Source organism: Pseudomonas sp. B28(2017) (assembly GCF_002113025.1).
GTDB lineage: Bacteria > Pseudomonadota > Gammaproteobacteria > Pseudomonadales > Pseudomonadaceae > Aquipseudomonas.
The window spans coordinates 1-456,395 of sequence record NZ_NEJH01000001.1 but is presented as its reverse complement, the minus strand read 5'-3'; the positions used below and the strand labels follow the sequence as shown (position 1 = coordinate 456,395).

Annotated in this window: 424 protein-coding genes, 2 tRNA genes and 7 pseudogenes (1 of these 433 running past the window's edge); 219 read left to right on the top strand and 214 right to left on the bottom strand. The window is 60.5% G+C overall.

Annotation, left to right across the window (positions count from 1 at the left end):
• Positions 1–306, bottom strand: partial view of a LysE family translocator gene (locus CAF65_RS02205; protein WP_085714802.1) — the beginning only. It extends 315 nt beyond the left edge of the window; only the first 306 of its 621 coding nucleotides appear in the window; the start codon lies at positions 304–306; its stop codon lies off the left edge, out of view.
• A 335-nt stretch (positions 307–641) separates the two neighbouring features.
• Between CAF65_RS02205 and CAF65_RS02200 the strand changes: the two are divergent.
• The 4 genes and pseudogenes from CAF65_RS02200 to CAF65_RS02185 all read left to right on the top strand — a co-directional run.
• Positions 642–896: pseudogene (locus tag CAF65_RS02200) on the top strand (LysE family translocator); the annotation flags it as partial.
• Positions 897–993: 97 nt separating this feature from the next.
• Entirely contained in the window at positions 994–2,076 is a 1,083-nt protein-coding gene (locus tag CAF65_RS02195) for a bifunctional transcriptional activator/DNA repair enzyme AdaA (RefSeq protein WP_085714801.1), read from the top strand.
• Between the two features lie 35 nt (positions 2,077–2,111).
• The gene (locus CAF65_RS02190) at positions 2,112–2,924 is read left to right on the top strand and encodes an isocitrate lyase/phosphoenolpyruvate mutase family protein (RefSeq protein WP_085714800.1); all 813 of its coding nucleotides are present in this window, start codon (positions 2,112–2,114) and stop codon (positions 2,922–2,924) included.
• 4 nt (positions 2,925–2,928) lie between these two features.
• On the top strand, positions 2,929–3,546 hold the full coding sequence (locus CAF65_RS02185) for a DNA-3-methyladenine glycosylase (protein WP_085714799.1): 618 nt from the start codon (positions 2,929–2,931) through the stop codon (positions 3,544–3,546).
• 126 nt (positions 3,547–3,672) lie between these two features.
• Here the strand turns inward: CAF65_RS02185 and CAF65_RS02180 are convergent, their stop codons facing one another.
• From CAF65_RS02180 to CAF65_RS02170, 3 genes are all read right to left on the bottom strand, one after another.
• On the bottom strand, positions 3,673–4,770 hold the full coding sequence (locus CAF65_RS02180; RefSeq protein ID WP_085714798.1) for an extracellular solute-binding protein: 1,098 nt from the start codon (positions 4,768–4,770) through the stop codon (positions 3,673–3,675).
• Between the two features lie 2 nt (positions 4,771–4,772).
• Complete coding sequence (aguA, locus tag CAF65_RS02175; protein ID WP_085714797.1) at positions 4,773–5,897, bottom strand: agmatine deiminase; 1,125 nt, start codon at positions 5,895–5,897, stop codon at positions 4,773–4,775.
• 100 nt (positions 5,898–5,997) lie between these two features.
• Positions 5,998–6,882 (bottom strand): LysR substrate-binding domain-containing protein, encoded by an 885-nt coding sequence (locus tag CAF65_RS02170; RefSeq protein ID WP_085714796.1) that lies wholly within the window; start codon positions 6,880–6,882, stop codon positions 5,998–6,000.
• A 147-nt stretch (positions 6,883–7,029) separates the two neighbouring features.
• Between CAF65_RS02170 and CAF65_RS02165 the strand changes: the two genes are divergently transcribed.
• Positions 7,030–7,518, top strand: a complete 489-nt coding sequence (locus CAF65_RS02165; protein WP_085714795.1) for a GFA family protein — start codon at positions 7,030–7,032, stop codon at positions 7,516–7,518.
• A gap of 57 nt (positions 7,519–7,575) precedes the next feature.
• Here CAF65_RS02165 and CAF65_RS02160 read toward each other — a convergent pair whose 3' ends face one another.
• Positions 7,576–8,478 (bottom strand): LysR family transcriptional regulator, encoded by a 903-nt coding sequence (locus tag CAF65_RS02160; RefSeq protein WP_085714794.1) that lies wholly within the window; start codon positions 8,476–8,478, stop codon positions 7,576–7,578.
• 174 nt (positions 8,479–8,652) lie between these two features.
• Between CAF65_RS02160 and CAF65_RS02155 the strand changes: the two genes are divergently transcribed.
• From CAF65_RS02155 to CAF65_RS02145, 3 genes are read left to right on the top strand one after another with little or no spacing between them, the layout of a single operon-like run.
• Positions 8,653–9,351: a CoA transferase subunit A gene (locus CAF65_RS02155; RefSeq protein ID WP_085714793.1), complete on the top strand. Its 699-nt coding sequence runs from the start codon at positions 8,653–8,655 to the stop codon at positions 9,349–9,351.
• A gap of 36 nt (positions 9,352–9,387) precedes the next feature.
• The gene (locus tag CAF65_RS02150; protein WP_057399619.1) at positions 9,388–10,053 is read left to right on the top strand and encodes a CoA transferase subunit B; all 666 of its coding nucleotides are present in this window, start codon (positions 9,388–9,390) and stop codon (positions 10,051–10,053) included.
• 11 nt (positions 10,054–10,064) lie between these two features.
• Positions 10,065–11,246 (top strand): acetyl-CoA C-acetyltransferase, encoded by a 1,182-nt coding sequence (locus CAF65_RS02145; RefSeq protein ID WP_085714792.1) that lies wholly within the window; start codon positions 10,065–10,067, stop codon positions 11,244–11,246.
• A 134-nt stretch (positions 11,247–11,380) separates the two neighbouring features.
• Here CAF65_RS02145 and CAF65_RS02140 read toward each other — a convergent pair whose 3' ends face one another.
• Both CAF65_RS02140 and CAF65_RS02135 read right to left on the bottom strand, forming a co-directional pair.
• Positions 11,381–12,703: an Nramp family divalent metal transporter gene (locus tag CAF65_RS02140; protein WP_085714791.1), complete on the bottom strand. Its 1,323-nt coding sequence runs from the start codon at positions 12,701–12,703 to the stop codon at positions 11,381–11,383.
• Between the two features lie 57 nt (positions 12,704–12,760).
• Positions 12,761–13,291 (bottom strand): chalcone isomerase family protein, encoded by a 531-nt coding sequence (locus tag CAF65_RS02135; protein WP_085714790.1) that lies wholly within the window; start codon positions 13,289–13,291, stop codon positions 12,761–12,763.
• A 168-nt stretch (positions 13,292–13,459) separates the two neighbouring features.
• Between CAF65_RS02135 and CAF65_RS02130 the strand changes: the two genes are divergently transcribed.
• From CAF65_RS02130 to CAF65_RS02115, 4 genes are all read left to right on the top strand, one after another.
• The gene (locus CAF65_RS02130; RefSeq protein WP_085714789.1) at positions 13,460–14,266 is read left to right on the top strand and encodes a hypothetical protein; all 807 of its coding nucleotides are present in this window, start codon (positions 13,460–13,462) and stop codon (positions 14,264–14,266) included.
• A gap of 97 nt (positions 14,267–14,363) precedes the next feature.
• Positions 14,364–15,035 carry a glutathione S-transferase family protein gene (locus tag CAF65_RS02125; protein ID WP_085714788.1) on the top strand — a complete coding sequence of 224 codons (672 nt, stop codon included), beginning with the start codon at positions 14,364–14,366 and terminating at the stop codon, positions 15,033–15,035.
• 31 nt (positions 15,036–15,066) lie between these two features.
• Positions 15,067–15,393: a putative quinol monooxygenase gene (locus tag CAF65_RS02120; protein WP_085714787.1), complete on the top strand. Its 327-nt coding sequence runs from the start codon at positions 15,067–15,069 to the stop codon at positions 15,391–15,393.
• Positions 15,394–15,491: 98 nt separating this feature from the next.
• Positions 15,492–16,058, top strand: a complete 567-nt coding sequence (locus CAF65_RS02115) for a hypothetical protein (protein WP_085714786.1) — start codon at positions 15,492–15,494, stop codon at positions 16,056–16,058.
• A 3-nt stretch (positions 16,059–16,061) separates the two neighbouring features.
• On the opposite strand, the gene CAF65_RS02110 is transcribed toward CAF65_RS02115, so the two are convergent.
• The 3 genes from CAF65_RS02110 to CAF65_RS02100 form a co-directional block, all read right to left on the bottom strand.
• A complete protein-coding gene (locus CAF65_RS02110; protein ID WP_085714785.1) occupies positions 16,062–16,778 on the bottom strand; it encodes an alpha/beta hydrolase in 717 nt (238 codons plus the stop codon).
• 180 nt (positions 16,779–16,958) lie between these two features.
• Positions 16,959–18,071, bottom strand: coding sequence for a succinylglutamate desuccinylase/aspartoacylase family protein (locus CAF65_RS02105; protein WP_085714784.1), 1,113 nt, complete (start codon positions 18,069–18,071; stop codon positions 16,959–16,961).
• A gap of 91 nt (positions 18,072–18,162) precedes the next feature.
• The gene (locus CAF65_RS02100; RefSeq protein ID WP_007996325.1) at positions 18,163–18,942 is read right to left on the bottom strand and encodes an ABC transporter substrate-binding protein; all 780 of its coding nucleotides are present in this window, start codon (positions 18,940–18,942) and stop codon (positions 18,163–18,165) included.
• Between the two features lie 331 nt (positions 18,943–19,273).
• On the opposite strand from CAF65_RS02100, the gene CAF65_RS02095 reads away from it, so the two are divergent.
• Positions 19,274–19,915 carry a type 1 glutamine amidotransferase gene (locus CAF65_RS02095; RefSeq protein ID WP_085714783.1) on the top strand — a complete coding sequence of 214 codons (642 nt, stop codon included), beginning with the start codon at positions 19,274–19,276 and terminating at the stop codon, positions 19,913–19,915.
• A 25-nt stretch (positions 19,916–19,940) separates the two neighbouring features.
• Here the strand turns inward: CAF65_RS02095 and CAF65_RS02090 are convergent, their stop codons facing one another.
• The gene (locus CAF65_RS02090) at positions 19,941–20,375 is read right to left on the bottom strand and encodes a rhodanese-like domain-containing protein (RefSeq protein ID WP_085714782.1); all 435 of its coding nucleotides are present in this window, start codon (positions 20,373–20,375) and stop codon (positions 19,941–19,943) included.
• A gap of 101 nt (positions 20,376–20,476) precedes the next feature.
• Here CAF65_RS02090 and ftrA point away from each other — a divergent pair, with 101 nt between their 5' ends.
• Complete coding sequence (gene ftrA, locus CAF65_RS02085) at positions 20,477–21,451, top strand: transcriptional regulator FtrA (protein WP_085714781.1); 975 nt, start codon at positions 20,477–20,479, stop codon at positions 21,449–21,451.
• A gap of 7 nt (positions 21,452–21,458) precedes the next feature.
• Here the strand turns inward: ftrA and cobF are convergent, their stop codons facing one another.
• The gene (gene cobF, locus CAF65_RS02080) at positions 21,459–22,214 is read right to left on the bottom strand and encodes a precorrin-6A synthase (deacetylating) (protein WP_085714780.1); all 756 of its coding nucleotides are present in this window, start codon (positions 22,212–22,214) and stop codon (positions 21,459–21,461) included.
• Positions 22,214–22,786 carry a histidine phosphatase family protein gene (locus CAF65_RS02075; protein WP_085714779.1) on the bottom strand — a complete coding sequence of 191 codons (573 nt, stop codon included), beginning with the start codon at positions 22,784–22,786 and terminating at the stop codon, positions 22,214–22,216. Before CAF65_RS02075 ends, cobF begins: the two co-directional genes overlap by 1 nt.
• A gap of 564 nt (positions 22,787–23,350) precedes the next feature.
• Between CAF65_RS02075 and CAF65_RS02070 the strand changes: the two genes are divergently transcribed.
• From CAF65_RS02070 to CAF65_RS02060, 3 genes are all read left to right on the top strand, one after another.
• The gene (locus CAF65_RS02070; RefSeq protein ID WP_085714778.1) at positions 23,351–24,367 is read left to right on the top strand and encodes an arginine N-succinyltransferase; all 1,017 of its coding nucleotides are present in this window, start codon (positions 23,351–23,353) and stop codon (positions 24,365–24,367) included.
• A 55-nt stretch (positions 24,368–24,422) separates the two neighbouring features.
• Positions 24,423–25,457 carry an arginine N-succinyltransferase gene (gene astA / locus CAF65_RS02065; protein WP_085714777.1) on the top strand — a complete coding sequence of 345 codons (1,035 nt, stop codon included), beginning with the start codon at positions 24,423–24,425 and terminating at the stop codon, positions 25,455–25,457.
• 142 nt (positions 25,458–25,599) lie between these two features.
• Positions 25,600–26,469 carry an oxaloacetate decarboxylase gene (locus CAF65_RS02060; RefSeq protein ID WP_085714776.1) on the top strand — a complete coding sequence of 290 codons (870 nt, stop codon included), beginning with the start codon at positions 25,600–25,602 and terminating at the stop codon, positions 26,467–26,469.
• A 62-nt stretch (positions 26,470–26,531) separates the two neighbouring features.
• On the opposite strand, the gene CAF65_RS02055 is transcribed toward CAF65_RS02060, so the two are convergent.
• Positions 26,532–27,605 (bottom strand): diguanylate cyclase, encoded by a 1,074-nt coding sequence (locus CAF65_RS02055; protein WP_085714775.1) that lies wholly within the window; start codon positions 27,603–27,605, stop codon positions 26,532–26,534.
• Between the two features lie 199 nt (positions 27,606–27,804).
• Here CAF65_RS02055 and CAF65_RS02050 point away from each other — a divergent pair, with 199 nt between their 5' ends.
• The 3 genes from CAF65_RS02050 to CAF65_RS02040 all read left to right on the top strand — a co-directional run bounded on the left by CAF65_RS02050 (position 27,805) and on the right by CAF65_RS02040 (position 31,916).
• Entirely contained in the window at positions 27,805–29,259 is a 1,455-nt protein-coding gene (locus CAF65_RS02050) for an NAD(P)/FAD-dependent oxidoreductase (RefSeq protein WP_085714774.1), read from the top strand.
• A 22-nt stretch (positions 29,260–29,281) separates the two neighbouring features.
• Complete coding sequence (locus CAF65_RS02045; RefSeq protein ID WP_085714773.1) at positions 29,282–30,238, top strand: alpha/beta fold hydrolase; 957 nt, start codon at positions 29,282–29,284, stop codon at positions 30,236–30,238.
• Positions 30,239–30,509: 271 nt separating this feature from the next.
• A complete protein-coding gene (locus CAF65_RS02040; RefSeq protein ID WP_085714772.1) occupies positions 30,510–31,916 on the top strand; it encodes a VOC family protein in 1,407 nt (468 codons plus the stop codon).
• Between the two features lie 366 nt (positions 31,917–32,282).
• On the opposite strand, the gene CAF65_RS02035 is transcribed toward CAF65_RS02040, so the two are convergent.
• The 5 genes from CAF65_RS02035 to CAF65_RS02010 form a co-directional block, all read right to left on the bottom strand.
• Complete coding sequence (locus tag CAF65_RS02035) at positions 32,283–32,861, bottom strand: hypothetical protein (protein ID WP_085714771.1); 579 nt, start codon at positions 32,859–32,861, stop codon at positions 32,283–32,285.
• 117 nt (positions 32,862–32,978) lie between these two features.
• Complete coding sequence (locus CAF65_RS02030) at positions 32,979–34,052, bottom strand: lipocalin-like domain-containing protein (RefSeq protein ID WP_085714770.1); 1,074 nt, start codon at positions 34,050–34,052, stop codon at positions 32,979–32,981.
• The gene (locus CAF65_RS02025) at positions 34,042–36,513 is read right to left on the bottom strand and encodes an FtsX-like permease family protein (RefSeq protein WP_085714769.1); all 2,472 of its coding nucleotides are present in this window, start codon (positions 36,511–36,513) and stop codon (positions 34,042–34,044) included. The genes CAF65_RS02030 and CAF65_RS02025 overlap by 11 nt, the downstream gene beginning before the upstream one ends.
• 1 nt (position 36,514) lies before the next feature.
• Entirely contained in the window at positions 36,515–37,183 is a 669-nt protein-coding gene (locus CAF65_RS02020; RefSeq protein ID WP_085714768.1) for an ABC transporter ATP-binding protein, read from the bottom strand.
• A 948-nt stretch (positions 37,184–38,131) separates the two neighbouring features.
• Complete coding sequence (locus CAF65_RS02010) at positions 38,132–38,428, bottom strand: DUF1330 domain-containing protein (RefSeq protein ID WP_085714766.1); 297 nt, start codon at positions 38,426–38,428, stop codon at positions 38,132–38,134.
• 70 nt (positions 38,429–38,498) lie between these two features.
• Here CAF65_RS02010 and ribBA point away from each other — a divergent pair, with 70 nt between their 5' ends.
• The 6 genes from ribBA to CAF65_RS01980 all read left to right on the top strand — a co-directional run bounded on the left by ribBA (position 38,499) and on the right by CAF65_RS01980 (position 45,776).
• Positions 38,499–39,608 (top strand): bifunctional 3,4-dihydroxy-2-butanone-4-phosphate synthase/GTP cyclohydrolase II, encoded by a 1,110-nt coding sequence (ribBA, locus tag CAF65_RS02005; RefSeq protein WP_085714765.1) that lies wholly within the window; start codon positions 38,499–38,501, stop codon positions 39,606–39,608.
• Positions 39,609–39,841: 233 nt separating this feature from the next.
• Positions 39,842–40,867, top strand: coding sequence for an ABC transporter substrate-binding protein (locus CAF65_RS02000; RefSeq protein ID WP_085714764.1), 1,026 nt, complete (start codon positions 39,842–39,844; stop codon positions 40,865–40,867).
• Positions 40,864–41,808 (top strand): ABC transporter permease, encoded by a 945-nt coding sequence (locus CAF65_RS01995; protein ID WP_085714763.1) that lies wholly within the window; start codon positions 40,864–40,866, stop codon positions 41,806–41,808. Before CAF65_RS02000 ends, CAF65_RS01995 begins: the two co-directional genes overlap by 4 nt.
• A gap of 6 nt (positions 41,809–41,814) precedes the next feature.
• Positions 41,815–42,624: an ABC transporter permease gene (locus CAF65_RS01990; RefSeq protein WP_007976227.1), complete on the top strand. Its 810-nt coding sequence runs from the start codon at positions 41,815–41,817 to the stop codon at positions 42,622–42,624.
• A 17-nt stretch (positions 42,625–42,641) separates the two neighbouring features.
• On the top strand, positions 42,642–43,796 hold the full coding sequence (locus CAF65_RS01985) for an ABC transporter ATP-binding protein (protein ID WP_085714762.1): 1,155 nt from the start codon (positions 42,642–42,644) through the stop codon (positions 43,794–43,796).
• Between the two features lie 264 nt (positions 43,797–44,060).
• Positions 44,061–45,776, top strand: a complete 1,716-nt coding sequence (locus CAF65_RS01980; RefSeq protein WP_085714761.1) for an amidase — start codon at positions 44,061–44,063, stop codon at positions 45,774–45,776.
• A gap of 45 nt (positions 45,777–45,821) precedes the next feature.
• Here CAF65_RS01980 and CAF65_RS01975 read toward each other — a convergent pair whose 3' ends face one another.
• The gene (locus CAF65_RS01975; RefSeq protein WP_085715227.1) at positions 45,822–46,820 is read right to left on the bottom strand and encodes a bile acid:sodium symporter family protein; all 999 of its coding nucleotides are present in this window, start codon (positions 46,818–46,820) and stop codon (positions 45,822–45,824) included.
• An 85-nt stretch (positions 46,821–46,905) separates the two neighbouring features.
• Here CAF65_RS01975 and CAF65_RS01970 point away from each other — a divergent pair, with 85 nt between their 5' ends.
• The 7 genes from CAF65_RS01970 to CAF65_RS01940 all read left to right on the top strand — a co-directional run bounded on the left by CAF65_RS01970 (position 46,906) and on the right by CAF65_RS01940 (position 53,946).
• Positions 46,906–47,694 (top strand): helix-turn-helix domain-containing protein, encoded by a 789-nt coding sequence (locus CAF65_RS01970; RefSeq protein ID WP_085714760.1) that lies wholly within the window; start codon positions 46,906–46,908, stop codon positions 47,692–47,694.
• 188 nt (positions 47,695–47,882) lie between these two features.
• Positions 47,883–50,801 (top strand): monovalent cation/H+ antiporter subunit A, encoded by a 2,919-nt coding sequence (locus tag CAF65_RS01965; RefSeq protein ID WP_085714759.1) that lies wholly within the window; start codon positions 47,883–47,885, stop codon positions 50,799–50,801.
• On the top strand, positions 50,801–51,145 hold the full coding sequence (locus CAF65_RS01960) for a Na+/H+ antiporter subunit C (RefSeq protein ID WP_008020558.1): 345 nt from the start codon (positions 50,801–50,803) through the stop codon (positions 51,143–51,145). Before CAF65_RS01965 ends, CAF65_RS01960 begins: the two co-directional genes overlap by 1 nt.
• Positions 51,142–52,827 (top strand): monovalent cation/H+ antiporter subunit D, encoded by a 1,686-nt coding sequence (locus tag CAF65_RS01955; protein ID WP_085714758.1) that lies wholly within the window; start codon positions 51,142–51,144, stop codon positions 52,825–52,827. Before CAF65_RS01960 ends, CAF65_RS01955 begins: the two co-directional genes overlap by 4 nt.
• Positions 52,824–53,312 (top strand): Na+/H+ antiporter subunit E, encoded by a 489-nt coding sequence (locus CAF65_RS01950; protein WP_085714757.1) that lies wholly within the window; start codon positions 52,824–52,826, stop codon positions 53,310–53,312. Before CAF65_RS01955 ends, CAF65_RS01950 begins: the two co-directional genes overlap by 4 nt.
• Positions 53,309–53,587 carry a K+/H+ antiporter subunit F gene (locus tag CAF65_RS01945; protein ID WP_085714756.1) on the top strand — a complete coding sequence of 93 codons (279 nt, stop codon included), beginning with the start codon at positions 53,309–53,311 and terminating at the stop codon, positions 53,585–53,587. Before CAF65_RS01950 ends, CAF65_RS01945 begins: the two co-directional genes overlap by 4 nt.
• Positions 53,584–53,946, top strand: coding sequence for a Na+/H+ antiporter subunit G (locus tag CAF65_RS01940; RefSeq protein ID WP_085714755.1), 363 nt, complete (start codon positions 53,584–53,586; stop codon positions 53,944–53,946). The genes CAF65_RS01945 and CAF65_RS01940 overlap by 4 nt, the downstream gene beginning before the upstream one ends.
• Positions 53,947–54,038: 92 nt before the next feature.
• On the opposite strand, the gene CAF65_RS01935 is transcribed toward CAF65_RS01940, so the two are convergent.
• The 4 genes from CAF65_RS01935 to CAF65_RS01920 all read right to left on the bottom strand — a co-directional run bounded on the left by CAF65_RS01935 (position 54,039) and on the right by CAF65_RS01920 (position 56,362).
• Positions 54,039–54,476, bottom strand: a complete 438-nt coding sequence (locus tag CAF65_RS01935) for a DUF3995 domain-containing protein (RefSeq protein WP_085714754.1) — start codon at positions 54,474–54,476, stop codon at positions 54,039–54,041.
• Positions 54,477–54,577: 101 nt separating this feature from the next.
• Positions 54,578–55,591, bottom strand: a complete 1,014-nt coding sequence (locus CAF65_RS01930; protein ID WP_085714753.1) for an ABC transporter substrate-binding protein — start codon at positions 55,589–55,591, stop codon at positions 54,578–54,580.
• A gap of 118 nt (positions 55,592–55,709) precedes the next feature.
• Complete coding sequence (locus CAF65_RS01925; protein WP_085714752.1) at positions 55,710–55,913, bottom strand: hypothetical protein; 204 nt, start codon at positions 55,911–55,913, stop codon at positions 55,710–55,712.
• Complete coding sequence (locus tag CAF65_RS01920) at positions 55,913–56,362, bottom strand: hypothetical protein (protein WP_172435400.1); 450 nt, start codon at positions 56,360–56,362, stop codon at positions 55,913–55,915. The genes CAF65_RS01925 and CAF65_RS01920 overlap by 1 nt, the downstream gene beginning before the upstream one ends.
• Before the next feature lie 436 nt (positions 56,363–56,798).
• Between CAF65_RS01920 and CAF65_RS01915 the strand changes: the two genes are divergently transcribed.
• The 3 genes from CAF65_RS01915 to CAF65_RS01905 all read left to right on the top strand — a co-directional run bounded on the left by CAF65_RS01915 (position 56,799) and on the right by CAF65_RS01905 (position 57,804).
• Entirely contained in the window at positions 56,799–57,047 is a 249-nt protein-coding gene (locus CAF65_RS01915; protein WP_085714751.1) for a hypothetical protein, read from the top strand.
• Between the two features lie 157 nt (positions 57,048–57,204).
• Positions 57,205–57,435, top strand: coding sequence for a hypothetical protein (locus CAF65_RS01910; protein WP_085715226.1), 231 nt, complete (start codon positions 57,205–57,207; stop codon positions 57,433–57,435).
• 132 nt (positions 57,436–57,567) lie between these two features.
• Complete coding sequence (locus CAF65_RS01905; RefSeq protein ID WP_007973758.1) at positions 57,568–57,804, top strand: DUF2789 domain-containing protein; 237 nt, start codon at positions 57,568–57,570, stop codon at positions 57,802–57,804.
• Positions 57,805–57,809: 5 nt separating this feature from the next.
• Here the strand turns inward: CAF65_RS01905 and CAF65_RS01900 are convergent, their stop codons facing one another.
• From CAF65_RS01900 to CAF65_RS01890, 3 genes are all read right to left on the bottom strand, one after another.
• Positions 57,810–58,013: a hypothetical protein gene (locus tag CAF65_RS01900; RefSeq protein WP_085714750.1), complete on the bottom strand. Its 204-nt coding sequence runs from the start codon at positions 58,011–58,013 to the stop codon at positions 57,810–57,812.
• A 128-nt stretch (positions 58,014–58,141) separates the two neighbouring features.
• On the bottom strand, positions 58,142–59,365 hold the full coding sequence (locus CAF65_RS01895) for a methyl-accepting chemotaxis protein (protein ID WP_371918993.1): 1,224 nt from the start codon (positions 59,363–59,365) through the stop codon (positions 58,142–58,144).
• A 617-nt stretch (positions 59,366–59,982) separates the two neighbouring features.
• A complete protein-coding gene (locus tag CAF65_RS01890) occupies positions 59,983–60,387 on the bottom strand; it encodes a TraR/DksA C4-type zinc finger protein (RefSeq protein WP_007935965.1) in 405 nt (134 codons plus the stop codon).
• Positions 60,388–60,757: 370 nt separating this feature from the next.
• Here CAF65_RS01890 and CAF65_RS01885 point away from each other — a divergent pair, with 370 nt between their 5' ends.
• The gene (locus CAF65_RS01885) at positions 60,758–61,363 is read left to right on the top strand and encodes a glutathione S-transferase (RefSeq protein WP_085714749.1); all 606 of its coding nucleotides are present in this window, start codon (positions 60,758–60,760) and stop codon (positions 61,361–61,363) included.
• Positions 61,364–61,511: 148 nt separating this feature from the next.
• On the opposite strand, the gene CAF65_RS28625 is transcribed toward CAF65_RS01885, so the two are convergent.
• Positions 61,512–61,820, bottom strand: a complete 309-nt coding sequence (locus CAF65_RS28625) for a hypothetical protein (RefSeq protein WP_085714748.1) — start codon at positions 61,818–61,820, stop codon at positions 61,512–61,514.
• A 172-nt stretch (positions 61,821–61,992) separates the two neighbouring features.
• Between CAF65_RS28625 and CAF65_RS01875 the strand changes: the two genes are divergently transcribed.
• From CAF65_RS01875 to CAF65_RS01865, 3 genes are all read left to right on the top strand, one after another.
• The gene (locus CAF65_RS01875) at positions 61,993–62,676 is read left to right on the top strand and encodes a response regulator transcription factor (protein WP_008020526.1); all 684 of its coding nucleotides are present in this window, start codon (positions 61,993–61,995) and stop codon (positions 62,674–62,676) included.
• Positions 62,654–64,057, top strand: a complete 1,404-nt coding sequence (locus CAF65_RS01870; RefSeq protein ID WP_085714747.1) for a HAMP domain-containing sensor histidine kinase — start codon at positions 62,654–62,656, stop codon at positions 64,055–64,057. Before CAF65_RS01875 ends, CAF65_RS01870 begins: the two co-directional genes overlap by 23 nt.
• 208 nt (positions 64,058–64,265) lie before the next feature.
• A complete protein-coding gene (locus tag CAF65_RS01865; RefSeq protein WP_085714746.1) occupies positions 64,266–65,186 on the top strand; it encodes a LysR substrate-binding domain-containing protein in 921 nt (306 codons plus the stop codon).
• On the opposite strand, the gene CAF65_RS01860 is transcribed toward CAF65_RS01865, so the two are convergent.
• Positions 65,107–65,703, bottom strand: coding sequence for a DinB family protein (locus CAF65_RS01860; RefSeq protein WP_085714745.1), 597 nt, complete (start codon positions 65,701–65,703; stop codon positions 65,107–65,109). The genes CAF65_RS01865 and CAF65_RS01860 overlap by 80 nt on opposite strands.
• Positions 65,704–65,775: 72 nt before the next feature.
• The gene (locus CAF65_RS01855; RefSeq protein ID WP_085714744.1) at positions 65,776–66,885 is read right to left on the bottom strand and encodes an NAD(P)/FAD-dependent oxidoreductase; all 1,110 of its coding nucleotides are present in this window, start codon (positions 66,883–66,885) and stop codon (positions 65,776–65,778) included.
• Positions 66,886–67,079: 194 nt separating this feature from the next.
• On the opposite strand from CAF65_RS01855, the gene CAF65_RS01850 reads away from it, so the two are divergent.
• Positions 67,080–67,400 carry a DUF2388 domain-containing protein gene (locus tag CAF65_RS01850; RefSeq protein WP_085714743.1) on the top strand — a complete coding sequence of 107 codons (321 nt, stop codon included), beginning with the start codon at positions 67,080–67,082 and terminating at the stop codon, positions 67,398–67,400.
• Positions 67,401–67,453: 53 nt separating this feature from the next.
• Here the strand turns inward: CAF65_RS01850 and CAF65_RS01845 are convergent, their stop codons facing one another.
• Together CAF65_RS01845 and CAF65_RS01840 are read right to left on the bottom strand one after the other, a co-directional pair.
• Positions 67,454–68,386, bottom strand: a complete 933-nt coding sequence (locus CAF65_RS01845) for a pyridoxal-phosphate dependent enzyme (protein WP_085714742.1) — start codon at positions 68,384–68,386, stop codon at positions 67,454–67,456.
• A gap of 102 nt (positions 68,387–68,488) precedes the next feature.
• The gene (locus tag CAF65_RS01840) at positions 68,489–69,280 is read right to left on the bottom strand and encodes an SDR family oxidoreductase (protein ID WP_085714741.1); all 792 of its coding nucleotides are present in this window, start codon (positions 69,278–69,280) and stop codon (positions 68,489–68,491) included.
• Between the two features lie 124 nt (positions 69,281–69,404).
• Between CAF65_RS01840 and CAF65_RS01835 the strand changes: the two genes are divergently transcribed.
• The gene (locus CAF65_RS01835; protein WP_085714740.1) at positions 69,405–70,352 is read left to right on the top strand and encodes a GlxA family transcriptional regulator; all 948 of its coding nucleotides are present in this window, start codon (positions 69,405–69,407) and stop codon (positions 70,350–70,352) included.
• A gap of 125 nt (positions 70,353–70,477) precedes the next feature.
• Entirely contained in the window at positions 70,478–71,137 is a 660-nt protein-coding gene (locus CAF65_RS01830) for an isoprenylcysteine carboxylmethyltransferase family protein (RefSeq protein WP_085714739.1), read from the top strand.
• A 7-nt stretch (positions 71,138–71,144) separates the two neighbouring features.
• Here the strand turns inward: CAF65_RS01830 and CAF65_RS01825 are convergent, their stop codons facing one another.
• From CAF65_RS01825 to CAF65_RS01805, 5 genes are all read right to left on the bottom strand, one after another.
• The gene (locus tag CAF65_RS01825; RefSeq protein ID WP_085714738.1) at positions 71,145–71,819 is read right to left on the bottom strand and encodes an HAD-IA family hydrolase; all 675 of its coding nucleotides are present in this window, start codon (positions 71,817–71,819) and stop codon (positions 71,145–71,147) included.
• A 58-nt stretch (positions 71,820–71,877) separates the two neighbouring features.
• Positions 71,878–72,285, bottom strand: coding sequence for a response regulator (locus CAF65_RS01820; protein ID WP_085714737.1), 408 nt, complete (start codon positions 72,283–72,285; stop codon positions 71,878–71,880).
• Between the two features lie 289 nt (positions 72,286–72,574).
• The gene (locus CAF65_RS01815; RefSeq protein ID WP_085714736.1) at positions 72,575–72,844 is read right to left on the bottom strand and encodes a pentapeptide MXKDX repeat protein; all 270 of its coding nucleotides are present in this window, start codon (positions 72,842–72,844) and stop codon (positions 72,575–72,577) included.
• A 53-nt stretch (positions 72,845–72,897) separates the two neighbouring features.
• Entirely contained in the window at positions 72,898–73,683 is a 786-nt protein-coding gene (locus tag CAF65_RS01810) for a molybdopterin-dependent oxidoreductase (RefSeq protein WP_085714735.1), read from the bottom strand.
• Complete coding sequence (locus CAF65_RS01805; RefSeq protein WP_085714734.1) at positions 73,680–74,297, bottom strand: cytochrome b/b6 domain-containing protein; 618 nt, start codon at positions 74,295–74,297, stop codon at positions 73,680–73,682. The genes CAF65_RS01810 and CAF65_RS01805 overlap by 4 nt, the downstream gene beginning before the upstream one ends.
• Positions 74,298–74,515: 218 nt before the next feature.
• Here CAF65_RS01805 and CAF65_RS01800 point away from each other — a divergent pair, with 218 nt between their 5' ends.
• Complete coding sequence (locus CAF65_RS01800; RefSeq protein WP_085714733.1) at positions 74,516–75,463, top strand: class I SAM-dependent methyltransferase; 948 nt, start codon at positions 74,516–74,518, stop codon at positions 75,461–75,463.
• Here the strand turns inward: CAF65_RS01800 and CAF65_RS01795 are convergent.
• From CAF65_RS01795 to CAF65_RS01785, 3 genes are all read right to left on the bottom strand, one after another.
• Positions 75,441–76,790 (bottom strand): MFS transporter, encoded by a 1,350-nt coding sequence (locus CAF65_RS01795; RefSeq protein WP_085714732.1) that lies wholly within the window; start codon positions 76,788–76,790, stop codon positions 75,441–75,443. The genes CAF65_RS01800 and CAF65_RS01795 overlap by 23 nt on opposite strands.
• 37 nt (positions 76,791–76,827) lie before the next feature.
• Complete coding sequence (locus CAF65_RS01790) at positions 76,828–77,904, bottom strand: C45 family peptidase (RefSeq protein ID WP_085714731.1); 1,077 nt, start codon at positions 77,902–77,904, stop codon at positions 76,828–76,830.
• A gap of 156 nt (positions 77,905–78,060) precedes the next feature.
• Positions 78,061–79,788: an amidohydrolase gene (locus CAF65_RS01785; protein WP_085714730.1), complete on the bottom strand. Its 1,728-nt coding sequence runs from the start codon at positions 79,786–79,788 to the stop codon at positions 78,061–78,063.
• A gap of 106 nt (positions 79,789–79,894) precedes the next feature.
• Between CAF65_RS01785 and CAF65_RS01780 the strand changes: the two genes are divergently transcribed.
• The gene (locus CAF65_RS01780) at positions 79,895–80,806 is read left to right on the top strand and encodes a LysR family transcriptional regulator (RefSeq protein WP_085714729.1); all 912 of its coding nucleotides are present in this window, start codon (positions 79,895–79,897) and stop codon (positions 80,804–80,806) included.
• A 9-nt stretch (positions 80,807–80,815) separates the two neighbouring features.
• Here the strand turns inward: CAF65_RS01780 and CAF65_RS01775 are convergent, their stop codons facing one another.
• A complete protein-coding gene (locus CAF65_RS01775) occupies positions 80,816–81,589 on the bottom strand; it encodes a helix-turn-helix transcriptional regulator (RefSeq protein ID WP_085714728.1) in 774 nt (257 codons plus the stop codon).
• 110 nt (positions 81,590–81,699) lie between these two features.
• On the opposite strand from CAF65_RS01775, the gene CAF65_RS01770 reads away from it, so the two are divergent.
• Together CAF65_RS01770 and CAF65_RS01765 are read left to right on the top strand one after the other, a co-directional pair.
• On the top strand, positions 81,700–82,803 hold the full coding sequence (locus CAF65_RS01770) for an extracellular solute-binding protein (protein ID WP_085714727.1): 1,104 nt from the start codon (positions 81,700–81,702) through the stop codon (positions 82,801–82,803).
• 68 nt (positions 82,804–82,871) lie between these two features.
• Complete coding sequence (locus tag CAF65_RS01765; protein WP_085714726.1) at positions 82,872–84,002, top strand: P1 family peptidase; 1,131 nt, start codon at positions 82,872–82,874, stop codon at positions 84,000–84,002.
• Positions 84,003–84,348: 346 nt separating this feature from the next.
• On the opposite strand, the gene CAF65_RS01760 is transcribed toward CAF65_RS01765, so the two are convergent.
• Positions 84,349–84,819 (bottom strand): DUF1289 domain-containing protein, encoded by a 471-nt coding sequence (locus CAF65_RS01760; RefSeq protein WP_034148841.1) that lies wholly within the window; start codon positions 84,817–84,819, stop codon positions 84,349–84,351.
• Between the two features lie 457 nt (positions 84,820–85,276).
• Between CAF65_RS01760 and acnB the strand changes: the two genes are divergently transcribed.
• On the top strand, positions 85,277–87,877 hold the full coding sequence (gene acnB, locus CAF65_RS01755; RefSeq protein ID WP_085714725.1) for a bifunctional aconitate hydratase 2/2-methylisocitrate dehydratase: 2,601 nt from the start codon (positions 85,277–85,279) through the stop codon (positions 87,875–87,877).
• 80 nt (positions 87,878–87,957) lie between these two features.
• Here acnB and CAF65_RS01750 read toward each other — a convergent pair whose 3' ends face one another.
• Complete coding sequence (locus CAF65_RS01750; RefSeq protein ID WP_085714724.1) at positions 87,958–89,610, bottom strand: SulP family inorganic anion transporter; 1,653 nt, start codon at positions 89,608–89,610, stop codon at positions 87,958–87,960.
• 600 nt (positions 89,611–90,210) lie between these two features.
• On the bottom strand, positions 90,211–91,491 hold the full coding sequence (locus tag CAF65_RS01745; protein WP_085714723.1) for a serine/threonine transporter: 1,281 nt from the start codon (positions 91,489–91,491) through the stop codon (positions 90,211–90,213).
• Between the two features lie 362 nt (positions 91,492–91,853).
• Here CAF65_RS01745 and CAF65_RS01740 point away from each other — a divergent pair, with 362 nt between their 5' ends.
• The 5 genes from CAF65_RS01740 to CAF65_RS01720 all read left to right on the top strand — a co-directional run bounded on the left by CAF65_RS01740 (position 91,854) and on the right by CAF65_RS01720 (position 96,103).
• Complete coding sequence (locus tag CAF65_RS01740) at positions 91,854–92,237, top strand: tautomerase family protein (RefSeq protein ID WP_085714722.1); 384 nt, start codon at positions 91,854–91,856, stop codon at positions 92,235–92,237.
• A 29-nt stretch (positions 92,238–92,266) separates the two neighbouring features.
• The gene (locus CAF65_RS01735) at positions 92,267–92,854 is read left to right on the top strand and encodes a TetR/AcrR family transcriptional regulator (protein ID WP_085714721.1); all 588 of its coding nucleotides are present in this window, start codon (positions 92,267–92,269) and stop codon (positions 92,852–92,854) included.
• A 196-nt stretch (positions 92,855–93,050) separates the two neighbouring features.
• Positions 93,051–94,016, top strand: coding sequence for a 2-hydroxyacid dehydrogenase (locus CAF65_RS01730; protein ID WP_085714720.1), 966 nt, complete (start codon positions 93,051–93,053; stop codon positions 94,014–94,016).
• Between the two features lie 144 nt (positions 94,017–94,160).
• Positions 94,161–95,228 (top strand): phosphotransferase family protein, encoded by a 1,068-nt coding sequence (locus tag CAF65_RS01725; RefSeq protein WP_085714719.1) that lies wholly within the window; start codon positions 94,161–94,163, stop codon positions 95,226–95,228.
• A 107-nt stretch (positions 95,229–95,335) separates the two neighbouring features.
• Complete coding sequence (locus tag CAF65_RS01720; protein ID WP_085714718.1) at positions 95,336–96,103, top strand: SDR family oxidoreductase; 768 nt, start codon at positions 95,336–95,338, stop codon at positions 96,101–96,103.
• A 511-nt stretch (positions 96,104–96,614) separates the two neighbouring features.
• On the opposite strand, the gene CAF65_RS01715 is transcribed toward CAF65_RS01720, so the two are convergent.
• The 5 genes from CAF65_RS01715 to CAF65_RS01695 form a co-directional block, all read right to left on the bottom strand.
• Positions 96,615–98,114, bottom strand: a complete 1,500-nt coding sequence (locus tag CAF65_RS01715; RefSeq protein ID WP_085714717.1) for a helix-turn-helix transcriptional regulator — start codon at positions 98,112–98,114, stop codon at positions 96,615–96,617.
• A 102-nt stretch (positions 98,115–98,216) separates the two neighbouring features.
• A complete protein-coding gene (sigJ, locus tag CAF65_RS01710; protein WP_085714716.1) occupies positions 98,217–99,110 on the bottom strand; it encodes an RNA polymerase sigma factor SigJ in 894 nt (297 codons plus the stop codon).
• Positions 99,111–99,113: 3 nt separating this feature from the next.
• Entirely contained in the window at positions 99,114–99,548 is a 435-nt protein-coding gene (locus CAF65_RS01705) for a carboxymuconolactone decarboxylase family protein (protein ID WP_085714715.1), read from the bottom strand.
• 94 nt (positions 99,549–99,642) lie between these two features.
• Entirely contained in the window at positions 99,643–100,926 is a 1,284-nt protein-coding gene (locus CAF65_RS01700; protein WP_085714714.1) for a Zn-dependent hydrolase, read from the bottom strand.
• A gap of 97 nt (positions 100,927–101,023) precedes the next feature.
• A complete protein-coding gene (locus CAF65_RS01695) occupies positions 101,024–102,508 on the bottom strand; it encodes an NCS1 family nucleobase:cation symporter-1 (RefSeq protein WP_085714713.1) in 1,485 nt (494 codons plus the stop codon).
• A 564-nt stretch (positions 102,509–103,072) separates the two neighbouring features.
• Here CAF65_RS01695 and hydA point away from each other — a divergent pair.
• From hydA to preA, 3 genes are all read left to right on the top strand, one after another.
• Positions 103,073–104,512, top strand: coding sequence for a dihydropyrimidinase (gene hydA / locus CAF65_RS01690; RefSeq protein ID WP_085714712.1), 1,440 nt, complete (start codon positions 103,073–103,075; stop codon positions 104,510–104,512).
• A 161-nt stretch (positions 104,513–104,673) separates the two neighbouring features.
• Positions 104,674–106,041 (top strand): NAD(P)-dependent oxidoreductase, encoded by a 1,368-nt coding sequence (locus tag CAF65_RS01685; protein ID WP_085715224.1) that lies wholly within the window; start codon positions 104,674–104,676, stop codon positions 106,039–106,041.
• Entirely contained in the window at positions 106,042–107,316 is a 1,275-nt protein-coding gene (gene preA, locus CAF65_RS01680; RefSeq protein ID WP_085714711.1) for an NAD-dependent dihydropyrimidine dehydrogenase subunit PreA, read from the top strand. It begins immediately after the preceding gene.
• A 65-nt stretch (positions 107,317–107,381) separates the two neighbouring features.
• On the opposite strand, the gene bkdR is transcribed toward preA, so the two are convergent.
• Entirely contained in the window at positions 107,382–107,870 is a 489-nt protein-coding gene (gene bkdR, locus CAF65_RS01675) for a Bkd operon transcriptional regulator BkdR (RefSeq protein WP_007976593.1), read from the bottom strand.
• 185 nt (positions 107,871–108,055) lie between these two features.
• Between bkdR and CAF65_RS01670 the strand changes: the two genes are divergently transcribed.
• The 5 genes from CAF65_RS01670 (at position 108,056) to CAF65_RS01650 (ending at position 114,250) form a co-directional block, all read left to right on the top strand.
• The gene (locus CAF65_RS01670) at positions 108,056–109,291 is read left to right on the top strand and encodes a 3-methyl-2-oxobutanoate dehydrogenase (2-methylpropanoyl-transferring) subunit alpha (RefSeq protein WP_085714710.1); all 1,236 of its coding nucleotides are present in this window, start codon (positions 108,056–108,058) and stop codon (positions 109,289–109,291) included.
• A gap of 1 nt (position 109,292) precedes the next feature.
• Positions 109,293–110,351, top strand: a complete 1,059-nt coding sequence (locus tag CAF65_RS01665) for an alpha-ketoacid dehydrogenase subunit beta (RefSeq protein ID WP_085714709.1) — start codon at positions 109,293–109,295, stop codon at positions 110,349–110,351.
• Positions 110,352–111,623, top strand: a complete 1,272-nt coding sequence (locus CAF65_RS01660; protein ID WP_085714708.1) for a dihydrolipoamide acetyltransferase family protein — start codon at positions 110,352–110,354, stop codon at positions 111,621–111,623.
• Positions 111,624–111,626: 3 nt separating this feature from the next.
• On the top strand, positions 111,627–113,009 hold the full coding sequence (lpdA, locus tag CAF65_RS01655) for a dihydrolipoyl dehydrogenase (protein ID WP_085714707.1): 1,383 nt from the start codon (positions 111,627–111,629) through the stop codon (positions 113,007–113,009).
• A gap of 221 nt (positions 113,010–113,230) precedes the next feature.
• A complete protein-coding gene (locus tag CAF65_RS01650; protein WP_085714706.1) occupies positions 113,231–114,250 on the top strand; it encodes a branched-chain amino acid aminotransferase in 1,020 nt (339 codons plus the stop codon).
• An 85-nt stretch (positions 114,251–114,335) separates the two neighbouring features.
• Here CAF65_RS01650 and CAF65_RS01645 read toward each other — a convergent pair whose 3' ends face one another.
• Positions 114,336–115,226, bottom strand: a complete 891-nt coding sequence (locus CAF65_RS01645) for a LysR substrate-binding domain-containing protein (protein ID WP_085714705.1) — start codon at positions 115,224–115,226, stop codon at positions 114,336–114,338.
• 105 nt (positions 115,227–115,331) lie between these two features.
• Here CAF65_RS01645 and CAF65_RS01640 point away from each other — a divergent pair, with 105 nt between their 5' ends.
• Positions 115,332–115,940 carry a LysE family translocator gene (locus CAF65_RS01640; RefSeq protein ID WP_085714704.1) on the top strand — a complete coding sequence of 203 codons (609 nt, stop codon included), beginning with the start codon at positions 115,332–115,334 and terminating at the stop codon, positions 115,938–115,940.
• 118 nt (positions 115,941–116,058) lie between these two features.
• Here CAF65_RS01640 and dmeF read toward each other — a convergent pair whose 3' ends face one another.
• Together dmeF and CAF65_RS01630 are read right to left on the bottom strand one after the other, a co-directional pair.
• Positions 116,059–116,991 (bottom strand): CDF family Co(II)/Ni(II) efflux transporter DmeF, encoded by a 933-nt coding sequence (gene dmeF, locus CAF65_RS01635; RefSeq protein WP_085714703.1) that lies wholly within the window; start codon positions 116,989–116,991, stop codon positions 116,059–116,061.
• 13 nt (positions 116,992–117,004) lie between these two features.
• Positions 117,005–117,280, bottom strand: a complete 276-nt coding sequence (locus tag CAF65_RS01630) for a metal/formaldehyde-sensitive transcriptional repressor (protein ID WP_046037323.1) — start codon at positions 117,278–117,280, stop codon at positions 117,005–117,007.
• Between the two features lie 225 nt (positions 117,281–117,505).
• Between CAF65_RS01630 and CAF65_RS01625 the strand changes: the two genes are divergently transcribed.
• A complete protein-coding gene (locus CAF65_RS01625) occupies positions 117,506–118,537 on the top strand; it encodes a D-cysteine desulfhydrase family protein (RefSeq protein ID WP_085715223.1) in 1,032 nt (343 codons plus the stop codon).
• Positions 118,538–118,540: 3 nt separating this feature from the next.
• Here CAF65_RS01625 and CAF65_RS01620 read toward each other — a convergent pair whose 3' ends face one another.
• A complete protein-coding gene (locus tag CAF65_RS01620; protein WP_085714702.1) occupies positions 118,541–118,879 on the bottom strand; it encodes an FKBP-type peptidyl-prolyl cis-trans isomerase in 339 nt (112 codons plus the stop codon).
• A 173-nt stretch (positions 118,880–119,052) separates the two neighbouring features.
• On the opposite strand from CAF65_RS01620, the gene CAF65_RS01615 reads away from it, so the two are divergent.
• The 4 genes from CAF65_RS01615 to CAF65_RS01600 all read left to right on the top strand — a co-directional run bounded on the left by CAF65_RS01615 (position 119,053) and on the right by CAF65_RS01600 (position 123,145).
• Positions 119,053–120,126: a sensor domain-containing diguanylate cyclase gene (locus CAF65_RS01615; protein WP_085714701.1), complete on the top strand. Its 1,074-nt coding sequence runs from the start codon at positions 119,053–119,055 to the stop codon at positions 120,124–120,126.
• Between the two features lie 120 nt (positions 120,127–120,246).
• Positions 120,247–120,852 carry a DJ-1/PfpI family protein gene (locus CAF65_RS01610; RefSeq protein ID WP_085714700.1) on the top strand — a complete coding sequence of 202 codons (606 nt, stop codon included), beginning with the start codon at positions 120,247–120,249 and terminating at the stop codon, positions 120,850–120,852.
• 185 nt (positions 120,853–121,037) lie between these two features.
• A complete protein-coding gene (locus CAF65_RS01605) occupies positions 121,038–122,342 on the top strand; it encodes an MFS transporter (RefSeq protein ID WP_085714699.1) in 1,305 nt (434 codons plus the stop codon).
• Positions 122,343–122,368: 26 nt separating this feature from the next.
• A complete protein-coding gene (locus CAF65_RS01600) occupies positions 122,369–123,145 on the top strand; it encodes a substrate-binding domain-containing protein (RefSeq protein ID WP_085715222.1) in 777 nt (258 codons plus the stop codon).
• Here the strand turns inward: CAF65_RS01600 and CAF65_RS01595 are convergent.
• Entirely contained in the window at positions 123,135–124,049 is a 915-nt protein-coding gene (locus CAF65_RS01595; RefSeq protein WP_085714698.1) for a LysR family transcriptional regulator, read from the bottom strand. The genes CAF65_RS01600 and CAF65_RS01595 overlap by 11 nt on opposite strands.
• Positions 124,050–124,208: 159 nt before the next feature.
• Between CAF65_RS01595 and CAF65_RS01590 the strand changes: the two genes are divergently transcribed.
• A complete protein-coding gene (locus CAF65_RS01590) occupies positions 124,209–126,017 on the top strand; it encodes a monovalent cation:proton antiporter-2 (CPA2) family protein (protein WP_085714697.1) in 1,809 nt (602 codons plus the stop codon).
• 101 nt (positions 126,018–126,118) lie between these two features.
• The gene (locus CAF65_RS01585) at positions 126,119–127,216 is read left to right on the top strand and encodes a DNA alkylation repair protein (RefSeq protein ID WP_085714696.1); all 1,098 of its coding nucleotides are present in this window, start codon (positions 126,119–126,121) and stop codon (positions 127,214–127,216) included.
• A gap of 12 nt (positions 127,217–127,228) precedes the next feature.
• Here the strand turns inward: CAF65_RS01585 and CAF65_RS01580 are convergent, their stop codons facing one another.
• Positions 127,229–128,116 (bottom strand): LysR family transcriptional regulator, encoded by an 888-nt coding sequence (locus CAF65_RS01580; protein WP_085714695.1) that lies wholly within the window; start codon positions 128,114–128,116, stop codon positions 127,229–127,231.
• A 132-nt stretch (positions 128,117–128,248) separates the two neighbouring features.
• On the opposite strand from CAF65_RS01580, the gene CAF65_RS01575 reads away from it, so the two are divergent.
• Together CAF65_RS01575 and CAF65_RS01570 are read left to right on the top strand one after the other, a co-directional pair.
• Positions 128,249–129,907: a GMC family oxidoreductase gene (locus tag CAF65_RS01575; protein ID WP_085714694.1), complete on the top strand. Its 1,659-nt coding sequence runs from the start codon at positions 128,249–128,251 to the stop codon at positions 129,905–129,907.
• A 140-nt stretch (positions 129,908–130,047) separates the two neighbouring features.
• Complete coding sequence (locus CAF65_RS01570) at positions 130,048–131,670, top strand: MFS transporter (RefSeq protein WP_085714693.1); 1,623 nt, start codon at positions 130,048–130,050, stop codon at positions 131,668–131,670.
• Between the two features lie 54 nt (positions 131,671–131,724).
• On the opposite strand, the gene CAF65_RS01565 is transcribed toward CAF65_RS01570, so the two are convergent.
• A complete protein-coding gene (locus CAF65_RS01565) occupies positions 131,725–132,093 on the bottom strand; it encodes a DUF427 domain-containing protein (RefSeq protein WP_085714692.1) in 369 nt (122 codons plus the stop codon).
• A gap of 220 nt (positions 132,094–132,313) precedes the next feature.
• Between CAF65_RS01565 and CAF65_RS01555 the strand changes: the two genes are divergently transcribed.
• The 3 genes from CAF65_RS01555 to CAF65_RS01540 all read left to right on the top strand — a co-directional run bounded on the left by CAF65_RS01555 (position 132,314) and on the right by CAF65_RS01540 (position 135,683).
• Entirely contained in the window at positions 132,314–134,263 is a 1,950-nt protein-coding gene (locus CAF65_RS01555; protein WP_256578583.1) for a DNA topoisomerase III, read from the top strand.
• Positions 134,264–134,327: 64 nt separating this feature from the next.
• Complete coding sequence (locus tag CAF65_RS01550) at positions 134,328–134,858, top strand: GNAT family N-acetyltransferase (protein ID WP_085714689.1); 531 nt, start codon at positions 134,328–134,330, stop codon at positions 134,856–134,858.
• A gap of 495 nt (positions 134,859–135,353) precedes the next feature.
• Positions 135,354–135,683, top strand: coding sequence for a hypothetical protein (locus CAF65_RS01540; protein WP_085714687.1), 330 nt, complete (start codon positions 135,354–135,356; stop codon positions 135,681–135,683).
• Positions 135,684–136,700: 1,017 nt separating this feature from the next.
• Here the strand turns inward: CAF65_RS01540 and cynR are convergent.
• On the bottom strand, positions 136,701–137,582 hold the full coding sequence (gene cynR / locus CAF65_RS01530) for a transcriptional regulator CynR (RefSeq protein ID WP_085714685.1): 882 nt from the start codon (positions 137,580–137,582) through the stop codon (positions 136,701–136,703).
• A 123-nt stretch (positions 137,583–137,705) separates the two neighbouring features.
• On the opposite strand from cynR, the gene cynS reads away from it, so the two are divergent.
• Together cynS and CAF65_RS01520 are read left to right on the top strand one after the other, a co-directional pair.
• Positions 137,706–138,173, top strand: a complete 468-nt coding sequence (gene cynS, locus CAF65_RS01525) for a cyanase (RefSeq protein WP_007971791.1) — start codon at positions 137,706–137,708, stop codon at positions 138,171–138,173.
• A 62-nt stretch (positions 138,174–138,235) separates the two neighbouring features.
• Positions 138,236–138,895 carry a carbonic anhydrase gene (locus CAF65_RS01520; protein WP_085714684.1) on the top strand — a complete coding sequence of 220 codons (660 nt, stop codon included), beginning with the start codon at positions 138,236–138,238 and terminating at the stop codon, positions 138,893–138,895.
• Between the two features lie 61 nt (positions 138,896–138,956).
• Here CAF65_RS01520 and CAF65_RS01515 read toward each other — a convergent pair whose 3' ends face one another.
• Complete coding sequence (locus CAF65_RS01515; protein WP_085714683.1) at positions 138,957–140,459, bottom strand: aldehyde dehydrogenase family protein; 1,503 nt, start codon at positions 140,457–140,459, stop codon at positions 138,957–138,959.
• Positions 140,460–140,807: 348 nt separating this feature from the next.
• Between CAF65_RS01515 and CAF65_RS01510 the strand changes: the two genes are divergently transcribed.
• Positions 140,808–141,314: a DoxX family protein gene (locus tag CAF65_RS01510; RefSeq protein WP_008021522.1), complete on the top strand. Its 507-nt coding sequence runs from the start codon at positions 140,808–140,810 to the stop codon at positions 141,312–141,314.
• 66 nt (positions 141,315–141,380) lie between these two features.
• On the opposite strand, the gene CAF65_RS01505 is transcribed toward CAF65_RS01510, so the two are convergent.
• The 3 genes from CAF65_RS01505 to CAF65_RS01495 all read right to left on the bottom strand — a co-directional run bounded on the left by CAF65_RS01505 (position 141,381) and on the right by CAF65_RS01495 (position 144,611).
• Positions 141,381–142,355, bottom strand: a complete 975-nt coding sequence (locus CAF65_RS01505; protein ID WP_085714682.1) for a nitrilase-related carbon-nitrogen hydrolase — start codon at positions 142,353–142,355, stop codon at positions 141,381–141,383.
• Positions 142,356–142,458: 103 nt separating this feature from the next.
• Positions 142,459–143,391 carry a GlxA family transcriptional regulator gene (locus CAF65_RS01500; protein WP_085714681.1) on the bottom strand — a complete coding sequence of 311 codons (933 nt, stop codon included), beginning with the start codon at positions 143,389–143,391 and terminating at the stop codon, positions 142,459–142,461.
• Positions 143,392–143,597: 206 nt separating this feature from the next.
• The gene (locus tag CAF65_RS01495; RefSeq protein ID WP_178076648.1) at positions 143,598–144,611 is read right to left on the bottom strand and encodes a GlxA family transcriptional regulator; all 1,014 of its coding nucleotides are present in this window, start codon (positions 144,609–144,611) and stop codon (positions 143,598–143,600) included.
• Positions 144,612–144,890: 279 nt separating this feature from the next.
• Between CAF65_RS01495 and CAF65_RS01490 the strand changes: the two genes are divergently transcribed.
• A complete protein-coding gene (locus tag CAF65_RS01490) occupies positions 144,891–145,553 on the top strand; it encodes a glutathione S-transferase family protein (RefSeq protein WP_085714679.1) in 663 nt (220 codons plus the stop codon).
• Between the two features lie 222 nt (positions 145,554–145,775).
• On the opposite strand, the gene CAF65_RS01485 is transcribed toward CAF65_RS01490, so the two are convergent.
• A tRNA-Gln gene (locus tag CAF65_RS01485) sits at positions 145,776–145,850 on the bottom strand.
• A gap of 305 nt (positions 145,851–146,155) precedes the next feature.
• On the opposite strand from CAF65_RS01485, the gene CAF65_RS01480 reads away from it, so the two are divergent.
• Entirely contained in the window at positions 146,156–146,584 is a 429-nt protein-coding gene (locus CAF65_RS01480) for a hypothetical protein (protein WP_085714678.1), read from the top strand.
• A gap of 114 nt (positions 146,585–146,698) precedes the next feature.
• Positions 146,699–147,280, top strand: a complete 582-nt coding sequence (locus CAF65_RS01475) for a hypothetical protein (RefSeq protein ID WP_256578582.1) — start codon at positions 146,699–146,701, stop codon at positions 147,278–147,280.
• 41 nt (positions 147,281–147,321) lie between these two features.
• Here CAF65_RS01475 and CAF65_RS01470 read toward each other — a convergent pair whose 3' ends face one another.
• The 3 genes from CAF65_RS01470 to CAF65_RS01460 form a co-directional block, all read right to left on the bottom strand.
• Positions 147,322–149,310 (bottom strand): U32 family peptidase, encoded by a 1,989-nt coding sequence (locus CAF65_RS01470; protein WP_085714676.1) that lies wholly within the window; start codon positions 149,308–149,310, stop codon positions 147,322–147,324.
• A gap of 160 nt (positions 149,311–149,470) precedes the next feature.
• Positions 149,471–149,851: a RidA family protein gene (locus tag CAF65_RS01465; RefSeq protein ID WP_008021538.1), complete on the bottom strand. Its 381-nt coding sequence runs from the start codon at positions 149,849–149,851 to the stop codon at positions 149,471–149,473.
• A gap of 76 nt (positions 149,852–149,927) precedes the next feature.
• Positions 149,928–150,722 carry an AraC family transcriptional regulator gene (locus CAF65_RS01460; protein WP_085714675.1) on the bottom strand — a complete coding sequence of 265 codons (795 nt, stop codon included), beginning with the start codon at positions 150,720–150,722 and terminating at the stop codon, positions 149,928–149,930.
• A 188-nt stretch (positions 150,723–150,910) separates the two neighbouring features.
• Here CAF65_RS01460 and CAF65_RS01455 point away from each other — a divergent pair, with 188 nt between their 5' ends.
• The 5 genes from CAF65_RS01455 (at position 150,911) to CAF65_RS01435 (ending at position 157,508) form a co-directional block, all read left to right on the top strand.
• A complete protein-coding gene (locus CAF65_RS01455; protein ID WP_085714674.1) occupies positions 150,911–152,557 on the top strand; it encodes an APC family permease in 1,647 nt (548 codons plus the stop codon).
• A gap of 45 nt (positions 152,558–152,602) precedes the next feature.
• The gene (locus CAF65_RS01450; protein ID WP_085714673.1) at positions 152,603–153,529 is read left to right on the top strand and encodes a 4-hydroxyproline epimerase; all 927 of its coding nucleotides are present in this window, start codon (positions 152,603–152,605) and stop codon (positions 153,527–153,529) included.
• Between the two features lie 57 nt (positions 153,530–153,586).
• The gene (locus tag CAF65_RS01445) at positions 153,587–154,534 is read left to right on the top strand and encodes a dihydrodipicolinate synthase family protein (protein ID WP_085714672.1); all 948 of its coding nucleotides are present in this window, start codon (positions 153,587–153,589) and stop codon (positions 154,532–154,534) included.
• Between the two features lie 106 nt (positions 154,535–154,640).
• Positions 154,641–156,218 carry an aldehyde dehydrogenase (NADP(+)) gene (locus CAF65_RS01440; RefSeq protein ID WP_085714671.1) on the top strand — a complete coding sequence of 526 codons (1,578 nt, stop codon included), beginning with the start codon at positions 154,641–154,643 and terminating at the stop codon, positions 156,216–156,218.
• A gap of 3 nt (positions 156,219–156,221) precedes the next feature.
• A complete protein-coding gene (locus tag CAF65_RS01435; RefSeq protein ID WP_085714670.1) occupies positions 156,222–157,508 on the top strand; it encodes an FAD-binding oxidoreductase in 1,287 nt (428 codons plus the stop codon).
• Positions 157,509–157,541: 33 nt separating this feature from the next.
• On the opposite strand, the pseudogene CAF65_RS28615 reads toward CAF65_RS01435, so the two are convergent.
• Positions 157,542–157,664 (bottom strand): annotated as a pseudogene (locus CAF65_RS28615) (NIPSNAP family protein); the annotation flags it as partial.
• Positions 157,665–157,767: 103 nt separating this feature from the next.
• A complete protein-coding gene (locus CAF65_RS01425) occupies positions 157,768–158,541 on the bottom strand; it encodes a helix-turn-helix domain-containing protein (protein ID WP_085715221.1) in 774 nt (257 codons plus the stop codon).
• A 134-nt stretch (positions 158,542–158,675) separates the two neighbouring features.
• Here CAF65_RS01425 and CAF65_RS01420 point away from each other — a divergent pair, with 134 nt between their 5' ends.
• The 7 genes from CAF65_RS01420 (at position 158,676) to CAF65_RS01390 (ending at position 166,675) form a co-directional block, all read left to right on the top strand.
• Positions 158,676–159,905 (top strand): MFS transporter, encoded by a 1,230-nt coding sequence (locus CAF65_RS01420; protein WP_085714669.1) that lies wholly within the window; start codon positions 158,676–158,678, stop codon positions 159,903–159,905.
• A 175-nt stretch (positions 159,906–160,080) separates the two neighbouring features.
• Positions 160,081–160,905, top strand: a complete 825-nt coding sequence (locus CAF65_RS01415) for a response regulator transcription factor (RefSeq protein WP_085714668.1) — start codon at positions 160,081–160,083, stop codon at positions 160,903–160,905.
• Positions 160,906–161,122: 217 nt separating this feature from the next.
• Positions 161,123–162,250 carry an ABC transporter ATP-binding protein gene (locus CAF65_RS01410; protein ID WP_256578580.1) on the top strand — a complete coding sequence of 376 codons (1,128 nt, stop codon included), beginning with the start codon at positions 161,123–161,125 and terminating at the stop codon, positions 162,248–162,250.
• A gap of 39 nt (positions 162,251–162,289) precedes the next feature.
• Positions 162,290–163,432 (top strand): PotD/PotF family extracellular solute-binding protein, encoded by a 1,143-nt coding sequence (locus tag CAF65_RS01405; RefSeq protein WP_085714667.1) that lies wholly within the window; start codon positions 162,290–162,292, stop codon positions 163,430–163,432.
• Between the two features lie 31 nt (positions 163,433–163,463).
• Complete coding sequence (locus tag CAF65_RS01400) at positions 163,464–164,381, top strand: ABC transporter permease (protein WP_085714666.1); 918 nt, start codon at positions 163,464–163,466, stop codon at positions 164,379–164,381.
• 1 nt (position 164,382) lies between these two features.
• Positions 164,383–165,210, top strand: coding sequence for an ABC transporter permease (locus CAF65_RS01395; RefSeq protein ID WP_085714665.1), 828 nt, complete (start codon positions 164,383–164,385; stop codon positions 165,208–165,210).
• The gene (locus CAF65_RS01390) at positions 165,203–166,675 is read left to right on the top strand and encodes an aldehyde dehydrogenase family protein (RefSeq protein ID WP_085714664.1); all 1,473 of its coding nucleotides are present in this window, start codon (positions 165,203–165,205) and stop codon (positions 166,673–166,675) included. The genes CAF65_RS01395 and CAF65_RS01390 overlap by 8 nt, the downstream gene beginning before the upstream one ends.
• Positions 166,676–166,873: 198 nt before the next feature.
• On the opposite strand, the gene CAF65_RS01385 is transcribed toward CAF65_RS01390, so the two are convergent.
• The gene (locus CAF65_RS01385) at positions 166,874–167,494 is read right to left on the bottom strand and encodes a TetR/AcrR family transcriptional regulator (RefSeq protein WP_085714663.1); all 621 of its coding nucleotides are present in this window, start codon (positions 167,492–167,494) and stop codon (positions 166,874–166,876) included.
• Positions 167,495–167,659: 165 nt separating this feature from the next.
• Between CAF65_RS01385 and CAF65_RS01380 the strand changes: the two genes are divergently transcribed.
• A complete protein-coding gene (locus CAF65_RS01380; protein WP_085714662.1) occupies positions 167,660–168,100 on the top strand; it encodes a hotdog fold domain-containing protein in 441 nt (146 codons plus the stop codon).
• A gap of 158 nt (positions 168,101–168,258) precedes the next feature.
• On the opposite strand, the gene CAF65_RS01375 is transcribed toward CAF65_RS01380, so the two are convergent.
• The gene (locus tag CAF65_RS01375) at positions 168,259–168,981 is read right to left on the bottom strand and encodes a GNAT family N-acetyltransferase (protein WP_085714661.1); all 723 of its coding nucleotides are present in this window, start codon (positions 168,979–168,981) and stop codon (positions 168,259–168,261) included.
• Positions 168,982–169,240: 259 nt separating this feature from the next.
• On the opposite strand from CAF65_RS01375, the gene CAF65_RS01370 reads away from it, so the two are divergent.
• Positions 169,241–172,639: an Ig-like domain-containing protein gene (locus CAF65_RS01370; protein WP_085714660.1), complete on the top strand. Its 3,399-nt coding sequence runs from the start codon at positions 169,241–169,243 to the stop codon at positions 172,637–172,639.
• Positions 172,640–172,734: 95 nt separating this feature from the next.
• Here the strand turns inward: CAF65_RS01370 and CAF65_RS01365 are convergent, their stop codons facing one another.
• The 3 genes from CAF65_RS01365 to CAF65_RS01355 form a co-directional block, all read right to left on the bottom strand.
• Positions 172,735–173,304 (bottom strand): YceI family protein, encoded by a 570-nt coding sequence (locus tag CAF65_RS01365; protein WP_085714659.1) that lies wholly within the window; start codon positions 173,302–173,304, stop codon positions 172,735–172,737.
• A gap of 137 nt (positions 173,305–173,441) precedes the next feature.
• The gene (locus tag CAF65_RS01360; RefSeq protein WP_085714658.1) at positions 173,442–174,113 is read right to left on the bottom strand and encodes a phosphoribosyltransferase; all 672 of its coding nucleotides are present in this window, start codon (positions 174,111–174,113) and stop codon (positions 173,442–173,444) included.
• 102 nt (positions 174,114–174,215) lie between these two features.
• Positions 174,216–175,574, bottom strand: coding sequence for an MATE family efflux transporter (locus tag CAF65_RS01355; RefSeq protein WP_085714657.1), 1,359 nt, complete (start codon positions 175,572–175,574; stop codon positions 174,216–174,218).
• 1,170 nt (positions 175,575–176,744) lie between these two features.
• Here CAF65_RS01355 and CAF65_RS01345 point away from each other — a divergent pair.
• The 3 genes from CAF65_RS01345 to CAF65_RS01335 all read left to right on the top strand — a co-directional run bounded on the left by CAF65_RS01345 (position 176,745) and on the right by CAF65_RS01335 (position 178,320).
• Positions 176,745–176,945, top strand: a complete 201-nt coding sequence (locus tag CAF65_RS01345) for a hypothetical protein (protein WP_085714655.1) — start codon at positions 176,745–176,747, stop codon at positions 176,943–176,945.
• A gap of 684 nt (positions 176,946–177,629) precedes the next feature.
• The gene (locus CAF65_RS28985) at positions 177,630–178,052 is read left to right on the top strand and encodes an alpha/beta fold hydrolase (protein ID WP_085714654.1); all 423 of its coding nucleotides are present in this window, start codon (positions 177,630–177,632) and stop codon (positions 178,050–178,052) included.
• Positions 178,000–178,320 (top strand): hypothetical protein, encoded by a 321-nt coding sequence (locus CAF65_RS01335; protein WP_143492056.1) that lies wholly within the window; start codon positions 178,000–178,002, stop codon positions 178,318–178,320. The genes CAF65_RS28985 and CAF65_RS01335 overlap by 53 nt, the downstream gene beginning before the upstream one ends.
• Positions 178,321–178,606: 286 nt before the next feature.
• Here CAF65_RS01335 and CAF65_RS01330 read toward each other — a convergent pair whose 3' ends face one another.
• From CAF65_RS01330 to CAF65_RS01320, 3 genes are all read right to left on the bottom strand, one after another.
• Entirely contained in the window at positions 178,607–179,539 is a 933-nt protein-coding gene (locus CAF65_RS01330; RefSeq protein ID WP_085714652.1) for a transporter, read from the bottom strand.
• A 438-nt stretch (positions 179,540–179,977) separates the two neighbouring features.
• Complete coding sequence (locus CAF65_RS01325; protein WP_085714651.1) at positions 179,978–180,697, bottom strand: hypothetical protein; 720 nt, start codon at positions 180,695–180,697, stop codon at positions 179,978–179,980.
• Between the two features lie 181 nt (positions 180,698–180,878).
• Positions 180,879–181,325 (bottom strand): OsmC family protein, encoded by a 447-nt coding sequence (locus CAF65_RS01320; RefSeq protein WP_085714650.1) that lies wholly within the window; start codon positions 181,323–181,325, stop codon positions 180,879–180,881.
• A gap of 646 nt (positions 181,326–181,971) precedes the next feature.
• Here CAF65_RS01320 and CAF65_RS28605 point away from each other — a divergent pair.
• The 7 genes from CAF65_RS28605 to CAF65_RS01290 all read left to right on the top strand — a co-directional run bounded on the left by CAF65_RS28605 (position 181,972) and on the right by CAF65_RS01290 (position 188,897).
• Positions 181,972–182,106: a hypothetical protein gene (locus CAF65_RS28605; protein WP_256355847.1), complete on the top strand. Its 135-nt coding sequence runs from the start codon at positions 181,972–181,974 to the stop codon at positions 182,104–182,106.
• 296 nt (positions 182,107–182,402) lie between these two features.
• Entirely contained in the window at positions 182,403–183,899 is a 1,497-nt protein-coding gene (locus CAF65_RS28950; protein ID WP_085714649.1) for a methyl-accepting chemotaxis protein, read from the top strand.
• Positions 183,900–184,094: 195 nt separating this feature from the next.
• The gene (locus CAF65_RS01310; protein WP_085714648.1) at positions 184,095–185,678 is read left to right on the top strand and encodes a glycosyltransferase family 39 protein; all 1,584 of its coding nucleotides are present in this window, start codon (positions 184,095–184,097) and stop codon (positions 185,676–185,678) included.
• A gap of 176 nt (positions 185,679–185,854) precedes the next feature.
• Positions 185,855–187,078, top strand: a complete 1,224-nt coding sequence (locus tag CAF65_RS01305) for a Fic family protein (RefSeq protein WP_256578578.1) — start codon at positions 185,855–185,857, stop codon at positions 187,076–187,078.
• Positions 187,079–187,213: 135 nt separating this feature from the next.
• Positions 187,214–187,618, top strand: a complete 405-nt coding sequence (locus CAF65_RS01300) for a hypothetical protein (protein ID WP_085714647.1) — start codon at positions 187,214–187,216, stop codon at positions 187,616–187,618.
• Positions 187,612–188,304 (top strand): RES family NAD+ phosphorylase, encoded by a 693-nt coding sequence (locus CAF65_RS01295; protein WP_085714646.1) that lies wholly within the window; start codon positions 187,612–187,614, stop codon positions 188,302–188,304. The genes CAF65_RS01300 and CAF65_RS01295 overlap by 7 nt, the downstream gene beginning before the upstream one ends.
• Positions 188,305–188,456: 152 nt before the next feature.
• Complete coding sequence (locus tag CAF65_RS01290) at positions 188,457–188,897, top strand: phage infection protein (RefSeq protein WP_085714645.1); 441 nt, start codon at positions 188,457–188,459, stop codon at positions 188,895–188,897.
• Between the two features lie 990 nt (positions 188,898–189,887).
• Here the strand turns inward: CAF65_RS01290 and CAF65_RS01280 are convergent.
• The 7 genes from CAF65_RS01280 to CAF65_RS01250 form a co-directional block, all read right to left on the bottom strand.
• Entirely contained in the window at positions 189,888–190,898 is a 1,011-nt protein-coding gene (locus CAF65_RS01280; RefSeq protein ID WP_008020215.1) for a YeiH family protein, read from the bottom strand.
• Positions 190,895–191,221: a Rieske 2Fe-2S domain-containing protein gene (locus CAF65_RS01275; protein WP_085714643.1), complete on the bottom strand. Its 327-nt coding sequence runs from the start codon at positions 191,219–191,221 to the stop codon at positions 190,895–190,897. The genes CAF65_RS01280 and CAF65_RS01275 overlap by 4 nt, the downstream gene beginning before the upstream one ends.
• Positions 191,218–191,880 carry a DsbA family oxidoreductase gene (locus CAF65_RS01270; protein WP_085714642.1) on the bottom strand — a complete coding sequence of 221 codons (663 nt, stop codon included), beginning with the start codon at positions 191,878–191,880 and terminating at the stop codon, positions 191,218–191,220. Before CAF65_RS01270 ends, CAF65_RS01275 begins: the two co-directional genes overlap by 4 nt.
• Complete coding sequence (locus CAF65_RS01265; protein WP_085714641.1) at positions 191,877–193,208, bottom strand: MFS transporter; 1,332 nt, start codon at positions 193,206–193,208, stop codon at positions 191,877–191,879. The genes CAF65_RS01270 and CAF65_RS01265 overlap by 4 nt, the downstream gene beginning before the upstream one ends.
• Before the next feature lie 91 nt (positions 193,209–193,299).
• On the bottom strand, positions 193,300–194,352 hold the full coding sequence (locus CAF65_RS01260; protein WP_085714640.1) for a 3-keto-5-aminohexanoate cleavage protein: 1,053 nt from the start codon (positions 194,350–194,352) through the stop codon (positions 193,300–193,302).
• 88 nt (positions 194,353–194,440) lie between these two features.
• Entirely contained in the window at positions 194,441–195,289 is an 849-nt protein-coding gene (locus CAF65_RS01255) for a TauD/TfdA family dioxygenase (protein WP_085714639.1), read from the bottom strand.
• A 13-nt stretch (positions 195,290–195,302) separates the two neighbouring features.
• A complete protein-coding gene (locus tag CAF65_RS01250; RefSeq protein ID WP_085714638.1) occupies positions 195,303–196,283 on the bottom strand; it encodes a quinone oxidoreductase in 981 nt (326 codons plus the stop codon).
• Between the two features lie 254 nt (positions 196,284–196,537).
• Between CAF65_RS01250 and CAF65_RS01245 the strand changes: the two genes are divergently transcribed.
• Both CAF65_RS01245 and CAF65_RS01235 read left to right on the top strand, forming a co-directional pair.
• A complete protein-coding gene (locus tag CAF65_RS01245) occupies positions 196,538–198,460 on the top strand; it encodes an alkaline phosphatase D family protein (RefSeq protein ID WP_085714637.1) in 1,923 nt (640 codons plus the stop codon).
• 608 nt (positions 198,461–199,068) lie between these two features.
• Complete coding sequence (locus CAF65_RS01235) at positions 199,069–199,569, top strand: adenylate kinase (protein WP_085714636.1); 501 nt, start codon at positions 199,069–199,071, stop codon at positions 199,567–199,569.
• A 60-nt stretch (positions 199,570–199,629) separates the two neighbouring features.
• Here CAF65_RS01235 and CAF65_RS01230 read toward each other — a convergent pair whose 3' ends face one another.
• Complete coding sequence (locus CAF65_RS01230) at positions 199,630–200,805, bottom strand: aspartate aminotransferase family protein (protein WP_085714635.1); 1,176 nt, start codon at positions 200,803–200,805, stop codon at positions 199,630–199,632.
• A gap of 102 nt (positions 200,806–200,907) precedes the next feature.
• On the opposite strand from CAF65_RS01230, the gene CAF65_RS01225 reads away from it, so the two are divergent.
• The gene (locus tag CAF65_RS01225; protein WP_085714634.1) at positions 200,908–201,825 is read left to right on the top strand and encodes a LysR family transcriptional regulator; all 918 of its coding nucleotides are present in this window, start codon (positions 200,908–200,910) and stop codon (positions 201,823–201,825) included.
• 23 nt (positions 201,826–201,848) lie between these two features.
• Here the strand turns inward: CAF65_RS01225 and msrA are convergent, their stop codons facing one another.
• The 3 genes from msrA to msrB are packed head-to-tail and all read right to left on the bottom strand — an operon-like array spanning position 201,849 to position 204,914.
• Complete coding sequence (msrA, locus tag CAF65_RS01220; protein ID WP_085714633.1) at positions 201,849–202,556, bottom strand: peptide-methionine (S)-S-oxide reductase MsrA; 708 nt, start codon at positions 202,554–202,556, stop codon at positions 201,849–201,851.
• Between the two features lie 30 nt (positions 202,557–202,586).
• Positions 202,587–204,362 carry a cytochrome c biogenesis protein DipZ gene (locus tag CAF65_RS01215; protein ID WP_085714632.1) on the bottom strand — a complete coding sequence of 592 codons (1,776 nt, stop codon included), beginning with the start codon at positions 204,360–204,362 and terminating at the stop codon, positions 202,587–202,589.
• Between the two features lie 33 nt (positions 204,363–204,395).
• The gene (msrB, locus tag CAF65_RS01210) at positions 204,396–204,914 is read right to left on the bottom strand and encodes a peptide-methionine (R)-S-oxide reductase MsrB (protein ID WP_085714631.1); all 519 of its coding nucleotides are present in this window, start codon (positions 204,912–204,914) and stop codon (positions 204,396–204,398) included.
• Positions 204,915–205,091: 177 nt separating this feature from the next.
• Between msrB and CAF65_RS01205 the strand changes: the two genes are divergently transcribed.
• The 4 genes from CAF65_RS01205 (at position 205,092) to CAF65_RS01190 (ending at position 210,031) form a co-directional block, all read left to right on the top strand.
• Positions 205,092–205,811 (top strand): response regulator transcription factor, encoded by a 720-nt coding sequence (locus CAF65_RS01205; RefSeq protein WP_085714630.1) that lies wholly within the window; start codon positions 205,092–205,094, stop codon positions 205,809–205,811.
• Positions 205,808–207,328 carry a HAMP domain-containing sensor histidine kinase gene (locus tag CAF65_RS01200; protein ID WP_085714629.1) on the top strand — a complete coding sequence of 507 codons (1,521 nt, stop codon included), beginning with the start codon at positions 205,808–205,810 and terminating at the stop codon, positions 207,326–207,328. The genes CAF65_RS01205 and CAF65_RS01200 overlap by 4 nt, the downstream gene beginning before the upstream one ends.
• A gap of 350 nt (positions 207,329–207,678) precedes the next feature.
• A complete protein-coding gene (locus tag CAF65_RS01195) occupies positions 207,679–208,383 on the top strand; it encodes a hypothetical protein (RefSeq protein WP_085714628.1) in 705 nt (234 codons plus the stop codon).
• Positions 208,384–208,600: 217 nt separating this feature from the next.
• Positions 208,601–210,031 (top strand): PLP-dependent aminotransferase family protein, encoded by a 1,431-nt coding sequence (locus tag CAF65_RS01190; protein WP_085714627.1) that lies wholly within the window; start codon positions 208,601–208,603, stop codon positions 210,029–210,031.
• A gap of 114 nt (positions 210,032–210,145) precedes the next feature.
• On the opposite strand, the gene CAF65_RS01185 is transcribed toward CAF65_RS01190, so the two are convergent.
• The 10 genes from CAF65_RS01185 to CAF65_RS01140 form a co-directional block, all read right to left on the bottom strand.
• Positions 210,146–210,946 (bottom strand): N-acyl homoserine lactonase family protein, encoded by an 801-nt coding sequence (locus CAF65_RS01185; protein ID WP_085714626.1) that lies wholly within the window; start codon positions 210,944–210,946, stop codon positions 210,146–210,148.
• Between the two features lie 14 nt (positions 210,947–210,960).
• Complete coding sequence (locus CAF65_RS01180) at positions 210,961–211,920, bottom strand: diiron oxygenase (protein WP_085714625.1); 960 nt, start codon at positions 211,918–211,920, stop codon at positions 210,961–210,963.
• Between the two features lie 66 nt (positions 211,921–211,986).
• The gene (locus CAF65_RS01175; protein WP_085714624.1) at positions 211,987–212,745 is read right to left on the bottom strand and encodes a TauD/TfdA family dioxygenase; all 759 of its coding nucleotides are present in this window, start codon (positions 212,743–212,745) and stop codon (positions 211,987–211,989) included.
• 22 nt (positions 212,746–212,767) lie between these two features.
• Entirely contained in the window at positions 212,768–213,640 is an 873-nt protein-coding gene (locus CAF65_RS01170; protein ID WP_085715218.1) for a branched-chain amino acid aminotransferase, read from the bottom strand.
• Positions 213,641–213,671: 31 nt separating this feature from the next.
• On the bottom strand, positions 213,672–215,012 hold the full coding sequence (locus CAF65_RS01165) for a KamA family radical SAM protein (RefSeq protein WP_085714623.1): 1,341 nt from the start codon (positions 215,010–215,012) through the stop codon (positions 213,672–213,674).
• Between the two features lie 32 nt (positions 215,013–215,044).
• Positions 215,045–215,689 carry a glutathione transferase gene (gene yfcF, locus CAF65_RS01160; RefSeq protein ID WP_085714622.1) on the bottom strand — a complete coding sequence of 215 codons (645 nt, stop codon included), beginning with the start codon at positions 215,687–215,689 and terminating at the stop codon, positions 215,045–215,047.
• Between the two features lie 244 nt (positions 215,690–215,933).
• Complete coding sequence (locus tag CAF65_RS01155; RefSeq protein ID WP_085714621.1) at positions 215,934–216,419, bottom strand: cupin domain-containing protein; 486 nt, start codon at positions 216,417–216,419, stop codon at positions 215,934–215,936.
• Positions 216,420–216,502: 83 nt separating this feature from the next.
• On the bottom strand, positions 216,503–216,997 hold the full coding sequence (locus CAF65_RS01150; RefSeq protein ID WP_008018868.1) for a RidA family protein: 495 nt from the start codon (positions 216,995–216,997) through the stop codon (positions 216,503–216,505).
• 48 nt (positions 216,998–217,045) lie between these two features.
• Positions 217,046–218,326 (bottom strand): acetyl-CoA carboxylase biotin carboxylase subunit family protein, encoded by a 1,281-nt coding sequence (locus tag CAF65_RS01145; RefSeq protein ID WP_085714620.1) that lies wholly within the window; start codon positions 218,324–218,326, stop codon positions 217,046–217,048.
• Positions 218,327–218,369: 43 nt separating this feature from the next.
• On the bottom strand, positions 218,370–219,470 hold the full coding sequence (locus CAF65_RS01140) for a hypothetical protein (protein WP_085714619.1): 1,101 nt from the start codon (positions 219,468–219,470) through the stop codon (positions 218,370–218,372).
• 148 nt (positions 219,471–219,618) lie between these two features.
• Here CAF65_RS01140 and CAF65_RS01135 point away from each other — a divergent pair, with 148 nt between their 5' ends.
• A complete protein-coding gene (locus CAF65_RS01135) occupies positions 219,619–221,037 on the top strand; it encodes a PLP-dependent aminotransferase family protein (protein WP_085714618.1) in 1,419 nt (472 codons plus the stop codon).
• 256 nt (positions 221,038–221,293) lie between these two features.
• Here the strand turns inward: CAF65_RS01135 and CAF65_RS01130 are convergent, their stop codons facing one another.
• The 8 genes from CAF65_RS01130 to cyoA all read right to left on the bottom strand — a co-directional run bounded on the left by CAF65_RS01130 (position 221,294) and on the right by cyoA (position 227,893).
• Positions 221,294–221,899 (bottom strand): LysE family translocator, encoded by a 606-nt coding sequence (locus tag CAF65_RS01130; RefSeq protein ID WP_085714617.1) that lies wholly within the window; start codon positions 221,897–221,899, stop codon positions 221,294–221,296.
• 348 nt (positions 221,900–222,247) lie between these two features.
• Positions 222,248–222,562, bottom strand: a complete 315-nt coding sequence (locus CAF65_RS01125) for a DNA-binding transcriptional regulator (protein ID WP_008060552.1) — start codon at positions 222,560–222,562, stop codon at positions 222,248–222,250.
• Positions 222,559–222,903, bottom strand: coding sequence for a toxin (locus CAF65_RS01120; protein WP_085715217.1), 345 nt, complete (start codon positions 222,901–222,903; stop codon positions 222,559–222,561). Before CAF65_RS01120 ends, CAF65_RS01125 begins: the two co-directional genes overlap by 4 nt.
• A 137-nt stretch (positions 222,904–223,040) precedes the next feature.
• A complete protein-coding gene (gene cyoE, locus CAF65_RS01115) occupies positions 223,041–223,928 on the bottom strand; it encodes a heme o synthase (protein ID WP_085714616.1) in 888 nt (295 codons plus the stop codon).
• An 11-nt stretch (positions 223,929–223,939) separates the two neighbouring features.
• Positions 223,940–224,287, bottom strand: a complete 348-nt coding sequence (gene cyoD / locus CAF65_RS01110; protein WP_008018862.1) for a cytochrome o ubiquinol oxidase subunit IV — start codon at positions 224,285–224,287, stop codon at positions 223,940–223,942.
• On the bottom strand, positions 224,288–224,914 hold the full coding sequence (locus CAF65_RS01105; RefSeq protein ID WP_008000700.1) for a cytochrome o ubiquinol oxidase subunit III: 627 nt from the start codon (positions 224,912–224,914) through the stop codon (positions 224,288–224,290).
• A 3-nt stretch (positions 224,915–224,917) separates the two neighbouring features.
• A complete protein-coding gene (gene cyoB, locus CAF65_RS01100; RefSeq protein WP_085714615.1) occupies positions 224,918–226,948 on the bottom strand; it encodes a cytochrome o ubiquinol oxidase subunit I in 2,031 nt (676 codons plus the stop codon).
• A 3-nt stretch (positions 226,949–226,951) separates the two neighbouring features.
• The gene (cyoA, locus tag CAF65_RS01095; RefSeq protein ID WP_085714614.1) at positions 226,952–227,893 is read right to left on the bottom strand and encodes a ubiquinol oxidase subunit II; all 942 of its coding nucleotides are present in this window, start codon (positions 227,891–227,893) and stop codon (positions 226,952–226,954) included.
• Between the two features lie 27 nt (positions 227,894–227,920).
• Between cyoA and CAF65_RS01090 the strand changes: the two genes are divergently transcribed.
• On the top strand, positions 227,921–228,181 hold the full coding sequence (locus tag CAF65_RS01090; RefSeq protein ID WP_085714613.1) for a hypothetical protein: 261 nt from the start codon (positions 227,921–227,923) through the stop codon (positions 228,179–228,181).
• Between the two features lie 551 nt (positions 228,182–228,732).
• Here the strand turns inward: CAF65_RS01090 and CAF65_RS01085 are convergent.
• Both CAF65_RS01085 and hmpA read right to left on the bottom strand, forming a co-directional pair.
• A complete protein-coding gene (locus CAF65_RS01085) occupies positions 228,733–229,242 on the bottom strand; it encodes a disulfide bond formation protein B (protein WP_085714612.1) in 510 nt (169 codons plus the stop codon).
• Positions 229,243–229,509: 267 nt separating this feature from the next.
• The gene (hmpA, locus tag CAF65_RS01080; RefSeq protein WP_085714611.1) at positions 229,510–230,691 is read right to left on the bottom strand and encodes an NO-inducible flavohemoprotein; all 1,182 of its coding nucleotides are present in this window, start codon (positions 230,689–230,691) and stop codon (positions 229,510–229,512) included.
• Between the two features lie 156 nt (positions 230,692–230,847).
• Between hmpA and norR the strand changes: the two genes are divergently transcribed.
• From norR to CAF65_RS01055, 5 genes are all read left to right on the top strand, one after another.
• Positions 230,848–232,398 (top strand): nitric oxide reductase transcriptional regulator NorR, encoded by a 1,551-nt coding sequence (gene norR, locus CAF65_RS01075; protein WP_085714610.1) that lies wholly within the window; start codon positions 230,848–230,850, stop codon positions 232,396–232,398.
• A 189-nt stretch (positions 232,399–232,587) separates the two neighbouring features.
• Complete coding sequence (locus CAF65_RS01070) at positions 232,588–233,490, top strand: chemotaxis protein CheV (protein ID WP_085714609.1); 903 nt, start codon at positions 232,588–232,590, stop codon at positions 233,488–233,490.
• A 27-nt stretch (positions 233,491–233,517) separates the two neighbouring features.
• A complete protein-coding gene (locus CAF65_RS01065) occupies positions 233,518–233,976 on the top strand; it encodes an N-acetyltransferase (RefSeq protein ID WP_178076655.1) in 459 nt (152 codons plus the stop codon).
• Positions 233,977–234,063: 87 nt separating this feature from the next.
• On the top strand, positions 234,064–234,390 hold the full coding sequence (locus CAF65_RS01060) for a hypothetical protein (protein WP_085714608.1): 327 nt from the start codon (positions 234,064–234,066) through the stop codon (positions 234,388–234,390).
• Between the two features lie 83 nt (positions 234,391–234,473).
• Positions 234,474–235,223, top strand: coding sequence for a YkgJ family cysteine cluster protein (locus CAF65_RS01055; protein WP_085714607.1), 750 nt, complete (start codon positions 234,474–234,476; stop codon positions 235,221–235,223).
• 81 nt (positions 235,224–235,304) lie between these two features.
• Here the strand turns inward: CAF65_RS01055 and CAF65_RS01050 are convergent, their stop codons facing one another.
• The gene (locus tag CAF65_RS01050; RefSeq protein WP_085714606.1) at positions 235,305–235,562 is read right to left on the bottom strand and encodes a hypothetical protein; all 258 of its coding nucleotides are present in this window, start codon (positions 235,560–235,562) and stop codon (positions 235,305–235,307) included.
• A gap of 179 nt (positions 235,563–235,741) precedes the next feature.
• Here CAF65_RS01050 and CAF65_RS01045 point away from each other — a divergent pair, with 179 nt between their 5' ends.
• Entirely contained in the window at positions 235,742–236,716 is a 975-nt protein-coding gene (locus tag CAF65_RS01045) for a D-glycerate dehydrogenase (RefSeq protein WP_085714605.1), read from the top strand.
• 177 nt (positions 236,717–236,893) lie between these two features.
• A pseudogene (locus CAF65_RS01040) lies at positions 236,894–237,392 on the top strand (DUF2165 domain-containing protein); the annotation flags it as partial.
• A 36-nt stretch (positions 237,393–237,428) separates the two neighbouring features.
• On the opposite strand, the gene CAF65_RS01035 reads toward CAF65_RS01040, so the two are convergent.
• Positions 237,429–238,331 carry a DMT family transporter gene (locus tag CAF65_RS01035; protein ID WP_085714604.1) on the bottom strand — a complete coding sequence of 301 codons (903 nt, stop codon included), beginning with the start codon at positions 238,329–238,331 and terminating at the stop codon, positions 237,429–237,431.
• 150 nt (positions 238,332–238,481) lie between these two features.
• Between CAF65_RS01035 and CAF65_RS01030 the strand changes: the two genes are divergently transcribed.
• On the top strand, positions 238,482–239,357 hold the full coding sequence (locus CAF65_RS01030) for a helix-turn-helix domain-containing protein (protein ID WP_085714603.1): 876 nt from the start codon (positions 238,482–238,484) through the stop codon (positions 239,355–239,357).
• A 131-nt stretch (positions 239,358–239,488) separates the two neighbouring features.
• Here CAF65_RS01030 and CAF65_RS01025 read toward each other — a convergent pair whose 3' ends face one another.
• From CAF65_RS01025 to CAF65_RS01005, 6 genes and pseudogenes are all read right to left on the bottom strand, one after another.
• Positions 239,489–241,918: a TonB-dependent receptor gene (locus CAF65_RS01025; RefSeq protein ID WP_085714602.1), complete on the bottom strand. Its 2,430-nt coding sequence runs from the start codon at positions 241,916–241,918 to the stop codon at positions 239,489–239,491.
• A 200-nt stretch (positions 241,919–242,118) separates the two neighbouring features.
• Entirely contained in the window at positions 242,119–243,108 is a 990-nt protein-coding gene (locus CAF65_RS01020) for a FecR family protein (protein WP_085714601.1), read from the bottom strand.
• Positions 243,105–243,677, bottom strand: a complete 573-nt coding sequence (locus CAF65_RS01015) for an RNA polymerase sigma factor (protein ID WP_085714600.1) — start codon at positions 243,675–243,677, stop codon at positions 243,105–243,107. The genes CAF65_RS01020 and CAF65_RS01015 overlap by 4 nt, the downstream gene beginning before the upstream one ends.
• A 31-nt stretch (positions 243,678–243,708) precedes the next feature.
• Positions 243,709–243,813 (bottom strand): annotated as a pseudogene (locus CAF65_RS27670) (DUF3649 domain-containing protein); the annotation flags it as partial.
• Positions 243,814–244,045: 232 nt separating this feature from the next.
• On the bottom strand, positions 244,046–244,453 hold the full coding sequence (locus CAF65_RS01010) for an HPF/RaiA family ribosome-associated protein (protein WP_085714599.1): 408 nt from the start codon (positions 244,451–244,453) through the stop codon (positions 244,046–244,048).
• A 214-nt stretch (positions 244,454–244,667) separates the two neighbouring features.
• Positions 244,668–245,615 carry a LysR substrate-binding domain-containing protein gene (locus CAF65_RS01005; RefSeq protein ID WP_085714598.1) on the bottom strand — a complete coding sequence of 316 codons (948 nt, stop codon included), beginning with the start codon at positions 245,613–245,615 and terminating at the stop codon, positions 244,668–244,670.
• 135 nt (positions 245,616–245,750) lie between these two features.
• On the opposite strand from CAF65_RS01005, the gene CAF65_RS01000 reads away from it, so the two are divergent.
• Both CAF65_RS01000 and CAF65_RS00995 read left to right on the top strand, forming a co-directional pair.
• Entirely contained in the window at positions 245,751–247,127 is a 1,377-nt protein-coding gene (locus CAF65_RS01000; RefSeq protein ID WP_085714597.1) for an L-serine ammonia-lyase, read from the top strand.
• A 321-nt stretch (positions 247,128–247,448) separates the two neighbouring features.
• Entirely contained in the window at positions 247,449–247,766 is a 318-nt protein-coding gene (locus CAF65_RS00995) for a DUF3509 domain-containing protein (protein WP_085714596.1), read from the top strand.
• On the opposite strand, the gene CAF65_RS00990 is transcribed toward CAF65_RS00995, so the two are convergent.
• Complete coding sequence (locus CAF65_RS00990) at positions 247,763–248,263, bottom strand: phosphate-starvation-inducible protein PsiE (RefSeq protein WP_085714595.1); 501 nt, start codon at positions 248,261–248,263, stop codon at positions 247,763–247,765. The genes CAF65_RS00995 and CAF65_RS00990 overlap by 4 nt on opposite strands.
• Before the next feature lie 277 nt (positions 248,264–248,540).
• On the opposite strand from CAF65_RS00990, the pseudogene CAF65_RS00985 reads away from it, so the two are divergent.
• Positions 248,541–248,780 (top strand): annotated as a pseudogene (locus CAF65_RS00985) (YebG family protein); the annotation flags it as partial.
• A gap of 187 nt (positions 248,781–248,967) precedes the next feature.
• Here CAF65_RS00985 and CAF65_RS00980 read toward each other — a convergent pair.
• Positions 248,968–249,987: a Glu/Leu/Phe/Val dehydrogenase dimerization domain-containing protein gene (locus tag CAF65_RS00980; RefSeq protein WP_008021449.1), complete on the bottom strand. Its 1,020-nt coding sequence runs from the start codon at positions 249,985–249,987 to the stop codon at positions 248,968–248,970.
• 183 nt (positions 249,988–250,170) lie between these two features.
• Between CAF65_RS00980 and CAF65_RS00975 the strand changes: the two genes are divergently transcribed.
• Positions 250,171–250,974 carry a SirB1 family protein gene (locus CAF65_RS00975; RefSeq protein WP_085714593.1) on the top strand — a complete coding sequence of 268 codons (804 nt, stop codon included), beginning with the start codon at positions 250,171–250,173 and terminating at the stop codon, positions 250,972–250,974.
• A gap of 23 nt (positions 250,975–250,997) precedes the next feature.
• Here CAF65_RS00975 and maiA read toward each other — a convergent pair whose 3' ends face one another.
• From maiA to hmgA, 3 genes are read right to left on the bottom strand one after another with little or no spacing between them, the layout of a single operon-like run.
• A complete protein-coding gene (gene maiA / locus CAF65_RS00970) occupies positions 250,998–251,633 on the bottom strand; it encodes a maleylacetoacetate isomerase (protein ID WP_085714592.1) in 636 nt (211 codons plus the stop codon).
• Positions 251,634–251,645: 12 nt separating this feature from the next.
• Complete coding sequence (fahA, locus tag CAF65_RS00965; protein WP_085714591.1) at positions 251,646–252,950, bottom strand: fumarylacetoacetase; 1,305 nt, start codon at positions 252,948–252,950, stop codon at positions 251,646–251,648.
• A gap of 3 nt (positions 252,951–252,953) precedes the next feature.
• Positions 252,954–254,258, bottom strand: a complete 1,305-nt coding sequence (gene hmgA / locus CAF65_RS00960; RefSeq protein ID WP_008021456.1) for a homogentisate 1,2-dioxygenase — start codon at positions 254,256–254,258, stop codon at positions 252,954–252,956.
• 162 nt (positions 254,259–254,420) lie between these two features.
• On the opposite strand from hmgA, the gene CAF65_RS00955 reads away from it, so the two are divergent.
• Complete coding sequence (locus tag CAF65_RS00955; protein ID WP_085714590.1) at positions 254,421–255,218, top strand: IclR family transcriptional regulator; 798 nt, start codon at positions 254,421–254,423, stop codon at positions 255,216–255,218.
• Positions 255,219–255,233: 15 nt separating this feature from the next.
• On the opposite strand, the gene CAF65_RS00950 is transcribed toward CAF65_RS00955, so the two are convergent.
• The 3 genes from CAF65_RS00950 to CAF65_RS00940 form a co-directional block, all read right to left on the bottom strand.
• Positions 255,234–257,777, bottom strand: coding sequence for a LuxR C-terminal-related transcriptional regulator (locus tag CAF65_RS00950; RefSeq protein WP_085714589.1), 2,544 nt, complete (start codon positions 257,775–257,777; stop codon positions 255,234–255,236).
• Positions 257,778–257,918: 141 nt separating this feature from the next.
• Positions 257,919–259,286: a DUF1329 domain-containing protein gene (locus CAF65_RS00945; protein WP_085714588.1), complete on the bottom strand. Its 1,368-nt coding sequence runs from the start codon at positions 259,284–259,286 to the stop codon at positions 257,919–257,921.
• A gap of 23 nt (positions 259,287–259,309) precedes the next feature.
• Positions 259,310–261,103 (bottom strand): DUF1302 domain-containing protein, encoded by a 1,794-nt coding sequence (locus CAF65_RS00940; protein ID WP_085714587.1) that lies wholly within the window; start codon positions 261,101–261,103, stop codon positions 259,310–259,312.
• 575 nt (positions 261,104–261,678) lie between these two features.
• Between CAF65_RS00940 and CAF65_RS00935 the strand changes: the two genes are divergently transcribed.
• The gene (locus tag CAF65_RS00935; protein WP_085714586.1) at positions 261,679–262,449 is read left to right on the top strand and encodes an N-acetylmuramoyl-L-alanine amidase; all 771 of its coding nucleotides are present in this window, start codon (positions 261,679–261,681) and stop codon (positions 262,447–262,449) included.
• Positions 262,450–262,523: 74 nt separating this feature from the next.
• Here CAF65_RS00935 and CAF65_RS00930 read toward each other — a convergent pair whose 3' ends face one another.
• From CAF65_RS00930 to CAF65_RS00915, 4 genes are all read right to left on the bottom strand, one after another.
• On the bottom strand, positions 262,524–263,435 hold the full coding sequence (locus tag CAF65_RS00930; RefSeq protein ID WP_085714585.1) for an SDR family oxidoreductase: 912 nt from the start codon (positions 263,433–263,435) through the stop codon (positions 262,524–262,526).
• A gap of 183 nt (positions 263,436–263,618) precedes the next feature.
• A complete protein-coding gene (locus tag CAF65_RS00925) occupies positions 263,619–264,521 on the bottom strand; it encodes an alpha/beta fold hydrolase (RefSeq protein WP_085714584.1) in 903 nt (300 codons plus the stop codon).
• Positions 264,521–265,303: a class II aldolase/adducin family protein gene (locus CAF65_RS00920; protein ID WP_085714583.1), complete on the bottom strand. Its 783-nt coding sequence runs from the start codon at positions 265,301–265,303 to the stop codon at positions 264,521–264,523. The genes CAF65_RS00925 and CAF65_RS00920 overlap by 1 nt, the downstream gene beginning before the upstream one ends.
• A gap of 175 nt (positions 265,304–265,478) precedes the next feature.
• A complete protein-coding gene (locus CAF65_RS00915; RefSeq protein WP_085714582.1) occupies positions 265,479–265,934 on the bottom strand; it encodes a flavodoxin in 456 nt (151 codons plus the stop codon).
• A 102-nt stretch (positions 265,935–266,036) separates the two neighbouring features.
• Between CAF65_RS00915 and CAF65_RS00910 the strand changes: the two genes are divergently transcribed.
• Positions 266,037–266,513: a PAS domain S-box protein gene (locus CAF65_RS00910; RefSeq protein WP_085714581.1), complete on the top strand. Its 477-nt coding sequence runs from the start codon at positions 266,037–266,039 to the stop codon at positions 266,511–266,513.
• Positions 266,514–266,567: 54 nt separating this feature from the next.
• Positions 266,568–267,173, top strand: coding sequence for a hypothetical protein (locus CAF65_RS00905; RefSeq protein ID WP_085714580.1), 606 nt, complete (start codon positions 266,568–266,570; stop codon positions 267,171–267,173).
• Between the two features lie 3 nt (positions 267,174–267,176).
• Here CAF65_RS00905 and CAF65_RS00900 read toward each other — a convergent pair whose 3' ends face one another.
• Positions 267,177–268,136 (bottom strand): MerR family transcriptional regulator, encoded by a 960-nt coding sequence (locus tag CAF65_RS00900; protein WP_085714579.1) that lies wholly within the window; start codon positions 268,134–268,136, stop codon positions 267,177–267,179.
• 211 nt (positions 268,137–268,347) lie between these two features.
• Here CAF65_RS00900 and CAF65_RS00895 point away from each other — a divergent pair, with 211 nt between their 5' ends.
• From CAF65_RS00895 to CAF65_RS00865, 7 genes are all read left to right on the top strand, one after another.
• Positions 268,348–268,917 (top strand): antibiotic biosynthesis monooxygenase, encoded by a 570-nt coding sequence (locus CAF65_RS00895; protein ID WP_085714578.1) that lies wholly within the window; start codon positions 268,348–268,350, stop codon positions 268,915–268,917.
• 89 nt (positions 268,918–269,006) lie between these two features.
• Positions 269,007–269,717 carry a dihydromonapterin reductase gene (gene folM / locus CAF65_RS00890; RefSeq protein ID WP_085714577.1) on the top strand — a complete coding sequence of 237 codons (711 nt, stop codon included), beginning with the start codon at positions 269,007–269,009 and terminating at the stop codon, positions 269,715–269,717.
• A gap of 20 nt (positions 269,718–269,737) precedes the next feature.
• The gene (gene folE, locus CAF65_RS00885) at positions 269,738–270,298 is read left to right on the top strand and encodes a GTP cyclohydrolase I FolE (RefSeq protein WP_085714576.1); all 561 of its coding nucleotides are present in this window, start codon (positions 269,738–269,740) and stop codon (positions 270,296–270,298) included.
• A 2-nt stretch (positions 270,299–270,300) separates the two neighbouring features.
• Entirely contained in the window at positions 270,301–270,672 is a 372-nt protein-coding gene (folX, locus tag CAF65_RS00880; protein ID WP_007970304.1) for a dihydroneopterin triphosphate 2'-epimerase, read from the top strand.
• Between the two features lie 96 nt (positions 270,673–270,768).
• On the top strand, positions 270,769–271,065 hold the full coding sequence (locus CAF65_RS00875; protein ID WP_085714575.1) for a DUF1244 domain-containing protein: 297 nt from the start codon (positions 270,769–270,771) through the stop codon (positions 271,063–271,065).
• The gene (locus CAF65_RS00870) at positions 271,058–271,396 is read left to right on the top strand and encodes a HopJ type III effector protein (protein WP_085714574.1); all 339 of its coding nucleotides are present in this window, start codon (positions 271,058–271,060) and stop codon (positions 271,394–271,396) included. Before CAF65_RS00875 ends, CAF65_RS00870 begins: the two co-directional genes overlap by 8 nt.
• Positions 271,397–271,620: 224 nt before the next feature.
• Positions 271,621–272,871, top strand: a complete 1,251-nt coding sequence (locus CAF65_RS00865; protein WP_085714573.1) for an aspartate aminotransferase family protein — start codon at positions 271,621–271,623, stop codon at positions 272,869–272,871.
• A gap of 180 nt (positions 272,872–273,051) precedes the next feature.
• Here CAF65_RS00865 and trxB read toward each other — a convergent pair whose 3' ends face one another.
• Positions 273,052–274,008 (bottom strand): thioredoxin-disulfide reductase, encoded by a 957-nt coding sequence (trxB, locus tag CAF65_RS00860; protein ID WP_007970300.1) that lies wholly within the window; start codon positions 274,006–274,008, stop codon positions 273,052–273,054.
• A gap of 314 nt (positions 274,009–274,322) precedes the next feature.
• Here trxB and cysZ point away from each other — a divergent pair, with 314 nt between their 5' ends.
• Positions 274,323–275,075: a sulfate transporter CysZ gene (gene cysZ, locus CAF65_RS00850; protein WP_085714572.1), complete on the top strand. Its 753-nt coding sequence runs from the start codon at positions 274,323–274,325 to the stop codon at positions 275,073–275,075.
• 36 nt (positions 275,076–275,111) lie between these two features.
• Complete coding sequence (locus CAF65_RS00845) at positions 275,112–276,311, top strand: glycosyltransferase family 1 protein (RefSeq protein ID WP_085714571.1); 1,200 nt, start codon at positions 275,112–275,114, stop codon at positions 276,309–276,311.
• A 125-nt stretch (positions 276,312–276,436) separates the two neighbouring features.
• Here the strand turns inward: CAF65_RS00845 and CAF65_RS00840 are convergent, their stop codons facing one another.
• The 3 genes from CAF65_RS00840 to CAF65_RS00830 all read right to left on the bottom strand — a co-directional run bounded on the left by CAF65_RS00840 (position 276,437) and on the right by CAF65_RS00830 (position 278,838).
• On the bottom strand, positions 276,437–277,540 hold the full coding sequence (locus tag CAF65_RS00840; protein WP_085714570.1) for an NADH:flavin oxidoreductase: 1,104 nt from the start codon (positions 277,538–277,540) through the stop codon (positions 276,437–276,439).
• A gap of 207 nt (positions 277,541–277,747) precedes the next feature.
• Positions 277,748–278,230 carry a glutathione peroxidase gene (locus CAF65_RS00835; RefSeq protein ID WP_085714569.1) on the bottom strand — a complete coding sequence of 161 codons (483 nt, stop codon included), beginning with the start codon at positions 278,228–278,230 and terminating at the stop codon, positions 277,748–277,750.
• A gap of 122 nt (positions 278,231–278,352) precedes the next feature.
• Positions 278,353–278,838, bottom strand: coding sequence for a peptidylprolyl isomerase (locus tag CAF65_RS00830; RefSeq protein ID WP_007942189.1), 486 nt, complete (start codon positions 278,836–278,838; stop codon positions 278,353–278,355).
• Here CAF65_RS00830 and CAF65_RS00825 point away from each other — a divergent pair.
• The 3 genes from CAF65_RS00825 to CAF65_RS00815 are packed head-to-tail and all read left to right on the top strand — an operon-like array spanning position 278,807 to position 282,196.
• Positions 278,807–279,133 carry a DUF3565 domain-containing protein gene (locus tag CAF65_RS00825; RefSeq protein ID WP_085714568.1) on the top strand — a complete coding sequence of 109 codons (327 nt, stop codon included), beginning with the start codon at positions 278,807–278,809 and terminating at the stop codon, positions 279,131–279,133. The genes CAF65_RS00830 and CAF65_RS00825 overlap by 32 nt on opposite strands.
• A 60-nt stretch (positions 279,134–279,193) precedes the next feature.
• Positions 279,194–281,293 carry a phosphate acetyltransferase gene (gene pta, locus CAF65_RS00820; RefSeq protein WP_085714567.1) on the top strand — a complete coding sequence of 700 codons (2,100 nt, stop codon included), beginning with the start codon at positions 279,194–279,196 and terminating at the stop codon, positions 281,291–281,293.
• Entirely contained in the window at positions 281,294–282,196 is a 903-nt protein-coding gene (locus CAF65_RS00815) for an acyltransferase (protein ID WP_085714566.1), read from the top strand.
• A 111-nt stretch (positions 282,197–282,307) separates the two neighbouring features.
• On the opposite strand, the gene cysN is transcribed toward CAF65_RS00815, so the two are convergent.
• The 3 genes from cysN to CAF65_RS00800 form a co-directional block, all read right to left on the bottom strand.
• Positions 282,308–284,206, bottom strand: a complete 1,899-nt coding sequence (gene cysN, locus CAF65_RS00810; RefSeq protein ID WP_085714565.1) for a sulfate adenylyltransferase subunit CysN — start codon at positions 284,204–284,206, stop codon at positions 282,308–282,310.
• Positions 284,207–284,215: 9 nt separating this feature from the next.
• On the bottom strand, positions 284,216–285,133 hold the full coding sequence (gene cysD, locus CAF65_RS00805) for a sulfate adenylyltransferase subunit CysD (protein WP_085714564.1): 918 nt from the start codon (positions 285,131–285,133) through the stop codon (positions 284,216–284,218).
• Between the two features lie 259 nt (positions 285,134–285,392).
• Positions 285,393–286,151 carry a Nif3-like dinuclear metal center hexameric protein gene (locus CAF65_RS00800; RefSeq protein WP_085714563.1) on the bottom strand — a complete coding sequence of 253 codons (759 nt, stop codon included), beginning with the start codon at positions 286,149–286,151 and terminating at the stop codon, positions 285,393–285,395.
• 103 nt (positions 286,152–286,254) lie between these two features.
• Between CAF65_RS00800 and algW the strand changes: the two genes are divergently transcribed.
• Positions 286,255–287,418, top strand: coding sequence for a Do family serine endopeptidase AlgW (algW, locus tag CAF65_RS00795; protein WP_085714562.1), 1,164 nt, complete (start codon positions 286,255–286,257; stop codon positions 287,416–287,418).
• A gap of 57 nt (positions 287,419–287,475) precedes the next feature.
• Here the strand turns inward: algW and hisC are convergent, their stop codons facing one another.
• The 10 genes from hisC to CAF65_RS00745 form a co-directional block, all read right to left on the bottom strand.
• The gene (gene hisC / locus CAF65_RS00790; protein WP_085714561.1) at positions 287,476–288,528 is read right to left on the bottom strand and encodes a histidinol-phosphate transaminase; all 1,053 of its coding nucleotides are present in this window, start codon (positions 288,526–288,528) and stop codon (positions 287,476–287,478) included.
• A gap of 2 nt (positions 288,529–288,530) precedes the next feature.
• Positions 288,531–289,868, bottom strand: a complete 1,338-nt coding sequence (gene hisD, locus CAF65_RS00785; protein ID WP_085714560.1) for a histidinol dehydrogenase — start codon at positions 289,866–289,868, stop codon at positions 288,531–288,533.
• 126 nt (positions 289,869–289,994) lie between these two features.
• Positions 289,995–290,630, bottom strand: coding sequence for an ATP phosphoribosyltransferase (gene hisG / locus CAF65_RS00780; RefSeq protein ID WP_007970278.1), 636 nt, complete (start codon positions 290,628–290,630; stop codon positions 289,995–289,997).
• A gap of 125 nt (positions 290,631–290,755) precedes the next feature.
• Entirely contained in the window at positions 290,756–292,021 is a 1,266-nt protein-coding gene (murA, locus tag CAF65_RS00775; RefSeq protein ID WP_085714559.1) for a UDP-N-acetylglucosamine 1-carboxyvinyltransferase, read from the bottom strand.
• Between the two features lie 22 nt (positions 292,022–292,043).
• The gene (locus CAF65_RS00770) at positions 292,044–292,295 is read right to left on the bottom strand and encodes a BolA family protein (RefSeq protein ID WP_057398892.1); all 252 of its coding nucleotides are present in this window, start codon (positions 292,293–292,295) and stop codon (positions 292,044–292,046) included.
• A gap of 114 nt (positions 292,296–292,409) precedes the next feature.
• Positions 292,410–292,715 (bottom strand): lipid asymmetry maintenance protein MlaB, encoded by a 306-nt coding sequence (locus CAF65_RS00765; protein WP_085714558.1) that lies wholly within the window; start codon positions 292,713–292,715, stop codon positions 292,410–292,412.
• The gene (locus CAF65_RS00760) at positions 292,712–293,365 is read right to left on the bottom strand and encodes a phospholipid-binding protein MlaC (RefSeq protein WP_085714557.1); all 654 of its coding nucleotides are present in this window, start codon (positions 293,363–293,365) and stop codon (positions 292,712–292,714) included. The genes CAF65_RS00765 and CAF65_RS00760 overlap by 4 nt, the downstream gene beginning before the upstream one ends.
• An 11-nt stretch (positions 293,366–293,376) precedes the next feature.
• Positions 293,377–293,844 (bottom strand): outer membrane lipid asymmetry maintenance protein MlaD, encoded by a 468-nt coding sequence (gene mlaD, locus CAF65_RS00755; RefSeq protein ID WP_085714556.1) that lies wholly within the window; start codon positions 293,842–293,844, stop codon positions 293,377–293,379.
• The gene (gene mlaE / locus CAF65_RS00750; RefSeq protein ID WP_085714555.1) at positions 293,844–294,641 is read right to left on the bottom strand and encodes a lipid asymmetry maintenance ABC transporter permease subunit MlaE; all 798 of its coding nucleotides are present in this window, start codon (positions 294,639–294,641) and stop codon (positions 293,844–293,846) included. The genes mlaD and mlaE overlap by 1 nt, the downstream gene beginning before the upstream one ends.
• The gene (locus CAF65_RS00745) at positions 294,641–295,450 is read right to left on the bottom strand and encodes an ATP-binding cassette domain-containing protein (RefSeq protein WP_008018709.1); all 810 of its coding nucleotides are present in this window, start codon (positions 295,448–295,450) and stop codon (positions 294,641–294,643) included. Before CAF65_RS00745 ends, mlaE begins: the two co-directional genes overlap by 1 nt.
• 276 nt (positions 295,451–295,726) lie before the next feature.
• Between CAF65_RS00745 and CAF65_RS00740 the strand changes: the two genes are divergently transcribed.
• The 10 genes from CAF65_RS00740 to CAF65_RS00695 all read left to right on the top strand — a co-directional run bounded on the left by CAF65_RS00740 (position 295,727) and on the right by CAF65_RS00695 (position 302,754).
• The gene (locus tag CAF65_RS00740; protein ID WP_085714554.1) at positions 295,727–296,701 is read left to right on the top strand and encodes a KpsF/GutQ family sugar-phosphate isomerase; all 975 of its coding nucleotides are present in this window, start codon (positions 295,727–295,729) and stop codon (positions 296,699–296,701) included.
• A complete protein-coding gene (locus tag CAF65_RS00735) occupies positions 296,701–297,225 on the top strand; it encodes an HAD family hydrolase (protein WP_008018712.1) in 525 nt (174 codons plus the stop codon). Before CAF65_RS00740 ends, CAF65_RS00735 begins: the two co-directional genes overlap by 1 nt.
• Before the next feature lie 7 nt (positions 297,226–297,232).
• Entirely contained in the window at positions 297,233–297,805 is a 573-nt protein-coding gene (lptC, locus tag CAF65_RS00730; protein WP_085714553.1) for an LPS export ABC transporter periplasmic protein LptC, read from the top strand.
• The gene (gene lptA, locus CAF65_RS00725; RefSeq protein WP_085714552.1) at positions 297,792–298,340 is read left to right on the top strand and encodes a lipopolysaccharide transport periplasmic protein LptA; all 549 of its coding nucleotides are present in this window, start codon (positions 297,792–297,794) and stop codon (positions 298,338–298,340) included. Before lptC ends, lptA begins: the two co-directional genes overlap by 14 nt.
• Positions 298,340–299,065 carry an LPS export ABC transporter ATP-binding protein gene (gene lptB / locus CAF65_RS00720; protein ID WP_085714551.1) on the top strand — a complete coding sequence of 242 codons (726 nt, stop codon included), beginning with the start codon at positions 298,340–298,342 and terminating at the stop codon, positions 299,063–299,065. Before lptA ends, lptB begins: the two co-directional genes overlap by 1 nt.
• Before the next feature lie 184 nt (positions 299,066–299,249).
• Positions 299,250–300,743 (top strand): RNA polymerase factor sigma-54, encoded by a 1,494-nt coding sequence (locus CAF65_RS00715; protein ID WP_085714550.1) that lies wholly within the window; start codon positions 299,250–299,252, stop codon positions 300,741–300,743.
• Positions 300,744–300,817: 74 nt separating this feature from the next.
• Positions 300,818–301,126: a ribosome hibernation-promoting factor, HPF/YfiA family gene (gene hpf / locus CAF65_RS00710; RefSeq protein WP_008018717.1), complete on the top strand. Its 309-nt coding sequence runs from the start codon at positions 300,818–300,820 to the stop codon at positions 301,124–301,126.
• Positions 301,127–301,138: 12 nt separating this feature from the next.
• Positions 301,139–301,603 carry a PTS IIA-like nitrogen regulatory protein PtsN gene (gene ptsN, locus CAF65_RS00705; RefSeq protein WP_085714549.1) on the top strand — a complete coding sequence of 155 codons (465 nt, stop codon included), beginning with the start codon at positions 301,139–301,141 and terminating at the stop codon, positions 301,601–301,603.
• 2 nt (positions 301,604–301,605) lie between these two features.
• Positions 301,606–302,463: an RNase adapter RapZ gene (gene rapZ, locus CAF65_RS00700; RefSeq protein ID WP_085714548.1), complete on the top strand. Its 858-nt coding sequence runs from the start codon at positions 301,606–301,608 to the stop codon at positions 302,461–302,463.
• Positions 302,464–302,478: 15 nt separating this feature from the next.
• Positions 302,479–302,754 (top strand): HPr family phosphocarrier protein, encoded by a 276-nt coding sequence (locus CAF65_RS00695; RefSeq protein ID WP_085714547.1) that lies wholly within the window; start codon positions 302,479–302,481, stop codon positions 302,752–302,754.
• A 149-nt stretch (positions 302,755–302,903) separates the two neighbouring features.
• Here CAF65_RS00695 and pmbA read toward each other — a convergent pair whose 3' ends face one another.
• On the bottom strand, positions 302,904–304,250 hold the full coding sequence (gene pmbA, locus CAF65_RS00690; RefSeq protein WP_085714546.1) for a metalloprotease PmbA: 1,347 nt from the start codon (positions 304,248–304,250) through the stop codon (positions 302,904–302,906).
• A gap of 108 nt (positions 304,251–304,358) precedes the next feature.
• Here pmbA and yjgA point away from each other — a divergent pair, with 108 nt between their 5' ends.
• Positions 304,359–304,883 (top strand): ribosome biogenesis factor YjgA, encoded by a 525-nt coding sequence (yjgA, locus tag CAF65_RS00685; protein ID WP_085714545.1) that lies wholly within the window; start codon positions 304,359–304,361, stop codon positions 304,881–304,883.
• Between the two features lie 60 nt (positions 304,884–304,943).
• Here the strand turns inward: yjgA and tldD are convergent, their stop codons facing one another.
• The 8 genes from tldD to mreB form a co-directional block, all read right to left on the bottom strand.
• Entirely contained in the window at positions 304,944–306,386 is a 1,443-nt protein-coding gene (tldD, locus tag CAF65_RS00680; protein ID WP_085714544.1) for a metalloprotease TldD, read from the bottom strand.
• A 12-nt stretch (positions 306,387–306,398) separates the two neighbouring features.
• Positions 306,399–307,253 carry a carbon-nitrogen hydrolase family protein gene (locus CAF65_RS00675; protein WP_085714543.1) on the bottom strand — a complete coding sequence of 285 codons (855 nt, stop codon included), beginning with the start codon at positions 307,251–307,253 and terminating at the stop codon, positions 306,399–306,401.
• A gap of 197 nt (positions 307,254–307,450) precedes the next feature.
• Entirely contained in the window at positions 307,451–311,254 is a 3,804-nt protein-coding gene (locus CAF65_RS00670) for a YhdP family protein (RefSeq protein WP_085714542.1), read from the bottom strand.
• Between the two features lie 75 nt (positions 311,255–311,329).
• Positions 311,330–312,787, bottom strand: a complete 1,458-nt coding sequence (gene rng / locus CAF65_RS00665) for a ribonuclease G (protein ID WP_007970246.1) — start codon at positions 312,785–312,787, stop codon at positions 311,330–311,332.
• Between the two features lie 45 nt (positions 312,788–312,832).
• The gene (locus tag CAF65_RS00660) at positions 312,833–313,441 is read right to left on the bottom strand and encodes a nucleoside triphosphate pyrophosphatase (protein ID WP_085714541.1); all 609 of its coding nucleotides are present in this window, start codon (positions 313,439–313,441) and stop codon (positions 312,833–312,835) included.
• A 32-nt stretch (positions 313,442–313,473) separates the two neighbouring features.
• Positions 313,474–313,965, bottom strand: a complete 492-nt coding sequence (gene mreD, locus CAF65_RS00655) for a rod shape-determining protein MreD (protein ID WP_007970244.1) — start codon at positions 313,963–313,965, stop codon at positions 313,474–313,476.
• Positions 313,965–315,101 carry a rod shape-determining protein MreC gene (gene mreC / locus CAF65_RS00650; protein ID WP_085714540.1) on the bottom strand — a complete coding sequence of 379 codons (1,137 nt, stop codon included), beginning with the start codon at positions 315,099–315,101 and terminating at the stop codon, positions 313,965–313,967. Before mreC ends, mreD begins: the two co-directional genes overlap by 1 nt.
• A gap of 143 nt (positions 315,102–315,244) precedes the next feature.
• Positions 315,245–316,282: a rod shape-determining protein MreB gene (mreB, locus tag CAF65_RS00645; RefSeq protein ID WP_002555108.1), complete on the bottom strand. Its 1,038-nt coding sequence runs from the start codon at positions 316,280–316,282 to the stop codon at positions 315,245–315,247.
• A 211-nt stretch (positions 316,283–316,493) separates the two neighbouring features.
• Here mreB and gatC point away from each other — a divergent pair, with 211 nt between their 5' ends.
• From gatC to CAF65_RS00615, 6 genes are all read left to right on the top strand, one after another.
• Positions 316,494–316,781, top strand: a complete 288-nt coding sequence (gatC, locus tag CAF65_RS00640; protein ID WP_024011606.1) for an Asp-tRNA(Asn)/Glu-tRNA(Gln) amidotransferase subunit GatC — start codon at positions 316,494–316,496, stop codon at positions 316,779–316,781.
• Between the two features lie 16 nt (positions 316,782–316,797).
• On the top strand, positions 316,798–318,249 hold the full coding sequence (gene gatA / locus CAF65_RS00635) for an Asp-tRNA(Asn)/Glu-tRNA(Gln) amidotransferase subunit GatA (protein WP_085714539.1): 1,452 nt from the start codon (positions 316,798–316,800) through the stop codon (positions 318,247–318,249).
• Positions 318,250–318,259: 10 nt separating this feature from the next.
• The gene (gene gatB / locus CAF65_RS00630) at positions 318,260–319,705 is read left to right on the top strand and encodes an Asp-tRNA(Asn)/Glu-tRNA(Gln) amidotransferase subunit GatB (RefSeq protein WP_085714538.1); all 1,446 of its coding nucleotides are present in this window, start codon (positions 318,260–318,262) and stop codon (positions 319,703–319,705) included.
• A gap of 142 nt (positions 319,706–319,847) precedes the next feature.
• On the top strand, positions 319,848–320,222 hold the full coding sequence (locus tag CAF65_RS00625; protein WP_085714537.1) for a septal ring lytic transglycosylase RlpA family protein: 375 nt from the start codon (positions 319,848–319,850) through the stop codon (positions 320,220–320,222).
• Positions 320,223–320,272: 50 nt separating this feature from the next.
• Complete coding sequence (locus CAF65_RS00620; RefSeq protein WP_085714536.1) at positions 320,273–321,334, top strand: calcium/sodium antiporter; 1,062 nt, start codon at positions 320,273–320,275, stop codon at positions 321,332–321,334.
• A gap of 41 nt (positions 321,335–321,375) precedes the next feature.
• Complete coding sequence (locus CAF65_RS00615) at positions 321,376–321,711, top strand: carboxymuconolactone decarboxylase family protein (RefSeq protein ID WP_322615803.1); 336 nt, start codon at positions 321,376–321,378, stop codon at positions 321,709–321,711.
• A gap of 53 nt (positions 321,712–321,764) precedes the next feature.
• Here the strand turns inward: CAF65_RS00615 and CAF65_RS00610 are convergent, their stop codons facing one another.
• The 9 genes from CAF65_RS00610 to CAF65_RS00565 form a co-directional block, all read right to left on the bottom strand.
• Positions 321,765–322,706 carry an AEC family transporter gene (locus tag CAF65_RS00610; protein ID WP_085714534.1) on the bottom strand — a complete coding sequence of 314 codons (942 nt, stop codon included), beginning with the start codon at positions 322,704–322,706 and terminating at the stop codon, positions 321,765–321,767.
• 187 nt (positions 322,707–322,893) lie between these two features.
• Positions 322,894–324,447, bottom strand: coding sequence for a galactarate dehydratase (garD, locus tag CAF65_RS00605; protein WP_085714533.1), 1,554 nt, complete (start codon positions 324,445–324,447; stop codon positions 322,894–322,896).
• Between the two features lie 11 nt (positions 324,448–324,458).
• Positions 324,459–325,826, bottom strand: a complete 1,368-nt coding sequence (locus CAF65_RS00600) for an MFS transporter (protein ID WP_085714532.1) — start codon at positions 325,824–325,826, stop codon at positions 324,459–324,461.
• Positions 325,827–326,025: 199 nt separating this feature from the next.
• Positions 326,026–327,465 (bottom strand): aldehyde dehydrogenase family protein, encoded by a 1,440-nt coding sequence (locus CAF65_RS00595; protein WP_085714531.1) that lies wholly within the window; start codon positions 327,463–327,465, stop codon positions 326,026–326,028.
• Between the two features lie 59 nt (positions 327,466–327,524).
• Positions 327,525–328,436, bottom strand: coding sequence for a 5-dehydro-4-deoxyglucarate dehydratase (gene kdgD / locus CAF65_RS00590; RefSeq protein ID WP_008018738.1), 912 nt, complete (start codon positions 328,434–328,436; stop codon positions 327,525–327,527).
• A gap of 436 nt (positions 328,437–328,872) precedes the next feature.
• Positions 328,873–329,622 carry a FadR/GntR family transcriptional regulator gene (locus tag CAF65_RS00580; protein ID WP_008018739.1) on the bottom strand — a complete coding sequence of 250 codons (750 nt, stop codon included), beginning with the start codon at positions 329,620–329,622 and terminating at the stop codon, positions 328,873–328,875.
• Between the two features lie 96 nt (positions 329,623–329,718).
• On the bottom strand, positions 329,719–331,446 hold the full coding sequence (locus CAF65_RS00575; protein ID WP_085714529.1) for an ABC transporter ATP-binding protein/permease: 1,728 nt from the start codon (positions 331,444–331,446) through the stop codon (positions 329,719–329,721).
• A gap of 97 nt (positions 331,447–331,543) precedes the next feature.
• The gene (locus CAF65_RS00570; RefSeq protein ID WP_008000948.1) at positions 331,544–332,104 is read right to left on the bottom strand and encodes a response regulator transcription factor; all 561 of its coding nucleotides are present in this window, start codon (positions 332,102–332,104) and stop codon (positions 331,544–331,546) included.
• Positions 332,097–333,359 (bottom strand): ATP-binding protein, encoded by a 1,263-nt coding sequence (locus tag CAF65_RS00565; RefSeq protein WP_085714528.1) that lies wholly within the window; start codon positions 333,357–333,359, stop codon positions 332,097–332,099. The genes CAF65_RS00570 and CAF65_RS00565 overlap by 8 nt, the downstream gene beginning before the upstream one ends.
• A gap of 319 nt (positions 333,360–333,678) precedes the next feature.
• Here CAF65_RS00565 and CAF65_RS00560 point away from each other — a divergent pair, with 319 nt between their 5' ends.
• From CAF65_RS00560 to CAF65_RS00520, 9 genes and pseudogenes are all read left to right on the top strand, one after another.
• Positions 333,679–334,395, top strand: coding sequence for an SIMPL domain-containing protein (locus CAF65_RS00560; protein WP_085714527.1), 717 nt, complete (start codon positions 333,679–333,681; stop codon positions 334,393–334,395).
• Between the two features lie 184 nt (positions 334,396–334,579).
• Positions 334,580–335,098 (top strand): RNA polymerase sigma factor, encoded by a 519-nt coding sequence (locus CAF65_RS00555; RefSeq protein ID WP_085714526.1) that lies wholly within the window; start codon positions 334,580–334,582, stop codon positions 335,096–335,098.
• Positions 335,099–335,220: 122 nt separating this feature from the next.
• Entirely contained in the window at positions 335,221–336,186 is a 966-nt protein-coding gene (locus tag CAF65_RS00550) for a FecR domain-containing protein (protein ID WP_085714525.1), read from the top strand.
• 122 nt (positions 336,187–336,308) lie between these two features.
• On the top strand, positions 336,309–338,876 hold the full coding sequence (locus CAF65_RS00545; protein ID WP_085714524.1) for a TonB-dependent receptor: 2,568 nt from the start codon (positions 336,309–336,311) through the stop codon (positions 338,874–338,876).
• A 112-nt stretch (positions 338,877–338,988) separates the two neighbouring features.
• On the top strand, positions 338,989–339,597 hold the full coding sequence (locus CAF65_RS00540; protein WP_085714523.1) for a biliverdin-producing heme oxygenase: 609 nt from the start codon (positions 338,989–338,991) through the stop codon (positions 339,595–339,597).
• 159 nt (positions 339,598–339,756) lie between these two features.
• Complete coding sequence (locus tag CAF65_RS00530; protein WP_085714521.1) at positions 339,757–340,146, top strand: YbaN family protein; 390 nt, start codon at positions 339,757–339,759, stop codon at positions 340,144–340,146.
• 200 nt (positions 340,147–340,346) lie between these two features.
• Positions 340,347–341,627: pseudogene (locus CAF65_RS28980) on the top strand (HAMP domain-containing protein); the annotation flags it as partial.
• Positions 341,628–341,729: 102 nt separating this feature from the next.
• The gene (locus tag CAF65_RS28975) at positions 341,730–342,485 is read left to right on the top strand and encodes a methyl-accepting chemotaxis protein (RefSeq protein WP_371918992.1); all 756 of its coding nucleotides are present in this window, start codon (positions 341,730–341,732) and stop codon (positions 342,483–342,485) included.
• A gap of 172 nt (positions 342,486–342,657) precedes the next feature.
• Positions 342,658–344,004, top strand: coding sequence for a CoA transferase (locus tag CAF65_RS00520; RefSeq protein WP_085714519.1), 1,347 nt, complete (start codon positions 342,658–342,660; stop codon positions 344,002–344,004).
• 129 nt (positions 344,005–344,133) lie between these two features.
• On the opposite strand, the gene CAF65_RS00515 is transcribed toward CAF65_RS00520, so the two are convergent.
• Together CAF65_RS00515 and arcD (CAF65_RS00510) are read right to left on the bottom strand one after the other, a co-directional pair.
• Entirely contained in the window at positions 344,134–345,009 is an 876-nt protein-coding gene (locus CAF65_RS00515; protein ID WP_085714518.1) for a DNA-3-methyladenine glycosylase, read from the bottom strand.
• Positions 345,006–346,433, bottom strand: a complete 1,428-nt coding sequence (arcD, locus tag CAF65_RS00510) for an arginine-ornithine antiporter (RefSeq protein ID WP_085715215.1) — start codon at positions 346,431–346,433, stop codon at positions 345,006–345,008. The genes CAF65_RS00515 and arcD (CAF65_RS00510) overlap by 4 nt, the downstream gene beginning before the upstream one ends.
• 441 nt (positions 346,434–346,874) lie before the next feature.
• Between arcD (CAF65_RS00510) and arcD (CAF65_RS00505) the strand changes: the two genes are divergently transcribed.
• The 12 genes from arcD (CAF65_RS00505) to CAF65_RS00450 all read left to right on the top strand — a co-directional run bounded on the left by arcD (CAF65_RS00505) (position 346,875) and on the right by CAF65_RS00450 (position 361,440).
• Complete coding sequence (gene arcD / locus CAF65_RS00505; protein ID WP_085714517.1) at positions 346,875–348,302, top strand: arginine-ornithine antiporter; 1,428 nt, start codon at positions 346,875–346,877, stop codon at positions 348,300–348,302.
• 51 nt (positions 348,303–348,353) lie between these two features.
• Positions 348,354–349,610: an arginine deiminase gene (arcA, locus tag CAF65_RS00500; RefSeq protein WP_085714516.1), complete on the top strand. Its 1,257-nt coding sequence runs from the start codon at positions 348,354–348,356 to the stop codon at positions 349,608–349,610.
• Positions 349,611–349,633: 23 nt separating this feature from the next.
• Complete coding sequence (locus CAF65_RS00495) at positions 349,634–350,644, top strand: ornithine carbamoyltransferase (RefSeq protein WP_085714515.1); 1,011 nt, start codon at positions 349,634–349,636, stop codon at positions 350,642–350,644.
• A 150-nt stretch (positions 350,645–350,794) separates the two neighbouring features.
• Positions 350,795–351,724: a carbamate kinase gene (gene arcC / locus CAF65_RS00490; protein ID WP_008019234.1), complete on the top strand. Its 930-nt coding sequence runs from the start codon at positions 350,795–350,797 to the stop codon at positions 351,722–351,724.
• 12 nt (positions 351,725–351,736) lie between these two features.
• Entirely contained in the window at positions 351,737–352,099 is a 363-nt protein-coding gene (locus CAF65_RS00485; protein ID WP_085714514.1) for a DUF5064 family protein, read from the top strand.
• Between the two features lie 198 nt (positions 352,100–352,297).
• Positions 352,298–353,806, top strand: coding sequence for a sigma-54-dependent transcriptional regulator (locus CAF65_RS00480; protein WP_085714513.1), 1,509 nt, complete (start codon positions 352,298–352,300; stop codon positions 353,804–353,806).
• 428 nt (positions 353,807–354,234) lie between these two features.
• Positions 354,235–354,618 carry a glycine cleavage system protein GcvH gene (gene gcvH, locus CAF65_RS00475; RefSeq protein WP_007982298.1) on the top strand — a complete coding sequence of 128 codons (384 nt, stop codon included), beginning with the start codon at positions 354,235–354,237 and terminating at the stop codon, positions 354,616–354,618.
• Between the two features lie 11 nt (positions 354,619–354,629).
• Complete coding sequence (gcvP, locus tag CAF65_RS00470) at positions 354,630–357,497, top strand: aminomethyl-transferring glycine dehydrogenase (RefSeq protein WP_085714512.1); 2,868 nt, start codon at positions 354,630–354,632, stop codon at positions 357,495–357,497.
• 205 nt (positions 357,498–357,702) lie between these two features.
• Positions 357,703–359,079 carry an L-serine ammonia-lyase gene (locus CAF65_RS00465; RefSeq protein WP_085714511.1) on the top strand — a complete coding sequence of 459 codons (1,377 nt, stop codon included), beginning with the start codon at positions 357,703–357,705 and terminating at the stop codon, positions 359,077–359,079.
• Positions 359,080–359,115: 36 nt separating this feature from the next.
• Positions 359,116–360,240: a glycine cleavage system aminomethyltransferase GcvT gene (gcvT, locus tag CAF65_RS00460; RefSeq protein WP_085714510.1), complete on the top strand. Its 1,125-nt coding sequence runs from the start codon at positions 359,116–359,118 to the stop codon at positions 360,238–360,240.
• A 403-nt stretch (positions 360,241–360,643) separates the two neighbouring features.
• Positions 360,644–360,856 carry a cold-shock protein gene (locus tag CAF65_RS00455; protein ID WP_007977299.1) on the top strand — a complete coding sequence of 71 codons (213 nt, stop codon included), beginning with the start codon at positions 360,644–360,646 and terminating at the stop codon, positions 360,854–360,856.
• A 95-nt stretch (positions 360,857–360,951) separates the two neighbouring features.
• Positions 360,952–361,440 (top strand): RDD family protein, encoded by a 489-nt coding sequence (locus tag CAF65_RS00450; RefSeq protein ID WP_085714509.1) that lies wholly within the window; start codon positions 360,952–360,954, stop codon positions 361,438–361,440.
• A gap of 132 nt (positions 361,441–361,572) precedes the next feature.
• Here the strand turns inward: CAF65_RS00450 and nadA are convergent, their stop codons facing one another.
• From nadA to CAF65_RS28585, 18 genes and pseudogenes are all read right to left on the bottom strand, one after another.
• Complete coding sequence (gene nadA, locus CAF65_RS00445; protein WP_008019227.1) at positions 361,573–362,631, bottom strand: quinolinate synthase NadA; 1,059 nt, start codon at positions 362,629–362,631, stop codon at positions 361,573–361,575.
• Positions 362,632–362,901: 270 nt separating this feature from the next.
• Positions 362,902–362,977, bottom strand: a tRNA-Lys gene (locus tag CAF65_RS00440).
• 63 nt (positions 362,978–363,040) lie between these two features.
• On the bottom strand, positions 363,041–363,733 hold the full coding sequence (gene queC / locus CAF65_RS00435) for a 7-cyano-7-deazaguanine synthase QueC (protein ID WP_085714508.1): 693 nt from the start codon (positions 363,731–363,733) through the stop codon (positions 363,041–363,043).
• Position 363,734: 1 nt separating this feature from the next.
• Positions 363,735–364,382 (bottom strand): 7-carboxy-7-deazaguanine synthase QueE, encoded by a 648-nt coding sequence (gene queE, locus CAF65_RS00430; protein WP_085714507.1) that lies wholly within the window; start codon positions 364,380–364,382, stop codon positions 363,735–363,737.
• 166 nt (positions 364,383–364,548) lie between these two features.
• The gene (gene ybgF, locus CAF65_RS00425) at positions 364,549–365,388 is read right to left on the bottom strand and encodes a tol-pal system protein YbgF (protein ID WP_085714506.1); all 840 of its coding nucleotides are present in this window, start codon (positions 365,386–365,388) and stop codon (positions 364,549–364,551) included.
• A 6-nt stretch (positions 365,389–365,394) separates the two neighbouring features.
• On the bottom strand, positions 365,395–365,892 hold the full coding sequence (gene pal / locus CAF65_RS00420; RefSeq protein WP_003178634.1) for a peptidoglycan-associated lipoprotein Pal: 498 nt from the start codon (positions 365,890–365,892) through the stop codon (positions 365,395–365,397).
• 52 nt (positions 365,893–365,944) lie between these two features.
• Positions 365,945–367,225, bottom strand: coding sequence for a Tol-Pal system beta propeller repeat protein TolB (gene tolB / locus CAF65_RS00415; RefSeq protein WP_178076654.1), 1,281 nt, complete (start codon positions 367,223–367,225; stop codon positions 365,945–365,947).
• A gap of 17 nt (positions 367,226–367,242) precedes the next feature.
• The gene (tolA, locus tag CAF65_RS00410; protein ID WP_085714504.1) at positions 367,243–368,322 is read right to left on the bottom strand and encodes a cell envelope integrity protein TolA; all 1,080 of its coding nucleotides are present in this window, start codon (positions 368,320–368,322) and stop codon (positions 367,243–367,245) included.
• The gene (gene tolR / locus CAF65_RS00405) at positions 368,322–368,774 is read right to left on the bottom strand and encodes a protein TolR (RefSeq protein WP_177408934.1); all 453 of its coding nucleotides are present in this window, start codon (positions 368,772–368,774) and stop codon (positions 368,322–368,324) included. Before tolR ends, tolA begins: the two co-directional genes overlap by 1 nt.
• Before the next feature lie 23 nt (positions 368,775–368,797).
• A complete protein-coding gene (gene tolQ, locus CAF65_RS00400; RefSeq protein ID WP_085714502.1) occupies positions 368,798–369,493 on the bottom strand; it encodes a protein TolQ in 696 nt (231 codons plus the stop codon).
• Positions 369,483–369,950 carry a tol-pal system-associated acyl-CoA thioesterase gene (gene ybgC, locus CAF65_RS00395; RefSeq protein WP_085714501.1) on the bottom strand — a complete coding sequence of 156 codons (468 nt, stop codon included), beginning with the start codon at positions 369,948–369,950 and terminating at the stop codon, positions 369,483–369,485. Before ybgC ends, tolQ begins: the two co-directional genes overlap by 11 nt.
• A gap of 127 nt (positions 369,951–370,077) precedes the next feature.
• Positions 370,078–371,139 carry a Holliday junction branch migration DNA helicase RuvB gene (gene ruvB / locus CAF65_RS00390; protein WP_085714500.1) on the bottom strand — a complete coding sequence of 354 codons (1,062 nt, stop codon included), beginning with the start codon at positions 371,137–371,139 and terminating at the stop codon, positions 370,078–370,080.
• Entirely contained in the window at positions 371,140–371,748 is a 609-nt protein-coding gene (ruvA, locus tag CAF65_RS00385) for a Holliday junction branch migration protein RuvA (protein WP_007995640.1), read from the bottom strand. It lies immediately after the preceding gene.
• 114 nt (positions 371,749–371,862) lie between these two features.
• Positions 371,863–372,387 (bottom strand): crossover junction endodeoxyribonuclease RuvC, encoded by a 525-nt coding sequence (ruvC, locus tag CAF65_RS00380; RefSeq protein ID WP_008015799.1) that lies wholly within the window; start codon positions 372,385–372,387, stop codon positions 371,863–371,865.
• Between the two features lie 159 nt (positions 372,388–372,546).
• Entirely contained in the window at positions 372,547–373,293 is a 747-nt protein-coding gene (locus CAF65_RS00375) for a YebC/PmpR family DNA-binding transcriptional regulator (protein WP_085714499.1), read from the bottom strand.
• Between the two features lie 128 nt (positions 373,294–373,421).
• Positions 373,422–375,197 (bottom strand): aspartate--tRNA ligase, encoded by a 1,776-nt coding sequence (gene aspS, locus CAF65_RS00370; protein WP_085714498.1) that lies wholly within the window; start codon positions 375,195–375,197, stop codon positions 373,422–373,424.
• Between the two features lie 120 nt (positions 375,198–375,317).
• Positions 375,318–375,539, bottom strand: a complete 222-nt coding sequence (locus tag CAF65_RS00365) for an FmdB family zinc ribbon protein (protein WP_032829812.1) — start codon at positions 375,537–375,539, stop codon at positions 375,318–375,320.
• Positions 375,540–375,678: 139 nt separating this feature from the next.
• A pseudogene (locus CAF65_RS28585) lies at positions 375,679–375,966 on the bottom strand (ribbon-helix-helix domain-containing protein); the annotation flags it as partial.
• A 207-nt stretch (positions 375,967–376,173) separates the two neighbouring features.
• Here CAF65_RS28585 and CAF65_RS28945 point away from each other — a divergent pair.
• The gene (locus CAF65_RS28945; protein ID WP_085714496.1) at positions 376,174–376,776 is read left to right on the top strand and encodes a cold-shock protein; all 603 of its coding nucleotides are present in this window, start codon (positions 376,174–376,176) and stop codon (positions 376,774–376,776) included.
• 64 nt (positions 376,777–376,840) lie between these two features.
• On the opposite strand, the gene CAF65_RS00350 is transcribed toward CAF65_RS28945, so the two are convergent.
• On the bottom strand, positions 376,841–377,047 hold the full coding sequence (locus tag CAF65_RS00350) for a SlyX family protein (RefSeq protein WP_023966910.1): 207 nt from the start codon (positions 377,045–377,047) through the stop codon (positions 376,841–376,843).
• A gap of 3 nt (positions 377,048–377,050) precedes the next feature.
• The gene (locus CAF65_RS00345) at positions 377,051–377,476 is read right to left on the bottom strand and encodes an HIT domain-containing protein (protein WP_085714495.1); all 426 of its coding nucleotides are present in this window, start codon (positions 377,474–377,476) and stop codon (positions 377,051–377,053) included.
• A gap of 912 nt (positions 377,477–378,388) precedes the next feature.
• Here CAF65_RS00345 and CAF65_RS00340 point away from each other — a divergent pair.
• Positions 378,389–379,717 carry an OprD family porin gene (locus CAF65_RS00340; protein ID WP_085714494.1) on the top strand — a complete coding sequence of 443 codons (1,329 nt, stop codon included), beginning with the start codon at positions 378,389–378,391 and terminating at the stop codon, positions 379,715–379,717.
• Positions 379,718–379,862: 145 nt separating this feature from the next.
• Here CAF65_RS00340 and CAF65_RS00335 read toward each other — a convergent pair whose 3' ends face one another.
• Entirely contained in the window at positions 379,863–380,705 is an 843-nt protein-coding gene (locus tag CAF65_RS00335) for a mechanosensitive ion channel family protein (protein ID WP_085714493.1), read from the bottom strand.
• A gap of 135 nt (positions 380,706–380,840) precedes the next feature.
• Entirely contained in the window at positions 380,841–381,326 is a 486-nt protein-coding gene (locus tag CAF65_RS00330; protein WP_007977344.1) for a YajQ family cyclic di-GMP-binding protein, read from the bottom strand.
• A 135-nt stretch (positions 381,327–381,461) separates the two neighbouring features.
• Between CAF65_RS00330 and CAF65_RS00325 the strand changes: the two genes are divergently transcribed.
• From CAF65_RS00325 to CAF65_RS00315, 3 genes are read left to right on the top strand one after another with little or no spacing between them, the layout of a single operon-like run.
• Positions 381,462–382,379 (top strand): putative 2-dehydropantoate 2-reductase, encoded by a 918-nt coding sequence (locus tag CAF65_RS00325; RefSeq protein WP_085714492.1) that lies wholly within the window; start codon positions 381,462–381,464, stop codon positions 382,377–382,379.
• Between the two features lie 45 nt (positions 382,380–382,424).
• Positions 382,425–384,461 carry a PAS domain-containing sensor histidine kinase gene (locus tag CAF65_RS00320; RefSeq protein WP_085714491.1) on the top strand — a complete coding sequence of 679 codons (2,037 nt, stop codon included), beginning with the start codon at positions 382,425–382,427 and terminating at the stop codon, positions 384,459–384,461.
• 2 nt (positions 384,462–384,463) lie between these two features.
• Positions 384,464–385,045, top strand: coding sequence for a cob(I)yrinic acid a,c-diamide adenosyltransferase (locus tag CAF65_RS00315; protein WP_085714490.1), 582 nt, complete (start codon positions 384,464–384,466; stop codon positions 385,043–385,045).
• Between the two features lie 79 nt (positions 385,046–385,124).
• Here the strand turns inward: CAF65_RS00315 and CAF65_RS00310 are convergent, their stop codons facing one another.
• The 4 genes from CAF65_RS00310 to secA form a co-directional block, all read right to left on the bottom strand.
• A complete protein-coding gene (locus CAF65_RS00310; protein WP_085714489.1) occupies positions 385,125–386,069 on the bottom strand; it encodes a Nudix family hydrolase in 945 nt (314 codons plus the stop codon).
• Entirely contained in the window at positions 386,066–386,692 is a 627-nt protein-coding gene (locus tag CAF65_RS00305) for a glutathione S-transferase (protein WP_085714488.1), read from the bottom strand. The genes CAF65_RS00310 and CAF65_RS00305 overlap by 4 nt, the downstream gene beginning before the upstream one ends.
• 147 nt (positions 386,693–386,839) lie before the next feature.
• Positions 386,840–388,057 carry a bifunctional glutamate N-acetyltransferase/amino-acid acetyltransferase ArgJ gene (argJ, locus tag CAF65_RS00300; RefSeq protein WP_008015779.1) on the bottom strand — a complete coding sequence of 406 codons (1,218 nt, stop codon included), beginning with the start codon at positions 388,055–388,057 and terminating at the stop codon, positions 386,840–386,842.
• 120 nt (positions 388,058–388,177) lie between these two features.
• Positions 388,178–390,913, bottom strand: coding sequence for a preprotein translocase subunit SecA (gene secA, locus CAF65_RS00295; RefSeq protein WP_085714487.1), 2,736 nt, complete (start codon positions 390,911–390,913; stop codon positions 388,178–388,180).
• A 307-nt stretch (positions 390,914–391,220) separates the two neighbouring features.
• Between secA and CAF65_RS00290 the strand changes: the two genes are divergently transcribed.
• Entirely contained in the window at positions 391,221–391,679 is a 459-nt protein-coding gene (locus tag CAF65_RS00290; protein ID WP_085714486.1) for a DUF721 domain-containing protein, read from the top strand.
• Positions 391,680–391,709: 30 nt separating this feature from the next.
• Here the strand turns inward: CAF65_RS00290 and CAF65_RS00285 are convergent, their stop codons facing one another.
• Positions 391,710–393,188 carry a helicase HerA-like domain-containing protein gene (locus CAF65_RS00285; RefSeq protein ID WP_085715214.1) on the bottom strand — a complete coding sequence of 493 codons (1,479 nt, stop codon included), beginning with the start codon at positions 393,186–393,188 and terminating at the stop codon, positions 391,710–391,712.
• A gap of 188 nt (positions 393,189–393,376) precedes the next feature.
• On the opposite strand from CAF65_RS00285, the gene CAF65_RS00280 reads away from it, so the two are divergent.
• The 3 genes from CAF65_RS00280 to CAF65_RS00270 all read left to right on the top strand — a co-directional run bounded on the left by CAF65_RS00280 (position 393,377) and on the right by CAF65_RS00270 (position 397,361).
• Positions 393,377–395,266 (top strand): methyl-accepting chemotaxis protein, encoded by a 1,890-nt coding sequence (locus tag CAF65_RS00280; protein WP_085714485.1) that lies wholly within the window; start codon positions 393,377–393,379, stop codon positions 395,264–395,266.
• 213 nt (positions 395,267–395,479) lie between these two features.
• On the top strand, positions 395,480–396,592 hold the full coding sequence (locus CAF65_RS00275; protein WP_085714484.1) for a glycosyltransferase family 1 protein: 1,113 nt from the start codon (positions 395,480–395,482) through the stop codon (positions 396,590–396,592).
• Complete coding sequence (locus CAF65_RS00270) at positions 396,585–397,361, top strand: DUF2334 domain-containing protein (protein ID WP_085714483.1); 777 nt, start codon at positions 396,585–396,587, stop codon at positions 397,359–397,361. Before CAF65_RS00275 ends, CAF65_RS00270 begins: the two co-directional genes overlap by 8 nt.
• A 60-nt stretch (positions 397,362–397,421) precedes the next feature.
• Here the strand turns inward: CAF65_RS00270 and CAF65_RS28425 are convergent, their stop codons facing one another.
• On the bottom strand, positions 397,422–397,598 hold the full coding sequence (locus tag CAF65_RS28425; RefSeq protein ID WP_178076647.1) for a hypothetical protein: 177 nt from the start codon (positions 397,596–397,598) through the stop codon (positions 397,422–397,424).
• An 86-nt stretch (positions 397,599–397,684) separates the two neighbouring features.
• Positions 397,685–398,533, bottom strand: a complete 849-nt coding sequence (purU, locus tag CAF65_RS00265; RefSeq protein ID WP_007993692.1) for a formyltetrahydrofolate deformylase — start codon at positions 398,531–398,533, stop codon at positions 397,685–397,687.
• 335 nt (positions 398,534–398,868) lie between these two features.
• Between purU and mvaT the strand changes: the two genes are divergently transcribed.
• Positions 398,869–399,246 carry a histone-like nucleoid-structuring protein MvaT gene (gene mvaT / locus CAF65_RS00260; RefSeq protein WP_007933316.1) on the top strand — a complete coding sequence of 126 codons (378 nt, stop codon included), beginning with the start codon at positions 398,869–398,871 and terminating at the stop codon, positions 399,244–399,246.
• Positions 399,247–399,344: 98 nt separating this feature from the next.
• Here mvaT and sbcB read toward each other — a convergent pair whose 3' ends face one another.
• On the bottom strand, positions 399,345–400,775 hold the full coding sequence (sbcB, locus tag CAF65_RS00255) for an exodeoxyribonuclease I (RefSeq protein WP_085714482.1): 1,431 nt from the start codon (positions 400,773–400,775) through the stop codon (positions 399,345–399,347).
• Positions 400,776–400,971: 196 nt separating this feature from the next.
• Between sbcB and CAF65_RS00250 the strand changes: the two genes are divergently transcribed.
• The 6 genes from CAF65_RS00250 to CAF65_RS00225 are packed head-to-tail and all read left to right on the top strand — an operon-like array spanning position 400,972 to position 407,685.
• Entirely contained in the window at positions 400,972–401,697 is a 726-nt protein-coding gene (locus CAF65_RS00250; protein ID WP_085714481.1) for an RDD family protein, read from the top strand.
• Entirely contained in the window at positions 401,694–402,671 is a 978-nt protein-coding gene (locus CAF65_RS00245; RefSeq protein ID WP_085714480.1) for a stage II sporulation protein M, read from the top strand. Before CAF65_RS00250 ends, CAF65_RS00245 begins: the two co-directional genes overlap by 4 nt.
• The gene (locus tag CAF65_RS00240) at positions 402,658–404,202 is read left to right on the top strand and encodes a DUF4129 domain-containing protein (protein ID WP_085714479.1); all 1,545 of its coding nucleotides are present in this window, start codon (positions 402,658–402,660) and stop codon (positions 404,200–404,202) included. The genes CAF65_RS00245 and CAF65_RS00240 overlap by 14 nt, the downstream gene beginning before the upstream one ends.
• Positions 404,199–405,362, top strand: coding sequence for a DUF4350 domain-containing protein (locus CAF65_RS00235; protein ID WP_085714478.1), 1,164 nt, complete (start codon positions 404,199–404,201; stop codon positions 405,360–405,362). Before CAF65_RS00240 ends, CAF65_RS00235 begins: the two co-directional genes overlap by 4 nt.
• The gene (locus CAF65_RS00230) at positions 405,359–406,360 is read left to right on the top strand and encodes a MoxR family ATPase (protein ID WP_085714477.1); all 1,002 of its coding nucleotides are present in this window, start codon (positions 405,359–405,361) and stop codon (positions 406,358–406,360) included. Before CAF65_RS00235 ends, CAF65_RS00230 begins: the two co-directional genes overlap by 4 nt.
• Entirely contained in the window at positions 406,357–407,685 is a 1,329-nt protein-coding gene (locus CAF65_RS00225; protein WP_085714476.1) for a DUF58 domain-containing protein, read from the top strand. Before CAF65_RS00230 ends, CAF65_RS00225 begins: the two co-directional genes overlap by 4 nt.
• A gap of 37 nt (positions 407,686–407,722) precedes the next feature.
• On the opposite strand, the gene CAF65_RS00220 is transcribed toward CAF65_RS00225, so the two are convergent.
• Both CAF65_RS00220 and CAF65_RS00215 read right to left on the bottom strand, forming a co-directional pair.
• Positions 407,723–408,082, bottom strand: coding sequence for a PilZ domain-containing protein (locus tag CAF65_RS00220; protein ID WP_085714475.1), 360 nt, complete (start codon positions 408,080–408,082; stop codon positions 407,723–407,725).
• A gap of 232 nt (positions 408,083–408,314) precedes the next feature.
• A complete protein-coding gene (locus CAF65_RS00215) occupies positions 408,315–408,698 on the bottom strand; it encodes a tol-pal system YbgF family protein (RefSeq protein WP_085714474.1) in 384 nt (127 codons plus the stop codon).
• Positions 408,699–408,924: 226 nt separating this feature from the next.
• Between CAF65_RS00215 and pyk the strand changes: the two genes are divergently transcribed.
• On the top strand, positions 408,925–410,376 hold the full coding sequence (gene pyk / locus CAF65_RS00210) for a pyruvate kinase (protein ID WP_056852693.1): 1,452 nt from the start codon (positions 408,925–408,927) through the stop codon (positions 410,374–410,376).
• A gap of 136 nt (positions 410,377–410,512) precedes the next feature.
• Here pyk and CAF65_RS00205 read toward each other — a convergent pair whose 3' ends face one another.
• The 3 genes from CAF65_RS00205 to CAF65_RS00195 are packed head-to-tail and all read right to left on the bottom strand — an operon-like array spanning position 410,513 to position 413,326.
• Entirely contained in the window at positions 410,513–411,262 is a 750-nt protein-coding gene (locus CAF65_RS00205; RefSeq protein WP_085714473.1) for an enoyl-CoA hydratase-related protein, read from the bottom strand.
• Between the two features lie 29 nt (positions 411,263–411,291).
• The gene (locus CAF65_RS00200) at positions 411,292–412,227 is read right to left on the bottom strand and encodes an iron-sulfur-binding ferredoxin reductase (RefSeq protein WP_085714472.1); all 936 of its coding nucleotides are present in this window, start codon (positions 412,225–412,227) and stop codon (positions 411,292–411,294) included.
• The gene (locus CAF65_RS00195; protein ID WP_085714471.1) at positions 412,220–413,326 is read right to left on the bottom strand and encodes a diguanylate cyclase; all 1,107 of its coding nucleotides are present in this window, start codon (positions 413,324–413,326) and stop codon (positions 412,220–412,222) included. The genes CAF65_RS00200 and CAF65_RS00195 overlap by 8 nt, the downstream gene beginning before the upstream one ends.
• 314 nt (positions 413,327–413,640) lie before the next feature.
• On the opposite strand from CAF65_RS00195, the gene CAF65_RS00190 reads away from it, so the two are divergent.
• The 6 genes from CAF65_RS00190 to CAF65_RS00160 all read left to right on the top strand — a co-directional run bounded on the left by CAF65_RS00190 (position 413,641) and on the right by CAF65_RS00160 (position 421,273).
• Positions 413,641–415,164 carry a fumarate hydratase gene (locus CAF65_RS00190; RefSeq protein WP_085714470.1) on the top strand — a complete coding sequence of 508 codons (1,524 nt, stop codon included), beginning with the start codon at positions 413,641–413,643 and terminating at the stop codon, positions 415,162–415,164.
• Positions 415,165–415,408: 244 nt separating this feature from the next.
• Entirely contained in the window at positions 415,409–417,175 is a 1,767-nt protein-coding gene (locus CAF65_RS00185) for an ATP-binding protein (RefSeq protein ID WP_085714469.1), read from the top strand.
• Positions 417,169–418,494, top strand: a complete 1,326-nt coding sequence (locus CAF65_RS00180) for a sigma-54 dependent transcriptional regulator (RefSeq protein WP_085714468.1) — start codon at positions 417,169–417,171, stop codon at positions 418,492–418,494. The genes CAF65_RS00185 and CAF65_RS00180 overlap by 7 nt, the downstream gene beginning before the upstream one ends.
• Before the next feature lie 270 nt (positions 418,495–418,764).
• Positions 418,765–420,084: an MFS transporter gene (locus tag CAF65_RS00175; RefSeq protein ID WP_085714467.1), complete on the top strand. Its 1,320-nt coding sequence runs from the start codon at positions 418,765–418,767 to the stop codon at positions 420,082–420,084.
• A 223-nt stretch (positions 420,085–420,307) separates the two neighbouring features.
• Entirely contained in the window at positions 420,308–420,499 is a 192-nt protein-coding gene (locus tag CAF65_RS00165) for a hypothetical protein (protein WP_085714465.1), read from the top strand.
• A 144-nt stretch (positions 420,500–420,643) separates the two neighbouring features.
• Positions 420,644–421,273 (top strand): flavin reductase family protein, encoded by a 630-nt coding sequence (locus tag CAF65_RS00160; protein ID WP_085714464.1) that lies wholly within the window; start codon positions 420,644–420,646, stop codon positions 421,271–421,273.
• Here the strand turns inward: CAF65_RS00160 and CAF65_RS00155 are convergent, their stop codons facing one another.
• Complete coding sequence (locus CAF65_RS00155; RefSeq protein ID WP_085714463.1) at positions 421,274–421,504, bottom strand: hypothetical protein; 231 nt, start codon at positions 421,502–421,504, stop codon at positions 421,274–421,276. It abuts the gene before it with no gap.
• Positions 421,505–421,545: 41 nt separating this feature from the next.
• Positions 421,546–421,899 (bottom strand): putative quinol monooxygenase, encoded by a 354-nt coding sequence (locus CAF65_RS00150; protein ID WP_085714462.1) that lies wholly within the window; start codon positions 421,897–421,899, stop codon positions 421,546–421,548.
• A 339-nt stretch (positions 421,900–422,238) separates the two neighbouring features.
• Between CAF65_RS00150 and CAF65_RS00145 the strand changes: the two genes are divergently transcribed.
• Positions 422,239–423,168, top strand: a complete 930-nt coding sequence (locus CAF65_RS00145; protein ID WP_085714461.1) for an AraC family transcriptional regulator — start codon at positions 422,239–422,241, stop codon at positions 423,166–423,168.
• A gap of 125 nt (positions 423,169–423,293) precedes the next feature.
• Here CAF65_RS00145 and CAF65_RS00140 read toward each other — a convergent pair whose 3' ends face one another.
• The 6 genes from CAF65_RS00140 to CAF65_RS00115 all read right to left on the bottom strand — a co-directional run bounded on the left by CAF65_RS00140 (position 423,294) and on the right by CAF65_RS00115 (position 430,720).
• Positions 423,294–424,349, bottom strand: a complete 1,056-nt coding sequence (locus CAF65_RS00140) for an ABC transporter ATP-binding protein (protein WP_085714460.1) — start codon at positions 424,347–424,349, stop codon at positions 423,294–423,296.
• An 18-nt stretch (positions 424,350–424,367) separates the two neighbouring features.
• Complete coding sequence (locus tag CAF65_RS00135) at positions 424,368–425,216, bottom strand: ABC transporter permease (RefSeq protein ID WP_085714459.1); 849 nt, start codon at positions 425,214–425,216, stop codon at positions 424,368–424,370.
• Complete coding sequence (locus CAF65_RS00130) at positions 425,213–426,121, bottom strand: ABC transporter permease (RefSeq protein ID WP_085714458.1); 909 nt, start codon at positions 426,119–426,121, stop codon at positions 425,213–425,215. Before CAF65_RS00130 ends, CAF65_RS00135 begins: the two co-directional genes overlap by 4 nt.
• A 195-nt stretch (positions 426,122–426,316) precedes the next feature.
• A complete protein-coding gene (locus CAF65_RS00125) occupies positions 426,317–427,420 on the bottom strand; it encodes an extracellular solute-binding protein (RefSeq protein ID WP_057396287.1) in 1,104 nt (367 codons plus the stop codon).
• Between the two features lie 217 nt (positions 427,421–427,637).
• Positions 427,638–429,086, bottom strand: a complete 1,449-nt coding sequence (locus tag CAF65_RS00120) for an aldehyde dehydrogenase family protein (protein ID WP_085714457.1) — start codon at positions 429,084–429,086, stop codon at positions 427,638–427,640.
• Complete coding sequence (locus CAF65_RS00115; protein ID WP_085714456.1) at positions 429,083–430,720, bottom strand: 5-guanidino-2-oxopentanoate decarboxylase; 1,638 nt, start codon at positions 430,718–430,720, stop codon at positions 429,083–429,085. Before CAF65_RS00115 ends, CAF65_RS00120 begins: the two co-directional genes overlap by 4 nt.
• A gap of 159 nt (positions 430,721–430,879) precedes the next feature.
• Between CAF65_RS00115 and CAF65_RS00110 the strand changes: the two genes are divergently transcribed.
• Positions 430,880–431,761, top strand: coding sequence for a LysR substrate-binding domain-containing protein (locus CAF65_RS00110; RefSeq protein WP_085714455.1), 882 nt, complete (start codon positions 430,880–430,882; stop codon positions 431,759–431,761).
• A gap of 119 nt (positions 431,762–431,880) precedes the next feature.
• Here CAF65_RS00110 and CAF65_RS00105 read toward each other — a convergent pair whose 3' ends face one another.
• Positions 431,881–432,495, bottom strand: a complete 615-nt coding sequence (locus tag CAF65_RS00105) for an NAD(P)-dependent oxidoreductase (RefSeq protein WP_085714454.1) — start codon at positions 432,493–432,495, stop codon at positions 431,881–431,883.
• A 33-nt stretch (positions 432,496–432,528) separates the two neighbouring features.
• A complete protein-coding gene (locus tag CAF65_RS00100; protein WP_085714453.1) occupies positions 432,529–433,407 on the bottom strand; it encodes an MBL fold metallo-hydrolase in 879 nt (292 codons plus the stop codon).
• Positions 433,408–433,521: 114 nt separating this feature from the next.
• Here CAF65_RS00100 and CAF65_RS00095 point away from each other — a divergent pair, with 114 nt between their 5' ends.
• The gene (locus tag CAF65_RS00095; RefSeq protein WP_218191711.1) at positions 433,522–434,427 is read left to right on the top strand and encodes a LysR family transcriptional regulator; all 906 of its coding nucleotides are present in this window, start codon (positions 433,522–433,524) and stop codon (positions 434,425–434,427) included.
• A 110-nt stretch (positions 434,428–434,537) separates the two neighbouring features.
• Complete coding sequence (locus CAF65_RS00090) at positions 434,538–434,759, top strand: hypothetical protein (protein WP_085714451.1); 222 nt, start codon at positions 434,538–434,540, stop codon at positions 434,757–434,759.
• A gap of 9 nt (positions 434,760–434,768) precedes the next feature.
• On the opposite strand, the gene CAF65_RS00085 is transcribed toward CAF65_RS00090, so the two are convergent.
• A complete protein-coding gene (locus tag CAF65_RS00085) occupies positions 434,769–435,665 on the bottom strand; it encodes a helix-turn-helix domain-containing protein (RefSeq protein WP_085714450.1) in 897 nt (298 codons plus the stop codon).
• 190 nt (positions 435,666–435,855) lie between these two features.
• Between CAF65_RS00085 and pobA the strand changes: the two genes are divergently transcribed.
• Positions 435,856–437,040: a 4-hydroxybenzoate 3-monooxygenase gene (gene pobA, locus CAF65_RS00080; protein ID WP_371918991.1), complete on the top strand. Its 1,185-nt coding sequence runs from the start codon at positions 435,856–435,858 to the stop codon at positions 437,038–437,040.
• Positions 437,041–437,118: 78 nt separating this feature from the next.
• Positions 437,119–438,636 (top strand): MDR family MFS transporter, encoded by a 1,518-nt coding sequence (locus CAF65_RS00075; RefSeq protein ID WP_085714448.1) that lies wholly within the window; start codon positions 437,119–437,121, stop codon positions 438,634–438,636.
• A gap of 222 nt (positions 438,637–438,858) precedes the next feature.
• Here the strand turns inward: CAF65_RS00075 and CAF65_RS00070 are convergent, their stop codons facing one another.
• From CAF65_RS00070 to CAF65_RS00060, 3 genes are all read right to left on the bottom strand, one after another.
• Positions 438,859–439,731 (bottom strand): ATPase, encoded by an 873-nt coding sequence (locus tag CAF65_RS00070; protein ID WP_085714447.1) that lies wholly within the window; start codon positions 439,729–439,731, stop codon positions 438,859–438,861.
• Positions 439,732–439,848: 117 nt separating this feature from the next.
• A complete protein-coding gene (locus CAF65_RS00065; protein WP_085714446.1) occupies positions 439,849–440,841 on the bottom strand; it encodes an NAD(P)-dependent oxidoreductase in 993 nt (330 codons plus the stop codon).
• Between the two features lie 96 nt (positions 440,842–440,937).
• Positions 440,938–441,837, bottom strand: coding sequence for a LysR family transcriptional regulator ArgP (locus CAF65_RS00060; protein WP_085714445.1), 900 nt, complete (start codon positions 441,835–441,837; stop codon positions 440,938–440,940).
• Positions 441,838–441,933: 96 nt separating this feature from the next.
• On the opposite strand from CAF65_RS00060, the gene CAF65_RS00055 reads away from it, so the two are divergent.
• From CAF65_RS00055 to CAF65_RS00005, 10 genes are all read left to right on the top strand, one after another.
• A complete protein-coding gene (locus CAF65_RS00055) occupies positions 441,934–442,335 on the top strand; it encodes an ACT domain-containing protein (RefSeq protein ID WP_085714444.1) in 402 nt (133 codons plus the stop codon).
• Positions 442,336–442,341: 6 nt separating this feature from the next.
• Entirely contained in the window at positions 442,342–442,944 is a 603-nt protein-coding gene (locus CAF65_RS00050) for a LysE/ArgO family amino acid transporter (RefSeq protein WP_085714443.1), read from the top strand.
• 164 nt (positions 442,945–443,108) lie between these two features.
• The gene (locus CAF65_RS00045) at positions 443,109–443,705 is read left to right on the top strand and encodes a superoxide dismutase (RefSeq protein ID WP_007986065.1); all 597 of its coding nucleotides are present in this window, start codon (positions 443,109–443,111) and stop codon (positions 443,703–443,705) included.
• A gap of 333 nt (positions 443,706–444,038) precedes the next feature.
• Complete coding sequence (locus tag CAF65_RS00040) at positions 444,039–446,090, top strand: bifunctional diguanylate cyclase/phosphodiesterase (protein WP_085714442.1); 2,052 nt, start codon at positions 444,039–444,041, stop codon at positions 446,088–446,090.
• Between the two features lie 258 nt (positions 446,091–446,348).
• Complete coding sequence (locus tag CAF65_RS00030; RefSeq protein WP_085715213.1) at positions 446,349–447,695, top strand: imelysin family protein; 1,347 nt, start codon at positions 446,349–446,351, stop codon at positions 447,693–447,695.
• 279 nt (positions 447,696–447,974) lie between these two features.
• Positions 447,975–449,402: a di-heme oxidoredictase family protein gene (locus tag CAF65_RS00025; protein ID WP_085714440.1), complete on the top strand. Its 1,428-nt coding sequence runs from the start codon at positions 447,975–447,977 to the stop codon at positions 449,400–449,402.
• 26 nt (positions 449,403–449,428) lie between these two features.
• The gene (locus tag CAF65_RS00020; RefSeq protein WP_085714439.1) at positions 449,429–450,493 is read left to right on the top strand and encodes an imelysin family protein; all 1,065 of its coding nucleotides are present in this window, start codon (positions 449,429–449,431) and stop codon (positions 450,491–450,493) included.
• A 14-nt stretch (positions 450,494–450,507) separates the two neighbouring features.
• Positions 450,508–451,608, top strand: coding sequence for a DUF1513 domain-containing protein (locus CAF65_RS00015; RefSeq protein ID WP_085714438.1), 1,101 nt, complete (start codon positions 450,508–450,510; stop codon positions 451,606–451,608).
• A gap of 198 nt (positions 451,609–451,806) precedes the next feature.
• Positions 451,807–452,955 (top strand): efflux RND transporter periplasmic adaptor subunit, encoded by a 1,149-nt coding sequence (locus tag CAF65_RS00010; protein ID WP_085714437.1) that lies wholly within the window; start codon positions 451,807–451,809, stop codon positions 452,953–452,955.
• A gap of 13 nt (positions 452,956–452,968) precedes the next feature.
• A complete protein-coding gene (locus CAF65_RS00005; protein ID WP_085714436.1) occupies positions 452,969–455,995 on the top strand; it encodes a multidrug efflux RND transporter permease subunit in 3,027 nt (1,008 codons plus the stop codon).
• Positions 455,996–456,395 lie beyond the last annotated feature (400 nt).

Here is a 456,395-nt window from a genome sequence, read left to right as displayed (position 1 = left end):
CTTTTGGCCGAGCTCGACCTGCGTATCTGCCGTCCATAACTGATACGCCAGATAAATCAGATAGGCCGAACCAAGAATCTTGACTCCATAGAACAGCAACTCCGAGGCTTGCAGCACCACAGCAAGCCCAGCCGACGCCAGCGCAATCATCAACGAAAACGCTGCCAGCCGACCGACGCCAGCCAAGCAAGAAGTGGCGAAACCGTAGGTCGTCGCATTTCTGATCGATAACAAGTTGTTAGGTCCTGGTGCCATATTTAGAGCGAAGCAAGCCGGGAGGAACAGCGCCAAAACGGCAAGATTCATAGTGACTCCTCTGCGAAAGTCGTTATTGATTTATTCAAAAATCGAAACATAAAGGGTCGATACCGAAAATGCCACCAGGCGGGTTGCTGAAACGACAGGCAGTTTTTGATCGATTCTGTTGAAAAAGTCGGAAGTGGTTTCCACTGCAGAAAAGTGCGCGTCTGAGATTGAAATCTGTGTTTGCGCAGAAGGTCCAGGACTCAGATTTGACGTAGCGGCGTGCAAAAAAGGCGCTTTCACCGCTCGATACACGGATAGCCAGGGCGGGTCGACTTTTTCAACAGAATCGATCGAAAGCTGCCGTCCTGCTGGGTGAAATCAAGCTAGGCTCAAGCAACACCAAGGCCATCCTGATTTTCACCGCGTTCCTGCCGCAATTCGTCGATTCGACCCATGCCCTTGCGCCGCAGTTCGTGGTGTTGGGCGTGCTGTTTCTGGTGCTGGAATGGATCGCCATCGGCGCCTATGCCTACATGGGCCTGCACATGCGCCGCTGGTTCGCCAGGCCGTCGGGCAAGCGGATATTCAACCGCTGCTGCGCCGGGTTGCTGTCGGCGGCGTCGGTGCTGCTGATGGCGCGTCGAGCCTGAAGGCTTTGTTTTTTTCTGTGAGAGCTCACTTTCCGGTGCGAAATTCGCTGTCGATTTTCCGGTGGAGGCCACCCATGACGCGATCTATGCTGCGCCCATGAACCTACAAAAAACGCTGCTGCCGCCCCGTGCCGAGATGGTTCGCGCCATGCTCGAGCGAGACACCTCCTACGAGGGGGTGTTTTTCACGGCGGTCAAGACCACTCGAATCTTCTGCCGCCCCGGTTGCACTGCCCGCAGCCCGAAGCCGGAGAACGTCGAGTTCTTTGCCAACACCGAACAATGCCTGTCGGCAGGCTACCGCGCCTGCCTGCGCTGCAAACCGCTGGACAGCGCCGCCAGCGCGCCGGACTGGGTGCAGAAACTGTTCAAATCGGTAGATGCCGCCCCGGAGCAACGCTGGACCGACATCCGGCTACTGGCCGAAGGCATCGAACCACTGAAACTGCGTCGCTGGTTCAAGCAGCATTTCGGCATGACCTTCCACGCGTGGCTGCGCGCCCGGCGCCTGGGTTTGGCATTGGGCGGAATCAAACAGGGCGACTCCATCGACGACGTCGCATTCGATTCCGGCTACGAGTCCCTGAGCGGTTTTCGCGATGCCTTTCAGAAGTCGTTTCACATCACCCCGGGCCGCGCGGCCAACAGCGAGCCGCTGCTGTTCACCCGCCTGACCACGCCACTGGGACCGATGATCGCCATGGCCGAACGGCGTGGGCTGGTGCTGCTGGAGTTTCTCGATCAGCTATCGCTGACCCCTTCGGTCGAAGCGCTGCAAAATCGTTTCGGTTACGCCGTGGCACCGGGACACAACCTGCATTTGCAACAGATCGAAGCGCAGTTGTCCGCGTATTTCGCCGGCACACTCACGGAGTTCAGCGTTGCCCTGCACATGCCTGGCAGCGAGTTTTCCCGGCGGGTCTGGGCTGAACTGGTGAAAATCCCTTACGGCAGGACCACCACCTACGGCGCCATCGCGGCGGCTCTAGGCAAGCCCGGTGCCAGCCGGGCGGTGGGCCTGGCCAACGGGCATAACCGCTTATCGATTGTCGTGCCATGCCATCGGGTGATCGGCGCCGACGGTTCGTTGACCGGCTACGCTGGAGGCCAGCCGCGCAAGGCGTTTCTGCTCAGGCTGGAGAACGCAGCGGTGCAGCTAACGGAGCCATTGGCGTTCTGATCCCCCCACAGATTTTTCATAAGGAAGGAAACTCGATGGACAGGCTCGACAATCAACTGCACCAACTCCATCACGAGGGTTTGCTGATCCTCACCAACGTCGCCGATGCCGCCGGGGCACGGCTGGTGGAGCAACTGGGCAACAAGGCCGTGGCCACCAGTAGCGCGGCGGTGGCCTGGGTGCATGGCTACCCGGATGGCAACACCCTGCCCCTTGAGCGTCTGGTCTCGACCGTCGAGTCGATTGCCCGGGTCATTTCGGTGCCGCTGACCGTGGACATCGAGGCCGGTTACTCCGATGACCTGGAACAGGTGGCAAAAGTGGTTGACGCCGTGATCGCCGCTGGCGCGGTCGGGATCAATATCGAGGACGGTTCTTCGCCGCCGGATTTGCTGGCAAGCAAGATTGAAACTGCGCGCCAGGTAGCCGATCGCCGTCAGGTGAACCTGTTCATCAATGCGCGCACCGATGTCTACTTGCGGGGCCTGGTGCCTGCCGAGGATCGCGTCGCCGAAACCCTCAAGCGTGCCGCGCTGTATCAGGCGGCCGGTGCCAATGGCCTGTTCGCGGCGGGCGTTACCGCGGAGTACGAGATCAAGGCGCTGTGCCGGGGCACCTCGCTGCCATTGAATGTGCTTGGCTTCCCGGGCCTGCCGTCGCCCGAAGTGCTCGAGGCACTTGGCGTACGCCGCCTGACCGCAGGTTCAGGCATCGCCGAATTCCTCTACGGTGCCATGGCCGGCATTGCCAAAAGCTTTCTGCAAACCGGCAAGCTCGATACCCACGACCTGAAGGCCTTCACCTATGGCGAAGTGAACGCCCTGTTGAAACCGTTCGGGAACGTCTGAGCCCATGTCCGACGGCTATCAGGCGGCCTGTGTGTTCCTGGCCGCCATCGATGACGACTGGCGCCGCCACATCGACGCCATCGGCCCGTGCCTGCACCAGCCGCATCCGGCGCGTGATCCGTATGAGTCGCTGGTGCGGGCGATTGCCTATCAGCAACTGCATGCCAAGGCCGGCGATGCGATTGTCGGCCGGCTGCTGGCGCTGTTCGGTTCGGGCTCGTTCCCCAGGCCTGAACAGATCGTCGCGACCGATTTCGACAGATTGCGCAGTTGCGGGTTTTCCGCGAGCAAGATCGCGACCATTCAAGGCATCGCCCAGGCGTCGCTGGACGGCGTGGTGCCGGATTACGCCACGGCGCTGGCCATGGACGATGAAGCGCTGATCGAACGCCTGATCACGCTACGCGGTGTGGGCCGCTGGACCGTCGAGATGTTGCTGATCTACAGCCTGGATCGGCCGGACATCCTGCCGGCCGATGACTTTGGCGTACGTGAGGGCTATAGGCGACTCAAGGGCCTGGAGGTGCAGCCGACGCGCAGGCAGATGACCGAGATCGGGTTGGGGTGGAGCCCTTACCGGACGGTGGCCTCCTGGTATTTGTGGCGGGTGCCCGGGCGGTAGACAGCGTTATCGTTCTTCGCGAGCAGGGCTCGCTCCCACATTGGATCTCAGTGTTTATGAGGTCCCTTGTGGGAGCGAGCCTGCTCGCGAAGAAGTCATTCCAGTCAACACAACATCAACGACCTGTCACAACCCCGATTTCAACCGGCTGAACGCCCGGACCAACGCCCGGTTGAACGCCTTGCCATTGTCATTCTTGCTGTACAGCGAAGCCCTGACCGCGGCCGGCGGATATGTCCCCGGATCATTGCGAATCGCCGGGTCGATCAAGCCGTCCGCCGCCGTGATCGCATTGGCGTAGTGGATGGTGTCGGTGATCGGTGCGATCACTTCCGGGGTCATCAGGTAGTCCATCAGCGCAAGACCGGCCTTTGGATGCGGCGCATCCTTGGGAATGACCATGGCATCGAACCAGATCAAGGTGCCCTCCTTCGGTATGCGATACGTCAGCGAATAGGGTTTGCCCGCTGCCTGGGCCTGGCCCGCCGCGATGCCCACGTTGCCGTTCCACGACATCGCCACGCAGGTGTTGCCGTTGGCCAGGTCGCTGATGTTCAGGTCGTTGTCGAAGTAACGAATGTAAGGCCGAATCTTCGCCAGTTGCTGCTCGGCCAGTTTCAGGTCGTCGAGGTTCTGACGGTTGATGTCCAGCCCCATGTATTTCATGACCGCCGCGAACACTTCGTTGGGATCGTTGAGCAGGCTGACCCCGCAATCGGCGAATTTCGAGACCACGGCTGGATCGAACAGCATCGCCCAACTGGCTGTCGGCGCGTCGGGCAGGCGCTGTTTCACGGCCTCTTCCTGATAACCCACGCCCGTGGTGCCCCAGGCGTAGATCCCGGCATAACGGTTGCCCGGATCGAACACCGCCATGTGCTGGCGGAACTCCTCGCCGACGCCGGCGAAATGTGGCAGTTGCTGCTTGTCGACCGTCTGCACCGCGCCGCTCTCGATAGCCCGGGACAGATGCTGCCCGGCCGTCAGCACCAGGTCGTAGCCACTGCGGCCGGTGAGCAGCCTGGTCTCGACGGTTTCCAGGGAATCGAAGTGGTCGGCCACCACATGGATGCCGGTTTTTTCCTCGAAATTCTTCAAGGTGTCCGGGGCCAGGTACTCGCCCCAGATGTACAGGTTGACCACCGGTCTGGCGGTGTCGGCGGCCTGCACACACAGGGGTGCAAGCACCAGCAGTATTGCTTGAGTCAGTTTGTGCAGGCCCACGATCACGCTCCCTTTTTGCTTGAGCTCGTGGCGGCGTACTGCGGCATGGTGATGCACGCGACGTTGCCGCCACCGAGGAGGATTTCCCGGGAGTTTTCAATACCGACGATGCTGTGTTGCGGGAACAGTTCGGCCAGGGTTGCCAGCGCCACTTTGTCGTTGCGATCACCAAACAGCGGCACCACGATGGAACGGTTGCCGGCGTAGTAGTTGATGTACGACGCGCAGATTTTCGTCCCGGCCTGACGGGTATGGGTACTGTCCTGCCGGTCCAGCCCTTCGGCTTCTTCGGCCGTCCACTCCAGCACATCCGGCTGCGGCAGCTTGTGCACGATCAACTCACGGCCACGACTGTCGCGGGTGCTGCGCAGAATGTCGTAGGCCTCCTGATAGATTTCCCACTGCGGGTCATCGCGGTTGTCGGTCCATTGCAACACCACTTCACCAGGGCGCACGAAGCACGCGAGGTCGTCGACATGGCCATCGGTTTCGTCGAACTTGCAGCCCCGCGGCAGCCAGATGACCTGCTCGGCGCCGAGGTAATCGGTCAGGCGACGGGTGACTTCGTCCTTGCCCAGATGCTGATTGCGGTTGCGGTTGAGCAGACATTGTTCGGTGGTCAGGATGCTGCCCTGGCCGTCGCTCTGGATGCCTCCCAGTTCGGCAATCAGCGGCGCGCGATAGCGGTCGAAGCGTTCGATTTCGAGGATTTTGCTGGCGATCTGGTCGTCCTTGTCCCACGGGTAGTACAGGCCGCCGTCGAGGCCGCCGTAGGCGTTGAATTCGAAATCGACGCCGCGCACTTCGCCGCTCTGATCATTGACCACAAAGCACGGGCCGCTGTCGCGGAACCAGGTGTCGTTGCAGGTCATTTCCACCACACGCACCTGCGGTGGCAACTGACGGCGCGCGGTGGCGAACTGCGCCGCCGAGGCGCACACAGTGACCGGTTCGCTCATGGAAATGGCGGTGACGATCTGCACCCAGACTTTCTGCGCCGGCTTGGCACCGTTGCGCCAGACATCGGTGCGCTCCGGCCAGCCGAGCCAGCAACCGGACTTGGCTTCGAATTCACCGGGCAGACGGAAACCGTCCTGTTTGGGAGTGGTGTCGAGCAAACGTGCCATGGTCAAACCTCTTCAGCAGGGATTGGAATGACCACAGGCTAAGGGCGTTGGCGACTGACTCGCCAACGATGATTATTTCGGAATACTTGAATTCAACTCATCAGTCGAGCAACTGATCATTGAACCACTCCAGCATCTGCGCCACCGCCGGACGCTCCAGCCGCACCCGCTCGCACACCAGCGCATATTGGCCCAGGGCGGTCATGCTCGACGTAAACGGCCGCACCAGCCGACCGCTGAGCAAGTCTTCCTGGGCCGTCAGGTTGTCGCCCATGGCCACACCCTGCCCTTGAGCAGCGGCTTCGAGCGCCAGCCCGGCATGGGCGAAATACAACTGGCGGTCCGGGCGCTGGTCGCCGGCATGGCTAGTGAGCCACGCGGTCCAGGTCTTGCCGTCCTGATCGTCGTGCAGCAGGCAATGGCGAGCCAGGTCCTTCGGGTTTTTTAGCGAGCCCTGGTTGAACAGGCCGGGGCTGCACACCGGGAAGAACTGCAACGCCGGCAGCGGCCTGACGAAATACGCGGTGCTGTCCACCGGCCCGGTGCCGTAGGTGATCGCCAGGTCGATGTCCTCCCCGGGCGCCGTGGCGTCGATCGGTTGTTCGTACAGATGCAGGGTGATGTGCGGATAGCGCGCGTAGAAATCCGTGAGACGACTCATCAGCCACTTTTGCGCCAGCTCGGCGGTGACCGCCAGGCGTAATACCGCCAGGGATGAAGGATCGCGCAGTTCATCGCAGGCATCGCCAATCAGTTCGAAGGCCTGCTGCAGGCTTTGCATCAGGCGACCGGCCGCCAGGGTCGGGCGAATCTGCCGACCTTCGCGGACGAACAGCGCCACACCGAGTTGCTCTTCGAGTTGGCGAATCTGGTGGCTGACCGCGCTGTCGGTGACACACAACTCGGCCGCCGCCCGGCCGAAATGGGCGTGACGGGCGGCGCATTCGAAAGTTCTGAGGGCTGCCAGGGAAGGTAATCGTCGCATGGATTTTAGATCCCGGTTTCGAGGCGCCCATGCTGACCCGGCCATTAGTGTGCGTCCAGTGTGGCACCGGGTCATCGTTCATCGCAGGCACTGTCGACTCTTGTCTTCTAGGCTAATACCGGATCCCCTAAGCCACCGGAGACCACCATGCACCTCGAAGGCTCCTGCCATTGCGGCGCGGTGTCGTTCAGTTTGACCAGCGCCCACCCCTACCCTTACCAGCGTTGCTACTGCTCGATCTGTCGCAAGACCCAGGGCGGTGGCGGCTATGCGATCAACCTCGGCGGCGATGCCGCCAGCCTCAAGGTTCGCGGGCGCAAGCACATCGCGATCTACCACGCACGACTCAAGGAACAAGGCGCCAAACGCGCCCACAGCAGCACCGCCGAGCGGCATTTCTGCTCGGTGTGCGGCTCGGGTTTATGGCTGTTCAGCCCCGAATGGCCTGAGTTGATTCACCCCTTCGCCTCGGCCATCGACACGCCACTGCCGGTACCGCCGGAGCACACGCACCTGATGCTCGGTTCAAAAGCGCCGTGGGTGGAGGTTCGGACGCAGCCCGGGGATCAACAGTTCGATCTTTACCCCGAAGAGTCCATCGCGCAATGGCATGAACGCCTGGGTTTGAGCCGTTAGATTTTGTTGCTGATGGCCTCTTCGCGAGCAAGCCCGCTCGCACAAGGACTCTGTGGTTCATATCGCAGCAAATCGCCGCCCCAGATGTTCTTCCTTCAGCACATCAAACAACGCCTGCGCCGCCGCCGACAACTCTCCCCCCGATAACGTCAGCACCCCAAGTGCCCGCTCCACTACCGGGTCACGCAACGTGATGCAACGCGCGCCCAGCTCACGCATCTGCCCGGCGCACAAGGCCGGCACCGCGCTCACGCCCAGGCCACTGGCGACCATTCGCCCGACCGTCGCCAGTTGATGGCTTTCAAACTCCACCGGCAGCTTCATGCCGCGGGCCTGCAAGTGCTCTTCAAGCATTACCCGCACGGTCGAAGGTCGCTGCAAGGTGATGAACGGCTCCTTGAGCAGGGTTTGCCAATCGATGTCATCCAGCCCGGCCAGCGCCGAATCCAGGGATACCACCGCAACGAACCGGTCGATGTACAACGGCGTGAATTGCAGCGACGAACTCTGGGTCGGCTCGAACGCCACCCCCAGTTCCACCTGCCGATCCCGGACCATTTCCAGCACTTGCTCGTTGATCACATCGTTGACCGTCACGTTGACGTTCGGATAGCGGGCGCGGAATGTCTTGAGGATCGGCGGCAGCAGGTTGCCGGCGAACGATGGCATGGCCGCCAGGGTCACGCGGCCGCGTTGCAGGGTGAAGCGCTGGCGCATCTCGTCCTCGGCATTGTCCCAGTCGGCGATCAGGCGGCGCGCCAATGGCACCAGGGATTCGCCTTCGGCGGTCAGCGCGACGTTACGTGTGTTGCGGGTGAACAGCCGCCCGCCCAGGCCCTCCTCCAGCGCCTTGATGGTCAGGCTCAGGGCCGACTGCGACAGGTGCAGGCGCTCGCAGGCCACAGCGAAACTCAGGCTCTGGGCCACGGCCAGGAAGGCGCGGATCTGCTTGATGGTCATCTCGCTTCGCTCAAGTTGTAAGCTCCTAGCTTCAAGCTGCTAGTTTAGAGCAGCGGTTTATTGAGTTTTATCTATCAATCAACTTTAAAAATCAACTTAACAAATGAATTAACCAGCGCGACACTCAACTCCATTCGGCTAGCCAGCCGCCCACAAAGAATAAAAGAGGTGCATATGGCAGGTTTCGACAAGCGCGTGAGTTCCTATGAGGAAGCTCTGGCAGGTCTTGAAGACGGCATGACCGTGATCGCTGGCGGCTTCGGCCTGTGCGGCATCCCGGAAAACCTCATCGCCGAGATCAAGCGCAAGGGTACCCGTGACCTCACCGTGGTTTCCAACAACTGCGGCGTCGACGGTTTCGGTCTCGGCGTACTGCTGGTAGACCGGCAGATCAGCAAGGTTGTGGCCTCCTACGTTGGTGAAAACAAACTGTTCGAAGAGCAACTGCTCAAGGGCGAAATCGAAGTCACCCTGACCCCCCAAGGCACACTCGCGGAAAAAATGCGTGCTGGCGGCGCCGGCATCCCGGCCTTCTTCACCGCCACCGGCGTCGGCACTCCGGTCGCCGAGGGCAAGGAAGTCCGCGAATTCCATGGCCGCAAGTACCTGATGGAAGAGTCCATCACCGGCGACTTCGCCATCGTCAAAGGCTGGAAAGCCGACCATTTCGGTAACGTGATCTATCGCCATACCGCACAGAACTTCAACCCGCTGGCCGCCACCGCCGGCAAGATCACCGTGGTCGAAGTCGAAGAAATCGTCGAACCCGGCGAGCTGGACCCGGCGCAGATCCACACCCCTGGCATCTACGTCGACCGGATCATCTGCGGCACGTTCGAGAAGCGCATCGAACAGCGCACAGTGCGTAAGTGATCCCCTGCCCCCGGACCGAATGAAGGAATAACGACAATGGCACTTTCCCGCGAACAAATGGCTCAACGCGTCGCCCGCGAAATGCAGGACGGCTTCTACGTGAACCTGGGCATCGGCATTCCGACCCTGGTCGCCAACTACATCCCCGAAGGCATGGAAGTCATGCTGCAGTCGGAAAACGGCCTGCTGGGCATGGGTCCCTTTCCTACTGAAGAAACCATCGATGCCGACATGATCAACGCCGGCAAGCAAACCGTGACCGCACGCATCGGCGCTTCGATCTTTTCCTCGGCCGAATCCTTCGCGATGATCCGCGGTGGTCATGTCGACCTGACCGTGCTGGGCGCCTTTGAAGTGGACGTGCAAGGCAACATCGCTTCGTGGATGATCCCCGGCAAACTGGTCAAGGGCATGGGCGGCGCGATGGACCTGGTCGCCGGCGCAGACAACATCATCGTCATCATGACCCACGCGTCGAAGGACGGTGAGTCCAAGCTGCTGTCCCAATGCAGCCTGCCGCTGACCGGCGCCGGGTGCATCAAGCGCGTACTGACTGACCTGGCCTACCTGGAAATCGAAAACGGCGCGTTCATCTTGAAAGAACGTGCGCCGGGTGTCAGCGTCGAAGAGATCGTCGCCAAGACTGCCGGTAAACTGATTGTGCCGGACCACGTACCGGAAATGCAGTTCGCTGCCCAGTGAGGAATCATTCCATGCAAGAAGTCGTCATTGTTGCCGCCACGCGCACCGCGATTGGCAGCTTCCAGGGTTCCCTGGCCAATGTTTCCGCCGTCGACCTGGGCGCCGCGGTGATCCGCCAGCTGCTGGCACAGACCGGCCTGGACCCAGCGCAAGTCGATGAAGTGATCATGGGTCAGGTGCTGACCGCCGGCGCCGGGCAGAACCCTGCGCGCCAGGCAGCCATCAAGGCCGGCCTGCCGTTCGCCGTACCGGCCATGACCCTGAACAAGGTCTGCGGCTCCGGCCTCAAGGCCCTGCACCTGGGCGCCCAGGCGATCCGCTGCGGCGATGCCGAGGTGATCATCGCCGGTGGCCAGGAAAACATGAGCCTGGCCAACTACGTCATGCCAGGTGCCCGTACCGGCCTGCGCATGGGCCACGCACAAATAGTCGACACCATGATCAGCGATGGCCTGTGGGATGCGTTCAACGATTACCACATGGGCATCACCGCCGAGAACCTGGCCGAGAAATACAGCCTGAGCCGCGAGCAGCAGGACGCGTTCGCCGCCGCCTCGCAGCAAAAAGCCGTGGCCGCCATCGAAGCCGGGCGCTTCGTTGACGAAATCACACCGATCCTGATCCCGCAGCGCAAGGGCGATCCGCTGTCCTTCGCCACCGACGAGCAGCCACGGGCCGGCACGACCGCCGACTCCTTGGGCAAACTCAAGCCTGCCTTCAAGAAGGACGGCTCGGTGACCGCCGGCAACGCTTCGTCGCTGAACGACGGTGCTGCCGCCGTGATCCTGATGAGTGCCGACAAAGCCAAGGCCCTGGGACTGCCAGTCCTGGCAAAAATCGCCGCCTACGCCAACGCAGGTGTCGACCCGGCGATCATGGGCATCGGCCCGGTATCGGCCACTCGCCGCTGCCTGACCAAGGCCGGCTGGAACATCGACCAACTGGACCTGATTGAAGCCAACGAAGCCTTCGCCGCGCAATCCCTGGCCGTGGCCAAGGACCTGGAGTGGGACTTGAACAAGGTCAACGTCAACGGCGGCGCCATCGCCCTGGGCCACCCGATCGGTGCCTCGGGTTGCCGCGTGCTGGTGACGCTGCTGCATGAAATGATCAAGCGCGACGCCAAAAAAGGCCTCGCCACCTTGTGTATCGGTGGTGGTCAGGGCGTGGCGCTGGCGCTCGAGCGGGCTTAAAGCGTTCAACAGACGGCGCGGGGACCCACGAAGATCCGTTGACCGTCTGGAAAAACACCCGGTGCGATGCAAATCGCACCGGGTTCTTTTTTGCATGCGTTCTTTTCAGGCAGGCCGCGAAGTGGCCCGACCCGTCACCCCAGAAACTGCAGAATCAACCAGCTATTCGCCCCACTGATCACCACAAACAACCCCCACGCCAACACCCGCGTCGGCAGTCGGTTCACCAGCGGCCCCATGAGTACGTGATCGTTGGTCATGCGGATCAACGGGTACAACGCGAACGGCAATTGCAGGCTCAGCACCACCTGACTCAACACCAGCAACTTGCCGATGGCATCATCGCCCATCAGCCATACGCCAATGAACGCCGGGATCAGCGCCAACCCGCGGGTGATCAGGCGTCGTTGCCAGCAGGGAATCCGCAGGTTCAGGAACCCTTCCATGATCACCTGGCCGGCGATAGTGCCGGTGAACGTCGAACTCTGCCCCGAGGCCAGCAACGCCACGCCAAACAACACGCTGGCCAACGCCCCGCCTACCAGTGGGTCGAGCAAGTGGTAGGCATCCTGAATGTCCACGACATGGGTATGCCCGGTTCCGTGAAAGGCGGCCGCCGCCAGAATCAGAATCGCCGCGTTGACCAGCAGCGCCAGCGCCAGGGAGCCAATGGTGTCGATACGCGCCAGCTTGACCGCATCCTGCTTGCTGGCCAGGTCCTTGCCGACCGACCGGGTTTGCACGATGGACGTGTGCAGATACAGGTTATGCGGCATGACCGTGGCCCCGAGGATGCCGATGGCCAGGTACAGCGGCGCAGCATCGGCAATGGCCGACAGCGACGGCGTGAAGCCGCGGGCGACTTCGGGCCAGTGGGGTTTGATCAGCAGCAATTCGATAAAGAAGCACACGCCAATGGTCCCCACCAGTACCAGCATGATTGCTTCGAGCCGGCGGAATCCACGGTTCTGCAAAGCCAGCACCAGCAAAGTATCGAACGCCGTCAGGGCGATGCCCAGGCTCAGCGAGCAACCGAGCAACAAGTGGAACGCCAGCGCGCAGCCAAGCACCTCAGCCAGATCGGTGGCGATGATGGAAATTTCCGCCAGAAACCATTGGGTGCGAGCGGTGCGCGTGCTGTAGCGCTCCCGGGACAACTGCGCCAGGTCCCGTCCGGTGGCAATGCCCAGGCGCGAACACAAACACTGCACCAGCATCCCCGCCAGGCTCGCCAGCAACACCAGGAACAACAGGCTGTAGCCGAACCGCGAGCCGGCCTCGATGGCGGTGGCCCAGTTGCCCGGATCCATGTAACCGATGGACACCAACAACCCTGGCCCGGCAAAACGCAAGGCTCGCTGGAAGAACGACGCGCGAGGGTCGACGGCAACGCTGCCGGCCACTTCCGGCGGGCAAAACGGCGCAGTCGCAATCTTGGGCAAAAAACTGAAATTCACGTGATGATCCGTCAACAGGTGGGAAGACTCACAAACAGAACGCGATCATCGCAAAGTTCAGGGGGCCGCGCCCAGCAACTGTTGGCGTAACTCGGGGTTGCTGGTACGCGGATCGAGCCAGATGGCAAAAAATGCCTGGGCGAATTGCAGGTCCTTCACTTCACGCAACAACTGCTGGCCGAGGAAGAACCGCGCGCCCTGCCCTGGCAGATAGACACCGGTCAGTCGCGTGCCTGCCTGCACATCGACGAACGACTGTTGCATCTGCGCCTGCCAGGACGCCAGTTGCTCATCACTGATCGCGGTACCGGAGAGCCGCTTGATTTCCCTGACACTGGCGTTCACCAGGTCATCACGGGAAATGCTGCGCTGGTAGATCAGTTCAAGGGCGAACGGCTGATCGTTCACCAAGGGCCGCGACGTACTCCAGAGCCGCGCTCTGTAGACATCGAAGCCATACTTGCGAAACTCGCCACTGCCGAGGATTTGCGCACCGGGCAGCGAATCCTGCCAATTGGCCAGGGCCTGACAGCTCAGCAAAACAAGTAGCCACAGGCCATGGCGAAGCGGCGATCGTTGACGGTTCATGACGGGTTGGCCTCATAGCGGGATGCCCAGACAAGACGTATGCGCAAAAGACCCATTCGGAAATTTTCCAGGGGCCTTATTTTTTGTATACAAAATCTACATACAAATACAGCAATCTACCCGACGCAATGTTACCGTTGCCACCTCAAACAGGTCGGAGACGTGCGCGTGTTGATCCTCAAACTGCTGGTGATTCCAGGCTTCCTGCTGCTGATTTCCCTGGCGGGCAAACGCTGGGGGCCGAGCGTGGCCGGCTGGTTGTCGGGGTTGCCGGTGGTAGTCGGGCCGATTCTGCTGTTCCTCGCCCTTGAACAAGGCCAGGCGTTCGCTGCGCAATCGGCCACCGCTGCACTGTCGGCCATGTTCGCGATGATTGCGTTTTGCGTGTCCTACGCCCAGGTCGCACAACGGGCCGGATGGCCGCTGGCGTTGGTGATCTCGCTGTCGGTCTGGGCGGTGACGGCAATTGTGCTGTCGCTGATCCCGGCCTCCTTGGTGTTTTCGGTGTGCGCCGCCGCCAGCGCGCTGCTCGCCGCACCGTACCTGTTCCCCGCCGTGCAACCGGTGCTCAGTAGCCCGGCACCGAAATCCGACAAGCTCCTGTTGCGCATGGTGGCCGGTGCATTGCTCACCCTGGTCGTGACACTGCTGGCCAGCACCGTCGGTGACCGCTGGAGCGGCCTGCTGGCGGTATTCCCGGTATTGGGCAGCGTGATGGCGGTGTTCTCCCAGCAAACCCGTGGCCCGGCCTTTACCGCCGCTTTGCTGCGCGCCACCGCCACCGGCATGTACTCGTTCGCCGCCTTCTGCCTGGTGTTGGCGCTGGCACTGCCGACGATGGGGATGAACGCTTTTGTATTGGGCGTCGCGGTATCGGTGGCCATGCTGGGCGTGACCAGACGCCTGCTGGCGCGACTGGCCAATCCGGTGTCCGACGCTGAAGGAACCGCCAAAGCAACGAAACCCATTCGATGATTTCGCACGAGTAGAGCAACAACCTCGTACGTCATTCGAACGGGTTTGCTTCAACATCAGCCTCAGTTCCACCCCCTACCCGACTGAGGCCTACACCATGAAATTCTTTTTCCACCCTTCGCCGAACCCGATGAAAGTTGCCCTGCTGCTCGAAGAGCTGCAAACGCCTTACGAATTGATCGGCGTCGACACCTTCAAGGGCGAGCAACACCAGCCAGCCTTTTTGGCGATCAACCCGAACGCCAAGGTACCCGCGCTGGTCGATGGCGATGCCACCGTGTTCGACTCCCAGGCGATCCTGCTGCACCTGGCGCAGAAACATCAACGCTACCTGCCGACGTCCGCTGCCGGCCAGGCCGAGATGCTGTCGTGGTTGATGTTCATCGGCACCGGCCTGTCGCCGTTCTCCGGCCAGGCAGTGCACTTCCTGCACCACGCACCGGAAGATCTGCCCTACGCGAAAAACCGCTATTTCAAGGAAGTCGAACGTCACTACCGCATCCTCGACGAGCGCCTGGCCCAGCATCAGTACCTGGCGGGCGACACCTACAGCATCGCCGACATCGCGCTGTGGGGCTGGGCCAACTACGCACCCTACATCCTCGGCGAGAATGGTCTGGCGGCGTACCCGAACGTCAAGCGCCTGTACGATGAAATCAGCGCCCGTCCGGCCGCCCAACGCGCCCACGGCCTGAAAGAGAAACTGGTGCTCAAGGCCGAATTCGACGAAGAAACCCGTCGCAACCTGTTCCCGCAAAACCAGGCGTAACCTGCCGGCTCCAGCCTTCGAGGGTGATGAAATGAGTGATCAAGTCGCGTTTATCGTTTACCTGCCCGCCAAACCGGAACGTTTTGCCGAAACCAAGGCACGCCTGCTGGACGTGGTGCACCAGATGTCGGCCGAGCCGGACTTCGTCAACACCTGGGTACACCAGTTGCAGGACGAACCCAATACCCTGGTGCTGTACGAAACCTGGAATTGCAGCAAGCAAGACTTCATCGCCCGTCACCTGAGCAAGCCGTACCGCCAGGAATACGAGAAGTTGCTGCCGGAACTGTTGGCCAGCGATCGACGGATCGAGTTTCTCGACGTGATCCAGCGTTACCCGTCGCGGCGGGAAGTCTGACTTCACATCAAGTGACCGCTCGGTAGAGCACACTGGAACGCAGCACAACCTCCATGGGATGATCGCGCCCCACTGCGCGCCCATCCCTGGAGTTTCCGATGTCATTGTTGAGTAAAAAAGCCCTTGTCCTGCTGCTGGCCGCCGCTACCGGTCTTGTGGCTTTGAATGCACAGGCCGCCAAGGCCACTGCCAGCGATGCGCCAGCCCACAAGGTCTCGATGCTCGGCAGCAAGTTCACCTTCAACCTGCCCAAGGGCTTCATCGCCAACCCGCTGCCGGCCAGCCCGGACGGTGCCAGCGGCACCCTGTACAGCAATGAAACCACCAAGACCGTGGTGATCGCCGCTGAAAACACCCTACCCAACGGTATCAGCGTCAAGGACAACGACGGCGGTTTCCTCGACGGCACCGTGGCCGATTTCGATGCGGCACAACACAAATCCCTGCCCGACTACAACAAGCTCAGCGAGAAAGCCCTGACCCGGACAACCGGACTGGGCCTGCGCCAGATCGACGGCACTGCCACGCAGGGCGGTGGCATGACCCTCACCACCACGCTGATGGCCGCATCCGGCACTCGCATGGCGGTGATCCAGGTGATTTCCCGCCCAGGCGATATGGCGGCACACGAAACCCTGGTCAAACAGATCGTCAGCGGAAAATGAATCTCAGGGATTGAGGCGCTGCAACCAGGCGCTCAAGTCTTGTATCTCCTCGGCGCTGATGCTGTGACCGACACCGGGGTAGCCGTGAAACTCGGGTTCGAGTGACACGCTCTGCAACAGGCTGTTGGCTTCGGTGCCGTCGCTGTAGGGAAGGCGTTTGTCCTGCTCGCCATGACCGATGAAAATTGCCAGCGACTGGCGTTTTTCATCCGGTGTGAGCTCGGCCTTGAGCACCGGCAGAACCCGCCCGCTCAACGCAGCGATGCCGCCTAGCGCCTCGGGATGCCGCAGGCCCACTTCGTAGGACATGATCGCGCCTTGGCTGAAGCCGACCAGGAATACCTTCTCGGGTTCGGTGTGATATTTCTTCGTGGCCTGCGCGACGAAATCCAGCAGCACCTGGCCGCTGGACTTCAGATCATCGGTCTCGCCGTTGTAGGCCCCTTCACCCTTCTTGCGAAACCACTGATAGCTGCCCGCCTCCATCACCAAAGGTGCCCGTACCGACAGGTAGGTGTAGGGCGCGGGCAAGTCGTCCTTGATGCCGAACAGGTCCTGCTCGTTACTGCCGTAACCGTGGAGGAAAATCACCAGGGGCTGATGGTTCGAATCGGCGCTGGCCTGCTCCAGGTACTTGAGCGGCAAGTCGGTTTGCAGCGGGGTTTGGGCATGAACGACAGTGGATGCCAACAGCGTGAGCAGCGCGAGAATCTTCAACATGGGTCTTCCTTCACGGAATGCAGGATTCGCGCAAGAGCCTAACACTGGTCAGTAGGCAGGAACATCTCAGGCGTGGCTGATGCCATCTTCGCGAGCAGGCTCGCTCCCACAAGGATTACCTAAACCCTGTGGGAGCGGGCTTGCCCGCGAAGAGGTCGGCGCAGTCAATGAAATCCCCGGTCAGTCGTTGATCAACTTCCCCGCCCGAATAGGCTCACGCCCGGCGACTTTCGCCTGCCAGGTGCCGGGCTGGGTGTAGCGTCCACGGTCGATGGCAAACAGCACGCCGCTGGTACCGGCCTGCACGGTGGTGACCTTGTCGCTCAACGGGTCGACCACCTCGAACAGCGCATCGCCCTTCTCCACCCACTCCCCGGCTTCACGCAGGAAACTGACCACGCCGTGGTGCGGTGCGAACAGGTATTGGGTGCCCTCGAACGGCATGCCTTCACAGCATTCGGCCGGCGCCGCCGGCCAGGTGCCGGAGATGAAACCCTGCTCGGCGAGGAACCCTAGAATCGCCTCGCAATTGGCCTGGGCCTGGTCGACGCGGGTGTCCCCCATGCTGCCCAGCTCCAGCGTGGCCGCCAGGTTGGCCGGTGGAATGGCCGCTGCCGGGAACGCCTTGGCCAGACGCAGCCATGGCGAAGAACAGGATTCATCGAACGAGCTGCCGCCGGAGTCTTCACACAACAACGCCACGCCGGCTTTCAAGCGCGCCGCCAGGGATTGCCATTGTGGCCAGTGCTGCGGCAAGGCGTAGATGTGAATCGCCGCATCGAAATCGCAATGCAGGTCGAGCGTGATGTCGGCGTCACAGGCATGGCGCAGCAACAGGCGGTGCATCGCTTCGAGCTGCGATGTCGCTGCCGGCAAGTCGTCGAGGACCTGGCCCATGGTCTGGCGAATCAGCGCGATGTTGGCCTGGGCATCGCTGCCGAGGCGATCACCGATCAACCCGGCCACCGGTGCACTGAGTTCGACGAACGAGCGATTGAAGTTCTTACCGCTACCCAGCTCGAAACGCCCCATGTGGCTGCCTTGCAGGTGCTGATCGAGGCCAATGGGATTGGCCACCGGCACCAGTTCGATCACGCCGTTCAACTGTCCCTGTTGTTCAAGTTCGGCCAGGTGTTTCTTCAACTCCCAGGCCGTGCGCATGCCCGGCAGTTCGTCGGCGTGCAGGCTGGCCTGGATGTACACCTTGCGCGGGCCGATGCCATAACGAAACACGCTGAGGGTGCGCTCTGTGCCCAGGTGGCTCCAGGGAAGCTGGTGGTCGATGCGTTGCATGTGGGGAACTCCTGATGTCTCCAGGCTGAAAATGATTGCACAAAAAAAATGGCAACCGTTGGCGCGGTTGCCATTTTCTCAGTCCGCTCGCTTACTCGCCGTAAACGTCAAACTTGAAGTACTTGTCCTGCACTTGCTTGTACTTGCCGTTGGCGCGGATTTCGGTGATAGCGGTGTTGAACTTGTCCGCCAGCTCTTTGTCACCCTTGCGCACGGCAATGCCGGCGCCGCCGCCGAAGTATTTCGGATCGTTGTACTCGGGGCCGACGAAGGCAAAACCTTTACCGGCGTCGGTTTTCAGGAAACCGTCGTCCAGGTTGACCGAGTCTGCAAGCAGCGCGTCAATGCGGCCGGAGACCATGTCCAGGTTAGCTTCCTGTTGCGAGCCGTAACGCACCAGGTCGATGCCGGCAGGCACCAGCACTTCCGTGGCGAAGCGGTCGTGGGTACTGGCGCGCAGCACACCGACTTTCTTGCCTTTGAGTTCGGTCAGCGGGTCCTTGATGCTGGAACCTTCCTTCATCACGAAGCGCGCCGGGGTGTGGTAGTACTTGATGGTGAAATCGACGTTCTTCTTGCGGTCGTCAGTGATGGTCATGGACGACAGGATGGCGTCGATTTTCTTGACCTTCAGTGCAGGGATCAGGCCGTCGAACTCTTGCTCGACCCAGGTGCACTTCACTTTCATCTGCTCGCACAGGGCATCGCCGATGTCCACGTCGAAACCGGTGAGTTTGCCGTCAGGGGTTTTCATCGAGAATGGCGGGTAGCCGGCTTCGATGCCGATGCGGATCGGCTTGGCGTCTTCAGCCACGGCGGTCAGGGACAACATCGACAGTGCCAGGGCACCGAACATCACTAGCTTCTTCATTTATAACTCCTGTGTGCGGAGGCTTTTATTGGCAGCTTCGATTGGCAGCGTTCGGTCATCGCTTTGTGGGCGGGAACCGAAGTGGCCGGCAGTCTAGAGCGGCTACAGGAGGGTAAATTACGCCGAGGCGACAAATATTTACAGAAAAGTGGCGCCGGGATGCAGGTATTGAGGTTAAGGCTCCATGACGGTGCAACGTCTGTCAGACATGTCGCGTTTTCAGGCCAGACCTGCAGGTTTTTCGGACCTCATAAAACGGAATGAACCGACTGGCGATGCCCGGTGTTTTACGGCACATTGGGGCCCCTTGCGTCCCATCGAGAGTAGCGCGATGCCCACGTTGAACCTGATCCAGCACCACCCCGCCGAAGGTCCGGGTGCCATCGCCTTTTGGGCCGAGTCCCGGGGGCTGACGCTGAAGGTGTTTCGCGCAGACCTCGGTCAGTTGCCGCCCGTCAGCGCCGATCCCGTGATCCTGTTGGGCGGGCCTTATGAATCCAATGCCGGTCCGGCGTGGCTGGAGGCCGAACGGCAATGGCTCAGAGGCAGTCTGGATCTGGGTGGGGCCGTGTTCGCCATATGCCTGGGGGCTCAGTTGCTGGCGTTGAGTCTGGGTGGGAATGTACGGCGGATGGAGCGCACCGAAACCGGATGGACCACGGTGAGTTTTATCGATGGGCAAACACTGAAGGTACTGGAGTGGCACGAAGATGCCATCGACCTGCCGCCTGCCGCGCAACTGCTGGCCAGCAGCGCGCAATGTGAACAGCAGATGTACCGCGCCGGGCCGACGCGGCTGGGGTTGCAGTTTCATCCGGAGTGGAACGCCGAGTCGGTGGCCATGCTCAATGCGCATTTTGGCGATGAGTCACCGTTGCCCAGAGGGCCGCAGGACGGCGTTGCCTACGCCGATGTGCTGACGTGGTTGCAGGCAACACTGGATGAGTGGTGGACAGTCTCTGCCTGTCGCTGATGCAGGACTGTCCGGTGTTGGAAGATCAGCATTCGCAACCGATCGCGGCATTCGCCGGCCGTGGCACCTCGACACTCAACTCAAACCCTTCATCCAGCCATCCGGTCACGCCGCCGATCATCTCCTTGACCGGATAACCCAGGGCCGCCAGTTTCACGGCAGCCTTGTTGGCACCGTTGCAATGAGGCCCGGCGCAATAGACCACGAACAGGCTGTTTTTCGGATAAGCCGCCAAGCCTTCGGCGCTCAGCAAGCGCCCGGGAATGTTGATCGCTCCCGGCACATGTCCGCGTTCGAACGCCAGCGGGCCACGAACATCCACCAGAACGAAATCGACTTCACCGTCCTGATGGCTGGCGTGGACATCGGAACAATCGGTTTCAAACGTCAGACGGTTGCTGAAGTGCATCAGGGCGATGGCCGATGGGGCGGCGGGAATTTCGCGAACCAGGCTGGTCATGGGCTGTACTCCAAAGTAGCGGTGGGTGTGAGAAGACTTTATCCGCCAGTCATTTGCGGCTACAGTGGCGCACAAGACACTCACCGGGAACTTTCCGCCAAATGCACCCCACCCCTGGAATGGTCGCGATTCTGGCCTACGACGGCCTCTGCACATTCGAGTTCGGCATTGCCGTGGAGATCTTCGGCCTGCCACGACCTGAATTCGATTTTCCATGGTACGAGCATCGTATCGTCGCTGTCGATCAAGGCCCGATGCGCGCCATGGGCGGCATCCAGGTACTGGCCGATGGCGGCATGGAATTGCTCGCCGATGCCCGCACCATCATCATTCCCGGCTGGCGCGACCGTAGCGCCGCGGTGCCCGCGCAACTGATCGCCGCCCTGCGCCAGGCCCATGCGCGGGGGGCGCGGTTGCTGTCGATCTGCTCCGGTGTTTTCGTCCTCGCCGCCACCGGGTTGCTCGACGGGCGCGGCGCGACCACGCACTGGCGCTATACCTCGGAACTGGCCGAACGGTTTCCCGGCATCCTGGTGGACCCGGACGTGCTGTATGTCGATTCCGGCCAATTGATCACTTCCGCCGGCAGCGCGGCCGGCATCGATGCCTGCCTGCATCTGGTGGCACGGGATTTCGGCACGCAGGTGGCCAATGCCGTGGCCCGGCGCCTGGTCATGTCGCCGCAACGCAGCGGCGGCCAGGCGCAATTCATTCCGACGCCTGTCAGTCCCACACCGCGCAACGATCTTTCCCGCGTCATGCAGTGGGCACGTGAGCGCTTGCACGAACCACTGGAGGTGCGCGACCTGGCCAGCGAAGCCGCAATGAGCGAACGCACGTTCCTGCGCCGCTTCAGCGAAGCCAGTGGGCAGTCACCGAAAACCTGGCTGCAGCACGAACGTTTGGGCCGCGCCCGCGAACTGCTGGAAAGCAGCGACCAGAACACCGAACAGATTGCCGAACGTTGTGGTTATCGCTCGGTGGAAAGCTTCCGGGTGGCGTTTCGCACCGTGGTCGGTGTGCCGCCGTCGGTGTATCGGGAGCGGTTTGGGCGTGGGGGTAATGCTGTTTTTTGAGGTGTTCTCAAGGCTTGCGCAATAAATAGGTATCCATGATCCAGCCATTGGCCAGCCGCGCAGCCTTGCGCACCCGTTCGATTTCATCCGCCACATCCTTGAGCTTGCCGCTGATCAGGATTTCATCCGCCGTCCCCAGATAAGCCCCCCAGTAAATCTCGGTGTCCTGATCCACCACCTGATGGTAAGCATCCTGAGCATCGAGCATCACCACCAGGCTGTCGGCATCACTCACCTGCCCTGCCGCCAGGCGCCGGCCTGTAGTGATTTCAACGGAGCGACCAATCTGGTTGAGCGGCACCTTGTGCTGTGCCGCCAACGCCTGGACGCTGGTAATGCCGGGGATCACCTCGAATTCAAACGCGCAGGCACCTGAAGCCTGGATGGCTTGCAGGATACGAATGGTGCTGTCGTACAACGCCGGCTCGCCCCATACCAGAAAACCACCACACTGGCCGTCGGACACTTCTTCATTGATCAACCGTTCGAAGGTCTGCTGCCTGGCCAGGTTCAAGTCGTCGACACTGGTCTTGTAGTCCACATCACCGCGCTCGCGCTCAGGACTGCGGGCTTCGACGAAACGGTATTCATGGCCGTTGATATAGCGCTCGCAGATTTCGCGCCGCAGATCGATGAGTTTGTCCTTGCGCGGGCCCTTGTCCATGAGAAAAAAAACATCGACCCTATTCAGCGCCTTCACCGCTTGCATCGTGATGTAGTCGGGATTGCCGGCACCGATGCCGATGACCAGAAGTTTTTTCATCAAGCCAGGTCCTCGGCATCAGTGCCCGATAAGCGCAGCCGCCAACGGCCATGGAACCTCAACTCGAGCACCGACAGGGGTTCAACGTCGATCAGGCTGGACGCTCCCCCCTGCAACACCTGCGTCAGCGCGGCGCGGATGACAAAGGGATGAGTAATGGCAACGATGTGCCCTGGCGTCGACTGCAACGCTGTCAACCACGCGCCCACTCGCTCGCCAAGTTGCACCAGCGACTCGCCACCGTGGGGTGCCGAAGCCGGATCCCCCAGCCAATGCTGGAGCGCCTGCGGGTCGTTTTTTTGCAGGTCGCCGATGCGCTCACCGCCCCAGCGCCCGAAATCGCAGTCCTTCAACGCATCGACAATCTGCGGCGCACTGCCGAACAGTTCAGCGGTTTGCCGGGTGCGCAATTCCGGGCCGCAGACAAGACGCGCGGCGCCCTTGAACTGATTGCAACGGGAAAGCCTGAACGCGTGCCAATCCATCTCCAGAGGCTCGTCCAATGGAAAACGCGCCAATTTCTGGGCGACGGTTCGAGCGTGACAAATCAGGGTTAAACGGGTTGCCTGCACCGGCTATCACTCCAGGGATGGAAAAGAACGACGGCGTCAGGTGAGCGCCATTGCGCAATTGTGCCGCAAGAGAGTACGCCCTGGGGGTGTTTAATTTTCCTGCATGAAACGGATTCCTTCCGTCATTTCCTGCCAGTCTTTCTGTGATGGCTGACCGCAACATAGGCAATCACCTACAAGACTTTACGAGATCGACGTAGTCCCATGGCATAGGCACTTCGCCCTTTTTCCGGGCACGGCCAGCCCCTGCGAAAATTCACTAGACAGGCAGTGCGCGATAATTAAATACTCCTTTCAACGGACTGTTGAAACATGAACCACACTCATCCAGCAGGAGCCCGGATGCCCATTCTCGAACCCTCGATCAACGCGCCTGGCCAGGCATCACATTCGGCCGAACCGCCCGCCCCTCGTTTAAAACAGTCCCTCTCAAGAAACGCCTGACAAGAAAAAGAGTGGCGCCTGACTACGTTCAGACGACCAACGATTTAATGTGTGGAAAAACCGACAGTGATAGTCAGGTTCGGCTCAAACCGCCGAATCGTTTGATACAGGAGTGTCTCCATGCTGGTCTTGCGTCCAGTCGGGTTAGCCGACCTGCCCCAGTTGCAGAAGCTGGCTCGTGAAAGCCTCGTAGGCGTCACATCCCTGCCCGACGATAGCGAACGATTACGCGGAAAAATCCTTGATTCCTGTGCCTCGTTCGAGAAGGACATCGAGGATCATGGCCCGGAAAACTATTTCTTCGTCCTCGAAGACCTGACGACGCAACACCTGGTCGGCTGCTCGGAAATCCTCGCCACGGCCGGGTACAGCGAGCCGTTCTACAGCCTGCGCAACCGACACTTCACCAGTGCCTCCAGGGAACTGAACATCGAGCACGGCGTACCGGCCTTGTCGTTGTGTCACGACCTCAGTGGCCACACCTTGCTGCGGGGCTTCCATATCGATGCCGCGCAGGTACGCACTGCGCACTCCGAACTGCTGTCACGGGCGCGCCTGTTGTTCATCGCCGCCCATGCCCGGCGTTTTTCCGAAACGGTGATCACCGAGATCGTCGGTTACAGCAGTGATGAAGGTCACTCGCCATTTTGGGATGCCGTGGGCAAGCATTTCTTCGACTTGCCCTACACCGAGGCCGAACGGCTTTGCGGCCTGCAGAGCCGTACGTTTCTCGCCGAGCTGATGCCGCACTATCCGATTTATGTGCCCATGCTGCCCCAGGCGGCACAGGACTGCATCGGCAGCATCCACCCCGATGGCCAGGAGGCCTTCGATATCCTCGAGCGTGAAGGCTTCGAAACCAACAGCTACATCGATCTGTTCGATGGCGGCCCCACGCTGTTTGCGCGCACGTCGGGCATTCGTTCCATCGCCCACAGCCAGTGCGGGGTCACGCAACCTGGCCCGGTGATCGATGCCCGTGGCCGCTTTCTGGTGAGCAACGAGTCCTTGAAGGAGTATCGGGCCATCGTCGCCGATCTAGATTACATCACCGGGCAACCCGTCACACTGGACGCTGCCATGTGCAGCGCACTGAAGGTGACCGAGGGCAGCCCGATCAGGCTGATCGCCCTGTGAACACCCGCCAGGGTCGACGCCAACGCCCGAGCACGCGCGAACAAGGAACAGCCACATGATTGTCCGTCCGGTCCAGATCACCGACCTGCCCGCCATGCTCACACTGGTCCGTCAAGCGGCTCCGGGGCTTACCAGCCTGCCGGCCAACGAAGAACGACTGGCCTATCGGATCCGCTGGGCTCAACGCACCTTCGCCAGGCAGGTCGATCGGGCCGATGCCGATTATCTGTTCGTACTCGAGGACGACGAGCAGCAAGTGGTAGGTGTCAGCGCCCTGAAGGGTGGGGTCGGCCTGCGCGAGCCCTGGTACAACTACCGGGTCGGAATGACGGTCAGTGCTTCACCGGACCTGGGCATCCAGCGCCAGATCCAGACCCTGTTCCTGAGCAATGAACTGACCGGACAATCGGAAGTCTGCTCGTTGTACCTGCGCCCCGATCAGCGCCAGGGAAGCAACGGTCGTTTGCTGTCGCTCGGGCGTTTGTTGTTTGTGGCCGAATTTACGCAGCTGTTTGGTGACCGGCTCATCGCCGAATTACGTGGCAGTGCCGACGAACGAGGTGGTTCACCGTTCTGGGACAGCCTCGGCCGACACTTCTTCAAGATGGATTTCAGCCATGCCGATTACTTGTCCGGGCTGGGCAACAGATCGTTCATCGCCGAACTGATGCCGCGCCAGCCGCTGTACACCTGCCTGCTCACCGAACAGGCCCAGGCGGTGATCGGCAAGGCCCACCCGAATACCGGGCCGGCCCTGAAAATCCTCAGCGCCGAAGGATTCGCCCACAAGGGCTACATCGATATCTTCGACGGCGGACCGGTCATTGAAGCCCCGGTTTCCGGGATCCGCACCGTGCGCGACAGCCAACCGCTGTCACTGGTCATCGGCTCGCCGGACGATAAAGCGCCGATCTGGCTGATCCACAATCGCCGCCTGGAAAACTGTCGCATTACCTGCGCCCCGGCCTGGCTGTCGGGTAGCAGCCTGGTGGTCGATCGCCTGACCGCCAAGCGCTTGCAGCTACAACCCGGTGACTTGGTGCGCGCCGTGCCGTTGCTTGACCAATGGCAACAGACAGTGGCTGCGTGACCTATCAGGTTCATCGTTGCAACGTCAATCTGCCGAACCCAGCAAATTCGTCATCATTCTCCCCCTGCGCGCGTGATAGCCTTTTATTTCTTCGGCGTTGACACTTTTGCTCAAGCCCTTCCATTCCATTGGTGGAACTCATATGTCCAGGCTTTCCCATCAAGATTTGCGCCGCAACTTTCGCCAACTGTTCGCCTCCGACACCTGCTACCACACAGCCTCGGTTTTCGACCCGATGTCGGCCCGTATTGCCGCCGACCTGGGCTTCGAGGTCGGGATCCTCGGTGGTTCGGTCGCCTCGTTGCAAGTGCTGGGCGCCCCTGACTTTGCCCTGATCACCCTCAGCGAGTTCGCAGAACAGGCCACCCGTATCGGCCGTGTCGCCCAGTTGCCGGTGATTGCCGACGCCGACCATGGCTACGGCAACGCGCTCAACGTCATGCGCACCATCGTCGAACTCGAGCGTGCCGGCGTCGCCGCGCTGACCATCGAAGATACCCTGCTGCCCGCGCAGTTCGGCCGCAAATCCACCGACCTGATCACGGTCGCCGAAGGCGTCGGCAAGATCCGTGCGGCACTGGAAGCCCGCTGCGATTCGGAAATGGCGATCATCGCCCGCACCCATGCAGGGATTCTGCCGGTTCAGGAAATCATCAGCCGCACCCGGCAATACCAGCGCGCCGGGGCCGATGGCATCTGCATGGTGGGCGTAAAGGACTTTGACCATCTGGAGCAGATCGCCGAGCACCTGAGCGTGCCGCTGATGCTGGTGACCTACGGCAACCCGCTGCTACGCGATGACAAGCGCCTGGCCGAACTGGGTGTCCGCGTGACCATCGACGGCCATGGTGCGTACTTCGCTGCGATCAAGGCGACCTACGACAGCCTGCGCGAGCAACGCCAGATCCTCACCCAGACATCGGACCTGAGCGCGACCGAGCTGACGCACACCTACACGCAACCGGAGGAATACATCCGCTACGCGGAGGAGTTCATGAGCGTGAAGGAGTGACGCTTTAAACCGATACGCCGCCATCGTCGGATCGCCGCCCGGAGCAGACTCGCTCCCACAGGTCACGCCGAGTCGAGCAGTTCGCGATAGGGTTTTCCGTCACTGCAACAGATCACTCGGTTACGCCCGGTGGTCTTGGCTTCGTATAACGCATGATCGGCCTCGTTGAGCCAAAGCGTCGCGTCGGAATGGGCCGGGTTGAATGATGCCAGGCCAATGCTCAGGCTGACTTTCAGCGCCGGGCTCTGCTCGTACCCCAGGATGGCGAAGCGATCACGCAGGGTATCCATGATGGCGGCGGCGCGGTTCAGGGGCAGGTCCGGAAGGATCACACAGAATTCGTCACCGCCGTAGCGCCCCGCCACATCGGTCGCCCGCAGGTTCTGCCTGAGCATTTTGCTCAACTTGCGCAAGACGATATCGCCGGCAACATGGCCATAGGTGTCGTTGATGGTCTTGAAATGGTCGATGTCGATCAGGGCAATCGCCCCGCCTTTTTGCTGGCGTTTGCAGCGCTGGAACTCGACTTCCAGCTGGTCCTTCCAGGCGCCATGGTTCAGCAGGCCGGTCAGGCTGTCGGTGCGGCTCAGTGCCAGCAGTTCACGCTTCTGACGGCCAAGGGTATGGGCCTGGCGGAAGCAGATCCAGCCCAGCGCCAGCGGATACAGGCACAGCAACGGCAAACAGGCATAGAGCTGCACCGGGCTGGTGGCAGGAATGAACGCCGGGGCGAAAATCTGCAGGCCGACACAGACGCCCAGCACTTGCGCGGCAGTCCCGGCCAGCAGGAAGCGCATGCCGCCGATGGCCACGTTGTTCATGGCCATCATGGAAATAGTGGACGCGCTGGGCAGTGGATTGAATTGCATCGCGGCAATCCAGAAGCCGCCGAGAAAGGCATCGATCAGCAGGTTGCGGTGTTCGACATGATAGGGCGCCCTGGCCCGACGCGTCCATTGGTATGCCAGGTGCGGCCAGACCAGGCCATTGAACCACATGAAACCCCAGACCCAAGGCGCAGGATCGAGTGGATACATCGCTACGCTCACGCAAACCAATCCCAGGGCCAACCCCAGGATTCGCGATGTATAGAGCCTCCTGGCCAATGAAAATCCCTTTCCTCCCGTTTTTGCCATAGGGCCTCTGTCCCACTCGACGGAATGCGATAACAGCCTGTGCCTCTGCGCTGGAGTCTATCAGGACGAGATTAAATAGCCATCACCGACTGGCAGGCTGAATATCGCGACATCACGCTCGTGTAAAAGCAAAAGCCTCGTCTCCAGAAACGGCTATACATGAAAGAAGGGGTTGATCAATGACCATAAGAGGAGGCCCATGCAGACCTTTCAAGTATTGATCATCGGCAGCGGTTTTGGTGGCCAATGTGCCGCAATCAATTTACTCAAGGCCGGCATCGACGATTTCCGCCTGCTGGAACGACGGGATTTCTTCGGTGGTACCTGGTGCCAGAATACCTACCCAGGCGCGGCAGTCGACGTGCCCTCGCCGCTGTACTCCTTGTCTTTCGCTCCGTATCGCTGGACGCAAATGTTCGCCGGACAGGCCGAACTGCACCGCTACACCCGCCATGTGGTGGAACACTTCGGACTGCGGGACAAGGTGGAACTGGACGCCAATGTCGAGCGCGTCGAATGGGACGACGCCAACAAGCGCTGGACGCTGTTCACCGCCAGCAAAGGCACGTTTTGCGCGCAGTTCCTGATCAACGCGACCGGGCCGCTGAGCCAACCGGTGGTACCGCACTTCGACGGACAGGAACGCTTTCGGGGCAAGACTTTCCACACCAACAACTGGGATCACACCTACGACTACCGGCAAAAACGCGTGGCCATCGTCGGCAGCGGCGCCAGTGCGGCCCAGGTCATTCCGGCGATTGCCCCAGACGTCGGGCACTTGCATGTGTTCCAGCGCACACCTCACTGGGTATTGCCCCGGGCTGACCGCAGCTTCGGCTGCTTGCAGCGCTGGCTGTTGGGGCTCAAGCCCGCCTACAAGTTGCTGCGCTGGGCAATCTACTGGCAATTCGAAACCCGGGTGATTGCCTTCAAGTATTCGAAGCCGGCGGTGCACATGGTCCAGCGCCAGGCCCTGGGTTTTCTCAAACGCCAGGTACCGGACGCCGAACTGCGGCGCAAACTGACACCGGACTACACCATCGGCTGCAAACGGGTGATCCTGTCCAGTACGCTGTACCCGGCACTGGCCCGCCGCAACGTGACGCTGCACAGCCGCGAGCAAGGCATCGCTTGCATCGACGAAACCGGCATCGTTACCCTCGATGGCCACCACATCGACCTGGACCTGATCGTCTGGTCCACCGGCTACGATGCTACCGACGGGGTGATTTCCTACCCGGTAACGGGCAAGAACGGCACCCGCCTGAAAGAGGTCTGGGCGCAATACCCGCGGGCCTACCTCGGCACAGCCCTGCCCGAGTTCCCCAACCTGTTCATCGTCACCGGGCCGAACACCGGCATCGGCCACACCTCGGCGCTATTCATCATCGAATCCCAGATGAACTACATCCTCGATTGCATTCGCACCTTGAGGGCTCAAGGTTTACGCAGCATCGAAGTTCGCCATGAGGCGGAACGTACCTACACTGAAATGATCCACCGGGAAATGGAACGTACCGTGTGGAAGTCCGGTGGTTGCCACAGTTGGTACCAAAGCAAGAGCGGTCATGTGATTGCCATGTTTCCGGGGTTCAGCTTCAGTTTTCATCGTTTGACCCGAGCGCTGAAACCCGCCGATCACATTTTGTCCTGAGCAGATAGAAGGGAGACGCATGATGCTTTTGTTATTCGTCGTTCTCGCAGTTTTCGTCGCCTGGAGCTGGTTGACCTACCCGGCCATTGGCTACTGGCTCTATGACTTGAACATGGCGACCGAGGCCAAGCTGTACCGGCTGCACAAAATCGTCGTGCCCATCCCCGAGATGACCGTCTCGACCTGGCAAGGCGGGCCGTACGAAGCCACCAGCAATGTGCTGATGCTCCATGGCTTCAGCGCCGACAAGAACCTCTGGCTGCGTTTCGCCCGGCACTTTGTCGGCAGCCATAGGGTGATCATCCCGGACATCGCCGGCCATGGCGAAACCGGCTTCAAGGCTGGCGGCGGCTACGACATCCCGCTGCAGGCCAAGCGCATGATCCAGCTGCTGGACGTGTGCGGGGTCGAGAAAGTGCATGTCATCGGCAACTCCATGGGTGGCTACATGGCCGCGTGGCTCGCGGCAAACTACCCGGAGCGCATTGTGTCCTTGGCCCTGATCGACCCGGCCGGCGTCACCTCGCCCGAGCCCAGCGACCTTGAGCGGCATTTGGCCAAGGGCCACAACCCGTTTCTGATTCATTCGCGGGAGGAATTCCGGCGTTTCTACGCCATGACCATGGCTTCGCCACCCTGGGTACCCAAACTCGTGCTCGATGCCGTCGCCCAGCGCTATGAACAATCCCGCGAGGAGCTGGAAGAAATCTTCCGGGAGTTCCGCGCCAGCCCGCCAATGGAGCCGCACCTGCCCAACATCAGCGCCCCGGCACTGTTGCTATGGGGGCGCAAGGACCGGCTGATCGATGTCAGCAGCGTAGCGGTCTGGAGCAAGGGCATCGTCGACTTGCGCGTGCATATCTGGGACGCCATCGGGCACATGCCCATGGTGGAAGCCCCCACCGGTTCGGCGCGCCTGTATCGCGAGTTTTTGGCATCGCTGCGCTCGGAGAGCCCGCAGGATCAACGACAGCACTAGGGGGCGTTCTCAAATAGTTTCCCTACCGCACCGGGTTGTGCCTTAAAGCTGGCCATGCTGCGTTGCAAGCCTTGGTAAGGGAACAACCATTCCCAGCGGCCTACGCCTTGCCTGGCCAGCTTTAAGGCACAACGCGGTGAGGAAACTAATCGAGAACGCCCCCTTGCAGTCCTTTGCAGAATGAAGTTCGTCAGAAACTTCGTTTGTCGGCGTCGCTGAAGGCTGCGATCTTTCGTCCATCCTTTACGTCACCGCGCCAGGAATCCTGTTCATGAATCACCCGAACTTCGTCAGCCCTGACCTGATCCGCCAACGCTTCTCCAAAGCGATGTCTGACATGTACCGCGAGGAGGTGCCGTTGTACGGCGCGCTGATGGAACTGGTGGAACAGACCAACCGTCACGTGCTGGAAAGCGATCAGCAACTCCTGCAGCAGCTCACGAGCACCGGCGAAATCGAGCGTCTGGACCTGGAGCGACATGGGGCTATCCGTGTCGGTACAGCCGATGAACTGGCGACCCTCGCCCGCCTGTTCGCGGTGATGGGCATGCAACCGGTGGGTTACTACGACCTGACGCCGGCCGGCGTGCCGGTGCATTCCACGGCATTTCGCGCGGTGCACGAAGCGTCGTTGCAGGTCAGCCCGTTCCGGGTGTTCACCTCGCTGTTGCGCCTGGAATTGATCGAAGACCTGGAGCTGCGAACATTTGCCCAGTCGATGCTCGACCAGCGCTCGATCTTCACCCCCACGGCCCTCACGCTCATCGAGCGTGCCGAATCCCGAGGTGGCCTGACCGAGCCGGAAGCCCTGGAGTTCGTCGAACAGGCCCTGGAAACCTTTCGCTGGCACCACAGCGCCACCGTCACTGCCGAGCAGTATCAAAAGCTCAGCGCCCAGCATCGGCTGATCGCCGACGTGGTGGCGTTCAAGGGGCCGCACATCAACCACCTGACTCCACGGACCCTGGACATCGACATCGTCCAGGCGCAAATGCCGGCCCATGGCATCACCCCCAAAGCAGTGATCGAAGGCCCGCCCCGCCGCCAGTGCCCGATCCTGCTGCGCCAGACCAGTTTCAAGGCCCTCGACGAACCGATTGCCTTCACCGATCAAAACGAGGCTCACGGCAGCCACAGCGCCCGCTTCGGCGAGATCGAACAGCGCGGTGCCGCCCTCACGCCCAAGGGCCGCGCACTGTACGACCGCTTGCTCAATGCCGCACGGGACGAACTCAAGGACTTCCCCAACGAAGCCAACGCCGCGCGCTACAACGCCCTGATGGCGCAGCATTTCAACGAGTTCCCCGACACCTGGGAAGGCATGCGCCAACAGGGCCTGGCTTACTTCCGCTACTTCGTGACGGAAAAAGGCCTGGCGGCAGGCGACCTGAAAAACGCCGCCCTCGAAGACCTGCTCGGTAGCGGTTACCTGCGGGTTGAGCCGCTGGTGTACGAAGACTTCCTGCCAGTCAGCGCGGCGGGAATTTTCCAGTCGAACCTGGGGGACGCGGCGCAGACCCGTTACGGTGTGCACTCCAATCAGCAAGCGTTCGAAAAAGCCCTGGGGCGGCCGACGATCGATGAACTGGGGCTGTATGCCCAGAGCCAGCAGCGCTCGATCGAACAGTGTTTCGCCGCGTTGGCCGATGTTGTCCAAATCAATAAAAAGTCTGACTGAACGACTTTTCACAACTGCATAAAAACAGGACTCGGCAAAAAAAAACGGGCGACCCGCAGGTCGCCCGTCTTTTATATCTGAAACTTTCAATACAGCATGCAAAGGGTTCGCCCAGTGCACTGGCCTCGGCAATCCATGCACTGGTAAAGAGCCCTGCACTGGGCGAACGGAAAGCATTTTAGTAGAAGTAGCTTAATATGTCCGTGTGTTGAACATGAAATTTATCGACACCATATTTAATCAGATGTCTACTTAAATCCAATCCAGCACCGAGCAACGAACTCACCAGTTCGACCAGTAAGGTTGATTATTCCTATACAAAAACTGCACAGAAACAATCAACCTGTATAAAGCCAAAAACCAATATCAGTGCTTACTGGTCACCGTCAATATATCGGTGTAAACCACATTCACACTTTGCCCGACTTTCAACTCCTTGAGTTTGGCCTGGACTTCAGGTCGCTTGACGTCAACCGTCTTGGACTTGCCTTGCGGGTTTTCAAAGGTCACCTGGTTTTTCTTCAGGTCAATATGGGTGATTTTCAGCTGCACCTTCACCTGACGGTAAGCCTCACCGCCGGGGTTGGCGCTACCGGGTGCCGCACGCACTTCGCCACTGGCTTCGGCGGTGCCTGGCAGGCCTTTGTCGACATCGGTGTCGAGGTAGGCTGCAACAGCGCTGGTGATCCTGATATCGACGGTATCGCCGGCCTTGAGGTTGTCGAGGTTTTTCGCCTTGTCGGTCAATTGCACCGGGAACTCATTACCCTGCGGGCCCTTAAGGACCACGGATCGGTTCGCGGTATCTACCGAAACGACTTGGGTGGAGACCTGATCAGCCACCACGACTTCGGACAACGGGATATCGGCGGCAACCGCGCCAAAACTGGCGGCAGACAGCAAAGTAGCGAAGGTGATGGCTTTGGTCAGTGCGTGGCGTTTCATAGGCAGAACTTTCCCTGTGATAGATGGCAACAGACGACGTTGAAGCCAGGCTCAACGCCATGTGTGCGATGAGCATAGACGCTGTTTGGCGAGTGGACGCCGCGAGGCACTGATTTTCTAATACCCGGTCATTTCCAGATATCCGTTCCCGGCATGGCTGCCACTGAGGCGTACCGGGCCTTCCCAATAAGGAATGCGCAAATCCATCCAGGCCTGGGGATTGAGCGCGGTGATGGCGATTTCAAGGTGTCTGGCGGGGATCCTGATTGACCAGCGAACAGGCATCTCGCGCCCGGCCACGCGGGCGCTGTCTTGAGGCGTCAGGCTGATGTCGCTGGCGTGGAGCAATTGTGTCTGGCCCCGGGCGTCGATCCAGGTGCCGGTGAGGTAAGGCTCGCCGCCCTTTTGCCGCATGCGATACAGCATCACCTGCTCGCCGCTGTCCAGGTGCAGGGAGAACCAGTCCCAACCGCTCTGGTTGGCCGTCAGGGGCTGGCTGCTCCATTCACGGTCAAGCCAGGCCGGGCCACTGACCTGGAAGGTCTGGCCGTCGATGTCCAGGGAGCCGCTGGCCTGGAAAAACGGCTGACTGTAGTAATAGGAGGCCTGGCCCTGTTCGGATTTCTGGCTGAAGCCCTGGTCCCCCTGAAGCACCAGCGGACCTGTCGAGGTCAACCGCAACCGGTAGCTGAAACGCTTGTCGCGAGCACTGAGCAACAGGTCGGTCAGAGGATTGTCGGCAGTCGCCTGGCTACGCAACTGCCAATCGTCGATCCATGCATTGAACGGCGCGACGCTGACACCGGCCTGACCGATGCCGCCACGGGCATAACGTTCGGCCGCGTGATGCGCCGTCGCCGACGTTACGGCCGCGTGGCCGAGCCAGATCGTCTGATTCTGCCAACCCGTCACCTCGGGGGCGGCTTTCAAGGCACTGCGGAACAACGTCCACTGCGCGCCGAACTCATGCCCCTGATCGTCCTTCAGGTTGGCCGTGACGTACCACCATTCGATGCGAAAGCCGTCGTGCGCGCCGTGATCCGCCGGGAAGCTGAACACCCGACCGGGCACCACCGGGATGAACGCCGCGGCCTGGTTGCCCAGCCCGGCAAAACCCTTCTCTACCGGTGCCGGTTGATCGCAACCGCTCACCAGCAGCATCAGGAGCAACACGCCGACTTTAATCTTCATGGGCAAATGTCCGCAGCAGATCCCCCGGTTGCGTGCGGTACAAACGGTACAACGGCCAGGCCGAGGCCAGTAACGTCGCCACCAGCGCCAGCCCCATCAACTGCAGCAGTTGCCATGGAAACACCCGCAATGGCAGGCGCCAGCCAAAGGCCTGCACGTTGATCACCGTGTCCAGGCACCATGCCAGGGCGATGCCCAACGGCAACGCCAGCACCAGGGTCAGCAGCGCCAGCAACCAGGTTTGCCCGAGGTTGAGCAACATCAGATGCCGACGGGTCACGCCCAGCGCCCACAGTGGCGCCAGTTGCCCGAGACGGCTCTGGCTCTGGGTCAACAGACTGATGAACAACGCCACCCCGGCCACGCACAGCGTCAGGCTATTGAGCGCGGCGGTGGCGGCAAAGGTGCGTTCGAAGACTTGCGTGGACCAGCCCTTGAGCCGCGCCTGATCGACGATGCGGCTGTCGTCCAGGGTAAAACGCGCCTGCAACGCCGTGACGAACGCCGGGATCGACGCCGGGTCGATGCGCAGGTTGAAGCGGTTCGGAGTCAGTTGCGGCCAGCCGCGCAACAGGTGGCGGATGTTCACCAGAATGTGGCCCTTGGGATTGCCATAGTCGGCGTAGATCCCGACGATTCGTGGCGACCACGGGCCCGTCGGCGTCGGCAGCGTCAGGTGATCGCCCAGTCGCACTTGCAGGCGCCGCGCCAGTTGTTCGCTGAGCATCACCGCATCGTCCTTGGCCAGTCGCTCCCAAGGGTCATCGCCCAAGGTTTCGAGCAGCGGCCAGTGCTGGCGATAGGTCGGGTGGTCGATGATTCCGGACAGGTCCGTCGGCCAGCCCTGCAACTGGATCGACACCTGCCAGTTGGGCAGCACCGCCGCCAGTTGCGGCTGCTGGTTGAGCCAGCTGTGCAGTTCCCGGGCCTGGGCCGGGGTCTGTGGATTGAGGTAAAGCTCGGCCGTCAGCCGTTGTTCGAGCCAGTCGCTGAAGGTCTGGCGAAAGCCGGCGGTCATGCTGCCGGCCCCGATATTCGCCGCCATGGCCAACAGCAGCGCCATCAATGCCAGACTCAGGGTCGGCAATTGCTGGCGACAATCGGCGACAAACCATTGGCCAAGCACCGAGCGACTGCGCTGCGAGCCGAGATTGAGCAGCGAACTGAGCACCACCGGCAGTGCCAGTGCGGCGCCGATCAACAGCGCCGCCATCAACACGAAGCCACTGACCAGGCTATCGCCGAAGATCAGCGCCAGCAGCGCGATCACCCCGGCCATTGCCGCCACCCCACCCTGGCGTCGCAACCAGCGGGCATGGGACTGATGCCAGGCCTGCGGGTCGGCCAGCGCCAGCAAGGGCAAACGCGCTGCCCGCAGCAGACTGTTGACCCCGGCCAGCATCGCGCCAATCAGGCCCAAGCCGATACCGCTGAACCACCATGACAGGCTGAGGCTCAACTGCCCTGCCACTTCGGCGCCGTACAAGCCGCGCAGGCTGGCGGCGACATCCGGCAACAGCATGCCGGCCAACAGGTAGCCGCTGACCACCCCGGCCACGCCACCGATCAGGGCCAACCCACCCAATTCGACGGCGAGACAAGCGATCAGCATCCGCGCACTCACACCGCAGGCACGCAAGGTCCGGAGCAAGCCTCGCCGCTGCTCCAACGCCAATCCGATGGCGGCATGCACGATGAACAGACCGACCACGAACGACAGCACCCCCAGGGCATCGAGATTCAGGTGAAAGCTTTCGGTCAGGCGCGTCAGGTTGTTTTCTTCACCGGCGCTCTTGAGTTGCAACTGTCCCTTGAACGCGTCTGGCAGCGGCACGGTGAAATCCTTCGGTAACAGCAAACGCGACAGTTGCTCCGGCAACCCCAGAATCTGCTGGGCGAAACCGATGTCCACCAGCAGCACCCCGGGCGCCATATCGGCCTGCACATGCAGAGGCGGCAGTGCCGCGCCAGCCAGGTTCAGGGGCCGGTCACCTTCGCGCAAGCCCAGTGCCTGCAAGGTCTGCAACGATATCCAGGTACTGCCCGGCGGGCTGAAAAAGCCGACGACCTGCTCAATCGCCAAGGCCTGCCCGGCCACCGCCGCGCCCGCCGGCAGCGACACCGGTTCGATGCCCATCAACTGCAAGCGCTGCTCTTCGTGCCCCTTGAGCGTGACCCGCCCTTGCAGCACCGGTGACACGGGCCACCCCGCCTGGCGCAGATCGATAAACCATTGTTGTGGGAACGTGCCGCCACCGGGTGCACTGAGGCTGGCCTGAGGTTCGCCGCCAATCAACTGACTGGCGCGGGCATAGCTGTCGCGGGCCTGGCTGTTGAGTGCCTGGACGCCGGTCAACAGACTGGTGGCCAGCCACAGCCCGGTCAGCACACTGAAAAATTGCACCGGATGCTGCCGCCAATGGCTGAGCAGTGCCCGCAGGGTTTCGCCAAAGATGAGCATGTCAGCGCTCGCCCGCACTGGCCAGACGACCACCGCACAGCAAGGCTTTTTCCGCCAGCCGCGCCGCCACGCCGGGACTGTGGGTGACCATCAGCAGGCTGGTGGGGCTGTCGTCGAGCAACTCCAGAAACAACTGCAGCACCTCGGCGCCGGTGGTTTCATCGAGGCTGCCGGTGGGCTCGTCGGCCAGCAACAATGGCGGGCGCGACGCCAGCGCCCGGCCCAGTGCGACCCGTTGCTGCTGACCGCCGGACAGTTGCTCCGGGTAGCGCCGCAACAAATCGCCCAAGCCCAGGCGCCGCACCAGATGCGCTTGCCAGCGTGAGTCGTGGCGCCCCGCCAGACGCGCCTGAATCGCCAGGTTGTCTTCGACCCGCAGGCTGCCGATCAGGTTGAACTGCTGGAACACCAGGCCGATTTCCGTACGGCGCCAGTTCGCCAGTTGCCCTTCATTCATCTGTTCCAGACGATGCTCGCCACTGCGGATGCTGCCGCGATCGACCTTGTCCAGCCCGGCGATCAGGTGCAGCAAGGTGCTTTTGCCACTGCCCGACTCACCCATCAGCGCCAGGCTGCTGCCGGGCCTGAGCTTCAGGTCGACACCTTGCAGCACCGGCAGCGGCCCTTGCGGTGTGGCGTAGCTTTTGAAAACGCCGTGGACTTCAAGCATGGGGCAACCTGTTGGATATCCGTGGCCCAAGGATAGCGGCCCTGAATGGTATTTGTCCGGTGACGCTCATCGCCCCGCTCCGCCCCAGAACTTAGCCCTGGATCCAGACACAAGCGGGGTTGCTCGCGAAGGCTGCACGATGTCTGTTTATCGGTGTACATATCCGTTTCTGTGGTCACGGCGACTGATGGTTCCGCTTTTACAGCGGGTTACTTGGAAGAGCCCCAAGTAACCAAGGGCTCTTGCCCCTGACGTTCGGTGCCTCGCCAAGGCTCGGCATGCCCTCGCTCCGGTCCTGCTCCGTGGGCCCGCCGCGATCGGCCATCCATGGCCGTACGCGGCTAACCCGGCATCCATGCCGGGTTGCCCACTGCGCAGAACCTGCGCTCGGCCTCTCGAGGGGGCAAGCAGATCAAAAGCCAAAGCGAGGCGGCCTACCGGCCGGCCTGATCGCAATTGAACGCGCTTCCCTGTAGGAGCGAGCTTGCTCGCGATGGTCGTCAATGATGACGCGGGCTGTCTGAATCCCCGCGGTGTCCCGGCGTTTTTCGCGAGCAGGCTCGCTCCTACAGAAGAGCAGAGCAAAGCAGGGCTGCGTACACCCATGCTCTTCACCACTCAACAGGCCGAGCGTTAGCTCGCCTGCCGCTCTTGATCTTGATCCACCCGCCCCCTCGGCAGGCTGAGTGGAGGCGTTCATCCGGGGACTGGCGCGCAGCGCCGTTCGACGCAGTCGAACTCATTGCATGTAGGTCGAGCGCAGCCGACCGGAGGGCAATGACCCCGGATGAATGCCGGAGCGAAGGAACCCCGAGCCTTGGCGAGGGGCCGTACGTAAGGGGCGAGACTTTTTGGTTCCTTTTGTGTCGTTTGACAAAAGGGACTCGCCGTAAGGGCGAAACCGCCAGCCGCCGTGACCAAAAAAACGGATATGTACTCAGTCGCTATTCAGAGCGGCGCCACGCCCTCGACAATAATCACCTCAGCCAAAGCCACCCCTTCACGATACCCACGCGCCTCCTGATACAACGCCGAGTGATAGCAAGCCACTGCCTGCTCATAGGAATCAAACTCGATCACCACACTGCGTTGCGGCACAGATCGGCCTTCCATCGCCTCGCTACGCCCACCCCGCGCCAGAATCCGACCGCCATACAAGGCAAACGCCTTCGGCGCGCGCTGGGTGTATTGGCTGTATTGATCGGGGTCGGTGACATCCACATGAGCAATCCAGTACGCCTTCATAGTGATCTCTCGATTTATTTTGTATTATGGTATACCACATTACCAATCCAATAAATACCGAGACTCCAGCATGGCCTTCAACAGCATCGAAGAAATCATCGAAGATTACCGCCTCGGCAAAATGGTCCTGCTGGTCGACGATGAAGACCGGGAAAACGAAGGCGACCTGCTGCTGGCCGCCGATTGCTGCACCCCCGAGGCAATCAGCTTCATGGCCCGTGAAGCCCGCGGCCTGATCTGCCTGACCTTGACCGACGAACACTGCAAGCGCCTGGGCCTGGAGCAGATGGTGCCGAGCAATGGCAGTGTGTTCAGCACCGCATTCACCGTGTCCATCGAGGCCGCCGTCGGTGTGACCACCGGCATTTCCGCTGCAGATCGTGCATGCACCATCGCCGCCGCCGTCGCCGCCAACGCCGGCCCCGCCGACATCGTGCAACCCGGCCATATCTTCCCGTTGCGCGCCCGTGAAGGCGGTGTGCTGACCCGCGCCGGTCATACCGAGGCCGGTTGCGACCTGGCCCGCCTGGCCGGTTTCACGCCGGCTTCGGTGATCGTCGAAGTGATGAACGACGACGGCACCATGGCCCGCCGCCCCGACCTGGAAGTGTTTGCGCGCAAGCACGGGATCCGGATCGGCACCATCGCCGACCTGATCCACTACCGCCTCAGCACCGAACACACCATCGTGCGCATCGGTGAACGCGATCTGCCAACCGTGCACGGCACCTTTCGTCTGATCACCTTCGAGGATCGCATCGAAGGCGGTGTCCACATGGCCATGGTCATGGGCGATCTGCGCCGCGATGAGCCGACGCTGGTACGCGTGCACGTGATCGACCCGTTGCGCGACCTGGTCGGTGCCGAGTACAGCGGGCCGAGCAACTGGACCTTGTGGGCGGCCTTGCAGCGTGTCGCCAGCGAAGGCCACGGCGTGGTGGTGGTGCTGGCCAATCACGAATCCTCGCAAGCGTTGCTGGAGCGTGTGCCGCAATTGACCCAGCCGCCACGGCAGTTCAGCCGTTCGCAGTCGCGGATCTACTCGGAAGTGGGTACCGGTGCGCAGATCCTGCAAAACCTTGGCGTCGGCAAGCTGCGCCACCTTGGGCCACCGCTGAAATATGCGGGCTTGACCGGGTATGACCTGGAGGTGGTGGAGAGTATTCCTTTCGCCGAATGACTCTTGGTTTAGCCCGCTCCCACAAGGCATTGCGTCGCAGGACAATCTTCGGAACCACTGAAAAACTGTTTTTTGGCTGATGGCCGGTACGGCAAAGTGCTTGCACAAAGTTTGGAATACCATAATATGATATTCCATAGACCGGACAGTCGAAGCTGACTGGACGGACTTGTTGCTCCCGATAGGCGGGCACTCAAAGCCCCGCTCATAAACACAACAATGAGGGCGTGAAAATGGTGTTGAACAAACGTGCGACCGCGGTTCTTTTTGCGGGACTGCTGAGTGTGACCAGCCAGGCATTGCTGGCGGCTGAAAGCGTCAACTTCGTGAGTTGGGGCGGCAGCACCCAGGATGCGCAAAAGCAGGCCTGGGCCGACCCGTTCAGCAAAGCCAGCGGCATCACCGTTGTGCAGGATGGCCCGACCGACTATGGCAAACTCAAGGCCATGGTCGAAAGCGGCAACGTACAGTGGGACGTGGTCGACGTCGAAGCCGACTTCGCCCTGCGCGCCGCCTCCGAAGGCTTGCTCGAACCCCTCGATTTCAAAGTCATCGAACGTGACAAGATCGACCCGCGCTTTGTCTCCGATCACGGTGTCGGCTCATTCTTCTTCTCCTTCGTCCTCGGCTACAACGAAGGCAAGCTCGGCGCCAGCAAACCTCAGAACTGGTCCGCCCTGTTCGACACCAAGACCTACCCCGGCAAACGTGCCCTCTACAAATGGCCAAGCCCTGGCGTGCTCGAACTGGCGCTGCTGGCCGATGGCGTACCGGCCGACAAGCTCTACCCGCTGGACCTGGACCGCGCGTTCAAAAAACTCGACTCCATCAAGAAAGACATCGTCTGGTGGGGCGGCGGTGCGCAGTCGCAGCAACTGCTGGCCTCCGGTGAAGCGAGCATGGGTCAGTTCTGGAACGGCCGAATTCATGCCCTGCAGGAAGACGGCGCCCCGGTCGGCGTAAGCTGGCAACAGAACCTGGTCATGGCCGACATCCTGGTCATTCCCAAGGGTTCGAAAAACAAGGACGCGGCGATGAAGTTCCTGGCCAACGCCAGCAGTGCCAAGGGCCAGGCGGACTTCTCCAACCTGACCGCCTACGCCCCGGTCAACGTCGACAGCGTGGCGCGCCTGGATTCGGTGCTGGCCCCTAACCTGCCGACCGCTTACGCAAAGGATCAGATCACTCTTGATTTCGCGTACTGGGCCAAGAACGGTCCGGCCATCGCGACACGGTGGAACGAATGGCTGGTCAAATGAAAATGACGGCAACCGCGTCTCATCCATCCACGGCCATCGGGAGCGCCACTGGCGCTGCCGGTTCGGCACCCGGCCAGACCGTTGCCAGGCAACCCTCGCCGTCGCTGAAACAGCGTTGGCGTGGCGCCAGTAACCTGCTCCCGGCGCTGCTGTTTCTCGGCCTGTTCTTTCTCGCGCCGCTGATTGGCCTGCTGTTGCGCGGCGTGCTGGAACCGGTGCCGGGCCTGGGCAACTACGAGCAACTGTTCGCCAACTCGGCCTATGCGCGGGTCTTGCTGAACACCTTCTCGGTGGCCGGCCTGGTGACCTTGTTCAGCCTGTTGCTGGGCTTCCCGCTGGCCTGGGCAATCACCCTGGTGCCGCGCGGCTGGGGTCGCTGGATCCTGAACATCGTGCTGCTGTCGATGTGGACCAGCCTGCTTGCCCGCACCTACTCCTGGCTGGTGTTGCTACAAGCCTCCGGGGTGATCAACAAGGCGCTGATGGCCCTGGGCATCATCGATCAACCGCTGGAGATGGTGCACAACCTCACCGGCGTGGTGATCGGCATGAGCTACATCATGATCCCGTTCATCGTACTGCCATTGCAGGCGACCATGCAGGCCATCGACCCGATGATCCTGCAGGCAGGTTCGATCTGCGGCGCCAGTCCCTGGACCAACTTCTTCCGGGTGTTCCTGCCGCTGTGCCGGCCGGGGCTGTTCTCCGGCGGCCTGATGGTGTTCGTGATGTCCCTCGGTTACTACGTGACCCCGGCCCTGCTGGGCGGCGCGCAGAACATGATGCTCCCCGAGTTCATCATTCAGCAGGTGCAGTCGTTCCTCAACTGGGGCCTGGCCAGCGCCGGCGCCGCGTTGCTGATCGTGATCACGCTGGTGCTGTTCTACTTCTACCTGAAGCTTCAGCCGGAATCCCCGGTTGGCGCCAGCAACGCGAGGTAAGCCGTCATGCTCCTGACTCCCAATGCCATGAGCCGGCGCATGCGCTTCGGCCTGTACGCCACCACCGGGCTGATCGGTCTGTTCCTGCTGCTGCCGATCGTGTTCATCGTGCTGCTGTCGTTCGGCTCGTCACAATGGCTGGTGTTCCCGCCTCCGGGCTGGACGCTGAAATGGTACGGCCAGTTCTTCTCCAATGCCGACTGGATGAACGCGGCGATGGCCAGCCTCAAGGTTGCGGTGCTGACGACGTTCTTCGCCGTCGCATTGGGCCTGCCGACTGCGTTCGCCCTGGTTCGCGGCCGTTTCCCCGGCCGGGAGATGCTCTACGGCCTGTTCACCCTGCCGATGATCGTGCCCCTGGTGATCATCGCCGTGGCGGTGTACGCGCTGTTCCTGAAACTCGGTTACACCGGGACCATGTTCGCCTTCGTGGTCAGCCATGTCATCGTCGCACTGCCGTTCACCATCATCTCGATCATCAACTCGCTGAAGCTGTTCGATCAGTCGATCGAGGATGCCGCGGTGATCTGCGGTGCTTCGCGTCTGCAAGCGGTGTTCAAGGTGACCTTCCCGGCGATCCGTCCGGGTATGGTGGCCGGCGCCCTCTTCGCGTTCCTCGTCTCGTGGGATGAAGTGGTGCTGAGCGTGATGATGGCCAGCCCGACCCTGCAAACCCTTCCCGTGAAAATGTGGACCACCCTGCGCCAGGACCTGACGCCCGTGATCGCCGTCGCCTCGACGCTGCTGATCGGCCTCTCGGTTTTGGTCATGGTGATCGCCGCCGCTCTGCGCCGGCGCAACGAAATCAGCGCCTGAGCGCCCAGGAGTACGACATGAGTGCAGTGATCAAAGATTCCGCGCAGCAAAATGACAAGCCCCTGGTCAGCCTGCGTAACCTGAACAAGCACTACGGCGACTTTGCCGCCGTGGACAACATCTCGCTGGACATCAAGGACGGTGAATTTCTCACCTTCCTCGGCTCCAGCGGCTCAGGCAAAAGCACCACGTTGTCGATGCTTGCCGGCTTCGAAACCCCGAGCAGCGGCGAAATCCTGGTCAATGGCCAGTCTCTGGTCAACGTGCCGCCACACAAACGCGACATCGGCATGGTGTTCCAGCGCTACTCGCTGTTTCCGCATCTGTCGGTGCGCGACAACATTGCCTTCCCGTTGGCAATCCGCAAACTCGCCGCCACCGAACGTGACAAGCGTGTCGACGCGATGCTGAAACTGGTGCAACTGGAGCAATTCGCCCATCGCCGCCCTTCGCAACTGTCCGGCGGCCAGCAGCAACGAGTGGCCATTTCCCGGGCACTGGTCTATGAGCCACGCATCCTGCTGATGGACGAACCCCTCGGCGCGCTGGATAAAAAACTGCGTGAAGACTTGCAGGATGAGTTGCGCCAACTGCACCGCCGCCTGGGCATCACCATCGTCTACGTGACCCACGATCAGGAAGAGGCCATGCGCCTGTCCCAGCGCATCGCGATCTTCAGCCACGGCAAGATCGTCGGCCTGGGCAGCGGCTATGACCTTTACCAGAACCCGCCGAACGCCTTTGTCGCATCGTTCCTCGGCAACTCGAACTTCCTCAAGCTCAAGGCCCAGGGTAATGCCGTGGCGACCTTCGAAGGCCACGCGCTGTCGATTCGGCTCACTGCCGGCCTGCAAACCAATCAGGACGTGCTACTGATGGTGCGTCCGGAAAAAGCCCTGGCCCTGAGCAATGAACAAGCCATTGCAGAACCGCTGGCCGCCGGCTGGAACGAAGTCTCGGCCAAGGTCGTGGAAGTGCTGTTTCTCGGCGAAAGCCAGACCTGCAGCGTGATCACCGCTGGCGGCACCTCGATGACGGTCAAGGCACTGTCCGCTGCCGGCATGCCGCTCAAGTCCGGTGACCCGGTCAGGGTGCGCTGGGCCACGGCGGACGCCTGCGTGTACACCGAATGGGCCGAAAGCGACCTGAACAAGGCTGCCGGCGCTCACTGATCCATTGGCCTGCGTGTGCGGGCCACTATAATGAGTCACCCTCGGGCCACCACAACGTCGGGTTGTGGTGGCCTTTTTTCTGTCGCCTGTAAGATAAATTGGACAACAGATTCCTAAAATCCCGGTTTAGTGCTAAATAGTGCTCAGTATTTTTAACGCCCGACCCTGTGGTGCCACACAGTGCAACGAGAATAACGATATGAATGTCCATTTCGAGAAAAGTGAAGTGTTTGGGACCCTCCACCTGCAAATGGCGGGGGCAGCATGATCGAAGTCACCGAAGTTTCCATTGCCCAACTGCGCGCCGCGCTCGAATCCGGCCAGACCACGTCTGTTGAGCTGGTCCAGGCTTATCTTGCGCGGATCGACGCCTATGACGGCCCCGAAACCCCCACTGCCCTGAACGCGGTCGTGGTGCGCAACCCCGAAGCGCTCGCCGAGGCCCGGGCAGCCGACGCCCGTCGCGCCAAGGGCCAGGCGCTGGGACCGCTGGACGGCATCCCTTACACCGCCAAGGACAGTTATCTGGTCAAGGGGCTGACTGCTGCGTCCGGAAGCCCGGCCTTCAAGGACCTGGTCGCCTATCGCGATGCGTTCACCATCGAACGCCTGCGAGCTGCCGGGGCGATCTGCCTGGGCAAGACCAACATGCCGCCGATGGCCAACGGCGGGATGCAGCGCGGCGTCTATGGCCGCGCCGAGAGCCCTTATAACGCCGACTACCTCACCGCTCCTTTCGCCTCCGGCTCGTCGAACGGTGCCGGCACGGCGACCGCGGCCAGTTTCTCGGCCTTCGGCCTGGCGGAAGAAACCTGGTCGAGCGGCCGTGGACCGGCCTCGAACAATGGTTTGTGCGCCTACACCCCTTCACGCGGGGTGATCTCGGTACGCGGCAACTGGCCGTTGACCCCGACCATGGACGTGGTCGTGCCGTTTGCCCGGACCATGGCCGACCTGCTCGAAGTGCTCGACGTGGTGGTCGCCGATGACCCGGATACCCGCGGTGACCTGTGGCGCCTGCAACCTTGGGTGCCGATCCCGAGTTCGTCCTCGGTGCGTCCAGAATCCTACGTGGCACTGGCCGCGAACAGCGAAGCACTGGCTGGCAAGAAGTTCGGCATTCCGCGCATGTACATCAACGCCGACCCTGAAGCGGGCACCTCCGAAGCGCCGGGCATCGGTGGGCCAACCGGACAGCGCATCAACACCCGTCCTTCGGTGATCGGGCTCTGGGAACAGGCGCGCAAGGCCCTCGAAGCCGCGGGTGCCGAAGTGCTCGAAGTGGACTTCCCGCTGGTTTCCAATTGCGAGGGCGATCGCCCTGGCGCGCCGACCGTGTTCAATCGCGGCATCGTCTCCAAAGAATTTTTACACCATGAACTGTGGGACCTGACCGCCTGGGCCTTCGATGATTTCCTGCAAGCGAACGGCGATCCCAAACTGAATCGCCTCGTCGATGTCGACGGCCCGCAGATTTTCCCTCACGACCCGGGCACCCTGCCCAACCGCGAGGGGGACCTCGCCGCCGGCATGGACGAATACGTGCGCATGGCCGAACGCGGCATCACGCCGTGGGACCAGATCAGCACGGTGCCGGACGGCCTGCGCGGACTGGAAAAGACCCGCAAGATCGATCTGGAAGACTGGATGGATCGCCTGGGCCTCGACGCGGTGCTGTTCCCGACGGTCGCCGATGTGGGACCGGCGAATGCCGATGTCGATCCGCAATCGGCGGATATCGCCTGGAGCAACGGCGTCTGGGTCGCCAACGGCAACCTCGCTATCCGTCACCTCGGCGTGCCAACAGTCACCGTGCCGATGGGCGTGATGCCGGACATCGGCATGCCGGTCGGCCTGACGTTTGCCGGTCGCGCCTATGACGACTCCAGACTGCTGCACCTGGCGTCGGCGTTCGAATCGACCGGCAGCAAGCGCATGATCCCGCCGCGTACTCCGCCATTGGTCGCTGACAAGCGCTGACCCGTAAAACCGTGGCGGCTCACTCGAGCCGCCACTGCTGGCGAATCAGGGATCGACCTGGGCCATCAGCTCCGGAATCGATTCCGGCCGATTGGCATAACGCTGCGCCAGCACCGCACAGACCATCAGTTGAATCTGGTGGAACAGCATCAACGGCAGGATCAGCACACCAATGGTGCTACCGGCAAACAATACCTGCGCCATCGGCACACCGGTTGCCAGGCTTTTCTTCGAGCCACAGAAAAGAATGGTGATGCGGTCTTCCTGATTGAATCCGAATGCCTTGCCCAGTACGGTCGAAGCCACCAGCACCAGCCCCAGGACCACGCAGCACGCCACCACCAGCCCGAGCAGATCCAGCAACGGAATCTGATGCCAGAGGCCCTCGATCACCGCCTCGCTGAATGCACCGTAGACCACTAGCAGAATCGAGCCCTGATCGACAAACTTCAGCCAGCTCTTGTTGCGTGCCACCCAGTTGCCGATCCAGCGCCGCGCGATTTGCCCGGCAATGAACGGCAGCAGCAACTGCACGCTGATCTTGAGGATGGCGTCGAGGGTCGAGGAGCCTTCGCCGTGCACATTCAGCAGCAGGGTCACCAGCAACGGCGTGAGAAAAATCCCGAACAGGCTGGACGCCGCCGCGCTGCAAATCGCCGCCGGGATGTTGCCCCGCGCCAGTGAAGTAAAGGCAATCGCCGACTGCACCGTGGCGGGCAGCGCACACAGGTAAAGCATGCCCATGTACAGGTCATTGCCAATCAGCGGCGACAGCAGCGGCTTGAGCGCCAGACCGAGCAACGGAAACAGCACGAAGGTCAGGCTGAACACCAGCAAATGCAGGCGCCAGTGCCCGGCACCGGCAATGATCGACTCGCGGGACAGCTTGGCGCCATGCAGAAAAAACAACAATGCGATGGCGATGTTGGTCAACCAGCCAAAACCGACCGCGACCTGGCCGCTGGCGGGCAGCAGGCTGGCGAGCGTCACCACGCCGATCAGGGTCAGGGTGAAGTTGTCGGGTAACAGACGGGGGCGAGTCATGGGCTTGATCATCCGGGGGTTGCCAGTACATGAAAGCGACTCTAACTTGCTTGGGAATTACCGACTAACGCCGATGAGCCACCAGATGCCGCCTAAAGGACATGACAAAAGTATCCGGCGCAGTATTCCCGGGCTGTCCAGCCTGCCACGGCCACTCTACGGCCGTACCGAATCGCTGCCCAATCGCGCACTGACCCGGCGCCACAGCCACCCGTGGGTGCAGCTGTCCTATGCAATCCAGGGCGTGCTCGAAATACAGACCGGCGTCGGGCGTTTCGTGGCCCCGCCGGAACGTGCGGTGTGGATTCCTGCGGGCATGCCGCACCGGGTGTTCAGTTCGCCGCGCACGGAAATGCGCAGCCTGTACATCGATTGCAGCGTCTCGACGTGGGCGCCACCGGGCTGTCATGTGTTGGGGGTCAGCGATTTGTTGCGCGAACTGATCCGTGCCTTCAGCCAGATTCCGGTGGAATACGATCAGAACGGCCCCCACGGTCGGTTGGCCCAGGTGATTCTGGATCAGTTGGCTGAGGCGCCACAGATCGACTTGATGCTGCCGCTGCCTCAGGACAGCCGATTGCGACAGATCGCTCAAAGCCTGGAGTCGCACCCCGAGCAACAGACCACGCTCAGTCACTGGAGCAACAAATTCGGCGTCACCGAGAAAACCCTCAGCCGCCTGTTCCTGCGCGACACCGGCCTGACCTTTCGCGCCTGGCGACAGCGCTTGCGCCTGCTTGGCGCCCTGACGCCACTGGAACAGGGCGAACGAGTGACCGACGTCGCGCTGGCCTGTGGCTACGACTCGACGTCGGCGTTTATCGCGGCCTTCCGCCAACAGTTCGGCGAAACACCGGGGGAGTTCTTCCGCTAAACCCTGCACAAGACAACCTGTAGGAGCCTGCTCGCGAAGGGGGAACACCCAGTTGAAGTCATTCCCTCTGAAACAATGTGAATCAGGGCTTTTCCGGCTACCGTGTAGGATTCTGCGACAGCTTGGCGTTTGGTGATCCTGGAGCTGGCACGTATGATGCTTCACAAACTTCCGCAGATTAGAAGCCTATGTCCCTGATAGTTCTACTGCTTCTGCCTTTCATAGGCAGCTGTTTGGCGGCCGTGTTGCCGCACAATGCACGTAACGCCGAGTCCCTGCTGGCAGGCCTGATCGCCCTTATCGGCACCCTTCAGGTCGCGCTCCTGTACCCGCAGATCGCCCATGGTGGCGTAATTCGCGAAGAGTTTTCCTGGCTGCCCAGCCTGGGCCTGAACTTCGTCCTGCGCATGGACGGTTTCGCCTGGCTGTTCTCCATGCTCGTGCTGGGCATTGGCACCCTGGTTTCGCTGTACGCCCGCTACTACATGTCACCGAACGATCCGGTGCCACGATTCTTCGCGTTTTTCCTGGCCTTCATGGGCGCCATGCTCGGGCTGGTGATCTCCGGCAACCTGATCCAGATCGTGTTTTTCTGGGAGCTGACCAGCCTCTTCTCGTTCCTGTTGATTGGCTACTGGCACCATCGCGCCGATGCCCGGCGCGGCGCCTACATGGCACTGATGGTGACCGGTGCGGGCGGTTTATGCCTGCTGGCGGGGGTCATGCTGCTTGGCCATGTGGTCGGCAGCTATGACCTGGACAAGGTCCTGGCTGCGGGCGATCTGATTCGTGCCCATGCCCTCTACCCGATTCTGTTGCCCCTGATCCTGATCGGCGCCCTGAGCAAAAGCGCGCAATTCCCCTTCCATTTCTGGCTGCCACACGCCATGGCCGCGCCGACCCCCGTGTCGGCGTACTTGCACTCGGCGACCATGGTCAAGGCCGGAGTGTTTCTGCTCGCGCGGCTATGGCCTTCGCTTTCGGGCAGTGAAGAATGGTTCTACATCGTCAGCGGCGCCGGTGCCTGCACCCTGTTGCTCGGGGCGTACTGCGCGATGTTCCAGAACGACCTCAAAGGACTGCTGGCCTACTCGACCATCAGCCACCTCGGTCTGATCACACTGTTGCTCGGCTTGAACAGCCCACTGGCAGCCGTCGCCGCGGTGTTCCATATCCTCAACCATGCGACGTTCAAGGCCTCGCTGTTCATGGCCGCCGGGATCATCGACCACGAAAGTGGCACCCGCGACATCCGCAAGCTCAGTGGCCTGTACAAGCTGATGCCGTTTACCGCCACCCTGGCCATGGTCGCCAGCGCCTCGATGGCCGGGGTACCGTTGCTCAACGGTTTCCTGTCCAAGGAAATGTTCTTCGCCGAAACCGTGTTCATCAATGCCACACGCTGGGTCGAACTGAGCTTGCCGATCGTGGCAACGATTGCCGGTACCTTCAGCGTGGCTTACTCCCTGCGTTTCACCGTGGATGTGTTCTTCGGTCCGCCCGCGACCGACCTGCCGCACACGCCCCACGAGCCACCGCGCTGGATGCGCGCGCCGGTCGAGTTGCTGGTGTTCACCTGCCTGCTGGTGGGGATCTTCCCGGCCCAGGTGGTCGGCCCGCTGCTCGCGGCGGCGGCGCAACCGGTGGTCGGCGGCACGCTGCCCGAATACAGCCTGGCCATCTGGCACGGCCTGAACGCACCGATGATCATGAGCCTGATCGCGTTGTCCTGCGGCACCGTGCTCTATCTGCTGCTGCGCAATCAATTCAAGCGCGGACGCTTCAACCGTCCGCCCGTCATCGGTCGCCTGGACGGCAAGCACCTGTTCGAATACGCACTGGTCGCCACCATGCGCCTGGCCCGTCGCCTGGAGTCGCGGATTGGTACCAGGCGCCTGCAAATGCAGTTGTTCCTGGTGGTGCTTGCCGCCGTGCTGGCCGGGTTGATTCCCATGCTGCACAGCAGCCTTCACTGGGGTGACCGGCCGAAAATCCCCGGATCGATCGTCTTCGTCACCCTGTGGTTGCTGGCCATTGCCTGCGCCCTTGGTGCGGCCTACCAGGCCAAGTATCACCGGCTCGCGGCCCTGACCATGGTCAGCGTCTGCGGCTTGATGACCTGCGTCACCTTCGTCTGGTTTTCGGCGCCGGACCTGGCCCTGACCCAACTGGCGGTCGAAGTGGTGACCACGGTGCTGATCCTGCTAGGCCTGCGCTGGCTGCCACGACGGATCGAGGAGGTTTCGCCGCTGCCAGGCAGCCTGCGCCGGGCGCGGGTGCGGCGTATCCGCGATTTGCTGCTGTCGACTTCGGTCGGTGTCGGCATGGCGTTGTTGGCCTACGCCATGCTGACGCGCCAGACCCCCAACGACATTTCCTCCTTCTACCTGAGTCGCGCCTTGCCCGAAGGCGGCGGCAGCAACGTGGTCAACGTGATGCTGGTGGACTTCCGTGGCTTCGATACCCTCGGTGAAATCACCGTGCTGGTGGCCGTGGCCCTGACCGTGTACGCCCTGCTGCGCCGCTTCCGTCCGCCGAAAGAAAGCCTGCAACTGCCGGCCCAGCAACGCCTGCTCGCACCGGATGTGGTCACCGACCTGGTCAACCCGCGTCACGCCAGCGACACCGCGCTCGGCTTCATGATGGTGCCGGCGGTGCTGGTGCGCCTGCTGTTGCCGGTGGCGCTGGTGGTGTCGTTTTATCTGTTCATGCGTGGGCACAATCAGCCGGGCGGCGGTTTTGTCGCCGGACTGGTGATGTCGGTGGCGTTCATCCTGCAATACATGGTCGCCGGCACGCAGTGGGTCGAGGCGCAAATGAGCCTGCGGCCACTGCGCTGGATGGGCACAGGGCTACTGTTCGCCACGGCCACCGGCCTGGGTGCCATGGTGGTCGGCTATCCGTTCCTGACCACCCACACCTGGCATTTCTCGTTGCCGCTGCTGGGTGACATTCACTTGGCCAGCGCGCTGTTCTTCGACATCGGGGTGTACGGCGTGGTGGTCGGCTCGACCCTGTTGATCCTCACCGCCCTCGCCCACCAATCGGTGCGGGGTCACAAAACCGCTGCCCAGCCCAAATCCGTTACCGCCAAGGAAACCGTCTGATGGAAGAAGTCATCGCAATCGCCATCGGTGTATTGGCCGCGTCCGGCGTCTGGCTGATCCTGCGCCCACGGACGTTCCAGGTGGTCATGGGCCTGTGCCTGTTGTCCTACGGGGTCAATCTGTTCATTTTCAGCATGGGCAGCCTGTTCATCGGCAAGGAACCGATCATCAAGGACGGCATACCTCAGGACCTGCTGCATTACACCGACCCGTTGCCGCAGGCACTGGTGCTGACGGCGATCGTCATCAGCTTCGCCATGACCGCGCTGTTTCTGGTGGTGCTGCTGGCCTCCCGGGGCCTGACCGGCACCGACCATGTGGATGGCCGGGAGCCCAGGGAATGATGACGATGACCCACCTGATCGTCGCGCCCATTCTGCTGCCGCTGCTGACCGCCGCGATCATGCTGATGCTTGGCGAGAAGCACCGGCCGCTCAAGGCAAGGATCAACCTGTTCTCCAGCCTGCTCGGGCTGGGCATGGCCGTGGCGTTGTTGCAATGGACGCAAACCACCGGTGTGCCCGGCTCCATCGGCGTGTACCTGCCAAGCAACTGGCAAGTGCCGTTCGGCCTGGTGCTGGTGGTCGATCGCCTGTCGGCGCTGATGCTGGTGCTGACCGGCATCATCGGCGTCAGTGCCCTGCTGTTCGCCATGGCCCGCTGGGACAGCGCCGGTTCGAGTTTTCACGCACTGTTCCAGATCCAGTTGATGGGCCTGTACGGCGCGTTCCTCACCGCGGACCTGTTCAACCTGTTCGTGTTCTTCGAGGTGCTGCTGGCCGCGTCCTACGGCTTGATGCTCCACGGATCGGGCCGGGCACGGGTGTCGTCGGGGCTGCATTACATCTCGATCAACCTGTTGGCCTCGTCGCTGTTCCTGATCGGCGCGGCGCTGATCTATGGCGTCACCGGCACGCTGAACATGGCCGACCTGGCGGTAAAAATCCCGCTGGTGCCCGCAGCCGATCGGGGTTTGCTACACGCTGGCGCCGGGATTCTGGCCATCGCGTTTCTGGCCAAGGCCGGCATGTGGCCACTGAACTTCTGGCTGGTACCGGCCTATTCATCGGCCAGCGCGCCGGTGGCGGCGATGTTCGCGATCATGACCAAGGTGGGCGTCTACACCTTGCTGCGCCTGTGGACGCTGCTGTTCTCCGCCGAAGCCGGGGCATCGGCGTTCTTTGGTGGCGAGTGGCTGATCTACGGCGGCATGGCGACCATCGTCTGCGCCGCCATCGCGATACTCGCCGCGCAACGCCTGGAGCGCATGGCCAGCCTGAGCATTCTGGTGTCGGCGGGCATTCTGTTGTCGACCATCGGTTTCGCCCAGCCGAACCTGGTTGGCGCCGCGCTGTTCTATCTGTTCAGCTCGACCCTGGCGTTGAGCGCACTGTTCCTGCTGGCCGAACTGATCGAGCGCTCGCGCTCGGCCAACGAAGTCCTGCTCGAAGACGAAACCGAACTGCTGCCCCGCCCACTGGAATCCCTGCATCCGCCCAAAGGCACCAACCTCGACGACGAACAGAAGGCCGTGGTCGGCCAGGTGATTCCCTGGACCATGGCGTTTCTCGGCCTGAGTTTCATCGCCTGTGCCTTGCTGATCATCGGCATGCCGCCGCTCTCCGGGTTTATTGGCAAACTCGGGTTGATCGGCGCCTTGCTCAATCCGCTGGGTCTGGGCAACAGCGGCGACGCACCGATTTCCAGCGCCGCGTGGGGTCTGTTGGTGTTGTTGATTTTGTCGGGGCTGGCATCGTTGATCGCGTTCTCGCGCTTGGGCGTCCAGCGCTTCTGGACGCCGGCGGAACGACCATCGCCCCTGCTGCGACGCTTCGAATGCGTGCCGATCTTCGCGCTGCTGGGCTTGAGTATTGCGCTGACCTTCAAGGCAGATCCGCTGCTGCGCTATACCCAGGCCGCCGCCGACGCCTTGTACAACCCGCAGCAATACCTGATGGCCGTGCTCGACACGCGCGTCGTACCGAACCCGACGTTCAAGGCTGCCCCGCAGGAGGTGCAACCATGAAACGTCTGTTTCCTGCACCATTGCTATCGCTGGCCCTGTGCCTGCTGTGGCTGTTGCTGAACCTGTCGACAAGCCCCGGCAATCTGCTGCTGGGTGCGGCGTTGGGGTTTTGTGCGCCGCTGATGATGCGCAGGCTGCGTCCGCTGCCGGTACGCATCCGTCGCCCCGGGGTGATCCTGCGTCTGGTGTTGCTGGTCGGGCGTGATGTGCTGGTGTCCAACCTCGCGGTGGCCTGGAGCGTGCTCAATGCCGGTCGCCGCCCGCCCCGCTCGCGATTCATCAAGGTGCCGCTGGACCTGCGCGATGCCAACGGCTTGGCCGCGCTGTCGATGATCACCACGGTGGTGCCCGGTACGGTCTGGTCGGAGCTGGCGCTGGACCGCAGCATTTTGCTGTTGCACGTCTTCGACCTGGACGATGAGGCGCTGTTCATTCAGCACTTCAAGGCGACCTACGAACGTCCGTTGATGGAGATCTTCGAATGAGCCCGTTGCTGTCGAACGCGATCCTGCTGAGCCTGTTCTTCTTTTCCCTGGCGATGATCCTGACCCTGATCCGCCTGTTCAGGGGGCCGTCGGCCCAGGACCGGGTTCTGGCGCTGGACTACCTGTACATCGTCGCGATGCTGATGATGCTGGCGCTGGGTGTCCGTTATGCCAGTGACACGTACTTCGAGGCGGCGCTGCTGATAGCCCTGTTCGGTTTCGTCGGCTCGTTCGCCCTGGCGAAATTCCTGTTGCGTGGTGAGGTGATCGAATGAATGCGCCGTTGTCGATGTGGGTGGAAATCCCGGTGGCGATCCTGCTGGTGCTCGGCAGTCTGTTTGCGCTGATCGGCGCCACGGGCCTGCTGCGCATGAAGGATTACTTCCAGCGCATGCATCCACCCGCCCTGGCCTCGACGCTCGGAGCCTGGTGCGTGGCACTGGCTTCGATCATCTACTTTTCGGCGCTCAAGTCCGCGCCGGTATTGCACGCCTGGCTGATTCCAATCCTGCTGGCGATTACCGTACCGGTGACCACCTTGCTGCTGGCCCGGGCGGCGCTGTTTCGCAAACGCATGGCCGGGGATGATGTGCCGGCCGAGGTGAGCAGCCGTCGGACCGAGAGCGGCAGCTAGACAGTTGCTCCCACAAGGACAGCGCTGAACCTGTGGGAGCGGGCTTGCCCGCGAAAGCTATAGGCCAGCCAACACAGCAGGACCGGCCTGCCTCAAATCCAGGCCACCGCCAACAATCCAGCCCCCAGCACCACACACAATGGCGAGTAAACCCAGGTGTCCAGCCGGGCAAATTCCGAGCCTTTGACCTCTTTGAAAAAACCCACCAGCTCCGAATCGCCAATGGCCCGGGCAAACAGCAAAATCGCAATTGCGCTGATCACCCACTGCAACGACCAGTGATGCAACGGTGGCAGCCACCACCCCACCCGCCAGCACACCAGCACGGCAATCGACAGCAGTACCGCGGCCACCACCAGCGTGATCCAGCCTCGTGGCTTGAACGCCGGCCTCAGTTGTGCGCTGCCCTCCTGCGGTACGTGCGGGACCGCCGCCACCGCCGCCCACTCACCACCTAACGCCCAATAAACATGCACCAGACTGATCACGGCGAAGATCGTCACCAGCCATTGAGCCAACAACAAGGTCATGGTTCAGAGATCCTTGAAAGGGATTTGAACAGAACAGGCTAGCCGGCTTTTCCCATCTTGCGTGGGCAAGTGCAAGATCAAAAGTTCATACCGGCGGCCGCTCACATTCCGGTGGCGACTTTATCCGCCACGTCCTTGGGCAGCCAGGCCCGCCAGACGTCCGGATGAGCCTTCATGAACGCCTGCGCGGCCTGGCGCGGCGGTGTATGTTTCTCGCTCATTTCGGCCAGCGCTTTGTTCAGGGGGTCGATCGGAAAGTCGACCCTGGCGAAGAACTCGGCAATCTGCGGGTATTGTTTCTGAAAGGGGGTGGACACACCGATCGACAGCTTGGAGGCCAGGGAACGGGTCGGCTGCGGGTTGGGGTTGTCGGCGTCGGTCAAGGTCTTCCAGGCTTCGGCGTCGAACGGTGGCTCTTCGAGTTGAATCAGCTTGAAGCGGCCGAGCAACGGCGTGGGCGACCAGTAGTAAAACAACACCGGTTTGCCACGATGAATTGACGAACTGATCTCTGCATCCAGTGCGGCGCCCGAACCGCTGCGGAAGTTCACATAGCTGCCGTCCAGCCCATACGCCTTGAGCTTCTGCTTGTTGACCACTTCCGAGGTCCAACCGATAGGGCTGTTGAGGAAACGCCCCTTGCTCGGGGCTTCCGGGTCCTTGAACACGTCTTTGTAACGCGGCAGGTCGCTGACGCTGCGCAGGTCCGGCGCCAGCGGCTTGATGCCCTTGGCCGGGTCGCCCTTGATCACATATTCCGGCACCCACCAGCCTTCGGTAGCGCCCTTGACCGTGTCGCCGAGGCTGGCGACTTTGCCTTCGGCTTCCGCCTTGACCCAGACCGGGCTGCGACCGGCCCACTCTTCGCCGATGACCTGGATGTCATTGTTGGCCAGCGCGGTTTCCAGGGTGATGGTGGTGCCCGGCAAGGTATCGGTCGGCAGCCCGTAGCCCTTCTCGACAATGATACGCAGGACATCGGTAATCAGGCTGCCGCTTTCCCAGTTCAGGTCGGCGAAGTGGATCGGTGCCTGGGCGGCCAACGCCGGGGCCGGTGTCGCCAGCAAACCGAAAGTGGCCAGGACAGCAGCCAGCAACCGTCGAAATCCGTTCATGCTTTTGCACCTCGTGCTGTTCACAGCAATAGCAGGATGGCCTGGCAGCAGACCGCAAAGCCTCTGAATACTCAGTTCATTGACTGTAGTAGAGGTTCCCGCTTTCGAGGTGCGTGGATCAGTTTTCGGAAGTTTCCTGCAAACGCATCAGCTCTCGCCTGACCATGCTGGCGTATTCCGCCGGTTGCAGTTGGTAAAGCTGTGACGCCACCCAATTCAGCCAGGCTCCTTGCAGAATGGTCTTCTGCCCAAACAGCCGTTGCGCGTCGTCTTGCGCGCTGGCCAGGTTCTGCTCGTGGAAATCGGCGCGGGTCTGGGTCATCACTCGCTGGCCTTGAAGGTCACCAGCTCGCCCTTGCGCCACTTGGCCGCTTTGGCGGTCACGGCTTTCAGGGTCTTGGTCAGGCCTTCCTGCAACTGTTGATGGGCGGCAAACACCATCACCACGCTGTGCCCCTCCTTGAACACAATCCCCTGACCGTCGGCCGTGGTCACGAAGGCGTAATCGCCAATTCCGTAAACCGTCAGCTTGATGTCGCGGAACCTGATGTCCAGCTTGCCGCCTTCGCGACTGGGCAGCACCGAAGCGCTGAAATGATCGCCGACCTTGAGTTTGAGTCCGGGTTTGTCGTCCACCACCAGGGCTGATTCGGTGTCGATTTCGGCAATGTAAATGCCTTCAGCGTTCTGTTCGGTGATGTAAACGAAACGTGACTGAAACTGCTTGACCAGCTTTGCGCGCAAATCACCCAGCACGAACAAAGCATGCATATCGAGATTACTTACTGCCAAGGAAACATCCCCACATCTGAAAAATGGTGTCGTGCGCGAAAAATAAACGCACAGCCAAAAAAGCGGCAATGCCGAAGGTGTAGCCAAAGAACCCGGATTGATGTCCTGAATGAGTAGTGCACTCACTCATCACGAAGCTTGAGAAGACTACTGAAACGTCACTCGTGTCGTCCTGACTGGCGTTCGTCACAGGTTGAAGGAAAACTCCCCCTCCTGCTGCCAGAAAATCATGGACTATCAACTTCTGGGAAAAATCTCATCAAGAAAAAAATCTTTTCCTACATATCGTGCGCAAAAAATTGCTTTAGATAAACATCATTCACCCACCAGTGAGGGTGATTCTAGAGCAGCGATGCTCTTGGAGACTAGCCAAAACGACGTACATACGTCGGTAAAACAATGAAAAGGACTTCATATGTGCATGCTGACCCACTTTGCCTATCCCTTGGTGCCCGACTCAGAAACCGCGCCGATCTCGCACCCGGCTCTGTTGCGCCGCCACGAACCGCTTCCCGATGTCCCGACCCGCCCGCGATTTCAGGTGGTGATGGCGGGCATTGCCTTCTTTCATATCAAGGAAATTTCTACAGGCTACGTAAGAGGTTTCCGAGCCAATCATAACGAAGCCTGCGCTCTCACCCGGTTTCTGGAGTCACACAGTTGACATGCCCACCGAGCTCCTTTCCATAGACGTTTGGTCTGCCCGTCGACTTATCCCAGCCGTCGACGGGCAACTACTGCCGTACTGCCCGCCCAATAAAACGGATCCGCAAAAATCGGGTCACGTTGACAACAATGTATTTCCGGGGGAAGTCTGTAACGTGACGGAATTTGATATCGGCGAGTTTTTTATCCGGGGTGAAGCCAGAAAAATCGACGGTGAGTTCCAGGCCGTGATTGTCATGCGCGCCAAACCACCGCTAAAGACCGCGACGTATCACCAGGTCGAAAAGGATTGCTGGTTCAAAACCCCGGATGTCGCCGCCATTGCGGCCCAGGAATCAGCCAGGGAACTGAAGGCGGCGGTCGATGCAGGGGCACTGAAAGCCTGACTCTCGGGTTGGCGGTCTATGCTCACTGTTGCGCTTGAAAGTGGTGATCGAACTCCACCCGTGCGGCGCCCTCGAAGCCAGGGTACCGCGCGTTGCCTCTCGACCCGACTGATGACCTGCAAGGAGATGAAGATGGAATCACCGACACACGACTTGAAAGGCCTGTTCGACCAGCTCGGCCTGGACTCCAGCCAGAAAGCGATCGACGACTTCATTGCCGGCCATTCCCTGCCTGACGACAAGAAACTCATTGACGCCGAGTTCTGGTCACCGCAACAGGCCGGCTTCCTCAAGGAACAATTACGCGAAGACGCCGACTGGGCGCGGGTGGTCGACGACTTGAACCTGCGCATGCACCAGACGCACTGACCATCTCAATGCAGGCTGCCAAGTCTTTCGGCGCTCAATTGCGCCACCCAGGCAGCCCTGCACTCTTCCGCTTCGTCGCGACTGGAGAACGCCGTGCCCCGGCGCTCGCCATTGAGCAATACCACCCAGCACACCTTGCGTCCCATGGAGCGCAGATTGGCAGGTACACCGCTACCGATCATGACCGCGACATCAACTTTGCCTTGCATGCTGACCTCTCGAACTTCATTAGCAACCTAATTAATAGGTATGTTAATTAGTCTTTTGCCGAGGAAACAGCAAAATACTGCACAGGTTAATTGCAAAATGTGTAACAGTCGCCTGGCAGCCGGGGTTCCTAGCGCGGTTGTTCCGGTTTGTAGCCCAGGCGCAAACCGCCCCAATGCCGGCCCTTGAGCATGATCGGCACAGAAAGATCGTGCATCAACTCTCCGGTGTCGCGGGTATAGGTTTGCAGCAGCACGGCCTTCTGATGACTGCCACAGCGAATCCCGGTGCGGTCGGCGAACTTGCGCTTGGTCCGGTTCTGCAAGGCATCGATCTGCGCGTCGCCCGTCAGCGGCTGGCTGAACGCATGGTTGTGGGTCGGCACATACCCCTGCTGGGTGCAGGCGATGGCGAACACCAATCCTTCGTGACGCGGTAACAACGGCTCCTGGATGGTTGGCAAAACCTGATCGGCGTAGCGGTCGAAACGCGTCTGGTACTTGGCCGGACTGGTATCGGGGATGACCTGGTAATTGCGGTCGAACAAATCGTCGAGACTGATTCGACCGGTGTCGATATCCGCTTCGAAACGCGCTGCGATCTGGTTCGCGCCTTCCCGGGCCAGGTCATAGATCCGCTGGTGATAGTCATCCAGTCCCACTTCGGCAAGGCGCTCGCTGATGGTTTCGGCCTGCCCTTCCATTTGCACCGCCGCATGGGCCAGACGTTGAGTCTGCTGGTCGCTGACCGCCAGGTCGCTGCGCATCTGTTCGATGGCGTGAAACAGGCTGTCGAGCTGTTCACGGTTGGTGTCTGCCCCTTGGGCGATTTCTCCGACCTGGGACTCGACACTGGCCGCCAGACGGGCAATGTTCTCCAGGTGCTGCCCCGTCCGTTCGACCTGCCCGACGCCGGTGTCGAGGTCGCTGGACAGTTGGCGGATCTGCTCCACCACCTGCGCCGTGCGTTGCTGGATATCGGCCACCATCTCGCCAACTTCACCCGTAGCGGCCGCCGTGCGCGCGGCGAGCCCGCGAACCTCGTCGGCCACCACGGCAAACCCGCGACCGTGCTCACCCGCCCGCGCCGCTTCAATGGCGGCGTTCAACGCCAACAGATTGGTCTGGCTGGCGATGGACTGAATCACCAGGGTCACGCGCTGGATATCATCGCTGCGCAAGCTCAAGGCTTCGATCAGTTCACGGCTGTTGCTGGCGCGCTGGCTGAGCTGATGCATGCGTGCAATGGACTCGATCAGTTCCGTACGTCCGACCAAACCACTTTGATGGGCCTCACTGGCGGCACTCAGCGCCTGACGACTGAGCGTCGAGGCGGCGTGTTCGGTGGTGATCATGACCTCGGCGCTGCTGACGATCCGGGCCGCCGCCGTGAGCTGCGATTGCAGCTTTTCCGCCAGTTGTCGAACCGAAAACGCCACTCCGGCAGCCGATAGCGCGTTATGACTGGTGGTGTAGGAAAGATCGCGAGTCAACTCGCCGATGGCATCGGAGTTGCCTGTGGAAGCAGCCTCCGGGGTCGCGCGCGAACGCAGGCGAGGCAGCCAGATAATCAATACGGCCAAAGGCAGGCCAAGGTAGAGCGACCAACCGCCGAGCGCCATGCCACATAACAACAGCATCAGGGCGATGCTTTGCAGCGTCGGTGTCAACCAGCGGTTATTCAGCAACAGTACTGGTGCAGGCACTGCCGCAACCAGAGACCCGTCTCTCGTCATCATCGTCACCCCGGAAAGTTTCTAATTGTTGTCTTCGCATTAAACGCCACCATAAAGCCATTATCCATGAGCCTTTAGTCGCGAACGTTGCAGCAGATCAATAGAAGAATCGGGAAATCGAAGACAGTAGAAAACAAAGATCGCAGCCTGCGGCAGCACCTACTTCCATGTGTAGGCGTTACCGCAGGCTGCGATCTTTTCAAGGCAGCCCGGAGCAAAAGGGCTGCCTCGCAGAATCAGGCCTGACGCTGGTGCTTGTCGATTTGCTCGTGACGTTCCTGAGCTTCGATGCAGTATTTGGTGGTCGGGCTGATCAGCAGGCGCTTGAGACCAATTGGCTCGCCGCTGTCGTCGCACCAGCCGAAGCTGTCTTCCTTGATGCGTTCCAGCGCTTGTTCCAACTGAGGCAGCATGCGCTGGTCGCGATCGATCGCGTTCACCAGCCAGGTGCGCTCTTCTTCGACCGAAGCCGCGTCAGCCGGATCGGCCGGGGTGTCCAGGCTTTCGATGGCGATGCGGTTCTGTTCGATGCGCTCATGGGTTTCGACTTTCATGTTCTGCAACAGCTCGGAGAAAAAAGCATGTTGCTCGGCATTCATGTAGTCATCCGCCGGCATGGCCAGCAACTTGTCCTTTGTCATTGATATCTCTATAAAAAAACGTGCATTAAGGCGAATTAGGGAGCGTTCCGGCAGACCTGGGCAGGCCATCGGAAAGGCGCCGTTTGTTCCAAGCGCCACCCGGCACTCAATTTACGAGGGGCGGCAGTCTAAGGCCGACTTGAGGCCTCAGCAACTGAAAAGACAGCGAATTTGTCCGACAAAGCCCTGAAAATGCTCTACGGCAGGCTTTGAGGCGGTAATCGGAGTGCGTTTATAGCAAGAAATTCAATCGAGCGGCTGTATATAGAAGACAAACGGCTCGCACCGGCCATTATTCACGGTCATTTGCAGGGTTGCGAACCTCAGCTAAGGTTGTCCCTCCCTAAATGGCCATATAAAGGAAAGGACCATGAAGCTGATCGGTATGCTGGATTCGCCCTATGTAAGACGCGCCGCCATTTCTGCCAAATGCCTGGGAATCACGCTGGAACATCAGTCGGTCTCGGTGTTCCGCCACTTCGAACAATTCCGACAGATCAACCCGGTGGTCAAGGCGCCCACACTGGTGCTGGATAACGGTGAGGTGTTGATGGATTCGACACTGATCATCGACTACCTGGAAACCCTGGCTGATAACAGCCTGATGCCCGCCGAACCGGGTCAGCGCCTGCGCGCGTTGCGCCTGATTGGCCTGGCGTTGGCCGCCAGCGAAAAGTCCGTGCAGCTTTACTATGAGCGCAACCTGCGGCCGGCGGAGATTCAATTCGAACCTTGGGTGCAGCGGGTCGAAGGACAGCTGACAGCAGCCTATTGCGCGCTGGAGCGGGAGCTGGAAAAGCAGCCGCTGAAGACTGACGGTTCGATTGAGCAGGACGGTATCACCCTCGCCGTGGCCTGGAGCTTTACCAACCTGGTGGTGCCGGATCAGGTGAGTGCGGCGCAGTTCCCGCGGATCGCCGCGTTCACGGCGTATGCCGAAAGGCTTGGGGTGTTTGTCAGTACGCCGATTGACTGACAGATTCATATCGCCTGAACTGCCGTCATTGTCGGAACTCCGCCCGGAGCAAGCTCTCTCCCACAGAAATTTCTGTCATACGCGGACTTTGTGTTCGACATCAATCCATTGTGGGAGCGAACTTGCTTCGACGGGTTTATTGCATTGGTTATTTGCGCTTGTAGCTTTTATTACCACTGGGGGTCAGGCAGTAAACGCCGCCTCTGGGCCCGGTACAAAACGAACCGGTGCCACAGGTGCAACCCTGCGGGTCCTGGACAAACGCTTGCGGTCGCGCCTGGCTTTGACCGCCAAACATTGCCGAGCAACTTTTTTTCGACCCGCTGATGGAGCCGTCATTACACAGGAACAGATCGCCGTCGCATCGATCGATTCCACCCTTCTTGCCGGAGCAGGGTGTATTGCCTGCCCAGGCAGATGAACTGAAAACAGTGAACAGCAACAGACAGACCGGCATCCAGCCGCAGCGGATCGAGTTACGCACAATGCAGCCCCTATTAAAGTCATGGCCCAATGATATCAATGTTGCGAACAGCGCCCCAGGCCAGATGAAAGTTAATTTATTAAGTCGCGACCATTTCTTGGCAAAATGCCGCACAACGTTGTGAACATTTAATCAGGCCAGCCCTATGACCCGCATCTTGACCATCGAAGACGACGCCGTGACCGCCCGGGAAATTGTCGCCGAACTGAGTAGCCACGGCCTCGACGTCGACTGGGTCGACAATGGCCGCGAAGGGCTGGAGCGTGCGGTCAGCGGCAATTATGACCTGATCACCCTCGACCGCATGTTGCCCGGGCTCGATGGCCTGGCGATTGTCACCACGCTGCGGACCATGGGCGTGGCCACGCCGATCCTGATGATCAGCGCGCTGTCCGACGTCGATGAACGCGTGCGCGGCTTGCGCGCCGGCGGCGACGACTACCTGACCAAACCCTTCGCCACCGATGAAATGGCTGCCCGGGTCGAAGTCCTGCTGCGCCGGCAGAATACCGTGACCGCCCAGGCCACCACCCTTCGGGTGGCAGACCTGGAGTTGAACCTGATCAGCCACGAAGCCAGCCGCGACGGTCAACTGCTGACGCTATTGCCCACCGAATACAAACTGCTGGAATTCCTGATGCGCAATACCGGGCAAATCCTCTCGCGGATGATGATTTTCGAGGAAGTCTGGGGTTACCACTTCGACCCCGGCACCAACCTGATCGACGTCCACATCGGCCGTCTGCGCAAGAAGATCGACCCGCCTGGCAATGTCCCACTGATTCGGACCGTGCGAGGCTCGGGTTATGTCATTGCCGAACCCGTCTAAAGGCTGGCGCTCCTCCAGCAGCCGTCTGCTGGCGCTCTACAGTTCGCTGTTCGTGATCTGGAGCGGGATTCTCATGGGGGTCATGTACTACGAGGTTTCCGCTTACCTGGACAACCTGGCCAAGCATTCGCTGATGCAACGCCAGCACCTGTTCTCGCGTTTCTCGGGCGAACAACTGGTGGACGCCCTCGCCGTGAGCATGACCTTCGACATCCGCGGCATCGACGCCTACGGCCTGTTCGACGCCCGGCACCGTTACCTCAGCGGCGCCCTGCGCTACATTCCGGACGGCTTGCCGCTCGACGGCAGGATCCACACGCTCCGCGACTGCGACGCCTCTGACGACAGCGGCGAGCAGACGCTGCCCGCCGACAGTTGCGATGCCGTGGCGACCCCCACCCTCGACGGCCGCTGGCTGGTGCTGGTGCGCGACAACGGTTCGCTGTTCGCCGTGACCCGAATCATCCTTCACGCCCTGTTCTGGGGCGTGACCCTGACCATCGTGCCAGGCATCGTCGGCTGGTATCTGCTGCGGCGCCGGCCGCTGCGACGCATTCGCGCGATCCAGGCCAGCGCCGAAGCCATTGTCGCTGGCGACCTGAGCCGGCGTTTGCCACTGTCCAATCGGCGTGACGAACTGGACATGCTCGCCGCCATCGTCAACGCCATGCTCGAACGCATCGAGCGCTTGATGAACGAGGTCAAGGGCGTATGCGACAACATCGCCCATGACCTGCGCACGCCCCTGACCCGCCTGCGCGCACAGCTTTACCGCATGCAGCAGCAAGCCGGCGAAGGTTCACCGCAAGCCATGCAACTGGACCTGGTGCTGGCCGAGGCCGATACGTTGATGGCGCGTTTCCGTGGCTTGCTGCGGATTTCCGAACTGGAAGACCGCCAGCGCCGCTCCGGTTTCGTGCAACTGGACCCGGTGGCGTTGTTGCAGGAGCTGCATGAGTTCTATCTGCCCCTGGCGGAAGACGACGGCCTGGTGTTCCAACTGCACCTGCCCACGTCGTTGCCCCCCCTCAATGGCGACCGGGCACTGCTGTTCGAAGCCGTGGCGAACCTGTTGAGCAACTCGATCAAATTCACCCCGCCCGGCGGCGCGGTGATCTTGCGCGGGGTCAATGATGGCGGGCACACGCGAATCGAAGTGCTCGACTCCGGCCCGGGCATTCCCGAAGCGGAACGTGAAGCGGTGTTCCAGCGTTTCTATCGCGCCGAGGCGGGCAATCAGAAAAGCGGCTTCGGGCTGGGGCTGTCCATCGTCGCGGCGATTGTCAGCCTGCACGGGTTTACGCTGGAGGTGGGGAGCAGCGAACTGGGTGGTGCGCGGCTGGTGCTCGATTGTCGGGAGAGTTTGATACCGCAGGCCTGATACAAATCTGCCTGAACTGACACAAAACCTGTGTGAGCGAGCTTGCTCGCGATGGCGGCAGCACATCCAACATCCATGTGACTGACACACCGCTATCGTCGGAACGCCGCCCGGAGCAAGCTCGCTCCCACAGGTCATCAGCGAATTCTAGATTCCGCAGGGTTTGGTGCTTTACTGAGAAGACTCAAAAAACACCGAGAACCCCGGCATGAACCGCAACGACCTGCGCCGCGTGGACATGAACCTGCTGGTGATTTTCGAAACCCTGATGTTCGAGAAGAACCTGACCCGGGCCGGGGAAAAGCTGTTCCTCGGCCAGCCCGCTGTCAGCGCGTCGCTGGCAAAGTTGCGCGATCTGTTCGACGACCCGTTGCTGGTGCGCAACGGACGAACCCTGGAGCCGACCCCGAGGGCACTGCAGATTCTCAAGGAATTGCAGCCGGCGATGGACACCATTTCCGGAGCGGTCAGCCGGGCCAAGGATTTCGAGCCCTCCACCAGTCGCGACGTGTTTCGCATCGGCCTGTCCGACGACGCCGAATTCGGGCTGTTTCCACCGCTGCTCAAGCAGATTCGCGAGGAGGCGCAGAACGTCGTGGTGGTGGTGCGCCGGGTGAATTTCCTGCTGATGTCGTCAATGCTGGCCAGCGGCGAAATTTCCGTCGGCATCAGCTACACCACGGAATTGCCGGCCAACGCCAAGCGCAGGAAATTGCGCGACTTGAGTGTGAAGATCCTGCGCGGCGATGACCGTCCCGGACCGTTGACCCTGGACGAGTTCTGCGAACGCCCACACGCGCTGGTGTCGTTTTCCGGGGATCTGAGCGGCGCCATCGACAACGACCTGGCACGGATCGGCCGTTCGCGCCGGGTGGTGCTGGCGGTGCCACAGTTCGCGGGGCTGCGGGTCTTGCTGGCGGGTACTGACATGCTCGCCACCGTTCCGGATTACGCGGCCAGTGCGTTGATCGAAGGCAGCAGCCAGTTACGGGCGGACGATGCACCGTTTGATATCAACCTGTCCGAATTGTCGATGGTCTGGAACGGGGTCAACGATAACGATCCGGCAGAACGCTGGTTGCGCTCGAAAATTGTACAGCACATGTCGACTCCACTACCGGCACGTTGACCGAGCGCAACAGCAGCGGCTCGGACTCGCGCAGGTACACCGGCATGTCGGTGACCGGCGGCATGGCCGGGATCTCGAAGTACATCTGCACCACCCAGCCACGGTGATAGCTGGCGTGGTTGACCACGTGCATCAGCATCGCGCCGGCGCTCATGATGCCGCTTTCGCCCGAGACAAAGGTGAACTCCACGGGCTTGTCCAGGGAGGCATCGGTTTGCCGGGCGCTCCAGTCGCAATACCAGCGATCGATCTCTTTTTGCGCCATTCGCAGTTCGGAAAGATCGGCATGCAGCAGATCGTGTGAAGTCTTGAAGTTATGCCCCCGGCCTTCAAGGTGCGCTCGCCAGATGCAATCCACCACATAGACATGATTGAGGGTGCCGATCATGTTTTTGAACACCGACACCCGTTCTTTTTTGACTTCGCCTGGAGGGAGCGCCGCAAGGCTGTCAAACAGTCGCTGATTGGCCCAGCGTTTGTAATCGGCCAGCAGACAGGCAGTGCGTACGGTGATCATCAGAATTCTCCGATGGCGGTAAGCGCACTCCCTAGCATAGACCCGATGCCCGCAAGGCAGCGCCAGCCCTGATCATCGGTCGTCCAGCAGCGCCGCCACGCGCTCGGCGAGCGCCAGGCAACCGGTCAGCCCCGGTGATTCGATGCCGAACAGATTCACCAGCCCCGGTACGCCGTGTTCGGTGCAGCCGCTGAGGAGAAAATCGGCGGCAGGCTCGGTCGGCCCGCTGATTTTCGGGCGAATGCCGCTGTAGGCCGGTTGCAGGCTGTTGTCCGGCAAACCCGGCCAATAACGGCGGATCGCCTGATAGAACCCTTCGGCCCGCAGGGGTTCGACGCGGTAATCAATGCGTTCGACCCATTCGACATCCGGCCCGAAGCGCGCCTGCCCGCCCAGGTCGAGCGTCATGTGCACACCCAGCCCCGCGCTCTCCGGGGCCGGATACACCAGATGGCGAAACGGTGCCCGGCCGCTGAAACTGAAATAACTGCCCTTGCACAAATGCGCCCGGGGAATGAACGGCGCCGGCAGACCGACGATGCTGCTCGCCACCTCGGGAGCGGACAACCCCGCGCAATTGATCAATTCGCGACAGCCCAGCGTCATGGGTTGATTGCCGCCCATGTGCAGCTCGAAGCCCTGTTCAGTGCAACGAGCCGACAGCAACGGCGTGCGCAAGGCCAGCGTCGCTCCGAACGTCTGTGCATCGCCCTGAAGCGCCAGCATCAGCCCGTGGGAATCGACGATGCCGGTAGAGGGCGACCACAGCGCCGCGACGCAGGACAACGCCGGTTCGAGCTCCCGTGCCTGTGCACCATCCAGCCATTGCAGGTCATCAACGCCATTAAGACGCCCCTGCTCCAACAGTCGAGTCAAAGCCGAGCGCTGTTGCTCATCAGTGGCGACGATCAGCTTGCCCACGCGCCGGTAATCAACAGCGTGCCCGTCGCAATAAGCGTAGAGACGTTGCTTGCCCTCCACGCACAGCTGCGCCTTGAGGCTGCCCCCCGGGTAATAGATGCCGGCATGAATCACTTCAGAGTTACGCGAACTGATGCCTGTGCCGATGCCCTCACCCGCCTCGACCACCAACACGTCCCGCCCGCTCATGGCCAGGGCCCTGGCCACCGCCAACCCGACGACGCCCGCCCCGATCACCACGCTTTGAATATCGACGTTCAACGGCCCGGCCTCCCTATTGTCCCGTTCCTCGCTGCGGATAGTCGATCAGGCTGGAGAAAATCGCCAGCGGCAAGGCCATGAAGTCACCGGTCCATGCGCAGGGTCGGCAATGCCGGGGGAACTCTCGGGGACCGCCGCGCATCCTAAATTATGTGGTACTTCCCTAATGCTTCATGCTGTCGGAGGACACCGTCATGCGCCGTTTGTTTATCATTTCTTCCCTGTTACTTTGTTTGCCCGCAGGTTCGGCTCTGGCCAAAGTGGATGCCGAAGATGTCGCCACCTCGGCCGGGGTTTCCGCCTCGCTGTACTCGACGTTCAAAGACGACAAACTGGTGATTCCCGCCCGGGATGATGCCTCCAGCTTCGTCGCCAGTGGCGGTGCGATCCGTGGTGCCTATCTGGAGGCGGTATTGAAAAAGATCCGTCAGGACAATCCTGCCCTCAACAACGCAAGCGACGAAGACCTGGCCCGCGCCATTCTCGTCCAGGATGGCGTTGCCGCCGATCACTGAAGATCGTCATCGCCAGTAGTGGGGCTTGTGACACCGGGATAGCGTTTCCGGCCCTACCTGGCGTGCGTGCCCGTGGACAAGCGTGCCCACCCGGCCACCAGTTGCGCGTTGATACTCACCCCACCGCACACCACGATCACCACGTCATTGGCGTCGGCAATCGCCGGATGATCCAGGTAAGCAATCGCCAATGAAACGCCGCATGCCGGCTCGACCAACTGACGCAAATCATTGGCGTAACGCACCACGCCCATGATCGCCTCATCATCACTGAGCACCACGCACTCATGAGGGAATTCGCCGATGTGCTTGACTGGCCAGGCGGCCACCTGCGCGGCGCCCAGGGACGTGGCGACAGTGTCGATTTTCGGCAGTCTGACCGGGTGTCCGGCCGCCACCGCCGCGGCGAACGACGCCGCGCCTTCGGTTTCGCAGGCAACGATGCGGCAATCGGTGCGCCGATGACGAATCAGGCCGGTGATCAGCCCCGCCAGCAAGCCACCGCCGCCCACCGATGTCACCAGCACATCCACAGGCGGGCAGTCTTCAAGGATTTCATCGACCATGGTGCTGTGCCCTTCCCATAACACCGGGTGGTCGAAGGCCGGCACGAATTCACTGCGCGGGTCCTGGGCGAGTTCCCGCGCCCGTTGATTGGCTTCGTCCCAGACCTTGCCGTGCACGATCACCTCCGCACCAGTATTGCTGATCCGCGCCCGGGTGCTTTGCGGGGTGGTGTGCGGCACCACGATGCATGCCTTGAGCCCCAGGCAAGCAGCGGCCATGGCCGTGGCCAGTCCCGCGTTACCGCCGGAGGGACAGACCACCTTGCGCTTGCCCTGCTGCGCCGCCCGGCTGCACAACAAGCCAATGCCGCGTATTTTGAACGAGCCGCCAGGTTGCAGGTTTTCCAGTTTCAGCCAGATACGGCGGGTCGGGGTCGACAGGCCAGGGTGCAGGATCAAAGGCGTTCGGATGTGAAGCATATGGGCTCCTGTTACACGCCACCGGCTCGTCGCGCTTGCGCGAGCCGGTGGTGAACGGTCCTCTCTCCCAAGCTTAGTTCACCCGGCCTCGGGGCGACCGTCTCAGCGATAGCGCGGCGCCGGCGCGGTGTTGTGGAACAACCCGGACAGGGTCTTGCGCTGGGCTTCGTGGCGGTCCCACTGGCTGCCGTCATGCAGGCCCGGAATGGTCACCACTTCGCCTGCCGCCAGGCCGACGAGCGCGGCATCGACCATGTCTTCGGCGGACATGACGATTTCCTTCGGCAGATTTTCCACCGGGTTGCCGGCCACGTTCCAGAAGTCAGTGGCAGTCGCTCCCGGCAACACAGCCTGAATGCGTACACCTTTGTCAGCCAGTTCGTGCTGCATCGATTGGCTCAGGCCCAACACGAACGCCTTGGTGGCGCCGTATACGCCATTGAGCGTTTCCGGGGCGATGGCGACGATCGAGGCAATGTTGATCACGGTGCCGGTGCCCCGGGCAACGAAGCCCGGTACAACGGCGTAGGCCAGACGCATCAACGCGGTCACGTTGAGGTTGATCATCGCTTCCATGTCGTCCACGGGACTTGCAAGCAGCGAATTGACGGCACCGACCCCGGCGTTGTTGACCAACAGGGTGATGCTGGCGTCGCTGCGCAGAATCTGTTCGACCCGCAGCGAATCCACCTTGTTCTTCAGGTCGGCGGCAACCACCTCCACGGTGCGCCCGGTCTGGTCGCTCAAATGATTGGCCAGGGCATTGAGCCTGGCCCGGCTACGGGCCACCAGAATCAGGTCATAACCCTGCCGGGCAAGGCGATCGGCATACACCGCGCCAATCCCCGAAGAAGCGCCAGTGATCAGTGCAGTACCTTTGGATGAAAGCGCCATGGTGCAATTCCTCTACGGTAAGGCGAGAGATTCGCCGGGTGCAGACCGTTATAAAGGGACTTACGCCTGTCTCAAATGACGTTTAAAGTACGTTTTCAGGACATTACGATTTGAGGGCAGCTCCATGATCAGCGTGGCGTTCGTGGTATTCGAGGGTTTCCAGTCCATGGCGCTGGCCGCCATGCCGGTGTTCGAGTACGCCAATTTCAGTGCCGCAGAGGCGCTTTATGACGTGCGCGTGTTGTCCGAAAACGGTCACACCCTGCGTGCCTCCGGCGGCTTGAGCGTCGGCACCGAGGCATTCGACGGACGCGTGTTCGACACGGTGATCGTGGTCGGTGGCGACTCGATCATCGAACAAGCGCCCGAGGCCGTGCTGGATTACCTGCGGGCCAGTATCAACACGGCACGCCGCACGGCGTCGATCTGCTCCGGGGCGTTCGTCATGGCCCAGGCCGGTTTGCTCGACGGACGGCGGGCCACCACCCACTGGGCCTACGCCCGGGAACTGCAGGCGCGGTTTCCGGCGATCAAGGTCGAGGCCGATCGCATCTATGTGATCGACGGTTCGATCTGGACCTCCGCCGGCATGACGGCGGGCATCGACCTCGCCCTGGCCATGGTGGAAAAGGACCACGGCGCCGAGCTGGCCCGGTCCGTGGCGCAGAAACTGGTGATGTACCACCGTCGCGCCGGCGGCCAGTCACAGCACTCGGTGCTGCTGGAACTCGCGCCGAAATCCGATCGCATTCAAACCGTGCTCGGCTACGCCCGGGAACACCTCGGCCAACCCCTTTCGGTAGAGCAACTGGCGCAAGTGGCCAACCTCAGCCCCCGGCAATTCAGCCGGGCATTTCGCGCCGAAACCGGGCAATCCCCGGCCAAGGCCATCGAAAACCTGCGTCTGGAAGCGGCGCGACAGATGCTTGAACGCGGACGCCTGACCCTTGACCAGATCGCCCTGGAAACCGGGCTCACTGACCGCCGTCGCATGCGCGAAACGTTCCTGCGGGTGTTCGGTCAACCGCCACAGGTGATTCGGCGCAACGCGAGAGCAGAGATGTTTGTGTAGGCGCCGGCTTGCCGGTAATAGCCTCTGAAGCCGGTGTCGAGTGTTCAAACGCCATCGCAGGCAAGTCGGAACGCCGCATCGCAGCTCCTACAATGAAAGGAGGCACTTTCGCGTGTGAGGCACTTATGAAAATCTCGGCCAGACTGGCGTTTTTCGCCGTCGTCAGCACCCTCGCCTACCTTGGCCTGGCGATCTGGGGAATGGGTGGTTTCGCGGCCTATTTCAGTCACGGCTCACTGGTCGTCGTTGCCCTGGCCACCCTGATCATGGCCGTCGTATCACTGTTCAGCGAGGTCAACCTGAGTTCGGGGGAACGCGAAGACCGGGCCAATCGCTGGGTCCTCCCGGCTTTCGGCGTGATCGGTGTGCTGAGCGGCTTTCTGCCGGCCTATACCGACCGCATCGACTTCTGGACTTTCGGCAGTGAAGGCGTGCGCTGGCTCGGGGCGCTGCTGTTCATCGTGGGCGGCGCGCTGCGGTTGTGGCCCGTCTTTGTGCTGGGCAAGCGCTTCAGCGGGCTGGTGGCCATCCAGCCGGGGCATCGCCTGGTCACCGAGGGGATTTACCGCAACCTGCGCAACCCCAGTTATCTGGGGATGATGGTCATCGCCGTGGGCTGGGCGCTGGCGTTTCGCTCGAGCGCCGGTCTGTTGCTGGCGGCGTTGACCTTGATCCCGCTGATTGCCCGGATTCACTCGGAAGAGGCCCTGCTGAAGGCGCAGTTCGGCAGCGAATACGAGGCCTATTGCGCCCGCTCCTGGCGGCTGGTTCCCGGGCTTTATTGAAGCAACCCTATCCCACATTAGTTTTGTGCAGGCCAAGGACCCCATCGGCGTCCACTCGAACACCAACAAGCTCATAGTCGGCCAACGTCGCATGGGCCGTCCTGATCGGCTGCTCATGGGTCGCCGTGACAATCATCAAATCCGCCCCCGCCGCTTCAGCCGCCAGAATCCCCACCGTGGCGTCCTCAAAAACCAGACACTGCTCAGGCTCGACACCCAGGCGTCGGGCCGCGAGCCTGTACCCCGCAGGGTCGGGTTTGCCGGCCGTGACGTCCTCGGCAGTCACCATCACCTCAGGCTCCGGAATCCCCGCCGCCGCCATCCGCCGCAACGCCAGCTCCCGCGGGGCGGAAGTGACGATTCCCCACTGCTTGACTGGCAATGACCGCAAGAACTTCGCCGCGCCAGCCACTTCCAATACCCCGTCGACATCCTCGATTTCCGCTTCGGTAATCCACGCGGCTTCCGCCTCGGCATCCACCCCGGGCAACCCCAGACGGCTGATGGTGTCGATGGCACGGGCACCATGAATGGTCGGCAGGAAGGTATCGACATCGACACCATGGCGTACGGCCCAGGTTGTCCAGACCCGCTCGGCAGCGGCAATGGAGGTCAGGACGGTGCCGTCCATGTCGAACAGAAAGGCGCGGTAAGTCGAGTTGAAAACAGAGTGATCAGCCAAGGAAAAGAACCTCGCAGGTGCCGGACGGATTTACCCGGCAATGTAGCATCTGCATGGGTCAGTTGAGTCGCCTGGACTTGAAGGTCTCGCCCACACAATCGAGCAACCCGCCGATCATCCAGGGCTTCTTGATGAAAGAAACCCTGTGCCGCACGCCTGAACTTTCAGGGGTTTCGAAACCGGACATGATCATGATCGGCTTGTCCGGCCAGCGATCGCCGAACTGGTTGGCCAGGTCCGCGCCATTGAGCGTGCCGGGCATGGTGATATCTGTCAGCAGCATGTGCACCTGCGGCGCATGCTGCTCCAGATAGATCATTGCCGCGTCCGCATTGATTTGCGGCTCGACGACAAAGCCTTCCTCCTGAAGAATCTCACACAGAAACTCGAGGATCAGCGGGTCGTCCTCGACCACCAGGATCAACCCTCCTGGAAGATCTCCACCCACCGTCGATGCTCGACTCATGACCGTGCCGCTCCCTGATTGCCTCTATGAATGCGCGGGCTCTGATCCGCTATCTAAAAGGTATGAGCAGCGGACTCGGCGGAAATTCATTTTTGATGCAGCCAGGTGACCGGTATCAAGCGTGATGATCAATTTTGCGCATCAGGCAGCACGCTACCCCTGAAGCCCTGCGGAAAAACCTGTGGGAACGAGCCTGCTCGCGAATGCGGTAGTTCAGCCAACATCGATATCGACTGACACTACGTCTTCGCGAGCAGGCTCGCTCCCACATGGACCGCGGTGGCTGGTCTTACTGCGACATTTCGCTTTTTTTCATCGCATCCTTCGACATCGCATCTTTTTTCATCGTGTCCTTGGACATCGTATCCTTGGACATGCTGTCTTTGGACATCGAATCGGTCTTCTTCATCGCGTCTTTCTTCATCGTATCCTTGGACATGCTGTCCTTGGACATCGAATCCTTGCTCATGCTGTCGTTACTCATCGTATCGGCGGCAAAAACACTGGCAGCACCAACGGCCAGGCACATGGACAGTACAACGGTGGTCAACTTTTTCATGATGAATCTCCTTGGAGCACGGGTTTGCGGACGGTGAATGTTTCGCACGTTCATCAACTGCCACCGAACCAGTTGTAGCCCTGGTCTTCCCAGAAGCCGCCGCTGTAGGTGTTGCTGACGAAAATCGCCTGAATGTGTTTGGGGTTCTTGTAGCCCAGCTTGGTGGGCATGCGCAGCTTCATCGGGAAGCCGTATTGGCGCGGCAGCACCGCGCCGTCATACGTCAGCGCCAGCAGGGTTTGCGCATGCAGCGCAGTGGCCATGTCGATGCTGGTGTAGTAGTCATCGGCGCATTTGAAACCGACGTATCTGGCATCGGTATCGGCGCCGATGCGCTTGAGAAAATCGCTGAAACGCACACCGCCCCAACGGCCGATCGCACTCCAGCCTTCGACGCAAATGTGCCGGGTGATCTGCTCGGTCTGCGCCATGGCGCGCAGTTCTTCGAGGCGCCAGCTGCGCTTATCGGCGACCAGTCCGGTGACTTCCAGGCGATAGCCCTGCTCCTCCACCGTCGGCGCCTCATCAATGCTGTAGTAGGCATTGAAGGGAAACGGCCGGGTGATCATCGACTCGGGATAGGTCGGCGCCATCGCATTGGGGTTGAACAGCCAGCCCTGGACCCGATCGTTGAAGCGCGACATGGACGACAGCGCAGTCTCGACGCTGTCGTTGTCGGTGATGTTGCAGCCGGACAACATGGCCACGCCACCGAGGGTCAGACCGCGCAGCAGGAAAGAACGGCGCGAGCGGTCTTCGATTTGCGGGGCGAGGATCTTGCGGGCATCGGCCAGGATCGACGCCTCGTCCAGCCCGGGCACTTGAATGCGCTTTTTCATACCTGCTCCTTGCGGCCGACGATCATGGCCAACAGCGTTTTCGGGACCAGCGCAACCATCACCAAATGCACCGCCACAAAGGCCACCAACAGCACCATGGCGAAGAAGTGCACACGGCGCGCGCCTTCGTAACCGAACAGCAATTCACGCAACAGCGGGAACTGCACCGACTTCCACAGCACCAGACCGGAGAGCACCAGCAGCGTGATGTCGACCATCACGAACAAGTAAGCGACGCGTTGCACCTGGTTGTAATGACTGAGGTCGGCGTGCCCGAGTTTCCCGCGTAACGCGGCCCACAGGTCCTGCAGTACGCCTTTGGGCGAAACCGGGAAAAACCGTCGCTTCAGGCGCCCGCTGAACAGGTTGAAGACCAGGTAGATCAGGCCGTTGATCGCCAGGAACCACATCGCCGCGAAATGCCATTGCAGCGCGCCGCCCAGCCATCCACCGAGGGTGATCGACTTGGGAAAGCTGAATTCGTAGATCGGCGAGGCGTTGTAGATGCGCCAGCCGCTGGTAACCATCACCAGCACCGCCAGGGCATTGAGCCAATGGGTCAGGCGTAGCCAGCGTGGATGACTGGACTTGGGTGAAGCAGTGGCCTGCGACATGTCCGGCTCCGGTTTGTTGTTCGTTGGAGCCGAGTATGGGAGCGGGAAGATCGCTAAATCCTCACGCAGAGTTAAATTAATTGTGATAACTGCCTTTTAACGGCCAATCAAAAACCTGTAGGAGCGAGCATGCTCGCTCCTACAGTGTTTTGTGATGGTCCGGCCAATGCGCAATTATGTTTAAATGCCGCCCCCCTACAACTGACCGACCCGACCGGATGAACTCTGAAGCCCTCGCCACGCTCAACCAACAGGTGCTCACCGCCCTGGCTACCGCCCCCGCAGAAACCCGCCGCCTGTTCCACGGCCGTGGCCGCTGCTGGCCGGGGCTGGAACAAGTGACCGTGGACTGGTTGCAGGGCGTGGTGCTGGTGGCGCTGTTCAAGGAGCCGCAAGCGGAGCAACTGGAAGACTTGAAGCAGGTGCTGATGGCGATCACCCGGTCAGCGCAATGGACACAATCCGGCGCCCACACGCTGCTGTTGCAACATCGCTACCTGCTGCAAAGCACCACCGAGTGGCTGCTCGGGGACGTCATCGAGGAAATGAACATCACCGAGGGTGGCCTGAAGTACCGGGTCGACCTGGGCCGCAAACAGAACACCGGGTTGTTCCTCGACATGCGCTACGGTCGCGACTGGGTCCGGGCCAATGCCAAAGGCAAGCGTGTGTTGAACCTGTTCGCCTACACCTGCGGCTTCTCGGTGGCAGCCGTCGAAGGCGGCGCGAACCATGTGGTCAACCTCGACATGTCCAGCCCGGCCCTGAACCGTGGCCGCGACAACCACCGCCTCAACGGTCACGACCTGAGCAAGGTGACGTTCCTCGGCCACGACCTGTTCAAGTCCTGGGGCAAGGTGATCGGCAAGGGGCCGTACGACCTGGTGATCATCGACCCGCCGTCGTTCCAGAAAGGCAGCTTCCTGCTGACCAAGGATTACCAGCGCGTCCTGCGCCGCTTGCCGGAATTGCTCAGCCCGCAAGGTACGGTTTTGGCCTGCATGAATGACCCGGCGTTTGGTGCCGACTTCCTGATCGATGGCGTGACCCGCGAAGCGCCAAGCCTGCGCTTTGAGCAGCGCCTGGAGAACCCGCCAGAGTTTCCCGATGCCGATGTCGAATGTGGGTTGAAGGCGTTGGTGTTCAAACAACGCCTGACCGACTGACTGTCGTTGCTGCGGGCACGCCCTCATCCTTCGACGCCTCATCAATTTGCGCCATGCTCAAGTGCGCCGTTTCCTGCAAGAAGAACGAGCACACCGCGACAATCGCCAGCGCCACCGAGCCGTACACGGCAACGCCGAACGCATTGTGATCGGTGGCAATCAGGATCGCCGTGGCCACGCTCGACGCCGTACCGCCGCCCAGCGCTGCCCCGATCTGGTAGGCGGCGGACATCCCTGAATAGCGCATCTCCCGCGGAAACTGCTCCGCGAGAAAGGCCGGAATCGGCCCCTGGGTCGCCCCCATGAATGCGCCGACCGCGATGTACGCCAGAGTCGAGACCATCAGGTTTTTCATGCCGAGCAGCGGGAAGAAGGCAAAGAACCCGATGGCCATGATGATTGCGCCAAGGATCATGACCATGCGTCGCCCGATCCGGTCAGACAGCAGGGCAAACAGCGGCGCGGTCACAACGATGGCCACTGACAACGAAAAGTCGAAGATCAGCGCGTCCGTGCTGCCGTAGCCCAATTGGGTGGCGTAGGACAAAAAGAAGGTGCTGCCGATGTAGGCGATGGTCACGTAGCCAAATGCGATCCCGGTGCACAGCAGCATTTCTTTCGGGCGTGCCCGCAGTGCCGCGATCAGGGGAATGCGCATTTGCGGCTTTGGTTGCACCGGCTGGGCAACGGGCTTTTGCAGCCGCGCATAGAGCCCGATCAACACCAGCACGCCGCCCAGCCAGAACGGTATGCGCCAGGCGAAATCGGCGAGGTTATCGTTCGAAGCGACACTGACGATGCCGAACACCGCCGCTCCCAGGATGCCGCCGATGCCGATGCCCATGCTGGTGAAACTGCCCCAGAGACCGCGACGACCAAGGGGTGCCGATTCGATGCCGAACAACGCCGCCCCGCCCCACTCGCCGCCGGCGGCGAAACCTTGTACCAGCCGCAGCAGCACCAGCAGTGCCGGCGCTGCCAGGCCTATCGACGAATAGCCCGGCAGGCAGCCGATCAACAAGGTGCTCAGGCCCATCAGCAACAGAGTGATCACCAGCATTTTCTGCCGGCCGATCCTGTCACCGTAGTGCCCGAAGACCATGCCGCCCAATGGACGGGCAAAAAAGCCCGCACCAAAGGCGCCAAAGGCAAACAGCGTGGCAGTGAGCGGGTCCATCTGTGGAAAGAACACCTTGGGAAACACCAGCGCCGCCGCCGTGCCGTAAATGACGAAGTCATAGAACTCCAGCGCGGTGCCCATGCCGGAGACGAAAAACGTTCTGAGGGCGGATTGCGAACCCGCCGTGGAATGAGCGTAACTAGCCATATCGAGTGCTCTTTTTGTTGTTATGGGGGACGTCGGTTCAGAAACGCTGGAAGCCGTTGCGGGCCAGCAGCATCGGATTGCCGGCAGCGTATTCGAGAACGCCGTGTTCGCTGTCGATGCCGATGGTCAGCAGGGTTTCCCAGCGCTCGGTGGCCGGCAGGCTCAGGTCCGGATGGAAACAGATCGGCGCCTCGTCGCCGGCGGCACCGCACATGGCCGCCGCCCGGCGATTCAGGTCGCCATGGATCATGTCCACCCGCGCCGCGTTGACATGGGCCAGGCGCGCGTAGGTGGTCGAAGCGTCCGGCGTCCGCTCGCCAAGGCTCAGTGCCGCGTCGAGGAAGTGGTTGGTGTGAGTGATCCAGCCGTCTTCGCCGGGCGGGACCACGGCGGTGCCGGCGGCGGACATTTCAATGCTCGCCGCACGCGGCGATGCCTCACGGTGCGAGAACACCGTCAGCACCGTCGAGGCACTGACCCGCGCCGACCGCGCCAGGGCAATGGCCTCTTCGACACTGGTGGCCTCCTCCAGAATCCGTCGGGCAATCGCATGCACCGGCACCCCGGCAACGGCGTTGTCGCTGGCATGGTGGAGGATGTTGAAATGCAGCCCGACGCCTGCGCTGTTCACGCCGATCTTGCCGAGCATGCCGAACTCGGTGAACAACTTGACGGTGATCCCGGAGCTGGCCGTGAGTTGCAACAGCATGCCGTGGGGCACCAGTGAGTCGTGCCAGTCCCAGGTCTGGATGGTCTTGGGCGCATCGGCCCCCGCTGGTGCGTATACCGCCGTCGAGCATTCGCCTTCGAGCGAGGCCGGCATCACCGCGAGGATTTCCGTACGGGCGTTCAGGCTCGCCAGTTGCCACAGGGGAATCCCCGCGCCTTCGGCCGTGGCTACCAATTCCTGGGCGAGGCTCGGGCTCCATTCGGTCAGCGCTTGCAGACTGGCCTCGCCAAGGGCGCGCACCTGCTCGGGCGCCACGCCGACCTGATTGAAAAAGTCGAGATAGAGCGCCACCGTCTTGCCGATTTGAGCGGCCCAGGTTTCGCCGATTTGCTGGCCTCGGATTTGCGGGCTGTGGGTGTCGGTGACGAAGCAATGCAGTTTCACGAAAGGGTTCCTTTTTTAACGTTGGTATCCAACCTGTGGGAGCGAGCCTGCTCGCGAAGGTGCCATCACATTCAACATTGACGTCGCCTGACACACCGCCTTCGCGAGCAGGCTCGCTCCCACAAGTTCTGGGTTCTGAGTTCTGCGTGATCGGAATCAGGGTTGGCGGGCGAAAATTTCGCGGCCCGCGAACCAGGTCTGCAACACCTGGGTGTCGCGCAGGGCTTCGGGGTTGACCGTGAAGACATCACGGTCGAGGACGATCATGTCGGCCTGTTTGCCCGGCTTGAGCGAACCGGTCTGTTCCTCAAGGCGCAGGGCACGGGCGGCATTGAGGGTGTAGGCCTGGAACATGGTCTGGCGGTCGATGTCTTCGCCTGCATTGAGCACACCTTTGGGGCCTTTGCGGCTAACCGCCTGGTAAATCGCCTTCCACGGATCCGGCGTGGTGATCGGCCAGTCGCTGGCCCCGGCGATGGTCGCGCCGTTCTTCAGCAACGAACGGGCCGGGTACGAGTACATGAAGGCCATGGCGCTGACATAGGGTTTGACCAGGTCCATGCTCGACTCATCGGCCATGGCCCAATACAGCTGCATCGAGGCAATCACGTTGAGGGTTTTGAAGCGGGCGAACTCCCTCGGGTTGACCATTTGCAGGTGCGTGATGGAGTGCGCGATTGCACTGTGCCGATCCTTGCGCGCCTGCTCGATACCATTGAGCGATTCACGCACCGCACGGTCGCCAATCGCGTGGATATGCACCAGCCAGCCACGGGCGTCGGCGGCGCTGACCAGTTCGCCGAAATGCTCCGGATCGATCAGCAACTCGCCGGATTTCTCCGAGTTCTTGTAGGGCTCGAGCATGGCGGCGCTTTGTGCCGGAACTTCCGCCACACCATCTGCAAACACCTTGATGCCCGGCAGGGTCAGGTTGGGCACGCCGAGAAACTGCTGGCGAACCTTGTCCAGCTCATCGAGATCGGCCGGCGTGGCTTTCGAGGCGGCCATCAGCAGTGCAGCCACATGGGCGGTCAGCTCGCCGCGTTCGGCCAATGCCTTGTAGATTGGCAGCACCCCCACCGATTGGTTGTTCACATCGCCGCCGGGGATTTCATTGGCGATCGGGTCCATCCAGCCGGTGATGCCCAGGCGCTTGTAGTAGTCGAGTGCTGCGCGCGCGCCCGCCATCAACTCTTCGGTGGTCGGGGGTGCCAGCAGGGCCTGGACCGGATACAGGCCGGCATCGACCAGGAAGCCATTGGGACGTCCATCGTCGTGATGCCCTATCGTGGCCTGCTCTTCGTCCTTCAAAGCCTTGACCCTCGCGGCATCGATTCCGGCACGCTGGAGCATGGCCCGGTTGGCCCAGCCTGTGTGCAGGTCCCAGCCCAGAAAGAGAATCGGTGTATCCGCCCATTCGCCCCGATTGAAGCGCTGCTCAAGCGCCTCGATCCGGCTCCAGTAAGTCGATGGCAAGCCGCCGACACTGAGGACGTCACCGCGTTTGGCCTTGCCGTCTTCGCGCCATTGACGCAGACGCTTTTCCAGTTCATCGAGCGGCAGCAACTCGCCGTCCAGATTGGCCTGACGCAATTGCAGGCCGCCCTTCACCGTGTGCGAATGCGAGTCGATAAACCCCGGCATCAGCACCTTTCCACCCAGGTCGATGATGCGTGTACCCGGCTGTTTGAGCCGCAGCACCTGAGCATCGGCCCCCACCGCCGAGACCTTGCCGTTCTCGACGGCAATGGCTTGCTGCAAGGGCTGGCCGGGTTCGGCGGTGTACACCCTGGCGTTGTGCAGGATGAGATCGACAGCGGCCATACTTTCCATCGAGGAACAGGCCAGAGCAAGCGACGCAGCCAGGGTCAGAATCTGCTTCATGGAATGACTCTTTATTTTTGTTGGGCTGTAGCCAAGACTATCCAAGCCGATTCGAGAACTGAATGCCTGCTCCCGCACAACTTCTGTGCCTATCAGGAATAGATAAATGGATAAAATGAGTGCCCTGACCATGTTCGTCGCCACCGCCGAACAGGGTAATTTCAGCCGCGCCGCCGACCTGCTCGGCAAAACCCCTTCGGCCCTGACCAAGGCCGTAGCACAACTGGAGGAAGAGCTCGGCACGCGCCTGTTCGACCGCACCACCCGGCGCATGGCGCTGACCGAAGCGGGCCGCATCTATCTGGAAGGCGCTCGCCAGGCGCTGATGCAACTGCAACTGGCCACCGAAGACGTGGAGCAGTTGCAGCATGAACTGCGCGGCGACTTGCGGATCACCGCCCCGCCCTCGTTCGCGCCGGCGTTTCTCAATCAGGTGTGCTGTCGTTTTTTGACCGTGCATCCACAGGTCAAACTGGAAGTGGACCTGAGCGATAACTTCGAAGACCCGGTGGACGGCGGCTACGACCTCGCCCTGCGCGACGGCCCCATCGACCTGCCCGGCGTGATCGCGCAGCCGGTGGTGGAAAATCAGATGTTGCTGTGCGCCAGCCCGGCTTACCTGGCGCGCAAAGGCGAGGATGTTTCACTGGAAAATTATCAGCAGCACGACTGGCTGATCTTCCGCCATCCGCTACTGAATCGGCACTTCTGGTGGGTCAAGCAAGGTGAGCAACGGATACGCCTGACACAACCGATGCCACGGGTGGCCAGCGACAACTACGACTTTCTCCTGGCCTGCCTGCTGGATGGCCAGGGCTTGCAATTCATCCCGCAATGGAGTGCCGCGCCCTATCTGGCGCGCGGCGAGCTGGTCGAGTTGATGCCCCGCTACTGGCGCGAACCCAGCGCGTTCGGGCCGTGGGTCTACGTGCTGTACCTGGCCCACCGACGTAACACGCGCAAGGTGAAAGTGTTCATCGAATACCTGAAAGCGCATTGGCAGGAACAGCAGGCCTGAAAGGTCGGATCACCGTGGCTGCAACACCAGCGCAAACAACTCGCCATGCCCGTTCACATTGAGCTTGTGATAGAGGTTGCGCCGATGCACCTTCACCGTCTCCGGGGAGATACCCATTTTCTGGGCGATGGCCTTGCTGGAAAAGCCCTGGAGAATCAGGCGCGCGGTTTCGATTTCCCGTAGCGTCAGGCGTGCGTCGAAGCGATCGAGCAACGTGGCCAGATCGCCGGCCGGTGGCTCGGCAACCGGCCCTTGTAGCGGCGTCAGATCCAGGTGTCGGCGCATCGCCGCCAATACCCAGTCGCGCACGCACAGCAGGCGGCCCTGTTCCTCGAGGCTGAAGCGCGCCGAACGCCCGAGGGACAGGCCGAGCACGGCGCCGTCGAGATTGACCATGAACTGCAATTCGTCTCCTCCGACCACGGTGCTGAAGTAACTCAGGTAGTACTCGCTGTGCTGGAACTGGTCGGGCGCCACCGACTCGAGGCTGTGCAAGCCATCGGCGATGCCGGCGCAGGCAGCTTGATAGAACGGATCGAGCAGGTACATGCCGGCGCGGTAGTCCGCCAGTTCCTCCTGCTCGTCACTGCTGCCCTTGGCATCGAAATCAATCAGCAGGCGTGGCACGTGGCCCGGCCGCATCAGCGCTACCAGCGCGTTGTCCAGCGGCACCAGCAACCGCAAGGTATCCACCAGCGCACGCCAGAAACCGTCCCGCCCCACCGCCGTGAAGACCCGCGCCAGCCCCTGGTGCACCGGTAACTCTTTCAACAACGCGTCCACGCACTACCCCTTTTGAGTAACCCATGATGGGAATGGGTGAAGGCCACCCCGGTCGATACGCTGCAAACTCCTGATTACCACCGGCCGCAACAGGCCAGGAGTGCCGCATCATGAGTCGTCACCACTTGTATTTCAATCTGGGGCTTGGCGCCTGTCTGGCGGTGTCGCTGTCGGCGTTCGCGGTCGAAGCTCCGACAGTGCACGTGTACAACTGGTACGACTACATCGGCCCCACCACCCTGCAGGACTTCAAGCGTGACACCGGGATCCAGCCGGTCTACGACACCTTCGACAGCGCCGAAGTGCTCGAAGGCAAGTTGCTCACCAGCCGCAGCGGCTATGACGTGGTGGTGGCGAGCAACTACAGCCTGCCGACCCTGATCAAGGCCGGTGCCCTGGCGCCATTGCCTCGGGCGCAGATGCCGGACTTCAAGAACATGGACTCCGATCTGCTGGTGAAGCTGGCCAACAACGATCCGGGCAACCAGTACGCCGTGCCCTACCTGTGGGGCACCAACGGCATCGGCTACAACGTCGACAAAGTGCGCGCGGTGCTGGGTGACAAGGCACCGGTCGACTCCTGGGACCTGGTGTTCAAGGAAGAGAACCTGACCAGGCTCGGCGAATGCGGCGTGGCCATGCTCGATTCGCCGTCAGAGATGCTGCCGGTTGCCCTGCACTACCTCGGCCTGCCGCCCAACAGCACCAACCCCGAGGACTACAAGAAGGCCGAAGCGTTGCTGCTCAAGCTGCGTCCGCACATCGCCTACTTCAACTCGTCGAAGTTCATCAGCGACCTGTCCAACGGCAACATCTGCGTGGCGGTCGGCTGGTCCGGTGCGATGCTCGAAGCCAAGACCACCGCCGAGCAGGCCGGCAACGGCGTGAAGATCGCCTACAGCCTGCCGAAGGAAGGTGCGCCGGTGTGGTTCGACACGCTGGTACTGCTCAAGGACGCCCCGCACCCGGAACAAGGGCTGGCCTTCATAGACTACTTGATGCGCCCTGAGGTCATCGCTCCGGTCAGCAACCACCTCAACTATCCCAACGGCAACCGCAGCGCCACGACACTGGTCGCCGAAGCGACCCGCAGCAACCCGGCCGTCTACCCGTCGGCCGAAGCCATGGCCACCCTGTTCACCCTCCAGCCCCTGCCGCCCGCTACCGAGCGCGTGCGGACGCGGATCTGGAGCAAGGTCAAGAACGGTCAGTGACCGGACACCACAGTGTCCGTGGTGTCCAAAGATTATTTTTTCTGCCACGAATCGAAGATGAGAAAACCATGAAAGCACGTGCCCGCGACCTGAACATCCCGATCGGCCAACTGCAACCCGGCCCGCTCAATGCCATCACCGACGTCCCCGGCGTACGGGTCGGCCACAGCAATGTACGAGGACGCACTGCCAACGGCCGCGACATCCTCACGGGCGTCACCGTCATCGAACCGCGTGCCGGTTCCACCAGCCGGCAACCGTGCTTTGCCGGTGTGCATGTGCTCAACGGCAACGGCGATGCCACAGGACTGGAATGGATTCGCGAAGCAGGCTTGCTGACCAGCCCTGTCGCCTTCACCAACACCCACAGCCTGGGCGTGGTGCGCGATGCGCTGATCGTGCTCGACCGCGAGCAGCAACCGGACGACGGGCGCCTCTACTGGAACATGCCGGTGGTGCTGGAAACCTTCGACGGCTTGCTCAACGACATCAACGGCTTTCACGTGAAGCCGGAACACGTGGCCCAGGCCGTGCGTTCGGCGGTGGGCGGCCCGGTGGCCGAAGGCAATGTCGGCGGTGGCAGCGGCATGATCTGCCACGAATTCAAGGGCGGTGTCGGCACCGCGTCTCGACGGTTGAGCAGCGCCCAGGGCGGCTGGACAGTGGGGGCGATTGTCCAGGCCAACCACGGCATCCGCAATGAACTACGTGTTGACGGTTATCCGGTCGGGCGCTACATGGAACAGGTCGATTCGCCGTTCCTCAAGGCATCGCTGCCCCATCCGGGCATGGGCTCGATCGTGGTCTGCCTGGCCACCGATGCGCCGTTGCTGCCGCACCAGTGCACACGCCTGGCCCAGCGCGCCAGCCTCGGCCTGGCCCGCACCGGTGGCGGCAATGAAGACCATAGCGGCGACATCTTCATCGCCTTCGCCACCGGTAACGATCACGTGCCACCGGCCGCCTACGAGAGCAAGAAAGCGCCGACCACCCACAACTTGAGCATGGTCAACAACGACCACATCAGCGAGCTGTTCCTGGCCGCCACCGAGGCTGTGGAAGAAGCCATCATCAATGCCTTGCTCGCCTCCGACACCGCCGAAGGCAACGGGCATGCGGTACCGGGGCTGGATGCCGAGACCTTGCTCAAGGCCTTGCGTCGCGCCGGCTGGCCGGGGGATGCGACTAGCGGTACTTGAGTGAAAGACCAGGTCTTTTTAGCATGAACTTGCGCAGTCGCTTGCTTGCTCAAGCCGCTGCGCAGGTGGTGAGTGAACTGAACCCCTACCAAGCTCACCGCCTGCTTCATGCGCATCTTGAGCCTCAACGGCTCTACTTCCTCCCCATCAAAGAGCTTTGAGGCTCTTTTTTTACCTCTGAAAACCAACACATTTCCTCCTGCCGGAGCGAGCTTGCTCGCGATGAGGCCATCACAGCCAACACCCCGCCGCCTGACATTCCGTCATCGTCGGATCGCTGCCCGGAGCAAGCCCGCAGGTTTTACACCAACCTTGTGGGAGCGGGCTTGCCCGCGATGCTTTAGGGCTAGGCGCCGAAGGCGTCCTTCAGGAACCCCGGCGCAATGTAGCGCTGGTAATGGGCTTCGGAGAGCAGGAAAAATTCCCGATCAATGGCATCGCGCAATTCCGGCAGGTTCCAGTCGCGAAACTCCGGCAGCAACACCATCCCGTAGGCTTCCAGGTTGTTGATCACTCGTGCGCCCCGCGCGATCAACTGGTAGGCCCAGCAGTATTCCGACTGATGGGGCACGAAACGGATCTTGCGTTGCTCCAGCTGCATTCTCAGCAGTGCCGGGTCGAAGATTTCCACCTTGGCAGCCATCACCTGCGACAGCAACTGCTCAAGACGCAGCCATACCGCGCGCTTCTCTTCCTCGTTGTAACCGTTCCAGTGGATCACTTCGTGGTGGAAACGCTTGCAGCCACGGCACACCAGGTCACCGTAAACAGTGGAGCAGAGGCCGACGCAAGGTGTCTTGATGGTCTGATTGGGCATAGGTAGGCAAAACGCGAAAAAGCAAAACAGGGCGGCATGTTAGCCCTTTGTCCGCCATTGATCACCCCTCAAAGTTCAGGGCCTTGGGTGAATCGGGGTTTGCTGGCCGCCTCCACCAAAGTCCAATAAAACCTGACTTACCTTTAATTTTTTTTTGCCGTAGAATCAGCCTGCCTTTTTAGGCGCCAATGTCCGTTAGAAGCTGTTTTCAAAGCGTCACGAGCACAGTCGTTCCTTCAGAGCGGTGTTGGCGAAGGGTTTTTCCAGCGGGGAAAAGCCCGGCGCCAACCCTCATCAGCTCCCGTTCTGCAGGCGTAAAACTTTGAAAGCAGCTTCTGTAAGGAGTTGTCGGTAATTCTGGCTAAGTGGCTCACAACGCCATGCAGCGCATGAGTACGGCAATTTCGGGATGAGCGTCCCGGACACCCATTTGGGACCACTGATGAGGGTAATAACTGTGCTTGAAGCCTACCGCAAACATATCGAAGAGCGCGCAGCACTGGGTATCGTTCCCCAGCCGCTAAACGCCGAACAAACTGCAGGCCTGGTCGAGCTGCTGAAAAATCCCCCGGCTGGCGAAGAAGCATTCCTCGTTGACCTGATCACCAATCGCGTTCCGCCGGGCGTGGACGAAGCGGCCTATGTCAAGGCCGGCTTCCTGTCCGCCATCGCCAAAGGCGAGGCCAAATCCCCTCTGATCGACAAGAAGCGCGCTGTTGAACTGCTCGGCACCATGCAGGGCGGCTACAACATCGTGACTCTGGTAAGCCTGCTGGACAACGCCGAACTGGCACCAGTAGCCGCCGAAGAACTCAAGCACACCCTGCTGATGTTCGATGCTTTCCACGACGTGGCTGAAAAAGCCAAGAACGGTAACGTTCACGCCAAGGCCGTGCTGCAATCCTGGGCTGACGGCGAGTGGTTCGTGAAGCGCCCTACCCTGGCCGACAAGATCAGCCTGCGCGTATTCAAGGTCACCGGCGAAACCAACACCGACGACCTGTCCCCAGCTCCAGATGCCTGGTCCCGTCCTGACATCCCGTTGCACGCCCTGGCCATGCTGAAAATGGCTCGCGACGGCATCGTGCCTGACGCACAAGGCGTCACCGGTCCGATGAAGCAGATCGAAGAAATGCGTAACGGCGGCTTCCCTGTTGCCTACGTGGGCGACGTGGTCGGTACCGGTTCTTCGCGTAAATCGGCGACCAACTCGGTTCTGTGGTTCTTCGGCGACGACGTTCCTTACGTACCGAACAAGCGTGCCGGCGGTTTCTGCTTCGGCAGCAAGATCGCTCCGATCTTCTACAACACCATGGAAGATGCTGGCGCACTGCCAATCGAATTCGATGTATCCAACATGCACATGGGCGACGTGATCGACCTGTACCCGCATGCTGGCAAAGTCTGCAAGCACGGCACCGACGAAGTCCTGACCACCTTCGAAATGAAGACCCCGGTCCTGCTGGACGAAGTTCGCGCCGGCGGCCGTATTCCGCTGATCATCGGCCGTGGCCTGACCGAGAAGGCTCGCGCCGAACTGGGCCTGCCACCTTCGACCCTGTTCAAGAAGCCTGAAGCACCGGCTGAAAGCACCAAAGGCTACACCCTGGCGCAGAAAATGGTCGGCAAGGCTTGCGGCGTGACCGGTATCCGTCCGGGCACCTACTGCGAACCGAAGATGACCACCGTAGGTTCTCAGGACACCACCGGTCCAATGACCCGTGACGAACTGAAAGATCTGGCGTGCCTGGGCTTCTCGACCGATCTGGTAATGCAGTCCTTCTGCCACACCGCGGCTTATCCGAAGCCGATCGACGTGACCACCCACCACACCCTGCCTGACTTCATCATGACCCGTGGCGGCGTGTCCCTGCGTCCGGGCGACGGCATCATCCACTCGTGGCTGAACCGCATGCTGCTGCCGGACACCGTCGGTACCGGTGGTGACTCCCACACCCGTTTCCCGATCGGCATCTCCTTCCCGGCCGGTTCCGGCCTGGTAGCGTTCGCCGCTGCCACCGGCGTCATGCCGCTGGACATGCCCGAGTCGATCCTGGTCCGCTTCAAGGGCAAACTGCAACCAGGCGTCACCCTGCGCGACCTGGTTCATGCCATCCCTTACTACGCGATCCAGAAAGGCCTGCTGACCGTCGAGAAGAAAGGCAAGAAGAACGCCTTCTCCGGCCGTATCCTGGAGATCGAAGGTCTGGAATCCCTGACCGTCGAGCAAGCCTTCGAACTGTCCGACGCCTCGGCCGAACGTTCGGCTGCCGGTTGCACCATCAAGCTGTCCAAAGAGTCGATCGCCGAGTACCTGCAATCGAACATCACCCTGCTGCGCTGGATGATCGGTGAAGGCTACGGCGATGCACGTACCCTGGAACGTCGCGCGCAAGCGATGGAAGCCTGGCTGGCCAACCCTGAGCTGCTGGAAGCGGACAAGGACGCCGAATACGCCGAAGTCATCGAGATCGACCTGGCCGACGTCAAGGAGCCTGTGCTCTGCGCGCCGAACGACCCGGACGACGCCCGTCTGCTCTCCAGCGTTGCTGGCGAGAAGATCGACGAAGTGTTCATCGGTTCGTGCATGACCAACATCGGTCACTTCCGCGCTGCCGGCAAGCTGCTGGATCAGGTCAAGGGTCAGCTGCCAACCCGTCTGTGGCTGTCGCCGCCGACCAAGATGGACGCTCACCAGCTGACAGAAGAAGGCTACTACGGCATCTACGGCAAGGCTGGCGCCCGTATGGAAATGCCAGGCTGCTCGCTGTGCATGGGTAACCAGGCACGTGTAGAGCCGAACTCGACTGTAGTGTCGACTTCGACCCGCAACTTCCCGAACCGTCTGGGTGACGGTGCGAACGTCTACCTGGCTTCGGCCGAACTGGCGTCCGTGGCTTCCATCCTGGGTCGCCTGCCGACCGTCGAGGAGTACATGGAGTACGCTGGCAAGATCGACAGCATGGCGGCCGATGTCTACCGCTACCTGTCCTTCGACCAGATCGCCGAGTTCCGTGAAGCTGCTGCGAACGCCAACATTCCGGTCGTTCAAGCCTAACGTTGCAACGCAATGAAAAACGCCGCCCATCGAGAGATGTGCGGCGTTTTTTATGCCTGTGAAAAGATCAAATGCGGGACTCATGCGTTCAGCTTGAGGGCCTGCTGCACCGCACCATCCACGCTCAACCCGCTCAGCACCACAGCGTTGGCCTCCACTTCCGGCAACGCCGCCAGCGCCGTTTGCGCACTGTCCTTGAGACGAGCCAGAGTCAGGCGCTTGCCTTCCTGATGCACCCGCACGAAAAACGCCTGCAACGCCTCGATGCTGGTGCCATCCAGGTCGGGAGACTCCTCAAGACTGAGAATCACTGAATGGACGGGCTCTTGTGAGTGCCGGACCAGACGCAAGGCGCCGCCAAGAATCCGCTCGACGTTGGCAAAGAACAACGCTTCACCTGGACGGACAATCAACACACCTGGCACTGATTGCGCCGTTGGATGGTGTTGCAGGTCGACAAAGTCGTGCCCGCCATCGATGCGCCCCAGAATCTGAATATCCGCCGCCGACATCTGCTTGAGCATCAGCAATACACTGATCGCCACCGCCACCAGCAAGCCGTCCAGCACCCCCAGCACCAACACGGCACCCACCGCACAGATCACCAGCAGACGGTCACGGCGCCAGATAAAATACCGTCCCAGCGGCTGCAGGCTCAGGCCGCGTCCCAGGGCATGGATGACGATGGCGGCCAGGATCGGCTCCGGGGTCAGAGCGATGTAAGGCAGCACCGTCAGGACAATGACCAGCACCACCAGTGCCGCCACGATACCGGCCAGGCGCGAAGTGGCACCCGCCGCCTCATTGGCCGAGGTGGCTGAATACCCCGCGCCAGCCGGCATGCCGTGGAACAGGCCGGACAACAGGTTGCAAGCCCCCAGCGCCAGCAGGTCGCGGCTTGAGGTGACGTGATCCCCGTGCTTGAGCGCATAGGCACTGATCGAACCATAAGACTCCGCATACAGAATCATCACCATGGCGAACGCCAACTCACCCAGACGCAGCCAGTCGGCAAACGGCAGTATCGGCAACTTCGGCACCTCCAGGCTCAGGTCGATCACACCGATCAGCTTCACGCCATAAGCCGGCAGGCCCAGCCACTGCCCCGCCGCAATGCCAATGACCACTACCAACAACCCCCCTGGCAGGTGTCGAAAGCGTGCGAACAGCCATAACAAGGCCAAGGCCACCGCGCCGACACCAGCCGCCGCCCAGTTCCATTGCGGCAATTGCTCCAGCAGTTGCGGCAGAAAGCGCACCAGATTGGCATCGGTCAAATGCACACCGACCACGCTGGCGACTTGCTTGAGAATGATGGTCAGCGCCAGGCCAAAGGCAAAACCGCGCAGCACAGGTTTGGCGATGAACGACGTCACGCTGCCGAGCTTGAATAGCCCGGCCAGCAAGAAAAACGCCCCGGTCACCAGCACCAGGCCGAAGGCCAGGGTCGAGCGCAGTTGCGGATCACCATTGGCCAGGGTAGCGGTCGCGGCGGCCAGCACGGCGGCGGAAGATGAGGTGGCCGAGACGATGGCGAAGCGGCTGGTGCCGAACAGGCCATAACACAGCAACCCGGCGAACAAAGCGATCACCCCGGCCTGCGGTGCCAGTGCGGCGATGCCTGAATAAGCGACCGCCTCGGGCAGCAGCAGGCCGGCAATCGACAAACCTGCCAGCAGGTCCTGCCAGCGATTGGGCGGCTCAATGGGGTTGGGCAGTAAGGCGCTCGACAATCCGGTGTCTCCAGGCGAAAAAAACCGCTGCACATGTGATATGCGCAGCCGCCACTGTAGCTCAAAAGCAAAAGATCGCCGCCTGTAGCGAAGGGGTCGTGGCAGTCGACATCATTAGTGAATGCCAGTCCGCCTTCGCGAGCAGGCTCGCTCCCACACTGGAATTTTTGGAGGACCAGAGATTACAGTACGCCGCCGATGCAAGCTTGAAAAACAGGTCGGCCCAGAGGCCGCCTCGCTTTTGCTTTTGCTTTTGATCTGCCCCGTCGGAAGGCCGAGTGGAGGTTCTGCGCAGTGGGCAACCCGGCATGGATGCCGGGTTAGCCGCGTACGGCCAGGGATGGCCGTACGCGGCGGGCCCACGGAGCAGGACTGGAGCGAGGGAACCCTGAGCCCAAGCGAAGGGCCGTACGTCAGGGGATAGGCCCTTTGGTCACTTTGGGGCCCCAAAGTGACCCGCCGTAAAGGCGGAACCTATAGTGGCCGTTACCGCAACAATGGATATGTCCACCATCCAAAAAAAACCCACTATCCCCCCAAAAAAAACGGCCAACCCGAAAACCGGATCAGCCGTCATTCACTCACCAAATCAAGCAGCAATCACGCACTCAGCGAATACACCAACGCCGAAATCGCCACCAGGCCCACCGCCATCACGAAGACGTTGGACGCCTGACCACGATAGCGTGCCATCGCCGGCACCTTGCGAATGGCGTACATCGGCATCAGGAACAGGATCGCCGCAATCACCGGACCACCGAGGGTTTCGATCATGCCGAGAATGCTCGGGTTAAGTGTCGCGACAATCCAGCACACCACCAGCATGAACGCAGCGGTCACGCGGTCCAGGGTCTTGGCGGATGGACGCTTGCCGCTCTTGACGATCAGGCCCTTGAGGCCTTCGCTGGCGCCGATGTAGTGCCCCAGGAACGACTTGGAAATGGCCACGAAGGCAATCAACGGCGCCGCAAAGGCGATGGTCGGATTGCTGAAGTGGTTGGCCAGGTACGACAGGATCGACAGGTTCTGTGCCTTGGCTTCAGCCAGTTGCGCTGGCGACAGGGTCAGCACGCAACTGAAGACGAAAAACAGCACCATCACTACCATCAGCAGGTGGGCGCGGGACAGGATCTGCGAGCTGCGCTCCTCGGCGTGCTCCCCGTAACGACGCTTCTGGTCCACGGCAAACGCCGAAATGATCGGCGAGTGGTTGAACGAGAACACCATCACCGGAATCGCCAGCCACAAGGTGTGCAGCAGCGCCGACGGCGCCGGTACGCTGCTGGCGGTGCTCAGGATGCCGCCGTTCCAGTGGGGAATCAGGTACACCGCCAGAAACAGCAGGGCGACGATGAACGGGTAGACCATCAGGCTCATGGCCTTGACGATCAGTTGCTCACCACAACGCACCACCGCCAGCAGGCCGAGGATCAGCACCAGCGACAGCACGGCGCGCGGTGGCGGCATGATATGCAGCTGATGCTCAAGGAAACTGCCCACGGTGTTGGTCAGCGCCACGCTGTAGATCAGCAGGATCGGGAAAATGGCGAAGAAGTACAGCAAGGTGATCAGCGCACCGGCCTTGATCCCGAAATGCTCCTCCACCACCTCGGTGATGTCGGCGCCTTCGCGCCCGGACAGCACGAAACGGGTCAGCCCGCGGTGTGCGTAGAAGGTCATCGGGAACGCCAGCAACGCGAGGATCAGCAGCGGCCAGAATCCGCCCAGGCCTGCGTTGATCGGTAAAAACAGGGTTCCCGCACCAATCGCCGTGCCAAACAGGCCCAGCATCCAGGTGGTGTCTTGGCGATTCCAGCTCGAAAGCGTCGCTGGTGTTGCTGCTACATAGCGTTTGTTGACGCTATTGGCCTGATCATTCATCCGGTGGGATCTCCACATTCCGGTCACTTGCCACCCGGCCGGGACGCGTCGGAATACCCGACAGGCAGCGCCCTGGCCGAAACAGGGGCGCGATTCTGGAGGATTACTTAGCAGAAGCAAAGACTTAGGTGAGGGACGGTGGTACCAGGTAGACAAAAAACAGACCTGTGGGAGCGAGCCAGCTCGCGATAGCGGTATGTCAACCGGAGAATATGCCGGATGTGCCGCAGCCTTCGCGAGCAGGCTCGCCCCCACAAGGATCTGCGGCGTGTCTGCGTTTCATCGCCCAACAGCATTCCGCACTTGATAAAGGTTAATCGTCATGTATTTTTAACTGACCTGTATCTTTCCGGAGTCTTCCCATGCCACTGGTTCGCGTCGACATCAAAAAACATCAGGACCCCAACCACGCCAAACGCATCGGACAACTGATCTATGCCGCCATGCGCCAGACCATTGGCGTACCGGAACACGACAACTTCCAGATCCTGGCCGAACACGACGAACAGCATTTCATCTTTGATCCCGAGTATCTGGGCATCAACCGCACCGATAACCTGGTCGTCATCCAGATCTCCCTCAACGAAGGGCGAACCCTGGAGCAGAAAAAACTCCTCTACAAAACCATCGCCGAAAGCCTTCATGCAGAACTGGCCGTGCGCCTGGAGGATGTTTTCATCAATCTGGTGGAAGTGAAAAAAGAGAACTGGTCGTTCGGCAATGGGATCGCCCAATACGCCCTCTGAAGCTCAACCTGTAGACCCGAGAGTGACCCATGCCCAGAGTTTCCCGAAAACAAGCCGACCTCAACCGCGAGATCATCGTCGATGCCGCCACACGGCTGTTTCGCGAACGCGGTTTGCACGGGATCAGTGTTGTCGATGTGATGGCCGCTGCGGGCCTGACCCACGGCGGCTTCTACGGGCACTTCGAATCCAGGGAAGCCCTGGCACAAGAGGCCAGTGGCCGGGCTTTCGAGCAAGCCGCACAACGCTGGCAAGCGCGGGTGGCCGAGCATGACAGCAAGGACGCTGCCCGCCGCGCCGTGATCGAACCGTACCTGTCCAGTGAAAGCCGGGACAATCCGGGCGACAGCTGCCCGGTGGTGGCCTTTGCCGGGGACATGTGCCACGAGGCCGCCGAGAGCGGTTTGCGTCAAACCTATATGCAGGGCCTGAACAACCTGCTCGATTCCCTGGGCTCGCTACTGGACGCAGAGGACGAAGCCGGCAAACGGCAGCAGGCACTGGTGCAGTTTTCGTTGATGTTCGGCGCCCTGATGCTATCCCGGGCCACCCGCGGCACCCCGCTGTCGGATGAAGTTCTCGAGGCTGCCCGGGCCACTCTCACGCCGTCCAGGTAAAGCGGCCTCGATCCACGCCAAAAAATCACAGGCCTCGCCGGCCCCTGCGCTCAGCGCGACGACCAACACGTCGCGCTACCCGCCATTGCGCAGATGCTACCGCAGGCTGCAATCACTGGTGGTTGCCAAGCTATCCTTGAATCAGCAATCTCAAGTGATGTTCGAGCCGATTTTCGATGCCCACAGGGAGCCAAGCATGCCTGTAACCGTTCTGGTACTGGTTGAAACCATCAATGATTACCTGCCCATCCTGGAACATCAGGGCTTCCACTTGATTCTGGCCCCGACGCCCGCCGAGCGCGCCGAAGCCATCGCCCGGCACGCCGGGCAGATCGACGCCGTCCTCACCCGTGGCCCATTGGGGCTGCATGCCGATGAAATCGCCGCGCTGCCCAACCTCAAGATCATCTGCGTGATCGGCGCCGGCTATGAACACGTCGACCTGCAGGCCGCCGCCGACCGGGGCATCACCGTCACCAATGGCGCCGGGGTCAACGCCTCGTCCGTCGCCGACCATGCCATGGCGCTGCTGCTGTCGCTGATACGCGACGTACCGCGCTGTGATGCCGCCGTACGGCGCGGCGAGTGGCCGAAGATCATGCGCCCTTCCCTCGCCGGCAAACGCCTGGGCATCCTTGGCCTCGGCGCGGTCGGCATGGCCATCGCCAAACGTGCCGGCGCCGGATTCGACATGAGCATTAGCTACCATAACCGCCAGCATCGCAGCGATGTGCCCTACACGTTCTGCTCGACCCCGACCGAACTGGCGCGCGCCTCGGACTTCCTGATCGTCGCCACGCCCGGCGGCCTGGGCACCAAGCACCTGGTCAATCGCCAGGTGCTCGACGCATTGGGTCCCAAGGGGTTTATCGTCAACATCGCCCGGGCCAGCGTGATTGCCACCGCCGATCTGATCACCGCCCTGGAGCAACGCCGGATCGCTGGCGCCGCACTGGATGTGTTCGACGCCGAACCGAAGGTGCCGGATGCGCTAAAGACCCTGAGCAACGTAATCCTCACGCCCCATGTCGCCGGGCTGTCCCCGGAAGCCACCCAAGGCACTGTCGAACTGGTGGGCAAGAACCTCGTGGCGTTTTTCTCCAGCCAGCCGGTGCTGACGCCGATTGTCTTGCCACCCGCCATGAGCCGGGTTGCCCATTGACGGCGATTCAAACAGCTGTATCAAAAGCAATGATTGGCCGGCAACACGCTCACCTATAAGAGCCGTTCGCGGTTGTGGGTGCGCCGTGTGCGCATTAGATTAGCCAATAGTTTCAGGCCTCCAGAATAAGCATAAGGGATAAGCATGGCGCTTACTGACCAGTCCACCCGTATCCGCACCGGCGAAGAGCTCGATGCCAGCCTGATCGATCCGTACCTCAAAGCCCATATTCCGGGACTCAGCGGTTTGCCACAGATCAGCCAGTTTCCGGGCGGCGCTTCAAACCTGACCTACTTGCTGGAATACCCCGAACAGGAATTCGTCCTGCGCCGCCCGCCCTTTGGCCACAAGGCCAAGTCGGCTCACGACATGGGTCGTGAATTCCGCATCCTCAATCAACTGCGCGATGGTTTTCCGTACTGCCCCAAAGCCTATGTGCACTGCACCGACGAATCGGTGATCGGTGCCGAGTTCTATGTCATGGAACGGGTCAACGGCATCATCCTGCGCTCGGACCTGCCGCCGGAACTGGGCCTGGATTCGGCGAAAACCGAAGCCCTGTGCAAGAGCTTCATCGACAAATTCGTGGAACTGCATCGCGTTGACTACAACGCCTACGGCCTGGCTGACCTCGGCAAACCCGAAGGCTACGTGGCGCGGCAAATCAAAGGCTGGAGCGATCGCTACGAAAAAGCCCTGACCCCCGATGCGCCGCAATGGGACGTGGTCAAGGCCTGGCTCAACGACAAGATGCCAGCCGACCATCCGACCTCCAGCATCGTGCACAACGACTACCGCTTCGACAACGTGATCCTCGACCCGGCCAACCCGATGCAGATCATCGGCGTGCTCGACTGGGAACTGACCACCCTCGGTGATCCGCTGATGGACCTGGGCAACACCCTCGCCTACTGGATCGAAGCCGATGACCCGGCGCCGGTGCAGATGATGCGCCGCCAGCCGAGCCACGCGCCGGGCATGCTGACCCGCCGCGAGTTCGTCGATTACTACGCCGAACGCTCGGGCATCCGCATCGACAATTTCGACTTCTACTACACCTACGGCCTGTTCCGCCTGGCCGGCATCGTGCAGCAGATCTATTACCGCTTCTACCATGGCCAGACCCAGGACAAACGCTTCGCGCAGTTCATTCACATGAACAAGCTGCTGGAGCAGATGAGCCTGCAAGTCATCCAGAAATCCACCCTGTAGGAGCGAGCTTGCTCGCGAAGGTCGTGAACGATAACGCGCACTGACTGCCCTCAACTGAACAGCATCAGCCACAACCCCGGCATTCGACTCAATAACAAGGAAAAGCCATGTCCAAGACTCAGTTGTTCGACCTCGACGGCAAGATCGCTTTCGTCTCCGGCGCCAGCCGCGGTATCGGTGAAGCCATCGCCAAACTGCTGGCCCAGCAAGGCGCCCACGTGATCGTGTCGAGCCGCAAGCTTGAAGGCTGCCAACATGTGGCCGATGCGATCATCGCCGCTGGCGGCAAGGCCACCGCCATCGCCTGCCACATCGGTGAAATGGAACAGATCAGCCAGGTCTTCGCCGGCATCAAGGAACAGTTCGGCCGCCTCGACATCCTGGTCAACAACGCCGCAACCAATCCGCAGTTCTGCAACGTGCTGGACACCGACCTCGGCGCCTTCCAGAAAACCGTCGACGTGAATATCCGTGGCTACTTCTTCATGTCGGTCGAAGCCGGCAAGCTGATGCGCGAGAACGGTGGTGGCAGCATCATCAACGTGGCGTCGATCAATGGTGTTTCGCCGGGAGTCTTCCAGGGCATCTACTCGGTGACCAAGGCTGCGGTGATCAACATGACCAAAGTGTTCGCCAAGGAATGCGCGCAGTTCGGGATTCGTTGCAATGCCCTGTTGCCGGGATTGACCGATACCAAATTTGCTTCGGCGCTGGTGAAGAACGAAGCCATTCTGAACACTGCTTTGCAACAGATCCCGTTGAAACGAGTGGCGGATCCGAGTGAGATGGCCGGCGCGGTGCTTTACCTCGCCAGCGATGCTTCCAGCTACACCACTGGGGTTTCGTTGAATGTGGATGGTGGTTTCCTGTCCTGATCCTGCGCTAAACCCGGCCAGCCAGATTCACCCCTTGTGGGAGCGAGCAAGCTCGGTCCCACAGAGGATCGGCGCTTGACCGAAATTACTGCGTGACGCAACGCGTCGTGGTGGTGACTCGAGTCACCTGCCCGTCTTCGCCCCGTACATCGCCCAGCACATCGGTTTTATCCATGGCCTGGCAGGTGCGTTCAGGAGGGGGTGGAGTGACTGCTGGAGGGGGTGGCGGACTGGCACAACCGCCGAGAATCGCCACGCAAAATGCCAGCGATACAGGTGAGATAACGCGTTTCCCAAGAATTTTCATAGGTTGACCCGCGATGAGTAATCGACACATTTTTGTGACAACAGAACCGGCGCGGAAAATCCACACACCTGTCAAAAAAATAAACATTTGCGAATCACTAATAGCCCAGCCGGTGACCGATGCCAGTAAAAGCTGGCAGTTCTTACATCACCGGGTCAGGGCGTTGCAGGGAGTTGCTCTGCAGCTCATAGCGCAACTCTTCGATCAGGGCGGCGACCGATTACACCGCAATTCACTGGAGAACAGCCCCCGCTCCCGCGCCCGGACAATCGCCTCGCTGCGACTATGCACATCGATTTTCGAATACACCGCCGCCACATGATTGCGCACCGTGTTCGGCGCCAGTTTCAGGCGCGCGGCGATTTCCTTGTCGGCCAGGCCTTCGCATATCAGGCTCAACACATCGTGCTCACGGGCGGTCAGGTCGGTGAAGGACACGCCGGGCAATTTCGGTGAGTTGACGCTCTTCACATTGGCCAGCTTTTCGATCAGCGTGCGGCTGAACCATGAGGCGTCCGTCATCACCTCTTCGATGGCCGCCACCAGCTCAAGCTCAGTGCGCTTGCGCTCGGTGATGTCTATCAGCACCAGCAAATAGCACCGGCGGTCCTGAATGTTCACGGTGTCTGCCGACACCGCGCAATCGATCAGCCCGGCGCCCTTTCGACGTACGCGCACATCGATGCGGTTCAGGCTTGGGGATTTCGCCAATGCCGCGAAAAGCCGTATGCGTGCGCCCTTGTCGTCGATGAAGTCGATCTGCGCGATGCTCTTGCCGAGGACTTCTTCGCGGGAGTAACCGAGGGTATCGAGGAAGGCCTCGTTCACATCCAGCACCACTTGATCGCGGGCAGCGCAGACCAGGATTGGCACCGGGGACAGGCGAAACGCCTTGGCAAAGCGTTCTTCGCTCTGGCGCAGGGCAGCTTCGACCTTGCGTCGCGGCTCCATGTCGACGAAGGAAAACAACATGCAGGCTTCGTCGTTGAGCTCCAGTGGCTGGCCGGCCACGATCACTTGCTTGCTGCCACCGTCGGGCAAGCGCAGTTCTGCCTGCATTTGCGGTATCGTCGCGCCTTCGCGCAAGCGCTGCCTGGCCAGCGCCTTGTTTTCGACCTGATCCAGCACGTCCAGCTCATAGGTCGACGTACCGATCACCTGATCACGGGTGTAACCGGTCATCTCGAGGAACCCGGGGTTGACCTTGATGTAGCGCAAGTCACTGAGGCGGCAGATCACAGCCGGTGCCGGGTTGGCGGCGAAGGTTTTCTCGAAACGCTGCTCGGCGCTGGCCCAGTCGGTGACATCGTCCATGATCAACACCAGCGATACCGGCTCGCCACGGCTGTCGGCCAATACCAGACTGCGCACGCGATGGACCCAGGTACGCTCTTCGTCCGCTGCCGACGTCACTACCACCAGCACATCGCTGAACGTCTCGCCGCGCCCCACCCGGTGGATCGGGTAACTGTCGACGGGTACCACATGGTTGTTGCGATAGCGCAAGGCGAAACGTTCGGCATACGCCCTGGCGTTGGCACCCAGGTCGCTGACTTGCACAACACCGTGCATGGCCAGCGCCGCCTCGTTGGCCCACAGAATGCTTTGGTCGGGATCGAGCAGTATCACCCCATCGGACAGACCGGCGATGATCTGCTGCAACTGGCACCGATTGGTTTCCGTGGTCAGGACGTCCAGGCTCATTGCGACTCCACAAGTAGGGTGCCCCTGTGAAGAGTAGGACCGCCCGGGATTGCAATAGTGCTACGAACCTTGTGGGATCTTCATCATTTTCGGGATCTCTGACTAGTGCACATTCAGCGCCGCCTCCAGCCCCGCCAGCTTGTCCGGATTGCGCATGATGAAGATTCGGCTCACCTGCCCCGCCTCATCAAAACCAAAGGTCATCGACGCCGTGATAACGCCATCGGCCCTGATGACGACACCTTGGGCACCATTGATTTCAATGGGTAGCCATTCACACGTCTGCCAATAGGTGTGCAACGACTGACCGATGAAATCCAGCACGCGAGCGATACCCGACAGGGTTTCGCGGATGGCCAGGGCCTTGCCGCCGCTGTCGGCGCAGAGTTCAACGTCTTCGCTCAGCATGGCGCTCAAGGAAACGGTCGAGCCGCTGGCGATAGCACCGTGAAACGCTCTCAGCAATTGGGTTTGACGCACGGGTTCCGGTTGGTAACGGGCGTGTCCGTTGCCCAGGTTCGCTTTGGCCCGGGACACCAGCTTGCGGCAAGCGGCTTCCTGCACCCCGACCGCATCGGCGACCTGCGGGTAATCCATGTCAAAGATTTCGTGGAGCAGGTACGCCGCGCGCTCCTTGGGTGTCAGGCGCTCCAGCAGCAACATGAACGCGGTGGACAATGACGAGGCCAGTTCGAGCCTGTGCTCGGGTGAGTCCTGATGGGTGGTGTGAATCGGCTCTGGCAGCCAGGTGCCGATGTAGTCGACCCGGGATGTGTGCGCCGAGCGCAGCACATCGATGCAGTGCCGGGTGCAGGCCGTGGTCAGCCAGGCTGCCGACGTAGCGATGGAGGCCCGGTCGGCCTCCAGCCACTTGATGAACAACTCTTGCACTGCATCCTCGGCTTCGGCGCGCGAGCCGAGGATGCGATAGGCCAGGCCGAGCAAAAAGGGCCGGCGCTGCTCGAACACAATGGCGGCGTTTTCAGCGCAGTTCATCAATCAGTGCCTCGACACCTGCAAGCGGTTCCACAGGTTGATCATGCCGATCTCGGCCGTCAAGGCACCGATCTGTTCATCGTTGAAATGCGCTCTCAGTTCACCGCGCAGGCTGGCGTAATCGGTTTTTTCATCCAGCAGCGTCAAGGCTTCGGTCCACGCCAGCGCGGCACGCTCCGAATGGCTGAAATCACTGACGTGACGCCAGACGATCAGACGATCCAGACGCTCATTGGTTTCATTGGCTTCCCGGGCCTCGCGGGTGTGCATCTTCACGCAGAAACCGCACTGGTTGATCTGCGAGGCACGCAGGTGGATCAAGTGTTTGAGGGCGGGGTCGAGATCATGCTGATCAAGCACGACATGGACCTGAGTCAGGCTTTCGAAAACCTGTGGGATCGATTGCAGCAGGTTGACCGGTTGGGTGTTGGACGACATCGCGTTGCTCCACTGATTGAGGGATTCAACAGGATGACGATTGAGGGTTGCGCATTGTGACGTGCGCCGAACAATTCAGCGCACGTCGCATGGTTCAGGCCGCCAACGCCCCCTTGGCCACCGCCGCCGAAGCCGCCAGCATCGCCCGTAACAGCACCGCACACCCGGCCGCCAGGTCATCCGGCGCGGCGTTTTCGATTTCGTTGTGGCTGATGCCGCCTTCACACGGCACGAAGATCATCCCGGCCGGGCCGAGTTCGGCAAGAAAGATCGCGTCGTGCCCTGCGCCACTGACGATGTCCATGTGCGAAAGGCCCAGGTCCTGGGCTGCGCCGCGCACGGCTTCGACGCAACCCTTGTCGAAGTACAGCGGCGGGAAGTCGGCGGTTGGGGTCAGTTCGAAGGTCAGGCCGTGTTCTTCGCAGGTGGTTTCGATGACTTCGCGTACTTCGGCGATCATCGAGTCCAGGCGTGCCGGTTCCAGATGGCGGAAGTCCAGGGTCATGCGTACTTCGCCAGGGATGACGTTGCGCGAGCCGGGATAGGCTTGCAGGCAACCGACGGTGCCGCAGGCGTGGGGTTGATGGCCGAGGGCGGCGCGGTTGACCGCACCGACAATCACCGCGGCACCGACCAGTGCATCCTTGCGCAGGTGCATCGGGGTCGGGCCGGCATGGGCTTCGACGCCGCGCAGTTTCAGGTCGAACCATTTCTGCCCGAGAGCGCCCATGACCACGCCTATGGTCTTGCGCTCGTCTTCAAGGATCGGGCCTTGCTCGATGTGGGCCTCGAAATAAGCGCCCACCGCATGGCCACTGACCTGACGCGGGCCCGCGTAACCGATGGCGTTCAATGCCTGCCCCACGGTGACGCCATCGGCATCGACCTTGGCCAGGGTTTCCTCGAGGGTGAATTTTTCGGCAAACACGCCGGAACCCATCATGCATGGGGCAAAGCGCGAACCTTCTTCGTTGGTCCAGACCACCACTTCCAGCGGCGCGTCAGTTTCGATGTTCAGGTCATTGAGGGTGCGCAGCACTTCGACGCCGGCCAATACACCGAAGCAACCATCGAACTTGCCGCCGGTGGGCTGGGTATCGATGTGGCTGCCGGTCATCACCGGCGGCAGGTCGGGATTGCGCCCGGGACGCCGGGCGAAGATATTGCCGACGGCGTCGATGCTGACGGTGCAGCCGGCATCGATACACCATTTGACGAAGATGTCCCGGGCCTGGCGGTCGAGGTCGGTCAGGGCCAGGCGACACACGCCCCCCTTGACAGTAGCGCCAAGCCTGGCCAGTTCCATGAGCGACTGCCACAGGCGGTCGCGGTTGATGTGCTGATGGCTGGACTGCAGAACGTCGACGGCAGCGTTCATGATGATCTCCTCAGGCTTGTTCCTGTATGTTTCTTCAGGCATTTCGTGGGTGGATTCAAAGGCCTCATCGCGTGCAAGCTCGCGATGGGGCCAGTGTTCACACCGTAGATTTAGCGATTGACGGGCTGGGCCGCATCACACTCAACCCGTAATAAATCACCCCACCAAGGGCTGAGCCGGTAAACCAGCCATAGCTGTAGAACCAGTTGAAGGCATCGCTGCCCAGGGACAGCAGTGTCAACACCACCGGCACGCCGAAGGCCATGAAGCCGCACCAGTTCCACGCCGGATACACGTCATCGCGGTACAGGCCGGCAAGGTCCAGTTGTTGTTTCTTGATCAGGAAATAGTCCACCACCATGATCCCGGCAATCGGCCCCAGCAGGCTGGAATAGCCGAGCAACCAGTTGGAATAAACGGTTTCCAGACTGACATCCGAGACGATCAGGCCAAGCTTTTTCAGCAGTTCATGGGCCATCAACGCCAATCCGACGAATCCGGTAAGCAGCACGGCGCTGGTGCGGTTGATCACCTTGGGGGCGATGTTCTGGAAGTCATTGGTCGGTGACACGATATTCGCTGCGGTATTGGTCGACAGCGTGGCGATGATGATCAGCGCCATTGCCAGTGCGACCCACACCGGGCTCTGGATATGGCCGATCAGGGTCACCGGATCGGAAACCGTCACGCCCACCAGCTTCACCGAGGCCGCGGTCATCACCACGCCCAGGGACGCGAACAGGAACATGGTCAGCGGCAAACCGATGATCTGCCCGACAATCTGGTCCTTCTGGCTTTTTGCGTAGCGACTGAAGTCCGGAATGTTCAGTGACAGCGTGGCCCAGAAACCGACCATCGCGGTCAGCCCGGCGGCGAAGTAACTGGCCACCCCGGCGCCTTCGGGACGTTTGGCCGGAATCGCCAGCAACTCGGTCATCGAAACGTTCGGCATGGCCCAGACCAGCAGCCCTACGCCCACCAGCACCAACAACGGAGCCGACAGGGTTTCCAGCCATTTGATCGACTCGGCGCCGCGAATCACCACCCACAGGTTCAGCGCCCAGAACACCATGAAGCCGATGACCTCGCCGGTGCCACCCAGGGATTTCCAGCCCTCGAACACCGAGCCGAGAAACAGGTGAATCGCCAGCCCGCCGAACATGGTCTGGATGCCGAACCAGCCACACGCCACCAGGGCGCGGATCAGGCACGGTATGTTGGAGCCGAGCACGCCGAAGGACGAGCGCAGCAACACCGGAAAGGGAATGCCGTACTTGGTGCCGGGAAAGGCGTTGAGAGTCAGGGGAATCAACACGATGATGTTGGCCAGCAGAATCGCCAGCAGCGCTTCACCGACGGTCAGGCCGAAGTACGCGGTCAGTACCCCGCCGAGGGTGTAGGTCGGCACGCAGATCGCCATGCCCACCCATAACGCGGTGATGTGCCATTTGTTCCAGGTCCGTTCGCGCACCCTGGTCGGTGCTATGTCGTGGTTGTAACGGGGACTGTCGAGGACATCGCTGCCGGCTTCCAGCTCAAACAAGCCGTCGCGCTCGGTCACTTGCGATCTGATCTGTTGCATGGCCGCTCCACTGTTCTTTGAATTATTTTTTGCTCATCGAAGGCTCACGGCATCAATAAACGTGCCGGGTGCCCCGTTTGCGCATCGGGCAGTTCCATAAACACTTTGTAAACAACTGATGTTTATCAGTTTTACTGGGTCAATGATGCAGTCCTCGGTGCAGTCCTCAGTTGCATGTCTTGCCACTCAGGCCGAATGCCAGCCAAGTTGTCCGAACAGTCAGGACTCAATCTGGTGCATTGATCTTTTTTTCAAAGTCGCGCATCAACCATAGACCCTCCACAAACGGCTGATTTCACATGAGAAATCTTGACCATATTTCTAACCTGTCAAGTGCGTCAAAATGGTGAGCAGCCTCACCATTTTGGTGTTTTTTGTATTTAATCTTTATTTATCAACTAGTTAATTAATGAATAAGCTTATAAAAAATATTCTTGCCGATTCAGGAAACTGCAGCTAGCGTTTAATCCTGACAGTACTGACAGGAATCATTCTGTGCGGGCTGTTTTTATATAAAACATCTAGAACCGGCATAAGCCGGTCAATGCCTGCGAGGAACTCGGAATGTCTCTGTTGATCCGTGGCGCCACCGTTATTACCCATGATGAAAGTTATCGCGCCGATGTGTATTGCGCAGACGGCGTGATCAAGGCCATCGGCGAAAACCTCGATGTTCCTCCGGGGGCCGAAGTGCTCGACGGCAGCGGTCAATACCTGATGCCCGGCGGCATCGACCCGCACACCCACATGCAACTGCCCTTCATGGGCACCGTGGCCAGCGAAGACTTTTACAGTGGCACGGCGGCGGGACTGGCCGGCGGAACCACGTCGATCATCGACTTCGTGATCCCCAATCCGCAGCAATCCCTGCTCGAAGCCTTCCATCAGTGGCGCGGCTGGGCCGAGAAGTCGGCGTCGGACTACGGCTTTCACGTCGCCATTACCTGGTGGAGCGAACAGGTCCGCGAGGAAATGGCCGAACTGGTCAGCCAGCACGGCGTTAACAGCTTCAAGCATTTCATGGCCTACAAGAACGCGATCATGGCCGCCGATGACACCCTGGTGGCGAGTTTCGAACGCTGCCTGGAACTGGGCGCGGTGCCGACCGTTCATGCGGAAAACGGTGAACTGGTGTATCACCTGCAACGCAAGCTGATGGCCCAGGGCATCACCGGGCCGGAAGCGCATCCCCTGTCGCGCCCTTCACAGGTTGAAGGCGAAGCCGCGAGCCGGGCGATCCGCATCGCCGAAACCCTGGGTACACCGCTGTATCTGGTCCACGTCTCGACCAAGGAAGCCCTGGATGAAATCACCTACGCCCGGGGCAAGGGCCAGCCGGTGTACGGCGAAGTGCTGGCCGGGCACCTGCTGCTGGACGACAGCGTCTACCGTGATCCGGACTGGCAAACCGCAGCCGGTTATGTGATGAGCCCGCCGTTCCGCCCTCGTGGCCATCAGGAAGCGCTCTGGCATGGCCTGCAATCGGGCAACCTGCACACCACCGCCACCGACCACTGCTGCTTCTGCGCCGAGCAAAAAGCCGCTGGCCGCGACGACTTCAGCAAGATCCCCAACGGCACCGCCGGCATCGAAGACCGCATGGCGGTGTTGTGGGATGAAGGGGTGAACACCGGACGCTTTTCGATGCAGCAATTCGTCGCGCTGACGTCCACCAACACGGCGAAGATCTTCAACCTCTACCCACGCAAAGGCGCGATCCGCGTCGGTGCCGACGCAGACCTGGTGCTGTGGGACCCGCAAGGCACGCGGACCATTTCCGCCAGGACCCACCATCAGCAGGTGGACTTCAACATCTTCGAAGGCAAGACCGTGCGCGGCGTGCCCAGCCACACCATCAGCCAGGGCCGCGTGGTCTGGGCCGACGGCGACCTGCGGGCCGAACGTGGCGCCGGGCGCTACATCGAGCGGCCGGCGTACCCGGCGGTGTTTGATTTGCTGAGCAAGCGGGCCGAGTTGAATCAGCCTGCTGCCGTGAAACGCTGAGAGCTGCCTTCGGCCTATCGCGAGCAGGCTCGCTCCCACAGGGATCTCGGGTGTTCACAAAACCTGTGGGAGCGAGCCTGCTCGCGAAGAGGCCCGCACAGACAACACAAAAAACAATGCCCATCAGAGGCAGCACCTCAAATCACCGTGAGGCCAAAACCGTGATCAAGACCCTGAGTCATCTCCCGCATCCCTACGAGAACGCGGCCGCCCTCGCCGACCGTTTCACCGATCTGGCGCCGCCGCTCAACGAACGCCAGGCGCATCTGGAAGCCTCACGCTGCCTGTATTGTTACGACGCGCCGTGCGTGAATGCCTGTCCGAGCGAAATCGACATTCCCTCGTTCATCCGCAGCATTGCGCAGGACAATGTGCAAGGCGCCGCGCAGAAGATCCTCTCGGCCAACATCCTCGGCGGCAGTTGCGCCCGGGTGTGCCCGACGGAAATTCTTTGCCAGCAAGCTTGCGTGCGCAACAACGCCCACGAGTGTGCGCCAGTCATGATCGGCCTGTTGCAGCGCTACGCCGTGGACAACGCCCATTTCAGCACCCACCCGTTCCAGCGTGCTGCCGCCACCGGCAAACGCATCGCCGTGGTTGGCGCCGGTCCCGCCGGTTTGTCCTGCGCCCACCGCAGTGCCATGCACGGGCACGACGTGGTGATTTTCGAAGCAAGGGAAAAGGCTGGCGGCCTCAACGAATACGGAATCGCCAAATACAAATTGGTGGATGACTACGCACAACAGGAGCTTGAGTTCCTGCTGGAAATCGGCGGGATCGAAATTCGCCACGGGCAGAAGCTCGGGGACAACCTGACCTTGAGCGAACTGCATCAACAGTTCGATGCGGTGTTCCTCGGCCTCGGGCTCAACGCCAGCAAACAATTGGGTCTGGCCCACGAAGATGCCCCCGGCCTGCTCGCCGCCACTGACTATATCCGCGAACTGCGCCAGGCCGATGACCTGACCCAACTGCCCCTGGCCGACCATTGCATCGTCCTCGGTGCCGGCAACACCGCCATCGACATGGCAGTGCAAATGGCCCGCCTCGGCGCCCGTGACGTGAACCTGGTGTACCGCCGCGGTACCGAAGACATGGGCGCAACCCGCCACGAACAGGAGATCGCCAAGGCCAATCAGGTACGGCTGATGACCTGGGCGCAACCCGATGAAGTGCTGCTCGATGACCACGGCCGCGTGCGCGGCATGCGTTTCGCCCGCACCCATCTGGTCGAAGGTCGCCTGCAAACCACCGGTGAAACCTTCGAACTGGCCGCCGACGCGATCTTCAAAGCCATCGGCCAGGCCTTCGACAGCAGCGCCCTCACCGACCCCCTGGCGCGTGAACTCAAGCGTCAGGGCGAGCGTATCGAAGTCGATGAACAGCTGCGCACCAGCATTCCCGGCGTGTATGCCGGCGGCGACTGCACCAGCCTCGATCAAGACCTTACCGTGCAAGCGGTGCAACACGGCAAACGCGCCGCCGAAGCGATCAACGCTCAACTGATGCTCAATGTGGAGGCTGCATAAATGGCCGATCTGTCGATTGTCTTCGCCGGCATCAAAGCGCCCAATCCGTTCTGGCTGGCCTCCGCGCCGCCGACCGACAAGGCCTACAACGTCGTCCGCGCCTTCGAGGCCGGCTGGGGTGGCGTGGTCTGGAAAACCCTGGGTGAAGACCCGGCGGCGGTCAACGTGTCGTCGCGCTACTCCGCGCACTTCGGGGCTAACCGGGAGGTACTCGGTTTTAACAACATCGAGCTGATCACTGACCGTTCGCTGGAGATCAACCTGCGGGAAATCACCCAGGTCAAAAAGGACTGGCCGGACCGCGCGCTGATCGTGTCATTGATGGTGCCCTGCGTCGAAGAATCCTGGAAACACATCCTGCCGCTGGTGGAAGCCACCGGCGCCGACGGCATCGAGCTGAATTTCGGCTGTCCCCACGGCATGCCGGAACGGGGCATGGGCGCGGCGGTCGGCCAGGTGCCGGAATACGTGGAACAGGTCACCCGCTGGTGCAAGACGTATTGCTCTTTGCCGGTGATCGTCAAGCTCACGCCGAACATCACCGACATCCGTGTCGCCGCCCGCGCCGCCCACCGAGGTGGTGCCGATGCGGTGTCGCTGATCAATACGATCAATTCGATCACCAGCGTCAATCTGGAACGCATGGTGGCCAATCCTATAGTCGGCAGCCAGAGCACCCATGGCGGCTATTGCGGTTCGGCAGTCAAGCCGATTGCCTTGAACATGGTCGCCGAAATCGCCCGTGATCCGCAGACCCAGGGCCTGCCCATCAGCGGCATCGGCGGCATCGGCAATTGGCGCGACGCCGCGGAATTCATCGCGCTCGGCAGCGGCGCGGTGCAAGTGTGCACGGCAGCGATGCTGCATGGCTTCCGGATTGTCGAAGACATGAAGGATGGTTTGTCGCGCTGGATGGACAGTCAGGGCTACGCCAGCATCTCGGAGTTTTCCGGCCGTGCGGTGGGCAACACCACGGACTGGAAGTACCTGGACATCAACTACCAGGTGATTGCGAAAATCGATCAGGAGGCGTGCATTGGCTGTGGTCGTTGCCATATTGCCTGTGAGGACACCTCACACCAGGCCGTGGCCAGCCTCAAGCAGGCGGATGGCACTCACAAGTATCAAGTGATCGACGAGGAGTGCGTGGGCTGCAATCTGTGCCAGATCACCTGCCCGGTGCAGGACTGTATCGAGATGGTGCCGGTGGAGACTGGCAAGCCGTTCCTGGACTGGAATCATGATCCGAGGAATCCGTATCACGTCAGCACTTGAAATCTGCAGTGCTTGAACCGACGCCTTCGAGTGGAGGAGCGAGCTTGCTCCAGGATTTGCGCTGCCTAGTTGCCGAGAGTCAATCCGTTTGCCGGTAATGGCAATGCAGTCTTGTAGCGCACCTGCTTGAGCGCAAAGCTCGAACGAATGTTCGCCACCCCAGGTACCTTGGTCAGAAAGTCCATCATGAAACGCTCCAGCGACTGAATGGTCGGCACCAGTACCCGGATCAGGTAGTCCGGGTCGCCGGCCATCAGGTAGCACTCCATCACCTCGGGGCGGTCGGAAATCGCTTCCTCGAAATGCTGCAACGCCTCCTCCACCTGCTTCTCCAGGCTGACATGAATGAACACGTTCACGTGCAGCCCCAACAGGTCGGCATCCAGCAGCGTCACTTGCTCGCGAATCACCCCCAGTTCTTCCATGGCCTTGACCCGGTTGAAACACGGTGTCGGCGACAGGTTCACCGAACGCGCGAGGTCGGCGTTGGTGATGCGTGCGTTCTCCTGAAGGCTGTTGAGAATCCCGATATCGGTACGGTCCAGTTTGCGCATGAGACAAAACCACCTGCTTTTTATGTTTATGCAGTTTTTTTATCTGCAAATGATCTTTAACGCAACGAAACAGAGAGAAATATTCTTCTTGGGCGGGCCTATGATTGTTGTAGGACAAGATTTCATTTACCGAATGAAATCTGTCAGCTCACTACAAGAAATTCACAAGATCGAGCGTAGAAGCCATGACCCAAGCGTACGAACCGCTGCGCCTGCACGTCCCCGAACCCTCGGGCCGCCCAGGGTGCAAAACCGACTTCTCCTACCTGCACCTGACCGATGCCGGCACGGTGCGCAAACCCCAAATCGACGTTGAACCGGCTGACACCGCCGACCTGGCCCGCGGCCTGATCCGCGTGCTCGACGACCAGGGCAACGCCCACGGCCCCTGGGCTGAAAACGTTCCGGTGGAGATTCTGCGCAAGGGCATGCGCGCCATGCTCAAGACGCGGATCTACGACAACCGCATGGTGGTCGCCCAGCGTCAGAAAAAGATGTCGTTCTACATGCAAAGCCTTGGCGAAGAAGCCATCGGCAGCGCCCAGGCCCTGGCCTTGAACATCGACGACATGTGCTTCCCGACCTACCGCCAGCAAAGCATCCTGATGGCCCGCGACGTACCGCTGGTCGGCCTGATCTGCCAGTTGCTGTCCAACGAGCGCGATCCGCTCAAGGGCCGGCAATTGCCGATCATGTACTCGGTCAAGGACGCCGGTTTCTTCACCATTTCCGGCAACCTCGCCACCCAGTTCATTCAAGGCGTGGGCTGGGGCATGGCCTCGGCGATCAAGGGCGACACCAAAATCGCCTCGGCGTGGATCGGCGACGGTGCCACCGCCGAGTCGGACTTCCACACGGCCCTGACATTCGCCCACGTATACCGCGCGCCGGTGATCCTCAACGTGGTCAACAATCAGTGGGCGATTTCCACGTTCCAGGCGATTGCCGGTGGTGAAGCCACCACCTTCGCTGGTCGTGGCGTCGGTTGCGGCATTGCCTCCCTGCGGGTCGACGGCAACGATTTCGTCGCGGTCTATGCCGCCTCTGCCTGGGCCGCCGAACGTGCGCGCCGCGGTCTCGGCCCGACCATGATCGAATGGGTCACCTACCGCGCCGGCCCGCACTCGACCTCCGATGATCCGTCGAAATACCGCCCCGCCGATGACTGGAGCCACTTCCCGCTGGGTGATCCGATTGCCCGCCTCAAGCAGCACCTGATCAAGATCGGCCAGTGGTCCGAAGAGGAACACACCGCGGTCAGCGCCGAACTGGAAGCCGAAGTGATCGCCGCACAGAAAGAAGCCGAACAGTACGGCACCCTTGCCGGCGGCCAGATTCCGAGCGCCGCGACCATGTTCGAAGACGTCTACAAAGAGATGCCGGAGCACTTGAAGCGCCAGCGTCAAGAGTTGGGGATCTGACATGAACGATCACAACAATAAAATCGAGCTGGAAACCGCCATGACCACGACCACCATGACCATGATCCAGGCCCTGCGCTCGGCCATGGATGTGATGCTTGAGCGTGACGACAACGTCGTGGTCTTCGGCCAGGACGTGGGTTACTTCGGCGGCGTGTTCCGCTGCACCGAAGGCCTGCAGGCCAAGTACGGCACCTCGCGGGTGTTCGATGCGCCGATCTCTGAAAGCGGTATCGTCGGTACCGCCGTGGGCATGGGCGCCTACGGTCTGCGCCCGGTGGTGGAGATCCAGTTCGCCGACTATGTGTACCCGGCCTACGACCAGATCATTTCCGAAGCCGCGCGCCTGCGTTATCGCTCGGCCGGCGAGTTCACCGCGCCGCTGACCCTGCGCATGCCCTGCGGCGGCGGCATCTATGGCGGCCAGACCCACAGCCAGAGCATCGAGGCACTCTTCACTCAGGTGTGCGGTCTGCGCACCGTCATGCCGTCCAACCCCTACGACGCCAAGGGCCTGCTGATCGCCGCCATCGAAAACGATGACCCGGTGATCTTCCTGGAGCCGAAACGCCTGTACAACGGCCCTTTCGACGGCCACCACGAGCGCCCGGTAACCCCTTGGTCGAAACACCCCGCCGCACAGGTTCCGGACGGCTACTACACCGTACCGCTGGACGTTGCCGCGATCGCCCGTCCGGGTAAGGACGTCACCGTGCTGACCTACGGCACCACCGTCTACGTGTCACAAGTCGCCGCTGAAGAAAGCGGCGTGGATGCCGAAGTCATCGACCTGCGCAGCCTGTGGCCGCTGGACCTGGAAACCATCACCAGATCGGTGAAGAAAACCGGGCGCTGCGTGATCGTTCACGAAGCCACACGCACTTGCGGCTTCGGTGCCGAACTGACGGCGCTGGTGCAAGAGCACTGCTTCCACTACCTGGAAGCGCCGATCGAGCGCGTCACCGGTTGGGACACCCCTTACCCGCACGCGCAGGAGTGGGCGTATTTCCCAGGGCCGTCCCGTGTGGGCGCGGCGTTGAAACGGGTCATGGAGGTCTGAATGGGCACGCACGTTATTAAAATGCCGGACATTGGCGAAGGCATTGCGGAAGTTGAATTGTCGGTGTGGCACGTCAAGGTCGGCGACATGGTCGTCGAAGATCAGGTGCTGGCCGATGTCATGACGGATAAAGCGATGGTGGATATTCCGTCGCCCGTGCACGGCAAGGTCATCGCCCTCGGCGGCCAGCCGGGCGAAGTCATGGCGGTTGGCAGCGTGTTGATCAGCATTGAAGTCGAAGGCGCGGGCAACGTTAAGGAGTCAGCGCAACCGGCCCCTGTGAAAGAAGCGCCAGTCGCAGCACCGAAAGTCGAAGCCGTGATGGAAAGCAAACCGGTCGCTGCCGCAGCGCCGAAATCTGCCATATGCCAGGGCCCGATGGTGGCTCGCGAAGCCGATGAACGTCCGCTGGCCTCGCCGGCCGTGCGCAAGCATGCGCTGGATCTCGGTATCCAGTTGCGTCTGGTGCGTGGCAGTGGCCCCGCCGGACGGATTCTGCACGACGACCTCGAAGCCTATCTGGCCCAGGGTCAGTCGAACGCTTCGGCACCGGCCGCCGCATATGCCCAACGCACCGATGAACAGCAGATCCCGGTGATCGGCATGCGCCGCAAGATCGCCCAGCGCATGCAGGACGCCACCCAGCGCGCCGCCCACTTCAGCTACGTCGAAGAAATCGACGTCACCGCCGTGGAAGAGTTGCGCGCGCACCTCAATGAAAAACATGGCGCGACTCGCGGCAAACTCACGTTGCTGCCGTTCCTGGTCCGCGCCATGGTCGTCGCTCTGCGCGACTTCCCGCAAATGAACGCCCGCTACGACGACGAAGCCCAGGTCATCACCCGCCTCGGCGCCGTACACGTCGGCGTCGCGACTCAGAGCGACGTCGGCCTGATGGTGCCGGTGGTGCGTCACGCCGAAGCCCGCAGCCTGTGGGACAGCGCGGCGGAAATCGCCCGCCTGGCCACCGCCGCACGCAACGGCAAGGCCAGCCGCGACGAGTTGTCCGGTTCGACCATTACCCTGACCAGCCTCGGCGCCTTGGGCGGCATTGTCAGTACGCCAGTGCTGAACCTGCCGGAAGTGGCGATTGTCGGCGTCAACAAGATCGTTGAACGACCAATGGTAATCAAAGGCCAGATCGTGATCCGCAAGATGATGAACCTCTCCAGCTCCTTCGATCACCGGGTGGTCGACGGCATGGATGCGGCGCTATTCATCCAGGCCATCCGTGGCTTGCTCGAACAACCCGCTACCCTGTTTGTGGAGTAACTCATGCAGACTTTGCACACCACACTGCTGATCATCGGCGGCGGCCCTGGCGGTTATGTGACGGCGATCCGTGCCGGCCAACTGGGCATTCCGACCATTCTGGTGGAAGGCCAATCCCTGGGCGGCACCTGCCTGAACATCGGCTGCATTCCGTCCAAGGCACTGATTCACGTCGCCGAGCAGTTCCACCAGACACGACACCACAGCCAGCATTCGGTCCTGGGTATCAGCGTTTCGGCGCCCACCCTGGACATCGGCAAGAGCGTGGAATGGAAGGACGGCATCGTCGATCGCCTGACCACCGGCGTCGCGGCGCTGCTGAAAAAGAACAAGGTTCAGGTCATTCAAGGCTGGGCCAAAGTCATCGACGGCAAAACCGTGGAAGTCGGCGACACGCGTATCCAGTGCGAACACCTGGTGCTGGCCACCGGTTCCAAAAGCGTCAACCTGCCGATGCTGCCGATTGGCGGGCCGATCATCTCGTCCACCGAGGCCCTGGCGCCAACATCCGTGCCGAAACGATTGATTGTGGTCGGCGGCGGTTACATCGGTCTGGAACTGGGCATTGCCTATCGCAAGCTCGGCGCCGACGTCAGCGTGGTGGAAGCCCAGGAACGCATCCTGCCGGCCTACGACGCCGAACTGACCCAGCCCGTGCACGACGAACTGAAAAAACTCGGCGTGAAGCTTTACTTGAAACACAGCGTGCAAGGCTTTGATTCACAACAAAATACCTTGAAAGTACTGGATCCGAACGGCGATACCCTGAACCTGGAAACCGATCAGGTGCTGGTGGCCGTCGGTCGCAAGCCGAACACCCAGGGCTGGAACCTCGAAGCGCTGAACCTGGAGATGAACGGTTCGTCGATCAAGATCGACAACCGCTGCCAGACCAGCATGCGCAACGTGTATGCCATCGGCGACCTGAGCGGTGAACCGATGCTCGCGCACCGGGCCATGGCCCAGGGTGAGATGGTCGCCGAACTGATCAGCGGTAAATCTCGCGAGTTCAACCCGACCGCCATCGCCGCCGTGTGCTTCACCGACCCGGAACTGGTGGTGGTCGGCAAGACCCCGGACGAGGCCAGGGCCGCGGGCCTGGACTGCATCGTGTCGAGCTTCCCGTTCGCCGCCAATGGCCGGGCCATGACACTGGAGTCGAAAAGCGGCTTCGTGCGCGTGGTCGCCCGTCGCGACAATCATGTGATTGTCGGCTGGCAAGCGGTGGGCGTTGGCGTGTCGGAGTTGTCAACGGCGTTTGCGCAGAGCCTGGAGATGGGCGCGCGGCTGGAAGACATCGGCGGCACCATCCACGCGCACCCGACGCTGGGCGAGGCGGTGCAGGAAGCGGCGTTGCGTGCGCTTGGTCACGCCTTGCACCTGTAATCCGAACCTGTAGGAGCGAGCTCGCTCGCGAAAAACGTCAGGACAACGCGGTCATGCAGACAGGACGCGTTATCGTTGACGTCCATCGCTAGCAAGCTAGCTCCTACAAGGAATGCAATCCGGGCTGCGAAATGGGCCCGGAATGAAGTATTGTTGTGCCCATCCGGAAAAACGTCAGAACCTTGAACCGTTTCGGCGGTTGTTAAGTGATAGAGGGTGTCATGGGTAACGAAAGCATCAATTGGGACAAGCTGGGTTTTGACTACATCAAGACCGACAAGCGCTATCTGTCGTACTGGCGTAATGGCGAGTGGGACAAAGGCACCCTGACCGAAGACAACGTGCTGCACATCAGCGAAGGCTCCACTGCCCTTCACTATGGCCAGCAATGCTTCGAAGGCATGAAGGCCTATCGTTGCAAGGACGGCTCGATCAACCTGTTCCGTCCGGACCAGAACGCCCTGCGCATGCAGCGCAGTTGCGCGCGCCTGCTGATGCCACAAGTCGACACCGAGCAATTTATCGAAGCCTGTAAAGAAGTGGTTCGCGCCAACGAGCGTTTCATTCCGCCGTACGGCACCGGCGGCGCGCTGTACCTGCGCCCGTTCGTGATCGGCGTGGGTGACAACATCGGCGTGCGTACCGCCCCCGAGTTCATCTTCTCGATCTTCTGCATCCCGGTTGGCGCCTACTTCAAGGGCGGCCTGACCCCGCACAACTTCCTGATCTCCAGCTACGACCGCGCTGCGCCACAAGGCACCGGTGCCGCCAAGGTCGGTGGCAACTACGCCGCCAGCCTGATGCCGGGCTCCCAGGCCAAGAAGGCGCATTTCGCCGACTGCATCTACCTGGACCCACTGACCCATACCAAGATCGAGGAAGTCGGTTCGGCCAACTTCTTCGGGATCACCCACGACAACAAGTTCGTGACCCCGAACTCGCCATCGGTACTGCCGGGCATTACCCGCCTGTCGCTGATCGAACTGGCCAGGTCCCGCCTGGGTCTGGACGTGGTCGAAGGCGACGTGTTCATCGACAAGCTGGCGGACTTCAAGGAAGCCGGTGCTTGCGGTACTGCAGCGGTGATCACGCCGATCGGCGGCATCAACTACAACGACCACCTGCATGTATTCCACAGCGAAACCGAAGTCGGCCCGATCACCCAGAAGCTCTACAAAGAGCTGACCGGCGTGCAAACCGGCGACATCGAAGCGCCAGCGGGCTGGATCGTCAAGGTTTGATCTGACGCCACGGTTCGTTTGAACACAAAAGCCCGGCCTTCACGTTGAAGGCCGGGCTTTTTTCGTCCGCGCTGCGTGGAAAACGTCACTCTCGATCCTGAGCGATCCGGGCAAACAACCACTCCACGAACACCCGTGTGTGCGCCGTCACGTCCGGCGCAACACCGTAGTAATAACGCGGTAACGGCATACGCAACTCCGGCAACGGGCAGACCAGGTGTCCGCTCAACAGATGGTTGCCCAGCAACGAGGTCGGGCACAAGGCAATGCCCTGTCCATCCACGGCGGCCTGAAGCACCAGGTGCATGTGATCGAACTGCCGGGTCATCTGAGTGGCGGACTGACTTTGACCAAAGTGCATGGCCCAATTGTGCCAGTCTTCGCGGCGTGCCCTGGCGGTCAGTAACGTGTGCCGGCCGAGCGAAGTGAGGTCTACAAGCGGCAGGCGCTCGATCAGCGATGGCGCCGCAACCAGCAAGAGTTCGTCTTCGAAGAGTGCTCGCGCCTCAATCGCCGGCGCCCAATCGTCACGACCACGGCGAATGACGATATCGAACCCGTCGCGTGCCTGATCGGGAGCCTGGGTTTGCGTGATCACCTGGGGCTTGATGTCTGGGTGCTGCGCAACGAAATCCGCCAACCTGGGCGTCAGCCAAAGCAAGGCGAAGGATGGACGGACGTTGATCTTCACGGTAGGCAGCGAGGCATGCTGCTTGAGCGCGGCCGCGGCATTGGCAATCTGCGACAACCCGGCGCTGACCTGCTCATAAAAGCGCCGGCCGGCGGGCGTCAGCACCGATTGACGGATACGCCGCTCGAACAGCAGCACCCCCAGGTACTCCTCGAGCAATTTGATGTGCCGACTGACGGCACTGTGGCTGACGTGCAGCTCTTCGGCCGCCAGACTGAAGCTCTGATGACGAGCGGCAACGGCGAAGGCGCGAACGGCATTAAGAGGTGGTAGTTGATTCATCATGCGTCTAATTTAGTCACCTGTGCGCTCTAATTAAAGCGTTTGTCACGCCTTCGTCGTCACGCCAATCTGCCTGCACGCAGCCAGCGCCATCTGACGGAGCAAGACATGAACAGCTACGGACTCTTTATACTTTTCGCCACCCTGACCATTTTGAGCCCGGGGCCTGGCGTGGTCCTGACACTCTCCAATGCGGTGCGTCACGGCTGGACGGGGGCGGTGCCGGGCATTCTGGGGATCGCATCGGGGGCGTTTGTTGTCGCCGCCATCAGCGCCACCAGTGTTGGTCTGATACTTGGCACCTCCGCGAACGCCTTTACCGTGTTGAAATACGCAGGGGCAGCCTATTTGTTGTACCTGGGCTACAAAAGCTGGCGTTCGGATCGTTTCAGCACGCTGCTTGAAACGCACCCTTCAAGCCCGGGCTATCGTTTCCTTGAAGCGGCTTCAATGCAGCTTTTGAACCCCAAGGCGGTGTTTTTCTTCCTGGCAGTGTTCCCGCAATTCATCGACACCTCGGCGCACTTCTACACCCAGTTCATCAAGCTGGTCGCCTCCTACGGTGTGCTTGTGATTCTGGTGCATGGCAGCTATGCCTTGCTCGCCAGTACTGCCAAAAGCTGGTTATCGAGCCCCAAGGGTTCCTGGCTGGCCGCTAAAGTCTCGGGCGTGACCTTCGCCGGCTTTGGCGTGCTCATGGCCTCAGCCAGTCGCTAAGTCGCAGGACTGGCGAAGAGACCGGCACTGGACAACCTGAAGCGGGAATACCGCCCTTCCGCGAATGGACGGATCCCACTGTTCAGTGCCTGATCGAAGGTTCCGCCCCGAAAGACGCTCAAGCCGTGCGATATTCGACAGTCAGGTGAGACAGCTCATGGACCGGCGCCAGGCGTTCGCGAATGGCGTCGGCACTGACATTGGCCGCCGCCACAACGCTGACAATTGCCGCCCGCGCCTGCGGGCCGACCTGCCACACATGCAGATCGCTGATACGCACATCGTCCGACGACTCGAGCAGTTCACGAATCTCATCGGCAACCTGTGCATCCGTGACATCGAGTAGTACCGCAGCGCTGTCACGCATCAAGCCAACGGCCCATTTCGCGATCACGATGGCGCCCACGATGCCCATCACCGGGTCCAGCCACACCCACCCCAGATACCGCCCGGCCAGCAACGCGGCAATCGCCAGCACCGAGGTCAAGGCGTCGGCCAACACATGGACATAGGCTGAGCGCAGGTTGTTGTCGTGATGGTGATGATGGCCGTGATCATGGCTGTGCCCGTGATCATGGCCATGATGACCGTGGTCGCCCGCCAGCAAAAGGGCGCTGACAATGTTCACCGCCAGCCCCACCAGCGCAATCACTGTCGCCTCGGTGAATGCCACTGTGGTGGGCTGAAACAGGCGAAAAACCGACTCACCGGCAATGCCGATCGCCACCAGTCCCAGCACCATGGCCGAGGCAAAACCCGCCAGATCCCCGACCTTGCCGGTTCCGAAGCTGTAACGCGCATTATTGGCATTGCGCCGTGCGAACCCATAGGCCGCCGCAGCGATGCCCAAGGCCCCGGCGTGGGTGGCCATGTGAAAGCCATCAGCCAGCAACGCCATGGAACCGGTGATGTAACCGGCAGCAATTTCGCCGATCATCATCACAAACGTCAGCGCCACCACCCATAAGGTGCGGCGGGCGTTTTCATCATGGGAGGCGCCGAGAAACACATGGTCATGGGAAAAACGCGAAGCCTGGGGTGGCAGTGTCATGGGATTCAGGCCTCTATTTGGCATAACGACGGATGGCCAGTAACAAGTCTTCCACGCCCTGGGCGCGCTCTTCGTCGCTCAGGTCTGGATGGGCCACGTGCTCACGGGCGTGGGCGTCGATGAACTGCTCCAGCAGACCATTGACCGCGCCCCGGATGGCGGCCACCAGATGCAGGGTCTTGGCGCAATCGGCATCGGACTCGAGCGCTCGCTCCACGGCCTCCACCTGACCGGCAATTCGCCTCACCCGTTTGATCAAGTCATCTTTGTGTTCATGAATGTGCGACATACCAATACCCCCTACCCCTATATAGCACCTATGATCGCCAATAGAGCGGAGCCTGGCAAGGCACAACCAGATGATTGGCCGCTAAACGTTCAGGTTCAATACCCCCCTGTTGACCGGCTGGATTAGTTACACCGGGTTAAAACAGTCATGACCGGCAGTGCGTTTATCCCGCAGGAGTTTCTCCATAGAGTCACCTGGATCATGGTGAACAACGAGGCTCGATTGATGCAAACCCAACTGGACAAGGCACTGAGTGTTTTTGCGCGGGCAGACCTGCTGCAAGGTCCCACGCCCATTCAGCGGGCTGCGCGACTTGAACAGCTGCTGGGCCTGGACAAGCAGGGTATCGGCCTGTTTCTCAAACGTGACGACCATATGTTGATCGGCGCGGGTGGCAACAAGCTGCGCAAACTTGAATTCCATATCGGCGCGGCGCTGCAAGCCGGGCTCGATACGGTCATTACCGTAGGCGGCATCCAGTCCAATCATGCCCGCCTGACCGCCGCCGTGTGCGCCCGGCTGGGCATCGCCTGCGAGCTGTTCCTGACCCGGGCCGTGGCCAAGGCCGAGGTGGACTACGAGCTCAACGGCAACGTGCTGCTCGACCATTTGTTCGGCGCGCAGATGCAGGTGTTTGCCGGCGGTACCGACTCACTGGCCAAAGCCGAGGCCAGGGCGGCGCAGCTTCGGGACTCCGGGCACAAGGTCATGGTGCTGCCAACCGGTGGCTCGACGCCCTTGGGCAGCCTTGGCTATGCCCGCTGCGCAGCGGAAATCGCCCGGCAAGAGGCCGAACTGCAACTCGCGTTCAATCAAGTGGTAATACCCAACGGCAGCGCCGGGACGCATGCCGGGCTGGCGGCGGGTTTCCAATTACTGGGCCGGGGCGCGTCCCTGGTCAAGTCGTTCTCGGTGTTGTCCGACCAGGAATCATCAACAGCGAGAACCCTGCAATTGACCCGCGAGACATTGGCGCTACTGGACAGTAACGCCCAGGTGCGGGCTGACGAGCTGGTGATTGACGGCAGCCAGCTGGGTGCCGGCTATGGCCTGCCAACCGTCGCCATGCGGGACGCGGTACGCCTGATGGCGCGTGCCGAAGGTCTGTTGGTCGACCCGGTGTACTCCGGCAAGGCCTTTGCCGGATTGCTGGCCGACCTGCGGCAAGGGCGCTTCGCCCCCGGGGACAATGTGCTGTTCATCATGACCGGCGGAACACCCGGCCTGTATGCGTACCGGGAAACCTTTCAGGCCTGACGCTCAATCATCCCGTGTCAGCACTTCGAGCAATTCAATTTCGAAGATCAGGTTCGAATTCGGCGTGATCTTGCCCATGGTGCGCTCGCCATAGGCAAGATGCGCCGGCACCAGCAACTTGCGCTTGCCACCGACCTGCATACCCATGATGCCCTGGTCCCAACCCTTGATGACCCGTCCGGTGCCGATCACGCACTGGAAGGGTTTGCCACGACTGTAGGAAGAATCGAATTCGGTCCCGTCCTCCAGCCAGCCACGGTACTGGGTGGTGATCAGCGCGCCTTTTACGGCGGCTTTTCCGTCACCCGGCTGAAGATCGATTACCTGAAGCTCGTCATTCATTGAATTCACTCGTATGCTCACTCGCCCTCAAGGGCCTGATGGGCGCCGTTTTCCCAGATTTGCCCGCGATTGGCAACCATTGCCGCCTCCGCGCGCGGCGTTCAAAGCTGTTTGCTGAACTAAAATAATCAACTACCACCCGTACGGTTCACCGCCCCGATGGCCATCCCCGAATGATCCTGCTCTGGACCAGCGTCATCCTTGGCTCAATGACGCTTACCCTGATCGTCGCGCTGGCCTGGCGCGAGCGTTTGCTGCAAAAGCAACTGGCAGAGTATCGAGCGATCATCAGCAGCTTGTCCGAAGGCCGGAACATCCACCAGGATGGCGACGCCGAGCGCTTCAAGCGCAGCCAGTATTTCGCTCGTATCGGCACCTGGGATTGGGATGTCGACACCGACCGGCTGTACTGGTCGGAAGCCATTTTCGGCATGTTCGGCTTTAAGGTCGGCGAAGTGACGCCCTCCTATACCCTGTTCTGCTCCTGCGTGCACCCGGACGACCGGCTCAGGGTTCGGACCGGCGAACTGCGCTGCCTGGAAACCGGCGAAAACCATGATGAGGAATACCGCGTGGTCTGGCCCGACGGAACGATCCGCTGGCTGCGGGAAACCGGCAACGTGGTCAAGAATGAACACAACGAAACGATCAAGATGATGGGCGTGGTACGCGACATCACCGAAGAAAAGGCCTCGGCCAACTACCTCAAGCACCTGGCCCATTACGACCCTCTGACCGGCCTGCCCAATCGCCTGGTGCTCGAAGAGCGCCTGTCCGAAGCGCTGGAACAAGCGCGCACCAGCGCCACGCGAGTGGCGCTGGTGTTTGTCGATCTCAATGGCTTCAAGGCCATCAACGACCGCTATGGTCATGCGGCCGGCGACCGGGTGCTGGTCACTACCGCCACACGGCTCAAGCGCATTCTGCGCGGCACCGACACCGTCGCCCGGATCGGTGGCGACGAATTCGTGATCATTATCCAGGGCTTGCCCCAAGGCAAAAACCTGCAAAACGAAGCGCGCACCATCTGCCAGAAAATCTTCGTCGAACTCTCCCCGCCCGTCACCATCGGCAACGACCAGCGCCATATCGGCACCAGCCTTGGCGTCGCCGTGTTCCCCGACCATGCACCAAGCATTGACCGCTTGCTGCACATTGCCGACCTGGCGATGTATGAGGCCAAGCGCAGCGGGAACAATCAGTATCGATTGGGCACCGAGAGCGTTGTGCGGGCATACAGCCAGTAACGCGATATCGGCGGGTGCCGGTTCTCGTTACATGACTGTTATCATAATAATGTTTCGAACTGTACCGGCAACCTTGAGGGGCACCCGAGTAGGCTGCTCAAAAAACCATCGGAATTCGCCATGCATATCGCCATCCTGACCTTTGACGGCTTCAATGAACTGGACTCGCTGATTGCCTACGGCATGCTCAGCCGGGTTTCCTTGCTCGGGGACAAGGATTGGCGCGTGAGCATCGCGTCGCCAACTGCGCGGGTCACGTCGATGAATGGTTTGACCATCGATGCGCACATCGATCTCGCCGAGGCCTGTCAGGCGGATGCAGTGCTGGTGGGCAGCGGCCGCAAAACCCGGGAAGTGGCCGCAACCCCGGGGATCATGGAGCAACTGCAATTCGACCCCGCACGCCAGCTGCTGGCGGCCCAGTGTTCCGGTACCTTCCTGCTGGCCAGACTCGGCCTGCTCGGGGATGCCCCGGCCTGCACCGATGCCATCAGCAAACCCTGGGTGTTGGAGGCCGGCGTCAATGTCGTCAACCAGGCCTTCTACGCCAACGGCAACATTGCCACCGCGGGTGGCTGCCTGGCGTCGCCGTACCTCGCGGCCTGGCTACTGGCGCGGTTGAAAGGCCGCGAGACCGCCCGGGAAGTGCTGAACAATTTTGCCCCTGTGGGTGAGAAGGATGAGTATGTGGCCCGGGGCATGGCTCATATCGAGGCGTTTATCTGATCGTTTGGCCATCCAGCCTGATGCAGGCTCAGCCCTGTCCCCGGATGTATTGATCCACTTCACACATCAATGCATGCCAACAATGCAATTAACATATCGATGCTCCTGCTCCACTATCCGCCCCAATAAGAACCGTGCGCCGCGTCCAACCGGGGCACGTCATAAAAGCGGTGGAGTACACGTCAATGACAGCATCAATCCAACAGCCCGCGACTACCGGTCGCTCCCGGGCCAACGCGATCTTCCGGGTCACCTCGGGCAACTTCCTCGAACAGTTCGACTTTTTCCTTTTTGGTTTCTATGCCACGCAGATCGCTGCCGTGTTCTTCCCGGCCAGCAGCGAATTCGCCTCGTTGATGATGACCTTCGCCGTGTTCGGTGCCGGCTTTTTGATGCGTCCGTTGGGCGCCGTGGTGCTGGGTGCCTATATCGATGATGTGGGTCGACGCAAAGGGTTGATCGTGACCTTGTCGATCATGGCCAGCGGCACCATCCTGATTGTGCTGGTGCCCGGTTACGAAACCATCGGTTTGTTCGCCCCGGCCCTGGTGCTGATCGGGCGACTGCTGCAGGGCTTTTCCGCCGGTGCGGAGTTGGGTGGCGTGTCGGTGTATCTCGCCGAAATCGCCACACCCGGCCACAAGGGCTTCTTCACCAGTTGGCAGTCGGGTAGCCAGCAAGTGGCAATCATTGTCGCCGCCGCGCTGGGTTATGCTTTGAACCAGTGGATGGCACCGGGTGTGCTTGCCGATTGGGGCTGGCGGATTCCGTTTTTCGTCGGCTGCATGATCGTGCCATTCATCTTCCTGCTGCGCCGCAACCTGGAAGAAACCGAAGAGTTCGCCACCCGTAAACACCGTCCGGGCATGGGTGAAGTGTTCCGCACCCTGGGGCAAAACTGGCTGACCGTGTTTGCGGGCATGATGATGGTCGCCCTGACCACCACCGCGTTCTACCTGATCACGGTGTACGCGCCGACCTTCGGTAAAACCGTGCTGCAGCTGAGCACGTCCGATGCACTGCTGGTGACGTTGCTGGTCGGTGTCTCCAATTTCATCTGGCTGCCGATTGGCGGTGCACTCTCGGACCGTATCGGTCGACGCCCGGTGTTGATCGTCATGGCCTTGCTGGCCATCGCCACCACCTACCCGGCGCTGACCTTTCTGGTCAACGCGCCCAGCTTCATCCACATGCTGCTGGTCTTGCTGTGGCTGTCGTTCATCTACGGCCTGTACAACGGCGCGATGATCCCGGCGCTGACGGAAATCATGCCCGTGGAGGTGCGAGTCGCCGGGTTCTCGCTGGCGTACAGCCTGGCCACCGCCGTGTTCGGCGGGTTCACCCCGGCAATGTCGACCTTGCTGATCCAGTACACAGGCGACAAGGCTGCGCCGGGTTACTGGATGAGCTTTGCAGCACTGTGTGCACTCTGCGCGACGCTCATGCTCTATCGCCGAGCCTCGAATCATCTGCAAGCGGTGGCGTCATGAACCTGCCCTTTATCGAGAACATGACCATGAAAAAACCGTTCAATCTGGCCGTCCTCGCGGTGGTGGCCAGCCTGAGCTTGAGCGGCATTGCCCAGGCTGAAGAGATCCGTGTGATGACCTCCGGCGGCTTCACAGCGGCCTACAAGATCCTCGGGCCGAAGTTCGCCGCCGCCACCGGCAACACCCTCGACACCGCACTCGGTCCATCCATGGGCAAGGCGCCAGAGGCGATTCCCAATCGCCTGGCCCGCGGAGAGCAAGCCGACGTGGTGATCATGGTCGGCTATGCACTGGACGATCTGATCAAACAAGGCAAAGTCGATCCTGCTTCAAGAGTCGAACTGGCGGATTCGCGCATTGGCCTGGTCGTACGCGAAGGGGCACCGAAACCGGATATCAGTAACGTCGAGGGCCTGAAAAAGACCCTGCTCGATGCTAAATCAGTGGCCTACTCCGACAGCGCCAGCGGCGTGTACATCGAACAGCAGCTGTTCAAACGCCTGGGTATCGAAGACCAGCTCAAGCCCAAGTCGACCATGGTTCCGAAAATCCCCGTGGGCTCGGTGGTTGCCACTGGCGATTATCAACTGGGCTTCCAGCAAGTCAGCGAGTTATTGCCAGTGCCGGGGGTCAGTTTCGTGGCGAAGATTCCGGAGTCAGTGCAGTCGGTTACCCGGTTTGCCGCCGGTATCCCGGTAGGTGCACAGCACCCGGTCGAAGCCAGAGCCCTGCTGGAATACATGGCTTCGGCCCAGGCTCAACCGGACGTAAAGGCGACCGGGCTGGACCCGGTCAGTCGCTGACTGCCGGCTGCAGGACTTTCATCTCCACCACCAGCCGTTCCAGTTCAAGTGCCGCCGGGGTCAGGGTTCGACCCCGGCGCTTGATCAGACCGACGCTGCGCATCACTTGTGGGTCGGTCAACGGCACCCGCGTCAGGATCGGGTGATCCGCTGCCGGCATCGCCATCAGCGGCACCGCCGCCACACCCAACCCGGCTTCCACCAGACCGATCATGGTGGTCACGTGGCGGGTTTCGCAGATACTCGGCCGCTGCGGCACCACGCCGGTCAACGCCTGATCCAGCAGAAAGCGGTTACCCGAGGTTTTATCCAGCGAGATGTAATCCTGCCGGTAGAACTCGTTCCAGGTGACACTGCTGCGCCCCGCCAGCGGATGATCGCGCCGGCACGCCACTACATATCCCTCTTGCACCAAGGGCTCGAAATCCACTTCGGCTTCCAGCGTGCCCATGAAACTCAGGCCGAAATCCGCTTCGCCATTGACTACCGCACTCAACACTTCGTGGGCGCTGGAGTCCAGCACCTTGACCCTGATCTTCGGAAACTGCCGGTGATAGTGCGCGATCACCCGCGGCATGAAGTAGTAGGCCGCCGAGGGTACACAGGCGACCGTGACGTGACCGAGCCGGGTCGAAGCGACTTCGCTGATACCCAGTAATGCCACGTCCAGATCGTCCAGAAGGCGTTCGACGCTGGGCATGAAACCCCGTCCGGCCTGGGTCAGGCTGACCTTGCGCGTGGTGCGCTCGAACAGCCGCACGCCCAGGGCGTCTTCGAGTTTTTCGATGCGCCGGCTCAAGGCGGGTTGGGAAATACGCACCGTATCGGCGGCCTTGCGAAAGCTGCCCTGCTCCACCACCGCACGGAAAGCCTGCAGATCGTTGAGGTCGAAGTTGATCGCCATGGGGATTACTCGGGAGGGACAGTTGGATTGATCAGCAAATTCTATAAATGTAACTAGTTAATGCAAATTGTAACATCTGAACCCGAGCGCTTTGCTGACGTCGAAAGGCTCAGCCTTTATTCTTGTCACCCCCGCTATACCGAGTTCTGGAGTTTTCTCATGCCCCATGAAGGCAACCTGCTACAAGCCGCTGTCGTGTTTCTGTTGGCGGCCGTGCTCATCGTTCCATTGGCCAAGCGCCTGCAACTGGGGGCGGTTCTGGGTTATCTGTTTGCCGGCGTGATCATCGGCCCATCGGTGCTGGGTCTGATCGACAACCCGCAAAGCGTCGCGCACATTTCCGAACTCGGTGTGGTGTTGCTGCTGTTCATCATCGGCCTGGAGCTGTCGCCACGACGTTTGTGGGTCATGCGCAAATCAGTGTTCGGCGTGGGTCTGGCACAAGTGTTGCTGACCGGTTCGGTGATTGGCGTGGTGGCGCTGTGGGCCTTTGGCCAGCCATTGAACACCGCGATCGTCCTGGGCCTGGGCCTGGCGCTGTCGTCCACGGCGTTCGGCCTGCAAAGCCTGGCTGAACGCAAGGAACTGACCAGCCCTCACGGGCGGCTGGCGTTCGCGATTCTATTGTTTCAGGACATCGCTGCGATCCCGTTGATCGCCATGGTGCCGTTGCTGGCCGGCGGCGATCAGCCCACCACTGCCGGCGAAGACCTGAACCACGGCCTGCAAGTGCTGGTCAGCATCGCCGTGGTGGTGATCGGCGGGCGTTATCTGCTGCGACCGGTATTTCGCGTGGTGACCAAAACCGCGCTGCCGGAGGTCTCCACCGCCACGGCGCTGCTGGTGGTGATCGGCACGGCATGGCTGATGGAACTGGCCGGTATTTCCATGGCCCTGGGCGCATTCCTCGCCGGCCTGCTGCTGGCGGACTCTGAGTACCGACATGAACTGGAAGCTCAGATCGAACCGTTCAAGGGCCTGTTGCTCGGGCTGTTTTTCATCAGCGTCGGCATGGGCGCGAACCTGAGCCTCTTGCTGAGCATGCCGGTCGCGGTGCTGGGCCTGACCCTGCTGCTGATCGCGATCAAACTGCCGCTGCTGTTTGTTGTCGGTCGATTGGCCGGCGGCTTGAAGAAGCTCAGTGCGATCCGCCTGGGTATCGTGTTGGCGGCGGGCGGTGAATTTGCCTTTGTGGTGTTCAAGATCGGTCGCGATCACGGGCTGTTCGCGGCAGAGCTGTATGACTTGCTGGTGTTGACCATCACCCTGTCCATGGCCGTGACGCCGCTGTTGTTGCTGCTTTGTGCGCGGCTGGTCAGCCCGAAAGTGCAACCGGTGGAAGTACCGGAGAAATTCCGCGAAATCGACACCGACGCACCACGGGTGGTGATCGCCGGCATGGGCCGCATGGGCCAGATCGTTGCGCGGATCCTGCGCGCACAGAACATCAAGTTCGTGGCCCTCGACACCTCGGTGGAAACCATCGAGCTGTCCCGTAGTTTTGGTGGCGTGCCGGTGTTCTACGGCGACCCGATGCGCCCGGAAATCCTCAGCGCGGCCAAGGTCGGGGAAGCCGAGTTTTTCGTGATCGCCACCGACGACCCGGACACCAACATCAAGACCGCCGAGCTGGTGCACAGGCTCTACCCGCATATGAAAATCATCGCCCGTGCCCGCAACCGTCAGCATGTGCACCGGCTGATGGACGTCGGCGCCCACGCCGTGCGCGAAACCTTCTACTCGAGCCTGGAAATGAGCCGAAAAACCCTGATCGGGTTGGGATTGACCCAGGCCCAGGCGGATGCGCGGATCAAGCGTTTCAAGCAGCACGACGAAGAGGTGCTCGAGGCCCAGCATGCGGTGTATGACGACGCCGTAAAAGTGATGCAGACGGCAAAGGAAGCGCGAGTCGAACTGGCGAAGTTGTTTGAGTCGGATCAACTGGAAGAAGAGTCAGCCAGGAATTGAGGTGACTGTTCGGACCTCATCGTCGGAGCGCCGCCCGGGGCAAGCCCGCGAAGAACGATAACGCGGTGTGATGGAATAACCACAATTTCAAAGGAACCAGCATGGCTGACCAACCTGCCCCCGCACTGAAGGAAATCTTCAACGCCGAGCGCCTCAGGCACATCGCCTCCGAGATGACGGCGGTCTATCCGGCATTCGAGGCCAAGCGCTTCCTGAAGCTGGCCCAGACCGGCCTCGCAGACCTCAGCGTCATGCAGCGCATGGCCCGGGTCAGCGAATGCCTGCACGCCGTGCTGTCCCTGGACTATGAAGCGTCACTCAAGGTGCTGCGCGCCCTCGCCCCGCGCCTCAACAGCGGCTTCGTCAGCATGTGCCTGCCGCACTATGTCGCCACCTATGGCGCCCATGCGTTCGAGGTGTCGATGGACGCCCTGAAGTACTTCACCGCCTTCGGCTCCTCGGAATTCGCGATCCGCCATTTTCTGCGCAGCGACCTCGAGCGCTCGCTCAAGCTGATGCATGCCTGGTCGCTGGATGACAACGAACATGTGCGGCGCCTGGCCAGTGAAGGATGCCGGCCACGCCTGCCCTGGTCATTCCGGCTGGAGCCGATTCAGGCCGACCCGGAACTCGCCGCGAAAATCCTCGACAACCTCAAGGCCGACACCAGCCTGTACGTGCGCAAATCCGTGGCCAATCACCTCAACGACATCACCAAGGATCACCCCGAATGGGTGCTGGACCTGATCGAAGGCTGGTCACTGGACAACAGGCACACCGCATGGATCGCCAAACACGCCCTGCGTAGCCTGATCAAACAGGGCAACCAGCGGGCACTGGCGATTATCGGCGCGGGCAGCAAGCCTGAAGTCGAGATCGTCGATGTGAAAGTCGAACCGCCGGTGATTGGCCTGGGAGAAAAGATCACCCTGTCGTTTGCCGTCAAATCCACCGTTGAAAGCAGTCAGCGCCTGGTGATCGACTATGCCATCGATTACGTCAAGGCCAATGGCAGCACTTCGGCGAAGGTATTCAAGCTCAAGGCGCTGACGTTGCCCGGCAACGCCAGCGAAGCCGTCAGCCGAGGCCAGCACATCAAGGAGCTCACCACCCGCCGGCATTACGCGGGGCGCCATGCGGTGCACATCATGGTCAACGGCGAAAGGCTGGCCAGTACGGCGTTCGAGATTCTTGCTTGAATTGGCGTCAGTTCAGCCACCCTGTAGTAATGCCTGCTCCCGCTCACACAACTCCACCACATAATCCCAAAGCACCCGCAGCCGCACCGATTTGTGCAGTTCACGGCGGGTGCTGATCCAGTAGCTGCGCTGGATGCTTTCGTCCGGCAGCAGCGGCACCAGGCCCGGGTCGGCGCTGGCCATATAGCACGGCAGCACCGCGATCCCCAGGCCCGCGCGCGCAGCCTGGTGCTGGGCGATCACGCTGGTACTGTGAAACACCACCTGCGGGTTGCGGCAGAAGCTGTTGAGGAACATCAGCTCCTGGCTGAACAGCAAGTCATCGACGTAGCCGATCCAGGCGTGACGCCCCAGGTCTTCGCGACTGCGTAACGGCGGCGCACGGTCGAGGTAGTCCTGGCTGGCGTAGAGCGCCAGGCGATAGTCGGTGAGCTTGCGCGTGACAAGCATGTCGGCGGCCGGGCGCTCAAGGTGGATGCTGATTTCCGCCTCGCGGTTGAGGATGCTGACAAAACGCGGCACCGCCACCAGTTCCACTTCCAGCCCCGGATAGCGCTCGAACAAACCGTTCATGCGACTGGCGAGGAACATGATGCCCAGGCCTTCGGTCACCCCGACGCGAATCTTGCCCAGCGGCGCGGTGGATTGGGTGATTTCCTCCTGGGCCAGCAGCGCCACGTTCTCCATCGCCTCGGCGTGTTTAAGCAACGCTTCGCCAGCCGGGGTCATTTCGTATCCCTGGGCATGCTGAACGAACAACGCCGTACCGAGGCTATTTTCGATGGCCTCGATGTGCCGCGCCACGGTGGCATGGGTGGTGTTCAGGCGGCGGGCGGCCGTGAGCAAACGCCCACTGCGCTGCAATTCGAGAAAAAACCGCAGGTCATTCCAGTCAAACATGAAGCGTCCTTGTTCGTTGTCGCTCGGGATGCTGTTTAAAAACGCACAGCGGCTGCGCAAAAACTAACATTCTTTTGACGAAAGCTAACAACTAGGATGACAGACAACAAGAACAACAAAACGAGGTCAGGGATGCAGACTTCCCTAGATGAATTCGATTACATCGTGGTCGGGGCCGGGCCGGCCGGGTGTCTGCTGGCCAATCGACTGTCTGCCCATGCGCAACATCGCGTGCTACTGCTCGAGGCCGGCGGTCGCGACAACTATGCGTGGATTCACATCCCCGTGGGTTACCTGTACTGCATCGGCAACCCGCGCACCGACTGGTGCTTCAAGACCGAAGCGCAACCCGGCCTGCAAGGTCGCGCCCTGAGCTATCCGCGCGGCAAGGTGCTAGGGGGCTGCTCCTCCATCAACGGCATGATCTACATGCGCGGCCAGGCCGCTGACTACGACCGCTGGGCCGCCGACGGCAACCCCGGCTGGAGCTGGCAAGAAGTGTTGCCGCTGTTCAAGCAGAGCGAAAACCACTTTGCCGGCGCTGCCGAATTTCACGGCGCCGCGGGCGAATGGCGAGTCGAACGCCAGCGCCTGTCGTGGCCGATTCTCGACGCGTTCCGCAGTGCCGCCGAACAAAGCGGCATCGCCAGCATCGATGACTTCAACCAGGGCGACAACGAAGGTTGCGGTTACTTCCAGGTCAATCAGAAGTCCGGGATCCGCTGGAACGCGGCCAAGGCTTTTCTCAAACCGGTGCGCCAGCGCCCTAACCTCACCGTACTGACCGGGGTCGAAGTCGACCGGGTGCTGCTGGACAATGGCCGTGCTTCAGCGGTCAGCGCCCGCTGGCAAGGCCAGGCGAAAACCTTCAAGGCACGCAAGGAGATCGTCCTCTGTGCCGGCTCGGTCGGTTCGCCAGGCATCCTGCAGCGTTCCGGCATCGGCCCGCGTCCACTGCTGGAGCGACTGGGCATTGGCATCGCCCATGAGCTACCCGGTGTCGGCGGTAATTTGCAGGATCACCTGCAACTGCGGCTGATCTACAAGCTGGAAAATGCCCGCACCCTGAACCAGATTGCAAGCAGCCTGTGGGGCAAGCTGGGCATGGGCCTGCGCTACCTGTATGACCGCAGCGGCCCGCTGTCCATGGCGCCGAGCCAGTTGGGCGCCTTTGCCCGCTCGGGGCCGGAACAGACTTCGGCCAACCTCGAATATCACGTACAACCGCTGTCGCTGGAGCGTTTTGGCGAACCCCTGCATGCGTTCCCGGCATTCACCGCATCGGTCTGTGATTTGCGCCCGCAAAGCCGTGGCCGGGTGGACATCCGCTCGACCAACCCGCAAGAAGCACCGCTGATCCAGCCCAACTACCTCAGCCATCCGCAAGACCTGCGGGTGGCCGCCGACGCCATTCGCCTGACCCGGCGCATCGTCAGCGCGCCGGCCCTGCGCCCATTCAACCCGGTGGAATATCTGCCCGGCGAGAGCCTGCAAAGCGAAGAACAACTGCACGAAGCCGCCGCGCGGATCGGCACCACGATTTTCCATCCGGTGGGCACCTGCCGCATGGGCAACGACGCCGACGCCGTGGTCGATGCGCAACTCAAGGTCCATGGCATCCCCGGCCTGCGCATTGCCGATGCCTCGATCATGCCGCGCATCACCTCGGGCAACACCTGTTCGCCGACGCTGATGATCGCCGAGAAGGCTGCACAATTGATCCTGGCCAGGCCAGAAACGCTTTCTGTGGGAGCGAGCCTACTCGCAAAACGGTCGATCATTCAACATTGACGCTGAATGACACGACGCCTTCGCGAGCAGGCTCGCTCCCACAGGAACTTCACTCGATTCACGGACACTGAGCATTACCCCGGAATGGAACACGCAACACCAGTGGAACAACAAAAACAATCACTGTGAGGGATACCGGTATGTCAGAACACGTTCAATCCCTGGAAGCCGTGCGTAGCGCGGGCACCAGTCAGGAAACCCAGAAAGTCATCTTCGCCTCGTCCCTCGGGACGGTCTTCGAGTGGTACGACTTTTTCCTCTATGGCGCCCTCGCGGCGGTGATCAGCAAACAGTTTTTCGCCGGGGTCAACGACACCACGGCGTTCATCTTTGCGCTGATGGCCTTCGCCGCCGGCTTTATCGTGCGGCCGTTCGGCGCGCTGGTGTTCGGTCGGTTGGGGGACATGATCGGGCGCAAGTACACCTTTCTCGCCACCATCGTCCTCATGGGCCTGGCGACGTTCTGTGTCGGGCTGCTGCCGACCTACGCCAGCATCGGCATCGCCGCGCCGATCATCCTGGTGGTGCTGCGTATGCTCCAGGGCCTGGCCCTGGGTGGTGAATACGGCGGTGCCGCGACCTATGTCGCCGAGCACGCGCCCATCGGCAAGCGAGGCTTGCACACCAGCTGGATTCAATCCACCGCGACCCTGGGCCTGCTGCTCTCGCTGCTGGTGGTGCTGGGCTGCCGCTACTTCACCGGCGATCAGTTCGAAGTCTGGGGCTGGCGCATTCCGTTTCTGTTTTCCATCGTGCTGCTGGGCATCTCGACCTGGATTCGCCTGAGCCTGCACGAGTCGCCGGCCTTCGTGAAAATGAAAGAGGAAGGCAAGCTGTGCAAACAGCCGATTCGCGACTCCTTCGGTAAATGGGAAAACCTCAAAGTGGTGTTGATCGCGCTGTTCAGCATCAATGCCGGGCAGGCGGTGACCTTCTACGCCGCGCAATTCTATGTGCTGTTCTTTCTCACCCAGTTCCTGAAAATGGACCCGGCGGTGGCCAACGGTTTGCTGATTGTCAGCGTGACCATCGGCGCCCCCTTCTTCATTTTCTTTGGCTGGCTGTCGGACAAGGTCGGGCGCAAGCCGGTGCTGATGATCGGCCTGCTGCTGGCCACCGCGCTGTACTTCCCGATATTCAAGACCCTGGCCCACTACGCCAACCCGGCCATCGACCAGGCCAGCCGTCAGGCACCGATCACCGTGATGGCCGACCCGGCCACCTGCACCTTCCAGTTCGACCCGGTGGGCAAGGCGAAATTCGACAGCCCGTGCGACAAGGTCAAGACCTTCCTGGTCAAGCAGGGCTTGCCGTACAACAGTGCTGTCGCACCGGCCGGCAGTGACGTGCAGGTGAGCATCGGTGACGTGAAAATCGATGGTTTCGACGAAGCCGCCTTGCGCGGTGCCGTGACCCTCGCCGGTTACCCGCAAAAGGCGGACATGCAGCAGATCAACAAGCCGATGATCGTCGCGCTGATCGTTGCGCTGATCATCATCTCCGCGATGTGCTACGGCCCGCTGGCGGCGTTGATGGTCGAACTGTTCCCGACCCGCATCCGCTACACCTCGATGTCCCTGCCCTACCACATCGGCAACGGCTGGTTCGGCGGTTTTCTGCCGACGGTGTCGTTCGCATTGGTGGTGTACACCGGGGACATCTTCTACGGGCTGTGGTATCCGGTGGTGATCACCGGGGTGAGCCTGGTGGTGGGCATGCTGTGCTTGCGTGAGACCCGCAACGTGGATCTCGACAAAAACTGAGGTCAAGCCTGGCAACGAGGGAGTTCGCTCCCTCGTTGCGGCGATCAAACCCGATCAAACCTCGGCATCAAGCAGCTCAAACTTCACTTGGTCCGGGTAGAACGCCAAATACCCTCGGATCTGCTCTACCGACACCTTCGGGTCTTCGTAACTCCACACCGCATTGGCCGCTTCATGCCCTGGCACCTGCAGGCTGAAATAGCTGGCATCGCCCTTGTACGGGCAATAACTGGTGTGGTCGGTACGGGCGAAATACTTCTCGTCGATATCCTCTCGCGGCACGTAGTACACCGGCGGGTAATTGGCCTCCAGCAACACCAGCGCGCGGGCCGAAGCGGCGACCTGAATGCCGTGGAACCTCACCAACAGGCAGCCGGGCTGCTCGGCGATGGTGATGACAGGACTAGGACCGGAGCTTTTCATGGAATGCGTTCCTCATGAGGGTGATGGACCTGCAAATCGGAATACCACGATTCATCATGTATAACCCAAGTTTCACCCACGCAACTTCTTCGCAGCCGAACGGGAACAAGGCATTCATCGCGACACACAAAAACTGTACATCCATACAGATAAAGATTGCTCCATCGTCCATCAACCGCCATTCTGTGCACCTCTGGCACATAGATCGACGATGGTGGTTATGCAGCTGTACCTCTGTGAAAAACCTTCCCAGGCCAAAGACATTGCGGCGGTCCTCGGCGCCAAACGCCGGGGCGATGGCTGCTGGCTGGGAACGGGCGTCACGGTGACCTGGTGCATCGGCCACCTGCTGGAAACCGCACCGCCGGATGCCTACGACGCACGCTACAAGCGCTGGGTGCTGGCCGACCTGCCGATCATTCCCGAAAAGTGGAAAATGACCGTCAAGCCGCGCACCGCCAGTCAGTACAAGGCGGTCAAGCGCCTGCTCGGTGAAGCGTCCGAGCTGATCATTGCCACGGACGCCGACCGCGAGGGCGAGATGATCGCCCGGGAACTGGTGGAGCATTGCCGTTATCGCGGGCCGATCCGCCGCCTCTGGTTGTCGGCGCTGGACGATGCATCTATCCGCAAGGCCCTCGCGGCGCTGAAACCGGGGAACGAAACCTTCAGCCTCTATCACTCGGCCCTCGGTCGTTCCCGGGCCGACTGGCTGATCGGCATGAACATGAGTCGGCTGTTCACCTTGCTGGGGCGCCAGTCCGGCTATCAAGGCGTGTTGCCGGTCGGCCGGGTGCAAACACCGACCTTGCGCCTGGTGGTGGATCGCGATCGCAGCATCGCCGACTTTGTGCCCGTCCCCTATTGGGCCATCGATGTGCAACTGCTGCACAACGGCACCGCGTTCACGGCGCAATGGCGCGCGGCATCCGCGGTTTGCGACGATCAGGACCGCTGCCTGAATCAGGCGCTGGCACAACAAGCGGCAGCCGCCATGAGTGGTGCCACCAGTGCGCGGGTGGTCAAGCTGCGCACCGAGCGAATGCGCGAAGTGGCCCCGCTGCCGTTCGATCTGGGCACCCTGCAGGAGGTCTGCTCGAAGAAGCTCGGCCTCGGCGCCCAGGAAACCCTGGACATCGCCCAGGCGCTGTACGAAACCTACAAAGTCATCACCTATCCGCGCAGTGATTGCGGCTATCTGCCCCTCAGTCAGCACAGCGAAGCGCCGGCCATCCTGGCGGCATTGCGCCAGGCCGATCCGGCGTTGAGCGTCTTGCACGATCACCTTGATCCGCAACGGCGCTCACGGGCCTGGAACGATGCCAGGGTCAGCGCTCACCACGGCATCATCCCCACTGCCGCGGCGAAGAACCTCGACAAGCTGGTGGGTAAACAGCGCGCGGTCTACACCCTGATCCGCGCCCGCTATCTGGCGCAATTCCTGCCCAATCACGAATACGACCGCACCCAGGCCGACTTCGATTGTGCCGGCGAAGCGCTGCGCGCAGTGGGCAAGCAGATCATCGAACCGGGCTGGAAACGCGCCCTGCCTGAAGCGCTGGCACCGGCCAGGGGACGCGAAGCTCCCGCGCCGCAGACACTACCCAACCTGGCCGAAGGCATCGATTGCGCAGTGGCCGGCGTGCAACTCAAGGACCTCTGGACGCAACCGCCGAAGCCGTTCACGGAAGGCGACCTGATCAAGGCCATGAAAAATGTCGCCAAACTGGTAGAAGATCCGCTGCTCAAGCAAAAGCTCAAGGACACCACCGGTATCGGCACCGAAGCGACTCGCGCGTCGATCATCCAGGGCCTGCTCGACCGTGGTTACCTGGTCAAGAACGGCAAGACCCTGGCCGCCACACCGGCCGCGTTCAGCCTGATCGACGCCGTGCCGCGGGCCATCGCCGATCCGGGCACCACGGCGATCTGGGAGCAGGCCCTGGACATGGTGCAAAGCGGGGAAATGAGCCTGGAAGAGTTCGTCACCAAACAGGCGGCGTGGATGAGCAAACAGGTCAATCGCTGTGCCGGGCTCAGCCTGACCATCAGCGGTCCGCCGCCCTCCGGGCGCGCCGCAACGCCATGGAAGAAAAAGCGCAAAAGCACCCAGCGCAAACCGGGCGGCACCCAACGCAGGGCAAAACCGGCCGGCAAAACTCAATCCTGACACACAACCTTGTGGCGCCGGCCATAATCAACCCTGTCCCTTGACCTGTCAGGAGCCGCTTCACATGTCTTCGATAGAACTGCACGCCGCTCAACGTGATGAGCTGGAAACCATCGAAAACCTGATGCAGTTCTACACCTACGATTTCAGCGAATGGTTACCGTTGAAACTGGGTGAATACGGTTTCTTCAACATCCAGCCCATGCCGGACTACTGGCGAAACCCGGCCACCCGCCCCTTCCTGATCAAGGTCGACGCAGAACTGGCCGGCTTCGTGACCGTGGATAATCAGACCCATCTATCCGGTGCCGAGTACAACATCGGCTATCTGTTCGTCAGTCGACGCTTTCGTGGCCGGGGTGTCGCCCGGTTTGTCGTGTCCACCCTCTTGAGTCAATTCCCCGGTCAATGGCAGATTTTTCATATCGAGGCCAATCAGCCGGCACGGCTGTTCTGGGCAGCCGTCATGCCAGGGCTCGGCATTGGCGGGTTCACCTTGCATCAGCAGGTGGTTGACCGCCATCCCTGCACTTTTTACCGCTTTCAGTGCCCCCCCTGTCGTCCTGACCGTCACGCCCTCGACTCCCCGCGCTAATTCCGAACAGCTTTGTCCGACAATATGTAGTGACTAAAAATAATCACTACAAAACCGTTGACGCCTCCGATTTGCCCTTGCATGATGCAGACGTCTCCCCGATCGGGAGTACAGGCAACACGTTTGAGCAAGCTCGTCTGACCGCCGAGCTGTTTTTCCCGGATACACGCTGCCCACAAGGCAGATTGAAGAAGCTGACCTGGCCTGAACGTCCAGTACAAGGGCGAGAAGTCTTGGCGAGCAATCCTCATGAAGCTTGTGGCCGACCCTGAAAACGTCGGCAGTGGCCTTAAGGTTTTCGCCGCTTCTCTTCGTTGTGACGCTATTGCGTAGCAGTTATTCAACACGACTACATGCAACAGACGCAGGACCCCGCCCGATAAGGCGGTCGAACGCTGACGTCCTGGTTTCGGTGCCAGGGATCAACTAACCGATGGGCTACCTGTATTAGCGAATCAACTTTGAAAGATCACCAATTGGTCAAGGGGCTTTATGATGAATCTGAACAATCAACCAACTATCGATGAACTGGCTCGTATGTTCGCTGCAAAAAAAGACAGCCACGACAGCCATATTCTCTGGATCAGCAAGTGTGGCCAGGTTCATATCGACTGCCTGTCGCCGCACGCCCATGAAGCAGAGTTCGACCAGAACAACCAGAACCTGCTCGCCCGACTGAAAATGTACCGTCGCGGCCAGGGCTATGTCGGCAAGAAGGCCGCAGCCGACAAGGACTTCATCGGTAATGTTCTGCAAACCCTGAAACAGGCCTGGGCCTCGATGCAGAATCAGAACGAAGTTCAGGTGATTGACCGGTTCTACTGATTGAAATGAGTCATTACTGACTTAATGAAAAACAAGGCCTGCTCCCAATAAGGAGCAGGCCTTTTTTTGGGTTCTTCTCGGATTGTCGGGAAAGTTTTTTTGCTCTGTAGCTGTGAGTGCTGCGAGCTTATCCATTTGCCAGTGTGGCGCTGAATCACCTTTGCGCCCTTACGGCGCCTTACTTTTTTCAGTCGAAAAAAAAGTAAGCAAAAATTCTTGCCCCACCAGGGGCCCTACGCTGCGCTTCGGGTTCCCTCGCTCCGGTGTCGCTACGGGGTATCGCGGCCTCCGAGTTGCAAGCAACTCTACATCTCGCGACTTCGGCTACGCCGAAGGTGCTGACGCACTCCCCCCCTACGCAACACCTCCACTCGGCCCTTCTGGTTAACGGGGCATTTAGATCAAAAGCCAAAGCAAAGCCCAAAGCCCAAAGCCCACAGACCCACCGCGTTCCAAAAGCAAGAGCGCAGCGAATTGTGCTTTTGATCTTGATCCACCCGCCCCTTCGGAAGGCTGAGTGGAGGCGTTCATCCGGGGATGGGCGCGCAGCGCCGTGCGGCGAAGTCGCACACATTGCAGGGAGGTGCAGCGAAGCAAACCGTAGAGCAATGCCCCCGGATGAATGCCGGAGCGAAGGAACCCCGAGCCTTGGCGAGGGGCCGGACGCCGGGGCGAGAATTTTTGCTTACTTTTTTTTCGACTGAAAAAAGTAAGGCGCCGTAAGGGCGCAAAGGTGATTCAGCGTCACCTCGGCAAATGGATAAGCTCACAACTCACAACTCACAACTCACAACTCACAACTCACAACTCACAACTCACAACTCACAAAACCAACGCCAACGCCAACGCCAATCTTTCCCGGTAATCCGTGATGAACCTTTTTTTGACCAGGACGCGGTCTCTTGCAGGAGCTGGCTTGCCAGCGATAGTCGTTAACGATAACGCGTGTAAACCGGATAAACGCGGCGCACTTGAGTCCATCGCCGGCAAGCCGGCTCCTACAGGGTTTTGTGGTGGTCATGAAAGATCAGTCCCCAACACCAGATCCACAAACGCCAGCGACGCCGCACTGTGGTAGTTGTTCTTGCGCCGAAGCAACGCAGCCCCGCGTTCAGGCGCTGCGCCCAGCAGGGACAGTTTGCGTAATGCCCGATCCTGAGTGGCGATGGGTTCCGGCAGGATGGTGGCGATGGCGCAATGCCGGATGACTTCCAGCAGCGTGTTGACCGAGTTCACTTCAATTGCCACTTTGGGCGTGATGTGCACCTGAGCGAAGTACTCGTCGATGCACGCGCGGGTGATGTATTCCGGGGTCAGCAACGCAAACTCAAGCTTAGCCACCTCCTCAGTGGACAACGCGTCCTGATATTCGTAAAGCGGATGACCCCGCCCAACCATCAACCCCAGGGTTTCGGTAAAGGCCGGGATCGATTCGATGTCGGTGCTTCTCACCTGATCGAACGCAATCGCGATATCCAGCGAATCATCCGCCAGCCCAGCCTCGATCTCGTCCATCGACAACTCGAAAATCTCCAGGTGGATGTTCGGGTAACGCGCCACGTAGTCGTGCACCAGCGGCCCTACCAGATAGGCCATGAAAGTCGGCGTCATGGCCAGACGCAGGGTCCCGCGGGACAAATCCTTCACGTCGTGCAACGCACGCTTGCCTGCCTCCAGCTCCACCAAGACCCGCCGCGCGCATTCAATATAAGCCTCGCCGGCATCGGTCGGCTTGACCGTGCGCGAGGTGCGGTCGAACAGGCTCACGCCCAGTGAGTCTTCCAGTTGGCGGATCTGCTGCGACAAGGTCGGCTGGGACACGTGCAGCACTTCCGCGGCGCGGGTGAACCCCCCGTGGTCGGCCACCGCCAACAGGTAACGCAAATGTCGAAGCAACATGGGACTCTCCATCTATAGGCAGTACTTATGGCTTGCATTGTATATCGGTCTTGGACGCTATTGATTGATCGGCAGAAGATGGCCCCACACCCAAGCAACACCCCTTCCGATAGGAGAATCACCATGCAACAGTCCCATGCCTACAACGACCCAAGCCTGGCCCTGACCACTTCTGTCCTTGACGCCAAGGCGCGCAAAAACCTGTCGTGGCAGGACCTGGCCGACGGCACTGGACTGAGCCTGGCCTACGTCACCGCTGCCCTGCTCGGTCAACATCCGCTGCCGGAAAGTGCGGCCAAAGTGGTCGGCGACAAACTCGAACTGGACGCCGACGCCGTGGCCCGGCTGCAGATCATCCCGCTGCGCGGCAGTCTCTCGGGAGTGCCGACCGACCCGACCATCTACCGCTTCTACGAAATGATCCAGATCTATGGCACCACCCTCAAAGCCCTGGTTCATGAGCAGTTCGGCGACGGCATCATCAGCGCGATCAACTTCAAGCTCGACATGAAGAAAGTCGAAGATCCGGAAGGCGGCTCCCGCGCCGTCATCACTCTCGACGGCAAGTTCCTGCCCCTGCGTCCGTTCTAAGTCGATACCGGCCCGCACGACCCGTGCGGGCCAAACCCTGCCTATCCCATGAGGAAGCGATCATGAAAGCGCTCATCGACGGTTTCTTGAAGTTCCAGAAAGAAGCCTTTGTGCAACGCACCGACCTGTTCAAACACCTGGCCACCACCCAACATCCAGGCACGCTGTTCATCACCTGTTCCGACAGCCGTGTCGTGCCGGAACTGCTGACCCAACAAGAACCCGGTGAACTGTTCGTGATCCGTAACGCCGGCAACATCGTGCCGTCCTACAGCCCCCATCCGGGTGGTGTGTCGGCCACGGTCGAATACGCCGTCGCTGTGCTCGGCGTGACCGACATCGTGATCTGTGGCCATTCGGACTGCGGCGCCATGACGGCGGTGGCCAAGTGCAAATGCATGGATCACCTGCCCGCCGTCAGCGGCTGGCTGCAACACGCCGAGTCGGCGAAAGTGATCAACGAAGCCCGGCCACATGCCAGTGAAGCGGCCAAGGTCAGTTCGATGGTTCGGGAAAACGTCATCGCCCAGCTGGCCAACATCCAGACGCACCCGAGCGTGCGACTGGCCCAGGAAAAAGGCCAATTGAACCTGCATGGCTGGGTGTACGACATCGAAACCGGTTCGATCGACACACTGGATGCCGACAGCCGAAGCTTCGTGTCGCTGGTCGAGCACCCGGACACTTGTGCCGTATCGGCCAAAGTGATCAAGGCCGCGTGATCAGCAGCGCCGATTGTTGAAGAAAGTGACCGCCCTTGCAGCGGTCACTGGTTGCGCCAGTTCAGCGTTTGACGCCCAGATCGATCTGGGTCATGCGGCTACGAATGGTGAACACACCATCGCCCGAGAGAATCGCACTGCGAGCAAACAGGCGCCCGCTCTCCCAGTTGGAAAGCCCCAGTTCCGGCTTGTTCAACGCGTACTGGCCATCGACCCAACGGGTGATGCCATTGCCGACAAAAGGCGCGTTGACCGCGTTGTAGAAGTGCTCCTGCGCCTCTGCACTTTCACTGATCAACGACACCGTGAATTGCGGGCTGTAGCGGTTGAACAAGGCAATGGCGCTCTCCAGGTCGTCAACGATTTTCAGGCTGACTTCCGGGGTTTCTTCCCACTCCCATTCACGACCCAATTGATCTTCCGGCAAAGGCTCGGCCTGCGCCTCGGTCTGATAGCCTTCGGCGCGGTGCACCTTGACCGTTGCTGCCAGCCAGTCTTGCGGCAGGTACGACTCGCTGCCTTCGACGATATGCAGCTTGCAACCCTGGCCCCGCGCGGTGCCGGCTTGCTTGAGTGCGTCGAGGAACAGCGGCACCAGTTCAGCGGCGCGGTCGCGGTGAATCAGGCAGACGTTCAGGGTGTTGCAGACCTTGCGGTCCAGGGAGTTGCGCACCACCGCGGCAAAACGCTGGGCGTCGGCAGCGGCATCGGCGATCAGCCAGGCGCCACCGGTGCCGTGCAGGCTGACTGCCGTACCGGCCTGTTGCGCGATGCTGCCCAACTGGCTGACGGCGCGGCCCGAACCGCGGGCCACCGCCAATGACAGGCGCCGGTCCGCGAACATCGCCCAACCGGCGGCGTGGTTGACACTTTCCACCAGCGACACGGCACCGGCCGGCAAGCCAGCGTCGCTCAGCGCAGGGTTCAGCGCATGGGTGACAATCGCCTGGGCCGTGCCCAACGCATCACTGCCGATGCGCAACACAGCGGTGTTGCCGGTGCGCAGCACACCGGCGGCATCGGCAAACACATTCGGCCGACCTTCGAAGACGAACGCGACGATGCCCAACGGCGAAACCACTTGCTCGACCTTCCAGCCATCGTGTTCGACACAGCTGATCACCTTGCCACGGCTGGCCGTTGCATCACGCCAGGCGCGCAGGCCGGCGATCATGTCGCGACGCATGCGCTCATCGGCCAGCAACCGGGTGGTCGAACGACCGCGCGCCTTGGCCCGTTCGATGTCGGCCAGGTTGGCGGCTTCGATCAACGCCCAGCATTCCGGGGTTTCCAGGCGCTGGGCAAACAGGTCGAAGAAGGCGCTGATCGCCTGATCAGACACGGCCGACAGCGCGGTAAACGCCGCTTCGGCACGCTCGATCGCAACGCTGGCCGCTTGCTGGTCCGCCACGGGGATCAGCAGCAACTCGCCGCTGACCTGCTCCACCAGCAGGTGGTCACCGGGCTGGAAGCGCTGCGCCAGTTCGGGGCTGACGACAGTGACACGGTTACCGGCGAAAGGGATAGGCGTGCCAGCGACTAGACGATCGAGCGCAAGAGACATGAAGCGGTTACACCATGCAATGGGCGGTCGGAAAATGTATAGCAAATTCCCTGTGGGAGCGAGCCTGTTCGCGAACGGCGATAGGTCAGCCAAATGGATACTGCCTGACACTCCGCTATTCGCGAGCAGGCTCGCTCCCACATGGGGGGAAGTGGTGGCTGTTTACGTATCTCAATGTATACAGCCCCTCCCCCGACACACCCCGCACTCAAAACCCCGCCACAACGACACACCGCAGATACACCCCATTGATGAAATGCGCCTGCCGATCGGCCACGCCGATCAAAGCGCTCAACTCACGGGGCATGCCGTTGCCCCGCATCCCTGACCTGAAAGAGATCAACGTCCATGAGCACCTCCATTTCTTCGGCCGTCAAAGGCCTGCACCTGAACCTCGACCGTGCCGGCGACTGGGTTGCCCCCCTGGCGTTGCGAGTGTTCCTCGCCTGGGAATTCTTCGAGTCCGGCCTTGAGAAATTCAACGGACAGAACTGGTTCGCCGATATCCAGGAGCGCTTCCCGTTTCCGTTCGACCACATTCCCGCGACGCTGAACTGGGAGCTGTCGATGTGGGCCGAACTGATCTTTTCCATGACTTTGCTGGTGGGCCTGGGCACGCGTTTTTCGGCGTTGAGCCTGATGGTCGTGACCCTCGTCGCAACCGCCGCCATCCATTGGCCTGCCGACTGGCACACCTTGAGTGAACTTGCCCAAGGCTATGCCATCAGCAACAAGGGTTACGGCAACTTCAAACTGCCATTGATCTACCTTGTGGCCTTCACGCCGCTGCTGCTGTCGGGTGCCGGCAAGCTCAGCATCGACGCGCTGTTGACCCGGTTCTTCTGGCGGCGCTGAAACCAGATCCGCAACGTGGGCAAACAAAAGGGGACTTCCTGAAGTCCCCTTTTGTTTGCCTTGAAACTAACGAACCACTTCCTCCAGCCCGGTCTCTTCGGCCAGCTTCGGATGCGCACTGCGTTCATGCACATGGGCTTGGGGTGTGCGGTCAATCAGCAGGCTCAGCAGTTCCGGGCGGCTGTAGTGGCCGCGGGAATCCATCATGCGTTTGCGCTTGTCGATCAGGCCCATGTCGAGGTCGGCGATCACCTCGCCCTCACCTTCCAGCAACGAGCCCAGCACCGAGCCATCCGGGCTGATGATCGCGGTATAGCAACCGCCGGAGATCGGGCCGATGGCGCAACCGGTGTCGGCCATGATCTGCGCCTGCTGCTCGGGATACAGCCACGCCGTGGAGTTGACCACAAAGCACGCTGCCTCCAGGGCATGCTGGCGAATGCTGACTTCCATTTGCGAGGCGAACAGGGGACCTGCAAACGACCCCGGGTACATCGCCGCATGGATCTGCTCGCCATCGGCCATCAAGGCATAACGGGCCAGCGGGTTGAAATGCTCCCAGCAGGCCAATTGACCGATGCGCCCTACCGCGCTGTCGACGGCCCGCAGGCCGGAGCCGTCGCCCATGCCCCAGATCATGCGTTCGTGGTAGGTCGGGGAAATCTTGCGGCGACGCTGGATCAGCGAGCCGTCGGCATCGAACAACAACTGTGTGTTGTACAGCGTGCCGCCATCGCGCTCGTTGACACCGATCGACACGACCATACCGGCTTGCCTGGCCGCAGCGCCGATGGCATCGGTGGCAGCCGAAGGCACGGTGACCGCCTGATCCAGCAGCTTGAGGTGTTCGGCAGCCATTTCGAACGGCGACTGCACGTAGGAAAAGTACGGGTAGTACGGCACGACGGTTTCCGGAAACACAGCGAATTGCACGCCCTGTTCGCCGAGTTCGAGAATCTTCTGCACCACTTTGTCGACGGTGCCTTCTCGGCTGTAAAGAACAGGGCTGATTTGTACGGCGGCGGCTTTGACGAGGGTCATGGCGGTGATCTCATTGAGGGAAAGGTTTCAACGAGATCAAGATTACGACAATAATATAAAGGCCTGAATGTCGTATTCACCACCTTTTAGGACATCCCGAACTTCACCCCCGACTGGCACGCTGAATCACCTGCGGCGGCTGTCCGAACGCACGAATAAAAGCGCGGCGCATACGTTCCCGATCACCAAAACCAGAGGCTGTCGCCACTGCATCGATGGAGTGCCGCCCGCTTTCCATCATCAACCGGGCCGACTCGACCCGCAGGTTTTCGATGGCCTTGGCCGGAGACTGGCCGGTTTCGGCATGAAACACCCGGCTGAATTGCCGGGGGCTGAGATTGGCCGCGCTGGCCAGTTCCTCGACCGTCAGCGCGGACTTGAGATTCTGCTTGGCATAGTTCAGCGCGGCCTGTATCCGATCGGTCCTGGGGGCCAGTTCCAGCATCACCGAGAACTGCGACTGCCCGCCGGAACGCCGGTGGTACACCACCAATTGCCGCGCCACCTTGCGGGCAACCTCGGCGCCCAGATCCATCTCCACCAGCGCCAATGCCAGGTCCACGCACGCGCTCATGCCCGCCGCCGTCCACAGGTGGCCATCATTGATGAAGATCCGGTCTTCCTCGACTTTCACGTTCGGGTACGCCTTGCGAAAGGCCGGCACATGCGCCCAGTGGGTGGTCGCCCGCCGACCGTCGAGCAAACCAGCCTCCGCCAACGCAATCGCACCGGTGCAAATCGAGCCCAGACGCCGGCTGCCGTGACTGGCGCGGCGCAAGAACTCCAGCATGCCCGGCGTGGTCGGGCGGATAAGGTTGTCGCCCATGACCAGCAGCGTATCGAACGAGCGCTGGTCGAACGCTTCGGTCTGCACACCGAAACCGGCGGACGTCTGCACCAGGCCACCCGGTTCGGACAGTAAGGCAATGCTGTACAACGGCTCATCTGCGGCGCTGTTGGCCAACTCGAAGGCGGCACACATGGCCAGCCCCAGAACCTGAAATCCGGGATAAACAATGAGTCCGATCTGGTGCATGGCGCGATGACCCTAAACGTGGCATGCCTGACAATCAGGCCAGAGCCTGCACTCTACCCCGGACAGCCCTCAGCGCAAATCAGGATGACGCCGACCGCCATCACATCCGACAGCGCATGTGGCCGCTGTCGGATGAACAGGCGTGACTCTTACAGTGCCGACATCGTGCGGCAGGTCGATGCCGAGGCCGGGCGTTGATCGACGGTTTACTTCACCAGCCTGGTTTCCCTGGACGGCCGATAGCCGAAATAAGAGCTGTAGCACTTGCTGAAGTGGCTGGGAGAAACGAAACCACAGGCGACCGAGACTTCGACGATGGTCAGCGTGGTGTGCTGCAGCAAGCGCCGCGCCTCGGTGATGCGCAAGTCCATGTAATAGCGCTGCGGCGTGGTGCCCAACTGCTCCTTGAACAGACGCTCGATCTGCCGGCGAGAGCGCCCTGCGTAGAGGCACAGCGTCTCCATTTCCAGCGGTTCCTCCAGATTGGCGTCCATCAGGTTGACCACCTCTCTGAGCGGACCACTGACCGAGACATTCAGCGACGGCTTGATGCGCCGGTAGCGTGAAGCCTCAAACGCCAGAATGTCTTCGATGCCATCGGTCAACGCCTTGTCGTACAGCCCCCTGATCCACTCCAGAGCCATATAGAACGTACCCGTCGGGCTCGACGCTGTCAGGCGGTCACGATCCACCACGTAGGCTTCGCTGGTCACCTGGGTCAGCTTGGCAATTTCCGCCAGTGCCGGGCGGTGTTCCGGGTGAATCGCACAGCGATATCCCTCGAGCAAACCGGCGCGTCCGAGAAACCACGCGCCGTTCCACACGCCAGCCAGGGTAACGCCCTGCTCCGCCGCATCTTGCAGCAGGTTGATCAATGCCTCATCGGCGTGCAGATGGGTGCGGTATCCGCCACAGACCACCAGCAGGTCCAGGTTCTGAATCTCGGCATGGCTCAGGCAGGCATCGGGACGGATGACCAGCCCCAGGTCGCTGATCACCTCTGCATCCTTCAAGCCGAAGGTTTTCGTTGAAAACAGCTCCGGCCGCAACAGATTGGCCGTCACGACCGTATCCAGCGCCTGGGTAAACGCCGGCAGCGAGAAATGCTCCAGCAACAGGAAACCCGCACGCGCCTGCAGAACGGGTTGGCCTTCATGCTCTTTGAGGAAGCGAAGGTTCTTGCCCTTCATCGCTCCACTGAACTGACGTCGCTCTACCAACGCTCGCCTCGCTTCGCCCTGTCGACGAACCTGTGAAATAACGCTTTGATACCTGCCACTCCCGACCTGGAAACCTGTATCCCCTGGCGCCGAACATTCGGCGTCTGCACTGTTTACGCAAGTTGAAAGCCTTGGGCAAGCCAGTCTTTTGCCCTCGAACCGGTTTGCGCGGGGAATGGCAATCGCCACCGAGATCACAGTCACCTGACGAACCGCCTCGCACCGACGCGAACCTGGGTCGATACTGCACGGGCCTCCCCCTTTGCCGAGGAAAGGAACATGCCGCTGACTCTGTATTTCCATCCGCTCTCGTCGTTCTGCCACAAAGCGCTGATCGCTCTCTATGAACTGGAAATCGAGTTTGAAAAAAGGATCATCGACCTCGGCAACGAGGCTGATCGGGCCGAGCTGCAAGCACTTTGGCCACTCTGCAAATTTCCGGTGATCCGCGATCACCACCGCCAACGGAACGTAGCCGAGTCGAGTGTGATCATCGAGTACCTGGATCACCACCAGGCCGGCCACCTGCGCCTGATTCCTGAAGATTGGGATGCCGCGCTGGAAGTACGCCTGTGGGATCGTTTTTTCGATCTGCACGTCCAGGTGCCGATGCAGAAGATCGTCGCTGACCGAATGAACGCCGCCAACGGCGACCTGACCCGCGAACGCGCCGCGCTGACAACGGCGTACGGCATGCTTGAACGTCAGTTGAGCGCAAACGCCTGGGCCGCCAGCCCGGCGTTCAGCATGGCCGACTGTGCCGCTGCCCCGGCGCTGTTCTATGCCAGCACCCTCGTGCCGTTTCCCGACGATCATCATCGCTTGAGTGCTTATTTCGACAGGTTGATCCAGAGGCCTTCGGTCAAACGGGTGATCGACGAGGCGAGACCGTACTTTTCCATGTACCCGTTCGCCGAGGCCATTGCACAACGGTTTCGGTAGAGATGATCGGGAGCCGAAAATGAAAAATCCCCGTGATCCATCAGGAAATGGATCACGGGGATCAGTAAGGAATGCTTGCGTCTAATCAGGCCGGAATGCACAGGATGAGGTTTCTGTGACGACAATCGATCATCCGGGATGATGGGTAACGGACACAACAAGCCAGCGAATCGACGAATAATAACCGCCGTTCGAGTGTTATCTGATTGTGCAGGAAGAAAATGGCAGGGGCGGCTGGATTCGAACCAACGCATGGCAGGATCAAAACCTGCTGCCTTACCGCTTGGCGACGCCCCTGTATCTGTTGCGATGAGTGCCTGGCACTCGCTTTCTTGAGTGACAACAAGACTGCTGCCGGCTTGCGCGCGAGGCTCCGTGAGGGCCTGTGCAAGAGTGGGCGCAAATTTACCAACTTTTGCCGCGCCTGGGAAGCCCCAACAAAACATTTTGTTTTTTAAAACAGATGCTTAGTGTTGAGACAAATGATCGACACACGTTCAGCCCGACCAGGTCTGCTACGCTTTTCTCGAATGGAATCAGGAATAATTTGCGCAACACCCTTACCCTTGCCATCTGAGGGCGCCAATGTGAAAGGCAAATTAATGGCTACCACTGCAACCCTCCTGGTGGTCGGGGCGGCGATTTATGGGTTGAACACCTGGGAGCACGTCCAGAGCCAGCGACAGGAAGCGGTCTGCAAGGCTGCCCGGGAGCATCTCGACAGGCTGAAAATCCAGGCGCGGGCGCTGGCCTCCGGTTTGACGGTCGAAGCCTATGCCGAAGCCGAAAAAGCCGAGGCCGGCCAGTTGGTCCTGGCACTCGATTCCGCAAAGAATGAAGCCGAGGTCGATGCCGTCATCGACAAGCACTCCGCGACCATCGAAGCGCAGATAACTGCCGAGGACGCAGAGGTTCAGTCTCGGGGCGAGCAACCCTTCCTCGGTCAGGAATTCAAGAAGCAACGCATCCCCACCGACGTCAAACAGGAATTCAAACGGGCTGAAAAAGCCGTCGCCGACTCCTGTGAATAATGTCGACCGCTAGCTCCAGGTTTGTCACCAGCGTCTAGACTTCAGCAAAAGCAGCGTGCAACCAGACTCCGCGTTTACAACAAAAAACCTGCAAAAAACGAGGGGGTCTCGACCTTGAAAACATCAACCCTCTGCTCCATGGCGTGCTTGCTGGTGTCGGCCGCGGTGTCTGCCAACTGCGTCATTCCGGTCCTCGAAATGGACTTCACACGGTCTGCGATGGAAACCCTGAAAAAAATCGGTATCAACGACGCGTGCATCATCAGCGCTTCCAGCCCCGCTGCCTTCACCTACTGCCGGGAAGGATCGACGACACTCTGGAAGTACCAGGCTCTGGACCTGGAGCAAATGGCGGCGACGCGCAGTGATGCACAGCAGCCCTCGACGGTCTACCAACCCATTTCTGTCCTGGAGTTCTGGAGCGCTGCCTGTGAACACGAGAACAGCCTGGCCGCCGCTAAAAAGCCGGCAACCACACGTTGGCTGATCCTCGGCCTGATGGCCATTTTGCTGCTGACGGGACTGGGTTACACCTGGCGGGCCATTCTGCAGCGGCGCCAAACCACCACCGCATACTCACAACCCCATGAACAAACGTCGAACGAATTGCAGGCCACTGCACATACAAAAGCCCTGGCAGCGTTTGGCCTGGCAGTTGCCGTGGCATTCATCTACTTCAACTACGCAGGGTTTTGAACAACAGGTGAGCGCACCGTTGCGGCGCGCTCACCGGTCACTCAATGCGGCGCGCGCGGGATGGTCTTGAGCAGGTCTTCGGGGCTGATGTGCCCCACCACGCTGCCCGGCTGCGGCATATCGAGGATGTGGCCCTTCATCTTGCCGATGATGTGCATCTCGCAAGGCTTGCAGTCGAACTTCAAGGTCAGCACTTCATCGCCGTGGATCAGTTGCATCGGCGCAACCTTGGTGCGCACGCCGGTCACGCCCTTGGCCTGTTTCGGGCACAGGTTGAAGGAGAAACGCAGGCAGTGCTTGGTGATCATCACCGGCACCTCGCCGGCTTCCTCGTGGGCCTCGTAGGCTGCGTCGATCAGCTTGACGCCATGGCGGTGATAGAAGTCGCGGGCCTTCTGGTTGTAGACGTTGGCCAGGAACGACAGGTGCGACTCCGGGTACACCGGCGGCGGAGTGGTTTCGGCCTTGCGGCTGCCACGGGGATGGGCGGCGATCCGCGCTTCGGTCAAGGCATCGATCACTTCGCGGCGCAAGGCCTTGAGCTGCGAGTTCGGGATGAAGTACGCCTGCGGCGCGTCCAGCTTGATGTCGATGGCGTGGTACTGAGTGGTGCCCAGTTGACCGAGCAGATCCTGCAATTGCTCCAGTGCCTGTTCCGGCTTGTTGGCGGCGCCGAACGGGCCATTCAGGGTAACGCTGGCGTTGATGCCTTCTTCGCTGGTAGCGGTCAGTTCCAGCTGCTCTTCACGCAGGCGCGCGAACCAGCGCAGGGCCACGCGACGCTCGGCAGAGGTCCTTTGCAGCGCCTGTTGCCAGTTGTGATCGAGGTTGCGATTCAGCGGATGGTTGGGGCGCAGCTTGTACATCCCCTCCGGCATCTCATTGGGCTCGACGCGATAGCGATAACGCTTCTCGCCGTCCTCCTCGAACTCGCCTTTCGGTTCGGCGATGTTGGCGCGAAAGCCCACCACTTCACGCTTGACCAGCACGTTGAGGCCGTCGCCGTTGGACAGCGGCTCGTGGGTCACGACCTGCATGTCACGCTTGGCGACTTTCTCGACCACACCCACCGGCAAACCGGTGAAGGTCGGCGAGTCAAAGGCGCCGATATCGATCTTGCGGTCAGTGACGAAGTAATCGGTGCTGCCGCGGTGGAAGGTTTTTTCCGGGTCGGGCAGGAAGAAATGCGCGGTACGGCCGCTGGAGGCACGGGCCAGATCCGGACGGTCTTCGAGCACGGCGTCGAGGCGCTGGCGGTAGTAGGCTGTGATGTTTTTCACATAGCCCATGTCCTTGTAGCGGCCCTCGATCTTGAACGAACGCACGCCGGCCTCGACCAGTGCGCGGATGTTGGCGCTCTGGTTGTTGTCCTTCATCGACAGCAGATGCTTTTCGTAAGCGATCACGCCACCCTTTTCGTCCTTGAGGGTGTACGGCAGACGGCAGGCCTGGGAGCAATCGCCACGGTTGGCGCTGCGCCCGGTTTGCGCGTGGGAAATGTTGCACTGGCCGGAAAACGCCACGCACAACGCGCCATGGATAAAAAACTCGATGGCCGCGTCGGTTTCGTCGGCGATGGCACGAATCTCTTTGAGGTTCAGCTCGCGGGCCAGCACCAGTTGCGAGAAACCGGCCTGATCGAGGAACTTCGCCCGCTCCAGCGTACGGATGTCGGTCTGGGTACTGGCGTGCAGTTCGATCGGCGGAATGTCCAGCTCCATCACACCCAGGTCCTGGACGATCAGCGCATCGACGCCGGCGTCGTACAACTGGTGGATCAGCTGGCGGGCCGGCTCCAGTTCGTTGTCGTGCAGGATCGTGTTGATGGTGGTGAACACACGCGCATGGTAGCGACGGGCGAATTCCACCAATTGGGCGATATCGCTCACTTCATTGCAGGCGTTGTGGCGGGCGCCGAAGCTCGGGCCACCGATGTACACGGCATCGGCACCATGCAGGATAGCCTCGCGGGCGATGGCGACATCGCGGGCAGGGCTGAGCAATTCCAGGTGATGTTTGGGCAAAGACATAGTTTTTTAGTCAGGCTTGTCACGGTCGAGGCGTGCATTGTAGCGGCGAAACGCCTGACCGGCACCCGTGTGCTGCCAGGTGGTGTTTCGAGCAGGCCTGGCCTGCCTCAATCCCTGTAGGAGCAAGCTCGCTCCTACAGTATCGTGTGTGGTGCTGTGATCAGGCCTTGGCAGCCATTGCGGTCACTTCCACGCGCATGCCTTCCACTGCCAACGAGGCAACCCCGACAGCAGCGCGCACCGGCCATGGTTTGGCGAAGTAGCGCTTGTAGACCTCGTTGAACGCGGCGCGGTCGGCCATGTCGGTGAGGTAGATGGTCAGGTGCATCACGCGGTCCATGGAACTGCCGGCACGCTCCAGCGCAACTTTCAACGCTTGCAGGGTGCATTCGCTTTGCAGGGTGATGTCGCCCAATTCCAGGCTGCCGTCGGCGCGGGTCGGGATTTGGGTGGAGACCAGCACACCGCCGAAACCGACGACGTCGGAGGAAATCGAATCCGCATCAGGATCGGGCGTAAAGGTCAGGTCGTGGTTTGCCATGAGAACTCTCTTGCTTGAAGTGGTGAGGCAGGCGCCTTTTGCGCGGCCAGTCTACAGGGCCGTTGGCGGCGCGTCGCTAATCCACGGCGGACGGTTGCACATGACCGGTGGCCTGGCGGTACTGACGCGGAGTGAAGCCGGTCAATGCCTTGAACTGCCGGGTGAACGCGCTGTGGTCGGTATAACCGCATTGCAGCGCGACCTCGGTGATCGGCAGGTCCGTGTGGAGCAGTCGATGCGCGTGCTCCAGGCGAACCTTCTGGATCATTTGCCGTGGCGTCAAATGGAACACACGCTTGCAGTAGCGCTCGAGCTGCGCCACGGAAATGCCAGCGATGCGCGTCAACTCGCCGAGGGTGACGCGACGGTTGAAATGCGTGCGGATGTGCTCGTCCACCGCCGCCAGGCGCTGGTACGCCGGGTGCGTGTCACTGGCCGACTGCAGGTCGACCGAGATGCCCACCAGACCGATGATCTGATCATGGCGGTTATACAGCGGTCGTTTATGGGTCAGGCACCAGCCCGGCTCCCGGCTGCCATACAGATGCAACTCCAGCTGGTCTTCCAGCACCAGGCCTTGCTCCAGCACTCGCCGGTCCTGTTCGGTATAGCCGGGCCCCAACTGCTCGGGAAATACCTCAGCGCTGGTTTTCCCCAGCAGCGGCTTGAGCTGTTTCAAGCCACAGCGTTGCACCAGCGTGCGGTTGGCCATGACATAGCGCGCCTGCACGTCCTTGATGAAGATCGCAGCGTTCGGAATGACATCGAGCATCGGTAATAAAAGCGCAATGCCTGCCAGCAGTTGCTCGATGGATTCGGGGCGGTTCGAGTCGTCGCCCTGGCACAACAGCGCAAACGCATCCTGAGTCATCTACCTGTCTCTCCCAATGATCGGCTGTTGCCCATTGTGCTGATTTCGTCATCGACCTCCAAGGAAAACATCAATCGCGAACAAGCCGCCGAGTTCACTCTATGTCCACCGCCCTCCTCGGCAAAACCGACGGGGGACGACTCGAAGTGCACACCTGCCTATCCAATAACTCACAAGAAGGCGATGCCATGCCAGGCCAAGGCAAGTTCAAAAAACAACTTTCATTGATAGACCTTACGTTTATCGGACTGGGGGCCATCTTCGGCTCCGGCTGGTTGTTCGCAGCCAGTCACGTGTCCGCCATCGCGGGGCCGGCGGGGATATTTTCCTGGCTGCTGGGCGGTTTTGCGGTGCTGCTGCTGGGCATCGTCTACTGCGAACTCGGCGCCGCATTGCCCCGTGCCGGCGGTGTGATTCGCTACCCGGTGTACTCCCACGGCCCGTTGCTCGGCTACCTGATGGGCTTCATCACCCTGATCGCGTTTTCCAGCCTGGTGGCTATCGAGGTGGTCGCCGCGCGCCAGTACGCCGCGGCGTGGTTTCCCGCATTGACCCAAGCCGGTTCCAGCAATCCAACGGCGATTGGCTGGCTGGTGCAGTTCGCCCTGCTATGCCTGTTCTTCATGCTCAACTACTACAGCGTGAAAACGTTCGCCAAGGCCAACAACTTGATCAGCATGTTCAAGTTCATCGTGCCGTTGCTGGTGATCGGCGTGCTGTTCACTTTCTTCAAACCAGAGAACTTCCAGTCCCAGGGCTTCATGCCGTTCGGGCTGTCCGGTGTCGAGATGGCGGTGTCCGCCGGCGGCATCATCTTCGCCTACCTGGGGTTGACGCCGATCATCTCGGTGGCCAGCGAAGTGAAGAATCCGCAACGCACCATTCCGATTGCACTGATCCTCTCCGTACTGCTGTCCACCGCCATCTATGTGTTGTTGCAAGTGGCGTTCCTCGGCGGCGTGCCCACCGAAATGCTCGCCAGCGGTTGGGCCGGTGTCGCCAAGGAACTGGCCCTGCCCTACCGCGACATCGCCCTGGCATTGGGTGTGGGCTGGCTGGCTTATATGGTGGTGGCCGACGCGGTGATCTCCCCCAGCGGCTGCGGCAACATCTACATGAACGCGACCCCTCGGGTGATCTACGGCTGGGCACAGACCGGCACCTTCTTCAAGGTCTTCACCCGCATTGACGAAAAGTCCGGCATCCCGCGCCCGGCGCTGTGGCTGACCTTTGCCCTGTCGGTGTTCTGGACCCTGCCCTTCCCTTCGTGGGAAGCGCTGATCAACGTGGTCTCCGCCGCGCTGGTGCTGAGCTACGCCGTCGCACCGGTGTCGGTGGCCGCCCTGCGCCGCAATGCGCCCGACATGCCACGCCCGTTCAAGGTCAAGCGCATGGGCGTGCTCGGTCCGGTGTCGTTCATCATCGCCGCGCTGATCGTCTACTGGTCCGGCTGGGGCACCGTGTCCTGGCTGCTCGGCCTGCAAATCCTGATGTTCGTGGTGTACCTGCTGTGCGGTCGCTTTGTGCCGACCCGGCACCTGAGCCTGGGCCAACAAGTGCGTTCTTCGGCGTGGCTGATCGGCTTCTATGCCGTGACCATCGTGCTGTCCTGGCTCGGCAGCTTCGGCGGCATGGGCGTGCTCACCCATCCCTTCGACACCGTGGTCGTGGCGGCCTGCGCGATGGGCATCTACTACTGGGGCGCAGCCACCGGCGTGCCGGCGCATCTGGTTCGCCTGGAAGAAGAGGACGGTGAAAGCGAAGCCGATCCTGTTCACAGCGGCACGACCACTGGCCAGCGTCCGATCGGTGCATACGTCCAGACCTCTCGCTGAAATTCAGGCCAGCAAAACCTGCGTGGTCCTCTAATGGAAAGGTTTATGAAGAAAGTACATGTCATTGATTCCCACACCGGCGGTGAACCGACTCGCCTGGTGATGTCAGGTCTGCCCCAGCTGTCCGGCCGGACCATGGCCGAGAAGCGCGATGCCCTGCGCGAGCAGCATGACCAATGGCGCCGCGCCTGCCTGCTGGAACCCCGCGGCAACGATGTGCTGGTGGGTGCGCTGTACTGCGAACCGGTGTCGCCGGATGCCACCTGTGGCGTGATCTTCTTCAACAACGCCGGCTACCTCGGCATGTGCGGTCACGGCACCATCGGCCTGGTCAACTCACTGCATTACCTGGGTCATATCCAGCCCGGCGAACACAAGATCGATACGCCGGTCGGCCCGGTCAGCGCCACGCTGCATGAGGACGGCAACGTCACCCTGCGCAACGTGCCCGCCTACCGCTACCGCCAGCAGGTGCAGGTCGAAGTGCCGGGACATGGCCGCGTGTACGGCGACATCGCCTGGGGCGGCAACTGGTTTTTCCTGGTGTCCGATCACGGTCAGGCGTTGCAGATGGACAACGTCGAGTTCCTCACCGAGTACACCTGGGCCATGCTCAAGGCCCTCGAGGCCCAGGGCATCCACGGTGAAGACGGCGCGCTGATCGACCACATCGAACTGTTTGCCGACGACGATCACGCCGACAGCCGCAACTTCGTCATGTGCCCCGGCAAGGCCTATGACCGCTCGCCCTGCGGCACCGGCACCAGCGCGAAACTGGCGTGCCTGGCGGCCGACGGAAAACTGGCCGCCGGTGAACGCTGGGTCCAGGCCAGCATCACCGCCAGCCAGTTCGTCGGCAGTTACGAATGGGAAGGCGAACGCATCCGCCCGTTCATTACCGGCCGCGCCTACATGACCGCCGACAGCACCTTGCTGATCGACGAACAGGATCCCTTTGCGTGGGGCATTTGAGCGCCACGCCTTTTCTTTAACCAGATCTGAATGAACGCTTCCAGGAGTGACAACAAAATGAGCGACAACATTTTCACCGGCTGCATCCCTGCGCTGATGACCCCATGCACCGCCGAGCGCAAGCCGGACTTCGACGCGCTGGTGGCCAAGGGTCGCGAGCTGATCGACATCGGCATGAGCGCAGTGGTGTATTGCGGTTCCATGGGCGACTGGCCGCTGCTGACCGAGGCCGAGCGTCAGGAAGGCGTGGCGCGCCTGGTGGCCGCTGGCGTTCCGACCATCGTCGGCACTGGTGCGGTCAACAGCCGCGAAGCGGTTTCCCATGCGGCACACGCAGCCAAAGTCGGCGCCCATGGCTTGATGGTCATTCCTCGCGTGCTGTCTCGCGGCGCTTCGGCCACTGCACAAAAAGCCCACTTCGCCGCGATCCTCGAAGCCGCCCCGAGCTTGCCGGCGGTGATCTACAACAGCCCTTACTACGGCTTCGCCACCCGCGCCGATCTGTTCTTCGAACTGCGCCGCGAGTACCCGAACCTGATCGGCTTCAAGGAGTTCGGCGGTGCGGCCGACCTGCGCTACGCCGCCGAACACATCACCTCCAGGGACGATGACGTGACCCTGATGGTCGGTGTCGACACCCAGGTGGTTCATGGCTTCGTCAACTGCAACGCCACCGGCGCCATCACCGGCATCGGCAACGCGCTGCCGCGCGAAGTGTTGCGCCTGGTGGCCTTGAGCAAACAAGCGGCCAAGGGCGATGCCAAGGCACGTCGTCAGGCGCGGGAACTGGAGTCCGCCCTGGCTGTGCTGTCGTCCTTCGATGAGGGCTGCGACCTGGTGCTCTACTACAAGCACCTGATGGTGCTCAACGGCGACAAGGAATACACCCTGCACTTCAACGAAACCGATGCCCTCAGCGATGCCCAGCGTCGTTATGCCGAGAACCAGTACGCGCTGTTCCGTCAGTGGTACGAGCAGTGGTCGGCCGAGCAGGGCTTCGCCTGACATTCAGCCTGTACAGCGGCGTGCCAAAGCGCGCCGCTTTTATTTTCGCCCACGGCGGTACCGCGTTTTTTCGCAAACGCCCACCCTCTTTTTTTCAGGAAATACCATGACTCTGACAGGCAACATGCTGATCGGCCAACAGGCCATCCCCGGCAACCGTGAAGCGATCCACGGCATTGATCCCGCCACTGATCTGCCCCTCGAACCGGCCTATCACGGCGGCGGCAGCGAGCACGTCGAACAGGCCTGCGCCCTGGCGTGGAGTGCCCTGGACAGCTATCGCTCGACATCCCTGGACGCCCGCGCCGAATTCCTCGAAACCATCGCCAGCGAAATCGAAGCTCTGGGCGATGAGTTGATCGACCGCGCCGTGGCCGAGACCGGCCTGCCGCGCCCGCGTATCCAGGGTGAACGCGGCCGCACCTGCCAGCAGTTACGCACCTTTGCCCGCACCGTACGCGCTGGCGAATGGCTGGATGTACGGGTCGACAGCGCACTGCCGGAACGCCAGCCCCTGCCCCGCCCGGATCTGCGTCAGCGTCAGGTGCCGCTGGGGCCGGTGGCCGTGTTCGGCGCCAGCAACTTTCCCCTGGCCTTCTCGGTTGCCGGCGGTGACACCGCGTCGGCGCTGGCCGCCGGTTGCCCGGTGATCGTCAAGGCCCATGGCGCGCACCCCGGCACCAGCGAGCTGGTGGGTCGGGCGCTGGCCCGTGCGGTCAAACTGTGCGGGTTGCATGAAGGCGTGTTTTCCCTGTTATTCGGCTCTGGCCGCGAAGTGGGCATCGCCCTGGTCACCGACCCGCGCATCAAGGCCGTGGGCTTTACCGGCTCGCGCAGCGGTGGCATCGCCTTGTGCAAGGCGGCCCAGGCGCGTCCCGAGCCGATCCCGGTGTACGCGGAAATGAGCTCGATCAATCCGGTCTTGCTGTTCCCGGCGGCACTGCAATCGCGAGCCGAAGCGCTGGCGCAAGGTTTCGTCACCTCCCTCACCCAAGGCGCCGGTCAGTTCTGCACCAACCCCGGCCTGGTGATTGCCCGCCAAGGCCCGGCCCTTGGGCGCTTCATCCACACGGCCGCGCAACTGATCCAGCGCAGCCCGGCACAGACCATGCTCACCCCAGGTATTTTCAACGCCTACGAGGCCGGCGTCGGTGCGCTGGTCGAGCATGCCCACGCGCAATCGGTGGCCAGCGGCCTTGAAGGTGAAACGCCTAACCAGTGCCAGGCCCACCTGTTCGTCACCCAGGCCAGCGAATTTCTCGCCGACCCGGCCTTGCAGGCAGAAATGTTCGGTGCCGCATCTCTGATCGTGCAATGCACCAGCGACGAGGAAATCCGCCAGGTCATCGAACACCTGGAAGGCCAACTGACCGCCACCCTGCACCTGGACGATGCCGACGTGGAGAGCGCCAGGGCATTGTTGTCGACTCTGGAGCGCAAGGCCGGGCGCCTGTTGGTCAATGGCTGGCCGACCGGGGTCGAGGTGTGTGATGCCATGGTTCATGGCGGCCCGTTCCCGGCGACTTCCGACACGCGCACCACCTCGGTCGGCACCGCCGCCATCCTGCGTTTCCTGCGCCCGGTCTGCTACCAGGATTTCCCGGACGCCTTGTTGCCGGCCGCGCTCAAGCACGGCAATCCGTTGCAGTTGCGTCGCCTGCTCGACGGCCAGAGAGAAGCCTAGGCCATGTCCAACTCATCCCTATTCAACAACCCGCACGTCACGGCGGACGTTGCCGTGATCGGCGCCGGGATCATCGGCGTCGCTTGCGCCCTGCGCCTGGCTCGCCAGGGTCGGCGGGTGGTGGTCATCGATCAGCAGGAGCCCGGCCGTGGCGCCTCGTTCGGCAATGCCGGGCACCTGGCCACCGAGCAGGTGTTCCCCATCGCCGACCTGTCCATCCTCAAACGCCTGCCCGCCATGCTCCTGGACCCCATGGGCCCGCTGCGCCTGGACTGGAAATACATGCCCCGGGCCCTGCCCTGGTTCATGCGCCTGTTGCTGAACCTGCGGCCCGCGCCGTTCCAGCGCACCGTGGCCGGCATCCGTGCACTCAATGAAAGCAGCCTGGGTGCCTGGAACCGTTTGCTGGAGGCCATCGAGCGTCCCCATCTGCTGAAGGAAGACGGCTCGTTATTGGTGTTCGAGCGCGCCGACTCGCAACTGGCCATCGAAGCGCTGCAGGCCCGCATGCGCCAGCAACAGGTGCCGGTCGACTTCTGGCAGGCCAGGACCGTCCGCGATGCTGCACCGCAACTCAGCGAGCAGATCCGCGGCGGTCTGTTCTTCCCGCGCACCGGGCATTTTCTCGATCCCTTCCGGGTGGTGGGCGAACTGGTTCATGCGGCGAAAAGCAGCGGCGTACAGTTCCTCCAGCGGCGGGTCGAGGGCGGGCAGTTGAATGAACACGGCGTGTCGTTGAACACAGATCAAGGCCGCGTCAGCAGTCGACAAGTGCTGATCGCCTGCGGCGCGCATTCGGCGAAGCTCACCGCCGCGCTGACCGGCAAGAAGGTGCCGCTGGACACCGAGCGCGGCTATCACCTGATGCTGCCCCACGAACACCAACGCTTGCCGTTTGCCGTCACCTCGCTTGAGCGCAAGTTCATCATGACGCCGATGGCCGATGGGCTGCGCCTGGCCGGCACCGTTGAATTCGCCGGTCTCGAATGTCCACCGACGATGGAACGTGCCTGGCAATTGCACCGATTGAGCAAAGGCCTGTTCAAACACGACCTGAGTGCCGAAGCGGCCACACCGTGGATGGGTTTTCGGCCTTCCTTGCCCGACTCCCTGCCGATCATCGATCGGGTGTGCGACGGCAAGGTCCTGCTCGCCTTCGGCCATCAGCACCTGGGGTTGACCCAGGCGGCGGTCACGGCGGAAATGATTGCGCAAATGGCCTCGCCCTTGACCGGCGCCCAGCCCCACGACCTGCCGGCGACGGCGGCGTACCGACTGGATCGTTTCTGAGGACAACGACAGCAGACACAGGTGTGCCCCTCGTCACTGCAAGGGCGAAAACCTCGCGGGCAGGTAGATCGTCGAGCACATGTCCCGCAGCTGCGGGCCAGAGTTTTCCGGCGGCCAGACGCCGTCGGCGACCGCTTGGGTGCGCACCTGCAGGCGGGATATTGAGACGAACCCCATGGTTTACGGCATTTACCGCAGTGAATCAGGTAGTTTCTTTACGTTGGACATCGCTCGATCATGCACACCACGTGTTCTTCCATCACTTGAAAAAATCACTCGGCGTCTTGCCGAACTGCTTCTTGAACATGGTCGTGAACGCGCTCGGGCTGTCGTATCCCAACTCGCCGGCAATGTCGATGATCTTCTCCCCAACGGCGATTCGTTCCAGCGCCAACAGCAGTCGTGCTTGCTGGCGCCATTGGCCGAAGGTCATGCCGGTTTCCTTGCGGAACCGTCGCTGGATGGTTTTTTCGTCAAGGCCCAGCCGGGTGCTCCAGTCCGACAATGTCGAGCCATCCCCGGGATCACGCTGCAACGCGCTACAGATCAGGTTGATACGTTGATCAGTGGGCTGCGGCAGGTTCAATGGCAAGGTCGGCAGGATCGTCAGCTCATCCAGAATCAGCCGCAACACCCGGGCTTCCCGCGGGTCCGGATCGACGGAAAAGTCGAAATCGACCGAGACCTTGATCAACTCACTCAGCAACGCGGAAACACTCACCGCCCGGGTTTCGGCGGGCAAATCCGGGCTCGCGTCAGGGTGCACGAAAACGCTGCGCATCTTGATCGCCCCCACGCAGCGAATCGAGTGCACCTCTCCACTCGGCATCCAGATCCCACGGCTCGACGGCACCGTCCATTGGCCCGTCGCGGCGTGCACCACCATCACGCCTTCGATGGCATAGATCAGCTGATGCTTTTCATGGGAGTGCGGCGGGATGAACCAGTTTTCCGGGTAGTCGGTCGCACTGCTGCGAACGCTCCAGTCGCCCTGGTCGATCTCCGCCAGGAATGTCTGCAATGGCTTGATCATGACGCCCTTTTTGCGATGGTCAGTGCCCGAGTTGCGCGAGACGGGCATCCTTGAGGCCCCTAGGATAACGCCGAACCCCGAAATTGGCTGCGCCTTGCGCTCGCAGTTCGCGTTTTTTATCCGGAAACCCGCCCATGTCGACCACTACCCTCAGCTCACCCTCACCCACCGTCTCGGTTGCCAGCCAGGCCAGCCCGCTGGTCATGCGTGTCATTGGTGCCTGTGCCCTGGCGCATCTGATCAACGACCTGATCCAGGCCGTGCTGCCTTCGATCTACCCGATGCTCAAGGCCAGTTATGGCCTGAGCTTCACCCAGGTCGGCCTGATCACCCTGACCTTCCAGCTCACCGCTTCACTGCTGCAACCGTGGATCGGTTTCTACACCGACCGTCATCCCAAACCGTGGCTGCTGCCGGCCGGCATGGTCTGCACCCTGATCGGCATTCTGATGCTGTCGCTGGTCGGCAGCTTCCCGGCCATTCTCGTGGCCTCGGCGCTGGTGGGGGTTGGTTCGTCGACTTTTCACCCCGAGACCTCGCGGGTGGCGCGCCTGGCTTCGGGCGGTCGCTACGGCCTGGCGCAATCGACCTTTCAGGTGGGTGGCAATGCCGGTAGCGCCTTCGGCCCGTTGCTGGCCGCCGCGATCATCATTCCCTATGGCCAGGGCAACGTTGCCTGGTTCGGCCTGTTCGCGGTGTTTGCCATCCTCGTGCAGTACGGCCTGAGCCGCTGGTATCGCAATCATCTGAACCTGTTCAAGCTCAAGCAAGGCAGCAAGGCCACCCACGGTCTGTCGAAACGGCGGGTGACGTTCGCCCTGCTGGTGCTGGCGCTGCTGGTGTTCTCCAAGTACTTCTACATGGCCAGCTTCACCAGTTACTTCACCTTCTACCTGATCGAAAAGTTCGACCTGTCGGTGGCCAGTTCGCAGCTGTACCTGTTCCTGTTCCTCGGCGCCGTCGCGGCGGGCACGTTCTTTGGTGGCCCGATCGGCGACCGGATCGGCCGCAAGCAAGTGATCTGGTTTTCCATCCTCGGCGCCGCGCCGTTCACCCTCGCCCTGCCCTACGTCGACCTGTTCTGGACGGGCGTGCTGAGCATGATCATCGGCTTCATCCTCGCCTCGGCATTCTCGGCCATCGTGGTCTTCGCCCAGGAACTGGTGCCCGGCAACGTCGGCATGATCGCCGGGGTGTTCTTCGGCCTGATGTTCGGATTCGGCGGCATTGGCGCCGCGCTGCTGGGGCATCTGGCGGATATCCAGGGCATCGAGTACGTGTACACGCTGTGTTCGTACCTGCCGCTGCTGGGGATTCTGACGATCCTGTTGCCGTCTACCGGAAAACGCCGATCGGGTGCGTGAATGACCGTTCCACCTGATCATTTTTGCTACCCGCCCTGTAGCACTCGGTAACACCCGGCCCTGTTGCGGTGCGTCTTCTCCACGGCGCACTGCCAACCGCCGCGCTCCACGAGGGCAGAACCGCCATGGCGTACTTTGTGCATCCACAGGCAATCCTCTACTGCGTGTAGCCGCCATGCGCCCCAAGGAACTGAAACTCTGGACCACCGGTGTCGCCCACCTGCTCGACCTGCCTGCCGGGCATGCGCGGCTGTCAGGGTTGAGCCACTGGATCCGGCAAATCTGCCCGGTCGATCATTTCGTGTTGTTTGTCTATGAAGGCAATCACCGGCCACTGGCGTTGTTCGATACCTTCTCGGCGGACAAGCGCGCGGTGTATGTCGACGACTATCAATGCGGGCCTTACCTGCTCGACCCGTTCTACCTGGCCTGCACCCGCGGTCAGGCACCGGGACTGTGGCGTCTGCGTCAGTTCGCCCCCGACCATTTCTACCTCGGCGAATACTTCCTGACCTATTACCAGCAAACCGGACTGGCCGAGGAAGTGGCGTTTTTCGTCGACCTCGGCGACGGCGCCACGGCGGTGCTGTCCCTGATGCGCTCGACCGCCAGCTGCGCCTTCAGCCGTGACGAAATGCAGTTGGTCGAATGCGCACAAGCGGTGGTCGAGCAGGTCATCAATGAAGCCTGGCGCTTGCGTCAGGCCCAGCAACCACGCCCGGCCCAAGACCTGGACTTCAAGATCCGCGAAGCCTTCGATCACTTCGGCGCGCACATCCTCACCGGGCGCGAACAGGAAATCGTTCAACTGTTGCTGCGCGGCCACTCCAGCGCCTCGGTGGCCGAACAACTGAGCATCAGCCCCGGCACGGTGAAGATTCACCGCAAGAACATCTACGCCAAGCTGGGTATTGGCAGCCAGTCGGAGTTGCTGGGGTTGTTCATTCGGGAGTTGACGGAGGATCCGTTGCAGGCGCCCGGTCTCAAGCTGCAAGCCTGATACCTGTCGGTTAAGCAAAAAACCTGTAGGAGCGAGCTCGCGATGAACTCAAGAGCACTGCGTTCAGCCAGTCATCACGCGTAATCGTTAACGACCATCGCGAGCGAGCTCCTACAATGAATCGCTCCTATCCCCCAAGGGATATATACACCGCAAAACCCCGATTGCTAGTTTGACCCCCGACGCACTGATTCATCACTGCAAGGGAGCCCGCCTCGTGAACAACAGCGTGAACGACACCCCGCCAAGCGATATCGAATTCTGCAATGTGGTCAAACGCTATGGCGAGGTGCAGGCCGTCGGCGGTCTGAATTTCGCGGTGCGGCGTGGCTCGTTTCATTCCTTCCTCGGTGGTTCGGGCTGCGGCAAGACCACCACCTTGCGCATGATCGCCGGCTTCGAACAGCCCACCAGCGGCGAGGTCCGTCTGGCCGGCAAGAGCGTTGCCGGCGTGCCGGCGTTCGAGCGGCCGGTGAACATGGTGTTCCAGCATTACGCGCTGTTTCCGCACCTGACCGTGGCGCAGAACATTGCCTATGGCCTGCGCTATCGCACACCGCGCCCGGATAAAAAAAAGCAACTGCACATGGCTGATGAAGCGCTGGAAATGGTGCGCCTGAGCGGCTTCGGCCAGCGCAAGCCGAGCGAGCTTTCAGGCGGTCAGCAACAGCGTGTCGCCCTCGCCCGCGCCCTGGTCAACAAGCCGACGGTGTTGCTGCTCGACGAGCCACTGGCGGCGCTGGACCGCAAGCTGCGCAAGGAGATGCAATCGGAATTGCTGCGCTTGCAGCGCGAGGTCGGCATCACGTTCGTGCTGGTCACCCACGATCAGGAAGAAGCCCTGTCGATGAGTGACAGCATCAGCGTGATGCACAACGGTTCAATCATCCAGACCGCCACCCCGGAACAACTCTATGAGGCCCCGGCCAGCCGTTATGTGGCCGACTTTATCGGTGAGTCCAACCTGTTCGACGGCACCGTCCGCCAGCTCAACGGCCATTCGGTGGTGCTGCGTACCGAGCAAGGACTGGAACTGACCAGCCCCCTCACCCCCACCGGCAAGGGCCTGAGCGCCAACGCCGCCGGTTGCATTGCGGTACGCCCGGAGCTGATCAGCATCGCCGGGGCCAACGCCGAGATGACCCGCGAAGTGAAGCTGCCGGGCTGCGTCGAAGATCGCATTTACCTGGGCAATTGCACCGAATACCGCGTCCGCACCCAGGCCTTCGGGGTGGTCTGCGTGCGTGTGCCGCGCCATCAGGATCACGGCGCCAATGCATTCGAACACGGCGCGGCAGTGCGCGTCGGCTGGGATCACGCCAATGGCCTGGCCATGGCGTTGTAAATCATCGATTCGTTTCATCAACCGGATGTGGAGCGTGCCATGGACCAGAAGACTTTTATAAAAACCCTGCGCAGTTGGCAGAACGGCTCGATCAGTCGCCGCGACTTCCTTGGCCGCACCGGCCTCGGGATTGCCGCCGCTGTGGTCGCGGCCAATATGCCCGGCCTGTTGACCTCCACCGCCGAGGCGGCCGAGCAAAGCAAACTCGGTGATCGCCTGTCGCTGGCGACCTGGCCGAACTACCACAGCCAGGAAAACCTCGACGCTTTCGGCAAGACCACCGGCGCCCGGGTGTCGATGAGCGTGTTCGGTTCCAACGAAGAAATGCTCGCCAAATTGCAGGCCGGCGGCAGTGGCTGGGACGTGCTGGTGCCGACCAACTACACCATCAGCACGTACGTCGGGCTGGGCCTGATCGAGCCGCTGGACCTGTCGCGCATTCCCAACTTCGACGCCTCGGCGTTCCAGCAGAAATTCATGGCCCAGGGCACGGTGGACGGCAAGGTCTACGCGGTGCCGAAAAACTGGGGCACCACCGGCATGCTCTACGACACCGGCAAACTGAAAAACGGCCCGAGCAGCTGGAAGGAATTCTGGGCCGCCGCCCAGGGCCCGGCCAGTGGCCGGACGATGGTCCACGACTACCAGTTGACCGCCATCGGCAACGCCCTCAAAAGTTTCGGCTACAGCTTCAACTCCCTGGACCCGAAAGAACTGGCCGACGCAGAAAAACTGCTGATCGAGGTCAAGCCGCACCTGTTCGCGATCAACTCCGACATCCAGCCATCGATGCGCAGCGGCGATGCCTGGCTGGCGATGTCGTGGACCGGCGACGCCTCGCAACTGCACCGCGACAACGCGCAAATGCAGTTCGAGCTGGGCAAGGAAGGTGGCGAACTGTGGAGCGACTTCTTCGCGATTCCGAAAAGCTCGGAACACAAGGACGCCGCCTATGCCTTCATCAATTACCTGCTCGACCCGCAGCACAACAAACTCGAAGTGCTGAGCCACGGCTACCCGAGCGGCGACAAGCGTGTCGATGCCTTGCTACCCACGGCGATGCTCGACGATCCGATCATGTACCCGGCCGCCGAAGCCTTGAGCCCGCTGGAGTTCGGGGCTGCCGCGACGCTGACCAGCCCGGCGCGCGCCGAACTGATGGCACGTTTCAAGTCCGCCTGATCGCTTGACCATGGCCAATGAGGAGTCACCCATGAACGCCGCCGCCCACCCGCAAACGGTGCAGCCGGGCCGTGCCCTGCCCATCGAGGTTCGCCAACGGCGCAGCCTCGGCCGACGCATCACTCTGCTGATGCTCTTGCCTTCGACCCTGTGGTTCCTGCTGCTGTTGTTGATGCCGCTGGTGATCATCCTGGTCTTCAGTTTCGGCGAGCGCAGTGCCGTGGGCGGTTACGCCGGTGGCTTCACCCTGGCCAACTACCTGAACCTCGGCTCGCGCGGTGCGGCGTTCAGCAACACGCTGATGCTCGCGCCGCTGGGCACCCTGGTGTGCCTGGTGGCGGCGTATCCGCTGGCGTACTTCCTGGCGGTCAAGGTCACGAAGAACCGTTCGCTGTTGCTGACCCTGGTGATCGTGCCGTTCTGGACCAGTTTCCTGATCCGCACCTATGCGTGGATTTTCATCCTCAGCGGCAAAGGCATTCCGGCGCTGCTGGCCAGCCTGGGCCTTGAGGATGTGCGACTGATCAACACACCGTGGGCGGTGCTGATCGGCATCGTCTACGGCTACCTGCCGCTGATGGTGTTCCCGATCTACGTCAGCCTGGAAAAACTCGACAAGCGCCTGCTCGAAGCCTCGGCGGACCTCGGTGCCAGCGCCTTCGAAAGTTTCCGGCGCATCACCCTGCCCTTGTCCGCGCCGGGGATCATCACCGGGGTGATGCTGGTGTTCATCCTGCTGATGGGCGAGTTCCTGATCCCGGCGATTCTCGGTGGCGGCAAGGTGTTCTTTGTCGGCAACGCGCTGGTCGACCTATTCCTGCAATCGCGCAACTGGCCGTTCGGCAGCGCCCTGGCCATGACGCTGGTGGCGATGATGCTGCTGATCATCGGCCTGTACTTGAAACTGGTGGCGCGCTACGGCGGCCGCCCTGCCGACGGAGGCCTGTGACATGTGGCTGCGCAGCTATTCGACATCGCTGTACCTGTTCCTCTACGCACCGATTGCCTTGATCGTGCTGTTCAGCTTCAACGCCGGGCGCAGTGGCCTGGCCTTTCAGTGCTGCTCGGTGCAATGGTTCGGCACTGCATTCGGCAACCCGTTCATCATGGAGGCACTGGGCAACAGCGCGCTGATTGCCTTCAGCTCGGCGGTGATCGCCACGCTGTTCGGCACCCTGGCGGTGTTCGGCTTGCAGCGCTGCGGCAGCAAAGTGCGGATGCTGTTCGATGCTCTGACCTATTGCGCAATCATCGTGCCGGGCATCGTTATCGGCATCTCGACGCTGATCGCCTTCATCAGCCTGTTCGAGCTGATCAACCCGTTGCTGGCGAGTTGGTTGCCGACGGTGGCGAAGTTGAACATGGGTTTCTTCACCGTGATCGCCGCGCATTCGCTGTTCACCATGGCCCTGGTCATGGTGATCGTGCGCAGCCGCGTCGATTCGCTGGACAAGGCCTTGCTCGAAGCCTCGGCTGACCTTTACGCGCCACCGATGGACACCTTCTGGCGGGTGACCCTGCCGCAGATCAGCCCGGCGATCATGGCCGGGTTCCTGTTGGCCTTCACCTTCAGCTTCGACGATTTCATCATCGCGTTCTTCGTCGCCGGCTCCGAAACGACGCTGCCGATCTACATCTTTTCCTCCATCCGCCGTGGCGTGACGCCAGAGATCAACGCGATATCGACGGTGATCATCTGCGTGTCACTGGCCCTGCTGTTCACTTCCCGCCATCTGCAAAACCGCCGTAGCGGCGTCCAGGAGTCGCACCATGCGTGATCAGCTTTACATCAATGGCGAGTGGGTCAACCCGGATCTGGGCGGTTACCTGGACGTGATCGACCCGGCCACCGAACAGGCCTTCCACCGCGTCGCGGCAGGCACCGAAGAAGACGTCGACCATGCCGTGCGCGCGGCCCGGCGCGCCTTCGACAATGGCTGGGGCCAAAGCAGCGGCGCCGAGCGTGCGCAGTGGCTGGAGGTATTGGCCGATGAACTGCAAACCGGCAAACAGGCACTCTCGGAACTGGAAGTGCGTGACAACGGCAAACCCTTGCCGGAAGCACAATGGGACATCGGCGACGCCATCGCCTGCTTTCGCTACTACGCCAGTCTGGCCCGCGAACTGGACCAGCAGCAGGACCAGCCGCTGGTATTGCCGGACGAGCGCTTCCGCTGCCGAATCCGCCACGAGCCGATTGGCGTCGCCGGGCAGATCATCCCCTGGAACTACCCGTTGCTGATGGCCGCGTGGAAGGTGGCACCCGCCTTGGCCGCCGGGGCCACGCTAGTGTTGAAACCGTCCGAGCTGACACCGCTGACCGCCCTGGAACTGGCAGCCGCCGCCGATCGCGTTGGCTTGCCCGCCGGGGTGTTGAACGTGGTCACCGGTCTCGGCACCGACGCCGGCAGCCCGCTCACCGAGCATCCGGGCGTGGACAAACTGGCGTTCACCGGCAGCGTGCCCACCGGGGCGAAAATCATGTCGGCGGCGGCGCGGGACATCAAGAACATCAGCCTGGAACTGGGCGGCAAGTCGGCCTTCATCGTGTTCGATGACGCCGATGTCGAAGCGGCGGTGGAGTGGATTCTGTTCGGGATTTTCTGGAATCAGGGCCAGGTGTGCAGCGCCACGTCACGCCTGCTGGTGCAGGAAGCCATCGCCCCGCGCCTGATCGAGCGGCTGGTGGAAGAAACCCGCAGGATCAGCATTGGCCCCGGCATGCAGCCCGGCGTTCTGCTCGGGCCGCTGGTCAGCCAGGGCCAGTACGAGAAGGTGCTCGGTTTCATCGACCAAGGCCTGGCCAGCGGCGCCCGTTTGCTCACGGGCGGGCGGCGACCGGCGCACCTGGCCGAAGGTTACTTCATCGAGCCGGCGATATTCGATGAGCCGGGCCACAGCAGCATTCTGTGGCGCGAGGAAGTGTTTGGCCCAGTGCTGTGCATCAAGCGCTTCAAGACCGAAGAGCAAGCAGTGCAAATGGCCAACGCCAGCCGCTTCGGCCTGGCCGCCGCCGTGATGAGCGCCGACTTGCAGCGCACCGCCCGGGTCGCCAACCAGCTGCGCACCGGGATCGTCTGGGTCAACTGCTCGCAACCAACCTTCGTCGAAGCACCCTGGGGCGGCATGAAACACAGCGGCATCGGCCGGGAACTGGGCCAATGGGGCCTGCACAACTACCTGGAGGTCAAGCAGGTCACCGAGTACGTCAGCGACCAGCCGTGGGGTTGGTATTTGAAGTGAACAGGTCAATATCCTCCGTATTGATCAGCACGGTTCTTGTGGGAGCGAGCTTGCTCGTGATCGCGGTGGGTCAGTCGACAACTCTGTTGAATGTGCAGCCCTTATCGCGGGCAAGCCCGCACACAGTGGATTTTTGTTGAACACAACGCTTGTATTCACTCCAGACTCCTGTGCGGGCTCGCTCCTGCAATGGGATTTTCATTGAGGTTGGGGGATGCACAGTGACCGCCATGCCGCCTCCGCCAGCATGTCCCGGTACGCCTTCGGGCTGCCTTTGACCCGGCCCGACAACCAGGCGCGGCAGTAACTGTCTGCCTGACCGACGATCAACGACGGTATCAACTCCGCCGGGAACCCCCCCAGTTCGTTGCCCTGTGCGCCCAGCCATTCCAGCAACTGCTTGTTGCGCGTCTTGTTGCGGGTGGCAAGTTCGTCCTTGAACGGCCCCTTGGTGACGGCAAACCGCGCGTGGTACTGGAACCTCGCCCACTCCGGCTGGCTATCGACCCAATCCACGTAGCTGTGCACCAGCGCGTGCACCCCCGCTTGTGTGGTGTGTGCCTCAGCCAGGTAGCTGTCGCGCAAGCGGGCCTGATCATCGAGAGCGGTAAAGAACAGCGCCGCCACCAGACCTTCCTTGTTGCCGAAATGGTGATAGATCGCACCGACACTGGTGTCGCATTCGGCGCGAATCATTTCGATGGTGGTGGCCTCGATCCCCTGTTCGTTGAACAGGCCGAGGGCCTTTCTGAAGATGTCACGCTTGAGTTCGGCGCGTCGTCCGGGGTAGCAGCGTTCGAGCAGATCGGCGGTTTCCATGCTGAAAAACGGTCCAGGAAAATAATCGGTGGATGTTGGCGGTTGCCAACGAACAAGTGGCGCTAGGTTGACAGATTTCTCCTCGACAGAATACTGTTCCGAAACAGAACGTTATTCTGTAAAAGAATATTGTTCTGCAAATTGTCATTCTCAAGAGGCATCAAAATGAGTCAGTTCCTCAGCATGTTCAGCAGCGCAGGTCCGCAAGCGTTCAGCAAAATGGCCTGCCAGGTGGCGCCCTACTTCTCCACCATCAACCCGCTGGTCAAGGATTTGCGCAAAGGCAACGCCACCGTGCACGTGCCGTTTGCCCGGGAGATCACCAATCATTTGGGTACGGTGCATGCGATTGCGATGTGCAACGCCGCCGAACTGGCCGCCGGGATGATGACCGACGTTTCCATTCCCGCCGGCGCACGCTGGATTCCCAAAGGCATGAGCGTCGAATACCTGGCCAAGGCCAAGAGCGATGTAACGGCGGTAGCCGAGGGAGATGCCGTGGACTGGACCACCGAAGGCGACAAGATCGTGCCGGTGGACATTCACGATGCCGAGGGCAAGAAGGTGTTCACGGCGCGGATCACCATGAATGTGAAGCTGGCTTAAACGTTAAGCTGGCTCTCGCGGGCAGCTCGATCCCCTGTAGGAGCGAGCTTGCTCCGGGCGGCGATCCGACGATGGTGTGTCAGTGACACCACTTGGCCTGACACTCCATCGCGAGCAGGTTCGCTCCCACAGAAGGAGCTGTGGTGTTCAAGGTGCGGTCAGACCAGGCGCAAGCGAGGGCCAGACGCCGGCACGGCATCGTCCCCCAACCGCCCCCGCACAAACGCCTGAGCCTTGTGCGTCAACTGGTCCAGGTGCCGGTCGCGCTGTTTTTCGGCGTCGGTCATGGCCCGCTTGCCATGCTTTTGCAGCAAGTAGGTATGAATCTGCCGCACTTCCAGCGAACTGTAGATCGACGCCACATCCAGCAGCGCCATCAAGCCATCGGTGGCGTGGTCGCGGGTGTTCATCAATACCTGGGTCGCACGCACGCCCACCACCTCAAAGCCCATCGCCTCGAAATACGGCACCTTGGCCACCGCGCAGGTCAGCTCGGCATGGGGATAGCGGCCGACCATTTCCCGCAGCATCCGCCGGGCCACGCCCTGGCGCCGATACTCGGCCTGCACCGCCATGTACGCCACGCCACACGCCTCGGGGTCGTCCTGCACCGGCAGGTACAGCAAAAAGCCGGTCACCTTTTCCGGGTCGTCTTCGTCAGTGGCAACAATCAACTCCACGGCAATGCCTTTTTCACCGTTCAGCGCTTGCAGATACAGGTGCACCTCATAGCCGATCGCGTATTGGTAAAGGTTGTACAGCAGGTTGCTTGGCGGGATCGCGACCATGCTGATGTCGGTCAGGTTATCGACCACCATCTGCAGGATCTGGCTATTGATGTGCTCGGGGCACGGAGTCTTGAAGTGACTGATCAGGGGCATTGCAGTGACAGGCTCCGGGAGGCAAGGGCCGCCTATCATAGCGCGCCTGACACCTGCGCAGTGCGGGGAATGGGTGGGTGAAGGCCCCCAACACTGAGGATTCCCACCCACTGCGGCGCTATAACCACAACTACAGCCATCAATCTTTTGATACAAAACGACTTTTCCTATCCCTCGGATCTCCTCGCGATTGGCGCAGCTCTTGCAGAGAGCGAATTGCGAACGTCAGCCTCACCGGCGCGCCCCCGAGGAAAACAATATGAAGAGAACACCTGATCTCAAGTCGCTCGGTCTTTTCAGGAAACCGGGCATCGCCGCTGTGATGCTGATCAATATCAGCCTCGGCAACGCCAACGCCGTACCGCTGGACGATGTCAGCCAGCCGCCACCGACCGACCCTTCGGCGTTTAGCAACCCTCCGGTCGACCTCGATGCCGCGTCGGCTGCCATACGGGCCATGCCACCCGTCAACCAGGGCTCCATCGCCCTGCCCAATGGCGCTTTTGGTACCCGCCTCACCACGCCAACGACCGACAACGTGCTGCCGCCAGCCCTGCAGACATCCTTCAAAATCCCCACCAATGGCAAGCCCAGCCCATTGTTCGGGGCGCAGCCGTACACCCAGCAACTGCTGCTGTTCGAAGAATTCGGCACGGAAAAACTCGACCCGACACTGCCGGCACCACCCCTGACCTTCCCGGTTCCGCTCGTCGGCCCGGCGCCCACGCAGGACCCGAACAACATCGCCCGCAGCGGCCCTTCGCCCTCGGCGCTGGAAGCCTTCATGCGCCAGCCCGGGCTGTACCCGTTTCCGTCGCAGTATTCCAACGTGCTGGACCGCAACCCGTGGAAAGCGCAGATCGAAGCCTTCCTCAACCGCCATCCGGTCGGCTCGCCGGCCGAAGGTCGTCCGCCAGGAAAAGGCTGGTCGCACCAGCGCTGGAACGAGTTCTACCCGCAGGTCGCCTTCAAGACCGCGCAAGCGGGCGCCCAGCCCAACAGTGGCATGCGCGACCGCCGCCAGTTGCACAACTACGCCGTCGGTGAGTTCGGGCCTGGCGGGCTCTACAACCAGACCTCGAGCACCCCGGTCATTACGGGCACCACCAAAGGCATCAATGTTCGTTTTCACCCCAACATGCCGATTCAGAACCACAAGGCGCTCTGGACCTTCGACGGCACCTTTCCGCCAAAACTGTTGATGGTACGGTACGGCCAACCGGCGCTGATGCGTCACTACAACGCCCTGCCGATCGATCCGTCGGCCAACATGGGCTTTGGCCTGCACACCCTCACCACCCACGAACACAACGGCCACTCCCCGGCGGAAAGCGATGGCTTTGCCGGTGCGTTTTTCTTTCCGGGGCAGTATTACGACTATCGCTGGCCGATCCAGTTGGCCGGTTACGACACCATCAACACCAGCGCCCAGGATCCGCGCGCGGCGTTCCCCTGCGCCCCGGGCGAAACCCTGTTCGTCAACGATGCCACTCCGGGCCTGAAGACGTGCAACAACGGCAGCATCAAGATCCGTGGCGACTGGCGCGAAACCATGAGCACCCACTGGTTCCATGACCACATGGTCGATTTCACCGCGCAGAACGTCTACAAAGGCAACGCGGTGATGATGAACTACTACAGCGCCCTGGATCGCGGTAACGAAGCCTTCGAAGACGGCGTCAACCTGCGCCTGCCCAGCGGTTCGGCATTGCCCTGGGGCAACCGTGACTACGATGTGAACCTGCTGGTGGCCGACAAGGCCTGGGATCAGAACGGCCAGCTGTGGTTCAACCCGTTCAACACCGACGGTTTTCTCGGCGATCAGGTGCTGGTCAACTGGCAGTACCAGCCGCGCCTGAATGTGCGCGCGCGCAGCTATCGTTTCCGCATCCTCAATGGCTCGGTGTCGCGCTACTTCAGGATCGCGCTGGTGCGTGAAGTCGCCGGCAGCGGTGGCGAATTCCCCGGTCCGGCAGGTTCCGGCGTGTCCTATACCCGCGTGCCATTCCACATGATTGCCAACGACGGCAACCTTATGGAACATGCCGTGCCGTTCGACGGCAGCATGGACCTGGAAGGTAACGGTGACCTGCAGAACCACAACGCCATCCTGCCCACCCAGGGCATTGCCGAGCGGTTCGACATCATCGTCAACTTCGCGAAAAACGGGATCAGCGTCGGCGACAAGCTGTACTTCGTCAACCTGATGGAGCACCAGAGCGGCAAGGGGCCGGAGGCTACAGTGCTGAGCCTGGCCGATGTCCTGTCCGGGACGTACAAGGCGGTGCTCAAGCAGGGCAGCAAAGGGCTGGAGTGGGACGGCGGCGACCCGGGGGTGGGCAAGTTCCTGCAGCTGGTGGTCCAGCCTTATGCCGGCCAGGACGTGAGCATGAACCCCGCCGACTACGAACCCGCCAAACCGGGCAAAGCGGCCGGCAAGGTCATGATCCCGCTGACGATCAACCGCGACGATCCAGCGATGCAGGCCAAGCTCAAGGTGGCACGCCATCGCGAGTTCATCTTCGGCCGCTCCGACGGCACCGACGAACAACCCTGGACGATCAAGACCGACGGTGGTCAATTCGGCTTCCCCATGGACCCTCGAATCATCAGTGCCGCTCCGCAACTGGCGAACGGCCCGACCGATGCCGGGTTCTCCGGCGACGGCACCCTGGAAGTGTGGAGAATCAAGAGCGGCGGCAACGGCTGGAACCACCCGGTGCACGTGCACTTCGAAGAGGGGGTCATCCTCCACCGCGATGGCAACCCGCCGCCGGAATGGGAAAAATGGGCGCGCAAGGACGTCTATCGCATCGGCGAGGGCATCGACAGCTCGGTGGACGTGGAAATGGCGATCCGCTTCCGCGAATTCGCCGGGACCTACATGGAGCACTGCCACAACACCCAGCACGAGGATACCTCCATGCTGCTGCGCTGGGATGTCGAGCATCCGGGCCAGTTCCAGTTGATGCCAGCGCCCCTGCCCGGCTGGGACGGCGTCACCTACGTCAATTCCTCTGCGCTGCCGACCTTCCGCACTGGCGATACCCGGAACAATAACGACGGCGATAACAAAAATCCGATCGCCAACCCTGACAGCGCCATCAGCAACAACGGCCAACCGCTGACCATCAACGTCCTGGCCAACGACACCGACCCTGACGGCAACGTGCCCCTTAAAGTGGTGGGTCTGGAGCAACCGGACTCCGGCAAGGGCACGGTCAGCACCGATGGCCTGCGCGTGACCTACACACCACCGGCCACGGTCCCCGCACCGTTCACCGCGACCTTTACCTATAAGGCCGCCGATGCCAAGGGTGCAGAGTCGGCACCGGCGACGGTGTCCGTGGCGGTCTCGGCAGCGGTCGTCGAGAACCTGATCGTCACCAGCGCTACCGTCACCGCCCGCAGCAACAGCCGCTACTACTGGGTCCTGTCGGGCACCACCTCACGTGGCACGGGCAATACCATCACGGCGACTGCCACGACCACAACCGGTACGGTGAACCTTGGCACCGCCACCCTGACGCCTACAGCGACAGGCGCGCGCTGGAATATAGCGGTGACCACCGTCGGCAGTGGCCCGTCGCCCAACCCGACGGCAACCGTCAAATCGGCCTTCGGCAAAACCGTGACAGTACCGATAAAGGCAAACTAGAGCGGATTGATCGACGCCCGGTCCATGCAATGTGGATCGGGCGTTTTTCTTTTGTGAATCGCAAGGTGGTACCGAGGTGAATCAGCCCCCTCCAGTCACCGCTGCGGCGCCACCATCCGAAAACGGATGTTGATCTCGTTGGACACCACACTGTCCGCCCACTCGCCCTCGCCCATCTTGAAGTCGTCACGCTTGAGTACCAGTTCGCCATCGAAGATGCCAATGGAACTCTCCGATTTCAGCAGCACCGGCACACTCACCGCCTTCGTGATCCCCCGCAGGGACAGTTTGCCAGTGATGGCGTAGCGGTTATTGCCGAGAGCTTTGACTGCAGTCGACTCGAAGGTCGCCACCGGAAACTTCTCCGTGTCGAACCACGCCGGTTTTTGCAGCTCGGTGTTGGCGTCGCTGCTGCCGGCGTCGATGCTGTTCAGGTCGATGGTCAGCGTGGCGTGGGCGGCGCCAGGGTTTTCGGTGTCGAAGTCGATATTGGCCTCGAACTTGCCGAAGGTGCCATAGGCTCTCGAACCCATCTGCTCATAGGTGAAACTCAAGGTGCTGGCCCTGGCGTTCACCTCCTTGTACTCCACGGCTTTCGCGAACGGCACCAGGCCGAACACAAACGTGCAGGCCAGAACGACGCAATGCGCGGATCGAAGGTTCATGGCACTCTCCGGGAGGGCTCCCGTCCTGAGTTGGCGTGCCGCACACGAAGGCAGGCACCTGATGGAATAAAGCAAACAACCGGCGTTTATTCCACCTCACCCGTTGATTTGCGACCACCTGCCGATGGCCGTCAGCGCTACCCGCACTCCCCGCGTTGCCACGCCCGCTGCAACAGCTCGATCACCTCGGTATCCGAGGTCTGGGAAAAATCCATGTACCAATGCCCAATCGAAGTGAACCACTCGGGCATCAGCGGGCAGACCAGTTCATCCACCTCGTTGCGCAGTGCCTCCACCGTGTCGATCGGCGCTACCGGCACCGCCACCACGATGCGCGATGGCGCCTGCACCCGCAGCGCCTGGATCGCCGCTCTCATCGAAGCACCGGTGGCCAGGCCGTCGTCGATCAGGATCACCACCTGATCCTTGAACTGCACCGGCGGCCGCGTGCCGCGGTACACCTTCTCGCGGCGCAGCAACTCGCGGGTTTCCCGTTCGACCACGGCATCGAACACGGCGCGATCAATCGGGTGCACCCGCAGCGCCTCTTCATTGAGAATCCGGATACCGCCGCTGGCAATCGCGCCCATGGCGTACTCCGGCTGGGACGGCACGCCGAGCTTGCGCACCAGCATCAGGTCCAGGCGAACCTTCAGCGCCGTGGCCACTTCATAGGCCACCGGTACACCGCCACGGGGCAAGGCCAGAACAATGACATCGGCTCGATTGGCGTAAGGCAGCAACGGCTCAATCAAACGCCGCCCGGCCGCTGGCCGGTCCTGCAGGATGGAATGGGACAAGGGGCTCATGTGAAAACCTCCCCAGGCGATCACGCCTGCGTACTTCAGCCAAACCTGCCTTCTGTAGCCACAGGTTTCGGTGCATAGCATTATCCGCCCCCTTTGTCCCGCCTACACCAACCGCTCGATCCTCTGATGCTGCCACACCCGTTTGTAATACAGCGTCTGCAACACCAGCATCCCCAGGTACGCCACCGGAAAAGCCATCCACACCCCTTGCAGCCCGAACTTCGCATCCAGCAGATACGCCGCCGGCAACTGCACACCCACCACGCACACGATGGAAATCGCCACCGGCATCATCACCGTGCCACTGGCACGCATGATGCCGCCGATGATCGCCTGGAAGCCAAACACCAACAGGCTCCAGAGCATGATGTGCAGCAGGTGCCGGGCCATGCTCCGCGTCGCCTCCTCAGTGAGGAACGACGCCAGCAGCCAATGCGACAACAAGTACCCGAGTACCACCAAGCCACCGGTCAGGCACACATTGATCATCAACCCCGTGCGCAAAATCGGCCCCATGCGCTCGATGCGCCCGGCCCCGATCGCCTGCGCCCCGAGGATCGACGCGGTAATCGCAATCGACAGCGCCGGGAACTGCACGTAATTGACGATCTGTGTCACCGCGCCATACGCCGCCGTCGCCTGGGAACCGTGCTGGTTCACCAGCGCCAGAATCACCAGTTCCGACAGCGACAACACCACCATCTGCAACCCGGTGGGCAACCCGATGCGCAGCACCTTGCCGAGAATCGCCATGTCCAGCTTCATCGCCGCAAAGAACTCTCGGTCCGGCGCCAGCGGATGGCCCTTGCCAATCAACCGCCACGCCAGCAACCCCATCGCCACCAGGTTACCCACCAACCCGGCAAACGCCGCACTCTGAATCCCTATCGGCGCAAAACCCAACCACCCGCGAATCAACGCCGGCGTCAGCGCCAGCCCGACAATGGTCGACACCACCAGCGCCAACAACGGCGACAAGGTATCGCTCACCCCACGCAACAACTGCGTGAACAACACAAACACCAACAGCGACGGCATGATCCACAACATCACATGGGCATACGCCACCGCATCGTCCAGCACATCCGCCGGCGTCCCCAACCCCACCAACGCCGACCGTGCAAACACACTGCCCACCACCGCTGCCGCCAACCCGATCACCCCCCCCAACAACAACGTCGCCCCGGCAATCGCCTTCACCAGATGCGTCTCCCGAGCGCCCCACGCCTGCCCGATCAACACACCAGCACCCGCACCAAGACCGATGACCAGCGCAATGAAGAAAAACACGATGGGGAACATCCCAGACACCGCCGCCAGCGCCTGGGTGCCGAGCATCTGGCCGATGTAGATGCTGTTGACCGTGCCGGACATGGATTGCAGGAAGTTCGACAGGACCATCGGGGCGAGGAACAGCAGGTAGGTTTGCCAGAGGGGGCGTTGGGGGGGTGTGGTTTGCATGAGCGAAGATCCATCTCGACGGCAGAAGCGGTGATTAAGGATAGCGTTGGCGGTTGAAACCAAGCGGCAGTGAACATCTCAGGTCTGTGTTTGTATTTCCAGCGACGTGATGTGAAAGGTCTGAAGTTTCATCATCAAAGGTCCTGCACGTAGCCCGGAATGCCTCACCTTCCCCCGCTGATCTCTTGCGGCTTACAGTCGGCGCCGTCGCCCATTATGGCGATTCGGGTTTGGCGACCTGACAACAGAGAATGACCGACTGACGGCCTTGAGCCCATCTAACAGAGATCATTCAGAATGAATCGATACATGCCCCTCACCGGAATCGACCAGTGCCAGTTAAAAACTGTTACCTATGTGCTTGAACTGTTTTGTTACCTATGTGGGTGAGTCATATCCGGACGCTGAAGGCGCCCGTTTTTTTGTCCTGCGAGAATAGCGGCTTTGTTCTCTGTCTCGTCTGAACGAATGTTCCCCATAGGTGGGGAATCTCACTTTTTGGGGGGATTCGGGGTCAGTTTTCGGGCGGAGGCGGCTAAGAGCATAGCGCTAGAGCAGCCGGGCCTCTTTCACTTAAACGGCTTGATTATTGCGTATTCCAGTTCATGAGTATCTCAGTACCCAAACTACAGAGCACCAATAAACACTGTAGTTTCTGGGAGATTAATGCCATGTGGAATCACCCTTTGATGTTTGCGGCTTACTACCTGCTTTTCACCCTCACCATTGGCTGGTTGTGCTCCATTGCTATCCTGTATCTGCTTTGATTCCCGAGTGCCGCCACAACTGTCCCCCCAGGCACACTGGTGTCCGGTCTCCCCCAATCGACTCGCTCGATGAAGTTCTCAAGTTGCTACGCTTTCCTTTCACGGAGGAATCGCGAGGCCCAATTCAGACTTACTCCCCCTCTCTGAGTTTCAAGATCAACGACAATCAACTCGCCCTGGAAGCTGCCATCATGGAACTGACGAACCGGGTCGAGCAGCGGGGAGACTCGCGGTGGATGCGCCAACGGGTGGATGAGGCCGATCGCCTTGCGGACTGATCCACGGCGTTACCCGTAATGACCCGAACCGAAGTGAGAAAATCCCACTTCGCTCAACCAGAAAGCCCCCACGCGCCGCTAGCCGAGGCCCTGCTACGCTGAGAGTATCCCCAGGAGGCAGAACGATGCAGTTACATGAAGCCCACGTCGTGAATGAATTGACCAATTACCGCGAGGTGAACATGGCGTTACAGGATGGCTGGAAGCTGTTGGCGGTGATGTCAGCATCGAGCGTGACCGACCCGGTGCGCATCCAGGTGCACTACGTGGTGGGTAAGCCTAAAGACGACGGCGCGCCAAAGCCGGACGGATTTACCGCCGCGTAGGAAGCCCCACGCTTTACGAGTAACGGGACTTTCGCTCAATTGCCCCCACACTAAGCCCAGGTGGGGGGCCTTTTTGTTTGCCCACGGAAACCACCACCCCCTAAATGAATACACCAGACCCCGGCCTTCTGCTTTTACGCACATGGGACCGGTGGTGGCCGGCGACATTGCCTGCAACGGCGTACACCAATATCCCCTCGAAGGCGGCAACGGGGGCTCCAGGCCTGGATCAAGGCGAATGACCAAGTATCAGCTTTGAAACCGCGCATCGTTATTGCCGGGCACAAACAGAAAAATCGTGCCGATGATCCAGTCATTCTGGAGCAGACCTCCCAATACCTGTTGGATGCCCTGGTACTACTCGCCGAGAAGCCGACCCCACATGATTGTGTCGACAAGATGATCGAACTCCACCCCCGACCACATCTTCGGACGTTGCCCCCAAGCCCAGGAATTAAACTTTTACCTGTCTAGCTGAGGATCCCCCACGCCAGCTTTTTTTACCCGTCTAGTACTTCTCGCAAGCCTGGTTGCAGCCCCGTATCTCGCGTTTGCGGTTGAAGAAAAAGTCACCTTTTCCGTTGAGGGGATGAACGTCGTCGGCACTCTGAACCTGCCCGAGGGCGTTAAGAAGCCCCCGGTAATTCTGTTACTTCACAGTTTCGGGGCAGCAGGGATGAGGGGATCATTCCGGCCGTCCATGAAGATATCTATGCCCGTGCCGCACGTCTTTGGGCCGAACAAGGCATTGCCAGCCTGCGAATCGATTACCGTTTTGATGGCGACAGTGATGGTGCCAAGACCGACGGCACACTCGATACGGATGTTGAGGATGGGCTGGCTGCGCTCGACTTTCTCGCCAGGTCCGGGCGCGTCGACGCCAATCGCATGGCGCTTGTTGGATGGAGTATGGGCGGAGCAGTTGGTGCTGCTGTAGCAGGACGGACCCCGTATGAACTCGACGCGGTCGCACTCTGGAACCCCGCGACCAATATGGGAGCCGCGTTCCCGCTGTTGTGGGGCTCCGGGAAGATCAAGGAAGCGTTGCACAGCGGTGCCCTCCCCCGTCGCACTGGCAGTACCTGGAGGTGGCGAGGTCAAGCTTAAATCCGCGTTCTTTGTCAGCTTGATGACCCTCGATGCCGCCGCCGAGATCACCCATTACAAGGGAGCACTGCTCGTCGCCGTCGGCACTGACGACGACATCGTTTCTCCGCAGCCAACCCTCGGGAAAAGCTTTATCAGGTATCACCCTGGAGAGCATGAGCTGCTTGTCCGGCCCATGGATCATGCCTTCAACATGACCAAAGACGAGAAGCAGATCGACGAGCTGATTTCGATGACCGCTACCTTCGTCAAGAAACACATTCACTGATCGCGGTATCCCCTGCCATTTCAAGTTGCTTGAAACGAGTCCCTTGCCGTTGATGAATGACTGGCAAGGCAGCTAAACAGCCGCCCTCGGAAAACACTGAACTACGAAACGCCCGCTGAACGTTTAGCCAGCCTGTTGCATCGACCGGTTGAATCCACGCCCCAAAGCGGCCTGTCAACACGGCAGAAATTGGCCTCTACCTGCCTGTCACAAATGGCAGGTAACAACCAGCATCAGACAAATGTCTCACGAACGCATGAATGGAATGTAGCGTAAGTCCCAGGTTTCAAAGCCCTCCGCCGAAGCGATACTGCCAGACGATGCCAATAGCATCGTATTCGCTGCCGGTACGGGTATGCGCACCATCACTCGCAAACAGCTTGAGTGAGTTATTTCGGTTCAACGGCAGCGAGAGGGTGCCCCCATAGCGTGTATTTTCCTGAAAGTCGTGGTTACCGATCCCATCGACTGAGGTACTCCCGCCAGCGAAGTAGGTCCCATCCAGCGAGGCCCAGACACCACTACTAAAGGCATAGATAAGATGCGCCTGTGCCTGGTAAGTCGGGTTCTGGGAAAATGTACGGTCGCCAAGGTACTGGTCATTGTCGGTGTAAAAGGTTCCCGCACCGGATAATTCCAGGGTCACGGGTCCCAGGCGCTTGGAAATCCCAAGTTCGGGCTTGAATGACCAGCGGTTGTTGCCGAGATTTACCAGCTTACTGGAGTCGTATTGGCCAAGTGGTGCCGTAATTGCCAGGCTGGCGCCGATAATCACATCCTGTTGATAGCTGGGGAACTCAGCCAGGGACATCGCCGGGGCGCCATACAAATTGACCGAGAAGCGGAATCTTGGATCTATCAACCCGGTCACATTTCGCTCCTTGGGTTCACCGGCGAACAGCGCTGAGCCCGTCAATCTGGCTTCAGGCACGACGATATCGAACTTCCCGGAGCGGCCCCAGACGTCCAGGGACCTGGCAAAGGCAAACACGACAGTCTTGATGTTGAGCTTGGCATCCTGGAGTGGGACTGAGGGGTTGGCGGTCACGCTACCATGGAGATCGCTGTAGCCCATGAGCAGGAAATTGATACCGACCGGCGTATTGGCGTAGGACCTGGGTTCGAGATCCTCCGCAACTGCACTGGGGGCTACCATGATGAGCGAAGCGGATGCGAACCGAGCCAGCCTGACGATGCAGAGTTTGTGTTTCATCCACATTCGCTCGCTTCCTGTCAGGACCTCAAGGTTCTATGTATTGTTGTAGTGCATCTGCATTCGTTTAGCACTTATAGCTGCCGCCAGCATTGTGTGACCGCACTGACTGTTTGATCGGATACTCCTGGTCGATCAGTGACCAGGCATACTGCTCAACGGATGAGGGTTGCCTCCCTGGTTTCGTGGACAGCTCGAATTCTTATAGCAAAACGCTGCAAGAGACAGATCGCCTGGGTTTTCTGAGACGAAATCGACGGGCAGATTTTCGCCGATTTCTGCCTTCCACGACTGGCTGAAACCAACCCTTTGCTGCCGGTGGCGATAGTCAAGGAACGGCCCAAAGAAGCGGGCAAGCATAGCGCGGCTTGCTATCCGACTTCGTGAGACAGGTGTAGAGCCTGGGACGCGTTGCAGAAGCAGACCGGATGGATAGCTGTTGGCTTAGCGCAACTCGAAATCGGACAGATCAATCCAGACCAAAGTGCGACTGCGATCCGGTTGCAAGTCAGCGCCACATGGGTGTACCCGTCTGCGACTCGGAAAGCGGATGCCCTGCATATCAATGATGTCATAAACATATTGAGCCGCCGCCAGGCCACCGGACACGTCCACCTGATAGTCGTGGCGTCGCAGCAGGAAATCAGGCCCGAAGTAGAAATCCTGAACAACACTGTGGGTGGCGATAGCCGGGGGGAACGTTGCGCGCAGAACCCGCCACATTTCACCGTGCTCGTACCAAGGTGTGACCTCTTGTACGTCAACCCCTGGCATGACAAGCAAGAATGGCGTCGTCAGATAGGTCCACAGCGCATAGCCACTGAAATAGGCCCGGTGCAGTGGATCCCAGGGTGTGTCCGCGCCGTGCCCGTCAAACGCTGACCTGGGATTGTCGCGCTGCGCAATGGTCTCGCCCTGGCTGTTCCTGATCTCGACCCGGTGCGGAACGAAAGTCATGACAAACCCCGGGGCTCCATAGGGCGTGAGGGTCACCAATTCTTCCTGTGTCTTCGTAGTGATACTGCGCGGGTTAGCATCCGTGACAATACCCTTGGTCGCCCAGAATTCACCTCCGGTAACGACTCTGGCACTTACCGTCCCGAAGGCATTCCAGCGCTCAAGGCCGCCATGGGCAGCAATCACCTGCTTCAGAAGATCATTCATAACACTCCTCCGTTAGTCGGCATGACATAGACCGGCAGACCTGGGGCGAAAACGGCGACCCACCACCCAGCGGTTTTTGTCGCAGGCCAGAGCGTGGGTCGCTTCAGTTGTCGGACTGGCGATCGCCGTAACCGCTGGCCAGTGCGACGCAGGCTGGACTGGAGACCCAGCCGACAGCTCATCAAGACGTAATAATGGTTTGCTCGAGATAAACGGTTTCGTGCACTGCCCTCGAATATGGGCACAGCTGATGCGCCGAGTGCACAATGGTTTCGGCGACATTCTGTGCCAGGCCAGGCATGCGGACTGTGAACCGGGCATTGAAGAACCAGCCCGGCCCCGTCTGGCCCAGGTCGATCTGGATATCCACGGAATAGTCCAGTGGCAGCACGACCTTTTTTTGCGCGGCCACGAGCCCCAGCGCAGTGATGTAGCAGGCCGACCAGGCACCTGCAAACAACTGCTCGGCGGTCGGGTGCGGTTCGGCTGCGATTATTTCATGGCTGTCACCACCAGGTGCAGACAGTCTGATGTCGACGACGCCGTAATCGCCACGCTGGGCACTTGGGTCACGGTTGACAGTGGTGTGGGTCGTACCCGAGTAAATGACTTTTTCGAGCTTGGTCATAACAGTTTCCTCAGTGTTGAGTTCAGATCAGAACAACCTTCTGATTGGTGCGTTGATCATCGCGCCGGCGGCAATCGCAACGGAGCTTTTCACCGACTGGCCAAGAACGCAGTTGTAGTTAAAGAGATCCATGTATCGTGCGTGTATCGCGTGAAGGCTGGTTTTGTCGGAGCACGTATCTCTGCTGCGGACTGATACAGTGCAATACAAAGATCGATCTGGTCTGTCCCGAACGGGGCAAGACGCTGGTGTAACGCTGGGGGCTATCCTGCAGTGAAGATCAGCGCGCTGGTTGATATTGGTCAGGCTTCGCTGGATTTCGTCCAGTGAGGGTTGGACTATCCCGGCTCAGATAGACATCCCTGATAAAATCCTGGACTCAACAGCGGCCCATTGTGACTGGCCGCTTTTGGCTGTGGATTCAACCGGACGAAGCCTTACAAGCGAAACCGCGAACAGATACCAGAAGATCTCTTGCTTGAGTTTGCTTTGTTCCTTCCGCCATGAATTGCGGGTTTCGGCCATGAACCTTCGGATTTCGCTCAGCGCACATTCCCCAAGCGCCAAACGATCCAGCCCACAGTCAATTAGCTAAACTTCATCAGTAACCCAATTCGCGAATCCCTGAAAACTCAGGAGGCGAACCATGAGCAAACAACCGCAACCCCAAAGCCGCTCCAACCCCCAACCCAGATCCCGTCCACTTGTGCCGAACCTGCCGAGCAAAACCGGCAACAAGTCCGGTGGCTTGCGCGGCAACTATCCGCCGAAGAAATCGTAATAGCCCTGGAGTACGACAGGCTTTGCAATGGAGTCTGTCGTGCTCTCCGCCAATTCAGCATTACTTGCCTCTATATCGGACATTTTTTTCCACGAGCGGCGTCGTACCTGCCAAGAATGATGGCTAATGGCTACGCTCTTCACGGCGCATCAAATACAGCTCGACCATGTCGCCAACAGATTCACATCCCTGACTCAGAAAACGTCTGCCCCCTTTAATGCACCCAAGCCTTTCGCGATGTCCCGTGTTGCCATAAACCCTGCTTTTTCTGGCTCATTTACATGGAGTAAGCGTACATGCCCTTCCCCCCTCGTTTCCTCGACCACTACCGTAAAGCCGACCGCATCATGCTCGGCCTGATCTGGCTGATGTTCGTCTTCGCGTTGGGCCTGGCGTTCTGGCACGACACCTTCAAGCAGGCGTTGCTGGTGGGCGGTGGCACCAGTGTGCTGTTGACGCTGTTGTATCGCACCATCGGCGGGTCGCGGTGGATGCGCTGTTTGCTGGGCGTTGGCCTGATGGTGATGGCGGCGCTGCATATCAATCAGGCCGAGGGGGTCATTGAGTCGCACTTCGGGATTTTTGCGTTGTTGGCGGTGTTGACGTTCTATCGGGACTGGCTGCCGATTCTGGTGGCTGCGGTGACGATTGCGCTGCATCACGTGGTGTTTCATGTGCTGCAGCATCAGGGTTTTCCGGTGTATGTGATGGCGCATCACGGTGGCTGGGCGATGGTGTTCGTTCACGCTTTTTACGTGGTGATGGAGACGGTCGCGCTGCTCTATCTGGCGGTGCACAGCCAGGCTGATGCGGTGGAGAGCCAGGACATGCTGGACAAGATGCTAGCTACCACATCCCAGTTCACCGGCGGTACCGGCCAGGGTGACAAGGCGCGGGTGCATGTGTCGCTGGCCCAGCGGTTCGATCAGTTTCTGATGCAGATCACCGCGTTGGTGGACGGCGTGGTGCGTGACTCTCAGGGTTTGGGTGAGTTGGGCCAGGAGTTGGCCAAGGCCAGTAACACGCTGGAGAAAGGCGCGAAGCATCAGTTGACGGAAATCGCGCAGATGACCGGGTCGATGCAGCGTATGGGCGATGCGATGGAGCACATCGTGGTGCATGTCGAGCATGCCGTTGAGCATGCAGGCCAGGCCACTGTGCAGATCACCCGTGGGCAGGAAAGCGTGAACCGTGCGCAGCAGGAGATCACTCAGTTGGCATCGCGTCTGGAAGGCACCAATGAAACCGTGCAGGTGCTGGCCGGGCAGGCACAGCAAATCGGCAAGGTGCTGGAGGTGATCAGCAGCATTGCCGAGCAGACCAACTTGCTGGCGCTCAACGCTGCCATCGAAGCCGCTCGCGCTGGCGAGCAAGGCCGGGGCTTTGCGGTGGTGGCCGATGAGGTGCGCAGCCTGGCGCAGCGCACGGCGGTTTCCACCAAGGAAATCCGCACCATCATCGAGGCCTTGCAGCAAGGCAGCCGCAAAGCCGTGGAGGCCATGCAGGACAGTCGCGAAGGTGTGGAACGTTGTGTCGAGGACAGTCAGTTGGCAGCGGCGATGTTGCAGGCCGTGGGCAGCGACATCTCGCAGATCGATGAGCTCAATGGACGAATTGTCACTACGACCCGCGAACAATCCACGGCGAGTTTCGAGATCGTCGGGCGCTTGCAGTCGGTGCAGAGCATTGCGCAGAACACCGCGGATGACGTGGAGACGCTGGCGTCGAGCAGTCGGCGCCTGCCGCCTATTGCGACTCGGCTGGATGCGTTGGGGCGTACCTTTCATCAATGATGGCGCCGTGGTTTGCATGAACAATTGTTCATCGTGCAGATCACGGCCTTGCGCCATTTGATGTAGCGGTCAGCGCTCAACCAGCGCTAATGGTTTATTCGCAATCTACTGACAATCCCATCACATTTCGCCCGATAGCCTTGTTGCTCCAGCCGCTTCTCCGTCGCCACGGTGAGCGCAACGTGCGAAACAGTGATGAAAAATTCGTTAGTCAGGTTTGTGAAAAGTGACCAGGGTGCGCTGATCCTCTTGCTTGGCGTATCTGGGCTTCTATTGTTGTTCGGGTTGGGGGCAAGGGAGCTTTGGGGGGCGGAAACGCGCTGGGCGAATATCGCGTTGCAGATGCTGCAGACCGGCGATTATTTCGACCCTTACCTCAAGGGCATGCCCTATTACGACAAACCGCTGCCGTCCTATTGGTTGATTACGGCCACTGCCCATCTGATGGGTGGCCTCGGAAACGGGTCGCTGCGCCTGCCTTCGGTGCTCGCGGCGTGGCTGAGTGTGTGGCTGGTCTACCTGCTCGGTGAACGGCTCTATGGCAAAGGCACCGGCTTGATTGCCGGCTGGTTTCTGGCGACGACGTTCTTCTTCGTGTTCTGGGCGCGGGTCGCCACGGCGGACGTGCTGACGGTTTGCGGAGTGCTGGCGGCTGTCTGGTGGTATTGGCGCGCTCCGAATGACACACGGCTGAGTCGCTACTGCGTGTTTTTCCTGATACTGGCACTGACCTCGCTGTTCAAGGGCTTGATCGGGTTCATCCTGCCGGGGCTGATGCTGTTGCCCCATCTGCTTGGCGAGGGACGCTGGAAAAACCATCTCAATCCACGCCTGTTGCTGGCGATACTGGTGGGCGGTGCGGTCTACATGCTGCCGTTCATGCTGTCGCAGCGTTATGGCACGCCGACTTTTGGGCCGAGTGGGCTGGGCCTGGTGTTTCAGGAGAACGTGGTTCGATTCTTCAAGCCGTTCGACAACATTGGCCCGATCTATACCTATCTGTTGTATCTGCCGGTCTATACCCTGCCCTGGGCACCCTGCTGGATGCTCGGCATGTGGGTGGCAGTGCGCGGCTGGAAACACACCGAAGCCAACGTTCGCTGGCTGATCCTGGGCCTCGGCTTGCTGTTCCTGTTCTTCACCGCCAGCGGCAGCCGGCGCAGCTATTACGTGTTGCCGCTGGTGCCGTTTGCGCAATTGCTGGCGGCCTGGTGGGTCACCCGGCGCATGGCCGCGCGTCAGGCGGCCGGTAAAGTCAGCGGCCCCGGCTGGACGAAGGGCATTGCCGGGGCGGCCGGATTCTTGTTGTTGATCCTTGGCGTTGTCTACCCCTGGACCAACGGCGGTGGCGGCGGAGTCATGCAGTTCACCCAGGATGTACGCGCCGAAGCCATCAAGACCGCGCCGTGGAACGAATGGCGCATGGTGCTGGTGGATGTCGACAACAAGCTGCCCATGTACCTGCAAAATAACGGTTCGCCGTTCTACTACGTACTCCCGGATTCGGACATTCCACAAACCGGTGGCAGTGCTGCGCTGATGGCGTGGCTGGAAAAGAAAAGTGGCGAAACCTGGAATCCGGACCGCACGATCATCGTCGAGCAGTACAAGGACCTCACGCAATTGCCGCTGGGCTATCTGACGGCAGATCACCAGTTGATCACGACCAAGCCGAACAACGGCGCCCGGCTGTTTCATTCAAAGGAAAATGGCAGCGCGGCGTTTATTCCCAATGGGAAAACGGCGGGGAATGTTTTGCAGGCGCAAGCTGCGGAGTAATTGAATACAGGCGCTTGATGATTATTCGCCAGCGATTTGCCCTTCATACCCCTGAAGACAGTTCAAATAAAATTGTGAAATAAAATGTGAAGAAACTCCCGTAATAAATCTCTACAAAACCACCTAAAACCTAACAATATAAGGCTTGCTTGACGACCTCCTATGTGAAATAAAATATGAAGATCATTCTGACGGTACGAGCTGCCATGTCCTTAATCACGTCGAAGTCCTGGCTGGATCCGGTTCTACCGGAGTCGTTGCCCCCATCGATCATTGACCTTGCAGATGCGTTGCCCAGAAAGACACAGTTTCTAGCCGGACGACTACCGCCTGAAACCGCCGTACGACTTGGCCGCCTCCTGCAAATCACCAATACGTACTACTCGAACCTGATCGAAGGGCAATACACCGAGCCTGCCGATATGCAGCAAGCTCAAGCGGCCCCCGTTAAAGATCGCAAGCGGCTGAAAAGCATGGCGGTTGAACAAATGGCGGTGCAAGCCTTGTTTGAACGAACGTTACGCCAGCGTGGCCCCTTTTCCTGGGGCGCCATGTTCACACCTGAGTTCGTGAACGCTGCGCATAACCGGCTTTTTCGCGGTGCCGGTGATGCAGAACGTACGTTGTCAGATGGCTCAGTAATGCAGCCCGGCATGCTTCGGTCGGTCACAGGTCAAAACGTGATCGTCGGCAACCATGATGCACCGGACGCTTCAGCGGTCGAGGCGATGCTTCGGCACCTTCAGTCCGGGTTTGGTCGGCAGACAGACCCTCGCCGTCAGCTGATTGCTTCGCTGGCCTACCATCATCGGCTCGCCTGGGTTCACCCCTTTGCCGACGGGAACGGCCGGGTTGCCCGGCTGATCACTCATTTGCAGTTGGTGCACCTGGGGCTGGAGCCAACCCTCTGGTCACTGTCACGCGGCCTTGCACGACGGCATCAGGATTACTACAGCGCCCTGACCATGGCCGACCGCGCACGAGAAGGTGATTTGGACGGTCGGGGTCAGCTGTCCCAACGACGTTATTTCGAATTCATTGAGTTCATGCTGCAGGTTTGTCACGACCAGGTCGACTACATGATTGCCGCCGTGGACCCATCCCGGCTTCGAGAGCGAGTAATCCGCGCGTTTCGCTATAACGAAAGACTTCTACAACAAGGTATCCGCCCGGAAAGCGCGCCAGCGATCATCGCATTGATCACACAGGGCAGTTTACCGCGCAACGAAATCAAGACGTTCACCGGCCTGACACCTCGTCCGGCAATCGACGAGTTATCGAGGCTTATCAAAGCCGGCCTGGTAGAAAGCCAAACACCAAAATCCAGAATCGTGACGCCTGGTCTGCCCGCCTGGTTTGCCCAGGATATTTTTCCAGACCTGCATCGCCGGTTTCAGTAACGCATCACCTCAGCAAAATCGCAGCTCTATTGCATTGGCACGCCGGGATCCTTTGCCCATTGGTCGCACCAATATTGCTCTGTAGATTCAATCTATCTACATTTGATTCTACAGATGCAGATAGGAGACACAAACATGGCCGTCCCCATCCAAGCCCAATCCTTCACAAAAAACCAGTGCGTCACCGGCCTGCGCGCCGCGGTGAGCATTCTGGAAAAGTGGAAGGCCACCGGCGATCAGGCCTGTCGCATCCTGCGCATTTCCCGCAGCACCTACACCCGCGCCCGTCAGCATGACCCGGATTGGGCGGTGGCGCTGGATGCGGACCAGATGCAGCGCATCAGTTTTGTGCTGAACATTCATGCGACGTTGCGGCTGGTGTTCGACAACCCGGACAACGTGTATGGCTTTGCCTCGATGACCAACGACAACGAGTTTTTCAACGGGCGTTCGCCGCTGGAGATCATGGCGCAGGGCGACATGATTTCGCTGTATGAGACCTTCCGCCGCATCGACATGTTGCGGGGGGCGCAATGGTGATGGCGAGTGAACTGGCGGTGTTTGCCGGCCAGTCGTTGCAGGCTTATCGCCTGGTCAATTCGAAGTTTCCACCCATTGCGTTGTTTGATGACGTGGCGGACGCGGATGAATTTGAAGTGTTGTTCGAGATTCAGGCGCTGACCAATCCGCGGTTGAAGAATGAGCTGGGTCAGCTTGAGTTGATTGCGCGCAGCGAGATTCCGTTCGGGATTGCGGGTTGTTCCTACGCCATCGCGCCGTTTACCCACGTCAACCCGGCGGGCTCGCGCTTCAGTGACGGCAGCTTTGGTGTGTTGTACCTGGCGGATTCGATGGAAGCGGCGTTGGCCGAGGTAAGGCATCACCAGGGTCTGTATTGGTCAAAGGTACCGAGTCTGAACTATGAGCGCTTTGTGTTTCGGGGATTGGCCTGTGCGTTTGGCGATGACGGGATGAAGGACGCTGCGGCCCTGCCGATAAGCGATCCGGTGTATGCGCCGGACGACTACAGCCATTCCCGTATTCTGGGTCGGTCGGTGCGGGACGCCGGTTGTCCCGGTTTGCGTTATCACTCGGTGCGGATGCCGGGCAGTCATTGCTGGGCGTTGATGACGCCGCGACCGGTTTCGTCGATTGTGCAGACGGCGCATTACGAGATGGTCTGGAATGGGCAGATCACCAGCGTGAGCCAGATCAGCGAGGCTTGAATGCCTCGCCACAAAAAGAGGTGCTTATACAGGCGGTGTGCGATCCATTGACTGCGTCGATAGTCACCATTGATTCAATGAAGTTCTCTTAAAAAATCCCCGGCGTAACATCTGCTCCATACCAACCCATCAGCACCCCGGAGCACACCATCATGAAACGCCAGACCCTTCTCGGCATCGCTTTCTCGGTTTTCGCAGTTAACGCTTTCGCCGCTACCGCCGCTCAACCTGTGATCGCTGAAGGCGGCTCGGATCGTCTGATTGAAAGCCGTGTGGCCGAGGGTGGTTCCGATCGCCTGATCGAGAATCGTGTGGCTGAAGGTGGTTCGGATCGTCTGCTGGAGAAACGTGTTGCCGAAGGCGGTTCCGACAAGCTGCTGCCGAACCGCGTCGCTGAAGGTGGTTCCGACAAGCTGCTGCAGAACCGCGTTGCCGAAGGTGGCTCCGACAAGCTGCTGCAAAACCGCGTTGCCGAAGGTGGCTCCGACAAACTGCTGCAAAACCGTGTCGCCGAAGGCGGCTCCGACAAGCTGCTGCAGAACCGCGTTGCCGAAGGTGGTTCGGATCGTCTGATCGAAAGCCGCGCTGTCTGAATGCAGTGCTTTAGCGCAGGACTCAACGAAAAGCCCGGTCTCAACAGCCGGGCTTTTTTGTGGTTCTTCTCGGATTGTCGGGAAAGTTTTTTTGCTCTGTAGCTGTGAGTGCTGTGAGCTTATCCATTTGCCAGGGTGGCGCTGAATCACCTTTGCGCCCTTACGGCGCCTTACTTTTTTCAGTCGAAAAAAAGTAAGCAAAAATTCTTGCCCCACCAGGGGCCCTACGCTGCGCTTCGGGTTCCCTCGCTCCGGTGTCGCTACGGGGTATCGCGGCCTCCGAGTTGCAAGCAACTCTACATCTCGCGACTTCGGCTACGCCGAAGGTGCTGACGCACTCCCCCCTACGCAACACCTCCACTCGGCCCTTCTGGTTAACGGGGCATTCAGATCAAAAGCCAAAGCCAAAGCAAAGCCCAAAGCCCACAGCCCACAGACCCACCGCACTCCAAAAGCAAGAGCGCAGCGAATTGTGCTTTTGATCTTGATCCACCCGCCCCTTCGGAAGGCTGAGTGGAGGCGTTCATCCGGGGATGGGCGCGCAGCGCCGTGCGACGAAGTCGCACACATTGCAGGGAGGTGCAGCGAAGCAAACCGTAGAGCAATGCCCCCGGATGAATGCCGGAGCGAAGGAACCCCGAGCCTTGGCGAGGGGCCGGACGCCGGGGCGAGAATTTTTGCTTACTTTTTTTCGACTGAAAAAAGTAAGGCGCCGTAAGGGCGCAAAGGTGATTCAGCGTCACCTCGGCAAATGGATAAGCTCACAACTCACGACTCACAACTCACAAAACCAACGCCAACGCCAACGCCAACGCCAACGCCAACGCCAACGCCAATCTTCCCCGGTAATCCGTGATGAACCAAAAAAAAACGGCGACTGCTGGTACAGTCGCCGCGAAGAACCGGTGTTTGTGACACCGGTCGAGAGCTCCACGGCATGAGGAGTCAATGCCGTGCAGCCCTGCCATAAAACCATGGGTGCAGACGCGTTCAGAGCCCCCAGCGCAGCAATAACAGCACCAGCACGACCAGAAACACCGTCTCCCCCACCATCAGCAGGATCGGCTTGATCCCGACCGCCGCCAGCTCCTTGAGCCGGGTCTTCATGCCCAGAGCGCTGATGGAAATCACCAGGCACCAGCGCGACAGTTCGTTGACCGATCCTTGCACCGCAGGCGCCACCCATCCGGTGCTGTTGATGCAGGCCAGGATCAGAAAGCCGACGGCGAACCACGGCAACAGCGGCGGGCGCTTGCCGGTCGTGTCGGCGCCTTGCATGCGGGTGATCATCGCCGCGGTGACGATCACCGGCAGCAGCATGGCAACGCGCATCAACTTGACCACCGTGGCCGTGTCGCCGGTCTCGGTCGACATGCTGTAGCCGGCGCCAACCACCTGGGCCACGTCGTGGATCGTGGCGCCGAGGAATACGCCCGCCACCTGCGGCGACAACTGCAGCCAGTTGGCGATCATCGGGTAGACGATCATCGCCAGCGTGGACAGCGCCGAGACGCCGATCACCGTGAACAATGTGGCGCGTTCTTTCTGCGGATGGTTCGGCAGCGCCGCCGCCAGGGCCAGTGCCGCCGAGGCGCCGCAGATGGCCGTCGCGCCACCGGTCAGCATGCCGAACAAGCGCTGGAAACCCAGGGCCTTGGCCGCGACCACCGAGACACTGATGGTCACCACCACCAGGATCACCACCAGCGCTATCGGCTTCCAGCCCAGCGCCGCCATTTGCTCCAGAGTGATGCGCATGCCCAGCAGCGCCACGCCAATGCGCAGCACCGTGCGGGCGGTGAACTCGATACCGGCCTTGCAGGGGCCGTCATCGGCGAGAAAATTCAGGGCCATGCCCAGCAGCAAGGCGAACAGCATGACCGGCGCACCGTAGTGCTCGGATAGGAACGACGCAGCGGCCGCCACGATCAGACTGACGATAAACCCCGGTGCCAGTTCGCGCGTGCGACTGTGGATACGGGTAAGAGCAATGGCGCTCATGGCGCGGACTCCTCTGAGGCGATGACGATAAACGCCTGGTCGTCGATGATCTCGACCGGGTAGTTAGTGACTTTGACCTGGGTGGAATTGAGCATGTAGCCGCTGCGCAAATCGAAGCGCAGGCCATGGGCGCAGCATTGAATCACCCGCCCTTCAAGACGCCCGCCACACAACGAGGCGCCCTGATGCGGGCAACTGTCGTCGATGGCAAACAACTGCCCGTCGACGTTGAACAACGCCAGGCTTTTGTCTTCGAATTCGAACAGCGCCCGGCCACCGGCCTGCGGGTGTTTGCCGGCAGGTACGGGAATGCGCCGGGTCATGCCGGTTGCCGCTCGCGATCACTTTCCTTGAGGGCTTCGTTCATCGCCGCGAGCAGCGCTTGAGCAGGTTGGGCACCGATCACCGTCACGCGGCGGTCGAACTGGAAGCTCGGCACGCCACTGGTCGCGTCGGGGGATCCTTCAAATGGCGTGGCATCACCCTTCAGGCAATCGAGCACTGCGTCCATATCGACACCACAGGAGCGGGCAATGGCGAGCAAGGTCTCACGGCAACCGAGGTTTTCGCGCCTCAGGAAATACGCGGCGAACAGGCGTTCGAGCAACATTTCACGCTGACTGGCATTGCCCGTCTGGCTGACTCGTTCGAACAGACGATGAGCATCTGCGGTGTTGGGCATGGTCTCGATGCGGCTGAGGTCGATGGACAGTCCGACCGCCCCGGCAGCCTGCTGTACCTGGCTCTGGCGCATGGTCACGGCGTCAGCGTTGCCCAGGCGCTTGCGATAGAAATCGGCGAAAGGCTCACCTTGTACCGGCAACTGAGGCAACAACTGCACGCCCTGCCACACCGTGGTGATCTGCACATCCGGGTGACGACTGCGAAACTGGACCTGTGCATGCTCCAGTTGGCGTTTGCCGATCAGGCACCAGGGGCAGATAAAATCGAAAAACACATCAATTCGTAAACGACGACTCACAACTTCACCTCTAGCCCGGCTTCACTGACGGGGTCAGACACGCGCTGACCCTGAAGGCGGGCAATATCTCTGTGGTAATGACACTTGGCATAAAAGAACACCGCTGCCGCCGCGAGGCTGACCAGTGGCACCAGTTGGAACGCGGCATGCAGTCCGATCAGGTCCGACACCCGACCGGTGATGAACGGCCCCGGTGCCAGCCCCAGCATGTTGTTGGCTAGGGTCAGCGTGGCGAACGCCGTACCGTGCACCGAATAATGGGTCAGGTTGGCAACCATCGCGCCGCACGGGCCGGTGGTGCCGGTGGCAATCAGCATGCCCAGGCAGATCAGCAGCAGTTGCACCGGCCCTGCCTGCAAGGCGAATGCAGCCGACAACAGCAGGCAACTGCCCAGGCAAAATCCGATGGCCAGGCTGACCTTGCGCTCCGGCGAGTGGCGACACAGGCGATCGCTGAGCATGCCGCACAGAATCATTCCCGTACCGCTGCACAACACGATGATCGCCGCCATGCCGCCGGCCTTGTCGGTGGGCATGTCGTAGTAGCGGTTGAGGTAGCTGGGAATCCACACCATCACCGTACCGCCGACGAACAACTGCAAGCCGCTGGCGACGTAGGTCGCCACCACCGAACGGCTGGACCACAGCGTGCGCAACGGCCGCTTGATCGCTGTCGTTGCCTTGTTCGCCACTTGAGCGGCACGCTGCGGAGCGATGCGTGCCTCCTTGACGATGAGCGGATAGAGCAGCGCCAGCACCAGGCCAAACAGCGACATGCCGGCGAACGACCAGCGCCAGCCCAGCTTGGCCGCGATGGCGCCGCCCAGGGCCATGCCCAACACCGAACCGAACATCCCGCCAGCCATGAAGGCACTGGCCAGTGTGGCGCGCATGTGTTTGGGGAACACCGAAATCACCACGGCGATGCCCACGCTGCCATAGGCCGCTTCGCCGACGCCGACCATGAATCGTGCGATGAACATCTGCTGGTAGTCCTGGGCCAGCGCGCAGCCCAGAGTCGCCAGACTCCAGAGCATTGCCATCAGCGCCAGGCTCTTGACCCGGCCGAAGCGGTCGGCCATCAACGACAGGGGGAATGTCAGCAGGCCCACCATCAATGCGACGATGCCGCTGAGCAGTCCGAGCTGACCGTCGCTCAGTGCCCACTCGCTCTTGAGCAACGGGAACACCGCGTTCAGTACCTGACGCGACATGTAATCGGAAATCAACAGGCCGAACGTCAGTGCAAAGACGATCCAGGCATATTGGCGCGCAACGCCGACACTACCTGTGTCGTCATCGCCGGCGGCGATTGGGTGAAAGGCCATGCAGCCTCCTCAAAGCTTCGTTTTATTTTTTTTATCAAGCGTGTTGCAGTTCGGTGCGCGGGAGGTCACGGCCTCTCGCGCACCTGATTGGTCAGCCGCGTTGCGGCACGCCTTTCTGCCCGACCTTGCGGTTGGGGGCCATGCCGTTGGCCAACAGTGTCTCTTCGATGGTTTCGTACTGCACGCCGATGCGGTAGATCTCGCGAGCTTCCTTGCCGGTAGCGATTTCGCGCCCCAGCTCGTGGGCAATGCGCACGGTTTGCTGGATCTGCGCAACCGAGCCGAAGCGATCACCCTTGTGATCAATGATAGTGTCTTCGTTGCCCACACGCGGGTGCATGCCCATGGCCATCGACATGGTGTTGAACGGCATCACGTTCTTGAGCAGCGATTCGGAGGTCAGGGTGCAACCGTCCGGCGCGCGGTGAATGAAATTGAAGAAGTTGAACGGATTCGGACCGTCGAAACCGCCACCGATGCCGATCCAGGTCAGGTTCAGCGGCCCCTTGTAGATGCCCCTGCGCACCAGGCGCTCGAGGGTTTCCATGGCATGCATGCCGGTCAGCTGGAAGTGCGGCTGGATGCCGTTGTCCATCAGGCGCTTGAGGTGCTCGGCGACCCAGGCCGGGCCGGCTGGCACGGTCATTTCACTGTAGGCAGCCTGGACCAGCGGGTTGGCCAGGGAAGTGCCTTCCAGGTATTCCGGATACAGCAGCTCCATGATGTTCATCTGGGTGGTGTTGATCGCCACCGTGACCTGATCCGGTTTCGGTGTCAGCTCGGCCAGCATGTGGCGGGTGTCGTCGGACAGCCACTTGGCGGCTTCACCTTCGCTTTCCGGGGCGAAGGAAATCGAGCCGCCGACCTGGATGATCATGTCCGGTACGGCTTCGCGCACACCGGCGATCAGCTCATTGAACTTCGACAGACGCTTGGAGCCCTTGCCATCCAGCTCACGTACATGCAGGTGCAGTACGGTGGCGCCGGCTTCATAGCAATCGACCGCTTTCTGGACTTGCTCGTCCATGGTCAGCGGGATGTCTTCCGGGAAGTCTTCAGGCATCCATTCCGGGCCATACGGGGCCACGGTGATGACTACCTTTTCCATGTTTTCCGGGTGCAGGGAATCGTCGAAGAATTGCATGGTTTACTCCAGTTCTTATGATTGTCCCGTCCACCCGGGGTCGTGCCGGGCAGACGTGCTTGCGAGTGCGAATGCAGATGGCGTTCGATCAGTAGGTCTTGTCGCCGATAATCCCGGCACGCTCCATCTTGCGATGGCACGGCGGGTAATCCATGACGGCGTAGTGCTGGGTACTGCGGTTGTCCCAGATGGCGATGCTGTTGGGCTTCCAGCGCCAGCGCACCTGATACTCGGGGATGTACGCCTGGCTGATCAGGTAGCGCAGCAATTCGCTGGCGCCGGGGTTGGCGTCCTGGCCGAAGCGCACCCGCTCAGGGGTGTGGTAGTTGCTGAGATGGGTGGTGAAGGCGTTGACGAACAGCACCTTCTCGCCGGTTTCCGGATGGGTGCGCACCACCGGGTGTTCGGCGTCCGGGTACATCGCCTTGAGCGCCAGGCGCTTTTCGATCGGCATCGCCGCACCGAAACTCGCTTCGATGCTATGGCGGGCACGCAGGTCGGCGATCTTCACCTTCACGTCTTCCGGCAAACGCGCGTAAGCCTCGACCATGTTGGCCCACATGGTGTCGCCGCCGACCGGCGGGCATTCCACGCAGCGCAACACGCACCCCATTGGCGGCGCCTCGCGCCAGGTGGCGTCGGTGTGCCAGGCGTTTTCATAGCGGTCCATCGGCTGGTCCGGATTCTTGTAGATCCGCACCAGCCCCGGATGATCCGGATCGCTACCGGCCACCGGATGATCCTCCAGCTCGCCAAAGCGCCGGGCGAAGGCCACGTGTTCGGCGCGGGTGATGTCCTGATCACGCAGGAACACCACGCGGTGCTTGAGCAACTGGGCACGGATCTCGGCAAACAGACCATCGTCATGGACGGCGTCGGCCAGATTGACGCCGATCAGTTCGGCGCCGATGGTGCAGGTCAATTGTTCGACTTTCATGGCTGGCCGCTCCTTAAATGACGAAAATCGACGAGCCTGTGGTCTTGCGTGATTCAAGGTCGCGATGGGCCTGCACGGCGTCCTGCAAGGCGTAGTGCTGGTTGATCTCGATCTTGATCCGGCCGCTGCCGACGTGGTCGAACAGCTCGCCGGCCAGGGCGGCTTTTTCCGCCGGGTCGGCGATGTAGTCGGCCAGGGCCGGACGGGTCAGGAACAGCGAGCCTTTCATCGCCAGCATCACCGGATCGAACGCCGGGATCGGGCCGGACGCCGTACCAACGCAAACCATCAGGCCACGGCGCTTGAGCGAGTTCAGGGAGCCTTCGAAGGTGTTTTTGCCGACGCTGTCGAACACCACGTTGACACCCACGCCGTCGGTCAACTCGCGAACCCGCGCAGCGACGTCTTCATGGCTGTAGTTGATCACATGATCGCAACCGTGAGCCTTGGCGATTTCACCCTTGAGGTCGGTCGACACGGTGCCGATGACGTTCAAGCCCAGCAACCTGGCCCACTGCGAAACGATCAGGCCGACACCACCGGCAGCGGCGTGCAGCAGGATGCTGTCGCCAGCCTTGAAGTCGTAGATGCGGCGCATCAGGTACGAGGAGGTCAAACCACGCATGGTCATCGCGGCCGCGGTCTCGAAGCTGATGGTTTCCGGCAGCTTGATCAGCGGCGCGGCCGGGATCAGGCGCTCAGTGCTGTAGGCGCCGAGGGTGTTGAGAAAACCGGTGTAGGTGACGCGATCGCCGACCTCGACGTTGGTGACCCCCTCACCAACGGCCTGGACGACGCCAGAGGCCTCGACACCCATGCCGTTGGGCAGAGGAATCGCATAGGTACCGTTACGGAAATAGGTGTCGGCATAGTTCAGGCCGACTGCCACATGACGAAGCCGAACCTGGCCGGGACCGGGCTCGCCGACTTCGACGTCCTCATAACGTAGAACTTCGGGACCACCGGTTTCGTAAAAGCGTACGGCTTTGGCCATTTTTCTTATTCTCCAATCTGCAATATGGGCGTGTTGCATCGAATTGCGCTGATTGGACTGTAGGACGCGGCCTGTTGAGACGCTTCTCATCAGACGACAATGGCTTTTCATTTGATGACAGGTGCGGCAGCTCCCTCCTTGCTATCCGGGGGCTTGTCCTTTTTGTTTTCGGTGGCGGCCGGTGCCGGTGGGTTGTCCGGTCGTCACCTGCGCTATCATCGCCCGCCTCGATGCCCAAAGAGCCTTGACCCCGGATGTCCGAAACACTGCCACTGCCCGACGATCATCAAGCCCTGCCGCCGGTACTGGCCGGCCCGCTGTTGCGGCGTCTTGAGCCCACGCGGCTGGCGCTGTGGCTGGTGGGTTCCCGGGCGCTGACGCTGACCTTGCGCTTGCAGGGCGTCGGCGATATCCGACTCGATGCCGGGCAATGCACGGTGATTGCAGTGGGTGCTCATGCCTATGTGCACCTGATCGATGTGCTCCTGGATTGCGCCCTGCCCTGCGATGAAACGATCGACTATGACCTGCTGATCGATGGCGCAGAAAAAGGCATCGCCGACTGGGCGCCACACCTGCTGTATGGCGATGCCCCTTGCCCGAACTTCGTGCTGCGCGCACGGGTCGATCAGTTGCTGCACGGCTCTTGCCGCAAGCCTCATCACCCGGCGGCGGACGGCATGCTGTGCGTCGACCGGTTGCTGGCGCAGGAACACGCCGCCAGGGACCGCCCGGCACTGCTGATGATGACGGGCGATCAGGTCTACGCCGACGATGTCGCGGGGCCGATGTTGCGGGCGATTCACGCCTTGATCGAGCGTCTGGGCCTGTACGGGGAACACCTCCAGGGCGCCGTGGTCAGCGACAGCGCCAGGCTCTACGAGCATCCGGCCAGTTATTACCACCGCGCGGACCTGCTGCCGGCACTGCAAGGCAATGAAACCCTGCGCGAACGATTTTTCGGTGGCGCGCGCAAGCCGATTTTCACCAGCAGCAATGCCGACAACCATCTGGTGACCTTCGCTGAAGTCATGGCCATGTATTTGCTGGTCTGGTCGCCAACACCCTGGACCCTGATCACGCCCCGGCCGCCGACGCTGACGCCGGAACGACTCAAGCGCTACGCCCTTGAACAGACGCGCATCGATGCCTTCAGGGCAGGCCTGGGCAACGTCGCGCGGGCACTGGCGCATTTGCCGACGCTGATGATTTTCGACGACCACGACATCACCGACGACTGGAACCTTTCCGCACAGTGGGAGGAAACGGCCTACGGCCATCCGTTCTCCCGACGCATCATCGGCAACGCGCTGCTGGCGTACATGCTGTGCCAGGGCTGGGGCAACAATCCGGATGCGTTCGGTGCCGTGCTGGAAAAGGCCGGTGCATTGAGCGCCGGCGCACACGAGCGCCACCTCGACAGCAGGGTCCAGGATGATCTGATCGATGATCTGCTGAAATTTCAGCACTGGCATTACCTGCTGCCGACCATACCGGCCATGGTGGTGATCGACACCCGCACCCGGCGCTGGCGCAGCGAGATGAACCTCAAGCAGCCTTCCGGTCTGCTCGACTGGGAAGCCCTCAGCGAACTGCAACAGGAACTGCTGGACCACCCGAGCGCAATCATCGTGTCACCAGCACCGATCTTCGGCGTCAAACTGATTGAAACCGTGCAGCGGGTATTCAGCTGGTGCGGTTATCCACTGCTGGTGGACGCGGAAAACTGGATGGCCCATCGTGGCGCGGCCCAGGTGATCCTGAACATTTTCCGCCACTCGCGCACGCCGGGTAACTACGTAGTGCTGTCGGGCGACGTGCACTATTCCTTCGTCTACGAAGTGCTGATCCGCCACCGCAAGGCCGGGCCGCGCATCTGGCAGATCACCAGCAGCGGCATCAAGAATGAATTCCCGGCCACCCTGCTCGAGTGGTTCGACCGCCTAAACCGCTGGCTGTACTCACCACGCTCACCGCTGAACTGGCTGACCAAACGTCGACGCATGCGCATCGTGCCGCATGTCCCGGAACACGCCGAAGCCGGCGAGCGGCTATGGAACTCGGCAGGGATCGGCCAAGTGTTTTTCAACGACCTGGGGCAGCCGCAGACGATCTACCAACACAACTCGAACGGCTCACCGAAAACCCGGATGATTGCCCCGCAAGGCGATGATTGAGGTAGAGAATACTGTGGGAGCGAGCTTGCTCGCGAAGGCGGTATGACAATCAACATCTTCTTCTCTGACCCACCGCAATCGCGAGCAAGCTCGCTCCCACAGAAGAGCCGAGCAAAGGCAGATCGGCGCACACCCGCTCTGCTCCTCACCACTCAACAGGCCGAGCGTTAGCTCGCCTGCCGCTCTTGATCTTGATCTTGATCCACCCGCCCCCTCGGCAGGCTGAGCGGAGGTGTTCATCCGGGGATGGGCGCGCAGCGCCGTTCGACGCAGTCGAACTCATTGCATGCAGGTCGAGCGCAGCCGACCGGAGGGCAATGCCCCCGGATGAATGCCGGAGCGAAGGAACCCCGAGCCTTGGCGAGGGGCCGGACGTTCGGGGCGAGACCTTTTGGTTCCTTTTGGGGCGTTTGCCAAAAGGGACTCGCCGTCAGGGCGAAACCGCCAGCCGCCGTTACCGCAGCAACGGATATGTACACAGTCAAAAAAGACAGGCTGACTGCCAGACCGCCATCGCGAGCAAGCTCGCTCCCACAATCGGACCGGGAGCAGCGCTAATATCAGGTCAGCTTGCAGACAATCGCTCCCACATTTGAACGGTGTCGCCCATGGACCTCACCCGAACCCTGATCATCGGCAACTCCGGCTCCGGCAAGAGCTGGCTGGCACAGCGACTGGCCAAGCAACTACATGCACCCTGGACCGACCTCGACCAAATTCACTGGCTGTCCGACGAACACAGCATCCCTCGCCCCCGAAACGAAGCAATGGGAATGGCGCGCAGGGCGGCAAGTGAAGAGCTCTGGGTGATCGAAGGAGTCTACGGCTGGATCATCAGCGAAATCCTCCACCGGGCCACGGCGCTGATCTGGCTGCGTATTGATGATGTTGATTGCAGCGCCAATATTTGCCAGCGGGAAACCAACGATGACGAACGATTGACTGCATTGCTGGAGTGGGCAGATAGCTATCGCACGCGTGACGACTCAAGTGGCTTTGCCGCGCACCAGCGGTTGTTCGAAGGGTTTGCCGGATCCAGGATTCAACTGATGGATCGGAAAGAAATCACCGACTTCGCTTCAGATCCAGAGGTAATACCGATCAGGTAAGACGCAAACCTGTGGGAGCAAGCTCGCCCCTACAGGTTTGCGGTGCCTGAGGAGCGTATTTCAAACCTCTTTCAGCACGCAACTCACCCCCCTGACAATCATCTCCACCTCCCGCTCATCAATAGTCAGCGGCGGCAGCAGGCGAATGGTTTTGCCACGCGTGACGTTAATCAGCAAGCCATGATCCCGGGCAGCGATCAGGCTCAGGTCGCGGATCGGTTGCTTGAGTTCGATGCCGATCATTAACCCCTGACCACGAATCGCCATGACATTCGGATTACCCGCCAACTCTGTGCGCAATCTGTCGAGCAGACGCTCGCCCTGACGCCTGGCGTTTTCCAGCAGCCCTTGTTCTTCAACGATCTCCAGCACCGTGCAACCGACCCGGCAAGCCAGCGGGTTGCCACCGAAGGTGCTGCCGTGGCTGCCCGGCGTAAACAGTTCGGCCGCCTTGCCACGGGCCAGGCAAGCACCGATGGGCACGCCGTTACCCAAGCCTTTGGCCAGGGTCATGACGTCCGGGACGATGCCTTCGTGCTGGAACGCGAACCACTGGCCGGTGCGACCGATACCAGTCTGGATTTCATCGAGCATCAACAACCATGAGCGCCGGTTGCACAGTTCGCGCACGGCGCTGAGATAGCCCGCTGGTGCCAGTTGCACGCCGCTTTCGCCCTGGATCGGCTCCATCAGCACCGCCACGATCCGCGAGCCATAGGCCTGTTGCACCTTGTCCAGCGCGTCGAGGTCGCCAAACGGCACTTTGACGAAATCTCCCGGCAGCTTGTTGAAACCCAGGCGTACCGCCGGACCATCGCTGGCAGACAACGTGCCGAGGGTGCGGCCATGGAATGCGTTCTCCATGACCACCACCAGCGGCTGCTCGATGCCTTTGTACCAGCCATGCAGCCGGGCGATTTTCAGTGCGGTTTCATTGGCTTCGGCCCCGGAATTGTTGAAAAACGCCCGGTCCATGCCCGCCAGCCGGGTCAGTTGCTGCGCCAGCCGTTGTTGCCAGTCGATGCTGTAAAGGTTCGAGGTGTGCAGCAGTAACCCAGCCTGTTCAACGATGGCGGCGACGATTTTCGGATGGGAGTGGCCGACGTTGGTCACCGCCACACCGGCGACCGCATCCAGGTATTCGCGACCGGCCTGATCCCACAGGCGAGTGCCCAGGCCCTTGTTGAAACTCAAGGCCAAGGGTTGGTAAGTGCTCATCAGGCAGGCGGCGGTCATGACATCAAGCTCCAGCAAGGGTCGGTGTTTTTGCAGTATGGTTAGCCACCCAAGCTGGATAAACACCGCAAAACTTCAATCATTTAAAAGCAGAGCTTGATAATGGATTTATTCCAGGCAATGACCGTTTACGTCAAAGTGGTGGAGACCGGCAGCATGACCGCCGCCGCTTTGCAGTGCGAAATGTCCACGACCATGGTCGGCAACCACCTCAAGGCCCTGGAGCAACGGCTGGGTGTGCGCCTGCTCAACCGCACAACGCGGCGCCAGCGGCTGACCGAGTTCGGCGCCGCGTATTACCAGCGCTGCCTGGAAGTGTTGGGGTTGGTGGCCGATTCCGAGCGCCTGGCCGAACAGGCGCTCGACGAACCGAGCGGCACCTTGCGCATCACCGCACCCTTGACCTTCGGTACCGAGCGCCTGGCACCGGCACTGAGTGAGTTCAGCCGGCAGAACCCACGGGTGAAACTTGACGTGGTACTGACCAACCGACGCCCGGACCTGCTGGAAAACGGTCTGGATGTGGCGTTTCGCCTCGGCGCGCTGGAGCCCTCCAACCTGATCGCCCGCCCGCTGATCGACTACACCCTGACCATGTGCGCATCACCGCAATACCTGGCCCGTCGGGGCACACCGCAAACACCTGAAGACCTGCGACATCACGACTGCCTGTCCTTTGCCTATCCGGCCGGGGATGACTGGCAATCGGTGCAAAAGGAATGGCGCCTGGCCGGTCCCGATGGCGAAGTCAGTGTAGGGGTCAGCGGACCGATGCTGATCAACAGTTCGGCCGGTTTGCATCAGGCGGCGCGGACCGGCATGGGCATCGTGATGATGCCCGATGCCCTGGTCGAACAGGACCTCAAGGACGGAAAACTGTTGGCCTTGATGCCCGATTACTGCCCGCCCAGTCGACCGATGCATCTGGTCTATGCCCAGGATCGCCACCGTTTGCCGAAGTTGCGCCGTTTCGTCGAATTCGCCATGCAGATGTGGGGCAAGCACCCGTCGGCCGAATAGGCCATGCAGTCGCTGATCGCCATTTACATCCCCGCCTTCACCAGCACCGGTTGTTCCTGATAACGATTCGGGTACAGCTGTTTCAACTGCGCGACCTTCGGCAAATCGTTGATCACAATGTACGGATAGGTCGGATGCTCGGTCAGGAAGTCCTGATGTTCCTCTTCCGCCGGGTAGAAACCGTTGTAGGTTTCGAGTTTGGTCACGATCGGTTTGTCGAAGACATGAGCGGCGTCGAGCTGGGTGATGTAGGCCTGTGCGACCCGCTGCTGCTCAGTGCTTTTGGTAAAGATCGCCGAGCGGTACTGGGTGCCGCTGTCCGGTCCCTGACGGTTGAGCTCGGTCGGGTTGTGCGCCACGGAAAAGTAGATTTGCAGCAAGGTGCCGTAGCTGACCTGGCCGGGATCGAACGTGACTTCGACCGATTCCGCATGGCCGGTATTGCCGTTGCTGACCCGCTCATATTGCGCGGTATTGGCCGCCCCGCCCGCGTAGCCGGAGACGGCGTTTTTCACACCTTTGACATGCTGGAATACCCCCTGGACGCCCCAGAAGCAGCCGCCGGCGAACACGGCGGTTTCGCTGCGGGCCTGGGTGGTTTCGTCGAGGGCCGGCGGCGGAATGATGACCGCCTTTTCGGCGCCGCCGAAGGAGAAGGCCGAGCATTGGCTGACGATGCCAGCGGCCACCAGCCCCAACAGGGTACGGCGCCAGGTGAAGAGGGTTTTCATGGGGCGAACTCCTGAGTCGTTGAACAGTGATCAACCAAAGGTGAAGGCGTACGCCGATGCACCCGGATCAAGAAACTCGATGCTGAAGGTCCGGTCGGTCACGCCGTCGCTCTGCCGCACCAGTTGATACAAGCGCTGGTCAGTCACGGTGCCACTGCCGTCGGGTGCCACGTCCATGCCGTGGTCATCGCCAGGCGCCTTGCCGTCGATCAGCACTTTGAAACGCACCGGTTTGCCATCGACGCCAGGGCCGAGTACCAAATGCAAGTCACGAGCGTGGAAGCGATAGACGATGCGACTGGTCGGTGCGCTGGCCGTGGCCCGCTCCGGGCCGACATGCCATTGGCCCCCCAGACTCCAGTCGTTGAGGGCCAGTTGCGCCGGTGGGTTGTAGGCCGCCACCTGGTCCGGCACCAGCGCGGTTTCCGGCACGAAATGCTCCGCACGCTGATAGCCGACGTAGGTTTCCGGCGACTGCACTTCGCTGTTGTCCGGGGCCATTTGCACGCCGTCTGCCTTGGCACTGATCAGCCCGTCCGCGACCTTGGCCGCCCCCGCCTCGCGCAGCAATTGCTGGATGACTCGCTCCGACTCGGCGTACTCGCCTTCGCCGAAGTGGTGATAACGAATGCGTCCCTGGGCGTCGGCAAAATAATGCGCCGGCCAGTATTCGTTGTTGAAGGCGCGCCAGATCCTGAACTCATTATCGATGGCCACCGGGTAGTTGATGCCCAAGTCCTTCATGGCCTTGGTGACGTTGTTGATGTCACGCTCGAAGGCAAACTCCGGCGCATGCACGCCGATCACCACCAGCCCCTGATCGCGATATTTCTCGGCCCAGGCTTTCACATAGGGCAGCGAGCGCAGGCAGTTGATACAGGAGTAGGTCCAGAAATCCACCAACACCACCTTGCCTTTCAATGCCTGGGCATCGAGGGGTGGCGAGTTGAGCCATTGCACGGCGCCCTCCAGCGACGGCAGGTTGCCTTCGACCGGCAAGGTGCCCGGGGTCTTGTCTGCCACTGACATCGCCCCTTCGGCGGCCGGGTTTTGCGCCTTCATCGCCTCGCTGCTACGCGGTGACTTGCCGCTCAGTTTTTCCACCAGCGCTTGCTCGATACCGCCGGTCGACGCCGTGGAAAGCCGCGCCAGAACCCCTGTGTCCAGCCCCAGGGCAATCGCCGCGACACCGGCCAGCATCGCCGCGCCGAGTCCGCGACGCAGCCATTCGCCCGCGCCTATGGAGCGTTTCATCGCCGTGAAGACTTTGCCGCCCAACAGCAACGCCAATGCGAGGGAAGTGGCAGCACCCGCGGCGTACGCCAGCAGCAACAAGGTGGTTTGAATGCTCGCCCCTTGCAGTGCCGCACCGGTCAGCAACAGGCCCAGGATCGGCCCGGCGCACGGCGCCCACAGCAGGCCGGTAGCCACGCCGATCAGGAACGAAGCAGCGGGACGTGGCCGCGCATCGGCGCCCGCCGCCTCCGACAAACGGCTGCCCGCCGCCACCAACGGCCGGGTCAGGCGCTCGGCCAATTGCGGCAGCAACAGCGTCAGACCGAACAGTGCGACGAACACCAGCGCCAGCCAGCGCCCGTACTGATTGAGCTGCACCACCCAACCACCGCCCACCGCCGCCAATGTGGCGACCAGCGCAAAGGTCAGTGCCATCCCGGTCAGCAGCGGCAATCCGCTTTTGACGAAGGGTTGCCCGGTGCGGGCGAAGACAAACGGCAACACCGGCAGAATGCACGGGCTGACAATCGTCAGCACACCACCGAGATAAGCGAGGACCAGCAGCCACATGGCGATTACCTGCAAAAAGTGAATGGAAGGGAATCACACCGTCTTCGGCACGAATTTCATCGCCAGGCCGTTCATGCAGTAACGCAGGCCGGTGGGTTTCGGGCCGTCATCGAAGACATGCCCCAGATGCCCGCCGCAACGCCGGCAGTGAACCTCTTCGCGGACCATGCCGAACGTGCGGTCCTGGCGGGTGGCCACGGCCTTGTCCAGTGGCGCCCAGAAACTCGGCCAGCCGGTGCGGCTGTCAAATTTGGTCGCCGAGGAAAACAACGGCAGGTCACAGCCGGCACAGGCGAAGGTGCCGTCACGGTGTTCGTTGTTCAGCGGGCTGCTGTAGGCCCGCTCGGTGCCTTCTTCGCGAAGGATTTCATACTGCTCGTCGCTCAGGATCGCGTGCCATTCACTGTCGCTGTGGGTCACTTCGAATACCTCCGCCGCGCTGGCTTCACTGATCAAGGCCGAGCCTGTGGAAAACTTCGGCAACAGGCCGATCGCCACGGCTGCAACCCCCAACCCGCCGCTCGCTACAAGAAATTGCCGTCGTGAAAACATGCTCGCCTCCAAAAATCCAGGGGTGTTTCATGGAGCACAGCCTAGGCTTTGGGTGATCGCCAAATCCTCACGGGAAGTTAAACAATTCGTGATAACTCGCGCGCCGAAAAACCCGCACAATGCCCATGCAAGCGGCATTACGCACAATGCGCCCATTGCGCAGAAGGATTGAGCTGGATGGAACAGACCAAACGAGTCCTCGTGGTCGAGGACGACCTGCACATCGCCGACCTGATCTGCCTGCATCTGCGTGATGAGCAGTTCGAGGTGGTGCACAGCGCCGATGGCGATGAAGGCATGCGCCTGCTGCAGCAAGGCAACTGGGATGCACTGATCCTCGACCTGATGCTGCCCGGTGTCGACGGCCTGGAGATCTGCCGCCGTGCCCGCGCCATGGCCCGCTACACACCAATCATCATCACCAGTGCGCGCTCCAGCGAAGTGCACCGGATTCTCGGCCTCGAACTGGGTGCCGACGACTACCTGGCCAAGCCCTTTTCCATGCTGGAGCTGGTGGCCAGGGTCAAGGCACTGCTGCGCCGGGTCGATGCCATGGCGCGCAACCTGAAGATGGATGCCGGCAGCCTGCTCACCGACGGCCTGGCCATCGACCCGATCACCCGCGAAGTGTCCCTCGACGGACGTCGCCTGGACCTCACGCCCCGGGAGTTCGACTTGCTGTACTTCTTCGCCCGCCAGCCCGGCAAGGTGTTCTCGCGCATGGACCTGCTCAATGCCGTGTGGGGTTACAGTCACGAAGGCTACGAGCACACGGTCAACACCCACATCAACCGCCTGCGCGCCAAGATCGAGGCCGATCCGGCGCAACCGGTGCGCATCCTCACGGTCTGGGGCCGCGGCTACAAATTCGCCACCGGTGAGGAGCCGCAGCCATGAGGCTGACCCTGACGCAACGCCTGTCCCTGGTGTTCGCCGTGCTGCTGCTGGTGTGCTGCGGCACGTCGGCGTGGATGCAGGTACGCTCCAACCAGATGCATGAGCAGGAAGTGGTGCAAGGCTTGTCCCGGGACCTGGCGCAGCACATCGCCCGTGACACGGTGCTGATGGACACCCAGGGCCTGATGCCCAATGCCGTTCGCGATCTGTTCAGCAAACTGATGCAGGTCAACCCCAGCGTCGAGGTGTACCTGCTCGATACCGAAGGCAAGATTGTCGGCAGCGCCGCGCCCGAGGGCCGGATCCGTCGCGAGCGGGTCGACCTGGCGCCGATCCAGCGCCTGTTGCGGGGCGATGCCCTGCCGATTCTCGGCGACGACCCGCGCAGCGTCGATGCGCGCAAGGTGTTCAGCGCCGCACCGCTGAAGGTTGATGGCAAGCCGGCGGGTTATCTCTATGTGGTGCTGCTCGGTGAGGATCACGACCGCCTGGCCGAACGCGGCGCGACCAGCGCGGCGCTCAACACGGCACTGTTATCCATCGGACTGGTGGCGCTGCTATGCCTGATTGCCGGTCTCACCGCGTTTGCCCTGATCACCCGGCCGCTGCGCCGCCTGACCGAAACGGTCAGCCGGTTCGACATCGATGGCGTTCCGGTCACACCGGCCCTGCCCGTCGCGGTGGAAAAAGCCGCCAGCCACGATGAAATTGCCGTACTCGACGCCGCGTTCCGGCAGATGCAAGCCCGCCTGGGCGAACAATGGCGTTCGTTGACCCGCCAGGATCAGGAGCGCCGCGAACTGGTGGCGAACATCTCCCACGACTTGCGCACGCCGCTGGCCTCGCTGCACGGTTATCTGGAAACCCTGTCGCTCAAGGACGCCACGCTGTCCCCTGCCGACCGCCGTCGCTATCTCGGCATCGCGCTGGACCAGAGCCGTAAGGTCGGCGGTCTGGCGCAGTCGCTGCTGGAACTGGTGCGGCTGGAACACGGCTTTGTGCAGCCGGTGCTGGAACGCTTTTCCCTGACCGACCTGGCCCAGGATATTTTCCAGAAATTCGAACTCACCGCCGAAGCGCGCAAAGTCGAACTCAAGGCCACGTTCGCACCAAATGCCTCGGCGGCCTGCGCGGACCTCGGGTTGATCGAGCGGGTGCTGACCAACCTGTTCGACAATGCCCTGCGCCACACCCCGTCCGGTGGCGAAGTCGAACTGAGCCTGCGCCCGCAAGGGTCATTCATCGAAGTCACGGTCAGCGATACCGGCCCCGGCATTGCCCCGGAGCTGCGCGAAGGTCTGTTCCTGCGCCCGTTCAACATTGGCGGCGCACGGCGCGATGGCGGGTTGGGGCTGCGGATCGTGCACCGCATCCTGCAATTGCACGGGCGCGAGATTCAGTTGATCGATGTGCCGGGGCGGGGTGCGACCTTTCGTTTTTCGTTGCCGATCGATGAAGAGACCGCTTCGGCGTTGGCGGAGCGATCGATGAACCTGAATACCCCGAGGCAGGCCTGAAAATTTGTGGTGCATGACCGGGCCCCATCGTCGGAACGCTGCCCGGAGCAAGCGCGCTCCCCAGGGTAAGTGGGTGTACGCAAGATCTGCGAACAACCAAAACACTGTGGGAGCGAGCTTGCTCCGGGCGGCGTTCCGACGATGGTCTCAAGGCCTCCGCGTTCATCCAGAGCGAACGCGTTATCGTTAACGTCCATCGCGAGCAGGCTCGCTTCTACAGAAAGGCAAAAAATTGACCAGCCGCCCGTTGATCCGTGACAACGCAGCGTCGGTCCAATAGATTAGTCGGCCTGAAAAAGCCTCCGGGCTTTTTCGCCCCTATTCAAGTTCAAAGAAGTAGTGAAATTTCAATGTCCGATTCCAACACCGCTGAATCCGTAGTCACCTTGTCGTCCAAAGCGGAATACGAAAACTCCATCAATCTTTCACAACACGTACCCCAGGCGAAAACCATCAGCGAGATGGTGCTGGACGCTTTCCAGTCCACCCGCGAAAGCGACCAGATTCGCGAACTGCGCGCTGCGATCCGCCAGGCCCACGACAGCTTCGATGACGACAAGGCCTACGAACTGATGGGTCAACTCAAGCAGCTCAAGGACGCCGAAGCGGCGGATATCGCTGCACTGGAAGACTTGAGCAGCAAGTTCCCGATCAGCCGCATCCTGTCCAGCTTCAAGGACGATCCGGCGTTCCAGGAAATCGTCTACGGCCTGGCCCTGAAGGTGCTGAACCAGACCCACCAGGCCATCAGCAACCCGAGCGGCGGCAAGAGCAAGGCAGCCAAGGCCAAGAAAGAAATCGAAGTGTTCACCATCAGCAAGGACGGCATGAGCGTCACCTTGCCGTTGCGCACCCCGCGCTCGCGCCTGAACGTCGACCGTGAAGCCCTGGAGTTCCTCGGTTTCACCTTCGTTGGCGAAGGCGAAGAGGCGGAACTGGAAAGCGAGACGTTCCTGGACAACAGCGGCGCCGAGCAAGCGGTCAACCGCAAGAACATCATCACCGCCCTACAGCAGCAGACCGCGTTCGACGGGTACAGCATCGCCGTGCAGTAAGGCGCCCCTCGCCACAAGGTCCTCAGCGACTGACTCAAGAGCCCTGCCCTGGCGCAGGGCTTTTTATTGCCCGTGATTCGGGCAAATCCGCGATTACTCTTCCAGTATCGACGCAGATCAACACTTCCCTTCACCCATGAGCACCACGGGTCCGCCTGCGGGGAGCGTCAACTCACTTTCCAGCCCAGATCTCAGTGGTGCAACTGCCGAGGTCATCATGAACACGACCCCCTTGTATCGCCAGCTAGCCAACCACTACCTGGACGCCATCCGCAGCGGCACCTTGAAAACCGGTGAACGCTTCCCCTCGATCCGGTTGATGATGGAAAAACACGCCGTCAGCCTGTCGACCGCCGTGCAGGTGTGCCGGGAACTGGAAGACTACGGTGTGCTGGAAGCCCGGCCACGCTCCGGCAACTACATTCGCCAGCCCGACACCGCGCCCAAGCCTGCCCCGATTGCCATGGCGCCTGCGCTGGATACCAGCGTCTATGTCGGCATTCATGAACAGGTCTCAACGGTGCTCAAAGCCAGTCAGCGCGCGACGATCAAGGTCAATTTCGCCAGCGCCTACTGCGCGCCGGAGCTTTATCCGCTCAAGGCCTTGCAAGACAACATGATCAAGTCGCTGCGCTACGACGCCCGCCTGCTCGGCACTGCGGGCCCGACCTGCGGCAACAGCGCATTGCGCAGCATCCTGGCCCGGCGGGCACTGGCCAGCAAGACCCACCTGGCCCCCGAGCGGATCGTGATCACCAACGGCGCCACCGAAGCGATCAACCTGGCCTTGCGTGCGGTCACCCGCCCCGGTGACACCGTGGCCGTGGAGTCGCCGACGTTCTACGGCCTGCTGCAAATTCTCGAAAGCCTGAGCCTGCGGGTGCTGGAAGTCCCGGCCTCGGCCCACACCGGGCTCAATCTGGCGGCCCTGCAACTGCTGCTGCAAGGCCCCGAACGGGTCAAGGCATTGATCGTCATTCCCAACCTGCAAAACCCGCTGGGCAGCATCATGCCCGCCGCCAACAAGGCACGGCTGGTGAAACTGTGTGCCGAGCACAACACCGTGCTGATCGAGGACGACACCTACGGCGACCTGGTGGACACCGAGCAGCCGTTGTCCACGCTCAAACAGTGGGACCGCAGCGACAACGTGATCTACTGCGCCTCGCTGAACAAAACCCTGGCACCGGGCATGCGCCTGGGCTGGATCAGCGCCGGCAAGTGGCACGACCGTGTGGAGATGCTCAAGCATACGCAGTCACGGGGATGCGAGGCGCTATCGCAACTGGCCGTCAGCGAATTCATGCGCACACCGTCCTACGAACGTTACCTGCGGCGGCTGAGGAAAACCCTGACCGTACAACGCGAGCAAATGAGCGCGGCGATCACCCGCCATTTTCCCATCGGCACCAGCGTGACCCATCCGCAAGGCGGCACGCTGCTATGGGTGGAATTGCCTCGTCGGTATTCTTCGATGGCTTTTTTTCACGAAGCGCTGAAAGTCGGCATCCAGATTTCCCCTGGGGATATCTTTTCCAATGCCAGGCGTTTCGATCACTTTGTGCGCATTGGCTGTGGCGCGCCGTATTCGCCGCGGATTGATGAGGCCCTGCAGACCTTGGGGCGCATCCTGAAAAACCAGGGTTAGCCACATTCCTGTGGGAGCGAGCCTGCTCGCGAAAGCGGTGTGTCAGGCACATCAATGCTGAATGTGCTGCCGTCTTCGCGAGCAGGCTCGCTCCCACAGGTTTTGGGGTGGTTTTCAGATGGGTGGCTGGTGCAGGCAAATGATATGCGGGTCGTCATTCCAGTGCGGAAAACTCTCGGCGATCAGCGGGTCGTGGCCGGGGATGACGTGGTCTTCGCCATCGGCCAGGCGATCGATCTCGGTGAACGCTTCAAGGGTTTGCGCCAGGTCATCGAGAATCGGAAACGGGCTGCGCTGACGAATGTTGACCCACAAATGCGCGGCATCCGAGGCCAGTACGATCCAGCCGCGTTCAGTGTTCACCCGCACGACCTGACTGCCGGGCGTATGCCCGCCCACCGGGTGCAGCGTCACGCCAGGCACGACCTCGACAACACCACTGTGCAAACGCATCCGCCCTTCGAACAACGGCGGCAGCGCCGACATCACGTCCTCGACCTCGTAGGTTTTATTCACCGTGCGATGGACCATTTTCGGCCCGGTGCAGAATCGCAGCTCCGCGTCCTGCAAATGCACGGTCGCCTTCGGGAACAGCCCGAGGTTGCCGGCATGATCCCAATGCAAATGGGTCAGGATCAGGTGCTCGACCTGCGCCGGATCGATGTCCAGTTGCCGTAGGGATTCTTCCGGCAGGCGATACATCTGGCGATTGCGCCGGTGCGCCGTGGCAGGTTGAAAACAGGTGTCGACCACGATCACCTGCTGCTCGTTGCGGATGACCCAGAAGTAGTAGTCCAGAGGCATCGGCGCATTCGGATCACCGCAGCAGGCGTCGTACAGAAAATTCTCCCTGGCGGTGCGCTGGGCATTGGCACCGACACGGATGGCGAACACTTCGTACACAGGTGTGGACATAAGCACCTCCGGGTTCAGGCGGCCGCCGTGGTTTTGAGGGTCGGGCGAAAATCGAAATCGATCTGGTCGCTGATACCCAGGTCATGGGCCAATTTATGCAGGCCACTGTAGTCACGCATGATGGTCGCGCTCTTGTTGCTCTCACGGGTGTCGGCAATGATCAGCGCCGCATCCTCGACCCCGAGCTGCGTCAGAATCGCCTCCCACATGGAGTAGTCCTGAGCGATAAACGCACTCAGCGCCACCGACAGGTTGCGTGCGAAAAATTCCCGCTGAGTGGGCTGCATGTTGGCGTACATGACCTTCGCCACTTCGGCCAGCACCTTGCTGTGGGCATATTCGTCGCGGTTGTGCAGTTCGGCCACCCGGCGGTTCTGCGGCTGAATGGTCCGGTCGTCTGCCAGCAGGTCCAGATAGGCGTTGACGCTGATCTCGGCCACCACCGCAAAAGTGATCGCCGCCAGATCCCGCTGCCATTGCTCTGGCAGCTCTGCATGCAGGGCTTTCATGCGCAGGTAAGTGACGGACGGTGGCAGATCCAGATCCTGGTCCAGCGCCCGATCCAGTTTGGTCCGCTCGATGGCGCGCAGGTGCATCAGCGTGTGGTAGTGCTCGTCGATCAGGGTTTGTTGCATGGCCTCGCGAAAATGCCAGTCATCCTTGCCCAGATACTGATTGGCGATGACGCTCAGCGCCGGGTTGACCACGTGTTCTTCGGCAATGACGGTGCGCAGGTTGTAGCCGATCCAGCCCCAGGTCACCACGCTGCTTTTGAGCTCGTCGCTCAAGGCCTGGAATTTCGGATGATGGAAGAACGGCACCATGCACTCCGGGTAATCCGGGCGCGCGGGGTCAAACACCTCTTCCACTTGGCCCCTGTCCGGCGAACACACCGTGGCGCGCCTGGTCCAGGCCTGGTTGAGCCGCACGATCAGTTGATGATCGACCTGGGAGATCTCGATTGCTGTTTGCATGACGCGATACCTGTAAGGCGCGTACCCGCCAGGGGTACGCCAAAAGAATGTAGGGCGACGGAAAAATCAGGCCAGCCAATAGCGGGTCAGGTTGCGCGCCGGGTCAGTGTAACGACTGCGGGCGTGAATCATCCGCCAGTTATCCCAAACCAGCAGGCATCCGTCGGGAATCAGCACCGGAACGTTGTGCTCGACGAAGTACGCTTCGCCGAGCACGGCAAACCTGGCCAGCGGCAAGGTGCTGTTGGCGACCAGCGATTGCTGCAGGGCTTCCTTGGACGGGTTCACGTCGCCGTAGTGAAACTGGTTGTAGCTGAAGCGGAAAATATCCCCGTCTTCTGTCGGCGTGAGGATGTACTCCCTGACCCGTCGTTGCCCCGGTTCGCCCGGTTTGGCGGTGGCGACGAATTCTACCGGCGTGTCATCCAGCCACTCACGCAGTTGCGGTTCGCTGCGCTCCAGGGACTTGAGAAATTCATAACCATCCACCAATCCGGTGTGCCCGCCACCGCATGTGGCCTGTTTATGGCAATGCAACGCCAGATAGCGCGGCGGAGGCCCGTATACCGGCGCCTCCGTGTGCGGGCCGATGCCGTTCATGCTCTGGGAATACGGCAAGTCTTCGTAACCCGGCTTGCGGGTAATGGCAAAGGCCATCTGGCCGTTGAACTGCGGAATGATCCGACCGAACTCCTGCAAGGTACCTACGACATCATCGGCGAATTCGTCGGGGGTCAGTACCGTCCAGCCCGCCGTCGACAGTTCTTCATGACGATGGCCGAGCGAAATGTAAGGTTGAGACGCAACAATCCCTTGATCTGACATGGTGAAATTTCCTGGCGGGTGATCAGGCGTTTACGGTTGAGGTGTAGGCGGCAATGAAGTCGCGGCAGGCATCGCCAGGTCGGTAGTGCTGTTCATCGATGCTCTGCACCGGAGTGATTTCGGCGGCGGTGCCGGTAAGAAAACACTCGTCGAAGTCGCCGAGTTCCGCCGGCAAAATCGTGCGCTCGACGACCTGATAGTCCAGCGCTTTGGCCAACTCGATCACGGTCTGCCGGGTGATGCCGTTGAGGAAACAATCCGGCAGCGGGGTGTGCAGCGTCCGGCCTTTGACAAAGAACACATTGGCGCTGGTGGCTTCGGCAACGTGGCCACGCCAATCGAGCATCAGCGCATCGTGGTAACCCGTGTTCTCGGCGTCGTGCTTGCTCAGCGTGGCGATCTGGTAATGCCCGGATGCCTTGGCCTGGAACGGGCTGCTGCTCGGCGGCGGGCGGCGCCAGCTCGCGGTTTTCAAGCGGATGCCGGCCATGCGCGCCGTCGGGTCGAAATAGCTCGGCCATTGCCAGCACGCGATAGCCACGTGGACACGGTTGAAACGCGCCGAGGTGGAAATCATCTCACTGCCGCGCCAGGCCACCGGGCGCAGATAACCGTCGACGACCTTGTTGCGTTGCAGCAGTTCATGGCTCGCCGCTTCCAGTTCCGCCAGCTCATAGGGGATGGCAAAGTCCATCCATTGTGCCGAGCGATACAAGCGCTCAGTGTGCTCGCGCAGCTTGAAGACCTTGCCGTTGTAGACCCGCTCGCCTTCATACACGGTGCTCGCGTAATGCAGGCCATGGGTCAGCACATGCAACTGCGCCCGGGACCACTCGACGAACTCGCCGTCGAGCCAGATAACACCCTCGCGCTGATCAAACGGGATACTGCTCATATCCATATCTCCCCATTGTTCATGAATTTTCCTACGCTGTTTCCAGCAACACGGGTATCAATTCCGGCATGGCGCTGAGCTCGGTTTGAAAGAAGAACGAACGCTCGCCGAATGCCGGTTGCAAGTCGTCGAACCAGGTCACGTGCGGATCGAAGCGCGCATGGAACGTGCGCAACACCCATTGCGGATTGCGTGCCTGGAGGAACTGCAAGACGAAGACCTTTTCCCCGGCGACGGTCTCGATGCCATTGATCAACACCTTGCCGTAGAAGGTGCTCATGGATGGCCCGCGCACCGTACGCGCCAGCCCGGAGACCGTGCGGTACGCCGCCTGGAAGATCTCGAAGGCCCGGGCCAGCGGCATTGCGAAGTAGTGGCTGGGGCCGGTGTCACGCTCGACGAACATGTAGTAAGGCACGGCCCCGAGCCGCACGCCTTCGGTCCAAAGCGCTGCCCAGTCGACAGGGTTTTCGTTGATGTGGCGGATCACCGGCGCTTGCATGCGCACCGTCGCGCCCGTTGAGCGAATGCGCTCGATGGCCTGACGGGCAATAGCCGGGCGAAGCTCCACCGGGTGGTTGTAGTGCCCCATGATCGACAGGTTTTTCCCCGCCGCAACGATTCGCCGGAACAGTTCCAGCAGCTCAGGCGCATCCTTGTCACTGACAAAACGTTGCGGCCAGTACGCCACGGACTTGGTGCCGATGCGAATGTTCTTCAGGTGTGGCAATTGCAACAGCGGTTCGATGTAACCGGTCAGCGAGCGGGTGTTCATGATCATCGGATCGCCGCCGGTAATCAGCACGTCGGTCACTTCGGTGTGCACCCTCAGGTAACTCAGCAGTTCCTGGGACTCACGGGCGTTGAACTTGAGTTCTTCTTCGCCAATGAACTGCGCCCAGCGGAAACAGAAGGTGCAGTACGCATGACAGGTCTGACCGGCACCGGGGAAAAACAGCACGGTCTCGCGGTACTTGTGCTGGATGCCCGGCAGGACTTTGCCGTTGAGGGTGACACCGTTGTGGGTCAACTGCCCGGCCGGATGAGGATTCATGCGCAACCAGATCGCCTCGATCCGACGCTTGATCGCCACGCTGTCATCCTGTTCGATCAGTTGTTTGAGCGAGGCATATTCCTCCGGCAGCAACATGTCCTTGTGGGGAAAGGTCATGCGGAAAACCGGATCGTCGGGAATGTTGTTCCAGTCGATCAGTGTGCCCAGCACGTATTCGTTGGTGCGAAAAGGCATGACCCGGGCTACCACGGTCATGGCCTCCTGCAACGCCGGCGTCAGTTTGTGCCAGTAAGGTGAGTCGCGGATGGTGCGTGAGTTATAGGGTTTGTAGCGTTCGTGCTCCGACAGTCCTTGCATGGCCGCGCTCCTGGTGATTGCCCTGAGTGTTGTTACGCGATGGCCGGCGCTTTGCGCTCTATGTCCATCCACGCCCGGACGCTGTCGCGATCCCACTGACGACGCACATAGGCCGCGAGCCGTGCCGGCACTGGGTCGCCGTTGGCAACCAGTCGGTTGAGCATGATTGCCAGGTCGGTGTCGGCAATGCTCCAGTCACCGAACAGATGCTCGGCGCCCTCTTCCAGCAAACGGTCGGCGACGAAGAACAGGCGCTCGACGGCGGCTTGGGCATCGGCGCTCAGGGGCACATTTTTTTTACCGAAGTAGACCAGGTCAAACGGGCGCTCCTTGCGCACCACCAGCAAGTCACTGCGTAACCAGGCCTGCAATTGACGGGCACGGGCGCGCTGCTGGATGTCGTGCGGATAGAGTTTTTTGTGCCCTGGGAAGAGCTCATCGAGGTATTCGGCAATCGTCGATGATTCCGACAAGGCAAAACTTTCGTGAACCAGCGTTGGGATTTTGCATGTCAGCGAAATATCGCGATAACTCGCCATATAGTTTTCGCGTGCTTTCAGATCTACCGCAACAAATTCAAATGAAAGTTGCTTTTCCTTGAGCGCCACAAAAGCCGACATCGCAAAAGCGCTGACATAGTCGGCGCCGACATACAGTTTTAGCTTCCTGTTTTCCATAGAACACTCCATTCACTGACTGCAGGGATTAACGTGCATTGGAAGTGATCGTAGTTAGTTGACTGGGGGCTGAATAGATACAGAATTTGCCTGTTTCAATCGATACAGAAAAGTTGTTTTCCGCTGGCAAAAGCACAGCCAGGGCCCCGGTAATACCGCTGCAAAAGGCGGCACCAGAGGCAGGTTTGAAAAACAAAAAAGGGAGCCAACGATGGTTGGCTCCCTTGGTTGATGCGCTGGGAAATTACGGCTGGGTGGTGATCAGGCCATGGCTGTCGGCAAAGTTCGAGAGCAGTGCCATTTGTGGCATGTTGCTCATGTTCAGCATCGCCAGAGGCTCGTATTTGCTGGTGTTGACGAACCCATGTCGGGTCCAGGCCGGCACCAGCAGCACGTCGCCGCTGCTGACCTCGACCTCATCGGCATCGCCGAGGGTCAACACGCCGCTGCCGCACTGGATAACGAACAGATGCCACCAGGAATGGGCATGACCGTTGAGCGTCACACCGGGATTCAGCCATTGCATGGCGATCGCCATGCCTGGCGTCACTTCACAGCCTTCAATGCTTTTGTCGTGAGCCAAAGCGACAATATCAATGTCGCTGGCTTCAAGGGCCTGACGCATACCCGCTAGTTCGGCGCCTTTCCATACCTTGGGACTTGGCGCTCGATGGTGCAGGCTTTGACGAAAGTCCTTATATGAAAAAAAAGCACCTTGAAAGTTATCCATTCGCACGTCCCTTCTTCTTATTTCCAATACTTTAGCGCCAAACCTTAAGTTAACGATTCAGCGCTGTAAAGTCTGGAAATAATTTATAAAACCGATGGGCGCAAGGCTGCAATCATGTCAACTTCTATCGCGGCATTCTTGGGTAACTGATAAACACCGACAGTGGTGCGCGTATGTTTACCGGCATCGCCCAGCACATGGCTGAACACATCCGAGGCGCCGTTGGCCACTTCACTCAAATCGACAAAGTCCGCCGTGGACTTCACATACACCGTTACACGGATCAATGACTTGATCTTGTCCAGCGAACCAATGGCATCGACGATCAACGCCAGCCCACGCATCGCACTGATGCTGGCGGCCGCTTGTGCATCGGCCATGGTGAGATCCAGTCCGACACGGCCGGGGTAATGGATTTTGCCGTTCATGCGCGGCACCAGGCCACTGATGTACAGCTCATCGTGATGCCGGATCAACGGCGCGTAATGCCCGCCTGCGGTGTTTTCGCCGTAGATGTCATAACCAAACTCTTTGGCCAGGGCGATGAAGCGTTCATCGCAGGTCATGTGCTGGATCATTGATCGAACCCTCTTGATCAGTAATGCAAAAAACGGGTGCTTGCTGGCTCAACACACGGCGCGGGTGGCCGGTGCCAGGCAAGTCACCTCAGTGCGTGACTCAATCGCCTCGGCCAGACGCAACAGGTCGTTGCTCAGTTGCCCGTAGTGTTCGTTGAACAACACGATGTGGCCGATGAATGAGAAGTTGTCCTTGACCAGCGCGCTGACCGAGTCGCCGATACGCTTGGCGTACTGCCCTTCCACCAGGTCGATACGCAGTACGCGGGCCAGGGTCTCGATGTCAGGCATTGCGCGCAGGATGCCGCCGGCCGGCGCCCTGAGCAGGCGAATGCCGCAGTAGCCGCGAGCCACTGGCTGGTGCTGTTCGGTCTTGCCTTCCACCGCCCAGCGCACCCAGCGTTCCCACGGATCGAAATTGACGAAGGCGCGCCTGGCCAGGTCCCAGATGTGCATGCCGCCGGGGCGCATGTTGGTTTCCACGGCGGAGGTCAGGTTGTCGCTGCGCAGGAACACTTCGTTGTGCCAGGCGCCATTGTCCCGGGACACCAAGGACGACATATGCCGACCGGCTGCCATCAAACGTGTCTGTACCTCAGCCGGAAGCGGTGCAGGTACGACTTGCTGGATCTCTGCGCGATAGGCGCCTTCGGTGGTGGTTTTTTCGGTCACCCAGGTGCTGCCGGCCACACAGTCCCAGCTGTATTCGCGGGCGTTTTGCACCAGCTCTTCAAGGACGATGCCGCCTTCGCGGTAAGGTTTCAGGGCGAGCCAGGCGTCATCGCATTCCGAAGGGTGATGGATGACGCGACAGCCCCGGCTCGCGCCTTCGCACGCCGGTTTGATGAAGGCCTTGCCGCCCAGTTCGACGACGCGTTCGCGCAGTTCCGGCAGGCTTTCGACTCGCGCGGAAAACACCGGCCGGTATTCTTCGGGGGAGGTACCGGCCGCCGCTTCGAGCCCGCGAAAGATCTGCTTGTCGAGGCCCGCCCGGGCTTCGCCGGTGGTAATGCCCGGCAGACCGAAGTGACTGGCCAGCGCGGCACCCAGCAGCACGCCGCGGTCGGAGAACGGCAGAACGCCGATCAAATTCCAGCTGTCGGCATTCAGGCACCCGACCACCAGTTCAAGGGATGCCGCCACATCTTTCTCGGCCAGCGAAGTGCTGCAGACGTGATCGGCCACCTGATCGTCATGGGGCTGTATCTTCTCGACCAGCAGGATGAGCCTGGCGTTGTAGAGCGACTTGCACAACTCGCGCAGTTTCTGGATGTCGTGCACGCGATTGCCGTTGTAACCCACCACTACTACGCATGAAGTCGTATTCATTGATGCCCCCGACCTGCAAGGTGAAAACCGCAACGACGCTGACTCAGTCATGCAGCGACGCATTGGATTTACGGTTGAGCCAGTACCAGGCCAGGATCCCGCCGGCGCCGATGGCGGCGAGGACCAGCGCGTTGTACGGCACCGGCACCACTCGCATGATCAACACGGTCAGCCCGGCCCCCACACCCAGGGACACTTCCTTGACGAACATGTTGTTTTGCTTGACCGAGAAATAATCGAGGTAGCTGAAGGCGCATTCGGCGATCGACAGCAGCGCCACCCAGATCAGCGCCCCGGCGAGGGTTTCGACGTGGAACGCAGCTGGCGAAGACAGCACGGCAAAGCCGCCGACGATGATCCCGATCACCGCCACGACCTTGAAGCGCCCGGTGCGTTCGATCAGTTTCATCACGGGCACCTGGGCGAACACCACCACCGCGCTGTTGAGGATCAGCATCAAGCCGTACCAGGCCGGCAGCTCGCCGGTCTTGAGCAGGATCGCCTGTGGCAGGATCGAGAACACCCCGAACAGCTTGATGCCCATGATGATCCCGGCAATCACCCAGGGCAGTTTGTTGCCCCAGTTGCTGCCGGCCTGACTGGCCGGGCGGGCTACCACCGGTTCGGTGGTGAAGGTCGCGCCGAGGGCGATCGGCAGGCACAGCAACACGAACGCCGCCGCACCGAGGAAAAACATCGTAGGCGTGAGAAGCGGCGACAACAGGATCAAACCCGCCACCAGGCTGCCCATGTTCATGGCCACGCGGTTATAGGCTGCGCCTTCCCTGGTCTGGGCCGCTTCGCTCTTGATCAGGTACCCGGCTATGGCAATGCCGTAGGCAAACAGGGCGGCAGCAAACATCACCATGCCTTGATTGCTGGTCAGCGCCAGCAACACCAGGCCAAGGCCGGCACACAGCAGCGTGACGCTCAGGGAGCGGCGGCCAAGCACCAGTAAAGTCAGGGGCAACAGCAGCAACAAGGCGCGATATCCAAGGGCCAGGATGCTGTTGGTGGCAGTGTCGAGCCAGACGTTGGCCTTGCCCAGCACCGCGAACAGCGAGACAGCAGTGATGATCCGGATCGTGAATAAGCGCAGGTTAATGACCGGTTTAGCCACCGCGACCGTTGTTTCGACACCCATGCAACACCTCAAGAACCGGGTCAATGCCCGCCGACAAAGGCCGACACTCAGAAAAGTCTGTAAGGGCATGGTAGTGAGAGAGGCGTGTCCTGATCAGGGCAAGTTCGTATAGAATCCAACGAACTTTACTGCCGCAGAGACCAGTAAAATGCAGGTTCAACGTGCAGTCATTGCCGCCATTGAATTCCAGCCCGGCATGCCGCTGGTGCAGCAGATCGTCGATCAACTGACCCAGGCGATCAGTACCGGTGGACTGCCCCACGGCGCCAAGCTGCCGCCGATTCGCGAACTCTCCGACTTGATGAACGTGGGCAAGTCCACGGTGGTCGATGCACTGGACCGCTTGCGGGCCAAGGGGCTGGTGGTGTCACGCCAGGGTTCGGGGCATTACGTGCATCGTTCCAGCGCCGCGCTGCAAAGCGGCACCGGCCCGGACCTGCAACCCCAGGACACCCTGAGCGTAGTACGGCGCGCATTGCTGCTGGACAACGGCGCGCTGCGCCCCGGCTGCGGTTTTCTGCCGACTTCCTGGCTACCCGCCGAAGAATTGCAGAAAGCCGTGCGCAGCACCCTGCGAGCGACGTCGTTGCGCATGGGCGAGTACGGTGTGGCCGGCGGTTACTTGCCGTTGCGCCAGGCCTTGCGGGTCAAACTGGCGACCTTCGGCATCGAGGCGCCGGTGGACCAGATCATCACCACCGCCAACACCATGCAGGCCATCGACCTGCTGATGCGCCTGCTGGTCAAACCCGGCGACACCGTGCTGCTCGACGACCCTTGCTACTTCAACATGCATGCCAATCTGGCACTGCACGGGGCCAGGGTCATCACCATCGCCCGGGATTGCGACGGCATGGATCTCGAGGCTTTCGAGCAACTGCTGATCGCCCACAAACCCGTGCTGTACATGACCAACAGCACACTGCATAACCCCACCGGCCACTCGTTCAGCCCGGCCCAGGTCTACCGCTTGGTGGAGTTGAGCCACCGCTACGGTTTCCACATTGTCGAAGACGATCTGTATTGCGACATCCAGCAACGCCGCACCCCGCGCCTGGCGGCCAGCGGGCTGGACAACGTGAGTTATGTCTCCGGCTTCTCCAAGACACTGACCGCCAACAGCCGGGTCAGTTACACCGTGCTGTCGCCGCAACTGGCGGCACGCATGGTCGCCCTGAAAATGGCCTGCGGCGGCGTGACCTCGGAACTGGCGGAACAGATCACCTGCACCATGCTCAACGATGGCAGCTACGCCAAACATGCGCGGCGCACGGTGGATCGGTTGTATGAATCCAATAGCCGTGTGGCGGGTTGGCTGGCGGAGGCCGGGTGTTCATTGTCTTCATTGCCGGGAGAAGGGGTGTTTATCTGGGCGCGGTTGCCGGATGGCTTGCACGCCGAGACGCTGGCTCGACAAGGGCTGGAAAACAATATGGTACTGGCGCCGGGCACGTTGCTGAGCAAAGCCCCGAATGCCAGTCAGTTCCTGCGCTTCAACGTGGCACACAGCGATAGCTTGCAGGTGCGCGAGCGGTTTTTCCGGTTGCTCGACACACAACGTAAGTAACTGACCGCTCCCCATCCTGTGGGTGCAACTGTCTAGCCCTGCCGCTCGTCATCGCCATTCGGTGCCGTCGCACAGCATGGCATTCATGCCTGATCAGTAGCACCCGCATGCAGGACATGAGCAAGGCAATCATCGACGACGTGGTGAAGGTGCTCGATGCACCCTGTAACAACCGCGCATAAATGAAACGCGGAACCGTGGTTGAATGCTTGAGGGGGATTAATTTGAATCAGCCAAGGCTAATCGCTCAGCCCAATCACATAAATTCTTTTGCCCTCAAGAATTCTTGTAGTTTCCATAAGGAGAAAACGATCAGACAAAGACCACTAAGCCAGTTCAATGCGCGAATATTCTTCCTTCCACGCAACGCTCTTCCAACAACGTCTCCTCCCAGGACATACAACATCTGGCAGGCAAAACTACCGATAAAAAAACCGGTCAGGGAAAGAGGTACATTAACTGTCACCCCGTCCGAATGATTAGCTATCACAAAAGAAGTGATTGCGACGATGGTCAGGGGGTTGGTCAGTGTTAAGGCAAACACCGAGAGAAAGCCTGACTGGCGCGAGTGGTTCATATCTGGATCTGAGTATGCAGAAACCCTTACACCCAGATAGAAGAGATAGACGATCGAGGCGATCGTCAACAGGTCCAGATGCCTCAGTACAAATGTCTTAACGAGCGCTACACCCGCTAGCGCGACAGCCGAATACAGGGTATCTGCCAGTGCTGCACCCAATGCACCGGGAATCGCGCTTAATCGTCCATACAAAATGGACTGCCTCAATATGATCAACGCAATGGGTCCGAACGATATCGACAGGACAATTGAAAAAACCAAAGACCGTTGAAAATCCTGCACCGGCTCGCTCCCTGAATTTCGCCGCAGGCAAAATATCTGCACATCGAATGAACGGCAATGGCCGACTGATGAATAGCTTTTTCATTCAGAAGATTCGCCACCAAAAAAGGACAAAATTCCTACAGACACAATGCAGCGAATTATCCTCGCGAAATGCCTGAGACACCGTGTCGTGATGGCGGCAACACGGTCCATCAGAATTCCCCCAACAAAAAGGTTCTTCATGCATTCCCGGGAAACTGTAGGAGCCGGCTTGAACTGGCGGCAACGCGGTCCATCAGGATTACTCCAACAAAAAGCCCCGCTCTTCTCTCGAAGGCGGGGCTTTTCAGTTGTTCGATGACTTGATCAAACGACTGCCAGTCGATCGACCATATCCGGGAATTTCTCCACCAACCGGATCAGCAAGGCGGCCTGAGCATTGGGCTTCGACTTTTCCTGCTCCCAGTTTCTCAGGGTGCTGGGGCTGGTTCGAATTCGCTTGGCGAAAACGGCCTGGGACATGTGTAGCTTTTCCCGTAACGCAACGATCTCTTGCGCCCCCACCTCAGGTGCAGGAATGTCCTCCACTGTCGTGTTGCGCAACGTGATCTTGCCTTCGCGTTGAGCCGCCATCTCATCAACGCCCTGCATCAACTCTGCAAACAGGTCGCGTTTTTTCATGGGGTACCTCGTTTTTTCAACTCTGTCTCTATGGCTTTCTTGAGCACCTTCTCTTGGTCGGCGGTCAAGTTCTCAAGCTCATCTTTGTCATAAATTGCAAACATCCAGAACTGGCCATCATTCATAAGCCAATAATAGATAACCCGCAAGCCACCTCGCCTACCTTTACCTCGGCGCCCGTCTGCCCAACGCAGCTTTCGAAAACCGCCTGTTCGAGGCATGACATCACCCGCTTGTGGGTTCAGCTGCATGTGCGACTGCAACGCACGATACTCATCATCCGTCAGATAATCGCCAACGGTAGAAGTGAAAGATGTGGTTTCGAAGAATACGGTTCGCATCGGCAAACTATATGCAACTTGCTTATAGTCATGCAACCGACGAATCATCTTCCTGACGAGCAGCCCTTGCGATTTGCACCAACAAAAAGCCCCGCTCTTCTCTCGAAGGCGGGGCTTTTCTTTACAGCATCCGACGCTTACGGCGCGTACGTCAGCAACAACTCGGTGGGCACTTTGAAGTCCAGGGACATCATCACGCTCAACGCGGTAATGGTGAAGATCGAGAACACGAACAGCTTGCGTGCCCAGACCGTGTCATCCACTGCCTTGTAGCCGGTCCATGCCATGTACAGCCAGTACATGCCCATGGCCGCGGCGACGGCGAGGTAGCTCATGCCGGCGTAGCCGCTGAAGGTCAGCATCAAGGTCGCCACGAGGAAGGCCAGGATGTAGATCAGGATGTGCTTCTTGGCCACCTGGATTCCGCGCTTCACTGGCAGCACCGGAATCGATGCGGCCAGGTAATCGTTGAAGCGGAAGATCGCGATGGCATAGGAATGCGGCATCTGCCACAGGCTGAACATCACCAGCAGGGTCAGCGCGGCCATGTCGAAGGTGTTGCTCACCGCGACGTAACCGATCACCGGTGGCATGGCGCCAGACAGACTGCCCACCAGCGTGCCGTGAACCGACTTGCGCTTGAGGTACAGGCTGTAGAAGCCGACGTAAATGATGAAGCCGATGACTGCGAACAGCGCGGCCAACGGGTTGGCCACCTTGTACAACAGGGCAACGCCGGCGACACCCAGGACGGTCGCATAAACCAGGGCCAGTTTCAGGGAGATCAAGCCCTGGACCAGCACCCGGTTTCTGGTGCGCTCCATCTTCAGGTCGATGTCGCGGTCGATGCAGTTGTTGAACACGCAACCGGAGGCAACCACCAGGGACGTGCCGATCATGGCGGCCAGGAAAATGGCCAGATCGACATGCCCTTTGGAGGCCAGGAAAAATCCGCCTGCCACAGAAAGCACGTTACCGAAAATGATCCCCGGTTTGGTGATTTGGATAAAGTGCTTGAGGGACATGCGGATTTACCTCACTTCGCCATCATGAACGTGTGGATGCTGAACATGATCCACAGCGACAAGCCAACCAGCAGGACAATCACGATCGCGGCAAAGACAAACGCGATCACGTTGTTACGCTGCGCGGCCGAGCGGTCCAGGTGGAGGAAGTACACCAGGTGCACCAGCACCTGGATGACTGCGAACGCGACGACGATCATCAGGGTGATCGACTTCGGCAGCGTCGGGTACATCACCAGACCGAACGGAATCAGGGTCAGGATCACCGACAGGATGAAGCCGATGGCGTAGGACTTGACGCTGCCGTGACCGGCATCGTGGCTGTCATGGCCATGTTGGGAATGAGCTGCGTTAGCCATTTACATAGTCCCCATCAGATAAACAACGGTGAATACGCAGATCCACACAACGTCCAGGAAGTGCCAGAACAGGCTCAGGCAGCTCAGACGGGTCTTGTTGGTCGCCGTCAGGCCTTTTTTCTGCACCTGGTACATCATGATCGCCATCCAGATCAGACCGCTGGTCACGTGCAGACCGTGGGTACCGACCAGGGTGAAGAACCCGGACAGGAAGCCGCTGCGGTTCGGACCGTAGCCTTCGGAGATCAGCATGTGGAACTCGTTGATCTCCATGCCGATGAAGCCGGCACCGAACAGGAAGGTCATGGCCAGCCAGCCCAGGACCTGCTTCTTGTTGCCACGGAAGAACGCCAGCATGGCGAAGCCGTAGGTGATCGAACTGAACAGCAGCAGAGCGGTTTCGCCCAGTACGTATGGCAGTTCGAAGATGTCGTGGCCCGACGGGCCACCCGCTACGTTGTTAACCAGTACCGCGTACGCCGCGAAGATCGATGCAAACAGAATGCAGTCGGTCATCAGGTAGAGCCAGAAACCGTATACGGTCATCTCGCCCGAGTCGTGGTGATGGTCATCATGCCCATGTCCATCGACATGGGTGTGTCCAGCATTGGTCACTAAGTTCGACATGGTTTAAGCCTGTTCCAACGAGGTTTCAACACGGGTGGCAGTGGCCGGGATTTTCCCTGCCGCGACCAGACGCTTGTGCTGCTCGGCTTCGATGCGCTCGATCACGTCGACCGGCACGTAGTAGCCTTGATCATCACGGGCCGCGTGAATCGCGAAATAGATCACGGTGCCGGCCAGGCTGGCGATCGCCAGCCACCAGATGTGCCAGATCATGGCGAAACCGAACACGGTCAACAGCGCGCCCATCACCACACCGGTGGCGGTGTTGTTTGGCATGTGGATCGGTTCGTACTTGGCCGGAGCCTTGTACGCGGTACCGTTTTCCTTGGCTTCGGTGAACGGGTCGACAACGTCGGCTTTCGGCAGCACGGCGAAGTTGTAGAACGGAGGTGGCGACGAGGTCGACCATTCCAGGGTGTGTGCATTCCACGGGTCGCCGTGTTCGCACATGTTTTCCGGCTTGTTGCGGTCACGCACGCTGACGTACAGCTGGATCAGCTGGCAAGCGATACCGAAGGCGATCAGGATCGCACCGAACATGGCCACGTACAGGTACGGTACCCACTCAGGGTTGGTGGTGGCGTTCAGACGACGGGTCATGCCCATGAAGCCCAGTGCATAGAGCGGCATGAACGCGACGAAGAAACCGCTGATCCAGAACCAGAACGCTGCCTTGCCCCAACCTTCGTGCAGCTTGAAGCCGAACGCTTTAGGGAAGTAGAAGCCGAAACCGGCGATGTAACCGAATACCGCACCGCCGATGATCACGTTGTGGAAGTGCGCGATCACGAACAGGCTGTTGTGCAGAACGAAGTCGGCACCCGGAATGGCCAGCAGTACGCCGGTCATGCCGCCGATGGCGAAGGTCACCATGAAGCCCAGGGTCCACATCACCTGGCTGGTGAAGCGCAGACGGCCCTGGTAGATGGTGAACAGCCAGTTGAACAGTTTCACACCCGTCGGGATGGAAATCAGCATCGTCGCCAGACCGAAGAAGGCGTTGACGCTGGCACCCGAACCCATGGTGAAGAAGTGGTGCAGCCAAACCATGAAGCCCAGGATCGAGATCGCGCCCGATGCGTAGATCATCGAGTGGTGGCCGAACAGTTTCTTGCCCGAGAAAGTCGAAACGACTTCGGAGAAGATACCGAACGCCGGCAGGATCAGGATGTAAACCTCAGGGTGACCCCAAGCCCAGAACAGGTTGACGTACATCATCGGATTGCCACCAAGTTCATTGGTGAAAATGTGGAAATCCATGTAACGGTCAAGCGTCAGCAGCGCCAGGGTAGCGGTCAGGATCGGGAACGAAGCCACGATCAGGACGTTGGCCCAGGTGCAGGTCCAGGTGAAGATCGGCATGTCCATCAGTTTCATGCCAGGGGTACGCATTTTCAGCACGGTGGCCAGGAAGTTGACCCCCGTCAACGTTGTCCCCAGACCCGATAGCTGTAGCGCCCAGATGTAGTAATCCATCCCCACGCCCGGGCTGTACTGCAGGCCCGACAGCGGCGGATAGGCAACCCAGCCGGTCTTGGCGAATTCGCCGACGCCCAGGGACAGGTTGATCAGCACCACGCCGGAAACCAGCAGCCAGAAGCTCAGGGAGTTCAGGAACGGGAAGGCAACGTCACGCGCGCCGATCTGCAGCGGCACTGCAAGGTTCATCAGGCCGGTGAAGAATGGCATCGCCATGAAGATGATCATGATCACACCGTGGGCGGTGAAGATCTGGTCATAGTGTTCAGGTGGCAGGTAGCCAGGCGAACCCTCGGTGGCCATGGCCAACTGGGTACGCATCATGATGGCGTCGGCAAAGCCGCGCAGCAGCATGACCATGGCGACGATGATGTACATCACGCCGATTTTCTTGTGGTCGACCGACGTCAGCCATTCGGTCCACAGGTAGGTCCACTTCTTGAAGTAGGTGATTGCAGCGAACAACGCCAGACCACCGAGCGCGATCATGGAGATAGTCACCATGACAATCGGCTCGTGGAACGGGATCGCTTCCCAACTTAATTTACCAAACATCGTTTACTCCTCTGCCCCGGCAGCTGAATGCGAGTTCATGTCCGTAGCGGCCACTTCTTTCTCTTTCTCTTTCTTCTCGTGGTGCAGCTTCGGACCCGGTTTCATGCCTTCGTACTTGTCGACGATGGTCTGGAACAGGTTCGGCGTCACCGAGGAGTAGAGTTCGACTGGGTTGTTCTGGCTCTGCTTGGCAAGGGCTGCGTATTCAGCTTGTTCAAGCTGTTTAGGCGACTTCTTGACTTCGCTGACCCAGGCGTCGAAATCTTCCTGAGAAGTTGCGATCGCTTTGAATTTCATGCCGGTGAAACCAGCGCCGCTGTAGTTGGCGGAGATACCGTCCATTTCAGCGTTCTCGTTGGCGATCAGGTGCAGCTTGGTCTGCATGCCCGCCATCGCGTAGATCTGGCCGCCCAGTGCAGGGATGAAGAACGAGTTCATCACAGCGTCAGAGGTAATGCGGAAGTTGACCGGCGTGTGCGCCGGGAACACGATCTTGTTGACCGTGGCGATGCCTTGTTCCGGGTAGATGAACAGCCACTTCCAGTCCAGCGCGACCACTTCGATGGTCACAGGCTTGACGTCGGATTCCAGCGGCTTGTACGGGTCCAGGGCGTGGGTCGACTTGTAGGTGACGTAACCCAGGGCAATGATGATCAGCACTGGAACAGCCCACACCGCGATCTCGATCTTGGTGGAGTGGTTCCATTTCGGGGTGTAGGTGGCGTTGGTGTTGGACGCGCGGTATTTCCAGGCGAACAGGAAGGTCATGACGATGACCGGAACCACGACCAACAGCATCAGCAGCGTTGCGGTGATGATCAGGTTTCGCTCGTCCAGACCAACCTGGCCCTTGGGATTGAGCAAGGTCATGTTGCAGCCTGACAGCAGCAACGTGCCGATCAGCGGCAATAAGCCTAGTAGTCTGGGGTACCTGTTTTTAATCATCTCACGACCTCTAAAGCAGCTTGCGCCATGCAGTTGGGTTTTGATCGCCAACACTTCACCCTGCCAAGGGTTGGCATTTTTCTTGGATTGAATAAGGGCATGCCCGTCGTGCGTCAGACGCGTTTCGACAAATCCTGGGCCTGCAGTGAGTTCTTATTCGAATTCGTGGTCAAAGGCCTTTTTACAGACCAATTCCATTTGGTGCGGGTAGTTGGAGACTCCGACACCTGGGCATCGCATGAAGCCACCAGACTTCTCGACACCCTGTTTCTGCTCACGCCTGGTTAAGATTTGAGCAGTGCCGGGAATTCAGTGCGGGCGATTGTAGATATGTAACGTTTCATAAACCATGTCTCATCCCGAAATAATTTTTATCCGAAGCGGCAACAATCATTAACCGTTTTCGCAAAAGTGGCGCATCTTATCGAAATTAATTCTCAACAAAAACACCAAAATTAGTAGGTCTTCCGCCCACAGTTCAGACAGTATCGGGTCCCTCTTCACTGCCCTTGACCTTGCCCTAGGCCCGATATAACGGGGGCTCTGGCCATTCGCCAGACCGTGTTAAAACTGCCTGCTCGTGTTGGGAACGGAAAAAACCGGAAGCCTGAAAAACAGCCCAATTTCGTTACGTTTCCATGCACCAATCCGGCCTCCTTGAACGCCCTGCGACACTGACTCTGTGACAACATGTCGCACATGTGTCGCACCCTCGACTGCCATGCATCACGGTCTTTTTACCCGGCCTCTGAACTGCGCTCGGCAAGACAAAAAAAGCCCCGTTCCTCTCGGCGAGAAACGGGGCTTTTTTGTCCGACAATGCGTGGCGGCAGATGACCTCAGCGCAGCGCTTTGCGGTTGCGCGACGTCAGCAAGGGCACCAGCACCACAATCAACACGAAAGCGACCAACGCCCACTGCGCCAGCGACAGACCGAGGATCGGCGGGTATGGCGTGGAGCAGAAACCATCGACCTGGAAGCCCAGCGGGAAGATCTTCGCCAGCGGCAACCCATCGACAATCGGTTGCAGCACATCGATGCCGCAGCTGACCGCCGGATAGAACTGCGTATAGACGTGATGCCCGGCAACGCCTGCGCCTGCCAGCGCACAGATCACCACCAGGGTTTCGAGCACCGTGATGCTGCGGCGGGTGCGCATGGCCGCGCCGATGAAGGCGAAGATCGCGATCAGCAGCAACGCATAACGTTGCAGGATGCACAGCGGGCAAGGCGCCTCGCCCAGAACAATTTGCATGTACAACGCGCCGCCGATCAGCGCCAGGCAAATGATGCCCAACAACACCAGGTAGCGCCGTTCACGCCCCAACCGCATGGATTCATCGCTCATCGCGTTTCCCTTCAAGATTTCGAGTGCCCGCCAGTCTACACGCTGGCCCGGACCTTTGAGAGTCTGGAGCGTGTCGGGGGATTCGGGGGGAATAGACGATAAGGCGGTTAAGCAGGGATTAATTTTCTGATTTTTTCAGTTCAGGACCGAGGTGTGGCATTCGCGAGCAGGCTCGCTCCCACAACGGACCCGCAATCAACGCGAACCAATGTGGGAGCGAGCCTGCTCGCGAAGAAGGCGACTCGGTCCCCCGAGTCACCAAACAACTTACTCCAGCACCGCTGCCGGCCCGAAGAACTCGTAACGGCTTTGCTTCTCCGGCACGCCCAGCGCCTTGAGGTGGCGTTTCACTGCGGCCATGAAGCCTTTTGGCCCCAGGAAGTAAGCGTCCAGGTCACGCTGCTCCGGCAGCCATGCATTCAACTGCTGCTGACTCAACAAACCAACCTTGTGCGCCGTCGGGCTCACACCGTCATCTTCGGAGTAGCAGTAGAACCGCTTGAGTTGCGGGTGACGCTCGGCCAGGCCATCGATCCAGTCACGGAAGGCATGCACACTGCCATTGCGCGCGCAGTGAATGAAATGCACCGGCCGCCGGGTCTCCAGCGCCGCTTCGAGCATCGCCAGGGTCGGGGTAATGCCGACGCCGCCACTGATCAGCACCAGCGGTTTGTCGCTGGCGGTCAGGGTGAAATCGCCCGATGGCGGAAACAACTGGATGCTGGCTCCGACCTGCATCTGGTCATGCAAGTAGTTGGAAACACGGCCACCGGCTTCACGCTTGACGCTGATGCGGTACTGGCCATTGTTCGCCAACGCCGACAGCGAGTAGTTACGACGGATCTCTTCACCGTCGAGGATCAGTTTCATGCCGATGTACTGGCCGGGTTCCGCCACCAGAATCGGGCCTTTGTCCGCCGGTTCGAAGTAGAACGAGGTGATCTCTGTGCTCTCCTCGACCTTACCGGCCACAATGAATTCCCGCGCCCCGCGCCAGCCGCCAGGGGCCTGCTCTTTCTGGTCGTAGATGCTGGATTCGGCACCGATCAGAATGTCCGCCAGCTGGCCGTAAGCCGCGCCCCAGGCCGCGATCACTTCAGGGGTGGCGATCTCTTCGCCCAGCACTTCGGCGATGGCCCGCAGCAGGCAGGTGCCGACAATCGGATAGTGTTCCGGCAGGATCTGCAGGGCTACGTGCTTGTTGATGATCTTGGCCACCAGGTCGCCCAACTGGTCGAGTTGGTCGATATGGCGCGCATACATCAATACGCCGTTGGCCAGGGCACGCGGCTGATCACCGCTGGCCTGGTGGGCCTGGTTGAACAGCGGGCGGACTTCCGGGTATTCGGAGAGCATCATGCGGTAGAAGTGCGTGATCAGCGCTTCGCCACCGCTTTCGAGCAACGGTACGGTGGATTTGACGATGGCACGGTCTTGAACGCTCAGCATAAGGTGACTCCTGGTCTTCTTGGGTTGCTAACGGACTACCCAATGCTTATCAGCTTCCATGCCAACTATTTAATCGTTATAAATCAATACGTTAAAAACTTAATAGTCATTTCGACACAGCCTGCCTTATAGTCATACCGACTACACGGAGTCACTATGACTGCAAAACCCCTGCTCACTGCCTTGTTGCCCCTGGTCTCTGACCTGTCCCGCGAACTGCCCGAGGGTGAGCGCTATCGCCGCCTGCTGGAAGCCATGCGCGCCCTGCTACCGTGTGACGCCGCCGCCCTGCTGCGCCTTGATGGTGAATGGCTGGTGCCGCTGGCCGTCGACGGCTTGAGCACCGACACCCTCGGTCGGCGCTTCAAGGTCAGCGAGCACCCGCGTTTCGAAGCGCTGCTCAGCGGCCCCGGCCCGACCCGTTTCGCTGCCGACAGCGACTTGCCTGATCCCTATGACGGTCTGGTCGATGGCCTGGATGATCACCTGGAAGTCCACGATTGCATGGGTTGCCCATTGTTCATCGACGAGCGCCCATGGGGTTTGCTGACCCTCGACGCCCTCGATCCGGAGCGCTTCGAGCCCATCGAACTGGATGCCCTGCAAGCCTTCGCCAGCCTCGCGGCCGCCACGGTCAACGCCGCCGAACGCATCGAGCGGTTGAACAACCGGGTCGAAGATGAACATCAGCGCGCCGAGGTCTACCGCCAGGCCAGCGGCCAGCAGAATCGCGAGATGATTGGCCAGAGCAAGGCCCACAAACGCCTGGTCGAAGAAATCAGCCTGGTGGGCGGCAGCGACCTGACCGTGTTGATCACTGGCGAAACCGGGGTCGGCAAGGAGTTGGTGGCCCAGGCCATCCATGCCGCCTCGCCCCGCGCCGACAAACCGATCATCAGCCTCAACTGCGCCGCGTTGCCCGACACATTGGTGGAAAGCGAGTTGTTCGGCCATGTCCGCGGCGCCTTTACGGGGGCGATGAACGACCGCCGTGGCAAGTTCGAACTGGCCAATGGCGGCACGCTGTTTCTCGATGAAGTCGGTGAGTTGTCGCTGACCGTTCAGGCCAAGTTGTTGCGGGTGCTGCAGAGCGGTCAACTGCAGCGGCTGGGTTCGGACCAGGAGCATCAGGTGGACGTGCGCCTGATCGCGGCAACCAACCGCGACCTCGCCGAAGAAGTGCGCAGCGGCCGTTACCGCGCCGACTTCTACCATCGCCTCAGCGTTTATCCACTGCTGGTGCCGGCCCTGCGCGATCGCGGGCGCGATGTGCTGTTGCTCAGCGGTTACTTCCTGGAGCAGAACCGCTCGCGCATGGGCCTCAACAGCCTGCGCCTGAACAGCGACGCCCAGGCCGCGCTATTGGCCTACGACTGGCCAGGCAACGTGCGCGAGCTTGAACATTTGATTGGCCGCAGCGCATTGAAAGCCCTGGGCAATTGCAAGGAACGACCGAAGATTCTCAGTTTGAGCGCCGCCGACCTGGACTTACCCAATGCCAGCATTGAAGCCGCTACCGAGCAGCCCGCTGCCACCGCCACACAGGTGGTGACCGGCGATTTGCGCGAGGCGACCGAAAACTATCAGCGCCAGTTGATCGGTGCCTGCCTGGAACGGCACAACAACAACTGGGCAAGCGCGGCCCGTGAGCTAGGCCTGGATCGGGCGAATCTTGGGCGAATGGCCAAGAGGCTGGGGATGAAGTGATGGCCCTTTCGCGAGCAGGCTCGCTCCCACAGTTGAAATGCATGCCCCTGTGGGAGCGAGCCTGCTCGCGAAGGCGTCCTGACATTCAACGGAAATGCTAAAGCCTGCCTTCGACAAGTCGATAACCCGGCATCGATAGCTTTTGGCGATTGTTTACTCGCCAATCACCTTTTTCCACAGAAGGTTTTTATGTCCACCACCAAAGCCCGCGCAGACTCACTATCGCTTCTGCTGTTTACCTTGCGCAGCGGCAAGCTGATGGCGATCAACCTGCTCAAGGTCAGTGAAATCATTCCCTGCCCGCCGCTGACCAGGCTGCCGGAGTCGCACCCACACGTCAAAGGCATCGCCACCCTGCGCGGTTCGTCGCTGTCGGTGATCGACCTCAGCCGCGCCATCGGCGAGCGGCCGCTGGAAGACCCGAACGGCGGCTGCCTGATCGTCACGGACATCAGCCGCTCCAAGCAGGGCCTGCACGTACAGGCGGTGAGCAAGATCGTCCATTGCCTGACCACCGACATTCGCCCGCCGCCCTTCGGCTCCGGTGGTTTGCGTGCCTACATCACCGGCGTGACGTCGGTCGATGGCACCCTGGTACAAGTGCTGGACATCGAAAAAGTCATCCACGGCATCGCCCCGGCACAAATCGAAATGGTGCCGACCGAGTTGAGCATGGAAGACGCCGAATTGCTCGGCAATGCGCGCATCCTGGTGGTCGACGACAGTCAGGTTGCCTTGCAGCAATCGGTACACACCCTGCGTAACCTGGGCCTGCAATGCCACACGGCCCGCAGTGCCAAGGAAGCCATCGACTGCCTGCTGGACCTGCAAGGCACCGCACAACAGATCAACCTGATTGTCTCGGACATCGAGATGTCCGAGATGGACGGCTACGCCTTCACCCGCACGTTGCGGGAAACCCCGGATTTCGCGCATCTTTATGTACTGTTGCACACGTCGCTGGACAGTGCGATGAATGCAGAGAAAGCACGACTGGCCGGGGCGAACGCGGTGCTGACCAAATTCTCTTCGCCGGAACTGACCCAGTGCCTGATCACTGCGGCCAAAGCGGTTGCCGAACAGGGTTATTGAGTGTTGAGCGAAGATTTCTGCTGGCTGATGCGGCGCGACCTCTCTGTTGTCGTGCCGCCCCCCGATTGGCCAGCCGGCCTGCAACTGAGCGAATACCGCCCCGAACTGGGCGCCGCCGTGCACCAGTTGATGGAGTTCGGTTATCTCGACGGCGGCGGGCGCGTAGCCGCGCTGGACATGTGGCAACGGCAGTTCGAAACCGATCCGGAATATGACCCGACCCTGTGTTTCATTGCCCGGGATGCCGAAGGCGTGGTGGGCGTGTGCCAGTGCTGGACCAGTGCCTTTATCAAGAATCTGGTGGTACACCCGCGGTTTCAGGGCCGGGGGTTGGGGCGTGCACTGTTGTTGCAGGCGTTCAGGGTGTTCCAGCAGCGACGCGAAGGATTTGTGGATTTGAAGGTACGGGAAGACAACCATCGGGCGCGGCGGCTATATGAAAGCGTCGGGATGCGTGCCATTCGCCGAGAGCCGGTTCCGCTCTGATACGCCACGAAGAGGCCTGCACAACCACTCCAAAACCGTCAGGCATACTTTACCCTTGGCCATTGCACATCCAAGGACGCCGGAACCATGAAAGCAGCAACCCTGACTTTTCTCTGCCTCACCGCCATCGCCACTCAGGCCCACGCCTCAAGCCCTGACGCCTGGGCCACCTACGATAAAGCCGTACTCGTCAGTTGCACCAAGTCCAGCGGTCTGAGGGATGCCAAACCCGTGGGCAACGCCGCACAGTTCGATGACCGGGTTGGCTACACCGCACTCCTGCTCCAGGGCCAGTACCCGCAAAAACACATGAAAGGCGCACAAGGCACCGAGCTGTGCCTCTACAACAAAAAGAGCAAGACCGCGTACGTCACCGAGTGGGACTCCATCCGCCCGACCTACAAGGCAAACTGAGTGGCGCATAATTTGCTTCGATAGCGGCTTTTACGGCGGCATTCTGTCGCCGTTTCATGCCCTGTAATACGAATACACGTTCAATGAATACGACGTTTTCCTGCGTAGGCTGCGGTAAATGCTGCAACGACCACCATGTGCCCCTGACCTTGAGCGAAGCCCGGATGTGGGCAGCCGACGGTGGTCAGGTAATCGTGCTGGTGGAAGCGTTTCTGAGCAACGGCCTGGGCCTGCCAGTGCAACAACGGGAACATGCCGAACGCCGCTCGGCGGCCGTGCGCAGCGGCGAATCCGAGGCGCACGTGGCCATCACCTTCGCCGCTTACAATGTCGGCCCCTGCCGAAATCTTGACGACGACAATCTCTGCCGCATCTATGAACGCCGGCCATTGGTATGTCGCATCTATCCGATGGAAATAAATCCGCACATTGTGCTGAACGCCGCCGTCAAGGAGTGCCCGCCAGAGTCATGGGAAACAGGGCCGGAGCTGATCGTCGGCGGCAACCTGGTCGATCAGGAACTGGCGCAGTTGATTCAGCGCTCACGCCAGGCGGATCGCGATGAGATTCGGACCAAGGATGCGATTTGCGCCTTGCTGGGCATTCGCACGACGGCCCTGAAGGGCGACGGATTTACCGCTTATCTGCCGGATATGGCGGAGTTCGCCAGAATCATCGACGAACTGACCGGGCAAACGCTGCCTGAGTGGGCCAGCGAATGGCAGTTTCATGTGTCGGGGGAGGATATTGCCGGGCAAGTGCTGACCGCCGGTGCACAAGTGGCAGCGGATGCGCCGGCGAATTACTCGTTTATTCCGTTGCGGGCGGTTTGATCCGAAGGATTCGTCACCTGTAATGACCCCATCGCGAGCTTGCTCGCGATGGGGCCAGATCAAGCACCGCAGCATGAAGGCCTAGCGCTTGCCCATCGACCGGCGAGTCCCCGGTGGCGCCATACCCGGCGTCTTGGTGTGGCCGTTCTTGGCACCATTCTTGTACCAAGGCTGGTTCGAGCCCTTGGCGGCCGCCAGCTCACCCGGCTTGAACGGGAATTTGAATGCCGGGATCCCGGCTTTGGTTTCGCTGTCGGCGCTGGAGTCGACGCTGTCTGGCAGCTCTGCCTGTACGTCGCTCAAAGCGTCGGCTACCGGCGGTTGTTTCGGGGATGTCATGAAAGCTCCGGGTGGTGCGCAAATTGTCGGGCCCAGTGAGCGAGCCGCGAAAGGCCGCAGTATAACTGGATGACGCCCGGCAAGCTGCAAGCTTGCAACGACCGCTGGGCGACTCGCACAAATCCCGCGAAGAATGTTAGCGTGCTCACCATTATCTCCGCCCGACGAGCCCGCCTCCCATGAAAAAGACTGTCCTGGCTTTCAGCCGCGTCACCCCGCAAATGGTCGAACGCCTGCAACAGGATTTCGACGTCATCGTGCCGAATCCGAAAAACGGCGACATCAGCGCCCAATTCAACGAAGCCCTGCCCCACGCCCACGGCCTGATCGGCGTCGGTCGCAAACTCGGCCGTGCCCAACTGGAAAACGCCGCCAGGCTGGAGGTGGTGTCCAGCGTCTCGGTGGGCTACGACAACTATGACGTGGCGTATTTCAACGAACGCGGGATCATGCTGACCAACACGCCGGATGTGCTCACCGAAAGCACCGCCGACCTGGCGTTTGCGCTGCTGATGAGCAGCGCGCGCCGCGTCGCCGAACTGGATGCCTGGACCAAGGCCGGGCAATGGCAGGCCACTGTCGGTGCGCAGCTGTTCGGTTGCGATGTGCACGGCAAGACCCTGGGCATTGTCGGCATGGGCAATATCGGTGCAGCCATCGCCCGACGCGGTCGCCTAGGGTTCAACATGCCGGTCATCTACAGCGGCAACAGCCGCAAGACCGAACTGGAACAGGAACTCGGCGCACAGTTTCGCAGCCTGGACCAACTGCTGGCCGAGGCCGACTTCGTCTGCCTGGTAGTGCCGCTCAGCGAGAAAACCAGACACTTGATCAGCCATCGCGAACTGGCGCTGATGAAGCCGGGCGCCATATTGGTGAACATCGCCCGTGGCCCGGTGGTGGATGAACCAGCGCTGATCGAAGCCCTGCAAAACAACCGCATTCGTGGTGCCGGGCTCGACGTGTACGAAAAAGAACCGCTGGCCGAGTCGCCACTGTTCCAGCTGAAAAACGCCGTGACCTTGCCGCACATCGGCTCGGCCACCCACGAAACCCGCGATGCAATGGCCAATCGTGCCCTGGCCAACTTGCGCAGCGCCCTGTTGGGCGAGCGACCGCAGGACCTGGTCAACCCACAAGTCTGGAAGGGCTGATGCAAAACGGGCAGGTGTTACCAGCGCCTGCCCTTTACTCTCGGCAGTTCGATTAAAACAAATTTCAAGATCAACTAATACACAGCTTGCAACTCAGCACATCACCCAAAAATAGAACCACCCGCCAGAACCAATTACTTGAAAGTAAACTTTTCCTGACAATAATGAAGAACAATCTTGAACCCACTAAACACCAACCAAACCATTAGAATCAGCAAAATAACGACTCTGCTATTTGTCAGTTTTCCGGACTATTGACAACTTACAACCTCACCGACCACCCCACAAACTACGAGCATCTCGGCCACATACAGAGCATGGAAACGGCCCATAATCTACACAAGCACAGTTATAGAGCCATCACACCTCCCCTGCTTCATCATCGGATCTTTTGGCTGGTCATTACACTTGAAATCATGCTTACGCTCTTCTGCACACCAGGAACCTACTATCTTTATAAAAATATAAGTACCAGCAAGGAAGCATTCCACGAAGCAAAAAAATTGCAGCCATCGGATTACTGATTGGTATTTTTATATATTACGTTTGTGTTCAGGTCATCGGTATCGAATGGTTCAATATGAACGATTCACCCAAATGGAACTACAGGGACTGGGGGCGGCGAGCGGTTGACTTCATATTGTTATCACTGATCTATATTGCCTTGCGGATCGAGAGCCGAGAGCCGCCGCTCTCGCCCCCTTCGGCTGAATCACGCCAACTTGCCAGTGCCCTGCATCAACGGCACTTTGGGTTTGCGAAACACCAGTACGTTCCCCGACATCACCAACACCAGCCCCAACAGCGCCGGCACCGTCCATTGATAGCCCTCGACGAACGCTGACACATTGAGCGCCACCACCGGAAACAGCACCGTGCAATACGCAGCCCGCTCAGGGCCCATGCGGCCGACCAGCGTCAGGTAGGCGGTAAAACCGATCACCGACCCCGGTATTACCAGGTACAACAGTGACCCGATGTAACGCGCGCTCATTTCCATGTCGAAGGGAATGCCTTTGACCAGACACCACACCGAGAGCATCGCCGCCCCGTAAGCCATCCCCCAGGCATTGGTGGTCAGCGGCTTGAGACCGGCCTTCTGTTGCAGGCTGGAGAGCATGTTGCCCGCCGAGAAGCACAAGGTGCCGCACAGGGCCAGTCCGAGGCCGAGCAGCGTTTCCGGGCTGGCGGTATGCCCGGCCAGTTCCGGCCAGAACAGCAGCCCCAGCCCAAGCAGGCCCAGCGCACCGCCCATCAGCACATTGCGGGCGATTTTCTGGCCGAAGAACACCCGCGCATTGAGCGCATTCCACAGGGTGGCGGTGGAAAACACCACGGCTACCAGACCACTGGGGATCCACTGGCTTGCGGTGAGGAAACACATGAAGTTGACGCAGAACAGGCACAGGCCCTGAGCCAGGCAGATCAGGTGCCCGCGACGGTTCATCACTTGCAGGCGTCGGCCGAGCAGCAAGATCACGAACAGCACCAGCGCAGCGAGGCCGAAGCGATAGACGATCGACACGGGGATAGCCACCACGCCCAGTTGCCATTTCAAGGCAATCCAGGTGGTGCCCCAGATCAGCACGGTCAGCAGGTACAAAAAAAGGTTCATGACAAAGGCTCCTCGACAGGAGCCCAGTGTCTGGCGCCACGCTCGGGCGCACTTGCATAAACTTGCGCTTTTGTCTGGCCACAGGCTGGCAGGCGCATGCCTACGGAGTAGGATGCAGGCGTTGGATGCAGGTGTTAGAGAGCAACGATCATGGCTGCACTGGATACCCTACAAGTCTTTCAAGCCCTCAACCGCTCGCCGAATGCTCGCCTCGAGCACAGCGCCGAGCTCGGTGACGGCTTGTCTGCGGCCTTGTGGAGCAATCACCACGACGCCCAGGAATACGAAGCGCCCAGCCACCACACGCTGTCCTGCTATCTCGCCGGCGGCACCGGCACCTTTCGCCGCGACCAGCCCGGCAACAAGGGGGGGCCGGACAAACTGTGCATCCTGCCGGCCGATCACCAGTCAGGCTGGGTGATCAATGGCGACATTCGCTTGGCACACCTGTATTTCAGCCCCGAACAGTTTGCCCTCGGCTGCGTCACCCTGCTCGATCGCGAACCACGGGAAATGCAGCTGCGCGAGCAGACCTTTCTCGATGATCCGCAGCAGGCGCTGCGTTTTCGGCAGTTGGTCGCCTTGAACTGGGACGAGCCAGGCGAGCGTCTGCTCACCAGCAGCCTGGCTCACGAACTGCTCGGCCATGCCCTGCTCAGCCAGGTGAATGTGCGTCAGGGCCTGCGTCTTAAAGGCGGGTTGGCCGCGCATCAGCGTCGGCATCTGGTGGAGTTCATCGACAGCCATCTGGACGAGGCCGTCAGCCTCGGTCAGTTGGCGGCGTTGTGCGCATTGTCGGAATACCACTTCGCGCGGATGTTTCGCGAGAGCTTCGGCTTGCCGCCCCACCAGTATGTGCTGGCACGGCGCCTTGACCGGGCGCGGGCGTTGCTGCGCACGACCTCGCAGCCACTGGGGGAGATTGCCCTGGCTTGCGGCTTTTCCAGTGCCAGCCACTTCACCAACCGCTTTCGCCAGGCCTTGGGCGGAACGCCCGGCGAGTATCGACAGGCGTTTTTGCGCTAGTCCCGATTTTTTATCGCCTGTACTGCCGCCTTCGCGGGCAAGTCGGATCGCCGCACCGCCGCTCCCACAGGTTCAGCGCAGTCCTTTGTGGGAGCGAGCCTGCTCGCGAAGAACGATGACGCGGTCTGTCATCAGAACTCCAGCGTGCTGGACAGCGAAATCTGCCGCGAATCGCCCATCGACACAAAGAACCGGCTCGCCGCCGAGGTGTAGTAAGTGCGGTCGAACAGGTTCTTCACGTTGAGCTGGAACTTGACCTTCTGCCCTTCGACCCGGGTGTCGTAGGTGGCGAACGCATCGGCCACGGTGTAGCTCGGCAGGTCGAAATCGTTCACCGCGTTGCCCGCGCGCTCACCCACATAACGCGCCCCGGCGCCGACCCGCAGTTGGTCGCCGCCGATAATGGTGCCAAAGTCGTAGACGGCCGACAGCGAGCCGCTGTTCTTCGCCACGTTTTGCAGTTGATTGCCTTTGTAATCCGGATCTTCGGTGACTTCGGCATCGGTGTAGGCATAGCTGCCGATCATGCTCCAGTGATCGGTGAGCTGACCACTCAAGTCCACTTCCAGGCCACGAGAACGCACTTCGCCGGCGGCGCTGTAAATCGTGGTCGGGCCTTCGGCATTGGCCACCAGCACGTTGCGTTTCTTGATGTCGAACAGCGCAATGTTGCCGGTGATACGACCCGGCAGATCAAGCTTGGCACCCAGTTCCCAGGATTTGGCTTCCTCCGGTGCGATGCTGCCGTCAAGTACGGTACTGCTGCCGCTCAACGGCGCGATGGTCGAGTTGGGTTTGAACGACTCGGTGTAGCTGCCGTAGAACGACAAGGCATCGGTGTACTTGTACACCAGGCCAACACGCGGCACCCATTTCTGCCCGTTACTGTCGGTGTTGGCATGGAACGGCACGCCTTTGCCAGCGTATTGGTCGTACACCTGGAAACGCGCACCGGCCACCAGAATCCATTGCTCGTTGAGGTGGATGGAATCCTGCAGGAACACCGAATCGCTGCGCAGTTCATCGGTCTGCGCGCTATCAGCCGCGCTGACCGTGGTGCCCGGCACTTCCTGGCCATACACCGGGTTCACGTAGCTGAACGTGCTGCGGCTTTTCTGGCGGATCAAATCTTCGCGAAAGATCTTGCGGTACTCGTCATCGACGCCGAACAGCAAGTCGTGCTGCATGCCGAGCACATTCACATTGCCTTCAAGGCTGGCGGTGGTGAAACGGTCGGTACTGATCGCGTTTTGAGTACCGTCCATGCTGCGGGTCAGGGTGCCCTTTTTGGTATCGATGGCGGTCACGCGCACCTGGCTGGCGTCGTAGGTTTCACGGTTCCAGCTGTAGCCGAAATGGGCTTTCCAGTTGTCGTTGAGTTCGTGATCGGCTTCAAAGTGATAGAGGTCCGAACGCCCTTCCATGTTGTTGAACGGCTCGTCGAGACGCTCGTTGCGCGAGATATCCAGCGGATGGTTGGTCCGCGGATCGATCAGCGTGCCACGGTCGAAGGGCGTGAGGAATTCACGGTGCTCATAGGCGAATAGTAGCTTGGTGCTTTCGCCGAACCAGGCCAGCGATGGCGCGATCAGGCTCTCGCGATGCACGCCGAAGTTACGCCAGTAATCTTCGTCTTCGTGATCCAGCACCATGCGGTAGGCCAGCCCGGAATCGCCGAGGGCACCGGTGCTGTCCAGACTGCCGCCGCTGCCGTTCTTGCCGTCGCCATAGCTCGAGCCGCGCAAGGTCAAGGCGTTGTACTGCTCAAGCTCGGGCTTCTTGCTGACCATATTGACCACGCCGCCCGGATCCTGGATGCCATAGAGCAACGAGGCCGGCCCTTTGAGCACTTCGACCCGGTCCACGCTGGCGTTGAGACCCCGCCCCTGCACGATAGGCATGCCGTCACGCATGATCGAGCCATTACGGTTGTCGCCAAAACCACGAACCATCACCGAATCCTGGGTGCTGCCCAGGGTGTTGGCCTGGGTGATGCCGCTGACGTTGGCCAGAGCGTCATCGAGATTGCGCGGAGCCTGGTCGCGGATAACCTGGGCCGGGACGACATTGATGGTCTGCGGGGTCTCCTGAACGGGGGCCGAAGAGCGCATCACTGAAGTGGTGGGAGGCGGCTGGTAACTCATGGACTCGTCCATCACCGAGGTGATGGTGGTCGCGCCAAGGTTTAACGCACCTTCAGTCGGCCGTGGTTCCAGTGCAATGGTGTGGCCGTCGGTACGACGGAACGTCAGCCCCGAACCGGTGAGCAGACGTTGCAGGGCCTGTTCAGCACTCATCTGGCCGTTGATTGCCGGCGCATTGAGGCCGAACGGCGCTTCATCGGTGTAGACGACGCTGATGCCGGTCACCCGGCTGAAATCACTCAGGGCCTGGGGCAGAGGTTTGGCGGCCAGCGAAAAACTGAACTGTGCACGCGGCTGACTGTTGCCCGTCTCTGCGGCCAGCGCCACGCTCAGCGGCAACAACGCCAATGCCGAAAAGCTCAACGCAGACACACCCAACCATTGTTTGACCGAACCCGATTTTGCCCTGGACTTCATGACTCATGACCTGTGTAGAACCGCAACGGATGCGAATGACTCGCAGTTTCAGTCACTACACGGATGGCAATCGGGTTTACCTCAGCAAAAATTTGAAAATATTTTTCGCAAGTGATGAGGAGACCGGATCGGCCCCTTCGCGAGCAGGCTCGCTCCCACATTTGCAATGCATTTCCCTGCTCGCGAAGGCGCCGACAGCCTCAACGCAAAATAATCAGATGCCCCAAAACCTGATGCTGCTCAAACCCCAACACGCCCTGCAATGAACTCAACACGGCCTGCGGATTCCTGCTCGGAAAGCTGCCACTGACCCGGCGCGCCGCCAGTTCATCATTGAGCATCACGATCCGTCCCGGGTAATAGCGCCGTAAATCCTGCACCACATCGGCCAACGTCGCCTTGTAGTAATTGAGCCAGCCCTGGCGCCATGCCAATTGAGCTTCGCTGTCCACCGCGTGGAGTTTTTCCGCCGAGCCTTCGCCGTAGGCGACTTGCTGGCCGGCGGTGAGGATTTGCTGTTCGGCGTTTTTGTCCGCCGTCACGCCGACTCGCCCGGACAGCACCGTGACCTGTGCACCGCGGGGCTGCAAACGGACTTCGAACTGCGTGCCCAGGACCCGCGCCTGGCCTTTTTCCGCATCGACCACAAACGGTTGCCCCGTATGTGTCACGCTGAAAAAAACGGTGCCACGACGCAGTTGTACATGCCGCTCGCCGCGACTGAAATCCACGGCGATGGCACTGTCGGCATCCAGTGTCACCTGCGACTGATCGGCCAGGGTGACGGTGCGGATTTCCCCCGGTGCCGAGACGAAGTCCGCGCCCAGGTCATCAATCCAGCGCGATGGCTGCCAGCCTGTGCCGAGACTGATCATCAACAGCAGACACGCGGCCATCGCCAGTGCACCGGACCAGCGTCCGACCGTACTGCGCCGCGACTTGCCCATGGCGTTGAGATACCCCTGCAAGGCCAGGGCGTCTTCATCGGCGAGCGTGCGCGCCGGTCCTTCGCTCAACTCCCACAAGACCTGCGCCTGAGAATAAGCCTCGGCATGGGCGGGGTCGGCCTGCAACCAATGACTGAAAGCAGCCTGGTCAGCGCTGCCGGGCTGGTCATGCAACAGACTCAGCCAGGCCAGCGCTTGCTGCTCCTGAGCGGGCGTCGGGGTGACGCGTTCGAAGTTGTTCACGGTGCTTTCCCTGGCATACGCGTTTCGGGTTCCCGAAGGCTCGCCTTGCAGGCTTCGAGGGCGCGCATCATATGTTTTTCCACGGCACTTTGGGACAAGCCCATGGCCTTGGCGATCTCGGCATATTTGCGGCCGTGAATGCGATTGAGCAAAAAAATCTGCCGCGTGCGCTCCGGTAACGCACGCAACGCAGCTTCGACGTGGCGCAAATCGTTGCCCGCCTCCAGCGCCGCTTGCGGTCCGCTGTCATGGCTGTCAGGGGGGGCCACCATCAAACCTTCGCTGGCCCGGACCCGCGTGCCTTCACTGCGCAAATGGTCGATGGCGATGTTGCCGGCGCAACGCAACAGGTAGGTGCTGAGTTCCTCGACTTGCACCAAAGGCCGCCGCCAGAAACGCAGGAACAAGTCCTGTACCAAATCAGCCGCCGTCGCCCGGCAACCAACACGCCGACTCACCAGCGCTTCCATTTGCGAACGCTGGGAGAGAAATACCTGGAGAAAGTGCGCACGGTCACCGCGCTGTTGGTCGCGCTCGATATCGTGGGGTTCGGGAGGGAGAGTGATCATCGATTCAATACTGCGCTAACACGGCAATAGGACTGGCCAGCGCCGAGACGAGGTAACCGCCGAAGACGAAAGCGAGCACCCGCGAAGCGACCTCCAGTCGGCAGGAAACGGAAAGTGTGCGGAGTTTGGCGTTCATGTTTCGACCTGGAAACCGGGTAAGGCCACGGCAGCGTCAGAGGGCCGGCAAGGCCACAATACTAATGATAAATATTCTCATACGCAAAATGATCGGATAACCCCCTCCATTACGCCTGTTGGTTGCGGCGCAATGCCAATCGCTTTTGTGGCAGAGCTGACAAACACCTGAAACCAGAACGGGCCTGCAATGCAGGCCCGTTCTCATGGGAGGGTAAAAAGTGAATCAGGTGTCAGCCGTTGAGCGCCGCCTGTTCGTTTTCCAGAAACTCTTCTTCCAGCAGCCGGTCGGCATGGGCACCACTTTCGATGGGTACCACGTTGGCGCGTTTACCGCGCAATTTGCCGAACATATGCTCCAGCGCATGTTCAAGTTTGGCCGATGCACCGTCGATCGCCTGCTCCATGGTGGAGGCTTTATGGGTGACGGAAACCGGTTGATGGCCTTTTGGCCGCGCCTCCAGCTGGCAGCGCATGTCGTGGGGACCCGGCTTGTCGCCGTTCTCGTCCCGCAGGTGAACCTCGACTCGTGTCAGGTCCTCTTCGTAGCGTTCGAGCGTGCTCTCAATGGTTGTACGTACCCACTCCTCCAGTCGTTTACTGCCTTGAATATGGTTATCGCTATTGACTTGGATTTGCATAGTTCATCCCTTATTTCAGCTAGCTCGCGAGAGGCCGGTCAGCTAAGCCCTTGGGCGTCATCACCGTGACCTCTTGCTTACACAATCGGTCTGTACGCTGAACAATTCAACCCCTGTAAAAAGATAAATTTTCATACACAAAAAAAGCCGGACAACGAGCAAAAGCGCTGTTAATGTCGGGAGTCGGGTCGTCCTGCCTGGCTGCCCGAATTCCTTACATCTGCGGCTCGCCCAGTGGGTGCAGACTGCGAAAAATCCCCGCTTCTTCCACCAGCCAGTCATGCACGGCACGCACGCCGGGATGGCTCAGCGCACCCGGTGCATAGAGCAGCATGTAGCGCTTGTGGTTAGGCACCGCCAGGCCGAAAGGCACGATCAACGCCCCGCGCTCCAGTTCATCGTTGAGCAGCGTTCGTCGGGCAATCGCCACCCCCATCCCGGCGATGGCCGCTTCGATCGTCAGGTGATTGCGATTGAAGGTATGCCCGCGTCGAACATCCGCCCCCTCGAAGCCGATGGCGTTGAGGTAAAACTCCCATTCCGCGTACTCGTAGCTGCCGCGCCAGGCGGTAATGTCGTGCAGCAAGGGAAAGTGCATCAGGTCTGCCGGACCGTGCAGCGGCGGACGACCACGCAACAGGCCCGGCGCGCATACCGGAAAAATCTGTTCATCGAGCAAGGCTGTGGATAACAGGCCCGGGTAGCTTCCGTCGTTCAGGTCGATAGCCAGATCGAAGTCGCCTTCATGCAATGGCACGCTGCTGTCCTCAGCCACCAGGCGCAACTGAATGTCCGGAAAACGCTGCTGCAAACGTGGCAGACGCGGCGTCAGCCATTTGCTCAGGAACGACGGGATCGAACGCACCCGCAGAATCCCGCTGATCATGCCCGCATCCAGTCGCCGCAATTCCGCGTCGATGCTGCCAAAGGCCTCGTTGACGGTCATGGCCAGGCGCTGCCCCTCAGCGCTCAGCTCCACTCCGCGAGCACGGCGGTGAAACAGGCGAAAGCCCAGGCGATCTTCCAGCTGGCGGATCTGCTGGCTGACTGCTCCCGGGGTGATGTGCAGTTCCTCGGCGCAGCGGGTGAACGACAGGTGCCGCGCGGCACAGGCAAACACGTTCAGCCAGACATACGTCTGGGCGTGTAATTGACGGCTCATCGTTTAGCCCTGCTAAAGAATGTCTTAGGAAGTTTCGTTGGTCATGTAGGACCTTGACGGGCAGTATCGCCGACATTGCGCTTGTCCTACAAAAATGGCGGCGATTCCTCTTCCATTGCTTGTACAGGCTTTAGCATGGCTATCAGTGTTTTCGATCTCTTCAAAGTCGGCATCGGCCCGTCCAGTTCCCATACCGTCGGTCCGATGCGTGCTGCCGCAACCTTTGCCCAAGCGCTGGTCGATCACGGTTTTCTGGCCGACGTGCGACGCGTGGAAATCCGCCTCTATGGTTCTCTTTCAGCGACCGGCGTCGGCCACGCAACGGACCGCGCCTGCGTCATGGGTCTGATGGGCGAATGGCCCGATCGCATCGATCCAACCACCATCGACAGCCGCATTCACACCCTGCGCGAAACCGGCAAACTGTGTCTGGCAGGCGTTGCAGAAATTACCTTCGACTGGCAAACCGATCTCCTGCTGCTCAACGAGAGCCTGCCCTATCACCCCAACGCCATGTCCCTGACAGCCTTCGGCGAAACCGGTGAACTGTTCGAGCAAACCTATTACTCGGTGGGTGGAGGCTTCATCATAGAGGCGGCCGAAGCCGAGTCCGGGATCGCACCGGCCGGCGATGTGCAGCTGCCATACGACTTTTCCAGTGCCGCCGAACTGCTCAATTTGTGCAACGAGCACGGGTTGCGGGTGAGTGAGCTGATGATGGCCAACGAACGGGCATGGCGCGGTGATGCCGAGATCCGCCAGGGTCTGTTGCATATCTGGTCGGTGATGCGCGAATGCGTCGAGCAAGGCTTGCGCCACGAAGGCATCCTGCCCGGTGGTCTGAAAGTTCCACGTCGAGCGGCGAAACTGCATCGCAGCCTGCAGGAAATCGGCAAGCCAAATGTCATTACGTCCACCTTGTCAGCGATGGAATGGGTCAACCTTTACGCCCTCGCCGTGAACGAAGAAAACGCGGCCGGCGGACGCATGGTCACGGCACCGACCAACGGCGCGGCGGGGATCATTCCGGCGGTGTTGCACTACTACATGAGATTCAATGCCGATGCGTCCGACGACGACGTGGTCGCGTTCTTCCTCGGCGCAGCGGCCGTCGGCATCCTGTGCAAGAAAAACGCTTCGATCTCCGGGGCCGAAGTCGGCTGCCAGGGTGAAGTCGGCTCTGCCTGCGCCATGGCCGCCGCAGGCCTGGCAGAGGTACTTGGCGCCACCCCGGAGCAACTGGAGAACGCCGCCGAAATCGGCCTGGAACACAACCTCGGCCTCACCTGCGACCCAGTTGGCGGACTGGTGCAAGTGCCGTGTATCGAGCGCAACGCGATCGCCGCCGTGAAGGCCATCAACGCCACGCAAATGGCCTTGCGCGGCGACGGTCAGCACTTCATCTCCCTGGACCGGGTGATCCGCACCATGCGTGACACCGGAGCCGACATGCACGATAAGTACAAAGAGACGTCACGGGGCGGACTGGCGGTGAACTGGGTGGAATGTTGATCACTTTGGAGGCACGTCGAGGTTTATTGCCCTGAAACGTGCAGAAAACGCGGCCCCTGCAGGAGCGAGCTTGCTCGCGAAAAACCCTCAGGCGCCGCGAACCTTCTGATTTGACGCGTTATCGTTCACGATCATCGCGAGCAGGCTCGCTCCTGCAGAACGTGTTTTCTGTCCGACAATTTTGTCGGCATGCCCCTTGCTACGTCCTGGTTGGAACAATGATGGCGATGTGGCCATGGAATGGCCGATGGTCTGGTGTTGCGAACTAATCCCGATATCAACCGGTCAACAACTGCACGTTCAATCAGGCGGTGACGCATCATGGACAACCCTTTCCAGCTCATTACCGATGCCTTTGCAGCGGATTACCAGATCAACCTGAGCATTCAGGGCCTTGACGGCAGCATCATGCTGACCCTTTCCAACAGTGGCCGCGTGGTGGCCAAACGCATGATCAGCGCCGAACAACGCAACGACCCCCAGCGCCTCAAGCGTCTGGTTCAAAGCATTCAATTCGGCATTGCCATCGAACAAGGCCACAGCGCCGTGACCATCCTCGAAGCCATGACCACCGGCAGCGGTCGGACCCTGCCGCCCCCTCCAATCAAAGGGCGACAACGCCCCACGCTCGGGCTCTAGATTTCGCCCTTCTCGACCTCTGGATGTTCACTGGAACCCGCACCGGCCTTGCGTTGCGGGTTCTCGATCTTCACCGAGGGAAATTGCGACGAAGCGTAACGTACCACCAGAACCGCAAACGCCAGCAGCAGAATCCCGCCGCACAGGTAGATGATCCCCAGGTCCGGCGGGTTGTGGTGCGAAACGTTGGAAATCAGCAGCCGCGTCAGCGCGGTGATCGCCACGTAGATCAGGAAGCGCACGGGCATGTGATTGGTCTTGAAGTAAATCCCGACCATCGCCCCCAGTTCCAGGTAGATGAACAACAGCAAGATGTCATCGATCTTGATGTGCCCCTCTTCGATCATCCCGAGAAATTCCATCACCGCCGCCCAGGCGGTCACCGCACCAATGGCGAACAGCGCCAGGTAGTGAAAGGTTTCGACGAACAGATTGCCCAGGGACTCAGCCAGTTCATGCACGTTCTGCCGCAGTTTTTCGGCCCAGTTGATTTTCACGATGATGCTTCCTTAGGTCGGCTCGACCGGATGATGCGGGTTGGACGTGACGGTTATTCTGCATGCAGAAAAAAGGCCAGCCCATGATGGCGAGCTGCTCTGGATTGCGCGCCGTGGCGTTTGGTCGCACCTGTGCAGCGCCTCACCTGACAAATGTCGAATCCGGTCTACATTAAAAAGCCACTACCCAAAAGGCAGGGATTCGCTTATCCTTTTCGCTGTATATAGATACAGTAGTCGAAACCGACAACCAATGTGAAGGCATGTGAGGTGGTGAATGGCCGTCGAAGTGGTATACCGCAGCAGCCGAGATCTGGAGCGCTTGTTCATGGATAAAGCCGAAGCTGACCGTCATGATAAAATGCTCGAACTGGCCGAATTGCTGGCTGAAGTGTTGCACAAAGCCGTTCCGTCCCTGACCGAGCAGCAAGTGGAAGAAGCCGGGATCTACATGGCGAAAAATCGCGATGTATTCGCCAAGGCGTTCAAGAGCCAGCCGGACGCCCTGTCCGAACTGCTCAGCGCACCGGTTGAAGTCGCAGAACCTGTTGCAGCGGCCGAGGTCGTTGAAGCCGCTGAGCCGGTCATCCCGGCCAAGCCTGCCAAGGCCCCAAAAGCCGCCAGGTAAGCAAAGCCAAAATTGAACAGGCCCTGAGTCGAATGGCGCAGGGCCTTTTTCATGCCTGGGGAAACTCATGCCCCATTCAGCGGTACAGCACTTTCTCCGCCAATTCATCTGCCACCCGGGCGGGAGAGCGTTTTTCCGCCTGGGCATGGGCGAAGACTTCAGTGAGTCGCGAACTGATTTTCGACAGGTGTGCGGTGATGGTTCCCAGCTCTTCGCCCCGATGTTTGAGCGAAACATAGATCAAACCGCCGGCATTGATCACGTAGTCCGGCGCATACAGAATGCCCCGCCGTTCCAACTGATCGGCGACGTCCAGATGGGTCAGTTGGTTGTTCGCCGAACCGGCCACTGCCGAGCAGCGCAGTTGTGTCACGCTGTGGCTGTTCAGCACTCCGCCCAAACCGCACGGCGCAAGAATATCGCAAGGCGTACTGAGCAGTGCGTCGTTGGCGATGGGGTGAGCCCCGAGTTGCTCCATCGCCAGTTGCACCTTGCCGTGATCGATATCGCTGACCAGCAGTTCGGCCCCGGCGGCGTGCAGCTGTTCTGCCAGGGCATAACCGACGTTGCCCAGGCCTTGAATGGCGACGCGCAGACCTTCGAGGTTGTCGCTGCCCAGCCGCGCCATCGCCGTGGCGCGAATGCCGGTGAATACGCCCATCGCCGCGTGTGGCGCAGGGTCACCCGCCGCGGTGGTGCTGGTAACGTGCTGGGTTTGCTGGGCGATGCAATCCATGTCCGCCACTGAGGTTCCACTGTCGATGGCCGTGATATAGCGCCCGTCAAGCTGATTGATACAGCGTCCGAAGGCTTCGAACAGCGCGGCGCGGTTGGCCACGTGAACCGGGCGAATGATCACCCCCACGCCGCCGCCCTGAGCCAGGCCGGCCAGTGCTGCCTTGTAACTCATGCCTTGGGCAAGGCGCACCGCATCCTCGACCGCAGACTCGTCGCTGGGATAGGCAAGGTAACGACAACCACCCAGGGCAGGCCCCAAGCGGCTGTTATGAATGGCAATGACCGCCTTCAACCCGGTGGCCGGGTCGACGCTCAGATGCAGCGATTCAAGGCGAGTGCTTTGCATGAGAGCGAACATCGTAGGGCTCCCGAATCACTTCTTGTAGTCGCCAGTATAGGCTTGCGCCCAAAAATTGCAGAAGCGCACAGGAATAAGCACGGCCACAATGCAAGCTTTCGGAAATAACCCGAAATCGCCCTTTTGCGGCACTGGACGAATGCCGGAGAGGGGGCTAAAACGAGGCATTGCCCGGAGATTTTAATGACCCCGCGCCAATCGTTCTTCGCCTGCCTGCAACGTTCACCGCCCGCGCTGTTCGAGGCGGCACTGTGGATTGCGGCCGAGCACGACAGCGAGGTGGAACCGCAAGCGCTGCTGGCCGATTTCCAGGCGTTGCAACAACGGGTCAGCGGCGGCTTGCCGATGCTGCCAGTCAGTGAACTGGCCCAGCCGCTGTTGCGGCGCATGAACGACCTTGGCTTCGCCCAGGACGACTTCACACCCTTGCGCCCGCAAGTGGCACTGATGGACAAAGTACTGAAACTTCGACGAGGGCAACCCTTGACGCTGGGGTTGATTGCGCTGGAGTTGGCCAGGGGCCTGGAGATTCCCATGGTCGGGGTCAACTTCCCCGGGCATTTCCTGCTGCGGGTGCCGGGCGCCGATCATTTGCTCGATCCCTGCGGCGGCCGGCGCCTTTATCCCAACGATTGTCGGGAGTTGTTGCACCGCCAGTACGGCCCTAACATCAAGCTCAGCGCCGAGCACCTGGAAACCGCCGATGCGGTGCAGATGCTGCAACGGTTGTCGCGCAACCTGCGCCAGTTGCACCTGTCCCACGACGATGTCATCAATGCCTTGATCGACGCCGATCGCGTCCTGGAACTGGGCAACGCCAATGCCTCCGACTACCTGGCCCGGGCCAGCCTGTACCAGCGACTGGACTGCCCGAACGCCGAGCGTTTTGACCTGGAGCACGCACTGCTGCTCAGCGACGATCCGATCCAGCGAATTCGCCTCACGGAACGGCTGGGGCATCTGCCGCCGAACGCCATCGTCCATTAAAAACAAAAGATCCTGCTTCTGACTTAAGGCGTGTCTGGCTGGTTCGCCGGATGCGCCTTGATGAATGCCGGGTGCGTCGCCGCCAACGCCGCCACTCGCCGAATGCGCGGATAAGCCTCAAGTGAAACATTGAAACGCTCGGCCGCGTACAGTTGCGGGATCAGATAGACGTCCGCCAACCCGGGCTCGGGGCCGAAGCAGTAACCGTCATCGCCGATCAACTGCTCTACTGTGGTCAACCCCTGACCGATCCAGTGGCCGATCCACTCCACCACCTGCGGTTCGTCGTAGCCTGACTGACGCAGCCGATTGAGCACGCTGACGTTGTGCAACGGGTGCACATCGCAGCCGATCACTGCCGCCACTCCGCGCTCATGAGCGCGGGCAGCCAGATCCCGGGACAGCAATGGCACCTGTGGATAACGTTCCTCCAGGTATTCGATGATCGCGGGAGACTGGATCAGCAATTCGCCTTCATCGGTGCGCAAGGCCGGCACGCGGCCCTGCGGGTTGATACCCAGATAAGGCGGTTGTCGATGCTCGCCGCCCTGCGGTGCGATCAGGTTGACTGGCAAGGACTGATAATCCAGGCCCTTGAGCGCCAATGCGATACGCACCCGGTACGAAGACGTCGAACGGTAGTAGGTATAGAGTTCCATGCCCCACTCCTCTCAGCGCGCCGGCAGCACTTTGCCGCGGCATTCGCCGAAGCCGATGGAAGCGAAACCGTCGCGGCGGCAACGACCGCGCAGGATGATTTCGTCACCGTCTTCAAGGAATTTACGCACTTCGCCCGATGCCAGTTCGATCGGTTTTTTACCACCCTCGGTAATTTCCAGCAGGCTGCCGAACTGACCGTTCTCAGGCCCCGACAACGTGCCCGAGCCGAACAGATCACCGGCCTGCAACTGGCAACCATTGACGCTGTGGTGCGCGACCATTTGCGCCACGGTCCAATACATGTGCCGGGTGTTGCTCAGGGTCAGGCGATGGGCCGGCAGGTTCTGCTCGCGCATGGCCTCGGTGAGCAGCAGGACTTCCAGTTCGATGTCGAACGCACCACCGGCCTGATCGCGCTTGTCGAGCAGGTACGGCAGCGGCTGCGGATCGCCTTGCGGACGAGCAGGCTGGGCACGACGGAACGGCTCCAGCGCTTCGGCGGTGACCACCCACGGCGAGATGCTGGTGATGAAGCTTTTCGACAGGAACGGCCCCAGCGGCTGGTATTCCCAGGCCTGGATGTCCCTTGCCGACCAGTCGTTGAGCAGGCAGAAACCGGCGATGTGATCAGCAGCGTCGCCAATGGCAATCGAGTCGCCCATGTCGTTGCCCTGGCCGATCCAGATACCCAGTTCCAGTTCGTAGTCCAGGCGCGCGCAAGGGCCGAACGTCGGTTCGCTCTGACCGGCCGGCAAGGTCTGGCCTTTCGGGCGGCGCACGTCGGTACCGGACGGGCGAATGGTCGACGCACGACCGTGGTAGCCGATTGGCACGTATTTGTAGTTCGGCAGCAACGGGTTGTCCGGGCGGAACAGTTTGCCGACGTTCTGCGCGTGCTCGATACCGACATAGAAGTCGGTGTAATCGTTGATTTTCGCCGGCAGGTGCATCTCGCAATCCGCCGCCAGCGGCAGCAGTTTTGCGCCCTGGGCTTCGATCTTGCCGTGCAGGGTGCTGCCCTCGGCGAACAGCTCCAGCAAACGCTCGCGTAACGCGACGCGAGCCTCGCGGCCCAGTTCGAAGAAGGCATTCAACTGGCCGCCACAGGTGGCCTCGACGGCAGCCTTCGCGGCGCCATCGAACAACCCGGCCTCCAGGGCTGCTTGCAGATCAAAGATATGTTCGCCAATGGCCACGCCACTACGCGGTGCCGAACCCTGGACACTGAACACGCCCAGCGGCAGGTTTTGCAGTGGGAAATCAGCATGGCCGTTGGCGGATGCAACCCAGCTGCGAGTGATGGAAGTCTGCGTCATGGGTTATCTCCGGGTCGGGTCGAAAGTGGCGGGCAGCGTAGCCCAGCAGGCATCGTAAGTGTTTTGCAATTGCGGGCAGTCGAGGGCGAAACGGCTTGGTCGCAGCACCTGGCTGGTCTCGAACATGAACGCCATGGTGTTGTCGATTTTCGCCGGGGCCAGCTCGGCATTGATTGCCTTGGTGCAGGTTTCGCCGTCCGGGCCATGGGCGCTCATGCAACTGTGCAGGGACGCACCGCCCGGCACGAAACCTTCGGCCTTGGCGTCGTATTCGCCCTGGATCAAGCCCATGAATTCATTCATCAGGTTGCGATGGAACCATGGTGGACGGAAAGTTTTCTCGGCCACCATCCAGCGCGGCGGGAAGATCACGAAGTCGAGATTGGCCAGGCCGTGGACGCTGGTTGGCGAGGTCAACACGGTGAAGATCGACGGATCGGGGTGATCGAAACTGACGGTGCCGATGGTGTTGAAACGGCGCAGGTCATATTTATACGGCACGTTATTACCGTGCCAGGCAACCACGTTGAGCGGCGAATGATTGAGTTCGCACGCCCACAACTGACCGAGGAACTTCTGCACCAACGTGGTGGGTTGTTGCAGGTTTTCGTAGGCCGCCACCGGAGTCAGGAAGTCCCGCGGATTGGCCAGGCCATTGCTGCCGATCGGCCCCAGGTCTGGCAGACGCAGCGGCGCACCATGGTTTTCGGCGACGTAACCGCGGGCTTGCGGGTCGAGCAGTTCGATGCGGAATTTCAGGCCACGTGGCAGTACGGCAATTTCCAGCGGTTCCAGTTCAAGCACGCCGAGTTCGGTGGCAATGCGCAGACGCCCCCGTTCAGGCACCAGCAACATTTCGCCGTCGGCATTGAAGAACACACGCTCCATGGAACGGTTGGCGCGGTAGTTGTAGATGCTGATCCCGGCCGGTTTTTCTGCGCCCGAGTTGGCGGCCATGCTCACCAGACCGTCGATGAAATCGGTCGGCTCGGCGGGAATGTCCAGCGGGTTCCAGCGCAGGCGGTTGGGGGTCACGTCCCCCAGCGGGCCGCCGGCCAGTTGCCGATCAAGCTTGACGAACGCCGGATGATTGGCCGACGGCTGAATGCGGTACATCCAGGTGCGACGCGCCTCACTGCGCGGCATGGTGAACGCCGTGCCGGAGAACAGTTCGGTGTAAAGGCCGTACGGGGCTTTTTGCGGGGAGTTCTGGCCGACAGGCAGTGCGCCGGGCAACGCTTCGCTGCTGAATTCGTTGCCGAAGCCTGACAGGTAAGCCAGCGCTGGCATCGTTGAATCGGGGTTCATGGAGCCTCCTGAACAGGGAGTCGGCAATGCCGGTCACTCTTTGGAGGAGTTAGTGGCCTGCCTGGGTTATTTTTATCGTAATTCAATTACGCATAACGTAATTTGATTGGTATTGACCGTCAAGCTATAAAGACGCCCATTCGTCCCGGGATCCCAGCCACCATGGAAAAAACCAGCGACAACAACGGTAAACAGAAAGTCCGCTCGGCCGAGGTTGGCACCGACATCCTCAAGGCTCTGGCCGAGTTGTCGCCCTCGACTTCGCTATCGCGCCTGGCCGAACACGTGCAGATGCCGGCGAGCAAGGTTCACCGCTATTTGCAGGCCTTGATCGCCAGCGGCTTTGCCGAACAGAACGCTGCCACCAACCATTACGGCCTGGGCCGTGAAGCCCTGCGCGTGGGGTTGGCGGCACTCAACAGTATGGACGTGCTGAAAGTCGCCGCCCTGCCACTCGCCGAGTTGCGCGATGACTTGAACGAAACCTGCTTTCTGGCGGTATGGGGCAATCAGGGCGCGACCGTGGTGCATATCGAACCGGCGGTACGCGCGGTGACCGTGGTGACTCAACTGGGCTCGGTGTTGCCATTGCTCAGTTCCTCCACCGGGCTGGTCTTCGGCGCTTACCTGCCGGCGCGTGAAACCGTGGACCTGCGCGATCAGGAATTGCAGAACAGCCCCCCCCACGTCTTGGCCGACCAGCAGGCGTATACGACGATGTGCGAACAGATCCGCCAACGGGGCCTGCATCATGTGCATGGATTGTTGATGCCCGGTGTGGATGCCTTGTCGGCGCCGGTGTTCAACGCGATGGGCAAAATTGCGGCAGTACTGACCGTGGTCGGGCCGACCTCACTGTTTCATGCCGATGAAAACGGTCCGGCGGCGCAGCGTTTGTTATCTGCATCCCGCGCTGTGAGCTGGCGCATGGGCTTTGAACCCGCCCCAGCAACAAACTGAACGCCGTGGCGATGATCAGGCGGGCAGGATCAGGCCCAGTTTCTTGCCCATCGCCACGGCTTGCGTGCGACGCTCAACACCCAATTTGCTATGGATTCGCCGGGCGTGGGTTTTCACCGTATGCAAGGAGATGAACAACTGCTCGGCAATTTGCTGATTGGAGTTACCTTGGGCAATCAGGCCAAGCACTTCCAGTTCCCGGCTACTCAGCAGACTGGCATCCAATGCCATCGCGGTCGCCGACGCCTCCCCTCGTAAACGACAGATCAAGCTGGGCTCGCGCAACTTCAAGTCATGCAATGCCTGTTGCCCCTGGCAACGGCTCGCCAGTGCCAGCCCTGCCTCCAGTGCCGCATGGGCCGCGGACGGGTTTCCCGTCAAGTCCGCCACTTCACAGATCGCCAGTTGCAACTCCGTTTCCAGCGCCAGCATGGCGTGTTGCCGCGCATGCTCGAGTAACGCCTTGAGCCGGTCCAATGGACGGTGCGCCAGTTGCAGTCGAGTCTCGGCCAACACCAACTGGTATTCGATCCGCGCAATCAGCTGCAGCGTCGCGGGGGGTGCCTGGCGCGCATGGGCCCCGCGATAATGACGCAAGACCCGGGTCAGTGCCTCCCGCGCCAACTCCGGGCGCCCTTGTTGCAACCAGAAATGACTGCTGACTTGCAGCAACACACTGCGATAAACGGTGTCGGGGATTTGCCGCTGCTGCATCAACCGCTCGGCCTCGCGAAGACGATCGAACGCATGGGCATAGTCGCGTTGATTGGCCGCCATCTGCGCCAACCCGAGAAACCCGTACAACACGTGCTTGTCCTGGCTGTGCAGGCAATCATCAAGGCCAGCCTGGAAACACTCGCCGGCCAGTTGGTCGTGCCCCTGGCACAGGGCCAGCCGCCCACGCCGCAAAGCGATTCGCCCCAGCAGCGGCGTCGGTCGATCAGCCTGCCGACGGAGCATTTCATCGATGTCGGCCAACAATTGCCCGGCTCGCCGAGGTGCGCCGCGCTGCTCCAGCAACTGCGCATGATCGAGTTCAAGCAAACCCTCAAACAACAACGAGCCTTGTGCCCGCGCCAGACATAGCGCGTCACGATTGAAGGCCTGGGCGGCGTCGAGGTCGGCATTGAGCAATGCCTGCTGAGTCAACCCGGACAGGCACAACAACCGCGCGGGCCACGCCTCGGCCGCCAGTTCGTCCAGCGCCTCGATAAAATGCGTCCGTGCCGCCGGCATGCGTCCCTGCAAATGCAGCAACCAACCTTGTTGCGCCTGCCAGCGTGCCAGTAGTTGTCGCTGCAAGGACGCCGTCGGCTGCGGGGTGAACCGCGCCAACTGCCCAATGCACGCAGCCGCCTGCTCGAAGCGCCCGGCAAACAGCAACGCGGCCGTAATCAACCCCACCCGTTGCGGTGTGCCCAGGGTCAATTGCTCACCCAGGCGCTCATGCAGCTTGAGTAACAAGCTGACATTCTGACGCTTGAACAAATGCTCAAAACTGAAGTGCTGCAACAGGCTCACCGCAACCTCATGCTCTTGTGCAAGCAACGCCTGTTCGAACGCCCCTTGCCAATCCTCTTCGGCGCTGAACCATTGGCATGCGCGGCGATGCCAGGATCGCCCGGCCGCGGTTGGCTCTTCACGCATCGCCCGGGCCAATGGTTCGAAGATCCGCAACCACTCGACGGAGTCCTCCCAAGGTTCAATGAAGCAGCCCATTTCCTGCAACGCGTGCAGGCACTGCGCGCCCTCCCCCGTACCGAAAAGATGCTCGCACAAGCTGGCGTTGAAACGTGGCAGATGAACCAATACCAGCCAGACTTCAACCAACTCCGACGGCAAAGTGTTGAACAACTCGTGTTGCAGATAATCGAGCAAAGTTGCCGAACGCCCCTGCTCACCCGACCACGGGCAACCATTGAGTAACGCGATCCGCACGCCAGCGCACCAGCCACCGCTGCGCTCAACCACCCTTTTGGCGGTTTGTGCCGCCTGGCTCGGCTCGACATGACTGAGCAATTGCCCGACCTCGGCCTCGGTAAACGCCAGCGCCCGGCCGTCGCACTCGTACAACTCATCATCGAGCAGCAGCCGCGGCCAGTTGCATGAGGGTCGTCGACGGGCGCTCAGCCACCAGGTAACCGTCGGGCTGGCGACGGCCAACAGGCGATCGAGCATCCGGTCGAGTTCCGGGTTGGGTGCGCGACAGAAATCGTCGAGAAACAGCCAGGTTGGCGCCCGTAATCGGGCCAGATACGCCAGCAGCCCGGGCTCATCCGCCGAGGGCAGACCCAGCGCTTGCGTCAGGCGCAACAGAAAATCCGCCGCACTCAACGACTGCCCCGCCAGCGGCAGCCAACGGACCCGACAGCGCTCCGGCGCTCGCAACAGGCACTCGGCGAGCAACGCGCTCTTGCCACTACCGGCCGGTGCACAAAGCAACTTCACCCGCGCAGCCGAGACCAGCATGGGCTCAATCAGCCGCTCGCGGGACAGATGATGGGACGACAGTCGGGGCAGGAAGCCAGGGCGGTCCAGACAGTGCGTCATTGCAGTCATTGTGGGGCGCCTTTTTTATAATTCTGGCGCCACCCTAGCCCCCTCCCGAGCGCTTGTTGAAGAAGTATTCAACACACTGATCGCCCCCTATAAAAAAGGTGACCATGAGGTCACCCTTTTGTGTAGGAGCCTGTAGAAAACCTACCTTACCCCCGTGCTACGCAAGGCCGCTGGTGTGTAATCCCCTGCCTTTGCATCGATGTTGAATTCGAAGCTGCGCTTCTCTTCGTTCTTCATTCCCAAAGCGATATAGCGACCGGCAATCAGGTCATACAGCGCTTCGACGGTGTAGGCCGGCACCTGGTGATCGTAGTAGAACTGGGCATGACCTTCGGCAACGCGCCAGAGCTGGCCACGACCGTCGTAGTGGTCGGCCAGCGCCACTTGCCAGCTGTCTTCATCGATGTACATGTGGCGCTTGGCGTACACGTGCCGCTCACTCGGCTTGACCGTGGCGACGATTTCCCAGACCCGGTGCAACTCATAGCGAGTCAGGTCCTGATTGATGTGCCCGGCCTTGATCACATCGGTGTACTTGAGGTCTGGCGAGTCGAGCTTGTAGCTGTTGTAGGGGATGTACATCTCCTTCTTGCCGACCAGTTTCCAGTCGTAGCGATCCGGCGCGCCGGAAAACATGTCGAAGTTGTCGGTGGTCCGCAGGCCGTCGGATGAGGTGCCGACACCGTCATAGGCCACTTGTGGCGCACGCCGTACCCGCCGCTGGCCAGCGTTGTAGATCCAGGCCTTGCGCGGCTCCCTGACCTGGTCGAGGGTCTCGTGAACCAGCAACACGTTGCCCGCCAGCCGCGCCGGTGCGGTCACTTCCTGCTTGAAGTAGTTGAGGACGTTATCGTCGCTGCCCGGTTTCAGATCGCTGAGCAACGACGGCACGGCGACCTCGTCCTTGAAGCGGATCACGGTGAAATCACCATTGGACTGCGGTGTTGCCTGGGTGATGGTGCGCCGCAGATTGCCACCGTGGTAACGGGTCACGTGGTTCCAGATCACTTCCACGCCATTCTTCGGAATCGGGAATGCGTAGTAGCGATTGCCGGTGAAGTTGGCCAGACCGTTGCCGTCGTTGATCGGTGTTACGTTCAGCGCACTGCGCTTGGCCGACTCATAGATTTCAGCCGGTAATGCCACAGTACGGTGGCTCGGGTAGACCGGAATCCGGTAGGTCTCGGGATAGCGCTTGAACATCGCGATCTGGCCGTCGGAGAGCTTGTCCTTGTACTTGTCGACGGTCGCCGCGGTGATCACGAACAACGGTTTTTCGCTGGCGAACGGGTCAGCCAGGAAACCCTTGCTGTCCACCGCCCCGGCGTTTCTCGGGATGCCGCCGGTCCAGGCCGGAATCGAGCCATCGGCATTGCCGGCCTTCTCCGCACCGAGCGGCGTAAGGCTGGTGCCGAGCTTGTTGGCTTCTTCCGGCGCCACTGCGGCCATCACGTTGGCGGCCAGCAACCCGAGGGTCAGCGCGCCCAATTGCAATATCATCTTGCGCATCGAAATCATCCTTTTCAGCCAGGTCAGAAGTTCACGCCAAAGCTCAACGCCACGAAGTCACGGTCGGTGAGGACGTTGAAGTCCCCGCCGAAAAAGTCGGTGTAACTGAGGCTCGCGGTGTAGGTGTTGCGATAGTCCGCATCGACACCGAGGCTGATGGCCTTGGCACCCTCGTTGAACAGACCGTTGGGGCCAAAGCCTGCGACGTCGTGGGACCACGAGAGGTTGGGTCTGAAATTGATCCCGGCAATGAGGTTGTTGTAGTCGAGGATGGCCCGCGCGCGATACCCCCATGAAGTCGAGGTCACGAAGCCGTCGGTATCGCCACCGAATCCATACTGGCCATACACCGAGTCGCGGCCATAGCGCAGTTTGGTGCGTGCTTCCAGACCACCGACCCGAACCACTGCCGCCTCGCCCACCAGCGTCAGGCGATCCGCACCCGCGACCTGATCGATGAAGTGCGTCAGGGTGCTCTGGATCTGCGTCACCTCCTTGCGGCGGTAGCCTTTGTTGTCGGCCCCCGGTGACGTGGCAATGGGCGATGCTGCTCCACCCGCGATAGGGTTGAGCAACGCCAGGGTCAGGTCATTGGTGTTGACCTGCACCGGGGCGTTGGGGCGGTAGCTGATTTCCCCGCTCCAAGCGGTGCCGGTGGATAACGTGGTGGCGAAGCTGGCGCCGTAGAGGCGGATGTCCTCCGGGTATTCGAGGTAATACTGGCCGCGACCGAGCATCACACTTTGGGCCAGGCCTGAACCGGTGCCGGGCGCGATGCGGTTGGCGGTTGCGACGATCCCCGGAATGCTCGCCAGTGTACTGAGGCCGGCGGTGGTGGTCCCGACGCTCGGGCCGCGGCTGTGGTAGTTCAAAAAATACAGACCGTACTCGGTGTCATCCCCCAGCCAGCGCAACGCCGTACCCCACTGTCCGGAATCCCGGGCATCGCGGTCGCCGCCACGGGGAACGATCACGCCCTCCCTGCTGACCTCGAAGCCCTGGCCAAAGGCAGCCGCAATCGGCTGCAACGGTGCAATGGCCGGGTTGGCGACGGTGTAGCCCTTGTTGCAGCCGTCCGCCACCACATCGACACCAAAGAAGGTGCCACAGTTATCCACGACCGTCTGGTCCCATTCCAGTTGATAGAAGCCTTCGACGGTCAACTTCTCCGTCAGGCCCTGGGAGGCGAACAGCATGTTGACCGGGATCAGGCCCTCCTTGATCTCGGCTCCAGGACGACGGAACGCAGACACGTCGACCGGGTTGATGCTGTTGATCGAGTTGCCGATGAAAGTGCTCTCGCCCCAACTGACCACCTGCTTGCCGGCGCGCACCGTGCCCGGCAAATCGGCGAGGGAATAGTTGTGATAGACGAAAGCGTCGAGGATTTGCCCGCCTGAAGACTTCGCGCCTTCTTTGCGATTGTGGTCGCTGATGTCCTTGAATGGACGGCTTTCATCCTTCAGCTCAAAGTCGTACCAGTACTTGCCACGCACAAACGCACCGGTGTCGCCGTACTTCAGCTCGAGGTCGTGAATACCCTTGAAGATCTTCGAGAAGGTTTCGCCCTTCTTGAAGTTCAATCGCCCGTCGTCACCGGTCGAAGACTGGCCGGAACCGCCGTTGACGATGCCCACCAGGGATTTATCCGCGTCACGCATGCCCCAGCTCGCGCCGACCGACAACGAGGAGTCGAACGTCCCCTCGATTTCCCCGATGTTGAATGAAAGGGCCTGCGCCTGGGCGCAACAGCCTAATGCGACCGCAGCCGCCAGCGCCTGCGGTGTGAAGATGGCGCGCATTGTTGTTTTTGTCATGCGTCTTCCCCGGTGAGTGACAGAAGGCCTCACCCTACTGCCGGGCACCGGGGGCCGATAAGCGCACCAAGGAGGTATTCGTGGTGTACCTCTAAAGGATGACTGGCACCGGGGCATCATTCAGACGACGAGCGCCCGATTACTGACTGTTGCCCGGGCTGCAACAGTGCATGTCCGGAATTGGTATTTTTCCTGCAACACCAAGGGCTTATTCTTATCTGGCTGCTACAGTAAACCGCTGTAAGGCACGATGTGCCGGCCCGCGCCGTGATGAAAGATTTCAGATGAATCGAAGATTCGGTTCATCGCCCCATGTTCACCGACGTTGATTTGTAGCTCCTGATCCAACGTCTTACCTTGGCCGCTGCGTTTGCAGCGGCCTTTTTTATGGGCAATGATTTTTGATGAGTAACGGTTGCCAGTCGGTAACCCTGACCATCCAGACAAAATTTCGCATGCCTACATTTCTTTCAGAAAGCGGCTACAAGCATAGGTAAACACCAAAAGCACTCACGGCATTAAGTTGAACAGCAAGTCGACGAACGACTTCAAACTTACTTATTGCGAGTGCAACCATGAATCCCATCAACTACAGCCAGTATCGCTCGACCAGAAGCGTCAACAGTCGAATACGCTTTCTGATCTTTCATTACACGGCGGGCAACTTCACCAGTTCGATCAATGTCCTGACCGGTCCAAACGTCAGCGCGCACTATCTGGTTCCGGACATTACCGACCCCAGCTATCTGAAGGCGGGTTATACCGGGCAGGAAGTTTTCAACCTGATGGATGAAACTTATCGCGCGTGGCACGCGGGCGTCAGTCAGTGGGGTCACCGCAGCAATCTGAATGACACGTCCATCGGCATTGAAATCGTCAACCAGGCGACGGACAACAAAGGCGAATTCACCTTCCCGCCGTATCACTCCGAGCAGATTGCTGCGATTGAACAACTGGCGCTGAACATCCTCAAGCGCTACCCGGATATCGCACCGACGCAGGTTTTGGGCCACTCCGATGTATCGATCGGCCGCAAAAGTGACCCGGGGCCCATGTTTCCCTGGCAAGCGCTGTACTTGAAAGGCGTCGGCGCCTGGTTCGATGAAAGCACTCGGGACGAGTATCTGTGCCAATACAACACATCGGGCATCCCAGCCCGAAGCGAATTGCTAGGACTGTTCAAATCCTATGGATACGATGTTTCAGGCGCCTCGACGGAAGAGGGTTTTCAAAGATTGGTGCGGGCATTCCAGATGCATTTTCGTCCGGAAAACTTCGACGGAAAAATGGACGCACAAACAGCCGCCAATCTGAAGGCCCTGGTATTCAAATACTTTCCCGCCTGATCGTTGGCAAACGCTTTTCCAGCCGAAAAATGCAACAACCGGCAAGGCCAGTCAATGTGACCTTGCCGACGCTATCAGAGCGAATACTGCTGCAGATTCCCCATCATTTCCTTCAGAGCTTCGATATTGTCCTTGGGATGCGCCGCGCCTTCGAAGTCGCAAATCTGCTGCCAGTGCGCCGCCACGTCTTCCGGGGAGAAACCCGCCCGTGGATCGAACCCGACACCGAGACTGCGCTCCCAGCGGACCTTGCCCATCCAGCCGCCGCCGACTTCGAACAGACCGGAGGTTTCCTGGCAGTTCTCACTGGCCAGGTACACCACCAGCGGGCTGACCAGTTCGGGCTTGAGCTGTTCGAAGACTTGCGGCGGGATCAGGCCTTCGGTCATGCGCGTACCACCGGTGGGGGCGATGGCGTTGACCAGGATGTTGTTCTTGCGGCCTTCGATTGCCAGGGTACGGGTCAGCCCATAGAGACCGAGCTTGGCCATGCCATAGTTGGACTGGCCGAAGTTGCCATAGATGCCCGAGGTCGACGCAGTGAAAATCACCCGGCCGTAGTTCTGTTCGCGCATGTGCGGCCAGGCGGCGCGGGTGACTTTGTAGGCGCCTTCGACGTGGATGCGGTAAACCAGGTCCCAGTCGGCGTCTTCCATTTTGTGGAAGGTCTTGTCGCGCAGGATCCCGGCGTTGTTCACCACCACGTCGACGCGACCGAAGACGTCCAGGGCATGCTGGACCAGCTTGTCACCGTCGATGACCGAGTCGTGGTTGGCCTCGGCGATGCCCCCGGCCTCGCGAATGACTGCGACCACGCGATCGGCGGCCGAAGCGTTGGCGCCTTCGCCCTGGGCCGAGCCGCCAAGATCGTTGACCAGCACCCTGGCGCCCTGTTTGGCGAACAACAGTGCATGCGCCCGTCCCAGGCCGCCACCGGCACCGGTGATGATCACGACTTTATCTTCGAAGCGCACAGACTCATTCATGGGGGGACTCCAGCAGGCCAAGGGACAATGAGTCCGAGTTTCAGGCACGGCGCTGCCGGTCACAATGAACACGGGGGAGGCTGAATGGTGCGCGATAAGGCTGAGGGATGATTGATGGAGAACATGGACACAAAACCCTGTGGCGGGGGGGTGTCGGACCGCCACAGGTGATCAGTTGCTTGCTCAGGAACACGCCACCTTGCGCGGCGGCAAGTGCAGTTGATCGCGAAACGCCAGGTAGTGCTTGAGCACCTCGCCGGGCGCCTCAATCTGTGGGTAGTGGCCAATGTCGGGCAACACCACCGTATCCGCCTCCGGTATCATTTCCCGATAACGCTCGACCATATGCACACCAGAGACCGGATCGACCCCGCCATCGATCACCCGCAGCGGTACTTCACCACGTTGCATCGCGCTCACCCAGCGGTTGCGCCAGACGCGTCGCTCCGGGATGTAGGCGATCAATTTATGCATGATCCGTGGCCCGCGATGGCTTTCGACCAGGCTCCAGAAATCATCCATCTGACTTTCACTGGGACGGGTCTGCGGACCGAAAATCTGCCGAAAGCTCCTCACCAGACCATCACGGCTGAAGGCGCGGCCAATCATCCAGCCCAAAGGGCTGAGCAAGAGTTTTTGCATCAGTACCGGGCGATGGGTTTCCGGAAACAACCCGCCATTGAGAAACACGCAACTGGCCAGTTCCACCCGCGATTCGTAATGCCGGGCCAGCAGTTCCTGGGCCACGCTGTCGCCATAATCGTGGGCAAACAGGTGCACCGGCTGCTCGACATTCAAGTGTTCAAGCAGTGCCTGTTGCAGATCCGCTTGCTCCAGCAGACTGTATTCGTGATTCACCGGTTTGGCCGAATCGCCGAAGCCCAACATGTCACAAGCAATCACACGAAAGCGCTGGGTCAATGGCTGCCACAGGTAATGCCAGTCCCAACTGGCGGACGGAAAGCCATGAATGAGCAACAGCGGCTCACCCTGCCCTGCTGTCCAGTAACGGATGCTCTGGCCATGGAATACGAACGCCTGGCTGCGTTTGCGCCAGACACACAGGGGGATCTCGGCGAGTTCCATCAGAGTTTATAACCCGGGTCCAGTTTATCGAGTTTGCGCAGCAGCGCAGGCCAGGCCAGCGCTCCACCCATTCCTTGAGCACTTCTGGTGACACCCGCGATCATGGCTTTGGCGCCTGCCAGAATCTGCGGTTCGATGGCGATCAGTTCAGCGCCACCGTTTTGCGCCATGACCTGAATGTCGCAGGCACGCTGGAAGGTAAACATCATCAGGAACGTATCGGCGATGGTGCTGCCGCAGGTCAGCAGACCGTGGTTATGCAGCATCAGGAAATTGTTTTCACCGAGGTCGGCCTGCAGCCGCACTTTCTCGTCATGGTTGAGCGCCACGCCTTCGTAGGCGTGGTAGGCCAGGCTGGAAAGCACGAACAACGACTGTTGGCTGATCGGCAAAACGCCCTGCTTCTGTGCCGACACGGCAACCCCCGAAGCTGTGTGGGTGTGGAGCACGCAGACGACATCGTGACGGACTTCATGCACGGCGCTGTGGATGGTGTAGCCCGCCGGATTGATCTCGTAAGGGCTGTCCATCAGTTTGTTCCCGGCCTGATCCACCTTGACCAGGCTCGACGCGGTCATTTCGTGAAACATCAACCCGAACGGGTTGATCAGGAAGTCTTCGGTGCCGGGCACCTTGGCAGAGATATGAGTGAAGATCAGGTCATCCCAACCGTGTTGAGCGACCAGCCGATAACAGGCCGCCAGGTCAACGCGGGTTTGCCACTCGGCAGCACTGACCTGGCCTTTGACACTATGTGATGATTGGGCGGGAGCGACAGTCACGGATAGGAACCTCGGTTTTTATTATGGAGTGTTTCCAATGAATACCGAGTCTAGTCAGCCCTCCGGGTTCGTGTAGTTGCATTGGCAGCCAGCTTGATGGCCGAACGAGTCAGCGGGCCAGGAAGCCCGAATCAATATCAAATAGCCACCATCGGAGAAGGTGCGGGGCGCGCAGTCAACCCTGCAGCGCGCCGACCAGTTCCGCCAGCCAGGGCTCGGCATCCGTTTCGGGGGTCACACTTTCGCTGGCATCCAGACGCAGCATTGGCAGTACTTCACGAATGCCCAGTTCACCGAACAATTCGCGCATCAGTTCGCCGCCCCCACAAAACGTATCGCCATAGCTCGCATCGCCCAGGCCGATCACCGCACCCGGCAAGCTACGCCAGGCAGCGGGCAATTGGTCACGAATCGCGAAATACAGCGGTTGCAGGTTGTCCGGCAACTCGCCCATGCCAGTGGTCGACGTCACCGCCAGAAAGGCTTCGGGGCCAAACGCCTGGACATCGGCGAGGGTTGCACGCGGGTTGTGCCAGGTTTCGAAACCGGCGGCGTTCAACAGACTGGCGGCGTGGCGGGCAACCTCTTCGGCCGTGCCGTACACCGAGCCGGAAATGATGGCGACTTTCATCAATCTGATCCTGAATTCGAGTAAAAGACCCGGATATTAACAGCACGGTCGTGATTGTTCTTTTAGAATGCAATCGACAATCAATCAGGAAAGGATACTCCGATGATTAATGCACAACTGCTGCAATTGGTGATCAACGCTTCAAACGACGGTATCGTGATTGCCGAAAAGGAAGGCGAGCAAGACAACATCCTCATTTACGTCAACCCCGCGTTCGAACGCCTGACGGGGTACTCCAGCGAAGAGATTCTCTATCAGGATTGCCGCTTCCTGCAGTCGGGGGACCGTGACCAGGAAGCCCTGCCATTGATTCGCGACGCCTTGAACCGTGAAGGATCCTGCCGGGAAATACTGCGCAACTACCGCAAGGACGGCACACCGTTCTGGAATGAACTGTCCCTTTCAACGGTGAAAAATCCAGCGGACGGGCAAACCTACTTTGTCGGTGTACAGAAAGACGTCACCGCACAGGTCAAGGCGCAACAGCGCGTGGCTCAACTGGAGGTGCAGGTGGCTGAACTCCAGGCCGAGCTTGCTGCGCTCAAGGCGACGAACGGCAAAAACCAAATCCGGAATTAATGGTCAGTAACTACAATCACCACTGGCTTTGTAATCATATCTTTCGAGTTGGCCATGCAACGCGACGCACTCCTGACCCAGGATGAGCTGGATTTCATCCAGACCATGCAGCACAACCCGCAGCTCAATGTGCGGGACGCGACGTCGAGCCTGCTCGTCAATGGTGGATCGCAAATCCGTGATCTGCTCACCCGCCTGGCGGCCCATGAGCAGGTCACCATTCACGCCAGCTTCGAAAACCAGCAGATGACCTTCCCCCTGCACCTGGTGGAAGACGAGTTCCATGCACTGCATTTGCGTCTCGGCGTGCCGAGCATCTATGAAGACGGGCCGATGGTCCGGCCCTGGCGCCTGGTACTGGACGAACCGGTAGCACTGGAAAACGCCAAGGGGCAACCCGGCTCCCTGTGGGTACACGAAGTGTCGTGCAAAGGGGTTTTGCTGGAAGTTCGCAACAAGACCAAGCCGCCGAAGCATTTCGCCCTGTGGTTCAGCCCGTCAGGCTATGAGCGGATTGCCTTGCGTGGCACTTTCGAGAAAGAAAACGAACAGGGCTTCTATGCCTATCAGCTGAGCCAGAGCGATACGGACGAAACCGAGCGTCTGCGTCAGTTCATCCTGCAACAGCATCGTTTGACTTATCCAACGCTGCACCTCTGATCTTCAAGTATCCAGATTGCCCGCCAGGAACTGCCTCAGACGCTGGCTCATGACCTCCCCTTCATTGCCCAGGCAACCGATCGATGACCCGGCCAGGCTCTCTTGTGCCAGGTCAGAAGCATCGCCAGCCAACAACAATCGACACTCCAGACTCATGGCCAGGCGATTCAAGCGCCGGGGCAACTCGGGAGCCGGCACATGATTGGAAAACAGTACCAGCACCTGGGGCTTGATCCGTTCACAGACCAGGGTCAACTCATCGATCGGCTGACCAATGGGCAGCACTCGAATCCCCATTTGCGGGCTGCTCAGGAACAAGGCGGCAATCAGCAATTCGAGTTCCCGGCAATGGCCAGCCAGGGCACCGATGACCACTCGCCGTGGCCGGCTATCGCGCATCAACAGCAGGCGTTGCAACACTCGCGAACGCAGGAATCCATCAAGGAATATCCATTCGCTGGTACCGCCGAATTGATCCTGGCGTTGCAGCAATTGCCTCCATACCGGGACCAGAATGTCTTGAAACACCACCGGCAGGGAGTAGCTGGAAAAAATCTGCCCGTACACCTGCTCCAGCTGAACGTCGTCAAACGAGCTGACGGCAACCCGGAGCTGATGCTGCCATTGAGCGTAGTCGGCCAGCACGAGGTCGTTGGGAATGATGTGGGACAGCGCTTGGAGTGGTGCCGCTCTGGCCAGTAACAAGCCGATTTTACTGACCGCCACTCCGCGGTCGATCCAGCCGAGAATGCTGCGAACACGCTCGATATCGGTCATTGAATAGAGGCGATGCCCACTTTCGGTGCGTATTGGAACAATCAGGCCATAGCGTCGTTCCCATGCGCGAAGCGTGACCGGGTTGACGCCTGTCAGACGCGCCACCTCGCGAATCGGATAGAGCTGTTCCTGTTCAAGGGTGACAGCCTGCGGTACACCTGAAGGTACGTCAGTAAGGACAGGCATCTGGGTCGTACATCCATGTGCAGATCGGTACTCATTCTAACGCCGCTACCTCGTAATGATTCAAGTTCATAATCGAAGAAAAACGTTAAAAGACGAATCCGGCAGAATCAGGAATAATCCTTGCTTGTTCCGAGTCGCAGCCCACCACCCCGGCGCTGCGCCTGGCGAAGTTCCTATCCGGAGCGACGCAAATGCCTTATGGAGATACACAATGTCTACCCCACCCGTCACGCTGATGGTCGCGCGTCGTGTTGCCAATGGTCGCTATCAAGACTTGATCGCCTGGTTGCGCGAAGGCGAACAACTGGCCACCGACTTTCCTGGCTACCTCGGCTCCGGCGTACTCGCACCGCCGCCTGGCGATGACGAATTCCAGATAATCTTCCGCTTCGCCGACGAACGGACCCTGCATGCCTGGGAGCATTCCGCCTCGCGCAGCGCCTGGCTCGGACGCGGCAGCGACCTGTTCGCCCACCCGACAGAACATCGGGTCAGCGGCATCGAGGGTTGGTTCGGTACCACCGACCAACGCCCACCGCGCTGGAAACAGGCCATGGCGATCTGGCTGGCGTTCTTTCCGGTTTCACTGCTGTTCAACTTTGTGCTGGAGCCGCTGCTGAGCGAGATGACGCTACTGCCCCGCGTGTTCATCAGCACCCTGTGCCTGACGCCGTTGATGGTGTATTTCTTCATCCCCCTGTCGACCCGTCTGCTGGCCAATTGGCTGAACAGCACGTCCGTACGCCGCTTGCCCGCCGAACCTTCCACCCAAAACCGCTGATATCCCACAGCGGATGCCGCACAAGCACAAATAGGTAGACTGCTTGCGTCGCTGGTATAGTTTTGCTCTCACCGCGACGCGAGCCGTTCATGACTTCTTCCGCAGCCCCTATTCTCATTACCGGCGCCGGCCAGCGTGTCGGCCTGCACTGCGCCCGGCGACTGCTGGAAGATGGCCATCGCGTGATTTTCAGCTACCGCAGTGAGCGTCCCGGCGTGCAAGCCCTGCGCGATTTGGGGGCCATCGCGGTGTTCGCGGACTTCGCCAGCGAGGCCGGCATCCTCGCCTTCATTGGCGAACTGAAAACCCACACCGACTGTTTGCGGGCGATTATCCACAACGCCTCCGAATGGCTGGCCGAGACACCGGACACTGACGCCGCAGCATTCACCCGAATGTTCAGCGTGCACATGCTGGCGCCTTACCTGATCAACCTGCATTGCGCCGACCTGCTGCAACGCTCGAACCCCGCCGACATTGTGCACATCAGCGATGACGTGACCCGCAGGGGCAGCAGCAAGCACATCGGCTATTGCGCCAGCAAAGCCGGGCTCGACAGCCTGACCCTGTCCTTCGCCGCCAGGTATGCGCCGGCCATCAAGGTCAACGGGATCGCGCCGGCCCTGCTACTGTTCAACCCTGAGGACGACGCGGCCTACCGCGCCAAGGCGCTGGCCAAGTCCGCACTGGGCATCGAGCCCGGCAGTGAAGTGATCTACCAGAGCCTGCGCTATCTGCTCGACAACCCTTATGTCACCGGCACCACCCTGACCGTCAACGGCGGAAGGCACATCAAATAAGTGTCCCGCGAGGATTTTCCATGACGTTATCCCTGCCCCAGAATTACCGTGAAATCCTCATCGGCCTCGGTGAAAACCCCGACCGTGAAGGGTTGCTCGATACGCCGATGCGCGCGGCCAAAGCCATGCAGTACCTTTGCCATGGTTACGAGCAAAGTGTCGAAGAGATCGTCAACGGCGCGCTGTTCGCCTCCGACAACGATGAAATGGTGATCGTCGACAACATCGAGCTGTACTCGCTTTGCGAGCACCACATGCTGCCCTTCATCGGCAAGGCGCATGTGGCTTATATTCCAACCGGCAAGGTGCTGGGCCTGTCGAAGATTGCGCGGCTGGTGGACATGTTCGCCCGGCGCCTGCAGATCCAGGAAAACCTCACCCGGCAAATCGCCGACGCGGTGCAACAGGTGACCGGCGCGGCCGGCGTCGCAGTGGTCATCGAAGCACAGCATATGTGCATGATGATGCGCGGCGTCGAGAAGCAGAATTCGACCATGAACACCTCGGTGATGCTCGGCGCCTTCCGCGAGTCGAGCAACACCCGCCAGGAGTTCCTGCAATTGATTGGACGGAGCAAGTAGCAATGCCACAACTTCAGCCAGGCATGGCACGCATCCGGGTCAAAGACCTGTGCCTGCGTACTTTCATCGGCATCAATGAGGATGAAATCCTCAACAAGCAGGATGTGCTGATCAACCTCACCATCCTGTACGCAGCCCAGGAAGCGGTACGGGACAACGACATCGATCACGCGCTGAACTATCGCACGATCACCAAGGCGATCATTGCCCATGTGGAAGGCAACCGCTTTGCGCTGCTCGAACGCCTGACCCAGGAAATTCTCGACCTGGTGATGGCCAACGCATCGGTGCTCTACGCCGAGGTGGAAGTCGACAAGCCCCACGCGCTGCGATTCGCCGAGTCGGTATCGATAACGCTTGCAGCAAGCCGCTAGCTACAAGCTTCAAGCGGCAAGCTGTAAACTTCGACCTACGCAATCCATCTTGCAGCTCGAAGCTTGCCGCTCGCAGCTGTCTCGCAGAGACCTCCCATGAACGATCAACAACGCCTGGAACTCGAAGCCGCCGCCTTTCGCCGGCTGGTGGCCCACCTGGACAGCCGCAAGGATGTGCAGAACATCGACCTGATGAACCTCTCGGGCTTCTGTCGCAACTGCCTGTCCAAGTGGTACAAGGCCGCGGCTGACGAACGCCAGATCGAGGTCAGCCTCGACGAAGCCCGCGAAGTGGTTTACGGCATGCCGTACGTCGAATGGAAAGCCCAATATCAGCAAGAAGCCAGCGCCGAACAACAAGCGGCGTTCGCCAAAGGAAAACCCAATGAGTGATTTGAACACCCTGCGCGCCAGCCTCAACAGCGGCGAACACGCCTTCGCCGACACCCTGGCCTTCATCGCCGCCGGTTACGACTATCAGCCTCAGGCCTTCAACAATGGCGGCGTGGAAAACGCGGCCGGGCAGAACGAAGGCTCGTGCAAGACACTGGGTCTGGCGCTGCTCGAAGGCTTGAGCGATGAAGAAGCCCTGCTGGCGTTCGGCGAGCACTACCGCTCGGTACTGGCGACGCCTGAAGGCAGCGATCACGGCAATATCCGCGCGTTGATTGCTCACGGTCTGGCCGGGGTGAAATTCTCTCAGCAACCGCTGACTCGCCGCTGATGTAATTCGCTGCCGATTAAACCTGTAGGAGCGAGCCCGCTCGCGATGGACTGAAGAACGCCACGGGCGTGTCAGGCTCCCAGCGTCATCGTTCACGACCATCGCGAGCGGGCTCGCTCCTACATGACTTTTAAGATTGACCCGGCGACTTTATTTCGTTTGCCGCGTACCACCGCTCACGGCTTAGATAAAAAGGAGTCCTCCTTCTTCCGAGCCGGTCATTCATGCGCAGCGAAACCATAAGCCAGTCGATCAACATCGTTCATTCTGTCACCCTCAGCCACGGCAAAAACGCCGAGGTCTGGGACACTGACGGCAAACGCTACATCGACTTTGTCGGTGGCATCGGCGTGCTGAACCTCGGCCATTGCCATCCGCGCATCGTCGAGGCCATTCGCGAACAAGCCACCCGACTGACTCACTACGCATTCAACGCCGCCCCCCATATGCCTTACCTCGAACTGATGGATCGCCTCAGCGCGTTCATGCCGGTGGGTTACCCGGTCAGCGGCATGCTCACCAACAGCGGCGCGGAAGCGGCGGAGAACGCCCTGAAGATCGTTCGTGGAGCCACCGGCCGCACCGCGGTCATCGCCTTCGACGGCGCGTTTCACGGTCGCACACTGGCCACGCTCAACCTCAATGGCAAAGTCGCGCCCTACAAACAGAGAGTCGGCGTACTGCCGGGGCCGGTGTATCACCTGCCTTTCCCCAGCCAGGACAACGGCGTCAGTTGCACCGAGGCTCTCAAAGCCATGGAGCGCCTGTTCAGCGTCGAGATCGATGTCGACGACGTCGCCTGCTTTATCGTCGAGCCGGTGCAGGGTGAAGCAGGTTTCCTGGCCATGGAGGCTGAGTTCGCCCAAACGCTGCGCAAATTCTGCGACGACAAGGGCATTGTGCTGATCGCCGATGAAATCCAGTCCGGTTTCGGTCGTACCGGCCAACGCTTTGCATTTTCGCGACTGGGTATCGAGCCTGACTTGGTCCTGCTCGGCAAAAGCATCGCCGGCGGCGTGCCGCTGGGAGCGGTGGTCGGGCGCAGATCGCTGCTGGATAACCTGCCCAAGGGCGGCCTCGGAGGCACCTATTCCGGCAACCCCATCGCCTGCGCGGCGGCATTGGCGACCCTGGACGAAATGACCGATGCCAACCTGCACGCCTGGGGCACGCAGCAGGAAGAAGCGATTGTCGGCCGCTACGAAGCCTGGCGCTCAAGCAGGCTGACGCCGTATCTGGGGCGTCTGACCGGCGTCGGTGCCATGCGTGGTATCGAGTTGACCAACGCCGATGGCTCGCCAGCACCGGCGCAACTGACCCAACTGCTGGCCATGGCGCGGGACGCAGGCCTGCTGCTGATGCCCAGCGGCAAGTCGCGGCACATCATTCGCCTACTGGCGCCGTTGACCACCGAGGCGGCGGTGCTGGAGGAAGGGCTGGATATCCTTGAGGCGTGCCTGAAGAAACTGGCCTGATCCACAGCGCCCACTGTAGGAACGAGCATGCTCGCGAAGAACTTGAGAACCCTGCGCGGTGTCAGGCTCCCGGCGTTATCGTTGATGTCCATCGCGAGCGCGCTCGCTCCTACAGGGGCATGAGTATTTATCGAAGGCACAAAAAAACCGGCCGAAGCCGGTTTTTTCGTTTCTATAGAATCAAGCGTTCTGCAGATTGTCCAGGTAACGCTCGGCATCCAGTGCCGCCATGCAACCGGCGCCAGCCGAGGTGATGGCCTGACGATACACGTGGTCAGCCACGTCACCGGCGGCGAAGATGCCTTCGAGGTTGGTGGCAGTGGCGTTGCCGTCACGGCCGCCCTGCACGACCAGGTAGCCGTCTTTCAGGGTCAGCTGGCCTTCGAACAGCGAAGTGTTCGGCGTGTGGCCGATGGCGATGAACACGCCGTCGACTTTCACTTCGTCGAAGCTGCCGTCGTTGTTCTTCAGGCGGGCACCGGTCACGCCCATGTTGTCGCCCAGCACTTCATCCAGGGTTGCGTTGAGCTTCAGCTCGATCTTGCCTTCGGCAACGCGGGCGTTCAGCTTGTCGATCAGGATCTTCTCGGCGCGGAAGGTTTCGCGACGGTGGATCAGGGTGACCTTGCTGGCGATATTGGCCAGGTACAGGGCTTCTTCGACAGCGGTGTTACCACCGCCAACCACGGCAACCGGCTTGTTGCGATAGAAGAAACCGTCGCAGGTTGCGCAGGCGGAGACGCCCTTGCCCATGAACGCTTCTTCCGATGGCAGGCCCAGGTAACGAGCGCTGGCGCCGGTGGCGATGATCAGGGCGTCGCAGGTGTAGGTCGCGCTGTCGCCGGTCAGGGTGTATGGCTTGGCGGCGAAGTCCACGGCATTGATGTGATCAAAAACGATCTCGGTTTCAAAGCGCTCGGCGTGCTCGCGCATACGCTCCATCAGCGCCGGGCCGGTCAGGCCGTGGACGTCGCCCGGCCAGTTGTCGACTTCGGTGGTGGTGGTCAGTTGACCGCCGGCCTGCATGCCGGTGATCAGCAGTGGCTTGAGGTTGGCACGGGCGGCATAGACCGCGGCGCTGTAACCGGCAGGGCCGGAACCAAGAATAATCACTCGCGAATGACGGACTTCAGACATGACCTGCTCCTGTTGACCGGCCCTGAACACCTGGCGCGGAACGCCGGATTGCCGGCTGGAATAAAAAAGAACGGTTGAAAGCACTTGGGGAAGGCTTGAACCCGACCGTCCTGTAAAAGATTGGGTGCAGCGTATCGAGGGGGCGAAGATTAAGGAAATACGGTTTAACAATCCAGCTCATAGGTGGTCTCTATGCAATCTGCCCGACGATATCGACGTCTTTGTTACAGTGAATGTCGATACCGCCACCGCGCTTTCGCATGTGAAGCAAAGCCGGTAAGGTCGGCGCGTTTTCCCTCTACCCGGAGCACCTTATGCCCGCCCCTGTTCTGTCCGGCCCGCAGTACCTGCGCGAAGGCCTCAAGCTGGTGCTGAGCCCCAGCCTGCGTTTGTTTGTGTTGTTGCCGCTGGCGATCAACCTGGTGCTGTTCGTCGGATTGATCTATCTGGCCGGCCATCAATTCAGCCTGTGGGTCGACACGCTGATGCCGTCCCTGCCCGACTGGCTGGGTTTTCTCAGTTACATCCTCTGGCCGCTGTTCGTGGTGCTCGTCGTACTGATGGTGTTCTTCACCTTCACCATGCTCGCCAACGTCATTGCCGCACCGTTCAACGGCTTCCTGGCGGAGAAAGTCGAAGTGGTGGTGCGCGGCACCGATGATTTTCCGGCCTTCAGTTGGGGCGAACTGATGGCGATGATCCCGCGCACCCTGGCCCGGGAAATGCGCAAGCTCGGTTATTTTCTGCCCCGGGCGATCGGGTTGTTCATCCTCTCGTTCATCCCGGTGGTGAACATCATCGCCGCGCCGCTGTGGCTATTGTTCGGGGTGTGGATGATGGCGATCCAGTACATCGACTACCCGGCGGACAACCACAAGCTGGGCTGGAACGAGATGCTCGCCTGGCTGCGACAGAAACGCTGGCAGAGCATGAGTTTCGGCGGCAGCGTCTATCTGGTGCTGCTGATTCCGGTGGTCAACATCCTGATGATGCCGGCCGCCGTGGCCGGGGCGACGCTGTTCTGGGTGCGCGAACGCGGCGCGGAAAACCTGGTGGCCCAGCGCTGAGTCACAAATCCATCATCCCGACGTCACACTGACGACATGGCCCCAACCGACACTGGGGTCATGACGACAGCTCTGCATATCACCCTGATCACCGAAACCTTCCCTCCCGAAATCAACGGTGTGGCCAATACCCTTGGTCGCTTGTGCGACGGCTTGCGCGCGCGCGGGCATCAAGTGGAATTGGTGCGACCGCGTCAGGGCTGCGACCAGCAGTTGGGCAGCGACGATGAGTTGCTGCTGTGCCGCGGCTGGCCGCTACCGGGCTATCCCGGCTTGCAATGGGGTCAGTCGTCGATGCACAAACTGCTGCGGCGCTGGACGCGGCACCGCCCGGACGTGCTCTACATCGCCACCGAGGGCCCACTAGGCCTGTCGGCCTTGCGTGCGGCACGGCGACTGGGGATTTCCGTAGTCAGCGGTTTCCACACCAATTTCCAGCAGTACTCCAACCAATATGGGCTTGGTTTGCTCACACGCCTGCTGACTCACTACCTGCGCTGGTTCCACAACTGCTCGACCATGACCCTGGTGCCCAGCGTCAGCCAGCGCATGGAGCTGGAGCGGCGACATTTCGAGCGACTGGCGTTGCTGTCCCGAGGGGTCGACAGCGAACTGTTTCACCCGGCCAAACGGTTGAATGCCCTGCGCGAACAATGGGGACTGGCCGAGGAAGACATCGCCGTCATTCATGTCGGACGCCTGGCCCAGGAAAAAAACCTTGGCCTGCTCAAGCGCACCTTCAATACCCTCAAGGCGAGTTATCCCCAGCGCATCCTGAAACTGATCGTGGTCGGCGATGGCCCGCAGCGCCAGGAGCTGGAAAACGAAATGCCCGAGGCGATTTTCTGCGGCACCCAGCGGGGTGAAGCCCTGGCGTGTCACTACGCGTCGGGTGACGTATTTCTGTTTCCAAGCCTGACTGAAACGTTCGGCAATGTGGTGCTTGAAGCACTTGCCTCGGGGCTCGGCGTGGTGGCCTACGATCAGGCAGCAGCCGCCCAGCATATACGTCATGGCTACAACGGAGTGTTGGCGATGCCGGGGGATGAAGAAGCGTTCTGCGATGCCGCGGCATGGCTGCTGGAGGAAAGGGAGACCTTGCGCAACGTGCGTCTCAATGCGCGCCAGCATGCCAGTCGCCAGGGCTGGGCGACGATCATCGAGCAGTTCGAGGGACAATTGCGCGGGGCTTGTGCTGGAGAGATGGTGGTGCCGAATGCACCGACTGTTCCCTGATTTGCAGTGTTTTTGAGTCAGTCTTCGCGAGCAGGCCCGCTCCCACACTTGCTCGCATTTCCCTGAGAGAACGCGGTTACCTGTGGGAGCGGGCTTGCCCGCGATGGGGGCCGACTAGTCGCTGATTAAACCAGCGTCATCAACGCCTCACGACTGAACGGCAGAATGTCTTCCTCGCGGCCATCGCGCACTTTCTGCGCCCAGTCCGGGTCCACCAGCAACGCACGACCGACCGCCACCAGGTCGAACTCTTCGTTGTTCAGGCGCTCCAGCAGTTTTTCCAGGCTGGCCGGCTGTGCGACCTTGTCGGTGTTGACCATGAACTGCAGGAACTCGCCGTCCAGGCCGACGCTGCCGACGGTGATGGTCGGCTTGCCGGTGAGTTGGCGGGTCCAGCCAGCCAGGTTCAACTCGGAACCGTCGAACTCCGGCTCCCAGAAGCGGCGGGTCGAGCAGTGGAAAATATCCACGCCCGCGTCGGCCAACGGTTTGAGGAATTCGCCCAAGGCTTGTGGGGTTTGCACCAGACGTGCGCTGTAGTCCTGCTGCTTCCACTGGGAGAAACGGAAGATGATCGGGAAACCTTCACCGACCGCGGCACGCACGGCCCGAATCAACTCAATGGCGAAGCGCGAGCGGTTGGCCAGGTTGCCGCCGTACTCGTCGGTACGCTGGTTGCTGCCCTCCCAGAAGAACTGATCGATCAGGTAACCGTGGGCACCGTGGATTTCCACGCCGTCCATGCCGATGCTCTGCGCATCCTTGGCGGCCTGGGCGAACGCAGCGATCACGTCCTGGATATCCTGCTTGGTCATGCCATGCACCACGACCTGACCTTCCTTCACTTTTTCCGACGGGCCATAACCCGGCACACTGGCGTCCGGCTCGGTGCCGATACGACGTACGCTGCCCACATGCCACAACTGCGGCACGATCTTGCCGCCTTCGGCGTGAACGGCGTCGACGACTTTCTTCCAGCCGGCCAGGGCCGCTTCACCGTAGAAATGCGGAACGTTCGGGTAGCCGTTGGAAGCCTTGTGACCGACGGTGGTGCCTTCGGTGATGATCAGGCCAACGCCTGCAGCGGCGCGGCGACGGTAGTATTCGATCACTTTGGAATCAGGCACGCCGCCCGGAGAAAACGAGCGAGTCATCGGCGCCATGACGACGCGGGTCGGCAGCTCGAGGGTGCCGAGGTGGAACGGTTTGAACAGGGCTTTGACGGGCATGGGACGCTCCACAGGGAATGACTTTATGACGATGATAATATGGAGGTTCGCGCGTACTGAACAGCACTATTGATTTAGGTGATTAAGGGTCAAAAGAAAGGCTGTAGGAGCGAGCTTGTTCGCGATGGTCGTCAACGATAACGCTGCAAACCTGATACGGCGTGGAGCTCTTGCGTTCATCGCGAGCTCGCTCCTACAAAGGGAGGATTACTTCAGGGCTTTTTCAATCGCCTGAACGACGCTGGGATCATCCGGAGCAGTACGTGGCGAGAACCTTGCCAGCACGCGGCCGTCCTTGCCCAGCAGGAACTTCTCGAAGTTCCAGGTGATATCGCCCGGAAATTCCGCACCCTCGCCCGCCAGCAAGCGGTACAACTGATGACGCTCATGCCCGTTGACTTCCAGCTTGCTGGACAACGGAAAGGTCACGCCATAGTTGAGGCTGCAGAAATCCTTGATTTCCTGCTCGGTCCCAGGTTCCTGCCCGGCAAACTGGTTGCACGGCAGGCCCAACACGCTGAAGCCTTTGGCCTTGTATTGCTGGTAGAGGTTTTCCAGCGCCGCGTACTGCGGGGTCAAGCCGCATTTGGAAGCGACGTTGACCACCAGCACGACTTGGCCTTTGAAAGGCGCCAGAGGTAGCTCCTGACCATCCAGGGCTGTCAATTTAAGGTCGTGAAAAGCACTCATGACGTACTCCAGATTCCCGTGTTCTTTTCGAAACAGCCACTTGGCGGTGTCGTCAGGGACAGCCGCAGACTAAAAAGGCGCCCACAGGGCGCCTCTCCAGTTATCTGAGCTTAGCGCAGAAATCAGTGGTGATGGCCACCTTCGCCGTGGACGTGGCCATGAGCGATTTCTTCCTGGCTGGCGTCACGGATGGCAACGATCTTGACCTGGAAATTCAGGCGCTGACCGGCCAACGGGTGGTTGCCGTCAACGGTGACATCGTCGCCGTCCAGATCACGGATGGTCACGATCTGCATCTGGCCGTCCGGAGCGGAAGCGTGGAACTGCATACCCACCTCCAGTTCGTCGACGCCTTCGAACATGCTGCGGCTCAGGGTGCTGACCAGTTCGGCAGCGTATTCGCCGTAAGCGTCTTCCGGCTCAACGGCTACGGTCAGCTCGTCACCGACAGCCTTGCCTTCCAGAGCCTTCTCCAGGCCCGGGATGATGTTGCCTGCGCCTTGCAGGTAGACCAGCGGCGCGCCGCCGGCGGAGCTGTCGATGACCTCACCAGCGTCGTTGGTCAGGGTATAGTCGATGGAGACAGCCTTATTGGCGGCGATCAGCATGGGGCGAGACCTTTTGCATAAGAAGATTGAAGGGCCAAGTTTAGCGAAGCAATCGTCCGAAAGCGAACACAACCCGGACAGACGGGATTCGACGGTCACGGGTTTTCATCAGGACGAGGAAGGTCACTGGGTGGCCGAGCTTTCCTGCGGCCATACCCAACACCTGCGGCACCAGCCACCCTGGCAATCTCGCGCCTGGGTCATGGACCCTGCGCAGCGCCGCAAAAAAATAGGCCAACCCTTTGCCTGCGGTTGGTGCGCACAAGGCTCGGTTAGCGATAACCTTGGCGACTGAATTTCGGTAGCCGACCAGTCATAGGTCGTCACCATTGCCATGCACCTTCAGAGAATCCGCATGCAAACTTTTTTTATCGCGCCCACCGATTTTGGTGTGGGTCTGACCTCCATCAGCCTCGGGCTGGTTCGTACCCTTGAGCGGGCCGGGCTCAAGGTCGGCTTTTTCAAACCGATTGCCCAGCCGCATCCGGGCGACACGGGCCCGGAACGTTCCACCGAACTGGTGGCGCGCACCCACGGCCTGAAACCGCCGCAGCCACTGGGCCTGGCCCATGTCGAGCGCATGCTCGGCGACGGCCAGCTCGATGAGTTGCTCGAAGAAATCATCACCCTGTATCAGCAGGCCGCCATCGGCAAGGATGTACTGATCGTCGAAGGCATGGTGCCGACCCGCAGCGCCAGTTACGCCGCGCGGGTCAACCTGCACCTGGCCAAGAGCCTCGACGCCGAGGTGATCCTGGTCTCGGCACCGGAAAACGAAGTGCTGACCGAGCTCTCCGGTCGCGTCGAGTTGCAGGCGCAATTGTTTGGCGGCCCGAAAGACCCGAAAGTCCTCGGCGTGATCCTCAACAAGGTCAAGACCGAGGAAAGCATGGAGGCCTTCGCCACGCGCCTGAAGGAGCATTCGCCGTTGCTGCGCAGTGGTGATTTCCGCTTGCTCGGCTGCATTCCGTTCCAGCCGGAACTGAATGCCCCGCGCACCCGCGACGTCGCCGACCTGATGGGTGCGCAGGTGCTCAACGCCGGTGATTATGAAACCCGGCGCATGACCAAAATCATCATTTGCGCCCGCACCATGCGCAACACCGTGGAGTTGCTCAAGCCCGGCGTGCTGGTGGTGACCCCCGGCGACCGCGACGATATCATCCTCGCCGTCAGCCTCGCGGCCTTGAACGGCGTGCCGCTGGCCGGCCTGCTGCTGACCAGCGACACCCTGCCCGACCCACGCATCATGGACTTGTGCCGCGGCGCCCTGCAGGCCGGGCTGCCGGTGCTGTCGGTGAGTACCGGCTCCTACGACACCGCCAACCTGCTCAATGGCCTGAACAAGGAAATCCCCATCGATGACCGCGAGCGCGCCGAAATCATCACCGATTTCATCGCCAGCCACCTCGATGCCAACTGGTTGCATCAGCGCTGTGGCACACCACGGGAGATGCGCCTGTCGCCAGCGGTGTTCCGCTATCAACTGATCCAGCGCGCCCAGGCGGCCAACAAGCGCATCGTGTTGCCCGAAGGCAGCGAGCCGTTGACCGTGCAGGCTGCCGCGATCTGCCAGGCCCGTGGCATCGCTCGCTGTGTGTTGCTGGCCAAGCCCGAGGATGTGCAGGCTGTCGCCCGTGCCCAGGGCATCGAGTTGCCTCCAGGCCTGGAAATCATTGATCCGGACTTGATTCGCGAGCGCTATGTCGAGCCGATGGTCGCGCTGCGCAAAAGCAAAAGCCTCAATGCACCGATGGCCGAGCAACAACTGGAAGACACCGTGGTGATCGGCACCATGATGCTGGCCCTGGATGAAGTCGACGGCCTCGTATCGGGCGTGATCAACACCACCGCCAACACCATCCGCCCGGCCCTGCAGCTGATCAAGACAGCGCCGGGCTGCACCCTGGTGTCGTCGGTGTTCTTCATGCTGTTTCCGGAAGAAGTGCTGGTCTATGGCGACTGTGTGATGAACCCGCACCCAAGCGCCAGCGAACTGGCCGAGATCGCCCTGCAAAGCGCCGACTCGGCTGCCGCATTCGGCATCACACCAAGGGTGGCGATGATCAGCTACTCCAGTGGTGATTCGGCGAGCGGTGAAGAAGTCGAGAAGGTCCGCGAGGCAACCCTGCTCGCCCATGAACAACAGCACTCGCTGCTGATCGACGGCCCCTTGCAGTACGACGCCGCCGCCAACGAAAGCGTCGCCCGGCAATTGGCGCCGAACAGCCAGGTGGCCGGTCGGGCCACGGTGTACGTGTTCCCCGATCTCAACACCGGCAATACCACCCACAAGGCCGTGCAGCGCAGCGCCGACTGCGTCAGCCTCGGGCCGATGCTGCAAGGTCTGCGCAAACCGGTGAACGATTTGCCGCGCGGCGCGCAGGTCGATGACATCGTCTACACCATTGCCCTGACCGCGATTCAAGCCGCCAACCGACCTATGGATGTGTAAATGCTGGATTTTCTACCTGCCCCGTTGCGCGGCGTGATCGCCGCGCTACTGTTGGCACTGAACACGATATTGCTCTGCTCGTTCCTGTTCTGCGTGGCGCTCGTCAAGGTATTGCCGTTCCCCCTCACCCAGCGCATCGCACGCTGGCTGATGAGCCATACCCATGAAGCCTGGATCAGCATCAATAAAGGCTGGATGAACCTGGTCCGTCGCACCCGCTGGCACATCAGCGGCCTGCAAGGCCTCGACTACCGGCACTCGTACCTGATCACCAGCAACCACCAGAGCTGGGTCGACATTCTGGTGCTGCAATACGTGCTCAACCGGCGCATTCAACCGCTGAAGTTCTTTCTCAAGCAGGAGCTGATCTGGGTCCCGGTGATTGGTCTGGCCTGGTGGGCGCTGGGCTTTCCGTTCATGAAGCGTTACTCCAAGGCGTACCTGGAGAAGCATCCGGAAAAGAAAGGCAAGGACCTGGAAACCACGCGCAAGACCTGTGCGAAATTCCGCGACAACCCGGTGGGCATTTTCAACTTCGTCGAAGGCACGCGCTTCACCGAAGGCAAGCATGCCCAACAGCAATCGCCGTTCAAGTACCTGCTCAAGCCCAAGGCCGGTGGCATTGCCTTTGTGCTGGATGCGATGGGCGAGCAGCTTGAATCGATCGTTAACGTGACCATCCACTACCCCGCCGGGCGTCCCGGTTTTTGGGGTTTGTTGTGCGGGAACGTTGCGGACGTGGTGGTGCACTTTGAAGAGCTGAGAATTCCGCCACAGTTCGTTGGCAAGAACTACGACCAGGATGGTGAGTACCGCCTGCAATTCCAGGGCTGGATCAATCAGTTGTGGCAGGACAAGGATGCGTTACTGGAACAGATGCACCGCGAGTATCCAGCGAAGTAATGCGCTGACTGTTCTGACTCTTCGCGGGCTTGCCCGCGATGACAGTCTCAAGGGCACAAAAAACCCGCCGGTGATTACTCATCGGCGGGTTTTTCATTTTGCGGCTAACGCTTAGATCGCACTACGCTCACGCAGCAGACCCAGCACTTGCTTGACGCCTTCTTCCAGCGATACGGACTGGGTATCGATGACCAGGTCGGCATCCAGCGGTACGTCGTACGGGAAGGACTCGCCCGGGATGTTATCCCCGGCCGCCGCGTACAGGCCTTGCGGATCACGCTCGGCGCAGACCGTTGGCGAAGCCTGGACGTAGACCGTCAGCAGACGCTCCTTGCCGATCAGTTCCCGGGCCTGTTCCCGGCCTTCGGCGCTCGGGGCAACGAATGCAGCGAGGGTCAGCAGGCCGGCTTCGTTGAACTGACGCGCAACATGCGCGGCACGACGCCAGTTTTCGGTACGCCCGGCGCGATCCTGTGGCAGACCTTTGTTCAAGTCGTGACGCAGGTTCTGACCATCAAGCACGAACACCGCACGGCCCAGGTCGAACAGCTTGCGCTCGACGGCATAGGCCAGGGTGCTTTTGCCTGCGCCCGACAAGCCGCTGAACAACACGGTGGCCGGTTGCTGGCCGAAACGCTGTGCACGCTCTTCGGTGGCGACGTGGGCCAGTTTGCCGTGGTGCGTGGCGCTGCCGTGCGCCAGTGGCTGGGCGACGATCATGCCCGCGCCAACGGTGCCGTTGGTCAAGCGGTCGATGATGATGAAGGCGCCGGTGGTGCGGTTGCTGTCGTAACCGTCGAGGGCAATCGGCGCATCGAGCGCGATCTTGACCTTGCCGATTTCGTTCAGCTGCAATGCGCTGGCCGGGCCCTCTTCCAGAGTGTTCACGTCGACCTTGTTGACAATGCTGGCGATGGAGCCCGGCACGTAACTGGTGGCGCGCTTGATGTCGTATTTCTTGCCCGGCAGCATCGGCTCTTCAGCCATCCACACCAGCATGGCTTCGAAGCTGTCGGTCACCGGCGGCACGTTGTCGGCGTGAACCAACAGGTCGCCACGGGAGATGTCGATTTCGTCTTCCATGGTCAGCGTGACTGCCTGACCTGGGCCGGCATGCTCCAGTTCGCCTTCAAAGGTGACGATGGACTTCACGCGGCTGCTCTTGCCCGACGGCAGCACCACGACTTCGTCGCCCTTCTTGACGATGCCGCTGGCCAGGGTGCCGGCGAAACCACGGAAGTTCAGGTTCGGGCGGTTGACGTACTGCACCGGGAAACGCAGGTCGGTGAAGTTGCGGTCGCCGGCCACTTCCACGGTCTCGAGGATTTCCATCAGCGACTGACCGGTGTACCAGGGCGAACGCTCGGACTTGTTCACCACGTTGTCGCCCTTCAGTGCCGACATCGGCACGAAATGCATGCTGGTCGGCTTCATCTTCAAGCCTTCGGCGAACTTCAGGTAGTCGGCCTTGATCGACTCGAACACACCCTGATCGAAGTCCTTGAGGTCCATCTTGTTGATGGCCACTACGATGTGCTTGATGCCCAGCAACGAGGCGATGAAGCTGTGGCGACGGGTCTGGGTCTGCACGCCGTAACGGGCGTCGACCAGGATGATCGCCAGGTCACAGGTGGAAGCGCCGGTGGCCATGTTGCGGGTGTACTGCTCATGGCCGGGGGTGTCGGCGATGATGAATTTGCGCTTGGCGGTGGAGAAGTAGCGGTACGCGACATCGATGGTGATGCCCTGCTCACGCTCGGCCTGCAGGCCGTCGACCAGCAACGCCAGGTCGATGTCTTCACCGGTGGTGCCGACTTTTTTCGAGTCACGGGTAATGGCTTCCAAGTGATCCTCGTAGATCATCTTGGAGTCGTGCAGCAGGCGCCCGATCAGGGTGCTCTTGCCGTCATCGACGTTACCGCAGGTCAGAAAGCGCAGCAGCTCTTTACGTTCGTGCTGGCCCAGGTAGGCGAGGATGTCCTCGCTGATCAAATCAGATGCGTGCGACATGACAACCCCTTAGAAATAACCTTGACGTTTCTTGTCTTCCATCGAGCCTGCGCCATCGTGGTCGATGACACGGCCCTGGCGCTCGGAAGTTCGCGTCAGGAGCATTTCCTGAATGATGTCCGTGAGGCTTTCGGCCTCGGACTCCACCGCGCCCGTCAACGGGTAGCAACCAAGGGTACGGAAACGCACTTTCTTTTTGACGATGCGCGCTTTGTCTTCATCGCTCAGGTATTCGAGGATGCGCTCGTCGTCGATCATGATCAGCGTGCCGTTCTTCTCGATGACTTCACGCTCGGCGGCGAAGTACAGCGGGACGATCGGGATACCTTCAAGGTAGATGTACTGCCAGATGTCCAGCTCGGTCCAGTTCGACAACGGGAAGACGCGGATCGATTCGCCCTTGTTGACCTTGCCGTTGTAGACGTTCCACAGCTCGGGGCGCTGGTTCTTCGGATCCCAGCGGTGCTTGCTGTCGCGGAACGAGTACACACGCTCCTTGGCGCGGGATTTCTCTTCATCGCGACGGGCGCCGCCAAAAGCTGCGTCGAAACCATGCTTGTCGAGTGCCTGCTTCAGGCCCTCGGTCTTCATGATGTCGGTGTGCTTGGCGCTGCCGTGGGTGAACGGGTTGATGTTCTGCGCCACGCCGTCCGGGTTGACGTGGGTGATCAGGTCCAGGCCCAGTTCGGCGACCATCTTGTCGCGGAAGGCGTACATCTCCTGGAATTTCCAGCGAGTGTCGACGTGCATCACCGGAAACGGCAGCTTGCCCGGGAAGAACGCCTTGCGTGCCAGATGCAGCATCACGGCGGAGTCTTTACCGATGGAGTACAGCATCACCGGGTTGTCGAACTCGGCGGCCACCTCGCGGATGATGTGGATGCTTTCCGCCTCCAGCTGTTTCAGATGCGTCAGTTTGTCGACCATGGCTACTCACGAAAGCTTTCTTATGAACGGCCAGCGGGCCGTGTTCGAGCGGGGATCCTAGCACAGCGACCTCTTCTAATCAGGACGCCAACTAGATCGAAAGAGCATATGAATATGCCTGCCTGTTTGGCCGCCCTGCCCCCGTGGGAGCGAGCCTGCTCGCGATGGTCGTCAACGATATCGCTGTGCGCCTGACACCCCGTGGCGCCTTCAGGCTCATCGCGAGCAAGCTCGCTCCTACAGGAATAGAGTTGCGCTTTCAGATCGGATTCGGACAATCGATGAAGATGTGCTCCAGCGCAAACCGCCGCGCCAGGTAATCCCCCAGCGCCTGGACGCCGTAGCGTTCGGTCGCATGGTGACCGGCGGCGATGAAACTGATGTCGTTTTCCCGGGCACTGTGGAAGGTTTGCTCGGAAGCTTCGCCGCTGAGGTACAGATCGACACCGGCCAGAATGGCCTGGTCGATGTAACCCTGGCCGCCGCCGGTGCACCAGCCGACACGGCGGATCATGGCGCTGCCTTCGATCAACAGCGGCTCTCGGCCCATGACTTCCTGCACGCGGCGGGCGAAATCCCGGGGCGTCATCGGCTCATTCAGCGAGCCGACCAGGCCGACAATCTTCAGGTTGTCCGGGTCCAGCGGACCTTCGACGGTGATGTCGAGCTGCCGCGCGAGCTGCACGTTATTGCCGACGTCCGGGTGCAGATCCAGCGGCAGGTGATAGGACAAAAGGCTGATATCGTGCTTGAGCAGGGTCTTCAAGCGGCGCTGCTTCATGCCGGTGACGCACGGATTCTCGCCTTTCCAGAAGTAGCCATGATGCACCAGCACCAGGTCGGCATTGGCCTCCACGGCGGCGTCGAGCAAAGCCTGACTCGCGGTGACGCCACTGACAATGCGCATCACTTGCGGCCGCCCCTCGACCTGCAGGCCGTTGGGGCAATAGTCGGCAATCTTGGCACTGTTAAGGTAGCGGTCGGCTTCTTCGACCAGGGTGTTCAGGGCGACGGCCATAAAAGACTCCTAAATATCCCGTTCAGAGGCGCGTGCGGCCTCGTATAATGCGCGTCATTATGAGCGGTCTCATACCGCCTGCAACTCTCTCAGGAAGTGCTTAATGCTCAAGGCGCTGCGTTTTTCCGGCTGGCCACTGTTGGCCGGCTTGCTTGTCGCTCTTTTGATAATCCAGCGTTACCCGCAGTGGGTCGGGCTCCCGAGCCTGGACGTCAATCTGCAACAAGCGCCGCAAACCACCAGCATGCAGCAGGGTCCGGTGTCCTATGCCGACGCGGTAACCACTGCGGCGCCGTCGGTGGTGAACCTGTACACCACTAAAGTCATCAACAAACCCAACCATCCGTTGTTCGAAGATCCGCAGTTCCGGCGCTTCTTCGGCGACAACTCGCCGAAGCAGAAACGCATGGAGTCGAGCCTCGGCTCCGGCGTGATCATGAGCCCGGAAGGCTACATCCTGACCAACAACCACGTGACCAGCGGCGCTGACCAGATCGTGGTGGCACTCAAGGACGGCCGGGAAACACTGGCACGGGTGATCGGCAGCGACCCGGAGACTGACCTCGCGGTTCTGAAAATCGACCTGAAAAACCTGCCGTCGATCACGGTGGGGCGTTCCGACAACATCCGCATCGGCGACGTCGCACTGGCCATCGGCAACCCGTTCGGCGTCGGCCAGACCGTGACCATGGGCATCATCAGCGCCACCGGCCGCAACCAGTTGGGCCTGAACAACTACGAAGATTTCATCCAGACCGACGCCGCCATCAATCCCGGCAACTCCGGCGGTGCGCTGGTGGACGCCGTCGGCAACCTGACCGGTATCAACACGGCGATCTTCTCCAAGTCCGGAGGCTCCCAGGGCATCGGTTTCGCGATCCCGGTGAAACTGGCGATGGAAGTGATGAAGTCGATCATCGAGCACGGCCAGGTGATTCGTGGCTGGTTGGGTATCGAAGTGCAGCCGCTGACCCAGGAACTGGCCGAATCGTTCGGCTTGTCCGGGCGCCCGGGCATTGTCGTGGCGGGGATTTTCCGTGACGGTCCGGCACAAAAGGCCGGCCTGCAACTGGGTGATGTGATTCTTGCCATCGATGGCGAACCAGCCGGTGATGGCCGTCGCTCGATGAATCAGGTGGCGCGGATCAAACCGACTGACAAGGTTACGATCGAGGTCATGCGCAACGGCAAGGAACTCAAGCTGACCGCGGAAATCGGATTGCGTCCGCCACCGGCGCCGGTCAAAGACCAGGAAGAAGCAGAGTAAGCGGCCAATACAATCCCCTGTAGGAGCGAGCTTGCTCCTACAGGGGGCAAAGGTGGTTTAGAGGTCGCCGAGACCGTCGATCAGCGCCTGATTCTGCTCTGGCGTGCCGATGGATATCCGCAGGAACTGGGCAATCCGCTCCTGCTTGAAGTGCCGGACGATCACGCCTTGCTCACGCAACTTCGCTGCCAGGCCCGCCGCATCGTGCTTGGGGTGCCGGGCAAAAATGAAGTTCGCCGCCGACGGCAGCACCTCAAAGCCCTTAACCTGCAACTGCGCAATTACCCATTCACGGTGTTCGATCACCAACCGGCAAGTCTTGTCGAAATACTCGCGATCCTCGAACGCCGCCGCCGCACCGACATTCGCCATGCGATCGATCGGATAGGAGTTGAAACTGTTCTTGATCCGCTCCAGCGCCTCGATCAGGTCCGGATGCCCCACCGCCAGGCCAACCCGCAGACCGGCCAGGGAACGGGACTTGGACAGGGTCTGGGTGACCAGCAGGTTCGGATAACGATCGACCAGCGTGATTGCCGTCTCGCCGCCGAAATCGATGTAAGCCTCATCCACCACGACCACCGAGTCCGGGCTGGCCTTGAGAATCTGCTCCACCGCCTCCAGCGCCAACAGGCAACCGGTCGGCGCATTCGGGTTGGGGAAAATGATCCCGCCGTTCGGCCTGGCGTAATCCGCCGGGCTGATCTGGAATTGCTCGTCCAGCGGCACCGCGTCGAACTGGATGCCGTACAACCCGCAGTAGACCGGGTAGAAGCTGTAGCTGATGTCCGGGAACAGCAGCGGCTGATCGTGCTGCAGCAAACCGTGGAAGATGTGCGCCAGCACTTCATCGGAACCGTTGCCGAGGAACACCTGATTGCCTTGCACGCCGTAGTACCTGGCGACGGCTTGCTTGAGCAAATCGCTGTTCGGGTCCGGGTACAGGCGCAGGTTGTCATTCAGTTCGGTTTGCATTGCGGCCAAGGCTTTCGGCGATGGGCCGTACGGGTTTTCGTTGGTGTTGAGCTTGACCAGTTTGGTCAGCTTTGGCTGTTCGCCCGGTACGTAAGGCACCAGATTCTTGACGAACGGGCTCCAGAATTTGCTCATGTTCAGTTCCCCTGCCCTTGTGGAAAGTCTTCGTCGACGATGCGGTATTCGGCGCTACGGGCGTGGGCGCTCAGCGACTCACCACGGGCCAGCACGGAAGCGGTTTTGCCCAACTCGGAAGCGCCCTGTTCGGAGCAGAAGATGATCGACGAGCGTTTCTGGAAGTCGTACACACCCAGCGGCGAGGAGAAACGCGCGGTGCCGGAAGTCGGCAGCACGTGGTTCGGGCCTGCGCAGTAATCGCCCAGGGCTTCGGAGGTGTGACGGCCCATGAAAATTGCGCCGGCGTGGCGGATTTTCGGCAGCCAGGCCTGTGGATCGGCAACGGACAACTCGAGGTGCTCCGGCGCGATGCGGTTGGCGATTTCGATGGCCTGTTCCATGTCGCGAGCCTTGATCAACGCACCACGGCCATTGATCGAGGTTTCGATGATCGCGGCACGCTCCATGGTCGGCATCAACCTGGCGATGCTGGCGGCGACCTTGTCGAGGAACTCGGCGTCAGGGCTGACCAGAATGGCCTGGGCGTCTTCGTCGTGCTCGGCCTGCGAGAAAAGATCCATGGCGATCCAGTCCGGATCGGTCTGTCCGTCGCACACCACGAGGATCTCGGAAGGGCCGGCGATCATGTCGATCCCGACCTGGCCAAACACGTGGCGCTTGGCGGTAGCCACATAGATATTGCCTGGGCCGACGACCTTGTCGACCTGCGGCACGCTTTCGGTGCCGTAAGCCAGGGCCGCAACGGCCTGGGCGCCGCCGATGGTGAACACGCGGTCGACACCGGCGATGCAGGCGGCGGCCAGCACCAGTTCGTTGATTTCACCGCGCGGGGTCGGAACGACCATGACCACTTCAGTGACACCTGCGACCTTGGCCGGAATCGCGTTCATCAGCACCGACGACGGGTACGACGCCTTGCCGCCCGGTACGTACAGACCGGCGCGGTCCAGCGGCGTGACCTTCTGGCCCAGCACGGTGCCGTCGGCCTCGGTGTAGCTCCAGGAGTCCTGCTTCTGTTTTTCGTGGTAACTGCGCACACGAGCCGCGGCGACTTCCAGGGCTTCACGCTGGGCCACGGAGATGCGGGTGAGTGCCAGTTCCAGGCGCTCACGCGGCAGGATCAGGTCGGCCATGGACTTCACGTCCAGGCCGTCGAACTGGCGGGTGTAGTCCACCAGTGCCGCGTCGCCACGCTCACGCACGGACTTGATGATATCCAGCACCCGCTGATTGACCGAGTCGTCAGACACACTTTCCCAGCTCAGCAGATGATCCAGATGATGCGCGAAATCCGGGTCAGCAGCGTTGAGTCGGCGAATTGCAGTCAGTGCAGTCATAGCGAGAGCCTCATAGGAATGGCAAAAACTCAGGCGCCCTAACTTAGCAGTCGTTTCCGCTTGGGCACCTGAGAATTCTGGCTATGAGGCGGATAGACGGGCGCGACTCAAGGTCGCGCAGGTGAATCAGCCGCGGTGTCGAGACTCCACTGCCTTGCGCAGGGTGTCGATCAACGCCTGGATACGGGCGTGCTGCATCTTCATCGAAGCCTTGTTGACGATCAGCCGCGAGCTGATGGCCGCGATGAAATCCTGTGGCTCCAGGCCATTGGCCCGCAGCGTGTTACCGGTGTCGACCACGTCGATGATCTTGTCCGCCAGGCCGATCAGCGGCGCCAGTTCCATCGAACCGTAGAGCTTGATGATATCGACCTGACGACCCTGTTCGGCATAGTAGCGTTTGGCAACGTTGACGAACTTGGTGGCGATACGCAGACGGCCCTTGGGCTCGACCGCGCCGACTTTACCGGCGGTCATCAGCTTGCACTGGGCAATCTGCAGGTCCAGCGGCTCGTACAGGCCCTGGCCGCCGTATTCCATCAGCACATCTTTACCGGCGACACCGAGGTCGGCAGCACCATGCTCGACATAGGTCGGCACATCGGTAGCACGCACGATCAGCAGACGAACATCGTCCTGGGTCGTGGGGATGATCAGCTTGCGGCTCTTGTCCGGATTCTCGGTCGGCACGATGCCCGCTTCAGCCAGAAGCGGCAAGGTGTCGTCAAGGATGCGGCCCTTGGACAGTGCGATAGTCAGCATGGGAAACGCCTTAATCAGGAATCTTATGCCCGGTCACAATCGGCGCCGGACACGCATCGAGCCGGAAACCGGCTCGACCTCTACAACAATTCAACGGGCACCTCCCTGTGCCCATGCAGCAGAAACTAGCCCGGAACGCGACGGATCCTGGCGCCCAGCATCTGCAGTTTTTCTTCGATGCACTCGTAGCCACGGTCTATGTGGTAGATGCGATCGATCAGCGTGTCGCCTTCGGCGATCAGGGCCGAGATCACCAGGCTGGCCGAAGCACGCAGGTCGGTCGCCATGACTGGCGCGCCCTTGAGCTTTTCGGTACCGGTGACGATCGCCGTGTTGCCCTCGACCTGGATCTTGGCGCCCATGCGGTGCAGCTCGTAGACGTGCATGAAACGGTTTTCGAAGATCGTCTCGATCACGGCGCCAGTGCCTTCGGCAATGGCGTTGAGGGAGATGAACTGCGCCTGCATGTCGGTCGGGAACGCCGGGTACGGAGCGGTCCGCACGTTGACGGCTTTAGGCCGCTTGCCGTGCATGTTCAGCTCGATCCAGTCTTCGCCGGTGTTGATTTCGGCACCGGACTCGCGGAGTTTTTCCAGAACGGCTTCGAGGATGGTCGGATCCGTATCCTTGACCTTCACGCGGCCACCGGTGACGGCTGCCGCCACCAGATAGGTGCCGGTTTCGATACGGTCGGGCATCACTTTATAAGTGGTGGTGTGCAGACGCTCGACGCCATCGATGGTGATGGTATCGGTACCGGCGCCGGAAACCTTGGCGCCCATGGCGTTCAGGAAGTTCGCCAGATCGACCACTTCAGGCTCGCGTGCGGCGTTTGCCAGTACGCTACGGCCCTTGGCGAGGGCAGCGGCCATCATGATGTTTTCGGTACCGGTCACGCTGACGGTATCGAAGAAGAAGTGCGCACCGCGCAGGCCGCCTTCAGGGGCCTTGGCCTTGATGTAGCCGCCTTCGACATCGATGATCGCGCCCATGGCTTCCAGGCCACGGATGTGCAGGTCAACCGGACGCGAACCAATGGCACAACCGCCAGGCAAGGCGACTTCGGCTTCACCAAAACGGGCAACCATCGGGCCCAGCACCAGAATCGACGCACGCATGGTTTTAACCAGTTCGTACGGTGCGACCAGGGTCTTGATGGTGCGCGGGTCGATTTCGACGGCGAGTTTCTCGTCGATTACCGGTTCAATGCCCATGCGGCCGAACAGCTCGATCATGGTGGTGATGTCGTGCAGGTGCGGGAGGTTGGCCACGGTCACCGGGCCATCGCACAGCAGGGTGGCAGCCAGGATCGGCAGGGCAGAGTTCTTTGCCCCGGAAATGCGGATCTCGCCATCAAGACGAGCGCCACCGGTAATAATCAATTTATCCATAAGAATCTCGACGCCCTTGGGCTCAGGTGCGCTCGGCCCAGGCCGCGCTGCTGAAAAATTTCATAGTGACCGCATGGATGCTGCCATCGACGATCCACGGGTTCAAATGGGCATAGACCTGCTGCTGACGCTTGACCGGGCTCAATGCCGCCAGTTCATCGCTAATCACGTTCAGCTGGAAATTGCAGCCTTCGCCCTCGACTTCTACCTGCACTGATAAAAGTGTCTCGGACAGCTTTCCTTCAAGAAAGCTCTTAACTTCGTTGGCCTGCATGCTCAACCTCAATCGGCGCCCTGTGCGCGCGGGTCGGACATCATACAAAAAAGCCCCGCGCCTGCGAACCCCGCCAAGCAGGACTCGGACGGGGGGCTTCTTCATAGATGCGAGTTAGGGGTGCGCCAACAGCTCGGTCAGCTCACTGACCTGAGCGATTTCACGCATGTCTTCCGGCATCCCACGAATGCTCAGGGCCTTGCCGGCCGCCTGCGCATCGCGGATGAAGCACAGCAGCAACGACAAACCGACACTGCTGGACTTGGTCACCGCCGAACAATCGACCACCAGCGCCGCGGCCTTGCTGGCCTTGATCAGCGCTTTACCCTGCTCGCGCAGGCCAGGGCCAGTGCGGTAATCCAGCACGCCGCTGAGTCGCAACTCGCCCGCTTCGTCCATCAGGACTGCCGACTCACTCATTGGGCTGACGGCTCCGGTTTCTTGTCGGTGGCTTCCTTGGCCTTCGCGACTTCCCCGGCCCAACCATTGATGGTCTTGTCCAGGTCGTTGCCATTACGCTGCATCGCATCGGCGAACTGATCGCGGAACAGCTTGCCGATGTTGATGCCGTTGATGATGACGTTACGCAGCTTCCACTCGCCGTTGATCTTTTCCAGCGTGTAGGACACTGGATAGATCGCGCCGCTGCTGCCCTTGACGGTCATGCCGACGCTGGTACGGTCGCCCGACTCGTCTTTGGCCGGTTCAACGGTGATCCCCTGGTTGTTGTACTCCAGCAAGGCGTTGCCGTAGAACTGGAACAGACCCTTCTTGAAGTTTTCTTCGAAGGTCTTCATCTGCGCAGGCGTAGCTTTCTTCGAGTATTTGACCGTCATGATGCTCTTGGAAATACCCTCGGCATCCACAACCGGCCCGACGATGTTGTCCAGCGCCGTATAGAAGTCCTGCGGGTCCTTCTTGTACTTCTCTTTGTTTGCCGCCAGATCCGCGAGCATACGGTTGGTTGTGTCCTGCACCAGTTCGTGCGCCGAAGGCGCCGCTGCGGCATGGGACACCAACGGAAACACCGCGAGCATTACCAGCAGGCCACGTCGCAAGGTAGAGATCATTTAACAGTTCCTCATTTAGCTTCTTTGCTAACGGTATTGAGCAGGAATTTACCGATCAGGTCTTCGAGCACCAGCGATGACTGCGTGTCATGGATGGTTCCACCATCCTTGAGCAGGGTGTCTTCCCCGCCCACGCTGATACCGATGTACTTCTCGCCCAACAGACCAGCAGTCAGGATAGATGCAGTAGAGTCCGCCGGAAGATTATCGATGCGTTTTTCCAGCTGCATGGTCACCCGACCGGTGAAACTGTCGCGATCCAGATCGATGGCCGTAACCTTGCCGATGGTCACACCGGCCATGGTCACCTTTGCTCTGACAGTCAAACCGGCGATATTGTCGAAGTAGGCGTAAAGTTTATACGTATCGCTGCTCGGAGTCGGGGACAGGCCGCTGACCCGCAACGCCAACAAGAGCAAAGCCAGGATGCCAGCCAGCAAGAAAAGGCCGACACCGATTTCCAGGGTGCGGTTTTGCATCAGAAATCTCCAAACATCAAGGCGGTCAGAATAAAGTCCAGGCCGAGTACTGCCAACGAGGCATATACAACGGTCTTGGTAGTGGCACGACTGATCCCCTCGGAAGTGGGTTCGCAGTCATAGCCTTGGAATACGGCGATCCAGGTCACGACAAAGGCAAAGACGATACTTTTGATGATCCCGTTGAGCACATCATCGGAGAACGTCACGCTGTTCTGCATGTTCGACCAGTAGGAACCTTCATAGACCCCCAGCCAGTCGACAGCTACCCACGAGCCGCCCCAGATACCCACCACGCTGAAAATCATCGCCAGCACCGGCAGGGAAATGAACCCGGCCCACAAGCGTGGCGCGATGATGTACTTGAGCGGGTCAACCCCGATCATTTCCAGACTGGACAGTTGCTCGGTGGACTTCATGTTGCCGATTTCGGCGGTCAACGCCGAACCGGCGCGCCCGGCGAACAGCAAGGCAGTCACCACCGGCCCCAGCTCACGCAGCAGCGTCAGGGCAACCATCTGCCCGACAGCCTGCTCTGAACCATAGCTGGAAAGAATGTTGAAGCCCTGCAGCGCCAGCACCATGCCGATGAACACCCCGGAGACCACGATGATCACCAGGGACATCACGCCCACCGAATGCAATTGCTTGACCAGCAGCCCGAAGCCGCCACCGATACCGCCCCGCCCCAGCAAGGCATGGAACAGGAACAAGCTCGAACGCCCGAACACCGCCAGCGCATCGATACCGGCCTGGCCGAAGCGACGAACGCGCTCTATCAATGAAATTCTGCGCATCAGCGCTTCCCCAGAAGATCTGCGCGGTAATCCGTCGCTGGAAAGTGGTACGGAACCGGGCCGTCGGGTTCGCCGGTCATGAACTGACGAATGCGCGGTTCATCCGAGTTCATCAACTCGTCCGGCGTCCCCTGCCCCAACACCTGACCATCGCCCACCACATAAATGTAATCGGCAATGCTCGCGGTCTCGGCCAGGTCATGGGATACCACGATGCTGGTGATGCCCAGCGCATCGTTGAGCAGACGAATGAGACGCACCAGAACGCCCATTGCGATAGGGTCCTGGCCGACAAAGGGCTCGTCGTACATGAGGATCTGTGGATCGAGCGCAATCGCCCGGGCCAGCGCGACACGGCGCTTCATGCCGCCGGAAAGCTCGTCGGGCATCAGATCGATGGCACCGCGCAAGCCCACGGCCTGCAGCTTGAGCAGGACGATGTCGCGGATCATTTCATCCGGCAGCTGTGTATGAACCCGCAACGGAAAAGCGACGTTCTCGAACACATCGAGGTCGGTAAACAGCGCGCCGCTCTGAAAAAGCACGCCCATATGCTTTCGCGCATCGAACAGGTCGCTGCGCGACAGTTTGGGCAGATTCTGACCGTTGACCCAGACTTCGCCCTTGGTGGGCCGCAGTTGGGCGCCCATCAGGCGCAAGAGCGTGGTCTTGCCACACCCGGAAGGCCCCATGATCCCGGTGACCTTGCCGCGCGGGATACGGATATCGACATTATTGAAAATGCTGCGCGCACCGCGCTTGAAGGACAGTCCCTTCAGCTCGACCGCGTAGGCGTTATCGGCACTCATCTAAACTCCTTGCGATGCAGCCTCTCACTCGGACGCCTGGCCTTCTGACGAAAGCACATACCTCCCGGGCAGGCCGAACTGGCGGCGAACTATATCACTGCAAAGGGTACGCGCCCAAGGCCAAAGCCGAGCCAAGTTCAACCGCATGACCGCCTGAAAGCCCCATTTAGAAGGTTTCAGGTGACCGAAAATAACAATGCGCGACGAACTTGCGTGAGGGATTCGATCATAACCGCTATAATCGCCGCCTTTTCATCAGGCTATACGATTTCTGACATGAGCCAATCCAGCGACCTGATTCAATCAGCACAACGCACCATCCGCCTCGAGGTAGAAGCCGTGCAAGGCCTGCTACCCCAGATCGACGCAGATTTCGTACGCGCTTGCGAGATGATTCTGGCCAGCAAAGGCCGCGTGGTCGTGGTCGGCATGGGCAAGTCGGGGCACATCGGCAACAAGATCGCCGCGACCCTGGCCAGCACCGGCACCACGGCATTTTTTGTGCACCCGGCTGAAGCCAGCCACGGTGACATGGGCATGATTACCCGCGACGACATCATTCTGGCGCTCTCGAATTCCGGCTCCACCAATGAAATCGTTACCCTGCTGCCACTGATCAAGCGCCTGGGCATTCAGATGATCAGCGTGACCGGCAACCCTGACTCGCCGCTGGCCAAGGCAGCCGAAGTCAACCTGAATGTTCATGTCGAACACGAAGCCTGCCCGTTGAACCTGGCACCCACTTCGTCGACCACCGCCGCCCTGGTCATGGGCGACGCCCTGGCAGTCGCGCTGCTGGAAGCCCGCGGCTTTACCGCCGAAGACTTCGCCTTTTCCCATCCTGGCGGCGCCCTGGGCCGACGCCTGTTGCTGAAAGTGGAAAATGTCATGCACGCAGGCCAGGAACTGCCGCAGGTCCAGCGCGGCACCCTGCTCAAGGATGCCCTGATGGAAATGACCCGCAAGGGCCTGGGCATGACCGTCATTCTGGAATCCGACGGCAAACTGGCCGGAATCTTCACCGACGGTGATTTGCGCCGCACACTGGACCGCAGCATCGATATCCACAGCGCTATCATCGATCAGGTCATGACGGCCCATGGCAAGACCGCGCGCGCCGAGATGCTTGCCGCCGAAGCACTGAAAATCATGGAAGACCATAAAATCAACGCATTGGTCGTGGTCGACCGCGAAGACCGCCCGGTCGGCGCCTTGAACATGCACGACTTGCTGCGTGCAGGAGTAATGTAATGAGTGCGGACCTGTTGCAACGTGGCAAACAGATCAAACTGGCGGTGTTCGATGTCGATGGCGTGCTCACCGATGGGCGCCTGTACTTCCTCGAAGACGGCAGCGAATTCAAGACATTCAACACACTCGATGGCCAGGGTATCAAGATGCTGATGGCCGCCGGCGTGCAAACCGCCATCATCAGTGGTCGCAAGACCCCGGTGGTCGAGCGCCGAGCGAAGAACCTCGGCATCCCCCATCTCTATCAGGGGCGCGAAGACAAACTGGTGGTACTCGACGAACTGCTGGCCCAACTGAACCTGAGCTATGAACAGGTGGCCTACCTCGGCGACGACCTGCCGGACCTGCCGGTGATTCGCCGCGTCGGCCTGGGCATGGCGGTGGCCAATGCCGCCAGTTTCGTGCGTGAACACGCTCACGGCATCACCCTCGCTCGTGGCGGCGAAGGTGCCGCTCGCGAATTCTGCGAATTGATCCTGCGCGCCCAGGACCGCCTCGATGCGGCCAATGCGGCGTACCTGTGAGCCCACTATGCTGAGCAAAAAGTTTCGCAACACCCTACTGTTCAGTTGCATCGCGGCGATATTCGTCGCGGTTGGCTACTGGAACATCAGCCCGGAACGCTTCCTCGACAAGCCGGTAACGCCGATCGATGAAAGTGCGATCGACTATTACGCCACCAACGCCCACAGCGTGCAGTACCTGCCCGACGGCAAGCTGCAATATGACCTGGTGTCCGACAAGGTCGAGCACCTGAAAGCGACCGAGGTGACATTGCTGACCAACCCCGACCTGAATGTATTCCGCGGCACTGAATACCCGTGGCACGTCCAGAGCCTGAAGGGCGAGGTCAACCCTGACGGCACACAGGTCGAACTGATCGATGACGTGCGCATCACGCGCTTCGATGAGAAAGACCGTAAAACCCTGATCACCAGCACCCGCATGACCGTGTTCCCGCAGCAGCAATATGCGCAGACCGAGCAAGACGTTAGAATCGACGGCGCTGGCGGTGTATCGACTGGCAAGGGAATGAAAGCGTATTTGAAAGAAAGCAGGATACACCTGCTATCGAACGTAAGAGGACAGTATGAGGCTCGTTAAAACCCTCCCGATTTTGCTCAGTCTGGGCGCAGCACTGGGAAGCGTGAGCGCCTGGGCTCTGCCGGAAGATCAACAGCAGCCTATCCGCATTCAGGCCGACGATGCCCAACTGGACGACAAGCAAGGTATTGCTACCTATAAGGGTGACGTGATCATCACCCAGGGCTCGATGAAGGTAACCGGCAACACCGTGACCATCACCCGCACCCCGACTGGCGACATCGACGTGGTGACCTCGGTGGGCAACCTGGCGTACTTCGAGCAATTGCAAACGGCTGGCGACACCAAACCCGTTCAGGGCTGGGGCGTGACGATCCAGTATCACGCCGCGCAAAACCGCGTCGTACTGATCGACAAGGCCAAAGTTGTCGACAAGGACAACAACGTCACCCAGGGCGAAAAAATCGTCTACGACACGGTCAAGAAGCTCGCCAGCGCCGGTCGCGCCACGGGCAGCAAGGTCACCGAGGCACGTCCGCGAATCGACATGGTGATCCAGCCGAAGAAGAAAACCGACGAGAAAAAGGCCCAGTAATGGCAACTCTGAAAGCTCAGCATCTGGCCAAGAGCTACAAGAGCCGCCAGGTCGTGCGTGATGTCAGCTTGTCTATCGACAGCGGCCAGATCGTCGGCCTGCTAGGCCCGAACGGTGCCGGCAAGACCACTTGCTTCTACATGATCGTCGGCCTGGTGCAAGCCGACCAGGGCCGCGTCCTGATCGACGACCACGATGTCAGCCACCAGCCCATGCACGGCCGCGCAAAAGCCGGTATCGGCTACTTGCCGCAGGAAGCATCGATCTTTCGCAAACTGTCGGTGGCCGACAACATCATGGCCATCCTCGAGACCCGCAAGGAACTCGACAAGGCCAGCCGTCGCAAGGAGCTGGAAAGCCTGCTGCAGGAATTCCACATCAGTCACATCCGCGACAACCTCGGCATGAGCCTGTCCGGTGGCGAGCGCCGTCGCGTGGAGATCGCCCGCGCCCTGGCCACCAACCCGAAATTCATCCTCCTCGACGAACCCTTCGCCGGCGTGGACCCGATTTCGGTCGGGGACATCAAGCAGATCATCTACCACCTCAAGGCCAAGGGCATTGGCGTGCTGATCACGGACCACAACGTTCGTGAAACCCTGGATATCTGTGAAACCGCCTATATCGTCAATGACGGTCAACTGATCGCCGAAGGTGACGCAGAGACCATCCTGGCCAACAGCCTGGTCAAGGAAGTGTATCTGGGCCATGAGTTCCGCCTGTAAAAGCAGTGGTATCTGGCAGGTCATCCGAGCGCTTGTCCCGATAAAAAATCAACACTTTTTTATTGTTACAGCGCTCTAGGCAAACGCTGCAGTTTCGGGCATATAATTTGCTTATGTTTGGCGCTCCGGCGCCCTGTAGTGGATGGCGCATGTGCGCCGGCGAATAAGGTGTTAAGCCCCTGCCATGAAACCATCGCTAGTCTTGAGAATGGGCCAGCAGCTGACGATGACACCGCAGCTGCAACAGGCCATCCGCCTGCTCCAATTGTCGACCCTGGACCTGCAACAGGAAATCCAGGAGGCCCTGGAGTCCAATCCAATGCTCGAACGCCAGGAAGAAGGCGACGACTTCGACAATTCCGACCCCTTGGCCGACAACGCCGAACAAAAGCCCAACACTGACATCCAGGAACCCTCCTACCAGGAAAGCACCCCGACGGTTGATAACCTCGATGAAGGCGACTGGAACGAGCGTATTCCCAACGATCTGCCCGTCGACACCGCATGGGAAGACGTTTACCAGACCAGCGCCAGCAGCCTGCCCAGCAACGATGACGACGAGTGGGACTTCACCACCCGTACCTCGGCCGGCGAAAGCCTGCAAAGCCACTTGCTGTGGCAACTGAACCTGGCTCCAATGTCCGACACCGATCGCCTGATCGCCGTGACCCTGATCGATTGCATCAACAATCAGGGCTACCTGGACGAAACCCTCGAGGAAATCCTCGAAGCCTTCGATCCGGAACTGGACATCGAACTGGACGAAATCGAAGCCGTCCTGCACCGCATCCAGCAATTCGAGCCCGCCGGCATCGGCGCACGCAACCTGGGCGAATGCCTGCTGCTGCAATTGCGCCAGTTGCCGGCCAAGACCCCTTGGCTGGCCGAGGCCAAGCGCCTGGTCACCGATTACATCGACCTGCTCGGCAGCCGCGACTACAGCCAGTTGATGCGCCGCATGAAGCTCAAGGAAGACGAGCTGCGTCAGGTCATCGAACTGGTCCAGAGCCTCAACCCGCGCCCGGGCTCGCAGATCGAGTCCACCGAAGCCGAGTACGTCGTGCCTGACGTTATCGTGCGCAAGGACAACGAGCGCTGGCTGGTGGAGCTGAATCAGGAGTCGGTGCCACGGCTGCGGGTCAACGCCCAGTACGCTGGTTTCGTGCGCCGCGCCGACACCAGCGCCGATAACACGTTCATGCGCAATCAGTTGCAGGAGGCCCGCTGGTTCATCAAGAGCCTGCAAAGCCGCAATGAAACCCTGATGAAAGTAGCCACCCAGATCGTCGAGCATCAGCGCGGGTTCCTCGAATATGGCGACGAAGCCATGAAGCCGCTGGTCCTGCACGACATCGCCGAAGCGGTCGGCATGCATGAATCGACGATTTCACGGGTGACCACCCAGAAGTTCATGCATACCCCCCGGGGTATTTATGAACTGAAATACTTTTTCTCAAGTCACGTAAGCACCTCCGAAGGCGGCGAATGCTCGTCCACGGCGATCCGGGCGATCATCAAAAAACTGGTTGCCGCGGAAAATCAGAAAAAGCCGTTGAGTGACAGCAAGATCGCTGGTTTACTGGAGGCACAAGGCATTCAGGTGGCCCGCCGCACCGTCGCCAAGTACCGCGAATCCCTCGGGATCGCGCCTTCGAGCGAACGCAAGCGGTTGATGTAGGGCCACGCCACAGCGTTCCAGTGGTAGATCATCTGGTCTACCGCTTTATGCACTGGCAACGAAGGAGAAGCTGTATGCAAGTCAACATCAGTGGACACCAACTGGAAGTGACCGAACCTCTCCGCTCCTACATCGGCGAAAAACTCGAACGATTGGAGCGACACTTCGACAAGATCACTAACGTGCAGGTCACGATGACCGTCGAAAAGTTGAAGCAGAAAATCGAAGCCACACTGCATATTCCCGGGAATGAAGTGGTCGCAAACGCGGAACATACCGATATGTACGCAGCGATCGATGCACTCACCGACAAGCTGGATAAACAACTCAAAAAGCATAAGGAAAAGACCCAGAGCCTCCTTCAGGGCGCAACCGGTCGTTAACACTCCCAACCCATGATCCGACTTGAAAGTATCCTGACCCCCGGCCGTTCCCTGGTGAACGTGCCGGGTGGCAGTAAAAAGAAAGCCCTCGAACAAATTGCCAATCTGATCGCCCGCGAAGTGCCGGCTCTGGAGATGCAAGATGTCTTCGAGGCGCTGATTGCCCGTGAAAAACTCGGCTCCACCGGTTTTGGCAACGGCATCGCCATTCCACATTGCCGTCTCAAGGGCTGTGTTTCGCCCATCAGTGCATTGATGCACCTGGACGCCCCTATCGATTTCGACGCCATCGACGGCGCGCCGGTTGACCTGCTGTTCGTACTGCTGGTCCCGGAAGCCGCCACCGATGCGCACCTTGAGCTGCTGCGGCAGATCGCCAGCATGCTCGATCGCAAGGACGTGCGCGACAAACTGCGTAGCGCTCCGAGCAATGAAGCCCTGTATCAGGTTGTCCTGGACGAGCAAAACGGTCAGTAATCATGCGCTTGATCATCGTCAGTGGCCGTTCCGGCTCAGGTAAAAGTACCGCCCTCGACGTCCTTGAGGACAACGGGTACTACTGCATCGACAATCTGCCTGCCGGCCTGCTGCCGGAACTGGCCGAACGAGCGCTGATTCATACCGAGCTGATGCAGCCGCTGGTCGCCGTTTCCATTGACGCCCGCAACCTGCCCAGCCACCTGTCACGCTTCCCCGACCTGCTCGAAGAAGTCCGCAGCCGCCACATCCAGTGCGATGTCCTGTACCTGGACGCCGACGAAGAAACACTGCTCAAGCGCTTCTCGGAAACCCGCCGGCGTCACCCCCTGACCAACGCCAACCGCTCGCTGGCCGAAGCCATCAGCGTCGAGAGCGTCCTGCTCGGGCCAATTGCCGACCTCGCCGATCTCAAGATCAACACTACCAGCCTGAACCTGTATCAACTGCGCGATACCATCAAACTGCGCCTGTTGAACCAACCGGAACCCGGCACTGCGTTCCTGGTGGAATCCTTCGGGTTCAAACGCGGCATGCCGGTGGACGCCGACCTGGTGTTCGATGTGCGTTGCCTGCCCAACCCTTACTGGAAACCGGAATTGCGCGAACAGTCCGGGCTCGATAAACCGGTTGCCGAATACCTGGCAGCACAACCGGATGTCGAAGAGATGTTCCAGGACATTTCCACATACCTGCTAAAGTGGCTGCCTCGTTTTGCCGCCAGCAACCGCGCCTACGTCACCATTGCCATTGGCTGCACTGGCGGACATCATCGCTCCGTCTACCTGACCGAGCGTGTGGGGCAGGCGCTGCAAAAATCCCTGAAGAACGTCCAGGTTCGCCACCGCGACCTCAGCTAAAGGATTCACATCGCGATGCCTGCTCTGGAAATCGAAATCATCAATAAACTGGGTTTGCATGCCCGGGCGTCTGCAAAATTCGTTGGTGTTGCCGGCCAATTCAAGGATTGCACGATCCGCGTGGGACGCACGCCAGAATCCACTGTCGATGGTAAAAGCATCATGGCCATGATGATGCTCGCCGCCGGCAAGGGCACCAAAATCCATCTGAGCACGGAAGGCGAGCAGGAACAGGAAGCGATGAATGCGCTGGTGGCCTTGATCAACAATTACTTCGACGAAGGCGAGTAAACGCCGCGGCTTTGTGGCGAGCGCCGTATCCATCACCATCATCAAGCAAAACGGCGTTCCTGTTTCTGTGTTTCCCGGGATTCCGTGAAGAACCATAAAAAAGGCGCGCCACCCATTGGGTGGCGCGCCTTTTTGTGTCACGGGGGAGATTAACTGCCCGCTACGGTCATCCGCTCGATCAGCACCGAACCGGTGCGGATGTTGCTGCGAAGTTCGAGATCATTACCGACCGCGACGATCTGTTTGAACATGTCGCGCATGTTGCCGGCGATAGTCACTTCCTGGACCGCGAACTGGATCTCGCCGTTCTCGACCCAGTAACCCGCCGCGCCCCGGGAATAATCGCCGGTGACCATGTTCAGCCCCTGGCCCATCAACTCGGTGACCAACAGCCCGCGCCCCATGCGCCGCAGCAAGGCCGCCTGGTCTTCATCACCGTGGGTGACGAACAGGTTGTGCACGCCGCCCGCGTTGGCCGTGCTCGGCATGCCGAGCTTGCGACCGGAGTAGGTGCCGAGGATGTAGGACACCAATTCGCCTTTTTCGACGAACGGTTTGGCGTAGGTTGCCAGGCCATCGCCATCGAACGCAGCACTACCCAATGCCCGCATCAGGTGCGGACGCTCGTCGATGGTCAGCCACTCCGGAAACAGCTTCTGACCGAGAGTACCCTCGAGGAACGAAGACTTGCGATACAGGCTGCCGCCGGAAATCGCCGACAGGAAACTGCCGAACAGGCCCCCGGCCAACTCTGCGGAAAACAGTACCGGTACCTCACAAGTCGGCACCGGACGCGCGCCCAGACGGCTTGCCGCCCGTTGCGCAGCGCGCTGGCCGATGCTGACCGGGTCGGCGAGCAGATTGCCCTGCCGGTTCACGTCGTACCAGTAATCACGCTGCATCTGGCCGTCCGCTTCGGCGATCATCACGCAACTCAAGCTGTGACGAGTCGATGCGTATCCGCCGATGAACCCGTGGCTGTTGCCGTAGACGCGGCAGCCCTGATGGGTGCTGAGGGTGGTGCCATCGGCGTTCCTGATCCGGCTGTCGGCGGCAAATGCCGCAGCTTCGCAGGCCAGGGCCTGCTCGATGGCTTGTTCCGGAGAAATGTCCCACTGGTGGAACAAGTCGAAATCCTGAATATCCCGCGCCATCAGCGCGGCATCCGCAAGGCCCGAGGCTTCGTCTTCCGAAGTATGTTTGGCGATGGCCAGTGCTGCGGCAACCGTTTCGCGAATCGCTTCCGGACCGCTGGCCGACGTGCTGGCCGAGCCTTTGCGCTGGCCGACATACAAGGTGATGCCAAACCCCTGATCGCGGTTGAATTCGACCGTTTCGACTTCACGCTGGCGCACCGTAGTCGACAAACCCTGCTCAAGCGACACCGCCACTTCACAGGCACTGGCCCCCTGGCGCCTGGCTTCAGCGATGATCTGCTCGACTTGTTCCTGCAGTGCCGGCAACGCTTGTGGGCCGACGCTTTCAACTGCACTCATGCTGTTCTCCACTCAAATTCTGCTTTCGGTAACGGTCATCGAGCGACCGGGCCGGACAAGCGGCCCCCGACTGGTTATCATGGCGGCGTTTCTTAGCGGACTGCCACCATGGTTGATTCTTACGACGACTCCCTCGATACGGGAGAAAAAAGCAAATCCCAGGTCAAACGCGAGCTGCATGCTCTGGTTGACCTTGGCGAGCGCCTTACAACACTCAAGCCTGACTTGCTGGCCAAACTGCCCTTGACCGACGGTTTGCGCCGGGCTCTGGCCGATGCGCCCAAGCACACCGCGAACATCGCGCGTAAACGGCACCTTCAGTTCATCGGCAAACTGATGCGCGATCAGGACACTGACGCCATTCTGGTTCTGCTCGATCAACTCGATGCCTCCACCCGTCAATACAACGAACGCTTCCATAACCTGGAACGCTGGCGCGATCGTCTGATCGGTGGCGACGATGCAACCCTGGAAAAATTCGTCACCGAATATCCGGACGCGGATCGCCAGCAATTGCGTTCCCTGATCCGTCAGGCCCAGCATGAGGTTGCGCAAAACAAGCCTCCTGCTTCCAGCCGTAAAATCTTCAAGTACATCCGTGAGCTGGACGAGACTCAACGCGGCCTGCGTTGAGTCCCTGATCGGGTGAGTTGCCATGCAACTCACCCGAAGCTTCACTGTTTCAAAAACCGCTTACGCGCCCGTGCCACCCACGGTGATCGCATCAATCTTCAGCGTTGGCTGGCCAACACCCACCGGCACCGACTGCCCATCCTTGCCACACGTGCCCACGCCGCTGTCCAGCGCCAGATCATTACCGACCATCGACACCTTGCTCATGGCTTCCGGCCCGTTGCCGATCAACGTCGCACCTTTGACCGGTGCAGTGATCTTGCCATCCTCGATCAGGTACGCCTCACTGGTGGAAAACACGAACTTGCCGCTGGTGATGTCCACCTGGCCGCCACCCAGGTTGGCGCAGTAGATGCCGCGTTTCACCGAGGCGATGATTTCCGCCGGGTCGCTTTCGCCGGCGAGCATGTAGGTATTGGTCATGCGCGGCATCGGCAGGTGCGCGTAGGACTCGCGACGGCCGTTACCGGTGCGTGCCACGCCCATCAAACGGGCATTGAGCTTGTCCTGCATGTAGCCCTTGAGTACACCGTTTTCGATCAGCGTGGTGCACTCGGTCGGCGTTCCCTCGTCATCGACACTCAACGAGCCGCGACGACCGGCCAGGGTGCCGTCATCGACAATGGTGCAAAGCTTCGACGCAACCATCTCGCCCATGCGCCCGCTATAAGCCGAACTGCCCTTGCGATTGAAATCGCCTTCCAGACCATGCCCGACGGCTTCATGCAGCAGCACGCCCGACCAGCCGGAACCGAGCACCACCGGCAAGGTACCGGCCGGTGCCGGAATAGCCTCAAGGTTGACCAGCGCCTGGCGCAACGCTTCACGGGCATAGCCCATGGCGCGGTCTTCGCCGAGGAAATAACGGTAATCGGTCCGACCGCCACCGCCATGACCGCCACGCTCGCGGCGACCGTTCTGCTCGACGATCACGCTGACATTGAAACGCACCAACGGCCGCACATCCGCCGCCAGACCGCCGTCGGTGGAAGCCACCAGAATCCGCTCCCAGACACCGGCCATGCTCACGGTGACTTGCTGGATGCGTGGGTCGAGGGCACGGGTCGCGGCGTCGACTCGCTTGAGCAAATCGACTTTCTCGGCCCGGGTCAGCACTTCCAGGGGATTGTCCGGCGCATACAACTGCGCAACGTCCTGGCTGGTGAATGCCTGAACCATGCCGTGCTGCCCGGCACGGGAAATCGAACGGGAGGCACGCGCCGCCGCGCCCAGGGCTTCAAGAGTGATGGCATTGCTGTAGGCAAAACCGGTTTTTTCACCCGATTGAGCGCGCACGCCCACACCCTGGTCAAGGTTGAAGCTGCCTTCCTTGACGATGCCGTCTTCCAGCGCCCAGGACTCGGAGATCTGCCCCTGGAAATACAGGTCGGCCGCATCGATGCCCGGCCCGGCCAGATCGCCGAGCACGCCTTGCAGGCTCTCGATAGTGACGCCGCCGGGCGCCAACAGGTGTTCACTGACTGAGGACAACAACTCGCTCATATGCTTTACGCCTTAAATTCGTCGTTCTGATGCAGGTCGCTGGGCGCCCTGCGAGAAAAAGCGCCGGTGACTGGACACCGGCATCCGCGCCCGGATGGACGCCTGTTCGCTGCTGTCGCGTTCGGCCAACAGCACGGCTTCGCCTTGATCCTGTTGTGCCAGCACACGCCCCCACGGATCGACGATGGCGGCATGCCCGAATGTTTCCCGCGGCCCCGGATGCGTCCCGCCCTGGGCAGCCGCGAGCACGTAGCATTGCGTCTCGATGGCTCGCGCACGAATCAGCACATCCCAATGCGCCGCGCCGGTCACCGCCGTAAAGGCCGAAGGGGCAGTAATCAGTTCCGCGCCGGCCGCGCGCAATTCGCTGTACAGCTCGGGAAAGCGCAGGTCATAGCAGACCGTCAGGCCGACTCGGCCAACCGGTGTGTCCGCCACGACCACCCCATTGCCATAAGCATAGTCATCGGATTCACGATAACGGCCACGATTGTCCGCCACATCGACGTCGAACAGGTGCAGCTTGTCGTAGCGCGCCACCGTTTCGCCCTGGTCGTCGACCAGCAACGAACAGGCATGCACTTTGGCCGTCGGCTGATCCACCGGCGGCAACGGCAGTGTGCCGGCCACTATCCATAACTTGAGGTCGCGTGCGGTCTGTTTCAACCAAGGCAGAATCGGGCCTTCACCCAGTGCTTCGGCGCGTCCGATCTCGGCAATGTCACGCCGGCCCATGGCGGCGAAATTTTCCGGCAATACTGCCAGTTTCGCACCGCCGACGGCCGCTTGTTCGAGCAACCGACGGGCCTGGGCCAGATTGGCCAGCACATCGCTCTGGCTGACCATTTGAATCACCGCTAGAGACATGGCCTTTTCCTTATTGAAATCAATACAGACGTTGTAGGAGCGAGCTTGCTCCGGGCGGCGCTCCGACGATGAATTTGAACGCGATACGTTTTTTCAGACAGCCAGTGTCATCGTTCACGTCCATCACGAGCAAGTTCACTCCTACAAGGGGCGAGCCGCAATGGCCATGCTACTCCACAGGCCCGAAGGATGGCTTTTCAAAAAGGCTTGTCGAAGGTGATTTTCGGTTCTTTCCACGGCCCGTTGACGGTGTATTTCACACTGGCGAAACGGGCGACCCGGTCACCGATCAGCTTGTCGATCAGGAACAGTGCCCCGCCGACCGCCGGTGCACCGACGATCAGTGCGGCGATCGGCAGGTTATTGGTCACCGGCAAGGTCACCAACAGTTTCGCATCGATCTGATCGGCCACCATGTTCAGGGTGCCATCGAGCTCAATGGTGCTCGACGGCCCCGTCAGCCGGATCGGCTCACGGGTGACATACACTCCGTTCGTCCCGACCAGCAGCCCCTTGACCCGGTCATAACTCAGGCCTTTGCCGAACAGGTCGGAAAAGTCCAGGCGCAGGCGCCGGCCGATGGAATTGAAGTTGAGCAAACCAAATACCCGTAACGCCTGGGCACCGCCTTCGACCTCGACGAACTGCCCCTGATTGAGTGTCGCATCGAGCGAGCCGGAGAAACGCTTGGTCGCCACCCAGGCCGGCGATCCGGGCCAGCGGCCATCGACATCCATATAAAAGTCCTGGCTGGTGACGCTAGGTGCATACCCCCAGTTCTTGAGCACATCGGCGAGGTTCTTGCCGCTGATCCGCCCCTTGTACCAGCTTGAGCTCGCCCCGGGCACGCCTTCCCAGCCACCGCTGCCCACCAACAGGATGCCCTTGAGGCCCAGGTCCAGAGAGTTGAACACGATGCCCTTGGCCGTCGGACGAATTTTCAGCGACCAGCCACCCACCAGATCCTGGCCCTGGAATAACTGATTGATGGTGATGTCCATCGCAGGGATTTTCGTCGGGTCCACCGACGCCAGTGGGTCCGGTGAGTTTTCATCGGCTTGCACGGCCGGGTCCGGTGCGGGCAGGCGCACGGTTTGCAGATTGATCGTGATCGGCACCGCGTTCGTATCGGGCAGGTTGGCATTGCCCTTGATCTGCTGGCTGTCGAGTTGCAGTGCCCAGGAGGAAGCCTTGCGCGTCAGCTGGATCGAGGCCTCATCGAGCGTGGTGCCGATACCGCTGAGCTTGCCCACCTTGAAATCCGCACCGCTGAGCAATTGCCTGGCGCTGCCGCCGGGGTCCTGTCCGGCGTATTTATCCACCAGTTCCTTCCACGGACCAACGTCCAGCTCCGACAGCACGCCCCGAACCCTCAGGCCTTTGGTGTCAGGTAACAGCGCCTCGCCGTCACCGAGAGACAACTCCCCGCGACCGCCGGCGAAATTGCTGGCCGGGGCCGCGAACGTGAAGCGCGCCAGGTCCCCGTAGTTGACCCAATAGCGCCGTTCGTCGCCCTGCAAGGTCATACGGAACGTCGTGTCGCGCCCGGTATCGGCGGTCATGCCGAACGGTGCAGGTAAATCGACGGCAACGCCCTTGAGGCTGGAATTGACCAGCAATTGGCTGTCGGCGCCGTTCAGGGTCAGTTTCAGTTGATAAGGGATCACGCCACTCACCGGCAGAGGCTGGGTCACCTTCAGCCAGTCGGTCAGTTTCTTGACCTCGACCTGGCCCGACGCGGTCACCCGGGTATTGAGTTTACCCGGGCTGCCGTCGGCAAAAATCTGTGCGCTGACCGGCTTGTCGAATGCCCGTGCGCTGATGTTCTGCCCGCTCAGGCCCTTGGCACTGTCGAAACGGAAATCACCCTTGAGCTGGGTCAGTTCCAGCACAGGTTCGGCCAGTTTCAAGCGTGCCTTGGCGGTATTGAAATCGACGAGGATCTTCGGCTCCTCGCCTTTTGCCAGCGGAATGTCCAACTTCAACTTGCCTTGCAGGTCTCCCTCGCCTTCCCAGCCGGCAAAGGTTGCCCCGGTGCCGATCGGCGCTTCCTGGAGGATTTTCAGGCCATCGCCCAAACCGCCGGCAAATCCGCCATCGAGGAACAAATGAACGTTCTGCCCGGCAGGCACATGGGGAATGTTGACGTAAACATCGTTGACCTGGGTGTCGAGCAATTGGCCCTTGCTGGCCAGAATCCGCACACCACTGTCTTCGACGAACACGTCGCCGCTGACCTTGCTGACATGGGGCCAGCCCGGCTGGAAGGCCAGTTCGGCATCGTGAACCTTGAAGTACAGGCTGATGCTGCGATCCTCGTCTGCGGCACCGTGGCTGAGCGAGCCTTGATACTGGAAGAAGCCTTGATCCACCGCGCCCTTGAGAATCGCGGTGCGCAGCCATTCGTCCAGCGCCGGGCTGAGGACCGCCGGCAAGTACTTGGCGGTGTAGCGACCGTCGCCGTCCACCAGGCCGACCCGCAGATCCATGTAGTCTTCCTGGGTGTGATCGAAATGCAGGCGAATCAGGAAGTCGCCGGCGATCTTGCCTTCCTCGCCCAGCACTTTCAGGTACGGCGCGATCAGGGTGAAACCTTCTTTATCAAGTTTCCACGTCAGCCGCGCATTGGCCTGAATGTACTGCCATGGCTTGGCGAAAATAGGGTCCAGGTGCAGCATGAAATCCTTGCTGTCCATGCGCAGTTCGCCGTGTCCCAGGTCGCCGCTGATGCTGCCGCTGACATTTCGGGCCGCCGGCGCACCGTGATAGGCATCGAAGCCTACCTGGTCGAGGTTGGCGGCAAACCCGAACTTGCTGTCGTCGGTGGCATTCGGGCGCAAGTCGACCAGCACATTACGCAATCCACCGGTGACTTTCAGCCGTTCGACGACCTTGGCAAAACCTTCCGGTAACGGCGCCATGGCGTTGAGCAGCGGGGTCAGCGGAGTGAGATCAACCCGGTCGGCTTGCAGGTGCCAGAGCTCTTCGGTTTTATCAGTGGCCGCGCTTTGCTTGAGTTGCAAATGCGTTTCCCAGCGGGTCTCGCCGAGGTTCATCGCCAGGGAATCCAGAGTCACTGACACACCTTCAGCACTGCGCTGGAAGTAGCCATTGAGCGCCAGGTTATTGATCTGGATCTGCTTGCGCTCGGCGTAGGCGCCCTTGAGTTGAGGCGCGTTCAAGCGCACTGCAGCACTTTGCAGGGTGCCTTTGCCCCAGGTCAGCCAAAGCTCGCCACCAGCTTTGATCTCGGAGAAACTCCACTCTTGGGTCACTCGCTCGGGCAACCACTTCGACCAGTCGCTTTGCGGCAGGCTAAGGTAGACCTCGGCTTCACCGTCCTTCCATTGGCTGGCACGAATGCGGGTACGCAGGCTCATGGCCACCGGCTGGCCGTCGGGCAGGGTCAGGCGGGCGTCGAGTCGCTGCCGGGTGGCACCTGTTTTCAGATTCAGGCCGACGTAAGTCAGTGTCAGCGGCGACTGACCGAACGGCTGCAACGTTACCTGGCTGTCCAGCACCGACAGTTGCTGGATCATCTGCATGCGATTGAGCAGCTGTTCCGGATCAGTTGGCTGGTCCTGCTGCACCGGCAAACCTTCCAGCGCCCATTGACCGTCGTTCCCCTCCTTGACGCTGATCTTCAGGCCGCTGAGTTCAAGATGAGCGATGCGCACCTGACGGGCCAGCAGGCTGGCCCAAAGGTCCGGCACCGCGCGCACCTGATCCAGGTGCAAGGCATTGGCGCCCTCGCCGACCGTCACGTCGTGAGCCATCAAGATGGGTGCAAAGCCACTCCAGTTGCCTTCGAGCTCGCCGATCTGCAACGGCATGCCCAAGGCATCGCTGGCTTGGGTTTCGATATCGGCACGGTACTCGGCGACTAACGGCGTCAGCTCCCGGCCAAGGCTGACGTAGAGCGCCATCAACACCAAAACCAACGCGCACAGGCCCAGACCCCAGCGGGTCAGTGCGGCCAAAATGCGTGTCAGACGGTCCATGTCAGATGGCTCCCATGGCAAAAAATTTGCAAAAAGCTGAGGCCAGCCATTCTTGAACAATCAAAACGATACGCTTCAGAGCAGCACCACGTCGTATTGTTCCTGGGAATACATGGTTTCGACCTGGAAGCGGATGGTGCGCCCGATAAACCCCTCCAGCTCGGCGACGTTGCCCGACTCTTCGTCGAGCAGGCGGTCCACGACTTTCTGGTTCGCCAATACACGATAGCCTTCCGCCTGATAGGCGCGAGCCTCACGCAGGATTTCGCGGAAGATTTCGTAGCAAACGGTTTCCGGTGTCTTGAGCTTGCCGCGTCCCTGACAGGCGTTGCACGGCTCACACAACACTTGCTCAAGGCTTTCGCGGGTACGCTTGCGGGTCATCTGCACCAGGCCCAGTTCGGTGATACCGATGATGTTGGTTTTGGCGTGATCGCGCTCCAGTTGCTTTTCGAGCGTGCGCAACACCTGGCGCTGGTGTTCCTCATCTTCCATGTCGATGAAGTCGATGATGATGATTCCGCCGAGGTTACGCAGGCGCAATTGACGGGCGATGGCCGTCGCGGCTTCGAGGTTGGTCTTGAAGATGGTTTCTTCGAGGTTGCGATGGCCGACGAACGCCCCGGTGTTGACGTCGATGGTACTCATGGCTTCCGCCGGGTCGACCACCAGATAACCGCCGGACTTGAGCGGGACCTTGCGCTCGAGCGCCTTCTGGATTTCGTCTTCGACGCCATACAGGTCGAAAATCGGCCGTTCGCCCGGGTAATGCTCCAGACGGTCAGCAATCTCGGGCATCAACTCGGCGACGAACTGCGTGGTTTTCTGGAAGGTTTCCCGGGAGTCGATACGGATTTTCTCGATTTTCGGGCTCACCAGGTCACGCAGTGTACGCAGCGCCAAACCGAGGTCTTCGTAGATCACGCTGGGCGCGCTGATGGTTTTGATCTGGGCGCTGATCTGATCCCATAGCCTACGCAGGTAGCGGATGTCCATGAGGATTTCATCAGCGCCGGCGCCTTCGGCTGCCGTGCGCAGGATGAAACCACCGGCCTCCTTGATACCTTCCTTGGCCACGCAATCGGTGACCACTTGCTTGAGGCGTTCGCGCTCGGCTTCGTCTTCGATCTTCAGGGAAATGCCGACATGGGCCGTGCGTGGCATGTACACCAGGTATCGTGAAGGGATCGACAACTGAGTGGTCAGGCGTGCGCCTTTGGAGCCGATCGGGTCCTTGGTCACTTGCACTACCAGGCTCTGGCCTTCGTGCACCAGGGCACTGATGCTCTCGACCGCCGGGCCTTCGCGCAGGGAAATTTCCGACGCATGAATGAACGCGGCACGATCCAGGCCGATATCGACGAATGCCGCCTGCATCCCCGGCAATACCCGCACGACTTTGCCTTTATAGATGTTGCCGACGATCCCGCGCTTTTGTGTACGCTCGACGTGGACCTCTTGCAGGACACCGTTTTCGACCACCGCCACGCGCGACTCCATCGGCGTGATGTTGATCAGGATCTCTTCACTCATGGCAGGGTCTCGTTCAGGCATGTTCACGATAATGGCCGCATCTGTTCAGAACGTTGCTTGATGTGCGTTCCGGGTTTGCCAACAGGGTATGCCGAAATGGCCGAGCAGTTCCGCGGTTTCGCAAAGCGGTAGTCCGACCACCGCTGAATAACTTCCATTGAGCCCGGCGACAAACACCGCACCCAGCCCTTGAATGCCATAACCGCCCGCCTTGTCCCTTGGTTCACTGCTGGCCCAGTAGGCGGCGGCTTCTTCACGACTGATATCACGAAAACGCACCCGACTGGTGACAACCAGGGACTCGCAACGTTCGCCATCGAGCACGGCAATCGCGGTCAGGACCTCATGCTCACACCCTGACAACATCATCAGCATGGTGCACGCATCCGCTTGATCAACCGGTTTGCCGAGAATTTTTCCGTCGAGCACCACCGCAGTATCGGCACCGAGCACACAAAACGGGCCATCGGACACGACAGCGCCGCGCCCCGCTTCGGCTTTGCCGCGCGCCAGGCGCTCGACGTAGGCCGAAGGGGATTCATGCGGTAAAGGGGTTTCATCGATGTCCACACTGACGGCGGAGAACGGAACGCCGATCTGCGTGAGCAGTTCACGTCGACGCGGCGAGCCAGAGGCGAGGTACAACCGTTTCATCAAGACCTCTCCCTGTCTAATGCCTGACCGAATCAATTGATTTTGTAGCGTCGACGCAATCCGCGCAAACCGAAACTGATCCAGGGCCAGAGTAATGCACTGACCAGTGCCGGCAGCACCAGCGCCAGCGTCGGCTGACGATTGCCGGTCAAGGCACTGAGCCATAGTTGTACAAGCTGGGCGAGGCCGAAGATCACCAGGATCACCAGGCTCTGCTGCCACATCGGGAACATGCGCAGGCGTTGTTGCAGCGCCAGTACCAAATAGGTGATGAGGGTCAGGATCAAGGCATTCTGCCCCAGGAGCGTGCCGTACAGCACGTCCTCGGCCAGGCCCAGGCAAAACGCCGTCACCATCCCGACTGTCTGCGGCAGGTTCAACGCCCAGAATGCCAGCAGCAAGGCCAGCCACAACGGGCGCAGGATTTCCATGAATTGCGGCAGAGGCGAAACGCTCAGCAGCAGACCGACAGCGAACGTCAGCCAGACTATCCAGCCGTTTCGGGATGCTTTTACACCACCCATTATTCTCTTCCCACTGGAGTGGCCGGCGCGGAGACTGGCGGTTTGGCGGCAGGCTTCGCGGCAGCGGGTTGCGCCGCCGGCGGTTTAGCCGCCGCAGGATGCGTGGCCGCAGGCTTGGCTGGCTTGGTGGCTGGCTTGGCTGGCGTAGTGGCCGCAGGCGCCGCCGTGGCAGGAGCCACCGGAGCGGCAGCCGGTGCAGCGGGAGCTGCAGGGCTGACCAGTTTCGGAACTGTCGCCGGAATGATCGGGCCACCGCCCTGTGCGTCCAGATTTTCCTGGGCCTGGGCGGCGTCGTTGGCGCGCTCTTCGGCAGTACGGTTGTCGCTGAACACCAGCAGCAGGTAACGGCTGCGGTTCAAGGCGGCGGTCGGAATGGCACGGACAATGGCAAACGGCTGGCCGGAATCGTGAATCACTTCTTTGACCGTCGCCACCGGGTAACCGGCCGGGAAACGTTGCCCGAGGCCAGAGCTGACCAGCAAGTCGCCTTCCTTGATGTCGGCGGTATCGGCCACATGACGCAACTCGAGACGCTCCGGGTTGCCGGTGCCGCTGGCAATCGCCCGCAAACCGTTACGGTTCACCTGCACCGGAATGCTGTGGGTGGTATCGGTCAACAGCAGGACGCGAGAGGTGTAGGGCATCAACTCGACCACCTGGCCCATCAGGCCACGGGCATCGAGTACCGGCTGACCGAGGACCACGCCGTCGCGCTCACCTTTATTGATGATGATGCGATGGGTGAAGGGGTTGGGGTCCATTCCGATCAACTCGGCCACTTCGACTTTCTCGTTGACCAGTGCCGAAGAGTTGAGCAACTCGCGCAGCCGAACGTTCTGCTCGGTCAGGGCGGCAAGTTTCTGCATGCGCCCCTGCAACAGCAGGTTTTCAGTCTTGAGTTTTTCGTTTTCGGCGACGAGTTCGGTCCGACTGCCAAACTGACTGGCAACGCCTTCCCACAGTCGTCCGGGCAGGTCGGTGATCCAGTAGGCGTCCATCAGCACCAGCGACATCTGGCTGCGTGCAGGCTTGAGCAGACTGAAACGGGCATCGACCACCATCAGCGCGACCGATAGCACGACCAGCACCAACAGGCGCACGCCCAGTGAAGGGCCCTTGGTGAAAAGCGGTTTAATAAGCCGCTCCTTCCAGGCAAATATTCTGTTTATTCATACGGCGGCAATCCGGCCTGGATGCAGACTGACAGAAGATAAACGCGAACAGGCAGCACTGCAAAGTGCCGCCTGCGCGCTCAACAGCATAGAGGCGATCCAGCGACTTATTCGCTGGAAAGCAGATCCATGGTGTGTTTATCCATCATTTCCAATGCACGGCCACCACCGCGAGCAACGCAGGTCAGCGGGTCTTCGGCAACGATCACCGGCAGACCTGTTTCCTGGGCCAGCAGCTTGTCCAGGTCACGCAGCAAGGCGCCACCACCGGTCAATACCAGGCCGCGCTCGGCGATGTCGGAAGCCAGCTCCGGAGGCGATTGCTCCAGGGCACTTTTCACGGCCTGAACGATGGTCGCCAGGGACTCTTGCAGAGCTTCCAGCACTTCGTTGGAGTTCAGGGTGAATGCGCGTGGAACGCCTTCGGCCAGGTTACGGCCACGAACGTCGACTTCGCGAACTTCGCCGCCCGGGTAGGCCGTACCGATTTCCTGCTTGATGCGCTCGGCGGTGGACTCGCCGATCAGGCTGCCGTAGTTGCGACGCACGTAGGTGATGATCGCTTCGTCGAAGCGGTCGCCGCCAACGCGGACGGATTCGGCGTACACCACACCGTTCAGGGAGATCAGCGCGATTTCGGTGGTACCGCCACCGATATCGACGACCATCGAACCACGGGCTTCTTCAACCGGCAGGCCGGCACCGATGGCAGCAGCCATTGGCTCTTCGATCAGGAATACTTCGCGGGCACCGGCACCGAGGGCCGATTCGCGGATGGCACGACGCTCAACCTGGGTGGATTTGCATGGAACGCAGATCAACACGCGAGGGCTAGGCTGCAGGAAGCTGTTTTCGTGAACCTTGTTGATAAAGTACTGCAGCATTTTTTCGCACACGCTGAAGTCGGCGATCACGCCGTCCTTCATCGGACGAATGGCAGCGATGTTGCCCGGCGTACGGCCGAGCATGCGCTTGGCTTCGGTGCCGACAGCAACGACACTTTTCTGGTTACCGTGTGTCCGAATGGCCACAACGGAGGGCTCATTCAGGACGATACCGCGCTCGCGCACGTAAATAAGGGTGTTGGCAGTGCCCAGGTCAATGGAAAGATCGCTGGAAAACATGCCACGCAGTTTCTTGAACATGGGAAAGGGACCCTAGGCAACGCGTGGGTAAAAAAGTGCGGCAAACTCTAACAACGACAGGGATTTTGGGCAAGGCGCCAATATGTTAAATTGACCGCTTTTCTGTGCACCAAGCCCCACAATCGCGGCCTTATGACCGTAGAAGTGCGGTAGTGTTCCGACAATCTAACACACGGACGCCGTCCGTTTTGTTTTCCACTGGAGAATCCCAATGGCGCTAGAACGCTCCGACGTGGAAAAAATCGCTCATCTGGCCTGCCTTGGCCTCAATGATGCCGATCTTCCACACATCACTTCGGCCCTCAACAGCATTCTCGGGCTGGTCGACGAAATGCAGGCGGTCGATACCGACGGTATCGAACCGCTGGCCCACCCGCTGGAAGCCAGCCAGCGCCTGCGTGCAGACGTTGTGACCGAGACCAATAACCGCGAGGCCTACCAGTCCATCGCACCAGCGGTCGAAAACGGCCTGTACCTGGTTCCGAAAGTCATCGACTAAAGGGAAAGAGCCTGCAATGCATCAATTGACTCTGGCCGAGATCGCCCGCGGACTCGCCGATAAGAAGTTTTCCTCCGAAGAGCTGACCAAAGTCCTGCTGGCGCGTATCGCCCAGCTCGATCCACAGCTCAACAGTTTCATCAGCCTCACCGAGGACCTGGCGCTCAAGCAGGCGAAAGCCGCTGACACCCGTCGGGCCAATGGTGAGAGCGGCGCCCTGCTCGGCGCGCCGATCGCCCACAAGGACCTGTTCTGCACCCAGGGCATCCGCACCAGCTGCGGCTCGAAGATGCTCGACAACTTCAAGGCCCCGTATGACGCCACCGTCGTCGCCAGGCTGGCCGCTGCCGGCGCCGTGACCCTGGGCAAGACCAACATGGACGAATTCGCCATGGGTTCGGCCAACGAATCGAGCTACTACGGCGCGGTGAAAAACCCGTGGAACCTGGAACACGTGCCGGGCGGTTCGTCCGGCGGTTCGGCGGCGGCGGTTGCCGCTCGTCTGTTGCCCGCAGCCACCGGCACCGACACCGGCGGTTCGATCCGCCAGCCAGCCGCATTGACTAACCTCACCGGCCTGAAACCGACGTACGGTCGCGTATCGCGTTGGGGCATGATCGCCTACGCCTCCAGCCTCGACCAGGGCGGCCCGTTGGCGCGCACTGCCGAAGACTGCGCAATTTTGTTGCAAGGTATGGCTGGCTTTGATCCGAACGACTCCACCAGCATCGATGAGCCCGTGCCGGACTACAGCGCCAGCCTGAACGGTTCGCTGCAAGGCCTGCGCATCGGCGTGCCGAAAGAGTATTTCAGCCCCGGCCTCGACCCACGCATTGCCGACCTGGTCATGGCCAGCGTCGAAGAGCTGAAAAAGCTCGGCGCCGTGGTCAAGGAAATCAGCCTGCCGAACATGCAGCACGCGATTCCTGCGTACTACGTGATCGCTCCGGCCGAAGCGTCTTCCAACCTTTCGCGTTTCGACGGCGTGCGTTTCGGCTATCGCTGCGAAGACCCGAAAAACCTGGAAGACCTGTACAAACGCTCCCGTGGCGAAGGTTTCGGGACAGAAGTGCAGCGCCGCATCATGGTCGGTGCCTACGCCCTGTCCGCCGGTTACTACGATGCCTACTACCTGAAGGCGCAGAAGATTCGTCGCTTGATCAAGAACGACTTCATGGCCGCTTTCAATGAGGTCGACATCATCCTCGGCCCAACCACGCCGAACCCGGCCTGGAAGCTCGGCGCCAAGAACAGCGACCCGGTCGCTGCGTACCTGGAAGACGTCTACACCATCACCGCCAACCTCGCGGGCCTGCCAGGCCTGTCGATGCCAGCCGGTTTCGTCGACGGTCTGCCGGTCGGCGTGCAACTGCTCGCCCCGTATTTCCAGGAAGGCCGCTTGCTCAACGTTGCGCACCAGTACCAGTTGAACACTGACTGGCACACCCGCACCCCAACCGGCTTCTGAGGAGACACACATGCAATGGGAAGTCGTGATCGGGCTGGAGATTCACACCCAGCTCACCACCCGGTCGAAAATCTTTTCCGGTAGTTCCACCACCTTCGGTTCCGAACCGAACACCCAGGCCAGCCTCGTAGACCTGGGCATGCCCGGCGTGCTGCCGGTGCTGAACCAGGAAGCGGTGCGCATGGCGGTGATGTTCGGCCTGGCAATTGACGCCGAGATCGGCCAGCACAACGTGTTCGCCCGTAAAAACTACTTCTACCCGGACCTGCCCAAGGGCTACCAGATCAGCCAGATGGAATTGCCGATCGTCGGCAAGGGCCACCTGGACATCGCCCTGGAAGACGGCACGGTCAAACGTGTCGGCATCACCCGGGCGCACCTGGAAGAAGACGCCGGCAAGAGCCTGCACGAAGAGTTCAGCGGCGCCAGCGGCATCGACCTGAACCGTGCCGGCACGCCGTTGCTGGAAATCGTTTCCGAGCCGGACATGCGCAGCGCCAAGGAAGCCGTGGCTTACGTAAAGGCGATCCACGCGCTGGTGCGTTACCTGGGCATCTGCGACGGCAACATGGCCGAAGGCTCGCTGCGTTGTGACTGCAACGTGTCGATCCGTCCAAAGGGCCAGGCCGAGTTCGGCACGCGCTGCGAGATCAAGAACGTCAACTCGTTCCGTTTCATCGAGAAGGCGATCAACAGCGAAATCCAGCGTCAGATCGAATTGATCGAAGACGGCGGCAAAGTGATCCAGCAGACCCGTCTGTACGATCCGAACAAGGACGAGACCCGTCCGATGCGCAGCAAAGAGGAAGCCAACGACTACCGTTACTTCCCTGATCCGGACCTGCTACCGGTGGTCATCGAGGACTCGTTCCTCAGCGACGTACGCGCCACCCTGCCGGAACTTCCACCGCAGAAACGCGAGCGTTTCCAGGCGCAGTTCGGTCTGTCGGCATACGACGCCAACGTGCTGGCCACCAGCCGCGAGCAAGCCGACTACTTCGAGCAAGTCGCGAGCATCAGCGGCGACGCCAAACTGGCGGCGAACTGGGTGATGGTCGAGCTGGGCAGCCTGCTCAACAAGCAAGGCCTGGACATCGAACAGTCGCCGGTTTCCGCAGAGCTCCTGGGCGGCATGCTGCTGCGCATCAAGGACAACACCATCTCCGGCAAAATCGCCAAGGTAGTGTTCGAAGCGATGGCCAACGGCGAAGGCAGCGCGGACGAGATCATCGACAAGCGCGGCCTCAAGCAAGTGACCGACACCGGCGCCATCTCGGCGGTGCTGGACGAAATGCTCGCGGCCAACGCCGAGCAGGTCGAACAGTACCGCGCGGCAGACGAAGCCAAGCGGGGCAAGATGTTCGGCTTCTTCGTCGGCCAGGCCATGAAAGCCTCCAAAGGCAAGGCCAACCCGCAACAAGTGAACGAATTGCTCAAAAGCAAGCTCGAAGGCTGATAGAAATGGGGCCAGATTTTAATCCTGGCTCAAAACCTTGTAGGAGCGAGCTTGCTCGCGATGGAATTTCAGTTGGCATCGAAGTGGCTGACACACCATCGCGAGCAAGCTCGCTCCTACAGTTATTTCGGGAAACCTTCGAATGAAACGTCTGCTCGGCGCCTGCGCCCTCCTCTCGCTCCTGGCCGGTTGCGCCAGCACCGACACCGTCGATCCGCATGGTTACGATAAAACCGGCGTGGCTTCGTACTACGGTGCCAAACACCAAGGCAAACGCACCGCCAGTGGCGAGCGTTTCGACAAGAATTCCATGACCGCCGCCCATCGCCAGCTACCCTTCGGTACGCGGGTGAAGGTGACTAATCTCAATAACGACAAATCCTGCGTGGTGCGCATCAATGATCGTGGGCCACACACCCGCGGCCGTCTGATCGACCTGTCCCATGAAGCCGCCGCACGCCTGGGCATGATAAAAAGCGGCACAGCCCGAGTGCGGGTCCAGGCCCTGGACGACTGACCGATGGAGCCCCGACCATTTTCGGATTAGCCGATTTACCCCTGATCAGCGTGATCGAATTGCTCAGCGGATTGTTCCTGCTGATCGTCGGCGCCGAATTGATGGTGCGCGCCGCCGTACGCATTGCCGCGCGGTTGCACATCCGTCCGCTGATCATCGGCCTGACCATCGTCGCCCTAGGCAGCAGCGCACCGCAAATGGCGATCAGCCTGCAAGCGACCCTGGCGCATAACGCCGACATTGCCGTCGGCAGCGTGATCGGCAGCAGCATTTTCAACATCCTCGTCACCCTCGGCTTGTCCGCACTGATCATTCCGTTGCGGGTTTCCCGGCAACTTGTACGCCTGGATATTCCGCTGATGATCGGCGCCAGCCTGTTGGTGTTCATACTCGCCTGGAATGAAGAACTGACCCGTGTCGATGGCGTGATGTTGCTGACGGCACTGGCGATTTACCTGGGCTTGTTGCTGCGCCAGTCACAGCATTCGGCGCGCCCGATATCGAGCCATGAGCACAACGGCCAGGCGCCATGGCTGAGCAGCCTGCTGATGATTGTCGCCGGGTTGGCGATGCTGGTGTACGCCGGGCATTTGCTGTTGGGGGCTGCCGTTGCGGTTGCTACCGATCTTGGGCTGTCGGAGCGGATCATCGGCCTGACCATCGTCGCTGTCAGCACATCACTGCCTGAGCTCGCCACTTCGTTGATCGCCGCGATGCGCGGTGAGCGTGATATTGCCGTGGGCAACGTGATTGGCAGCAACCTGTTCAACCTGCTGGGCGTGCTCGGCTTTACCGCTCTGGTGGCGCCCTCGCCGCTGTCGGTGTCGCCCAACGCCCTGGATTTCGACCTGCCGGTGATGCTCGGCGTCGCGGCGCTGTGCCTGCCGGTGTTCTACTCCGGCTACCGGGTGACCCGCGCCGAAGGCCTGCTGTTCCTGGGTTTGTACCTGGCATATGGGCTGCACGTGGTGTCGTTCACCACCGGCATGCCACTGGCCGGCAAGCTGGAACACTTGATGCTGTTTTTCGTCCTGCCGGTGCTGGTGGCGTTTTTGCTGTTCACGTCGCTGCGCGCCTGGCGTCGCCAACACCATAAGAGGGAAGTCCCGTGACCGAGAATAAAAAACCCGGCGTTGAAGTCCGCCGCCAAGTGATGGGCGACGCCTTCGTCGACCGCGCACTGGGCAACGCCACCGAGTTCACCCAGCCGCTGCAGGATTTCGTCAACGAACACGCCTGGGGCGGAGTATGGAATCGCGACGGCCTGCCGCTGAAAACCCGCAGCCTGATCACCCTCGCCGCGTTGACCGCTCTGAAGTGCCCGCAGGAGTTGAAAGGTCACGTGCGCGGTGCGCTGAACAACGGCTGCACCGTGGAAGAGATTCGCGAAGCGCTGCTGCATTGCGCGGTGTATGCCGGTGTGCCGGCGGCGATCGATGCGTTTCGCGCGGCGCAGGAAGTGATCGACACCTACCAGAAGCCGGAGTAACAACCCGGCATTTGCAGTGACAATCAGATAGCCATCGCGGGCAAATCCTGGAACTAGATCCACCCACCCCACTGCAAAAAGAAAATCCCGACGTTGGTGGTGACCGCCGCCATCAACGTGGTGATCACGATGATCGCCGCCGCCAGTTCATGGTTACCATCCGCCGCCCGGGCCATGACGAAACTGGCAGCGGCAGTCGGGCTGCCGAAGTACAGAAACAGAATCCCCAGTTCCGCACCACGAAAGCCCCACAGCCATGCGCCCAGCGTCGCCAGCACCGGCAGGCCGATCATCTTCACCAGGCTTGAACTCAGCGCCATGTTGCCGCTTTTGCGCAGCGCAGCCAGCGACAGCGTGCCGCCGATGCAAATCAACGCCAGCGGCAACGTGGTTTGCGCCAGATACCGGCCGGAGGTCTCGAGCCATCCCGGCAAGCCGATCTTGAAAAAGGCGAACGGCGCAGCCGCAATCACGCTGATGATCAGCGGATTGCTGAACACGCTTTTGCAGATGCTCCACGGATCGGACTTGATCACCGGGCTGTACACCGCCAGGACGATGGTCGACAGCGTGTTGTAGAACAGAATCACCAGCGCCGCGAGGATCGCCCCGAGGGAAATCCCGTAGTCGCCATACATACTTGCCGCCAGCGCCAGGCCGATGACCCCGTTGTTACCGCGAAAGGCCCCCTGGGTGTAGATCCCCCGATCTTCCCGCGGGCACTTCCAGATCGCCCAGCCCCAGGCGATGGCAAAACACACCAGCGTTGCCAGGGAGAAGTAGATCAACAGCGCCGGCTGCAATGCCGCGTGCAGGTCGGCATGCAGGATGCCCAGAAACAGCAGCGCCGGCATGGTGACGTTGAACACCAATGCCGACGCAGTGTGGATGAAGTTGTCGTTGATCCAGTCGATGCGTTTGAGCAGCGCACCCAGAAACAGCATGGCGAACACCGGGGCGGTGATGTTCAGGGTTTCGAGGAAAATTGCCAGCATGCAGGGAGGACCTTGGGGGTGTGCGTCGTTAGGTGGCTAATGATAAGCCACTGGACACCTCGGCGCCTGCTAGATCGCCTTCGCGAGCAGGCTCGCTCCCACATTTGAGCTGCTGTGAACACATAAATTGGTGCCCACTTACATCTCTGTGGGAGCGAGCCTGCTCGCGAAGAACGATGACGCGGTCTCAGGTAATAGGCGCCGGGTTGAACAGGGTAATGTCGTTATGCAGCTTGTGCTTCTCCGCCCACGTCTGCTGCTTGCCGCTGGCCACGTCCAGGTAGTAGTGGAACAGCTCCCAGCCGAGCTCCTCGATGGATGCGCGCCCAGTGGCAATGCGCCCGGCGTCGATGTCGATCAGGTCCGGCCAGCGTTGCGCCAGTTCGGTCCGGGTCGATACCTTCACCACCGGCGCCATGGCCAGCCCGTAAGGCGTGCCGCGACCGGTGGTGAATACATGCAGGTTCATCCCCGCCGCCAACTGCAACGTCCCGCAGACAAAGTCGCTGGCCGGGGTCGCACAGAAGATCAGGCCTTTGCGCTTGAAACGCTCGCCTGGGCCAAGCACGCCATTGATCGCACTGCTGCCGGATTTGACGATCGAGCCCAAGGATTTCTCGACAATGTTCGACAGCCCGCCCTTCTTGTTGCCCGGCGTGGTGTTGGCACTGCGATCAGCTTCGCCCTTGGCCAGGTAACGGTCGTACCAGTCCATTTCCCGTACCAGTTCCTGGGCGACGTCCTGGTTTTCCGCGCGGGAGGTCAGCAGATAAATGGCATCGCGCACTTCGGTGACTTCGGAAAACATCACCGTCGCACCGGCCCGCAGCAGCAGGTCCGAGGCATAGCCGAGTGCCGGGTTGGCGGTGATGCCGGAGAACGCATCACTACCGCCGCACTGCATGCCGAGGATCAGCTCGGACGCCGGCACGGTTTCCCGGCGGCGTTGATCAAGCTTCTTCAGACGGACTTCGGCCAGCTCCATGATCTGCTCGATCATCTCGGTGAAACCGTGGCTGGAATCCTGCAAACGGTACAACCACGGCTCGCTGAGATCCACCGAGCTGTCGTTGTCGTGCATCACCTGCCCGGCCTGCAATTTCTCGCAGCCCAGGCTGATCACAAGAGCCTCGCCGCCCAGGTTCGGGTTGCGCGCCAGGTTGCGCACGGTGCGGATCGGGATGTAGGCATCGGTGGCGGTGATCGCCACACCACAGCCGTAACTATGGGTGAGCGCCACTACGTCATCGACGTTGGGGTACTTGGGCAGCAACTCATCCTTGATGCGCTTGACCGCATGGTCCAGCACGCCGGTCACGCACTGCACAGTCGTGGTAATGCCCAGGATGTTGCGCGTGCCGACGGTGCCATCGGCGTTGCGATAACCCTCGAAGGTGAAGCCTTCCAGCGGTGCTTGCGCGGCCGGCACGTCGGTGGACAGCGGCAGGCTGTCCAGCGGCGGCGCGGTCGGCATGCGCAGTTGATCTTCCTTGACCCAGCTGCCGCGGGGAATCAGCTGTAAGGCGTAGCCAATGGTCTGGCCATAACGAATCACCCGGCCACCTTCGGGAATGTCTTCCAGGGTGACCTTGTGGCTCTGTGGTACGAAGTCCACGGTGACCAGGCCATCCGCAAACTCGGTACCGGCCGGTACACCTTGATCATTGACCACGATCACTACGTTGTCCCGCTCGTGCAGGCGGATGTAGCGCGGCGAGTCGGAATGTTCAATCAACTGCATGACGCCGCTCCTCAGGAATGCGCTTGAGACAATTTGCCAGGGGCTTGAGAACCGTTCGCTGGTGGCTCTTTGAGCACCACACGCTTGATCGGACCCACGATGACCAGATAACTGAACACCGCGACCAGAGCGTTGCAACCGACAAACACCAGCGCCCACTTGAACGAACCGGTGGAGCTGATGATGTAGCCGATGACGATCGGCGTGGTGATGGAAGCCAGGTTGCCGAAGGTATTGAACAGGCCACCGCTCAGGCCTGCGATCTGCTTCGGCGAGGTGTCGGACACCACCGCCCAGCCCAACGCACCAACGCCTTTGCCGAAGAATGCCAGGGCCATGAAGCCTACGACCATCCATTCAACGTCGACGTAGTTGCACGCCACGATGCTGCTCGAAACCAGCAGGCCGGCGATGATCGGCGCCTTGCGGGCGAAGGTCAGCGAATGGCCCTTGCGCAGCAGGTAATCGGAGATCACCCCGCCGAGCACACCACCGATGAAACCGCAGATCGCCGGCAAGGACGCAATGAAGCCGGCCTTGAGAATGGTCATGCCGCGCTCTTGTACCAGGTACACCGGGAACCAGGTCAGGAAGAAGTATGTGATGCCGTTGATGCAATACTGGCCCAGGTACACGCCGAGCATCATGCGGTTGGTCAGCAGTTGGCGGATGTAGTCCCACTTCGGGCCGTCGACCTTCTTGCCTTTGCCCTTGTCCTGGTCCATGTCGACCATACCGCCGTTGTCGGCGATGTGTTTGAACTCGGCGTCATTGATCATTGGATGCTGGCGCGGGCTGTGGATAACCTTCAGCCAGATCCCGGAGAAGATGATGCCAATCACGCCCATGACGATGAACACGTGTTGCCAGCCGAAGCTGTAGACGATCCAGCCCATCAGCGGTGCGAACAGCACGGTGGCGAAGTACTGCGCCGAGTTGAAGATTGCCGAGGCGGTGCCGCGTTCAGCGGTCGGGAACCAGGCCGCCACGATGCGCGCATTACCGGGGAAGGACGGCGCTTCGGCCAGGCCCACCAGGAAACGCAACATGAACAGCGCAACCACCGCCGTGGACATGCCGAACTCGCCGACATACCCCTGCAGGACGGTGAACAGCGACCAGGTGAAGATGCTCAACGCGTAGATTTTTTTCGAACCGAAACGGTCCAGCAGCCAGCCACCGGGAATTTGCCCGGCCACGTAGGCCCAACCGAATGCGGAGAAGATGTAGCCGAGGGTAACGGCATCAATGCCCAGGTCTTTCTGCAGGCTGGAGCCGGCGATTGCGATGGTAGCGCGGTCGGCGTAGTTGATCGTGGTCACCAGAAACAGCATGAGCAGGATCAGATAGCGGACGTGAGTCGGCTTGGTCGATTGCATGTAGATGTACTCCCACTGATTATTTTTATGCGCGGGTGAATCTTTTTAGTTGTCCATCCTGTAGGAGCGAGCATGCTTGCGATGGTCGTCAACGATGACGCGGGCATTCTGGTAGCCCGTGGTGCTCTCGAGTGCATCGCGAGCATGCTCGCTCCTACAGAGGGGTGCGGTATCGATGTCGATACCGCAGGGTGTTGCGTTACGAACCGATGTAGCTGGTCTTCACGACCGTGTAGAACTCTTGCGCATAGCGACCTTGCTCACGTGATCCATAGGATGAACCTTTACGCCCACCGAACGGAACGTGGTAATCCACACCGGCGGTCGGCAGGTTGACCATCACCATCCCGGCCTGGGAGTGGCGCTTGAAGTGGTTGGCGTATTTCAACGAGGTGGTGGCAATGCCCGCCGACAGGCCGAATTCGGTGTCATTGGCCATGGCCAGCGCGGCGTCGTAGTCGGCCACGCGCACCACGTTGGCCACAGGGCCGAAGATCTCTTCACGGCTGATGCGCATCGCGGCTTCACTGTCGGCAAACAGGGTCGGCGCGAGGAAGTAACCTTCGGTATCGCAGGTCACCAGACCACCGCCGCTGACCAGGCGTGCACCTTCGGACTGGCCGATGTCGATGTACTTCATGTCCTGTTCAAGTTGAGCTTGCGAGACCACCGGACCGATGTCGGTGCCAGCTTTCAAGGCGTGGCCGACCTTGATCGACTTCATGCGCTCGGCCATGGCTTCGACGAATTTGTCGTGGATGCCAGCGGTGACGATGAAGCGGCTCGATGCGGTGCAACGCTGGCCAGTGGAATAGAACGCGCTCTGCACCGACAACTCGACCGCTTGCTTGAGGTCGGCGTCGTCGAGAATGATCTGCGGGTTCTTGCCACCCATTTCCAGCTGAACCTTGGCCTGACGCGATACACAGTTGACCGCGATCTGACGACCCACGCCCACGGAGCCTGTGAAGCTGATGCCATCGACTTTCGGGCTGTTGACCAGTGCATCGCCTACCACGCGACCGCTGCCCATCACCAGGTTGAACACACCGGCCGGGAAACCGGCGCGTGAAATGATTTCGGTCAGAGCCCAGGCGCAACCCGGTACCAGGTCGGCAGGTTTGAGCACGACGCAGTTGCCATAGGCCAGGGCCGGAGCGATTTTCCACGCAGGAATGGCAATCGGGAAATTCCACGGGGTGATCAGACCGACCACGCCCAAGGCTTCGCGAGTGACTTCAACGTTGACGCCCGGGCGCACCGACGGCAGATAGTCGCCAGACAGACGCAGGCACTCGCCGGCGAAAAACTTGAAGATGTTGCCGGCGCGAGTCACTTCACCGATGGCTTCAGCCAGGGTCTTGCCCTCTTCCCTGGCCAGCAGGGTGCCGAGCTCTTCGCGACGGGCGAGGATCTCGGTACCGACTTTATCCAGCGAATCGTGACGGGCCTGAATGCCCGAAACCGACCACGCCGGGAATGCGGCACGGGCCGCGTCGATGGCGGCGTGGACCTGCGCCAGGTCAGCCTTGGCGTAATCGCCGATGGCGTCGCTCAGTTCGGACGGGTTGATGTTGACCGAGTAATCGGCAGCGGCGACCCATTCACCGTTGATGTAGTTGTCGTAGCGTTTTGTCACGAGTCGTTCTCCTCACGCAAAAAGCCGCTGATCGCTCAGCGGCTCCGGTTTGATCGTTGTTATTGCGCACCCTGCTTGTCGATCAGCGCGGCGAGCATTTCGTACTCTTCGCCGGTCAGATCGGTCAGCGGCGCACGCACGGGACCTGCGTCGTAGCCGGCAATTTTTGCCCCGGCCTTGACTATGCTCACTGCATAACCGGCCTTGCGGTTACGGATGTCCAGGTACGGCAGGAAGAAGTCGTCGATGATTTTGCCAACGGTGGCGTGATCTTCACGAGCGATGGCATGGTAGAAGTCCATCGCGGTTTTCGGGATGAAGTTGAACACCGCCGAGGAGTAGACCGGTACGCCCAGGGCCTTGTAGGCCGCGGCGTAGACTTCGGCGGTCGGCAAGCCACCCAGGTAGCTGAAGCGATCACCGAGGCGGCGACGGATCGACACCATCAACTCGATATCACCCAGGCCATCCTTGTAACCGATCAGGTTCGGGCAGCGCTCGGCCAGACGCTCCAGCAGCGGCGCGTTCAGGCGGCAAACGTTACGGTTGTAGACCACCACACCGATGTTGACCGATTTGCACACGGCCTCAACGTGGGCGGCAACGCCATCCTGGCTGGCTTCAGTCAGGTAGTGCGGCAGCAGCAGCAGGCCTTTTGCGCCCAGGCGCTCGGCTTCCTGTGCGTATTCGATAGCCTGGCGGGTCGAGCCGCCCACGCCGGCCAGGATTGGCACGCTGGATGCGCAGGTGTCGACGGCAGTCTTGATGATTTCCGAATATTCGCTGGCCGCCAGAGAGAAGAACTCACCGGTGCCGCCCGCGGCGAACAGCGCCGAGGCGCCGTATGGGGCCAGCCATTCGAGACGCTTGATGTAGCCCGCGCGGTTGAAGTCGCCCTGAGCGTTGAAATCGGTGACCGGGAAAGACAGCAGACCGGCAGAGAGGATGGACTTCAGTTCTTGTGGATTCATTATTCGAACACCCTGGATAACGACATTGTGTGAGAAAACCGTTCAGCCTGCGCTGAAGTTGTAGGTCATCGTACAACTTAAAATACAACCGTCAACTGCATTTCATCGCCGGGGGGTGAAAATTGTTCGACAAAAATAGGTAGAGCCCTTGCTTTAGAGAGCTTAAACGCAGAGAACAGGGGGAATCACACCTCGATAAACGGTGTTCAGGAGATACGTTGTCGGAAGATAACCGGGGTGGCCCCCGTTTTCAGGGCAAGAAGAAGGTTTGTGGTATGGCGGGCGCCTCCTTCGCGAGCAGGCTCGCTCCCACACTGGATCGGGAGCAAATCCAGGGTCCGGGAATATCCACTATCAACTGTGAGAGCGAGCCTGCTCCGGGCGGCGTTCCGACGAAGGCGGAAGATCAGACGACGAATTGCGTGAAGCAGAAAGCCTAACCTCGCTGCGCCTCAGCCTCTTCATGGGCATGACGCAACCGCTCGCGGCTATTGGTCAGGTGCAGGCGCATCGCTGCACGGGCCGCATCGGAATCCTGACGGGCAATGGCGTCGTAGATTTCCTCATGCTCACGGCTCAGGCGACTCATGTAGTGCTGCTGATCGTCATGAGCCAGCCGTGCGGAATTCAGCCGTGTGCGCGGAATGATGCTGGTGCCCAGGTGGGTCATGATGTCGGTGAAGTAGCGATTGCCGGTGGACAACGCGATTTCGAGGTGGAAGGCGAAGTCCGACGCCACGGCATCACTGGCATGGGCAGCGCTTTCATTCAACGCATCGAGGGCGGCGCGCATGTTGGCCAGTTGTTCCGGACTGCGACGTTGCGCCGCCAACCCGGCAGACTCCACTTCGAGACTGATGCGCAGTTCCAGGATCGCCAGCACATCGCGCAAGGTCACCACGGTGGCCGGGTCGATACGAAAGCCGCTCGGGCTCGGCGTGTCGAGCACGAAGGTACCGATACCGTGGCGGGTTTCCACCTGGCCGGCCGCCTGCAAACGGGATATCGCTTCGCGTACCACCGTGCGGCTGACACCATGGGCATCCATGATGGCCGACTCGGTGGGCAGCTTGTCGCCACGCTTGAGATGACCATCGCGGATCTGCTCGGACAGCACCGTCACCAGTTCCTGAGCGAGGCTGCGGCGCTTGCGTGGGAGGCGTGGTGCGTCGTTCGGGTTTTCCATGGTGAACATTTGTCTCGAAAAGTTCGGCTGTTGTAACGCGCATCATAGCGCAACGTGGTTGTACGATCACCTCGCTCCTACAGGGTGTTGTGGTGTTCAGGCGGTCACGGTCTGATCCACCAGATGGCCATTCTCGATACGAATGTGTCGCGGATGGAAGCGCTTCAGACTGCTGCGATGGCCGACGCTGACAATGCTCAGCCCCGGCAACTCATCGATCAGCGCCTGATACAGCGTGGCCTCGTCTTCTTCGTCCATCGCCGAGGTCGCTTCGTCCATATACAGCCATTGCGGTGCATAAAGCAGCGCACGGGCAAAGGCCAGGCGCTGCTGCTCACCCGGCGACAACATGCGCTGCCAGTGGTTGGCTTCGTCGAGACGGGCAATCAGGTGCGGCAGGCGACAGGTTTCCAGCACCTGCACGTAGCGCTCCTTCGGATAGGTATCGCCGGGCTGTGGATAACTGAGGACATCACGCAGGGTGCCAATCGGCAAATACGGTTTTTGCGGCAGGAACAGGTAGCGCGCCGACGGCAGGCGAATACTGCCGTGGCCGGTCGGCCACAGATGCCCCATCGCCCGCAGCAGGGTCGACTTGCCGCTGCCGGAACGACCGCTGAGCATCACGCGGTCGCCCTCCTTCACGGTCATGTCGGCATTGGTCAGCAGGTGACGACCATCAGCCAGGTCGAGGCCGAGGTTGTGCACCTTCAGAGCTGCACCCGAATTCTGTACGTCGATGGTCGGCGCACGCCCTTCGTTGTCACTCATGGCCTGGTGGAAGCTCAGCAGACGATCGCAGGTAGCGCGCCAGGAAGCGAGGCTCTGGTACGCACTGATGAACCAGCTGAAGCTTTCCTGCACATTGCCGAATGCCGAGCTGATCTGCATCAGTTCGCCGAGTTCGATCTTGCCGGAGAGATAACGCGGAGCCGCCACCATGAAGGGAAAGATGATGGCGGCCTGACTGTAACCGGCGGTGAAGAAGGTCAGGCGCTTGGACACTTTCATGATGTCCCAGAAGTTATGCCAGACCATCCCGAAGCGGCCGCTCAACCGACGATTTTCGTTCGGCTCGCCGTTGTACAACGCAATGCTTTCGGCATTCTCGCGAATCCGCACCATGGAGAAACGCAGGTCGGCTTCGAAGCGTTGTTGTTGGTTGTTCAGGCCGATCAGGCGACGACCGATCAAATGTGTCAGCCAACTGCCCACCACGGCGTAAACCAGTACGCACCAGAACATGTAGCCGGGAATGGTGATGCCAAATACTTCAATGCTACCCGACACCCCCCACAGAATGATCGAGAACGACACCAGGCTGACGATATTGCGCAGCAACCCGATACCCAGCTCAAGGGTGTTCGAGGTGAAGTTGTTGAGGTCTTCGGAAATCCGCTGGTCCGGGTTATCGGTGTAACCGCCCTGCTCCAGCTGGTAGTAGTTCTTGTCACCCAGCCAGCGGGTGAAATGCTTTTCGGTGAGCCATGCCCGCCAGCGGATCGTCAGCATCTGCGTCAGGTAGAGCCGATACACCGCGCCGACGATCGCCACCGCCGCAATCGCGCAGAAATACAGGATCAGTTGCCAGAACGCTGCCTCGTCCTTCTTTTGCAGGGCGTTGTAGAAGTCCTTGTACCAGGTGTTGAACCACACCGAGATCCCCACGCTGATCAGCGACAGCGCAATCACCGCGATCAGGAGTGTCCAGGCCTTGACCTTCTCTTCACTGCGCCAGTAAGGCGTGATCATCGCCCACACTTTGCGAAAAAACCGCCCGCGCACGGCATCGTTGACCGCGGAATACTCAGCGTTCTGATTCATGGAAAAGGCTCGATAGAGAAAAGAACACGCACGAACCGATCATAGAGGATCGGTTCGGTTTGTTGCGAGATACGGCCCGCATTCGTTCAGCACCGGTTCAGCGGCGAACGGGACGCTTCTGCAGTTTGCGCTGCAGGGTGCGGCGGTGCATGCCCAGGGCGCGGGCCGTGGCGGAGATGTTGCCTTCGTGCTCGGTCAGCACGCGCTGGATGTGTTCCCACTGCAGGCGGTCCACGGACATCGGGTTTTCCGGCACCAGGCTGTCGAGGTCGGCGTGTTCGGACAGCAGCGCCGCCAGCACGTCGTCGGCATCCGCCGGTTTGCACAGGTAGTTGCAGGCACCGCGCTTGATCGCCTCGACGGCAGTGGCAATGCTCGAGTAACCGGTGAGGATCACCACGCGCATTTCCGGGTCCATTTCCAGCAACTTGGGCAGCAGCACCAGGCCCGAATCGCCGTCCATCTTCAGGTCCAGAGCGGCGTAATCCGGCAGATCGGCCTTGGCCAGTTCCAGGCCTTCTTCGGCGGAACTGGCAGTGCTGACGCGAAAACCGCGGCGAGCCATGGCGCGGGCCATGACGCGGGTGAATGTGGCGTCGTCATCGACCAGCAACAAATGCGGCAGTTCTTCGCCTTCGACTTGGATCTCGTCACTCATGTTCGTCTCCTCGGGCGACACGGGGCAGGCGCAGCTCGGTGAGCGTGCCGCCTTCCTCATGACTGTAGAGTTTCACTGAGCCGCCGGCGCGTGTCACGCTGGCCTTGCTCAAAAACAGGCCCAGGCCGAAGCCTTTGCCCTTGGTGGTAAAAAACGGTTTGCCGATTTGCTCGGCGATGGCCAGCGGCACACCGGCACCATGGTCACGAATGCTGATGGTGAAGTTTTCCAAATCCCAGTCCAGCGTCACTTGCAGCCCTTCCGGGCAGGCATCGGCCGCATTGTTCAACAGATTCAGCAAAGCCTGGGTCAAGTCCGGCGGCGGCGCCATGCGCGGCACTGCGCCCTGGCCTAGGCGCTGGAAGCGATAACTGGCTTCCGGACGCATCAGGTGCCAGCGATTGAGCGCTTCATCAAGCCAATCGGTGACGTCCTGCATCTCCACCGCCAAACGACGATTGGCCTCCGCGGCGCGCACCAGGTGCTGCAAGGTTTCCTTGCACAGTTTGACCTGATCCTGCAATACGCTCAGGTCGTCCTGCAACATCGGGTCATGGTGGTCCTGACGCATTTCCTTGAGCAGCACACTCATGGTCGCCAGCGGCGTGCCCAATTCATGGGCCGCACCGGCGGCCTGGGTGGCGACGGCCAGCAGTTGCTGGTCGCGCAGGCCTTCTTCGCGACGAATGGCGCGCAGTTCTTCCTGACGACGCAGCTCTTCGGCCATGCGCGCAGCAAAGAAAGTGATCACTGCGGCGGCGAGGGCGAAGCTCAACCACATCCCGTATACCTGCAGGTTTTCCCGAGCGATCGGGAAGGTTTGCAGCGGGTAGAACTGTGCCAGCAACAGCGTGTACATCGTCAGCGCGATACCCGACAGGATCACCGAATAACGCCATGGCAACGTCACTGCGGCAATGGTCAGCGGCACCAGGTAGTAAGAAACGAAGGGGTTGGTCGAACCACCGGAGAAATACAGCAATGCGCTGTGGATAAACAGGTCGCAGGCCAGTTGCACGGCATATTCAAGCTCGGTCACCGGCCATGAGGTGCGCAGGCGAATCGCCGTGAACACGCATAACAGCATCGAACAACCGAGGGTCGCCGCCAGTTGAAACCAGGGCAGCGGCAGCAATTCGAGCCAGTAGGCCAGGCCCACGGAACCGGCTTGGGCGGCCAGCACCAACGTGCGGATGAACGTCAGCCGCCAGAGGTTCTGGCGAGTGGCGGAAGTGATTTGAACGGGGGCGAGCATGAGCTCTCCTGATGAGCGCTCCAGGCGGATCGCTGGGAGTATAACCAAGCGCGGGGGCCGACAGGCAAAACTGCGGCAAACGGCCACATGGCTGCTGGTTCTGCAGCGACTGTAACGCCACCTTCGCGAGCAGGCTCGCTCCCACCTTTGGAATGCGCTCTCCTGTGGGAGCGAGCCTGCTCGCGATTGGCCGCGAAGCGGCCACTTGGGTTCCATCTGTATAGAAGTTGTAACTGTGCGAACCAGAGCATAAAAGCTAGAGTCTGATGGTTTCACGCAGGCCCGGACCGAACCCCTGCGCAACTTTCAAGGAGTCTTCATGCACACATTCCGCCGCAGCGCCGCCCTCCTCGCCCTGAGCGTTGGCACCGTCGCCAGCCTTCCGGCCGTGGCCGCCGACGAGCTTCATTACAACCAGATTTCCCTGCGCGCCGAAGTCAGTCAGGAAGTGGCCCGCGACCTGATGATCGTGACCCTCTACACCGAAGAACAGAACAGCGACCCGGCCAAACTCGCCGCCGACGTCAGCACCACCATGAACAAGGCGCTGGCCCAGGCCAGGCAAGTCAAGGACATCACCCTGCGCCAGGGCAGTCGCAACAGCTACCCGATCTACGACACCAAGGGCCAGAAAATCACCGGCTGGCGCGAGCGCGCCGAATTGCGTCTGGAAAGCTCGGACTTCGCCGCGCTGTCGAAGCTGACCGGTGAACTGCTCACCGACCTGAAAATGGGCGGCATGGACTTCGCCATTGCCACCCCGACCCGCAAGGCCAGCGAAGACGCCCTGCTCAAGGACGCCGTAGCCGCCTTCAAGGCCCGCGCTCAATTGGCCACCGATGCCCTCGGCGGCAAGAGCTACAAGATCGTCAACCTGAACCTCAACAGCAACGGTTATCCACAGCCTTACCTGCGCGCGCCGATGATGATGAAAGCCGCCGCCATGGACGCCGCACCGGTGACGCCGGATGTCGAAGCCGGCACCAGCCAGGTCAGCATGACCGCCGATGGTTCGATTGAAGTGCTGATGCCTTGAATCGATAGCCCGTAATCAAAAGAACGGCGATCGCAAGCTCGCTGATGGAGCAGGCGCCCCCCCATCGAATACCCGATTACGCGAGCTATTTGCAGGGTCGTGCCTGAACCTTGATAAATCAGTACTTGACCATTGGAGCGGATGATAAGCATTATCATTCACTCGAAATGGATCAGGTCCTCCCGTGAGTCAGTCACGCTTCAACCACGTTTTCCTCACCCAGCGCACTTCCCTGCTGCGCACACTGGAGCGGATGGTCAACAATCACAGCACCGCCGAAGACCTCTTGCAGGAAACCTACCTGCGGGTGACCCGCGCATTGAGCGAACGGGCCATCGATCATCTTGAGCCCTTTGTCTTCCAGACGGCGCGCAACCTGGCGCTGGACCATTTGCGCGCGCGGCGCATCCATTCACGCACCATGGTCGACGACGTGCCGCCGGAGGTGGTGCACAGCGTCGCCGCCCCCACCAGCAGCGCCGAAGACGCCGCCCATGCCGAACAATTGCTGGAGCGCCTGAACGTGAGCCTCAGTGAACTCAGCGCCCGCCAACAGCGGATTTTCATCCACAGCCGCCTGCACGGGCACAGCTACCAGGAAATCGCCGACGAGCTGAACGTGTCCCTCAGTACCGTGCAGAAAGAGCTCAAATTGATCATGTCGATCTGCATCGGTGTTGCCGATCGTTTGAACACCGATTAAGCATCGGGATCTCTCCCATACACCGGACCGACTGCGCTGATCATCGGGCTTTGCTACCCTTGCCCCACTTTTTTACGCTTCACAAAAAAACAGCCGTGCACAGACACTGCCGAGGAAACACCGTGACGGACAACCACCGCTCCCCTGAGCCTTCGCCGGCGCAGGATCCCGCAAGCGCGATGGACCAGGCCCTGGACTGGCTGATCGTGCTCGGCAGTCCCGACGAGGAGCAGACCCGCCAATTCCATGCATGGCTTGACGCCGATCCGTTGAATGCCCAGGCGTTCGCCAGAGCCCAGGCGATCTGGGACAGTCCGCAAGTGGTGCAATGCGCGCAAAGCCTGGCCGCGCGGCCCGCGAAAGTCACCGTTCTCGCCCGCCTGCGTCCGCACTGGAAACCGCTGGCCACCGCTGCCGTGCTGCTGCTCGGCCTGTTCAATTTCAGCAACTTGCCGATGCGCCTGCAAGCCGATCACCTGACCGTGGTCGGGGAGCGCCAGCGCCTGCAACTGGAGGATGGCTCCAAGGTTCTGCTCAACACCAATTCGGCGTTCTCAAGCACCATCAACGACCAGCGACGTGTTGCCCGCCTGTATCAGGGCGAAGCGTTTTTCGAAGTACAGGCCAGTCGCGGGCAGCCACTGGAAATCGACGCCGGCCCGGTCACGGCCAGCGTTCGCAATACCGCGTTTGCCGTGCGTTACCTCGACGGAGTGGCGCAAGTGCGGGTGCAACGCGGGGATGTCGACCTGCGGGCCACCCGTGACGATGCGCGGGTACGTTTGTCCGCCGGGGAAAGCATTCGCATCGGCCCCAACGGTTTCGACCGCCCGGCCAGGCTGGATGCCGCCACCGACCTGGCGTGGGTCCAGGGGCGACTGGTGTTTGAAAACTGCCCGTTGAACCAGGTTCTGGCAGAACTTCGTCGCTACTACCCGGGCTGGATCATCAACAACAACGAACAACTGGCCGATGTCGCCGTGACCGGCAACTATCGCCTCGATCAGCCCCTGGACGTGGTTCGCTCCCTGGCCCACATCACCTCGGCCCGGCTCCAGGAATTCCCGGCGCTGGTCATATTGAACTGAATGAGAATTATTTTTACTCGATAGCTTGGTCCAGTACGTCTCGTTATAGCCAATGCAATTGATTCGCATCTCACCATGCCGATCAGCATCTATAAAGATTCGTGCGACACGGAGCGCTATCGATGTCCTCTCGCCTTACCCGCCCAGCCTCTTCACCCTCCCGCGTGCTGTCGCTGCTGACCGCTGCCATCCTGATGGCCGGTGCTGCACCGCTCATGGCCGCCACCGCCACCGAGCAGCCGGCTCGCAAAATGGGCGATTACCCGTTCGCCATTCCCCAGCAACCTCTGGTGTCGGCACTCAATGCCTTTACCGCCGTGACGGGCTGGCAGGTCGGCGTGTCGTCGGAGCTGGCGCAAGGTGTGGCCTCGCCGGGCGTGCGTGGTTCACTGTCGCCGGAGAAAGCCCTGGATCGCCTGTTGGTGGGGACCAACCTGAGCTATAGCAAACTGGGCAACAACAGCATCGCCCTGGAAAAGCGCAGCACTGGCAGCACGCTCAACCTGCAACAGGTGACCATCAGCGCCACCCGCCAGGAACAATCGGTAGACAGCGTGCCCAGCACCGTCACCGTTCACACTCGCGAAGAACTCGACCGCAACAACGTCAATACCATCAAGGAACTGGTGCGGTACGAGCCGGGTGTTTCGGTGGGCGGCACAGGCCAACGCGCCGGCATCACGGGCTACAACATTCGCGGCATCGATGGCGACCGCGTGCTGACCCAGGTCGATGGCGTGCAGGTGCCTGACGGTTTCTTCAACGGCCCGTATGCCCAGACCAACCGCAACTATGTCGACCCGGAAATCGTCAAGCGTGTGGAAATCCTCCGGGGCCCGGCGTCGGTGCTGTATGGCAGTAACGCCATTGGCGGTGCGGTCAGCTACTACACGCTGGACCCGGACGACATCATCAAACCGGGCAAGGATGTCGGCGCACGCCTGAAAACCGGCTACAGCTCGGCCGACAACAGCTGGTTGACCTCCGGCACCGTCGCCGGCCGTACCGGCGAGTTCGATGGCCTGTTGCACCTCAGTCAGCGCAACGGCCATGAAACAGAGTCCTTTGGAGAAACCGGCGGCACTGGCCTGAACCGTACCGAGGCCAACCCCGAGGATGCGCGCACCACCAACGTGCTGGCCAAACTGGGCTGGGATTACGCTGACGACGCGCGTTTGGGCCTGACCTACGAGCATTACAAGGCCGACCGCGATACCAACCAATTGAGCGCCGTGGGCGGCCCGTTCAATGCCGGACGCGGTATGGGCTTCTATAAGTCCCGTACCGGTAACGACACGATCACCCGCGAACGCTTTGGCCTGGAACACAGCTTCGGTCTGGACAGCGCACTGGCCGACAACATCAAGTGGTCGTTGAACTACCAGATCGCCAAGACCGACCAGAGCACCGAGGAAATCTACGCGCCGCCGTCACGGACCGTGCTGCGTAACCGCGATACCACCTACAAGGATCGCCAATGGGTATTCGATGCCCAGGCTGACAAGTCGTTTGCCATCGCCGACACCGACCACCTCGTCACCTATGGCACCACCATCAAGCAGGACAAAGTCACCGGTCTGCGTACCGGCACTGGCACTTGCCTGACCGTGGCCGGCGCCTGCCGGGTCATCGGAGCCCCTAGCGCCACCGAAACGCTGACACCCGCCAGTGACTTCCCGGACCCGACCATCAACAGCTACAGCCTGTTCGCCCAGGATCAGATCAGCTGGGGCAACTGGACTTTCCTGCCCGGTGCACGCTACGACTACACCCAGCTCAAGCCGCATATCACCGAAGAGTTCCTGGCCACCGCCGACCAGAGCCGCAACGGCGAAGTGAGCGACAAAACCAAAACCTGGCATCGCCTGTCGCCGAAATTCGGTACCACTTACAGCTTCGACGACCACTACACCTGGTACGGCCAATACGCCGAAGGCTTCCGCACCCCGACCGCCAAGGCGTTGTATGGTCGTTTCGAAAACATCGCCGGCGGCTATCGGGTCGCGCCTAATCCGAACCTCGAACCGGAAAAGAGCAAAAGCTACGAGACGGGTTTGCGCGGCAACTTCGAGCAGGGCTCGTTTGATGTGGCGGTGTTCTACAACAAGTACCGCGACTTCATTGACGAGAACGCCATCACTCCGGGCTACACCGAGACCACTTTCCAGAGCAACAACATCAAACACGCCACCATCAAGGGTGTCGAGGTCAAGGGACACCTGAACCTCGACGCCTTCGGCGCGCCGCAAGGCCTCTACACCCGGGGCTCGGTGGCCTATGCCTACGGCCGCAACGACGACAACGGCGAGCCGCTCAACAGCGTCAACCCGCTGACCGGTGTGTTCGGACTCGGTTATGACCAGGACACCTACGGCGGTCTGCTCAGTTGGACCCTGGTGAAGAAGCAGGACCGCGTCGACAGCACCAGCTTCAAATCCCCGGACGGCACCAGCACCCAGTTCAAGACCCCGGGCTTCGGTATTCTGGACCTGAGCGCGTTCTACAAGGTGACCGACGACGTGACCGTCAGTGGCGGCGTCTACAACCTGACCGACAAGAAATACTGGCTATGGGATGACGTGCGCGGCTTTGACAGCGTCGGCGAAGCCGCGGTGACCCAACCGGCCAACCTCGACCGCCTGACCCAGCCGGGTCGCAACTTTGCGGTCAACCTGATCTGGGATATCTGATCCGGCATCCCGTCGGGCGGTTGATTGAAACCGTCCGGCGAGGATTTTTTACTGTCAGGCGCCTGCCTGTTCGTCTCGTTACCAAGCGCCTCTTTTCCCCCAAGGAATTGCCATGACTACCCACAACACCGAGCAACGCCCCAGCTTGCGTTCCCAGCGCTTGAACCAGATCACCAACGAGCCGCACACCCGGCTCGATGCCCTGGTCAAGGCCCACTCCCCGTTTGAAGCCCAGGCCAGTTTCGCCCGCTTCGTGGTTGCGCAGTACCTGTTCCAGTCGGAACTGGTGTCGCTGTACAACGATGCCGAACTGACCGCCATCGTCCCGGACCTGCCGGCCCGCTGCCGTGCCGAGGCGGCCAGGGCTGACCTGGCGGACCTGGACACCGACGTGCCGGCGCCTGTTGCCGGTGCCCTGAAGAACCCGACCAGAGCCGAAGCCCTGGGCTGGATCTTCGTCTCCGAAGGCTCGAAACTCGGCGCAGCCTTCCTGCTCAAGCGTGCAGTGGGCCTTGGCCTTAGCGAAACCTTCGGCGCCCGCCACCTCGGCGAACCGGCCGGCGGCCGCGCTGAAGGCTGGAAAAGCTTCGTCAAGACCCTGGACGGCCTGGAATTCAGCGCCCGGGAAGAAGCCGAAGCGGAAAAAGGCGCCATCGAGGCGTTCAACCGTTTTACGGTGTTGCTGGAGCAGGCTTACGCCAGCACTCCGGAAGTCGCCTGATACATTACATTCCCCTGTGGGAGCGAGCCTGCTCGCGATGACGGTATTCCAGACAGCATGATTGTCGACTGATACTCCGCTATCGCGAGCAGGCTCGCCCCCACAGGGACGATGCAAATCCGTAAGATTTCGATCAGCCTCACATGTTGCCTTGAGCCCATGCCTACCTCCTCCAGACTCTCGCGCCTCCTCTTCGGCCTGCTGGCCTATGTCAGCCTGGGTATCGGCCTGATCGCCATTGTCATTCCCGGACTGCCCACCACCGAATTCATCCTGCTGGCCGCCTGGGCCGCGACCCGCAGTTCGCCGCGCCTGAGTGCCTGGCTGGAAAACCACCGGCTGTTTGGCCCCATCCTCCATAACTGGCGCAACGGCAAGATCATCGCGCGCCGGGCAAAAATCAGCGCCACTGTCAGCATGCTGGTATGTGCTGGCCTGATGCTGGTGATGCTCGATCACGGCTGGCCGGTCTACCTGGCGATTGCCGGAATGGGGCTGGGCAATCTGTGGATCTGGTCACGACCGGAATCACTGCCAGAACCCTCCTGAACAATTCCGCGATTTTTCCTCGTTTTGAGACGCTTTTCGGCACATTTTTCTGCGCAAACGTTCAACCACTACCGTTCGTCGGGTAGCCCCTTATGTAACCTCAACGCCACGCCGATGTGCATTGATCGGCGCTAAACGGACTTAGCGAGTGAGCCGCAACGGCCCACAGCCAACACTTCATCCATTCGCGAGTTCGCCCTATGTTCGACTCACTGTCCATCCGCCTGAAAATTGTCCTGCTGTCCGGTCTGTGCCTGCTGGGTGTAGTCGCATTGATAGTGGGCATGAACATTTACCAGACCAATCAGAACGATGACCTGGTCAATGACTCCAGCAGCAGAATGCTCACCGCCAGTGTGCAGGACCTGCTCCAGGCCAAAGCCGCCGAGCAAGCGGTGCGGGTGCAGAAGACATTCGGTGAAACCCTGACGGTGGTCACGGCCCTGGCGGACCAGATCCAGGACATGCGCAACCTGGCCGCCAAGCGTTCGCTGGAGCCCGGCGCCTTGCGTGAAGAGTTGAACCAGAGCCTGAAAACCGCCTTCGAACGCAACGGCAAAGTGCTGGGCATCTGGCTGGCGTTCGAACCCAACGGCCTGGACGGCAAGGACAACGAGTTCGTCAGTGACGCCGCCCGTCAATCCAACGAGGTCGGGCGTTTCGCCACGTACTGGAGCCGCGCCGGGGGTGAGTCGCTGAACACGATCATGGTCGAAGAGGACATGACCAAGACCACCCTGAACCTCAGCGGCACACCGTACAACGTCTGGTACACCTGCCCGCGGGACAGCAAGCGCACCTGCCTGCTCGACCCGTACGCCGATACTGTCGGCGGCAAGGACGTGTTGATGACTACCATTTCCGTACCGTTGCTGGTGGATGGCAAGTCCATCGGTGTGGTCGGTGTCGACATCGCCCTCGACGCCCTGCAAGCGGCGGCGGTCGATTCCCAGCGCGAACTGTTCAACAACGCCGGGCACATGCTGATCGTCTCCGGCACCGGCGTGATGGCTGCCTACAGCGTCGATGCGACGAAAGTCGGCAAACGCATCGGCGACACCCTGGGTGCGGATGGCAAGGACATTCTGCAATTGCTCGGTAGCGGCGCACCGAAGCTTCTCCAGCAAGGCGACCTGATCCGTGCGGTGTACCCGGTCAGCCCGATTGCCGATGCCAAGGCCTGGGCCGTGGTGATCGACCTGCCCAGACAAGTGCTGATGGCCGACTCGGTGAAACTGCAGGCAGTGCTCGACGATGCCCAGCAAAGCGGCACGATCAAGGCCTTGTCGGTGGCGGTGATCGCCGGTGTGCTCGGTCTGCTGCTGATGTGGCTCACCGCATCCGGCGTCACCCGGCCGATCAATAGCGTGGCGAAGATGCTCAAGGCGATTGCCAGCGGCGACGGCGACCTGACTCAGCGCCTGCACTACAGCAAGCAGGACGAACTCGGCGAACTGGTGAGCTGGTTCAACCGCTTCCTCGACAAGCTGCAACCGACCATCGCGCAGATCAAGCAAAGCATCACCGACGCCCGCGGCACAGCCGATCAGTCGTCGGAGATTGCCCGCCAGACCAGCGAAGGCATGCTGGTGCAGTTCCGCGAAATCGACCAGGTCGCCACGGCTTCCAACGAGATGAGCGCCACCGCCCACGATGTTGCCAACAGCGCCTCGAGCGCGGCCAACGCTGCCAAGGGCGCCGACCAGTCGGCCCGCGACGGCATGTCGATCATCGAGCGCAGCACCCGCGATATCAATCAACTGGCCGACGAAGTCAGCAAGGCCGTAACCGAAGTAGAAGCCCTCGCGGTCAACAGCGAACAGATCGGTTCCGTGCTGGAGGTGATTCGCAGCATCGCCGAGCAAACCAACCTGCTGGCCCTCAATGCGGCGATTGAAGCCGCCCGCGCCGGCGAGAGCGGTCGCGGCTTTGCGGTGGTGGCCGATGAAGTGCGCAACCTGGCCAAACGCACCCAGGATTCGGTGGAAGAAATTCGTCTGGTGATCGAACGCATCCAGTCCGGCACCCGCGGCGTGGTCGCCACCATGCATTCAAGCCAGACCCAGGCTCACAGCAATGCCGGGCAGATCCAGCAGGCGGTCCAGGCCTTGAGCAAGATCAGCGACGCGGTCACCGTGATCAGCGACATGAACCTGCAAATCGCCAGCGCCGCCGAGCAGCAAAGCGCCGTGGCCGAAGAGGTCAACCGCAACGTCTCGGCGATCCGCACCGTCACCGAAACCCTGACCGGCCAGGCCACCGAATCGGCGCAGATCAGCGGCCAGCTCAACGCACTGACCAGCCACCAGATGAAGTTGATGGATCAGTTCCGCGTTTAAACTATCGCCACATCCCCCTTGTGGGAGCGAGCCTGCTCGCGAAAAAGCCAGCACATTCAACAGTTATGCTGACTGACAAATCGCTTCGCGAGCAGGCTCGCTCCCACAGGGATTTCATTCGGCCTGCGAGTTTTTTGATCTATGCTCGGCCTCTCGCTCCGGAGGCCCCTCGATGACTGATCTGCTCACGTCCATTCAAGCCGCACTCGGTTTGCCCCATACCCCGATTCCATTCACCTCCAGCGGCGCCCTGCCCTCGGCGTTTGCCGCCACTGATCTGGCCTGCTCCAGCGTGGCCGCCGCCGGCCAGGCCATCAGCGAACTGCTGCACCAACAAACCGGACGCCTGCCCGACCTTGAAGTTGACCGACGCCTGGCATCCTTCTGGTTCGCCACCTCGATTCGCCCGATCGGCTGGAACGCTCCACCACTGTGGGACCCGGTGGCCGGTGACTATGCCACCCGCGATGGCTGGATTCGCCTGCACACCAACGCACCCCATCACCGCGCCGCGGCAGAAAGTGTGCTCGGTGCCTGTGCCGACCGTGCGTCGATGGCCGGCAAAGTGGCGCAATGGGCGAAGAACGAACTGGAACAGGCGGTGGTCGATGCCGGTGGTTGTGCCGCCGAAATGCGTACCTGGGAACAATGGCAGGCCCACCCTCAAGGCCAGGCGGTCAATGCCGAGCCCTTGATTCAATTTGCCAACAACCCAGGCCAGAACCGCAGACCGTGGACAGGTTCAGTGGCTCGACCACTGGCCGGCATCAAGGTGCTGGACTTGACCCGGGTACTGGCAGGCCCCATCGCCAGCCGCTTCATGGCTGGCCTCGGCGCCGATGTCTTGCGCATCGATCCACCGACCTGGAGCGAGCCGGGGGTGGTGCCTGAAGTCACTTTGGGAAAACGTTGCGCGCATCTTGATCTGAACGACAAGTCCGACCGCACCGTATTCGAATGCCTGCTCAAGGACGCCGACATTCTGCTCCATGGCTATCGTGCCGATGCGCTGGAGCGACTTGGCTTCGGCACGAATGAGCGTCACCAACTGAACCCGGACCTGATTGACGTTTGCCTGAACGCCTATGGCTGGAGCGGCCCATGGCAAAACCGCCGAGGCTTCGACAGCCTGGTGCAGATGAGCAGTGGCATTGCCGAAGCGGGCATGCGCTGGAAGCAGACGGACAAGCCGACGCCGTTGCCGGTGCAGGCCCTCGATCACGCCACCGGGTATTTGATGGCGGCCAGTGCAATCAGGCTGCTGACAGGGCGCTTGAGCAGCGGAACGGGTGGCTCGGCCCGGTTGTCGTTGGCGCGTACGGCGAAGTTGTTGATCGAGCATGGACCAGGGACGAATGAAGCGTTACGTGCGGAAGATGAGCAGGATCAGGGGTTGATGGTGGAGCAGACACCGTGGGGGCCGGCGCACCGATTGCACGCGCCTTTAAAGATCGCAGCGACGCCGTTGCAATGGTCGCTTCCGGCAACGGAATTGGGTTCACATCGCGCGCAGTGGTGATGACTTTGGGATAACTATCGCGAGCAGGCTCGCTCCCACATTTGAACGCGGTCACCTGTGGGAGCGAGCCTGCTCCGGGCGGCGATCCGACGATGGCGCCAGTGGAGACAACACTAAACCAGCTCCCGATCAATCAGGGCGACTCAACGAAGTCCACAGCACCTGCGCCGCATACCCTCGATAAGGCCGCCATGCTTCACCCCGCAACAGCAACTGCCTGGCCGTCACCGGCCCCCCCTCAAGCGCCACCAGCGCATTGATCAGCCCCACGTCGCCATTGGGAAACCCGTCCATCTCCCGAAACTGTCGCAGCGCAATGTATTGCGCCGTCCAGTCACCAATCCCGTGTAACTCCAGCAACCGCGCCACGCCTCCCTCGCGACCGGGCTCAAATAGTCGCGGATCATCGAGTAATGCCTGAGCCACACCCGACAACGTCCGACCTCGGCTTTTCGGCATGCCCAACGCAGCCAGATCGGCCCCCGCCAACACGTCAGCCGTGGGGAACACGTGGCTCAAACCCGGCAACGGTCTGCCCAGCGGTGTGCCCAGCGGTGTGCCATATTGCGCCACCAGTTTCCCCGCCAGGCGGATCGCCGCCACTACCGTTATCTGCTGCCCCAGCACCGCGCGGATCGCCAGTTCCAGCCCGTCCCACGCCCCCGGTACACGCAGCCCGGGGCGCTGGGCAATCAACCGGGCCATCAGCGGATCAACCGCTAAATGCCGATGGATCGTGGCGAGGTCCGCGTCGAGATCGAACATCCGCCGCACTCTTTCGACGATTTCGGGCACGGCGTTCGGGTCGGGAAAATCCAGTGTCAGCTCAAGAGCATCAGACGTAGCAGGCCGGATGGAAAAGGTACCGTGCCTACCGTTCAGTTCGATGCCGCGCAAGTAAGCGCCGTCAGCAACCGTTTCCAGTCCCGCAATCGCCCGCGCCGACAGAAAATCCAGCATCGCCGGCCAGTCATAGGGTGGCTGGTACGCCAGCAGCACCTTCACAGACTCAGCACCCCGCTATACAACCCATAAGCCGCCAGCCCGGCGCCCCCAATGACAGCGGTGAAAATGCCTTTCTCGATGACCGTGAACAATGGCATGCCCTGCTCATGGCGTGCCTTGGCAAACAGGATCACGCCCGGCGCATACAGTAGCGCCGACAGCAGCAAATACTTCAGGCCACCGGCGTACAGCAACCACACCGCATAACTCAAAGCGATGACGCCAATGAGTAAATCCTTGCTTCGCTCGGCCGGCGCCTGCTGGTAGGTTTCACCGCGCACGCACAACAACACCGCATAGGCCGCCGACCACAGGTACGGCACCAGAATCATGGAAGACGCCAGGTAAATCAGGCTGGTGTAAGTACCGGCGGAAAACAGCGTAATCAGCAGGAACAGCTGGATCATCGCGTTGGTCAGCCACATCGCATTGACCGGCACACGGTTGGCGTTTTCCTTGCTCAGGAATGCCGGCATGGTCTTGTCTTTCGCCGTGGCGAACAGGATTTCGGCGCACAACAGCGCCCAGGACAACAAGGCACCCAATAACGAGATCGCCAGGCCGACGCTGATCAGCAACGCCCCCCAGGGGCCAACGATGTATTCAAGCACCGCCGCCAACGAGGGGTTCTGCAGTTTCGCCAGCTCCGGCTGGGCCATGATCCCCAGTGACAACACATTCACCAGCACCAGTAGCGCCAACACGCCAATGAACCCGATCACCGTTGCGCGACCTACATCAGAGCGCTTCTGCGCCCGGGCCGAATAGACACTGGCCCCTTCGATCCCGATAAACACGAACACGGTGACCAGCATCATGTGCCGGACCTGGTCCATCACGCTGCCTAACTCCGGGTTGTTGCGCCCCCAGATATCGAGGGTAAAGATGTCCGCCTTGAACGCCACGGCGGCAATCACGATGAACATGATCAGCGGCACAATCTTGGCCACGGTGGTCACTTGATTGATGAACGCGGCCTCCTTGATCCCGCGCAACACCACAAAATGCACGGTCCAGAGCAGCAGCGAAGCGCAGACGATCGCAATTGGTGTGTTGCCCTCGCCAAAGACCGGAACGAAATACCCGAGGGTGCTGAACAGCAGCACGAAGTAACCGACGTTGCCCAGCCACGCACTGATCCAGTAGCCCCAGGCCGAAGAAAATCCCATGTAATCGCCGAAGCCGGCCTTGGCATAGGCGTAGACCCCAGAGTCCAGATCCGGCTTGCGATTGGCCAGCGTCTGGAACACGAACGCCAGGGTCAGCATGCCGACGGCGGTGATTGCCCAACCCAGCAGGATCGCTCCCGCATCGGCCCTGGCCGCCATGTTTTGCGGCAGGGAAAAAATCCCGCCGCCAATCATCGAACCCACCACCAACGCGATCAATGCGCTCAGGCGAAGCTTGTTCGGTGATTGCGACATCATTGCATCTCCATTTCTTTGAGGGCGACACCTGCCGCGAGCTCGTCACATAACGCGCATCAACTAAACTGCTGAAGAGTAATAACGTTTATTGGATAACGCCAACAAACGGCTTTTTTACTTGCACAAAACGGCTATTTTTACGCCGATATAATCATTTGTTTTATACGTTTTTTTAATACGTCAATTCTGTACAAAAAATGCATGAAGAAAATTTGCAGATTCTGAAAAACCAACTAGCGTCATAATTCGAAACAAATTACAAACAGGCTTTGATAACTAGGAAAAGGCTCTAGAACAGGCATTACAAGCAGGACCATTCAAGATGATGGCACTCCGCCAACAAACCGGGAACGCTTTCATTTAGTGATCTAAGTCAGCGGATGGAACAGTCAACGGAATTAATCTGTTGCCTCTCTTCTCCTGCATTGGAGTCATGCAATGTCTGAAGCACCCGGAAAACTGAAACTCGGCGCGCTGGTTGCGTTAGTCGTGGGTTCGATGATTGGTGGCGGTATATTTTCCTTGCCACAAAACATGGCCGCCAGTGCGGATGTCGGCGCCATTCTGATCGGATGGGCGATCACCGCCGTCGGCATGCTCACCCTGGCGTTCGTGTTCCAGACCCTGGCCAACCGCAAACCCGACCTGGACGGTGGGGTCTATGCCTACGCCAAGGCCGGTTTCGGAGACTACATGGGCTTCTCGTCCGCCTGGGGGTACTGGATCAGTGCCTGGCTGGGCAACGTGGGGTACTTCGTACTTTTGTTCAGCACCCTCGGCTACTTCTTTCCGCTATTTGGGGAGGGGAATACCCCCGCTGCCGTGATCGGTGCCTCGGTGCTGCTCTGGGCCGTACATTTCCTCGTGCTGCGAGGAATCAAGGAAGCAGCGTTCATCAACCTGGTGACCACCGTCGCCAAGATTGTGCCGCTGCTGTTGTTCATGTTGATTGCGTTGTTCGCCTTCAAGCTGGACATCTTCACCGCCGACATCTGGGGCCTGAAGAACCCGGACCTGGGCAGCGTGATGGACCAGGTGCGCAAAATGATGCTGGTCACCGTGTGGGTGTTCATCGGCATCGAAGGCGCGAGCATCTTTTCGGCCCGGGCGGAAAAACGCAGCGATGTGGGTAAAGCCACCGTGATCGGCTTCGTCACCGTGCTGCTGTTTTTAGTCCTGGTCAACGTGCTGTCGCTGGGGATCATGACCCAGCCGGAACTGGCCAAACTGCAAAACCCGTCAATGGCCGCCGTGCTGGAACACGTGGTCGGTCACTGGGGCGCGGTGCTGATCAGCGTCGGTTTGATCATCTCGTTGCTGGGGGCGTTACTGTCGTGGGTGCTGCTATGCGCGGAGATCATGTTCGCCGCCGCCAGGGACCACACCATGCCGGAGTTTTTGCGCAAGGAAAACGCCAACCATGTACCGGTCAACGCCCTGTGGCTGACCAACGCCATGGTGCAGATTTTCCTGATCATCACGCTGTTTTCCGCCAGCACCTACCTGTCGCTGATCTACCTCGCCACCTCGATGATTCTGGTGCCCTACCTGTGGTCAGCGGCCTATGCCCTGCTGTTGGCGGTGCGTGGCGAAAGCTACGAAGACACGGCGGGCGAGCGGCAGAAGGATCTCATCATCGGCGCGGTGGCCCTGATCTACGCGATCTGGCTGCTGTACGCCGGCGGCATCAAATACCTGCTGCTGTCCGCCCTGCTCTACGCCCCCGGCGTGGTCCTGTTCGCCAAGGCCAAGCTGGAAATCAACAAACCGGTTTTCACCAACGTCGAGAAGCTGATTTTCGCTGCGGTGGTCGTGGGCGCCGTGGTGGCGGCCTACGGACTCTACGACGGCTTCCTGACCCTTTAGCTTCTGCTTCTGGAAGCACAACCCTGTTTTGTCATCTGGAGGATCACTGTAATGACCAAGGAAAAAGTTAAGTACGGCGTCCATTCCGAAGCCGGCAAACTGCGCAAAGTCATGGTCTGCTCCCCGGGACTTGCCCATCAGCGGCTGACCCCGAACAACTGCGATGAACTGCTGTTCGATGATGTGCTGTGGGTGGCCCAGGCCAAGCGCGACCACTTCGACTTCGTCACCAAGATGCGCGAACGCAACATCGATGTGCTGGAAATGCACAACCTGCTGACCGACATCGTCGCCATTCCCGAAGCTCTGGACTGGATCCTGGAACGCAAGATCACCGCCAACTCTGTGGGCCTGGGCCTGATCAACGAAACCACCTCGTGGCTGCGTAGCCTGGAGCCGCGCAAGATCGCCGAGTTCCTGATCGGCGGCGTTTCCGGCGATGACTTGCCCACCAGTTTCGGCGGCAAGGCCATCGAGATGTTCCGCGACTTCCTCGGCAACTCCAGCTTCATCCTGCCGCCGTTGCCCAACACCCAGTTCACCCGCGATACCACCTGCTGGATCTACGGTGGCGTCACCCTCAACCCGATGTATTGGCCGGCGCGCCGCCAGGAAACCCTGCTGACCACCGCCATCTACAAATTCCACCCCGAGTTCACCAATGCCGACTTCCAGATCTGGTACGGCGACCCGGACAAGGATCATGGCAACTCCACCCTTGAGGGTGGTGACGTGATGCCGATCGGCAATGGCGTGGTGTTGATCGGCATGGGCGAGCGCTCGTCGCGGCAGGCCATTGCCCAACTGGCGGTGAACCTGTTCAAAAACAAGGCCGTCGAGAAAGTGATTGTCGCCGGCCTGCCGAAATCCCGCGCAGCGATGCACCTGGACACGGTATTCAGCTTCTGTGATCGCGACCTCGTCACGATCTTCCCGGAAGTGGTGAGCCAGATTGTCGCCTTCACCCTGCGTCCCGATGAAAGCAAAGCGGGCGGTATCGACATCCGCCGTGAAGACACCAACTTCCTCGACGCCGTGGCCCAGGCCCTCAACCTCAAGGCCCTGCGTGTGGTGGAAACCGGTGGCAACAGCTTCGCTGCCGAGCGCGAGCAATGGGACGACGGCAACAACGTGGTGGCCGTGGAGCCAGGCGTGGTCATCGGCTACGACCGCAATACCTACACCAATACCCTGCTGCGCAAGGCAGGCGTGGAAGTGATCACCATCAGCGCCGGCGAACTCGGCCGGGGACGGGGCGGCGGCCATTGCATGACCTGCCCGATCATCCGCGACCCGATTGACTACTAACCGTTCACCTTAGGAGATCCAAAATGGCGTTCAATATCCATAACCGCAATCTGCTGAGCCTGGAACACCACACCCCTCGCGAATTGCGCTACCTGCTCGACCTGTCCCGCGACCTCAAGCGTGCCAAGTACACCGGCACCGAACAGCAGCATCTCAAGGGCAACAACATCGCGCTGATCTTCGAAAAGACCTCGACCCGCACCCGCTGTGCGTTCGAAGTTGCCGCCTATGACCAGGGCGCCAATGTCACCTATATCGACCCGAACTCTTCGCAGATCGGTCACAAGGAAAGCATGAAGGACACCGCCCGGGTGCTCGGGCGCATGTACGACGCCATCGAATACCGTGGCTTCAAGCAGGAAATCGTCGAGGAGCTGGCAAAGTATGCCGGCGTACCGGTGTTCAACGGCCTCACCGACGAGTATCACCCGACGCAAATGATCGCCGACGTGCTGACCATGCGTGAGCACGCCGACAAGCCCGTCCACGAGATCAGCTACGCCTACCTCGGCGATGCGCGCAACAACATGGGCAACTCGCTGCTGCTGATCGGCGCCAAGCTCGGCATGGACGTGCGCATCTGCGCGCCAAAAGCCCTGTGGCCAGCAGACGACCTGGTGGCTCGCTGCAAACAATACGGGGAAGAAAGCGGCGCGCGCATCACCCTCACCGAAGACCCGAAAGCCGCCGTCAAGGGCGTGGACTTCATCCACACCGACGTCTGGGTGTCGATGGGCGAGCCGGTCGAAGCCTGGGCCGAACGCATCCAGCAACTGCTGCCGTACCAGGTCAACGCCGAACTGATGAAAGCCACTGGTAATCCGCGCACCAAGTTCATGCACTGCCTGCCGGCGTTCCACAACAGCGACACCAAGGTCGGCAAGCAGATTGCCGAGCAGTACCCGCACCTGAAGAACGGCATCGAAGTGACCGATGACGTATTCGAGTCGCCGGCCTGCATCGCCTTCGAGCAAGCGGAAAACCGCATGCACACCATCAAGGCGATTCTGGTGTCGACGCTGGCTGACTTGTAAGACCAACGCCGGTCACTGTGGGAGCGAGCCTGCTCGCGAATGCGGTCTGACATTCAGCATTGATGTTGACTGACACGACGCCTTCGCGAGCAGGCTCGCTCCCACAAAGGACCGGGTTGATTGTGACTTCTCTTTTAGAAGGACTGCACCATGCGTATCGTCGTTGCTCTGGGCGGTAATGCCCTGCTCCGCCGGGGCGAACCCATGACCGCTGACAACCAGCGCGCCAACATCCGGATCGCCACCGAACAGATCGCCAAGATTCATCCCGGCAACCAACTGGTCATCGCCCACGGCAATGGCCCCCAGGTCGGCCTGCTGTCTTTGCAAGCGGCGGCCTACACCTCCGTCACCCCTTACCCGCTGGACGTGCTCGGCGCCGAAACCGAAGGCATGATCGGCTACATCATCGAACAGGAACTGGGGAACCTGCTGGACTTTGAAGTCCCCTTCGCAACCTTGCTGACCCAGGTCGAAGTCGACGCCAATGATCCGGCCTTCAAAAATCCGACAAAACCCATCGGCCCGGTCTACAGCAAGGCCGATGCGGAAAGACTCGCCGCCGAAAAAGGCTGGGCCATTGCCCCGGACGGCGACAAATACCGCCGCGTGGTCGCCAGCCCGAAACCGAAACGCATTTTCGAAATCCGCCCGATCAAATGGCTGCTGGAAAAAAGCAGCATCGTGATCTGTGCCGGTGGCGGCGGCATTCCGACCATGTATACGTCCCCCGGCAAACTCGAAGGCGTCGAAGCGGTCATCGACAAGGACCTGTGCTCGGCGCTGCTGGCCGAACAGCTTGAAGCCGATCTGCTGGTGATCGCCACTGACGTCAACGCCGCGTTCATCGACTTTGGCAAACCCACGCAGAAAGCCATCGCCCAGGCGCATCCCGACGAAATGGAAAAACTTGGCTTCGCCGCCGGCTCCATGGGACCGAAGGTGCAGGCAGCCTGCGAATTCGCACGCCATACTGGAAAGGTCGCGGTGATTGGCTCACTCGCGGATATTGAAGCGATCGTCCAGGGCACGGCCGGCACGCGCATCAGCACGGCAACACCTGGCATTACCTACTTGTAAGGAGAGACGCCCATGGCACAGTTTGAGCCAGGTCACTTGCACATCGAGCGTCATGCGCTGACACCGGACGATGTCAGCTACAACGTGCACCTCGACTATGAAGTCAGCAAGAATGACAAAGGTGAAAAAGGCATCCAGTTCACCATGCATGGCAGCATTCAGGGCAAGGTCATGTCAGAGCCCTTCTTCCTGCCCAAGGAGGAGGCCTACAACTTCGCCAGCAACGTGACGAAAATCGCCGAGAAGTACGGTATTCCAAAGACCCATAGTCAGATCGGTTCGACACACAAACACTACGATCTGATGTTTGAGGACATACGCAAACAGCTGAATATGAAATCCGGCGACCCGATAGATCTCGAGAAATTCGAGTAACCCCCCTTGTGGGAGCGAGCCTGCTCGCGATAGCGGTGTGACATTCGACATACATTTCGACTGACACTCCCTCATCGCGAGCAGGCTCGTTCCCACATTGGATTGATGCAGTCCCCGAAGTCCCGTACAGGATTTCACCATTGGCCCGCCCCAAGGCATACTTGCCACCCTCCGCACTGCAGAACCCGAAACCGCCCCATGCGTATCCACGTCAGCTTCATCGACCGCGTCGGTATCACCCAGGAAGTCCTGGCCCTGCTCGGCGGGCGCAATCTGAACCTGGATGCGGTGGAAATGGTCCCGCCCAATGTTTACATCGACGCTCCGACCTTGAGCCCGCAAGTCCTCGAGGAACTGCGTGATGCCCTGTTCAGTGTGCGTGGCGTGCAAGCGGTGACGGTGGTCGACATCCTGCCCGGCCAGCGCCGGCACTTGCAGCTCGACGCACTGCTTGCCGCCATGACCGACCCGGTGCTGGCCCTGGACAGCGACGGCAAGGTGCTGCTGGCCAACCCGGCCTTGATCGCCCTGTACGGCCGCGAACCCGACGGCGAAAGCGTGGCCGAGCTGTTTGCCGACCCGGCCTTGCTCGACGCCCTGCTCGAACACGGCTTTCGCCTGCCGCTGCGGGAAATCACCGTCAATGGCCAGACCTTGTTGCTCGACGCCACACCGATCACCGATGCCGGCGCCCTGCTGACCCTGTACCAACCGAACCGCATCGGCGAACGCCTGTCCGCGCTGCACCATGACCATGCCGAAGGTTTCGATGCACTGCTCGGCGAGTCCCCGGTGATCCGCACCCTCAAGGCACGCGCCCAGCGGGTGGCAGCCCTCGATGCACCGCTGTTGATCCAGGGCGAAACCGGCACCGGCAAGGAACTGGTGGCCCGTGCCTGCCACGCCATCAGCGCCCGGCACAGCGCACCGTTTCTGGCGTTGAACTGCGCGGCATTACCAGAGAACCTCGCCGAAAGTGAACTGTTCGGCTACGCCCCCGGCGCTTTCACCGGCGCGCAACGAGGTGGCAAGCCAGGGCTGATGGAACTGGCCAACCAGGGCACGGTGTTTCTCGATGAGATCGGCGAGATGTCGCCGTATCTGCAGGCCAAATTGCTGCGCTTTCTCAACGACGGCAGTTTTCGCCGGGTCGGCGGCGACCGTGAGGTCAAGGTCAACGTGCGGATTCTCAGCGCAACCCACCGCGACCTGGAAAAAATGGTCAGCGAAGGCCTGTTCCGCGAAGACCTGTTCTATCGCCTCAACGTCCTCAACGTTGAAGTGCCGCCGTTGCGCGAGCGCGGCCAGGATATTCTGCTGCTGGCCCGCTACTTCATGCAGCAGGCCTGCGCGCAGATCCAGCGCCCGGTCTGTCGCCTGGCGCCGGGCACTTACCCGGCGCTGCTGGGCAACCGCTGGCCGGGTAACGTGCGGCAATTGCAGAACGTGATCTTCCGCGCCGCGGCGATTTGCGAAAGCAGCCTGGTGGACATTGGCGACCTCGACATCGCCGGCACCTCGGTGGCCCGTCAGAGTGACCATGACGTCGACAGCCTGGAGCAGGCCATGGACGAATTCGAGAAAACCCTGCTGGAAAAACTCTACGTCAGCTATCCCTCGACCCGGCAACTTGCGACCCGCCTGCAAACCTCCCACACCGCGATTGCCCATCGGTTGCGCAAATACGGGATTCCGAGCAAGGCCTGAGGCCTAACCCCGAACAACTGTGGGAGCGAGCCTGCTCGCGAATACGGTGGGTCAGTCACATCAATATTGCCTGACACTACGCCTTCGCGAGCAGGCTCGCTCCCACAGGGTTAGCAGCCAATCTGAAACCGCGCCAAAAGCGACCTCCATCTGTACTGAAAGCGCTACAGCGGAACGATATCGCTACACCCCTCTCTGATCACGGCTGTGCAAGGCTTTGATCCACCTCGGCTTTTGTCCTTGTCATTCGCCGTATCGATTTCGCTACAGCGATTGAATTCCAGTGTTTGTCCAAACCACCTAAATCATTGATTAACAACAATAAAACAACGTTGGCCGCGTTCTTGCTATGTAGTCCTCCATAACCAGGGCATCGCCCGAACATTCAATCGCGTCCACCAGACGAGTCTGGCCCCTTAGGAGTTTCCATGAGCGAGTTGCGTTTTACTGAAGATCACGAATGGCTGCGCACCGAAGCTGACGGCAGCGTCACTGTCGGCATCACCGCTTTCGCACAGAACGCCCTGGGCGACGTGGTTTTCGTTCAACTGCCTGAGCTGCAGTCCTACGACAAAGGCGCCGAAGCCGCCACCGTGGAATCGGTAAAGGCCGCCAGTGGTGTGTACATGCCGTTGGACGGCGAAGTACTGGAAGTGAACCCGGCGCTGGACAGCAGCCCGGAACTGGTCAACGAAGATCCGCTGGGTGAAGGCTGGTTCTTCCGTTTCAAACCAAGCGACGCCACCGCTGTCGGCCAACTGTTGGATCAGGACGCCTACGACCGCCTGATCAAAGCCCAAGCCGAAGCCTGAGGAGCACCAACATGACCCAGTTCAATCCTGCCGTTGTAAACATAAGCACCGCCAACGAATTCATCGCCCGTCACATCGGCCCGCGTGCCGGTGACGAGCAAGCGATGCTCAACAGCCTCGGTTTCGACTCCCTGGAAGCCCTGAGCGCCAGCGTGATTCCCGACAGCATCAAGGGCACTAGCGTCCTAGGCCTGGAAGACGGTCTGAGCGAGGCCGATGCCCTGGCCTTGATCAAGTCCATCGCAACTAAAAACCAGCTGTTCAAGACCTACATCGGCCAGGGCTACTACGGCACCCACACGCCGTCGCCGATCCTGCGCAACCTGCTGGAAAACCCGGCCTGGTACACCGCCTACACCCCGTACCAGCCAGAAATCTCCCAGGGCCGTCTCGAAGCGCTGCTGAACTTCCAGACCCTGATCAGCGACCTCACCGGTCTGCCGATCGCCAACGCCTCCTTGCTCGACGAAGCCACCGCCGCTGCCGAAGCCATGACCTTCTGCAAACGCCTGAGCAAGAACAAAAGCAGCCACGCTTTCTTCGCCTCCGTGCATTGCCACCCGCAGACCCTCGACGTATTGCGCACCCGTGCCGAGCCTCTGGGCATCGACGTGGTGGTGGGTGACGAGCGTGAACTGAGCGACGTGACGCCGTTCTTCGGCGCCCTGCTGCAATACCCGGCAAGCAACGGTGACGTGTTCGATTACCGCGAGCTGACCGAACGCTTCCACGCTGCCAACGCCCTCGTCGCCGTGGCTGCCGACCTGCTGGCCCTGACCGTGCTGACCGCGCCGGGCGAATTCGGCGCCGACGTGGCCATCGGCAGCGCACAACGCTTCGGCGTGCCGCTGGGCTTCGGTGGCCCGCACGCGGCGTACTTCTCCACCAAGGACGCATTCAAGCGTGACATGCCGGGCCGCCTGGTCGGTGTTTCGGTAGACCGTTTCGGTAACCCGGCCCTGCGCCTGGCCATGCAGACCCGCGAGCAACACATCCGTCGCGAGAAAGCCACCAGCAACATCTGCACCGCGCAAGTACTGCTGGCCAACATCGCCAGCATGTATGCCGTGTACCACGGTCCAAAAGGCCTGACGCAGATCGCCAATCGCGTGCATCACCTGACTGCAATCCTGGCCAAAGGCTTGAGCGCGCTGGGTCTGAACGTCGAGCAAACGAGCTTCTTCGACACCTTGACCGTGAACACCGGCGCTCAAACCGCCGCCCTGCACGACAAGGCGCACGCCCAGCGCATCAACCTGCGCGTGGTCGATGGCGAGCGCCTGGGCCTGTCCCTGGACGAAACCACCACTCAGGCCGACGTTGAAACCCTGTGGAGCCTGCTGTCCGACGGCAAGGCCCTGCCGGACTTCGCCGCCCTCGCCGCCTCGGTACAGAGCACCATCCCGGCTGCGCTGGTGCGTCAGTCGCCGATCCTCAGCCACCCGGTGTTCAATCGCTATCACTCGGAAACCGAGCTGATGCGTTACCTGCGCAAACTGGCGGACAAGGACCTGGCGCTGGACCGCACCATGATCCCGCTGGGTTCGTGCACCATGAAACTCAACGCCGCCAGCGAAATGATCCCGGTGACCTGGGCCGAGTTCGGTGCCCTGCACCCGTTCGCCCCGGCCGTGCAAAGCGCCGGCTATCAGCAATTGACCGACGAACTGGAAGCGATGCTTTGCGCTGCGACCGGCTATGACTCGGTGTCCTTGCAACCAAACGCCGGTTCCCAGGGCGAATACGCAGGTCTCTTGGCCATTCGCGCCTACCACCAGAGCCGTGGCGAAGACCGTCGCGACATCTGCCTGATCCCGTCGTCGGCCCACGGCACCAACCCGGCCACCGCACAAATGGCCGGCATGCGTGTCGTCGTCACCGCATGCGATGCCCGTGGCAACGTCGACATCGAAGACCTGCGCGCCAAGGCCATCGAGCACCGCGAACACCTCGCTGCGCTGATGATCACCTACCCGTCGACCCACGGCGTGTTCGAAGAAGGCATCCGCGAAATCTGCGGCATCATTCATGACAACGGCGGCCAGGTGTACATCGACGGCGCCAACATGAACGCCATGGTCGGCCTCTGCGCGCCGGGCAAGTTCGGCGGCGACGTTTCGCACCTGAACCTGCACAAGACCTTCTGCATTCCGCACGGCGGTGGCGGCCCGGGTGTCGGCCCGATCGGCGTGAAATCGCACCTGGCGCCATTCCTGCCGGGCCACGCACAGATGGAGCGCAAGGAAGGCGCCGTTTGCGCGGCACCGTTCGGCAGCGCAAGCATTCTGCCGATCACCTGGATGTACATTCGCATGATGGGTGGCGCAGGCCTCAAGCGTGCATCGCAGTTGGCGATCCTTAATGCCAACTACATCTCCCGTCGCCTCGAAGAGCACTACCCAGTGCTGTACACCGGCAGCAACGGCCTGGTGGCGCACGAGTGCATCCTCGACCTGCGCCCGCTGAAAGACAGCAGCGGCATCAGCGTCGATGACGTCGCCAAGCGCCTGATCGACTTCGGCTTCCACGCGCCGACCATGTCGTTCCCGGTAGCCGGCACGCTGATGATCGAGCCGACCGAAAGCGAATCCAAGGAAGAACTGGACCGCTTCTGCGACGCCATGATCCGCATCCGCGAAGAAATCCGCGCAGTGGAAAACGGCACCCTGGACAAGGACGACAACCCGCTGAAAAACGCTCCGCACACCGCGAAGGAACTGGTTGGCGAGTGGTCGCACCCGTATAGCCGTGAACAAGCGGTTTACCCGGTTGCGTCGCTGATCGAAGGCAAGTACTGGCCACCGGTCGGTCGCGTCGACAACGTGTTTGGCGACCGCAACCTGGTCTGCGCCTGCCCGTCGATCGAAAGCTACGCTTAAACCAATGAGGGGGCGGATTCATCCGCCCCCCAATCTCAAGAATTCCACAGCCCCCTGCGGGAGCGAGCCTGCTCGCGATGACGGACCGACAGCCACCTTGTGTGTCGACTGAACGACCGCTATCGCGAGCAGGCTCGCTCCCACAGTGGACTGCACCAAGCCACGGATTCCGCGAAATCCAATAACAAGAAACCGGAGAACCACCATGTCGTTAAGCGTGTTCGACCTGTTCAAGATTGGCATCGGCCCCTCCAGCTCCCACACCGTCGGCCCGATGCGCGCCGCTGCGCGTTTCGTCGAAGGTTTGCGTCGTGAAGGGCTGCTGACGGCCACCACCTGCGTCAAAGTCGAGCTCTACGGCTCGCTCGGCGCCACTGGCAAGGGCCACGGCAGCGACAAGGCTGTATTGCTCGGCCTGGAAGGCGAGCATCCGGACACCGTGGACACTGAAACCGTCGCCGCCCGTCTGCAAGACATTCGCGGTAGCGGTCGCTTGAACCTGCTCGGCGAACACAGCATTGCGTTCAACGAGAAAGAACACCTGGCGATGATTCGCAAACCCTTGGCCTATCACCCCAACGGCATGATTTTTCGCGCCTTCGACGCGGCGGGCCTGCAGATCCGCAGCCGCGAGTACTACTCGGTCGGCGGCGGTTTTGTGGTTGACGAGGACGCCGCCGGCGCCGACCGCATCGTCGAAGACGCCACCCCCCTGACCTTTCCTTTCAAGAATGCCAAGGAACTGCTCGGTCATTGCGCCACCTACGGGCTGTCCATCAGCCAGGTGATGCTGACCAATGAAAGTGCCTGGCGCCCGGAAGCGGAAACCCGCGCCGGCTTGCTGAAAATCTGGCAAGTGATGCAGGACTGCGTGGCCGCCGGTTGCCGCAATGAAGGCATCCTGCCCGGCGGGCTGAAGGTCAAGCGCCGGGCCGCCGCACTGCATCGGCAATTGTGCAAGAACCCGGAATCGTCATTGCGCGACCCGCTGTCGGTGCTCGACTGGGTCAATCTCTACGCGCTGGCGGTCAATGAGGAGAACGCCAACGGCGGGCGCGTCGTAACAGCGCCCACCAATGGTGCGGCGGGGATCATTCCGGCCGTGTTGCACTACTACATGCGCTTTATCCCCGGGGCGAATGACGACGGCGTGGTGCGCTTTCTGCTCACTGCCGCAGCCATCGGCATTCTGTACAAGGAAAACGCCTCGATTTCCGGCGCCGAGGTCGGCTGCCAGGGTGAAGTCGGCGTTGCCTGCTCGATGGCCGCCGGTGCCTTGTGCGAAGTGCTGGGTGGCAGCGTGCAACAAGTGGAGAACGCTGCGGAAATCGGCATGGAACACAACCTCGGGCTGACCTGCGACCCGATTGGCGGGCTGGTGCAAGTGCCTTGCATCGAGCGCAATGCCATGGGCTCGGTCAAGGCCATCAATGCCGTGCGCATGGCCATGCGCGGCGACGGGCAGCACTTCGTCTCCCTCGACAAGGTCATCCGTACCATGCGCCAGACCGGCGCCGACATGAAAAGCAAATACAAGGAAACCGCCCGTGGCGGTTTGGCGGTCAACATTATCGAGTGCTGATGTGCACTCATCTGCACCCTTCTTCAGGAGCTGAATATGTCCACCGAACAACTGTTGAAAACCCCGCTGCACGCACTGCACATCGAACTCGGCGCGCGTATGGTGCCGTTCGCCGGCTACGACATGCCCGTGCAATACCCGCTGGGCGTGATGAAAGAACACCAGCACACCCGCGACCAGGCCGGGCTGTTCGATGTCTCGCACATGGGCCAGATCCGCCTGACCGGCGCCAATGCCGCCAAGGCCCTGGAAACCCTGGTGCCAGTGGACATCATCGACCTGCCGGTAGGCATGCAACGTTACGCGATGTTCACCAACGTGACTGGCGGCATTCTCGATGACCTGATGGTCGCCAACCTGGGCAACGACGAACTGTTCCTGGTGGTCAACGCCGCCTGCAAGGATCAGGACCTGGCACATCTGCGCAAGCACATTGGCGACCAGTGCACGATCGAGCCGCTGTTCGAAGAGCGCGCCCTGCTCGCCCTGCAAGGCCCGGCGGCAGTTACCGTACTGGCACGTCTGGCCCCGGAAGTGGCAAAAATGACTTTCATGCAGTTTGCCCGCGTGGAGCTGCTGGGTGTTGACTGCTTTGTCAGCCGCTCGGGTTACACCGGTGAAGACGGTTTCGAAATTTCCGTACCCGCCGCCAACGCAGAAGCGCTGGCTCGTGCGCTGCTGGCTGAAGCGGAAGTGGCTGCCATCGGCCTTGGCGCCCGCGACTCCCTGCGCCTGGAAGCGGGTTTGTGCCTGTACGGCCATGACATGAACACCGACACCACCCCGATCGAAGCAAGCCTGCTGTGGGCCATCTCCAAGCCACGTCGTGCCGACGGCGCTCGTGCCGGCGGCTTCCCGGGCGCCGAAACCGTATTCGCCCAGCAACAGGCAGGTGTCAGCCGCAAGCGCGTCGGCCTGTTACCGCAAGAGCGCACGCCGGTGCGCGAAGGTGCCGAGATCGTCAACGAAGCCGGCGACATCATCGGTAGCGTCTGCAGCGGCGGCTTCGGGCCGACCCTGGGCGGGCCGCTGGCCATGGGTTATGTCGACAGCGCTTATATCGCGCTGGACACCCCCGTCTGGGCGATCGTTCGTGGGAAAAAGGTGCCTTTGCTTGTAAGCAAAATGCCATTCGTTCCACAACGCTACTATCGCGGCTGATTGAATGTTCCTATAAGTAACGCGGTTGCGTTAACTGCGCACTAATGTGTAACGCAACCGCCATAAAATAGTGCATTGTTTGGCTCTAAGCTTCGATTATGAACTTTGCTTATAACGATCGAAAGTATCTGAACAACGCTAACGTATAAGGCCCCACCAGTAGACTGACTTTGCCATCAACCTGAGGAAATACGGGGCCTTCACAGGGCTTGTTTTTTCTCCCGTAGTTGGCGTAGAGTTTGTTCACTGTGTTTGCATGGGTCGCTTGGAATCGTGACCTGGGCAGTAGCCTACAAGTTAGCTACATCCCGTTCGACGTCTTCTTACTCTCCTGCAACCAGCCCCAGTACTCCTTCATGAGAAAGAGACTGTCATTAATTTTTTGCGTCAAAGGAAATAAGAAATGTCCCAACGTCAGAGCGGTACCGTCAAGTGGTTTAACGACGAGAAAGGTTTTGGTTTTATCACTCCTGAAAGCGGTCCGGATCTGTTCGTGCATTTCCGTGCCATCCAGGGCAACGGCTTCAAGAGCCTGAAAGAAGGCCAGAAAGTGACTTTCATCGCCGTGCAGGGCCAGAAAGGCATGCAGGCTGACGAAGTACAAGCAGAAGCCTAATCTTCTGTAACGAAAAAGCCCCTGATGCTGACATCAGGGGCTTTTTTGTGCGCGCAAATCCGTAAAATGGCTTCTTTTTTCGCCGAGAGCCTGTCATGTCGAAACACCTGCTCACCCCCCAGGGCGACTTTCCTGCCGCTGGTCTGGGTCGTCGTCTGGCAGCCATGTTCTATGATTTCCTGCTGTGCACCGCCCTGCTGATCGTCACCAGCGGCATCTACAAGATGATCCAGATGGCGATCATCGGCGAAGAAAGGATGCGTATCCTGACCGAAGCGGGTGCGCTGGACGGGGATCCCCTGCTCTCCACAGTCCTGCTGTTCGTACTGTTCGGCTTTTTCGCCAAATTCTGGACCTGGTCCGGTCAGACCCTGGGCATGCAGGTCTGGTGTATCCGGGTTCAGAATGCCGATGGCTCGTCGATCAGCCTGTGGCAGGCGCTGCTGCGCTTTGTCGTGTCCATCGCTTCGCTGCTGTGTGTTGGCCTTGGTTTTTTCTGGTCGCTGTTCGACAAACAGCAACGCAGCTGGCATGACATCTATTCCAACACCCAGCTTGTTCGCATCCCAAAGAAGACCAAGTAATCCCAGAACACACAAACCAATGTGGGAGCGAGCCCGCTCGCGAAGCGGTGTATCAGTAACGTTTATGTTGGCTGACACTCCCTCTTCGCGAGCAGGCTCGCTCCCACAGGTTTTTTTGCGATCTGACGGTTATTAAGCGTTACCGGCCAGCTTCATCCGCGCTGCGGCGGTGAAATCGAGCATGCGCTTGAGCGGACGAATCGCCTGCGGGATCAGGGCCGGATCGACAAAGATCTCGTTCGCCCCTTCTTTCAACGCCTTCAGCGTCCGCTCAAGGGTGTTCATGGCCATCCACGGGCAATGCGCGCAACTGCGGCATGCCGCGCCGTTACCCGCCGTCGGGGCTTCGATAAAGACCTTGTCCGGACACAGTTGCTGCATCTTGTAGAAGATGCCGCGGTCGGTCGCAACGATCAGCGTCTTGTTTGGCAGGCTCTGTGCCGCCGCAATCAACTGACTGGTGGAGCCTACGGCATCGGCCAACTCGATCACCGATGTCGGCGACTCAGGGTGCACCAGAATCGCCGCATCCGGGTACAGTGCCTTCATGTCTTCAAGCTGCTTGGACTTGAACTCTTCGTGAACGATGCAGGCACCGTCCCACAGCAGCATGTCGGCACCGGTCTGGCGCTGGATGTAGGTACCCAGGTGCTTGTCCGGGCCCCAGATGATGGTCTCGCCGTTGTCCATCAGGCTTTCGACGATTTCCAGCGCACAGCTTGACGTCACAACCCAATCCGCTCGGGCTTTTACCGCAGCGGAAGTGTTGGCGTATACCACAACCGTGCGCTCCGGGTGTTGATCGCAGAACGCGGAAAACTCGTCCACCGGGCACCCCAGGTCGAGCGAGCAGGTCGCTTCGAGCGTCGGCATCAGTACGCGCTTTTCCGGGTTGAGGATCTTGGCGGTCTCGCCCATGAACTTCACGCCGGCGACGACCACGGTCCTGGCTGGATGGGCGTTGCCGAAGCGGGCCATCTCCAGCGAGTCGGAAACGCAGCCGCCCGTCTCTTCGGCCAGCGCCTGAATGACAGGGTCACAATAGAAGTGGGCCACCAGCACCGCGTCCTGAGCCTTGAGCTCGGCAGCGATGGCAGCACGGTAATAAGCCTCTTCATCGGCGGTCAGCGGCTTGGGCTGTTTGGCGTCGAGGTGGGCTTGAACCAGAAGGCGTTCGGAAATTTGCGTCATGTTCGCAAGACCTGCAGGCGCATTCGCGCGAAAGTCGAGTATACACCCGGCTCCGGACCCTTCGGGGTACCGCCGGGAAAGTGGGTATTCATCAGGCACGGACAGCGTTGAAGCTGCGCAAGGCTACAGAATATCCGACGGATGCAAAAGATGATTCTGATCTGCGTCATGCGCAGCAGGCTGGAGCGAGGCGGACTTGAATCGCGGGCAAAAAAAAATCCGGAAATCCTCACTTGCGTGGGCCTTCCAGACTTTTAAAACAGCTAAAAATGGTGGGTCGTGTGGGATTCGAACCTACGACCAATTGGTTAAAAGCCAACTGCTCTACCAACTGAGCTAACGACCCGCTGTGTGGTGGCGCGTATAATACTGATTTTTAAGGACTATTCAACACCTATTTTGAAATAAATCAAAAATAAGGTGTTGGATCGCTGATTCCTGCCGCCGCGAAGCCTTCTGCACGCAGTCGGCAACTGTCACATTTTCCACACGCACGGCCATCATCGTCTGCCTGATAGCAGGAAACGGTCAGCCCGTAGTTCACGCCAAGCTTCACGCCCGCCTGGACGATCTGCGCCTTGCTGAGGTTTTGCAGCGGAGCCTGGATCCGGAAGCCATTGCCTTCCACGCCGGCTTTGGTTGCCAGGTTGGCCATGCGCTCGAACGACTCGATGAACTCGGGACGGCAGTCCGGGTAACCGGAGTAATCCACCGCATTGACGCCGATGAAGATGTCGCGCGCACCGAGCACTTCAGCCCAGCCCAAGGCCAGGGACAGGAACACCGTGTTACGCGCAGGCACATAAGTCACCGGAATACCCTCACCCGACTCTTCCGGAATATCGATGCTGCTGTCGGTCAGCGCCGAGCCGCCCATGCCGTTCAGGTTCAGACCGATCACCTTGTGCTCGACCACACCCAGGTCTCGGGCTACGCGTTCGGCGGCGTGCAATTCGGCGTGGGACCGCTGACCGTAGTCGAAGCTCATGGTGTAGCAGCTATAGCCTTCGGCTCGCGCCATGGCCACGACGGTCGCCGAGTCCAGGCCACCGGACAGCAGGATGACTGCGCGTTTTTCAGGAGTGTTCAGTTGTTCAGTCATTTCAGCGCCCCGGCTCGTCATTCCATAGATATTTATGCAGCTGCAATTGCAAACGCACTGGCAGGTTGTCCGCCACCACCCAATCCGCCAGCTCCCGAGCATTGAGATCATGGTGACTTGGCGAGAACAGGACTTCACCGGCACGCTTGTCCAGACCGTACTGGATCAGCTTGGAAACGGACCAGTCATAGTCTTCCCGCGAGCAGATGACAAACTTCACCTGATCGTTGGGCGTGAGCAGCTCAATGTTTTCGTAGCGATTGCGGTGCGCTTCCTTCGAACCCGGGGTTTTCAGGTCGACAACGCGACTGACTCGGGAATCTACCGCCGAGATATCAATGGAGCCACTGGTTTCCAGCGACACTTCGTAACCGGCGTCACACAGGCGCTTGAGCAAGGGAATGGCGTTGGGCTGCGCCAGGGGCTCGCCGCCCGTGACACAGACATATCGCGGACGGAAACCGGCGACCTGCTCGAGGATGTCGTCGAGCGTGCGAATGGTTCCGCCTGTGAACGCGTAGGCGCTGTCGCAGTATTGGCAACGCAACGGGCAACCGGTCAGGCGCACAAAAACAGTGGGCAGGCCGGCAGTCCGAGTTTCACCCTGCAACGAGTAGAAAACTTCGGTGATTCTCAATGTGTCTTGCATAGTCGCCACGGGCGTAACAGCTAAACAGGCTGTCCGCCTCCGTCAGGCACTTCAAGGAACCCCGGCAATGCGCAGATCCCAAAAAGCGTGTTTCAGAAAAAGGGGATGAATTCTAACGAAAAAACCCGCGACAAGCGCGGGTTTCTTCAAAACGGGTCAAGCAGCCTTACATTTTCTGTAGATCGCGCTGGGCCAACTGGGCGGCGGACGTGCCCGGGTATTGGGACACCACCTGCTGCAGAATGCCCTTGACCCGGTCGGTATGACCCAGGCGGCGCTCTACATCAGCGAGTTTGTACAGCGAGTCTGGCACTTTGGCGTGCTTCGGATACAGCTGCGAAACCTTGGCAAACGCCTGACCTGCACCTTGCAGATCGCCTTTGGCCAGGTTCACTTCGCCCAACCAGTATTGGGCGTTGCCCGCGTACTGACTGTTCGGGTATTTGCGCAGGAACGCCGAGAACGCCTGGCTGGCCTTGTCGAAGTCCTTGGCCTTGATCAGGTCGAAGGCAGCATCGTAATAGAGCTTTTCCTTCGCCGGATCTGCCGGCTCGCTACCTGCTGCAGGTGCTTGAGCGGCGGCTGCGCCAGCGGCCGCACCTGCGGCTGCACCGGGGGTGTTCACTTCACCACCGGCGGAAGAATTTTCAGGAGTTGCGGCTGGTGCAACGCCGGTTCCTATGCGCCGATCAAGATCCTGATATCGCTCCAGGTTTTCCTGCTTCATGCGCGCTACATCGTTTTGCAGAACCTCAATCGCACCTTGCTGGCGCTCGATCTGTTGCTGCATTGATTGCAGTTGGTTGAACAGCTCGCCCTGTGCCGAGACAGGGGTCGAAACCCCTCCCCCGGCATAGGCGCCGTTCGTACCGTAACCTGCAGGCGGATAAGTGCTCCCGCTATTGTTATAGCCGGAGTTGTCCTCGACCACAGGAACCGCAGCCCACACCGCAAGCGGCGCGAGGCTGAGAGCCAGAACAGTTACAGCACGACGGCACGTTCGCATGACGAATTACTTACGCAGTTCGACGCGACGGTTTTGAGCCCAGGACTGCTCGTCGTTGCCGGTAGCAACTGGACGCTCTTCGCCGTAGGAAACCAGTTCCAGCTGAGCTGGGGAAACACCTTGCAGTACCAGGTAGCGCTGAACGGCTTTCGCACGACGCTCGCCCAGTGCCATGTTGTACTCACGAGTACCACGTTCGTCGGTGTTGCCTTCCAGAACAACGCGAGCGCCGTTTGCTTTCAGGTCTTTGGCGTGAACGTCCAGAGCGCGCATGGCTTCTGGCTTCAGGTCCGAGCTGTCGTATTCGAAGTAGAAAGTGGTGATTGCGCGCAGAGCAGCTTCTTCGCTCAGGGAGCCGTCAACTGCACCAGTGTTTGCGCCGTAACCAGCGTTTGGATCTACCGCGCCTTCACCGGCATTGTCGCCGCCTTTGGACGAGCAACCTACAGCTACAGCCATGGCCAGTGCCAGCGCAGCAAATTTACCAAACTTCAGCATTTCCATCGTGAAACTCCTAATGAACCCCAGTGTGTTAAGTAAAACGTATAGCGCCGCGTCAGTTCAGGTAAGGGGACCAGGAAGGTTCTCTGACTTCGCCTTGTGCGGTAGGAAGCGGGAGCCTTACGCGTCCATTGATGGACACGAGCATCAAGACTCCCCGGCCCTGCTGGCGGGTGGCGTAGATTACCATGGTGCCGTTAGGCGCGACAGTAGGCGACTCGTCCAGAGTGCTATCAGTGAGTATCTTTACACTACCGCGCTGCAAGTCCTGGGCCGCCACCTTGAAATTGGTGAAGCCATCCTGACGGTGAATCATGACAAGCGTCTTTTCATCAGCCGACAATTTAGGGTTGGCGTTGTAGTTGCCGACGAAAGTCACGCGCTCGGCACCGCCGCCCCCCGCGCTGGTTTTGTAGATCTGCGGTTTGCCGCCACGGTCGGAAGTGAAGTAGATGGTCGAGCCGTCCTTGCCCCAGAACGGTTCGGTATTGATACCAGGACCGTTGGTGACGCGGGTGATCTGACGCGAGCCCAGGTTCATCACATAGATGTCCGGGTTGCCGTCTTTCGACAGCACGAACGCCAGGCGATTGCCATCCGGCGACCAGGCAGGTGCACCGTTCAGGCCTTCGAAGTTGGTGATCTGCTCACGGCGACCGGTGTCGATGTTCTGCATGAAGATCCGTGGACGCTTCTGCTCGAAGGAGACATAGGCGATGCGCTTGCCATCCGGTGCGAAACGCGGAGACAGGATCGGCTCGCGCGATTGCAGCAGGGTCACGGCGCGGGCACCGTCATAGTCCGAACGTTGCAGGGTGTAGCGAGTGTTGTTCTCGGAGAAACGCTCGGCCGTCACGTACAGCAGGCGAGTCGAGAAGGCACCCTTGATACCCGTGAGCTTTTCGAACGACTGGTCAGAGATGTAGTGCGCCATGTCGCGCAACTGATCGACGCCACCCGACACACTGCCGGTCAGCACTTGCTGCTCGGTGGCCACATTGAACAGTGCGTATTGCACCTGCAGGCGACCGCCCGCCGGAACGATGCTGCCGACCATGACGTACTGGGCACCCAGCGCCTTGAAGTCACGAAAGATGATCTCGCTGGCCTGGCTCGGCTGGCTGATCATGTTCTGCTTTGGAATCGGCGAGTAGTAACCCGAGTTGCGCAGGTCGTTACCGATGATTTCCGCCATGTCGTCAGGCAGCACGCTACCGCCCTGGAAGCCGAACGGCACAACGGCGATCGGGGTCGCCCGATCGCTGCCGCTGGTAACCAGAATGTTTTTCTCATCTGCCATCGCTATCCCTGCCATGCAGCAGATAACGACCAGCATTCCTCGTAGAAGGTTTCTCACAAGGCTAGATCCTCAGGTGTGAATGTCATCTTGAATGAACGATACGGAGCGAAATCACTCGGCTTCATTCCCTGCATTTCTGTCAAACGTCCAATATTCTTCACCGCTGCAACAGCCGATGCGTCAAACGGACCGTCGCCACTGGATCTGGACACGCTGACCGAAGTCACCGTACCGTCCGGCAACATGCCGATTTGCAACACGACCGTCATGCCTTTGCGTGCCGAAGGTGGACGAGCCCAACCTTCCGCCGCACGAGCACGAATCAGGTCATCGAAACTGCCGGCGACTTCGTCGCCCTGCTCATCGGCCAAGGCCTGCTGACGCTGCGGCGTGTCGGAAAGCAAATCTGCCAGGGCCTGAGCCTTTTTGTCTTCGGCGGATTTACGCGCCGCATCCTGCGATTTCTTCTTCGCAGCATCGGCAGCAGCTTTCTTCTTCGCTTCCTCGGCGACTTTCTTCTTCGCCTCTTCAGCCTCGGCTTTCTTCTTGGCGTCTTCCGCGGCTTTCTTCTTCGCGTCTTCGACGATCTTCTTCTTGGCTTCTTCAGCGGCCGCTTTTTTGGCCTCTTCTTCAGCAGCCTTCTTGGCTTCTTCTTCAGCTTTCTTCTTGGCTATATCAGCCAATTGTTTCTCTTCTGCCTTCTTGGCTTCCGCGGCTTTCTTCGCGTCGTCGGCTTTCTTGGCTTCATCAGCCTTTTTCGCCTCGTCCGCTTTCTTGGCTTCGTCGGCCTTCTTGGCTTCTTCGGCCTTTTGAGCCGCCTCTTCTTTCTTTTGTTCCGCAGCCTTCACCGCTTCCTGCTCGACCTTTTTCTGTTCCATCTGCTCGACTTCGGTCTGACGCGCAGCAGATTTCTGCGCTTCACCGGCAATCTTCTGATTGGTCTGGGTGGTCGCCCGACTTTTCGATTTCAGCTGGTACAAGGTTGCCTGGACAATCGGCTTGGCCGGCGGCAGTTCCGGGGTAAAGGCAAAACTGACGAACAGCATGCCGAACACCAGCACGTGCAAGCCAATCGCCCAGACACTAGGCCAGAAGTAGCTTTCCGAGGCGGACGGCTCTCGCTGTTGCTGCATCAGGGCGCCTCGGTAATCAAGCCAACATTACCGACCCCGGCTTTCTGCAACCCGCCCATGGCCCCCATGACGGAACCGTAATCGACGGATTTGTCACCGCGAATGAAGACTTGGGTGTGCTTGCCGTTTTCATTGCCGACGCGAATGATCTTGGTCACGGCGTCGGTCATCTGCGGCAACGTCATGGCCCGGTCTTGCTGCTTGTCCGTGTCGACTTCGCTGCCAAGGTTCCAGTAGTAGGTCTTGTCGGACTTGATCGAAATAGTCAGGACCTGGGTGTTGTTGTCCTGCGGCAAGGCTTCGCTGGAAACCTTGGGCAGATCAACTTTCACGCCCTGATTGAGCATCGGCGCGGTCACCATGAAAATGACCAGCAGTACCAGCATCACGTCGATGTAAGGCACCACGTTCATCTCGGCAACCGGCTTGCGCTTGTTTCGCGCTCGAGCGATTAAAGCCATTGGTAATTACCTGCTTATTCTTCGCTGGTGTGCACTTTGCGGTGCAGGATCGCCTGGAACTCATCGGCGAAGGTGTAGTAACGGCTCAGCAGGGTTTCGCTGCGAGCAGAGAAGCGGTTGTAGGCGATAACGGCCGGAATCGCGGCGAACAGGCCGATGGCCGTGGCGATCAGTGCCTCAGCGATACCCGGAGCCACAGTGGCCAGGGTCGCTTGCTGGGCAGTTGCCAGACCACGGAAGGAGTTCATGATCCCCCAGACGGTACCGAACAGACCGATGTACGGACTGACGGAACCGACGGTGGCCAGGAAGGGCAGACTCTGCTCGAGCTTTTCTTCTTCACGGGAAATGGCGACGCGCATGGCACGGGCCACGCCTTCCATGACCGCTTCCGGATCAACGCCTGACTGCTGGCGCAGACGGGAGAACTCCTTGAAGCCGGCACGGAAGATTTGCTCGACACCCGAATCAGGGTCCGGGTTGCTGCCGGCCTGACGGTACAGCTTGGACAGGTCGATACCCGACCAGAAGCGCTCTTCAAAGCTCTCCAGGGCACGTCGACCGGCGCGCAGCAGGTTGCTGCGCTGAAAGATCATGATCCACGAGGTCACCGATGCGGCTACCAGGGTCAGCATTACCAGTTGCACCACGATACTGGCATTGCTGACCAGGCTCCACATGGAGGAATGGTCGACGACGTTAGCTTCCACGCTTTATCTCCTGCTTTGAGTGTGTACCCGCGCCGCTCACGTCGGCAAAGGCCGCTCGTAGAGCTTCGGGAATGGCCCGGGGTTTCAAACTGTCGGTGCGCACACAGGCCACCAGAAACTGCCCCTCGCAGAGCAGTGCATTATCCGTTGCCCGCCTGACCTGCTGTTTGAAGCGCAGGCTGGCACGGTTCAATTCGATTACTTCAGCGCTTACCAGCAGTTCGTCATCCAGTCGCGCCGGCGCGTGGTAGCGCGCTTCGCTGGAATGCACGACGAACAACAGGTCCTCCCCTGCCAGCTGCGATTGGGCAAAGCCCAGATCTCGTAGCCGCTCGGTTCGAGCCCGTTCCATAAACTTGAGGTAATTAACGTAATACACGATGCCACCCGCATCGGTGTCCTCGTAATAAACGCGACAGCGATGTGCGAAAGGCTCAAGCCCGTTTTGCGCGCGCATACTCTAGTGCTTACTCCTCAGGTTGCCAATCCGGCCAGGCAACTGTTTTTCATTGATCTGCGGCTTTCACGTGAAAGTACGGTCCTGGGACCCTACATTGCCCGAAAAAATCAGCACGCAATGTTAATTAATCGTCAGCGGCATCGAGAAACTCGTCTACTACAGGCATTTCGCCCAATCGTGACGGAATGTTTAAACCGAAATGCAGGTAGGCATGGCGCGTCACCACCCGCCCCCGTGGCGTGCGCATGATGTAGCCCTGCTGGATCAGGTAAGGCTCCAGCACGTCTTCGATAGTGTGACGCTCTTCGCTGATGGCCGCGGCCAGGCTGTCGACTCCGACCGGCCCGCCGTCGAATTTCTCGATCATGGTCAGCAACAGACGCCGATCCTGGTGATCGAAGCCGCGCTCGTCGACGTCCAGCAGGTTCAGCGCGAGGTCGGCGATCGGCTTGGTGATATGCCCCTTGGCGCGAACTTCAGCAAAATCACGCACCCGACGCAGCAGTCGGTTGGCAATCCGTGGCGTGCCACGGGCACGGCGGGCGATTTCGAAGGCGCCCTCCGGATCCAGCGGCAAGCCGAGGATACCTGCCGAGCGACCGACAATGGTCGCCAGGTCCGCGTTGTTGTAGAACTCCAGGCGCTGGACGATCCCGAAACGGTCACGCAACGGGTTGGTGAGCATCCCCGCCCGCGTTGTTGCGCCGACCAGGGTGAACGGCGGCAGATCCAGCTTGATCGAACGCGCGGCCGGGCCCTCCCCGATCATGATGTCGAGCTGGAAATCCTCCATGGCCGGGTACAACACCTCCTCGACGATGGGCGACAGGCGATGGATTTCGTCGATGAACAGCACATCGTGAGGTTCAAGGTTGGTCAACAGTGCCGCCAGGTCACCAGGGCGCTCCAGCACCGGCCCCGAGGTGCTCTTGATCGACACCCCCATTTCCTGGGCGATGATGTTGGCGAGGGTGGTCTTGCCAAGGCCAGGCGGCCCGAAGATCAGCGTGTGATCCAGGGACTCGTTACGACCGCGAGCAGCTTGAATAAACAACTCCATCTGCTCGCGAACAGTCGGCTGGCCAATGTACTCGGCCAGGCTGACCGGGCGAATCGCCCGGTCCTGGACTTCTTCGCGCTCACGCGGGCTGTGCGTGGCAGCGATCAGACGATCAGCTTCAATCACTTAGATCATTCCCTTCAAGGCGCGACGGATCATGTCTTCACTGCTCAAACCTTTCTCCTTGATCGCAGACACTGCCTTGCTGGCTTCCTGGGGTTTGTAGCCCAGGGAAATCAAGGCGCTGACGGCGTCATTCTCGGCAGTGTTCACCGGGGCCGGGCCATCCGGCTGGTTCGGTACCAGGGCGAACATGGCCGGTACGGTTTCCCAGGCCTTGAAGCGATCCTTGAGTTCCACCAGCAAGCGTTCGGCGGTTTTCTTGCCGACGCCCGGGACCTTGGTCAGCGCCGAAGTGTCCTGGGACTGTACGCAACGAACCAGTTCATCGACTTCCAGACTCGACATCAAGGCCAGCGCCAGTTTCGGACCGACGCCGTTGAGGCGGATCAATTCGCGAAAGAAATCGCGCTCACGCTTGCCGACAAAACCATAAAGTAACTGTGCGTCTTCGCGCACGACCAAATGGGTGTGCAAGGTCAGCGGTTCACCGACCGACGGCAAGCGGTAAAGGGTCGTCATGGGCACTTCAAGTTCATAACCCAGGCCATTTACATCCAGAATCAGATGTGGAGGCTGCTTCTCAGCCAGGGTGCCGCGCAAACGTCCAATCACGTTACAAATCCTTGAGCGTTGGCCAGCTCTGGGCCAGCGACTGATAGAGCGAGGGAATACCGCCGACAACCCAGGCGAAACACCCTCACTCCATAAAAATGATTGCTGATGCTATCAGAGACGCAGGCGCCCGCCACGACTGCGTGCTGCTCCCAGACCATGGGGCAACAGACTGGAACGGGTATGAGCGTGGCATATGGCAATGGCCAGGGCGTCCGAGGCATCGATCTGCGGCTTGCTGGTCAGCTTGAGCATGTGCATGACCATCATCTGCACCTGTTCCTTATTGGCCGCACCGGTACCGACGACCGCCTGCTTGACCTGGGTTGCGGTGTACTCGGCAATTTCCAGGCTTTCCTCGGCACCCGCCACGATCGCGGCACCACGGGCCTGCCCCAGCTTCAGGGCGGAATCGGCGTTACGGGCCATGAACACCTTTTCGATCCCCATGGTCACCGGATGGTAAGTCTGAATGATCTCCCGCACGCCACGATAGACAATCTGCAGTCGCTCATGCAGCTCGCCGGCACCGGTGCGGATGCAACCGGAGGCGACGTACTCACAGCCGCGGCCGGTATCACGAACCACACCGTAACCGGTGATGCGCGAACCGGGGTCGATACCAAGAATTAAAGTCATAACGCCTGCGGATAAATTGAAATAACGCGTCGGCCGGGGCGCCGCTCGCTGTAGGAGCGAGCTCGCTCGCGATGGCCCCTAACGATAACGCAACGCTTGAAATCAGCGTCGTTCTCGGGTTTTTCGCGAGCAAGGCTCGCTCCTGCAGAAGGAGGCAGATCAACCGAGCTGTGCGGCCACCGACTCCGGAATTTCCGCGTTGGAATAGACGTTTTGCACGTCATCCAGGTCTTCGAGCATATCGATCAGCTTGAGGACTTTCTCGGCACCTTCCAGATCGAGCTCGGCGCTGGTGGTCGGCAACATGACAATTTCCGCGTCGTCACCTTTGAAACCCGCCGCTTCCAGTGCGTTACGCACGGAATAGAATCCGGCAAACGAGGTGAAAACATCGATCGAACCGTCTTCATTGGTCACCACATCATCGGCGTCGGCGTCCATGGCCGCTTCCATCAGCGCGTCTTCGTCAACGCCGGCGGCGAAGGAGATCTGCCCTTTGCGCTCGAACAGATAGGCCACCGAACCGTCGGTGCCGAGGTTGCCGCCACACTTGCTGAATGCGTGACGAACCGCTGCAGCGGTACGATTGCGGTTATCGGTCATGCATTCGACCATCACCGCCACGCCGCCTGGGCCGTAGCCCTCGTAGGTCAGCTCGACCACGTCGTCCGTGTCGGCAGCACCGGTACCGCGAGCGATGGCGCGATCGATGATGTCGCGGCTCATGTTCGCACCAAGAGCCTTGTCCAGGGCCAGCCGCAGACGCGGGTTGGAACCCGGGTCGCCACCGCCCTGACGGGCAGCAACGGTCAGCTCACGAATCCACTTGGTGAAGATCTTGCCCCTCTTGGCATCCTGACGTTCTTTGCGGTGCTTGATGTTCGCCCACTTGGAATGACCTGCCATAACTCGCTCCGAATTCTCTTTGAAACATTGCCCGCCGCGCTGCATTGCGCCGACCGACAAACAAAAGTCTTGAACAACTCTGTCCATAAAGAAAGGGCGCATCCTGAGATGCGCCCTTCAGGTCAAGCTTACTCAGCCTTAGGCGTTTCGCGCAGACGAATGTGCAGTTCGCGCAATGCCTTGGCATCCACCTGGCCCGGCGCCTGGGTCATGACATCTGCGGCGCTCTGGGTTTTCGGGAAGGCGATCACTTCACGGATCGACTGAGCGCCGGTCATCAGCATCACCAGACGGTCCAGACCAAAGGCCAGGCCACCGTGCGGCGGTGCGCCGTATTTCAGAGCGTCGAGCAGGAAGCCGAATTTCTCTTCCTGTTCCGCTTCGTTGATGCCCAGCAGGCGGAACACCGACTGCTGCATCTCCTTGCGGTGGATACGGATCGAACCGCCACCCAGTTCGGTGCCGTTCAACACCATGTCGTAAGCACGGGACAGAGCGCCAGCCGGGTTGGCTTCAAGCTCTTGCGGGGTGCACTTCGGAGCGGTGAACGGGTGGTGCAAGGCGGTGAAGCTGCCGTCGTCGTTCTCTTCGAACATCGGGAAGTCGACGACCCACATTGGTGCCCACTTGCAGGTCAGCAGGTCCAGGTCGTGGCCAAGCTTGATCCGCAGCGCGCCCAGGGCTTCGCTGACGATCTTCGCCTTGTCGGCGCCGAAGAACACGATATCGCCGTCGACCGCACCGACGCGATCGAGGATCACGTTGAGGTTGGCCTCAGGAATGTTCTTCACGATTGGCGACTGCAGGCCTTCGACGCCATTGGCGCGCTCGTTGACCTTGATATACGCCAGACCCTTGGCACCATAGATACCGACAAACTTGGTGTAATCGTCGATCTGCTTGCGCGGCATGCTTGCCCCGCCTGGAACACGCAAGGCGGCGATGCGGCATTTCGGGTCGTTGGCCGGGCCGCTGAACACCTTGAAGTCGACTTCCTTGAGCTGGTCAGCCACGTCCACCAGCTCCAGCGGGTTACGCAGGTCTGGCTTGTCGGAACCGTAGCGGCGCATGGCCTCTTCGAAAGTCATGTGCGGGAATTCGCCGAACTCCAGACCCAGCACTTCCTTGAACAGGTTGCGGATCATGGCTTCGGTCAGGCCCATGATGTCTTTTTCATCGAGGAAGCTGGTCTCGATGTCGATCTGGGTGAATTCCGGCTGACGGTCGGCACGCAGGTCTTCGTCACGGAAGCACTTGGCGATCTGGTAGTAGCGGTCGAAGCCGGCCACCATCAGCAATTGCTTGAACAACTGCGGTGATTGCGGCAGGGCGAAGAACGAACCGGCGTGGGTACGGCTCGGTACCAGGTAGTCGCGCGCGCCTTCAGGGGTGGCGCGGGTCAGGATCGGCGTTTCTACGTCGAGGAAGCCGTTCTCGTCGAGGAAGCGGCGGATGCTGGTGGTCATGCGCGAACGCAGGCGCAGCTTCTCGGCCATTTCCGGGCGACGCAGGTCGAGGAAGCGATAACGCAGGCGGGTTTCTTCGCCGACGTCGGAGAATTCGTTCAATGGGAACGGCGGGGTTTCCGATTCGTTCAGTACTTCCAGCTCATAGCCGAGGACTTCGATCATGCCCGACGCCATGTTGGCGTTGGTCGCACCGGCCGGACGCAGGCGAACCTTGCCGGTGATCTTCACGACGTATTCGCTGCGCACGCGGTCGGCTGCGGCGAAGGTTTCAGCGCGGTCCGGATCGAACACGACCTGGGCCAGACCATCACGATCACGGATATCGAGGAAAATCACCCCACCGTGGTCACGGCGACGATGGACCCATCCGCAAAGGGTAATTTCCTGGCCGTCCAGGCTTTCGTTCAGTTGGCCGCAATAATGGCTGCGCATCATGGTCGTGGTTTCACTTCTCGTAATTCGAAATTCGGTTGGAGATCCTACAGCAGCCCCGTCTTTAAAAAAGTCGTCGGGTGATGCAAGAGCACGCGTGTCGTTCAACTCAGGCTCAGGACCTTAGTCAGCTTTGTCGCCGCCGGCCAGATTCTTCTTGGAACCGGTCTTGAAATCGGTTTCGTACCAACCCGTGCCGCTGAGGCGAAAGCCGGGCATGGACAGCAATTTTTTAAGCTCTGGCGCCTGACAGGCAGGGCAGTCGACCAGCGGTGCATCGCTGATCTTTTGAATGGCTTCCAACTGATGACCACAGGAAGCACATTGATAATCGTACATCGGCATGGAGGTTGTCTCGGCGATCAGATTGCTACCGCACACGCAGGGTTTTGCGGCAAAGAGCGGGATTATATCCATTAAATGCGGCCTGTGCAGCCGTAAGACTGCACGGGCCGACACTCTGCTGCTTTCGCCGTCCAGACCAGGCCGTAACGATGCACACTCCTTCCTTGAGGCTGTGCACGACACAGACAACCCGCACCAATCCACTGAACTTCCTGACTCCGCCGTGACGCAAGTTAACTTCACGATCCAGATGAGATAGCAGGCCACTGACCGAGCAACCGTTGACCCGGGCCACTTCCGCCAAAATATCCCGATAAACCTGTTCAAGCCGCAAACAGGTGGCGAAGCCATTCAATCGTACTGAGCGAGACAAGGGTTGAGCCAACAACTTTTGGCAGCCCCCGAAACTTCGGACAACCTGCGGCAATTCCCCCCAAAAGAGCCGCCGGACGCCCTGATTTGAGTAGCCTGCGGCTTTGCTGTTAAATAGACAGCGTGTCGCCAGTGCCTATTTTTTCCGGGCATGGCGCATAGGCTGATACCGGGCACGTGCCCAACGCCTCTTTATTGTTTTGAAGCGAACCGTGCGCCATCAGCTCTTCCTTGTGAACTGTCTTAACGTGAGTTAATCAAAATGTTGAAAATCGTCCATCTACTGATAGGCGCAGCAGCCTTGCTGCTGTCCTTCATCCCTAGCCTGCAATCCGAAGCCTTGCCTTACCTGCAACAACCTGACGCGCTGTACCTGGCCTTTTTCGGCCTGCTCAATCTCACACTTGCACCTGTCATCCCTTACTGGAACAAAGGTCCGCGCCATCAACTGCAAAACCTGGTCAGCGCCCTGCTGGTCCTGACGGTAGTCCTGCAAACCCTGACGCTGATTGCACCGATGCCGGTCATCGCCGGTCAACCCGCCGTTCTGTTCAGCCTGGTCGCAGCCCTGATCGCTATTGCCCTGCATCTGGGTATCAGCTTCTACAAATCGTCACCAGCTACCGCCGCACCAAGCTACGACATGAGCAACCGCGATACCGGCACCGTGAAATGGTTCAACACGTCCAAAGGCTTCGGCTTCATTTCCCGCGACTCCGGCGACGATATCTTCGTCCACTTCCGGGCCATTCGCGGTGAAGGTCACCGCGTCCTGGTAGAAGGCCAGCGCGTGGAGTTCTCTGTCATGAATCGTGACAAGGGCCTGCAAGCCGAAGATGTGATCGCCGCGCTGCCACGCCGCTGATTCAAAGCTGAAAAAAACCGCGCACAGCCTAGCTGTCCGCGGTTTTTTCATGCCTGCTCGTCGCTCAATAGTGCGGCGGCGGCGCTTCCTCTTCGAACGACTCGAATTGGCCGACCATTTCCTCCTGGCGCTTGAGCAGCGCAGCCATTTGCAGTTGCAGACGCTCGACCACCCGTTGCTGCTCGACCAGGACATCATTCAATGCCTGGATGGTGTCATCCTGAAAGGCCAGGCGGCTTTCAAGATCGGTAACGCGTTCTTCCAGGCTCATGATTCAGCCCTCCAGAAACGTAAAACCATCAGTCAATATCAGGCGCAAACGTTCGCGAATAGCGGCGACCTGCTCCGAATCATAGGGCTTTGCCGGATATTTACCCCAAACCGGTGCTGGCCAGGCGGCATCTTCGCGCTTGCGCACAATCACATGCATGTGCAACTGGCTGACGACATTGCCCAGCGCCGCAACATTCAATTTGTCCGCGTCGAACGAGTCCTTGAGCACTTGCGAAAGCTCCGTCGTCTCCTTCCAAAGCTGCTGCTGATCTGCATCATCCAACTGAAATATCTCACTGATAGCCTCACGACGAGGTACCAGGATGAACCAGGGATAGTTCGAATCGTTGGACAACAGCAACCGGCAGAGCGGAAAGTCCCCGATCGGTAACGTGTCTTGTTGAAGTCGTGGATCTAAAGCGAACACTGCGTACACTCCCGCCGGGTCATCATTTTTCAGCTTAGCGCCCATCCGGGGGGACAGCGCACCAAGCGACCGGACGGCAGCATACCTGCGAACGGCGCACGCTTCACGGCGAACCTTGCGCAGTGGCCACGAGCGCAAGCGAAAAGCTGACAGCCCGCCCCCGGATGAGACATTTTTTGCTACCGCGCACCATGACAGCACCAATCAACCGGCAAAAAAACCCGAAATGACTGATTCACAACGAAGTGTTCGCGCAAGACAAGCGACCAACAGGGATGAACTCAGCACAGGGCAAAAAAATTTTTGCACCAAAACCGCACAGTGGGTCTACGCTGATTGCTTCGACATCCGCCGTTTACTCACTGGCGGGGTGAACCGGTAACATTTTTGGTTGTCAGGCAGTCGACCCGAAGGGTGCAACATGATGCCGGGCAAGGCGTCAAGCCCATACTAAACGCGCTTGAACCCCCGGTTTTATGAGGTTTTTACAGCGTCAGACCGTCAACTTGAAAAAAAATGCAGCGACGCTCGATACTGAGCATGCTTATTGCATTCATACCCAACATCGCCTGATATGACACCCGTTGGAAGCGGGGGTCTTCAGGTAAAAAAAGACAGTGGCAAGGTAGCCCGATGGAGATTCAAACGTTTCACCAGGACTCTTTTTACCGGCGCCAAGGCTCAGAAAACAGCATTAAAGTTGTCAGCCCGGTTGCGTTGGAGCTGGAAATTTGCGACATCTATCTCGCTGTTTGCGACAGGGTCGTAAAGAAGGCGAAAGGTTAGATACGCAAGTATCGCCAACATTGTCGGCGTGATATAAGTTTGCGCCGACACAAAAAGAAAGAGCCGCCCAGATAATAAATCAGGTGGGACGGCAGTACTCTTCTAAAACCAAAGGAGCAAATCACGATGCGCGTGATGAAGTGGAGCATGATCGCACTGGCAGTTGCAGCAGCAGCCAGTACTCAGTTGGCAGTAGCCGCACCTTTCGTGAGCGACCAGGCCGAAGCCAAAGGTTTCGTTGAAGACAGCAAACTCGACTTGCTGGTTCGCAACTACTACTACAACCGTAACAAGAAAAACGGCGCAGTCGATGACAAAGACTGGACCCAAGGCATCCAGGGCATGTTCAGCTCGGGCTACACCCAAGGCCTGATCGGCGTTGGCGTTGAAGCTTGGGGCCAACTGGCCATTAAACTGGACGGCTCCGACAAATATGCAGGTTCCGGCAACATGTCCGTGGACTCTGATGGCGAAGTCAACAACAGCCAGGGCAAAGCCGGTGCTGCCGCCAAGTTCCGCATCTCCAAGACCGAGCTGAAAATCGGCGACATGCAGCCAAGCACCTCTCCAGTGTTCGCTGTAGGTGGTTCTCGTATCCTTCACCAAACTGCTAGCGGTATCCAACTGCAGAGCAGCGAAGTCAAAGACCTCGACCTCGAAGCCGGCCACTTCTACTCGGCAACCAGCCAGGACCGCAACGCTCGTGACGGCGAACTGTTCGCTACTTACGCTGGCGTGACTGCCAACTCCATCGACTACTTCGGTGGCAAGTACGGCATTACCCCGGACCTGAGCGTATCGCTCTACGGTGCCAAGCTCGAAGACGTCTGGAACCAGTACTACGCCAACGCGAACTACACCCTCGCACTGGGCGGCGACAACTCGATCAACTTCGACGGTAACATCTACAACACCCGCGACACCGGTGATGCTAAAGCAGGCGACATCAGCAACACCGCCTACTCCCTGGCTGCTGCTTACTCGTTCCTGAAAGCACACACCCTGACCCTGGCCTTCCAGAAGGTCAACGGCGATACTCCGTTCGACTACATCGGCGTGGGTGACAACAACCGTGGTGGCGACTCGATCTTCCTCGCCAACTCCATCCAGTACTCTGACTTCAACGCCCCTGGCGAGAAGTCGGTACAAGCCCGTTACGACCTGAAAATGGCCGAGTACGGCGTACCTGGCCTGAGCTTCATGGTCCGTTACGTGAATGGTTGGAACATCGACGGTACCAACACTCCATCGAACAGCACCTACACCGGTCTGTACGGTGCAGACGGCAAACACCACGAAACCAACGTGGAAGCCAAGTACGTGATCCAGTCCGGCCCAGCCAAGGATCTGTCGTTCCGCATCCGCCAAGCATGGCACACCGCCAATGCTGACGAAGGCGAAGGCGATATCTCTGAGTTCCGCCTGATCACCGACTACCCACTCAACATTCTGTAATCACAGAAAGTTAGTTTGCGGTAATCAAAAAAAGGCCCATCTTCGGATGGGCCTTTTTCGTTGGGAGTGACAACAGTGTGTTTAAAACATCAGATCCATGCAGAACATGCCTGACCGAATAGTCAGGCATTGACCCAAAAACCAATCACTGCGCAGCAGATTCCTGAACCACGCGAATTACCCGCTGCGGAAAAGGAATATCGATGCCGGCTTCTCTCAGACGATCACGGGATAGTTCGTTGAACATGAACATCACATCCCAATAATCAGCCGTCTTCACCCAAACACGCAGAGAAACAGTGATCGAACTGTCACCCAATGTCGAAATGACTGCCTGAGGTGCCGGATCAGTCAAAACACGCGGATCCTTGGCCAACTCCAGCAATACTTCTCGGGCTTTCTGCAAGTCCGCTTCGTAATCGACGCCTACATCAAACACCACTTTGCGGGTCGGCTGACGATTGGTGTTGGTGATGATGCCGTTCGACAGATTACCGTTGGGCACGATGATGGTTTTGTTGTCACCGGTGCGCAGTACGGTATGGAAAATCTGGATGCTGTCGACAGTACCGGCGACACCTTGAGCCTCGATCCAGTCACCAATACGAAACGGACGGAACAGCAAAATCAGTACGCCGCCCGCGAAGTTCGCCAGACTGCCCTGCAAGGCCAGGCCAATGGCCAGGCCCGCCGCACCAATCGCCGCGACAAACGAAGTGGTTTCCACACCGATCATCGAGGCCACGCTGACGATCAGCAGGATCTTGAGGATGATGTTCGCCAGGCTGCTGATGAAGCCTTGCAGCGCCAGATCGGCATTACGCAATGCAATCAGGCCGCCGAGCTTTTTCGTGACTTTGTTGATCAGCCACCAGCCGATGCCCAGGGTGATGACCGCCAGCAGTACACGACTGCCGTATTCCATGATCATCGGGATCCAGGTCTGGGAGACCTTGATCAGGTTGTCTACCTCAGCATTTAAGTCCATCTGCTTGCTCCTTTTCCGGCTATCCGGCATGCGTAAAAAAAGCGGCAGAAGGATTGAACCGCGACGGGCTCAATCGTTTCTGCCGTTGCCTGGGCCTCCGACGTCGCAAACACCAAGAGGTTCCCGCTTTTCAGGTCAGTCGCGGAAGTTGTTGAACTGCAGCGGCATACCGAACTCCTTGGCCCGCAGTACTGCAATGGCTTCTTGCAGGTCATCACGCTTTTTGCCGGTAATACGCACCTGCTCGCCCTGAATGGCAGCCTGCACCTTGAGTTTGGCGTCTTTGACGTGAGCGACGATTTTCTTCGCCAGTTCCTTGTCGATGCCTTCCTTGAGGACGGCTTCCTGCTTCATCAGCTTGCCCGAAGCGAACGCATCCTTGACTTCAAGGCACTGCACGTCGATTTTGCGCTTGACCAGCGCCAGCTTGAGGATCTCAATCATTGCTTCGAGCTGGAAATCCGCCTCGGCGGTCAGGTTGACGGTCAGGTCTTTTTCCTTGAACTCGAAGCTGCCTTTGCCTTTCAGGTCATAACGACGATCGAGTTCCTTGACGGCGTTCTCGACCGCGTTGGTGACTTCGTGTTTGTCCAGTTCGGATACCACGTCGAACGACGGCATGTAATCTCTCCAAATTTAAAGGCGCACTGATGGAGCGCGCCTGGCTTGCGGTTAAAATCCGCGCTGATTATAACGGGTCTTTCCCATCATTCACTGTGAGCTGCCGATGCACGCCTTAAACAGAGCAAAAAGCTGATGTCTACCACCTGGCATGTTCTGGGCGTCGGCAGCCTCGGCACTTTATGGGCCACACGTCTGGCACGGGCTGGCGTGCCGGTCAGGCTGATCCTGCGGGACACCGCGAGATTGCAGGCCTATGAGGCGGCCGGTGGATTGACACTGGTGGAACACGGCGAGGCGCAACACTATGCCGTGCCCGCCGAGACAGCCGACAGCAGCCAACCGATCAACCGCCTGCTGGTGGCGTGCAAAGCCTACGATACCGAAAGTGCGGTAGCCCGAGTGGCGCCACGCCTGGCCCCAGGCGCTGAACTGATTCTGCTGCAAAATGGCCTGGGCAGTCAGGACGCGGTGGCCGCACAGGTTCCTCAGGCACGCTGCATCTATGCGTCGAGCACCGAAGGCGCCTTCCGTGATGGCGATTGGCGCGTGGTGTTTGCCGGGCATGGCTTCACCTGGCTGGGGGATGCGAGCCATCCGGTCGCGCCAATCTGGCTCGATGACCTGAGCACTGCCGGCATTCCCCACGAGTGGAGCACCGAAATCCTGACCAGGCTGTGGCGCAAACTCGCCCTGAACTGTGCGATCAATCCGCTGACGGTGCTGCACGATTGCCGCAACGGCGGCTTGCAGCAACATCACTGCGAAGTCGCCACCCTCTGCGGCGAACTGGTGGAGTTGCTTGAGCGTTGCGGTCAGCCGGCAGCGGCCGAAAACCTGCAGCAGGAGGTCGAACGGGTGATCCACGCCACTGCTGCCAACTACTCCTCGATGCATCAGGACGTCACCAGCCAGCGCCGCACAGAAATCAGCTATCTGCTGGGTTATGCCTGTAAAGTTGCCGGACGTCATCAACTGAACCTGCCTCACCTCAATCAGCTTGAGTCGAGGTTGATTGCTCGCCTGCAAAGCCTTGGATTGCCCAGCGACTGAGCAGCGGCTACGCTGGCCACTTGTTCCTTTTTTGCGATGAATCAGATGCCATTGCGCCAGCGCCTTGAAAACCTGCCCGTCGGACAGAAACTGCTAGCCGCCCTGCTGGTACTGATGGTCACCGTCCTGCTGGTTGCCAACCTGACCTTTATCAGCGCCGCGTACTACATCTCCCAGGAAAGCATGGCGCCCCAGGCCCTGCAGACCATCGGCCGACTGGTATCCAACCCGAGCCTGGCCTCCGAAGCCCTGGCGTCACCACAAAGCGCCGAACGCCTGCTACAGGAGCTCAACAGCTATTCGCCGCTGCGTGCAGCAGCCCTGTATGACGGCAAGGGCGAGCAACTGGCGCAATTGCAGCATGGCGACAACCTGGAGCTGCCCAAGCGTTTCCGGCATATTGAAGACTGGCAGGCCACCGAGTTTCGCAGCAATCAAGTCATCACCCTGCCCCGCCCCGGTACAGCACCAGGGCACCTGCTGCTGGTGGCCACGAGCGAACTGCCAGTGGCGTTCTACACCGGGACCCTGACGGCCAGCCTGGGCATTCTGATCTTCAGTGTGCTGCTGTGGCTGATCATTGCCCGCCAGATCAAGCGCCTGATTACCCGGCCGATCCACCAGCTCGAAGAGTTGTCCCGCCAGGTAACCCGTGAAGAAAACTACGCACTGCGTGCTTCGCGAGGAAACCACGATGAAATTGGCAGCCTCGCCGAGGCGTTCAACACCATGCTCTCGCGAATCGAGGCCAGGGAGCAGCAACTCAAGCGGGCTCGGGACGAGTCCCAGGCAGCCTACGACCAAGCCCAGGGGCTAGCCGAAGAAACCCGCCATACCAACCGCAAACTGGAACTCGAAGTCCAGGTGCGCAGCAAGATCGAGAAAAAACTCACCGGCTTCCAGAACTACCTCAACAGCATCATCGACTCCATGCCGTCGGCGCTGATCGCCCTCGACGAACAGCTCTACGTGACGCAATGGAACCAGGAGGCCAGCGCCCTGTCGGGTACTCGTCTCGATGAAGCCCTGAACCAGCCCATCTTCCTTGCCTTCGAACCGCTCAAGCCGTTTTTGCCACAACTCAAGCAAACGGTCGAGCAGCATACGGTGGCCAAAATCGAACGTGTCACCTGGCTCAAGGACGACGAACCCCGCCACTACGCCCTGACTTTCTATCCGTTGATGGGCGGTGCCGGACGTGGCGTGGTGATCCGGATCGACGACATCACCCAGCGCCTGTCCCTGGAGGAGATGATGGTGCAGTCGGAGAAAATGCTTTCGGTCGGGGGGCTTGCCGCCGGCATGGCCCACGAGATTAACAACCCGCTGGGTGCGATCCTGCACAACGTGCAAAACATTCGCCGACGCCTGTCTCCCGATCTGCCGAAGAACCTTGAAATGGCCGAACAGACCGGAATCGAACTGACGACGGTCAATCAGTATCTGCAAATCCGCGAAGTGCCACAGTTGCTCGACGGCATCCAACAGGCCGGTGCCCGCGCCGCCAAAATCGTTACCCACATGCTCAGCTTCAGCCGTCGCAGCACCCGGCAAATGGCCCCGTGCGATCTGCCTGCCCTGATCGACCAGGCCGTGGAGATCGCCGGTAACGATTTCGATCTGGCGATCGGCTTCGACTTCAAGGGCCAGGCCATCATTCGTCAGTTCGATCCGGCGCTGGGACCGGTTCCCGGCACCGCCAACGAACTGGAGCAAGTGCTGCTCAACCTGCTGAAAAACGCCGCGCAAGCCATTCACCAGCGCGAAGACGACAGCGAGCCTGGACGGATCATTCTGCGCACCAGGCTGAATCCGCCATGGGCGGAAATTCAGGTCGAGGACAACGGCATCGGCATGAGCGAGAGCGTGCGCAAACGGACCTTCGAACCCTTCTTCACCACCAAGGAAATCGGTCAGGGCACCGGACTTGGCCTGTCGGTGTCGTACTTCATCATCACCAATAACCACAAGGGGCAGATGGAAGTGCAATCGACTCTTGGCCAAGGCACCTGCTTCACCTTGCGCCTGCCCCTGGCGAGTACCCCACCTGTCTCGCAACAACTCAATCTGCTATCGAGGTAACCATGGGCTTTCGTTTGTCGAAGATTTACACCCGCACTGGCGACAAAGGCGAGACCGGTCTGGGCGATGGTCGTCGCGTGCCCAAGGATCACCCGCGGATCGAGGCCATTGGCGAAGTCGATACGCTGAACAGTCAGGTGGGCGTGTTGCTGGCCGGGTTGGCGGCGGAAACTGGTCAGTTTCCAAGCTTGAACGAAGTGATCGAGGTATTGGCCCCCTGCCAGCACCGATTGTTCGACCTCGGTGGCGAACTGGCGATGCCGGTGTACCAGGCGTTGAATGCAGCGGAAATCGAACGCCTGGAAGCCGCGATCGATGTGTGGAATGAAGAATTGGGGCCATTGGAAAACTTCATTCTGCCCGGCGGTTCGACGCTGATTGCCCAGGCTCATGTCTGCCGCAGCCTGGCGCGCAGCGCAGAGCGGCGGTGTCAGCAACTCAATGCGATTGAGCCATTGGCCGGGGTTGGCCTGGCGTACATCAATCGGATGTCGGATTTGTTGTTTGTTGCCGCGCGGTTGATTGCCAAGCGTCAGGGAGTGGCGGAGATTCTTTGGCAGCCGGCGCTGAAACCAGAGGTTTAGCCGGCACCTGTCAGGCCGCCTTCGTCGGATCGCCGCCCGGGCGGCGATCCGACGAAGGGGCCTGTAGCATCCCCCAGAATCAGGCCTCAGGCCAAAACGCCCGAATCCCTGCCACCCCCTGCGCACCCGCAGCCCAGGCTTTCTCGACCTCCGCCGGGCCCACACCACCGAGCAGGAACACCGGCTTGCTGAAACCGTCGATCAAGCTCGACGCCTGTTCCCAACCCAGCGGCTCGGCGCCAGGGTGAGTCAGGGTAGGCTGAACCGGCGACAGGGTCACGAAATCCACCCCCATCTGTTCGGCCAGCGCCAGCTCTTCAGCGTTATGGCACGACGCCGCCAGCCAGCGCGATGCCGGTAGCGGCCGCCCGGCCGCTGCGTATTTGCGCAGTTGCGCCGAGGTAATGTGCCAACCCGCGGCCGGGAAATCGCCCAGCCATTCGAACGGCCCCTTGATCATCAATTGCGCCTTGCCGGCACACAAGCCCACCGCATCGACAGCCAGGTCGCGATATTTCGGGTCGTAACCGTTCGGTGCGCGCAACTGGATAAGCTTGATGCCACCGGCAATGGCCTTCTGAATACCGCGCAGCAACGCTGGAGTTTCCAGGTCTTCCGGAGTGATCAAGTACTGAGCAGGTAATTTCGCAGCCGCGACGATAGGCTGATTGGCCGCCGGGAACTCGTAACTCGACAAATCACGCGGTGCAACCCAGGCCAGCGGTTGTCCCTCGGCACCGTGGGGCTCGCCGGTAAACGCCGAGACTTCCCAGACATCCAGCAACACCTGCTTGTCCGGGTAATCGTGCCGAATCCTGATCAGCGGGCGCGCCGCGCCGACCACGATGCCCAGCTCTTCATGGAGTTCGCGGGCCAGTGCGGTTTCGACCGACTCGTCGGCCTCGACCTTGCCCCCGGGGAACTCCCACAGGCCGCCCTGATGCTGTGAGTCGGCACGTCGGGCGATCAGGATCTGGCCACTGCCATCGCGGATGACGGCAGCGGCGACATGAACTCGTTTCACCTTTGCAACTCCTCCAGTCCGGCCTTCTGCCAGGCCTTGAACGCCGGCCATTGGTAGAGGGTCTCGACATAGGCTTCGTCTATGGCAGACAGTTTCACCTGATAGGTGCGCAAGCGCACGGCAATCGGTGCAAAGAACACGTCAGCCAGACTGATACGACCAAACAGGTATGGCCCTGTTTCTGTCGCAGCAGCACGGCACTCGGCCCACAGTGCCGACATGCGTTCGATATCGGCCTGAACGTCAGCCGGAACCGGCGACAAAGGGGCGTCATGGCTCAGGTCAAACGGCATGCTGCCGCGCATGGCGAAGAATCCGCTATGCATTTGCGCACACGCCGAGCGCGCCTGGGCGCGGGCGGCGATGTCATTCGGCCAGAGACCCGGGAACTGTTCTGCCAGGTATTCGGCTATCGCCAGGGAGTCGGCGATGGTGCCGTGTTCGGTTTTCAGCAGCGGGACCTTGCCCGCCGGCGAATGCTTGAGCAGACGCTCGCGGGTGTCCGGCTGGTTCAGTTTGATCAGTTCTTCGGTGTAGGCCGCACCGGCCAGATCCAGAGCCAGGGCGCCGCGCAGGGACCAGGAAGAAAGCAGTTTGTCGCCGATGATCAGGTGCAGACTCATGTTCAGGACCTTTTGATGAGGTGGACAGGCCAGTCTAGCTACTGACTGACAGACCGCCATCGCGAGCAGGCTCGCTCCCACAGTGGTTCGAGGTGTACACAAATCCAATGTGGGAGCGAGCCTGCCCGCGAATAGGGCAACTCGGTCTTACGTACGGTACTCGGCGTTGATCTTCACGTATTCGTGGGACAGGTCGGTGGTCCAGATGGTTTCGCTGCAATCGCCGCGACCCAACTCGATACGGATGGTGATTTCTTCCTGCTGCATCACCGCCGCACCCTGGGCTTCGGTGTAGGTTGCCGCGCGCGCGCCACGGCTGGCAATGCACACGTCACCGAGGAATACGTCGATCTTGCTCACGTCCAGGTTCGGAACGCCGGCACGGCCAACAGCGGCCAGGATACGGCCCCAGTTCGGGTCGGAAGCAAACAGTGCGGTCTTGATCAGCGGCGAGTGAGCCACGGTGTAGCCGACGTCCAGGCACTCCTGGTGATTGCCGCCGCCGTTGACTTCAACAGTGACGAACTTGGTCGCGCCTTCGCCATCGCGAACGATGGCCTGGGCCACGTCCATGCACACTTCGAACACCGCTTGCTTCAACTTGGCGAACAACTCGCCTTCGGCGCGGGTGATTTCCGGCAGCGCGGCCTGACCCGTGGCGATCAGCATGCAGCAGTCGTTGGTCGACGTATCACCATCGATGGTGATGCGGTTGAACGACTTGTTGGCACCATCGAGCATCAGGTTTTGCAACACGTCGCGGGAAACCTTGGCGTCAGTGGCGATGTAGCCGAGCATGGTCGCCATGTTCGGGCGAATCATGCCGGCGCCTTTGCTGATGCCGGTAACGGTGACGGTCACACCGTCGTGCTGGAACTGACGGCTGGCACCCTTTGGCAGGGTGTCGGTGGTCATGATGCCGGTCGCGGCAGCTTCCCAGTTGTGGATCGACAGATCATCGAGGGCGGCTTGCAGCGCACCTTCGATCTTCTCCACAGGCAGCGGCTCGCCGATCACACCGGTGGAGTACGGCAGCACCTGGCTGGCGTCGACACCAGTCAGCTCGGCCAGTTTGGCGCAGGTGCGCTCGGCGGCGGCCAGGCCTGGCTCGCCCGTGCCGGCGTTGGCATTGCCAGTGTTGGTCAGCAGGTAACGCACAGGGCCTTGTACGCGTTGCTTGGCCAGGATCACCGGTGCGGCGCAAAAGGCGTTCAAGGTGAACACGCCAGCAACCGTGGAGCCTTCAACACAGCGCATGACCACAACATCCTTGCGCCCCGGGCGCTTGATACCGGCCGAGGCGATACCGAGTTCAAAACCGGCAACCGGGTGCAACGTTGGCAAAGGACCAAGACCAACAGCCATGAATGCGCTCCTTTATAAATAATATCAGCACCGCTCAAGGGAAACGGTGGTTCGAATGGTAAAACGCCGCGACGGCAGAAGCCGGTCGCGGCGCGGGTATTTCAGCGTTTGAAACGGGTTTTACTGAATCTGCCCGTGGCAATGCTTGAACTTCTTGCCCGAACCGCAGTAGCACAGTTCGTTGCGACCCAGCTTCTGCTCGTTGCGAACCGGCGCAGTAGCGAGAGCAACATCAATCTCTTCGCCCAACACTTCCGGTTGCTCCAGACCTGGAGCCTCTTCATGCAGGAACTGCATGCGAGCGGCCAATGCCTCGGCTTCCTGGCGCAGACGCTGTTCCTCTTCGATCGGGTCTTCGCGGCGAACCTGAACGTGGGACAACACACGGATCGAATCGCGCTTGATCGAATCCAGCAACTCGGAGAACAGGGTGAAGGACTCGCGCTTGTATTCCTGCTTCGGGTTCTTCTGGGCATAACCACGCAAGTGGATACCGTGACGCAGGTGGTCCATGGTCGACAGGTGGTCTTTCCACAGGTCGTCCAGAACGCGCAGAACGATTTGTTTCTCGAAGGTGCGCAACGCTTCGGCGCCCGCCTGGTCTTCTTTCTCGTTGTACGCCGCGACGAGCTCGTTCATGAGCTTCTCGCGCAGGGTTTCTTCGTACAGGTGATCGTCTTCGTCAAGCCATTGCTGGATCGGCAGCGTCACACCGAAATCGCTCTGCAGCGCAGCTTCCAGGCCGGCCACGTCCCACTGCTCAGGCAGCGATTGCGGGGGAATGTGGGCGCTGACGGTGGCGTTGAGCACGTCCTGACGGAAGTCAGCGATGGTCTCACCGATGTTGTCGGCGGCCAACAACGTGTTACGCATGTGATAGATCACTTTACGCTGTTCGTTGTTGACGTCGTCGAACTCGAGCAGTTGCTTGCGAATGTCGAAGTTGCGGCCTTCGACCTTGCGCTGGGCCTTTTCGATGGCGTTGGTCACCATGCGGTGCTCAATCGCTTCGCCAGGCTGCATGCCCAGGGCCTTCATGAAGTTCTTCACCCGGTCAGAGGCGAAGATGCGCATAAGACTGTCTTCCAGCGACAGGTAGAAGCGGCTGGAACCGGCGTCGCCCTGACGACCGGCACGACCACGCAGCTGGTTGTCGATACGGCGCGATTCGTGACGCTCGGACGCAATCACCTGCAAGCCGCCCGATTCGAGCACTTGCTGGTGACGCTTCTGCCAGTCGGCCTTGATCTGGGCAATCTGCTCGGGGGTCGGGTTTTCCAGGGAAGCCACTTCCACTTCCCAGTTACCACCCAACAGGATGTCGGTACCACGACCGGCCATGTTGGTGGCGATGGTCAGTGCGCCCGGGCGACCGGCCTGGGCAATGATCTCGGCTTCCTTTTCGTGAAACTTGGCGTTCAGAACCTTGTGTTCGATGCCTTCCTTCACGAGCAGGCTGGACATGTGCTCGGAGGTTTCGATGGTGGCAGTACCCACCAGCACCGGACGACCGGCGGCCATGCTTTCCTTGATGTCGGCCACGATTGCCGCGTATTTCTCGTCGGCAGTCAGGAACACCAGGTCGTTGTAGTCTTTACGGGCCAGCGGCTTGTTCGGTGGAATCACCACGACCTGCAGGCCATAGATCTGGTGGAACTCGAACGCTTCGGTGTCGGCCGTACCGGTCATGCCGGACAGTTTGCTGTACAGACGGAAGTAGTTCTGGAAGGTGGTCGACGCCAATGTCTGGCTTTCGGCCTGGATGTTCAGGTTTTCCTTGGCTTCGATGGCCTGGTGCAGGCCTTCGGACAAACGGCGACCCGGCATGGTACGACCGGTGTGCTCGTCGACCAGTACGACCTGACCGTCCTGCACGATGTATTCGACGTTGCGATGGAACAGCTTGTGCGCACGCAGGCCGGCGTAAACGTGAGTCAACAGGCTCAGGTTATGCGCCGAGTACAGGCTCTCGCCTTCAGCCAGCAAACCGATGCGGGTCAGCGTTTCCTCGACGTACTGGTGACCGGCTTCGTTGAGTTCGACCTGACGGGTCTTCTCGTCGATGGTGTAGTGACCGGCCTGGGTCACTTCGCCTTCGACTTCCTCGACGTGCAGCTTCAACTGCGGAATCAGCTTGTTGACCTCGATGTACAGCTTGGAGCTGTCCTCGGCCTGACCGGAGATGATCAGCGGCGTACGGGCTTCGTCGATGAGGATGGAGTCGACTTCGTCGATCACGGCAAAATTGAGTTCGCGCTGGAATTTTTCTTCCATGCTGAACGCCATGTTGTCGCGCAGGTAATCGAAACCGAATTCGTTGTTGGTACCGTAGGTGATGTCGGCGGCGTAGGCAGCGCGCTTCTCTTCCGGCGGCTGGAACGGCGTGACAACGCCGACCGTCAGGCCGAGGAATTCATACAGCGGGCGCATCCAGTTGGCGTCACGGCGGGCCAGATAGTCGTTCACCGTCACCACGTGCACGCCCTTGCCGGACAGCGCGTTAAGGTAAACACCCAGTGTTGCCACCAGGGTCTTGCCTTCACCGGTGCGCATTTCCGCGATCTTGCCTTCATGCAAGGTCATGCCGCCGATCAGCTGGACATCGAAGTGGCGCATGCCCATGACACGCTTGCCGGCTTCACGGGCGACCGCAAAGGCTTCTGGCAGCAGCTTGTCGAGGGATTCCCCTTTGGCGATGCGGGCCTTGAACTCACTGGTCTTGGCACGCAATTGATCGTCCGAAAGGGCCACCATTCGCTCTTCGAAGGCATTGACGAGTTGCACCGTCTTGAGCATGCGTTTGACTTCACGCTCGTTCTTGCTTCCAAAAAGTTTCTTTAACAAAGGCGCAAACATATCGGCAGGATCTTCCACACTAAAGGGATGGAGGGCGGCCCCGTGAGTCGCCCGTGCAGCCCTCATGGCCGCATGCGAACGAGCATTCTACCCGGAAACGATGGAGAGGAAAGTGGCGATATTCCACGATGCCGGCACAGCGCTTTGACGGGGCTCACTTGAAATAAGGGCGTTTTGCTCAACTTCAAGCCGTTCAAGGCAGAAGTTAGTTGTTGATTTAATGGGCAAAGCGTCCACAAAAGCAATGAGCGGGTGCACCCGGTGCTTTCTGCTACCATGGCGTCTCTGTTACTTCAGGTGTCTGATCATGGCATTTCGCCCACTTACGGCCAAAGTACCTGCCGTTCTACTACGCGAAGCCAAGCCGCTGAAAGCCATTCTCGGCCACGCTCAACGCCTGGGCCATCTGCAACGCTTGCTCGAAAGCCAATTGCAACCCGCTGCTCGCGAGCATTGCCACGTGGCCTCCTGGCGTGAAGGCAGTTTGTTGCTGATTGTCACCGACGGCCATTGGGCAACCCGCCTGCGTTACCAGCAAAAGCGCCTGCAGCGGCAATTGCAGATGTTTGACGAGTTCAGCAATCTCACGCGAATTCTGTTCAAGGTCCAGCCGCCTACCGTTCAGCGGGGCGCAGTCGGGCACACCATGGATTTGTCCAGTGATGCTGCCGCGACCATTCAGGCGACGGCTGATGAGATTACCGATCCGAACCTGCGGGCGGCGCTGGAGCGGTTGGCGGCACACGCCAAAAGCAGAACCTCATAGGCGCTCCCACAGTTAGATTGTGTCCACTCGCTAACGGCGTTTTTTGCTACCCAGCAACGAACCCATCAAGCCGCGCACCAACTGTCGGCCAATCTGGTTCGCCGCCTGTTGCATCGCTGATTTCAGCACCTTCCCTGCCGCTGTGCCGAGGAACTCTCCCGCCTGCTCGGTGAAACTCGGTTCCTGTTTGCCCTGTTCCACTTCGGGCTCGGGCGCCAGCCCCTTGCGCCCCATCAGCACTTCATAGGCTGATTCACGGTCAATCGGCTTGTCATAACGCCCCTGCAACGGCGAACCGGCAATCAGCGTCGCGCGCTCGGCACCGGTCAAGGGCCCGATCCGCGATTGCGGCGGCGCTACCAGCACCCGCTGGACCATTTCCGGCGTACCTTTTTCCTGCAGGGTGCCGACCAGTGCTTCCCCGATCCCGAGCTCGGTCAACACCGACAACGTATCGAACGACGGATTCGGGCGGAATCCTTCGGCCACCGCGCGCAGGGACTTCTGCTCCTTGGCGGTGAACGCACGCAAACCGTGCTGGATGCGCAAGCCCAACTGAGCCAGCACGTCATCCGGCAGGTCACCCGGCGACTGGGTGACGAAATACACGCCCACGCCTTTCGAACGAATCAGCCTCACGACTTGCTCCAGACGGTCACGCAATGCCTGCGGCGTACCGTTGAACAACAGGTGGGCCTCGTCGAAGAACAGCGCCAGCAATGGTTTGTCGGCATCGCCACGCTCAGGCAGTTGCTCGAACAGCTCGGCCAGCAGCCACAGCAGGAACGTCGCGTAGACCTTCGGCGCTTCATGCACCAGGCGGCTGGCATCCAGCAAATGAATGCGCCCGCGGCCATCCGCTGTGGGTTGAAGGATGTCTTCGAGTTGCAACGCCGGTTCACCGAACAGTGCCTCGGCGCCTTGTTGTTCAAGGGTTGCCAGACGCCGCAACAGGGCCTGGCTGGAGCCGGTGGTCATCAGCGCCGCGTCGTCCCCGAGCAGTTCCGGGTTGTCCTTGAGGTGATTGAGCAGTGCCTTCAGGTCTTTCAGATCCAGCAACAACAAACCTTCGCGGTCCGCCACCTTGAACGCCGCGTACAACGCCGACTGCTGACTGTCGGTCAGTTCCAGCAGGCTGCCCAGCAGCAACGGCCCCATTTCACTCAAGGTTGTGCGTAAAGGATGACCGGACTGACCGTGTACGTCCCACAACGTCACCGGATAAGCCTGAGGCTTGTGGTTGAGCCATGGCATCCCGGCAATCCGTTCGGCGATCTTGCCCTGGGGGTTGCCGGCAGCGCCGAGGCCGCACAGGTCACCCTTGATGTCGGCGGCGAACACCGCTACGCCGGCATCGCTGAAGGCTTCGGCCATTCGTTGCAAAGTGACGGTTTTGCCGGTACCGGTCGCGCCCGCGATCAAACCGTGGCGGTTCGCCAGGCGCATGGCCTGGGCGATCGGCTGCCCCTTGAGGTCGGCGCCGATAACGAGTTGCAATGAATCAGGCATTTGGTCACCCATGATTAATCTTTGGTCCTACACGGCCGATAGAAATAACGACAAAGCAGACAGACACGATCTGGTCAGAAATTTCCCTAAGGAGAGTCGGAAAATTCACTTGCTTTCAACCTTGCCCGTTGTGCGTCCCTTTATAAAAGCACGCGCTGGACATTAAGACCTTAGCGGACCCCCAAGCCATGAACAAAAATCTGCGTTTCAGTCATAAAATCCTGCTTGCCGCCACCCTCATCGTTATTGCCGCCTTCGCCTCATTCACGCTGTACAACGACTATTTGCAGCGCAACGCCATTCGTGAGGACCTGGACAATTACCTGCAGGAAATGGGCAGCGTCACTGCCAACAACATCCAGACCTGGTTGAACGGGCGCCGCCTGTTGATAGAAAACCTGGCACAAACCGTCGCACTCAATCCCGAGGCGGGCAACGTATCCAGTCTGCTTGTGCAAAAAGCCGTGACCTCGACCTTCATGGGTGCCTACCTGGGCAGCAAGGACGGTTCTTTCATCATTCGCCCGGACAGCAAGATGCCCGACGGCTATGACCCTCGTGCGCGCCCTTGGTACAAGAGCGCCCAAGGCACCAGCGGTTCGGCGTTGACTGAACCCTATGTGGACCTGGCCTCCGGCCAACTGGTGCTTTCCATCGTCAATAGCGTGATCAAGGATGGACAGAACATCGGTGTCGTCGGTGGCGACCTGAGTCTGCAGGTGATCACCGACAGCCTCAATGCGCTGGATTTCGATGGCATGGGCTACGCCTTCCTGGTCAGTGCCGATGGCAAGATCCTGGTACATCCCGACAAAGCGCTGGCGATGAAGACGCTCAAGGATGTCTACCCGCAAGATACGCCCGCGATCAGCAGCGACATGAGTGAAATCCAGGTCGACGGCAAAACCCGCATCGTGACCTTCACCCCGATCAAGGGCCTGTCGTCGGTCAACTGGTACATCGGCCTGTCGGTGGACAAGGACAAAGCCTTCTCGATGCTCAGCAAATTCCGCACCTCCGCGGTCGTTGCGACCGTCATTGCCGTGGCTATCATCATCGCCCTGCTCGGCATGCTGATTCGCATCCTGATTCAGCCGTTGCACGTCATGACCCGGGCCATGGCCGACATCGCCGACGGCGAAGGCGACCTGACCAAGCGCCTGACCATCGTGAACAATGATGAGTTCGGCAGCCTCGGCACTGCGTTCAACCGTTTCGTGGAGCGTATCCACGGTTCGATCCGCGAAGTGTCTTCGGCCACCGGGCAAGTCAACGAAGTGGCATTACGCGTGGTCGCGGCCTCCAACTCGTCGATGTTCAACTCCGACCAGCAAGCCTCGCGCACCAGCAGCGTCGCCGCCGCCATCAACCAGCTCGGCGCCGCCGCCCAGGAAATCGCGCGCAACGCGGCTCAAGCGTCGAGCCAGGCCAGCGATGCCCGCAGCCTGGCCGAAGACGGCCAGCAAGTGGTGAATCGCAGCATTGTCGCGATGAATCAGCTGTCGAGCATGCTCAGCGCTTCCAGCACCAATATCGAATCGTTGAACAGCAAAACGGTGAACATCGGGCAGATTCTGGAAGTGATCACCAGCATTTCCCAACAGACCAACCTGCTGGCGCTCAACGCTGCAATCGAAGCGGCGCGCGCCGGTGAAGCCGGTCGTGGTTTTGCCGTGGTGGCGGACGAGGTGCGCAACCTGGCACACCGCACGCAGGAATCGGCGCAACAGGTACAAACCATGATCGAGGAGCTGCAAGTCGGCGCCCGGGAATCGGTCAGCACCATGAGCGACAGTCAGCGCCATAGCCAGGACAGCGTGGAAATCGCCAACCTCGCGGGTGAACGCCTGAACAGCGTGACGCTGCGTATCGGTGAAATCGACGGCATGAACCAGTCGGTGGCCACCGCGACCGAAGAACAGACCGCCGTGGTGGAGTCGATCAACGTCGACATCACCGAGATCAACACGCTGAACCAGGAAGGTGTGGAAAACCTGCAATCGACCTTGCGTGCGTGCTCGGACCTTGAGCAGCAGGCGGCGCGGCTGAAGCAGTTGGTAGGCAGTTTCCGTATCTAGCGCCTGAACTGGCCCCTTCGTCGGAACGCCGCCCGGAGCCGGCTCGCTCCCACAAAGTTGTCACTGAACCTGTGGGAGCGAGCCTGCTCGCGATAGCGGCCTGCCAAACACTGCAAAACCCCGCTGACTCCCCCCACCCGCACAACCCCAACCGAACATCTATTCTTCATAAAGGTCAACCAAGGGAGTACCGGGACCGGAGGACCGTCCATCGTGCATATCGCTGACATCACCATGTTCTATGCTCCAGCCAGTGGTGGCGTGCGCACTTATCTGGATGCAAAGCACCGTCGCCTGGGCATCAAGCCCGGCATTCGCCACAGCTTGCTGATCCCTGGACCCTCCTTGAGTGAGCAGGATGGCATCTTCACCGTTCCTGCCCCTGCCCTGCCCTTCGGCAAGGGCTATCGCTTCCCTCTGCGTCTCGCGCCCTGGCGCAATGTCCTGCAAGACTTGCAACCCGATCTGATCGAAGTCGGCGACCCCTATCTCACCGCGTGGGCGGCGCTGGATGCGCGGCGCCAACTCGATGTGCCGGTCATCGGCTTTTATCACTCGGACCTGCCGCTACTGGTCCGCAACCGCATGGGCAACTGGGTGACCAACAACGTCGAGGCCTATGTCAGCAAGCTCTACGGCAACTTCGACCGGGTCCTGGCGCCCAGCCGGGTCATGGCCGACAAACTTACCGGGCTTGGGGTCAGGAATGTCTTCGTGCAGCCGCTCGGTGTCGACCTGCAAACCTTCAATCCCCAAGCCAGGGACCCCGGGCTGCGGGCCGGGTTGGGCCTGGACGAAAACACCCGGTTGCTGATCTTCGCCGGGCGTGGCTCCAAGGAAAAAAACCTGTCGGTGCTGCTCGACTGCATGGAACGCCTGGGCCGACGCTATCACCTGCTGCTGGTGGGCTCATCGATGCCCACGGCCGTGCCATCCAACGTGACGGTGATCGAGGATTTCCGCCCCGCGGCGCAAGTGGCTCGGCTGATGGCCAGCGCCGACGCATTGCTGCACGCCGGCGATCAGGAAACCTTCGGTCTGGTCATTCTGGAGGCCATGGCCAGCGGCATTCCCGTGGTGGCCGTGGCAGCCGGGGCTTTCGAGGAAATCGTCACCGAAGACTGCGGCCGCCTCTGCACACCGAACAATCCTGCCGCGATGGCCGCCGCCGTTCGAGAATTGTTCGAGTCGGGCAACACAACGCTGGGCAAACAGGCACGATTGCATGTCGAACGGCATTACGCCTGGGACACGGTGGTCAACAGCTTGCTGCGCCACTACCACGCCGTGCTTGGCAGCCAATGGCCGTTGACAGCCAATGGTTGAGCCTATGAACAGACCCGGTTTGCTACTGGTACTGCACGATGTGGCACCGCCAACCTGGGCCGATTACCAGCCGTTCGTCAAAGCCGTCGACGCGTTGGGTGGCGTACCGATCACATGGCTGGTGGTACCGGATTTCCACAAACACAACGATCTGGACGCCCATCCACAATTTCGCCGCCAGCTCAGCGCCAGGGTTGCCCGCGGCGACGAACTGGCACTGCATGGCTACTTCCACTGTGATGACGGGCCGATGATCCGCAATCCCCGCGACTGGTTCATGCGTCGGGTCTACACCCACGAAGGCGAGTTTTACAGTTTGTCACCAGAAGCCGCCCTCGCTCGCCTGCGTTCGGGCATCGAGATGTTCCACCGACATGACTGGACGCTGGAAGGGTTCGTCGCCCCTGCCTGGCTGATGAGCCAAGGCACTCGCCAGGCATTGCGCCAATTGCCGTTGAGTTACACCAGCGACTCGCAGCATCTATACCGATTGCCGGATTTCACCGCGATCGAGGCACCCGGGCTGGTCTGGAGTGCGCGCAGTGCCTGGCGCCGGGGCGTATCGAAGCTCGTCAGCGACCGCCACGAGCAACGCTGGCAGCAGGCCCCGGTGATTCGCCTGGGCCTGCACCCGGTGGACATGCGCCATGAATTCTCACGCCGATACTGGCTACAAACCCTGGAACGCCTGCTCGACAACGGAAGGGTTCCGATGACCAAGGCCCAGTGGCTGGTACTGCAAAACGACCGACCGGGCCGTGCCGCGTGAGTCGCGGGCTGGCGTTGTTGCTGATTCCGGGCAGGCCGCTGCTGAAGAAATTGATGAAGCTCAGGCAAGCTTGGGTTTGTCCTCGGGCTCTTGCTGCAACTGTTCCCACAACTGCGCGGCGTCAGGGAATTCCGTACCGGTTTCAGGCCCCATGTCATCCGGGTCGTAGCGGCTCAGGCAGCCCTCGCCCAGCGTGGCGGGAGCCTTGGATGTGGCTTTGTCCAGTGGATCGGCCATGGTTTTGTCCTCGGTGCAGAAACGGCGAAGGGCCTGAAGCGATTGAACGCCCAGGCCCTTCGAATTTCAACTGTGCCGCAGGTCTGTCAGAAGACGACGGTTTTGTTGCCGTGTACCAGCACCCGGTCTTCCAGGTGATAACGCAAGCCACGGGCCAGCACCATTTTCTCGACATCACGGCCGAAACGTACCATGTCTTCGATGCTGTCGCTGTGGCTGACACGCACCACGTCCTGCTCGATGATCGGGCCGGCATCCAGCTCTTCGGTCACATAGTGGCAGGTCGCGCCGATCAGTTTCACGCCACGCAGGGAGGCCTGGTGGTACGGCTTGGCACCGACGAACGACGGCAGGAAGCTGTGGTGAATGTTGATGACCTTGTGCGCGTATTCGCTGCACAACTCCGGCGGCAGGATTTGCATGTAACGGGCAAGCACCACCACTTCGGCATCGTGCTGCTTGACCAGGCGCGAAACCTCGGCGAAGGCCGGTTGCTTGTCCTGCGGGTTGACCGGTACGTGGTAGTACGGAATGCCGTGCCACTCCACCATGCTGCGAAGGTCATCATGGTTGGAAATCACACAGGAAATTTCGCAGTCCAGTTCATCGCTGTGCCAGCGGTGCAGCAAGTCGGCCAGGCAGTGCGACTCGCGGCTGGCCATCAGCACCACGCGTTTCTTCTGTTCGGTATCGGTGATGCGCCAGTCCATCGAGAACTCTTCGGCGATCGGGGCAAAGGCTTCGCGAAACGCTTCGATACCAAATGGCAGGGAGTCGGCACGGATTTCGTGACGCATGAAGAACCAGCCACTGAGATTGTCCGAGTGATGGCTCGCTTCAGTGATCCAGCCGTTGTGTGATGCCAGAAAGTTACTGACTTTGGCAACGATGCCAACACGGTCCGGGCAAGAAATCACCAGACGAAAAGTGCGCATGAGGGGGAAACTCCAGAACTTCGCAAAGGCCGCCATTCTAGCGATTGCGCAGCAAAACTGCAGTATTGTTGACGTTTCACCCTGCCGGAAGGTCGGTGCGGAGGGTGGACAGCGCCAGTGCCGGTTCGCCTGGATGCTCTAGCGGTGCTGGTCAAATGTTAATTTATGTATATCTGACAGACCTTGACCATACTAATAACAGCATTACCAATGCACGCCAAAGACACAGCAGTTAAATTAAATAAAGCTGGCTTAAATGTTTACTTGATGAAACACCGTGACTATTATTGCCGCACTGTCACCTGCCATCCAGCGCACAACATAAGGTAGTCCACATGTCCTTGATCAACGAATATCGCGCCACCGAAGAAGCTATCAAAGAGCTGCAAGCCCGTTTGAAGAACCTGTCCCAAGACGACAAACTGCAAACCGAGCTGGAATTCGAAGGCAAACTGCGCACCCTGATGGGTGAATACTCCAAGTCCCTGCGTGACATCATCGCGCTGCTGGATCCGGAATCCAAAACCAAGGCACCACGCGGCGGTGCAGTGAAAACTACCGGCACCAAGCGTGCTCGCAAAGTTAAACAATACAAAAACCCGCACAACGGTGAAGTCATCGAAACCAAAGGTGGCAACCACAAGACTCTGAAAGAGTGGAAAGCCAAGTGGGGCGGTGACGTGGTGGAAGGCTGGGCTACCCTGCTGGGCTAAGCCTCAGAGCTTGTCGCAGACGGATCCGTGACAAAAAATAACGCCAGCAAATGCTGGCGTTTTTTATGCGTGGTGTTTTAGCCCTGGCATGTTCGAATTCAAAGACTCAAACGCTGGCGTAGTCCCTGGACATAATCCTGCCACTCACAGAGCACACCCTGCTGAAACGGAGTAGCACTAACACTCAACTGGGCCGCGGCCTCTACAAAAACTTCAAGGGTATTTGGCGCCCCCCACTCGGGATCTGACAAACGTTTCTGACAGAATGTTCGCCAGCGTTCTTGCTCCTCGGAATTCAACGTGTCGGGAAAGTTGCGTGCGCGATATCGAAACAGCAATTCCGGCAAACGTTCGTCATCGAAAGGCCACTGCTCTTGTGCCAATTGTATCGGGTCAACGGTTCTGACTTGTTCACACAAGCGTCGATCCCGATCACCGATAAATCCATCGTATAACTGTTGCTCAGGATCCTGGCTCGGGGAAAAATCTTCGCGAGCATAAATCGCCAGAATTTTATCCAGCCAAACTTTCCGGGCGTCATTGAGCTGCAACACCCTCTGCTGATAAAGCGTCATATCCAGCCCCAGACGTTGCTGATCTTCCTGGCGAAGTACCGACAACGGCGCCACCACCGGGCACTTGTTGATGTGAATCAGTTTCAACGGCACCGGTAACTCGTCTTCGGCCAGTTCGTCGCGGCGGGTATACAAGCGCTGGCGCAAACTTTCAGCATCCAGATCGAGCAGGCCCTGAGGATCGAGGTGCAGGTCACAGACAATCAGGGCGTTCTTGTTGCGCGGGTGCCAGGCCAGCGGCAACACCACACCCACATAATTGCGCGCGGCAGAAAAACGCCCGGAAACATGCACCATTGGTTGCAGCAGTCGTACCAGGTCCATGACTTTTTGCTTGCTGCGCAACTGAAACAGCCAGTCGTACAGCTTTGGCTGTTTTTCCCGTATCAGGCGTGCCAGGGCGATCGTCGCGCGAACGTCCGACAGCGCTTCGTGGGCATTGCCATGATCGATGCCGTTGGCAGCGGTCAGGCGTTCAAGCTTGAGCGTGACCCGCCCCTCGTCGTCCGTCGGCCAGACGATGCCGTCGGGGCGCAAGGCATAGGCGGCGCGCACCACATCAATCAGGTCCCAGCGGCTGTTGCCGCCCTGCCACTCCCGCGCGTAAGGGTCGAAAAAGTTTCGGTACAGGCTGTAGCGGGTCATTTCGTCGTCGAAACGCAAAGTGTTATACCCCGCGCCACAGGTACCGGGCGCCGCAAGCTGGGCATGCACTCGGGTCATGAAGTCGGCTTCGCTCAAGCCTTGCGCCTGCAGTTGCCCGGGGGTGATTCCCGTGATCGTGCAGGCAGCCGGATGCGGCAGGATGTCGTCACTGGGCTGGCAGTAAAGATTGACCGGCTCGTCGATTTCATTGAGATCGAAGTCAGTGCGCAGGCCGGCCATTTGCAACGGACGGTCACAACGGGGATTGATGCCAGTGGTTTCGTAGTCGTACCAGAAGATGGAGGTCACGGGCGATTCCTGAACAGAAGATCGGCAAAGTCTAGGCGTTCACCTCCCGCCCCGGCCAGTAGTCTTGTCATTCAAGCACCTTGTGCGACTCGCCATGCAATACACAGTTATGTCGTTTCCCCCCGCCCCTCCCGTATAGGCTGCTAGCATCGAATGGATACACAATCCCGATCCAGGCCACATCATCAGGTTGCCCATGCTCGAGACCACAGCACTGCCTGGGAATGCGCCGCTGTCACCGCCGCTGGATACGCGGTACCAGGTCGAAACGCCGGAGGGCGTCGACCTGCCACTGCGCCCGGCCGGGTTGATGGTCCGTGCACTGGCGTTTGCCATCGACCTTGGTTTGCGCGGCCTGGTCCTGGGCGTGCTGTTCATTGCACTGGCGATGCTCGGCAAACTGGGGGCCGGACTCGGCTCGATCCTGCTGTTCGTGGCGAGCTGGTGGTACATGGTGTTGTTCGAGGTGCTGAATCACGGCCGCTCGCCGGGCAAGCAATGGATGGGACTACGGGTGGTGCATGACGATGGCACCCCGGTCGGCTGGTCCGCTTCGCTGCTGCGCAACCTGCTGCGCGCTGTCGACCTGTTGCCGTTCGGTTACTTCCTCGGGGCCATCAGTTGCCTGCAACACCCCCACTTCAAGCGCCTCGGCGATATCGCCGCCGGTACCCTGGTGATTTACCGCGAACAATCGCACACCCGCCCCGAACTCCCTGAAGCCCAGCCCCGCCGCCCGGCCTTTACCCTGACACTCACCGAGCAACGGGCCATTCTCGGGTTTGCCGAGCGCCAAGGCGAACTCTCCCGGGCGCGGGCCGATGAGCTGGCTGCGATCCTCGCCCAACCGTTGCAAGTCCCGGCCCCGCAGGCGGTGACCGAGCTCAACGGCATCGCACGCGGCTTGTTGGGGCCGACATGAAGCAAAGCCTTTTTGAAAACCGGCACAAGGCCGAATGGGAACGGTTCGCTCATCTGCTCGAGCAGTTGGAGCACGACAGGCAAGCCACCGGCGCCGGCAATTTCCCGAGGGACTACCGACGTCTCTGCCAACACCTGGCACTGGCCAGGGAGCGGGGTTACAGCAGTTTTCTGATCGATTCCTTGCAGCAACAAGTACTGCGCGGGCACCAACAACTCTACCGTCACCGCAGCCGTCCGGGCGCCAACGTGCTGGCATTCATCCTCGCCGACTTTCCGCGACTGGTGCGCGAACAGTGGCGTTTCGTCCTCGCCGCCAGCCTGATGTTCTTTGCCAGCCTGGCCGGTTTTGCGCTGCTGGTGTACCAGTACCCGGACCTGGTCTACAACCTGATCCCCGCCGAGCAGGTCAGCGAGATGCAAAGCATGTACGACCCCGTAGCCGGTCACCTCGGGCGCACGGTGGAGCGAGCCGCCAGCGAGGACTGGGCGATGTTCGGCTACTACATCATGCACAACATCGGCATCGCCTTTCAGACCTTCGCCAGTGGTTTGCTATGGGGTCTGGGCAGTGTGTTTTTCCTGATCTTCAACGGCCTGATGATCGGTGCGGTGGCCGGGCACCTGACCTACGTCGGCTATGGGCAAACTTTCTGGTCATTCGTGATCGGCCATGGCGCCTTCGAACTCAGCGCCATCGCCCTGGCCGGTGCCGCCGGCCTGAAGCTGGGCTGGGCGTTAGTCGCCCCGGGGCGCCTGCCACGCGCCGAGGCCTTGCGATTGGCCGCGCGCAAGAGTGTGTTGCTGATCTGTGGGGTCATGCTGTTCCTGTTGATTGCGGCGTTTATCGAAGCCTACTGGTCATCCATGACTGGCCCGTCGTACCAGACCAAGTACCTGGTGGGCGCAGCACTCTGGTTGCTGGTGGTGGCTTATCTCGTGTTTGCCGGACGTCGCCGCCATGCACCTGAGTGACGCCACGGTGGTGATTCGCCCGCGCTCGACCTGGGAAGCCATGGACCTCGGCGTGCTCCTGAGCCAGCGCCACCGACGCCTGTTGATGACCAGTTGGGCCATGGTCACCTTTCCCGTTTTCGCGCTGCTCAGTTGGGGATTCTGGGATTCCCCCTCTCTCGCCGTGTTCATTTTCTGGTGGCTGAAGCCGGCGTACGAACGCCTGCCCTTGTACATTCTGTCCAAAGCCATGTTCGGTGAAACGCCCACGCTCAAGCAGGCCCTGCACCAATGGCCACGCCTGCTCAAACCGCAATTGCTGGCCAGCCTGACCTGGCGACGCCTGAGTCTGCATCGCAGTTTCGTGATGCCGGTGGTGCAACTCGAAGGCCTCAAAGGTCCGCAACGGCAACAGCGTCTACAGGTGCTGTTGCAGCGAGACACCGGCGCCGCGCGCTGGCTGACGATCATCGGCGCGCACCTGGAAGGCGCGTTGTGGATCGGCTTGATGGTGTTGTTCTATCTTTTGCTGCCACAACAGGTCGCGCTCGACTGGAGCTGGCAGTCGCTGATCTCTGCGGCCAGCCAGGACTGGCGTTGGCTGGAACATCTGACCAACGCCTTTTATGCACTGGTGCTGGTGGTCTGGGAACCGATCCATGTCGCCTGCGGTTTCAGCCTTTACCTGAACCGGCGCACCGTGCTGGAGGCCTGGGATATCGAACTGGTGTTTCGCCGCATGCGCCAGCGCCTCACCAGCGCAGGCGCTGCCCTGTTGATCGCCGTGATATTGCTGATGCCAACCACACACAGCGTGTGGGCCGCCGAACCGGCCATGTCACCCGACAGCCCACGCTTGCTGGACCAGCCCCTGACCAGTCGAGCCTCCAGGGACAGCATCAAGATGATCCTCGAACAGCCGCCCTTCAAGAACCGGGAAACAGTGACGCGCTACCGCTTTGGCGAAGACCAGCCAAGCGCTGAAGCCCGGGACGACGGCAAGACACCGCAATGGTTGAAGACCCTGCTGAAGCTGCTTGAGGGGCAGCGCTTCGGGGTATTGGCGAGCCTGATTGAAATCGTGCTGTGGGGCACCGTCATCGGAGCCCTCGGCCTGTTGATCTGGCGCTATCGCGACTGGTTGCAAGCATTTGTCAGCCGTCGACCGCCCCTCGACATAAAAAACACGCGACCGTTACCGCAGCAGGCATTCGGCCTGGACCTCAAGCCCGAGTCCCTGCCCACCGACATCGCCACCAGCGCTGAAAGTCTCTGGCAGACCCATCCGCGCGAAGCCCTCGGCTTGCTTTATCGCGCCCTGCTCAGCCGCCTGTTGCATGATTTCAACATCGCACTCAAGGCCGCCGACACCGAAGGCCAGGTACTTCGGCGCGTTGAGCTGTTACAGCGACCGGCCCTGCTGGCGTACAGCAAAGATCTCACCGGGCACTGGCAAAACATGGCCTACGGTCATCGTCTGCCACCCGCCCAAGTGCAGCAGGAACTGTGTAACGGCTGGCGTATCCTGTTCGGCTCGGAGGCTGTCCGTTGAGTCGGCGCCGGGGGGCGATAGCCGGGGCATTGATCGCCGTGTTGGTGGCTGCGTTGAGTGTTTATCTGTACCTCAAGGCAATCCCCTACCAGAGCGAAATCGACCACGGTCCCTCCCCCGAAGCCAAGGCCAACCCTTATCTGGCGGCGGAGCTCTTCCTGCGCAAGCAAGGCCTGAGCGTCGACCACGCCAATGGCCTCGACATCCTGCGCAGCCTCGACCCGCATCAACACAGCCTGCTGCTGCTCGGTGACCGCTACAATATGAGCCCACGGCTGGTCGACCAAGTGATGAACTGGACCCGGGCCGGTGGGCGGCTTCTGTTCGTCGCTGAGTCGCTGTGGGATGAAAAACTCGGCCACAGCAACGACCTGCTGCTCGATCGGGTGCAAGTTCACCAGCTCCTGAGCAAGGACCTCAAGGCACCGCCACCCAACGTCGGCGAAGATCCGTACCCGCAACTGACCAAGCTTTACCTGGAAGGCGAAGAAGCCCCGGCCTATGCCGGTTTCGATACGGCGTTCCATCTCGAAGACCCGAAAAACCTCGCCCTGGCCTGGGCCAACAGCGCCAAGGCCACGCACATGATGCAGCTCGATCACGGGCTCGGCTCGATCATCGTGGTCACCGATGCCGACTTGTGGAAAACCTCGGCCATCGGCCAGTACGACAATGCCTGGCTGCTCTGGTACCTGACCGCCGACACCCACGTGACACTGATCTTCAACACCGATCACGACAGCCTGCCGACCTTGCTGCTGCGTTATTTTCCCCAGGCACTGGTTGCACTGCTCGCCTTGATCGGCCTGGGTTTCTGGCACTTTGGCGTGCGGCAGGGACCACTGCAGGAACCGGCGCCGAAAGCACGCCGGCAACTGCAGGAGCACCTGCGCGCCAGTGCCGATTTCCTGTTGCGCCGCAATGGTCAGGCCGGCCTGCTGCAGGCCTTGCAGCAAGACATCCTGCGGCGCGTGCGGCGTCGCCATCCCGGCTTTGAAAAGCTCGGTGTTGCCGAACAGTGGCTGGTGCTCGCACGCCTGACCGGCCAACCCACACGCGCTATCAGCCAGGCCATGAGCCCGCGACCGCAGCAACGGCTTTCCAGCGTTGAATTCAGCCGTCAGGTCGCACACCTGCAATCCTTGAGGAATGCCCTATGAGTCAACCGATCGAGCCCGACGTACCGAGCCATGCCGCTCAACAACGTCAGCGTGCCAGCCACCTGGCGCAGGCCGTACGCAATGAACTGCAAAAAGCCTTGATCGGCCAGGACAGCGTGATCGACGACGTCCTGACCGCGCTGATCGCGGGCGGTCATGTGCTGCTCGAAGGCGTACCGGGTTTGGGCAAGACCCTGCTGGTGCGCGCCCTCGCCCGCTGTTTCGGCGGCGAGTTTGCGCGCATCCAGTTCACCCCGGACCTGATGCCCAGCGACGTCACCGGCCACGCGGTGTACGACTTGCAGACCGAGCAATTCAAACTGCGCAAAGGCCCGCTGTTCACCAACCTGTTGTTGGCCGACGAAATCAACCGCGCCCCGGCGAAAACCCAGGCGGCGCTGCTCGAAGCCATGCAGGAACGGCAAGTCACCCTCGAAGGGCGTCCATTGCCGATTGCACAACCGTTCATGGTGCTCGCCACGCAGAACCCGATCGAACAGGAAGGCACTTACCCGTTGCCGGAGGCCGAACTTGACCGTTTCATGCTCAAGGTGCGCATGGATTATCCCGACGCCGAGCAAGAGCTGAACATGGTTCGTCAGGTCAGCCGCTCGACCCGGGCCGACATGCTCGATGTTCAACCGATGCGCACGTTATTGCAGGCCAAGGATGTACTGGCCCTGCAACGTATCGCCAGCGACCTGCCGCTGGACGATCAGGTGCTCGATTACGCCGTGCGCCTGGCCCGCTCCACCCGCAATTGGCCCGGCTTGATCCTCGGCGCCGGGCCACGCGCGTCCATCGCGCTGGTGCGATGTGCCCGGGCTCGTGCGCTGCTGCGCGGTGGTGAGTTCGTGATTCCGGATGACATCAAGGGTTGCGCCCTGGCCGTGCTGCGTCATCGTGTGCGCATCGCGCCGGAGCTGGATATCGAGGGCCTGGATGTCGACCAGGTACTCCAGCAGATGCTCGACCAAGTGCCGGCGCCGCGCCTGTGAAACCGTCGCGCCTGATGCTCGTCTGGCTGCTGATCCTGCTGGCCTGCGGCATTGTGTCGGGCACATTGCAAGCACTGGAGTTCACGGTTCCGGCGAATCTCATGGCGATCAACTGGGGGTTGCTCCTGGCGCTGCTGGCCCTGTCCCTGTTGGATGCTGTTCGCGTGAAGCGCCTGCCATCGCCCCGGCTGAAGCGCCAGTTGCCCGGCAGCCTGGCGTTGGGCCGATGGAGCGAGGTGCAACTGACCCTTGAACACGACTTTGCCCAACCGCTGAACGTGCAAGTCTTCGACCATGTGCCAGCGGGCCTGAGCTTTGAAAACCTGCCTCTGACGGTCGAGCTGCAACCCGGCCAGCACAGCCTGTGCGGTTATCGCCTGCGTCCGCTCAAACGCGGCCATTTCAGCTTCGAACGCTGTGAAATCAACCTGCCAAGTCCCTTGGGGCTCTGGTCGGACAGACGCTTGCTCGAGCTGCCCGACGCCACCCGCGTCTACCCCGACTTCGCCCGTCTCTATGAAGGGCAATTGCTGGCGGTGGATAACTGGCTCAGCCAGCTTGGCGTACGCCAGAAACAACGACGGGGCCTGGGCCTGGAGTTCCATCAATTACGCGAATTTCGCGAGGGCGACAGCCTGCGCCAGATCGACTGGAAAGCCACCGCCCGCCAGCGCACACCGATTGCCCGGGAGTACCAGGACGAGCGCGACCAGCAGATCATCTTCATGCTCGACTGCGGCCGGCATATGCGCAGCCAGGATGATGAGCTGTCGCACTTCGACCACGCCCTCAACGCCTGTTTGTTGCTCAGCTACGTCGCGCTACGCCAAGGCGACGCGGTGGGCCTGAGTACCTTTGCCAGCGAACAGCCGCGCTACCTTGGGCCGGTAAAAGGCACCAACCACCTCAACACACTGCTCAACAGCGTTTATGACTTGAACAGCACTCGACGCAGCGCCGACTATCAAGCGGCGGTAACGCAACTGCTGGCACGGCAAAAACGCCGGGCGCTGGTGGTGCTGGTAACCAACCTTCGGGATGAGCACGACGATGAATTGCTTCCGGCCGTCAACCGCCTGAGCCAGCAGCATCAGGTGCTGGTCGCGAGCCTGCGCGAAGACGTTCTAGACACCCTGCGTCAGTCACCTGTGCAGACTTTGCCCGAGGCGCTGGCCTATTGCGGGACCGTGGACTACCTGAATGCACGCGCCGAACTCCATGAGCGCTTGAACGCTCATGGAGTACTGGTGATGGATGTGCGGCCCGCCGAGTTGGGGGCAGAGTTGGTGACTCGGTACCTGGGCTGGAAAAGAACTGGAGTTTGAGCCTGAGCAATCATTCACCATCGGTTTCCCGGTGAGATCAAGCCGAAGCCGGCAAGGGCAGAAAACTGAAGTACTGCCTCAGCGCCTCCACCAGTTGCCCATACTCCGGCGGTGCCCGTTGCAGGCTGAACCCGGCGTCGTAATGTTGGGGGGTCACGTCTTCGTGGCACCACAGGCAACAGGCTTGCAGATCGATGATCCGCTGGCCACCTTCGTTGGCGGGAATTTTCAGGCGCAGGTTGAAGTCCACACCGATCATCATCGGCAACTGGCTGATGAGCATCAGCCCGTCTTCAGAGACGTTGCCCAGAAATCCGATGGGTTTGTCGTTGATGCCGTTGAACACTTTCAGGAAGCACGGCAGTTGATGCCGCTCGATTCGGCGGTCGGTGTACATGTGCAATATCGCTATGCAAGGCTCTTAAGCAGAGCCGCACTACTGCTTCGGAACGGGTACCCATAAGTCTTTGCCCGCTCTCCCCGCTTCCGGTGCGCCAGTCCTTGAAGCGCAGAGTCTTGCTTGTGCCGGTCACAGGTGTTGCCCCGGTTCAGAGGCAAGGCTCCGGAACCGGTTTCTTCGACTATAGCTCACCACCGTCGGTGAGCCAGCGATCAGAGGGTTACCGCCATCAGAACTGCGTCGGTTTAACGGCCGCTGCACTGCGCATCGGGTAGTGGCCCAGGCTCTGCAAGGTTTCCAGGCGGGCGTGGGCGCGGTAGGCGTATTCGCTTTGCGGATACGCGGCAATAATGAACTGGTAGGTCTGGGCCGCGTCGATAAACATCTTCTGCCGTTCCAGGCACTGGCCACGCATCATCGATACTTCCGGCCACACGTAAGGCCGCGCGCGGCTGTCGCGTTCGACCTTGGACAGTTCGAGCATCACTTGCTCGCAATTGCCCCGGTCATAGGCACTGTAGGCATTGTTCAAATGATGGTTCATCGACCAACGGGTGCAGCCCGTGGCGCTGAGAGCGCTGAGGGCAAGGGCGGCAATGGGCACGAATCGCATGGGGGATCTCCTGTCTTGAACCCTGTATCGACCCATGGTCGGAAATCTTCAGGCGGTAGAATCGAGAAGTTGCCTGGTTCAATAAAGAAGGCATTAACCAAGTTCTTCAAAAAAACCAAGCTCTTCAAAAAAACCAAGCTCTTCAAAAAAAGTAGTGCAGACGAACAATGACTACACCATCGGAGCATAGTAGCCTCACTCAGCGCTTGAACTCAGGAGTCTTTGCATGTCCGTCCGTCGTACCAAAATCGTCGCCACCCTTGGCCCGGCCAGTAACTCGCCGGAAGTTCTCGAACAGCTGATCCTGGCTGGCCTGGACGTCGCCCGCCTGAACTTCTCCCACGGCACCCCCGACGAGCACAAGGCTCGCGCGAAGCTGGTGCGTGACCTCGCGGCCAAGCACGGTCGCTTCGTCGCCCTGCTGGGTGACCTGCAAGGTCCGAAAATCCGTATCGCCAAATTTGCCAACAAGAAGATCGAGCTGAAGATCGGTGATCAATTCACCTTTTCCACCAGCCATCCTCTGACCGAAGGCAATCAGCAAGTGGTCGGTATCGACTACCCGGACCTGGTCAAGGACTGCGGCGTGGGCGACGAGCTGCTGCTCGACGACGGTCGCGTGGTGATGCGTGTCGACACCGCTACCGCCACCGAACTGAACTGCACTGTGACCATTGGCGGCCCGCTGTCGGACCACAAAGGTATCAACCGTCGCGGTGGCGGCCTGACCGCTCCGGCCCTGACTGAAAAAGACAAGGCTGACATCAAGCTCGCCGCGGAAATGCAAGTCGACTACCTCGCGGTATCCTTCCCGCGTGACGCCGCCGACATGGAATATGCCCGTCAACTGCGCGACGAAGCCGGCGGCACTGCCTGGCTGGTGGCAAAGATCGAGCGCGCCGAAGCCGTGGCCGATGATGAAACCCTCGACGGCCTGATCAAGGCGTCCGACGCGGTGATGGTTGCCCGTGGTGACCTGGGTGTGGAAATCGGCGACGCCGAGCTGGTGGGCATCCAGAAGAAGATCATTCTGCACGCACGCCGCCACAACAAGGCGGTGATCGTGGCGACCCAGATGATGGAGTCGATGATCCAGAACCCGATGCCGACCCGCGCCGAAGTGTCCGACGTGGCCAACGCCGTGCTCGACTACACCGACGCCGTGATGCTCTCGGCCGAATCCGCTGCCGGCTTGTACCCGCTGGAAGCCGTACAGGCGATGGCACGCATCTGTGTCGGCGCTGAAAAGCACCCGACCAGCAAGACCTCCAGCCACCGCATCGGCAAGGAATTCACGCGCTGCGACGAGAGCATTGCCCTGGCGACCATGTACACCGCCAACCACTTCCCGGGCGTGAAAGCGATCATCGCCCTGACCGAAAGTGGCTACACCCCGCTGATCATGTCGCGTATCCGCTCCTCGGTACCGATCTACGCGTTCACCCCACACCGCGAAGCCCAGGCTCGCGCGGCAATGTTCCGCGGCGTGTACACCATCCCGTTCGATCCGGCTTCGCTGGCACCGAACGAAGTCAGCCAGAAGGCGATCGACGAGCTGGTCAAGCGCGGCGTCGTGGAGAAAGGCGACTGGGTCATCCTGACCAAGGGCGACAGCTACCACACCACCGGTGGCACCAACGGCATGAAGATCCTGCACGTTGGCGATCCGATGGTCTGAGTGACCGCTTGCTGAAAGACGAAAGCCTCGCCATGTGAATGGCGGGGCTTTTTGCTTACTGATCCTGAAGGTGTATTGGCTGGACAACCGCTATCGCGAGCAGGCTCGCGAAGAGGCCAGCCTTGTCACCAAAAAATCATTGCCGCTTGATGAACCCCGACAACGCCGCCATCGCTTCCGGCGAGCGCAGCCGCTGGGTAAACAACGCCCCCTCCTCTTCGATCACCTTGCGCAACAACTCGCGATCCGGCGCCTTCATCAATTGCTTGCTGATGCGCACCGCTTCCAGCGGCAGCGATTCGAAGCGCAGCGCCATCTCCCGCGCCTTGGCCAAGGCCTCTTCGCCACTGCCCAGCGCCTCGGACGCAATGCCCCACGCCGCAGCCTGTTCGCCAGTGAAACCCTCACCGAGCAGCAACAGTTCCGCCGCTTTGGCATGCCCAAGCAAACGCGGCAGGAGCAGGCTGGAGCCGAATTCCGGACACAACCCGAGATTGACGAATGGCATGCGCAAGCGTGCATCACGGCTGACGTAGACCAGATCGCAATGCAGCAACATCGTCGTGCCAATGCCCACCGCCGCTCCAGCCACGGCAGCGATCACCGGTTTGCGGCATTCAAGCAGGCTGAGCATGAACTGGAATACCGGGCTGTCGAGGCCGCTCGGCGGTTGCTGGATGAAATCGGCGATGTCGTTGCCAGCGGTGAAGCATTCGGCGGAGCCGGTGATCAGCACGGCGTTGATCTCGGGGTCGCTGTCGGCCTGTTTCAACGCTTCGGCCAGGTGGCTGTACATGGCGCGGGTCAGGGCGTTTTTCTTGTCCGGGCGATGCAGGCGCAGGGTCAACAGGCCGCGTTCGCGTTCAACTTGGATGGCATCGGTCATGGCAGGTCTCGCGTCTGAAAAGTCAGCGCTCAACCACGGGGCAGGAACACATCGGCCAGCAGTTGATTGCGCGGCAATCCCGCCAGGTACAGGCGCCGGGCGAAGGCATCGACACTGTCGGGGGCTCCGCAGAGTAAGGCCAGGGTTTGCCGCGAAACAAGCCGCAGTTGCGCCAAAGCCGCTGGCAACTCGGCCGGGGTCCACAGTTCGACACTCAAGTTCGGACGGCTGGCGGCCATGGCTTGCAGAGGTTTGGCCAAGTAGTGCTCATCGGCATCATGGGCCAGGTGAATGACGCGGATGGCGCCCTGATGATCATGGCGCAGCGCTTCGCGCAATACGCCAAACAACGGCCCCAATCCGGTACCGGCCGCCATCAGCCACAACGGCCGGACGTGCCAGTCAGGGTCGTAATGCAAGGCCCCGCCGCGCAGTTCCCCCAGACGGATCGGATCGCCGATGCGCAATTGCCTGGCGGCATCGCTGAATTCCCCGGGCTTGCGGCAATCGAGATGAAACTCCAGAAAACGGTCTTCCTGCGGCAGGCTGGCGAGAGAATACGGGCGCGCCACGCAGCCCGCCCACAACACCAGGTGCTGGCCGGCGCCATAGCGCAATGGACGCTGCGCGATCACCCGCAAACGCAGCACCGTGGCGCTCAGCCAATCGACCGCCGCGACCTCGGCCGGATGGCCATCGAGCTGCGGGTCGAAGGCATGCACCTGCAAGTCCTCGACCACCTGGCACTGGCACGCCAGCCGCCAGCCCTGCTCACGTTGCTGTGCACTCAGGGCATCCGGCCGGCTGTCACTCGGCAGGCCCTGTACACACTGCACCAGGCATGCATGGCAACTGCCGGCGCGGCAACTGTAAGGCACCGGCACGCCGTTCTGATTCAGCGCATCGAGCAGATTGCTGCCCGCCGCCACCGACCAGTGGCGCTCGCCGACCCGCAGTTCAGGCATCGACGTTCTCCCACGCTGCCGCGCATCGGTTGCGGCCATCACGTTTGGCGCGATAGAGCGCCTGATCGGCCTGTTGCAGGGCATCATCGAGGTCGTCGCCCGGTTCCAGCAGGGTCATGCCGGCGGACAGGCTCAGGTTGCGCACATTCAGCCCGATCATCTCGACATCGGTGAATGCGATGCGCAGCCGTTCGCAGCACGAAGTCAGACTGTCGGCATCACAATCGGGCAGCAGCAGCACGAACTCTTCGCCGCCATAGCGAGCCAGAACGTCACCGTCGCGCAGGCACGCGGTGGCAACGCCGGCAAAGGCTTGCAGCACCTGATCGCCGGCGGCATGGCCGTGCAGGTCGTTGATGCGCTTGAAATGGTCAAGGTCGATCAACGCCAGGCCATGCACGACACCCGCGTCCATGGCTTTCAACTCGCGGGAAGCCAGGCGCAGGAAATGCCGGCGATTGAACAGACCGGTGAGCTCGTCGGTGGCCACCAGGTCTTCGAGCTGACGCATCATCCCGCGCAACGTGTCCTGGTGCGCCTGCAACGCAAAACGCCGCTGACGCATACGCTGTCGCGAGGCCTGGACATGGCGGGCATACAGCACCAGCCACACCAGTACGATGAACAGCACACAAACCTGCAACACCGCCATGGCCGGGTCAGGCAGCTGGAAGTGGTAGCCCTCCCACAACGTGATCGCACTGAAACTGAAAAACACCAGTAACGCACATCGTACAAAAGACCGGCGTGACAGATGGAACAGGCCGAACAGCAGGATCAGCACGTAAAACACCAGAAACGCGCCCCGGGCTTCGTCCAGATGGGCGATCAGCCAGGTTTGCCAGCCCAGCCCCAGCAACACTTGCGCCTCGGTCAGGCTGGGGTCGGCGAAGCGCAGGTTGTAGCCGCGGTAGAACACCACGAACAGGATGGCCTGGCTGGCCACTACCAGTACGCTGCCAATGACGACACTGGTAAGCGGCGCGTCGTAGTGACCGGTAAAAAACGCCAGCCAAAGCAACAGCAATGCCAGGGCATAGGTGCCGGCCGCCAGGGCGAAACGTTTGAGCAACAGGCGCTGGATGGCGTTATGGGTCAATCGTTGATTCACCAAATGAAAGGAGACTGACAGAGCGTCCTACTCTACAGACCATATGTCACTTTAGTGGCGTGACCGATAAATGACCATTCAATTTTCGGCATGGGCAAGGTCGTCTCGGTTGCAGGAGCTTATGCGACCAACGATTGACTGTCGGCGCGTGTGCCGGTCCGCGAGGCGCGGTATACTGCCGCGCCTTTTTAGCGTCGCGCCAGCATGCCCGGCGTGCCTTGAAAGGTGCTTGCAACCGACCGATGCACCCAAGCTGCAAGCACCTTAATTGAATGTTCCCGTCTTTTAGAGGAGCGCGACTCATGACCGTGATCAAGCAAGACGACCTGATTCAGAGCGTTGCCGACGCCCTGCAGTTCATTTCCTACTACCACCCCGTGGATTTCATCCAGGCGATGCACGAGGCCTACCTGCGCGAAGAGTCGCCAGCGGCCCGCGACTCGATGGCACAGATCCTGATCAACTCGCGCATGTGCGCCACCGGCCACCGCCCGATCTGCCAGGACACCGGTATCGTGACCGTGTTTGTCCGCGTGGGCATGGACGTGCGCTGGGATGGCGCCACCATGGGCCTGGACGACATGATCAACGAAGGCGTGCGTCGCGCCTACAATCTGCCGGAAAACGTCCTGCGTGCTTCGATCCTCGCCGACCCGGCGGGCGCTCGCAAGAACACCAAGGACAACACCCCGGCCGTTATCCACTACTCCATCGTTCCGGGTAACACCGTGGAAGTGGACGTGGCGGCCAAGGGCGGCGGTTCCGAGAACAAGTCGAAGATGGCCATGCTCAACCCGTCCGACTCTATCGTCGACTGGGTCCTGAAGACCGTTCCGACCATGGGTGCCGGCTGGTGCCCACCGGGCATGCTCGGCATCGGCATCGGCGGCACCGCCGAGAAAGCCGCGGTGATGGCCAAGGAAGTGTTGATGGAGTCCATCGACATTCACGAGCTCAAGGCCCGTGGTCCGCAGAACCGCATTGAAGAAATGCGCCTGGAGCTGTTCGAGAAGGTCAACCAGTTGGGCATCGGCGCCCAGGGCCTCGGAGGCCTGACCACCGTGCTCGACGTGAAGATCATGGACTACCCGACCCACGCCGCCTCCCTGCCGGTGTGCATGATCCCGAACTGCGCCGCCACCCGTCACGCGCACTTCGTGCTCGACGGTTCCGGCCCGGCCTCGCTGGAAGCGCCACCGCTGGACGCCTACCCGGAAATCGTCTGGGAAGCCGGTCCGTCGGCCCGTCGCGTCAACCTCGACACCCTGACCCCGGAAGAAGTGCAGAGCTGGAAGCCGGGTGAAACCGTCCTGCTCAACGGCAAGATGCTCACCGGCCGCGATGCCGCGCACAAGCGCATGGTCGAGATGCTGAACAAGGGCGAAACCCTGCCGGTTGACCTCAAGGGTCGCTTCATCTACTACGTCGGCCCGGTCGATCCGGTCGGTGACGAAGTGGTTGGCCCGGCAGGTCCTACCACCGCGACGCGGATGGACAAGTTCACCCGTCAGATCCTCGAGCAGACTGGCCTGCTGGGCATGATCGGCAAATCCGAGCGCGGCCCGACCGCGATCGAAGCGATCAAGGACAGCAAGGCCGTGTACCTGATGGCCGTCGGCGGCGCCGCTTACCTGGTTGCCCAGGCGATCAAGAAGTCCAAGGTTCTGGCGTTCGCCGAACTGGGCATGGAAGCGATCTACGAGTTCGAGGTCAAGGACATGCCGGTCACCGTTGCGGTCGACAGCAAGGGCGAGTCCGTACACATCACCGGTCCTGCCATCTGGCAGAAAAAGATCAGTGAAAGCCTGGCGGTGGAAGTGCAGTAAGCGCTTGGACTGCTCCGGAAAAGGCGACAGGGATAACCCTGTCGCCTTTTTATTGCCCGCTCATCCCTCCTGTAGGAGCGAGCCTGCTCGCGAAGAACGCATGGACGACACGGGCTGTCTGGTGCCCCGCGTTATCGTTGACTTCCATCGTCGGAACGCCGCCCGGAGACAGGCTCGCTCCTACAAGGGCCAAGTCGCTCATGTTATCGTGCGACCCCCTCCGTATTCCTTGTGTAAGCCCTGCATGTTTGAGTCATCTCGATCCCTGCGCCTGACGCTCTACACCCTGTTGATCATCGCCGGCGCCGCCATCGCCGCGACCCTGGCCATGCGCCACGCCGTGCGCCAGTCAATGGTCGAAGACGCCGCCCGTGCCAATCAGCAATTGGCCCTATACGCCACTTCCCTGCATACCTTGATCGAACGTTATCGTGCCCTGCCCGCTGTACTGGCGCTGGATCCGGAGCTGCGCTCGGCACTCAGGGGTACGGTGAGCCCCGAGCAGCAGGATGCGTTGAACCGCAAACTGGAAAAGATCAACGGCGCTGCCCAATCCTCGACCCTGGAATTGCTCGACCGCAACGGCCTGGCCATCGCGGCCAGCAACTGGCGCCTGCCGAGCAGCTATGTCGGTCACAACTACGCGTTCCGCCCCTACTTCAACCAGACCCGAACCCAGGGCACCGGGCGTTTTTATGCGGTGGGTGTGACCAGCGGGATTCCCGGTTACTTCCTCTCCAGCGCGGTCAGCGATGACGATGGCCAGTTCCTCGGCGCCATGGTGGTGAAACTGGAGTTTCCTGAACTGGAGCGCGAGTGGCGTCAGGGCAGCGACACACTGTTGGTCAGCGATGCGCGCGGGATCATTTTCATCGCCAACCAGCCGGGCTGGCGCTACCGACTGCTCAAGCCGCTGAGCGACAGCGATCATGCCGAACTCAAGACCACCCGTCAGTACGACAAGCAACCGCTGATGCCGCTTGAGTTTCAATCGTTGCGGCGTTTCGACGACAACAGTGACCTGGCTCGGGTCGATGGTCCGGACGGCAAGGCGGATTACCTGTGGGAATCCCTGCCGCTGAGTGCCGAGGGCTGGACCCTGCACCTGCTGCGTCGCCCGCAAGTCGCCTTCGAAGACAGCCGCAACGCGGCGCTCGCCGCGGCCGGGCTATGGCTGACCCTGGTGTTCCTGCTGCTGTTTCTCAACCAGCGCTGGCGCCTGGCAAAACTGCGCCAGCGCAGTCGCGAAGAACTCGAACAGCTTGTACAAGAGCGTACCCGTGACCTGCGCACCGCCCAGGAGGGTCTGGTGCAGTCGGCCAAACTCGCGGCACTGGGGCAGATGTCCGCCGCCCTGGCCCATGAGATCAACCAACCGCTCACCGCCCAGCGCATGCAGCTGGCGACCTTGCGCCTGCTGCTCGACAACGGCCGCGTCGACGACGCCTACAAGGCGCTCAAACCGGTGGATGAGATGCTCACCCGTATGGCGGCCCTCACCGGCCACCTGAAAACCTTTGCTCGCAAGAGCCCCAGCGGTTTGCGTGAACGCCTGGACCTGGCGGCGGTGGTGGACCAGTCGCTGCAACTGCTCGACACAAGGTTGCGCGACGAACAGGTCAGCACAGTGTTGCACCTGACCCGTCCGGCCTGGGTGCGCGGCGATGCGATTCGTCTGGAACAGGTGCTGATCAATCTGCTGCGCAACGCCCTCGATGCGATGCATGACAAACCCTGCAAACGCCTGGAAATCCGCCTCGAAGCCGACGAGCAATTGTGGCGCCTGAGCGTGATCGACAACGGTGGCGGTATCGCCGAAGAGAACCTGCCCAAGGTCTTCGATCCGTTCTTCACCACCAAACCGGTGGGCGATGGCCTGGGTATCGGTCTGGCCGTATCGTTTGCCATCGTTCACGAATCCGGCGGGCGCCTGAGTGCCGACAATCATGACAAAGGTGCCGTGTTTACCGTGACCTTGCCCATCGACCTGGAGGTGCAGGAGCCATGCTGAACTCAGTGATGGTGGTCGACGACGAAAGCAGCATCCGCAGTGCCGTCGAGCAATGGTTGAGCCTGTCGGGTTTCGAGGTGCAGTTGTTCAGCCGCGCCGATGAATGCCTGGCGCAATTGCCCAGGCACTTTGCCGGGGTGATTCTCAGCGATGTGCGCATGCCCGGCATGACCGGCCTGGAACTGCTGGCCGAGGTGCAACGCCGGGATGCCGATTTGCCGGTGATCCTGTTGACCGGCCACGGCGATGTGCCGATGGCCGTCGAGGCCATGCGCGACGGTGCCTACGATTTCCTCGAAAAACCCTTCAGCCCGGAAACCCTGCTCGGCAGCCTGCGCCGCGCCCTCGACAAGCGCCGGCTGGTGCTGGAAAACCGTGCGCTGCACGAGCAGGCGGACAACCGCGCCAAACTGGATGCCACGCTGCTCGGCGTGTCCCGGGGTTTGCAGACCCTGCGTCGGCAGGTGCTGGACCTGGCAGCACTGCCAGTCAATGTGCTGATTCGCGGTGAAACCGGCAGCGGCAAGGAACTGGTTGCGCGTTGCCTGCACGAGTTCGGGCCGCGGGCCGACAAGCCCTTTGTCGCACTCAACTGTGCGGCCATCCCCGAGCAATTGTTCGAGGCCGAGCTGTTCGGTCACGAGAGTGGCGCGTTCACCGGGGCGTCCGGCAAGCGCATTGGCAAACTGGAGTACGCCGACGGCGGCACACTGTTTCTCGATGAAATCGAAAGCATGCCGCTGGCCCAGCAGGTGAAACTGTTGCGGGTGCTACAGGAGCAAAAGCTTGAGCGACTGGGATCTAACCAGAGTATCCGCGTGGATTTGCGCATCATCGCCGCGACCAAACCGGACCTGCTCGACGAAGCGCGGGCCGGACGTTTTCGCGAGGACCTGGCCTATCGTTTGAACGTCGCCGAGTTGCGCTTACTGCCGCTGCGCGACCGGCGCGAGGACATCCCCTTGCTCTACGAATCGTTTGCCCGCAACGCTGCCGAACGCCTGGGGCGGACCTTGCCACCCTTGAGCGGTCCACAGCTGAGCCATTTATTGAGCCACGACTGGCCAGGCAATGTGCGCGAACTGGCGAACGTCGCCGAGCGTCAGGTATTGGGGCTCGGCGAGCCGGAACCCTTGGGCATCGAGCCTGGCCAGTCACTGGCAGCGCAGCAGGAAGCGTTCGAAGCGCAATGCCTGCGCGCGGCGCTGACCCGGCACAAGGGCGATGTGAAAGCGGTGCTCGAAGAACTGCAACTGCCGCGCCGGACCTTCAATGAAAAGATGCAGCGGCATGGGTTGAGCAGGGAGATGTTTTTGTAGCGTCTGTCTCGCTCCCACAATGGTTCGGAGTGAACCGATCAACTGTGGGAGCGAGCCTGCTCGCGATGTGGCCAGAACAGACACCAAAAAAACCAAACAGAATGAGCAACTTTCCGCTCACCCCTCCTTTCAGATAAGCGGATTTCCGCTCATCAATTCCCCCCAACCCCTCTAAACCAGCCTTCTCCCCCTTGGCACAGCTCCTGCTATAGCCCCATCAGGCCGCGTTCGCACGCGCTCCACAAAAACAACTAAACGAAGGATCCTTCAATGGATAACTCCAATACCCTGCCCCTTGGGTCGGCCGCCGCGCCGGTCAAAGAACGGACCACTGCCAGTCGCATCAAATCGATCTTCAGCGGTTCCGTCGGCAACATGGTCGAGTGGTATGACTGGTACGTCTATGCCGCCTTCTCGCTGTACTTTGCCAAGACCTTTTTCCCTGCCGGTTCTTCAACCGCACAGCTGATGAACACCGCTGCGATTTTCGCCGTGGGCTTTTTGATGCGCCCGATCGGTGGCTGGCTGATGGGCCTGTACGCTGACCGTGCCGGTCGCAAACGTGCACTGATGGCCTCGGTGTACCTGATGTGCTTCGGCTCCCTGCTGATCGCCCTGAGCCCGGGTTACGAAACCATCGGTATCGGTGCGCCGATCCTGCTGGTGTTCGCGCGCCTGCTGCAAGGCCTGTCGGTGGGTGGCGAATACGGCACCTCCGCCACTTATCTCAGTGAGATGGCGACCAAGGACCGTCGCGGCTTCTACTCCAGTTTCCAGTACGTGACCCTGATTTCCGGTCAGCTCATCGCCCTGGCCGTGCTGATCATCCTTCAGCAGATCCTCACCACCGAAGAGCTGTACGCCTGGGGCTGGCGCATCCCGTTCGCCATCGGCGCGCTGTGTGCCGTGGTTGCGTTGTACCTGCGTCGCGGCATGGAAGAGACCGAGTCGTTCACCAAGAAGGAAAAAGCCAAGGAAAGCGCGATGCGCACCTTGCTGCGTCACCCCAAGGAACTGATGACCGTGGTCGGCCTGACCATGGGCGGTACCCTGGCGTTCTACACCTACACCACGTACATGCAGAAATACCTGGTGAACACCGTCGGCATGAGCATTTCCGACTCCACCACCATTTCCGCCGCCACGCTGTTCCTGTTCATGTGCCTGCAACCGGTCATCGGCGGGCTGTCGGATAAAATCGGTCGCCGGCCGATCCTGATTGCCTTCGGCATCCTGGGAACCCTGTTCACCGTGCCGATCCTCACCACCCTGCACACCATTACGACCTGGTGGGGTGCGTTCTTCCTGATCATGGCGGCGCTGATCATCGTCAGCGGCTACACCTCGATCAACGCCGTGGTGAAAGCCGAGCTGTTCCCGACCGAAATTCGCGCTCTGGGCGTGGGCCTGCCGTACGCACTGACCGTATCGATCTTCGGCGGCACCGCCGAATACATCGCGCTGTGGTTCAAGAGCATCGGCATGGAAACCGGTTACTACTGGTATGTCACCGCGTGTATTGCCGTGTCGTTGCTGGTGTACGCCACCATGAAAGACACCCGCAAGCATTCGCGGATCGTGACGGACTGACAGTTACATTGAGGGTGGCTGTTATGGCCCTATCGCGAGCAGGCTCGCTCCCACATTGGATCTGCGTACACCAGACCTTTGTGGGAGCGAGCCTGCTCGCGAAGGCCGCGACTCGGTCTCAAGAGAATTCGGCAGTCCTAATCAGTGGTTAATGCCCAGGACTCATCCTGCACCCGCCTGATCAATTCAACGCGATGTGCAAACTGAACCTGGAGTAACCACCATGAACACCAGACTGATTCTCGCCCTGACCCTCTCTGTACTGGCGGTCAATACCTTCGCCGCCGACGGTTACGACCGCACCGGTTCCGCCGCCTTCACCGCGCAAAGCAACGCCGCTGGCGACAGCCGCACTGACGCGGCCAATGTCGCTACCGACAGCGTCGATCGCACCGACACCGCTCGCACCAACTGATCCCTGAACGCATCACCACAGCCCGGCTTTGGCCGGGCTTTGTCGTTTCTGCGATCTTTTGCAGTCAAGCAAAAATCCCGAGCTGGTATTTACACGATACGGTCTGCACTATTTGCCATCCCGAACGCCCTTGGAACTCACTCCATGCCCGACGACATCCACTTCTACGAACCGGCCAACGGCCACGGCCTGCCCCACGATCCGTTCAACGCCATCGTCGGCCCACGCCCCATTGGCTGGATCTCTTCACAGAATGCCGAGGGCCGCTTGAACCTGGCGCCCTACAGCTTCTTCAACGCCTTCAACTACATTCCGCCGATCATCGGTTTTTCCAGCGTCGGGCGCAAAGACAGCCTGAACAACATCGAACAGACCGGCGAGTTCGCCTGGAACCTGGCCACGCGGCCGCTGGCCGAGCAGATGAACCAGAGCTGCGCCATGGTCGGGCCTGAGGTCAACGAATTCGAACTGGCCGGATTGACAGCCGTTGCCTCGAAGGTCATCCAGGTGCCACGAGTGGCCGAAAGCCCGGTGTCGTTCGAGTGCAAGGTCACACAGATAATCCAGTTGCAACGGGCAGACGGCAATGTGGTGCCGAGCTGGCTGATCCTCGGCGAAGTGGTCGCCGTGCATATCGCCAAATGGCTGTTGAAGGATGGGATATACGACACCGCCGCGGCAGAACCGATTCTGCGCGGCGGCGGGCCAGCGGATTATTTCCAGCTGGGGCCTGAGGCGTTGTTCAAGATGTACCGCCCGGGGGCGGTGAAGTGATCACCAGAGCAGGTCGGTGTTTTCCTTGACGTCCTTGAGGCGGGTCAGCTCTTTGGCGGCCGCATCATCGGCCTCATGGGCGGTCTTGAAGACTTGGCCTTCCAGCACTTTGTGAAAACGCGGGGCGCCGGAACCACCCAGCGCCTTGACGGCGATAGCAGCGTGGTAACCACCCTCGCCCGGTACTACAGCGGAAACAGCTTCGAAGTGTTCAAAGGCTTTACGTGCCATATTGCGAATCCTGGCTGGTTGAGAATGCTGTCATTAAACCCTCAACCGGCCAGTTTGTGTACCGCCGCCGCGGACTGACCGAGAGCCTGCGCCACCGACACATCCTTGAAGGTATGGAAATCCAGGCTGTTGACCACCAGGTCCTGTACCAGCTCGGCAAAAACCTCCATTGCCGGCGTGCTGAAGTACGCCGTCATGGCCTGTTGATTGCTCCAGAAACCGGACACCAGCCACAAATCCGGATCGCACTGTGAATGCTGCAAGGCAAAACTCAGGCAGCCCGGCGCTGCGCGGGACGGTTCGATCAGGGCACTGAGGCGTACACCGAGTTCCATCGAGCGCCCGGCGCGCGCTCGAACGAAGGCCATATGACTGACGGGGATCTGCTTGGACATGTTCAACCCTCCCGGGGAGTCGCGTGGCAGCCAGGGGACGGGCTGCGACAGGATCAAAGGTTAAGGGCCGCGACGCCGGTCTCGTTAGTCGATTCCTGCCGGCGCGTTGCACAATCCTGCGAAACTGCATGGGAAGCCTGTAACAAGCGGTAAAACCCTGTCACGGTTCTGCCATACGAGTTTCAAGCAAGTTTTTCCGGCGCAAGGCTCTAACGTTAACACCGCCGGTCGAGCCCAGGCAGAATCAGGCAAGCATCCGGCAGGATGTGTCTACCGCTGTCACTTGCACAAACTTATGCTCTGCCCCATTCCCACCATGCCTTGCCGAGGATGCCTCGCATGTCGTCGCCCGATCACTTTCAAGCCCCGCTGGACACCGACATGGAAAAACAGCGCGCGGAACTGGCGGCGATCATTCGCCGTAACACCGCCGAAGATGGCAGTTATGCCACAGCCATCGGCTCGCTGTTCATGTCCCGCCACAGCCAGTCCCACGAGTTTGCCCCGGTGCTCGCGCAACCGGCGCTGTGCATCATGGCCCAGGGGCGCAAGGAAGTTCAGTTGGCCAACGAGTACTTCAACTACGACCCGTTGAACTACCTGGTGGTCTCGGTCTCGATGCCGTTGAGTGGACGGGTGGTGGATGTCTCGGCCGAGGAACCGATCCTCGCCTTGCGCCTGGACATCGACCCGGCGGAAATCACTGCACTGATCGCCGACGCCGGCCCCCTCGGCGTGCCCACCCGGCCGACCGGGCGCGGGCTGTATGTCGAACGGCTCGACACCGCCATGCTTGATGCGGTGTTGCGTCTGGCACGGCTACTGGACACGCCTAAAGACATCGCCATGCTCGCGCCGCTGATTCGCCGGGAGATCCTCTATCGACTGTTGCGCAGTAAACAGGGGCATCGGCTGTACGAAATCGCCATCGCCAACAGCCAGAGCCATCGCATCAGCCAGGCGATCAAATGGCTCAACGGCAATTTCGAGCAGCCGTTGCGCATTGATGATCTGGCGAAAGAAGTGAACCTGAGCGTGTCGACGCTGCATCACCGTTTCAAGGCGATGACGGCGATGAGTCCGTTGCAGTATCAAAAGCAGCTTCGCCTGCAGGAGGCGCGGCGGCTGATGCTGGCCGAAGGGCTGGAGGCTTCGGCAGCGGGGTATCGCGTCGGCTATGAAAGCCCTTCGCAGTTCAGCCGGGAATACAGCCGGCTGTTCGGTGCGCCGCCGCTGCGGGATCTGGCGCGGTTGCGGTTGAGTGTTTAGCTGAGATTCGGGTTGGCTTTACCGGCCTCTTCGCGAGCAGGCTCGCTCCCACAGTGGTCTCATCAATCCATTGTGGGAGCGAGCCTGCTCGCGAAAGGGCCAGTAAGGCCACCATCAAATCCTGATCAGGCCCCGAGTACCCGGCAAGCCTCCGCCGGCAACGTCACCGACACCGGATGCCCGATGCTCAGGCCAAAGCCCTGACATGGCGTACTCAGCGCGGTAAACGACACCCCGGAACACTCCACCGTGGTCTCGATGGTCGCGCCGATATCGCGCACGAACGTCACCTTGCCCAGCAAGCGGTTGCCCGCGGTCGCCTGGGGGGCGGACAGTTGCAGGTCTTCAGGACGAATCAGCATCTTCACTTTTTCACCGACCACAATGCTGCTGCAGATCGGCACTTGCAGCGCATCGCCACCCGGCAGGCTGACCTTGCCGTTGCCCAGCGCCGTGGCCGGGAAGATGTTGCCCGAACCGATGAAATCGGCGACGAACTCGTTGGCCGGGTGCCGGTAGATTTCAATCGGCGTGCCCACTTGCTGCACCCGATGTTCACCCAGCACCACCACGATATCGGCCATGGTCATGGCCTCGCGCTGGTCGTGGGTCACCATGATGGTGGTGATGTTCAGGCGTTGTTGCAGTTGACGGATTTCCACCTGCATCGACTCGCGCAGCTTGGCGTCCAGCGCCGACAACGGTTCGTCGAGCAGCAGGATCTTCGGGTGCGAGGCAATCGCCCGGGCAATCGCCACGCGCTGACGCTGGCCGCCGGAGAGCTTGGCCACCGGACGATTGATCATCGGTTGCAGCTGGATCAGTTCCAGCAATTCCACCACCCGCGCCTGCTGATCGGCCTTGCTGACCCCGCGCAGCTTCAGCGGATAGGCGATGTTCTCGCCCACGGTCATGTGCGGGAACAGTGCCAGGGACTGGAACACCATGCCGAAGTTGCGCAGGTGCGCCGGGGTGTTGCCGATGTCTTCACCGTCCAGGCGGATCTCGCCGCCGGTCAGGGTTTCAAGGCCGGCAATCATGCGCAGCAACGTGGTTTTGCCACAGCCCGAAGGGCCGAGGAAACACACCAGTTTGCCCTCGGGCAAATGCAGGTTCACATCCGTTACCGCGCAGGCCGAGCCGTAATGTTTCTCGACGTTTTCCAGAATCAGACCAGACATAAGAATCACCTCAAGAAATCAGAACGAAACGCCACCTTCACCAACCAGCTTCTCCAGCGCCCAGATCAGGACGAAGTCGATCAGCACGATCAGCACGGCAAACGAAAATACGGTTGGGTCGAGCGAAGACACGGTGCGGCTGTACATCCAGATCGGCACGGTCATCACATCGATGGTGTAGAGGAAGTAGGTCACGGTGAACTCGTTGAACGAGACGATGAACGCCAGCAGCATGCCCGCCAGGATCCCCGACTTCATCAACGGCACCACCACATCGACAATCGCCCGCAGCGGTGAAGCGCCGAGCATCTGCGCGGCCTCCTCGACTTCGCTGCCAATGGAGAGCATCGCCGCCGTGCAGTTCTTCACCACGAACGGCAACGCGAGGATCACGTGGGCAATCACCAGGCGCGAGGTGGTCATGTGGAACGGCAGGCTGTCGAACACCAGCAGCAATGCCAGGCCCAACACCACCATCGGGAACACCAGTGGCAACGACATCAGTTGCAGCGCCACGGCCTTGCCACGGAACTCGCAACGGGTCAACGCATAGGCCGCCGGCACTGCGATCAGCGTGGCGAAGATCATGGTCAGGCACGACACCAGCAGGCTGGTGGTCATCGCCTGGCCGAGGCTCAGGACGTCGCTGGCGTCCGGTGACACAAAGGTGTGCCAGGCGGCTTTGTACCATTGCAGGCTGTAGCTGCTCGGCGGGAAGTCGAGGTTCGACGCGCCGCTGAACGACATCACGATCATGGTCAGGATCGGCAGCACCGCCAACAGCAGGATGAAACCCGAGAGGATGCCGGCGAACTTACCGGTTTCACCCGGCAACAGCGACTGGCGCTTCTTGATCAGGGTACTCATTGCGAAGCCTCCAGCATGCGGCGTCGACGGCCAGTGATGTATTCGGACAGGGTCATGATCGCCAGGGTGGTAACGATCAGCACCACACCGGCAGCCGATGCGGCGGGCCAGTTCATCAGCGGGGCGATCTGGTCATGCACCATCACCGCCAGCATCGGCACGCGCCGGCCACCGAGCAGCAATGGCACCACGAAACTGCTGGCGTTGTAGGCGAACACCAGGGTCGCACCGGTAATGATCCCCGGCAGACTCATCGGCAATACCACTTGGCGGAATACCTGCAAGCGACTGGCGCCGAGGGTGGCGGCGGCCTCTTCATAGCTGCGAGCGACCCCGCGCATGGCGCTGGCAATCGGCAACACGGCCAGCGGGAAGGCGGTTTGCACCAGGCCCATCAACACGCCGTTCTGGTTGTACAACAGCATGATCGGGCGCTTGATCAGACCCAGGCCCATCAGGGTCTGGTTGAGCATGCCGCCGGGACCGAGGATCACCAGCCAGCCGTAACTTTGCAGCAGCAGGTTGACCAGCAATGGCAGCAACACTGCCGCAAGGAAGATCCGTCGCACGAACGGCGAGGTCAGGCGCGACATGGTGTAGGCCACCGGGATCGCCAGGATTACTGCGATCACCGCACTGATCAGCGCCAGGCGCAGAGTCAGCACCAGCGATTTGAGGTAATAGGGTTCCAGCAACTGGGCGTAACTGGCCAGGCTGAACCCGGACCATTCCGCGCCCTTGGTGCCCACGCTCATGCGCAGTACCAGCAAGCTGGCGGCAATCAGTACGCCAAGAAACAGCATCGACGGCGAGAGGAAAAACCAGGCGCGCGTCGTTGGCGAAACACCCTGAGCAGCGCGCACGGGGGCGGCACTCACCGGATGGGTCAGAGGTTGGTGTTCCATAGCAAAGGGTCTCGTCAATGGAAAGCAGCTGACAAACACAAGACTCAAGGTCACTTTGCCCCCTTGTGGGAGTGAGCATGTTCGCGATGACTGCTTGTCAGTCGCCAATGATGTCGACTGACACTCCGATATCGCGAGCAAGCTCGCTCCCACAGGGGATCTTCAGTGTTTGAAGATCCTGTGTACGTCACTCGATCAGGAAGAAAAGATTTCCGTGTAACGACGAATCCACTGGTCATGCACAGTCGCCAGGAAGGCGTTGTCGTGCATGATCGCCTTCTCGGCAATCTGCTCCGGCGTGAGGATGTACGGGCTCTTGCGGGCTTCGGCGGAGATGATCGCCTTGGCATTGACCGGGCCGTTATAGATGTCTTCAGCCATCTTGCCCTGCACCAGCGGGTCCAGAGAGTGGTTGATGAAGGCGTAGGCCATGTCGGTATCGCCCGGACGGTTCTTCGGCATCACCGACAGCATCAGGTCGGTGTAGAAACCTTCCTTCATGCCAAACGTGGCGCCCAGGCCGTAGTTCGGATCGCGGATCTGTTTCGGGAAGAACGCGGGTGCGTACAGACCGCCCATGTCCAGGGAACCGGTGCGGAACAGTTCGGCGATCTGGTTCGGGTTTTCACCCAGGGTCACCACACGATCTTTCAGCTCGGCGAGTTTCTTGAAGCCCGGTTCGATGTTGTGCTCGTCACCACCGGCCAGTTTGGCGGCGATGATGATCAGGTCCATGGCCTCGGTCCAGTTTGGCGGCGGCAGGAAGATGTTCGGTGCCAGGTCGGCGTCCCACAGGGAAGCGTAGCTGTCCGGCGCTTGTTTCTGGGTGCGGGTGCTGTAGACCAGGCTGTTGCACCACAGCAGGTAACCGATACCGTGGCCATTGGCGCCGGTGCGGTACTTCTCCGGTACATCGACGAGATTGGGAATGCGGTTGAGATCGGGTTTTTCCAGCAGGTTGGCGGCGGCCAGACCTTCGGCACCGACGCCTGCCAGGGTGATGATGTCGTATTGCGGACGATCACCGCCGGCCTTGAGCTTGGCGACCATTTCCGAGGTACTGCCGGTGCGGTCAGCGATGACCTTGCAGCCGTACTTGTCTTCGAAAGTCGCGGCGATGTTGCGCAACGCAGCCAGGCCGGTGTCATCCGACCAGGTCAGCAAACGCAGGGTCTTGCCGGCAAAACGTGTATCGCTGGCATTGGCCTTGATGAACGGCATGCTCATGGCCGCTGCTGCAACCGAGGCTACGCCTACGGTCTTGATGAATTGACGTCTGTTCAGATCATGCTCGCCCATTACGGACTCCCTTTGTTTTTGTAGGTATGAGGCTGGTCGAAACTGTTGCATCCGCGCAGCTGGATCAGCTTTAGCCCCTGTGTTTTCGGGGGCCTGGCTGAGCCAGCGAGTTCATCCTGAGGTCGTGTAAAACACCTGACTATCGATAAAAACTCATTGAAGCCATGACGTCAGCGCATGCCTCAACGCGAGGCATGCGCTCACCTTTTTCGTGCTTTCAGACGGCCCGAACCACGTGCTTGATTTCCTGGAAAGCCTGCAAGCCCCACGGCCCCAATTCACGGCCGATACTGCTCTGTTTGTAGCCGCCCCAAGCGGTCTGCGGGAAGATCACCTGCGGCGCGTTGATCCACACAAGCCCCGCCTGCAAAGCGTTGGCGACGCGGTCGGCGGTCTCGGCATTGCGCGTCACCACACTGGCGACCAAGCCAAACTGGCTGTCGTTGGCCAGGGCAATCGCTTCGGCTTCAGAGGCGAAACTGCGCACGCAGATCACCGGGCCGAAAATCTCTTCATTCCACAGCGCACTGTCGAGGGGCACGTCGGTGAAGACTGTCGGCTGCAAAAAATATCCGCGCGGCAGGTCGGCCGGGCGGTTGCCACCGCAAACCAGCCTGGCGCCGGCGCTCAAACCGCGGTCGATGTGATCGAGCACTCGCTGGTACTGCGCCTGATTGACCAGGGCGCCCATTTCCACGTTCGGATCGAACGGGTCGGCCACGCGAATGGCTTCGGCACGAGCCTTCACGCGGCTCAGGAATTCATCGGCCAGTTCATCGGCGACCAGCACGCGGCTGGTGGCGGAACACATTTGCCCGGCGTTGAAGAAACCACCGCCGCAAGCCACTTCCACCGCCAGGTCGATATCGGCATCGGCCAATACCAGCAGCGAAGATTTGCCGCCCAGTTCCAGGCTCACGCCCTTGACGGTTTCCGCCGCACGTTGCATGACCTGCACGCCGACCGCATTGCTGCCGGTGAACGACACCTTGGCGATGCGCGGGTCTGCCGACAGCGGAGCGCCAACAGCCAGGCCGGTGCCGCATACCAGGTTGAAGACACCCGCCGGTATACCGGCTTGCGCGATGATTGCCGCCAGTTCCAGTTCCGGCAGCGGCGTCACTTCCGAAGGCTTGAGCACCACGCAGCAACCGGCGGCCAGGGCCGGGGCGAGTTTCCACGCGGTGGTGACCATCGGGAAGTTCCACGGCACGATCAGGCCAACCACACCGCAGGGTTCACGGCGCAGGCGAGCGCTGAAGTCGTCGCTCGGCAGCTCGATGGCACTGTCCTGTTTCGCGTCCAGGCCTTCGGCCAGACCGGCGTAATACTCGAACGTGGCGATCACGTCATCGACGTCGATCGCGGCTTCGAATTGCGGCTTGCCGTTGTTGCTCGACTGCAAGTGCATCAGTTTTTCGCGATTGGCCTGCACGCCTGCGGCAATTTTGCGCAGGATGGCACCGCGTTCGGCGCCCGTGGTTTTCGACCAGCCGGCGAATGCCTGGGTCGCCGCACTCACGGCTTGATCAACAGCGCGCTCATCGCCGCCATTCACTGTGGTCAACAGGGCTTCGGTCGCCGGGTTGATGACGCGCAGGTGCTCATTGCCTGCCGACCATTGGCCGTTGATGTACAGGCCATCCAGGGTAGTCGGAAAACTCATTTCGACACCGCCTGCATCCACTCGGCCTGATCGATCTCAATCAGGGTCGGGCCCTGGCGATCGGTGGCTACGCGCAATGCGCCGCGCAATTGCTCGACACTGCTGACGGCTTCGGCCGCGCAACCTAATGCCTTGGCCACACCGATGAAGTCCGGGGTGTAGATGTCCACGCCGACCGGCTCGATGGCGCGGTTGACCATGTATTTCTTGATCTCTTCGTAGCCCTGGTTATTCCACAGCAGCACGATCACCGGGGTGCGCGCTTCAACGGCACTGGCCAGTTCCGGCAGGGTGAACTGCAGGCCGCCGTCGCCGATCAGGCACACCACGGGAGGGCGAGCGCCGTTTTCAACGCTGCCGCCGAGCCAGGCGCCAATGGCAGCCGGCAAGGCGTAGCCGAGGGTGCCGTAACCGGTGGACGAGTTGAACCAGCGACGCGGACGCTCCGGGTTGAACGTCAGGTTGCCGGTGTACACCGGCTGGGTCGAATCACCGACGAACACGGCGTCCGGCAGTTCATGCAGCACGGTTTCCAGGAAACGGGTCTGGGCCAGGGTCGGTGCGTCCCAGGTAGCGGCCAGGTCTTCACGCAGACGAGCGGCGCGTACTTGACCCCAATCGTTGCGGCGCTCGGCCAGGGATTTATGCGACAAGGCACTGAGCAAGGCCTGGGCGGCGTTGCGCGAGTCGGCGACCAATGCCACGTGCGGCGGATAGTTGCGCACGGTCTGGTCCGGGTCGATGTCGATGCGTAGCAGCTGGCCTGGAATCTCGAAGCCACCGGCGAAGGTCACGTCGTAGTCGGTCTCGGCCAGTTCGGTGCCGATGGCCAATACCACATCGGCCTCGGCGACCAGCGCACGGGTGGCGACCAGGCTCTGGGTCGAACCGATCAGCAGCGGGTGGCCGGAGGCGAGCATGCCTTTGGCATTGATAGTCAGGGCTACCGGTGCGTCCAGCAGTTCGGCCAGCTCAGTCAGCTCGGCCGCCGCGTCGATTGCACCGCCGCCGGCGAGAATCAGCGGGCGCTTGGCGCCGGCCAGCAAATCAGTCATGCGCGACACGGCGCTCGGCGAAGCACCGGCGCGGTCGATGTTGACCGGCAGGCTGGTGAGCAGGTCGTCGGCGTCTTCAACCAACACATCCAGCGGAATTTCAATGTGTACCGGACGCGGACGGCCAGCCTGGAACAGCGCAAAGGCGCGAGCCAACACGCCCGGCAATTCCGACGCCGACATCAGGGTGTGGGAGAACGCCGCAACACCGGCGCACAATGCGCCCTGGTTCGGCAGCTCATGCAGCTTGCCGCGACCGCCGCCCAACTGGCTGCGCGATTGCACGCTGGAGATTACCAGCATCGGGATCGAGTCGGCGTAGGCCTGGCCCATGGCGGTGGTGATGTTGGTCATGCCTGGGCCGGTGATGATGAAACACACACCGGGTTTGCCGCTGGTGCGGGCGTAGCCGTCGGCCATGAAGCCGGCGCCCTGTTCATGGCGCGGCGTGACGTGGTTGATGCTCGAACGGGCCAGCCCGCGATACAGCTCCACGGTATGAACCCCCGGAATGCCGAACACCTGCTCGACCCCGTAGTTTTCGAGTAACTTGACCAATACTTCGCCGCACGTCGCCATGTCTTTGCCCTTTTTGTTCGTTTGAGACGCCGGGCATGCGCTGTGTTTATGATGGATTCGCAGGCCCGGGAATGGCCTCATTGGAACGGGCGACACGTAGCCGCAACAATGGATAAAAAGTCATACTAGCCATGTCCTCACGTCATACCTTGGATCCCAATGAAACGACTGCCTCCCCTGCCGGCGCTGCACACATTCCTGATTACCGCGCAGTGCTGCAATTTCACCCGGGCCGCCGAACAGCTGTTTATCACCCAGGGCGCGGTGAGTCGGCAGATCGCCGGGCTGGAAGATTTTCTGGGTTATGAATTGTTCATCCGTCAGGCACGAGGCCTGGACCTGACAGCCGAAGGACGGGAATGGCTGCCACGGGTGCAGCAGATTTTCGGCCTGATCGACGAGGCGGTGGAGCAGATCGGCGAGAAGCGCGAAACCCTGCAGCTCAAGGCTCCGACCTGCGTCATGCGCTGGTTGCTGCCGCGCCTGTTGCAATGGCAAAGGGAACGCCCGGACGTGCCGGTGGAATTGACCACCACGGTCAAGCACGGCGTGGATTTTCATCGCGAACAGTTCGATGCGGCGGTGATGTACGGCCCACCGCCGGACACTTCATTGATGTCGCAAAAACTCTTCGATGAACAACTCACGCCGGTGTGTTCCAGACCGATGCTCGAAGGCCCCATGCCCCTGCAGACTCCGGCCGATCTGCAACAACACCTGTTGCTGCACCCGACCCGCGATGAACGCGACTGGAAGGCCTGGTTGAAAGCCGCGGATGTACAGTTGAGCAATGTCGGCAAGGGCCAGCATTTCGAAACACTGGACCTGGCGATGTCGATGGCGTCTCAGGGAACGGGGGTAGCGATTGGCGACTGGTCGCTGATCGGCGATGACCTGAACGCCGGGCGGCTGGTCATGCCATTCGAGTTGAAGGTGACAACGGGACTGGCGTATTACCTGGTATTCCCCGAAAAACCCGGGCCTTCGCCGAAGTTGCGTGAATTGATGGGCTGGCTGGTGGAGCAGGCGCAGAGTCGGTGAACAATATCCTGCAGGAGCGAGCTTGCGATGATCGCCAACGATAACGCTGGGAACCTGATCCCCCGCGGCGTTCTCAGGTTCATCGCGAGCGAGCTCGCTCCTACAGGAGATCAGTGACCTCAATACCCAACAGTAAATCGCTGCCGCGAATGCTTCGGCGTTTCGATTTCATCCAGCATCGCAATCGCGTAATCGGCGAACGTGATCCAGCTGCGCCCTGCGCTGCTCACCAGTAAATCGTCCTCGCCGATGCGGAACTTGCCCGTGCGCTCGCCCTCGACAAACTCCGCCGACGGCGACAGAAAAGTCCAGTCCAGTTGCTTTTCCTGACGCAGGGTTTCAAGAAACTCAGCTCCGGCACCCGCTTCGGCCTTGTACTCGGCCGGGAAGCCTTGACTGTCGATCACCCGGGTGCCGTCCGGCAACAACAACGAGCCGGCGCCGCCGACCACCAGCAGGCGCTTGACCCCGGCCTTCTTCACCGGCCCGACCACGGCGCTGGCTGGCAGGGTGGCGAAATGCGCCGCGCTGATCACCGCATCATGACCGGCGACGGCTGCTTGCAGGGCAGCGGCATCGAGGGCATCGACATTTTTGCTGATCACACCGTCACGCCGAGCGATCTTCGACGTATCGCGGGCAATGGCAGTGACGCTGTGGCCACGACGCAAGGCCTCTTCCAGCAATTGGCTACCGGCACGACCGGTGGCCCCGATGATTGCGATTTTGCTCATGACATTCTCCAACGGGTTGGGTAGCTCAATGGGTTACCACTTCATCTCGCCCTTCGCGACCTTGGCGCTCAGCTCCAGGGAGCTTTCGTCGCCCAGGGTCGGGAAGCGTTTTTTCATCGCGGCGATCAGTGCGGCAGAATCCTTGGCCTTGACGGTTTCCTCATCAAAGGCCTTGATGTAGTCGGCGGTGAACTGCACAGAGGCCAATGAGCCCGTACTGTCGCCCAGGTAATGACCCGGCACCACGGTCTGCGGTTTCAGGGTTTCAATGGAATGCAGCGTAGCCAACCAATCGGCGTGGGACTGTGGCGTTTGGGTGTCAGCCATCCACACGTGGATGTTTTGCGCCACCACGACACCACCGACTACAGCCTTGATCGATGGAATCCACACGAAGCTGCGATCCGGCTGCGGGCCCTCAAGACCCACCACCTGCAATTTCAGCCCTTCGAGGTTCAGACTGTCACCCTTGAGCACGTCCGGAACGATGGTTTTGGCCGGCACATCGGCACCCATTTTCGGGCCCCAGAATGCCAGTTTGCCGTCGACGGTTTGCTTGATGTGGTCAACGGTCGGCTGCGAAGCAACGACCTTGGCCTTGGGGAACGCGGTCGTCAGGGTATCGAGGCCGAAGTAGTAGTCCGGGTCACCGTGACTGATGTAGATGGTGGTCAGCTGCTTGCCGCTGGCGCGGATTTTTTCCACCACCTGTTCGGCCTGGGACTTGCCGAATTGCGCATCCACCAGAATCGCTTCCTTTTCGCCGCTGACCAGCACCGAGGTCACCGGGAAGATGGCTTTTTCGCCAGGGTTGTAGACATCCAGCGTCAGGGTCGAGGCTGCTGCATGGGCGGCGAAACCGAGGGCAGCGCTTGCCAGTAATACACGCTTGAGAAGGGTGAATCCGATCATCTGTTGCTCCATTGTCCGAATGCCTTGATTGGCGATGGAACAGAGCTTAGTTGCCTGACTCAGTACAAAAAATGCGATGCTTTAACATAGTTTGTTTCTGAAAGCGGGCAAATCATGGATCGTCTTCAAGCAATGCGCGTGTTCGTCACGGTGGTCGACCTCGGCAGCCAGTCGGCTGCCGCCGATCATCTGGAGCTGTCACGGCCGGTGGTATCGCGGTATCTGGCGGAACTGGAAGACTGGGTCGGCGCGCGCCTGATGCACCGCACCACGCGCAAATTGAGCCTGACCGCCGCCGGCACCGAAATCCTGCCCCGCTGCCGGCAGATGCTCGATTTGTCCACCGACATGCAAGCCGCCGTCAGCGAACCGGATGACGCACCGCGCGGTCTGCTGCGCATCAGCGTCAGCACCTCCTTCGGCCAGGCGCAACTGGCCGATGCCATGGCCGCCTATGTGCGACGCTATCCCGGTGTCAGCATCGACATGCAGATGCTCGATCGCACCGTGAACCTGGTGGATGAGCGCATCGACCTGGCGATCCGCACCAGCAACGATCTGGACCCGAACCTGATCGCCCGTCGCCTGACGGTTTGCCGCTCGGTGATCTGTGCTTCCCCAGCTTACCTGCGCGAGCACCCGACACCGCAACGGGTCGAGGACCTTAGCCTGCACAACTGCCTGACCCATTCCTATTTCGGCAAAAGCCTCTGGCATTTCGAGCAGGACGGCGAACAGGTTTCAGTACCGGTGCAGGGCAACATCAGCGCCAACGAGGCCAGCACGCTGTTGCGCGCAACGATCGCCGGCGCCGGGGTGGCGATGCTGCCCACGTACCAGGCCGGCGTGCACATCCACAGCGGCGAATTGATTCGCCTGCTGCCGACGGCCGAACCCCGGCAAATGAACGTGTATGCGGTGTATGCCTCGCGCAAGCACATGCCGGCGGCGTTGCGCAGCTTGCTGGATTTTCTGGTACTTAGATTTCCGGAAGAACCGGAATGGGATATCGGCCTGTAACCGGATCAAGCTGTGGGAGCGGGCTTGCCCGCTCCCACAGGGGTCATCAGTGCTCTGAATACCGCGTCAAATGCCAAACCCGTTTGCTGGTAACTCACCGGCGCTGACCTATGCTCAAAGTAGTACCGAAAGGTATTCGTTCAGAGGTCAACGCCATGAACATCAAAACACGAAGATACCTCGCGATCTTCATCACCTGCGCGGTCACGCTCGGGCTATATGGCGCTGCCGCCTGGCGCGTCGAGCAATTGCGCAACCTGCCCCGTGATTACGCGAGCTGCAACTTCGAGCGCTGCATTCCCCACAACGCCACCCTCAACGCCCTCCGCTAACGAAGGGGGTCAGGCTTCGTTGCCCTGATCGGCCTTCAGGCGGTCGCGAAACGCCTTGGGCGAAATCCCCACACGACGCCGGAACAGGCGCGTGAAGTTGGTCGGATCGGAAAACCCCAACACGTCGGACATTTCATAAATGGTCATGCTGGTATAGGTCAGCAAACGCTTGGCTTCCAGCAACTGCCGTTCGTGCACGATCTGCAACGCCGGTTGCCCCGCCAACTCGCGACAGGTGCCGTTGAGGTGGGACACGGAAATCCCCAGCCGGTGTGCCAGGTCCTCGACCTTGACGTGCTGGCGATAGGTCTCTTCCACCAGTTGAATGAAGCCGTTGAGGTATTCCCGGGCTCGCTGCGGTCGCGCCATGGCCGTGCGGCGCTGGATCACCTGGCGGCTGATCCACACCACGATCACGCTGACCAGCGAATGCATGAGCATTTCCCGCGCCGGTTGATGGCTGGTGTACTCGTTCTGCAAGGCACTGAACAGGCTGTTGAGGTACTCGGCGTCCTTGCCTGCCGGGTAGCTTTCGGCCTGGGCCAGGGCATTGACCGATTGCCCCAGTTGCATCTGCAAATGGGCGATCAACGGCGCGGCCAGGGTCACGACAAAGCCTTCCACGTCTTCGCCAAAACGAAAGCCATGCACCGACAGCGGAGGCAGGATCTGGATTGCCGGTTCCACCAGTTGCGTACGCTGGCCTTCGATTTCAAGCTCTGCCTGACCTTTGAATACGAAGAGCAACTGGCACAAATCAGCGTGGCGGTGGGGTTTGATTTCCCAATGATGTTCGCTACTGCGTTTGGAAATGGTTTCACAGTGCAGCAAGTCCGGGGTCGGCCAATCCAGGCTTTCACCGTAGAGCTTGAACACTGGAATCGAAGGCAGGTCAGGCTTGTTCATCACTTCAATCCAGGCCTCGGAATAGATGACGGGCGATAATCGCACCGATTGGCAGAATGTACAGCTATCGACTCAGTTTTCACCTTCAATTGACAGACTCGCAAGGGAAAAATGCAAGCACTCGATCCATAAAAATCACTCACCGGCCCTGGTCGCGTGAAGCTTGCGAGTCATAAAAACAATGAAAACGCTGAAAACCCAGGTCGCCATCATTGGTGCCGGCCCTTCAGGCTTGTTGCTCGGCCAATTGCTGCACAACGCCGGCATCGACACCCTCATTCTCGAACGTCAGGCCCCGGACTATGTGCTCGGACGAATCCGCGCCGGCGTGCTTGAACAAGGCATGGTAGAGCTGTTGCGTCAGGCCGGTGTAAACCAGCGCATGGACGCCGAGGGACTGGTGCATGGCGGCTTCGAACTGGCCCTCGGCGGGCGCCGGGTACACATCGATCTGCACGCCCTGACGGGCGGCAAAACCGTAATGATCTACGGCCAGACCGAAGTCACCCGCGACCTGATGGCCGCTCGTCGGGAGGCCGGTGCGCAAACGATTTATCAAGCCGAAAACGTCGTCCCCCACGGCCTGAAAACCGATGAAGCGTTTGTCACTTTTGAAAAGGACGGTGAGACCTGGCGCCTCGATTGCGACTACATCGCCGGCTGCGACGGCTTCCATGGAGTGGCGCGGCAATCGATTCCCGCCGATAGCCTGAAAATCTTCGAACGGATCTATCCCTTCGGCTGGCTGGGGATTCTGGCCGATACACCGCCAGTCCACGATGAACTGGTCTACGCCCGCCATGAGCGCGGTTTCGCCCTGTGCAGCATGCGCTCGTCGACACGCACCCGTTATTACCTCCAGGTGCCCACCAGCGATCATGTCGAAAACTGGTCGGATCAACGCTTCTGGGACGAACTCAAGTCGCGATTGCCGCAAGCGTTGGCGGACAGACTGGTCACGGGGCCGTCCATCGAAAAAAGCATCGCGCCGCTGCGCAGCTTCGTGGTCGAACCGATGCAATACGGGCGCCTGTTCCTGGTCGGGGATGCCGCGCACATCGTCCCGCCCACCGGCGCCAAGGGCCTGAACCTGGCAGCCAGTGATGTGAGTACGCTGTTCAATATCCTGCTCAAGGTTTACCGCGAAGATCGCGTCGATTTGCTGGAGAAGTACTCCGAAATTTGCCTGCGCAGGGTGTGGAAGGCCGAGCGGTTTTCCTGGTGGATGACCTCGATGTTGCACCGTTTCGATGAGCACGATGCCTTTAGCCAGCGCATTGCCGAATCGGAGCTGGAATATTTCATCGACTCCGAGGCGGGTCGAAAAACCATCGCAGAAAACTACGTCGGGCTTCCTTATGAGGCTATCGAATAGCCTGCTATCGACTTACACTGGCGAGCATTCCCGCTCGCCTTGCCTCTTGCGGGTCAATCACTGCCTGCAGGTTTTCCCGTGACCAATCTCCGCCAGCCTGAAACGCCCAGACCCGCCATCCGCAGCGTGCTGATCGCCCTGATGCTGGCGATTTTTCTCGGAGCGCTGGACCAGACCATCGTCGCCGTTTCGATGCCGGCCATTTCCGCGCAGTTCAAGGACGTCAGCCTGCTGGCCTGGGTGATTTCCGGCTACATGGTGGCCATGACCGTGGCGGTGCCGATCTACGGCAAACTGGGCGACCTGTACGGGCGGCGCAAGCTGATGCTGTTCGGCATGGGCCTGTTCACCCTGGCGTCGGTGTTCTGCGGCATGGCACAGAGCATGGAGCAACTGGTACTGGCGCGAATCTTCCAGGGCATCGGGGCCGGCGGGATGATTTCGGTGAGCCAGGCGATCATCGGTGACATCGTGCCGCCACGGGAGCGCGGCCGGTACCAGGGCTATTTCAGTAGCATGTATGCAGTGGCCAGCGTGGCCGGCCCGGTGCTCGGTGGTTACATGACCGAATACCTGTCCTGGCGCTGGGTATTCCTGATCAACCTGCCGCTGGGCCTGGGCGCCTGGCTGGTGGCTTATCGCACGCTGGTGGGCCTGCCGATTCCGCAACGCAAACCGATCATCGATTACCTGGGTACCGTGCTGATGATCATCGGCCTGACGGCGTTGTTGCTGGGTATCACGCAGGTCGGTCAGGGGCATTCCTGGCGCAGCACCGAAGTGCTGGCGTTGCTCGCTTGCGCGGTGTTGGTGCTGGGGCTGTTTGTCGTTCACGAGCGGCGGGCACGGGAGCCCTTGTTGCCGATGCATCTGTTCGCCAACCGCAATGCGATCCTGTGCTGGTGCACGATCTTCTTCACCAGTTTCCAGGCCATTTCGCTGATTGTGCTGATGCCATTGCGCTTCCAGAGCGTGACCGGCGCCGGTGCCGACAGTGCTGCCCTGCATCTGTTGCCGCTGGCCATGGGCTTGCCGATTGGCGCGTATTTCGCCGGCCGCCGTACTTCCGTGACCGGACGCTACCAACCGATGATCCTCACCGGTGCCGCGCTGATGCCCATCGCGATTGTCGGCATGGCGTTCAGCCCACCACAGGCATTCGTCGTGAGCAGCCTGTTCATGTTGCTCTGCGGGATTTCCTCCGGCATGCAGTTCCCGACGTCATTGGTCGGCACGCAGAACTCGGTGGACCAGCGGGACATCGGCGTCGCCACCAGCACCACCAACCTCTTCCGTTCTCTGGGTGGTGCCGTGGGTGTGGCGCTGATGTCGGCGCTGCTGCTGGCGTTGTTGCAGGACTCAAGTTTTGCACACCTGGCCGGCTCGTCGCTGAGCGTCGAGGGCAGTTCAGGCAATGTGCTGCTCGACGGTTTGAACATCGCACCGGGTGACACGCAGAACGCCTTGCGTGCCGAGTTGTTATTGACGTTCCGGCACTTGCTGACGGTCAGCGCGATGGTGTCGTTGCTGGGGCTGGCGGCAGCGATTGCCATGCCGAACATGTTGTTGCGCGGGCGCGAGGACAAGGTTCGGTAGATATCTGTAGGAGCGAGCTTGCTCGCGAAAAACCCAAGGACGCCGCTGGGCATCTGATTTACAAGTTATCGTTTACGACCCTCGTCGGAACGCCGACCGGAGCAAGCTCGCTCCTGCATCGCGAAGGCATCATCCCGGATACCCCCGCTTTAAAGGGCTGTAATACTCGACGGCCAGAGTCCTCTGCCGACGCACTGATAGTAGACATGCCTGCGCTCTACATTACTGCCGGGCGCGCAGTTGCTGCTGAAGGTTCTGGATCTGCGCCTGAAGGGTATTGATGTTGCGGGTGACCTGGCTGCGGAACGCATCGAACTCGGCGGTATTGGTCGAGCCCTGCGTGACCGCCGGACGGTTGTCCTGCTCGCTCTTGAGCACGATCATGTCCTGCTCGAGACGCTCGATGGCAGCGCTCGGGTTGCCTTGTTTCTTCAGCGCGGTGATGTCGGCGCCCAGGCTCTTCAACTGCGCATCGAGTTTTTCCGAGTCGGACGGGGCACTTTTCAGGGCGGCCAATTCAGCGTTCAAGGCTTTGACCTGGGCCTGCAACTGCGTATTGGCCGTCTGATGTTCGTTGTTCTGAGCAGTCAACTGCGCCAAGCGTTTGTCCAGTTCGGTGGATTGCGCGGTCATTTGTGCCAGTCGCTTGTCCAGGTCCGAGGCCTGGCCGGCAACACCTTGCTGCTGGGCGTTCTGGTCCTGGAGTTTGCTTTCCAGCTGGCGGATTTGCAGCTTCAAGGCCTCGCTGTCGGTAGTGACACTGGTCTGGCTGGCAACAACCTTTCCGGAAATATCCTGCAAGCGCCCTGCCGCTTCCTCACTGATTCGCGCAAAGCTCTCCTGGGTCGCCACCAGTTGCTGTTCCATCAGGGAAATCTGCTGAAAGCTCCACCAGGCCAGGCCCGCGAACGCAAAGAACAACGCCCCGACCAATGCCCACAGGGCACCGGTACCCGCCGCCTTGACCTTCACCACCGGCGCCGTGCGCGATTGCACGACCGTGCGGGCAGTGGGCGGAAAATCGTCATCGAGAACGTCTGCACGCAGGCTCGGTACATCATCGAAGTCGTCGTTGGCATCGTTTCGCATGGACATTGAGTCAACCTTAGTCAATCACATAATGGCTTTATGCCGCGCAGTATAAACCCCACAGCCGTAACCATTGACCCTGAAGCCCTGTATCCGGTTCAGTAAGGGGGGGTTAAGCGAACGTCAGCGAATATCCTGGGCCTTCCACCAGCCACAGAACTCATCGAGCGCGGTCCAGAGGCTGACCTTGGGATCGTAATCCAGATAATGCCGGGCGCGGCTGATGTCCAGGGTGAAATTTTTGTTCATGACCTGCATGCCCAGACGCGACAGTGTCGGTTCGGGACGCCCCGGCCACAATTTGCACATACCTTCGTTGAGCGCCGCCACACTGTAGGCCAGGCCGTAGGAACGGTAGCGGGTGACCTGTGGGACTTCCATGTTGCGCATGACGTAATTGACCACGTCCCACAACGGAACTGGCGTGCCATTGCTGATGTTGTAAGCCTTGCCCAGCGCGGAACCGCTGGCCAGCAAACTGCTGAGCAACGCCTCGTTGAGGTTTTGCACACTGGTGAAATCAACTTTGTTCAGACCGTTGCCGATGATTGCCAGGCGCCCCTTGCGCTGCATGTTCAACAGGCGCGGGAAGATGCTCATGTCGCCGGCCCCGGTGACGAAACGCGGGCGCAGGGCCAGGGTTTCCAGACCGAACTCCTGGGCGCCGAAGACTTTTTGCTCGGCCAGGTACTTGGTGGCGGCGTAAGGGTGTTTGAAGCGCTTGGGCACCTGCTCTTCGGTCAGGCCCAGGTGATCGCGACCATCGAAGTAGATAGATGGCGACGACAAATGCACCAGCCGCCGAACCCGTTGTTTGAGGCAGGCTTCGACCACGTTCTCGGTGACCTCGACGTTGCCCTGATGGAAGTCCTGATAACGTCCCCATAACCCGACGGCCCCGGCGCAATGCACCACAGCCTCGACATCCGAACACAGTTCGCGTGCCAGTTCCGGGTCGCTCAGATCGCCCTGGATGAACTCGGCTCCCCGGCGTACCAGATGCTCCACACTCTCGGCCCGGCGACCGTTGACCCGCACGTCCAGGCCCTGCTCCAGGGCAAAACGCGCAAAGCGCCCGCCGATGAAGCCGCTTGCGCCGGTAACCAGAATCTTCATGAATTGCTCCTACAGATGCAGCTACAGGCTCAAGGCTACGAGCTGCATGTTAAATCGAGTGCGCAAGCGCTTCACTTGCGGCTTGCAGCTTGACGCTTACGGCTGCGCCAAGGGCACCAGCCATTGCTTAGAGGCGCGTACCAATTGATCGGTGAGTAAACCCAGCAACTGGCCGCCATTACGCCAATGATGCCAGTACAGCGGCACATCGATTGGCTTATCTGGCAGCAACTCCTGCAATACGCCCCTATCAAGTTGCTCGCGTACCTGCAGTTCCGGAACCAGCCCCCAACCCAAACCGGCTTCCGTCAGCCGGATAAAGCCTTCCGACGACGGGCATAAATGGTGTTCAAAACCACCCTCGACGCCCAGGGACGCCAGATAACGATGCTGCAGGAAATCGTCCGGGCCAAACACCAGCGCCGGGCTTCGGGCCAACTGATCGGCGCGTACGCCTTGCGGAAAATGCCGGGCAATAAAGGCGGGGCTGGCCAGCGCACGGTAACGCATCGCCCCCAGCAGCACGCTGCGCGCGCCCGCCACCGGACGCTCGCTGGCGCAGACACAGGCCGCCACTTCACCGGCGCGCATGCGCTTTAGGCCCACAGTCTGGTCTTCGACAACCAAGTCCATCAACAGATGCTGTTCCGCGCAAAACGCCCCCACGGCTTGCGCCCACCAAGTGGCCAGGCTGTCGGCGTTCAGGGCGATCCGCAGGCGTTCCGGCAGGCCCTCTTCATCCAGCGCCGGCACCAGGCTTTGCAAATCCCGTTCAAGCAATCGCACCTGCTGCACGTGGTTGAGCAACCGTCGACCGATTTCCGTCGGCGTTGGCGGTGTGGCCCGCACGAGCACGGGTTGGCCAACCCGTGCTTCCAGCAGCTTGATGCGCTGGGAAATCGCCGATTGCGACAGGCCCAGCACCTGGGCCGCCCGTTCAAAACCGGCCTGTTCGACCACGGCGGCCAGGGCGGAAAGCAATTTATAGTCGAACATCAGTTTTCCTAATGAGCGATCAGCATGATTTGTTTTTCTTATACAACCTTCGCAAGGACAATGACCAGCAAGAACTCTTGAACAAGGATCTCCCACATGGCTGGCGAAACTTCACTGGCAACGCTGCTGCGCAGCATGAGCCCGCAACTCAACGCTGGCGAATATGTGTTCTGCACCCTGCGCGACGGCAAATTGCCTGCGGATCTGGAGATTGTCGGCAGCTTCCGCGAGCAGGAAGGCCTGACCGTGATTCTCGAACGCTCCCGTGCCGAAAAAGCCGGATTCAGCTTCGACTACATCGCCGCCTGGATCACCCTGAACGTGCATTCGGCCCTCGAAGCGGTCGGCCTGACCGCCGCGTTCGCCACGGCATTGGGCCAGGCCGGCATCAGCTGCAACGTGATTGCCGGCTACTACCACGACCATTTGTTTGTCGGCCAGGCCGACGCCGACCGTGCCCTGCAAGTGCTGCGGGATCTGGCAGCCAACGCGGAGTAAGAAATCATGTGGCAAAGTTATATGAACGGGCTGCTCGTGGCCTTCGGCCTGATCATGGCGATCGGCACCCAGAATGCGTTTGTCCTGGCGCAAAGCCTGCGACGTGAACATCACTTGCCGGTAGCGGCACTCTGCGTGGCCTGCGACGCCCTGTTAGTGGCGGCCGGGGTATTCGGCCTGGCGACGGTACTGGCCCAGAATCCGACACTGTTGGCGATTGCCCGCTGGGGCGGCGCAGCGTTTCTGCTGTGGTACGGCACCCAGGCACTGCGCCGGGCCTTTTCGAAACAGAGCCTTGAGCAGGGCGAGAGCCAGACCGTACGCTCACTGCGGGCGGTAATGCTCAGTGCGCTGGCGGTGACGTTGCTCAACCCGCACGTCTATCTGGACACCGTTCTGCTGATCGGCTCCCTGGGCGCACAACAAACCGAGCCGGGCGCTTATGTCGTAGGTGCGGCCAGTGCCTCGCTGCTGTGGTTCTTCACCCTGGCGCTCGGTGCCGCATGGCTGGCACCGTGGCTCGCCCGCCCAGGTACCTGGCGAATTCTCGATCTGTTGGTGGCGGTGATGATGTTTGCCGTAGCGTTCCAGTTGATAGCGGCCATCTGATTCACACAACCTCTATTCCACACAGTTGTTGCGTGGTTATGCCGCCCCCCCGGTGCTATGATCCGAGTCCCTGCGCCGCAAAGAGTACAAACTCCCCGGCGCTTGTCTGGCCGCCCGTGATCGGCCTTGCGCTCACCGCAACTGACCTGATTAGGAGAATCATCATGGCTTTCGAATTGCCGCCGCTGCCTTACGCACACGATGCCCTGCAGCCGCACATTTCCAAGGAAACCCTGGAATACCACCACGACAAGCACCACAACACCTACGTCGTGAACCTGAACAACCTGGTGCCAGGCACCGAGTTCGAAGGCAAGACCCTGGAAGAAATCGTCAAGACTTCCTCGGGCGGTATCTTCAACAACGCCGCTCAGGTCTGGAACCACACTTTCTACTGGAACTGCCTGGCGCCAAACGCTGGCGGCCAACCAACCGGCGCACTGGCTGAAGCCATCAACGCAGCTTTCGGTTCGTTCGACAAGTTCAAGGAAGAGTTCAGCAAGACTTCCATCGGCACCTTCGGTTCCGGTTGGGGCTGGCTGGTGAAGAAGGCTGACGGTTCCCTGGCCCTGGCCAGCACCATCGGCGCCGGCAACCCGCTGACCAACGGCGACACCCCGCTGCTGACCTGCGACGTCTGGGAACACGCTTACTACATCGACTACCGCAACCTGCGTCCAAAGTATGTCGAAGCGTTCTGGAACCTGGTCAACTGGAAGTTCGTGGCTGAGCAGTTCGAAGGCAAAACCTTCACCGCTTAAGCTCGTCGCCAGTCAAAAAAACCCGGCTTATGCCGGGTTTTTTTTGGCTAACGCACGGGGCGTGTTCCGAAAATGAAACAAGCCTTCCGGGCCTTGCTCCCCCGCCCACGCCGACTAACATCAAACAAAGGGAAAATATCTCCACCCCCGCCCCTCAAGTTGAAGGACTCGACAACCGACACAGTGCTAACAGGCTAACTCGTCAAGACAACTGCAAATCGGCCAAGCTGCAGGCAAAATCCCCCAAGGATGATTGTCCCTTTGACTGCCATCACGGGATTGCCAATACTCATGGCAACTTGATGCTACCCGCACGGAACAAGGAATAACCCTTTGAAGCTGGAACTCAAGAACAGCTTGTCGGTGAAGTTGCTTCGGGTCGTACTCCTGTCGGCATTGATCGTCGGCGTGATCTTGAGCTGCGCGCAGATCGTGTTCGATGCCTATAAAACACGCCAGGTCGTCGCCAGCGATGCCGAGCGCATCCTCGACATGTTCCGCGACCCCTCGACCCAGGCCGTCTACAGCCTGGACCGGGAAATGGGCATGCAGGTGATCGAAGGCCTGTTTCAGGACGCCGCCGTGCGCCAGGCTTCCATCGGACATCCCAACGAAGCCATGCTCGCGCAAAAAACCCGCGAGTTGCAGCACTCCCACAGTCGCTGGCTGACCGACCTGATTCTTGGCAAGGAACGCACCTTCACCACCCAACTGGTCGGTCGCGGGCCTTACAGTGAGTATTACGGTGACCTGAGCATCACCCTTGATACCGCCACCTATGGTCAGGGGTTCATTATCAGCTCGGTGATCATCTTCATCTCCGGCGTACTGCGCGCGCTCGCCATGGGGCTGGTGTTGTATCTGGTCTATCACTGGCTGCTGACCAAGCCGCTGTCACGGATCATCGAGCACCTCACGGAAATCAATCCGGATCGTCCCAGCGAACACAAGATTCCACTGCTCAAGGGTCACGAGAAAAACGAACTGGGCATCTGGATCAACACTGCCAACCAGTTGCTCGAATCCATCGAACGCAATACCCATCTGCGCCACGAAGCGGAAAACAGCCTGTTGCGCATGTCCCAATACGATTTCCTGACGGGGCTGCCGAACCGGCAGCAACTGCAGCAGCAACTGGACAAGATCCTCATCGACGCCGGCAGACTACAGCGCCGGGTCGCGGTGTTGTGTGTCGGTCTCGATGACTTCAAAGGCATCAACGAGCAGTTCAGCTACCAGACCGGCGACCAATTGCTGCTGGCCCTGGCCGATCGCCTGCGCGGTCATAGCGGTCGCCTGGGAGCCCTCGCCCGCCTCGGTGGCGACCAGTTCGCCCTGGTCCAGGCCGATATCGAGCAACCCTACGAAGCCGCCGAGCTGGCGCAAAGCATACTCGATGATCTGGAAGCGGCGTTCGCCCTCGATCATCAGGAGATCCGCCTGCGCGCCACCATCGGCATCACCTTGTTCCCCGAGGACGGCAACAGCACCGAGAAGTTGCTGCAAAAGGCCGAGCAGACCATGACGCTGGCCAAGACCCGCTCGCGCAACCGCTATCAGTTCTATATAGCCAGCGTCGATACCGAAATGCGCCGCCGCCGCGAACTGGAAAAAGACCTGCGCGATGCGCTGATCCGCAATCAGTTCTACCTCGTCTACCAGCCGCAGATCAGCTACCGCGACAACCGCGTGGTGGGCGTCGAAGCCCTGATTCGCTGGCAACACCCCGAGCACGGTATGGTGCCGCCGGACCTGTTCATCCCGCTGGCCGAACAGAACGGCACCATCATCGCCATCGGCGAGTGGGTGCTGGACCAGGCCTGTAAACAACTTCGCGAGTGGCATGACCAAGGCTTCAGCGACTTGCGCATGGCGGTAAATCTGTCCACGGTTCAATTGCACCACGCCGAACTGCCCCGGGTGGTCAACAACCTGCTGCAGATGTACCGCCTGCCGCCACGCAGCCTGGAGCTGGAAGTCACCGAAACCGGCCTGATGGAAGACATCAGCACGGCGGCCCAGCACCTGCTCAGCCTGCGTCGCTCCGGTGCACTGATCGCCATCGATGACTTCGGAACCGGCTATTCATCCTTGAGCTATCTGAAAAGCCTGCCGCTGGACAAGATCAAGATCGACAAGAGCTTCGTTCAGGACCTGCTCGATGACGACGATGATGCGACCATCGTTCGCGCCATCATCCAGCTGGGCAAGAGCCTGGGCATGCAGGTGATTGCCGAAGGCGTGGAAACCGCCGAGCAAGAGGCCTACATCATTTCCGAAGGTTGCCACGAAGGTCAGGGCTATCACTACAGCAAGCCGTTGCCGGCACGGGAGCTGGGTGTTTACCTGAAGCAGGCCCAACGCAGTAATGCCGCTATTTTGTAACCCCTGTAGGAGCGAGCCTGCTCGCGATGGTCGTGAACGATAACGCGCTCATTCTGGATGAGCGCGTTGTTCTCAGGTTCATCGTCGGAACGCCGCCCGGAGCAAGCTCGCTCCTACCGAGAGTTGCAACCATCACTCCCTGAATAAGAAATATTTCCAGGTACAACCCTTTACACATAATGCGAAAGATTTGCATTATGTCGCAGTTTTGCGTGCGCATAGCACGACTCCACCCTCTATCGAAGCAGGATGTTCGCCATGATTCGTATGCCTCTGGCTACCGCCAGTCTATTGGCCATCGCTATTGCCCTCGCCGGTTGCGGCGAAGGTAAAGACAAAGAAAAAGCTGCCGCGCCTGCGCCAGCTGCCAGCACTGCGGCTGCTCCGGCCGCTGCGCCTGCCGCTGCCGGTAAAGTCGACGAAGCCGCCGCCAAAGCCGTTGTCGCTCACTACGCCGACATGGTTTTCGCCGTTTACAGCGATGCCGAATCCACCGCGAAAACCCTGCAAACCGCCGTCGACGCCTTCCTCGCCAAGCCGAACGACGACACCCTGAAAGCCGCCAAGGCTGCCTGGGTTGCCGCTCGCGTGCCTTACCTGCAGAGCGAAGTGTTCCGCTTCGGCAACACCATCATTGACGACTGGGAAGGCCAGTTGAACTCCTGGCCGCTGGACGAAGGCCTGATCGACTACGTCGACAAATCCTACGAACACGCACTGGGCAACCCGGGTGCCACCGCCAACATCATCGCCAACACTGAAGTGCAGATCGGCGAAGACAAGGTCGATGTCAAAGACATCACCCCGGAAAAACTCGCCAGCCTGAACGAGCTGGGCGGTTCCGAGGCCAACGTCGCCACCGGCTACCACGCCATCGAATTCCTGCTCTGGGGCCAGGACCTGAACGGCACCGGGCCGGGCGCCGGCAACCGTCCGGCCTCGGACTACCTGGAAGGCAAAGGCGCTACCGGCGGCCACAACGATCGTCGTCGTGCCTACCTGAAGTCCGTGACTCAACTGCTGGTCAGCGACCTGGAAGAAATGGTTGGTAACTGGAAGCCGAACGTGGCCGATAACTACCGCGCCACCCTGGAAGCGGAACCGGCTGAATCCGGCCTGCGCAAAATGCTGTTCGGCATGGGCAGCCTGTCCCTGGGCGAACTGGCGGGCGAGCGCATGAAGGTTTCCCTGGAAGCCAACTCCCCGGAAGACGAACAGGATTGCTTCAGCGACAACACCCACAACTCGCACTTCTACGATGCCAAGGGCATTCGTAACGTGTACCTGGGTGAATACACCCGTGTCGACGGCACCAAAATGACCGGCGCCAGCCTGTCGTCCCTGGTGGCCAAAGCCGACCCGGCTGCCGACACCGCGCTGAAAGCCGACCTGGCCGCCACCGAAGCCAAGATCCAGATCATGGTCGACCACGCCAACAAGGGTGAGCACTACGACCAGTTGATCGCTGCCGGCAACACCGCAGGCAACCAGATCGTCCGTGACGCCATCGCGTCCTTGGTCAAGCAGACCGGTTCGATCGAAGCCGCCGCTGGCAAACTGGGCATCAACGACCTGAACCCGGACAACGCTGATCACGAATTCTGATCAACGTCGGCTGAATGAAAAAGGCGACCTGCGGGTCGCCTTTTTTACATCTGCCACATCCGGGTCCTTGTGGGAGCGAGCCTGCTCGAGAAGGCGGCGGCACATCCAACATCATTTTTGACCGTGACGCCCTCTTCGCGAGCAGGCTCGCTCCCACAGGGGGTTATGGGCAAGCCAAATTACCTGCCCCACATCAAGCAAACGATAATTCCTCTTATTCAAATTCCCATCCCCTGTTAGACTTTGCGCCCTTGTTTGGCTCGTCTTGCAGGATGTCTGATGCCCCCGCTGCCTCTTCGCTTGTCCGCACTGTTTCTGGCATTGGGCCTGAGTGCCTGCGATGGCGCGCCGAAGTTCACCCAGGCTGAACCCGGTGAAGCCCGCTCCGGCGGCAGTGCGACAGTGCGCAAGAGCGATCAGAACGCGTTTTCGATGCCCTCGGCGAATCTGCCGCCGTCACGGCGTGTGGATTTCAGTGTCGGCAACAGTTTCTTCCGCAGCCCCTGGGTAATCGCCCCGTCGACGACAACCGCTCGCGACGGCCTCGGCCCACTGTTCAACACCAATGCCTGCCAGGGCTGCCACATCAAGGACGGCCGCGGCCATCCGCCGACTCCGGACGATGCGAACGCTGTTTCGATGCTGGTACGCCTGTCGATTCCCGACGCCCCGGCTTATGCCAAGGTCATCGAACAGCTCGGCGTGGTGCCGGAGCCCGTCTACGGCGGTCAGCTCCAGGACATGGCCGTGCCCGGTGTGGCCCCCGAAGGCAAAGTGCGGGTCAATTACACCGTCGTGCCGGTCCGCTTCAAGGACGGCACCGAAGTCGAGCTGCGCAAGCCAAGCCTGAACATCACCCGGCTGGGCTACGGCCCGATGCACCCCGACACCCGTTTCTCGGCGCGTGTAGCGCCTCCGATGATTGGCCTGGGCCTGCTCGAGGCGATCCCCGATGAGGCGATCCTGGCCAACGCCAAGGAACAGGCCAAGGCGAATAACGGCATCAGCGGACGACCGAACCAGGTATGGGACGATGCCCGGCAAAAGACCGTTTTGGGAAGATTTGGCTGGAAAGCCGGACAACCGAACCTCAATCAACAAAATGTTCACGCGTTTTCGGGTGACATGGGCCTCACGAGCAGCCTGAGACCCTTTGATGACTGCACGGACGCGCAAACTGCCTGCAAACAGGCACCCAGTGGCAACGGCCCGAATGGCGAGCCGGAAGTCAGCGATAACATCCTGCGCCTGGTGCTGTTCTACAGCCGCAACCTCGCCGTACCGGCCCGTCGTGACGTCAACGCACCTGAAGTGCTGGCCGGCAAAACCTTGTTTTATCAGGCCGGTTGCCAGTCCTGTCACACACCGAAATACACCACCGCCGCCAACGCCGCCGAGCCTGAACTGGCCAATCAAGTGATTCGCCCGTACAGCGATCTGCTACTGCATGACATGGGCGACGGCCTGGCCGATAACCGTAGCGAATTCCAGGCCAGCGGCCGCGAATGGCGTACCCCGCCGTTGTGGGGCATCGGCCTGACACAGGCGGTCAGCGGCCACACCCAGTTCCTGCACGACGGCCGCGCCCGCAACCTGCTCGAAGCCGTGCTCTGGCATGGCGGCGAAGCGACAGCGGCGCAGCAACAGGTTTTGTCTTTCAATGCCGAGCAGCGCACCGCGTTGCTGGCGTTCCTGAATTCCCTTTAATACGCATTCAATCGCGGGAGCCCGACATGTTCCGTCCCAAACTGTTGTTCACCAGCCTTGCCGCACTCGCCTTGGGGGCCTGTTCGCCCCAGGACCCGCAAGCGGTCACGTCGGCGGCCATCGCCAAATCGGTGATCCTGCCGACCTACACCCGCTGGGTTGAAGCCGACCGTCAATTGGCGGTCAGCGCCCTCGCCTACTGCGAAGGCAAGGAAACCCTGGAAACCGCCCGTGCCGATTTCCTGCACGCGCAAAAAGCCTGGGCCGAACTGCAACCATTGCTGATCGGGCCGTTGGCCGAAGGCAACCGTTCGTGGCAAGTGCAGTTCTGGCCGGACAAGAAAAACCTGGTTGGCCGTCAAGTCGAGCAACTGGTCACCGCCCAGCCGCAGATCGATGCCACCGCACTGGCCAAGTCCAGCGTTGTGGTACAGGGCCTCTCTGCCTACGAATACATTCTGTTCGACAGCAAGCCTGACGTATCCAACGCTGAGCAGAAGGCCAGGTACTGTCCGCTATTGATCGCGATTGGCGAACGCCAGAAGCAACTGGCCGAAGAGATTCTGCAAACCTGGAACAACACCGACGGCATGCTCGCGCAAATGAGCAAGTTCCCGAACCAGCGCTACGCGGACTCCCACGAAGCGATCGCCGATCTGCTGCGCGTGCAAGTCACGGCCATCGACACCCTGAAGAAAAAACTCGGCACGCCGATGGGTCGCCAGAGCAAGGGTGTACCACAACCCTTCCAGGCCGATGCATGGCGTAGCCAGGCTTCCCTGACCAGCCTCGAAGCCAGTCTTGCGGCTGCCAAAACCGTCTGGGAAGGTGTGGATAACAAAGGCTTGCGCAGCCTGTTGCCGAGCGAGCAGAAACCGTTGGCCGACAAGATCGATGAAGCCTATGCCGCCTCACTGAAACTGTTCGCCGGCAACCAGCGTTCGCTGACCGAAATGCTCAATGACGACGCCGGCCGCCAGCAACTCAACGAGCTGTATGACAGCCTCAACGTTGTCCATCGCCTGCACGAAACTGATCTGGCCAAGGCGCTGGGCATCCAGCTGGGCTTCAACGCCAACGACGGCGACTGATGAGGACGAGTTCCATGCTGCGACGCCAGGTTCTGACCTTAGGTAGTTTGTTGCTGGGTGCGGTGACACTGGGCGGCTGGAAGCTGTTCAAGCAAAAGGACAAGAGTCCGTTGTTGCTTTCGGCACGGGACGATACCGATGGCCAGCATTACGCCGTCGGTTATCGACTGGACGGCACCCAGGTGTTCGCCACCCGGGTCGGCCAGCGTTGCCACGACATCATCAACCACCCGACACAGCCGATTGCGCTGTTTGTCGCCCGCCGTCCGGGTACCGAGAGCTACCTGATCGACCTGCGCGACGGTGCGCTCCTGCAAACCGTGGTGTCACAGCCGAACCGGCACTTCTATGGACACGCGGTCATTCACCACAGCGGCGACTGGCTGTACGCCACCGAAAACGACACCACCGATCCGGGGCGCGGCCTGCTCGGCGTGTATAAATTCGAAGGCGAATGGCTGGTGCACAGCGGTGAAATTTCCACCCACGGCCTTGGCCCGCACCAGGTGTCGTGGATGCCCGACGGCGAAACCCTGGTGGTAGCCAACGGCGGGATCCGCACCGAGGCCGAAAGCCGGGTGGAGATGAACCTCAACGCCATGGAACCAAGCCTGGTCCTGATGCAGCGTGACGGCACCCTGCTGAGCAAGGAAACCCTCGCCCAGCAGATGAACAGCGTGCGCCATCTCGCCATCGCCAGTGACGGCACCATCGTCGCCAGCCAGCAGTTCATGGGCGCGGCCCACGAGTCGTCGGAGCTGTTGGCGATCAAGCGTCCCGGTCAGCCTTTCGTCGCATTCCCGGTGCCCGAGCACCAGTTGCAGGCCATGGGGCACTACACCGCCAGCGTCGCGATACACAGCGACTTGCGCCTGGTGGCGTTGACTGCACCGCGGGGCAACCGTTTTTTCATCTGGGACCTGGACAGCGGCGAAGTTCGCCTGGATGCACCACTGCCCGATTGCGCCGGGGTCGGTGCCGTGGCCGACGGTTTTGTCGTGACCTCGGGTCAGGGGCGCTGCCGCTACTACGACTGCCGCCCGACAAACCTTGTGGCCAAGCCGCTGGAACTGCCGGCCGGACTCTGGGACAACCATCTGCATCTGATGGCCTGAATCATTGAAAAAATCGCCGCCTTGGGCTGCGCTTGTATCGGGATGACGGACACCCGGCAGGCGCGGCCCAAGGCGAATCTTTTCAGGCTTTCACCTCTCTAATACATCACAACCTGTAAAAACGGCAGTTGGATTACCCTCTACACTCCCGGTAATGTGCCCCGCTGTCTCACCTGATTTCCTCCAAGGAACTGGAATATGCTGCGTCGCCGCATGCTGATCATGTTGGGTGTTGTTCTACTGATTGTGCTGGTCCTGGCCGCGTACAAAGCCTTCTCGATCTACACGATGGTTCAAGGCTTCTCTGCGCCCAGACCGGCCATCAGCGTTGCCGTGGCCACCGCCACCGAGCGCCCATGGCAAGTCCGCCTGCCTACCGTTGGCACGCTCAAGGCGTTGCAAGGCGTGGACCTGAGCCTGGAGACCGATGGCACCGTCATTGACGTCCAGTTCGAGTCAGGGCAAAAGGTCAAGGCCGGCCAACCCATCGTCAGGCTCGACAGTGCCGTGGAAAGTGCCTTGCTCGAAACCGCCCTGGCCGACCTCGGGCTGGCCCAGCTGGACTTCAACCGTGGCAGCCAGCTGGTGGGCAGCCAGGCGATTTCCAAAGGCGAGTTCGACCGCCTCTCGGCGGTCCTGAAAAAGAGCAGGGCCACGGTCAATCAGCTCAGGGCCGCGCTCGAGAAAAAACGCATCGTCGCACCGTTCAGCGGCACCATCGGCATTCGTCAGGTGGACGTCGGCGACTATGTGGCCACCGGCACCATGATCGCCACCCTGCAAGACCTCAGTAGCCTGTATGTCGACTTTTTTGTGCCCGAGCAGTCGGTGCCGAAGATTGCTCTCGGCCAGCCAGTGCAGGTCATTGTCGCGGCGTATCCGACCCTGGAGTACCCCGGCACCATCAGTGCAATCAACCCCAAAGTCGAGAACAGCACCCGTAACGTGCAGGTTCGCGCCACCCTGGCCAACCCCGACGGCAAGTTGATGCCTGGCATGTTCGCCAGCCTCCAGGTGCTCCTGCCCGACCCGCAACCGCGCATCGTGGTACCGGAAAGCGCCATTACCTACACGCTCTACGGTAACTCGGTGTACGTGGCCGTACCAAAGAAGGCCGAAGATGGCAGCTCGCAAAAGGATGACAAGGGCCAGCCGGTGCTGATCGCCGAACGGCGATTTGTCGAAACCGGCGAACACCGCGACGGGCAAGTGATGATCACCAAAGGCGTGCAGAGCGGCGACAAAGTGGTGACCGCCGGCCAACTCAAGCTGGACAACGGCGCACGCATTGCCATCAGCGACGACAAGACCCTGGCCGAACAGAACAGCCCGCCACGCGCGAACTGATCAAGGAATCCCCATGGCTTTTACCGATCCGTTCATCCGCCGTCCGGTTCTAGCAACCGTGGTCAGCCTGCTGATTGTGCTGCTGGGTTTCCAGGCCTGGGGCAAGCTGCCGCTGCGCCAGTACCCGCAAATGGAAAACGCCCTGATCACGGTGACCACCGCCTACCCCGGGGCCAACGCCGAGACCATCCAGGGCTATATCACCCAACCGCTGCAACAAAGCCTGGCGAGCGCCGAGGGCATCGACTACATGACCTCGGTGAGTCGCCAGAACTTCTCGGTAATCTCGATCTACGCACGCGTCGGCTCCAACAGCGACCGTCTGTTTACCGAATTGCTGGCCAAGGCCAACGAAGTCAAGAGCAAGCTGCCCCAGGACGCTGAAGACCCGGTGCTGAGCAAGCAATCCGCCGATGCGTCAGTGCTGATGTACATGAGCTTCTTCAGCAAGGAATTGAACAACCCGCAGATTACCGATTACCTGTCACGGGTGATTCAGCCGAAACTGGCGACCTTGCCCGGCATGGCCGAAGCCGAGATCCTCGGCAACCAGGTGTTTGCCATGCGCCTGTGGCTGGACCCGGCGAAGCTTGCGGGCTTCGGCCTCAGTGCCAGCGATGTGACCAACGCGGTGCGCCAGTACAACTTCCTTTCGGCTGCCGGCGAGGTGAAAGGCGAATACGTGGTCACCAGCATCAACGCCAATACCGAACTCAAGTCCGCCGAAGCCTTCGGGGCCATTCCGCTCAAGGTCGAGGGCGACAGCCGTGTGCTACTGCGGGATGTGGCGCGCGTGGAAATGGGCGCGGAAAACTACGACACCATCAGCTCGTTCGGTGGCACTCCTTCGGTGTACATCGGCATCAAGGCGACGCCCGGCGCCAACCCGCTGGAAGTGATCAAGGAAGTGCGCAAGATCATGCCGGACCTCGAGGCCCAGCTACCGCCGAACCTCAAGGGTGAAATCGCCTACGACGCCACCCTGTTCATCCAGGCCTCGATCGACGAAGTGGTGAAAACCCTGTTCGAAGCGGTGCTGATCGTGATCGTGGTGGTGTTCCTGTTCCTCGGAGCCCTGCGTTCGGTAGTGATCCCGGTGGTGACCATCCCGCTGTCGATGATCGGCGTCATGTTCTTCATGCAGATGATGGGGTACTCGATCAACCTGCTCACCCTGCTGGCGATGGTATTGGCCATCGGTCTGGTGGTGGATGACGCCATCGTCGTGGTGGAAAACATTCACCGCCACATCGAGGAAGGCAAGACACCGCTCGAAGCCGCCATTGAAGGCGCCCGGGAAATCGCCATGCCGGTGGTTTCGATGACCATCACCCTGGCGGCGGTATACGCACCGATCGGTTTCCTGACCGGCCTGACCGGAGCGCTGTTCAAGGAGTTCGCCCTGACCCTGGCCGGCGCGGTGGTGATTTCCGGAATCGTCGCCCTGACCCTGTCGCCGATGATGTGTGCGTTTCTGCTGCGCCACGATGAGAACCCCAGTGGCCTGGCCCATCGCCTGGACCTGATTTTCGAAAGCCTCAAGCGCCGCTACCAGAGCATACTTCACGGGACCCTCAACACCCGGCCGGTGGTATTGGTGTTCGCTGTAATCGTGTTGTGCCTGATTCCGGTCCTTCTCAAATTCACCAAGTCGGAGCTGGCACCGGATGAGGACCAAGGCATCATTTTCATGATCGCCAATGCCCCGCAACCGACCAACCTCGACTACCTGAACATCTACACCGACGAGTTCGTCTCGATCTTCAAGGCGTTTCCCGAGTACTACTCGTCGTTCCAGATCAATGGTTTCAACGGCGTGCAATCGGGCATCGGCGGTTTCCTGCTCAAGCCGTGGAACGAGCGCAGCCGCACGCAAATGTCGATCCTGCCCGAGGTGCAGGCCAAACTGGAAAAGATCCCGGGGTTACAGATTTTCGGTTTCAACTTGCCATCACTGCCGGGCACCGGCGAAGGCGTGCCGTTCCAGTTCGTCATCAACTCCGCCAACGATTACGAATTGCTGCTGCAGGTGGCCGACCGGGTAAAAAAACGGGCGAAGGAATCCGGCAAGTTTGCGTTTGTCCACGTTGACCTGGCTTTCGACAAGCCGGAAGTGGTGGTCGATATCGACCGCGCCAAGGCCGCGCAGATGGGGGTTTCCATGCAGGATCTGGGGGGCACCCTGGCAACCCTGCTGGGTGAAGCCGAAATCAACCGTTTCACCATTGAAGGTCGCAGCTACAAAGTCATTGCCCAGGTCGAGCGGCCGTTTCGCGACAATCCGGACTGGTTGAACAATTACTACGTGAAAAACTCCAAGGGCGAACTGTTGGCACTGTCGACCCTGATCACCGTCACCGACCGAGCTCGACCGCGACAGCTGAACCAGTTCCAGCAACTCAACTCGGCCATCTTGTCCGGAGTGCCGCTGGTGAGCATGGGGGAAGCCGTCGACCTCGTGAGCCAGATTGCCCGGGAAGAGGCGCCTGCCGGTTTTGCCTTCGACTACGCCGGCGCATCGAGGCAGTACGTTCAGGAAGGCAGTGCCCTGTGGGTCACCTTTGCCCTGGCACTGGCGGTCATTTTCCTGGTACTGGCAGCCCAGTTCGAAAGCTTCCGCGACCCGCTGGTGATCCTGGTCACCGTGCCCCTGTCTATCTGCGGTGCATTGATTCCGCTGTTCCTGGGGTGGTCGAGCATGAACATCTACACCCAGGTCGGGCTGGTGACGTTGATCGGGCTGATCAGCAAGCACGGCATTCTGATCGTCGAGTTCGCCAACCAGCTACGCAAGGACAAGGGGCTGACGGCACGCGAAGCAGTGGAGGAAGCAGCGGCCATCCGGCTGCGTCCGGTCTTGATGACCACCGCGGCAATGGTATTCGGCATGGTGCCATTGATCATCGCCACCGGTGCTGGTGCGGTCAGCCGGTTCGACATCGGCACGGTCATCGCGACGGGCATGTCGATCGGCACACTGTTCACCCTGTTTGTGTTGCCCTGCATCTACACGTTGCTGGCCAAACCGGATAAACCCTGACGCGGAACAACCTGCAGGAGATGAATCTGTGGGAGCGAGCCTGCTCGCAAAGACGGCTTACCATTCAACAGGGATGTTGACTGATACATCGCTTTCGCGAGCAGGCTCGCTCCCACAGTGGCCCTATGCACTCCGGCAGATTTCCAAAGGAAAAAAAGGTTCTTCTCGGATTGTCGGGAAAGTTTTTTTGCTCTGTAGCTGTGAGTGCTGTGAGTGCTCTGAGTGCTGCGAGCTTATCCATTTGCCAGGGTGGCGCTGAATCACCTTTGCGCCCTTACGGCGCCTTACTTTTTTCAGTCGAAAAAAAAGTAAGCAAAAATTCTTGCCCCACCAGGGGCCCTACGCTGCGCTTCGGGTTCCCTCGCTCCGGTGTCGCTACGGGGTATCGCGGCCTCCGAGT

Coding starts and splice junctions, on each gene's coding strand:
- CAF65_RS02195 (WP_085714801.1), top strand. CDS start 994: ATGAACCTACAAAAAACGCTGCTGCCGCCCCGTGCCGAGATGGTTCGC.
- CAF65_RS02190 (WP_085714800.1), top strand. CDS start 2,112: ATGGACAGGCTCGACAATCAACTGCACCAACTCCATCACGAGGGTTTG.
- CAF65_RS02185 (WP_085714799.1), top strand. CDS start 2,929: ATGTCCGACGGCTATCAGGCGGCCTGTGTGTTCCTGGCCGCCATCGAT.
- aguA (WP_085714797.1), bottom strand. CDS start 5,897: ATGGCACGTTTGCTCGACACCACTCCCAAACAGGACGGTTTCCGTCTG.
- CAF65_RS02170 (WP_085714796.1), bottom strand. CDS start 6,882: ATGCGACGATTACCTTCCCTGGCAGCCCTCAGAACTTTCGAATGCGCC.
- CAF65_RS02165 (WP_085714795.1), top strand. CDS start 7,030: ATGCACCTCGAAGGCTCCTGCCATTGCGGCGCGGTGTCGTTCAGTTTG.
- CAF65_RS02160 (WP_085714794.1), bottom strand. CDS start 8,478: ATGACCATCAAGCAGATCCGCGCCTTCCTGGCCGTGGCCCAGAGCCTG.
- CAF65_RS02155 (WP_085714793.1), top strand. CDS start 8,653: ATGGCAGGTTTCGACAAGCGCGTGAGTTCCTATGAGGAAGCTCTGGCA.
- CAF65_RS02150 (WP_057399619.1), top strand. CDS start 9,388: ATGGCACTTTCCCGCGAACAAATGGCTCAACGCGTCGCCCGCGAAATG.
- CAF65_RS02145 (WP_085714792.1), top strand. CDS start 10,065: ATGCAAGAAGTCGTCATTGTTGCCGCCACGCGCACCGCGATTGGCAGC.
- CAF65_RS02135 (WP_085714790.1), bottom strand. CDS start 13,291: ATGAACCGTCAACGATCGCCGCTTCGCCATGGCCTGTGGCTACTTGTT.
- CAF65_RS02125 (WP_085714788.1), top strand. CDS start 14,364: ATGAAATTCTTTTTCCACCCTTCGCCGAACCCGATGAAAGTTGCCCTG.
- CAF65_RS02120 (WP_085714787.1), top strand. CDS start 15,067: ATGAGTGATCAAGTCGCGTTTATCGTTTACCTGCCCGCCAAACCGGAA.
- CAF65_RS02115 (WP_085714786.1), top strand. CDS start 15,492: ATGTCATTGTTGAGTAAAAAAGCCCTTGTCCTGCTGCTGGCCGCCGCT.
- CAF65_RS02110 (WP_085714785.1), bottom strand. CDS start 16,778: ATGTTGAAGATTCTCGCGCTGCTCACGCTGTTGGCATCCACTGTCGTT.
- CAF65_RS02105 (WP_085714784.1), bottom strand. CDS start 18,071: ATGCAACGCATCGACCACCAGCTTCCCTGGAGCCACCTGGGCACAGAG.
- CAF65_RS02100 (WP_007996325.1), bottom strand. CDS start 18,942: ATGAAGAAGCTAGTGATGTTCGGTGCCCTGGCACTGTCGATGTTGTCC.
- CAF65_RS02095 (WP_085714783.1), top strand. CDS start 19,274: ATGCCCACGTTGAACCTGATCCAGCACCACCCCGCCGAAGGTCCGGGT.
- CAF65_RS02090 (WP_085714782.1), bottom strand. CDS start 20,375: ATGACCAGCCTGGTTCGCGAAATTCCCGCCGCCCCATCGGCCATCGCC.
- ftrA (WP_085714781.1), top strand. CDS start 20,477: ATGCACCCCACCCCTGGAATGGTCGCGATTCTGGCCTACGACGGCCTC.
- cobF (WP_085714780.1), bottom strand. CDS start 22,214: ATGAAAAAACTTCTGGTCATCGGCATCGGTGCCGGCAATCCCGACTAC.
- CAF65_RS02070 (WP_085714778.1), top strand. CDS start 23,351: ATGCTGGTCTTGCGTCCAGTCGGGTTAGCCGACCTGCCCCAGTTGCAG.
- astA (WP_085714777.1), top strand. CDS start 24,423: ATGATTGTCCGTCCGGTCCAGATCACCGACCTGCCCGCCATGCTCACA.
- CAF65_RS02060 (WP_085714776.1), top strand. CDS start 25,600: ATGTCCAGGCTTTCCCATCAAGATTTGCGCCGCAACTTTCGCCAACTG.
- CAF65_RS02055 (WP_085714775.1), bottom strand. CDS start 27,605: ATGGCAAAAACGGGAGGAAAGGGATTTTCATTGGCCAGGAGGCTCTAT.
- CAF65_RS02050 (WP_085714774.1), top strand. CDS start 27,805: ATGCAGACCTTTCAAGTATTGATCATCGGCAGCGGTTTTGGTGGCCAA.
- CAF65_RS02045 (WP_085714773.1), top strand. CDS start 29,282: ATGCTTTTGTTATTCGTCGTTCTCGCAGTTTTCGTCGCCTGGAGCTGG.
- CAF65_RS02040 (WP_085714772.1), top strand. CDS start 30,510: ATGAATCACCCGAACTTCGTCAGCCCTGACCTGATCCGCCAACGCTTC.
- CAF65_RS02035 (WP_085714771.1), bottom strand. CDS start 32,861: ATGAAACGCCACGCACTGACCAAAGCCATCACCTTCGCTACTTTGCTG.
- CAF65_RS02030 (WP_085714770.1), bottom strand. CDS start 34,052: ATGAAGATTAAAGTCGGCGTGTTGCTCCTGATGCTGCTGGTGAGCGGT.
- CAF65_RS02025 (WP_085714769.1), bottom strand. CDS start 36,513: ATGCTCATCTTTGGCGAAACCCTGCGGGCACTGCTCAGCCATTGGCGG.
- CAF65_RS02020 (WP_085714768.1), bottom strand. CDS start 37,183: ATGCTTGAAGTCCACGGCGTTTTCAAAAGCTACGCCACACCGCAAGGG.
- CAF65_RS02010 (WP_085714766.1), bottom strand. CDS start 38,428: ATGAAGGCGTACTGGATTGCTCATGTGGATGTCACCGACCCCGATCAA.
- ribBA (WP_085714765.1), top strand. CDS start 38,499: ATGGCCTTCAACAGCATCGAAGAAATCATCGAAGATTACCGCCTCGGC.
- CAF65_RS02000 (WP_085714764.1), top strand. CDS start 39,842: ATGGTGTTGAACAAACGTGCGACCGCGGTTCTTTTTGCGGGACTGCTG.
- CAF65_RS01995 (WP_085714763.1), top strand. CDS start 40,864: ATGAAAATGACGGCAACCGCGTCTCATCCATCCACGGCCATCGGGAGC.
- CAF65_RS01990 (WP_007976227.1), top strand. CDS start 41,815: ATGCTCCTGACTCCCAATGCCATGAGCCGGCGCATGCGCTTCGGCCTG.
- CAF65_RS01985 (WP_085714762.1), top strand. CDS start 42,642: ATGAGTGCAGTGATCAAAGATTCCGCGCAGCAAAATGACAAGCCCCTG.
- CAF65_RS01980 (WP_085714761.1), top strand. CDS start 44,061: ATGATCGAAGTCACCGAAGTTTCCATTGCCCAACTGCGCGCCGCGCTC.
- CAF65_RS01975 (WP_085715227.1), bottom strand. CDS start 46,820: ATGACTCGCCCCCGTCTGTTACCCGACAACTTCACCCTGACCCTGATC.
- CAF65_RS01970 (WP_085714760.1), top strand. CDS start 46,906: ATGCCGCCTAAAGGACATGACAAAAGTATCCGGCGCAGTATTCCCGGG.
- CAF65_RS01965 (WP_085714759.1), top strand. CDS start 47,883: ATGTCCCTGATAGTTCTACTGCTTCTGCCTTTCATAGGCAGCTGTTTG.
- CAF65_RS01960 (WP_008020558.1), top strand. CDS start 50,801: ATGGAAGAAGTCATCGCAATCGCCATCGGTGTATTGGCCGCGTCCGGC.
- CAF65_RS01955 (WP_085714758.1), top strand. CDS start 51,142: ATGATGACGATGACCCACCTGATCGTCGCGCCCATTCTGCTGCCGCTG.
- CAF65_RS01950 (WP_085714757.1), top strand. CDS start 52,824: ATGAAACGTCTGTTTCCTGCACCATTGCTATCGCTGGCCCTGTGCCTG.
- CAF65_RS01945 (WP_085714756.1), top strand. CDS start 53,309: ATGAGCCCGTTGCTGTCGAACGCGATCCTGCTGAGCCTGTTCTTCTTT.
- CAF65_RS01940 (WP_085714755.1), top strand. CDS start 53,584: ATGAATGCGCCGTTGTCGATGTGGGTGGAAATCCCGGTGGCGATCCTG.
- CAF65_RS01935 (WP_085714754.1), bottom strand. CDS start 54,476: ATGACCTTGTTGTTGGCTCAATGGCTGGTGACGATCTTCGCCGTGATC.
- CAF65_RS01930 (WP_085714753.1), bottom strand. CDS start 55,591: ATGAACGGATTTCGACGGTTGCTGGCTGCTGTCCTGGCCACTTTCGGT.
- CAF65_RS01925 (WP_085714752.1), bottom strand. CDS start 55,913: ATGACCCAGACCCGCGCCGATTTCCACGAGCAGAACCTGGCCAGCGCG.
- CAF65_RS01920 (WP_172435400.1), bottom strand. CDS start 56,362: ATGCATGCTTTGTTCGTGCTGGGTGATTTGCGCGCAAAGCTGGTCAAG.
- CAF65_RS01915 (WP_085714751.1), top strand. CDS start 56,799: ATGTGCATGCTGACCCACTTTGCCTATCCCTTGGTGCCCGACTCAGAA.
- CAF65_RS01905 (WP_007973758.1), top strand. CDS start 57,568: ATGGAATCACCGACACACGACTTGAAAGGCCTGTTCGACCAGCTCGGC.
- CAF65_RS01900 (WP_085714750.1), bottom strand. CDS start 58,013: ATGCAAGGCAAAGTTGATGTCGCGGTCATGATCGGTAGCGGTGTACCT.
- CAF65_RS01895 (WP_371918993.1), bottom strand. CDS start 59,365: ATGATCACCACCGAACACGCCGCCTCGACGCTCAGTCGTCAGGCGCTG.
- CAF65_RS01890 (WP_007935965.1), bottom strand. CDS start 60,387: ATGACAAAGGACAAGTTGCTGGCCATGCCGGCGGATGACTACATGAAT.
- CAF65_RS01885 (WP_085714749.1), top strand. CDS start 60,758: ATGAAGCTGATCGGTATGCTGGATTCGCCCTATGTAAGACGCGCCGCC.
- CAF65_RS28625 (WP_085714748.1), bottom strand. CDS start 61,820: ATGCCGGTCTGTCTGTTGCTGTTCACTGTTTTCAGTTCATCTGCCTGG.
- CAF65_RS01875 (WP_008020526.1), top strand. CDS start 61,993: ATGACCCGCATCTTGACCATCGAAGACGACGCCGTGACCGCCCGGGAA.
- CAF65_RS01870 (WP_085714747.1), top strand. CDS start 62,654: ATGTCATTGCCGAACCCGTCTAAAGGCTGGCGCTCCTCCAGCAGCCGT.
- CAF65_RS01865 (WP_085714746.1), top strand. CDS start 64,266: ATGAACCGCAACGACCTGCGCCGCGTGGACATGAACCTGCTGGTGATT.
- CAF65_RS01860 (WP_085714745.1), bottom strand. CDS start 65,703: ATGATCACCGTACGCACTGCCTGTCTGCTGGCCGATTACAAACGCTGG.
- CAF65_RS01850 (WP_085714743.1), top strand. CDS start 67,080: ATGCGCCGTTTGTTTATCATTTCTTCCCTGTTACTTTGTTTGCCCGCA.
- CAF65_RS01845 (WP_085714742.1), bottom strand. CDS start 68,386: ATGCTTCACATCCGAACGCCTTTGATCCTGCACCCTGGCCTGTCGACC.
- CAF65_RS01840 (WP_085714741.1), bottom strand. CDS start 69,280: ATGGCGCTTTCATCCAAAGGTACTGCACTGATCACTGGCGCTTCTTCG.
- CAF65_RS01835 (WP_085714740.1), top strand. CDS start 69,405: ATGATCAGCGTGGCGTTCGTGGTATTCGAGGGTTTCCAGTCCATGGCG.
- CAF65_RS01830 (WP_085714739.1), top strand. CDS start 70,478: ATGAAAATCTCGGCCAGACTGGCGTTTTTCGCCGTCGTCAGCACCCTC.
- CAF65_RS01820 (WP_085714737.1), bottom strand. CDS start 72,285: ATGAGTCGAGCATCGACGGTGGGTGGAGATCTTCCAGGAGGGTTGATC.
- CAF65_RS01815 (WP_085714736.1), bottom strand. CDS start 72,844: ATGAAAAAGTTGACCACCGTTGTACTGTCCATGTGCCTGGCCGTTGGT.
- CAF65_RS01810 (WP_085714735.1), bottom strand. CDS start 73,683: ATGAAAAAGCGCATTCAAGTGCCCGGGCTGGACGAGGCGTCGATCCTG.
- CAF65_RS01805 (WP_085714734.1), bottom strand. CDS start 74,297: ATGTCGCAGGCCACTGCTTCACCCAAGTCCAGTCATCCACGCTGGCTA.
- CAF65_RS01800 (WP_085714733.1), top strand. CDS start 74,516: ATGAACTCTGAAGCCCTCGCCACGCTCAACCAACAGGTGCTCACCGCC.
- CAF65_RS01795 (WP_085714732.1), bottom strand. CDS start 76,790: ATGGCTAGTTACGCTCATTCCACGGCGGGTTCGCAATCCGCCCTCAGA.
- CAF65_RS01785 (WP_085714730.1), bottom strand. CDS start 79,788: ATGAAGCAGATTCTGACCCTGGCTGCGTCGCTTGCTCTGGCCTGTTCC.
- CAF65_RS01780 (WP_085714729.1), top strand. CDS start 79,895: ATGGATAAAATGAGTGCCCTGACCATGTTCGTCGCCACCGCCGAACAG.
- CAF65_RS01770 (WP_085714727.1), top strand. CDS start 81,700: ATGAGTCGTCACCACTTGTATTTCAATCTGGGGCTTGGCGCCTGTCTG.
- CAF65_RS01765 (WP_085714726.1), top strand. CDS start 82,872: ATGAAAGCACGTGCCCGCGACCTGAACATCCCGATCGGCCAACTGCAA.
- CAF65_RS01760 (WP_034148841.1), bottom strand. CDS start 84,819: ATGCCCAATCAGACCATCAAGACACCTTGCGTCGGCCTCTGCTCCACT.
- CAF65_RS01745 (WP_085714723.1), bottom strand. CDS start 91,491: ATGAATGATCAGGCCAATAGCGTCAACAAACGCTATGTAGCAGCAACA.
- CAF65_RS01740 (WP_085714722.1), top strand. CDS start 91,854: ATGCCACTGGTTCGCGTCGACATCAAAAAACATCAGGACCCCAACCAC.
- CAF65_RS01735 (WP_085714721.1), top strand. CDS start 92,267: ATGCCCAGAGTTTCCCGAAAACAAGCCGACCTCAACCGCGAGATCATC.
- CAF65_RS01730 (WP_085714720.1), top strand. CDS start 93,051: ATGCCTGTAACCGTTCTGGTACTGGTTGAAACCATCAATGATTACCTG.
- CAF65_RS01725 (WP_085714719.1), top strand. CDS start 94,161: ATGGCGCTTACTGACCAGTCCACCCGTATCCGCACCGGCGAAGAGCTC.
- CAF65_RS01720 (WP_085714718.1), top strand. CDS start 95,336: ATGTCCAAGACTCAGTTGTTCGACCTCGACGGCAAGATCGCTTTCGTC.
- CAF65_RS01715 (WP_085714717.1), bottom strand. CDS start 98,114: ATGAGCCTGGACGTCCTGACCACGGAAACCAATCGGTGCCAGTTGCAG.
- sigJ (WP_085714716.1), bottom strand. CDS start 99,110: ATGAACTGCGCTGAAAACGCCGCCATTGTGTTCGAGCAGCGCCGGCCC.
- CAF65_RS01705 (WP_085714715.1), bottom strand. CDS start 99,548: ATGTCGTCCAACACCCAACCGGTCAACCTGCTGCAATCGATCCCACAG.
- CAF65_RS01700 (WP_085714714.1), bottom strand. CDS start 100,926: ATGAACGCTGCCGTCGACGTTCTGCAGTCCAGCCATCAGCACATCAAC.
- CAF65_RS01695 (WP_085714713.1), bottom strand. CDS start 102,508: ATGCAACAGATCAGATCGCAAGTGACCGAGCGCGACGGCTTGTTTGAG.
- hydA (WP_085714712.1), top strand. CDS start 103,073: ATGTCTCTGTTGATCCGTGGCGCCACCGTTATTACCCATGATGAAAGT.
- preA (WP_085714711.1), top strand. CDS start 106,042: ATGGCCGATCTGTCGATTGTCTTCGCCGGCATCAAAGCGCCCAATCCG.
- bkdR (WP_007976593.1), bottom strand. CDS start 107,870: ATGCGCAAACTGGACCGTACCGATATCGGGATTCTCAACAGCCTTCAG.
- CAF65_RS01670 (WP_085714710.1), top strand. CDS start 108,056: ATGACCCAAGCGTACGAACCGCTGCGCCTGCACGTCCCCGAACCCTCG.
- CAF65_RS01665 (WP_085714709.1), top strand. CDS start 109,293: ATGAACGATCACAACAATAAAATCGAGCTGGAAACCGCCATGACCACG.
- CAF65_RS01660 (WP_085714708.1), top strand. CDS start 110,352: ATGGGCACGCACGTTATTAAAATGCCGGACATTGGCGAAGGCATTGCG.
- lpdA (WP_085714707.1), top strand. CDS start 111,627: ATGCAGACTTTGCACACCACACTGCTGATCATCGGCGGCGGCCCTGGC.
- CAF65_RS01650 (WP_085714706.1), top strand. CDS start 113,231: ATGGGTAACGAAAGCATCAATTGGGACAAGCTGGGTTTTGACTACATC.
- CAF65_RS01645 (WP_085714705.1), bottom strand. CDS start 115,226: ATGATGAATCAACTACCACCTCTTAATGCCGTTCGCGCCTTCGCCGTT.
- CAF65_RS01640 (WP_085714704.1), top strand. CDS start 115,332: ATGAACAGCTACGGACTCTTTATACTTTTCGCCACCCTGACCATTTTG.
- dmeF (WP_085714703.1), bottom strand. CDS start 116,991: ATGACACTGCCACCCCAGGCTTCGCGTTTTTCCCATGACCATGTGTTT.
- CAF65_RS01630 (WP_046037323.1), bottom strand. CDS start 117,280: ATGTCGCACATTCATGAACACAAAGATGACTTGATCAAACGGGTGAGG.
- CAF65_RS01625 (WP_085715223.1), top strand. CDS start 117,506: ATGCAAACCCAACTGGACAAGGCACTGAGTGTTTTTGCGCGGGCAGAC.
- CAF65_RS01620 (WP_085714702.1), bottom strand. CDS start 118,879: ATGAATGACGAGCTTCAGGTAATCGATCTTCAGCCGGGTGACGGAAAA.
- CAF65_RS01615 (WP_085714701.1), top strand. CDS start 119,053: ATGATCCTGCTCTGGACCAGCGTCATCCTTGGCTCAATGACGCTTACC.
- CAF65_RS01610 (WP_085714700.1), top strand. CDS start 120,247: ATGCATATCGCCATCCTGACCTTTGACGGCTTCAATGAACTGGACTCG.
- CAF65_RS01605 (WP_085714699.1), top strand. CDS start 121,038: ATGACAGCATCAATCCAACAGCCCGCGACTACCGGTCGCTCCCGGGCC.
- CAF65_RS01600 (WP_085715222.1), top strand. CDS start 122,369: ATGAAAAAACCGTTCAATCTGGCCGTCCTCGCGGTGGTGGCCAGCCTG.
- CAF65_RS01595 (WP_085714698.1), bottom strand. CDS start 124,049: ATGGCGATCAACTTCGACCTCAACGATCTGCAGGCTTTCCGTGCGGTG.
- CAF65_RS01590 (WP_085714697.1), top strand. CDS start 124,209: ATGCCCCATGAAGGCAACCTGCTACAAGCCGCTGTCGTGTTTCTGTTG.
- CAF65_RS01585 (WP_085714696.1), top strand. CDS start 126,119: ATGGCTGACCAACCTGCCCCCGCACTGAAGGAAATCTTCAACGCCGAG.
- CAF65_RS01580 (WP_085714695.1), bottom strand. CDS start 128,116: ATGTTTGACTGGAATGACCTGCGGTTTTTTCTCGAATTGCAGCGCAGT.
- CAF65_RS01575 (WP_085714694.1), top strand. CDS start 128,249: ATGCAGACTTCCCTAGATGAATTCGATTACATCGTGGTCGGGGCCGGG.
- CAF65_RS01570 (WP_085714693.1), top strand. CDS start 130,048: ATGTCAGAACACGTTCAATCCCTGGAAGCCGTGCGTAGCGCGGGCACC.
- CAF65_RS01565 (WP_085714692.1), bottom strand. CDS start 132,093: ATGAAAAGCTCCGGTCCTAGTCCTGTCATCACCATCGCCGAGCAGCCC.
- CAF65_RS01555 (WP_256578583.1), top strand. CDS start 132,314: ATGCAGCTGTACCTCTGTGAAAAACCTTCCCAGGCCAAAGACATTGCG.
- CAF65_RS01550 (WP_085714689.1), top strand. CDS start 134,328: ATGTCTTCGATAGAACTGCACGCCGCTCAACGTGATGAGCTGGAAACC.
- CAF65_RS01540 (WP_085714687.1), top strand. CDS start 135,354: ATGAATCTGAACAATCAACCAACTATCGATGAACTGGCTCGTATGTTC.
- cynR (WP_085714685.1), bottom strand. CDS start 137,582: ATGTTGCTTCGACATTTGCGTTACCTGTTGGCGGTGGCCGACCACGGG.
- cynS (WP_007971791.1), top strand. CDS start 137,706: ATGCAACAGTCCCATGCCTACAACGACCCAAGCCTGGCCCTGACCACT.
- CAF65_RS01520 (WP_085714684.1), top strand. CDS start 138,236: ATGAAAGCGCTCATCGACGGTTTCTTGAAGTTCCAGAAAGAAGCCTTT.
- CAF65_RS01515 (WP_085714683.1), bottom strand. CDS start 140,459: ATGTCTCTTGCGCTCGATCGTCTAGTCGCTGGCACGCCTATCCCTTTC.
- CAF65_RS01510 (WP_008021522.1), top strand. CDS start 140,808: ATGAGCACCTCCATTTCTTCGGCCGTCAAAGGCCTGCACCTGAACCTC.
- CAF65_RS01505 (WP_085714682.1), bottom strand. CDS start 142,355: ATGACCCTCGTCAAAGCCGCCGCCGTACAAATCAGCCCTGTTCTTTAC.
- CAF65_RS01500 (WP_085714681.1), bottom strand. CDS start 143,391: ATGCACCAGATCGGACTCATTGTTTATCCCGGATTTCAGGTTCTGGGG.
- CAF65_RS01490 (WP_085714679.1), top strand. CDS start 144,891: ATGCCGCTGACTCTGTATTTCCATCCGCTCTCGTCGTTCTGCCACAAA.
- CAF65_RS01480 (WP_085714678.1), top strand. CDS start 146,156: ATGGCTACCACTGCAACCCTCCTGGTGGTCGGGGCGGCGATTTATGGG.
- CAF65_RS01470 (WP_085714676.1), bottom strand. CDS start 149,310: ATGTCTTTGCCCAAACATCACCTGGAATTGCTCAGCCCTGCCCGCGAT.
- CAF65_RS01465 (WP_008021538.1), bottom strand. CDS start 149,851: ATGGCAAACCACGACCTGACCTTTACGCCCGATCCTGATGCGGATTCG.
- CAF65_RS01460 (WP_085714675.1), bottom strand. CDS start 150,722: ATGACTCAGGATGCGTTTGCGCTGTTGTGCCAGGGCGACGACTCGAAC.
- CAF65_RS01455 (WP_085714674.1), top strand. CDS start 150,911: ATGCCAGGCCAAGGCAAGTTCAAAAAACAACTTTCATTGATAGACCTT.
- CAF65_RS01450 (WP_085714673.1), top strand. CDS start 152,603: ATGAAGAAAGTACATGTCATTGATTCCCACACCGGCGGTGAACCGACT.
- CAF65_RS01445 (WP_085714672.1), top strand. CDS start 153,587: ATGAGCGACAACATTTTCACCGGCTGCATCCCTGCGCTGATGACCCCA.
- CAF65_RS01440 (WP_085714671.1), top strand. CDS start 154,641: ATGACTCTGACAGGCAACATGCTGATCGGCCAACAGGCCATCCCCGGC.
- CAF65_RS01435 (WP_085714670.1), top strand. CDS start 156,222: ATGTCCAACTCATCCCTATTCAACAACCCGCACGTCACGGCGGACGTT.
- CAF65_RS01425 (WP_085715221.1), bottom strand. CDS start 158,541: ATGATCAAGCCATTGCAGACATTCCTGGCGGAGATCGACCAGGGCGAC.
- CAF65_RS01420 (WP_085714669.1), top strand. CDS start 158,676: ATGTCGACCACTACCCTCAGCTCACCCTCACCCACCGTCTCGGTTGCC.
- CAF65_RS01415 (WP_085714668.1), top strand. CDS start 160,081: ATGCGCCCCAAGGAACTGAAACTCTGGACCACCGGTGTCGCCCACCTG.
- CAF65_RS01405 (WP_085714667.1), top strand. CDS start 162,290: ATGGACCAGAAGACTTTTATAAAAACCCTGCGCAGTTGGCAGAACGGC.
- CAF65_RS01400 (WP_085714666.1), top strand. CDS start 163,464: ATGAACGCCGCCGCCCACCCGCAAACGGTGCAGCCGGGCCGTGCCCTG.
- CAF65_RS01395 (WP_085714665.1), top strand. CDS start 164,383: ATGTGGCTGCGCAGCTATTCGACATCGCTGTACCTGTTCCTCTACGCA.
- CAF65_RS01390 (WP_085714664.1), top strand. CDS start 165,203: ATGCGTGATCAGCTTTACATCAATGGCGAGTGGGTCAACCCGGATCTG.
- CAF65_RS01385 (WP_085714663.1), bottom strand. CDS start 167,494: ATGGAAACCGCCGATCTGCTCGAACGCTGCTACCCCGGACGACGCGCC.
- CAF65_RS01380 (WP_085714662.1), top strand. CDS start 167,660: ATGAGTCAGTTCCTCAGCATGTTCAGCAGCGCAGGTCCGCAAGCGTTC.
- CAF65_RS01375 (WP_085714661.1), bottom strand. CDS start 168,981: ATGCCCCTGATCAGTCACTTCAAGACTCCGTGCCCCGAGCACATCAAT.
- CAF65_RS01370 (WP_085714660.1), top strand. CDS start 169,241: ATGAAGAGAACACCTGATCTCAAGTCGCTCGGTCTTTTCAGGAAACCG.
- CAF65_RS01365 (WP_085714659.1), bottom strand. CDS start 173,304: ATGAACCTTCGATCCGCGCATTGCGTCGTTCTGGCCTGCACGTTTGTG.
- CAF65_RS01360 (WP_085714658.1), bottom strand. CDS start 174,113: ATGAGCCCCTTGTCCCATTCCATCCTGCAGGACCGGCCAGCGGCCGGG.
- CAF65_RS01355 (WP_085714657.1), bottom strand. CDS start 175,574: ATGCAAACCACACCCCCCCAACGCCCCCTCTGGCAAACCTACCTGCTG.
- CAF65_RS01345 (WP_085714655.1), top strand. CDS start 176,745: ATGCAGTTACATGAAGCCCACGTCGTGAATGAATTGACCAATTACCGC.
- CAF65_RS01330 (WP_085714652.1), bottom strand. CDS start 179,539: ATGTGGATGAAACACAAACTCTGCATCGTCAGGCTGGCTCGGTTCGCA.
- CAF65_RS01325 (WP_085714651.1), bottom strand. CDS start 180,697: ATGAATGATCTTCTGAAGCAGGTGATTGCTGCCCATGGCGGCCTTGAG.
- CAF65_RS01320 (WP_085714650.1), bottom strand. CDS start 181,325: ATGACCAAGCTCGAAAAAGTCATTTACTCGGGTACGACCCACACCACT.
- CAF65_RS28605 (WP_256355847.1), top strand. CDS start 181,972: ATGAGCAAACAACCGCAACCCCAAAGCCGCTCCAACCCCCAACCCAGA.
- CAF65_RS28950 (WP_085714649.1), top strand. CDS start 182,403: ATGCCCTTCCCCCCTCGTTTCCTCGACCACTACCGTAAAGCCGACCGC.
- CAF65_RS01310 (WP_085714648.1), top strand. CDS start 184,095: ATGAAAAATTCGTTAGTCAGGTTTGTGAAAAGTGACCAGGGTGCGCTG.
- CAF65_RS01305 (WP_256578578.1), top strand. CDS start 185,855: ATGAAGATCATTCTGACGGTACGAGCTGCCATGTCCTTAATCACGTCG.
- CAF65_RS01300 (WP_085714647.1), top strand. CDS start 187,214: ATGGCCGTCCCCATCCAAGCCCAATCCTTCACAAAAAACCAGTGCGTC.
- CAF65_RS01295 (WP_085714646.1), top strand. CDS start 187,612: ATGGTGATGGCGAGTGAACTGGCGGTGTTTGCCGGCCAGTCGTTGCAG.
- CAF65_RS01290 (WP_085714645.1), top strand. CDS start 188,457: ATGAAACGCCAGACCCTTCTCGGCATCGCTTTCTCGGTTTTCGCAGTT.
- CAF65_RS01280 (WP_008020215.1), bottom strand. CDS start 190,898: ATGAGCGCCATTGCTCTTACCCGTATCCACAGTCGCACGCGCGAACTG.
- CAF65_RS01275 (WP_085714643.1), bottom strand. CDS start 191,221: ATGACCCGGCGCATTCCCGTACCTGCCGGCAAACACCCGCAGGCCGGT.
- CAF65_RS01265 (WP_085714641.1), bottom strand. CDS start 193,208: ATGGCCTTTCACCCAATCGCCGCCGGCGATGACGACACAGGTAGTGTC.
- CAF65_RS01260 (WP_085714640.1), bottom strand. CDS start 194,352: ATGCAATTCTTCGACGATTCCCTGCACCCGGAAAACATGGAAAAGGTA.
- CAF65_RS01255 (WP_085714639.1), bottom strand. CDS start 195,289: ATGAAAGTCGAACAATTGACCTGCACCATCGGCGCCGAACTGATCGGC.
- CAF65_RS01250 (WP_085714638.1), bottom strand. CDS start 196,283: ATGGCCAAAGCCGTACGCTTTTACGAAACCGGTGGTCCCGAAGTTCTA.
- CAF65_RS01245 (WP_085714637.1), top strand. CDS start 196,538: ATGTCCGAAACACTGCCACTGCCCGACGATCATCAAGCCCTGCCGCCG.
- CAF65_RS01235 (WP_085714636.1), top strand. CDS start 199,069: ATGGACCTCACCCGAACCCTGATCATCGGCAACTCCGGCTCCGGCAAG.
- CAF65_RS01230 (WP_085714635.1), bottom strand. CDS start 200,805: ATGACCGCCGCCTGCCTGATGAGCACTTACCAACCCTTGGCCTTGAGT.
- CAF65_RS01225 (WP_085714634.1), top strand. CDS start 200,908: ATGGATTTATTCCAGGCAATGACCGTTTACGTCAAAGTGGTGGAGACC.
- msrA (WP_085714633.1), bottom strand. CDS start 202,556: ATGAAAACCCTCTTCACCTGGCGCCGTACCCTGTTGGGGCTGGTGGCC.
- CAF65_RS01215 (WP_085714632.1), bottom strand. CDS start 204,362: ATGTGGCTGCTGGTCCTCGCTTATCTCGGTGGTGTGCTGACGATTGTC.
- msrB (WP_085714631.1), bottom strand. CDS start 204,914: ATGTTTTCACGACGGCAATTTCTTGTAGCGAGCGGCGGGTTGGGGGTT.
- CAF65_RS01205 (WP_085714630.1), top strand. CDS start 205,092: ATGGAACAGACCAAACGAGTCCTCGTGGTCGAGGACGACCTGCACATC.
- CAF65_RS01200 (WP_085714629.1), top strand. CDS start 205,808: ATGAGGCTGACCCTGACGCAACGCCTGTCCCTGGTGTTCGCCGTGCTG.
- CAF65_RS01195 (WP_085714628.1), top strand. CDS start 207,679: ATGTCCGATTCCAACACCGCTGAATCCGTAGTCACCTTGTCGTCCAAA.
- CAF65_RS01190 (WP_085714627.1), top strand. CDS start 208,601: ATGAACACGACCCCCTTGTATCGCCAGCTAGCCAACCACTACCTGGAC.
- CAF65_RS01185 (WP_085714626.1), bottom strand. CDS start 210,946: ATGTCCACACCTGTGTACGAAGTGTTCGCCATCCGTGTCGGTGCCAAT.
- CAF65_RS01180 (WP_085714625.1), bottom strand. CDS start 211,920: ATGCAAACAGCAATCGAGATCTCCCAGGTCGATCATCAACTGATCGTG.
- CAF65_RS01175 (WP_085714624.1), bottom strand. CDS start 212,745: ATGTCAGATCAAGGGATTGTTGCGTCTCAACCTTACATTTCGCTCGGC.
- CAF65_RS01170 (WP_085715218.1), bottom strand. CDS start 213,640: ATGAGCAGTATCCCGTTTGATCAGCGCGAGGGTGTTATCTGGCTCGAC.
- CAF65_RS01165 (WP_085714623.1), bottom strand. CDS start 215,012: ATGCAAGGACTGTCGGAGCACGAACGCTACAAACCCTATAACTCACGC.
- yfcF (WP_085714622.1), bottom strand. CDS start 215,689: ATGGAAAACAGGAAGCTAAAACTGTATGTCGGCGCCGACTATGTCAGC.
- CAF65_RS01155 (WP_085714621.1), bottom strand. CDS start 216,419: ATGGATAACTTTCAAGGTGCTTTTTTTTCATATAAGGACTTTCGTCAA.
- CAF65_RS01150 (WP_008018868.1), bottom strand. CDS start 216,997: ATGATCCAGCACATGACCTGCGATGAACGCTTCATCGCCCTGGCCAAA.
- CAF65_RS01145 (WP_085714620.1), bottom strand. CDS start 218,326: ATGAATACGACTTCATGCGTAGTAGTGGTGGGTTACAACGGCAATCGC.
- CAF65_RS01140 (WP_085714619.1), bottom strand. CDS start 219,470: ATGGGTGTCGAAACAACGGTCGCGGTGGCTAAACCGGTCATTAACCTG.
- CAF65_RS01135 (WP_085714618.1), top strand. CDS start 219,619: ATGCAGGTTCAACGTGCAGTCATTGCCGCCATTGAATTCCAGCCCGGC.
- CAF65_RS01125 (WP_008060552.1), bottom strand. CDS start 222,562: ATGAAAAAACGCGACCTGTTTGCAGAGTTGATGCAGGGCGTTGATGAG.
- CAF65_RS01120 (WP_085715217.1), bottom strand. CDS start 222,903: ATGCGAACCGTATTCTTCGAAACCACATCTTTCACTTCTACCGTTGGC.
- cyoE (WP_085714616.1), bottom strand. CDS start 223,928: ATGTCCCTCAAGCACTTTATCCAAATCACCAAACCGGGGATCATTTTC.
- cyoD (WP_008018862.1), bottom strand. CDS start 224,287: ATGGCTAACGCAGCTCATTCCCAACATGGCCATGACAGCCACGATGCC.
- CAF65_RS01105 (WP_008000700.1), bottom strand. CDS start 224,914: ATGTCGAACTTAGTGACCAATGCTGGACACACCCATGTCGATGGACAT.
- cyoB (WP_085714615.1), bottom strand. CDS start 226,948: ATGTTTGGTAAATTAAGTTGGGAAGCGATCCCGTTCCACGAGCCGATT.
- cyoA (WP_085714614.1), bottom strand. CDS start 227,893: ATGATTAAAAACAGGTACCCCAGACTACTAGGCTTATTGCCGCTGATC.
- CAF65_RS01090 (WP_085714613.1), top strand. CDS start 227,921: ATGCAGTTGGGTTTTGATCGCCAACACTTCACCCTGCCAAGGGTTGGC.
- CAF65_RS01085 (WP_085714612.1), bottom strand. CDS start 229,242: ATGAGCGATGAATCCATGCGGTTGGGGCGTGAACGGCGCTACCTGGTG.
- hmpA (WP_085714611.1), bottom strand. CDS start 230,691: ATGCTGAGCGTTCAAGACCGTGCCATCGTCAAATCCACCGTACCGTTG.
- norR (WP_085714610.1), top strand. CDS start 230,848: ATGACTGCAAAACCCCTGCTCACTGCCTTGTTGCCCCTGGTCTCTGAC.
- CAF65_RS01070 (WP_085714609.1), top strand. CDS start 232,588: ATGTCCACCACCAAAGCCCGCGCAGACTCACTATCGCTTCTGCTGTTT.
- CAF65_RS01065 (WP_178076655.1), top strand. CDS start 233,518: ATGCGGCGCGACCTCTCTGTTGTCGTGCCGCCCCCCGATTGGCCAGCC.
- CAF65_RS01060 (WP_085714608.1), top strand. CDS start 234,064: ATGAAAGCAGCAACCCTGACTTTTCTCTGCCTCACCGCCATCGCCACT.
- CAF65_RS01055 (WP_085714607.1), top strand. CDS start 234,474: ATGAATACGACGTTTTCCTGCGTAGGCTGCGGTAAATGCTGCAACGAC.
- CAF65_RS01050 (WP_085714606.1), bottom strand. CDS start 235,562: ATGACATCCCCGAAACAACCGCCGGTAGCCGACGCTTTGAGCGACGTA.
- CAF65_RS01045 (WP_085714605.1), top strand. CDS start 235,742: ATGAAAAAGACTGTCCTGGCTTTCAGCCGCGTCACCCCGCAAATGGTC.
- CAF65_RS01035 (WP_085714604.1), bottom strand. CDS start 238,331: ATGAACCTTTTTTTGTACCTGCTGACCGTGCTGATCTGGGGCACCACC.
- CAF65_RS01030 (WP_085714603.1), top strand. CDS start 238,482: ATGGCTGCACTGGATACCCTACAAGTCTTTCAAGCCCTCAACCGCTCG.
- CAF65_RS01025 (WP_085714602.1), bottom strand. CDS start 241,918: ATGAAGTCCAGGGCAAAATCGGGTTCGGTCAAACAATGGTTGGGTGTG.
- CAF65_RS01015 (WP_085714600.1), bottom strand. CDS start 243,677: ATGATCACTCTCCCTCCCGAACCCCACGATATCGAGCGCGACCAACAG.
- CAF65_RS01010 (WP_085714599.1), bottom strand. CDS start 244,453: ATGCAAATCCAAGTCAATAGCGATAACCATATTCAAGGCAGTAAACGA.
- CAF65_RS01005 (WP_085714598.1), bottom strand. CDS start 245,615: ATGAGCCGTCAATTACACGCCCAGACGTATGTCTGGCTGAACGTGTTT.
- CAF65_RS01000 (WP_085714597.1), top strand. CDS start 245,751: ATGGCTATCAGTGTTTTCGATCTCTTCAAAGTCGGCATCGGCCCGTCC.
- CAF65_RS00995 (WP_085714596.1), top strand. CDS start 247,449: ATGGACAACCCTTTCCAGCTCATTACCGATGCCTTTGCAGCGGATTAC.
- CAF65_RS00980 (WP_008021449.1), bottom strand. CDS start 249,987: ATGTTCGCTCTCATGCAAAGCACTCGCCTTGAATCGCTGCATCTGAGC.
- CAF65_RS00975 (WP_085714593.1), top strand. CDS start 250,171: ATGACCCCGCGCCAATCGTTCTTCGCCTGCCTGCAACGTTCACCGCCC.
- maiA (WP_085714592.1), bottom strand. CDS start 251,633: ATGGAACTCTATACCTACTACCGTTCGACGTCTTCGTACCGGGTGCGT.
- fahA (WP_085714591.1), bottom strand. CDS start 252,950: ATGACGCAGACTTCCATCACTCGCAGCTGGGTTGCATCCGCCAACGGC.
- hmgA (WP_008021456.1), bottom strand. CDS start 254,258: ATGAACCCCGATTCAACGATGCCAGCGCTGGCTTACCTGTCAGGCTTC.
- CAF65_RS00955 (WP_085714590.1), top strand. CDS start 254,421: ATGGAAAAAACCAGCGACAACAACGGTAAACAGAAAGTCCGCTCGGCC.
- CAF65_RS00950 (WP_085714589.1), bottom strand. CDS start 257,777: ATGACTGCAATGACGCACTGTCTGGACCGCCCTGGCTTCCTGCCCCGA.
- CAF65_RS00945 (WP_085714588.1), bottom strand. CDS start 259,286: ATGCGCAAGATGATATTGCAATTGGGCGCGCTGACCCTCGGGTTGCTG.
- CAF65_RS00940 (WP_085714587.1), bottom strand. CDS start 261,103: ATGACAAAAACAACAATGCGCGCCATCTTCACACCGCAGGCGCTGGCG.
- CAF65_RS00935 (WP_085714586.1), top strand. CDS start 261,679: ATGAATCCCATCAACTACAGCCAGTATCGCTCGACCAGAAGCGTCAAC.
- CAF65_RS00930 (WP_085714585.1), bottom strand. CDS start 263,435: ATGAATGAGTCTGTGCGCTTCGAAGATAAAGTCGTGATCATCACCGGT.
- CAF65_RS00925 (WP_085714584.1), bottom strand. CDS start 264,521: ATGGAACTCGCCGAGATCCCCCTGTGTGTCTGGCGCAAACGCAGCCAG.
- CAF65_RS00915 (WP_085714582.1), bottom strand. CDS start 265,934: ATGAAAGTCGCCATCATTTCCGGCTCGGTGTACGGCACGGCCGAAGAG.
- CAF65_RS00910 (WP_085714581.1), top strand. CDS start 266,037: ATGATTAATGCACAACTGCTGCAATTGGTGATCAACGCTTCAAACGAC.
- CAF65_RS00905 (WP_085714580.1), top strand. CDS start 266,568: ATGCAACGCGACGCACTCCTGACCCAGGATGAGCTGGATTTCATCCAG.
- CAF65_RS00900 (WP_085714579.1), bottom strand. CDS start 268,136: ATGCCTGTCCTTACTGACGTACCTTCAGGTGTACCGCAGGCTGTCACC.
- CAF65_RS00895 (WP_085714578.1), top strand. CDS start 268,348: ATGTCTACCCCACCCGTCACGCTGATGGTCGCGCGTCGTGTTGCCAAT.
- folM (WP_085714577.1), top strand. CDS start 269,007: ATGACTTCTTCCGCAGCCCCTATTCTCATTACCGGCGCCGGCCAGCGT.
- folE (WP_085714576.1), top strand. CDS start 269,738: ATGACGTTATCCCTGCCCCAGAATTACCGTGAAATCCTCATCGGCCTC.
- folX (WP_007970304.1), top strand. CDS start 270,301: ATGCCACAACTTCAGCCAGGCATGGCACGCATCCGGGTCAAAGACCTG.
- CAF65_RS00875 (WP_085714575.1), top strand. CDS start 270,769: ATGAACGATCAACAACGCCTGGAACTCGAAGCCGCCGCCTTTCGCCGG.
- CAF65_RS00870 (WP_085714574.1), top strand. CDS start 271,058: ATGAGTGATTTGAACACCCTGCGCGCCAGCCTCAACAGCGGCGAACAC.
- CAF65_RS00865 (WP_085714573.1), top strand. CDS start 271,621: ATGCGCAGCGAAACCATAAGCCAGTCGATCAACATCGTTCATTCTGTC.
- trxB (WP_007970300.1), bottom strand. CDS start 274,008: ATGTCTGAAGTCCGTCATTCGCGAGTGATTATTCTTGGTTCCGGCCCT.
- cysZ (WP_085714572.1), top strand. CDS start 274,323: ATGCCCGCCCCTGTTCTGTCCGGCCCGCAGTACCTGCGCGAAGGCCTC.
- CAF65_RS00845 (WP_085714571.1), top strand. CDS start 275,112: ATGGCCCCAACCGACACTGGGGTCATGACGACAGCTCTGCATATCACC.
- CAF65_RS00840 (WP_085714570.1), bottom strand. CDS start 277,540: ATGCCCGTCAAAGCCCTGTTCAAACCGTTCCACCTCGGCACCCTCGAG.
- CAF65_RS00835 (WP_085714569.1), bottom strand. CDS start 278,230: ATGAGTGCTTTTCACGACCTTAAATTGACAGCCCTGGATGGTCAGGAG.
- CAF65_RS00825 (WP_085714568.1), top strand. CDS start 278,807: ATGGAGACAGCCTTATTGGCGGCGATCAGCATGGGGCGAGACCTTTTG.
- CAF65_RS00830 (WP_007942189.1), bottom strand. CDS start 278,838: ATGCTGATCGCCGCCAATAAGGCTGTCTCCATCGACTATACCCTGACC.
- pta (WP_085714567.1), top strand. CDS start 279,194: ATGCAAACTTTTTTTATCGCGCCCACCGATTTTGGTGTGGGTCTGACC.
- CAF65_RS00815 (WP_085714566.1), top strand. CDS start 281,294: ATGCTGGATTTTCTACCTGCCCCGTTGCGCGGCGTGATCGCCGCGCTA.
- cysN (WP_085714565.1), bottom strand. CDS start 284,206: ATGTCGCACGCATCTGATTTGATCAGCGAGGACATCCTCGCCTACCTG.
- cysD (WP_085714564.1), bottom strand. CDS start 285,133: ATGGTCGACAAACTGACGCATCTGAAACAGCTGGAGGCGGAAAGCATC.
- CAF65_RS00800 (WP_085714563.1), bottom strand. CDS start 286,151: ATGGCCGTCGCCCTGAACACCCTGGTCGAAGAAGCCGACCGCTACCTT.
- algW (WP_085714562.1), top strand. CDS start 286,255: ATGCTCAAGGCGCTGCGTTTTTCCGGCTGGCCACTGTTGGCCGGCTTG.
- hisC (WP_085714561.1), bottom strand. CDS start 288,528: ATGAGCAAATTCTGGAGCCCGTTCGTCAAGAATCTGGTGCCTTACGTA.
- hisD (WP_085714560.1), bottom strand. CDS start 289,868: ATGACTGCACTGACTGCAATTCGCCGACTCAACGCTGCTGACCCGGAT.
- hisG (WP_007970278.1), bottom strand. CDS start 290,630: ATGCTGACTATCGCACTGTCCAAGGGCCGCATCCTTGACGACACCTTG.
- murA (WP_085714559.1), bottom strand. CDS start 292,021: ATGGATAAATTGATTATTACCGGTGGCGCTCGTCTTGATGGCGAGATC.
- CAF65_RS00770 (WP_057398892.1), bottom strand. CDS start 292,295: ATGCAGGCCAACGAAGTTAAGAGCTTTCTTGAAGGAAAGCTGTCCGAG.
- CAF65_RS00765 (WP_085714558.1), bottom strand. CDS start 292,715: ATGAGTGAGTCGGCAGTCCTGATGGACGAAGCGGGCGAGTTGCGACTC.
- CAF65_RS00760 (WP_085714557.1), bottom strand. CDS start 293,365: ATGATCTCTACCTTGCGACGTGGCCTGCTGGTAATGCTCGCGGTGTTT.
- mlaD (WP_085714556.1), bottom strand. CDS start 293,844: ATGCAAAACCGCACCCTGGAAATCGGTGTCGGCCTTTTCTTGCTGGCT.
- mlaE (WP_085714555.1), bottom strand. CDS start 294,641: ATGCGCAGAATTTCATTGATAGAGCGCGTTCGTCGCTTCGGCCAGGCC.
- CAF65_RS00745 (WP_008018709.1), bottom strand. CDS start 295,450: ATGAGTGCCGATAACGCCTACGCGGTCGAGCTGAAGGGACTGTCCTTC.
- CAF65_RS00740 (WP_085714554.1), top strand. CDS start 295,727: ATGAGCCAATCCAGCGACCTGATTCAATCAGCACAACGCACCATCCGC.
- CAF65_RS00735 (WP_008018712.1), top strand. CDS start 296,701: ATGAGTGCGGACCTGTTGCAACGTGGCAAACAGATCAAACTGGCGGTG.
- lptC (WP_085714553.1), top strand. CDS start 297,233: ATGCTGAGCAAAAAGTTTCGCAACACCCTACTGTTCAGTTGCATCGCG.
- lptA (WP_085714552.1), top strand. CDS start 297,792: ATGAGGCTCGTTAAAACCCTCCCGATTTTGCTCAGTCTGGGCGCAGCA.
- lptB (WP_085714551.1), top strand. CDS start 298,340: ATGGCAACTCTGAAAGCTCAGCATCTGGCCAAGAGCTACAAGAGCCGC.
- CAF65_RS00715 (WP_085714550.1), top strand. CDS start 299,250: ATGAAACCATCGCTAGTCTTGAGAATGGGCCAGCAGCTGACGATGACA.
- hpf (WP_008018717.1), top strand. CDS start 300,818: ATGCAAGTCAACATCAGTGGACACCAACTGGAAGTGACCGAACCTCTC.
- ptsN (WP_085714549.1), top strand. CDS start 301,139: ATGATCCGACTTGAAAGTATCCTGACCCCCGGCCGTTCCCTGGTGAAC.
- rapZ (WP_085714548.1), top strand. CDS start 301,606: ATGCGCTTGATCATCGTCAGTGGCCGTTCCGGCTCAGGTAAAAGTACC.
- CAF65_RS00695 (WP_085714547.1), top strand. CDS start 302,479: ATGCCTGCTCTGGAAATCGAAATCATCAATAAACTGGGTTTGCATGCC.
- pmbA (WP_085714546.1), bottom strand. CDS start 304,250: ATGAGTGCAGTTGAAAGCGTCGGCCCACAAGCGTTGCCGGCACTGCAG.
- yjgA (WP_085714545.1), top strand. CDS start 304,359: ATGGTTGATTCTTACGACGACTCCCTCGATACGGGAGAAAAAAGCAAA.
- tldD (WP_085714544.1), bottom strand. CDS start 306,386: ATGAGCGAGTTGTTGTCCTCAGTCAGTGAACACCTGTTGGCGCCCGGC.
- CAF65_RS00675 (WP_085714543.1), bottom strand. CDS start 307,253: ATGTCTCTAGCGGTGATTCAAATGGTCAGCCAGAGCGATGTGCTGGCC.
- CAF65_RS00670 (WP_085714542.1), bottom strand. CDS start 311,254: ATGGACCGTCTGACACGCATTTTGGCCGCACTGACCCGCTGGGGTCTG.
- rng (WP_007970246.1), bottom strand. CDS start 312,787: ATGAGTGAAGAGATCCTGATCAACATCACGCCGATGGAGTCGCGCGTG.
- CAF65_RS00660 (WP_085714541.1), bottom strand. CDS start 313,441: ATGAAACGGTTGTACCTCGCCTCTGGCTCGCCGCGTCGACGTGAACTG.
- mreD (WP_007970244.1), bottom strand. CDS start 313,965: ATGGGTGGTGTAAAAGCATCCCGAAACGGCTGGATAGTCTGGCTGACG.
- mreB (WP_002555108.1), bottom strand. CDS start 316,282: ATGTTCAAGAAACTGCGTGGCATGTTTTCCAGCGATCTTTCCATTGAC.
- gatC (WP_024011606.1), top strand. CDS start 316,494: ATGGCGCTAGAACGCTCCGACGTGGAAAAAATCGCTCATCTGGCCTGC.
- gatA (WP_085714539.1), top strand. CDS start 316,798: ATGCATCAATTGACTCTGGCCGAGATCGCCCGCGGACTCGCCGATAAG.
- gatB (WP_085714538.1), top strand. CDS start 318,260: ATGCAATGGGAAGTCGTGATCGGGCTGGAGATTCACACCCAGCTCACC.
- CAF65_RS00625 (WP_085714537.1), top strand. CDS start 319,848: ATGAAACGTCTGCTCGGCGCCTGCGCCCTCCTCTCGCTCCTGGCCGGT.
- CAF65_RS00615 (WP_322615803.1), top strand. CDS start 321,376: ATGGGCGACGCCTTCGTCGACCGCGCACTGGGCAACGCCACCGAGTTC.
- CAF65_RS00610 (WP_085714534.1), bottom strand. CDS start 322,706: ATGCTGGCAATTTTCCTCGAAACCCTGAACATCACCGCCCCGGTGTTC.
- garD (WP_085714533.1), bottom strand. CDS start 324,447: ATGCAGTTGATTGAACATTCCGACTCGCCGCGCTACATCCGCCTGCAC.
- CAF65_RS00600 (WP_085714532.1), bottom strand. CDS start 325,826: ATGCAATCGACCAAGCCGACTCACGTCCGCTATCTGATCCTGCTCATG.
- kdgD (WP_008018738.1), bottom strand. CDS start 328,436: ATGAATCCACAAGAACTGAAGTCCATCCTCTCTGCCGGTCTGCTGTCT.
- CAF65_RS00580 (WP_008018739.1), bottom strand. CDS start 329,622: ATGGAAAACCCGAACGACGCACCACGCCTCCCACGCAAGCGCCGCAGC.
- CAF65_RS00575 (WP_085714529.1), bottom strand. CDS start 331,446: ATGAATCAGAACGCTGAGTATTCCGCGGTCAACGATGCCGTGCGCGGG.
- CAF65_RS00570 (WP_008000948.1), bottom strand. CDS start 332,104: ATGAGTGACGAGATCCAAGTCGAAGGCGAAGAACTGCCGCATTTGTTG.
- CAF65_RS00565 (WP_085714528.1), bottom strand. CDS start 333,359: ATGCTCGCCCCCGTTCAAATCACTTCCGCCACTCGCCAGAACCTCTGG.
- CAF65_RS00560 (WP_085714527.1), top strand. CDS start 333,679: ATGCACACATTCCGCCGCAGCGCCGCCCTCCTCGCCCTGAGCGTTGGC.
- CAF65_RS00545 (WP_085714524.1), top strand. CDS start 336,309: ATGTCCTCTCGCCTTACCCGCCCAGCCTCTTCACCCTCCCGCGTGCTG.
- CAF65_RS00540 (WP_085714523.1), top strand. CDS start 338,989: ATGACTACCCACAACACCGAGCAACGCCCCAGCTTGCGTTCCCAGCGC.
- CAF65_RS00530 (WP_085714521.1), top strand. CDS start 339,757: ATGCCTACCTCCTCCAGACTCTCGCGCCTCCTCTTCGGCCTGCTGGCC.
- CAF65_RS28975 (WP_371918992.1), top strand. CDS start 341,730: ATGCTGGTGCAGTTCCGCGAAATCGACCAGGTCGCCACGGCTTCCAAC.
- CAF65_RS00520 (WP_085714519.1), top strand. CDS start 342,658: ATGACTGATCTGCTCACGTCCATTCAAGCCGCACTCGGTTTGCCCCAT.
- arcD (WP_085715215.1), bottom strand. CDS start 346,433: ATGTCGCAATCACCGAACAAGCTTCGCCTGAGCGCATTGATCGCGTTG.
- arcD (WP_085714517.1), top strand. CDS start 346,875: ATGTCTGAAGCACCCGGAAAACTGAAACTCGGCGCGCTGGTTGCGTTA.
- arcA (WP_085714516.1), top strand. CDS start 348,354: ATGACCAAGGAAAAAGTTAAGTACGGCGTCCATTCCGAAGCCGGCAAA.
- CAF65_RS00495 (WP_085714515.1), top strand. CDS start 349,634: ATGGCGTTCAATATCCATAACCGCAATCTGCTGAGCCTGGAACACCAC.
- arcC (WP_008019234.1), top strand. CDS start 350,795: ATGCGTATCGTCGTTGCTCTGGGCGGTAATGCCCTGCTCCGCCGGGGC.
- CAF65_RS00485 (WP_085714514.1), top strand. CDS start 351,737: ATGGCACAGTTTGAGCCAGGTCACTTGCACATCGAGCGTCATGCGCTG.
- CAF65_RS00480 (WP_085714513.1), top strand. CDS start 352,298: ATGCGTATCCACGTCAGCTTCATCGACCGCGTCGGTATCACCCAGGAA.
- gcvH (WP_007982298.1), top strand. CDS start 354,235: ATGAGCGAGTTGCGTTTTACTGAAGATCACGAATGGCTGCGCACCGAA.
- gcvP (WP_085714512.1), top strand. CDS start 354,630: ATGACCCAGTTCAATCCTGCCGTTGTAAACATAAGCACCGCCAACGAA.
- CAF65_RS00465 (WP_085714511.1), top strand. CDS start 357,703: ATGTCGTTAAGCGTGTTCGACCTGTTCAAGATTGGCATCGGCCCCTCC.
- gcvT (WP_085714510.1), top strand. CDS start 359,116: ATGTCCACCGAACAACTGTTGAAAACCCCGCTGCACGCACTGCACATC.
- CAF65_RS00455 (WP_007977299.1), top strand. CDS start 360,644: ATGTCCCAACGTCAGAGCGGTACCGTCAAGTGGTTTAACGACGAGAAA.
- CAF65_RS00450 (WP_085714509.1), top strand. CDS start 360,952: ATGTCGAAACACCTGCTCACCCCCCAGGGCGACTTTCCTGCCGCTGGT.
- nadA (WP_008019227.1), bottom strand. CDS start 362,631: ATGACGCAAATTTCCGAACGCCTTCTGGTTCAAGCCCACCTCGACGCC.
- queC (WP_085714508.1), bottom strand. CDS start 363,733: ATGACTGAACAACTGAACACTCCTGAAAAACGCGCAGTCATCCTGCTG.
- queE (WP_085714507.1), bottom strand. CDS start 364,382: ATGCAAGACACATTGAGAATCACCGAAGTTTTCTACTCGTTGCAGGGT.
- ybgF (WP_085714506.1), bottom strand. CDS start 365,388: ATGCGAACGTGCCGTCGTGCTGTAACTGTTCTGGCTCTCAGCCTCGCG.
- pal (WP_003178634.1), bottom strand. CDS start 365,892: ATGGAAATGCTGAAGTTTGGTAAATTTGCTGCGCTGGCACTGGCCATG.
- tolB (WP_178076654.1), bottom strand. CDS start 367,225: ATGCTGGTCGTTATCTGCTGCATGGCAGGGATAGCGATGGCAGATGAG.
- tolA (WP_085714504.1), bottom strand. CDS start 368,322: ATGCAGCAACAGCGAGAGCCGTCCGCCTCGGAAAGCTACTTCTGGCCT.
- ybgC (WP_085714501.1), bottom strand. CDS start 369,950: ATGCGCGCGCAAAACGGGCTTGAGCCTTTCGCACATCGCTGTCGCGTT.
- ruvC (WP_008015799.1), bottom strand. CDS start 372,387: ATGACTTTAATTCTTGGTATCGACCCCGGTTCGCGCATCACCGGTTAC.
- CAF65_RS00375 (WP_085714499.1), bottom strand. CDS start 373,293: ATGGCAGGTCATTCCAAGTGGGCGAACATCAAGCACCGCAAAGAACGT.
- aspS (WP_085714498.1), bottom strand. CDS start 375,197: ATGATGCGCAGCCATTATTGCGGCCAACTGAACGAAAGCCTGGACGGC.
- CAF65_RS00365 (WP_032829812.1), bottom strand. CDS start 375,539: ATGCCGATGTACGATTATCAATGTGCTTCCTGTGGTCATCAGTTGGAA.
- CAF65_RS28945 (WP_085714496.1), top strand. CDS start 376,174: ATGTTGAAAATCGTCCATCTACTGATAGGCGCAGCAGCCTTGCTGCTG.
- CAF65_RS00350 (WP_023966910.1), bottom strand. CDS start 377,047: ATGAGCCTGGAAGAACGCGTTACCGATCTTGAAAGCCGCCTGGCCTTT.
- CAF65_RS00340 (WP_085714494.1), top strand. CDS start 378,389: ATGCGCGTGATGAAGTGGAGCATGATCGCACTGGCAGTTGCAGCAGCA.
- CAF65_RS00335 (WP_085714493.1), bottom strand. CDS start 380,705: ATGGACTTAAATGCTGAGGTAGACAACCTGATCAAGGTCTCCCAGACC.
- CAF65_RS00330 (WP_007977344.1), bottom strand. CDS start 381,326: ATGCCGTCGTTCGACGTGGTATCCGAACTGGACAAACACGAAGTCACC.
- CAF65_RS00325 (WP_085714492.1), top strand. CDS start 381,462: ATGTCTACCACCTGGCATGTTCTGGGCGTCGGCAGCCTCGGCACTTTA.
- CAF65_RS00320 (WP_085714491.1), top strand. CDS start 382,425: ATGCCATTGCGCCAGCGCCTTGAAAACCTGCCCGTCGGACAGAAACTG.
- CAF65_RS00315 (WP_085714490.1), top strand. CDS start 384,464: ATGGGCTTTCGTTTGTCGAAGATTTACACCCGCACTGGCGACAAAGGC.
- CAF65_RS00305 (WP_085714488.1), bottom strand. CDS start 386,692: ATGAGTCTGCACCTGATCATCGGCGACAAACTGCTTTCTTCCTGGTCC.
- argJ (WP_008015779.1), bottom strand. CDS start 388,057: ATGGCTGTTGGTCTTGGTCCTTTGCCAACGTTGCACCCGGTTGCCGGT.
- secA (WP_085714487.1), bottom strand. CDS start 390,913: ATGTTTGCGCCTTTGTTAAAGAAACTTTTTGGAAGCAAGAACGAGCGT.
- CAF65_RS00290 (WP_085714486.1), top strand. CDS start 391,221: ATGGCATTTCGCCCACTTACGGCCAAAGTACCTGCCGTTCTACTACGC.
- CAF65_RS00285 (WP_085715214.1), bottom strand. CDS start 393,188: ATGCCTGATTCATTGCAACTCGTTATCGGCGCCGACCTCAAGGGGCAG.
- CAF65_RS00280 (WP_085714485.1), top strand. CDS start 393,377: ATGAACAAAAATCTGCGTTTCAGTCATAAAATCCTGCTTGCCGCCACC.
- CAF65_RS00270 (WP_085714483.1), top strand. CDS start 396,585: ATGGTTGAGCCTATGAACAGACCCGGTTTGCTACTGGTACTGCACGAT.
- CAF65_RS28425 (WP_178076647.1), bottom strand. CDS start 397,598: ATGGCCGATCCACTGGACAAAGCCACATCCAAGGCTCCCGCCACGCTG.
- purU (WP_007993692.1), bottom strand. CDS start 398,533: ATGCGCACTTTTCGTCTGGTGATTTCTTGCCCGGACCGTGTTGGCATC.
- mvaT (WP_007933316.1), top strand. CDS start 398,869: ATGTCCTTGATCAACGAATATCGCGCCACCGAAGAAGCTATCAAAGAG.
- CAF65_RS00250 (WP_085714481.1), top strand. CDS start 400,972: ATGCTCGAGACCACAGCACTGCCTGGGAATGCGCCGCTGTCACCGCCG.
- CAF65_RS00245 (WP_085714480.1), top strand. CDS start 401,694: ATGAAGCAAAGCCTTTTTGAAAACCGGCACAAGGCCGAATGGGAACGG.
- CAF65_RS00240 (WP_085714479.1), top strand. CDS start 402,658: ATGCACCTGAGTGACGCCACGGTGGTGATTCGCCCGCGCTCGACCTGG.
- CAF65_RS00230 (WP_085714477.1), top strand. CDS start 405,359: ATGAGTCAACCGATCGAGCCCGACGTACCGAGCCATGCCGCTCAACAA.
- CAF65_RS00220 (WP_085714475.1), bottom strand. CDS start 408,082: ATGTACACCGACCGCCGAATCGAGCGGCATCAACTGCCGTGCTTCCTG.
- CAF65_RS00215 (WP_085714474.1), bottom strand. CDS start 408,698: ATGCGATTCGTGCCCATTGCCGCCCTTGCCCTCAGCGCTCTCAGCGCC.
- pyk (WP_056852693.1), top strand. CDS start 408,925: ATGTCCGTCCGTCGTACCAAAATCGTCGCCACCCTTGGCCCGGCCAGT.
- CAF65_RS00205 (WP_085714473.1), bottom strand. CDS start 411,262: ATGACCGATGCCATCCAAGTTGAACGCGAACGCGGCCTGTTGACCCTG.
- CAF65_RS00200 (WP_085714472.1), bottom strand. CDS start 412,227: ATGCCTGAACTGCGGGTCGGCGAGCGCCACTGGTCGGTGGCGGCGGGC.
- CAF65_RS00190 (WP_085714470.1), top strand. CDS start 413,641: ATGACCGTGATCAAGCAAGACGACCTGATTCAGAGCGTTGCCGACGCC.
- CAF65_RS00185 (WP_085714469.1), top strand. CDS start 415,409: ATGTTTGAGTCATCTCGATCCCTGCGCCTGACGCTCTACACCCTGTTG.
- CAF65_RS00180 (WP_085714468.1), top strand. CDS start 417,169: ATGCTGAACTCAGTGATGGTGGTCGACGACGAAAGCAGCATCCGCAGT.
- CAF65_RS00175 (WP_085714467.1), top strand. CDS start 418,765: ATGGATAACTCCAATACCCTGCCCCTTGGGTCGGCCGCCGCGCCGGTC.
- CAF65_RS00165 (WP_085714465.1), top strand. CDS start 420,308: ATGAACACCAGACTGATTCTCGCCCTGACCCTCTCTGTACTGGCGGTC.
- CAF65_RS00160 (WP_085714464.1), top strand. CDS start 420,644: ATGCCCGACGACATCCACTTCTACGAACCGGCCAACGGCCACGGCCTG.
- CAF65_RS00155 (WP_085714463.1), bottom strand. CDS start 421,504: ATGGCACGTAAAGCCTTTGAACACTTCGAAGCTGTTTCCGCTGTAGTA.
- CAF65_RS00150 (WP_085714462.1), bottom strand. CDS start 421,899: ATGTCCAAGCAGATCCCCGTCAGTCATATGGCCTTCGTTCGAGCGCGC.
- CAF65_RS00145 (WP_085714461.1), top strand. CDS start 422,239: ATGTCGTCGCCCGATCACTTTCAAGCCCCGCTGGACACCGACATGGAA.
- CAF65_RS00140 (WP_085714460.1), bottom strand. CDS start 424,349: ATGTCTGGTCTGATTCTGGAAAACGTCGAGAAACATTACGGCTCGGCC.
- CAF65_RS00135 (WP_085714459.1), bottom strand. CDS start 425,216: ATGAGTACCCTGATCAAGAAGCGCCAGTCGCTGTTGCCGGGTGAAACC.
- CAF65_RS00130 (WP_085714458.1), bottom strand. CDS start 426,121: ATGGAACACCAACCTCTGACCCATCCGGTGAGTGCCGCCCCCGTGCGC.
- CAF65_RS00125 (WP_057396287.1), bottom strand. CDS start 427,420: ATGGGCGAGCATGATCTGAACAGACGTCAATTCATCAAGACCGTAGGC.
- CAF65_RS00120 (WP_085714457.1), bottom strand. CDS start 429,086: ATGAGTTTTCCGACTACCCTGGATGGCCTGTACATCAACGGCCAATGG.
- CAF65_RS00115 (WP_085714456.1), bottom strand. CDS start 430,720: ATGGCGACGTGCGGCGAAGTATTGGTCAAGTTACTCGAAAACTACGGG.
- CAF65_RS00110 (WP_085714455.1), top strand. CDS start 430,880: ATGAAACGACTGCCTCCCCTGCCGGCGCTGCACACATTCCTGATTACC.
- CAF65_RS00105 (WP_085714454.1), bottom strand. CDS start 432,495: ATGAGCAAAATCGCAATCATCGGGGCCACCGGTCGTGCCGGTAGCCAA.
- CAF65_RS00100 (WP_085714453.1), bottom strand. CDS start 433,407: ATGATCGGATTCACCCTTCTCAAGCGTGTATTACTGGCAAGCGCTGCC.
- CAF65_RS00095 (WP_218191711.1), top strand. CDS start 433,522: ATGGATCGTCTTCAAGCAATGCGCGTGTTCGTCACGGTGGTCGACCTC.
- CAF65_RS00090 (WP_085714451.1), top strand. CDS start 434,538: ATGCTCAAAGTAGTACCGAAAGGTATTCGTTCAGAGGTCAACGCCATG.
- CAF65_RS00085 (WP_085714450.1), bottom strand. CDS start 435,665: ATGAACAAGCCTGACCTGCCTTCGATTCCAGTGTTCAAGCTCTACGGT.
- CAF65_RS00070 (WP_085714447.1), bottom strand. CDS start 439,731: ATGTCCATGCGAAACGATGCCAACGACGACTTCGATGATGTACCGAGC.
- CAF65_RS00065 (WP_085714446.1), bottom strand. CDS start 440,841: ATGAAGATTCTGGTTACCGGCGCAAGCGGCTTCATCGGCGGGCGCTTT.
- CAF65_RS00060 (WP_085714445.1), bottom strand. CDS start 441,837: ATGTTCGACTATAAATTGCTTTCCGCCCTGGCCGCCGTGGTCGAACAG.
- CAF65_RS00055 (WP_085714444.1), top strand. CDS start 441,934: ATGGCTGGCGAAACTTCACTGGCAACGCTGCTGCGCAGCATGAGCCCG.
- CAF65_RS00050 (WP_085714443.1), top strand. CDS start 442,342: ATGTGGCAAAGTTATATGAACGGGCTGCTCGTGGCCTTCGGCCTGATC.
- CAF65_RS00045 (WP_007986065.1), top strand. CDS start 443,109: ATGGCTTTCGAATTGCCGCCGCTGCCTTACGCACACGATGCCCTGCAG.
- CAF65_RS00030 (WP_085715213.1), top strand. CDS start 446,349: ATGATTCGTATGCCTCTGGCTACCGCCAGTCTATTGGCCATCGCTATT.
- CAF65_RS00025 (WP_085714440.1), top strand. CDS start 447,975: ATGCCCCCGCTGCCTCTTCGCTTGTCCGCACTGTTTCTGGCATTGGGC.
- CAF65_RS00020 (WP_085714439.1), top strand. CDS start 449,429: ATGTTCCGTCCCAAACTGTTGTTCACCAGCCTTGCCGCACTCGCCTTG.
- CAF65_RS00015 (WP_085714438.1), top strand. CDS start 450,508: ATGCTGCGACGCCAGGTTCTGACCTTAGGTAGTTTGTTGCTGGGTGCG.
- CAF65_RS00010 (WP_085714437.1), top strand. CDS start 451,807: ATGCTGCGTCGCCGCATGCTGATCATGTTGGGTGTTGTTCTACTGATT.
- CAF65_RS00005 (WP_085714436.1), top strand. CDS start 452,969: ATGGCTTTTACCGATCCGTTCATCCGCCGTCCGGTTCTAGCAACCGTG.